Source organism: Sphingobium chungangianum, from assembly GCF_977014255.1.
Window position 1 is genome coordinate 2,234,460 of the sequence record NZ_CDRNIV010000006.1, and the last position, 459,038, is coordinate 2,693,497.

421 protein-coding genes, 6 tRNA genes and 13 pseudogenes (2 of these 440 cut by a window edge) are annotated in these 459,038 nt (G+C 61.0%); 217 read left to right on the top strand and 223 right to left on the bottom strand.

Annotation, left to right across the window (positions count from 1 at the left end):
* Nucleotides 1–1,216, top strand: partial view of a PAS domain S-box protein gene (locus ACWNC0_RS18140; protein ID WP_449473610.1) — the 3' portion only. Its footprint begins 821 nt before the window's first position; 1,216 of the gene's 2,037 nt are visible here — the last part of the coding sequence; its start codon lies off the left edge, out of view; the stop codon is at nt 1,214–1,216.
* 209 nt (nt 1,217–1,425) lie between these two features.
* On the opposite strand, the gene ACWNC0_RS18145 is transcribed toward ACWNC0_RS18140, so the two are convergent.
* Together ACWNC0_RS18145 and ACWNC0_RS18150 are read right to left on the bottom strand one after the other, a co-directional pair.
* Nucleotides 1,426–2,055, bottom strand: coding sequence for a 2-dehydro-3-deoxy-6-phosphogalactonate aldolase (locus ACWNC0_RS18145; RefSeq protein ID WP_449473612.1), 630 nt, complete (start codon nt 2,053–2,055; stop codon nt 1,426–1,428).
* Complete coding sequence (locus tag ACWNC0_RS18150; RefSeq protein ID WP_449473613.1) at nt 2,052–2,954, bottom strand: 2-dehydro-3-deoxygalactonokinase; 903 nt, start codon at nt 2,952–2,954, stop codon at nt 2,052–2,054. Before ACWNC0_RS18150 ends, ACWNC0_RS18145 begins: the two co-directional genes overlap by 4 nt.
* Before the next feature lie 99 nt (nt 2,955–3,053).
* Between ACWNC0_RS18150 and ACWNC0_RS18155 the strand changes: the two genes are divergently transcribed.
* Genes ACWNC0_RS18155 through ACWNC0_RS18165 form a run of 3 tightly spaced genes read left to right on the top strand, consistent with a single transcriptional unit; the run spans nt 3,054 to nt 6,579 of the window.
* The gene (locus ACWNC0_RS18155) at nt 3,054–4,856 is read left to right on the top strand and encodes an IlvD/Edd family dehydratase (protein ID WP_449473615.1); all 1,803 of its coding nucleotides are present in this window, start codon (nt 3,054–3,056) and stop codon (nt 4,854–4,856) included.
* A gap of 17 nt (nt 4,857–4,873) precedes the next feature.
* A complete protein-coding gene (locus ACWNC0_RS18160) occupies nt 4,874–5,803 on the top strand; it encodes a Gfo/Idh/MocA family protein (RefSeq protein WP_449473616.1) in 930 nt (309 codons plus the stop codon).
* A gap of 11 nt (nt 5,804–5,814) precedes the next feature.
* Complete coding sequence (locus ACWNC0_RS18165; RefSeq protein ID WP_449473618.1) at nt 5,815–6,579, top strand: FadR/GntR family transcriptional regulator; 765 nt, start codon at nt 5,815–5,817, stop codon at nt 6,577–6,579.
* Nucleotides 6,580–6,748: 169 nt separating this feature from the next.
* Here ACWNC0_RS18165 and ACWNC0_RS18170 read toward each other — a convergent pair whose 3' ends face one another.
* On the bottom strand, nt 6,749–9,415 hold the full coding sequence (locus tag ACWNC0_RS18170) for a GAF domain-containing protein (RefSeq protein ID WP_449473620.1): 2,667 nt from the start codon (nt 9,413–9,415) through the stop codon (nt 6,749–6,751).
* Between the two features lie 541 nt (nt 9,416–9,956).
* Between ACWNC0_RS18170 and ACWNC0_RS18175 the strand changes: the two genes are divergently transcribed.
* On the top strand, nt 9,957–10,946 hold the full coding sequence (locus tag ACWNC0_RS18175) for a LacI family DNA-binding transcriptional regulator (RefSeq protein WP_449473622.1): 990 nt from the start codon (nt 9,957–9,959) through the stop codon (nt 10,944–10,946).
* A gap of 139 nt (nt 10,947–11,085) precedes the next feature.
* Here ACWNC0_RS18175 and ACWNC0_RS18180 read toward each other — a convergent pair whose 3' ends face one another.
* Nucleotides 11,086–11,943, bottom strand: coding sequence for an SMP-30/gluconolactonase/LRE family protein (locus ACWNC0_RS18180; RefSeq protein WP_449473623.1), 858 nt, complete (start codon nt 11,941–11,943; stop codon nt 11,086–11,088).
* A 3-nt stretch (nt 11,944–11,946) separates the two neighbouring features.
* The gene (locus tag ACWNC0_RS18185; RefSeq protein ID WP_449473625.1) at nt 11,947–13,041 is read right to left on the bottom strand and encodes an aldose epimerase family protein; all 1,095 of its coding nucleotides are present in this window, start codon (nt 13,039–13,041) and stop codon (nt 11,947–11,949) included.
* A gap of 165 nt (nt 13,042–13,206) precedes the next feature.
* Between ACWNC0_RS18185 and ACWNC0_RS18190 the strand changes: the two genes are divergently transcribed.
* The gene (locus ACWNC0_RS18190; protein WP_449473626.1) at nt 13,207–14,511 is read left to right on the top strand and encodes a sugar MFS transporter; all 1,305 of its coding nucleotides are present in this window, start codon (nt 13,207–13,209) and stop codon (nt 14,509–14,511) included.
* 66 nt (nt 14,512–14,577) lie between these two features.
* Here the strand turns inward: ACWNC0_RS18190 and ACWNC0_RS18195 are convergent, their stop codons facing one another.
* On the bottom strand, nt 14,578–15,471 hold the full coding sequence (locus tag ACWNC0_RS18195) for an N-formylglutamate amidohydrolase (protein ID WP_449473628.1): 894 nt from the start codon (nt 15,469–15,471) through the stop codon (nt 14,578–14,580).
* A 147-nt stretch (nt 15,472–15,618) separates the two neighbouring features.
* Between ACWNC0_RS18195 and cpdR the strand changes: the two genes are divergently transcribed.
* A complete protein-coding gene (gene cpdR, locus ACWNC0_RS18200; RefSeq protein WP_449473629.1) occupies nt 15,619–15,996 on the top strand; it encodes a cell cycle two-component system response regulator CpdR in 378 nt (125 codons plus the stop codon).
* Between the two features lie 7 nt (nt 15,997–16,003).
* Here cpdR and ACWNC0_RS18205 read toward each other — a convergent pair whose 3' ends face one another.
* Nucleotides 16,004–17,338 carry a dicarboxylate/amino acid:cation symporter gene (locus tag ACWNC0_RS18205; protein ID WP_449473631.1) on the bottom strand — a complete coding sequence of 445 codons (1,335 nt, stop codon included), beginning with the start codon at nt 17,336–17,338 and terminating at the stop codon, nt 16,004–16,006.
* Between the two features lie 125 nt (nt 17,339–17,463).
* Between ACWNC0_RS18205 and ACWNC0_RS18210 the strand changes: the two genes are divergently transcribed.
* From ACWNC0_RS18210 to ACWNC0_RS18270, 13 genes are all read left to right on the top strand, one after another.
* Nucleotides 17,464–17,538, top strand: a tRNA-Val gene (locus ACWNC0_RS18210).
* A 546-nt stretch (nt 17,539–18,084) separates the two neighbouring features.
* Complete coding sequence (locus ACWNC0_RS18215) at nt 18,085–19,122, top strand: tyrosine-type recombinase/integrase (RefSeq protein ID WP_449473632.1); 1,038 nt, start codon at nt 18,085–18,087, stop codon at nt 19,120–19,122.
* Between the two features lie 109 nt (nt 19,123–19,231).
* Entirely contained in the window at nt 19,232–19,459 is a 228-nt protein-coding gene (locus ACWNC0_RS18220; protein ID WP_449474661.1) for an AbrB/MazE/SpoVT family DNA-binding domain-containing protein, read from the top strand.
* 4 nt (nt 19,460–19,463) lie between these two features.
* Nucleotides 19,464–19,844 (top strand): type II toxin-antitoxin system death-on-curing family toxin, encoded by a 381-nt coding sequence (locus ACWNC0_RS18225; protein ID WP_449473633.1) that lies wholly within the window; start codon nt 19,464–19,466, stop codon nt 19,842–19,844.
* 822 nt (nt 19,845–20,666) lie between these two features.
* Complete coding sequence (locus ACWNC0_RS18230; RefSeq protein ID WP_449473635.1) at nt 20,667–21,131, top strand: (2Fe-2S)-binding protein; 465 nt, start codon at nt 20,667–20,669, stop codon at nt 21,129–21,131.
* A 49-nt stretch (nt 21,132–21,180) separates the two neighbouring features.
* Nucleotides 21,181–23,247 (top strand): molybdopterin cofactor-binding domain-containing protein, encoded by a 2,067-nt coding sequence (locus ACWNC0_RS18235; RefSeq protein ID WP_449473636.1) that lies wholly within the window; start codon nt 21,181–21,183, stop codon nt 23,245–23,247.
* A gap of 29 nt (nt 23,248–23,276) precedes the next feature.
* Nucleotides 23,277–23,645 carry a c-type cytochrome gene (locus ACWNC0_RS18240; protein WP_449473638.1) on the top strand — a complete coding sequence of 123 codons (369 nt, stop codon included), beginning with the start codon at nt 23,277–23,279 and terminating at the stop codon, nt 23,643–23,645.
* 223 nt (nt 23,646–23,868) lie between these two features.
* On the top strand, nt 23,869–24,837 hold the full coding sequence (locus ACWNC0_RS18245) for a LysR substrate-binding domain-containing protein (protein ID WP_449473639.1): 969 nt from the start codon (nt 23,869–23,871) through the stop codon (nt 24,835–24,837).
* 146 nt (nt 24,838–24,983) lie between these two features.
* Nucleotides 24,984–25,718: an ABC transporter substrate-binding protein gene (locus tag ACWNC0_RS18250; RefSeq protein ID WP_449473641.1), complete on the top strand. Its 735-nt coding sequence runs from the start codon at nt 24,984–24,986 to the stop codon at nt 25,716–25,718.
* Nucleotide 25,719: 1 nt separating this feature from the next.
* Complete coding sequence (locus ACWNC0_RS18255; RefSeq protein WP_449473643.1) at nt 25,720–26,373, top strand: amino acid ABC transporter permease; 654 nt, start codon at nt 25,720–25,722, stop codon at nt 26,371–26,373.
* The gene (locus tag ACWNC0_RS18260) at nt 26,370–27,095 is read left to right on the top strand and encodes an amino acid ABC transporter ATP-binding protein (RefSeq protein ID WP_449473645.1); all 726 of its coding nucleotides are present in this window, start codon (nt 26,370–26,372) and stop codon (nt 27,093–27,095) included. Before ACWNC0_RS18255 ends, ACWNC0_RS18260 begins: the two co-directional genes overlap by 4 nt.
* Before the next feature lie 271 nt (nt 27,096–27,366).
* Nucleotides 27,367–27,732, top strand: coding sequence for a cupin domain-containing protein (locus ACWNC0_RS18265; RefSeq protein ID WP_449473646.1), 366 nt, complete (start codon nt 27,367–27,369; stop codon nt 27,730–27,732).
* Complete coding sequence (locus ACWNC0_RS18270) at nt 27,729–29,147, top strand: NAD(P)/FAD-dependent oxidoreductase (RefSeq protein WP_449473647.1); 1,419 nt, start codon at nt 27,729–27,731, stop codon at nt 29,145–29,147. Before ACWNC0_RS18265 ends, ACWNC0_RS18270 begins: the two co-directional genes overlap by 4 nt.
* 75 nt (nt 29,148–29,222) lie before the next feature.
* Here the strand turns inward: ACWNC0_RS18270 and ACWNC0_RS18275 are convergent.
* From ACWNC0_RS18275 to ACWNC0_RS18285, 3 genes and pseudogenes are all read right to left on the bottom strand, one after another.
* Nucleotides 29,223–29,342: pseudogene (locus ACWNC0_RS18275) on the bottom strand (aldehyde dehydrogenase family protein); the annotation flags it as partial.
* Nucleotides 29,343–29,452: 110 nt separating this feature from the next.
* Entirely contained in the window at nt 29,453–31,450 is a 1,998-nt protein-coding gene (locus tag ACWNC0_RS18280) for an NAD(P)-binding protein (RefSeq protein WP_449473648.1), read from the bottom strand.
* A 49-nt stretch (nt 31,451–31,499) separates the two neighbouring features.
* Nucleotides 31,500–34,280, bottom strand: a complete 2,781-nt coding sequence (locus tag ACWNC0_RS18285) for a TonB-dependent receptor domain-containing protein (RefSeq protein ID WP_449473650.1) — start codon at nt 34,278–34,280, stop codon at nt 31,500–31,502.
* Between the two features lie 643 nt (nt 34,281–34,923).
* On the opposite strand from ACWNC0_RS18285, the gene ACWNC0_RS18290 reads away from it, so the two are divergent.
* The 4 genes from ACWNC0_RS18290 to ACWNC0_RS18305 are packed head-to-tail and all read left to right on the top strand — an operon-like array spanning nt 34,924 to nt 39,553.
* Nucleotides 34,924–36,645 (top strand): amidohydrolase, encoded by a 1,722-nt coding sequence (locus ACWNC0_RS18290; RefSeq protein WP_449473652.1) that lies wholly within the window; start codon nt 34,924–34,926, stop codon nt 36,643–36,645.
* Nucleotides 36,620–36,790, top strand: coding sequence for a hypothetical protein (locus ACWNC0_RS18295; RefSeq protein ID WP_449473654.1), 171 nt, complete (start codon nt 36,620–36,622; stop codon nt 36,788–36,790). Before ACWNC0_RS18290 ends, ACWNC0_RS18295 begins: the two co-directional genes overlap by 26 nt.
* Nucleotides 36,777–38,579 carry an AMP-binding protein gene (locus ACWNC0_RS18300; protein ID WP_449473655.1) on the top strand — a complete coding sequence of 601 codons (1,803 nt, stop codon included), beginning with the start codon at nt 36,777–36,779 and terminating at the stop codon, nt 38,577–38,579. The genes ACWNC0_RS18295 and ACWNC0_RS18300 overlap by 14 nt, the downstream gene beginning before the upstream one ends.
* A 14-nt stretch (nt 38,580–38,593) precedes the next feature.
* Complete coding sequence (locus ACWNC0_RS18305) at nt 38,594–39,553, top strand: NAD(P)H-dependent flavin oxidoreductase (protein ID WP_449473656.1); 960 nt, start codon at nt 38,594–38,596, stop codon at nt 39,551–39,553.
* A 127-nt stretch (nt 39,554–39,680) separates the two neighbouring features.
* Here ACWNC0_RS18305 and ACWNC0_RS18310 read toward each other — a convergent pair whose 3' ends face one another.
* Nucleotides 39,681–39,917, bottom strand: coding sequence for a hypothetical protein (locus ACWNC0_RS18310; protein ID WP_449474698.1), 237 nt, complete (start codon nt 39,915–39,917; stop codon nt 39,681–39,683).
* Here ACWNC0_RS18310 and ACWNC0_RS18315 point away from each other — a divergent pair.
* Nucleotides 39,831–40,223, top strand: a pseudogene (locus ACWNC0_RS18315) (CHASE4 domain-containing protein); the annotation flags it as partial. The gene ACWNC0_RS18310 and the pseudogene ACWNC0_RS18315 overlap by 87 nt on opposite strands.
* A gap of 309 nt (nt 40,224–40,532) precedes the next feature.
* Complete coding sequence (locus tag ACWNC0_RS18320; RefSeq protein ID WP_449474662.1) at nt 40,533–41,525, top strand: methyl-accepting chemotaxis protein; 993 nt, start codon at nt 40,533–40,535, stop codon at nt 41,523–41,525.
* A gap of 195 nt (nt 41,526–41,720) precedes the next feature.
* Here the strand turns inward: ACWNC0_RS18320 and ACWNC0_RS18325 are convergent, their stop codons facing one another.
* Complete coding sequence (locus ACWNC0_RS18325) at nt 41,721–42,803, bottom strand: cellulase family glycosylhydrolase (protein ID WP_449473658.1); 1,083 nt, start codon at nt 42,801–42,803, stop codon at nt 41,721–41,723.
* A gap of 228 nt (nt 42,804–43,031) precedes the next feature.
* Entirely contained in the window at nt 43,032–45,221 is a 2,190-nt protein-coding gene (locus ACWNC0_RS18330) for a sugar nucleotide-binding protein (RefSeq protein ID WP_449473660.1), read from the bottom strand.
* A gap of 310 nt (nt 45,222–45,531) precedes the next feature.
* Between ACWNC0_RS18330 and glf (ACWNC0_RS18335) the strand changes: the two genes are divergently transcribed.
* The 3 genes from glf (ACWNC0_RS18335) (at nt 45,532) to ACWNC0_RS18345 (ending at nt 50,102) form a co-directional block, all read left to right on the top strand.
* Entirely contained in the window at nt 45,532–47,772 is a 2,241-nt protein-coding gene (gene glf / locus ACWNC0_RS18335) for a UDP-galactopyranose mutase (RefSeq protein ID WP_449473661.1), read from the top strand.
* A gap of 300 nt (nt 47,773–48,072) precedes the next feature.
* Nucleotides 48,073–49,368 carry a family 1 glycosylhydrolase gene (locus tag ACWNC0_RS18340; protein WP_449473662.1) on the top strand — a complete coding sequence of 432 codons (1,296 nt, stop codon included), beginning with the start codon at nt 48,073–48,075 and terminating at the stop codon, nt 49,366–49,368.
* The gene (locus tag ACWNC0_RS18345; RefSeq protein ID WP_449473664.1) at nt 49,365–50,102 is read left to right on the top strand and encodes an SDR family NAD(P)-dependent oxidoreductase; all 738 of its coding nucleotides are present in this window, start codon (nt 49,365–49,367) and stop codon (nt 50,100–50,102) included. The genes ACWNC0_RS18340 and ACWNC0_RS18345 overlap by 4 nt, the downstream gene beginning before the upstream one ends.
* Nucleotides 50,103–50,180: 78 nt before the next feature.
* Here ACWNC0_RS18345 and ACWNC0_RS18350 read toward each other — a convergent pair whose 3' ends face one another.
* The 3 genes from ACWNC0_RS18350 to ACWNC0_RS18360 all read right to left on the bottom strand — a co-directional run bounded on the left by ACWNC0_RS18350 (nt 50,181) and on the right by ACWNC0_RS18360 (nt 56,119).
* A complete protein-coding gene (locus ACWNC0_RS18350; protein ID WP_449474663.1) occupies nt 50,181–51,599 on the bottom strand; it encodes an efflux transporter outer membrane subunit in 1,419 nt (472 codons plus the stop codon).
* A gap of 8 nt (nt 51,600–51,607) precedes the next feature.
* Nucleotides 51,608–54,790 carry an efflux RND transporter permease subunit gene (locus ACWNC0_RS18355; RefSeq protein ID WP_449473665.1) on the bottom strand — a complete coding sequence of 1,061 codons (3,183 nt, stop codon included), beginning with the start codon at nt 54,788–54,790 and terminating at the stop codon, nt 51,608–51,610.
* An 81-nt stretch (nt 54,791–54,871) separates the two neighbouring features.
* The gene (locus ACWNC0_RS18360; protein ID WP_449473667.1) at nt 54,872–56,119 is read right to left on the bottom strand and encodes an efflux RND transporter periplasmic adaptor subunit; all 1,248 of its coding nucleotides are present in this window, start codon (nt 56,117–56,119) and stop codon (nt 54,872–54,874) included.
* Between the two features lie 109 nt (nt 56,120–56,228).
* Here ACWNC0_RS18360 and ACWNC0_RS18365 point away from each other — a divergent pair, with 109 nt between their 5' ends.
* Nucleotides 56,229–56,900 carry a TetR/AcrR family transcriptional regulator gene (locus ACWNC0_RS18365; RefSeq protein WP_449473669.1) on the top strand — a complete coding sequence of 224 codons (672 nt, stop codon included), beginning with the start codon at nt 56,229–56,231 and terminating at the stop codon, nt 56,898–56,900.
* Between the two features lie 38 nt (nt 56,901–56,938).
* On the opposite strand, the gene ACWNC0_RS18370 is transcribed toward ACWNC0_RS18365, so the two are convergent.
* Together ACWNC0_RS18370 and ACWNC0_RS18375 are read right to left on the bottom strand one after the other, a co-directional pair.
* On the bottom strand, nt 56,939–57,307 hold the full coding sequence (locus ACWNC0_RS18370) for a DUF1622 domain-containing protein (RefSeq protein WP_449473670.1): 369 nt from the start codon (nt 57,305–57,307) through the stop codon (nt 56,939–56,941).
* A 259-nt stretch (nt 57,308–57,566) separates the two neighbouring features.
* The gene (locus tag ACWNC0_RS18375; RefSeq protein WP_449473672.1) at nt 57,567–58,118 is read right to left on the bottom strand and encodes a hemerythrin domain-containing protein; all 552 of its coding nucleotides are present in this window, start codon (nt 58,116–58,118) and stop codon (nt 57,567–57,569) included.
* A 189-nt stretch (nt 58,119–58,307) separates the two neighbouring features.
* On the opposite strand from ACWNC0_RS18375, the gene ACWNC0_RS18380 reads away from it, so the two are divergent.
* The 5 genes from ACWNC0_RS18380 to ACWNC0_RS18400 are packed head-to-tail and all read left to right on the top strand — an operon-like array spanning nt 58,308 to nt 63,176.
* Nucleotides 58,308–58,898, top strand: coding sequence for an SRPBCC family protein (locus tag ACWNC0_RS18380; RefSeq protein WP_449473673.1), 591 nt, complete (start codon nt 58,308–58,310; stop codon nt 58,896–58,898).
* Nucleotides 58,898–60,112, top strand: a complete 1,215-nt coding sequence (locus tag ACWNC0_RS18385) for a zinc-dependent alcohol dehydrogenase (protein WP_449473674.1) — start codon at nt 58,898–58,900, stop codon at nt 60,110–60,112. Before ACWNC0_RS18380 ends, ACWNC0_RS18385 begins: the two co-directional genes overlap by 1 nt.
* Nucleotides 60,099–60,896 carry an SDR family NAD(P)-dependent oxidoreductase gene (locus tag ACWNC0_RS18390; protein ID WP_449473676.1) on the top strand — a complete coding sequence of 266 codons (798 nt, stop codon included), beginning with the start codon at nt 60,099–60,101 and terminating at the stop codon, nt 60,894–60,896. The genes ACWNC0_RS18385 and ACWNC0_RS18390 overlap by 14 nt, the downstream gene beginning before the upstream one ends.
* Nucleotides 60,889–61,092, top strand: coding sequence for a hypothetical protein (locus tag ACWNC0_RS18395; protein WP_449473678.1), 204 nt, complete (start codon nt 60,889–60,891; stop codon nt 61,090–61,092). The genes ACWNC0_RS18390 and ACWNC0_RS18395 overlap by 8 nt, the downstream gene beginning before the upstream one ends.
* Nucleotides 61,093–61,112: 20 nt before the next feature.
* Nucleotides 61,113–63,176 (top strand): hypothetical protein, encoded by a 2,064-nt coding sequence (locus ACWNC0_RS18400; RefSeq protein WP_449473679.1) that lies wholly within the window; start codon nt 61,113–61,115, stop codon nt 63,174–63,176.
* A gap of 9 nt (nt 63,177–63,185) precedes the next feature.
* On the opposite strand, the gene ACWNC0_RS18405 is transcribed toward ACWNC0_RS18400, so the two are convergent.
* Nucleotides 63,186–63,518 (bottom strand): hypothetical protein, encoded by a 333-nt coding sequence (locus ACWNC0_RS18405; protein WP_449473681.1) that lies wholly within the window; start codon nt 63,516–63,518, stop codon nt 63,186–63,188.
* Between the two features lie 589 nt (nt 63,519–64,107).
* Between ACWNC0_RS18405 and ACWNC0_RS18410 the strand changes: the two genes are divergently transcribed.
* The 7 genes from ACWNC0_RS18410 (at nt 64,108) to ACWNC0_RS18440 (ending at nt 71,905) form a co-directional block, all read left to right on the top strand.
* The gene (locus ACWNC0_RS18410) at nt 64,108–65,637 is read left to right on the top strand and encodes an EAL domain-containing protein (RefSeq protein ID WP_449473683.1); all 1,530 of its coding nucleotides are present in this window, start codon (nt 64,108–64,110) and stop codon (nt 65,635–65,637) included.
* 5 nt (nt 65,638–65,642) lie between these two features.
* A complete protein-coding gene (locus tag ACWNC0_RS18415; RefSeq protein WP_449473685.1) occupies nt 65,643–66,377 on the top strand; it encodes a LysM peptidoglycan-binding domain-containing protein in 735 nt (244 codons plus the stop codon).
* Between the two features lie 61 nt (nt 66,378–66,438).
* Nucleotides 66,439–68,139 carry a protein kinase domain-containing protein gene (locus tag ACWNC0_RS18420; RefSeq protein WP_449473687.1) on the top strand — a complete coding sequence of 567 codons (1,701 nt, stop codon included), beginning with the start codon at nt 66,439–66,441 and terminating at the stop codon, nt 68,137–68,139.
* The gene (locus ACWNC0_RS18425) at nt 68,139–69,149 is read left to right on the top strand and encodes a type VI secretion system-associated FHA domain protein (RefSeq protein WP_449473689.1); all 1,011 of its coding nucleotides are present in this window, start codon (nt 68,139–68,141) and stop codon (nt 69,147–69,149) included. The genes ACWNC0_RS18420 and ACWNC0_RS18425 overlap by 1 nt, the downstream gene beginning before the upstream one ends.
* Nucleotides 69,146–69,883 carry a PP2C family protein-serine/threonine phosphatase gene (locus tag ACWNC0_RS18430; protein WP_449473691.1) on the top strand — a complete coding sequence of 246 codons (738 nt, stop codon included), beginning with the start codon at nt 69,146–69,148 and terminating at the stop codon, nt 69,881–69,883. The genes ACWNC0_RS18425 and ACWNC0_RS18430 overlap by 4 nt, the downstream gene beginning before the upstream one ends.
* A 534-nt stretch (nt 69,884–70,417) precedes the next feature.
* Complete coding sequence (locus tag ACWNC0_RS18435; protein ID WP_449473693.1) at nt 70,418–70,819, top strand: transposase; 402 nt, start codon at nt 70,418–70,420, stop codon at nt 70,817–70,819.
* A gap of 48 nt (nt 70,820–70,867) precedes the next feature.
* Nucleotides 70,868–71,905 carry a tyrosine-type recombinase/integrase gene (locus tag ACWNC0_RS18440; RefSeq protein ID WP_449473695.1) on the top strand — a complete coding sequence of 346 codons (1,038 nt, stop codon included), beginning with the start codon at nt 70,868–70,870 and terminating at the stop codon, nt 71,903–71,905.
* Nucleotides 71,906–72,000: 95 nt separating this feature from the next.
* Here ACWNC0_RS18440 and ACWNC0_RS18445 read toward each other — a convergent pair whose 3' ends face one another.
* From ACWNC0_RS18445 to ACWNC0_RS18460, 4 genes are all read right to left on the bottom strand, one after another.
* A complete protein-coding gene (locus ACWNC0_RS18445; protein WP_449473697.1) occupies nt 72,001–72,288 on the bottom strand; it encodes a HigA family addiction module antitoxin in 288 nt (95 codons plus the stop codon).
* A gap of 13 nt (nt 72,289–72,301) precedes the next feature.
* The gene (locus ACWNC0_RS18450) at nt 72,302–72,553 is read right to left on the bottom strand and encodes a type II toxin-antitoxin system RelE/ParE family toxin (RefSeq protein WP_449473699.1); all 252 of its coding nucleotides are present in this window, start codon (nt 72,551–72,553) and stop codon (nt 72,302–72,304) included.
* A 62-nt stretch (nt 72,554–72,615) separates the two neighbouring features.
* The gene (locus tag ACWNC0_RS18455) at nt 72,616–74,127 is read right to left on the bottom strand and encodes an ArnT family glycosyltransferase (RefSeq protein ID WP_449473701.1); all 1,512 of its coding nucleotides are present in this window, start codon (nt 74,125–74,127) and stop codon (nt 72,616–72,618) included.
* A gap of 103 nt (nt 74,128–74,230) precedes the next feature.
* On the bottom strand, nt 74,231–75,151 hold the full coding sequence (locus ACWNC0_RS18460) for a class I SAM-dependent methyltransferase (RefSeq protein ID WP_449473703.1): 921 nt from the start codon (nt 75,149–75,151) through the stop codon (nt 74,231–74,233).
* A 60-nt stretch (nt 75,152–75,211) separates the two neighbouring features.
* Here ACWNC0_RS18460 and ACWNC0_RS18465 point away from each other — a divergent pair, with 60 nt between their 5' ends.
* Genes ACWNC0_RS18465 through ACWNC0_RS18505 form a run of 9 tightly spaced genes read left to right on the top strand, consistent with a single transcriptional unit; the run spans nt 75,212 to nt 84,597 of the window.
* Nucleotides 75,212–76,060 (top strand): transketolase, encoded by an 849-nt coding sequence (locus ACWNC0_RS18465; protein ID WP_449473705.1) that lies wholly within the window; start codon nt 75,212–75,214, stop codon nt 76,058–76,060.
* Complete coding sequence (locus ACWNC0_RS18470; RefSeq protein ID WP_449473707.1) at nt 76,053–76,916, top strand: transketolase family protein; 864 nt, start codon at nt 76,053–76,055, stop codon at nt 76,914–76,916. Before ACWNC0_RS18465 ends, ACWNC0_RS18470 begins: the two co-directional genes overlap by 8 nt.
* Nucleotides 76,917–76,953: 37 nt before the next feature.
* Nucleotides 76,954–77,730 (top strand): glucose-1-phosphate cytidylyltransferase, encoded by a 777-nt coding sequence (rfbF, locus tag ACWNC0_RS18475; RefSeq protein ID WP_449473709.1) that lies wholly within the window; start codon nt 76,954–76,956, stop codon nt 77,728–77,730.
* Nucleotides 77,712–78,806, top strand: coding sequence for a CDP-glucose 4,6-dehydratase (rfbG, locus tag ACWNC0_RS18480; protein WP_449473711.1), 1,095 nt, complete (start codon nt 77,712–77,714; stop codon nt 78,804–78,806). Before rfbF ends, rfbG begins: the two co-directional genes overlap by 19 nt.
* Nucleotides 78,803–79,717 (top strand): NAD-dependent epimerase/dehydratase family protein, encoded by a 915-nt coding sequence (locus ACWNC0_RS18485; protein WP_449473712.1) that lies wholly within the window; start codon nt 78,803–78,805, stop codon nt 79,715–79,717. Before rfbG ends, ACWNC0_RS18485 begins: the two co-directional genes overlap by 4 nt.
* On the top strand, nt 79,714–80,100 hold the full coding sequence (locus ACWNC0_RS18490) for a GtrA family protein (protein ID WP_449473714.1): 387 nt from the start codon (nt 79,714–79,716) through the stop codon (nt 80,098–80,100). Before ACWNC0_RS18485 ends, ACWNC0_RS18490 begins: the two co-directional genes overlap by 4 nt.
* Nucleotides 80,097–81,113, top strand: a complete 1,017-nt coding sequence (locus tag ACWNC0_RS18495) for a glycosyltransferase family 2 protein (RefSeq protein ID WP_449473716.1) — start codon at nt 80,097–80,099, stop codon at nt 81,111–81,113. Before ACWNC0_RS18490 ends, ACWNC0_RS18495 begins: the two co-directional genes overlap by 4 nt.
* On the top strand, nt 81,110–82,654 hold the full coding sequence (locus ACWNC0_RS18500; RefSeq protein WP_449473718.1) for a hypothetical protein: 1,545 nt from the start codon (nt 81,110–81,112) through the stop codon (nt 82,652–82,654). Before ACWNC0_RS18495 ends, ACWNC0_RS18500 begins: the two co-directional genes overlap by 4 nt.
* An 11-nt stretch (nt 82,655–82,665) precedes the next feature.
* Nucleotides 82,666–84,597 carry a hypothetical protein gene (locus ACWNC0_RS18505; protein ID WP_449473720.1) on the top strand — a complete coding sequence of 644 codons (1,932 nt, stop codon included), beginning with the start codon at nt 82,666–82,668 and terminating at the stop codon, nt 84,595–84,597.
* A 95-nt stretch (nt 84,598–84,692) separates the two neighbouring features.
* Here the strand turns inward: ACWNC0_RS18505 and ACWNC0_RS18510 are convergent, their stop codons facing one another.
* The 11 genes from ACWNC0_RS18510 to ACWNC0_RS18560 form a co-directional block, all read right to left on the bottom strand.
* Entirely contained in the window at nt 84,693–85,415 is a 723-nt protein-coding gene (locus ACWNC0_RS18510) for an SDR family oxidoreductase (protein ID WP_449473722.1), read from the bottom strand.
* Between the two features lie 11 nt (nt 85,416–85,426).
* Nucleotides 85,427–86,755 (bottom strand): FAD-binding protein, encoded by a 1,329-nt coding sequence (locus tag ACWNC0_RS18515; RefSeq protein ID WP_449473724.1) that lies wholly within the window; start codon nt 86,753–86,755, stop codon nt 85,427–85,429.
* On the bottom strand, nt 86,752–87,177 hold the full coding sequence (locus tag ACWNC0_RS18520) for a GtrA family protein (RefSeq protein ID WP_449473726.1): 426 nt from the start codon (nt 87,175–87,177) through the stop codon (nt 86,752–86,754). The genes ACWNC0_RS18515 and ACWNC0_RS18520 overlap by 4 nt, the downstream gene beginning before the upstream one ends.
* Nucleotides 87,174–88,763, bottom strand: coding sequence for a UbiA family prenyltransferase (locus ACWNC0_RS18525; protein ID WP_449473728.1), 1,590 nt, complete (start codon nt 88,761–88,763; stop codon nt 87,174–87,176). Before ACWNC0_RS18525 ends, ACWNC0_RS18520 begins: the two co-directional genes overlap by 4 nt.
* The gene (locus ACWNC0_RS18530) at nt 88,693–90,216 is read right to left on the bottom strand and encodes a hypothetical protein (RefSeq protein ID WP_449473730.1); all 1,524 of its coding nucleotides are present in this window, start codon (nt 90,214–90,216) and stop codon (nt 88,693–88,695) included. The genes ACWNC0_RS18525 and ACWNC0_RS18530 overlap by 71 nt, the downstream gene beginning before the upstream one ends.
* Nucleotides 90,217–90,402: 186 nt before the next feature.
* Nucleotides 90,403–92,208, bottom strand: a complete 1,806-nt coding sequence (locus ACWNC0_RS18535) for a DUF3363 domain-containing protein (protein WP_449473732.1) — start codon at nt 92,206–92,208, stop codon at nt 90,403–90,405.
* Between the two features lie 251 nt (nt 92,209–92,459).
* Nucleotides 92,460–92,819, bottom strand: coding sequence for a hypothetical protein (locus ACWNC0_RS18540; RefSeq protein ID WP_449473734.1), 360 nt, complete (start codon nt 92,817–92,819; stop codon nt 92,460–92,462).
* Nucleotides 92,820–93,051: 232 nt separating this feature from the next.
* The gene (locus tag ACWNC0_RS18545; RefSeq protein ID WP_449473736.1) at nt 93,052–93,651 is read right to left on the bottom strand and encodes a lytic transglycosylase domain-containing protein; all 600 of its coding nucleotides are present in this window, start codon (nt 93,649–93,651) and stop codon (nt 93,052–93,054) included.
* The gene (locus tag ACWNC0_RS18550) at nt 93,639–94,220 is read right to left on the bottom strand and encodes a S26 family signal peptidase (protein WP_449473738.1); all 582 of its coding nucleotides are present in this window, start codon (nt 94,218–94,220) and stop codon (nt 93,639–93,641) included. Before ACWNC0_RS18550 ends, ACWNC0_RS18545 begins: the two co-directional genes overlap by 13 nt.
* Nucleotides 94,217–94,447: a helix-turn-helix domain-containing protein gene (locus ACWNC0_RS18555; RefSeq protein WP_449473740.1), complete on the bottom strand. Its 231-nt coding sequence runs from the start codon at nt 94,445–94,447 to the stop codon at nt 94,217–94,219. The genes ACWNC0_RS18550 and ACWNC0_RS18555 overlap by 4 nt, the downstream gene beginning before the upstream one ends.
* A 159-nt stretch (nt 94,448–94,606) precedes the next feature.
* On the bottom strand, nt 94,607–94,906 hold the full coding sequence (locus ACWNC0_RS18560) for a DUF736 domain-containing protein (RefSeq protein WP_449473742.1): 300 nt from the start codon (nt 94,904–94,906) through the stop codon (nt 94,607–94,609).
* Between the two features lie 649 nt (nt 94,907–95,555).
* On the opposite strand from ACWNC0_RS18560, the gene ACWNC0_RS18565 reads away from it, so the two are divergent.
* From ACWNC0_RS18565 to ACWNC0_RS18595, 7 genes are all read left to right on the top strand, one after another.
* The gene (locus ACWNC0_RS18565) at nt 95,556–95,906 is read left to right on the top strand and encodes a hypothetical protein (RefSeq protein ID WP_449473744.1); all 351 of its coding nucleotides are present in this window, start codon (nt 95,556–95,558) and stop codon (nt 95,904–95,906) included.
* Complete coding sequence (locus tag ACWNC0_RS18570) at nt 95,906–96,616, top strand: cellulose synthase operon protein YhjQ/BcsQ (protein WP_449473745.1); 711 nt, start codon at nt 95,906–95,908, stop codon at nt 96,614–96,616. Before ACWNC0_RS18565 ends, ACWNC0_RS18570 begins: the two co-directional genes overlap by 1 nt.
* Entirely contained in the window at nt 96,613–100,968 is a 4,356-nt protein-coding gene (gene bcsA / locus ACWNC0_RS18575) for a UDP-forming cellulose synthase catalytic subunit (RefSeq protein WP_449473747.1), read from the top strand. The genes ACWNC0_RS18570 and bcsA overlap by 4 nt, the downstream gene beginning before the upstream one ends.
* Nucleotides 100,965–102,980 (top strand): tetratricopeptide repeat protein, encoded by a 2,016-nt coding sequence (locus ACWNC0_RS18580; RefSeq protein ID WP_449473749.1) that lies wholly within the window; start codon nt 100,965–100,967, stop codon nt 102,978–102,980. Before bcsA ends, ACWNC0_RS18580 begins: the two co-directional genes overlap by 4 nt.
* Nucleotides 102,981–103,146: 166 nt before the next feature.
* A complete protein-coding gene (locus ACWNC0_RS18585; RefSeq protein ID WP_449473751.1) occupies nt 103,147–104,430 on the top strand; it encodes a cellulose synthase subunit BcsC-related outer membrane protein in 1,284 nt (427 codons plus the stop codon).
* Nucleotides 104,427–104,891, top strand: coding sequence for a cellulose biosynthesis protein BcsD (gene bcsD / locus ACWNC0_RS18590; protein WP_449473753.1), 465 nt, complete (start codon nt 104,427–104,429; stop codon nt 104,889–104,891). The genes ACWNC0_RS18585 and bcsD overlap by 4 nt, the downstream gene beginning before the upstream one ends.
* A complete protein-coding gene (locus ACWNC0_RS18595) occupies nt 104,881–105,882 on the top strand; it encodes a glycosyl hydrolase family 8 (protein WP_449474664.1) in 1,002 nt (333 codons plus the stop codon). Before bcsD ends, ACWNC0_RS18595 begins: the two co-directional genes overlap by 11 nt.
* Before the next feature lie 7 nt (nt 105,883–105,889).
* On the opposite strand, the gene ACWNC0_RS18600 is transcribed toward ACWNC0_RS18595, so the two are convergent.
* Together ACWNC0_RS18600 and ACWNC0_RS18605 are read right to left on the bottom strand one after the other, a co-directional pair.
* Nucleotides 105,890–107,086, bottom strand: coding sequence for a diguanylate cyclase domain-containing protein (locus ACWNC0_RS18600; RefSeq protein WP_449473755.1), 1,197 nt, complete (start codon nt 107,084–107,086; stop codon nt 105,890–105,892).
* Nucleotides 107,087–107,407: 321 nt separating this feature from the next.
* Nucleotides 107,408–107,533, bottom strand: coding sequence for a hypothetical protein (locus ACWNC0_RS18605; RefSeq protein ID WP_449473757.1), 126 nt, complete (start codon nt 107,531–107,533; stop codon nt 107,408–107,410).
* A 159-nt stretch (nt 107,534–107,692) separates the two neighbouring features.
* Here ACWNC0_RS18605 and ACWNC0_RS18610 point away from each other — a divergent pair.
* Nucleotides 107,693–107,766 (top strand) — tRNA-Gly (locus ACWNC0_RS18610).
* 140 nt (nt 107,767–107,906) lie between these two features.
* Here ACWNC0_RS18610 and ACWNC0_RS18615 read toward each other — a convergent pair.
* The 4 genes and pseudogenes from ACWNC0_RS18615 to ACWNC0_RS18630 all read right to left on the bottom strand — a co-directional run bounded on the left by ACWNC0_RS18615 (nt 107,907) and on the right by ACWNC0_RS18630 (nt 109,267).
* Nucleotides 107,907–108,134, bottom strand: a complete 228-nt coding sequence (locus ACWNC0_RS18615; protein WP_449474665.1) for an integrase core domain-containing protein — start codon at nt 108,132–108,134, stop codon at nt 107,907–107,909.
* Between the two features lie 51 nt (nt 108,135–108,185).
* Nucleotides 108,186–108,619 (bottom strand): annotated as a pseudogene (locus tag ACWNC0_RS18620) (transposase); the annotation flags it as partial.
* 2 nt (nt 108,620–108,621) lie between these two features.
* Nucleotides 108,622–108,879: a transposase gene (locus ACWNC0_RS18625; RefSeq protein WP_449473759.1), complete on the bottom strand. Its 258-nt coding sequence runs from the start codon at nt 108,877–108,879 to the stop codon at nt 108,622–108,624.
* A gap of 82 nt (nt 108,880–108,961) precedes the next feature.
* Nucleotides 108,962–109,267: a hypothetical protein gene (locus ACWNC0_RS18630; protein WP_449474699.1), complete on the bottom strand. Its 306-nt coding sequence runs from the start codon at nt 109,265–109,267 to the stop codon at nt 108,962–108,964.
* Here ACWNC0_RS18630 and ACWNC0_RS18635 point away from each other — a divergent pair.
* From ACWNC0_RS18635 to ACWNC0_RS18680, 10 genes and pseudogenes are all read left to right on the top strand, one after another.
* Nucleotides 109,214–109,618, top strand: coding sequence for an adenylyltransferase/cytidyltransferase family protein (locus ACWNC0_RS18635; RefSeq protein WP_449473761.1), 405 nt, complete (start codon nt 109,214–109,216; stop codon nt 109,616–109,618). The genes ACWNC0_RS18630 and ACWNC0_RS18635 overlap by 54 nt on opposite strands.
* Nucleotides 109,619–109,670: 52 nt before the next feature.
* Nucleotides 109,671–111,239, top strand: coding sequence for a CDP-glycerol glycerophosphotransferase family protein (locus tag ACWNC0_RS18640; RefSeq protein ID WP_449473762.1), 1,569 nt, complete (start codon nt 109,671–109,673; stop codon nt 111,237–111,239).
* A gap of 122 nt (nt 111,240–111,361) precedes the next feature.
* Nucleotides 111,362–112,464: pseudogene (locus ACWNC0_RS18645) on the top strand (IS3 family transposase).
* 140 nt (nt 112,465–112,604) lie between these two features.
* On the top strand, nt 112,605–113,519 hold the full coding sequence (locus ACWNC0_RS18650) for a UTP--glucose-1-phosphate uridylyltransferase (RefSeq protein WP_449473764.1): 915 nt from the start codon (nt 112,605–112,607) through the stop codon (nt 113,517–113,519).
* Between the two features lie 238 nt (nt 113,520–113,757).
* Nucleotides 113,758–114,879: a UDP-galactopyranose mutase gene (gene glf / locus ACWNC0_RS18655; RefSeq protein WP_449473766.1), complete on the top strand. Its 1,122-nt coding sequence runs from the start codon at nt 113,758–113,760 to the stop codon at nt 114,877–114,879.
* A 5-nt stretch (nt 114,880–114,884) separates the two neighbouring features.
* Nucleotides 114,885–116,831 carry a glycosyltransferase family 2 protein gene (locus tag ACWNC0_RS18660; RefSeq protein WP_449473768.1) on the top strand — a complete coding sequence of 649 codons (1,947 nt, stop codon included), beginning with the start codon at nt 114,885–114,887 and terminating at the stop codon, nt 116,829–116,831.
* Nucleotides 116,832–116,985: 154 nt separating this feature from the next.
* Nucleotides 116,986–118,077, top strand: coding sequence for a hypothetical protein (locus tag ACWNC0_RS18665; RefSeq protein WP_449473769.1), 1,092 nt, complete (start codon nt 116,986–116,988; stop codon nt 118,075–118,077).
* Between the two features lie 2 nt (nt 118,078–118,079).
* Nucleotides 118,080–118,871 carry an ABC transporter permease gene (locus ACWNC0_RS18670; protein WP_449473771.1) on the top strand — a complete coding sequence of 264 codons (792 nt, stop codon included), beginning with the start codon at nt 118,080–118,082 and terminating at the stop codon, nt 118,869–118,871.
* Nucleotides 118,868–120,403: an ATP-binding cassette domain-containing protein gene (locus ACWNC0_RS18675; RefSeq protein WP_449473773.1), complete on the top strand. Its 1,536-nt coding sequence runs from the start codon at nt 118,868–118,870 to the stop codon at nt 120,401–120,403. The genes ACWNC0_RS18670 and ACWNC0_RS18675 overlap by 4 nt, the downstream gene beginning before the upstream one ends.
* A 316-nt stretch (nt 120,404–120,719) precedes the next feature.
* Complete coding sequence (locus tag ACWNC0_RS18680; protein WP_449473775.1) at nt 120,720–121,760, top strand: polysaccharide biosynthesis/export family protein; 1,041 nt, start codon at nt 120,720–120,722, stop codon at nt 121,758–121,760.
* 40 nt (nt 121,761–121,800) lie between these two features.
* Here the strand turns inward: ACWNC0_RS18680 and ACWNC0_RS18685 are convergent, their stop codons facing one another.
* Both ACWNC0_RS18685 and ACWNC0_RS18690 read right to left on the bottom strand, forming a co-directional pair.
* Nucleotides 121,801–123,474, bottom strand: coding sequence for a glycosyltransferase (locus ACWNC0_RS18685; protein ID WP_449473777.1), 1,674 nt, complete (start codon nt 123,472–123,474; stop codon nt 121,801–121,803).
* Nucleotides 123,475–123,621: 147 nt separating this feature from the next.
* Nucleotides 123,622–124,285: pseudogene (locus ACWNC0_RS18690) on the bottom strand (IS5 family transposase).
* A gap of 117 nt (nt 124,286–124,402) precedes the next feature.
* On the opposite strand from ACWNC0_RS18690, the gene ACWNC0_RS18695 reads away from it, so the two are divergent.
* Nucleotides 124,403–125,419 (top strand): IS110 family transposase, encoded by a 1,017-nt coding sequence (locus ACWNC0_RS18695; protein ID WP_449473778.1) that lies wholly within the window; start codon nt 124,403–124,405, stop codon nt 125,417–125,419.
* A 714-nt stretch (nt 125,420–126,133) separates the two neighbouring features.
* Here the strand turns inward: ACWNC0_RS18695 and ACWNC0_RS18700 are convergent.
* The 5 genes from ACWNC0_RS18700 to petA form a co-directional block, all read right to left on the bottom strand.
* On the bottom strand, nt 126,134–126,775 hold the full coding sequence (locus tag ACWNC0_RS18700; RefSeq protein ID WP_449473780.1) for a 5'-methylthioadenosine/S-adenosylhomocysteine nucleosidase: 642 nt from the start codon (nt 126,773–126,775) through the stop codon (nt 126,134–126,136).
* Nucleotides 126,776–126,786: 11 nt separating this feature from the next.
* Nucleotides 126,787–127,323, bottom strand: a complete 537-nt coding sequence (locus tag ACWNC0_RS18705; protein ID WP_449473782.1) for an adenine phosphoribosyltransferase — start codon at nt 127,321–127,323, stop codon at nt 126,787–126,789.
* An 80-nt stretch (nt 127,324–127,403) separates the two neighbouring features.
* The gene (locus ACWNC0_RS18710; protein ID WP_449473784.1) at nt 127,404–128,252 is read right to left on the bottom strand and encodes a cytochrome c1; all 849 of its coding nucleotides are present in this window, start codon (nt 128,250–128,252) and stop codon (nt 127,404–127,406) included.
* A 17-nt stretch (nt 128,253–128,269) separates the two neighbouring features.
* Nucleotides 128,270–129,589: a cytochrome b gene (locus ACWNC0_RS18715; RefSeq protein WP_449473786.1), complete on the bottom strand. Its 1,320-nt coding sequence runs from the start codon at nt 129,587–129,589 to the stop codon at nt 128,270–128,272.
* An 11-nt stretch (nt 129,590–129,600) separates the two neighbouring features.
* The gene (petA, locus tag ACWNC0_RS18720; RefSeq protein ID WP_449473787.1) at nt 129,601–130,167 is read right to left on the bottom strand and encodes a ubiquinol-cytochrome c reductase iron-sulfur subunit; all 567 of its coding nucleotides are present in this window, start codon (nt 130,165–130,167) and stop codon (nt 129,601–129,603) included.
* A 210-nt stretch (nt 130,168–130,377) separates the two neighbouring features.
* On the opposite strand from petA, the gene ACWNC0_RS18725 reads away from it, so the two are divergent.
* The 3 genes and pseudogenes from ACWNC0_RS18725 to ACWNC0_RS18735 all read left to right on the top strand — a co-directional run bounded on the left by ACWNC0_RS18725 (nt 130,378) and on the right by ACWNC0_RS18735 (nt 132,318).
* Complete coding sequence (locus tag ACWNC0_RS18725) at nt 130,378–130,836, top strand: tRNA (cytidine(34)-2'-O)-methyltransferase (protein ID WP_449473789.1); 459 nt, start codon at nt 130,378–130,380, stop codon at nt 130,834–130,836.
* A 13-nt stretch (nt 130,837–130,849) separates the two neighbouring features.
* A pseudogene (hemF, locus tag ACWNC0_RS18730) lies at nt 130,850–131,714 on the top strand (oxygen-dependent coproporphyrinogen oxidase).
* Between the two features lie 4 nt (nt 131,715–131,718).
* Nucleotides 131,719–132,318, top strand: coding sequence for a GNAT family N-acetyltransferase (locus ACWNC0_RS18735; protein ID WP_449473791.1), 600 nt, complete (start codon nt 131,719–131,721; stop codon nt 132,316–132,318).
* On the opposite strand, the gene ACWNC0_RS18740 is transcribed toward ACWNC0_RS18735, so the two are convergent.
* A complete protein-coding gene (locus ACWNC0_RS18740) occupies nt 132,300–133,088 on the bottom strand; it encodes a hypothetical protein (RefSeq protein WP_449473793.1) in 789 nt (262 codons plus the stop codon). The genes ACWNC0_RS18735 and ACWNC0_RS18740 overlap by 19 nt on opposite strands.
* A gap of 74 nt (nt 133,089–133,162) precedes the next feature.
* On the opposite strand from ACWNC0_RS18740, the gene lipB reads away from it, so the two are divergent.
* The 3 genes from lipB (at nt 133,163) to ACWNC0_RS18755 (ending at nt 135,015) form a co-directional block, all read left to right on the top strand.
* Nucleotides 133,163–133,867: a lipoyl(octanoyl) transferase LipB gene (gene lipB / locus ACWNC0_RS18745; RefSeq protein ID WP_449473795.1), complete on the top strand. Its 705-nt coding sequence runs from the start codon at nt 133,163–133,165 to the stop codon at nt 133,865–133,867.
* 74 nt (nt 133,868–133,941) lie between these two features.
* Nucleotides 133,942–134,217 carry a hypothetical protein gene (locus ACWNC0_RS18750; protein ID WP_449473797.1) on the top strand — a complete coding sequence of 92 codons (276 nt, stop codon included), beginning with the start codon at nt 133,942–133,944 and terminating at the stop codon, nt 134,215–134,217.
* A gap of 108 nt (nt 134,218–134,325) precedes the next feature.
* Nucleotides 134,326–135,015 (top strand): hypothetical protein, encoded by a 690-nt coding sequence (locus tag ACWNC0_RS18755; RefSeq protein ID WP_449473799.1) that lies wholly within the window; start codon nt 134,326–134,328, stop codon nt 135,013–135,015.
* A gap of 169 nt (nt 135,016–135,184) precedes the next feature.
* Here ACWNC0_RS18755 and queE read toward each other — a convergent pair whose 3' ends face one another.
* From queE to ACWNC0_RS18885, 26 genes and pseudogenes are all read right to left on the bottom strand, one after another.
* Nucleotides 135,185–135,832, bottom strand: coding sequence for a 7-carboxy-7-deazaguanine synthase (gene queE / locus ACWNC0_RS18760; RefSeq protein WP_449473801.1), 648 nt, complete (start codon nt 135,830–135,832; stop codon nt 135,185–135,187).
* Nucleotides 135,833–135,843: 11 nt separating this feature from the next.
* On the bottom strand, nt 135,844–136,536 hold the full coding sequence (gene queC, locus ACWNC0_RS18765) for a 7-cyano-7-deazaguanine synthase QueC (protein ID WP_449473803.1): 693 nt from the start codon (nt 136,534–136,536) through the stop codon (nt 135,844–135,846).
* A 45-nt stretch (nt 136,537–136,581) separates the two neighbouring features.
* Nucleotides 136,582–136,992 carry a DUF3617 domain-containing protein gene (locus tag ACWNC0_RS18770; protein WP_449473805.1) on the bottom strand — a complete coding sequence of 137 codons (411 nt, stop codon included), beginning with the start codon at nt 136,990–136,992 and terminating at the stop codon, nt 136,582–136,584.
* 146 nt (nt 136,993–137,138) lie between these two features.
* Nucleotides 137,139–138,043: pseudogene (hslO, locus tag ACWNC0_RS18775) on the bottom strand (Hsp33 family molecular chaperone HslO).
* A gap of 99 nt (nt 138,044–138,142) precedes the next feature.
* A complete protein-coding gene (gene argF / locus ACWNC0_RS18780; RefSeq protein WP_449473807.1) occupies nt 138,143–139,072 on the bottom strand; it encodes an ornithine carbamoyltransferase in 930 nt (309 codons plus the stop codon).
* 102 nt (nt 139,073–139,174) lie between these two features.
* Nucleotides 139,175–140,368, bottom strand: coding sequence for an acetylornithine transaminase (locus tag ACWNC0_RS18785; protein ID WP_449473809.1), 1,194 nt, complete (start codon nt 140,366–140,368; stop codon nt 139,175–139,177).
* Nucleotides 140,369–140,591: 223 nt separating this feature from the next.
* Nucleotides 140,592–140,990 (bottom strand): flagellar export chaperone FliS, encoded by a 399-nt coding sequence (locus ACWNC0_RS18790; RefSeq protein ID WP_449473811.1) that lies wholly within the window; start codon nt 140,988–140,990, stop codon nt 140,592–140,594.
* A gap of 18 nt (nt 140,991–141,008) precedes the next feature.
* Nucleotides 141,009–142,415: a flagellar filament capping protein FliD gene (gene fliD / locus ACWNC0_RS18795; protein ID WP_449473813.1), complete on the bottom strand. Its 1,407-nt coding sequence runs from the start codon at nt 142,413–142,415 to the stop codon at nt 141,009–141,011.
* Between the two features lie 95 nt (nt 142,416–142,510).
* On the bottom strand, nt 142,511–142,966 hold the full coding sequence (locus ACWNC0_RS18800) for a hypothetical protein (protein WP_449473815.1): 456 nt from the start codon (nt 142,964–142,966) through the stop codon (nt 142,511–142,513).
* 223 nt (nt 142,967–143,189) lie between these two features.
* Nucleotides 143,190–144,326, bottom strand: coding sequence for a flagellar type III secretion system protein FlhB (flhB, locus tag ACWNC0_RS18805; protein WP_449473817.1), 1,137 nt, complete (start codon nt 144,324–144,326; stop codon nt 143,190–143,192).
* Nucleotide 144,327: 1 nt separating this feature from the next.
* Nucleotides 144,328–145,110, bottom strand: coding sequence for a flagellar biosynthetic protein FliR (fliR, locus tag ACWNC0_RS18810; RefSeq protein WP_449473819.1), 783 nt, complete (start codon nt 145,108–145,110; stop codon nt 144,328–144,330).
* Nucleotides 145,107–145,379: a flagellar biosynthesis protein FliQ gene (gene fliQ / locus ACWNC0_RS18815; protein ID WP_066527003.1), complete on the bottom strand. Its 273-nt coding sequence runs from the start codon at nt 145,377–145,379 to the stop codon at nt 145,107–145,109. Before fliQ ends, fliR begins: the two co-directional genes overlap by 4 nt.
* Nucleotides 145,380–145,416: 37 nt before the next feature.
* Nucleotides 145,417–146,190 carry a flagellar type III secretion system pore protein FliP gene (gene fliP / locus ACWNC0_RS18820; RefSeq protein ID WP_449473821.1) on the bottom strand — a complete coding sequence of 258 codons (774 nt, stop codon included), beginning with the start codon at nt 146,188–146,190 and terminating at the stop codon, nt 145,417–145,419.
* A 103-nt stretch (nt 146,191–146,293) separates the two neighbouring features.
* Entirely contained in the window at nt 146,294–146,560 is a 267-nt protein-coding gene (locus ACWNC0_RS18825) for a FliO/MopB family protein (protein ID WP_449473823.1), read from the bottom strand.
* Nucleotides 146,561–146,644: 84 nt separating this feature from the next.
* Nucleotides 146,645–146,984 (bottom strand): annotated as a pseudogene (gene fliN / locus ACWNC0_RS18830) (flagellar motor switch protein FliN).
* Nucleotides 146,981–147,865: a flagellar motor switch protein FliM gene (locus ACWNC0_RS18835; RefSeq protein ID WP_449473825.1), complete on the bottom strand. Its 885-nt coding sequence runs from the start codon at nt 147,863–147,865 to the stop codon at nt 146,981–146,983. Before ACWNC0_RS18835 ends, fliN begins: the two are co-directional and overlap by 4 nt.
* Nucleotides 147,866–147,916: 51 nt before the next feature.
* Nucleotides 147,917–148,561 carry a flagellar basal body-associated FliL family protein gene (locus ACWNC0_RS18840; protein ID WP_449473827.1) on the bottom strand — a complete coding sequence of 215 codons (645 nt, stop codon included), beginning with the start codon at nt 148,559–148,561 and terminating at the stop codon, nt 147,917–147,919.
* 28 nt (nt 148,562–148,589) lie between these two features.
* Nucleotides 148,590–150,425, bottom strand: coding sequence for a flagellar hook-length control protein FliK (locus ACWNC0_RS18845; protein WP_449473829.1), 1,836 nt, complete (start codon nt 150,423–150,425; stop codon nt 148,590–148,592).
* A 1-nt stretch (nt 150,426) separates the two neighbouring features.
* Entirely contained in the window at nt 150,427–150,792 is a 366-nt protein-coding gene (locus ACWNC0_RS18850; RefSeq protein ID WP_449474666.1) for a hypothetical protein, read from the bottom strand.
* A gap of 56 nt (nt 150,793–150,848) precedes the next feature.
* Nucleotides 150,849–152,177, bottom strand: a complete 1,329-nt coding sequence (locus tag ACWNC0_RS18855; protein WP_449473831.1) for a FliI/YscN family ATPase — start codon at nt 152,175–152,177, stop codon at nt 150,849–150,851.
* Between the two features lie 13 nt (nt 152,178–152,190).
* Nucleotides 152,191–152,829 (bottom strand): FliH/SctL family protein, encoded by a 639-nt coding sequence (locus ACWNC0_RS18860; RefSeq protein ID WP_449473833.1) that lies wholly within the window; start codon nt 152,827–152,829, stop codon nt 152,191–152,193.
* Nucleotides 152,822–153,838, bottom strand: a complete 1,017-nt coding sequence (gene fliG / locus ACWNC0_RS18865) for a flagellar motor switch protein FliG (protein WP_449473834.1) — start codon at nt 153,836–153,838, stop codon at nt 152,822–152,824. The genes ACWNC0_RS18860 and fliG overlap by 8 nt, the downstream gene beginning before the upstream one ends.
* Nucleotides 153,831–155,567, bottom strand: coding sequence for a flagellar basal-body MS-ring/collar protein FliF (gene fliF / locus ACWNC0_RS18870; protein WP_449473836.1), 1,737 nt, complete (start codon nt 155,565–155,567; stop codon nt 153,831–153,833). The genes fliG and fliF overlap by 8 nt, the downstream gene beginning before the upstream one ends.
* A 3-nt stretch (nt 155,568–155,570) precedes the next feature.
* Nucleotides 155,571–155,930: a flagellar hook-basal body complex protein FliE gene (gene fliE, locus ACWNC0_RS18875; protein ID WP_449473838.1), complete on the bottom strand. Its 360-nt coding sequence runs from the start codon at nt 155,928–155,930 to the stop codon at nt 155,571–155,573.
* A gap of 12 nt (nt 155,931–155,942) precedes the next feature.
* Complete coding sequence (locus ACWNC0_RS18880) at nt 155,943–157,181, bottom strand: sigma 54-interacting transcriptional regulator (protein WP_449473839.1); 1,239 nt, start codon at nt 157,179–157,181, stop codon at nt 155,943–155,945.
* Nucleotides 157,182–157,268: 87 nt separating this feature from the next.
* The gene (locus ACWNC0_RS18885) at nt 157,269–157,496 is read right to left on the bottom strand and encodes a hypothetical protein (RefSeq protein WP_449473841.1); all 228 of its coding nucleotides are present in this window, start codon (nt 157,494–157,496) and stop codon (nt 157,269–157,271) included.
* Between the two features lie 14 nt (nt 157,497–157,510).
* Between ACWNC0_RS18885 and ACWNC0_RS18890 the strand changes: the two genes are divergently transcribed.
* The 3 genes from ACWNC0_RS18890 (at nt 157,511) to mdoH (ending at nt 161,982) form a co-directional block, all read left to right on the top strand.
* On the top strand, nt 157,511–158,338 hold the full coding sequence (locus ACWNC0_RS18890) for a flagellin N-terminal helical domain-containing protein (RefSeq protein WP_449473842.1): 828 nt from the start codon (nt 157,511–157,513) through the stop codon (nt 158,336–158,338).
* A 216-nt stretch (nt 158,339–158,554) separates the two neighbouring features.
* Nucleotides 158,555–160,039, top strand: coding sequence for a glucan biosynthesis protein (locus ACWNC0_RS18895; RefSeq protein ID WP_449473844.1), 1,485 nt, complete (start codon nt 158,555–158,557; stop codon nt 160,037–160,039).
* A gap of 59 nt (nt 160,040–160,098) precedes the next feature.
* Nucleotides 160,099–161,982: a glucans biosynthesis glucosyltransferase MdoH gene (gene mdoH / locus ACWNC0_RS18900; protein ID WP_449473845.1), complete on the top strand. Its 1,884-nt coding sequence runs from the start codon at nt 160,099–160,101 to the stop codon at nt 161,980–161,982.
* 94 nt (nt 161,983–162,076) lie between these two features.
* Here mdoH and ACWNC0_RS18905 read toward each other — a convergent pair whose 3' ends face one another.
* The 8 genes from ACWNC0_RS18905 to ACWNC0_RS18940 form a co-directional block, all read right to left on the bottom strand.
* Nucleotides 162,077–162,808 (bottom strand): sigma-70 family RNA polymerase sigma factor, encoded by a 732-nt coding sequence (locus tag ACWNC0_RS18905; protein ID WP_449473846.1) that lies wholly within the window; start codon nt 162,806–162,808, stop codon nt 162,077–162,079.
* 13 nt (nt 162,809–162,821) lie between these two features.
* Nucleotides 162,822–164,942: a flagellar biosynthesis protein FlhA gene (flhA, locus tag ACWNC0_RS18910; RefSeq protein WP_449473848.1), complete on the bottom strand. Its 2,121-nt coding sequence runs from the start codon at nt 164,940–164,942 to the stop codon at nt 162,822–162,824.
* A gap of 9 nt (nt 164,943–164,951) precedes the next feature.
* Nucleotides 164,952–165,773 carry a lytic transglycosylase domain-containing protein gene (locus tag ACWNC0_RS18915; RefSeq protein WP_449473849.1) on the bottom strand — a complete coding sequence of 274 codons (822 nt, stop codon included), beginning with the start codon at nt 165,771–165,773 and terminating at the stop codon, nt 164,952–164,954.
* A gap of 244 nt (nt 165,774–166,017) precedes the next feature.
* On the bottom strand, nt 166,018–166,326 hold the full coding sequence (locus ACWNC0_RS18920; RefSeq protein WP_449473851.1) for a hypothetical protein: 309 nt from the start codon (nt 166,324–166,326) through the stop codon (nt 166,018–166,020).
* Nucleotides 166,327–166,334: 8 nt separating this feature from the next.
* A complete protein-coding gene (gene flgM, locus ACWNC0_RS18925; RefSeq protein ID WP_449473853.1) occupies nt 166,335–166,613 on the bottom strand; it encodes a flagellar biosynthesis anti-sigma factor FlgM in 279 nt (92 codons plus the stop codon).
* A 46-nt stretch (nt 166,614–166,659) separates the two neighbouring features.
* Entirely contained in the window at nt 166,660–167,178 is a 519-nt protein-coding gene (locus tag ACWNC0_RS18930) for a flagella basal body P-ring formation protein FlgA (RefSeq protein ID WP_449474667.1), read from the bottom strand.
* A gap of 92 nt (nt 167,179–167,270) precedes the next feature.
* Nucleotides 167,271–167,762 (bottom strand): flagellar motor protein MotB, encoded by a 492-nt coding sequence (locus ACWNC0_RS18935; protein ID WP_449473854.1) that lies wholly within the window; start codon nt 167,760–167,762, stop codon nt 167,271–167,273.
* The gene (locus ACWNC0_RS18940) at nt 167,762–168,430 is read right to left on the bottom strand and encodes a MotA/TolQ/ExbB proton channel family protein (protein WP_449473856.1); all 669 of its coding nucleotides are present in this window, start codon (nt 168,428–168,430) and stop codon (nt 167,762–167,764) included. Before ACWNC0_RS18940 ends, ACWNC0_RS18935 begins: the two co-directional genes overlap by 1 nt.
* Nucleotides 168,431–168,691: 261 nt before the next feature.
* On the opposite strand from ACWNC0_RS18940, the gene flgB reads away from it, so the two are divergent.
* The 13 genes from flgB to ACWNC0_RS19005 all read left to right on the top strand — a co-directional run bounded on the left by flgB (nt 168,692) and on the right by ACWNC0_RS19005 (nt 179,368).
* Nucleotides 168,692–169,063, top strand: coding sequence for a flagellar basal body rod protein FlgB (gene flgB, locus ACWNC0_RS18945; RefSeq protein WP_449473858.1), 372 nt, complete (start codon nt 168,692–168,694; stop codon nt 169,061–169,063).
* A 2-nt stretch (nt 169,064–169,065) separates the two neighbouring features.
* Complete coding sequence (gene flgC / locus ACWNC0_RS18950; RefSeq protein WP_449473860.1) at nt 169,066–169,476, top strand: flagellar basal body rod protein FlgC; 411 nt, start codon at nt 169,066–169,068, stop codon at nt 169,474–169,476.
* The gene (locus ACWNC0_RS18955; RefSeq protein WP_449473862.1) at nt 169,473–170,132 is read left to right on the top strand and encodes a flagellar hook assembly protein FlgD; all 660 of its coding nucleotides are present in this window, start codon (nt 169,473–169,475) and stop codon (nt 170,130–170,132) included. The genes flgC and ACWNC0_RS18955 overlap by 4 nt, the downstream gene beginning before the upstream one ends.
* A 39-nt stretch (nt 170,133–170,171) precedes the next feature.
* Nucleotides 170,172–171,035: a flagellar hook-basal body complex protein gene (locus ACWNC0_RS18960; RefSeq protein ID WP_449473864.1), complete on the top strand. Its 864-nt coding sequence runs from the start codon at nt 170,172–170,174 to the stop codon at nt 171,033–171,035.
* 136 nt (nt 171,036–171,171) lie between these two features.
* Nucleotides 171,172–171,915 carry a flagellar basal body rod protein FlgF gene (locus tag ACWNC0_RS18965; protein ID WP_449473866.1) on the top strand — a complete coding sequence of 248 codons (744 nt, stop codon included), beginning with the start codon at nt 171,172–171,174 and terminating at the stop codon, nt 171,913–171,915.
* Between the two features lie 57 nt (nt 171,916–171,972).
* Nucleotides 171,973–172,761 (top strand): flagellar basal-body rod protein FlgG, encoded by a 789-nt coding sequence (flgG, locus tag ACWNC0_RS18970; protein WP_449473868.1) that lies wholly within the window; start codon nt 171,973–171,975, stop codon nt 172,759–172,761.
* A 173-nt stretch (nt 172,762–172,934) separates the two neighbouring features.
* Nucleotides 172,935–173,549, top strand: coding sequence for a flagellar basal body L-ring protein FlgH (locus ACWNC0_RS18975; protein ID WP_449473869.1), 615 nt, complete (start codon nt 172,935–172,937; stop codon nt 173,547–173,549).
* Nucleotides 173,549–174,679, top strand: coding sequence for a flagellar basal body P-ring protein FlgI (locus ACWNC0_RS18980; protein ID WP_449473871.1), 1,131 nt, complete (start codon nt 173,549–173,551; stop codon nt 174,677–174,679). The genes ACWNC0_RS18975 and ACWNC0_RS18980 overlap by 1 nt, the downstream gene beginning before the upstream one ends.
* Nucleotides 174,679–174,981, top strand: coding sequence for a rod-binding protein (locus tag ACWNC0_RS18985; protein WP_449473873.1), 303 nt, complete (start codon nt 174,679–174,681; stop codon nt 174,979–174,981). The genes ACWNC0_RS18980 and ACWNC0_RS18985 overlap by 1 nt, the downstream gene beginning before the upstream one ends.
* Complete coding sequence (flgK, locus tag ACWNC0_RS18990) at nt 174,978–176,312, top strand: flagellar hook-associated protein FlgK (protein WP_449473875.1); 1,335 nt, start codon at nt 174,978–174,980, stop codon at nt 176,310–176,312. The genes ACWNC0_RS18985 and flgK overlap by 4 nt, the downstream gene beginning before the upstream one ends.
* Before the next feature lie 12 nt (nt 176,313–176,324).
* On the top strand, nt 176,325–177,170 hold the full coding sequence (locus ACWNC0_RS18995; protein WP_449473877.1) for a flagellin: 846 nt from the start codon (nt 176,325–176,327) through the stop codon (nt 177,168–177,170).
* A gap of 278 nt (nt 177,171–177,448) precedes the next feature.
* Nucleotides 177,449–178,312: a flagellar motor stator protein MotA gene (gene motA / locus ACWNC0_RS19000; RefSeq protein ID WP_449473879.1), complete on the top strand. Its 864-nt coding sequence runs from the start codon at nt 177,449–177,451 to the stop codon at nt 178,310–178,312.
* Between the two features lie 3 nt (nt 178,313–178,315).
* On the top strand, nt 178,316–179,368 hold the full coding sequence (locus tag ACWNC0_RS19005) for a flagellar motor protein MotB (protein WP_449473881.1): 1,053 nt from the start codon (nt 178,316–178,318) through the stop codon (nt 179,366–179,368).
* A 176-nt stretch (nt 179,369–179,544) separates the two neighbouring features.
* Here the strand turns inward: ACWNC0_RS19005 and ACWNC0_RS19010 are convergent, their stop codons facing one another.
* From ACWNC0_RS19010 to ACWNC0_RS19035, 6 genes are all read right to left on the bottom strand, one after another.
* Nucleotides 179,545–180,891 carry a HAMP domain-containing sensor histidine kinase gene (locus ACWNC0_RS19010; RefSeq protein ID WP_449473883.1) on the bottom strand — a complete coding sequence of 449 codons (1,347 nt, stop codon included), beginning with the start codon at nt 180,889–180,891 and terminating at the stop codon, nt 179,545–179,547.
* Nucleotides 180,888–181,607, bottom strand: coding sequence for a response regulator (locus ACWNC0_RS19015; RefSeq protein ID WP_449473885.1), 720 nt, complete (start codon nt 181,605–181,607; stop codon nt 180,888–180,890). The genes ACWNC0_RS19010 and ACWNC0_RS19015 overlap by 4 nt, the downstream gene beginning before the upstream one ends.
* 70 nt (nt 181,608–181,677) lie before the next feature.
* Entirely contained in the window at nt 181,678–182,334 is a 657-nt protein-coding gene (locus ACWNC0_RS19020; RefSeq protein ID WP_449473887.1) for an EF-hand domain-containing protein, read from the bottom strand.
* A gap of 224 nt (nt 182,335–182,558) precedes the next feature.
* Nucleotides 182,559–183,776 (bottom strand): argininosuccinate synthase, encoded by a 1,218-nt coding sequence (locus ACWNC0_RS19025; protein WP_449473889.1) that lies wholly within the window; start codon nt 183,774–183,776, stop codon nt 182,559–182,561.
* Nucleotides 183,777–183,941: 165 nt separating this feature from the next.
* The gene (locus ACWNC0_RS19030; protein WP_449473891.1) at nt 183,942–184,772 is read right to left on the bottom strand and encodes a hypothetical protein; all 831 of its coding nucleotides are present in this window, start codon (nt 184,770–184,772) and stop codon (nt 183,942–183,944) included.
* Between the two features lie 317 nt (nt 184,773–185,089).
* A complete protein-coding gene (locus ACWNC0_RS19035) occupies nt 185,090–185,284 on the bottom strand; it encodes a DUF4169 family protein (protein WP_449473893.1) in 195 nt (64 codons plus the stop codon).
* Nucleotides 185,285–185,502: 218 nt separating this feature from the next.
* Here ACWNC0_RS19035 and ACWNC0_RS19040 point away from each other — a divergent pair, with 218 nt between their 5' ends.
* The 4 genes from ACWNC0_RS19040 to ACWNC0_RS19055 are packed head-to-tail and all read left to right on the top strand — an operon-like array spanning nt 185,503 to nt 189,921.
* Nucleotides 185,503–186,699: a hypothetical protein gene (locus tag ACWNC0_RS19040; protein WP_449473894.1), complete on the top strand. Its 1,197-nt coding sequence runs from the start codon at nt 185,503–185,505 to the stop codon at nt 186,697–186,699.
* Nucleotides 186,700–186,704: 5 nt separating this feature from the next.
* Entirely contained in the window at nt 186,705–187,487 is a 783-nt protein-coding gene (locus tag ACWNC0_RS19045) for a glycosyltransferase family 2 protein (RefSeq protein WP_449473895.1), read from the top strand.
* Nucleotides 187,484–188,785, top strand: coding sequence for a lipopolysaccharide biosynthesis protein (locus tag ACWNC0_RS19050; RefSeq protein ID WP_449473896.1), 1,302 nt, complete (start codon nt 187,484–187,486; stop codon nt 188,783–188,785). The genes ACWNC0_RS19045 and ACWNC0_RS19050 overlap by 4 nt, the downstream gene beginning before the upstream one ends.
* 5 nt (nt 188,786–188,790) lie before the next feature.
* The gene (locus tag ACWNC0_RS19055) at nt 188,791–189,921 is read left to right on the top strand and encodes a glycosyltransferase family 4 protein (RefSeq protein ID WP_449474668.1); all 1,131 of its coding nucleotides are present in this window, start codon (nt 188,791–188,793) and stop codon (nt 189,919–189,921) included.
* On the opposite strand, the gene ACWNC0_RS19060 is transcribed toward ACWNC0_RS19055, so the two are convergent.
* Complete coding sequence (locus ACWNC0_RS19060; protein ID WP_449473898.1) at nt 189,845–190,708, bottom strand: glucosamine inositolphosphorylceramide transferase family protein; 864 nt, start codon at nt 190,706–190,708, stop codon at nt 189,845–189,847. The two genes, ACWNC0_RS19055 and ACWNC0_RS19060, sit on opposite strands and share 77 nt — an antisense overlap.
* Nucleotides 190,709–190,909: 201 nt before the next feature.
* Between ACWNC0_RS19060 and ACWNC0_RS19065 the strand changes: the two genes are divergently transcribed.
* The 8 genes from ACWNC0_RS19065 (at nt 190,910) to ACWNC0_RS19100 (ending at nt 206,276) form a co-directional block, all read left to right on the top strand.
* Entirely contained in the window at nt 190,910–191,851 is a 942-nt protein-coding gene (locus ACWNC0_RS19065) for a LysR family transcriptional regulator (RefSeq protein ID WP_449473899.1), read from the top strand.
* Between the two features lie 450 nt (nt 191,852–192,301).
* Nucleotides 192,302–194,413: a TonB-dependent receptor gene (locus tag ACWNC0_RS19070; protein ID WP_449473901.1), complete on the top strand. Its 2,112-nt coding sequence runs from the start codon at nt 192,302–192,304 to the stop codon at nt 194,411–194,413.
* Between the two features lie 94 nt (nt 194,414–194,507).
* On the top strand, nt 194,508–195,623 hold the full coding sequence (locus ACWNC0_RS19075; protein ID WP_449473902.1) for a DUF47 family protein: 1,116 nt from the start codon (nt 194,508–194,510) through the stop codon (nt 195,621–195,623).
* A 28-nt stretch (nt 195,624–195,651) separates the two neighbouring features.
* Nucleotides 195,652–196,653, top strand: coding sequence for an anion permease (locus ACWNC0_RS19080; protein ID WP_449473903.1), 1,002 nt, complete (start codon nt 195,652–195,654; stop codon nt 196,651–196,653).
* 344 nt (nt 196,654–196,997) lie between these two features.
* Nucleotides 196,998–201,161: a DNA-directed RNA polymerase subunit beta gene (gene rpoB, locus ACWNC0_RS19085; RefSeq protein WP_449473905.1), complete on the top strand. Its 4,164-nt coding sequence runs from the start codon at nt 196,998–197,000 to the stop codon at nt 201,159–201,161.
* A 78-nt stretch (nt 201,162–201,239) separates the two neighbouring features.
* Nucleotides 201,240–205,496 (top strand): DNA-directed RNA polymerase subunit beta', encoded by a 4,257-nt coding sequence (rpoC, locus tag ACWNC0_RS19090; protein ID WP_449473906.1) that lies wholly within the window; start codon nt 201,240–201,242, stop codon nt 205,494–205,496.
* 212 nt (nt 205,497–205,708) lie between these two features.
* Nucleotides 205,709–205,782 (top strand) — tRNA-Gln (locus ACWNC0_RS19095).
* 173 nt (nt 205,783–205,955) lie between these two features.
* Nucleotides 205,956–206,276: a hypothetical protein gene (locus tag ACWNC0_RS19100; RefSeq protein ID WP_449473908.1), complete on the top strand. Its 321-nt coding sequence runs from the start codon at nt 205,956–205,958 to the stop codon at nt 206,274–206,276.
* 56 nt (nt 206,277–206,332) lie between these two features.
* Here ACWNC0_RS19100 and ACWNC0_RS19105 read toward each other — a convergent pair whose 3' ends face one another.
* Nucleotides 206,333–207,010: a TetR/AcrR family transcriptional regulator gene (locus tag ACWNC0_RS19105; protein WP_449473910.1), complete on the bottom strand. Its 678-nt coding sequence runs from the start codon at nt 207,008–207,010 to the stop codon at nt 206,333–206,335.
* A gap of 347 nt (nt 207,011–207,357) precedes the next feature.
* On the opposite strand from ACWNC0_RS19105, the gene ACWNC0_RS19110 reads away from it, so the two are divergent.
* Nucleotides 207,358–207,939, top strand: coding sequence for a nitroreductase family protein (locus ACWNC0_RS19110; protein ID WP_449473912.1), 582 nt, complete (start codon nt 207,358–207,360; stop codon nt 207,937–207,939).
* Nucleotides 207,940–208,094: 155 nt separating this feature from the next.
* Here ACWNC0_RS19110 and ACWNC0_RS19115 read toward each other — a convergent pair whose 3' ends face one another.
* From ACWNC0_RS19115 to ACWNC0_RS19135, 5 genes are all read right to left on the bottom strand, one after another.
* A complete protein-coding gene (locus tag ACWNC0_RS19115) occupies nt 208,095–208,496 on the bottom strand; it encodes a VOC family protein (protein ID WP_449473914.1) in 402 nt (133 codons plus the stop codon).
* Nucleotides 208,497–208,545: 49 nt separating this feature from the next.
* Nucleotides 208,546–211,020, bottom strand: coding sequence for a TonB-dependent receptor (locus ACWNC0_RS19120; RefSeq protein WP_449473916.1), 2,475 nt, complete (start codon nt 211,018–211,020; stop codon nt 208,546–208,548).
* Between the two features lie 387 nt (nt 211,021–211,407).
* Nucleotides 211,408–212,034, bottom strand: a complete 627-nt coding sequence (locus tag ACWNC0_RS19125) for a hypothetical protein (RefSeq protein WP_449473917.1) — start codon at nt 212,032–212,034, stop codon at nt 211,408–211,410.
* 25 nt (nt 212,035–212,059) lie between these two features.
* Nucleotides 212,060–212,476 (bottom strand): hypothetical protein, encoded by a 417-nt coding sequence (locus ACWNC0_RS19130; protein WP_449473919.1) that lies wholly within the window; start codon nt 212,474–212,476, stop codon nt 212,060–212,062.
* A gap of 270 nt (nt 212,477–212,746) precedes the next feature.
* Nucleotides 212,747–213,223, bottom strand: coding sequence for an Lrp/AsnC family transcriptional regulator (locus ACWNC0_RS19135; protein WP_449473921.1), 477 nt, complete (start codon nt 213,221–213,223; stop codon nt 212,747–212,749).
* Nucleotides 213,224–213,338: 115 nt separating this feature from the next.
* Here ACWNC0_RS19135 and alr point away from each other — a divergent pair, with 115 nt between their 5' ends.
* Both alr and ACWNC0_RS19145 read left to right on the top strand, forming a co-directional pair.
* A complete protein-coding gene (gene alr, locus ACWNC0_RS19140; protein WP_449473923.1) occupies nt 213,339–214,469 on the top strand; it encodes an alanine racemase in 1,131 nt (376 codons plus the stop codon).
* Entirely contained in the window at nt 214,466–215,719 is a 1,254-nt protein-coding gene (locus ACWNC0_RS19145; RefSeq protein ID WP_449473925.1) for a D-amino acid dehydrogenase, read from the top strand. The genes alr and ACWNC0_RS19145 overlap by 4 nt, the downstream gene beginning before the upstream one ends.
* 95 nt (nt 215,720–215,814) lie before the next feature.
* On the opposite strand, the gene ACWNC0_RS19150 is transcribed toward ACWNC0_RS19145, so the two are convergent.
* Nucleotides 215,815–217,455, bottom strand: a complete 1,641-nt coding sequence (locus ACWNC0_RS19150; protein ID WP_449473927.1) for an FAD-binding protein — start codon at nt 217,453–217,455, stop codon at nt 215,815–215,817.
* A 210-nt stretch (nt 217,456–217,665) separates the two neighbouring features.
* Here ACWNC0_RS19150 and ACWNC0_RS19155 point away from each other — a divergent pair, with 210 nt between their 5' ends.
* Nucleotides 217,666–218,457: an SDR family NAD(P)-dependent oxidoreductase gene (locus ACWNC0_RS19155; RefSeq protein ID WP_449473929.1), complete on the top strand. Its 792-nt coding sequence runs from the start codon at nt 217,666–217,668 to the stop codon at nt 218,455–218,457.
* Nucleotides 218,458–218,582: 125 nt separating this feature from the next.
* Complete coding sequence (gene glpK, locus ACWNC0_RS19160; protein ID WP_449473931.1) at nt 218,583–220,064, top strand: glycerol kinase GlpK; 1,482 nt, start codon at nt 218,583–218,585, stop codon at nt 220,062–220,064.
* Here the strand turns inward: glpK and ACWNC0_RS19165 are convergent.
* From ACWNC0_RS19165 to ACWNC0_RS19220, 12 genes are all read right to left on the bottom strand, one after another.
* Entirely contained in the window at nt 220,055–220,477 is a 423-nt protein-coding gene (locus ACWNC0_RS19165; RefSeq protein WP_449474669.1) for a GlcG/HbpS family heme-binding protein, read from the bottom strand. The genes glpK and ACWNC0_RS19165 overlap by 10 nt on opposite strands.
* 140 nt (nt 220,478–220,617) lie before the next feature.
* Nucleotides 220,618–223,038: a TonB-dependent receptor gene (locus ACWNC0_RS19170; protein ID WP_449473932.1), complete on the bottom strand. Its 2,421-nt coding sequence runs from the start codon at nt 223,036–223,038 to the stop codon at nt 220,618–220,620.
* Between the two features lie 796 nt (nt 223,039–223,834).
* On the bottom strand, nt 223,835–224,632 hold the full coding sequence (locus ACWNC0_RS19175) for a thioesterase family protein (protein ID WP_449473934.1): 798 nt from the start codon (nt 224,630–224,632) through the stop codon (nt 223,835–223,837).
* Nucleotides 224,622–226,253 (bottom strand): AMP-binding protein, encoded by a 1,632-nt coding sequence (locus ACWNC0_RS19180; RefSeq protein WP_449473936.1) that lies wholly within the window; start codon nt 226,251–226,253, stop codon nt 224,622–224,624. Before ACWNC0_RS19180 ends, ACWNC0_RS19175 begins: the two co-directional genes overlap by 11 nt.
* Entirely contained in the window at nt 226,250–227,653 is a 1,404-nt protein-coding gene (locus tag ACWNC0_RS19185; protein WP_449473938.1) for an aldehyde dehydrogenase family protein, read from the bottom strand. The genes ACWNC0_RS19180 and ACWNC0_RS19185 overlap by 4 nt, the downstream gene beginning before the upstream one ends.
* Before the next feature lie 21 nt (nt 227,654–227,674).
* Nucleotides 227,675–229,804: a TonB-dependent receptor gene (locus ACWNC0_RS19190; RefSeq protein WP_449473940.1), complete on the bottom strand. Its 2,130-nt coding sequence runs from the start codon at nt 229,802–229,804 to the stop codon at nt 227,675–227,677.
* Between the two features lie 74 nt (nt 229,805–229,878).
* Nucleotides 229,879–230,349: a cytochrome C gene (locus ACWNC0_RS19195; RefSeq protein WP_449473941.1), complete on the bottom strand. Its 471-nt coding sequence runs from the start codon at nt 230,347–230,349 to the stop codon at nt 229,879–229,881.
* A complete protein-coding gene (locus tag ACWNC0_RS19200; RefSeq protein ID WP_449473942.1) occupies nt 230,346–230,795 on the bottom strand; it encodes a c-type cytochrome in 450 nt (149 codons plus the stop codon). Before ACWNC0_RS19200 ends, ACWNC0_RS19195 begins: the two co-directional genes overlap by 4 nt.
* Nucleotides 230,792–231,337, bottom strand: a complete 546-nt coding sequence (locus ACWNC0_RS19205) for a methylamine dehydrogenase light chain (protein WP_449473943.1) — start codon at nt 231,335–231,337, stop codon at nt 230,792–230,794. Before ACWNC0_RS19205 ends, ACWNC0_RS19200 begins: the two co-directional genes overlap by 4 nt.
* Nucleotides 231,338–231,340: 3 nt before the next feature.
* Nucleotides 231,341–231,928, bottom strand: coding sequence for a thioredoxin fold domain-containing protein (locus ACWNC0_RS19210; RefSeq protein ID WP_449473945.1), 588 nt, complete (start codon nt 231,926–231,928; stop codon nt 231,341–231,343).
* Nucleotides 231,928–232,416 (bottom strand): MauE/DoxX family redox-associated membrane protein, encoded by a 489-nt coding sequence (locus tag ACWNC0_RS19215; RefSeq protein WP_449473947.1) that lies wholly within the window; start codon nt 232,414–232,416, stop codon nt 231,928–231,930. Before ACWNC0_RS19215 ends, ACWNC0_RS19210 begins: the two co-directional genes overlap by 1 nt.
* A complete protein-coding gene (locus ACWNC0_RS19220) occupies nt 232,416–233,585 on the bottom strand; it encodes an amine dehydrogenase large subunit (RefSeq protein ID WP_449473950.1) in 1,170 nt (389 codons plus the stop codon). The genes ACWNC0_RS19215 and ACWNC0_RS19220 overlap by 1 nt, the downstream gene beginning before the upstream one ends.
* A gap of 151 nt (nt 233,586–233,736) precedes the next feature.
* Here ACWNC0_RS19220 and ACWNC0_RS19225 point away from each other — a divergent pair, with 151 nt between their 5' ends.
* Nucleotides 233,737–234,420 carry a TetR/AcrR family transcriptional regulator gene (locus ACWNC0_RS19225; RefSeq protein ID WP_449473955.1) on the top strand — a complete coding sequence of 228 codons (684 nt, stop codon included), beginning with the start codon at nt 233,737–233,739 and terminating at the stop codon, nt 234,418–234,420.
* A gap of 234 nt (nt 234,421–234,654) precedes the next feature.
* On the opposite strand, the gene ACWNC0_RS19230 is transcribed toward ACWNC0_RS19225, so the two are convergent.
* Both ACWNC0_RS19230 and ACWNC0_RS19235 read right to left on the bottom strand, forming a co-directional pair.
* Entirely contained in the window at nt 234,655–234,954 is a 300-nt protein-coding gene (locus tag ACWNC0_RS19230; RefSeq protein ID WP_449473956.1) for a CcdB family protein, read from the bottom strand.
* Complete coding sequence (locus ACWNC0_RS19235) at nt 234,954–235,205, bottom strand: type II toxin-antitoxin system CcdA family antitoxin (protein ID WP_449473957.1); 252 nt, start codon at nt 235,203–235,205, stop codon at nt 234,954–234,956. The genes ACWNC0_RS19230 and ACWNC0_RS19235 overlap by 1 nt, the downstream gene beginning before the upstream one ends.
* 330 nt (nt 235,206–235,535) lie before the next feature.
* Here ACWNC0_RS19235 and ACWNC0_RS19240 point away from each other — a divergent pair, with 330 nt between their 5' ends.
* The 5 genes from ACWNC0_RS19240 (at nt 235,536) to ACWNC0_RS19260 (ending at nt 239,739) form a co-directional block, all read left to right on the top strand.
* Nucleotides 235,536–236,165: a UPF0149 family protein gene (locus ACWNC0_RS19240; RefSeq protein WP_449473958.1), complete on the top strand. Its 630-nt coding sequence runs from the start codon at nt 235,536–235,538 to the stop codon at nt 236,163–236,165.
* Nucleotides 236,166–236,409: 244 nt separating this feature from the next.
* Complete coding sequence (locus tag ACWNC0_RS19245; protein ID WP_449473959.1) at nt 236,410–236,952, top strand: hypothetical protein; 543 nt, start codon at nt 236,410–236,412, stop codon at nt 236,950–236,952.
* A gap of 476 nt (nt 236,953–237,428) precedes the next feature.
* Nucleotides 237,429–237,839 (top strand): hypothetical protein, encoded by a 411-nt coding sequence (locus tag ACWNC0_RS19250; RefSeq protein WP_449473960.1) that lies wholly within the window; start codon nt 237,429–237,431, stop codon nt 237,837–237,839.
* 67 nt (nt 237,840–237,906) lie between these two features.
* Nucleotides 237,907–239,238 (top strand): site-specific DNA-methyltransferase, encoded by a 1,332-nt coding sequence (locus ACWNC0_RS19255; protein WP_449473961.1) that lies wholly within the window; start codon nt 237,907–237,909, stop codon nt 239,236–239,238.
* Between the two features lie 138 nt (nt 239,239–239,376).
* Entirely contained in the window at nt 239,377–239,739 is a 363-nt protein-coding gene (locus tag ACWNC0_RS19260) for a hypothetical protein (RefSeq protein WP_449473962.1), read from the top strand.
* 38 nt (nt 239,740–239,777) lie between these two features.
* Here ACWNC0_RS19260 and ACWNC0_RS19265 read toward each other — a convergent pair whose 3' ends face one another.
* The 3 genes from ACWNC0_RS19265 to ACWNC0_RS19275 all read right to left on the bottom strand — a co-directional run bounded on the left by ACWNC0_RS19265 (nt 239,778) and on the right by ACWNC0_RS19275 (nt 241,918).
* On the bottom strand, nt 239,778–240,437 hold the full coding sequence (locus ACWNC0_RS19265; RefSeq protein WP_449473963.1) for a hypothetical protein: 660 nt from the start codon (nt 240,435–240,437) through the stop codon (nt 239,778–239,780).
* Nucleotides 240,434–241,255, bottom strand: coding sequence for a hypothetical protein (locus ACWNC0_RS19270; RefSeq protein WP_449473964.1), 822 nt, complete (start codon nt 241,253–241,255; stop codon nt 240,434–240,436). The genes ACWNC0_RS19265 and ACWNC0_RS19270 overlap by 4 nt, the downstream gene beginning before the upstream one ends.
* A 489-nt stretch (nt 241,256–241,744) precedes the next feature.
* Entirely contained in the window at nt 241,745–241,918 is a 174-nt protein-coding gene (locus ACWNC0_RS19275; protein ID WP_449473965.1) for a hypothetical protein, read from the bottom strand.
* A gap of 12 nt (nt 241,919–241,930) precedes the next feature.
* On the opposite strand from ACWNC0_RS19275, the gene ACWNC0_RS19280 reads away from it, so the two are divergent.
* Nucleotides 241,931–242,296, top strand: coding sequence for a hypothetical protein (locus ACWNC0_RS19280; RefSeq protein ID WP_449473967.1), 366 nt, complete (start codon nt 241,931–241,933; stop codon nt 242,294–242,296).
* A 58-nt stretch (nt 242,297–242,354) separates the two neighbouring features.
* On the opposite strand, the gene ACWNC0_RS19285 is transcribed toward ACWNC0_RS19280, so the two are convergent.
* From ACWNC0_RS19285 to ACWNC0_RS19335, 11 genes are all read right to left on the bottom strand, one after another.
* Nucleotides 242,355–242,561 (bottom strand): hypothetical protein, encoded by a 207-nt coding sequence (locus ACWNC0_RS19285; protein ID WP_449473968.1) that lies wholly within the window; start codon nt 242,559–242,561, stop codon nt 242,355–242,357.
* Between the two features lie 132 nt (nt 242,562–242,693).
* Nucleotides 242,694–243,233, bottom strand: a complete 540-nt coding sequence (locus ACWNC0_RS19290) for a phosphatase PAP2 family protein (RefSeq protein ID WP_449473969.1) — start codon at nt 243,231–243,233, stop codon at nt 242,694–242,696.
* A 77-nt stretch (nt 243,234–243,310) separates the two neighbouring features.
* Nucleotides 243,311–243,991, bottom strand: coding sequence for a TonB-dependent receptor domain-containing protein (locus tag ACWNC0_RS19295; protein ID WP_449473971.1), 681 nt, complete (start codon nt 243,989–243,991; stop codon nt 243,311–243,313).
* The gene (locus tag ACWNC0_RS19300) at nt 243,973–245,622 is read right to left on the bottom strand and encodes a TonB-dependent receptor (protein ID WP_449474670.1); all 1,650 of its coding nucleotides are present in this window, start codon (nt 245,620–245,622) and stop codon (nt 243,973–243,975) included. The genes ACWNC0_RS19295 and ACWNC0_RS19300 overlap by 19 nt, the downstream gene beginning before the upstream one ends.
* The gene (locus ACWNC0_RS19305; protein ID WP_449473973.1) at nt 245,609–246,565 is read right to left on the bottom strand and encodes a FecR family protein; all 957 of its coding nucleotides are present in this window, start codon (nt 246,563–246,565) and stop codon (nt 245,609–245,611) included. Before ACWNC0_RS19305 ends, ACWNC0_RS19300 begins: the two co-directional genes overlap by 14 nt.
* Nucleotides 246,566–246,622: 57 nt before the next feature.
* A complete protein-coding gene (locus ACWNC0_RS19310; RefSeq protein WP_449473975.1) occupies nt 246,623–247,216 on the bottom strand; it encodes an RNA polymerase sigma factor in 594 nt (197 codons plus the stop codon).
* Between the two features lie 318 nt (nt 247,217–247,534).
* Complete coding sequence (locus ACWNC0_RS19315; RefSeq protein WP_449473977.1) at nt 247,535–248,710, bottom strand: glycosyltransferase; 1,176 nt, start codon at nt 248,708–248,710, stop codon at nt 247,535–247,537.
* A 2-nt stretch (nt 248,711–248,712) separates the two neighbouring features.
* Entirely contained in the window at nt 248,713–249,216 is a 504-nt protein-coding gene (locus tag ACWNC0_RS19320; protein ID WP_449473979.1) for a DUF2141 domain-containing protein, read from the bottom strand.
* Entirely contained in the window at nt 249,213–250,157 is a 945-nt protein-coding gene (locus ACWNC0_RS19325) for a hypothetical protein (protein WP_449473981.1), read from the bottom strand. The genes ACWNC0_RS19320 and ACWNC0_RS19325 overlap by 4 nt, the downstream gene beginning before the upstream one ends.
* A 1-nt stretch (nt 250,158) precedes the next feature.
* Complete coding sequence (locus ACWNC0_RS19330; protein ID WP_449473982.1) at nt 250,159–251,358, bottom strand: glycosyltransferase; 1,200 nt, start codon at nt 251,356–251,358, stop codon at nt 250,159–250,161.
* A gap of 7 nt (nt 251,359–251,365) precedes the next feature.
* The gene (locus ACWNC0_RS19335; protein ID WP_449473984.1) at nt 251,366–252,103 is read right to left on the bottom strand and encodes a DUF2334 domain-containing protein; all 738 of its coding nucleotides are present in this window, start codon (nt 252,101–252,103) and stop codon (nt 251,366–251,368) included.
* Nucleotides 252,104–252,533: 430 nt separating this feature from the next.
* Between ACWNC0_RS19335 and ACWNC0_RS19340 the strand changes: the two genes are divergently transcribed.
* Complete coding sequence (locus tag ACWNC0_RS19340; RefSeq protein ID WP_449469137.1) at nt 252,534–253,571, top strand: IS110 family transposase; 1,038 nt, start codon at nt 252,534–252,536, stop codon at nt 253,569–253,571.
* A 259-nt stretch (nt 253,572–253,830) separates the two neighbouring features.
* Here the strand turns inward: ACWNC0_RS19340 and ACWNC0_RS19345 are convergent.
* Nucleotides 253,831–254,583 (bottom strand): annotated as a pseudogene (locus ACWNC0_RS19345) (IS5 family transposase).
* Between the two features lie 112 nt (nt 254,584–254,695).
* Nucleotides 254,696–257,263, bottom strand: coding sequence for a PAS domain-containing protein (locus tag ACWNC0_RS19350; RefSeq protein WP_449473985.1), 2,568 nt, complete (start codon nt 257,261–257,263; stop codon nt 254,696–254,698).
* A gap of 245 nt (nt 257,264–257,508) precedes the next feature.
* Here ACWNC0_RS19350 and ACWNC0_RS19355 point away from each other — a divergent pair, with 245 nt between their 5' ends.
* Nucleotides 257,509–258,147: a PilZ domain-containing protein gene (locus ACWNC0_RS19355; protein ID WP_449473986.1), complete on the top strand. Its 639-nt coding sequence runs from the start codon at nt 257,509–257,511 to the stop codon at nt 258,145–258,147.
* A 263-nt stretch (nt 258,148–258,410) separates the two neighbouring features.
* Here ACWNC0_RS19355 and ACWNC0_RS19360 read toward each other — a convergent pair whose 3' ends face one another.
* From ACWNC0_RS19360 to ACWNC0_RS19380, 5 genes are all read right to left on the bottom strand, one after another.
* Nucleotides 258,411–260,891 carry an NACHT domain-containing protein gene (locus tag ACWNC0_RS19360; RefSeq protein ID WP_449473987.1) on the bottom strand — a complete coding sequence of 827 codons (2,481 nt, stop codon included), beginning with the start codon at nt 260,889–260,891 and terminating at the stop codon, nt 258,411–258,413.
* Nucleotides 260,892–260,904: 13 nt separating this feature from the next.
* Complete coding sequence (locus tag ACWNC0_RS19365) at nt 260,905–261,900, bottom strand: tetratricopeptide repeat protein (protein ID WP_449473989.1); 996 nt, start codon at nt 261,898–261,900, stop codon at nt 260,905–260,907.
* Between the two features lie 204 nt (nt 261,901–262,104).
* Nucleotides 262,105–263,256, bottom strand: coding sequence for an ImmA/IrrE family metallo-endopeptidase (locus tag ACWNC0_RS19370; RefSeq protein WP_449473990.1), 1,152 nt, complete (start codon nt 263,254–263,256; stop codon nt 262,105–262,107).
* Between the two features lie 14 nt (nt 263,257–263,270).
* A complete protein-coding gene (locus tag ACWNC0_RS19375; RefSeq protein ID WP_449473992.1) occupies nt 263,271–263,942 on the bottom strand; it encodes a hypothetical protein in 672 nt (223 codons plus the stop codon).
* A 276-nt stretch (nt 263,943–264,218) separates the two neighbouring features.
* Nucleotides 264,219–264,979, bottom strand: a protein-coding gene (locus ACWNC0_RS19380; protein WP_449473994.1) for an IS5 family transposase whose coding sequence is annotated in 2 segments (ribosomal slippage) — nt 264,219–264,655 and nt 264,655–264,979 — 762 coding nt in all. Because the reading frame shifts where the segments join, the coding sequence is not laid out codon by codon here.
* Between the two features lie 115 nt (nt 264,980–265,094).
* On the opposite strand from ACWNC0_RS19380, the gene ACWNC0_RS19385 reads away from it, so the two are divergent.
* The 4 genes from ACWNC0_RS19385 to ACWNC0_RS19400 all read left to right on the top strand — a co-directional run bounded on the left by ACWNC0_RS19385 (nt 265,095) and on the right by ACWNC0_RS19400 (nt 272,171).
* Entirely contained in the window at nt 265,095–266,111 is a 1,017-nt protein-coding gene (locus ACWNC0_RS19385; protein WP_449473778.1) for an IS110 family transposase, read from the top strand.
* Between the two features lie 469 nt (nt 266,112–266,580).
* On the top strand, nt 266,581–267,174 hold the full coding sequence (locus tag ACWNC0_RS19390) for a hypothetical protein (protein WP_449473996.1): 594 nt from the start codon (nt 266,581–266,583) through the stop codon (nt 267,172–267,174).
* Nucleotides 267,171–267,998, top strand: a complete 828-nt coding sequence (locus ACWNC0_RS19395; protein ID WP_449473997.1) for a hypothetical protein — start codon at nt 267,171–267,173, stop codon at nt 267,996–267,998. The genes ACWNC0_RS19390 and ACWNC0_RS19395 overlap by 4 nt, the downstream gene beginning before the upstream one ends.
* Nucleotides 267,999–268,100: 102 nt before the next feature.
* On the top strand, nt 268,101–272,171 hold the full coding sequence (locus tag ACWNC0_RS19400) for an NACHT domain-containing protein (protein ID WP_449473999.1): 4,071 nt from the start codon (nt 268,101–268,103) through the stop codon (nt 272,169–272,171).
* On the opposite strand, the gene ACWNC0_RS19405 is transcribed toward ACWNC0_RS19400, so the two are convergent.
* The gene (locus tag ACWNC0_RS19405) at nt 272,168–273,094 is read right to left on the bottom strand and encodes a hypothetical protein (RefSeq protein WP_449474000.1); all 927 of its coding nucleotides are present in this window, start codon (nt 273,092–273,094) and stop codon (nt 272,168–272,170) included. The two genes, ACWNC0_RS19400 and ACWNC0_RS19405, sit on opposite strands and share 4 nt — an antisense overlap.
* Before the next feature lie 319 nt (nt 273,095–273,413).
* On the opposite strand from ACWNC0_RS19405, the gene ACWNC0_RS19410 reads away from it, so the two are divergent.
* The 4 genes from ACWNC0_RS19410 to ACWNC0_RS19425 are packed head-to-tail and all read left to right on the top strand — an operon-like array spanning nt 273,414 to nt 276,054.
* Complete coding sequence (locus ACWNC0_RS19410) at nt 273,414–273,953, top strand: DUF3489 domain-containing protein (RefSeq protein ID WP_449474002.1); 540 nt, start codon at nt 273,414–273,416, stop codon at nt 273,951–273,953.
* Nucleotides 273,950–274,408 carry a DUF2924 domain-containing protein gene (locus tag ACWNC0_RS19415; RefSeq protein WP_449474003.1) on the top strand — a complete coding sequence of 153 codons (459 nt, stop codon included), beginning with the start codon at nt 273,950–273,952 and terminating at the stop codon, nt 274,406–274,408. Before ACWNC0_RS19410 ends, ACWNC0_RS19415 begins: the two co-directional genes overlap by 4 nt.
* On the top strand, nt 274,392–275,393 hold the full coding sequence (locus ACWNC0_RS19420; protein ID WP_449474005.1) for a recombinase family protein: 1,002 nt from the start codon (nt 274,392–274,394) through the stop codon (nt 275,391–275,393). The genes ACWNC0_RS19415 and ACWNC0_RS19420 overlap by 17 nt, the downstream gene beginning before the upstream one ends.
* A complete protein-coding gene (locus tag ACWNC0_RS19425; RefSeq protein ID WP_449474006.1) occupies nt 275,368–276,054 on the top strand; it encodes a hypothetical protein in 687 nt (228 codons plus the stop codon). Before ACWNC0_RS19420 ends, ACWNC0_RS19425 begins: the two co-directional genes overlap by 26 nt.
* A 245-nt stretch (nt 276,055–276,299) precedes the next feature.
* Here ACWNC0_RS19425 and ACWNC0_RS19430 read toward each other — a convergent pair.
* Nucleotides 276,300–276,375, bottom strand: a tRNA-Thr gene (locus ACWNC0_RS19430).
* Between the two features lie 188 nt (nt 276,376–276,563).
* Here ACWNC0_RS19430 and ACWNC0_RS19435 point away from each other — a divergent pair.
* From ACWNC0_RS19435 to ACWNC0_RS19460, 6 genes are all read left to right on the top strand, one after another.
* Nucleotides 276,564–277,838 carry a PAS domain-containing protein gene (locus ACWNC0_RS19435; RefSeq protein WP_449474007.1) on the top strand — a complete coding sequence of 425 codons (1,275 nt, stop codon included), beginning with the start codon at nt 276,564–276,566 and terminating at the stop codon, nt 277,836–277,838.
* A 175-nt stretch (nt 277,839–278,013) separates the two neighbouring features.
* Complete coding sequence (locus tag ACWNC0_RS19440) at nt 278,014–282,684, top strand: NAD-glutamate dehydrogenase (RefSeq protein ID WP_449474008.1); 4,671 nt, start codon at nt 278,014–278,016, stop codon at nt 282,682–282,684.
* Between the two features lie 372 nt (nt 282,685–283,056).
* Nucleotides 283,057–283,695, top strand: a complete 639-nt coding sequence (locus ACWNC0_RS19445) for a PepSY-associated TM helix domain-containing protein (RefSeq protein WP_449474010.1) — start codon at nt 283,057–283,059, stop codon at nt 283,693–283,695.
* A 19-nt stretch (nt 283,696–283,714) separates the two neighbouring features.
* Nucleotides 283,715–284,239, top strand: coding sequence for a DUF2271 domain-containing protein (locus tag ACWNC0_RS19450; RefSeq protein ID WP_449474012.1), 525 nt, complete (start codon nt 283,715–283,717; stop codon nt 284,237–284,239).
* A gap of 10 nt (nt 284,240–284,249) precedes the next feature.
* A complete protein-coding gene (locus ACWNC0_RS19455; RefSeq protein ID WP_449474014.1) occupies nt 284,250–285,089 on the top strand; it encodes a DUF4198 domain-containing protein in 840 nt (279 codons plus the stop codon).
* Nucleotides 285,090–285,187: 98 nt separating this feature from the next.
* A complete protein-coding gene (locus ACWNC0_RS19460; RefSeq protein WP_449474016.1) occupies nt 285,188–286,060 on the top strand; it encodes an FAD:protein FMN transferase in 873 nt (290 codons plus the stop codon).
* Between the two features lie 14 nt (nt 286,061–286,074).
* On the opposite strand, the gene ACWNC0_RS19465 is transcribed toward ACWNC0_RS19460, so the two are convergent.
* The 9 genes from ACWNC0_RS19465 to ACWNC0_RS19505 form a co-directional block, all read right to left on the bottom strand.
* A complete protein-coding gene (locus ACWNC0_RS19465) occupies nt 286,075–286,758 on the bottom strand; it encodes a Fe2+-dependent dioxygenase (RefSeq protein WP_449474018.1) in 684 nt (227 codons plus the stop codon).
* 27 nt (nt 286,759–286,785) lie between these two features.
* Nucleotides 286,786–287,553, bottom strand: coding sequence for an energy transducer TonB (locus ACWNC0_RS19470; protein ID WP_449474020.1), 768 nt, complete (start codon nt 287,551–287,553; stop codon nt 286,786–286,788).
* Nucleotides 287,554–287,727: 174 nt separating this feature from the next.
* The gene (locus tag ACWNC0_RS19475) at nt 287,728–290,160 is read right to left on the bottom strand and encodes a TonB-dependent receptor (RefSeq protein ID WP_449474022.1); all 2,433 of its coding nucleotides are present in this window, start codon (nt 290,158–290,160) and stop codon (nt 287,728–287,730) included.
* Nucleotides 290,161–290,228: 68 nt separating this feature from the next.
* The gene (locus tag ACWNC0_RS19480) at nt 290,229–290,522 is read right to left on the bottom strand and encodes a ribbon-helix-helix domain-containing protein (RefSeq protein WP_449474024.1); all 294 of its coding nucleotides are present in this window, start codon (nt 290,520–290,522) and stop codon (nt 290,229–290,231) included.
* Nucleotides 290,522–291,244 carry an acetoacetyl-CoA reductase gene (gene phbB / locus ACWNC0_RS19485; RefSeq protein WP_449474026.1) on the bottom strand — a complete coding sequence of 241 codons (723 nt, stop codon included), beginning with the start codon at nt 291,242–291,244 and terminating at the stop codon, nt 290,522–290,524. The genes ACWNC0_RS19480 and phbB overlap by 1 nt, the downstream gene beginning before the upstream one ends.
* Nucleotides 291,189–292,244: a ferrochelatase gene (hemH, locus tag ACWNC0_RS19490; RefSeq protein ID WP_449474671.1), complete on the bottom strand. Its 1,056-nt coding sequence runs from the start codon at nt 292,242–292,244 to the stop codon at nt 291,189–291,191. The genes phbB and hemH overlap by 56 nt, the downstream gene beginning before the upstream one ends.
* A gap of 8 nt (nt 292,245–292,252) precedes the next feature.
* The gene (locus ACWNC0_RS19495) at nt 292,253–294,529 is read right to left on the bottom strand and encodes a molybdopterin cofactor-binding domain-containing protein (RefSeq protein WP_449474027.1); all 2,277 of its coding nucleotides are present in this window, start codon (nt 294,527–294,529) and stop codon (nt 292,253–292,255) included.
* 39 nt (nt 294,530–294,568) lie between these two features.
* Complete coding sequence (locus tag ACWNC0_RS19500; protein ID WP_449474029.1) at nt 294,569–295,003, bottom strand: CoA-binding protein; 435 nt, start codon at nt 295,001–295,003, stop codon at nt 294,569–294,571.
* Between the two features lie 66 nt (nt 295,004–295,069).
* On the bottom strand, nt 295,070–296,029 hold the full coding sequence (locus ACWNC0_RS19505; RefSeq protein WP_449474031.1) for an Mrp/NBP35 family ATP-binding protein: 960 nt from the start codon (nt 296,027–296,029) through the stop codon (nt 295,070–295,072).
* A 73-nt stretch (nt 296,030–296,102) separates the two neighbouring features.
* Between ACWNC0_RS19505 and hflK the strand changes: the two genes are divergently transcribed.
* From hflK to ACWNC0_RS19545, 8 genes are all read left to right on the top strand, one after another.
* Entirely contained in the window at nt 296,103–297,230 is a 1,128-nt protein-coding gene (gene hflK, locus ACWNC0_RS19510) for an FtsH protease activity modulator HflK (protein WP_449474032.1), read from the top strand.
* Entirely contained in the window at nt 297,230–298,081 is an 852-nt protein-coding gene (gene hflC / locus ACWNC0_RS19515; protein WP_449474034.1) for a protease modulator HflC, read from the top strand. Before hflK ends, hflC begins: the two co-directional genes overlap by 1 nt.
* A gap of 136 nt (nt 298,082–298,217) precedes the next feature.
* On the top strand, nt 298,218–299,729 hold the full coding sequence (locus ACWNC0_RS19520; protein WP_449474036.1) for a Do family serine endopeptidase: 1,512 nt from the start codon (nt 298,218–298,220) through the stop codon (nt 299,727–299,729).
* Nucleotides 299,730–299,852: 123 nt separating this feature from the next.
* On the top strand, nt 299,853–301,484 hold the full coding sequence (locus ACWNC0_RS19525) for a helicase HerA-like domain-containing protein (RefSeq protein WP_449474037.1): 1,632 nt from the start codon (nt 299,853–299,855) through the stop codon (nt 301,482–301,484).
* 25 nt (nt 301,485–301,509) lie between these two features.
* A complete protein-coding gene (locus tag ACWNC0_RS19530; protein ID WP_449474039.1) occupies nt 301,510–301,914 on the top strand; it encodes a hypothetical protein in 405 nt (134 codons plus the stop codon).
* A 106-nt stretch (nt 301,915–302,020) separates the two neighbouring features.
* Complete coding sequence (locus ACWNC0_RS19535; protein ID WP_449474041.1) at nt 302,021–303,325, top strand: MFS transporter; 1,305 nt, start codon at nt 302,021–302,023, stop codon at nt 303,323–303,325.
* The gene (cysK, locus tag ACWNC0_RS19540; RefSeq protein ID WP_449474042.1) at nt 303,322–304,251 is read left to right on the top strand and encodes a cysteine synthase A; all 930 of its coding nucleotides are present in this window, start codon (nt 303,322–303,324) and stop codon (nt 304,249–304,251) included. The genes ACWNC0_RS19535 and cysK overlap by 4 nt, the downstream gene beginning before the upstream one ends.
* Before the next feature lie 18 nt (nt 304,252–304,269).
* Entirely contained in the window at nt 304,270–305,586 is a 1,317-nt protein-coding gene (locus ACWNC0_RS19545; RefSeq protein WP_449474044.1) for a cell wall hydrolase, read from the top strand.
* A gap of 438 nt (nt 305,587–306,024) precedes the next feature.
* Here the strand turns inward: ACWNC0_RS19545 and ACWNC0_RS19550 are convergent, their stop codons facing one another.
* Together ACWNC0_RS19550 and ACWNC0_RS19555 are read right to left on the bottom strand one after the other, a co-directional pair.
* Complete coding sequence (locus ACWNC0_RS19550; RefSeq protein WP_449474045.1) at nt 306,025–307,722, bottom strand: DUF4435 domain-containing protein; 1,698 nt, start codon at nt 307,720–307,722, stop codon at nt 306,025–306,027.
* Between the two features lie 356 nt (nt 307,723–308,078).
* Nucleotides 308,079–308,921 carry a cold-shock protein gene (locus ACWNC0_RS19555; protein WP_449474047.1) on the bottom strand — a complete coding sequence of 281 codons (843 nt, stop codon included), beginning with the start codon at nt 308,919–308,921 and terminating at the stop codon, nt 308,079–308,081.
* Nucleotides 308,922–309,163: 242 nt separating this feature from the next.
* Between ACWNC0_RS19555 and ACWNC0_RS19560 the strand changes: the two genes are divergently transcribed.
* The 4 genes from ACWNC0_RS19560 to ACWNC0_RS19575 all read left to right on the top strand — a co-directional run bounded on the left by ACWNC0_RS19560 (nt 309,164) and on the right by ACWNC0_RS19575 (nt 311,960).
* Nucleotides 309,164–309,781 (top strand): ribonuclease D, encoded by a 618-nt coding sequence (locus ACWNC0_RS19560; protein WP_196224467.1) that lies wholly within the window; start codon nt 309,164–309,166, stop codon nt 309,779–309,781.
* A 21-nt stretch (nt 309,782–309,802) separates the two neighbouring features.
* Nucleotides 309,803–310,450, top strand: coding sequence for an LPS export ABC transporter periplasmic protein LptC (locus ACWNC0_RS19565; RefSeq protein ID WP_449474048.1), 648 nt, complete (start codon nt 309,803–309,805; stop codon nt 310,448–310,450).
* Nucleotides 310,450–310,995, top strand: a complete 546-nt coding sequence (locus tag ACWNC0_RS19570; RefSeq protein WP_449474049.1) for an LptA/OstA family protein — start codon at nt 310,450–310,452, stop codon at nt 310,993–310,995. Before ACWNC0_RS19565 ends, ACWNC0_RS19570 begins: the two co-directional genes overlap by 1 nt.
* Before the next feature lie 149 nt (nt 310,996–311,144).
* Nucleotides 311,145–311,960, top strand: a complete 816-nt coding sequence (locus tag ACWNC0_RS19575; protein WP_449474051.1) for a hypothetical protein — start codon at nt 311,145–311,147, stop codon at nt 311,958–311,960.
* A 117-nt stretch (nt 311,961–312,077) separates the two neighbouring features.
* Here the strand turns inward: ACWNC0_RS19575 and ACWNC0_RS19580 are convergent, their stop codons facing one another.
* The 4 genes from ACWNC0_RS19580 to ACWNC0_RS19595 all read right to left on the bottom strand — a co-directional run bounded on the left by ACWNC0_RS19580 (nt 312,078) and on the right by ACWNC0_RS19595 (nt 315,770).
* The gene (locus ACWNC0_RS19580) at nt 312,078–312,668 is read right to left on the bottom strand and encodes a histidine phosphatase family protein (RefSeq protein WP_449474672.1); all 591 of its coding nucleotides are present in this window, start codon (nt 312,666–312,668) and stop codon (nt 312,078–312,080) included.
* Between the two features lie 4 nt (nt 312,669–312,672).
* Complete coding sequence (gene kdsB / locus ACWNC0_RS19585) at nt 312,673–313,467, bottom strand: 3-deoxy-manno-octulosonate cytidylyltransferase (RefSeq protein WP_449474673.1); 795 nt, start codon at nt 313,465–313,467, stop codon at nt 312,673–312,675.
* A gap of 8 nt (nt 313,468–313,475) precedes the next feature.
* Nucleotides 313,476–314,483, bottom strand: coding sequence for a KpsF/GutQ family sugar-phosphate isomerase (locus ACWNC0_RS19590; RefSeq protein WP_449474053.1), 1,008 nt, complete (start codon nt 314,481–314,483; stop codon nt 313,476–313,478).
* 288 nt (nt 314,484–314,771) lie between these two features.
* On the bottom strand, nt 314,772–315,770 hold the full coding sequence (locus ACWNC0_RS19595; RefSeq protein ID WP_449474054.1) for an NAD-dependent epimerase/dehydratase family protein: 999 nt from the start codon (nt 315,768–315,770) through the stop codon (nt 314,772–314,774).
* A 192-nt stretch (nt 315,771–315,962) separates the two neighbouring features.
* On the opposite strand from ACWNC0_RS19595, the gene ACWNC0_RS19600 reads away from it, so the two are divergent.
* Nucleotides 315,963–317,093, top strand: a complete 1,131-nt coding sequence (locus ACWNC0_RS19600) for a GNAT family N-acetyltransferase (protein ID WP_449474055.1) — start codon at nt 315,963–315,965, stop codon at nt 317,091–317,093.
* On the top strand, nt 317,090–317,950 hold the full coding sequence (locus tag ACWNC0_RS19605) for a cupin-like domain-containing protein (RefSeq protein WP_449474057.1): 861 nt from the start codon (nt 317,090–317,092) through the stop codon (nt 317,948–317,950). The genes ACWNC0_RS19600 and ACWNC0_RS19605 overlap by 4 nt, the downstream gene beginning before the upstream one ends.
* On the opposite strand, the gene ACWNC0_RS19610 is transcribed toward ACWNC0_RS19605, so the two are convergent.
* The 3 genes from ACWNC0_RS19610 to ACWNC0_RS19620 form a co-directional block, all read right to left on the bottom strand.
* Nucleotides 317,928–318,998 (bottom strand): GNAT family N-acetyltransferase, encoded by a 1,071-nt coding sequence (locus ACWNC0_RS19610; RefSeq protein WP_449474059.1) that lies wholly within the window; start codon nt 318,996–318,998, stop codon nt 317,928–317,930. The genes ACWNC0_RS19605 and ACWNC0_RS19610 overlap by 23 nt on opposite strands.
* A 58-nt stretch (nt 318,999–319,056) precedes the next feature.
* Entirely contained in the window at nt 319,057–319,422 is a 366-nt protein-coding gene (locus ACWNC0_RS19615; protein WP_449474061.1) for an Mpo1-like protein, read from the bottom strand.
* A gap of 63 nt (nt 319,423–319,485) precedes the next feature.
* Nucleotides 319,486–320,457, bottom strand: coding sequence for a serine hydrolase (locus ACWNC0_RS19620; RefSeq protein ID WP_449474063.1), 972 nt, complete (start codon nt 320,455–320,457; stop codon nt 319,486–319,488).
* A gap of 84 nt (nt 320,458–320,541) precedes the next feature.
* Between ACWNC0_RS19620 and ung the strand changes: the two genes are divergently transcribed.
* Nucleotides 320,542–321,234: a uracil-DNA glycosylase gene (ung, locus tag ACWNC0_RS19625; RefSeq protein WP_449474064.1), complete on the top strand. Its 693-nt coding sequence runs from the start codon at nt 320,542–320,544 to the stop codon at nt 321,232–321,234.
* 260 nt (nt 321,235–321,494) lie between these two features.
* On the opposite strand, the gene ACWNC0_RS19630 is transcribed toward ung, so the two are convergent.
* On the bottom strand, nt 321,495–322,166 hold the full coding sequence (locus tag ACWNC0_RS19630; RefSeq protein ID WP_449474066.1) for a spermidine synthase: 672 nt from the start codon (nt 322,164–322,166) through the stop codon (nt 321,495–321,497).
* 137 nt (nt 322,167–322,303) lie between these two features.
* Between ACWNC0_RS19630 and ACWNC0_RS19635 the strand changes: the two genes are divergently transcribed.
* The gene (locus ACWNC0_RS19635; RefSeq protein WP_449474674.1) at nt 322,304–322,750 is read left to right on the top strand and encodes a hypothetical protein; all 447 of its coding nucleotides are present in this window, start codon (nt 322,304–322,306) and stop codon (nt 322,748–322,750) included.
* Between the two features lie 300 nt (nt 322,751–323,050).
* Here the strand turns inward: ACWNC0_RS19635 and rpoZ are convergent, their stop codons facing one another.
* Entirely contained in the window at nt 323,051–323,395 is a 345-nt protein-coding gene (gene rpoZ / locus ACWNC0_RS19640) for a DNA-directed RNA polymerase subunit omega (RefSeq protein ID WP_449474068.1), read from the bottom strand.
* A 123-nt stretch (nt 323,396–323,518) separates the two neighbouring features.
* Here rpoZ and ACWNC0_RS19645 point away from each other — a divergent pair, with 123 nt between their 5' ends.
* The gene (locus ACWNC0_RS19645) at nt 323,519–324,721 is read left to right on the top strand and encodes a phospholipase D-like domain-containing protein (RefSeq protein ID WP_449474069.1); all 1,203 of its coding nucleotides are present in this window, start codon (nt 323,519–323,521) and stop codon (nt 324,719–324,721) included.
* 23 nt (nt 324,722–324,744) lie between these two features.
* Here the strand turns inward: ACWNC0_RS19645 and ald are convergent, their stop codons facing one another.
* Nucleotides 324,745–325,860: an alanine dehydrogenase gene (gene ald / locus ACWNC0_RS19650; protein ID WP_449474071.1), complete on the bottom strand. Its 1,116-nt coding sequence runs from the start codon at nt 325,858–325,860 to the stop codon at nt 324,745–324,747.
* Nucleotides 325,861–326,089: 229 nt separating this feature from the next.
* Here ald and ACWNC0_RS19655 point away from each other — a divergent pair.
* The 4 genes from ACWNC0_RS19655 (at nt 326,090) to ACWNC0_RS19670 (ending at nt 330,599) form a co-directional block, all read left to right on the top strand.
* Nucleotides 326,090–326,180, top strand: a tRNA-Ser gene (locus ACWNC0_RS19655).
* Between the two features lie 182 nt (nt 326,181–326,362).
* Nucleotides 326,363–327,562, top strand: coding sequence for a tyrosine-type recombinase/integrase (locus ACWNC0_RS19660; protein WP_449474073.1), 1,200 nt, complete (start codon nt 326,363–326,365; stop codon nt 327,560–327,562).
* Between the two features lie 273 nt (nt 327,563–327,835).
* A complete protein-coding gene (locus tag ACWNC0_RS19665; protein ID WP_449474075.1) occupies nt 327,836–328,873 on the top strand; it encodes a DNA-methyltransferase in 1,038 nt (345 codons plus the stop codon).
* Nucleotides 328,860–330,599: a hypothetical protein gene (locus ACWNC0_RS19670; protein ID WP_449474077.1), complete on the top strand. Its 1,740-nt coding sequence runs from the start codon at nt 328,860–328,862 to the stop codon at nt 330,597–330,599. The genes ACWNC0_RS19665 and ACWNC0_RS19670 overlap by 14 nt, the downstream gene beginning before the upstream one ends.
* Before the next feature lie 170 nt (nt 330,600–330,769).
* Here the strand turns inward: ACWNC0_RS19670 and ACWNC0_RS19675 are convergent, their stop codons facing one another.
* A complete protein-coding gene (locus ACWNC0_RS19675) occupies nt 330,770–331,000 on the bottom strand; it encodes a helix-turn-helix domain-containing protein (protein WP_449474078.1) in 231 nt (76 codons plus the stop codon).
* 146 nt (nt 331,001–331,146) lie between these two features.
* Here ACWNC0_RS19675 and ACWNC0_RS19680 point away from each other — a divergent pair, with 146 nt between their 5' ends.
* Complete coding sequence (locus tag ACWNC0_RS19680) at nt 331,147–332,313, top strand: DUF2628 domain-containing protein (protein WP_449474080.1); 1,167 nt, start codon at nt 331,147–331,149, stop codon at nt 332,311–332,313.
* 527 nt (nt 332,314–332,840) lie between these two features.
* A complete protein-coding gene (locus ACWNC0_RS19685; protein ID WP_449474081.1) occupies nt 332,841–333,158 on the top strand; it encodes a hypothetical protein in 318 nt (105 codons plus the stop codon).
* A 410-nt stretch (nt 333,159–333,568) separates the two neighbouring features.
* Here ACWNC0_RS19685 and ACWNC0_RS19690 read toward each other — a convergent pair whose 3' ends face one another.
* From ACWNC0_RS19690 to ACWNC0_RS19700, 3 genes are all read right to left on the bottom strand, one after another.
* The gene (locus ACWNC0_RS19690; RefSeq protein WP_449474082.1) at nt 333,569–334,792 is read right to left on the bottom strand and encodes a DUF3631 domain-containing protein; all 1,224 of its coding nucleotides are present in this window, start codon (nt 334,790–334,792) and stop codon (nt 333,569–333,571) included.
* Nucleotides 334,789–334,968, bottom strand: coding sequence for a helix-turn-helix domain-containing protein (locus ACWNC0_RS19695; RefSeq protein WP_449474084.1), 180 nt, complete (start codon nt 334,966–334,968; stop codon nt 334,789–334,791). The genes ACWNC0_RS19690 and ACWNC0_RS19695 overlap by 4 nt, the downstream gene beginning before the upstream one ends.
* Before the next feature lie 1,263 nt (nt 334,969–336,231).
* On the bottom strand, nt 336,232–336,930 hold the full coding sequence (locus tag ACWNC0_RS19700; protein WP_449474085.1) for a ParB/Srx family N-terminal domain-containing protein: 699 nt from the start codon (nt 336,928–336,930) through the stop codon (nt 336,232–336,234).
* Here ACWNC0_RS19700 and ACWNC0_RS19705 point away from each other — a divergent pair.
* Nucleotides 336,895–337,023: pseudogene (locus ACWNC0_RS19705) on the top strand (IS3 family transposase); the annotation flags it as partial. The gene ACWNC0_RS19700 and the pseudogene ACWNC0_RS19705 sit on opposite strands and share 36 nt — an antisense overlap.
* Before the next feature lie 305 nt (nt 337,024–337,328).
* On the opposite strand, the gene ACWNC0_RS19710 reads toward ACWNC0_RS19705, so the two are convergent.
* Both ACWNC0_RS19710 and ACWNC0_RS19715 read right to left on the bottom strand, forming a co-directional pair.
* A complete protein-coding gene (locus tag ACWNC0_RS19710) occupies nt 337,329–338,342 on the bottom strand; it encodes an IS110 family transposase (RefSeq protein WP_449474086.1) in 1,014 nt (337 codons plus the stop codon).
* A gap of 166 nt (nt 338,343–338,508) precedes the next feature.
* Nucleotides 338,509–339,663: an alpha/beta hydrolase gene (locus ACWNC0_RS19715; RefSeq protein WP_449474087.1), complete on the bottom strand. Its 1,155-nt coding sequence runs from the start codon at nt 339,661–339,663 to the stop codon at nt 338,509–338,511.
* A 983-nt stretch (nt 339,664–340,646) separates the two neighbouring features.
* Here ACWNC0_RS19715 and ACWNC0_RS19720 point away from each other — a divergent pair.
* On the top strand, nt 340,647–341,228 hold the full coding sequence (locus ACWNC0_RS19720) for a VOC family protein (RefSeq protein WP_449474089.1): 582 nt from the start codon (nt 340,647–340,649) through the stop codon (nt 341,226–341,228).
* A 204-nt stretch (nt 341,229–341,432) separates the two neighbouring features.
* Nucleotides 341,433–341,552 (top strand): hypothetical protein, encoded by a 120-nt coding sequence (locus tag ACWNC0_RS19725; protein ID WP_449474675.1) that lies wholly within the window; start codon nt 341,433–341,435, stop codon nt 341,550–341,552.
* A gap of 110 nt (nt 341,553–341,662) precedes the next feature.
* On the opposite strand, the gene ACWNC0_RS19730 is transcribed toward ACWNC0_RS19725, so the two are convergent.
* The 12 genes and pseudogenes from ACWNC0_RS19730 to ACWNC0_RS19785 form a co-directional block, all read right to left on the bottom strand.
* On the bottom strand, nt 341,663–342,172 hold the full coding sequence (locus tag ACWNC0_RS19730) for a MarR family winged helix-turn-helix transcriptional regulator (RefSeq protein WP_449474091.1): 510 nt from the start codon (nt 342,170–342,172) through the stop codon (nt 341,663–341,665).
* Between the two features lie 388 nt (nt 342,173–342,560).
* The gene (locus tag ACWNC0_RS19735; RefSeq protein ID WP_449474093.1) at nt 342,561–344,915 is read right to left on the bottom strand and encodes a TonB-dependent receptor; all 2,355 of its coding nucleotides are present in this window, start codon (nt 344,913–344,915) and stop codon (nt 342,561–342,563) included.
* Between the two features lie 402 nt (nt 344,916–345,317).
* On the bottom strand, nt 345,318–346,718 hold the full coding sequence (locus tag ACWNC0_RS19740) for an aromatic ring-hydroxylating oxygenase subunit alpha (protein WP_449474095.1): 1,401 nt from the start codon (nt 346,716–346,718) through the stop codon (nt 345,318–345,320).
* Between the two features lie 68 nt (nt 346,719–346,786).
* Nucleotides 346,787–347,578 carry a glucose 1-dehydrogenase gene (locus ACWNC0_RS19745; protein ID WP_449474096.1) on the bottom strand — a complete coding sequence of 264 codons (792 nt, stop codon included), beginning with the start codon at nt 347,576–347,578 and terminating at the stop codon, nt 346,787–346,789.
* Nucleotides 347,579–347,630: 52 nt separating this feature from the next.
* Nucleotides 347,631–348,170: a VOC family protein gene (locus ACWNC0_RS19750; protein WP_449474097.1), complete on the bottom strand. Its 540-nt coding sequence runs from the start codon at nt 348,168–348,170 to the stop codon at nt 347,631–347,633.
* A 232-nt stretch (nt 348,171–348,402) separates the two neighbouring features.
* Nucleotides 348,403–348,570 (bottom strand): annotated as a pseudogene (locus ACWNC0_RS19755) (transposase); the annotation flags it as partial.
* 134 nt (nt 348,571–348,704) lie between these two features.
* Nucleotides 348,705–350,822, bottom strand: a complete 2,118-nt coding sequence (locus tag ACWNC0_RS19760) for a glycosyltransferase (protein ID WP_449474098.1) — start codon at nt 350,820–350,822, stop codon at nt 348,705–348,707.
* Nucleotides 350,823–350,828: 6 nt separating this feature from the next.
* Nucleotides 350,829–351,977: an HlyD family efflux transporter periplasmic adaptor subunit gene (locus ACWNC0_RS19765; protein WP_449474100.1), complete on the bottom strand. Its 1,149-nt coding sequence runs from the start codon at nt 351,975–351,977 to the stop codon at nt 350,829–350,831.
* Between the two features lie 276 nt (nt 351,978–352,253).
* On the bottom strand, nt 352,254–354,038 hold the full coding sequence (locus ACWNC0_RS19770; protein ID WP_449474102.1) for a pilus assembly protein TadG-related protein: 1,785 nt from the start codon (nt 354,036–354,038) through the stop codon (nt 352,254–352,256).
* Between the two features lie 95 nt (nt 354,039–354,133).
* Nucleotides 354,134–354,829, bottom strand: a complete 696-nt coding sequence (locus tag ACWNC0_RS19775) for a TadE/TadG family type IV pilus assembly protein (protein WP_449474104.1) — start codon at nt 354,827–354,829, stop codon at nt 354,134–354,136.
* Entirely contained in the window at nt 354,802–355,473 is a 672-nt protein-coding gene (locus ACWNC0_RS19780; protein WP_449474105.1) for a TadE/TadG family type IV pilus assembly protein, read from the bottom strand. The genes ACWNC0_RS19775 and ACWNC0_RS19780 overlap by 28 nt, the downstream gene beginning before the upstream one ends.
* 343 nt (nt 355,474–355,816) lie before the next feature.
* Nucleotides 355,817–356,662, bottom strand: coding sequence for an SDR family NAD(P)-dependent oxidoreductase (locus ACWNC0_RS19785; protein ID WP_449474107.1), 846 nt, complete (start codon nt 356,660–356,662; stop codon nt 355,817–355,819).
* Nucleotides 356,663–356,968: 306 nt separating this feature from the next.
* Between ACWNC0_RS19785 and ACWNC0_RS19790 the strand changes: the two genes are divergently transcribed.
* Nucleotides 356,969–358,273 (top strand): NtaA/DmoA family FMN-dependent monooxygenase, encoded by a 1,305-nt coding sequence (locus ACWNC0_RS19790; protein ID WP_449474109.1) that lies wholly within the window; start codon nt 356,969–356,971, stop codon nt 358,271–358,273.
* A gap of 242 nt (nt 358,274–358,515) precedes the next feature.
* Nucleotides 358,516–358,962: a nuclear transport factor 2 family protein gene (locus tag ACWNC0_RS19795; RefSeq protein WP_449474110.1), complete on the top strand. Its 447-nt coding sequence runs from the start codon at nt 358,516–358,518 to the stop codon at nt 358,960–358,962.
* 6 nt (nt 358,963–358,968) lie between these two features.
* On the opposite strand, the gene ACWNC0_RS19800 is transcribed toward ACWNC0_RS19795, so the two are convergent.
* The 4 genes from ACWNC0_RS19800 to ACWNC0_RS19815 form a co-directional block, all read right to left on the bottom strand.
* Nucleotides 358,969–360,834 (bottom strand): ABC-F family ATP-binding cassette domain-containing protein, encoded by a 1,866-nt coding sequence (locus ACWNC0_RS19800; protein ID WP_449474112.1) that lies wholly within the window; start codon nt 360,832–360,834, stop codon nt 358,969–358,971.
* Between the two features lie 191 nt (nt 360,835–361,025).
* Nucleotides 361,026–363,290, bottom strand: coding sequence for a glycoside hydrolase family 3 N-terminal domain-containing protein (locus ACWNC0_RS19805; RefSeq protein WP_449474114.1), 2,265 nt, complete (start codon nt 363,288–363,290; stop codon nt 361,026–361,028).
* A gap of 70 nt (nt 363,291–363,360) precedes the next feature.
* Complete coding sequence (locus ACWNC0_RS19810) at nt 363,361–363,681, bottom strand: DMT family transporter (RefSeq protein WP_449474116.1); 321 nt, start codon at nt 363,679–363,681, stop codon at nt 363,361–363,363.
* 82 nt (nt 363,682–363,763) lie between these two features.
* Nucleotides 363,764–363,850 (bottom strand) — tRNA-Tyr (locus ACWNC0_RS19815).
* A 107-nt stretch (nt 363,851–363,957) separates the two neighbouring features.
* Here ACWNC0_RS19815 and ACWNC0_RS19820 point away from each other — a divergent pair.
* Together ACWNC0_RS19820 and ACWNC0_RS19825 are read left to right on the top strand one after the other, a co-directional pair.
* Complete coding sequence (locus ACWNC0_RS19820; RefSeq protein ID WP_449474118.1) at nt 363,958–364,698, top strand: TrmH family RNA methyltransferase; 741 nt, start codon at nt 363,958–363,960, stop codon at nt 364,696–364,698.
* Nucleotides 364,699–364,749: 51 nt separating this feature from the next.
* Nucleotides 364,750–365,484, top strand: a complete 735-nt coding sequence (locus ACWNC0_RS19825; RefSeq protein WP_449474119.1) for a hypothetical protein — start codon at nt 364,750–364,752, stop codon at nt 365,482–365,484.
* 21 nt (nt 365,485–365,505) lie between these two features.
* Here ACWNC0_RS19825 and ACWNC0_RS19830 read toward each other — a convergent pair whose 3' ends face one another.
* The gene (locus tag ACWNC0_RS19830) at nt 365,506–365,823 is read right to left on the bottom strand and encodes a 2Fe-2S iron-sulfur cluster-binding protein (protein ID WP_449474120.1); all 318 of its coding nucleotides are present in this window, start codon (nt 365,821–365,823) and stop codon (nt 365,506–365,508) included.
* A 78-nt stretch (nt 365,824–365,901) separates the two neighbouring features.
* Between ACWNC0_RS19830 and ACWNC0_RS19835 the strand changes: the two genes are divergently transcribed.
* The 3 genes from ACWNC0_RS19835 (at nt 365,902) to ACWNC0_RS19845 (ending at nt 367,261) form a co-directional block, all read left to right on the top strand.
* A complete protein-coding gene (locus ACWNC0_RS19835) occupies nt 365,902–366,519 on the top strand; it encodes a DNA-3-methyladenine glycosylase family protein (protein ID WP_449474122.1) in 618 nt (205 codons plus the stop codon).
* Nucleotides 366,520–366,523: 4 nt separating this feature from the next.
* The gene (locus ACWNC0_RS19840; protein WP_449474123.1) at nt 366,524–366,754 is read left to right on the top strand and encodes a DUF2188 domain-containing protein; all 231 of its coding nucleotides are present in this window, start codon (nt 366,524–366,526) and stop codon (nt 366,752–366,754) included.
* Nucleotides 366,755–366,823: 69 nt separating this feature from the next.
* A complete protein-coding gene (locus ACWNC0_RS19845; protein WP_449474125.1) occupies nt 366,824–367,261 on the top strand; it encodes a response regulator in 438 nt (145 codons plus the stop codon).
* On the opposite strand, the gene ACWNC0_RS19850 is transcribed toward ACWNC0_RS19845, so the two are convergent.
* Nucleotides 367,206–368,729: a PAS domain-containing protein gene (locus ACWNC0_RS19850; RefSeq protein ID WP_449474127.1), complete on the bottom strand. Its 1,524-nt coding sequence runs from the start codon at nt 368,727–368,729 to the stop codon at nt 367,206–367,208. The two genes, ACWNC0_RS19845 and ACWNC0_RS19850, sit on opposite strands and share 56 nt — an antisense overlap.
* The gene (gene murA / locus ACWNC0_RS19855) at nt 368,722–370,005 is read right to left on the bottom strand and encodes a UDP-N-acetylglucosamine 1-carboxyvinyltransferase (protein ID WP_449474129.1); all 1,284 of its coding nucleotides are present in this window, start codon (nt 370,003–370,005) and stop codon (nt 368,722–368,724) included. The genes ACWNC0_RS19850 and murA overlap by 8 nt, the downstream gene beginning before the upstream one ends.
* A 212-nt stretch (nt 370,006–370,217) precedes the next feature.
* Here murA and ACWNC0_RS19860 point away from each other — a divergent pair, with 212 nt between their 5' ends.
* The gene (locus ACWNC0_RS19860) at nt 370,218–370,952 is read left to right on the top strand and encodes a Crp/Fnr family transcriptional regulator (RefSeq protein WP_449474130.1); all 735 of its coding nucleotides are present in this window, start codon (nt 370,218–370,220) and stop codon (nt 370,950–370,952) included.
* 15 nt (nt 370,953–370,967) lie between these two features.
* Here ACWNC0_RS19860 and ACWNC0_RS19865 read toward each other — a convergent pair whose 3' ends face one another.
* Nucleotides 370,968–371,534, bottom strand: a complete 567-nt coding sequence (locus tag ACWNC0_RS19865) for an HNH endonuclease (RefSeq protein ID WP_449474132.1) — start codon at nt 371,532–371,534, stop codon at nt 370,968–370,970.
* 96 nt (nt 371,535–371,630) lie between these two features.
* Between ACWNC0_RS19865 and gluQRS the strand changes: the two genes are divergently transcribed.
* Genes gluQRS through ACWNC0_RS19880 form a run of 3 tightly spaced genes read left to right on the top strand, consistent with a single transcriptional unit; the run spans nt 371,631 to nt 373,359 of the window.
* Nucleotides 371,631–372,539, top strand: a complete 909-nt coding sequence (gene gluQRS / locus ACWNC0_RS19870) for a tRNA glutamyl-Q(34) synthetase GluQRS (protein WP_449474134.1) — start codon at nt 371,631–371,633, stop codon at nt 372,537–372,539.
* 9 nt (nt 372,540–372,548) lie between these two features.
* The gene (locus ACWNC0_RS19875) at nt 372,549–372,782 is read left to right on the top strand and encodes a twin transmembrane helix small protein (RefSeq protein ID WP_449474136.1); all 234 of its coding nucleotides are present in this window, start codon (nt 372,549–372,551) and stop codon (nt 372,780–372,782) included.
* A gap of 7 nt (nt 372,783–372,789) precedes the next feature.
* Nucleotides 372,790–373,359, top strand: a complete 570-nt coding sequence (locus tag ACWNC0_RS19880; protein ID WP_449474138.1) for a cob(I)yrinic acid a,c-diamide adenosyltransferase — start codon at nt 372,790–372,792, stop codon at nt 373,357–373,359.
* Between the two features lie 26 nt (nt 373,360–373,385).
* Here the strand turns inward: ACWNC0_RS19880 and ACWNC0_RS19885 are convergent, their stop codons facing one another.
* Both ACWNC0_RS19885 and typA read right to left on the bottom strand, forming a co-directional pair.
* Entirely contained in the window at nt 373,386–374,438 is a 1,053-nt protein-coding gene (locus ACWNC0_RS19885) for a DUF1176 domain-containing protein (RefSeq protein WP_449474139.1), read from the bottom strand.
* 138 nt (nt 374,439–374,576) lie between these two features.
* Nucleotides 374,577–376,394, bottom strand: a complete 1,818-nt coding sequence (gene typA / locus ACWNC0_RS19890) for a translational GTPase TypA (protein ID WP_449474141.1) — start codon at nt 376,392–376,394, stop codon at nt 374,577–374,579.
* A 191-nt stretch (nt 376,395–376,585) separates the two neighbouring features.
* Here typA and ACWNC0_RS19895 point away from each other — a divergent pair, with 191 nt between their 5' ends.
* Genes ACWNC0_RS19895 through ACWNC0_RS19905 form a run of 3 tightly spaced genes read left to right on the top strand, consistent with a single transcriptional unit; the run spans nt 376,586 to nt 378,689 of the window.
* The gene (locus tag ACWNC0_RS19895; RefSeq protein ID WP_449474142.1) at nt 376,586–377,800 is read left to right on the top strand and encodes a toxic anion resistance protein; all 1,215 of its coding nucleotides are present in this window, start codon (nt 376,586–376,588) and stop codon (nt 377,798–377,800) included.
* Nucleotides 377,801–377,804: 4 nt separating this feature from the next.
* Nucleotides 377,805–378,515 carry a hypothetical protein gene (locus tag ACWNC0_RS19900; RefSeq protein WP_449474144.1) on the top strand — a complete coding sequence of 237 codons (711 nt, stop codon included), beginning with the start codon at nt 377,805–377,807 and terminating at the stop codon, nt 378,513–378,515.
* An 18-nt stretch (nt 378,516–378,533) separates the two neighbouring features.
* Nucleotides 378,534–378,689, top strand: a complete 156-nt coding sequence (locus ACWNC0_RS19905; protein ID WP_449474146.1) for a hypothetical protein — start codon at nt 378,534–378,536, stop codon at nt 378,687–378,689.
* Between the two features lie 3 nt (nt 378,690–378,692).
* On the opposite strand, the gene ACWNC0_RS19910 is transcribed toward ACWNC0_RS19905, so the two are convergent.
* The 3 genes from ACWNC0_RS19910 to prfB form a co-directional block, all read right to left on the bottom strand.
* Nucleotides 378,693–379,004: a PilZ domain-containing protein gene (locus ACWNC0_RS19910; protein WP_449474147.1), complete on the bottom strand. Its 312-nt coding sequence runs from the start codon at nt 379,002–379,004 to the stop codon at nt 378,693–378,695.
* Nucleotides 379,005–379,105: 101 nt separating this feature from the next.
* A complete protein-coding gene (locus tag ACWNC0_RS19915; RefSeq protein WP_449474149.1) occupies nt 379,106–379,840 on the bottom strand; it encodes a class I SAM-dependent methyltransferase in 735 nt (244 codons plus the stop codon).
* Complete coding sequence (prfB, locus tag ACWNC0_RS19920; RefSeq protein WP_449474151.1) at nt 379,840–380,967, bottom strand: peptide chain release factor 2; 1,128 nt, start codon at nt 380,965–380,967, stop codon at nt 379,840–379,842. The genes ACWNC0_RS19915 and prfB overlap by 1 nt, the downstream gene beginning before the upstream one ends.
* A 215-nt stretch (nt 380,968–381,182) precedes the next feature.
* Here prfB and ACWNC0_RS19925 point away from each other — a divergent pair, with 215 nt between their 5' ends.
* Nucleotides 381,183–381,692 (top strand): hypothetical protein, encoded by a 510-nt coding sequence (locus tag ACWNC0_RS19925; protein WP_449474153.1) that lies wholly within the window; start codon nt 381,183–381,185, stop codon nt 381,690–381,692.
* Nucleotides 381,693–381,860: 168 nt separating this feature from the next.
* On the opposite strand, the gene ACWNC0_RS19930 is transcribed toward ACWNC0_RS19925, so the two are convergent.
* Both ACWNC0_RS19930 and ACWNC0_RS19935 read right to left on the bottom strand, forming a co-directional pair.
* Nucleotides 381,861–384,398 (bottom strand): penicillin-binding protein 1A, encoded by a 2,538-nt coding sequence (locus ACWNC0_RS19930; protein WP_449474154.1) that lies wholly within the window; start codon nt 384,396–384,398, stop codon nt 381,861–381,863.
* A gap of 66 nt (nt 384,399–384,464) precedes the next feature.
* Nucleotides 384,465–385,397 (bottom strand): N-acetylmuramoyl-L-alanine amidase family protein, encoded by a 933-nt coding sequence (locus tag ACWNC0_RS19935; RefSeq protein ID WP_449474676.1) that lies wholly within the window; start codon nt 385,395–385,397, stop codon nt 384,465–384,467.
* Between the two features lie 479 nt (nt 385,398–385,876).
* Here ACWNC0_RS19935 and ACWNC0_RS19940 point away from each other — a divergent pair, with 479 nt between their 5' ends.
* From ACWNC0_RS19940 to yihA, 9 genes are all read left to right on the top strand, one after another.
* A complete protein-coding gene (locus tag ACWNC0_RS19940) occupies nt 385,877–388,504 on the top strand; it encodes an Rne/Rng family ribonuclease (RefSeq protein ID WP_449474156.1) in 2,628 nt (875 codons plus the stop codon).
* Nucleotides 388,505–388,517: 13 nt separating this feature from the next.
* Nucleotides 388,518–388,649 (top strand): hypothetical protein, encoded by a 132-nt coding sequence (locus ACWNC0_RS19945; protein ID WP_449474157.1) that lies wholly within the window; start codon nt 388,518–388,520, stop codon nt 388,647–388,649.
* Entirely contained in the window at nt 388,649–389,998 is a 1,350-nt protein-coding gene (locus ACWNC0_RS19950; protein ID WP_449474677.1) for a M48 family metalloprotease, read from the top strand. Before ACWNC0_RS19945 ends, ACWNC0_RS19950 begins: the two co-directional genes overlap by 1 nt.
* Nucleotides 389,995–390,765 carry a DsbA family protein gene (locus tag ACWNC0_RS19955; RefSeq protein WP_449474159.1) on the top strand — a complete coding sequence of 257 codons (771 nt, stop codon included), beginning with the start codon at nt 389,995–389,997 and terminating at the stop codon, nt 390,763–390,765. The genes ACWNC0_RS19950 and ACWNC0_RS19955 overlap by 4 nt, the downstream gene beginning before the upstream one ends.
* 266 nt (nt 390,766–391,031) lie before the next feature.
* Nucleotides 391,032–391,166 carry a 50S ribosomal protein L34 gene (gene rpmH / locus ACWNC0_RS19960; RefSeq protein WP_013848777.1) on the top strand — a complete coding sequence of 45 codons (135 nt, stop codon included), beginning with the start codon at nt 391,032–391,034 and terminating at the stop codon, nt 391,164–391,166.
* A gap of 32 nt (nt 391,167–391,198) precedes the next feature.
* Nucleotides 391,199–391,579, top strand: coding sequence for a ribonuclease P protein component (gene rnpA, locus ACWNC0_RS19965; RefSeq protein WP_449474678.1), 381 nt, complete (start codon nt 391,199–391,201; stop codon nt 391,577–391,579).
* Between the two features lie 2 nt (nt 391,580–391,581).
* Complete coding sequence (gene yidD / locus ACWNC0_RS19970; RefSeq protein WP_066526720.1) at nt 391,582–391,794, top strand: membrane protein insertion efficiency factor YidD; 213 nt, start codon at nt 391,582–391,584, stop codon at nt 391,792–391,794.
* 36 nt (nt 391,795–391,830) lie between these two features.
* On the top strand, nt 391,831–393,531 hold the full coding sequence (gene yidC, locus ACWNC0_RS19975) for a membrane protein insertase YidC (protein ID WP_449474161.1): 1,701 nt from the start codon (nt 391,831–391,833) through the stop codon (nt 393,529–393,531).
* A gap of 13 nt (nt 393,532–393,544) precedes the next feature.
* A complete protein-coding gene (yihA, locus tag ACWNC0_RS19980; RefSeq protein ID WP_449474163.1) occupies nt 393,545–394,192 on the top strand; it encodes a ribosome biogenesis GTP-binding protein YihA/YsxC in 648 nt (215 codons plus the stop codon).
* A gap of 85 nt (nt 394,193–394,277) precedes the next feature.
* Here the strand turns inward: yihA and ACWNC0_RS19985 are convergent, their stop codons facing one another.
* On the bottom strand, nt 394,278–394,835 hold the full coding sequence (locus ACWNC0_RS19985) for a 2'-5' RNA ligase family protein (RefSeq protein WP_449474164.1): 558 nt from the start codon (nt 394,833–394,835) through the stop codon (nt 394,278–394,280).
* Between the two features lie 115 nt (nt 394,836–394,950).
* Here ACWNC0_RS19985 and ACWNC0_RS19990 point away from each other — a divergent pair, with 115 nt between their 5' ends.
* The 4 genes from ACWNC0_RS19990 (at nt 394,951) to ACWNC0_RS20005 (ending at nt 398,116) form a co-directional block, all read left to right on the top strand.
* Nucleotides 394,951–395,385, top strand: a complete 435-nt coding sequence (locus tag ACWNC0_RS19990; protein WP_449474165.1) for a pyridoxamine 5'-phosphate oxidase family protein — start codon at nt 394,951–394,953, stop codon at nt 395,383–395,385.
* Nucleotides 395,363–395,821, top strand: coding sequence for a DoxX family protein (locus tag ACWNC0_RS19995; protein WP_449474167.1), 459 nt, complete (start codon nt 395,363–395,365; stop codon nt 395,819–395,821). The genes ACWNC0_RS19990 and ACWNC0_RS19995 overlap by 23 nt, the downstream gene beginning before the upstream one ends.
* 64 nt (nt 395,822–395,885) lie before the next feature.
* A complete protein-coding gene (locus tag ACWNC0_RS20000; protein ID WP_449474168.1) occupies nt 395,886–397,934 on the top strand; it encodes a carbon starvation CstA family protein in 2,049 nt (682 codons plus the stop codon).
* Entirely contained in the window at nt 397,931–398,116 is a 186-nt protein-coding gene (locus ACWNC0_RS20005) for a YbdD/YjiX family protein (protein ID WP_449474169.1), read from the top strand. Before ACWNC0_RS20000 ends, ACWNC0_RS20005 begins: the two co-directional genes overlap by 4 nt.
* Nucleotides 398,117–398,125: 9 nt before the next feature.
* Here ACWNC0_RS20005 and ACWNC0_RS20010 read toward each other — a convergent pair whose 3' ends face one another.
* A complete protein-coding gene (locus ACWNC0_RS20010) occupies nt 398,126–399,043 on the bottom strand; it encodes an XdhC family protein (RefSeq protein WP_449474171.1) in 918 nt (305 codons plus the stop codon).
* Between the two features lie 51 nt (nt 399,044–399,094).
* A pseudogene (locus tag ACWNC0_RS20015) lies at nt 399,095–399,765 on the bottom strand (S24 family peptidase).
* A 116-nt stretch (nt 399,766–399,881) separates the two neighbouring features.
* On the opposite strand from ACWNC0_RS20015, the gene ACWNC0_RS20020 reads away from it, so the two are divergent.
* Together ACWNC0_RS20020 and ACWNC0_RS20025 are read left to right on the top strand one after the other, a co-directional pair.
* Complete coding sequence (locus tag ACWNC0_RS20020; protein ID WP_097092364.1) at nt 399,882–400,067, top strand: hypothetical protein; 186 nt, start codon at nt 399,882–399,884, stop codon at nt 400,065–400,067.
* On the top strand, nt 400,064–400,435 hold the full coding sequence (locus ACWNC0_RS20025; protein ID WP_449474173.1) for a hypothetical protein: 372 nt from the start codon (nt 400,064–400,066) through the stop codon (nt 400,433–400,435). Before ACWNC0_RS20020 ends, ACWNC0_RS20025 begins: the two co-directional genes overlap by 4 nt.
* A gap of 10 nt (nt 400,436–400,445) precedes the next feature.
* Here ACWNC0_RS20025 and ACWNC0_RS20030 read toward each other — a convergent pair whose 3' ends face one another.
* Both ACWNC0_RS20030 and ACWNC0_RS20035 read right to left on the bottom strand, forming a co-directional pair.
* On the bottom strand, nt 400,446–401,276 hold the full coding sequence (locus tag ACWNC0_RS20030; RefSeq protein WP_449474175.1) for a hypothetical protein: 831 nt from the start codon (nt 401,274–401,276) through the stop codon (nt 400,446–400,448).
* A 35-nt stretch (nt 401,277–401,311) separates the two neighbouring features.
* On the bottom strand, nt 401,312–402,541 hold the full coding sequence (locus ACWNC0_RS20035) for a TIGR04063 family PEP-CTERM/XrtA system glycosyltransferase (protein WP_449474177.1): 1,230 nt from the start codon (nt 402,539–402,541) through the stop codon (nt 401,312–401,314).
* 200 nt (nt 402,542–402,741) lie between these two features.
* Between ACWNC0_RS20035 and ACWNC0_RS20040 the strand changes: the two genes are divergently transcribed.
* The 5 genes from ACWNC0_RS20040 (at nt 402,742) to ACWNC0_RS20060 (ending at nt 407,577) form a co-directional block, all read left to right on the top strand.
* On the top strand, nt 402,742–404,109 hold the full coding sequence (locus tag ACWNC0_RS20040) for a putative O-glycosylation ligase, exosortase A system-associated (RefSeq protein ID WP_449474179.1): 1,368 nt from the start codon (nt 402,742–402,744) through the stop codon (nt 404,107–404,109).
* On the top strand, nt 404,109–404,828 hold the full coding sequence (locus ACWNC0_RS20045; RefSeq protein ID WP_449474180.1) for a hypothetical protein: 720 nt from the start codon (nt 404,109–404,111) through the stop codon (nt 404,826–404,828). Before ACWNC0_RS20040 ends, ACWNC0_RS20045 begins: the two co-directional genes overlap by 1 nt.
* 68 nt (nt 404,829–404,896) lie before the next feature.
* Nucleotides 404,897–405,901 carry a DNA topoisomerase IB gene (locus ACWNC0_RS20050; RefSeq protein ID WP_449474182.1) on the top strand — a complete coding sequence of 335 codons (1,005 nt, stop codon included), beginning with the start codon at nt 404,897–404,899 and terminating at the stop codon, nt 405,899–405,901.
* A 25-nt stretch (nt 405,902–405,926) separates the two neighbouring features.
* On the top strand, nt 405,927–407,090 hold the full coding sequence (locus ACWNC0_RS20055) for a mechanosensitive ion channel family protein (RefSeq protein ID WP_449474184.1): 1,164 nt from the start codon (nt 405,927–405,929) through the stop codon (nt 407,088–407,090).
* 88 nt (nt 407,091–407,178) lie between these two features.
* Nucleotides 407,179–407,577, top strand: a complete 399-nt coding sequence (locus ACWNC0_RS20060) for a hypothetical protein (protein WP_449474186.1) — start codon at nt 407,179–407,181, stop codon at nt 407,575–407,577.
* On the opposite strand, the gene dgcA is transcribed toward ACWNC0_RS20060, so the two are convergent.
* Entirely contained in the window at nt 407,571–408,548 is a 978-nt protein-coding gene (dgcA, locus tag ACWNC0_RS20065; RefSeq protein ID WP_449474187.1) for an N-acetyl-D-Glu racemase DgcA, read from the bottom strand. The genes ACWNC0_RS20060 and dgcA overlap by 7 nt on opposite strands.
* 103 nt (nt 408,549–408,651) lie before the next feature.
* Between dgcA and ACWNC0_RS20070 the strand changes: the two genes are divergently transcribed.
* Nucleotides 408,652–409,938 (top strand): class I SAM-dependent methyltransferase, encoded by a 1,287-nt coding sequence (locus ACWNC0_RS20070; RefSeq protein ID WP_449474188.1) that lies wholly within the window; start codon nt 408,652–408,654, stop codon nt 409,936–409,938.
* Between the two features lie 56 nt (nt 409,939–409,994).
* Complete coding sequence (locus tag ACWNC0_RS20075) at nt 409,995–411,782, top strand: ABC transporter transmembrane domain-containing protein (RefSeq protein ID WP_449474189.1); 1,788 nt, start codon at nt 409,995–409,997, stop codon at nt 411,780–411,782.
* Between the two features lie 24 nt (nt 411,783–411,806).
* Here the strand turns inward: ACWNC0_RS20075 and ACWNC0_RS20080 are convergent, their stop codons facing one another.
* The 5 genes and pseudogenes from ACWNC0_RS20080 to ACWNC0_RS20100 form a co-directional block, all read right to left on the bottom strand.
* The gene (locus tag ACWNC0_RS20080; RefSeq protein ID WP_449474191.1) at nt 411,807–412,124 is read right to left on the bottom strand and encodes a PilZ domain-containing protein; all 318 of its coding nucleotides are present in this window, start codon (nt 412,122–412,124) and stop codon (nt 411,807–411,809) included.
* 185 nt (nt 412,125–412,309) lie between these two features.
* On the bottom strand, nt 412,310–412,732 hold the full coding sequence (locus ACWNC0_RS20085) for an ExbD/TolR family protein (RefSeq protein WP_196224597.1): 423 nt from the start codon (nt 412,730–412,732) through the stop codon (nt 412,310–412,312).
* Between the two features lie 20 nt (nt 412,733–412,752).
* Nucleotides 412,753–413,241 carry an ExbD/TolR family protein gene (locus ACWNC0_RS20090; RefSeq protein WP_449474193.1) on the bottom strand — a complete coding sequence of 163 codons (489 nt, stop codon included), beginning with the start codon at nt 413,239–413,241 and terminating at the stop codon, nt 412,753–412,755.
* Between the two features lie 113 nt (nt 413,242–413,354).
* Nucleotides 413,355–414,113 carry a MotA/TolQ/ExbB proton channel family protein gene (locus ACWNC0_RS20095; protein WP_449474194.1) on the bottom strand — a complete coding sequence of 253 codons (759 nt, stop codon included), beginning with the start codon at nt 414,111–414,113 and terminating at the stop codon, nt 413,355–413,357.
* A 71-nt stretch (nt 414,114–414,184) separates the two neighbouring features.
* Nucleotides 414,185–414,842 (bottom strand): annotated as a pseudogene (locus tag ACWNC0_RS20100) (energy transducer TonB).
* A gap of 267 nt (nt 414,843–415,109) precedes the next feature.
* On the opposite strand from ACWNC0_RS20100, the gene ACWNC0_RS20105 reads away from it, so the two are divergent.
* On the top strand, nt 415,110–415,949 hold the full coding sequence (locus ACWNC0_RS20105; protein ID WP_449474196.1) for a hypothetical protein: 840 nt from the start codon (nt 415,110–415,112) through the stop codon (nt 415,947–415,949).
* Between the two features lie 96 nt (nt 415,950–416,045).
* Complete coding sequence (locus ACWNC0_RS20110) at nt 416,046–417,350, top strand: homoserine dehydrogenase (protein WP_449474198.1); 1,305 nt, start codon at nt 416,046–416,048, stop codon at nt 417,348–417,350.
* Nucleotides 417,351–417,363: 13 nt separating this feature from the next.
* On the opposite strand, the gene ACWNC0_RS20115 is transcribed toward ACWNC0_RS20110, so the two are convergent.
* Nucleotides 417,364–417,675, bottom strand: a complete 312-nt coding sequence (locus ACWNC0_RS20115; protein ID WP_449474199.1) for a hypothetical protein — start codon at nt 417,673–417,675, stop codon at nt 417,364–417,366.
* Between the two features lie 154 nt (nt 417,676–417,829).
* Here ACWNC0_RS20115 and glpX point away from each other — a divergent pair, with 154 nt between their 5' ends.
* Nucleotides 417,830–418,813 carry a class II fructose-bisphosphatase gene (gene glpX, locus ACWNC0_RS20120; protein ID WP_449474201.1) on the top strand — a complete coding sequence of 328 codons (984 nt, stop codon included), beginning with the start codon at nt 417,830–417,832 and terminating at the stop codon, nt 418,811–418,813.
* Between the two features lie 70 nt (nt 418,814–418,883).
* Here the strand turns inward: glpX and ACWNC0_RS20125 are convergent, their stop codons facing one another.
* From ACWNC0_RS20125 to ACWNC0_RS20145, 5 genes are all read right to left on the bottom strand, one after another.
* On the bottom strand, nt 418,884–419,261 hold the full coding sequence (locus ACWNC0_RS20125) for a MerC domain-containing protein (RefSeq protein WP_449474203.1): 378 nt from the start codon (nt 419,259–419,261) through the stop codon (nt 418,884–418,886).
* Nucleotides 419,262–419,360: 99 nt separating this feature from the next.
* The gene (locus ACWNC0_RS20130) at nt 419,361–421,142 is read right to left on the bottom strand and encodes a diguanylate cyclase (RefSeq protein ID WP_449474204.1); all 1,782 of its coding nucleotides are present in this window, start codon (nt 421,140–421,142) and stop codon (nt 419,361–419,363) included.
* Between the two features lie 117 nt (nt 421,143–421,259).
* Nucleotides 421,260–421,628: an ATP-dependent Clp protease adapter ClpS gene (gene clpS, locus ACWNC0_RS20135; protein ID WP_449474206.1), complete on the bottom strand. Its 369-nt coding sequence runs from the start codon at nt 421,626–421,628 to the stop codon at nt 421,260–421,262.
* Nucleotides 421,629–421,773: 145 nt separating this feature from the next.
* Nucleotides 421,774–422,616 carry a phasin family protein gene (locus tag ACWNC0_RS20140; protein WP_449474208.1) on the bottom strand — a complete coding sequence of 281 codons (843 nt, stop codon included), beginning with the start codon at nt 422,614–422,616 and terminating at the stop codon, nt 421,774–421,776.
* Nucleotides 422,617–422,756: 140 nt separating this feature from the next.
* Nucleotides 422,757–424,499, bottom strand: a complete 1,743-nt coding sequence (locus ACWNC0_RS20145) for a PHA/PHB synthase family protein (protein WP_449474209.1) — start codon at nt 424,497–424,499, stop codon at nt 422,757–422,759.
* A gap of 141 nt (nt 424,500–424,640) precedes the next feature.
* Here ACWNC0_RS20145 and ACWNC0_RS20150 point away from each other — a divergent pair, with 141 nt between their 5' ends.
* From ACWNC0_RS20150 to ACWNC0_RS20160, 3 genes are read left to right on the top strand one after another with little or no spacing between them, the layout of a single operon-like run.
* Nucleotides 424,641–425,849 carry an LL-diaminopimelate aminotransferase gene (locus ACWNC0_RS20150; protein WP_449474211.1) on the top strand — a complete coding sequence of 403 codons (1,209 nt, stop codon included), beginning with the start codon at nt 424,641–424,643 and terminating at the stop codon, nt 425,847–425,849.
* A 25-nt stretch (nt 425,850–425,874) separates the two neighbouring features.
* The gene (locus tag ACWNC0_RS20155) at nt 425,875–426,366 is read left to right on the top strand and encodes a DUF2721 domain-containing protein (RefSeq protein ID WP_449474213.1); all 492 of its coding nucleotides are present in this window, start codon (nt 425,875–425,877) and stop codon (nt 426,364–426,366) included.
* The gene (locus ACWNC0_RS20160) at nt 426,363–426,899 is read left to right on the top strand and encodes a (2Fe-2S)-binding protein (RefSeq protein ID WP_449474215.1); all 537 of its coding nucleotides are present in this window, start codon (nt 426,363–426,365) and stop codon (nt 426,897–426,899) included. The genes ACWNC0_RS20155 and ACWNC0_RS20160 overlap by 4 nt, the downstream gene beginning before the upstream one ends.
* 12 nt (nt 426,900–426,911) lie before the next feature.
* Here the strand turns inward: ACWNC0_RS20160 and ACWNC0_RS20165 are convergent, their stop codons facing one another.
* The 3 genes from ACWNC0_RS20165 to ACWNC0_RS20175 form a co-directional block, all read right to left on the bottom strand.
* Entirely contained in the window at nt 426,912–427,721 is an 810-nt protein-coding gene (locus ACWNC0_RS20165) for a DODA-type extradiol aromatic ring-opening family dioxygenase (protein WP_449474217.1), read from the bottom strand.
* Nucleotides 427,722–427,790: 69 nt separating this feature from the next.
* Complete coding sequence (locus ACWNC0_RS20170; protein ID WP_449474219.1) at nt 427,791–430,361, bottom strand: HWE histidine kinase domain-containing protein; 2,571 nt, start codon at nt 430,359–430,361, stop codon at nt 427,791–427,793.
* Nucleotides 430,354–430,839, bottom strand: coding sequence for a biliverdin-producing heme oxygenase (locus tag ACWNC0_RS20175; RefSeq protein ID WP_449474221.1), 486 nt, complete (start codon nt 430,837–430,839; stop codon nt 430,354–430,356). Before ACWNC0_RS20175 ends, ACWNC0_RS20170 begins: the two co-directional genes overlap by 8 nt.
* Nucleotides 430,840–431,134: 295 nt before the next feature.
* On the opposite strand from ACWNC0_RS20175, the gene ACWNC0_RS20180 reads away from it, so the two are divergent.
* The 3 genes from ACWNC0_RS20180 to ACWNC0_RS20190 all read left to right on the top strand — a co-directional run bounded on the left by ACWNC0_RS20180 (nt 431,135) and on the right by ACWNC0_RS20190 (nt 433,433).
* Entirely contained in the window at nt 431,135–431,998 is an 864-nt protein-coding gene (locus ACWNC0_RS20180; protein WP_449474222.1) for an RcnB family protein, read from the top strand.
* Nucleotides 431,999–432,096: 98 nt separating this feature from the next.
* Nucleotides 432,097–432,774: a 2OG-Fe(II) oxygenase gene (locus ACWNC0_RS20185; RefSeq protein WP_449474224.1), complete on the top strand. Its 678-nt coding sequence runs from the start codon at nt 432,097–432,099 to the stop codon at nt 432,772–432,774.
* Nucleotides 432,775–432,959: 185 nt separating this feature from the next.
* Nucleotides 432,960–433,433 (top strand): RcnB family protein, encoded by a 474-nt coding sequence (locus ACWNC0_RS20190; protein ID WP_449474225.1) that lies wholly within the window; start codon nt 432,960–432,962, stop codon nt 433,431–433,433.
* A 241-nt stretch (nt 433,434–433,674) separates the two neighbouring features.
* Here ACWNC0_RS20190 and ACWNC0_RS20195 read toward each other — a convergent pair whose 3' ends face one another.
* Nucleotides 433,675–435,252, bottom strand: coding sequence for a lysine--tRNA ligase (locus tag ACWNC0_RS20195; protein WP_449474227.1), 1,578 nt, complete (start codon nt 435,250–435,252; stop codon nt 433,675–433,677).
* A 176-nt stretch (nt 435,253–435,428) separates the two neighbouring features.
* Here ACWNC0_RS20195 and ACWNC0_RS20200 point away from each other — a divergent pair, with 176 nt between their 5' ends.
* Together ACWNC0_RS20200 and ACWNC0_RS20205 are read left to right on the top strand one after the other, a co-directional pair.
* Nucleotides 435,429–438,179 (top strand): ATP-dependent DNA helicase, encoded by a 2,751-nt coding sequence (locus ACWNC0_RS20200; protein WP_449474229.1) that lies wholly within the window; start codon nt 435,429–435,431, stop codon nt 438,177–438,179.
* Nucleotides 438,176–438,718, top strand: coding sequence for a SixA phosphatase family protein (locus ACWNC0_RS20205; protein WP_449474231.1), 543 nt, complete (start codon nt 438,176–438,178; stop codon nt 438,716–438,718). Before ACWNC0_RS20200 ends, ACWNC0_RS20205 begins: the two co-directional genes overlap by 4 nt.
* A gap of 202 nt (nt 438,719–438,920) precedes the next feature.
* Here ACWNC0_RS20205 and ACWNC0_RS20210 read toward each other — a convergent pair whose 3' ends face one another.
* The 5 genes from ACWNC0_RS20210 to rpmF all read right to left on the bottom strand — a co-directional run bounded on the left by ACWNC0_RS20210 (nt 438,921) and on the right by rpmF (nt 442,022).
* Nucleotides 438,921–439,283, bottom strand: coding sequence for a MerR family transcriptional regulator (locus ACWNC0_RS20210; protein WP_449474232.1), 363 nt, complete (start codon nt 439,281–439,283; stop codon nt 438,921–438,923).
* Between the two features lie 81 nt (nt 439,284–439,364).
* A complete protein-coding gene (gene ihfA / locus ACWNC0_RS20215; protein WP_449474233.1) occupies nt 439,365–439,661 on the bottom strand; it encodes an integration host factor subunit alpha in 297 nt (98 codons plus the stop codon).
* Nucleotides 439,662–439,786: 125 nt separating this feature from the next.
* The gene (locus tag ACWNC0_RS20220; protein ID WP_449474235.1) at nt 439,787–440,755 is read right to left on the bottom strand and encodes a beta-ketoacyl-ACP synthase III; all 969 of its coding nucleotides are present in this window, start codon (nt 440,753–440,755) and stop codon (nt 439,787–439,789) included.
* A complete protein-coding gene (plsX, locus tag ACWNC0_RS20225) occupies nt 440,752–441,777 on the bottom strand; it encodes a phosphate acyltransferase PlsX (RefSeq protein ID WP_449474679.1) in 1,026 nt (341 codons plus the stop codon). The genes ACWNC0_RS20220 and plsX overlap by 4 nt, the downstream gene beginning before the upstream one ends.
* A 65-nt stretch (nt 441,778–441,842) precedes the next feature.
* Complete coding sequence (gene rpmF, locus ACWNC0_RS20230; RefSeq protein ID WP_081570365.1) at nt 441,843–442,022, bottom strand: 50S ribosomal protein L32; 180 nt, start codon at nt 442,020–442,022, stop codon at nt 441,843–441,845.
* A gap of 210 nt (nt 442,023–442,232) precedes the next feature.
* On the opposite strand from rpmF, the gene ACWNC0_RS20235 reads away from it, so the two are divergent.
* Nucleotides 442,233–442,661 (top strand): MAPEG family protein, encoded by a 429-nt coding sequence (locus ACWNC0_RS20235; RefSeq protein WP_449474236.1) that lies wholly within the window; start codon nt 442,233–442,235, stop codon nt 442,659–442,661.
* 3 nt (nt 442,662–442,664) lie between these two features.
* Here the strand turns inward: ACWNC0_RS20235 and ACWNC0_RS20240 are convergent, their stop codons facing one another.
* From ACWNC0_RS20240 to ACWNC0_RS20255, 4 genes are all read right to left on the bottom strand, one after another.
* The gene (locus tag ACWNC0_RS20240) at nt 442,665–443,321 is read right to left on the bottom strand and encodes an MBL fold metallo-hydrolase (RefSeq protein ID WP_449474237.1); all 657 of its coding nucleotides are present in this window, start codon (nt 443,319–443,321) and stop codon (nt 442,665–442,667) included.
* Nucleotides 443,322–443,503: 182 nt separating this feature from the next.
* Nucleotides 443,504–443,929, bottom strand: a complete 426-nt coding sequence (locus ACWNC0_RS20245; RefSeq protein ID WP_196224625.1) for an RrF2 family transcriptional regulator — start codon at nt 443,927–443,929, stop codon at nt 443,504–443,506.
* A gap of 51 nt (nt 443,930–443,980) precedes the next feature.
* The gene (locus ACWNC0_RS20250; RefSeq protein WP_196224626.1) at nt 443,981–444,337 is read right to left on the bottom strand and encodes an ArsC family reductase; all 357 of its coding nucleotides are present in this window, start codon (nt 444,335–444,337) and stop codon (nt 443,981–443,983) included.
* A 5-nt stretch (nt 444,338–444,342) separates the two neighbouring features.
* Nucleotides 444,343–444,723 (bottom strand): RidA family protein, encoded by a 381-nt coding sequence (locus ACWNC0_RS20255; protein WP_449474239.1) that lies wholly within the window; start codon nt 444,721–444,723, stop codon nt 444,343–444,345.
* A gap of 137 nt (nt 444,724–444,860) precedes the next feature.
* On the opposite strand from ACWNC0_RS20255, the gene ACWNC0_RS20260 reads away from it, so the two are divergent.
* Nucleotides 444,861–445,178 carry a hypothetical protein gene (locus ACWNC0_RS20260; RefSeq protein WP_449474241.1) on the top strand — a complete coding sequence of 106 codons (318 nt, stop codon included), beginning with the start codon at nt 444,861–444,863 and terminating at the stop codon, nt 445,176–445,178.
* A 310-nt stretch (nt 445,179–445,488) separates the two neighbouring features.
* Nucleotides 445,489–445,929 (top strand): thermonuclease family protein, encoded by a 441-nt coding sequence (locus ACWNC0_RS20265; RefSeq protein WP_449474243.1) that lies wholly within the window; start codon nt 445,489–445,491, stop codon nt 445,927–445,929.
* Here the strand turns inward: ACWNC0_RS20265 and ACWNC0_RS20270 are convergent.
* From ACWNC0_RS20270 to ACWNC0_RS20285, 4 genes are all read right to left on the bottom strand, one after another.
* Entirely contained in the window at nt 445,926–446,477 is a 552-nt protein-coding gene (locus ACWNC0_RS20270; protein ID WP_449474244.1) for a glycine zipper 2TM domain-containing protein, read from the bottom strand. The two genes, ACWNC0_RS20265 and ACWNC0_RS20270, sit on opposite strands and share 4 nt — an antisense overlap.
* Nucleotides 446,478–446,736: 259 nt before the next feature.
* Nucleotides 446,737–446,928 carry a hypothetical protein gene (locus ACWNC0_RS20275; RefSeq protein WP_449474246.1) on the bottom strand — a complete coding sequence of 64 codons (192 nt, stop codon included), beginning with the start codon at nt 446,926–446,928 and terminating at the stop codon, nt 446,737–446,739.
* Nucleotides 446,929–446,996: 68 nt separating this feature from the next.
* Nucleotides 446,997–447,947, bottom strand: coding sequence for a hypothetical protein (locus ACWNC0_RS20280; protein ID WP_449474247.1), 951 nt, complete (start codon nt 447,945–447,947; stop codon nt 446,997–446,999).
* A 5-nt stretch (nt 447,948–447,952) separates the two neighbouring features.
* Nucleotides 447,953–449,008 (bottom strand): ribonucleotide-diphosphate reductase subunit beta, encoded by a 1,056-nt coding sequence (locus tag ACWNC0_RS20285; RefSeq protein WP_449474249.1) that lies wholly within the window; start codon nt 449,006–449,008, stop codon nt 447,953–447,955.
* An 89-nt stretch (nt 449,009–449,097) separates the two neighbouring features.
* On the opposite strand from ACWNC0_RS20285, the gene ACWNC0_RS20290 reads away from it, so the two are divergent.
* Entirely contained in the window at nt 449,098–449,352 is a 255-nt protein-coding gene (locus ACWNC0_RS20290; protein WP_449474680.1) for a DUF2171 domain-containing protein, read from the top strand.
* Between the two features lie 67 nt (nt 449,353–449,419).
* Here the strand turns inward: ACWNC0_RS20290 and ACWNC0_RS20295 are convergent, their stop codons facing one another.
* Nucleotides 449,420–451,351: a ribonucleoside-diphosphate reductase subunit alpha gene (locus ACWNC0_RS20295; RefSeq protein ID WP_449474250.1), complete on the bottom strand. Its 1,932-nt coding sequence runs from the start codon at nt 451,349–451,351 to the stop codon at nt 449,420–449,422.
* A gap of 551 nt (nt 451,352–451,902) precedes the next feature.
* Here ACWNC0_RS20295 and ACWNC0_RS20300 point away from each other — a divergent pair.
* From ACWNC0_RS20300 to ACWNC0_RS20315, 4 genes are all read left to right on the top strand, one after another.
* Nucleotides 451,903–452,547, top strand: coding sequence for a glutathione S-transferase family protein (locus ACWNC0_RS20300; protein WP_449474252.1), 645 nt, complete (start codon nt 451,903–451,905; stop codon nt 452,545–452,547).
* A gap of 100 nt (nt 452,548–452,647) precedes the next feature.
* Complete coding sequence (locus ACWNC0_RS20305; RefSeq protein ID WP_449474254.1) at nt 452,648–454,168, top strand: fumarate hydratase; 1,521 nt, start codon at nt 452,648–452,650, stop codon at nt 454,166–454,168.
* Between the two features lie 124 nt (nt 454,169–454,292).
* Nucleotides 454,293–454,649 (top strand): endonuclease domain-containing protein, encoded by a 357-nt coding sequence (locus tag ACWNC0_RS20310; RefSeq protein ID WP_449474255.1) that lies wholly within the window; start codon nt 454,293–454,295, stop codon nt 454,647–454,649.
* The gene (locus ACWNC0_RS20315) at nt 454,646–455,563 is read left to right on the top strand and encodes an EamA family transporter (protein ID WP_449474257.1); all 918 of its coding nucleotides are present in this window, start codon (nt 454,646–454,648) and stop codon (nt 455,561–455,563) included. Before ACWNC0_RS20310 ends, ACWNC0_RS20315 begins: the two co-directional genes overlap by 4 nt.
* Before the next feature lie 189 nt (nt 455,564–455,752).
* Here the strand turns inward: ACWNC0_RS20315 and ACWNC0_RS20320 are convergent, their stop codons facing one another.
* Nucleotides 455,753–456,265 carry an outer membrane protein gene (locus tag ACWNC0_RS20320; protein ID WP_449474259.1) on the bottom strand — a complete coding sequence of 171 codons (513 nt, stop codon included), beginning with the start codon at nt 456,263–456,265 and terminating at the stop codon, nt 455,753–455,755.
* A 414-nt stretch (nt 456,266–456,679) separates the two neighbouring features.
* Here ACWNC0_RS20320 and ACWNC0_RS20325 point away from each other — a divergent pair, with 414 nt between their 5' ends.
* The 3 genes in view from ACWNC0_RS20325 to ACWNC0_RS20335 are tightly spaced (at most 32 nt apart) and all read left to right on the top strand, a layout consistent with a single transcriptional unit that may run on beyond the window.
* Nucleotides 456,680–457,408, top strand: coding sequence for a cytochrome b/b6 domain-containing protein (locus ACWNC0_RS20325; protein ID WP_449474681.1), 729 nt, complete (start codon nt 456,680–456,682; stop codon nt 457,406–457,408).
* 2 nt (nt 457,409–457,410) lie between these two features.
* Nucleotides 457,411–458,157, top strand: a complete 747-nt coding sequence (locus tag ACWNC0_RS20330) for a molybdopterin-binding protein (RefSeq protein WP_449474682.1) — start codon at nt 457,411–457,413, stop codon at nt 458,155–458,157.
* 32 nt (nt 458,158–458,189) lie between these two features.
* Nucleotides 458,190–459,038 carry the 5' portion of a class I SAM-dependent methyltransferase gene (locus ACWNC0_RS20335; protein ID WP_449474260.1) on the top strand. Its footprint extends 393 nt past the window's final position, so only the first 849 of its 1,242 coding nucleotides appear in the window; it begins with the start codon at nt 458,190–458,192; its stop codon lies beyond the right edge, outside the window.

Below are 459,038 nucleotides of genomic sequence, written 5' to 3' on the forward strand. Positions count from 1 at the left end.
CACCGAACAGCGCGCCCATGCCCGCGCGCTTGCCGAAGCGGAAGCCGCGTTGCGGCAAGCGCAGAAGATGGAGACGCTAGGCCAGTTGACCGGCGGCGTGGCTCATGACTTCAACAACCTGTTGCAGGTGGTGACGGGCAATCTTGAACTGCTCCAGCGCGGCCTCAAAGATAATGAGCGGATGCGCCGTGCGGCGGACAATGCGATGGCGGGCGCCGAACGTGCGGCCATGCTGACGCAGCGGCTGCTCGCCTTTTCCCGCCGCCAGCCATTAGCGCCCGAGCGCGTGAACCCCAACCGGCTGGTGAGCCGCATGTCGGAGCTGTTAAGCCGCACTTTGGGCGAGCGGATCGAGGTTGAAACGATCCAGACCGCGCGGCCCTGGCCGATCGAGGTCGATCTTAATCAGATGGAAAATGCGCTGTTGAATCTGGCGGTCAATGCGCGCGATGCGATGCCCGATGGCGGCAAGCTGACCATCGAGGTCGCCAATACACATATAGATGACCGTTACGCGGCGCAGGAAGAGGATGTGCAGCCCGGACAATATGTGCTGATCAGCCTGTCGGACACGGGACAGGGCATGGATGCGGAGACGTTGAGCCATGCGATCGAGCCTTTCTTCACCACTAAGGAGGTGGGTCGTGGCACCGGGCTTGGGCTGTCCATGGTCTATGGTTTCATCAAGCAATCCGGCGGCCACATCCGGGTGTATTCGGAGGTCGGCGAAGGGACGAGCGTCAAGATTTACCTCCCTCGTTTCCATGGCCTGGTGCCCGCAAATGATCAATTGGAGGAGGCACCGCCCCCGGTCGTAAGCGGGGGCGATGAGACGGTTCTGGTGTGCGAGGATGACGATAAAGTCCGCGCCTATGCGGTCGAGGTGCTGAACGAGTTGGGATATCGGGTGATCGAAGCCAGTAACGGAGCGGCGGCGCTGGATGCGCTGGAGCAGGCCCCGGTGCCGGTCGATCTGCTATTCACCGATGTCGTGCTGCCCGGTGGGATGACCGGGGCCGACGTTGCGCGGGAAGCGGCGGTGAGGCGGCCAGAGCTTAAGATCCTGTTCGCGACCGGATATGCGCGCAACGCTATTTTCCACCATGGGCGGTTGGACCCGGGGGTGGAGTTGCTGACCAAGCCTTTTACTTACGCGGAACTGGCGGGGAAAGTTCGTGAGGTGTTGGACCGGCGGGAAGAGCAGCGGGTGGGGTAAGGTTGAGCTTTGGAGTGGCTTCGCTTCGCTCGGCCTGAACGGCCCCTTAAAACCTCACCTCGACCCGATCACTCAAGACCCGTTCGGGCTGAGCCTGTCGAAGCCCTTCCCTTCTAAAGGAAGTAAGGCCGTTGGCTCGCCGGCCTTCGGCTCGACAGGCTCAGGGCGAACGGTGACAAAGGGCAGTCCTAACTAAGGACCGTCCCTTTCTAACCAATGGCGCGCCATGCGGCGACCAACGCTTTAGCGCGTTCCGCCACCGTCGCGGCATTGTCGCCGGGGCGGTATAAAGCGCCGCCGACGCCAATGCCTTCGCAGCCTGCGCCGAGCCATTGGCCGATCGTGTCGGCGCCAGTGCCGCCCACTGCCCAGAGGCCGACATGGCGCGGCAGCACTTCCTTGATGGCCTTTATATAAGCGGGGCCAAGGCTGGCGGCGGGGAACAGCTTCAGGCGGCGAGCGCCAGCGCGGACGGCGGCAAAGCCTTCGCTGGGGGTCATGAAGCCGGGCAGCATATCGAAGCCATATTGCGCGCCTCGCGCGATGACGGCCGGGTCGGTGTTAGGCGTGACCATGATGCGTCCGCCGGTGCGACGCAGATCGTCCACCGCCTCTACCGTCAGCACGGTGCCGCCGCCGATCAGCGCGGTGGCGCCGAACGCCTGTTGGAGCGCGGTGATGCTTTCGAAGGGTTCGGGCGAGTTCAGCGGTACTTCGATGATGCGGATGCCCGCATCGATGAGGGCCGCGCCGATCTCCACCGCCTCTTCGGGGCGAAGGCCGCGCAGGATAGCGGCGATGGGGGGTGCTCCGGCGGCAAGAAGGGAATCTAGGGTCATGCGGCATTCTCCGGAAGGGTGAGGCCAGCGAGGACGCAATCGTCGCCGCTCAAGGATCGGGAAGCAAGGCCTTGCGCCTCCAGCGCCTCTGCATAGCGGGTGCAAAGACGCTGGTCGCCGATGAGGGTGATGCCGCTTACTTCGCCGAGCATGGCGCGTACTTCCGCGATTTCGCAGCCGATGAGCAAGCCGGAGAGGTAGCCAGCGGCCCAATCGGGGGAACGTCCGGCGCGCAGGCGCTTGGCGCGGGCGGCGAAGAGGTTGGTGAGGAGGCTGCCCTCCCCTGCCCGGTCGAGACCTTCGGCGAAGCCTTCCGCTTCCTGGGCAGCGTCGGCGGGGGCGGCTTTCGGGCCGAGGGTGGATTGATCGCGCAGCAGGGCGAAGAGTTCGCCGGTGGGCACGGTGCGGAAGCTGACGATGCGGCCATCCTCGACCAGCGACCATTTATTGTGGGTGCCGGGAAGGACGATGAGGTGGCGGCCCTGCGCAAGGTCGGGATGGCGATGCATTGCGCCGAAGATTTGCGTTTCTTCGCCGCGCATGACATCGGGCACGCCATCCTTGTCGGTGCAGGCCAGGCCCGCGAGGATCGTGACGGGCGCGCCTTGCCAGTCGAAGCGCATGGCCGCAGTGCGCCATTGCTCCGCGGTTGCGGGGCAGTCGGCATAGGGCGCCTCGACCCAGCCATCGCGCGCGCCCGCCATGCCGCACAGGCGGATGCTGCCGGGGGTGCCGTCTTCCAGCCAGGGGGCGATCGTCTGCGCGAAAGCGGCGGCGGCGTTCGCGCCCGCTTCGGCGATGCCGGGGCCTTCGCGGCGGGCGGTGACTTGCCCTTGCTCCATGCGGAATAGGCGCAGGCGGCTGGTGCCCCAGTCGCCGACGACATCATAGCTGCTCATGCCGAAGTCATTTCCGTTCTTGTCTGCTTATTTGTATGAGTATATGCAACGGTCGATAGCGTCAATGCGTCGCGCACCTCATGTCTTTCAGGAACTCTCATGGCCGCTTCGTCTCAGCCCAACCGGAAATTGCGCAGCCGCGCCTGGTTCGACAATCCCGACAATATCGACATGACGGCGCTCTATGTGGAGCGTTACCTGAACTTCGGGTTGAGCCTGGAGGAACTGCGCAGCGGCAAGCCGATCATCGGCATCGCGCAGACGGGGAGCGACCTGTCGCCCTGCAACCGGCATCATCTGGTGCTGGCCGAGCGCATCCGCGAGGGGATTCGCGAGATGGGCGGGATCGCGCTCGAATTTCCGGTGCATCCGATCCAGGAGACGGGCAAGCGGCCGACGGCGGGGCTGGACCGCAACCTTGCCTATTTGGGGCTGGTCGAGGCGCTGTACGGCTATCCAATCGACGGCGTGGTGCTGACGACGGGGTGCGACAAGACGACGCCTGCGCTGTTGATGGCGGCGGCGACGGTGAATATTCCCGCGATCGCGCTGTCGGTCGGGCCGATGCTGAACGGTTGGTACAAGGGGCAGCGGACGGGATCGGGCACGATCGTCTGGCATGCGCGGCAGCTGCTGGCGGCGGGGAAGATCGATGATGAGGGCTTTATCAAGCTCGTCGCTTCGTCGGCGCCTTCGACTGGCTATTGCAACACGATGGGCACGGCTACGACGATGAATTCGCTGGCCGAGGCGCTGGGGATGATGTTGCCGGGGTCGGCGGCTATCCCTGCTCCCTATCGCGACCGGCAGGAGGCGGCGTGGCGCACTGGCAAGCGGATCGTGGAGATGGTGGCGGAGGATCTGAAGCCGTCCGACATATTGACGCTGGATGCCTTTCATAACGCGATCTTGGTGAATTCGGCGATCGGCGGATCGACCAATGCGCCGATCCATCTGGCGGCGATCGCCCGGCATGTTGGCGTCGAATTGCCGCTGAAGGATTGGGAGACGGTGGGGCATGACGTGCCGCTGCTGGTGAACCTGCAACCGGCGGGCGAATATCTGGGCGAGGATTATTATCATGCCGGGGGCGTGCCTGCGGTCGTGGGGCAGCTGATCGCGCAGGGCCTGATCCGCGAGGGCGCGATGACGGTCAACGGGCGGACGATGGGCGAGAATTGCCGGGATGTCGGAATCGAGGATGAGAATGTCATCCGTCCTTTTGCCCAGCCGTTGAAGGAGGAAGCGGGATTCCTGGTGCTGTCGGGCAATTTGTTCGACGCGGCGATCATGAAGACGAGCGTCATCAGCGAGGAATTCCGGCAGCGATACCTTTCCAATCCTGACGATCCCAATGCCTTCGAGGGGCCGGCGGTCGTGTTCGACGGGCCGGAGGATTATCATGCGCGGATCGACGATCCGGCGGTGGGCATCACGCCCGAAACGCTGATGTTCATGCGCGGCGCGGGGCCGATCGGCTATCCGGGCGCGGCGGAGGTGGTGAACATGCGTCCGCCCGCTTACCTGATCACCGAAGGCGTGTCCGCCCTACCCTGCATCGGCGACGGGCGGCAATCGGGGACTTCGGGGAGCCCGTCGATCCTCAACGCTTCGCCGGAGGCTGCGGCGATGGGCGGGCTGGCGCTGCTGAAGACCGGGGACCGGGTGCGGATGGACCTGAAGGCGCGGACGGTGAATGTGCTTATTCCCGAAGAGGAACTGGAAGCGCGGCGTGCGGCGTTGCAAGCTGAGGGCGGCTATGCCTATCCCGCTTCGCAGACGCCGTGGCAGGAGATTCAGCGCGCGCTGGTCGGGCAGCTGGACAAGGGCGCGATCCTGGAGGGTGCGGAGAAGTTCCAGCGGATTGCCCAGACGCAGGGTCTGCCGCGCGACAATCACTAAGAGTTAAGGGAAGCGGCATGAGCGGCATCATCAAGGCGGGGCTGGTTGGCTTGGGCAAGATCGCCCGCGATCAGCATCTGCCCGCTATCGAACAGACAAGCGGCATCGATCTGGTCGCGGTCGCCAGCCGCAACGCTCAGGCGGACGGGGTGAACAATTACCCTACGCTCGACGCGATGCTGGCGGAAGAACCGGACATGAATGCGGTGATCCTGTGCCAGCCGCCGCAGGTGCGGTACGAAGCCGCGCGCAAGGCCATATTGGCGGGCAAGCATGTGTTTCTGGAAAAGCCCCCCGGCGCGACGGTGACGGAGGTCGAGGCGCTGATCGCTCTGGCGAAGGCGCAGGGCGTGACGCTCTATGCGAGTTGGCACAGTCGCCATGCCGCCGCCGTGGGACAGGCGAAGGCATGGCTCGCCGTGCGCAAGGTCACGCGCGTGTCGATCGAGTGGCGGGAAGATGTGCGGCACTGGCATCCGGGCCAGCCGTGGATTTGGGAAGCGGGCGGCTTTGGCGTGTTCGATCCGGGCATCAATGCGCTGTCGATCCTGACCGAAATCATGCCGGAGCCGGTGACGATGCTGTCCGCCAGCCTGGAAGTTCCTGCCAATAAGGACGCCCCCATCGCCGCCGCCCTGAAGATGGCAAGCGCGTCGGGCGCGCCGGTCGATGCAGCGTTCGACTGGCGGCAGACAGGTCCGCAGACATGGGACATTGCGGTCGAGACAGACGATGGCGGGCTGATCCTGTCAGAGGGCGGAAACCGCCTGACGCTGAACGGGGACGTCATGGTGCAGGCGCCCGACCATGAATATCCCGATATGTATCGCCTGTTCGTTGAGCTGGCGGGCCAGGGCGCGATCGATGCGGATACCAGTCCCCTGCGACTGGTGGCTGACGCCTTCCTTTGTGGGCGGCATTGCCCTACGGCGGCGTTCGACGATTAGACAAAAGGAGCATGGCATTGGGGAGGGAAGACCGGCGTCCAGCCGAACGCAAGTTCGGACATGAGGAAGGCGGCCTTCGCATTCATCAGGCCATTGCCCGGCAGCTTGGCACTGCCATCGTCGCGGGAGTCCACAAGCCCGGCGATATTTTCGAAGGTGAGATCGAAGCCGCCGAACGGCTGGGCGTGTCCCGCACCGCCTATCGGGAAGCGGTACGCATTTTGGTGGCCAAGGGCATGCTGGAAAGTCGCCCCAAGGCTGGCACGCGCGTCCTGCCGCGCAGCCGCTGGAATGTGCTGGACCCGGAGATGCTCGCCTGGATGTTCGCGGGAGAACCCGACCCCGCCTTCGTCCGTGACTTGTTTGAACTGCGCGGCGTCATAGAGCCAGCTGCGGCGGAACTGGCGGCGCGGCGGCGCACCGATGCGCAGCTTTTGGCGATGGAACAGGCGCTCATGGGCATGCGCGATCATGGCCTTTCGTCCGAAGAAGGACGCGCGGCCGACCAGCGTTTTCACCATGCCATCCTTGCCGCGACGCGAAATGACGCTCTGGCTGCGCTGGCAAGTTCGGTGGGCGCGGCGGTCAGCTGGACCACGACATTCAAGCAGCGGAAGAAGTCGCCGCCGCGCGATCCTTTCGGGGATCATCGCGCGGTGTTCGATGCGATTGCTTTGCGGGATGCGGACGGGGCGCGATCGGCGATGGCGGAGCTGCTGCGGCTGGCGCTGGCGGATATGGATGTTGCGCTTTCCGGGCCGGGGGTGGGTTCTTGATGGGCGCTATCGGAGGGTGAGCCCGAATCTACGCGCATCGACACTTTACGTCATCCCAGCGAAAGCTGGGATCTTGGGCGAAATGGTACTGCACTCCTGAGATCCCAGCTTTCGCTGGGATGACGGGACGGGGGTGTCGTTTTGTGAAGCGGGCCGTGACGCCAACCGATCAGCTTTGATCGATGAGGTCCCGAAGGCGACTTGCCAGTTCCTGTAGCGTGAACGGTTTTGCAAGCAAGGCGATGTCCGGGTCCAGCTTTCCGTCGCGCAGGAAACCATCGCGGGTGTAGCCGCTGGTATAGAGAATCTTGAGGTCGGGCCTTAATGCGCGGGCCTTTTCGCTCAACTCCTTGCCGGACATTCCCGGCATGACCACATCGGTGAAAAGCAGGTCGATCGGCTGATCATCCGCTTCGATCAGGCGCAGTGCGGCGTTGCCGTCGGCTGCCTCCAGAGCTCGATAGCCAAGTTCGCGCAGAGTCTCGACGGAATAGGCACGCACGCCGTCGTCATCTTCCACCACCAATATGGTTTCCCCATTGGCTGACAGGTCGTGCGGGGCGGCCTTTTCTTCCTGCGCCTCATCCGCCTCTCCGATAAAGCGCGGCAGGTAGATTTTTACCGTGGTCCCCTGCCCCTGTTTCGACAGCACTTCGACATGGCCGCCCGACTGCTTGACGAAGCCGTAGACCTGACTGAGGCCGAGCCCCGTGCCCCGGCCGATTTCCTTGGTGGTGAAAAAGGGTTCGAAGATGCGCGTCAGCACGGGGGGCGCCATGCCCGTGCCGGTGTCGCTGACCGCAACCATCACATAATTGCCCGGCGTCACGTCACCACAAGCGGCGGCATAGCCGCTGTCCAAATGTGCGTTGCCGGTTTCGATCGTCAGCGTCCCGCCGTCCGCCATGGCATCGCGGGCATTCACCGCGAGGTTGAGCAGCGTGCTTTCGATCTGGTTGGGATCAGCCTCTACCAGCCATAGATGCGGCCCGCTCACCGTTTTCAGCTCGATAAGTTCACCCAAGGCGCGCTTCAGCAGATCCGAAAGCCCATCCACTACCCGGTCGAGATACAGCGGCTTGGGCGACAAGGGTTGCCGCCGGGAAAAAGCGAGCAGCCGTTGGGTGAGCGACGCAGCACGCTCCGCCCCCTGCCGCGCATTGGCGATCGCGCGGCTGATCTTGGCCGGGTCCGATCCCTTTTCCAGATTGCGTTCGGCCAGTTCGATATTGCCGTTGATCACGGTCAGCAGATTGTTGAAGTCGTGTGCGATACCGCCGGTAAGTTGTCCCACCGCCTCCATCTTCTGCGCCTGACGCAGTTGTTCCTCGACCGCCCGTTTTTCGGTGAGATCGCGCGTCACCTTTGCAAATCCGATCAGATGGCCCTGATCGTCATGAATGGCATCGACGATGATGCTGGCCCAGAATTCGGACCCGTCCTTGCGCACGCGCCAGCCTTCAGCCTCAAACCGCCCGGCGCTAGCCGCGACCTGAAGGGTGTGGGCTGGCATGCCCGCTTGCTGGTCCGGATCGGTGTAGAAGCAGGAGAAGTGACGCCCGACGATTTCATGGGCCGTATAGCCCTTGATCCGTTCCGCCCCAGCGTTCCAGTTGGTGATCGTGCCGTTCGCGTCCAGCATGCACATGGCGTAATCGGTCACGCCCTGGACCAGCAGGCCGAAGCGCCGTTCGCTTTGTTCGAGTTCGCGGAAGGCGGCGCGAATCTGTTCGGTGCGCTGTTCGATCCGCTGTTCCAGCGTGGCGTTCAGCTGGCGCAATTCTCCTTCCGCCACCGTTCGCGCCGCGATTTCCCGCTGCGCCTTATGATGGAGGCGGGCATTATCGATGGCGATCGACGCGTGCCCGGCGACCCCGGCCATGATCTTTTCATGTTCGGCGGTGAAGCGGCCGGGCAGATGATGACCGAAGAAGAGGCCGCCCTGCACTTCGCCGCTTTGCGAGATGACCGGCACCGCGAGATAGCTGGTGACGGGCAAGTGGCCGGGCGGCATGCCCTTGTGCGGGGCGTTATGACCATAACGGGCGTCCTGCCGGATGTCATCGGACCGGACGATGCCCTCGCCCAGGAAAGTGGGTGCGAAAACGGCCGTGTTGCGCGGCATGGGAAAGTCGGCAAAGGCTTCCCTTGGAACGCCCGAAAGGCTGTAGAGCATGTAGCTCTCACCATGCTGGTCGATGAGATTATAGAAAAAGGCGCCGAATTCAGCGCCGGTCAGTTCCACGGCGGCGTCGGTGATCGTCTGAACGACTATGTCCAGATTCGGCTCGGCAGCCACGGCGGCGCCTATGCGATTGATGATCTCGAACGAGGTCTGCAACGACACATTGCGCACGGCGGCCCCGACAAGCCGGGCAAGCTGGCCGAGCAAGTCGACCGAGAAATCGTCCGGCGCATTTGCGTGCGCCCAATAAGCCCCGATCGCCATCGGCTGCGATCCGGTTTCGACCGGCGTCATCACCATGCTGCGGACGAAGCTGTCCTTGTACAGATGATGGGGGACGCGCGCGTCGGCGAAAATATCGGGGATGACCGCCGCCTCCCCATGCGCCATCACCCAGCCGGAAACGCAGGCCGAACGTGGGAACCTTTGCCCCTTCCAGAGGGGTTCGACGGCATCTTCGGCGACGTATAGGCAGTCATCGCCCTCCGCCAGCACGACCGTGATGCCCTGCGCCCCTGCGATGGTACGCGCCGCCGTCCGCACGACTTCCACCACGTCCTCCAGCGAACGGGCGTTCGCCAGACGCTCCGCTGCCGCGAACAATGGCGTCCATCGGTGAGGAGCGTCTTGAGCAGGCAGCAACGTGTCCAACAAAGCAGCTTTCGGAAATTGGGACGCCCCAGCATAACGCTTTGTTTTTGAACCGCCAACCGCCCGAATTGCCGCAAGATGTTGAAAAGCTCTTAACCCTGATTGCATAAACCGGGGTTGATGAAGGTCAGGGCGGCGAGGCGGGCAATCGGTTATGATCACGCCGAGGCTGCACGATCGATTCGCGTCGTTCAGCAAAATGGCCGGGAGGCGGCATGGCGGACATGGATCGCCTGCGCCAGATGCCCGCCGAGGTTTTCGGTAATGAAGGGAAAGCGCATCCCGGACAGCCGCGTGCTCGTGCAGTTAGCCCATAGCTGTCCGGGATGACCTCATCGCCATTCAGGGAATGACAACGCTGTCTTTCTTTAGACATTTGCGATGATCGATCAAGTCCCTTTTTGCTGTCTTGAGCCGAAAATCCGGACGCGATCCTTGGCCCCTGCGCCTCAGCCTTGTGCTGGGCGGCATTTCCGTGCCAAGGCCGGAAGAATGCGTCGGGGCTGTCACACAGGATTGGGCGAAATTCGCCGGGAGTTTCATGGCCAGCATCCATGACGTGGCGGCACTGGCGCGCGTTTCGATCAAGACGGTCTCGCGCGTGGTCAACAAGGCGCCCAATGTCAGCGAGGAACTGCGGGACCGGGTGACCGCGGCGATAGCGGAGCTGGACTATCGCCCGAACCAGTCCGCGCGGAGGCTGGCTGGCGGACGGTCGTTCATGATCGCCTTCCTCTACAATAATCCGGTGGCAAGCTACATCAGCGGCATCCAGGCAGGCGCCGTCAACCGGTGCCGGGAACTGGGCTATCATCTGGTGGTCGAGCTGATCCCGTTGGCGGGTGAGGAGCGGTTCGACATATTGGAGGGGCTTGCGGCGGCGCTGCGTCCGGATGGCGTATTCCTCGCGCCTCCCCTGTCCGACGATCCCGCCGTGCTGGAATGGCTGGCCCGCAAGAAGCTGCCCTGCGCCCGGATAGCGGGGCCGAATGGGGCGCAGAGCCTGAATATCGTGACGCCGGAATGGGCTGCGGGGCGGATGGTGGCCGATCATCTGCTTGGCCTTGGTCATCGCCGGATCGGCGTCATCACGCCGCCGTCCGGCCATGAGGCGGCGACGCATCGCGTGGACGGGTTTCGTGAGGGGCTGGCGGCAGCGGGGCTGGCGGAGGAGCCTGAATTGTTCGTCGAGGGCGGGTTTGATTATCCGTCGGGGATCGCGGCGGGCGAGATGCTGTTGGGGCTGGCAGAGCCGCCGACCGCGATCTTTGCGACCAACGACGACATGGCGCTGGGCGTTCTGCAACTGGCGCGGCAGCGGGGCCTGAGGGTGCCGGATGATCTTTCGGTGGTCGGGTTCGACGATACGCCCGCCAGCGCGACAGCCTGGCCGCCGCTCACGACCGTGCGGCAGCCGCTGGCGCAGATGGGCGCGGCCGTGATCGACGCGCTGATCAACCGACCCGCCAAGGCGCCGCAGTTCGATTTCGAGCTGGTGCGGCGCGAAAGTTCCGCGCCGCCGACTGCCTAGGGTGTGTGGGGATTCAGTTCAGGGCGAGGCGAAAATGGTGAATTTCGAGCACCGGCGCGCAGCGTACTTCAGTACGTGAGCACCGGAAGCGCAGAAAGTCGCCATTTGCAGCCCATCATGGGCTGAAGCCCCACACGCCCTAGCCTGCGTAGAGCGGCGTCGGCATGCCCTTCACACCGGCATCGACCTCAAACAGGCCGCCGTCATAGTCGCTGTCCGGCAATCCGACGGCCGCCGAACTCACGAACATGCGATCGAGCGCGGGGCCTGCAAAACAGATGTTCGTCACCTGCTGCGCGGGCAACGCGATGGCACGGTCCAGCTTGCCATCCGGAGTGAAGCGGCTGATGCGGCTGCCGCTCCAATGCGCGATCCAGAGATGTCCTTCGGCATCCACCGTCATGCCGTCGGGATAGCCGTCCGCGTCGCCGAACTGGATGAAGACTTCTCGCGCGGAAAGGCCGCCGCCTTCGGTGCGGGCGAAGCGGTAGACGGTTCGGCGCACGCTGTCGGTGTGATAAAGCCAGTTGCCGCAGGGGGAAAAGGCAGGGCCGTTGGGCACGCGATAGCCGCTGTCCATCCGGGTCCAGCGACCGTCCGGGTCCAGCCGGTAGAAGGCCCCGCTATCCTCCTTCTCCGCCATGTCCATCGTGCCGCACCAGATGCGTCCTTCCGCATCCGCCTTGCCATCGTTCATGCGATTGCCGGGCAAATGCTGTTCAGGGTCGCCGAACGGCTCGATCGTCAGCGGATCGAGGGAGAGCCGCGCGAAGCCGCTCTGCAATCCGGCGATGAAGCCGCCGCCCTGCCGCTCGGCGACCCAGCCGATCGGTTCCGGCATGACCCAGCGGTCTATGCGGCCATCCGCCAGCGACAGGCGATTGAGCGCGGGGGCGACGATGTCGGTCCAATAAACCGCATTGTCGCGCGCGGACCAAAGGGTGCCCTCGCCCAGCTGATCGCGAATGTCGCGCTTGATGAGTTGCCACTGCGCCATGGGTCAGCGCTTTACCGAGAGGCGATAGATCATGACGTGGCGATAGGGCTTGCCGGGATCGACCCGAGCCGAAGGGAAATTTGGGTGATTTGGCGCATCGGGGAAATTCTGTGGCTCAAGCGCGAAGCCGTCGCCCATGCGATAGAGATGACTGTTTTTACCAAGGAATGTCCCGTCGAGAAAATTGCCGGAGTAGAATTGAAGTCCAGGCTCCGTGCTCAGCACTTCAAGCACGCGTCCTGACCCAGGGTCCTCAAGACGCGCAGCCAGTTCCGGCGTCGCCGTCTGCCCCTTGTCCAACACCCAATTATGATCATAGCCCCGCCCGAAACTGATTTGCTGATCGGCGCCGTCGCGCACGGCATCGTCCACGCGGCGAGGGACGCGGAAGTCGAACGACGTTCCCGCGACCGGCCTGATCTCGCCGGTGGGAATGAGTCCCGCATCGACGGGCGTGTAGGCTTTGGCGGGTATCGTCAGCAAATGACCAAGGGCGCCGCCCGGTGCCCCCTCGCCCGCCAGATTGAATATGGCATGGTTAGTGAGATTGACGATCGTGGGCTTGCTCGCCTTCGCCTCGAAACTGATGGTCAGGCCGCCGCTTTCGTCCAGTGCGTAGCTGATGCGGGTGTCAAGCTGGCCGGGATAGCCCGCCTCCCCATTCGGGCTGCTGTAGGAGAGGACGACTTCGGGCCGCGGTTCGCGGCGAACCGACACGACCTTCCACACCTGCTTGTCGAACCCCTTGCCGCCGCCGTGCAGCGTATTGCCCTTGTCATTGAGGGGCAGCTGGTAGGTCTGACCATCCAGAGTGAACCGGCCATGCCCGATGCGGTTGGCATAGCGGCCAACGGTCACCCCAAAATAATCGGGCCGAGCCAGATAGCCCGCCAGATCATCATAACCGAGCAGCACGTCGGCCTGCTTGCCATCCCGATCCGGCCCCGTCAGCGATTGCAAAGTCGCGCCATAGGTAAGAATGCGGGCCGAAACGCCGTGGTCGTTGGAAAGCGTGATGGCTTCGACCGCCGTGCCGTCTGGAAGCTGTCCTGCGGGGGCGCGGCTGGCTTCACCCGCCCAGGCTGACGTGCTTGCCATCAGACACGCAAAATAATAGGACGGCGATGTTCGAAAAGCATGGCTGATCCAGCCCCTCTGCATACGATCCCCTTACCGCCGGAGTATATTGACGCCCGACCGGCAGCTATATACTCGGACAAATTGAAGCAGCACAAGCCTGTTGGCGCCTGTTGGAGAAGATGAATGCCTGCACCTCCCTCATCATCAGCCACTCTGACGGCGGGCGACCACCCCGCCACCCGGTACGGGCCTGCCCTGACGCTGCTGGCCAGCCTGTTCTTCATGTGGGGCTTTATCACCGTCATCAACAACACGTTGCTGCCGCATCTGCGCAGCGTGTTCGAACTGAACTATACCCAGACAACGTTGATCGAGTCCGTCTGGTTCATCGCCTACTTCGTGGCATCCATCCCCTCGGCCAAGCTGATCGAACGCGTCGGCTATCAAAAGGCGCTGGTGATCGGGCTGCTGATCATGGCGGCGGGAGCATTGGGCATGATGCTGGCGGCCAGCCTGCCATCCTATGGCGTCACCTTGGCCATGTTGTTCATCATCGCCAGCGGCATCACGCTGTTGCAGGTGGCCGCCAATCCCTATGTGGCGGTCGTCGGCAAGCCGGAGACAGCGTCGTCACGCCTCAATCTGGTGCAGGCGATGAACTCGGCTGGTACGATGCTCGCTCCGCTGTTCGGCGCCTATCTGATCCTTGGCCGATCAAAGGGCGGCACGGCGAGCGCGGACGTCGTCCTGACCCAGGCGGAACGGTTGGCCGATGCGCAATCGGTGATCCTGCCCTACGGCCTGGTTGCCGCGGTCCTGCTGGTGCTGGCGATCGTGATCGCTCGCTTTCCCCTGCCCGCCATGGGTTCGTCCACCTCGCGTCTGGCGAAGGAGGACCGCAAGAACCACTCGCTCTGGGCGCATCGCAACCTGGTCTTCGGCGTCCCCGCCATCTTCATTTACCTGATCGCGGAGATCGGCGTCGCCAACCTCTTCGTGAATTTTGTCAGCCAGCCTGACATCGCCAACCTGACCCATGAGCAGGCAGGCCGCTATCTGAGCTTCCTGTGGGGCGGCATGATGGTCGGCCGTTTCGTGGGATCGGCGATCATGCAGAAGGTGGACGCGGGCAAGGTGCTGGCGGCCTTCGCGACCGGATCGTTCATCGTGATGCTTGTCGCGGTCTTCAGCCACGGGCCGGTCGCCATGTGGGCGCTGATTCTGGTGGGCCTGGGCCATTCGATCATGTTCCCGACCATCTTCACTCTGGGCATTCGTGGCCTGGGGCCGCTGACCGAGGAAGGATCGGGACTGCTGATCATGGCGATCGCTGGCGGGTCGCTGGTGGTGGTGCAGGGATGGCTGGCCGACAATTATGGCTTGCAAAACAGCTTCCTGCTGACGGCCGTCTGCGAACTCTACATCCTCTTCTATGCCCTTTGGGGTTCAAGGCCCACGCACGCGCTGCCTGATCAGCATCTGGAATGATGCGCGCATAGCGGTATCAAGCGAAGGCCGGGGTGCAGGTAGCGCCCCGGCCTTCTGCATATCTGGCTATTCAGCGGCGAGTGGATAGGCGGCGCGTGGCGCTTCGCTGGCCAGCGCGTCGATCAGGGATCTGATGGCCGTCTGAACCCTTGGCAGGCCGGGGCCGGGATTGTCCAGGGCGGCATCGAGATAGAGACTGCGGTCAACCTCCACCTGCAAGGCGTAGAAGTCATGGGCCGGATCCCCATGGCGTTCGATCATATGGTCGCCCGCATAGGGATGATTCTGCGCCACCGTCAGCCCATGCCCCTCCAGCACATCGGCCGCCAGCGTCATGAGCCGCGCCGACGCAGCCCGGCCGAAGCGATCCCCCAGCACCACGCTGGGCGCAGGCTGTCCGGCAGCAGCAGCGGGAAGCGGCGGCATCGAATGAAGATCGATCAGCACGGCGTGGCCATGGACTTCCCGAGCCGCCCGCAGCATCCGCGTCAATGCCTCATGATAGGGCCGATGGATCGTGTCGATCCGCCGACGGACTTCGTCCCACCCGATGGGCCGCTGCCACAGTTCATAGGCGCCCGGCAGGCGCCGGGGTAGAAGGCCAAGGCCACCACGCAGCTTCGCGCTGCTTTGAAGGGGGACGTCGCGGGGCAGGCCCGTCACCATCGCGGGATCGATTTCCCGCTCATGACGATTGAGGTCGATCATCGCGCGGGGCGCGCGCGCCACCAGCACATGATAGCCGCGTTCGATCAACGGATGGGCCAGCAGGTCCGCCCAGCGATCCTCCAGCCGTCGCAATATGTCCGGTGCGACTCTGGCGGTGCCCAGCAGAGCCGGGGCATATTCGCGCCCGGCATGGGGCACCGAAATAACCACCGGAGCGATCGGGCGGTCCGGTCCGTAAAGATCATGAGAGGCTGTGGATTGGGCCGGAGCGCGCGGTGCGGGATAGCTCAAATCATCTCCTTCCACAGGGCGCGGCAAAAATGGTTACCCGGCTGGATATATATGCTGGTTGTCGCATATAATGGCATACAGCGCCACCCGCGAGGGGTGCCGCACGAGATCGGCCGACACCGGCCAGAGACGAGATTGATCCAAGCGATGGTTCGAATTTTGCTGGCCGAGGATGATGACAGCATGCGCGTCTATCTCGCCCGCGCGCTGGAGCGGTCGGGATATGAGGTGGTGGCGGTCGCCACCGGCGCGCAGGCCGTGCCGCATATCGACGACGATCATTTCGACCTGTTGCTGACCGACATCGTCATGCCCGAGATGGATGGCATCGAGCTGGCCCAGCATGCGGCCACGGTCGCGCCCGATATGCGGATCATGTTCATCACCGGCTTTGCCGCCGTGACGTTGAAGGCGGGGAAAGCGGTGCCGCAGGCCAAGGTGCTGTCCAAGCCCTTCCACCTGCGCGACCTGGTGCTGGAGATCGACCGGCTTTTCGGCAGCACCAGCATGAGCGAGCTGAACTGAAAGCCGCTTAGCCAGGGACGACTTCTTCCATGTCGGGGGTCGGAGGCAGTGGCTTGCCCGCCATGGCGGCGGCGAAACGCTCGCGGTCGAGCCCCCTCTCCCACGCCGATACGACCACCGTCGCGACCGCATTGCCGACGAAGTTGGTGAGGCTGCGGCATTCGCTCATGAACCGATCGACGCCCAGGATCAGGGTCATGCCCGCGACCGGCACGGACGGGACGATCGAGAGCGTGGCGGCGAGCGTGATGAAACCCGCGCCCGTGACGCCCGCCGCGCCCTTGCTGGACAGCATGGCGACCAGCAGCAGCAGGATCTGGTCGCCGATGCTCAAATGGACGTTGGTCGCTTGCGCTATGAACAGCGCCGCCAGCGTCATGTAGATGTTCGTGCCGTCGAGGTTGAAGCTGTACCCCGTCGGCACAACCAGCCCGACGACCGACTTGCGGCACCCTGCCCTTTCCATTTTCTCAATCAGACTGGGCAGCGCGGCTTCCGATGAAGATGTGCCGAGGACGAGCAACAGTTCCGCCTTCAGATAGCGGATGAGGTGCAGGATATTGAAGCCGATCAGCTTGGCGACGAGGCCCAGCACGACCAGCACGAACAACAAGGATGTGAGGTAGAAGGTCGCGACCAATTCCGCGAGGTTCGCAAGTGCGCCCACGCCATATTTGCCGATGGTGAAGGCCATGGCGCCGAGCGCCCCTATAGGGGCGGCCTTCATCAGGATCGACACCAGCTTGAAAATGGCGTGGCTGGCGGATTCCAGGACCTGCATGACCGGGTCAGCCTTTTCACCGATCAGGGTCAGGGCGATGCCGAACAATATGGCCACGAACAGCACCTGAAGGATGTTGTGACCATCCGCGACAGCCGAGATCAACGTGGCGGGGATGATGTCCATGAGGAAGCCGATGAGCGACCGGTCATGCGCCTGCTGCTGATATTCCGCGACCTTGCCCGCGTCGAGCGTCGTCGGGTCGATGTTCAGCCCCGCGCCCGGATGCACGACATTGGCAACGATCAGCCCGACTATCAGCGCAAGGGTGGAAAAGGTGAGAAAGTAAGCGAATGCCTTTGCCGCCACCCGCCCGATCGCGCCCAATTCCTTTATGCCCGCGATGCCGGTCACGATGGTGAGGAAGATGACCGGCGCGATGATCATCTTCACCAGCTTGATGAAAGCGTCGCCGAGCGGCTGGAGCGCAACGCCGGTCTGCGGGAAGAAATGGCCTATCAGGACCCCGATCGCGATGGCGGCGAGCACCTGCACGTAAAGCTGCCGGTAAAAGGGCAGTGGCATCGTCGCTCCGCCCGCTGCGTTGTGGATGTCCTTCATGCCGACGGCGCCCCCTGTTTTCCCCGCACAATATGGGCTGCGCTCCCTCTGTCCAGAGAATTAGCTTTTAAGCGAATTTCGCGCTTGCACACCCCACCACCCCCCGCTATTGGCGCAACTCCCGTGGGCGTGTAGCTCAGTGGTAGAGCACTGTGTTGACATCGCAGGGGTCGCAAGTTCAATCCTTGCCACGCCCACCATCGAAAACCCCGTCAAATCAACGATTTGGCGGGGTTTTTGTTTGCCTGATGGAGGTCGCCTCCCCCGCATTGCCCAAGAGATTTTTGGGCAAATTTTGGGCATATCGACGCCTCTTTGGGCAAATTCTGGGCATGAAAATGCCGGGCGAACCCAGCGAGATTCCGATTCGCTAGCGCCTCGCCGACATGGTCTCGCAAAGCCTCATGATGCCCCATCGTCGACCCACGGACAGGTCGTCACCCCATTCGCGCGTGAGCCGCATCTTGCGGCAGAAAAACGGTGCTGCGCCACGGCAGAGCAGGCAATCTCGTCAGCAAGCAAAAGACGACACGCCGCCTCCGCCCCCCATAGAGCCCGCGATCCCCCGAAACAGACACAAGCCCCTTCGGGTCTCGCGACACTCTGCACCAGCCCGGCATAGCCACCGCCGTGCATGCACCGGAATGCGCCAGACCTTCACGAAACATGGCGTGCCCCACGTTCAGGAATGCGGATAAAATCCGTGCGGGGAAGGCGCAAAATCACATGCGACTGGAAAAGATCACATGCTCTCAATCCGTACCCGTGGAAAGAAAGGCATATACTACATCCGAGGCTCGGTTTCGCTTGGCGACAAGCATATCGAGGTCCAGGAGTTTAGCCTCAGGACAACCGATCGCGATGCGGCGGCCCATCTGATGGCGGAACATGAAACGAAGCTGCGCCACCAGCTCATGTTCGGTCCCGCTGCGCTCGTAGCTCAAGGAACCATCGCCGATGCCTTCGACAGCTATCTGACAAAGGCCAAGCCTCCTTGCGCGTCCGACATCTTGCGCATCGGCAAACTCAATGGCCTCATCGGCGACTTCAGCCTGCGCGAGCCGAAGCAGGCGTGGGAGCATTTTCGCCGGGCTTACCTGACCGGCCATGACCCGGGCGGTCAGGATCGTTATCGCTCGGTGTTTCAGGCGGCGATCAATGTCCATTATGATCTGCACGACCTCCCGCCGCTGCGGATCAAGGCAATCCCATTCAACAATGAGCGGGTGCGCTTCGTCAGCAAGGAGGTCCGCGATCGGCTGATCGCCGCCTATTCCCCTCACATCCAGCCGATCATCACGATGCTGGCTTTCCAGGGTCCGCGGATCCAGACGGCATTGCAGATCCCGTGGGGCGTCGATGGAGTGGACATGAAGGAAAGATCCATCCGGCTCAACCACAGCAAAAACGCGGTCATCAAGTCGGTGCCGATGCATTCCCGCGTGTTCGATGTGCTCCACCCGATCTGGGAAAAACGAGGACAGCCGACACAGGGCCATGTCTTCCTCAACCGGTTTGGCAAGCCTTATTCGGACACGCGCAAGGCGAATATCCCCGGCGGCAACCCGATCAGGAACCAGCATGCGACCGCCTGCACGCGCGCGGGGATCGAGGATTTCACCGTCCATGACTGGCGCCACCATTGGGCGTCCCACTGCGTGATGGCCGGGATAGACCTCATCACCATCATGAACATGGGCGGCTGGAAGTCACTGCGGATGGTCCAGCGCTATTCCAGCGTCAGCGTGGATCATATGCGCGAGTCCATCAACAGGCTCAGCTGACCCCCTCATCCAGGAAGCACCATACTGGCGGACCAGGAAGCGCAATGCGTACGCACTCCTGATCCGCCGACCCTTGATCATTAACGTCTATTTGCGTTATAACAAGCGTATGAACGGCGCTCTTAAAATTACCAAGATCGGAAACAGCGCGGGTGTCATTCTACCCCGGGATGTTCTGGCGCACCTCAATGTACAGGTGGGTGAGACGCTCTCGATGGTAACGACTCCCCAGGGCATCGAACTGAGGACTGCGGCACCAGAGTTCGAAGCTCAGATGGCCGCAGCCCGTGAAGTGATGCTTCGGCGCAAACGCGCGTTGCGCGAACTCGCCAAATAATCCCGTGCAACACTGGATTTGGGTCACGGTAGCGGTGGCCTTGGCAGCCCATGCTGAGCAGGTGACGGAGCATGGCGGAGATGACGGGATACGCGATCCCGGCCTGCTTAATAGTGCCATGGCCCGCCCAGTGAACCTGGCGAATTACGGCAAACCTGACGTCGCGGATTTAGCCGCAGCCTATGCTTTCGGCATCGCGCGAAACCATCCTTTTGTAGACGGTAATAAACGGACCGCAGCAGTGGTGAGCGAAACATTCCTCATGCTTAACGGATACGACTTGGCCGCGACGGATGCCGAATTAGTGGTGGCTTTTGTCGCCCTTGCTAGCGGCGAACTCTCAGAGGTAGAGATGGCTGACTGGTTCCGCCAGCATCTCCGTTAGTCTGGGTTCGGTGCAACTTGTCTTCGCCTCGCCTGCCACTAAGCGGAATTCCGCATGTAAAAAGATTCCGTTGCCCGGGATAATCGCGCAGCATGGGCGGGTGGCGATCCAACGCATCAATTAAGGTTCGCGCGGCCGCTGGGTGGTGATTGCTCGTGCATCTCTGAACTGAAACATGCTTCGATCAGCGGCCACTTCGCGAGAGATTGGTTCGTTTCGCCCGTGCGACGCGCTGTGGCGACCACATCAGTCGCAAGACACGTCCAACGTCCAAGAGGTCATCGCGACCGCCGAGTTCGCGCGGTCAGGAAGATCGTCCGGTGACCCGGCATCGCCCCTCGTGCCAACCGCGGATCGAGAGACCCGCCTTCCGGCACACCTCCTCGACCCTCGTTCATCCTCCGCCTGTTTGAAAATGAACGCCCTCTGCTGCTCGCTAAATCTCGACGTCTTCATACGCCAACTTCCTCGTCTGGCTTCTGCCAAACCGAACCGGGAATTTCTCACCAAAATTCGGACCAGTCTCCAGCGAGCAGGCAACCCCTTACCTGGGACGGGTATGGAAGGCGCCGCCTGCGCGAAGGCTTGCGTCATTATGCCCTGATCCCTTGCCGAGCGAAGGCCTTAGCTATGCGCAACATGGCCGGACGTATCCCTCCAATGGGATGCAGGTACAGGCTGGTGATCGGTAGACAGAACAGGCCCGTTGATGGTGACATTCGCGCACCCGGGACGAAAGATTTGGCACCGTCACCAGGATCAGGGATATGCCAGTGTAATGCCGAACCAGCTATCGCTGGTATCTTATTCGGAATGCGCCACATGGATCACAAAATCACCGTGAATGGCCGGAGCGTGTCGGTCGAGGCGGACGAAGAGACCCCCTTGCTGTGGAGCTTGCGGGAGCAACTTGCGTTGCGAGGTACCAAATTTGGATGCGGGCTGGGCCAGTGCGGCGCTTGCACTGTACTGGTCGATGGCAGTCCTAGCCGCTCATGCGTAACGCCGACATCCTCCGTCGCGGACGCCAGTATCATGACGATCGAGGGTGCCGCTGCGGATGCCGTGGGACGGCGGGTACAGTCGGCTTGGGAAAAGCTGGCCGTTGTGCAATGCGGATATTGTCAGAGCGGCCAGATCATGGCTGCCATAGCGCTGCTGAAGTCCACGCCCCGGCCGACCGACGCCGACATCGATGCAGCAATGACCAATCTATGCCGTTGCGGCACCTATCCCCGCATCCGGGCGGCGATCCATCTTGCAGCGAAGACCGATGATCATGGATGATGCATCTCGGCCCGCTTTCGGACGCAGGCACTTTATCGGCGCCAGTCTGATGGCCGGGGCGGCCCTGGTAATCCCGGTGCGATTACTGGCGAAGGTTCCCGCGACGCCGGGAGAAACCGGATTCGCGCCCAATGCGTGGGTCACGATCCTTGCCGACGGGTCGGTCGAGATCATGATGGCACATATTGAAATGGGCCAGGGTGCGCAGACCGGACTTGCGATGTTGGTGGCTGAGGAGTTGGACGTCGCCATGGACGCTGTGCGCCTTCGGCAGGCTCCGGCGGACGAAGAACGCTACGGGCCGCAGATAACAGGCGGTTCCCAGTCGATCCGGAGCGGCTGGCTCCCAATGCGGCATGCCGGAGCGACGGCGCGAGCAATGCTGGTCGCCGCAGTTGCCGCGCGGTGGACCGTAAAGCCGGAAAGCTGTTCGACAGCCAACGGGGTCGTGCGCCACGACGCCAGTGGCCGCAGCGTCAGCTATGCTGACTTGATCCCTGATGCGGCGAAGCTGCCCGTGCCCAGTGATGTACCGCTGAAGAAACCGGCCGATTTCAAGCTGATCGGACGCACCAGTCCTCGTGTGGAGGGTATCGCGAAAATTCGGGGCGAAGCCGTATTCGGCATCGACGCGGCCGTGCCAGGTGCACGCATCGCGACACTGATCCAGTCCCCGGTGTTCGGCGGCAAGCTTGTGCAGTTGGACGATGCGGCAGCCAAGGCATCACCGGGCGTCAGCCAGATCGTGCGGCTGGACGATGCTGTTGCGGTCATCGCCGATACCATGCCACACGCGCGGCAGGCGGCCGCTCTGCTTAAACCGGAATGGGACAATGGTTCGTCCGCGACGATCAATAGCGCCGCGATCCGGGCGTCGTTGCTCGCGGCGCTTGAGGCGCCGGGAGCCGTCGCCAGCAGCGTCGGAAAACCGGGTGCGGTGACGGGCCGACGGATAGCGGCGACCTATGAGCAGCCGTTTCTTGCCCATGCGCCAATGGAGCCGATGAACTGTACCGTTCACGTCACGAACGAACGATGTGACATCTGGACCGGCACGCAGGTGGCGACCGTAGCGCGCAAGGCCGTCGCCGGGCAGCTTGGCCTGCCGGTCACCAGCGTCATGCTGAACGTGTATCTCATGGGTGGCGGATTTGGCCGCCGGCTTGAGATCGATGGCATCCTTCGAGCCGTGCAGATCGGCCGTCAGGTGGCTGGACCCGTCCAAGTCATCTGGTCACGGGAGGAGGATATGCAGCACGACATGTACCGGCCCGCCTACGCGGATCGTATCGAAGCGGTCCTCGATAAGCAGGGGCGACCGGTCGACTGGATGCATCGCATTGCCGGTTCCTCGATCATAGCGCGCCTGTATCCACAGTTGTTCAAGGGCGTGGACAGCGACGCAGTGGAGTGCGCTGCAAAGCCGCTTTACGATCTGCTCAACCTCAAGGTCGAGTTCCAGCGTGTCGAGTCCGGGATTCCGACATCCTGGTGGCGCGGCGTCGGCGCCACCCGCAGCCTGTTCGTCGTGGAGAGCTTCATCGACGAACTCGCATTTGCGGCGAAGGCAAACCCGGTGGCCTATCGCCGCGCCATGCTCAGCGACAAACGGGCACTGGCTGTTCTGGATCGGCTCGAAACCATGATGACGGCGGCAGCCAACAAAACCTCATCTGGCGCATGGGGGGTGTCGCTGTTCCATGCGTTTGGAAGCTATTGTGGACTGGCGGCGCATGTGTCGCAGGAGCAAGGTGGCATAAGGGTACGCAAGGTGCTGGCCGCGCTCGACTGCGGCAGGGTGATAAATCCCGACCTGGTCAAGGCACAGATCGAGGGCGGGTGCATCTTTGGCGCCGGGGCGGCGCTTTCTGGCGAGATCACTATTGCCGGTGGTGCTGTCGAGCAGAGCAGTTTCGCTGATTTTCCGATGATGACGATGGCGACGGCACCACAAGTTGATGTCGAGATTCTGGCTAGCGAAGCCGATCCCGGCGGTGTCGGCGAGGTCGGGACCGCCGGTATCGCGCCCGCAATCACCAACGCCATTTTCGCGTTGGGTGGCAAAAGGATCCGCCGTCTGCCGGTGTCGTCGGCAATGCCGGTCTGGTCTGCATGAGCGTTCAACGAATGAGGTATATCAGGGTGATGCATAAGAAATTACTGGCGGCTATGGGCGTGACCATGATCATGTCGTCGGCGGGAGCAGCAGCTCAACCCGCGGCGGCGGGCGCAGCAACGTTCAAGCAGCGGTGCATGATGTGTCATACGGTCGCACCCGGCGCGAAGGGCGCAGGGGGACCAAATCTGGGCGGGGTCGGCAATAGACCGGCTGCCAGTACCGCTTTCGCCTATTCGCCTGCGTTGAAACAATCAAAGGTGAAGTGGACCGCCGAAAATCTCGACAAGTTCCTGACGGCGCCAAGCAAGATGGTGCCGGGCACGCGTATGTTCGCCGGAATTCCAGACCCGAAGAAGCGTGCGGAAGTCGTGGCCTATCTCCTCTCGCTCAAATGATGAGGGGTTCAGCGGGCACCGATGATCGCGGCAGAATATGCCGCGATCGCGCAACGTCTGCCGCTGCTCCACAGACCCGACTTCCTGGATTAACCAACTTCGCCTGACCCAAAAGCGCGTTGTCAAGCACGCCCCGCTACAGCATAACCGACAGCCCAAGTGGCTTCGCAATGTTTGTTGTTATGCGATGGGGGAAGCTGCAACAGCTTCCGGGGGCTGGATTATGAACCAAAAGATCGACACCGAGGCATCGTTGCGCCTGGTGCGTACGCAGAAGGCATCTATCCCACCCTTTGCGGCGCTCAGGGCGTTCGAGGCGGTCGGGGTCTGCGGAGGGATCAGGCGCGCAGCCGTTGCCTTGTCGGTCGATCATGCCGCCGTCAGCCGTCATTTGCAGGCGCTGGAACATTGGACCGGCATGACGCTGATAGAAAGGGTGGGCGGCGCTTACGGCACCTTGACGCCGCAGGGGCGGATTTATCATCAACGGATCAGCGCGGCGTTGGCGGAAGTGGCGCGTGCCACCCAGGATCTGATGCGCCGGGACGAAGATTCCCGCCTGCGCTTGTGGGTGGCGCCGGGACTGGCATCGGAATGGTTGACGGGCAAGATCGGTGAATTCATCAAACGGCATGCCAAGATAGAGCTGGAACTCCAACCTTCGGATCGTGCGCCGGACTTCGGTTCAAATGAAGCTGACGCATATCTGCATTATGTCGCGGACGGGGCTGCCGATCAGGTCTTGCCGTCCCTTCGTTCGGTCGAAATCGCCAGACCGCCGATCCTGGCGGTTGCCAGCCCGCAATTTGTCGAGCTGACGGGCGTATTCCGTACCCCGGCGGAGCTCGTCGGCCAGACGCTGCTTCATGAGACAAGCCACGATCAATGGCGGAAATGGTTCGCGCTGCATGGTCTGGTCGATATCGGGCCGCTGGCCGGACCCAAATTCTTCCAGGGCCACCTGACCTTGTCGGCCGCCCGGCAGGGGCAGGGTATTGCATTGGCCAACGCATTGCTCGTCGGCAACGATATAGCCAGCGGCCGCCTCGTATCAGTCGGGCAATTTCCCGAGGTGTTCCTCGGAAGCTATAATTTTACGGCGCGCCGGGATTGCTGGCGGGCAACTTCAATCGCCAGCTTCAGGCGCTGGCTGGAAAACGCCATTGCGGCAACGCGGTGCGGTGATTCCTAAACACCGGAGATCGGGATTTTATCATCTGGCGGCTTGCAACGTACTCCTTACTCTTGGAGCCACAATGAGGGGCATGGTTGTGACTAACGCCGAGACGATTCTTGAACGAAAATTTGTGTGAAGTTCCGATGGATCGGCGAACGCTGTTGACCTCGGTCCTTGGCATGACCGCCTTGAGTGCGTGTGGCGGGCGCATTCGGGATCCGAATGAAGTGATCATCGGCTCCTCGCCGACAGGCGTTCCGTTCAGCTTCGTCGATCCAGCCACGAACGCGCTGACAGGATCGATCGTCGAAATCGCGCAGGCCGTCGCCGATAGCCTGTCGCTTCAAGCGGAAATGCGGATCACACCCTTTTCCGCGTTGCTGCCCTCTCTCCTGGCCCACAAGATCGACGTCATCGCCGCAGCCATGCTGCGCACGCCTGAGCGTGAGAAGATCGTGGCGTTCAGCGAGCCGGTTTACGCCTATTCCGCCGCACTGGTCGTGCCTGCGGCCGACCGCCACATATACCGCGACCTACAGGCCATCCGGGACCTACGTGTCGGCGCGCAGGTCGGGACGCGTTTCGTTGACCAGTTGCGCGACGCGGGCGTGCAGAATGTCTCGACCTATGACGGCCTGTTCGACATCCTCCGCGATCTCGACAATGGCCGTATAGATGCCGGTTATGGCGATGAACCCATATTGCGTTATCAACTTCGGGTAGGCCCAAGGCGCGCCGTCAGGCTGGCGCCGGGCTTTCAGGCGCCTGCACGCGAAGAACTCTGCCTGATATTGCGCAAGGACGACCCCCTGCTCCACCGCGTGAATTTGGCGATCGAGCATATGAAGAATGGGCGATTTCTCGATATTGCACGACGTTGGAAGCTGGAGGGTTGATTTGAGCGAGTTTCTTCCGGATGCCGTGCAGTTCATGCCGCTGTTGCTGCGTGGACTTGGGACGACAATCTTGCTGACGCTGTGCGCGTTGGGATTGAGCCTGATGCTGGGGATGATCTGGGCGTTGATGGCGCTTTCGCCGTCCAGACTGTTGCGCTTGATCAGCGTTACGATCGTCCAGACCGTGCGCGGCATTCCGATTATCGTTCAGCTGTTCTGCGTCTATTTCGTGCTTCCCGAATTCGGCATCGACCTGCCACCTTTCATGGCAGGCGTGGTCGGGCTGGGCGTTTCCTATTCGGTGTATCAGGCCGAGAATTTTCGCGGAGGGTTCGGATCGGTCGATCCTCAATTGGTCGAGGCCGGATTGTCCCTGGGCATGAGCAACGGCCTTACTTTTCGCCGCATCGTGTTTCCGCTGGGATTGCGGACGGCTCTTCCCTCTCTGGGTAACACTACAGTGATGTTATTGAAGGATTCGTCGATCGCATCGACGATAACGATCGCGGAATTGACCCGGGCCGGCCAGCTTCTGGCCATATCCACGTTCAAGAATGAAACGGTCTATCTGTTGGTCGCCCTGCTGTATCTGGCTGCAAGCTTGCCCCTTGCGGCGCTGGTCCGCCTGTTCGAACGCCGGATGGCTCGCGCATGATCCGCCTCTCTCATGTGACCAAGCATTTTGGTGCGAACCACGTTCTCCGGGACGTCAGCTTCACGATCCCACAGGGGCAAGTGGCCTGTCTCATCGGCCCGTCGGGTTCGGGAAAATCGACCGTATTGCGCTGCATCAACGGGCTGGAGCGTCATGACGGCGGCGAAATCGACGTTCTGGGACTTCCGGTCACGGTAGCAAACCATTCCGGCATTCGCCGCCAGGTGGGAATGGTGTTTCAGCGCTTCAATCTGTTGCCGCATCGAACCGTTCTGGAAAACATCATCGAGGGGCCGGTTCAGGTACTCAAGGAAGAACCGGCTCGAGCAAAAGACCATGCGATGGCTCTGCTGGAACAGGTCGGTCTGGCCGACCGGCATGGGGCTATGCCGAGCCAGCTTTCCGGGGGACAGCAGCAGCGCGTCGGCATTGCACGGGCATTGGCGATGCGCCCGAAAGCCATATTGTTCGACGAGCCGACCTCAGCCCTCGACCCGGAGCGGGTGGGTGAAGTCCTTCAGGTGATGAAGTCGCTGGCTGAAAGCGGTATGACGATGATCGTCGTGACGCATGAAATTGCTTTCGCCCGGGAGGTTGCCGATCGCGCCATTTTCATGGCGGATGGGATCGTGGTGGAAGATGGCCCGGCGCGGCAGGTTCTAGAAAATCCGCAAGCGGCGCGAACCCGCCAATTTCTGGATCGGGTCATCCACCCTTTTTAAGTATCGACCAGAGCCCGATCCAAAGCTGCAAGCCGACACGTTATCATGTTTCGGCGGTGCCGATGCCGTGGCTGCGTCTTCAGGTCGGATAATCTCCGCAATCTCCTTTGGCAAAGCGGCAAACGGCACGCGCCCTTTTCGAGTCCACAGATTTCGGGTTCAGAATCCGCGCATGGTGATTGGTACTCACCGGCATCGCACTAATACACAACTGTCAGGCGACGGGTGGAGGAGGCATCGTTGAACGACATCAAAACACGGATATCGCCTCATGCCAGCTGTCTTGTTCGATCCCAAGGCCCTACTCGATACCGCAGGGCCGCCGAAAATCGTCACGCCCCGGCTGTCCGATACCGAACTACGCGCGCGGTCGGCGGCGATCAACTCCGCTGCCAATCCCTCGACACGTTTTGGCGTATGGGAGTGCAGCCCAGGCCGTTGGCGCCGGGAAGTACGGCAGGCTGAATTCTGCCATTTCCTCAGCGGACGCGCCACGTTCACACCCGATGATGGACCTCCACTGGAAATCACCGCAGGCGACGCCGTCCATTTTTCCGCATCGACGCGCGGCGTCTGGGAAACGCACGAAACCTGCGTCAAACTATTTATCGTCTATGACGAGGAAGCTGGACAGTGACAAAGTCGAACAACGCTTCCAAATGTCCGGAAATACAAACGATCCAAGGCGACTATTGGCTATCCACATCTGGCGACGATCTTAAAACGCGCCCGCCATTAGAGGGGGATGCCATTGTCGATGTTGCTATCGTCGGTGGCGGATTTTCGGGTCTATGGACCGCCTTCTTCCTGCTTTCCGAAAACCCGGACCTTCGAATTGCAATCGTTGAAAAGCATTTCTGCGGCTATGGCGCCTCGGGCCGCAACGGCGGCTGGTGCTCGCCCCGCTTCCCGGTGGATGCTGGCCCCCTTATCCGTCGCTGTGGCATGGACCTGGCACGGCAGACGATCCTTGCCCAACAGCGCTGCGTCCAGGAATTTCCGGAACTTCTCGCCAAGGCGGATATCGATGCCGACTTTCGCCAGACGGGGCTGCTGAGCCTGGCGCGAAGCCCGGCGCAGATGGCATCGCTTGTCTCGACGTTCGAAACTTTCGCCAAGCTGGGACTTTCGGCCGACAGCCAGCTCCTCAGCGCCGATGAAACCTATGAAAAGGTTCATGTCACGAAATTGTCGGGGGCGTTGCGGTCAAGCCATGGGGCGAGCATCCATCCCGGCAAGCTCGTGCGGGGGCTGGCGCGGGCGGTCGAGCGAATGGGCGCGACAATCTTTGAACAGACGCACGCCTTGACGATCAGGGGCGGAGACGACGCCGCGATCGTCACGGCACGCGGCACCATCCGCGCCCGGCGCGCGATCGTGACGGCGGGGGAAGCCTATATGACGGACATGCCCCAATATCACCGCGACGTGCTGCCGATGTCGTCGATGATCGTGCTCACGGCACCGCTGACGACGGCGCAGTGGGACGCCATCGGCTGGGCCGAAGGGGAGTGTCTGAGTTCGCAGGTCCATACCAAGAATTACCTCACACGGACGCGCGACGGCCGGATACTGTATGGCAGTCGAGGCGCGCCATATCGCTTCGCATCGGACATGGCGGAACGCGCGTTGCAGGACGAGGAAACCTTTGCATGGATGCGGTCCATCGTGAAGGAATGGTGGCCCGCCCTGCACGACATCTCGTTCACCCATTCATGGGGAGGCTATCTTGGCATTCCGCGCGACTGGATGCCTTCGGTCAATTTCGATCCCGTCAGCCGGATCGGGCGGCTATATGGCTATACGGGTCGGGGCGTCGCAACGAGTGCGATGTGCGCGCGCCTGCTGGCGGGACGGATCGGGGGATGGACCACGGGCCTGGAAGGCCTGCCGTTCCATCGACCGGAAGCGCCGCGCTGGGAACGGGAGCCGCTGCGGTGGGCAGGCGTTCGATATACGCAGAACGCGCTGGAGCGGGTCGATGAAGCGGACGATCAGGGTCGTGCACCGCCGATCGATGCGCGGCTCGCCGAATATCTGACCTCGCAATGATCGCGGGAAGGGGCGTGCTCATGCCGGGGCGATGATCCTGCAGGCCATCTTTATGCTCAGAAATTCATCGATCCCCTAACGCGAAGCTTCGCGACCCAGGCCGGATTCCTTTACGCCACCGAATGGCGCCATCTCTGCCGAGATAAGGCCGGTGTTCAACTCGATCGCGCCATATTCCAACGCCGGGGTGACCCGGTTCTCCGGTCGCCGTCACGAGTAAAGACCAGCTATCGCTTATCTGACGACACAGCGTGTACCCCAACTCGGTAGAGGACGCCCCGCCCTCTACCGCCCAATGTCACTGATTAGATGCGTGTGCCCCATGGCCATTCATGAAGCGCCTGCATCACGTCCGTCACGATCTCGTTCACGGCGCGATTGGCCTGATCGAACGCCGCTTGCGTTAGGCATATGGCCCCCGCATCGGAATTGGCTATGGCAATTCGGCCGACACGTTTCCGGCCGACGACCCACGGCCGATCTTCGGGCGCCCAGTCCGGGTCATATAGTGAATTGGCGCAGGCCGCGTAGCCGTGGGGATGACGGTTGACGGTGATCGACACGATATCCCGATCGACGTCGAAACCGACCGGCCCGAACGCGGTACGGAACAGATCGCGCGTCGCCGCCTCGATCGTTTCGATATCCGTCGCCAACAGTTCCGCGCGCCCGGCGCGGAACTGGTCCTTTGCATTCAAACCCGGGCTGGTGGGAACCTTTGAAAGGTGAATCGGCATGGGGTCCGAAGGCGTCTCGGCGGGTCGATACCCCCCGACCTTGGAGGGCCAGTCCACACCGATCGTGTCCCACCAGAAGGTGTTGCCGGGACAGCTGACGGCACCGATGCCCAGCTTGGCCAGCATTTCCCAATTGCGGACGACAACCGTCCCGTACACCAACGGCATCCGCACCGCATTGTGCAGCGCCGCTTTCTGAGGCTCTGGTATTTCCGGAGCGATATAGGGGATGATCGCGTTGTAACAGGCCATGACGACGGCATCTGCACGCACCATTTGCGCCTTGCCGTTACGGATGTAACTAATCTCCACGCCCGTCGATTTTTGAGGGGTTCCACTGTGCACCACGCGCCCGACGGTGCTGCTCAATCTTATCCGAACGTCATGTTCCGGCCGATCCAGCTGGCTGTAATCGGTGCGGGTGAGCACGGAATCCTCCTGCGTGCTGCCAGGCAGCGCCGAGGGGATCAGCCACCTTATCAGCAATTTTGCCAGCCCGTGATTTCCATCCGGGAAATGAATGTCGTCGCCCTCGCCATCCGGTAGCCAGCTTTGGGGGCGAGGCATCTCGATCCCGAGCTTGGCGAAGCCGGGCAAGCCACGCTCGAATGCGTGCATCGCACTGATCGTATCGATACCGGCCGCACCGTTGACGCCGCTGTGGATCTCCTTGATCATCATCGTGATGACTTCCGGGTTCACCTTCACATAGCGGGTGAGATAGTCCGCATAGCTGGTCTTTTGCAGCAAAGCGGCCTTTTCGGTCGCTGACATGCCCGCCAGATAATCCACCGGCCGCGTGTTCAAACGAAGCAAATCGTCCTTTGTGCGCTGGGACAATGGAGCCTTGGCCAAAAATGCGGACCATGCCTTAGGGTTCGATCGGTCTGCTCCTTCAGGAATATCGACCACCAGCTTGTCGACGCCGAATGTGGCCTTGTCGAACAACACGGCCCGTTTAAGGTTGAATGCCGTATCGAGGCCGCGCCAGACGCTGCGAGGTCCCGCCGCCGCCCGGAAACGTTTAATATCGACGCCTACATCTGCCAGCAGCTGGCGTCCCTCGGCGGTGTATGCGTGAGGGCTGAGGATGTACATCGTCCCCCCATAACCAATCACGGTACGCCCATCGACATCCGTCTCGTTACGGCGGGCATGGCCGCCAAAGTCATCGTGATTGTCGAGGATCAGGATCTTCGCTTTGGGAAACTTCTTTTTCATGAAGTAGGCCGAAGCCAGCCCGCTCATCCCGGCGCCGACGACGACAAGGTCATAACGCTCGCCAATGTCGGGCGCTTCCTTGAGTGCAGAGCCATCGCGAATAGCATGGGCAGCTTCGAATGAACCCGGATGGCTGCCGCGCATTCCGGTCAGCGTTGGCGGATAATAAGTGCCCGGCGGCAAGGGGGGCGACGATGCGGGCGGCTCCGTCGCCGCCTGCGCGATCGTGCTGATCCCGGTACCGCCCAGGACGGATGCTCCCCCAACAAGAAATCCGGCACCGCCGACCAACTGGCGGCGGGACACTCCCGGCGCACGGCCCTCTTCATGTTGATCGTCGTTCATGATCACATCCTCAGCTCTGTAAAAATTGACATCTTGTTGACGGCGTCCGTCACGGCTTGGCGGGCCGGACGGGGCGTGGTTCATGATCGCTCCAGGCCCTGATCTTGCCGTCAACCACCACGAAAACCCCTGTCACATGGAACGGGACCTGCTCTCCTGTTGCCAGCAAGGACGTGTCTTCGCGATCATTTACGACGACATTGCCGCTTTCATAGGCGCTATGGACGCTGATCCGGTAGCGCTGACCGTGAGCGAACAGCCCGCGCAGCTTCTGGGTGACGGCGGATTTGCCGCGCCCGGGATCGTCAAATTCACCGAAACTAACGACCGCGTCATCTGCGAACAGATCGGTCAGGCTATCGACGTTGGGCGTTGGCGATGCGATACCCGCCAGCAATGCCCCCACAACGGTGCGAGCGGGCATAACCGGCGGTTCGGCCTTAGCAGGCAGAGCTCCCGCGAGGGCGATCAAACCCGCCAATCCTGCCAAGCTCGGCGATGAGAATGCGAAGATGAGCCTGCCCCGAATTTGCTTCGCCTTCATTCTGCGCCGAAAAAGTCGACATATCTGTACCCGGAAGGTCATTGTTTGAATATCGCTTGCAAAATGAAGGCGCGCGGCCGCCAGGACGTGCCAGAAAATACGGGCCAGCCCTGACTTCGGACGGGTGCGAGTGAGAAGTTCGCTGGAATTGAGCAGATTGTCGACATAGAAGGAAAGACTGAAGCGGCCGACGGTCGTGCCGATACGGGCCGTCACATAGTCCCGCGCGGGAGGCTTCGTCAAAGCGGGGTCATAAGATGTCGTGGCGGGATCCAACTGAGCGGTCAGACCAGCGAAAGTATCGATATGCTGGTAATCGACGCGCGCGAAGCTCTTGTTGCCCAACGCCTCGAAATTATACTGTCCGCCGACGGCCAACGTCCATTCAGGAGCGCCCAGCGATTGCCCGCGACTGACGATCAGCGCTGGCCCGCTCGGCGGCGCGATCGCCTTCGTCAGGCGTGCATCGGTGTAAGCCGCCGCCAAATTGACGTCGAAATCATTGCCGATCGTTGTTTGGAGTTGCAGGTCAAAACCCTTGCTGCGCGCTTCGCCCAGATTGTCGATGTAGCGAAAACCGCAGACCGGCAGCGATATAGCCTGCTGAATGCCTGTCCATTTCACATAGTAAACACTGGTGGAAACGCTGACATCGCCCAATTTGTTCTTTGACCCAACTTCATAATTCCATGTTACGTCCCCATCATAGGATGAGGGCGCCTGATTCAATCCCAATTGCGCCAGATCGGATGCGCATGGCGTCACCGGGATCGGCGCGTTGGCGCCACCGATGCGAAAGCCCTTGGATGCGGTGGCGTACACCATGTTGTCAGGATCGATCTGGAAAGCAAGGCTGGCGCGGGGAGTGAAGGGCCTTTCGGACTGTTGGCCGGTCGATCCAGTCGGACCACCATTAAGGGGGCCGCCCTGGTCATTCTGGAACTTGATCTTCACCTTCGCATAGCGCGCGCCGAGCGTGAGTTTCAACCTGTCCACAAATTCCCAGGTCGCCTCGCCAAATATGGCGAGCTGGGTATCCTTGACGCTATTGGTCCCGAAATAGTTCAGGTCTCCTACAAGGGATGAACCGTAATAATCCTCGTAGCTGATGCCATATAACGCCTGGATAAGGCGTTCACCCATGGGATCGACAATCTCTTCATAATTTTTATATCGGTTGTTGCTGTAAAAGCCCCCGATTACCCAGTTCAAACGTGAATCAGTGGCTGACTGAACGCGAACTTCCTGAACGAAATTATTCTGACTGTTGTTGATGTGGGCTTCGGAAAAATAATCGCCAATCGGAAGCCTGATCCCCATCGGCGTGCCCAGCGAGCCAAAGTCATTGAGCGTAGGAAGGCCCACCGAGTCATAGAAGCGCGCCAGATAGTCGGTTCCGCTATAGCCGGTGCGCTGTCGGCGTCTGAACCAGGAAGTATTGGAAAGAACGGTGACGGCGCCGAGGTTCAGCTCTGCCTTGATGGTCGGCAGATACCAGCTGTCGCGGTTGGGCACGACAGTTGCGTCGGTGGTTCGAAAATCGCCCCCGCTGATATCGGATGCCGCGATATTGAAATAATTCTCTCGCTCCTTCGTATATTGATATTGAAGCGAAGGCGTGATTTCCAGATCGCCGAGAGCAAAACGAACAGCGCCGCGCAAGGACACGGTCTTGCGGGAATTGGCGTCTTTCTCGTCGACCTGGTATGTTCGCCAATCGAGCTGGTCGATCCAGCCGCCATCGCGCCGTGCGAAGGCACTGACGCGCACGGCAACCTTGTCCTCGACGACGGGTATATTGAGCGCGACGCCTGTCTCTGCGTCGAAATCACCCTTCGTGATGGCGCCGATTTCGCTGCGGGCGTAAATCTTCGTCGAAGACAGGGAGGGTTGAGGCGTGATGTACCGTACGACACCGCCCTGTGCGCCAGCGCCGAACAAGGTTCCTTGCGGACCACGCAGCACTTCTATGCGATCCAGATCAAAGACCGTTGGCAAGGCATTTTGCGAGAGGATACCAATATTCAGAAGCTGAAACGGCGTGTCATCAATGTAGACACCTGTCGTTGGAGCACCTGCGGACGAACTGATCCCCCGCACCGCCACGGTGCGCGTGTCGACATCTATGGTAACGCCAGGTAGTTGGCGCTGGAGATCGTTGAAAGTCTTGATGCCCTGCTGATCAAGCTTGGCCTGGCCGTAAGCGCTGATGCTGATCGGAACTTTGGAGGCCCGCATTTCCTGCCGCGTCGCTGTGACGACAATATCATTGCCGCTGTCGTTCATCCGCTTATCAGAAGGCGAATTGGCCTGTCCGACCGGTTGACTATCACCCTGGACCGGAGCGGCCTGAACTGATGTGGAAGCCAAGCCTAAGCTCATTACTGCCCCACTTGTGAACAAACACAGCCGATGTCTTGCACGCGTCATCAGGGACCCCCTTCACAAGTCGATGTCTCACTGAGAGGCCATCCTCTTCAGGAAACTTATTATGTCTTAAACGATACGATCCACGGTTCGCGTGCAACAGATTTTTGAACGCTTCTTTCCGACTATGACGCGCTGATCGGCAGGGAAGAAACATTTCTTCGCCGATATTATTTTCTTATAATTCAAAGAGTTTTTGCGTGATTGATCGTCGTATGACGGGCTGAGCATTCGCGACTTACGACATGACCAGTGATATTCTGACACCACCCGCACAGCCGTTTACACCATTGCATGGCGAGGCCGAGGGGTAGAAGTAAAATCTCATCTCGCGATCAAGAGGCTCCGGATGACAGACGATACAGTTGGCGAAAGGAAATCGGCTTCATATCTTATGCCGTGCCGTTTCTTGTGGTCGGATCCTGGAATATTCGGAACAGGCTAAGGAAGATTGTTCGGCAGCGGAACGCGTAATTGAATATTTGAAGGACAGGGAACGGCGATGAAAAACCGCAATTGGGTAGGGTTCAGTGGATCGGCCTTGATATGGATACTGTCCACATCGCCTGTTCTTGCAGAACAAACCTACGCAGATCTTATCGTTACCAACGGCAAGATCGTTACAGTTGACCCAAAGGACAGTATCGTTGGCAGCGTCGCCGTCGTGGGCAACCGGATCGTCGCCGTCAGCGACGACGTCCAGGTGTGGCGTGGCCCCGCGACCAAGGTGGTCGATCTGCGGGGGAGAACCATGCTGCCCGGCTTCATCGATGCGCATTCGCATGTCGAAGGCATGGCCAACGTCGAGGCCAACTTCATCAATATCCAGGCGCCGCCGCTGAAGGATGGCAAGGCGATCATTGCCAAGCTGAAGGAAGCGCAGGCCAAACTGCCGCCGGGCGCATGGTTGGTCGGTCAGGGAACCTATATGCAGGTTATGCCCTCGCGAGCGGAACTCGATGCAGCTTTTCCGGATAATCCCGTACGCCTCGACTGGAGCGCGCACGACAAGCTCATCAATCACAAAGCTGCGGTTGTGATGGGGATGGACAAGAACTGGCCGGAGCCCCCAGCAAGTTCAGGCGGCCGCTATGAACGCAATGCGCAGGGCGAAGTGGTGATCGTGCGGGATGCTCCAGCCCCGTGGCCCAAAAACCATGAGTTTACCTATCCCGAGATGAAGGAAGGCGTGCGGAAGATATTGGAGGACTTCTACCTTAAAAAAGGCGTCACCACGGTCTCCGACATGTCTCCCCCGAAAACCTATCTCGCTTATCAGGAATTGCGCAAGGAAGGCCGGTTACCGACCCGCGTGCGTGTGAACTATGTACTCCGAAATCCGAATGCCACGACTTCCCCCATGGAAGGGGCAATTACCGCAGAACAGCTCTTGTCGACCGGCATCACGACCGGGATGGGGGACGACTGGATTCGTGTCGGAGCGATCAAGCTATTCATGGATGGTGCCTGGGGAACGACCGTGGCGCTCTATCGGCCGCAATGGAAAGGTGCTGGTACGACGTGGGTGCCCAACAATTACGGCACACCCATGATGGATCAGAGCCAACTCAATGACATCGTCTTAAAGGCCCGACAGGCTGGCTGGCAGATTCAAATCCATGCGAATGGCGATCGCGCACAGGATATGACGCTTACGGCCTACGAAAATGCCAACCGATTGTTTCCAAAAGCCGACGCGAGGGACCGGATAGAGCATTTTGGTCATTATCTGACGATCGACCCTCAACGCACGCAGGAACGATTGGCCCGTTTGCAGCGCGACCATGTCATCCCCTCCCCACAGGTCGCCTTTCTGTGGCGATTGACAGACGTCGGCATGAAGGAACCGAACGTCAAATTTTTCGCGATGAAAACGCTGATTGGTCTCGGCCTGCACCCTCCTGGTGGCGTCGATACCGTGGGCACGCAGAATTTTGCGACATATCCGCTATTTTCCATCGAGCGAGCCGTTCATCGCGACACGAAATATGGGAAGATCGTGCAGCCGGAGGAAGCGATCAGCGTCATGGACGGCATCCGCATGTTTACGATCTGGTCGGCTGAAGCGAACTTTATGGAAAAGCAGCTAGGCTCCATTGAAACGGGCAAACTTGCTGACTTCGTCGTGCTTGCGCAGGACCCACTGACGATCAACGCTGACAAACTCAGCGGCATTCCTGTCGATATGACAATCCTGGATGGCAAGGTCGTTTATCAGCGGTGAATGGCAATTTTTAAGTAACTGCCCGCTCACATCGACGGACGGCGGGAGAGCAGATGCCAATCTGCGCCGCGCGTTCCTGATCTTCATCGAATGGATTTTGGAGCGGAAGCCGGTCGCCAAAGGAGAAGAGTATGACCGCCAGTGATCGTCTTAGGCGGGAGGCGCAGACCCGCGAACGGATGGCGACGGTGCGAGATCCCATCAATATGCTGCGGATCGTCGCTGATCGTTCGCCTTCCCATGATGCCATGGTTCATTTCAGAAACGCTGACGATCTTTCACCCGTTCGCCTTGATTATGCCGCGCTTGCCGAACAGACGGCCCGGCTGGGTGCGGCGTTGCAGGGGGCCGGGATCAAGCCCAATCATGTGGTGGCCATTGTCGCGCCATCGATCCCCGAATGCATGATCGCTATCATGGCAGCGTCTTCGGTCGCCATCGCTTTCCCGGTAAATCTCCTCCTTGGCCCAGAAGCGATGGCCAGCCAATTTGCCCTCGCCAATGTGCGGGCCGTCATCGCCTTTGGGGCGAATGACAATTTCACGCTGGATGAGGCCGTGGCGCAGGCCATCGCCCTGGCGGGCGGGGTCGAACTGGTCATCGAAATCGACGGCGGTTCAGGCCGCTCCGGCGCATTGCAGCGCTGTTCGGCGCAATATGCCTGGTGGCCGGATCTTTTAGGATCGGCGGACCCGGCCACCGTCAGGATCATTCATGGAGATCGTTCCGCGGCATTGTTTCATACCGGAGGAACCACAGGCGCTCCTAAACTGGCTGATTTGAGCCTTGATGGCCTGATGGCCTCCGTGCATGCGAGCGCAGCCGGAATCGGCTGGCGCTCGGACGACCGCGTGTTGCAACTGCTTCCCTTTTTCCATGTGGGCGGCGGTGTGGTCGTGGGAATGGCGCTATTTTCCACCGGATCGACATTATTAAATTGCGGCCTTGCCGGAGCGCGGGATCGTCAAACCGTCAACGCGATCTGGGAAATTTCCGCGCGGGAAAAAGTCACCGTCATCGCTTTGGTGCCGCCGACCTGGTCGCATGTCGCCGAACTCGGCAAGCCTGCCCTTTGGCCCGAATTGCGTGCACTGGTGACGGGAGCAACCTCCATCGGCCCCTCATTGATGCGCTGCATCACGGAACTGACCGGCATTCCGCTTTCACAGGTGCTGGGCATGACCGAATTATCAGGCGCGGGGGGCAACCAACCTCTCGACGGAATCGAATATCAGCCAGCCATCGGAACGCCGACCCCCCTGGTCGAAACCCAGTTGGTCCCGATCGTGCCCGGCGGCCCTGACGAACTGTATGTTCGGGGACCCATGCTGTTCCGGGGTTATCGGACGGTGGAGGGTTTGATCGAGCATCCGAAAGAGAAATGGCATGCGACCGGCGATCTGGCCGAGATGACGTCAGATGGCCAGATCCGGCTGATTGGCCGCAGCAAGGACGTCATCATCCGCAGCGGCCACAATATCGACCCGCAGACGATCGAGGAAACAATATGTCACCATCCGGCTGTTGCCATGGCGGCGGCGGTGGGGATGCCGGATGCTTATGCGGGACAGGTTCCCGTGCTCTTCGTTACCCGGAAGCCTGGCGCTTTGGTCGAAGAAGAAGAACTGATTGCCTTTGTAACGCAGCATATCGAGGAGCCGCCCGCCAGGCCGAAACGGATATTGCTTGTTAACAGCTTGCCACTGACCGCCGTGGGCAAGATCGCCCGCTTTCAGCTGCGTCAACAGGCTGTGGCCATGCGCGCTGTTGAAGAGTTGGCGGGATTGTCCAAAGTATTGGACATTTCATGTACCGACATAGGGGCGAGAAACATAACGGTGATCTGGTCCGTCGATCCCGATGACAAGGAAAAACGCGAAGCCGAAAATCTGCTGGCGCCATTTGAATTGAATGTGGATCATGGAATCATATAGGCCAGCCGATGATAATGACCAGTAAAAGCTTGTTTTCGTCCATGCGCCTTCCCGTGATTGGCGCGCCGATGTTCATCATATCCAATCCCGCGCTTGTCATCGCACAATGCAAAGCGGGCATCATCGGATCGTTCCCTGCTCTCAACGCACGGCCGCAGGCCTTACTGGACGAATGGCTGCATCAAATTACCGAAGAACTCGCAGTGTGGGACAGGGACAATCCCGACCGTCCATCCGCGCCGTTCGCCATCAATCAAATCGTGCACCGGTCGAACGACAGACTTGGCGCAGACATGGATATGTGCGCCAAGTGGAAGGTGCCGCTCATCATTACTTCGCTCGGCTCACGTGAAGATGTGAATGTTGAAGTGAAAGGATGGGGCGGGATTACCTTGCACGATGTGGTCGATGACCGCTTTGCACGCAAGGCCATCGAAAATGGTGCGGACGGATTGATTGCGGTCGCGGCGGGCGCGGGCGGTCATGCTGGCCGACTTTCCCCCTTCGCGCTCATTCAGGAAATTCGCCAGTGGTTCGACGGGCCGCTTGCACTTTCGGGCGCCATGGCGACGGGCCGGGGGATACTTGCGGCTCAAGCCATGGGGGCCGATTTCGCCTATATCGGCTCGGCCTTTATCACCACGCCTGAGGCAAATGCCGTCCAAAGCTATAAGGATGCGGTGGTCCAAGGGTGTGCCCGGGACATCGTCTATTCAAACTATTTCACGGGCGTGCACGGCAATTATTTGAGAAGTTCGATCATTGCTGCCGGATTTGATCCAGAAGATCTGCCGGTCGGAGACCGTACGATGATGAATTTCGGGGGCGATGCTGCGGCCAAGGCATGGAGAGACATTTGGGGCGCTGGACAGGGCATCGGCGCAATTTCAAACGTCGCGCCCGTATCGCAAGTTATTGCGCGATGGCAGGCAGAATATAATACCGGCCTCTCGCGCCTGAAAAAGCTGAAATAACCTTGTTTTGATCACGTCAGATGTATTTCGCCGAGCGATGCCTGAGTTAAGCCGTCGATAACCATTTTGCGCGAAATGGAAGGGAAACAATGGGTCGTAACAGGGGAGCTTCCACGACGTGCGGCATTCAGCCCGATTGGCAGGCATCCTCAGCCGTCTGCCGAGCGCAATCCTTCCCCTTGCGGCGCTTGCGCTGATCGCTCTCCTGACGTGCGGTATGCTCGTGGCCGTGCTCGTTTCCAAGATGGACGATGCTGCGGCCCTCGAAAAGGCACGCATGGTCAAGGGCGCGATAACCCGCGAGGCTACCGCTCTTGTAGCCGAAACCCGCGATTACGGGAAATGGGACGATGCCGTAGATCATCTATACGGGGATACCGATTATGAATGGGCCGCATCTAACCTCGGCAGCTCGAAACCTACGTACATCCTCGACGATCGCGGTGCGACGATCTTTGGGTGGCGACCGGGCACAACTGTTCCTGGGAACTTGGGGAAGGAAGCTCCAGACGCGCTTCGAGATTTGAAGCGCATGCTCCCGAAAAAGGTGACAGATCGACATAGCGTTCCCGTTCGCTCTTTCATCAGTCTTTATCGGGGACAACCCGCCTTGTTTGCGGGCACCCCCATCACGCCCTTCTCGGCGGATCGGCCGCTGCCGACTGGGCCACTGCGCTACGTCGTGGTCGTTCGCCCGCTTGATGCCGCACTGTTTTCCAGTTGGGAGCAGGCCTATCAAATAACGGGCATCAGCTTCCTACCGCCCGGCGCGCGTACAGACAAATCTTCTGGCCATACCCTCGTCAGCCCCTCAGGAACGGATATCGGGCATGTTCACTGGGCAGCCGTTCGCCCAGGGTTGGCGGCGCTTGAAAGCCTTTCCTGGTTGCTGGCCACAGCATTCATTCTCTTCCTTCTGTTTTTCCTGGCAGTCTCGCGATCCATTTTACGCGCTCATCATTTATTGTTAGAGGGCCGCTTGCGGGCTGAACAAATTTCCGCAGATCGGGAGAGCGCGCGTGCCGCTGCGGATGACGCCCGAAAACAGGCGGAAAGCGCGAGCGAGCAAATCGCCGCGATCGCCGAGAAGCAAGCCCGGGAGGAGGCCGACCATCGCGAAGCATTGAAGAATGCTGCCCATGAGGTCGCCAGCCTACTCTCGGCAAGCGTGGGCGACCTTTCAAGATCATTATTGAGGCAGGCCGACCAGCTTGAAGTGAGTGCGCGCGACACGCTGGCGGCGCTGGCGGAACAACTCGCCGGAACGGCTTTTGTGCGGGATCGCAGCCGTACGTCGGCACAGGCCGTGCATGAGATAGAGGCCCATGTGCAAGATTTGAGTGTTGCAATAGGCCAAATCCATACGCAATCAATCGCCACGCGCAGGAATATGAGCAAGACGGAGATTGAGGCGCGGGCAGTGCTGGGGGCTCACGACAAGTTGCAGCGGGAGATCGAAGCGATCGACCTTGCCACCAGAGCCATCCGGCAAATTGCGAGCCAGACCAACATGCTTGCTCTGAACGCAACCTTGGAGGCGGCACGTAGCGGCGAGACGGGAGCGGGGTTCGCAGTCGTCGCCGGCGAGATCAAGATCTTGGCGACCAAGGCCGGGGCCATGGCAGGACAGATCGAACAGCGCACGGAGGCGGTAAACGCCTCTGCTTCATCGATTTCGTCGCTGCTCAACCTGCTGAACATAGTCGTCCGTGAATTGGAACGCAGCGTGTCGGAAGTATCCTCGGCTGCCGAGAAGCACCATGAGGGTGCCCGAACGATCCTGGCAAGCAGCCAGAGCGTCGGAGGTGATGCGGAAGCCGTGCATAACGCCATCAGCTCCATTGCCGCAGGTCTTGGTGCCGTGAAGGCTAATGCCGAGCACACGCTCAATGTCGGAGCAGCTGTCCGGGTTAGCGCTAGCGAGCTAAGGCAGCAGTTCGATCAGGTAATTGCCCGCCTCCGCGCGGCGTGAAATTGCCGCCCGGCCTTAGCCGCTTACGCCATTCTGCTGCCGTTTCCGACTTGCTTTTCCCACTGGGGGGACTGTTTTCCGGTTTGTCCATGCACCGCCACGACCCCAGTGGGTCCGGCGATTCCCATTGCTGACGTATCAAACCAATCTAGGTCGGCCGTCGGCTCCGCCTTCACATGAGGGGGGATCTGCAGATCACACAGCGACGCTGTCGACTTGGCTGATGAGTCGCAAGAAGGCCACCTCACCTTCGTCGTGGGGCGTTCCATCCGCATCGAAAATGTCGTGAAACCAACGGTCCTTGAGGCCTTCAAAATTGGGATTCTCCCATTTGTCCCATGGCAAGTGCGTCTGCGTCTTGCCCCGGACCAGGCCCCAGCAGAAGGTGCCGACTTCATGCTCCTTGGCCACCGGCAGGATCGTTTGAAACGTGCTGCCTGCGGGTCGCGCCATATATTCGGTGCATAGCAGAGGTCTTCCCATCGCCTTCAACCATTTCACGCGCTGCGCAAAATCGTCGGCGATGCCGTAATTATGGAAGGAGATCACATCCGAACTCCCCGTTTGGGCGCGCTGGATGGGGCTGAGCAGATCGGGCGCGGACCAGTCGCCAAGCCAGATGCCGCTGGTGAGCGGTTGGACAGGTTTCATCTCGCGCGACCACGCGAATGCGGCCAACAGCAAGGGCACCACCAGATCGGCCTTCGCCTTGAGCGCTGCCGGATCGCACAGGGCAACTTCGGGACCATTGTCCGGCTCATTCCAGATGTCCCAGGCAATGACGCGGGGGTCGTGAGCAAAACGGCCGACAACGCCCCGGACATAATCTTCGAGCCGGTGATGTTCGTCTATATTTTGGAGCGCGGTGATTCCGGGCGACTGGACCCAACCACTGTTGTGCACGCCTTCGCGTGGATGGGGCTGAGGCCCAAGCTCAGGTTCAGGGTGCCAGCAAGAATCGAAAAGCACCAGCATGGTGCGAATCCCGTGCCGATCCGCGACTGCGAGAAAGGCGTCGATCCGCTTCAGGAAACCCTGAGGATCCTCAATCCAAAGGAGATCGTGAAGATAGACGCGAACCGCATTCATGCCCACCGATGCGGCGAGGGCCAATTCCCGATCGATCATGGGCAGATCGAAGGTGCCCGCCTGCCACATCTCCAGCTGATTAATCGCATTGGACGGAGTGAAATTACACCCGACCAACCAGGGCTGAGCCTTGAACCACGCATGCGCCGCTTCCGGCGACCAACGTTCTACCGTATCCGACCCGCTCACCGATTCTCGTCCTTTCCCCGACCCGCCGCGGTCCCTTAAGGATGAGATTAATATAGAGCAAGCCAGTTAACATGATGTGACCGACGTATTCATTGGTGATCCATCCATGATCCCAATATTCATTACGGAATCGTTCTCTTTCGACTTCGCAACAACTACAAAAATATGCGAATCATATAGATTGTTTTGAACAGGAAATAAGATGGGATCTGTATAACCGATTGCCGATCACGAAATAACGAAATCCAATTGCCGGTGGTGATGCGACGCGAAATGATCCAGAGCACACTCCAGCGCAGGCAAGTCCGCTCCACGGCTGCTCGCCAACGCGCCATTTCTCGGCCGCTCGGCCCGCCAGCGGAAGGAGGCATGGGGAATGCCGTGCACAAGGTCGAAATCATATCCACAACTGTCCGCGACACGCCGTGCAAAATCGGCCCAGGAAAGGGGTTCCCCGTTGGTGAGATGCCAGCAGCCGCTTTCCCCATCGATCAGCAGGTCAAGTACCGTCGACACCAAATGCGGCACGTAAGTGGGGGTAATAAGCAGGTCGTCCGCTGCCTGAAACACCTCGCCCCGCGCAAGCGACCTCACGACTGCTGCGGCGAAATTGAAGCTGTCGTCCGGGGAGAAGAAGGCCGCCGTGCGGATCACCAGATGCTGGCCCGACAAATCTGCAAGTCCCGCCTCCATCTGCGCCTTGCTATGGCCGTAGCTATTACGCGGGGATGGATCATCGGTTTCCACATAGGGTGATCCCTTGCCGCCATCGAACACCAGATCGCTGGAGAAGGAAACGGACGGCAGCCCCCGGCGCTCGCACGCCTGTGCCAAGGCGATCGCGCCATGGGCATTTGCCATCAGGCAGTCATCCTGCTGGCCCTCGGCTTCATCGACCCGGACCCAACCTGCGGCGTTAATCACCGCCCACGGGTGAACACGATCGATCGCGGCATCGATGCTGGTCCGATCGGCGAGGTCGAGGTCGCCACGCGACGTGAGCACAAAGGGAATATTGCGCAGCGTGCAGGCGCGCCCCATTGCCTGACCCAGCGTGCCTGTCGCGCCACATATGAGCAGCGGTCGAGCCGGGAAGCGCAAGCGTGCCCCTGCCAGATGCTCGGCCATGGGCGCAGGACGCGCGACCGTCGGGTGCGCCATCCTGACCGGGCGTTGCCACCATCCGGCACCAGCCGCCAGAGGCGGACGCACGCCATGGCCCGCCAACGCCTTCAGCAGAGACGCGAGTGCGGTCGGCCTTGGATGGCCGCTGCTAACATCCCATGCACCCGGCTCGTAAAAACCCGGCCGTGTCAGCAACGTATTCCACCCCTTGCTTCCCAGCAGCGACCAAATCGTCACGGCTTCGACACGAACGCCCTCCCCGTCCAGGCGCAGCGCCGTGTCCCACGCCTGTGCCGCCCAGCGCAACTGCTCCTCCCGGGTTGAACCATTATGCACCTCCGTCAGCGCGAGCGGCACGCCGTACCGTTTCCACGCCTCGCGCATCGCCCCTTCCATACCCTGTGGCGAGGGCGCAAGCACCCGGACTGCCTCTACATCAGCGTAAACCTGCTGTTCGCTCCCGCCATGATTATACCGTGGATAACGATGTAGCCGGTGATCGAGGAAGCGGTCGCTCGTTAGATAATGGTTGATGCCGATCACATCGGGCGGACAGGGATCATCCGCTATCGCCAGCAACCGACTTTCAAAACCAAAGCCGCACAACCGGTCCCAAAAGGGATGGTCGCGCGTCATCCGCCCGCAGAGAAGGTCCCATCCGGCCCAACGGCGCAGATTGTCGAACCCTGCCTGCGTCCGCAGCGAGGCGGTCGCATAGGTCCGGCCCAGATCGTCGGTCTGGATCAACCGGGCGGCGGGATTGACGCGCCGAATAGCCCGCATCGAAAGGCGGGTCGCATCGATCTGGTTCAGAAGGGCCAGCCAGAATGCCGGTTCGGACCGCTGGTGGGGGTACCAATGGCCGTAAAGCGCTGAAAAACGCGCCGTGGTCAGCGGTTCGTTGACGGGGGTCCAATCGGTGATCCAGGGGTAGCGTTCTGCCGCACCCTGGGCGTGGCGGGCCAGCCCATCAGCAAAGTCCTCGTCCAGTAGGCTGGTGTAGCGTGGGCCGCTGCCGTGGTGGATGAGGCCAGCAATGACCGCAATGTCCAGTTGGCGCAGGCGCCCGAGCCGCTCGTCCGTCCAGCGCCAGTCGCATTGTTCAGGACTATCGGGGCTAACCCTTTCCCATAAAACGGGATAGCGGATCGCACGGATACCCGACAGCGCAATCGTGTCGAGGTCCTCGATCCGGTCATGGTGCCCGCTGGCGCAGATTTGATCGCCATAGCGGTCTTGCACACGGTTCACCGTGCACTCCAGACCGCCCCAAAGCTGCGGGCGCGTTGGCATCCTGTATCCTTTCTCGCTTGTCAGAAACTCAACGTTGCTCAAGGGGATTATTTCGCAAGCAGAATCCTATGCAAGTCCAAGGCATATAATTGCGACATGACGCCAACCTGTATCAGCTGACGCACTGGAACAAGTGCCAGCAACCGACGGTTTGCAAACCGTTCGTCCCCGAGAAAGGTTTCCGCACATGGTCCAGGTCCGTTCGTCCGACATCTCGCAACCTGGATTAAACTCCAACGCCGTCGCCCATACTCTCATCTGCTTTAGTCATCTTCGCTGGAACTTTGTGTTTCAACGACCCCAGCATTTGATGAGCCGCTTCGCCAAACAGGGCCGGGTCATCTTTTGGGAAGAGCCATGCTTCTCCGCAGAGATTAAAGCAGCTGACCTGAGGTTCGAGACATGCGCTTTCACAGGTGTCAGTGTGGTGACACCGCAGTTGCCCGAGAGCGCGCGCGGGCAAGATTGTGAGATACTCAAACAGTTGCTCGACCTCTATTTGGCGGGCGAGAGCGGCCCCTATATCCGCTGGTATTACACGCCCATGATGCTGCCCTTTTCGGAGCATGTCGCGGCCGATTGCATCGTATACGACTGCATGGACGAGCTTGCCAATTTCAGGGGCGCCCCGCCCGAACTGCTGCCGCTCGAGCAGCGGCTTCTATCGTGCGCCGATCTGGTGTTCACTGGCGGATATAGCCTCTACGAGGCGAAGAAGGACAAGCACGCCCATGTCGTCCCCTTTCCCTCAAGCGTGGATATCCACCATTTCGCTGCGGCACGTTCTGCTGCGAAGACCAAGGGAGATCCGGCCAGCCGCCCCTGCCTTGGCTTTTACGGCGTTGTTGACGAGCGGATGGATCTCGACCTGCTCGCCCGGCTGGCCGACGCGCGGCCCGGCTGGGACGTGGAGATCATCGGCCCGGTCGTAAAGATCAGCAGCGACGATCTGCCCAGACGACCCAATCTCCATTTTCTGGGCGGGCGGTCCTACGAAGACCTGCCCACCTGCATCGCGGGATGGGATGTGGCGCTAATGCCCTTCGCCCTCAATGATGCGACACGGTTCATCAGCCCCACCAAGACCCCCGAATATCTGGCGGCGGGGAAGCCCGTCGTTTCGACCCCTATTACCGACGTCGTGCGGCATTATGGCGAGATGGAAGCCGTGTGGATCGCGGACGGCGCCGAAGCCTTCGTCACTGCCTGCGAAGAGGCACTGGCGCTGCCGCGTCCAGGCGGCCACTGGCTGTCGCAGGCGGACCAGTTGCTGGCGGGCATGTCCTGGGACAAGAGCTTTCAGCAGATGAACACGTTGATTGCCGACGCGGTGTCGCAGAGCGTCCATGCCCATCCGATCGTATCGCCAACTAGCTGGAACAGCGACCGGCCCCGGCATTATGACGTGATGGTGGTCGGAGCTGGCTTTGCTGGCGCGATCATGGCCGAGCGGCTGGCGGCCGATGGCGGCAAGAAAGTGCTGGTGGTCGATCGACGCCACCATGTCGGGGGCAACGCCTATGATGAACTCGACGAAGCGGGGGTGCTGATCCACCGTTACGGTCCGCATATCTTCCACACCAATTCAGCGGAGATTTTCACCTACCTCTCGCGCTTTACCAAATGGCGGCCTTATGAGCATCGGGTGCTTGCGGCGGTCGACGATATGCTGGTGCCAATGCCGATAAACCGGACGACGCTCAACTTGCTCTATGGGTTGAGCCTTCAAACCGAAGAGGACGCCGCGGCCTTCCTCGCCGCGCAGGCCGAGCCGGTGGCAATCGTGCGCACATCGGAAGACGTCGTGGTCTCCGCCGTGGGTCGAGAATTGTATGAAAAATTCTTCCAAGGCTATACGCGCAAGCAATGGGGTCTTGACCCATCCGAACTCGACAAGGCTGTAACATCACGGGTGCCAACGCGCACCAATGTCGATGATCGCTACTTTACAGACAAATTCCAGGCGATGCCGTTGGAAGGCTATACGCGTATGTTTGAGCGGATGCTCGATCATCCCAACATCGAGGTGCTCCTGGGGGTCGACTATTGCGAGGCTGGCGATGCCTATCCGCACGATCACCTGGTGTTCACCGGCCCGATCGACGAATATTTCGGCTATCGCTTCGGCAAATTGCCTTATCGATCGCTGCGGTTCCAGCATGAACAGCACAGCGTCGAACAGTTCCAGCCGGTCGCCGTGGTCAACTATCCCTCACCCGATGTGCCCTATACGCGCATTACCGAATATAAGCATCTGACCGGCCAGCAGGTGAATTCCACCAGCATCACCTATGAGTTTCCGACAGCAGAAGGCGATCCCTATTACCCGATCCCAAGGCCTGAAAACCAGGCCCTCTTCAAGCGTTATGAAGCGCTTTCCATGGTCCAAACGAACGTGACCTTCGTGGGTCGGCTGGCGACCTATCGCTATTATAATATGGATCAGGTGGTCGGCCAGGCCTTGGCAACGTATCGGCGCATGTCGCAGCGCAAGGCTCGCGCCTCTGTGGCCCCGACGAACGTGACCCACGCTTCTTCGGGAGTCCCATAAAGCGCGCCTGCCATCATCGCCGCGCTTGATATATCCGGCCGTCCGCGCCCGTATCGGGCGTAAACAGGAACCTCGCTTCGTCGAGTTAAGAAAGCTCACCAGGATGATCCTCGGAACCTTTGTCCCGACGGCGAACCGGCACAGCAACTTTGGCACGTGCGCCAAGTGATTATAAGTACTTAAAAAATCCTGACGCCCGCCGACTCAACAGGGGAGCGTCGATCAATCACGGATCCCAAGGCGTCGGCCCAGCGTTGTCGCATCACATGTTCGAGCGGGAGAAGGCTCATCGCCACTTTCATGTTCGCCACGGGCGTCGAGAACAGCGTGCCTACGATCGACAACGGCAGAACGCGGGTCGATGAAATGGAAAGTTGCGGCCATTATGCCCGCTGGCGAGAGGATTTCGCACTCGTTCAAGAGATGGGCATCTCCTATCTGCGTTATGGTCCGCCCGTCCACAAGACCTGGCTGGGTTCAGGACATTATGACTGGGAATTTGTGGACCAGAGCTTTTCGGAACTGAAGCGCCTCAATCTCGTCCCCATCGTCGATCTTTGTCATTTTGGAGTCTCTGACTGGATCGGAAATTTCCAGAATCCTGACTTCCCCGAGCAGTTCGGCATTTATGCCCGCGCCTTTGCGGAGCGCTTCCCTTGGGTACAACTATATACGCCGGTCAACGAGATGTTCATCTGCGCCACTTTCTCGGCGCGTTATGGCTGGTGGAACGAGCAGCTCGCCAGTGATCAGGCATTCGTCAATGCACTGAAAAATATTGTTCGCGCCAACGTTCTGGCCATGCGTCGAATATTGGAAGTGCGGCCCGACGCCATCTTCATCCAAAGTGAATCTTCCGAATATTATCATGCCGAAGCTCCGGGTGCGATCCGGGGTGCCGAGCTGATGAATTCGCAGCGCTTTCTCTCGCTGGACCTCAACTACGGGCGTCGCGTCGATTCCGAGATGTACGAATATCTCATGGATAACGGCATGACGCGCGAGGAATATCACTTCTTCCTCGACAATCGCCTGAAACAGCACTGCATCATGGGGAATGACTATTACATCACCAACGAGCATCGCGTCGCGCTGGACGGAATGACCCGGCCTTCTGGCGAAATTTTTGGCTACAGCGAGATCACCCGCCAATACCATCAGCGTTACCGCTTGCCGGTGATGCACACGGAAACCAACCTGTCACAAGGTCCGCTGGGCACCGAAGCGGTCGATTGGCTCTGGAAGCAATGGGCCAACGTCCTCCGGGTGCGAAATGATGGCGTACCTATCGTCGGTTTCACCTGGTATTCCTTGACGGATCAGGTCGACTGGGACAGCGCGCTGCGCGTCAAGAACGGGAACGTCAACCCGCTCGGCCTCTATGATCTCGACCGCAAGATCCGTCCGGTAGGCGAAGCCTATAAGCGCTTGATCCAGCAATGGCGCGACGTCCTTCCGACACAAAGCCTGTGCCTTACGGTGCCGATCGTGCTGCCGAGCGACGTCAATCGTAGCTTCGCCACGGAACAGCGGGAGCGGGCAAAGCGGATGATCAAGGCACCCGTGACCGGCCCGGCTGTGCAGGAGGAAGCATGATGAAGCAGCGCTTCGAGGATAAGGTGGCGATCGTCACAGGCGCGGCGGGCGGGATCGGCGCTGCGATCGCCGCAAGACTGTATGCCGAGGGGGCGGCTGTCCTCATTGCCGATCTCAAGCAAGACCAAGCCCAGGCGGCTGCGGCCTGCCTTGGAGCCAAGGCGATGGGCTTTGGCTGCGACGTCGGATCAGAGGAACAGGTCGAAGCCTGCGTGAAGGCGGCAATGGACCATTTCGGCAGGGTGGACATTATCGTCAATAATGCCGGTCTCATGTCGTTCAAGATGCTCGCCCAGTGGTCGGGCGATGACTGGCTGGACATATTGCGGGTGGATCTGTTGGGTGCCGCATTCTTTACGAAGCAGGGATTCCTCTGCTTTGGCGCCAAAGGGGGTGTAATCGTTAACATCGCCAGCGTCCATGCTATGGAAACCAGTGCGAACGTAGCACCCTATGCCGCGGCCAAGGCGGGCATGCTCTCGCTGACCCGCAGCACTGCCATTGAGGGACGCGATACAAAGATTCGCGCGAACGCTGTCTTGCCCGGTGCGATAGACACGCCGATGCTATGGAATAATCCCAATGTGCAATCCGGCGCCGAGACGATCAAAAACCGCGATGTCGGGACGCCAGAAAATATCGCTGCGGCCGTGGCATTTCTCGCTAGCGATGACGCAACATTCATCACGGGGACGACACTGGCGGTGGATGGTGGGCGGCTGGCCCGGCTTTGACAGCTCCGTCAAGTTTGATCACCGGCATAGTTGGGCTATCGCACAGCAGGTCGCGGCCTGAATAACATGGGAGCATTCTCACAAGGTTGCGCGAGGCGTCTGCCAGCCGCCGCCGAGTGCGCGGAACAGGTCGATCTGGCTGGCGGCGACCAGCGCATCGGCACCGGCGAGGTCGGCTTCTGCTCCTGCCAACGTTCGCTCCGAATCCAGCACTGCCAGCGAATCCGCACGTCCTTCGCGAAGCTGTGCCCGGCTGATCCGTGCCGCGACACGCGCCTGCTCCAGTGCCGCTTGCAGCGCCCGCCGCCGTTCCAGCGTATGAGCATAGGCGGAAAGTGCTGTTTCCGTTTCCTGCAGCGCCTTCAGCACCGCGCCGTCGAAGGTCGCCAGCGCCGCGCGTGTCGATGCTTCCGCCTGGGCCACCCTCGCGCGTCCAGCCTCCATGTTCGGGAAGGCCCAATTCAGCAGCGGTCCGATGACCCAGTTCAGAGGCCCCGCTCCGAACAGGTTGCTTGCCGTATTTCCCGTCGATCCGACCGATCCACCCAAGGTGATACGCGGATAAAGGTCAGCTGTCGCGACGCCGATCCGAGCGGTCTGCGCCGCAAGTCTGCGTTCCGCTTCCCGCACGTCCGGGCGCCTGGCCAACAGCGCGCGGCCATCTCCGACTGGTATGGGGCGATCCAGTCGAAGAGTGACCGCGCGCTGGCCGACCTGAGGGGGGAGGTCGGCCGGCGCTCTTCCGGTTAGGAGGGCCAGCCGGAAAAGCGCTGCATCGCGCTGGGCGCGAAGGGGGGGAATGGTCGCCTGCTGCTGGTTACGCAGCGCGGACACGCGAGCGACGTCGAGACGGCTTGTGCGCCCTGCCGCATATCGCTTGGCGGTAAGGTCCACGGTACGGTCGAGCAGCTCCAGCGTTCGCTCGGCCACGCCGATCCGCTCGGCCGCCGAAGAAGCGTCGGCATAGGCCCGTACCGTCTCGGCAACGATGCTGACTCGTACGGCATCCGCAGCAGCGGCGGCGGCGTCTGCATCCGCTCGCGACGCTCCGAGCGCACGACGTACCCGGCCGAACAGATCGACTTCATAGGCGACACTCAGCCCGGTATCGATGCGCCAATCCTCTGCTTGCTGGCCTGGTGGACGTTGGATTGCAGAGGTGCGGCCATAGGTTGGCTGAGCCGAGACGGTTGTCTGCGGCAGCATTTGCGTACGACTTTCGCGAAGGACAGCTCGCGCTCGCTCCAGATTGGCGAGTGCGACCCTCAAGTCCGTGTTGGCCGCCAAAGAGTCTCCAACCAGGCCGTCCAGTATTGGATCCTGGTAGAGCCGCCACCAGCCGTCCTGCGGCGCATCCGGTGTGGTGAGCGTCGGCGGCGCGGCTATGAAATGGCCTTGTGTACTTACCCCCGCCTGCGGGCGGACATAGTCCGGACCCGCAGCGCAGGCGGCAAGCGCCAGCGTGGCCAAGGCGATGAGCAGATATCTTGTCGTCATCATCTTTCTCATTCCGCTGCCCCAAGCACAGGCCCGCTGATATGCGGGCCCCTACGCTCCCGCCAGCGCCGCATGCGTTCCGAAAGGGCGCGGGTGACCACGTAAAAAGTTGGTGTGAACACGAGCCCGAAGAAGGTCACGCCCAACATGCCGGAGAAGACTGCTGTACCTAGCGCCTGCCGCAACTCCGCGCCGGGACCTGTAGCAATCACGAGTGGCACGACACCAAGGATGAAAGCAAAGCTGGTCATCAGGATCGGGCGCAGTCGGTTTTGAGCCGCGCGAACGACCGCATCTACAGCTGCCATGCCCTCTTCTTCCGCCTGCTTTGCGAACTCCACGATAAGGATCGCGTTCTTGGCGGCCAGGCCGATCAGCACGACGAGACCAATCTGCGTGAGGATATTGTTGTCCATGCCCCGCAGATTGACCCCGATCATCGCCGCCAACAGCGTCATCGGGACGATCAGGATGATCGACAGAGGCAGCATCAGGCTTTCAAACTGTGCGGCAAGCACCAGGAAGACAAAGAGTGTTGCTGCAGCGAACACCAGGATGGCCGCATTGCCAGCCATCTTCTGGAGATAGGCGACCTCCGTCCATTCGCTCGTCACGCCGGACGGCAGCTTGACCGCCAGACGCTCCATCGCAACCATCGCCTGACCGGAGGAATGACCGGGCGCAACATCACCCTCCACATCGATGGCGGGATAAAGGTTGTAGCGAACAGCCCGGTATGGACCTGTCTTGTCGTGCAGGGTCGCGACCGCGCCGACCGGCACCATCTCGCCCGATGTGGAGCGGGTCTTGAGGAGCGCGACGTCGCCAGAATCATCCCGGAACGGCAGATCGGCCTGCGCGATCACGCGATAGGTACGGCCCAGCAGGTTGAAGTCATTGACATAGGCGGAACCCAGATAGACCTGCATCGCTTCGAATATGCGGGCGGGCGATACGCCGATCATGTCGGCCTTGGCGCGGTCCACATCGGCAAAGATGCGGGGGGCGGAAGCCTCGAATTTCGTATGGACGAAGAAGAGATTGGGATCCTTGTTTGCTTCGGCGAGCAGGCCGCCGACAATCTTGTTTAACTGCGCATAGCCACGTCCTGAACGATCCTGGATCAGCATCTTGAAACCGCCGCCCGTACTGATGCCACGGATCAGCGGTGGTGGAATGACGAACGCCCGGCCTTCATTCACCTGCGCTGCAATCTTGCGCGCCTCCCCCATGATGAAGTGATTGGTCCAGCCATGCTTGCCGCGCTCTTCGAAGCTGTCGAAGACGAGGAAGGCCGCTGCGGCGTTCGGCGCGACGGTGCCGCTCGGCGCGTGATAGCCAGTCAGCATGACGGTGCCCTTGACGCCAGGGATCTTGCCCATCTTGGCGGCCGTTTCCCGCAGAACCTTGTCGGTCTGCGCCAGCGACGTGCCCGGCGGGGTGAATATCGCCGTCACCGCATAGCCCTGATCCTGCGCCGGAACGAAACCGGCTGGCGTGGACATGAAGACCAGCGCCGTCAGTCCGACCAACCCGACATAGATAAGGAGCATAAGTTTCTGTCGGCCCAGCATCGCGCGGGTGACGGCGGCATACCAGTGACTCAGGCGATCGAAGGCGGCGTTGAACCGCTTGCCCCCGCGATAGGCCATGCGCTTCCACCGGCCTTCAGGCTCATCCTCTTCCTTCGGACGCAGCAGGAGCGCAGCAAGCGCGGGTGACAGCGTTAGCGAAAGGATCAGCGAGATGATCGTTGCCGCCGATATGGTGACCGCGAACTGGCGGTAGAACTCCCCTGTAAGGCCGGTCAGGAACATCGTCGGCACGAACACCGCGCACAGCACCAGCACGATGGCCACCAGCGCAGTCGACACTTCGTCCATGGACCGGTGCGCTGCCTCGCGCGGGGTCATGCCATGTTCCAGATTGCGCTCGACATTCTCGACCACGACGATCGCGTCGTCGACGACGATGCCGATGGCGAGGACCAGCCCGAACAGCGACAGGTTATTGAGCGAATATCCAAGCGCCGCCAGCACCGCGAAGGTGCCGACCAGCGACACGGGGATCGCAAGCACGGGAATGACCGCCGCGCGCCAACTCTGGAGGAAGACCAAGATGACGATAACGACCAGCACCACCGCCTCGAGCAGCGTGTGCTGAACGGCGCTGACCGATTCACGAATGAAGTCGGTAGGATTGTAGATGACGCGATATTCCATGCCCGAAGGGAATTTGGCGGACATGGTCTTCAACTCAGCCAACACTGCATCGGCAGAGTCCAGGGCGTTGCTGCCCGGCCGCTGGAAGATGCCGATGCCGACGGAGGGTTGGCCGGACAGGTAGGTGTTGATGCCGTAATCCTCGGCCCCAAGCTCCACCCGTGCGACGTCGGAAAGACGGGTCAGACGACCTTCCCCATCGCTCTTGATAACGATGTTCGCGAATTGCTCGGGCGCCGTGAAGCGCCCCTGCGCTTCCAGATTCACCTCATAGGCAGGCGCGCTGCTTTCCGGCGGCTTGCCGATCGCGCCAGCGGCGACTTGCACATTCTGGGAGCGGAGCGCCTCGACGATCTCGCCCGCCGTCATGTTGCGCGCGGCCGCCCGGCCGGGATCGATCCACACGCGCATCGCATAGTCGCGGGCGCCGAAGATACGGACCTCGCCCACCCCGTCGATGCGCGCGAGCCCATCCTTCATCTGCGTCAGCGCGTAATTGGACAGATAGGCGCGGTCGAGACTATTGTCCGGCGAGATCAGGTTGGCGACGAGAAGGAAGTCGGGAGTAGTCTTGCGCGTCACCACGCCCTGGCGCCGCACATCGTCGGGCAGGCGGGGTTCAGCGAGCGCGACGCGGTTTTGCACCAGCACTTGCGCCTCGTCGAGGTCTGTGCCCTGCTTGAAGGTGACAGTGATCGTCAGTCGACCATCGCCGGTCGACTGACTCGACATGTAGAGCATGTCATCGACACCGTTGATCTCCTGCTCCAGCGGTGCGGCCACGGTGTCAGCGATCGTTTCGGACGAAGCACCCGGATAATTTGCGCTGACCGTGACGGTCGGCGGCACGACGTCGGGATATTGCGCGACGGGCAGGCCGAAAAAGGCGAGCGCGCCGACAATCGTGATGACCACCGCAATGACGCCAGCGAAGATCGGCCGTCTGATGAAGACGTGGCTGAGACGCATGATCTCTTCCCCTTATTCCCTTTGCCGGACATGGGACGCCGTGGCGCCCGGCAGGCGCGGCGGCTTCCTTGCCGGGCTTGTTCAGTCGGCCAACGTGGCCTGAGACGCGATCGGTGCGGAAGCTGGTTCGCTGACCGATGACGGCGCTGTTTCGATACGGCCGGCGACCGGTTTAACCTTCGCGCCGGGCTGGATGTACTGGGTGCCCTGGATAACTACCTGATCTGACGGCAACAGGCCCGACCGGATGACACGCAGGCCATTGGCCAAGGCACCGATCTTGACTGGCTTGGCCGTCGTGCTTCCGTCCTTGCTGACGACAAACACCAGCTTGCGCGCCTGGTCTGTCACGACTGCCGCGTCCGGGACGAGCAGCGCACGATGTGGCGCACCCGAGCCAAGCCGCATATTGCCAAACATGCCCGGCACCAGGAAGGAGTCGGGGTTGGAAACAACCGCCCTCCCCCTGATCGTGCCGGACCCGCGCTCGATCGCGTTGTCGGTGAAATCCACCCTTCCTTTCCAGCTGTAGCCGGTTTCATCCTGAAGCCGGATTTCGACCTGTTCGCTGGCCTGCTGCTGGCGGCGATGCTTGAGGTAGAGCGCCTCGGAGCCGTTGAAGGAGAAGTAGATCGGATCGACCGCGTTAATGGTCGTCAGCACTGTCGCTCCCGCAGCGGTGTCACCCGCCACTAAATTGCCGACATCCACCTGCCGGTCGGAAATGCGGCCTGTGATCGGCGCGCGGATATAGGCGAACTCGACATTCAGGCGACGCGCCCGCACCGACGCCTGCGCGGCGGCAAGCTGCGCCTCGGCCGACCTCACTCGGGCGCGGAGGGAGTCGACTTCCTCCGCGCTCACTGCCTCGTCAGCGATCAGGCGCGTGGCGCGCCCCAGTTCTGCTCGCGCAAGCCCAAGCGCGGTCGATGCACTCGCCACCTGTGCCTGCGTCTCCTGCAACGCGGCGGTGAACGGGCGGGGATCGATAGTGAAGAGGAGCTGGCCCTGCTTCACGACATCGCCATCCCGGAAATGAATGCCCACAAGCTGGCCGGAGACGCGAGGCCGTACCTCCACCGCCTTGCTTGCCTCGAACCGGCCAACATAATCGTCCCAGTCAAGGACCATGCGCGAGAGCGGCGTAGCCACTGTGACGACCGGCATGGGAGGCGCGGGCGGGGCTGCGGCGCCGTTCCACCAATTCATGGCTGCCCAAATGGCGAGGACGCCCGCTGCCGGGAGCAGGAGGTAGGCGGGCTTCCAACGCCGTGCCGCTGGTACGCCCTGTTCCATTTCCGAGGCGGCTTTGACTTTGGAAAGATACATCGTCTGCCCACTTTTCTTACGGTTATGTTACTGACCGGTACGTCTCTTGCGGGTTACGTACCGATCTGTTACATACTCGTCAAGCGGTGAGGATGCGGAATTTCTGTTTATGGACCTGACGGATGGTTCCGACTGCGGCTGCGCGGAAGGAACGCTAAAGAAAACAGCAGCTTCGAGGATATTTGAGACCGCCAAGGATCTCTTTTACAGACGCGGAATCAGGGCCGTGGGTGTAGATGAGATTGTTTGTCAGGCGGGGGTCACAAAACCTAGTCTCTATCGAGCGTATCGGTCAAAGGACGAGCTAGTAGCCGCTTGCTTGCGCGAGGATGCCGAGGCGGGCCTTGCTGGGATTTATGCCGTATTGGAAGCGGCAGGGCCGAACCCGCTCGATCGACTATACGCCCTGATCAGCCACAAATCGGAGAAGATGCGCGAAGCCGACTTTCGCGGCTGCCTGATCAGCAATGTCGCAGTCGAACTCCCCGAACCAAGCCATCCCGGCCGTTTGATCGTGGAAAGCTGCAAGTCGGAATTTCGTGCGCTGATCTGCGACCTCAGCCGCGATCTAGGTGTGGCCGAACCGGAAAAACTGGCAGATGGATTGATGCTGGTCATTGAGGGTGCGATGGCGACGCATCATGTTTTCGGCAGTCAGGGTCCGGCGCAAGCGCTGGAAGATACCTGTGCGGCGTTGATCGCTTCCCATCTGGAACGAGCTGCTGGCAAGCTACTGATCGCCACTGAGTCCGGGAGAACGCGAGCGTCCCCTATTAAGTAAACGTGTTGCCGAACCCCGTCTTGCATGCCCAGGGGTAGTCAGCGAACTTCCCCACTGCGGGTACAGCGCGAGCGTTGCCAAGGCCAACAACCCTCTATCTCTGTCTCGAGGGAGAAGCTGAGGAACGTCCGGATCGCGACGATAGCAGCAAGTAGGCCTAGGCTCGTAAAGGTGAGCGGGGCAGTAACGGTTGACATGATATCCGCCCCAACCAGTAGCTCAAGTCCGAGCAATATCCCACGCCCGAGATTAGCCCGGTAGAGATCATAAGCTTGGCGCCAATCCCCTTTTACGCCGTCCCATAGAAAATAAGCGGTCGATAACAGCGTGCCGGTGACGATGATCCCAACTCCAGCCAGCTCGACCATTTTCGCAAGGAAATCGATTGCCGCGTGTGTCTCCTCCATATCGCGTACAAGCGCGGAGGATAGGAAGCTGTTCCCGATCTGCGGACGTTCCGGATTGCAAGTAAGGAGGACATCACGTCGAACTCGCCTGTGGACGTGGGAAGCAGCCGCGTCTGGCTCACCGTCGCTATCGTAATCTTCCGGATTGGCGCCGCCCCGCGCCCTCCCGAGGCGCAATCCTTGGGCTGATTCTCAGTGTTCGGATTACGCATTTGCTCCGCAGCTGTCGTGCTCATTTGAGCGTGTTCGTTATCCATTGTCAGGCCAGTTTCAGACCTTCCTGGTTCATTCGCCGCGTGAGGCGGCCGGTCGCGCTATCGTCGAGCGCCTGACGCAGGCGCGGGAACAGCTCCTGCTCCTCCTGCTTCATATGCCGTTCGATGTCGGCGCGGAACTTTGCCAGCTTCTGCTGAAAGGCCGGATTATCGTCCAGAAGGTCTGACAGTTCGTAGAGATATTGCTTCACATAGCCATGCTCGCCGTTGAGCGCGTCCGCCTCTGCTTCCATGCCATGTTCGCGCATGGCGGGGTAAATGGCGTTCTCTTCCTCCAGCGCATGTTTGCCCAAAGCATGTTTGAGCTGCACCAGCATCAGCCGACGTCTGCCGCTGGCGGCATCGTCGGTTGCGGCAAGGCCGTCGAACAAAGCGAGCGCTGCCTTATGTTCGGCCGCGAGTGCCTTATCCCAGTCGCCTGCCAACATGGTCGGTGCCTGGACCATCAACTTCCGCCCGGCAAGACCGAGGAAGGCAAGGCCCGCACCGAGCAGCAGGCTTTGGGATCGTGAGGGGTAATGGGCGTGAAGCGCCATGGGCTTTCTCCCTTTGACTGATGGCCGGTCAACGATGGCTTGCCACACATGTTCCGCAGCCCGTCGCAGGAGAGGCAGAGGCGTTAACCTATATTATCTGCGGCTGTTTTTGCGGGGGTCCGTCGTGAAAAGAGGGAACGAGGGCGACTGCCGCTGGTTGGCGTCATAATCACTTTCAGGAGGCTCAGCATGGCCGACAACAAGGCGTCGCCCCCGAGCGACGACGCGCCACTTACCACGAGCAAAAAAGATCGCAGCGAACAGGCGGGCGACACACTGATCGAACTCAAGGGCGATACGCTGGTCGGCAAGACGGTGACCATCAATCGCCCCAGGGCGGAGCTCTACGCCTTCTGGCGGGACTTCGCCAATTTGCCCCGGTTCATGGAGAATGTGGTGTCGGTGGAGCCGGTGGCAGAAGGCCGCACCCACTGGACGGTCAAGGCGCCCGCCGGAAAGACGGTGGAATGGATTTCCGCCATTACCGAGGACAGGCCCGACGAGACGATCGCCTGGGCTTCGGAGGATGGCGCGGACGTGCCCAATAGCGGCCGGATCGACTTCCGGAACGCGCCGGGTGGGCGCGGAACGTGGGTGAGCGTGACGATCCTTTATGACCCCCCGGCTGGGATCATCGGTAAGGCAATTGCCAAAATGTTTCAGCGAGAACCGGCGATTCAGGCGCGGCGCGATTTGCGTCGGTTCAAGCAACTCATGGAGACGGGCGAGATCGCGACTTCGGCGCGCACCCGCAAGGCATTTGAGGAGGAGGAGGTCTGATGCGGGCGCTGACATGGCATGGCAAGCATGATGTTCGGGTGGAGACAGTGGATGATCCGGAGATCATCAATTCTCGTGATGCGATCATCCGGATAACATCCACGGCGATTTGCGGCTCTGACCTCCATCTTTATGACGGATACATACCGACGATGAAGTCGGGCGATATATTGGGCCATGAATTCATGGGAGAGGTGGTCGAGACGGGACCGAAATCGACATTGCAGAAGGGGCAGCGCGTTGTCGTTCCCTTCACCATTGCATGCGGCGGATGCTTTCATTGCAGCAAGCATCAATATTCCGCTTGCGACAACAGCCTGCCCGCCGACAATCAGGACATCGCTCAGGCCATTTACGGCCAGCCCATGTCAGGTCTGTTTGGATATAGCCACATGACCGGCGGCTATGCCGGGGGTCAGGCTGAATATGTCCGCGTGCCGTTTTCCGACGTCGGCCCGATCGTCATTCCCGATGGGGTGGAAGACGACAAGGTTCTTTTCCTTTCGGACATCCTTCCGACTGGATGGATGGCGGCCGAGAATGCCGGAATCGAACCGGGGGATACCGTCGCGGTCTGGGGTTGCGGGCCGGTTGGGTTGTTCGCGGTCCAGTCCGCCTTCCTGATGGGGGCAGAGCGGGTCATTGCCATCGACCATTTCCCTCGGCGACTGGAACTCGCGGCGCGTTTCGGCGCGCAGACGATTAATTACGAGCAGACCAAGACCTATGACGCGCTAATGGAAATGACGGGCGGCATCGGCCCCGACGCGTGCATCGATGCGGTGGGGCTGGAGGCGCATGGCTTCTTTGCCGACAATGTGTGGGACCAGATCAAGATATCGACCTTCCTCGGCACGGATCGCACCCATAGCATCCGCCAGGCCATTCTCGCCTGCCGCAAGGGTGGGCGCATGTCGATGCCCGCCGTTTATGGCGGCTTCGTCGATAAATTTCCGCTGGGCGCCTTCATGGAGAAGGGTCTGACGCTCAAGACCGGGCAGACCCATGTTCAGCATTATATGCCCGCCCTGCTCAATGCGATCATGGAGGACAGGATCGACACGACTTTCCTCATCAGCCACCGCCTGCCGCTGGAAGAAGCGGCGGAGGGATATCGCATGTTCCACGATCATCAGAATGAAGTGACCAAGGTCGTGCTAAAACCGGGCATGGCGGCCAGCCAGAAAGAGGAGAACCGCGATGGGAGCCACTAAATTCGCCATCGTCACCGGCGCCTCGACAGGTATAGGGTTCGAACTGGCCCATTTGGCCGCGCAGAATGGCTATGACCTGCTGGTCGTGGCGGACGAGCCGCTGATAGAAGCGTCGGCCACCGATTTCCGTCGCCATGGCGTGGAAGTAGAAGCGGTGGAGGCTGATCTCGCGACGATACAGGGCGTCGAGACACTGATCGACGCGGCGAAGGGGCGCACGGTGGATTTGCTGTGCGCCAATGCCGGGCGAGGTCTGGGCCATGGCTTTCTGGAGCAGGAGGTCGCCGACTGGCGGCGGGTGATCGACACCAACATCACGGGCACCCTTTATCTGCTACAAAAGGTCGTCCAGCCGATGGTGGCCCGCAATGAGGGCAAGGTGCTGATTACCGGCTCGATCGCTGGCTTCATGCCCGGCTCCTTCCAGGCGGTCTATAATGGCACCAAGGCGTTTATCGACAGCTTTGCCGATGCATTGCGCAATGAGATAAAGGATGCCGAGGGTGTCACAATCACCACTCTGATGCCGGGCGCGACGGAAACGGAATTTTTTGACCGGGCGGACATGTTGGATACCAAGGTGGGGTCCGACGAAAAGGATGATCCCGCCAAGGTCGCCAAGGATGGCTGGGACGCGCTCATGGCCGGCAAGGTGCATATCGTCTCGGGCTGGAAGAACAAGCTTCAGGCCGCCGCCGCGCATGTCACGCCTGCGTCTATCCTGGCTGAGCAGCATCGCAAGATGGCTGAGCCCGGCACAGCAGAGGAGAATGACGATGAGTGAACGCGAAGGACAGCATAAGCCGGACAATGCCGAAACGCCGCGCGGTCCGATGGGTGACGCGCTGCCGGGACGGGAGAAGGAAGACCCCCGGACGGGCGGTGGCCAGCGGCAGGAGGCGGTCGAGGATCGCCCTAATGTCGGCACGGTGAAGCCGGAGGATTATCCGGAAAAGGATCGGCGGGATTCCCGTCCTTGAAAACCACAGCGAGGTGATCCGTGGGATGGGAGCCACTCAGTCCAGATCCGGTTGATGGCTTTCGGGGCGACGACCTCCCGGCCTATGTGGCTAACGGCCTTGTGGGTCTTCGCGTGCGCGAGGTTCCGATGTTGCCTGGTTCCGCCATCGTCAACGGCGTGGTTGGTTTGCATGTCGAGGAGCCGGTCGAGGCTGCCATCCCTATCCCTTATCCGCTTGCCGCCGACATGGGCATCGGGGAGACTTGGCTGACTGAACAGCCATGGCTGTTCAGCGACGCGACACAGCGATATGATTTTGCCGCCGGGGAGCTATTCAGCGGATTTACGTTTCACGTGGGCGAAGTTGCGCTCCGCGTCGAGGTTCTGACCTTTGCCAGCCGCAGTGATCCTGCGCTGGTGCTGCAACGCATCCAATTGAGAGCCGATAGTCCTTGCACGGTCCGGCTTCGCGCGGGGATTGCGACGGGGGGTTCGCGCGGGCGAGCCGACGAGCGGAAGATGGGTGAGCAAGCGGCGTCGGGCGAAGGCGCGATGCTTTGGGTACCAGAGGGCGCGTTCAGTTGCTGCGGCATCGCTTTTCATAGCGAATGCCGCGAAGCTAAGGATGAGCCCTGCTTTCGGGAGAAGCACGGCTCGGGATCGCTGACGGCCGAATATTCGGTCGAGTTGAGGCGTGGTAGAACGGTGCGGCTGGAGCAGATCGCCGCCCTCGTTCCCTCCCTTGTCCATCATCGCCCCATGGACGAGGCCGTTCGCCGGCTTGCCAAGGGCACGGAGCTGGGTTTCGACCAGTTGCGCGACCTCAATCGGGAAAGCTGGCGGCAGTTGTGGCAAAGCCGGATAGTGGTCGATGGCGCGAGCGCGGATCATCAACGTCTGATCGACGCGGGCTTCTTCTATCTCAACAGCTCCGCGCACAGGTCATCGCCCGCCGCGACTTCGATGTTCGGGCTCGCAAGCTGGCCCAATTATAATTATTATTTTGGGCATGTGATGTGGGACATCGACGCCTTCTGCGTTCCGCCCCTTTTACTCGTCCAGCCCACGGCGGCGCGCAGCCTGCTCGGCTTTCGCGCCCGGCATATTGGTGCTGCGCGCATGTATGCGATGCTCGATAACAAGGATGGACTGTGTTTCCCGTGGGAGGCGGCACCGCGTTCGGGCGAGGAAGCGACGCCCGGTCGCGGATCGGGCGCGGCACATGCGGCCCATGTCTCACTGCATGTCGCGCGCGCCTTCGCGCTCCAAGCCGAGGCGGAGCGCGATATGCGCTATCTGCGCGCTACAGGCTGGCCTATATTATCAGGCGTGGCCGACTGGCTGGCATCCCGCCTGACGCAGACGACGCGCGGTTTTGAACTGCTGCGGGCGACAGGACCTGCCGAAGTGCCCGAACCGCCGGATAATGACAGCTTCACGCTCATGACGGCCTATGACCTGCTGCGCCGGACGATCCGCATCGGCCTCTCGATCGGGGCGGAGATACCTTCCAATTGGCGCAACATAGCCGACAATCTCCATTTGCCGGTTCGCGGTGACGGCATCATCGCCTCGCATGAGGAGTTCCGCATCAGCGAGCCCAAGGGGGCGACCCCCTCCCCGCTCGCCGGCCTATTCCCGATGGACTATCCAGCGACCGCCCGACAAGAACAGGCGACGCTCGACCTTTTTCTGTCGCACTGGCCGGACTATGTGGGGTCGCCGATGCTGCCTGCCTTTTATCCCGTCTGGGCAGCGATGCGAGGGGACCGGGCACTGGCGCTCAAGCTGTTTGAAGAGGGCTATGCCGCCTATGACAAGGGGCGGTTTCACCAGTGCCTGGAATATCGCGAGGATCATCCGGATTCCAAGGTGCCTGCCGGCCCCTTCATGGCGAATATTGGCGGGATGCTGATGACCATGCTGCTGGGCCTGCCGGGGATCGAAATTTCAGATGCCGATCCGTCGGACTGGGGACGGCGGCCAGTGATCCTGCCGGCCGGGTGGAAAAGCATCATCGTGGATCGGCTGTGGGTCAGAGGGGCGCCGATGCGGATGGAAGCGATTCACGGCGCGGAGCGCGCGCGACTTTTCAAGGCATGAAGGACTTTGTCAAGTTGGGCTTCGACGGACCCGACCTGCCGCGCTCAACTGTCCGGTTGATACGTCGGTAAGAGTCGGCATCGGCAACGGCCACATGATGTCGCGGGTTTTGATAATGTGCCACTTCGGCGCGAGAGAGAGGATCCTCAAATGGCAAATCAGAACCAAGACAATCAAATGGGTAACCAGCGAGGCGGACAGACCCAGAATCCCTGCCAGCAGAATCAGCAGGACGACCAACGGCGCCAGCAGGGCGGCCCGGATCAGCAGGAACGCCGCGATGATCGTTCGGGCGGTCAGCAGCGGTAATCCGCCGATTATGCTATCGAGGGCCGCCATCATTGGCGGCCCTTTCTAATTTCCGGCCAATGATGGTATCATTCTTTGCCCGGACCTCCGCTTCCGTTGGCTGGAGCTGGGGAGTTGCTAAATACCTGACCGTCCCGCCCGGCGCGACCGCTAAGCCCTTCAGATCTGGGCAGTTCGCTTTTTTAAGCGGCGACCCGGATCGGGCTATATTCAACCTTGCCGTTGGCAGCAAACTTCGCCGCTGTTACCTAGTGGTGATCAAGAGCAGCGACATCGCTGTGGCCGAAAGATTGCGTCATCCAGCTGGGATTCGTCTCGTGTGTCATACCATGCATTGCTGTCGTTCTGACTGGCGGCTGGAATGGCGATCAGTCAACGGCATGAGCTATCGGCTGCTATATCGCCAGGATAGGAAATGGCAGCAGCCCACCGGTAAACATTTTTTAATATCTGTCGATTAATCCAGATTAGGCAAAATCTGGGCTTGCTGCCCCTCCCTTAATCATCTGTTTCAGAATTTCCGTTACCGCATCCCCCGAAAGGGATGAGCATGCCGCGCACTGGTCACAGGATGCAGGGAGGAAACGGACGGCCATTATTATGGCTGCTGACAGCGGTATCCGTGACCGTGTTACTTGGCATGCTGATCTTTCCGACGGCTACTTTGCTGTGCCTAACGATCTTTATTGGTGCGGCATCCCTGCACATCGCCGCCGAGACATTCTGGCTCGTTCGCCTCCGTAAGGCACTGCGCGCCGGGACCGCCTATCCGCTTTCCCGCGCCATTCACGCAGAAGTCCTCAACCTCATCGAAGCAAACCGTTCGATCGCTCCGCGCCAGGTGCAACGTCACGGCGTTTCGGGGCTTCCCACCCGGGAAAAGTTGATTCACGTGATCAGCCAGGGTCCAGGCGTTCTCGGCATGATCGAATTTACGGATTTTGACCGGCTGAGCGCTATCGATCCTGAAAAGGCGGACCGGGTTCTTGTCGAAATCGCCAAGCGGATCAGCCGCATGGCCGGCGCAGGGCGCATGGCGGCTCATGTCGATCGAGCCCACTTCGCGCTTTGGTTCGCAAGCGCCAGCGAGGAGGACGCTACCACCGCTCTGCAAGCCATCACTTACGCGCTTCAGGATCGCATTCTCATTGACGGCGAAGAGCTGCTGCCTGTGGTCCGTATGGGCCATATGGCCTGCGATCCCAGCCTGGCCCCGGCGGCAAAGCTGGTTTCCCGCGCCTTTTCCCTTTTGGCCAGCCGCCACAGCAATATGCTTGGCTCGATCGAAGCAGCGTCGAAGGCTATAAGTTGCGACTTCGCACTGGAACAGGATCTGCGCCGCGCCATCACCGGGGGCGAATTCGAATTGTGGTTCCAGCCCTTCCTTGACGCAAGGACGCAATCGGTCTGCGGCGCCGAAGCCCTGATCCGTTGGCGGCACCCCGTTCGCGGACTAGTCGCACCGGCGGAGTTCATCCCCCTGGCTGAAGCTGCCGGATTGGCGGGGGAGCTTGGCACCTGGGTTCTCGACGCTGCTTGCCGCGCGGCGCGCAACTGGTCGGCAACCGGCCTGCCGGACGTCAAGGTCGCCGTCAATGTCTCCGGTCAGCAGCTGGAACGGGACGGCTTTGACAGCCTAGTCGAACGGACGCTTGGCCGCCACGGCCTACCAGCCCGTCTGCTGGAACTGGAACTGACCGAAACCATCGCCATGGCCGATTCCCGCACGGCCGCGCAGTTGTTCGAGCGCATTCGCGCATTTGGAATAACGATCTCCATCGATGATTTCGGCACCGGCTTTTCCAGCCTCAGCCATCTGAAAAAGCTGTCCTTCGACAAGCTTAAGATAGACCGGGAATTTGTGACCGGCATCGACAGCCGCCGCGACTGTCAGGCGATTTGTCAATCAATCATCGCACTGGGCCGCGGCCTGGGCATCAGCGTCTTGGCCGAAGGGGTGGAACGGACGGAGGAGATGCTTTGGCTGCGCCGTCACGGCTGCAACCTCTTCCAGGGCTTTCACTTCGCCCGCCCGCTGCCTGAAACCGATTTCCTCGCCTTCGCCCGCGACCGGCAGAGGATCGCCAGTCTGTTCAGCACAAACGCCCCGCCCCTACACCCAAAAAAGATCACGCACGCAAGGACCGCCTGATGAGGATGAACGCGCCAAACCTGTTGCTCGCCATTGTGGCGCTAGGCCTGGCGGGCTGCGCCTCAAAGCCCGGTGGGCAGGCGGTGCGCCCTACCATGGTGCAGCAGGTTAGCAATGCCCAGGAACTAGGCGATGTCGTATCCCTGCTCGACCAGGGGGAGGAAAAAGCCGCGCGCAAGAAGCTCTCCGCAATGCTGAAACGCGATCCTGCCGACACTTCCTCACGCAAGCTGCTGGAGAGCATCACCGCCGATGCGGTCGCGACATTGGGCGGCACCGCCTTCGTCTATCGGGTTGAACCCGGCGACACCATGCAGGATATCGCCCAGCGTTTCCTCGGCGACAGGATGAAATTCTATCTGTTGGCACGCTATAATAAGCTCGCCGTCCCCGCTGCGCTCAAGCCGGGTCAGACCGTCCGAGTGCCAGGGCTCCGGCCAAAGGATGCGCCCCCGGCACCGTCCCGGCCTCGACCTGAACCAACTCCCGCCCCTGCCCCTTCCACCAAGCCCGCGCCATCCGCCACAGGGGCCGTTCCACCGCCTGCGCCGCGCACGGCCGATCCTCGCCGCGCTGCCCAGTTGCGCTCAGCTGGCCTTACGGCTCTCAACAAGGGGCAGATCGGCAACGCGGTAAGGCTGCTCGGTCAAGCCCTCCGCCTGGATCCCGGCAATGCGCTGATCGAGCGCGATCTGGACCGCGCGCGGCGGCTTCAGGCAACAGTGAGGGCCCGGCGATGACCAATAGCATTACGACAATGGCCTTTTGGCATTTCACAGCCTCAAAATTGGATTTGGCCGCATGATCTGGGTTGGACGTTACAGGATTGATGAGCTGATTGGCGAAGGCGCGATGGCGCACGTTCACCGCGCTCATGACCCAAGCATAGACCGGCCGATTGCAGTCAAACTGCTGAAGCCGGAATTCCGCTCCGACAGTGAGATTACGCGGCGTTTCCTGAGTGAATCCCGGGCGGCCGGCATGCTCAGCCACGCCAATATCGTTACCATTTACGATGTAGGTGAGGCCGACGGCACGCCCTATATTGCGATGGAATATGTTGATGGCTGCCCGCTGGACGAACTGCTCGCCGCGCAAGGCCGGATGACGGCGGACAAGGTCACCATGCTCGGCGCGCAAATCGCCAACGCGTTGGCCTATGCCCATGCGCAGGGTGTCGTCCACCGTGATGTTAAACCCTCCAACATCCTGATCTGCGACAGTGGCAAGACCGCCAAGCTGCTCGATTTTGGCATCGCCAGGATCGACGGTCGCGACGTGGGGTCCCCGCAGAGGCAGGCGGCCCGCACTCAGGTCGGCGCCGTCCTCGGCACGCCCCGCTACATGAGCCCGGAGCAGGCGCTTGGCATGCCGGTCGATGCGCGATCGGACCTTTTTTCGCTGGGCGTCGTCCTCTATGAAATGGTGACGGGCAAGGTCGCCTTCACCGGCGCGGGCCTCGCCACGCTCGCCATCCAGATCGCACAGGAGCAGCCGCTCGAAATCGCGCGGCAGGTCCCTGATTGCCCCAAGGGGCTTCGCTTTCTCATCGGCAAGCTGTTGGCCAAGAAGCCTGACCAGCGCTTTGCCAATGCTGCTGAGGTCGCTCAGGCACTTCGCCGCGAACATGACGCGGCGACCGGCGATCTGGGCCAACGCCAGGAAGGATGGATGCAGCGCTACCGCATGCCGCTCCTGCTTGCCGCGTCGGTGCTGCTGGCAGTCGGGACCGGGGTAAACTTCGTGGTGCAACGGGAAAAGATGGTCATGCAGGACATGGCCCTAACCTCCGGCTCGTCCATCGCATCCTTCGTCGCCCGCAACGCGGCACTCCATGTGGCGGAAAATGCGGGTCGCCCCGCCGCTCAGCAGGATTGGGCGCCTTTGCAGGCATTCGCCGTGGCCGCCGCCAGCGACCCCAGCCTGCGCCAGCTCGTCATCGCCGACGAACGCAACATCATCCGCGCGTCCAGCAACCCCCGGCTGCTCGGCACCCGCTACCAACAGACGGCATCGGCCGAAGCGCCATTGCCTACCATCGCAGGCTCTGCGGTGACCCAGACACAGGGGGGCATCCGCTTCGTGCAGCCGGTACGCTATGCAGGGGTTCCGTTCGGCAAGGTGGATGTTGTAATCGAACGCGGCCCTCTCGATCAGGCGCAGCGCACCGCCAGCCTGCTCTTCGCCGGGTTCGCGGTCTTCGTGACGCTGGTCCTTGGCATATGCAGCGCGGCCAGCGTGCGCATCTGGAGCCGTCCGCTCCGTAGGCTGCAACGGGCGCTCGAGGATGTTACGGCTGGCAACCTGTCCTTCCGCATCTCGCACCGGCGCAAGGATGAAATTGGCGATCTGTTCGACGCGATGAACCGCATGGTCGCGTCCATGGCTGACCGGCAGAATTATGTCGCCACCGCCCTCGCTGACGCGGAGCATGCGATGCTGATGACCCGGATCGATCCTGTCGTGGCGGCCGATCCTGCCGGGTGGAAAAGGAAGAGCTGATGTACATCTTCCGATTGTTCGACAAGGATGACGCGCTCACGCCGGTCGATGCCCGCTTTCTCACCGACGGCGTCCTCACTGTCGGACGCGACCCTGCTTCCGATTGGGTGATGATCGATCCCGACCGGGAAATTTCGCGATCGCATCTGACCATGCGGGTCGAAAATGGACGGCTTCTGCTTCATTGCACTGGTACGAACGGCGTCTTCGATGCCGCGACCGAGGATCGCTTGCCCATCGGCGAGGATATTCCGCTCACCTTGCCCCAATCCATTCTGCTCGGCCGCTACCGCCTTGCCGCCGATTATGCGCCGCAAGCGTCTGCCGCCGGTTCTCCTGAAAACGGCACTCTTCTGATGATGCCGCCGCTCGGTCATTGCATCGACGTGCCCAGTGACTGGACCGATGCCCCAAATGTGGCACCGATCACGGCAGGCACTATGTTCGAAGCCTTTTGCGAAGGCGCAGGCATAGAGGCGGCACAATTTGGCGCCGAAGACCCGGCCGAAATCCTGCGGCGCGCAGGCGCCGTCTATCGCCAGATGGTGCTCGGCGTCGGCGATCTGCTTGCCGAACGGGATCGCGTGCGCGGCCAGTATCAGCTTGCCCAGACCATCATCACCAGCGCGGACAATAATCCGTTCAAATGGGCACCGACTCAGCGGCTGGCGATCGACCTGCTGCTCGCGAGCGAAGCGAGTTTCCTCTCAGGTCCAGACGCGCTCAACGCGTCCTTTCGCGATATCAAAAAGCATCTGGTCGCAACGTTCCGCGGATTTCAGCAAAGCCTAACCGCCGCCATCGACAGCTTTCACCCGGCCACTATCGCTTCTGCCACCCAAGGGCAGAGTTCACTGCTCAAGGGCCGCGCCACGCTCTGCTGGGAGGAAGCGTGTCGGCGTCATGCGGTTTTGGCTGCCGAGTTGAGCGGCGAGTCAGGCGTCCTCAACGACGCCTTCGTCGCGGCATATGGCGAAACCAGCGCGCAGCAGCAAGGGCGCGACATATGAGCCCCCTGCACGCCATGGGCGGTCGCCCGCCCAAAGACTCTTCCCGCCGCTCTTTCGCGCGCACTCATATCGGCAAGGTCCGGCTGCTCAACGAAGATCGCTATCTTGAAGCGCCGGAACACGGTCTCTGGGCGGTCGCGGACGGCATGGGAGGGCATGACGCAGGCGATGTTGCCGCGACAATGACCGTTCGCGCCCTCGCCGCCCTGTGCCAAAGCCCCACGCCGCTGGATACCGACGCCATTAGCCGGGCGCTACGATACGCCAACGCCGACATCCACGCACATATGGCACAGCGTGGCCTGCGCGGCGGGTGCACCATCGCCGCGCTTTGGCTGAGCCAAGCCCATGCGCATATCTTTTGGGCGGGCGATAGCCGCGTCTATCGCTCTCGCAACGGCCATCTTGAACGGCTGACGCGCGACCACAGCGTGGTGCAGCAATTACTCGATGCGGGCGCGCTCAGTGCCGAACAGGCTGCGCGTCACCCGCAGACCAACGTTATCACACGCGCGCTCGGCGTGGATGAAGGGGTAGATATTGATCTATCCACCACGGACATACGCTCCGGAGATCGATTCCTCCTCTGTTCCGACGGCATCACAGGCGAACTGGATGATACGCAGCTTGCCGGATTTATGCGCGAGCAGCCTGCAGAAATCATGAAGATGATCATGACCGCCGCCCTGGCAGCAGGCGGCCGCGACAATCTAACGCTGATTATGGTGGGTTAGGGTGGGGTGAGTACCATTCTTCCATGACATCAATCTGACGATATCAACTGTCGCATTTTCGTACCATCTTACCTTGGCCCAAGCCCAAGACACATTGTTCCGCATTGCCCGACACACCTCATGGGGCATGACCAGACGCGGGCTCCGCTGCTGCGACGAGATCGAACTGCTACGCAGGAGCGGCTGCGTCCTAGCGCCTGCCACTTGCTTTAGGATGCAGTGTTTCAATATTGCCTCTCTCAACCCTGCCCTGCCCCGCCACACAGCTTGAAAGCTGTCCTTCGGACATGACAGGGTGGCTGAACGGCTACAAAGGTTCGTGGAGGCGGAGGCCCCACCTGCGCTGGATCGGATACTCCGCGTCGCAATCAGGTCGCGCCAAGGAATCTCCTCGACTGCAATGTCCAACATTTTCGTTTCACCCGTCGTCAAGCCGTATCGCTCCGGTGAGGGCCGCCTTGTGGCGATCGCCTGATATTTTGACATAGCACCGGTGCAAGCGCCGGTGTTCGCACCGATACTAAGGACGGTGCGATGAGCCAGATCACGGTAATTTCGGGGCCCGAGCGGCGCCGGGTGTGGAGCGACGAACAGAAGCGGCAGCTGGTGGCGGCGATTGCGGCTCCTGGGGCGAACGTGGCGGAGATTGCCCGCCGTGCGGATCTGCGGCCGAACCAGATTTACAGGTGGCGGCGGCAGATTTTGGGGCTGCAAAACGGTGCTGTGCCACGGCAGAGCAGGCAGTCTTGTCAGCAAGCAAAAGACGACACGCAGCCTCCGCCCCCCATAGAGCCCGCGATCCTCCGAAACAGACACAAGCCCCTTCGGGTCTCGCGACACTCTGCACCAGCCCGGCATAGCCACCGCCGTGCATGCACCGGAATGCGCCAGACCTTCACGAAACATGGCGTGCCCCACGTTCAGGAATGCGGATAAAATCCGTGCGGGGAAGGCGCAAAATCACATGCGACTGGAAAAGATCACATGCTCTCAATCCGTACCCGTGGAAAGAAAGGCATATACTACATCCGAGGCTCGGTTTCGCTTGGCGACAAGCATATTGAGGTCCAGGAGTTCAGCCTCAGGACAACCGATCGCGATGCCGCGGCTCATCTGATGGCGGAACATGAAACGAAGCTGCGCCACCAGCTCATGTTCGGTCCCGCTGCGCTTGTCGCTCAGGGAACCATCGCCGATGCCTTCGACAGCTATCTGTCAAAGGCCAAGCCTCCTTGCGCATCCGACATCCTGCGCGTCGGCAAACTGAATGGCATCATCGGCGACTTCAGCCTGCGCGAACCCAAGCAGGCGTGGGAGCATTTTCGCCGGGCTTACCTGACCGGCCATGACCCGGGTGGTCAGGATCGTTATCGCTCGGTGTTTCAGGCGGCGATCAATGTCCATTATGATCTGCACGACCTCCCGCCGCTGCGGATCAAGGCAATCCCATTCAACAATGAGCGGGTGCGCTTCGTCAGCAAGGAGGTCCGCGATCGGCTGATCGCCGCCTATTCCCCTCACATCCAGCCGATCATCACGATGCTGGCTTTCCAGGGTCCGCGGATCCAGACGGCATTGCAGATCCCGTGGGGCGTCGATGGAGTGGACATGAAGGAAAGATCCATCCGGCTCAACCACAGCAAAAACGCGGTCATCAAGTCGGTGCCGATGCATTCCCGCGTGTTCGATGTGCTCCACCCGATCTGGGAAAAACGAGGACAGCCGACACAGGGCCATGTCTTCCTCAACCGGTTTGGCAAGCCTTATTCGGACACGCGCAAGGCGAATATCCCCGGCGGCAACCCGATCAGGAACCAGCATGCGACCGCCTGCACGCGCGCGGGGATCGAGGATTTCACCGTCCATGACTGGCGCCACCATTGGGCGTCCCACTGCGTGATGGCCGGGATAGACCTCATCACCATCATGAACATGGGCGGCTGGAAGTCACTGCGGATGGTCCAGCGCTATTCCAGCGTCAGCGTGGATCATATGTGGGGCTGCATCAATAATCTGAGCTGAAGGGAGCGGCCAAAAGGTAGAATCGGCGGCGAGAACCGACTCCACTTTTTCGCTTCACGCTGAAAAAAGCCCGCTCGGGACGGCGTGATAAAAGGTCAGGCTGCAAGCAGCGGCTGTATTTCCTTTATGTCCGCGGCGTCCGTCACCAGCAGGTCATGATGCGCCTGAAGGTTTAGCCAGAACGCAGCGGTCGTGCCAAGCGCCCGCGCCAGCCGCATAGCGGTATCAATGGTGACGGAAGTCTCCTCCGCACATAGGCGCTCGGTCCGCGTGCGGGGTACATGGATATGCTTTGCCAGCTTTCCCGCGCTAATACCCATTTCCTCCAAAAATTCATGCTTAAGGATTTCGCCGGGATGGACCGGCACTTGCAGCATGGTCATGAGCGTTCTCCTTTCAATGGTAGTCCACAATTTCAGCACTTTCCGGGCCATTGTCGAACCAAGTGAAACAGATACGCCACTGGTGATTGATCCGAATCGAATGTTGCCCTGCTTTGTCGCCGGAAAGAGCTTTTAATCGGTTGGCTGGTGGAGCACGGAGATCATCCAGCTTTATAGCAGCTTCCAACATAGCGACTTTGCGGACAGCAACCCGAAACAAATCGGAAGGGAAGCCCTTGCCCGCCTTACCAATTCCCTGCGGCACTGGATTTGGGTCACGGCAGCGGTAACCGAAATGTCAGACGAGTTCCCATTCACTTGGCCTGTTTAGGCATCCTTCCGACTTACTACACAGCCATCCTTCTCAACCACAATTGTCGTCAGTCGCGCCTTGAGGATCGGCGCAATCTCTGGATGACAGGTCGCGACAATCGTACCGGAGGGTGTGGAATCCAGACTATGCAGGTTGCCAGCCTGCTTCACAACACGCCCGCTTTCACTGGCGACCATCATATAGTAGCGCAGTTCAGGTGCATAATGGGGATCGTCGGGGATACTCCAGCCAGGCTCGATCGCCAGCACCGGCGCACGTTCGTGGGAAAGCGCTTCCAAAAGAGCGCCGTAGCGCGAACGGGGATAATGTTCACGTTCGAACAGCAATGTGTGATCAACATGAACTGCCCGCGCCACCCCAAATGTGAGCAGCAATGCTGACACTGTCGTGGCCAGCCAAAGCCTGTGGCGTGGTGCTGCTCCAGATTTAACTTGTGCACGTAAACGGCCAAGAATGGCGTGAACGGCAAGTGCGGTCGCGATGGCAATGAATGGGTATGCCGGCAGATAATAATGGCTGAGTTTTGTGCTCGTCATCGTGATTACGACAAGTTGCGCAAGGGCGACACACAAGGAAAAGATCAGAGCGAGGCGTACCCGTCCCTTTGCAACCGGCAACGCGAAGGGAGAAAGCAAAGCCGCCACGCCAAGGCTAAACAGTCCGCTGAAGAACGTGCCATCGACATAATACCAAGGCGGTCCGGCATGGTCATCCAGCGCCTCTTTGAAACGGCCGCTGACATCATTGTAAATCATGGCGTTCAGATAGCCAGGATCGGCCCGCTCGCGCAGGACCAGGAATAGCAGAATAGGAACGACCGCGAGGACTGCCCCAATGAGATAGTCTGAATTCTTGATCACCTTCTGGAAACGACGGGTAACCAACAAATAGAGCAGGAACCCGGCACCTGGAACTGCGCCTGCGACAGCTTTGGTCATGAGAGCACCAGCCCCCATGATGCCAGCCAGCAGCAGCCAGCCTCGAGGCGGACGCAATCGATGCGCTGCGAAAAAGAGCAGCATCAAATAACCAGTCGTAAAGAAGGTCAGCAGGGCGTCGTAATCCGCTGTTCGCGCGCCATGTTCTCCAAAAAAACTGATGCTTGCTGCAAGCGCGATGCCGCCAAAGGCGGCTATCATCGCAGAAGACGTGATCCGTTGCAGAAAAAGCATGACCAGCAAAACCGTGCCAATCGAGCTGAGGACGGATGGAAGCCGAAGCGCAAACTCCGTGCTTCCGAACAAAGCCATACTGCCCGTCATGAGCCAGACGAGCAGAGGCGGCTTGGTATTCCACAGATCCTGGTGGTAGTCATAGGTTGTCACCAGACTGAGACCACTATGCCGCATCTCCATGGCGCTGATAATGATGCGCCCTTCGTCCCAGATAATTACCGGGATTGGTCTGCCTACGAGGTAAAAGAATATTGCGAACGTCGTGAGCAGCGCCGCTAAAAATCGCACATTCCATAACCACCGAGCGTTGATCCGGCTTCCGATCATCATCTTAAGCCCCACTAAAATCTGAAGATAAAGGAAGGAACCAGTCTAGCGAAAATCCTGCGAACCACCGGGCCGCAAAAGATTGCCGAACCAAATAAGCTGGGGCTCAGGAACGCTTGAACCCCCAACTCATAAAATTGCCGACATTCACGGAGAGCCGCCGACGGTCCACCCAGGAGCCGCGCACCATCCGGGTGAGCACGCCCTTCAGTCCATCGGGCATCGGCACAAGCTGCAACCAGTAGCTGGGACGATAACTGTTCCAGAAACTTGCGCCGCCGACATTGCCATAACCGTTGATCTGTAAAAGGCGGCGCGCGCTTTCCGCCGAGAAGAGCTGCATATGCTCAATATCGACGATGGGTGACCGTCGCCCCAGCAGGCGGTTGAGCATCCCGCGGCGGTCATGTGTGACTCCGACGAACACACCTCCCGGTTTCAGCAAGCGATAAGCCGAAGCTACAAGCGCGCCTGGGTCCTGCACATGCTCCAGTGTCATGAAGCAGCAGATGAGGTCGAAGCTGTCGGCAGCGAAATCCTCTTCTTCGAAAATGCCTTCGCGGATCCATGCCCTACGGTGTGCCGGCGCGGCAGCGATGGCGGCCTTGGATGGCTCTACCCCTACCAGTTCGGAAAAGTCGGCATTTTCAAGCCGTTCCAGAAAGGCTGCGGTTCCCGTCCCAATTTCCAGCGCAGCCCCCCGCCCCTTCAATCTTTCAAGCACCGGCCTTAGCGCGCGCGCATAGGCGTCGGCAGCGTCTTCAGCCTCGTCGGCGCTGTCATAATCAGCCTCGTGATAGCTCGCCGCCAACGAGGCGACGGTCGGCGGACGATCCACATAGGCCAGATCACATGATCGGCAGCGCACCATGGCGTGGCTCATATATTCCGGTACCTTGCGCGACGCGAAGCTCGACGCACTGACCCGGCTCTCGTCCCGCGTATCCGACAGAAAGGGTTCGGCCTGTTCGGGCCCGGCTCCACAGAGAGGGCAGTTGCGAGCGGCAACGATGGGTTCGTAATTCATGCAATCTGCCTAGTGCATCTTGGTTGAGCAAATGTTAACCATATCGGGGGAATGTGGGGCATGAAAGAAGCACAGCTTATTGCGGCGCGACCGTTTGAGACCCTCACGCTGGCCGCGCGCATTCGTGGCCAGGCCCTGCGCATGGTCACGCGAGCCAAAGCATCTCACATCGGATCGGCCCTCTCGATCGCCGATATCATGGCAGTGCTCTACGGCAGAGCCTTGCACGTCCATCCAGCAGCGCCAAGCCACCCGGAGCGGGACCGTTTCATCCTGTCCAAAGGCCATGCCTGTGTCGCGGTTTATGCCGCGCTGGCCGAAACCGGCTTCATCGATCCCGCGCTGCTCGAAACATATGGCACCGACGGATCAATGCTGATGGCGCACATCAGCCACAAGGTGCCGGGCGCCGAGTTTTCCACTGGTGCGCTGGGGCACGGCCTTCCTTTCGGGACGGGCAAGGCGCTTGCGGCCAAGCGTCGAGGAGAGGCCTGGCGCACGGTCGTCCTTACCAGCGACGGGGAATGGGGCGAAGGAAGCAACTGGGAAGCGGCGCTGTTCGCGGCGCATCATGGACTCGACAACCTCATCTGCATCCTTGACTATAACAAGCTGCAGAGCCTGCGGACGGTGGACGAAACCTTGCGGCTCGAACCCCTTCACTCAAAATTCGAAGCGTTTGGCTGGGCCGTGCGTGAAGCCGATGGGCACGATCATGAGGCGCTCACCGCTGCACTGGAGGGGCCACCGTGGGCGGTTGGCAAGCCGATGATGCTCATCTGCCATACCATCAAGGGCAAGGGCGTCAGCTTCATGGAGAACAAGGTGGAATGGCATTATCGCAATCCCACCCCTGAATTGCTGGAAGCGGCGCTGGCTGAAATCGAAGGGGAGAATGGCCGTGCGTGACGCCTTCATCGATGAGCTGACGACGCTCGCCGCGACGCACGACAATATCGCCCTCATCGTCGGCGATCTGGGCTTCAACGTGATCGAGCCTTTTGCCGATCGTTTTCCCGACCGCTTCATCAATGCGGGCGTCGCGGAACAGAATATGACGGGTCTCGCCGCCGGCATGGCGAGTGAGGGCTATCATGTCTTTACCTACTCGATCGCCAATTTCCCGACCTTCCGCTGCGCCGAGCAGATCCGCAACGACGTCGATCATCATCGCCTGCCCGTCACCGTGGTGGCTGTAGGTGGAGGCGTATCCTATGGCGCGCTCGGCTATTCCCATCATGCCGTGCAGGACTACGCCCTGATGCGCGCCATGCCCAACATGACGATCGCCGCGCCGGGTGATCCGCTAGAGACCCGCGCCTGCTTGCGCTGGCTAATCGACAATCCCGGCCCTTCCTATCTGCGGCTCGGCAAGGCTGGAGAGCCACGCTTCCACGACAGCATCCCCGAAATTGCGCTTGGGCGCTGGGTCAAGGTGCGTGACGGCGGCGAAGGCTCCGTCCTGCTCTCGACCGGCGCGGCTCTGGGCGCGGCCATCGGGCAGGCAGATGGCCGGGCCGTGTGGTCCCTTCCGCTGTGGAGCATGGCCGCGAAGGCGGACCAGCCTGCCCAGATCGCGCAGCATGCCCGCGTCACGACGCTGGAAGATCATCTCGTGGACGGCGGCTTTGGTTCATGGTTGATGGAATCGGTGGCGGGCACGGCTGCCGCCGCCTGCATCGAGCCGATCGCCCTATCTGCGGAAATCTGCGACCTGGTGGCCAGTCAGTCCGCACTCAACCGGATTGGCGGGCTCGCTGCATAACCCTTTTTTAACTACGCCTGTTCATAGGATTTGACCCATGAAAGCGATCATCCTTGCAGGGGGCCTAGGCACCCGCCTCGCCGAAGAAACATCGGTCCGGCCCAAGCCCATGGTGGAAATCGGCGGCAAGCCGATCCTGTGGCACATCATGAAAATCTATGCCCAGCATGGCGTGGATGAGTTCATCGTGTGCCTCGGCTACAAGGGTTACATGATCAAGGAATATTTCTTCAACTACGCCCTCCACATGTCGGATGTGACGATCGACCTGCGGCGAGGCACGACCGACGTGCATCGCAACGCATGCGAGGATTGGAAGATTTCCCTGATCGACACTGGTGCGGAGACCATGACGGGCGGGCGGTTGCGTCAGGCGATGCAATATCTCGGCGATGACGAGGATTTCTGCCTGACCTATGGCGATGGCGTCAGCGATCTCAACGTCGGCGCGGCTATCGATTTCCATCGCTCGCATGGGCGCAAGGCGACCGTGACGGCGGTGCGTCCCGCCAGCCGCTATGGTCAGCTTGACCTCGAAGGGGACCGCGTCGCGGCCTTCGCTGAAAAGCCTCTGGATGAAGCCGGCTGGATCAATGGCGGCTTTTTCGTGCTTAATCGCTCCATCGGAAATTACCTGAACAATTCCGATAGCTGCGTCTGGGAGCGCGAGCCACTGGAGCGTCTGGCGTCGGATGGCGAGCTCCGCTCCTTCTTCCACAACGGCTTTTGGCAGCCGATGGATACATTGCGCGATCGGCAGATGCTTGAAGGCATGTGGGAACGGCAAGAGGCCCCATGGAAAACCTGGCACTAGAGCGCGCCGGCGCGGTGGCGCTTACGCCGAACGCCCGCTTCTGGGCTGGGCGACGGGTGCTTGTAACCGGCCACACCGGATTCAAGGGAAGCTGGCTGCTTGGCCTGCTCAATATATTCGGTGCTCGCGTCACAGGCCTTTCGCTAACACCCGACTCTACGCCCGCGATGTTCGACCTGATCGGCGGCGCTGAGCTTTGCGATCATCATATCGCCGACATTCGCGATGCATCCGCTGTTGAGACAATCATCATTCAAGCCGAGCCGGAGATCGTCCTGCATCTCGCCGCGCAGCCACTGGTGCGCGCATCCTATGCCGATCCACTCGCCACCTATCAGACCAATGTCATGGGCACCGCCCATGTGATGGAGGCATGTCGCAAAACGCCGTCCATTCGCACGATCGTCTCCGTAACGACCGACAAATGCTATGCCAATGACGGTCGCATCGAAGGCTACCGCGAGGATGCGCCGCTCGGCGGCCATGACCCTTATTCCAACAGCAAAGCCTGCGCCGAACTGGTGAGCGCATGCTGGCGCGACAGCTTCCTTACAGAGCGGGGCACTGGTCTCGCCACCGCTCGCGCCGGTAACGTGATTGGCGGCGGTGACTGGTCGGCCGACCGGCTGGTGCCGGATGCAATCCGCGCCTTCTCAGCTGGGCGAACGCTGGAGATCCGCAATCCGGAAGCCGTGCGCCCTTGGCAGCATGTGCTCGAGCCGCTGGCGGGCTACCTGCTGTTGGCCGAAGCGCTGACCGACGATCCCGTCCGCTTCGCGCGGGGTTGGAATTTTGGCCCGGCGCCCGCCGACATGGCAAAGGTCCGCGACGTCATCGATCTTCTGGGCCGTCATTGGGGTGTAGCTCAGCCTTGGGCGGCGCAGCCCGGCGATCATCCGCACGAAGCTGCGATGCTGACGCTCGATTCCTCTGCCGCTGCTGGAGCGCTCGGTTGGCGGCCGCGCCTTACGCTTGATCGAGCACTCGCGCTGACAGCGGCCTGGTATCGCGCTGAGGACAAGCGCGCCATCACTCGCGCGCAGGCAGAGGCTTTCCTCGCCATGGCGCCAGCATGAGCCGGATATTCGTCACTGGTGCAAGTGGCTTCGTAGGCGCCGCCGTCGCCGATCTGGCCGCCCGCGAGGGCCATCAGGTCACGGCATTGGTGCGTAATCCCTCGTCTCCGCGCGCGGTGTCGTTGGCGGGGCGCTGTGAGATCGCCGTCGCCGACTTGTCCAATCGCGATGCGGTTCGCGCTGTGCTGTCAGAGGCGCGCCCCGATTACGTCATCCATTCTGCGTGGGAGGGCGTGGGCGGTCCCAATCGCGCCGGGGACATTCAGATCGATAATATCCGCACGACAGTCGATCTGCTCGACAGCGCTATCGCGGCAGGCACCCGTCGCTTCATCGGTATCGGCAGCCAGGCGGAATATGGCAGGCATGATCGTCGGATCGACGAAAACGCCGCAACTCAGCCCTTCCTCCTCTACGGTGCGGCCAAACTTTCCGCCTGCCATCTGACGCGCCAACGCGCAAGCGAGGCGGGCATTGGCTTCGCCTGGCTACGTCTCTTTTCGCCCTATGGTCCCGGCGACAATCCCAATTGGCTGATCCCGTCAGTGGCGGCCCAGATCCTTGCGGGCCAGGCGCCGCGCACCAGTGTGGGCACGCAAAAATGGGATTATCTGCACATCGCCGATTGCGCGCAGGGCATATTGGCGGCCGCCGTGACGGAGAGCGCACAAGGGGTGTTCAACCTGTCGAGCGGTCGCGCGGTTACAGTCCGGTCGATCGTCGAGCGTATTCGCGACCTTGCCTGCCCCGGCCTTCCGCTGACCTTCGGCGAGATTCCCTTTGGCCCCAATCAAATCATGCATCTGGAAGGGGATTGCAGCCGCCTGACCGCCGCGACCAGCTGGACCCCCCACATCATGATCGAGGATGGTCTTGTCAGCGTGGTCGATTTCCTGAGGGAGGCCGCATGAACATGCCCGCCCTTGATCGCCGTTTCATCAGCTTCCTCGTCGCGGGCGGGATCAACACGCTGTTCGGCTACAGCGTCTATAGCGCCCAAGTGCTGATGGGCATCAAGCCTCACGTGGCGGTGACGGTCAGCACGATTGCAGGCGTCCTCTTCAACTTCCTGACTACGAGTGCCGTGTTCCGTTCACGTGAACTGCGCCGACTGCCGCGATTCCTCATCGTCTATGGCTTCATGCTCAGCCTCAACATCCTGTTACTCGAGATTGCCATGCGCGCGGGCTTTGGTCCGCTACTGGCGCAGGCGCTCGTCCTGCCCATCTTCACCCTCACCTTCCTTGCCATGCGCCGCTTCGTGTTTGCGGCCTCGCCGGAGCAGACCTCATGAAGACAATCTCCATCGTGACGCCCTGCTTCAACGAGGCGGACAATGTCGAAGTCTGCCGCGATGCCGTCGCCGCCCTGTTCGCACCCGGCGCGCCGCTGGCGGGCTACAAGCGGGAACATATCTTCGCCGACAATGACAGCAGCGACGGTACGCAGGACATCCTGCGTTTGCTGGCGGCGAACGACCCTTCGATGAAGGTCATCCTGAACGCGCGCAATTACGGCCCCTTCCGCTCCAACTTCAATGCGCTTCGCGCCGCGACGGGAGATGCTGTAGTCGTGTTCCTGCCCGCAGACCTCCAGGACCCGGCAGAAATGATCCCGGAGTTCGTAACGCTATGGGAAGGTGGTGTGGAAGTCGTGGCGGGCGCCCGCGTCAACCGTCAGGAAAGCCTTGCGCTTCGTACCTGCCGCGCAATCTTCTACCGCACAGTACGCAGTTTCAGCGACATCGACATCCCGGTGAATGTCGGCGAATTCCAGCTTCTGGACCGCAAGGTATGGGAAGCGGTCGTGAGCCATGACGATCATTACCCCTATATCCGCGGCATCATCGCTTCCGTGGGCTTCCGTCGCGTCATCGTGCCTTATACCTGGGCCGCACGGCGATCCGGCATCTCCAAAAACAACCTGCCGCGATTGATTGATCAGGCGCTGAACGGCATTTTCAGCTTCACCAACGTGCCGATGCGCCTGTGCACCTTCGCCGGCATCGCAATGGCGCTGCTCTGCATGCTCTACGCGACGGCTTCGGTTGGCCTTTACTTCATATGGCCCAATCTCGCCCCGCGGGGGATGATGACGCTGATCGTCGCCCTCTTCTTCCTATCGGGCATTCAACTCGCCTTCATGGGGATATTGGGTGAATATGTGACGTCGATCCATGCGCAGGTTCGCAAACGGCCACTGGTCGTAGAGCGGGAGCGGCTCAATATGGAGGCTGTGTCGATGGACGCGGCTGCTGACAACCCGGTCCACGGCCTGCCGCAGAAAATCGGTGTGGAGGCCGCGTGACGCTGTCGCCAGCGCTGAAATCAGCGGCGAACCCCGGACGTTCGACATCAACAATATCGGTTCCGCTTCGCGCATTGGCGGCGATGCTCATTGCCTTGCTCGGCTTGGACAATGTGCTGCTATTGGGCTTTCTTGGCCAGCCGCCGCTGCTAGTGGCGGCGCTTGCTGTAACTGGGTCGGCACTCCTTGGATTCTTGGCCTACCGAGCGACGCCAGGCGAATGCCGCATCGGCTTGTCGACCATCCTGATCTGTCTCTCGGTCGCTGCTATCCTACTGATGCTCGGCGGAGAAGGACGCCTTTTCTACGCTCCTACCGACTGGCAGGTTCGCGATGCGGTACTCGCCGACATGGGGACGCATCGGTGGCCCTTCGATTACTTGCTGGACAGTCGATCACAGATATTACGCGCGCCCATCGGCATGTATCTGCTCCCTGCCCTGCTCGGCGGTGCAAGCCAGGTCGCCCGCGACTGGATTTTGCTGGCGCAGAACTGCCTGATACTCGGCCTGCTGTTCGCGCTGGGATCGGTCCTGTTTCAGGAGCGCCGCGCACGGTGGATTGCCGTCACCATCTTTGTGGCGTTCAGCGGTCTCGACATTCTGGGTAGTCTCATCGAGCAATGGGCCACCGGCCATACGCGGTGGGACCATATCGAAGATTGGGCCGCAGGTTTTCAATATAGCGCTCATATCACTCAACTGTTCTGGGTCCCGCAGCACGCTCTTGCTGGCTGGGTCGCGGCTCTCACCTATCTCCTGTGGCGCAGGAATCTTGTACCAATCGGGATATTCGGCGCAACCTTACCACTCGTTGCATTATGGTCGCCGCTCATTCTGTTCGGAGCGGTGCCTTTTGCGCTCTTCGCGGGGCTTCGGACAATTGGCTCCCGCTCGTGGAACCGACTCGACCTATCGCTCTGCCTGATCGCGACCGCGATCGCAGTTCCGGCTCTTCTTTATCTGGTGACGGATTCGACGAGCGTGGGAGGCGGACTGCGCCCTCCCAATGCGATCCTTTATATCGTGATCATGCTGTTGGAGGTTGTGCCCTTTCTCCTGCCTACCCTCTTCGACCGCAACAATAGCGTCGATCGGACGAGCCTCGCCATCGCGGCTGTATGCCTTTTCCTGATGCCCAATTGGGCCATCGGCATGTTCAACGATTTTCAAACCCGCGCATCCATCGTGCCGCTGGCGATCCTGGCGGTGGCCTATGCCGACTGGGCGACGCGGATTGTCGGCTGGCGCGAGAAACTCAGCTTTTGCGTGATTATCGTCCTCGGCTCGGTAACCGGCGTCGTAGGCATTGCGAATGCCCTCCGCTTCGCCCCATCTCCAATACCTCGTTGTTCGGTGAGGGGCGTATGGGAACGCCAATCAACATTGCATTCTTCATACAGTTCTTATTTCGCGCCTAGTGACTCGATACCCTTCAGGGTGATGCCCGTCGATCGCGCGAGATCCGTCGAGCGGGATCGATGCTGGGACCGCCCATGGCATACACCGGGGCCGCCCTTCCTCAAAGTGCAGGGCCGCTGATGACTTCATCGATGATGACATTGTCTGTATATGCGGCGCTGCTGTTTGCTGTGCTGCTGACGCCCTATTCAGCGTCGGCCTTTAGTTCGCAGGCAGATCGACAGCGCAGTGTGGAGTTGGCCAGTTGTGCGCTGCTCCTGATGGCGGCGTTAGCTTTAACGGCGTTCCGGCACGGGGCTTTCCCACTGATCGGCATATTTGTCCTGATCCCGCTTTTCGGCCTCGGGACCGTGGCACTTTTAGGCGGCATGACGGCCGTCCTACTCTTCGCCACCACCATCTGGTGGACGCAATCGTCTATATTCGGGTTCATCCCAACGATGATCGCCGCCCCGCTTGCTGTGGGAGCCGGCTTTCTGCCGCGCTGGAAGCCACACGCTGTCGCGACGCAATCGGGACTGCTCCCAACGATGCTGCTATGCGGGGTCATCGGCATCGGCGCCGGGCTTCTGACCGCACCTTTCGAGTCGGCGGACACCATCTACCTCGCCTGGCATCACTGGGGCGCCTACCTGGCCCCGGTGGAAGCATGGCGAGGCGGTGGCGTGCCCTACCGGGATTTCCCAATACAATATGGGCTAGGGCCTACGGTCACTCTGATGGCAAGCTGCGGCCAGGATTGCTGGCGCGGCATGTATGAGGTGACCGTCGCCGCCAACGCTCTCTATTTTGCAACTCTTGCAGGAATCGTGATCGTCCTGACCGCGCGATCATCTATGGGCGTGCGCTGGCTGGCGCTACTGGCGATGTTTTGCGCAGCTTTCATGTGGACTGGCTTTCCGAGCAATTTCGCCGGGCCGGTGATCACGCCTTCAGTCGCCGGACTACGGTTCCTGTCAATTTCCACGCTGCTACTTCACATACTCTATGCCGAACAACGCAAAGTCCGCCGCGACTGGATCGGGCATACCATCTGGTTGATCGACCTCTTCTGGTCGCCTGAAGCGGCATTCTTCGGAACCTTGATCTGGTGGCCATATCTGGCATTGCGCGATGCCACCGCAGCAGATGGACGGCGCGGGGCAATCATTGCTCTCGTTCGAGGGGCCGTCCGAGGCGTGGCAGCTTTGGCGGCCGGAATCTGCATCCTTGCGCTTACCCTCTGGCTGCTATCCGCCAAGGCGATCACGTTGGAGGATTTCTTCGCCTATGTGCAGCATCCCCCAGGGGCGCTGCCCGTCAATCCTGTCGGGACTATCTGGATCGCGCTTGCGGCACTTGCGCTTGGCATCGCCGTGCTGGCGCGACAGGGCCTGTCAGAACGGGCCCGACCCCTTTATGCCTGTTTGCTGGGTTTCCTGGCAGCGGGCACCTATTACATCAGCCGCAGTCACGATAATAACATCCTCAACCTGTTCCCATTGTTGATCCCGGTGCTGCTGGCGACTCTCGCCAATCTTGACAATGTCAGCGACACGGCGCGACATTTCGGCCGCGCCTTCATCCACACCTTACTCATCGCCATGGTCGCTTTCACAGTCACCTTCGACTTTAGACCTTGGCGAGAAGGCGCCTCCCGGGCCGGGGCGCTACATCTCGGACCATACCGGCTGATTGCGCGCTTTACCCCCGAAGCAAATGATCGCCCCACGATATTGTCCGCTGATGCAATCGCTGGCCTGCGCTATCTCCGGGATCAGAAAGCCGAGGCTATCGCCCTATTCGATCACAACTACCTGATGGTTCGCTCCTCAGGCAGGGCATGGACCAGCGTGAACAACCTCGCCAACTTTGTGCCGCTGCCCCAGGCATCCATTGAACATTACATCCGCCGAAGCGCGGCTGCTTACCGTCGGCCCGGGTGGATCCTGGCAGACGCCGATCATCGACATTGGGTGAACGCCTTCCGGGTGGCTTATGACGTGCAGCGAGAACAGTCGTTCGGCAGTTACCGGGCATATTATCTCGTGCCGCGCAGCACGGCAGCTACCAAGCCGCTTTAAGCCAATTTATCTTGGTTCGCACTTGGTACACTTCTATAGATGCGGCATTGCGAAGCGCATAAGGCAACGCGATACCGCCACTGGGGATCATCCCCTCACAATTTTGTCTTTTTGAAGATCGCTTCGGGTAAGGCGCAGATAATGCCCATTATCACTCGCCAGATGCCCCGGACAAAAATAACGTCCTTCTTTTGACGAACCGCCTTCAGGATGGTTTTGGCAACATCTTCAGGGCGAGCGGTAAGGCGCGAGGGCAGATTCATACCTGCTGTCATACTGGTTGCGACGAAGCCCGGCAGAACCGTTATCACCTGCACATTCTGTCTGGCGAGACGGTTGCGCAAACCTGACAAAAATGCGGTGAAACCGGCCTTTGCCGAGCCATAGGCGTAATTGGAGGCCCTACCGCGAAGGCCCGCAACCGAACTGACGCCGATAATGGTCCCATCGCGACGCTTCTCAAACCGTTCGGCCAGCACCGACAAAATGCTAGCAGGCCCCTCGAAATTGCTGCGGAAGATCTGTTGCATGACTACGGCGTCCCGCTCGGCGGCCCGCTGATCTCCCAATAGGCCAACGACACAGACGGCTATGTTGGGCAACTCATCTAATCGATCCACAAATGCAGTATGAGCCTCAAGATCAAGGGCATCAAACTCATGCAACGTCACACGCTGGCTGTATCGCAGCACGATGTCGGAACGGTCTGCTTCGAGCGTTCGACTATCGCGTGCCGCGAGCTGAATCGCGTAGCCTTGCTGGGCAAAGCGATGGGCGACGGCGCGCCCGATGTCCGATCGCGCACCCAGGATGAGCACTGTTCCGCTAGTCAAATATCCAACCTCTCGGACTGGGAGGAGGCAAAATTGCCCTTCAGCGCACGCCGACCACGGAATGCGGCGAAATTGTCCGTACGCTTATCGGCAGCCCGCAGTGTAGCAGCTGACATGCGCGCGTCTTTGGCGAGATAGAAACGGCCGCCGTGAGCGATCGTCACTGCCTCCAGCGTTTCGTATAGCGCGATCGTACGGGGCGATACGGGGAAGTCCAGAGCGAGGGTATATCCCTCCATTGGAAAGGAAAATGGCGAACTCTGTGCCCCAAACCGCTTGAGGACCGCGAGAAAGGATCCGCGGCCGCTCGCAGCAATGCGGCCCAGCAATTCACCCAACCCCTCGCGCGATCGCTCCAACGGCAACACGCATTGAAATTGCAGGAAGCCGCGCGCACCATAGATACGATTCCATCCCGAAATGGCGTCAAGCGGGTAAAAATAGCTATCGTAGCTCACGAACTGCGTTCGCTCCGCCTTATGCAGCCCGGCCCGATAATAGAGGCCGTTGAACAACCTGACAGCCGACCCGTTCAAAGCCCAATTGGGCAAGTCGAAAGGGACGCTCAGACGCCGCCTCGCAGGGACATCCAAAGGCCGCTGACGCTGCGATATCGACAGTTCGTCTGGCTTGGCATGCTCCCCGAGCATGACCAGCGAGCGCCCAAGCGATCGACCTGAGCTTAGTGTATCAATCCAGGCGACAGAATAGGTTGCGTCGCCATTCGCCTCGAAGGCACCCATTGCGCTGTCCAGATCGGGTGCCGCGATTGTCCGCTGTCGTATCCACGCTGACCGAACTGCCCGCAGGCGAATAGCCGCCCGGAGGATTACGCCCGTCAGCCCCATGCCGCCGCAGGTATGATCGAATAGTTCGGGATCTTCCGTGCGCGAACAACGCCTCGCCACCCCGTCCGCGCATAGGAGATCGATCCACGAGATGCAGGTGCGCATGCTGCCATCCCTGTGATGGTTTTTCCCGTGCACGTCCGCCGCAATCATCCCGCCCAGCGTGACGTGGCGCGTGCCGGGCGTAACGGCGGGAAACCAGCCATGCGGAAGAAAGGCTGTGATAATGTCCGAAAGAAGAACCCCGGCCTCAGCGGTCAGTTCGCCCGTCGCCGCGTTGAAGGAGAGCATCCTGTTCATGCCCCGCATATCGAGCGTGCAGGACAAACTGGCCGCAGGATCGCCATAAGCGCGGCCGTTGCCTCGCGCTATAAGGCTGCCCGCTGAGAGGGCGTGCAGCACATCGGCTTCGCAACGGGCCGCTTTCAGCGGATAGTCACCGACGGGATAGCGCCCCCAACCGGAAAGTCTTGTCATGTCCGCGGCACCATATCGCATTTAGCAGGGAAAACGAAATGCCTATCAAGCCGATATTTGGCGACATAACCAATCGCCAAGCCAAGCAGCGCGCCGGCCTCGCGCATTGTCTGCGTGCCCCAATATAACCAGAAGGCTGTTTCGATCGTGAAGAAGATCAGCGTTGTCGCAATGCCCGTGGAGGCATATTTCAGGAAGCTACGGCCGTTGCTGGCGAAGCCAGATGCGCGGTCGCCAAAAATATACAATTTGTCGAGAATGAACTTCACGCCCAAGCCGACAACCGTCCCGATGATCAGACCCAGCACGTAGCCGATGGTAGTCGGCGATATTGCCAGAACCAGCCGCTGAAGCATGAGGTTCGCGACCGTGGCAACGGTAGCGAACAGAGCATAGCGTAGCACCAGCCCCGTAAGGCTCACAGCAGCGCCCCGCCGATCGCGAGAAGAGCAGCAATGCCAAAGCAGATTTGGCTGGTCCGATCCAAAGCGGCAAAGACAACAGGATCGTCGTGCATCTCCCCACGATGCGCAACCAGCGTCATGCGATTGAGCCAATACAGCAACGTCAGGCAGATGCCCCATAGAGCCTCCGGCCTTGAATAAAGCCGGGTAACATCAGCTGAATTGACGTAGAGGGCAAGGACCAGGACAGCCACCATACCAGCGCCTGTCGCCATTTGAGCCACGATGGGCAGATCATTCACATGATATCCCCGGCCCGTCGCATTCACAGCCCCGCTCTTCACGCCATCCACCAATTCCACCTGACGTTTCACTGCCGCCAGCGCAAAAAAGAAAAAGATCGAAAAGGCCAGCAACCAAACCGAGATGGGAATGGCAGTGGCGGCTCCACCTGCGAGTATGCGAAAGCTATACAAGAGGGCTAGCGTGCAGATGTCTATGACAAGGAACCGCTTCAGCCACAGCGAATAAGCGGTGGTAATGACGAAATAGCCGAGCAACAACGCGAAAAATTGAGGCCCAATAATCGCCGCCGTGGCGAAGCCGACGGCCAGCATGACCAATCCCAACACAACACCGTTCGAAACCGGAAGAACGCCGCTCGCGAAGGGGCGCATGCGCTTGCGAATATGAAGTCGATCCGCTTCCAGATCGAGCAAGTCGTTGAAGATATAAACTCCGGAGGCGATCAAGCAGAAAGCTAAAAACGCCATAATGCTGTGGATCGCGGTGCCGACGTCGATCCGATGTGCAGCCAACATCGGGAGGAAAAGGAGCACATTCTTGAGCCATTGATGCGGACGAGCCGCCTTGATCGCGGCTTTCATGCGCGAACCCGAGCTGACAAGATGCGTCGCGTTCGAATGGAGCCGATCAACCCTCTTCCTAAGTCCCGACGATATATCGACGGTCACAGCGCCGCTTGCCTTCGCCCACACATTCAAATCCGAGCGCGAATCTCCGACGTAGAGGAAGCCACGCGCGCCATATTCGCGGACCAGCAAATCAGCCTTGCGAGAACCCTTCAGATTTACCGCGTGGTCCGACCCGTAAACGGCATCAAAAAGGCCGAGATGCATGCTGATCCGCTCGGCCAGTGCCTGGTTTGTCGCGGTGACGAGAACGGCTCTGCCACCATCTTCCCGCCATTGCCTGATGTGGCTCAGAACCTGCTCATTATAGGGCAGCAAGGCGACATCGATGTCACTCGCTTCAGCTAGAAGGCGTTTTACAGCGGCCTTTCCCTCCATCAGCCGAGCTGTCGCTACAAACGGAATTCGCCAGTCCCGTGAAAGGCACGCCCAGAACGTCTCATACAGCATGTCCGAACGCAGGAGGCTGTGATCAAGATCGACCGCCAAAACCGATTGCGCGTCAGCTTTTCGAACGGCCGTCGGCGCGAAAAGATCAACGCCTTTCGCTCGGAGGTCATGCAAACTCACCCCTCCTTGCCCAGCAAAGAAATTGACCTCCTCAGTCATTGACCGGCCCATTTTTGACACAAGCAACGGTTGAAAGACCACCTGCTGGGCGAGATCGGCCATCAGAGCATTGCCAAGCCGGATCATTTTCAAAGCTGGGCGGGCGCGCAACGGCAGCGGAATTTCCTGCTCTGTTGAACAGCCAGATAATTGCAGGCCTGCCCCCGATGGCAGCAGATTTCAACAGTGCATTCGCATCGCTTGAAGGTGACACAAGGATCGCTTGCACCGGGATCTCAGAACCATCGCGCTTCAGAAAGTAGCCCCCCAGTTGCTCCAGCGTACGCGGCTCCATGATCTTGGCAAGGGGGTGATCCCAAACGAAGAGGAGACGATCGGGTTTGTGCTGCCATATAAAATCGCTGCCTTCCTCACTATTATACACGATGCGGGCATCGTCTTTATCGTGAATGGCCCTGACATCGAGCTGTGGCACCAGCCAAGAGAGTGCCAGTAATGCGCCAGCCAGCCCCGTTCCACCAATCTGTTGCGCCATCAAGGCCAGCACAAGCATTGCTGACGGCACCAGTGGAACAAAATATCGATCAGTCAGCGATGGCTTGAAAATATTTATCGCAATTATGAGCGCAAACCCGAGTACAAGCACACTAAGAACAATGAATATATTTCTCGATTCCAAATAGCTTTGGCGATGTGATTCAGAAGCATTTCCTCGACTCCGTCTAAGGATGAAAAGGACGACAAAGGCTATCAAAATGCCAAGTTGAATGGCGCCTTCTATGCCAAAAATATAGGTCAACCCTCTGATCACTGACCATCCGTTGATCGCGGGATACACCGAAACATCTGGTCTGGCATAATCCGCTAACCTTGGAAGGTGATAGCCAAACCAAGCCAGCCCCGGCGCCGTCAGAAAGGCAGTCGGCCACAGCCGGAGAAGTTCCAGACGCTTGCAATATATCAGAATGAGCGTTTGTCCGGCGAGGATCGCTCCAGAATAATAGTGGGTCAGGAACATCATCGTTCCCAGCATGACCCAGATCACAGCATTTCGTCGCGTCAACTCATCCAACAGATTCAAAAAGGCGATGCAGGAACATGTCGATAGCAACAGCAACAGCGCATAGCCTCGGGCGTCGAGCATCACGTTGAAGCTCGGTTGCCAAAGCAGGAGCAGGGCAGCAAACGTCCACGCCCCGCACCTTGTCAGGCCGGATGGTCGCCACGCCCGTGGCGCCAGAGCTGCCAAAAAAGTGAAAATGATGCTCGGAAGCCGCAACATGAAGTTGTTGTCACCCGCGACAGCGATCCACAATTTGAGAATAAAATAATAAAGTGGGGGATGGCAGTCGAGCCACGTTTCACGCCAGAATCCCGCCCAATCGGGCTGCGTCGCTATCATCGCGCTCCACGTCTCGTCCAACCATAGTGGAGAGCTGGCCGCTATCTTTAAGCGCAGGGCAATGACAAATGCCAACCCCAGCACCACGAAGGCGCAAAGCATACGCGTCATCAGGAGTTTCGTTTTCTCGCTTTTGAACACAACTGCAGACATCAGCACCTCGAACGACCACCTCCGCCTACGCTTACCATGGTTAAGGAATCCTTCGCGCTACCGGCATGCTAGTCGATTCTGGCCTTTGGCGGCCGCTCCGGGCCGTAGCGGGCGCGTGAATGAATTCACCCTCCATCTCTAATACCCAGTCAATCCGCTTGGTCGGGAGGCCCATCCGCTAAGGCGTCAGCTAATTGCAGGCCCCGATCGCCCCCGCCCGAACTGCCAGCTAATCCCGTCCGATCGCGTGATCCCCGTAGCCGTCCTTCCAATGTTGCGTTCCAATACGTTTCGCCATGGCACAAGCGTGAAATCCCGCGCACGCTCGACCACCGCATACGGCCCATTCTCAAGGTCCAAACGCCGCCCAATGACACCCTCAACGCGCTCGCCCACATTGATCGACTCAAATCGCTTGCCAAGTTCTTTGCCAAGCCTGTCGACAACATCCCGAAGCTCGCGCAAGCGCAGTGCCTCCAATGCGCCGCGCCGCAACTGGAAAACCAGCCCATCGCCGTCGGCCAATTGCTGTTCGACGAGCCACTGACGTCTGGCCGACATTGCGTCGCGCACTTCGCGACCAAAGCCGACATCGCGGACCACGCTCGGTGTACCTGATGCCAGTTCGCGATCGAGCCAGGTCGACGCCTCCTTTGCCGCCAGGTCGGCTACAGGTGTTCGCGAGAAGATCGAGACTGCCACCGGCCGGTCATGTTTCTGCCGCTGGACATAGGCCCCGGCACGGGCGAGGTGATCGTCGGGAATGACCCAGCTCCCATCCTCTGATCGCTCCGGCCCGGCCCCCGCCCGCCGCATAGCTTCCAGCCGCCGGACATGGCTCGCGGCATAAGCTTCGCTGGCCTGAGCATCATGCGCCAGGTGAAGATCGACCGAATAGCGTCCACCGTTGGCGCGAGCGACAGCATCGACGGTACGATCCGCCTGCATCACGCTCGCCCTCGTCGGCTCTATCCGCACGGTCGCATTCTCTGGCAACGATGGCGCGCCATCGCCCCGGCCAATGTCTATATAATGGACCCGGCCATCGACTCCGTCGAGCATCGCATAATGACGGTGGCGATGCTCGTCGGAGAAGCCCCGCTGGATCAATCGCCCGACAATCGGCTCGCGAAGCTCGGTCGTCACCACCTGTTCGACACCCGAGCGATCAAGGCGGCGTGCCGTCAACTCGCGCTGCATGAGGCGGATGATGTCGCCGCGCTCTCCCATGCGCCGCAGCAGGCGACGATCGATCGCGGTCAACCGCTCCTGATCGACGTCGTGACGCAGGCGGGCCTCGATTTCGTGATCGGTTCGCGGCCCCAGGTCGAGCGTCACCAGTTCGGACGCGCGCTCGCGCAGGCCGTGTGAAATATATTCGCGGGCGATGATGAGATTATCGCCGCGATCATCGATGCCGCGCAGCACGATATGCGTGTGCGGTCGCTCGGTGTTGAAGTGATCCACCGCGACCCAGTCGAGCTTTGTGCCGAGGTCCTGTTCGACCTGCGTCATCAGTCGACGGACATAGGGCTTGAGATCGGGATATTCGGCGCCGTCCTCGGCCGAGACGATGAAACGGAACTGGTGCCGGTCGCCGGCCGTGCTCTTGATGAAATCGTTGCCGTTCGCGCGGTCGGTCGCCGGGCCGTAAAGCTCACCAGGCAGGCCCTCGCGCGTGACGCCGTCGCGCTGGATGTAGCGCATATGGGCACGGGCTGCCTGGCCAGCCTTGCCACCGAGCCGAATGAGGCTCGCCTTCACCACCGCGCGGCGTCCGCGGAAACCGCCCAACCTGTCGCGACTGGCGAGAAGCCGTCCCATGCTCGCGCCCCGGCCGATCCGACTGCCATCAAAGCGCCGCGACCTTTTGCCTGTCTTGTTACCAGCCAGCCGCGTCGCCGCGAGGATGCGCCCGCCATATTTGACGGTGCGCTTGCCATCATTGCCCCGCATCCTGCCGAGCCTGGGCGTGAGGTCGTCGTCAGACATGGTAACGCCGCCCCATCTCGCGAATTCGGCCAGAAACTGGCGGATTTCCGCCGTTCCCGCCCGCCCTGCCTCTCGAAGTCAGGGCACGATCTCGTGAAAAAAGGATGTGCAGACAAACACTTAAGCCGGGTCGCGAGACACTGCCTTTATCTTGTTTCCCCTTATCCCCTAGCGCCACCCATTTTCGGCTCGAAAATAGGGGAGAGACGACGCCGGTCCGACGCCGCCTCTTCCTGACGATCATGCTGCCGTCAGCGCGCATCGGCCATTGCCTTCCGAGCAATATCGCGGCTGCGACAGATGCGCTTTGCGATCGTCCCATGTGGCATTCCCTGGCCATCCACGAGGATGATGGCCATGAACCAGCGGCCATCCAGCCGACCCCAGATCGCGATCCGGTCGAGCTCCAGATTATCCTCGCCAAGGCCCTCATAGGAGCTCAGCCAACGCTCTTCGCCGCGCGCGTCCCAAAGGAAATCGCTCTCCTCCGCGTCCAGAAAGCGTTGCGCCAGTGCTTCTCCCACACCGCGTCCCAACTCGATTTCAAGTTCTGCTACCAGCGTTGCTACGACGCTGTCCGACGCCGTTCCGATACCCTGAACCATGCCCATGTTGACCTCCTTGCGCTTCGTCCTCACCATCGAGAACGGCGTCCGGGAGACGGGTGGCGGGGCGGCTGTCAGGGCCGCGGCGCGAAGCGCGGCGCCGCGAATCGGACGCGGGGGGAACCGATTTGCGCAGCAAATTGGGGGGCACCCGCGGGCCTTGAGAGCCGCTCCGCTACCCGTCATGCTGGGTCTGTCGAGACGAGCCTCCACCCTCTCCTGGAGAGGCACCATCACCTCAATTCCCCTGCGACAGAACGACAAAAATCGGGCTTGGCGATGGTGCGCCGACGGCGGCGGCCGGTGCCAATCCGCCGCCCTTTTGTATGGCGAACAGAGGCTCGACCGGTGGTGAGGCCCCGCCAATCTGCCGCTCCGGCGCCACGCTTGCGAGATAGCCGATGGTCTCGCCTGGCAGCGGACGGCGGCCCGCAAGATGTTCGGCATAACGCCCAGGCCCGGCATTATAGGCGGCGAACAGGCCGGGATATCCGAACCGTTCATGCATCAGCCGCAGATAGAAGGTGCCGGCGAGGATGTTGTCGCGGGGCTCGTCGGGATCGTCGCCAAGTCCCAGCCGGACGCGCATTTCCGTCCAGGTTGCAGGCATGAGTTGCATGAGGCCTATGGCGCCAGCGGAAGAGCGTACGGGTCGGCCGTTCCAGCGAGTCTGCCCACCGCTTTCGGCGCGCATGACCCGCTCGATCCAAACGGTGGGAATGCCGAACCGCAGCGATGCCTCGCGGATATAAGGCTGCCATGAGGCGACCGATTCAGCTTTGGCAGGCGTCGCAAGGGCGAGCGCCAGCAGGATGGCGGCGCGTTTCACCGGCGCCACAGGAGCGTCGCCTTTCCGATCACATCGTCGCCGTCGGTCGGCCCGAAATAACGACCGTCGAAGGAGGACGGACTGTCCATCAGCAGAAACAGCTGCCGCCCCCGCAGCACCATACAACCGCTCCACCAGGGCATCGGGAGACCGGCGGCATCTGCTGCACGGCGGCTCGCAATCCATCGCCCGTTGAGGAAGATGTCCTCGGCCAGCGCGCAGACCTTATCGCCCGCATAGGCCCCGGCGCGCTTCACCAGAGGCACGTTCATAGGGAGGTAGCGACGGGACGCAGCGAGCAGCCGATAGCGCCTGGGCACGCGAGCGATGACCATGTCACCCGGCTCCACCACGGCGCCGGGATCTACCCTGTAAAGGCCGATCGGCGCGCTGGCGCTCGCATTCCAGACGACGCGCGGCGTGGGCGGAAGCGCGGCGGAAAGGAGGAGGATGAGAGTGCCAGCACCAACGCACAAGATGCGCCCGCGCAATCGAACGTGCCTCCGCTTTTCCGTCCGCAAGGTCTCACACCAGGCAAGCAACGGCGCATCGGGGGCAGGGCTGCGACGGCGGCTCACGCGCCCAGATCCCGCGCCGAATGCTCGGCGGACCAGCTGTCCAGGTCATCGATATGATATTGGACGAAACGGCAATGGCGGCGGAAAACCGGCCCCTTGCCGTCGCGGCGCAGGCGTTTCAGCAGGCGGCTCGAGATCTTGAGATAGGCGGCGGCCTGGTCGGTGTTGAGGAAGGGCGAGCCGCATTTCGCGCGGTTCGCGCGGGCAATGTCATCGTTGGTATCCATGGGGCGCTATCCTGTCTGACGGGATCGCAACGGCGCGATCGCGGCACCCAGGATGCGGACAGGGACATCTCGGCATCAGTGTCGAAAACCACTCCCACATTTTCGACACCCCGGGAGAAAAGAGGCTCCGCGCCGAATCTGGCGCGGAGCCTCTTCATTTCAGCGGGACCAGATGAGCTTGTGCTCGCCTTCGTCGCCCTGGGTGAGGGTCGCGTAGATGGGCGCGGGGAAGGACGGATCGTCGAGCTTGAGGCTCAGATATTCCGCGCCGGTCTCGCGCGCCGCCTTGGTCCAGCCCGCGCCGAACTCGACGCCACCGGCGCTGACGCGATGGTCCGGAGCCTTGTCATGCTCGCGTTCGACAGGCCGGATCGTGGCCTTGACGCGGAGAGTGAGGGTGCGGATTTCACCAGTGTAAACGCCGTCCTCGTTGCGGGTGAAGCTGCCGATCTGTGCCATGGAAAGTCTCCTTCTGCTTGTTCGAATGCCGCCCCATGCGGCCTCGATGGCAGTCGATGAGGCGATGGCACGGCGCCGCGCACCCCTGGGCCAAAGCGCCAGCGAAGGACGGCCAGAGCCGGTTTTCTTGGTTCGCGAGGAAGCCCGTAAGGGCGGGGAAGAAAGCCGGCGAAGCCGTTGCGCGGACAAGCCGTGCCGACGCCAGACCTGCCATAAAAGAAAGGCCGGTGCGGCATTGCCACCAGCACGCGAGGATCTTTGGACAGGATCGGAACGCAGGATTTCGTCCAGCGATGATCGATATCGGAGGCGATATCCAAGCCCTCCTTGACTCGGATGCCCCGGCTCTCCCCTAGCGCTCGACGAGCTTCCGGTTCATCAGCAGGACGGTCGCACAGGCCGGGCGACCATATTTGCCGGTGCCGCACACCGTGGTCATGATGACGACGTCGGCGTCCGCTGGAGCCGACAGTTCACAAACAAGGGGCTCACCTGCCTGAGCGCCACTGTTCTACAATTGTATAGCTAATCTTCAAATCGACTGGGTGAGCCGAATATTTAGTTGACCTTATTCATATTCCCCGCTTGATCGCAAAGGCCTTTTTAACCAACGATATATATCGCACGAAGGCATCAAAGGGGATTCTTTATGCGATCAGACGCCGCCAACCTGCTCGCCCGGCTCGGGCGCAGGGATTTCAGATACCGTGAATTCACCGACAATTTTGCGGATATGGAGCTCTGGCCCATATTCGAAGCCCTGCTGACAGACGATCGCGTTGTAGGCAAACCCGTTTCCGCGCTCGCAGCCCGCAGCGTCGAAGATGTGCTTCCCACAGTCAAGGCGGCACCAGCAAAACCGGCAGTGTCACAGTCGGACGCAGGTATTTTCGGCGGCTATTCTTCCAGTCGACAGAATACATCCTCAGACGAAATGAAAAACGACCTGCGGTCCTTTTTCCAGCGCATCTCCGACAATGATGAAGGGGGCCGCGCCTGATGCCCCTGATCCTCTGTCATTCCTCCAAAGGCGGAACCGGAACGAGTTTCATCGCGGCTCATCTCTCGATGCATCTCGCGCGGAAGGGGCATGATGTCGCTGCAATCGATTTTACCTATCAGGACACGCTCAAGCTGTTTTTCGGCCTCCTTCCAACGCAGGCACTTGCCGAATTTCATGGCGGCGGATCAGCCCTTGCTGTCGCGGGAGTAGAACTTTTCTCTGCCTACCGCCTCAGCAGGGAGCCTGATTTCATCGAGGCGCTCCGTCATGGCAAATCGCCGTTCCGCTCGGGCAAGGTTTACGTTGCCGATGTTGCGGCGGGCGATCGGGAAACCAAGGATCTGTTGCTCCCACATGCAGACCTGCATGTCTGCACGCTGCTACCGCAGCCTGTCTCCCTTGCGGCGCTCAGCAAGGTACAGGCGGGTGTTCCGACCGTCGAGTTGAGCAGTACCGCTTTCATCCTCAACCAGCTGGATGACACGCACCGCTTCTCGCGGCACACACATATTTTCCTGCGCGAACTGGTCGGCGACCGGCTCGTGGGTACGGTCAGGCGAGACGAGGCCGTGAACGAGGCGGCCGCCATGTTCGAACCGATCAGCAAATATGCCCCCGCCAGTGCAGCTCTGGCCGATATCCGGGCAGTCGCCCAGCATATCGAGGCCAGGCTGGGGCTTAACGCCAATGCGGAACAGCTGTCATGAAGCTGCTGTCCTCGCCTATCGCCAAATGGGGCATCACAGTTTTCGCGGCCCTGCTGGTTCTGCTGGTTATCGGCGTGCCGCTGGACCTCCAGGCCCAATGGCTATTCAGTGGCATTACGATTGGCGGTGCGTTGATACTCGGCCGATCCCGCACGCGGAAAGCGACGCTTGCGCTCGGCCTCCTGTCGATCCTGGTGTCTACCCGTTACATGTTCTGGCGTACGACGCAGACGCTGGAATTCGGCACGCCGCTGGAATTCCTGCTCGGCGCTGGCCTTTACCTGGCGGAGATCTACGCCTGGATCATCCTGCTGCTTGGCTTCCTGCAGACCAGCTGGCCGCTTCATCGCCCGGTCGTAGAGCTTCAGGGGGAACCTTCGCAATGGCCCACGATCGACGTCTTCATCCCCACCTATAATGAAAGTCTCACCATCGTGCGTAACACGGTGTTCGCGGCGCTGGACATGGACTATCCCGCTGATCGCTTCAGGGTTTTCATTCTGGACGATGGTCGCCGACCCGAATTCCGCGCCTTTGCACGCCAGGTCGGCTGCGGCTATCTGACCCGGCCTGACAATCTGCACGCCAAGGCAGGCAATCTGAATGCCGCCATGAAGAAGACTGCGGGCGAACTGATAGCCGTGTTCGACTGCGACCATGTTCCGACCCGCGCATTCCTGCAAATGACGGCTGGCTGGTTCCAGAAGGATGCCAGGCTCGCTCTCATGCAAACGCCGCACCATTTCTATTCCCCCGACCCGGCGCAGCGCAACCTGCGGACAGTCGAGGACCTTCCGGGTGAGGGAGACCTGTTTTACGGCAGTGTCCAGCAGGGTAACGATCTGTGGAACGCGGCTTTCTTCTGCGGTTCCTGCGCCATCATTCGGCGTGAGGCGCTCATACAAACGAATGGCTTCGCTGGTGAAACAGTGACCGAGGACGCCCATACGGCGCTCAAGCTCCAGCGCATGGGCTGGAACACTGCCTTTATCAGTGCCCGCCTTTCTGCGGGCCTCGCCACGGAACGGCTAGTGCTCCACATCGGCCAGCGCATTCGCTGGGCACGCGGGATGACGCAGATCCTGCGAATTGAAAATCCACTGCTCGGGCCAGGTCTCAAATGGCAGCAACGGCTTTGTTATCTCAATGCAATGCTGCATTTTCAGTTTCCCCTTCCGCGCATCGTGTTCCTGACGAGCCCGCTCGCCTATCTCATTTTCGGACAAAACATCATCCACGCCTCTGCATCCCTGATTTTCGCCTATGCCGCGCCCCACCTCTATTGTTCGATGGTCTCGGGAGCGCGTTCGCAAGGTGGTGACCGGCGCCCGTTCTGGGGCGAGATCTATGAAACGATACTTGCCTTCCATCTGGTGCCGGCGACCGTCTTCACGCTGTTCAATCCTCGCAAGGGCAAGTTCAACGTCACCGACAAGGGAAGCCTTCTGGATCGCACCTACTTCGATCTGGGGACGGTGAAGCCTCACTTACTTTGTATCGCTCTGATGCTCTTTGGCATTGCGCTGGGCGTGGTGAAGCTGATTTTCTTTCCGCACCTTTTCAACATCCAGGCCGATACCCTTTTGTTGAACGGAGCATGGGCACTCTTCAGCCTGATTATCCTGCTGGCCGCTGTGTCTGTCGCTCGGGAAACAAAGCAGGCGCGCGAATTCATCCGCATCGAAACTCAGGTTCCGGTCACCATCTATGTTCAGGATGGGCATGTTTTTGATGCCGTCACCATGGACCTGTCGATGGGCGGCGCGGCTATACGCCTGCCGCAGGACATATCTTTGCGCGACCGGCTCGTCACGCACATCTCGCTGCCCATGGGTGACGAGAAGCTGACATTACCCGTCGATACCATCCGAATTGAACATGGGGAGGCGTTTCTGCGTTTTCAGCCGCTTGATATGACGCTGTCACGGCATCTTGTCCGGGCCATTCTCGGCCGTGCCGATGCCTGGGAACCGGCGGCCCCACAACCTCCGGCCTCTGGCCTCAGGTCCTTATGGGACATCATCGTCGTCGATCTTACGACACTCAAACGGCTGTTTCGTCTGAACCGGACCGAACGCCGGAATGTAAAGCGCACGGCTGCAATGACCGGGCTAAAGGCTTCCGCCATCCTGCTGGCGACCGGCGCTCTCATGAGCGGCACACCGCAAGCGGCCAAAGCTGCTCCGACTCCCGCTCCCGCCGCAAGCGTGAGCACGGCGTCAGCGAGTGGAACCCGGCAGCAGCGGCTGACCTTCCGCGATCTTCAGGTAAAGTCGCCCATCCGCCTCGAAGGCACGAGGGGCGAAATCGGCATTCCTTTCGGCATGCGGCGTAGCGACGTGGTGACGAACGCCACATTGAGGCTGAATCTGGCCTGGTCGCCGGCCATGATCGGCGACCTCAGCCAGTTGGTCGTCTTGCTGAACGGGGAGGTTGTGCAGGTGGTCCCGCTTCGCTCCAGTGATGCACGAGGGCAGATTCTGAACATCCCGGTCAACCCGGCACTGTTCCTGCCGGGCGACAACCGCCTCAACCTGCGCCTGCTCGGACATTACACGCGCGATTGCGAGGATCCGTTCCATAGTTCGCTATGGGCCAACATCAGCAATGTCCGCTCCTGGTTTGACCTTAGCGTCCAGAGCCTGCCGCTCACGCCCGACCTGTCACGTCTGCCAAGTCCCTTTTTCGACCGGAACGACAATCTGCCTCTCCGCCTACCCTTCGTATTCGCTGGCAGGCCCAGCAACGGCGAACTGGAAGCAGCCGCCAGCGCGGCGTCATGGTTTGGGGGACTGGCAAGCTATCGCGGCTTTTCATTCAAACCGATGTTCAATCAGCTTCCCCACGGAAATGCCGTTGTCTTCCTGTTGGGCAATCGGCCCGTGGGGGGCGTAACCATGCAGGTCCGCGGGCCATCGGTTGCCGTCATCCGGAACCCGCGCGACACCTTTGGCAACCTCCTCCTAATCATGGGCCGCAACACGCAGGAACTGAAGCTTGCGGCGGCGGCCGTGGCCAGCGGGCGCGGAGTATTCGGCGGCTCACAGATGGCATTCGACAATGTGCGCATCCCTGCACATGGCCGTTATTCTGCTCCGCGCTGGATCAACACGAACCGGCCCGTCCGTCTGGGCGAGCTCACCGACGCTTATGCCTTGCAAGGTCTGGGGCTGCCGCCCGGGCCGCTCAGCGCGCGCTTCCGCATCGCGCCCGACCTTTTCTTCTGGCCTCGTCAGGGCGGCAGGCTGGACCTGCAATATCGTTACCCGACAGCAGACTGGCTGGACAAGCGGGGATCACGCCTCGATGTGTCGATCAACAATCAGTATCTGCGCACGCTGCCCCTCGCCGGTGGCGATTTGTGGGACCAGGTCTTTCGCGGTCGCGGGCCATCATCGCAGAACAGCAAGGCTTCGCTCGTGCTGCCGCGTTATAATCTGTTCGGCCAGAATGAGTTGGTGTTCGACTATAATCTGATCCTGGCGAACAAGAAGAAGTGCGAAGGCACATTGCCGGAAAATGTCCGCGTCAGCATCAGCCCGACCAGCACAATCGACTTCAGCCATGCCTATCATGCGCTGCAGATGCCCGACCTCGCGACGTTCGCGGGGGCGGGCTATCCCTTCACGATCCGGCCCGATCTGGCGGAAACGGCCGTTATAATGCCGCACGGGGCCACTGCGAGCACCATCGAGGCATTTTTGGCCATGATGGGCCGCTTTGCTGACTCGACCGGCCTCCCCGCCACCCGCGTCACGGTGATGGACAGGATCGACCCGAGCGCCTTGGAAGGGAAGGACATATTGATAATTGGCGCCAGCAGTGTCGCGGGGTCGGGCCAATTGTTCGGCAACGCCCCGGTTCGCTTCAGCGATGGCGCTCTCCAGGTGGCCCAGCGGTCCCCATTCCAGAGTGCCCAGAATTTCTTCTCGCTGGGCGACCGATCGAATCCTGAAGAAGCACAGCAGATCATCTATAACGCACACGGCTTTTCCGGCATTGTGGGCTTCCGCTCCCCGTTCGACAGCGACCGCAGTGTAGTCGCTTTGCTCGCGGACGACCCTAATGCCTTGCCGCAGCTGGTGAACGGCATGGCCGATACGAAGATCAATGCACAGATCCAGGGTGACCTTGCCGTCACCGATGGTGAAGGTATGACCAGCTTCGCGGTCGGACCTACCTATTGGGTGGGCTCCCTGCCCATCTGGATGCGTATCGCCTACTGGTTCAGCCTGCGACCGATCCTCATGGCGGCCAGCGGCCTGCTGCTGGCATTGCTTCTCGCAGGCCCTGCATATCTCTATTTCAATTCACAGGCCAAACGCCGCCTCGAAGGGGCTGACGAGGCATGACCGGAGCGATAACGATGCGAAAATTCCTTGTCGCTGCCCTGCTTGCATCAACCGTCACGCCCACCATCGCCGTTGCGGAGGTGCCCGGTGTCGCCGCGCTGATTCAACAGGGCCGCTATTGGCGGGCGAAGGGGCGAAATGACTTGGCAGACCAGGCCTTTCGCAGGGCGTTGGTACTCGATCCTGTCAATAGCGAAGCGAGACACGGGCTGAGTGGCGCGCAATCGCGCCCCGCCAGGCCGCCAGCGGCAAAAACCGGGGCCAAACCAGGGTCCCGACCTGCCCCGGAATTGACACGACCGGCGCAGGCCGCGCGATCCGCCCCGCCCCGCCCTGCCCCAGCCGACCGCGGCGGCGACGCCCGCGCCGCGGGTTTCAAGGCTTTGGACAAGGGTAATCTGGGCGAAGCCGCGACATCTTTCGAACGAGCCCTGGGCCGCAACAGCAACGATGCCGACGCGCTAGGCGGCCTCGGAATCGTACGACTGCGTCAGAACCGTTTTGCCGAGGCCCGCGACCTGCTTGAACAGGCTTCACGCCGGGGGACGCCGTCCAAATGGGTTGAGGCTCTCGCCTCATCGCGCTTCTATGCCGATTTGGGTGAAGCCCAGGCGGCCCTGTCCGAAGGACGGCTCGGGGAAGCGCAGGCAAAAGCCGAAGGGTTGGTCAGGTCTGGCTTTTCCGATCGACAGCCTGCTTTTGAGCTGCTCGCCAATATATACGAGCGGCAGGGGCGCTATGCCGACGCCGCAGATATTTTGAGACAGGCATCGGGCAGTGCTGGAAGTGAACAGTCCGAGCTTCGACTGAAGAGCCGGGCGGCTCGGGGACGGGCGCTCGCTGCAATCGGGCGCGGCGACGAAGTCACTGCCGAACAGGAGTTTCAATCCGGCCTGCTCCTCGATCAAAATGATCCCTGGATCCGGTATGAATATGCGCATTTCATGATCGACCGCGGTCGGGTGTCAGACGCTGACGCCTTGTTGCGGTCACTATCGTCTTCATCCAGCCCGGACGCACTCTACGCAGCCGCTCTCCTCAATAATTCGCTCAAGCGCTTCAGCGCGGCCGAAGCATTGGTGGATCGCATCCCCGACGATCAGCGCACCTCGCAGATGCGGAACTTCGCCATGGGGTTGAAGGCGGATCAGGCCATCCAGAGGGCGCGGGATATCGGCGCGATGGGCCGTCAGGCCGAAGCACGCGCCGCACTGAATCAGTTAAGCGGAACGGCAGGATTGTCTGCGGCCAAACAAGCGGCGATCGCCGACGCGCTGTATGATCTGGGCGATACGAGCGGTGCAGCTCAACTCGCGGAGCAAGCGCTTTCCGGTGAGATCAGCGACGTCGAAGGGTATGAGCCTATTGTTCGCGTACTTGCAAAGACAGGACGGGATGACCTCGCGGCAACAGCGTTGCAACGCGCCAGCCAGTTCGCAAGTTCGTCCGCCGATGGTCAGCGCACACTCGCTCGTATCAACGGAGGCATGGCCGCGGCGCAGGCAGACCGGCTCAGGCTGGCGCAGCAATATGCACCTGCTTTCGACCTGCTCCAGTCCGCCTGGAATGCAGCACCAGGAAATCGCGAAGTCCTGTCGGCGCTTGCCCGGCTTTATCAATCAGGTGGCATGCCCGCCCGCGCGGCCCAAAGCTACCAGCTGATCCTGGCGCAGTCGCCCAGGGATCGTGAAGCGCAACTGGGCCTGATCGAGACAGCGGGGGCTGCGGGTGACCGGGCGCTTGCCGCTCAAGCGGTCGAACGCGCGATCCAAACCTGGCCGGACGACCATGAAGTCTACATGGTCGCAGCGCGGATGGAACAGGCACGCGGGAATGAAAGCGGGGCAGTCCGCTATCTAAAACGCGCTCGGGAAATCTATGCCCGGCAGATGGGCGGCAGCCATGTCCAACTGACAGCCAGCAACCCCTTCGGAAGCATCGGCGGGACAAGCGGCAGCATGGGTAGCAATCCATTCCGTTCGCAGGCGTTTGCTCCCCCCTCCACCGGTTAACCCCTTTGCACTTGAAGGCGGCGCACGCCTGCCTTCCTATCAGGCCGCACCGGGCTATGCGGCAACTACGCCCCTGCCTGCAGGTGCTGCTGCGATCGGCGTTCCGGCAGCTTTTGACAATAATGGCTACGCTTCCAGCGCTCCGACGATGGCGCAAGGCGGAATCATGGGAGATCCTGTCCTTGCCCGACTGGAATCCGACATCCGCACGCTTGCGGGCGAGAGTGGTCCACGGGCCGACGTCGAAACCGGATACCGTCAACGTTCCGGCGAACCGGGGCTGAGCGAGCTGAAGGAAATCACCGGATCGGCAAGCATATCGACAGGCGTCGGTAACGGCCGCCTTTCAGTAAAGGCGGAGGCAGTGGTGCTGGATGCCGGGGCACCGAGCGCGTCGGGCGCGGCACGCTTTGGCGGCAATGGAATAGCGGAGGCGGCAGCGATCGCCGGCCAGGTCGCCTCGCGCAATATCGGCGTTGATGCGCAACACGCTGCGGGCGTCGCCCTGTCGGCATCCTACAAGAGCCCGCTGGTAGAGCTGGAAGCCGGTGTTACTCCGCTTGGCTTCGGCAATACGAGAGCGACCTGGCGCGCTGCGGTCACGCCACGCTTTTCCTCCACGGCTTCGGCGAAGCTATGGTTTGAACGGCAGCCGGTAAAAGACAGCATCGTTTCCTATGCAGGCGCCCGTAACCCGGCGACCGATGCCAGGCTGGTCGAGGCGACAAGCGCGATCGTCATGGCCGCAGGCGCGCGCGACCCTGTAACCGGGCAGCGACTGCTGGATGTCCCCGGACTTTTCGGCCCCTACGGCATGGGAGAGCGATGGGGACAGGTCATGAAGACGGGCGGCGGCCTGTCCTTCAGCTACGACCGCAACGGCAACGGCTTTTATGGCGACGGCAGCTTTCACCGCTACCGCGGTGAAAATGTCCGTCGCAACTACGGCATCCAGCTGAACGCGGGCGGCTATATGCGTTTCTATCAGGGTGACAATTCATCCCTGACTGGCGGCATCAACGTCAACTATCAGGATTTTGATAACAACCAGAATTTCTTCACTTATGGCCATGGCGGCTATTTCAGCCCGCAAAGCTTCATCAGCGTCAGTTTCCCCGTGCGTTACGCCTATGACGACAGCCGTTGGGAAGTGAGGGGGAATTTCGCCCCAGGTTATCAAAGCTACGATCAGGAAGCCGCGAACCTCTATCCTACCAGCGACGCCGCGCAGGGGCTGCTTAACAATCTGAAACTCGTGAACAGTGATGCGCGTTCAACCTATGACGCCATCAGCAAAACCGGCTTTGCCCTCTCTGCCGACAGCGCCATTTACTATCGCGTAAGCCCTTCCATGCGAGTGGGGGGACAAATGGGAATCAATACGTTCGGCAACTATGATGAATTCCGGTCCTTGATCGGCATTCGCCAATCACTTGGAGGTGGGCAGTGAATAACGCCACGCGGCAACTGATGCCAGTTGACAGTGCCTCGGCCGATCCAAAGGGCCTGGCGCTGCTCGTCGCTATGATTGCCGCCGAGATAGGGAGCACGGCGACGCCTGCTCAGGCCCATAACTTTTACCTGGCCGTCGGGCGGAAACTCGCCGCTGCAGAGCCGATGGAAGACGCAGCCGATCTGACCTTATTGGCCACACGCGCCAACAAGCTTTGGTCGGCGCTTGACTGGGGTCATGTCATTTTCTGCATGGAAGAGGAAGGCATAGCTATCCGGCATCAGGGCCTGCCACCCGCGCTGGATGGCGATGTCGAAGGGCTGTGGGCTGAGATCATCTCTGCGGTGCTCGAAGGCGCTTATGACAGCTGGTTCCGGACACTCGGCAGCGGCGCGGCGCTGATGACCCGGCGGGTGGATTTCAATGGCGGCACACTGGACCTATGGCATGGCCGTTGATCGAAGGTTTTTTTCGCTTACTGCTTTGGCGGCGCTGACCATATCCTGCGCCAGAGCTGGCGGGCGACCGCCGTTGTCGAACAGCTTGTGGCCCCGTTTCAAATCCGCCTTCCTCGACCCGTCCGGCCGCGTCCTGGACAACGGCAATGGGGGAATCAGTCACAGCGAAGGCCAGGGCTATGGTCTATGGCTGGCGCTGACTGCGAATGACCGTGAGGCCTTCGAGAAAATGCGCCGTTGGACCGAAGCGACGCTAGCCCGACGCGACGTGGCGCTCTACTCCTGGCGATACGATCCGCGCCAGGAAAATCCGGTGGCAGACCGTAACAATGCAACAGATGGCGACATCTTTATCGCCTGGGCTCTGGGCCGTGCAGGTGAGCAGTGGCAGGACGCCGCTCTGACTGCACGAGCCGAGGAAATCAGGGCTGCCATTCTCTCTCATCTGGTCATCGAGCGATTTGGTCGGCGCCTTCTCCTGCCCGGCATCGACGGCTTTTCCTCACCCAATGTCGTGACGGTCAACCCCTCCTATTTCGTCTGGCCGGCATTCGACCAGTTCCGGCGGCTGGATGGTGAAGCCGTCTGGGGAGACGTGATCCGCGACAGTGAAAAGCTGCTGGCAGCGGCGCGCTTTGGCCGGCGCCGCCTACCCACGGACTGGATCGATGTAACCGCGAACGCGGCGATCGCGCCTGCGGCAGCCAAGCCGCCCCGGTTCGGCTTCGACGCTGTACGCCTGCCTCTTTATGCACAGGCGGGAGGCAGGCAGCAGCTGGTCAGGCCGATCATTGATTGTTGGCGGGGCTACGTCCGTGCTGGACGAGCCATTCCCGCCTGGATCGACATTCAAACGGGACAAGAGGCCGACTTCGCGCTCTCACCTGGGGGCATGACGATCGCCAACCGCGCGCTTGGAATGCCTGCGTCCCTGCCGTTGTCGACCGATTATTATGCAGCAGCGCTGCAGATGCTGTCGCAGTCACTTTGATGTTTTTCTACGCCACCGCCCGCCCAGCATTAGACACGTCCTCTGGCGTACAGAAATATAACTGTGCCTTGCCGCCTCGTTTGGAGCGGTAGAGCGCGGCGTCCGCGCAGGCTGTCAGATGCTCAAGATCGAGCCCGTGACGGGGCGCCATCGCAATGCCGACGCTCACGGAAATCCGGATCTGCTCATCCATCAGCAGATAAGGCTCACTCAGTTGCCTGATAATACGGCGGCCCAGCATCTCTGCTTCGCTCTCATGCTGAACGCCTTCCTGGACGACGATGAATTCGTCACCGCCGATGCGCGCGACCGTGTCCACTGAGCGAACGATTGAACGCAGCCTGATGGAAACCTCACGCAAAACGGCATCACCCGTGGGATGGCCGTATCGGTCGTTGATGAGCTTAAAGCCGTCAAGATCGAGGAAATGGACGGCGAGTTGACTGTTCTCGAACGCTGCGGCGCTCATGCTGTTCTGGAAACGCTCTCTCAGGAGCAGCCGATTAGGCAGTCCGGTCAGCGCGTCCTGCCGCACAAGGTTAGCCAGATCATGCTTTGTCGTGAGATGCTCAACGTCCGATCGATACAGATGACGAACCGACTCAAGGCTGAGCAGCGTCACGACGCTGACCAGCAGCGCCTCTATCACGAAATATTCCGCGTGCATCGCACCGGCATCGCCAGCCCGAGCGTGCAAGGCAAGGGCGACGACAGTTGGGACAGTCGCAAGCAGCAGGCTGGTCACGCAAATGCGTGGCCTGCCACCTATCCGTGACACGAGCCCGGCGCCGAACGTAAAAATGAGGCTGACGACGACAAGATGGTTGAGCGGAATATGTGTACCGAGCACAGTCGCGCTAAGCGCGCCCAACAACCCAGCGAAAATGTAGCTTCCTGCTGCATAACGCCGTTCCCATTGCTTCACGCGATCGATGGTCAGGGTCGTTCCACACGCTTCCCGCTGATAGGCGGTGATGACGGCCAGGCGCGCGATTGTCACTACCACTGCAATCGCGGTTATAAGCCCGATCGTGGCATCGTGATGTTCTATGAAAATTGTTGTTCCCGCCACACCGAACAGGACACCCATGCCAGCGATGGGCAGGCGCATGGCGAAGAGGGACTGCACGAGTTCGCAGTAGACAGCATCCGAGATTGGCAGGGTCATGAGCCGGTTGGAGAATGCCAGGACCCCTCTTCTCATCTTCACCATCCAGTCTGGCATCATCGTAAACCGTGTCAAATCCTGCTCCCGGCAAAAGAAGGCCTCACCCCCCAACGCTCCAAAGCCGTAAAAAATGTCAAAACCCGCTTGACGGATCAGCCCATTTTTTTGAGCTTTTATCTTCTTTAGCGACAATGGCGCTGCCGGACCAAATCCAAATCCGCCAGTCACTATGGCGCTGGCAAGCAGGTTCCATTCTCCACCCCCGCCAGCCTCCCAGCTCGTTCCGCTATCACCCACGCGACGTGCGATTTTTGGCCCGTTGGCGGGCGGAAGGTTCGCACCTCCCGCCCTACAGCTTCATGCTGCTTCTGCGAACGGCTCCCCGCCCACATCGGCTGTTGTCGTGGCAACAAGATCGCGTGCAGCAACGACTTTGCCATGGGCCGCAACCGTGAAGCCATCGAAGGTTGTTTGTCGTAGCATAGGCCATCCCCTCCTCCAACATCCTGCCAGCCGGCAACCACGGTAGGCAGCTATGGACGGCCTGACCCGGCTAATGCATGCAGGCTCAGGCGTTTCATGCAAACCGCGTTTTAGTGTTGACTGATGCATCGTAATAATGTCAGGGCGCTGGGCCTGCGGGCGGGTATAGCTCAATGGTAGAGCACTAGCCTTCCAAGCTTGTGATGCGGGTTCGATCCCCGCTACCCGCTCCAATCAGGAAATCAGCCATTTTTTGCCTGTTTTATCGCCTTGAATCGGATGGCGATTTTTGTGCTCAGCAATCATCTAGCTATGACGCGGCTTAGAGAGGGCGCAGCCCCACGGGAGTGACGCCCCATATCGGCGGCCAAATTCATGCTGCCATCGCCAGTGGCAGGTTGTCAGAATATGTTTGGTCCGGGGTCTGGGCGCCAAGGCTCGAATGCGGCCTCTTCGCGTTGTAAAAGTTCAGATAACGACTGATCGAGACCCGGGCTTCGCTGACTGCGGCGCACGCGCGGAGGTAAACCTCCTCATATTTCACCGAGCGCCACAGGCGTTCGACCACCACATTGTCGCGCCATGCGCCCCGCCCGTCCATGCTGACGGCGATTTCCTCCCGGTGCAGCACGCTGGTGAAGGCGAGCGAAGTGAACTGACTGCCCTGGTCGGTGTTGAAAATCTCCGGTTTCCCGAAGCGCGCAAGCGCTTCCTCCAGTGCCTCGACGCAGAAGTCGCCTCTATCGTGATCGATACACGCCCGGCCAGCACCTTCCGGCTGAACCAGTCAACGATGGCCACGAGATAGACGAACCCCCTCGCCATCGGAATGTAGCTGATGTCAGTCGCCCAGACCTGGTTGGGCTGCACGATCGGCAGTTTGCGCAGCAGACAGCGGTAGATCTCGTGCCCTGGCATCGGCTTCGATGTGTTCGGGCGACGGTAAATCGCCTCGATCGCCATCTTCTTCATCAGCGTGGCGACATGCTGGCGGCCGATCTCGATGCCTTCCTGCCGCAGCAGGTCGCGTAGCATTCGACTGCCCGCGAACGGAAATTCCAGGTGCAACTCGTCGATACGCCGCATGATCACCAGATCAGCCACCCAAACCGGTCTGGGCAGGTAATAGACGCTGCCCCGGCTGATCCCCAGCCCCCGCACCTGGCGCGCAGCGTCTTCACGTCGGTCGGTGGCTCGCCCGTTTCCAACGCGTTGTCCGAACTAAACACGCCTGCTGCGACCTCCAGCAACTGGCTACGCCACGTGTTGATCTGTTTCGGATGCACGTCAAACTGCTGCGTTAACTCGGCCAGCGTCTTCTCGCCTTTCACGGCGGCCAATGCCACCCTAGCCTTGAAAACCGGACTGTGGTTCCGACGGGATCGTTTGCTCTTCTCCGCTCCTGTCTCGCAGCCATCCTCGCTACCGTCAGGCAGAAAATCCACTTATCTCACTGTCCCAGTTTCCCCAGGCCACCTCTCCTCGCAGCGCATCGATAGCTTTCCGTTGGCCGAGGAAGCATTGATATTCAGGACAGGCGCAGCGGCAGCGGCCTCTGCGTAGTTCTTCTAACGCTCCACGAAAGGCTGCGCCTGCCCGAAGATATGCCACCAGATGTTGAAACGAACCGTTCTTTATTGCATATTTGTGACAATGCATCGCAGCTTTATCGGGAGGGATATGACTCAGATCGTGATCACATATGGAACTTTTGATTTGTTCCATATTGGCCATCTACGCCTTTTAAAACGAGCGCGTTCTTTAGGAAGTAAGTTAATAGTAGGCGTATCAACAGACGATTTCAACAAAAAGAAGGGCAAGATTAGTGCGATACCTTATGCCGATCGGTGCGAAATTCTATCATCTTTGATTTGTGTTGACGATATAATTCCAGAACATTCGTGGGAACAGAAAGAAAAATACATTATAGATACAAATGCAAAGTTTTTCTGCATGGGAGATGATTGGGTTGGTCAATTCGATCATTTGAGATATCTATGTGAAGTTATCTACTTATCGAGAACACCCGACGTATCTTCGACTTTAATAAAAGATCACGTTTTCAGAATTAAGCAATCGGCTTAGTTTTACTAATTTATATCCGGCATATTTAGGCGATAAATGTGGTTATTTTTACATGAGTATAGATAATTTTTTGAATAAAACGTTCACATACATGAACGTACTTGGCGATATTTTTGCCGAAAAGGTTACATTACTTCCCGAAGGTGAACTTGGAGGATATCGCCACTATAACGAGTCCTCTTGGTCGTTGTGGAACGGAAATCTTTGCTTTCTCGACGAAAACGGGGATGTTGCTACAAATTTTTCATACTGTTTAGAACTAGATTCCAGATTGTTGCTATTTGGATCCTTCAGACATGGACGGGATCCGTCGCAAATCTGGCATATATTGTGGGAAGAACCCCCCTTGGTTGTTGCCGAGAGGACAACCATTCAGTTTATCGACCGACACTTTCGCTCACTTCAGCAGACAATCAATCTTGTTTCTCGTGATGTAAAATTGATGACTGCGCAACCTGTGACTAAGGCGTTATTCTTAGTACACAATATGGCTGCGTGGGACAGCATCGCAGATTTGATAGCAGCGATGGGCGAGGCGTCCGATTTTCATCCTATTGTAGCAGCGGTTCCGGGAAATCATTACAGTGAAGTTGCGGTCCATAATGCATTAGAAAAACTTAAGGTACCACATATCCGACCATTTGTGGGAAACGAGTGGGAAGCACTTGACATAATAAAATCGATTAGTCCGTCTCTAATTTTCAAGCAAACTCCGTGGGAGAAGGAAACTCCAGATTCCGTAAATTCGCGAGAATTAAACTTCTCTAGGCTATGCTATATACCATATTATGGCTTTAATCTTGTAGATAGCTTTGATGTCTCTGGAAATGACCAGTATGATATGTATAGCAATCAGCCATTTCATAGAGTGTGTTGGATGATATTTGCCGAGTCCGAAGATACTGCAAAAAGGATGCGTGCCGGTGCTGGCCGGACTATCGATAATATTATTGTAGCTGGCCATCCAAAACTAGATCGGCTGCATTACCAAACAAGGAACAAAAATTGGCCGATTGATCGCGGGCAGAGTACATATGGATCATTTAAGATTGTTTGGGCCCCGCATTGGAGCATTTCAGGTGATTGGCTATCATTTGGGACGTTCTTGGAAACGCATCATGATATTCTCCAATGGGTTCGTGAAGATCCATCAATTGAAGTAGTCCTGAAGCCGCATCCCGGATTATTTTCTGCCGTTCCGGAATCTATTCGCCATGAATTTCTAAACGCCTGGAACCAATTAGAAAATACATCTCTTATGGAAGGAGGAGATTATGGATCTATTTTGGCTGCATCTGACGCTATGATAACAGATGGGATCAGCTTTCTCGCAGAATACCAGATTTTTGATAGGCCATTGATCTACATAGACAGTCTCCGCCATGCCCCTTTTAACGACTTAGGTAAGCAAGTTGTAGAAGGAGCACATGTTGTCACGGATACCGCAGGAGCCCGGTTCCTTATCGATGAATTGCGGCGTCCCGCAGCAGAGCAAGGCGAGATGATTGCTGAGGTCACTGCGAAGCGACGCGGCATAGCGGCTGTTTTGCGGCCTTACCCGGGAGAGGCATGCACCCGAATTCTGGACGCCATCAGACTCGGTTTGCAGAAAGAGGAGTGACGTAACGTTTCCATGGCAGCGTGAGCACAAGACTCTCATATTGACCCTGCCCCGGGAAATGCCTCCAGCGAGAACGAGAGAAATCTGGCAAAATCGAAGCTGAGTGGAGCTGGAGATTTTGCATGAAGAAGTCGAAGTTCACGGGCGAGCAGATCGCGTTTGCGCTGCGCCAGGCAGAGGTCGGCATATCGGTCGCCGAGGTGTGCCGGAAGATGGGTGTGTCCGAGGCGACGTACTACCGCTGGAAGCAACTGTACGGCGGCTTGGGGCCATCGGAGCTGCGCAAGATGCGACAGCTCGAGGAAGAGAACCAGAAGCTGAAGCGGCTCGTCGCGGATCTGTCGTTGGACAAGGTTATGCTTCAGGAGGTTCTGGCAAAAAAAGTGTAGCGCCTGGTCGGCTTCGCGAGATCGTCCATTGGGTGCAGGATCGTTATCGGGTGAGCGAGCGGCGCAGCTGCGCGGTTCTTCGGTTCGATCGCAAGACGCACCGCTACCGGTCGATCCGAAGCGACTAGGCGCCGCTTAGAAACAGGATCCAAGGGATCGCTGAGACACGCGTGCGCTATGGCTATCGCCGTATCCATGTACTGCTTCGGCGGGAGGGTTGGCCGGTGAACGTAAAGCGGGTGCATCGCTTGTATCGTCTGGAAGGCCTGAATTTACGGGCCAAACGGCCGTGGCGACATATAATGGCGGCGCGGCGGGTGGAGCAGCCACTGCCATCGCGTGCGAACGAAATCTGGGCGATGGACTTTGTGTCCGACGCCTTGTTCAACGGCAAGCGGTTCCGCGCTTTGACCGTCGTCGACGCTTACACCCGAGAGTGTTTGGCGATCCACGTCGATCAGGGGATCAAGGGTGAACAGGTGGTCGATGTCATGGATCGCCTGCTGTTCGAACGCGGCGCCCCGCTCGCAAAGATCAGGGTGGACAATGGCCCGGAATTCATCTCTCGGGCGCTCGACCACTGGGCCTACATCAACCGCGTTACGCTGGACTTCAGCCGGCCGGGAAAGCCCAACGACAATGCCTTTGTTGAAAGCTTCAATGGCCGGCTGCGTGATGAATGCCTGAACACGCACTGGTTCTTGTCTTTGGACGACGCCAGGAGCAAGATCGAGGCGTGGCGGACGGACTTCAACGAGACCCGACCTCACACATCATTGGGGTTCATGACGCCTGCCGAATTTGCTTCATCGGCCGGGGTTAACCCCGGCCGATGAAGCGCCGGATCTCTCCTTCTGGCCGGTGGCGAAACCGGGACAGGGTCAACGACCCGACTGCCGATCATGAATTTTTTTGACAAACCCATATCTCTCCGTCAGTCGCATCGGACATGTAAACTAAATTGCGCAGGACCTGAATGAGTTTCAAACAAGTGCGAAAGGCTGTCTTTCCCGTTGCTGGTCTAGGCACGCGTTTCCTGCCCGCCACCAAGTCAGTCCCTAAGGAATTGCTGCCGGTGGTAGACCGACCGCTAATCCAATATGCGGTGGATGAAGCGCGGGAAGCAGGGATTGAGCAGATGATTTTCGTCACCGGTCGCGGGAAGGGCGCTATCGAGGATTATTTCGATATCGCCTACGAGGCGGAAGCCACCCAGCGTAAGCGAGGTAAAGACCTTTCGGTGTTGGAGGGGACGCGCCTTTCGCCTGGCAATGCGGTGTTCCTGCGTCAGCAGGAGCCCTTGGGTTTGGGCCATGCTATCTGGTGCGCGCGCGACATTGTCGGTGATGAGCCGTTCGCCATCCTATTGCCCGACGAATTCATGAAGGGCATGCCGGGCCGCGGCTGCCTAAAGCAAATGGTGGAGGCCTATGAAAAGGTCGGCGGCAACATTGTCTGCGCGCTTGAGGTGCCGATGGCCGAAACGCCCAGCTATGGCGTCATCGATCCGGGCCAACGCAAAGGCACGCTCACTGAGGTCAGGGGGCTAGTGGAAAAGCCAACGCCGGGTACCGCGCCTTCCAACCTCATCCTGCCCGGACGATACATCCTACAGCCCGAGGTTATGAAGATCCTTGAAACGCAGGGCAAAGGTGCGGGCGGTGAAATTCAGCTGACTGACGCCATGGCCTCCATGATCGGCAGGCAAACGTTCCATGGTGTGACTTTCGACGGACGTCGTTTCGACTGCGGATCAAAAGCCGGCTATTTAGAGGCAAATTTTGTCGTTGCCCTCAGCCGTCCCGATTTAGGGGAGCGCGTTCGTCAATTTGCCACTCAAGAGCTTACGGATTTTAGAGAAGAAAGGGCGGCCTACGGCCAAATTCGTTAAGAACCGGTTAAGCACGTTCCACTAAGCGAAATAAGCTGGGTTATTAACCTCTGCCCAGCCGTTCGGGATATGAGATATGAGCTATCCCCATTTAACATAAAAGATCTTCGGCAGCCGTATTCGTTATCGACGTAATTCGATCACTATCAGTATAGAATCACAGAAGGCGGGGCTTGCCTCTTGCGAACGAACCCTTTTCTTGTAACAGCGCAAGCTACTAGATTTTAAGGAAGCATAGATGAGAGTTTGTATCGTCGGCGCTGGCTTTTCGGGAGCCACGATCGCCCGCCGCTTGGCGGAGAGCGGGATCAGGAGTTTGGTCATCGACGAGCGAGGCCACTTGGCCGGGAACTGTCATACCGAACGAGATCCCGAAACAGGCGTTATGGTTCACAAATACGGGCCGCATATTTTCCACACCGATAGTCAGCGCGTCTGGGAATTTATAAATGAGCACGGCGTGATGATGCCGTATGTCAACCGCGTGAAAGCCAACGTGGCAAATAAGATCTATTCGCTTCCAATTAACTTGCACACAATCAATCAATTCTTCGGCGAAGCGCTATCACCGGCAGAGGCGCGTGCTTTAGTGGAATCAAAGGCACGGTTGGATATTGATGACCCCAAGACATTCGAGGAACAAGCGCTTCGCTTCGTAGGTAACGAGCTATACGAGGCGTTCTTTAAAGGCTACACTCGTAAGCAGTGGGGATGCGAGCCAAGCGAACTCCCAGCTTCAATACTGAAGCGTCTGCCACTTCGCTTCAATTATGACGACAATTATTTCAACCACCCTTACCAAGGCATGCCTCGCGATGGTTACACCGCAATCGTGACTAGTATTCTTGATCATCCATTAATTGATGTGCGGCTTGGTTTGCGCCATGAGGATTTAAGCGAGGATTTTTCGCATACATTCTATTCTGGTCCCCTCGACCGATACTTCAATTACGACCTAGGTCGCCTTGGCTATCGCACATTGGATTTCGTGCCCGAGCGCGCTGAAGGCGACTACCAAGGCGCTGCCGTCATCAACTATCCTGATGAAAGCGTTCCTTTCACTCGGATTTCCGAACATAAGCATTTTGCGCCTTGGGAATCTGCAACCTTGAAAAAGACAATCGTTTTCCGCGAATATAGTCGGCTTTGCAGCCCCGATGACATCCCTTATTACCCCATTCGAATGGTCGCCGAAACGGCCCTTCTGGAGAAGTATGAGGCACGTGCGGCGCGAGAAGAAAATGTCACTTTCGTCGGCAGGTTGGGAACATATCAGTATCTAGATATGGACGTGACGATCGATCGGGCGATGGATGTTGCCGCCACGTATTTGAATGCTCGGTCAATGGTAGAAGCCTGATCTTTATGTCCAAGGTTATCGAGGCGGCGAGCTACGCCCCATTCTTCCCTATCAACATGCGACCGTCAGAAGTTCGCTACCCTCTTTATTTTGAAGGGGAGCCGCCTTCCACGGCAAATGGCCACCCATTAGTCTTGGGTGGCCACCGTCTAACCGTCGACGGCGCCATGAGTTCGCTATACGATCGCGAAGTCTTCGGGGCGACGCAGGTGGAACGTTTTCGTTTGCGCTTGCGTTTCAAGGGGTCGGCGGAGGTGGCTCTATTACATATTGATCAAAATGGTCACCGCCGCGTCATCTCCACTGCGCACAGCGGCGGCGGTAAGGATGTCTACCGATTTGGTGGAAACGTTTTGATCTCCGACACTACGGTCGACCCTTATCGTGGAGATCACGAAATCGTGATGCCGTTCACGATTGCTACCGCTGACGGTGCTGCGGGCCGCTGGAGCTTCATCGTGACGCCGCTCTTCGGCTCCGTTGAAGTACTTTCGGCGGATTGGGAGATCGGCGCCCAGCCGCAGCGGGAGGTCAATCCCGCTTTCGTGATCTGCACCTTTAACCGAGTCGCTCAGCTGCAGGCCAATCTTTATACCCTTAGTGGTATCCTTGATACTGAGACCAAAGATTGGCGCGTGATCGTCGCCGATAACGCTCGAACCTTTACGGTGCAGCCAGGATTGCCGACTGAGCGAATCCAAGTCATTGCTCAGAAGAACGTCGGTGGCGCGGGCGGCTTCGGACGCGGCATTCATATAGCGCTAGATGACGGTAAGACGAGCCACATAATCCTTCTTGATGACGATGCCGACATTGACGCTGTCTCTATTTCGCGCATGCTCAACATGTTTCGTTTCCAAGTCCAAGACGAGGATTTTATCGGCGGCGTCCAGATGGACGTTTACGATCCTCTTAAGTTGGCCGACGCGAGTGCTTACTGGCGCGCCGACCGTTTCGAAACGCTCGAAGCACGCATGCCTCCCTTGCGCCTGGACACCCCAGAAAGCAAGAACGCCCTCGCGCGTAACATGTATACAAACTTCAACGGATGGTGGCTTTTCGGTGGAAGTAAGGCAGCATTCCTGCGGAATGGCATGCCGCTACCAATTTTTGTTCACCTCGACGACGTGGACTTCGGCGTGCGAGCCGACATCGCCGGACGTCGGACTTGGACGGTGCCGGGAATTGCGGTATGGCACGAACCTTATTATGCGAAGGTGGAGGGCTGGTTTGCGTTCTACAATATTCGAAATGAGTTGATTCGCCTCAGTGGCCACCTTCCACGAATGGTGAACCGAATGAAAGAAGAAGGCTATGTAAGCCATGCCAAGCCGCAGCACATGCTTGCTAAGCGGCTTAAACGGGTTGAGCAGCAACTGAGAGCTCGCTTCCGTAATTTCATAAGTACTAATCAGTATGGATCAGCCTATCTGCTAACTATGGCAGTGGATCGCTTCTTGGATGGTCCAAGTCCTTTTCGTGAGGAGGACTTTGACGCTGTCCATCAGCAAATAATGGCGGAATATAAGCGGTTCAACGTCAATTATCGCAAACTAGACCGTTTGCCTATTGGACGCTTGGCGATCGAGCCACAACGCCCAAAAGGCAAGTTTTATCGATTCATTCAGCGCCGGACCTTCAATGGTCATAGGCTTCCTAAACTCAGGTCCAATCCCTTCCGCCGCTTGGTGGTATTCCGAGAACGCATGGATATCAGCTGGACCGAAATCCGACTTCAGTCCGATTTCGCCTATAGCGATGCAGACAACGGCGCACTGCATTATTTTGGTTTCGATCGGAACGCTTACGCCGCTATTAAACCCCATTTCGACAAGGCGATCAAGCGCTATGCCCGACATTGCGAACTGGCCGGCGCACAGTGGGCAGAGGCTTATGACGACATCATATCACGAGAATACTGGACGCGAATCATCGATACTTTCGATACGTAATATGCGACAAAACAATAGGTGTATTGAAGAAGCAGAGGGCTCTGCCACTTCCGACCTGGATATCAATACTCCCAATATTAAGCGGAGCTAAGTTCAAGAATAGCCGATACAGAAGCTATCCAGAGCATGCTCCACATACGGCCATATGGAAACGATGAGAAAATTTCTTAAAGATCGCCTGTTCCTAGCGCTGGTTTTAACGCCGACACTCTTGTCGGTCGTGTACTTTGGAGCCATTGCGTCCGACGTCTACATTTCAGAATCTCGCTTTGTCGTCCGTAGTCCTGATAAGCCCTCGCTAACAGGCTTAGGTGTTTTGCTGAAGAATGCAGCGTTCAGCAACGCTAGCGATGAGGCAAGCGCAGCGAACGATTACATCCGGTCTCGTGATGCTCTGCAGGCAATAAATCGGAACGGCGGCTTCCTCGAAGCATATAGCGCTTCTTATATATCGATTTTTAATCGCTTTAATCCGATTGGTTACTCATCCAGCTTCGAAGATCTTTACAAATACTTCAAGAAGCGCGTGGATGTCGAGAGCAACAGCACAAACGGCATCACGGTTTTGACAGTTCGGGCGTACAAGCCCACTGACGCGCGCCGCTTCAATGAGCGATTGCTCGAGATGGCCGAGGCCACAGTAAACCGGCTCAACAACCGAGCGCGCGCCGACCTGATCCAATTTGCGACGGCTGAAGCGGAAGAGGCTGAGGGCAACGTTCGTAGAACCGCCGTCGAATTAGCAGCGTTCCGAAACCGGTATGGGGTAGTCGATCCCGAAAAGCAGGCGAGTATGCAGTTACAAATGATCTCAAAACTGCAGGATGAGCTTATTGCAAACCGTTCGCAACTTGCGCAGTTACGGGCGACGGCGCCCGCTAATCAAGCGATACCCGTCCTACTAACTCAGATTGATAGCCTCGCCCAGCAGATTGCGCAGGAGATGAACAAGGTTACCGGCAGCGCGAACTCTCTAGCGGGTCGGGCAACTGCCTACCAAAATCTCATACTGCGCAATGAAATGGCAACTAAGCAATTAGCTGCAGCCATGGTTTCGCTGGAGCAAGCAAAAACCGAAGCTCGTCGAAAGCAGACTTACGTCGAACGAATTGCGCAACCGAGTCTGCCCGACGATGCAGAAGAACCCTATCGTTTGCGGGGGGTGCTCGCAACGTTATTGCTTGGATCCATCTTTTGGGCCATTGCAAGAATGCTTCTTGCCAGCGTCAAAGAGCACGTGGATTAACGATGGCTTCTCGCCCAGCACTATATCGGAGTTTGTCCATACAGTTTCGCGTAATCTGGGCATTGTTCCTGCGCGAAACTCTCACACGATACGGGCGACATAACATAGGAGTGCTCTGGCTGTTTGCGGAACCTATGTTATTTACGATTGGCATCACTACTATTTGGACGATCACGAAGATGTCACATTCTTCGCAGATCCCCATCATCGCCTTTGCTTTAACCGGATATTCCACCGTCCTGGTTTGGCGGAACATGCCCAATCGGCTTAACAAAGCGGTCGAAGTTCATCTAGGACTCATGCATCATCGCAATGTCCGCCCCATCGACGTATACATCGCGCGTCTTATGCTTGAGATCGGAGGTGTAACCACCTCATTCGCTGTTCTCGCCTTAGCCTTTAGCGCGATGGGTTGGATGGCCCTTCCGGAAGATATCTTGAAGGTTATCTGGGGATGGGTTCTCATAGTTTGGTTTGGTTCCGCGTTGGCCATCAACGTCGGAGCTATAAGTGAGCAGTCTGAATTGTTCGAGCGATTTTGGCATCCTTTCACGTATATCATGATAGGGTTTTCCGGCCTGGGGTTTTTGGTCGATGCCATGCCGCCCGCTGCCCGGGAATATCTTCTGCTAGTTCCCATGGTCAATTGCGCCGAAATCATTCGTGATGGCTACTTTGGTTCACTTTTCCACGCTCACTACGACGTGAGCTATGTCATAGTTTGGAACGCTGCTTTGTCACTTTTCGCCATGGTAGGGGTTAGATCTCTCTCGTCCAAGGTCACTCCACTATGATCGAGTTTCACAACGTCCATAAGGAATATCATACGAGACGCGGGGTAAATCACGTCCTGCGCGGCACTGATATTTCTGTGGCGTCCGGCGAAAAGGTCGGCATCCTCGGACGTAATGGCGCTGGAAAATCTACGACGATCCGCCTGTTAAGCGGATCAGAACTCCCCACATCGGGTACTATTAGACGGACGATGTCAGTGTCATGGCCACTAGCCTTCGGCGGCGCCTTTCAAGCGGCTTTAACCGGACGCGATAATGCGAAATGCATCTCACGAATCTACGGCCGTAAAATTGAAGATACAATTGACTTTGTTCGGGATTTTGCGGAATTAGGTGCTTATTTTGACGAACCTGTACGTCATTATTCCTCGGGTATGGCGGCGAGGCTAGCCTTCGCGATCTCTATGAGTATCGAGTTCGAATGCTTTCTTATAGACGAAATCGTTCATGTCGGCGACCATCGCTTCCACGAAAAATGTCAAATTGAACTGTTTGAGAAACGCGCGGATCGTTCTCTCGTTATAGTATCTCATAACGAAGATTTTGTTCGAGATCATTGTGATCGCGCCTATGTTCTCCATGAGGGCAAGTTGCTCTCCTTCAAACACGTAGACGAAGCTATCGATTTTCATATCGAGTCATTACATCAAACAGGTAAGCCAATGGCTGACATCTCGGCACTTAGCACAAACCCCAATGAACAATACTCCATTGGGACGGCTTCTTTACCACGAATCGGCGTCACCGAGGGCAGCGTTTTTTCGTTATCCTTGGCACCCTCGTTGACTTTCCCTTGCTGCTCACATGATGCATGGTTGTATTTGCCAGCTAATTATGACGGCCAAGCTCCGCTCGCGTTCATGTTGTTTCAGGACGGTTGGTGGTTCATGACGTCAGATGGACCATGGAAGGTACCGACCGTCCTTAACAACCTGATAGCCGATGGCGATCTTCCGCCCATGGCCGTGCTGTTTTTGGAAGCAGGAAAACCCACTAGACCGGGCGGGCTCTCGAATGAGCAGAAGTCGCTGGAATACGACTCGGTCAATGCCGACTATGTCAATTTCGTACTCGAAGAAGTATTACCTGAAGTACGAAAACATGCGGTGATCAAAGAGGATCCGGAAGAGTGGGGAATTGCCGGTTTCGGTAGCGGTGGCATTTGCGCTTTTACCGCTGCGTGGCATCGACCCGACAAATTCAGTAAGGTTTTTTCAGCCTGTGGCAGCTTTGTGGATATCAGAGGAGGTGGCGCCTATCCAGAGATGATCCGCGCATCTGAATCGAAGCAGCTCCGGGTCTTTCTTCAGGAAGGCATTCGAGCTAAGATGAGCGGAAAGTATGCGGGATTGGATTGGCCCGCCGGCAATCGCGCGGTCGCGCGAGCTCTGGCCGTGAAGGGATATGCGTATCAGTTCATAATGGGCGAAGGCGATCATTCTCATCATCATGGCGCCAGCATCCTTCCAGATGCACTTCGCTGGCTATGGTCAAAACCATCACCTCATCAGCAAAGCAATTGCATCCTATAACAGTGGACTGAATATATTCCTACTGCACAAAGGCCCTGATCGTATAGAAGCGTGCAGCTTTGTTGATTAAATCACAAGTCGAACTTATTAGCCAAGTGCGGGCTAGTAGAATGGTCATCCACGCTCACGCCCAGCCTTTTGAGGTGCATATTCAGTGTTTGCCGCTCGCGTCCCTCTCGTTTCGTCACTCTTCGCCCTCACCTGCTTTGGGCTACTCAGCGGCTGCTACTCGCTCGGCTCCAGCGGGCCTCACGCGAGCGCGGTCGCCGGTATGGATCGAGGAGCATCTACGGATCAGGAGATCCGCGTAGTCGAATTGACCAACAACGTAGCGCAACGACTAATGATTGGCGGCGCTTCGCCCTCCTTTTCGCAAGTGTTAGGGGATACCCCTACAGCCACGAACCTCATCGGCAACGGCGACACTCTGGATATTTCTATTTGGGAAGCGCCTCCAGCAGTTCTGTTCGGTGCCAGCGGACAATCTGGGCTTGCTTCTGCGGATGGGCGCATGTCCACGTCGGCCCGTTCCATCGCTCAGGCGGCAGTTCTCCCCGAACAGGTCGTCGATGAAGACGGCCATGTTCAGATTCCCTTTGCCGGCGCGATTTTGGCCGCAGGCCACACGACTGCACAGATTCGGGACCAGATTGTGGCAAAGCTGCGCGGCAAAGCGCATGACCCACAGGTACTCGTCCGGCGCACACGCAATGCCACGCGTGATATCACCGTCGTTGGCGAGGTCCAGCAGAACACTCGCGTTCCACTCACTGCCAAGGCCGAACGGTTGCTTGACGCCCTCGCCGCCGCCGGCGGTCCGAAGCAGCCAATAAATAAAACCACGATCCAGATTACACGCGCCAATAAAGTAGTATCTTTGCCTTTGGCTGCTGTAATTAATGATCCTACGCAAAATATTCATCTACGGCCAGATGACGTCATCGCTGCTTTATACCAGCCTTATAGCTTCACAGCTCTCGGCGCAGTCAACCGAAATACAGAAATCGACTTTGAGGGAACAGGCCTAACCCTAGCTCAAGCTCTTGGTCGTATTGGAGGTTTGCGTGACGATCGGGCTGATATCAAGGGCGTGTTTATTTTCCGGTTTGAAAATATCGCTGATGCCGATCCTACGCTCGCCAATAGAGCAAGCTTGACATCTGAGGGCAAAGTGCCAGTTATTTACCGTGCCAATCTAAAGAATCCAGCCACTTTCTTTGCCGCTCAAGCGTTCCCAATTCGCAATCGGGATATCATTTATGTTTCGACTGCACCCCTCGTCGACCTAATGAAGTTCGTCAATATCGTGTCGAGTTTAGCCTTCACTACGACGGCCGTCAGCAATGGTCTGAAATAATTACTGAGAGAATGCCGCTGCATCCTTTTTCCATCAATATTCAACTTCTTGGAATATCGACTTTCTGACGAAAGTGCCAAAGCATGCCCACGAGAGCTCCAGCGCTTCGCCATACCGCTGCCCAAGTTTCTTGCCGACTATAGCGAAACACTTGCACAGATGCATTTTCTATGCCTGCTTCCACTACCCAGGTGGGGCGCTTAAGATAATCGGGTCTCCATATGATGCCAGGCGGTAACCTGGAGGCTGGACCTCTTCGCCGAGGAAGAAACATATCGGTCAAAAGCCTCGCAACCATGGCGAGTGAACGGCGGGAGCCGTACAAGCGCGTAGGCGCTAATATCATAGCAGCCTCAATGTTTTCCGTGGCGTGGACGGCGTGCCGACTTGTTGCGATAAGGAGCCTACGATGATCGTCATGCGTCCACGAAGCCATCGCGGCTGAGCCTCTATTGAACGCAGAGATACCGAGAGTCATAGCTCTAACACGATCGTAGTCGTAGCGAAGTAAATGATGGACGAATCCTCCAAACATCTTACGAAATGCAGCTATGCGGTCTAAACGCCTGTGAATAGCATTAGCGAACAAGCTATTACGTCGATCGTAAAACATATGCCACGGCGCCGATTTCTCTGCGAAAGGCATATGCCATACTGCAACTCCGGGCCAACCGATCGTCGGCCATCCCGAATTTTTGAGCCTATAGCCATACTCTACATCATCACCTCGGATGAAGCAGGGCATGGGCAGTCCGACGAAATCAATGGCGTTCACGGGAAAGGCAAAGCACCACCAGCCATTGAAGTCTGGCCTGTGAATTTTAGCCAAGAAATCCACCCCGCTCGGCGTGGACACATCGCATTCCTCTGAAGGCGCGATATGGCCAATACCGAAACTACCGGGCAACAGGAAATCGCCAGCTGAAAACAGTTTGGTCCGCTTGTAATAGTCGAACATCGCTCCGCCTATACAGAACGGGCGATCTGCGTATCCAAGCACCGCGTTCACTCGCTTGATCAAATCACCACATATATCGATGTCGTCGTCCATCAGCAGAATATGACTTGCACACCCTTTTTCTCGATGCTCGCGCATACCACGCGTAAAACCTCCCGCACCGCCGCTATTCTCTTGATCAACGAATCGAACATGTTCTCCTGCGGGAACAGCATCCAACATGCGCTCGCTTAAACCGGTCAGACCATGGTTCACGATCACGAGTTCCGAACCATCCAACTGCCCGGAAAGTCGACCCAAATTAGCCCTTATGAACGCTTCCCTTTCGTATGTGGTAACAACGATACCCAAGCGACTCAGGTTAGGCGCGGGCGCCCGCGCATACCATCCAATATTGGAAATCACCGCGCCCGCATCGGCCTCGATTTCCACCTGTAAGCTGCTCTCACCCACCGTCGCGAGATTAGTCTGTAAAAGAATCGAAGTCGTGCCAGCAGCACCGTCCCCGGAAAACTCGGCTATCTGCTTTTCTAAGCCGCTAAGCGCGTCACGCCGCAATAAAATGAAACGCGCCCTACCCTGAACATGGCAGCGCCATTCCACTTCCCTCAACGATGTGAATCTTGCCCAATAGCTCTCGAAAAAAACTTCGAGGATGCCGCCTAGCCGCTGCAGGCCACCTCCGCAATGCAACGTTCCGCTCTGAGCGAACCATCCCTGCGCAAGAGGTGGGCAGGCCATGGTGGGATCCAGCATACCTTGGCCAAGGCACAGGCCTGTCGGCATTGAGTGATAACTGTCCGATCCGATGCAACCCATAGGCAAAACCTTAAACTCACCGATCCGTCGACGGCAAGTGCTGAACGGCGCCGCTGAGAGCGCTCTGCGCAGAAATTTTCCGAACTAGGCCGCGTTGACAAAGTGGGGCAGCCATTTGCGGATCGCGGCGAGGTTGAGGAAGCTTGCAAGGACAGGGCAGTTTTGTCGTAGCGCGTGTCGACACGGCAGAATTGCTTGAGGTGGCCAAACATGCGCTCGATGCGGTTGCGATCCCGATAGCGGCGAAAATCGCAAGGAATGGACTCACGGCGGTTGGTCTTGGCGGGATGACCGGCAGGATGCCCTGTATAAGCAGGTTCTCGCGAAAGGCGTTGCCATCATAGCCCTTGTCGGCAAGCAGAGCCTTTGGTTTGATGACGGGGATGGCCATCAAGGCATCGACAGCGCCATAATCGGATGCCTCCCCCCTAGTCAGGATGAAACCGAAAGGGCTTCCCTGGTTGTCGCAGCGGGCGTGAACATTGCACGTAAATCCGCCGCGTGATCGACCAAAAGCCTGCGCACGAGCCTCCTTTTCCGCCCAGCGTCGAAACCACACGTAAACCGAATTCCATAGACCGTACCGCTCATGCATGTCGCGCCATGGGCAACCGACCCGCAACACATGCAACATGCCGTTGAGGAAACGCCGGTTGTCATGAGCAGGCCGCGATTTACGGCCTCGCTCCGAAGGCAGCAGCTCCCCGATCACATCCCATTCCTCGTCCGTCAAATCGCCCCGAGCCATTGCCGCTCTCTCAAAGAGAAGCTCTGAATCAGATGGGGTGGTTGCCGCCCTCCCCAGACGGCATCGCAATGTGCCAAGATGTGGTGTTGAGGCCACTGAGCGGAAAGGACGGCAACCGTGACAAAGGATACGATAATCGGGGTGGATTTGGCAAAGAGCGTCTTTCAGTTGCACGGCGCGTCGATGACGGGGCAGATGCAGTTCCGTAAGAAGCTATCGCGGCAAGGCTTTTACAAATTCATTGCAGGGCAGCCTCCAGCGGTGGTCGTGATGGAAGCCTGCGGCAGCGCGCATTATTGGGCCCGTGAAGTGACCAAGCTTGGTCATGACGTGAAGCTGATTGCGCCTCATTATGTGCGGCCGTTTGTAAAGCGGCAGAAGAATGATGCGGCAGATGCGGAGGCGATTGTAATAGCGGCCCAGCGGCCCGAAATGCGCTTTGTCGAACCAAAATCTGTTGAGCAGCAGAGCCGAGCTATTTTGTTTCGGGCTCGAGAGCGGCTCGTCCACCAGCGGACCGAACTGGTCAACGCCCTCCGGGCTTACCTCTATGAGTATGGCCATGTCGTTCCTCAGGGGATTCACCAGATCAAGCGGATCGAAGAGATCCTAGACGCACCGAACAGCGACTTGCCCAATTTGATGCGCGAGGAATGCCGGGATTTGCTGGAGCAGATTGCCGAGAAGACGGTCCGGATCAATGTCCGCACTGGCAAGATCAAAGCGTTGGCGGCGCAAGCCGACACCGCGCGGCGCTTGCAGACAATCCCCGGCGTAGGACCTTTGACCGCCCTGGCTGTCGAGGCCTTTGCTCCGCCTATGGAAAACTTCCGGTGCGGTCGCGACTTCGCGGCTTGGCTCGGCCTCGTCCCACGTCAGTTCTCATCCGGCGGCAAGGAGCGGCTCGGACGCATTTCCAAGGCCGGACAATCCGACATCCGCAAGCTGCTGATTATCGGGGCGATGTCGCGCCTGAACTGGATGGGCCGCAAATCGATTCCTGAAGGTTCCTGGCTGGCGCGCATATCCATGCGCAAACCCAGGATGATCGTAGCGATCGCTTTGGCCAACAAGATGGCACGCACAATCTGGGCCATGCTGACGAAGAATGAGGATTATCGAGTTCCGGCATAGGTGGCGGCGTGACCCACATGTCACAAATCCGTCATGTCGGATAACGGGAGGTGAAAGAAGGCGACGACCCGAATGGGCAAAATGATCGAACAGATCTGGATCCGGAAAACCAGTTGATTTCTATGAGTTCCTCGAGCTCGAGAATCAGTTTTGGACCTGATCCGCAGATCACCATACCGGCCAGCGGCTTCTGAATGCCGCATCTCAAAGGCCTTACAGAAGACCGCACTCGATCACTCGCGCATCGGATCAGAAACTTCTTGCGCCACGGGCGGCAACCACAGAAGAAATCAAGCCAATTGGGAATGCACTTTGTCAACATGGCCTAGCTCAAACCTGACAATGTCCCTGACCCGCATCTATCTCCGCAACCGAGAAGCTTGTTGGACTCGACCGAACAGACAGATTTTGCTCCGTTCAGTACAGGAAATTATCGTCAGGCGGCGTGGGATAAATTCCGGCTGACGCCTTGACGCTCCCGCTTGATGATGCAACTTCCTATCGCAGGGAGCCGTTGAAGTGAATGAGTTAGGCGAAATCTGGTCAGTCACCTTTTTGTCGGCATCTAAGTCCATGATATTTGGTCGAAATTACGCCACTCCTCATCGCCTTGACATCGCAGGTGTTGCCAAATCGGTCTGGCACGCCCAACACTGACGTTCGATTCAGCGAATGACTGGTGGCTTCGCATGTCTCTGCCATCTTTTTGCGAAATTAGCTGCTCACCTGGTTCAACGTATCGGCCAGTAAATCAACTGTTACCGCCAGCCGCTCGTCTAGCAATGCGAGGAGTTGTGTCCAACCGAGCATATCGTTCAGTTCTCCTGGGCCGTCGGATATGCCGCGCAGTCCCATCAGGGGAACAGTGAAGCGCTGGCAGGCTCGGGTGATGGCGAAGGTTTCCATATCGACCATATCGGCGTCTATCAGTGCATATTCCTCGCCGCCTACGATGTTTGCGCCGGTTGAAAGGCGCGCCGCGGGAATGTCGAGAGGTGCGTGCAGCGGTAGATCGACGGGGTGATCTATGAACGGAGTCACTCCCTTTGCGAAACCAAGGCGGGAGGCGTCCATGTCGCGCCAGGATACGCTCGCGACCTGATAGACCTCCCCCAACTGACAGGCGCGGGAGCCAGCTGAGCCCAGTGACACAACAAGGTCAGGCAGAGCATCATGCTGGTGAAGGTGCTGAAGCGCCAAGGTGGTTGTGATCGCGGCTTCGACGGGACCGACGCCCGTCATCAGCGGCGTGAAGCGGGAACGCAGATGTGGGCCATATTCATCCTCTATCGCCATTAGGAAGAGGATGCGCTTTCCGGCGATTAGCTCGCAATTTGGTTGGCGGGGGAAATTCATGAAGGAAACCGTTAATTGCCAGGGAATTTGAGGAGGGCGGCGGTGGCGATGCCGTCGGCTTCGAGGGCGGAGCGGCCGCCGAGGTCCGGGAGGTCGATGGCGAAGAGGGCCAGGAGCAGAGTGGCGCCTTGTTCGCGGAGGAGCTCTGCGGCGGCGAGGGCGGTGCCGCCGGTGGCGATAAGGTCATCGACCAGTAGGACCCGGGCGCCCTGCCCTATCTGTCCTTCATGCAATTCGAGGCGGTCGGTGCCATATTCGAGCACATAGTCGATGCCGACGGTCTTGCCGGGTAGCTTGCCCGACTTGCGGATCGGAACGAAGCCGAGACCGAGCGCGTGAGCGAGTGCCGATCCGAGCACGAAACCGCGCGCCTCGATGCCAACGACGACGTCGGCGTCGAGCGGACGGGCGATCGCGGCAAGGCTGCTGACGAGGGAGGAGAAGCCATCAGCGTCGGCGAGTAACGTCGTGACGTCGCGGAACAGGATGCCCGGCTTGGGGAAGTCGGGAATGGTCCGGACCAGCGCGGCGAGTTCATCTAGATCCATGTAAACTCCAATGAAAAAGGGGCGCGGTGTCATCATGACGCCGCGCCCCTTCCCTATTCATTCCCCTGGCCGAAAGGCGGTCAGGCGGCCTTTTTCTTGTCGGCCCAGATATTCTGGTAGGACATGTAGGCCAGCGCCGTTGCGATCAGCAGGAAGACGATGGTCGCCAGACCCGCGCGGCGGCGGTTCTCAAGCTTGGGTTCGGCGGTCCAGGTCAGGAAGGCCGAAACGTCCTTCGCCATCTGGTCAACGGTCGCCTTGGTGCCGTCGCCATAGGTCACCTGACCGTCAGCCGTCAGCGGCGGGGCCATGGCGAGGTTCAGGTTGGCGAAATAGGGGTTGTAGTGCAGCCCCTGCGGCGTCTTGGCATCCGGGAAGTGCTTCAGCAGCTCGGCAGGCTGGTTCTGGAAACCAGTCAGCAGCGAGTAGACATAGGCCGATCCCTCATGGCGCGCCTTGGTCATCAGCGACAGATCTGGCGGGATCGCATTGTTGTTCGCCGCCATCGCCGCGACATTGTTGGCGAAAGGCTTGGGGAAGTAATCCGCCGGGACCGGAGCACGCGTCGACATTTCACCCGTCTTGGGATCGACGTCAGGCGTCTTGATCGCCCACTGCTTGGCGATCGCCTTGATCTCCGCCTCGTTGTAGCCAATGCCCTTGAGGTCGCGGAAAGCGACGAACTTCAGGCTGTGGCAGGCCGAGCAAACTTCCTTGAACACCTGGAAGCCGCGCTGCAGCTGGGGCTGATCGAACTTGCCGAACGGCCCGTTGAAGGAGAAGTCCACTTCCTTGGGATGCTTGTGGAATTCATGCTCCACCGTCGCAGCGGGCGGTTCGGAGACATAGGCCACAGCGCCCACAAGGAAGGAGATCAGCAGCCAGCCAGCAAAGAAGAGGCCGACGAGAAATGCGCCGATGCGAACCATGTTGATCTTGTCCCCTATTAGCCGGCGTTCGACGGCTGCGGATCCGCGCCCATTCCGGGAAGCGCATCCTGTTCGCCCTTGATGTTATAGCGGTTAAGCACCGATTCCGTGATCGAGCCCGGCAGCGGCAGCGGCCGTTCAAAGCGCGAGATCAGCGGGAGGATGATCAGGAAGTGGGCGAAATAATAGGCGCCCGCAATCTGGGAGATCATCACATAGGGTTCGGCAGCAGGCGCGCCGCCGCAATAGCCCAGGATCAGCACGTCAACGATCAGGATCCAGAAGAACTTCTTGAAGGTCGGACGATAATTGCCCGAACGCACCGGCGAGGTATCCAGCCAGGGCAGGAAGAAGAGCATCAGGATCGAGCTGAACATCGCCAGCACGCCCAGCAGCTTCGCGGGGACAAAGAAGAAGTCCACGGTGAAGGCGCGCAAGATCGCGTAGAAGGGCCAGAAATACCATTCCGGGACGATGTGCGCAGGCGTCGAAAGCGGGTTCGCTTCGATATAGTTGTCCGGATGGCCGAGATAGTTCGGCGCGAAGAACAACAGGATCGCAAAGAGGATCAGGAACACACCCGCCCCGAAACCATCCTTCGCCGTATAGTAGGGATGGAAGGGAACGGTGTCCTGCGGACCCTTCACTTCCACACCGGTCGGGTTCGACGAACCCGGAATGTGCAGCGCCCAGATGTGCAGGATGATTACCGCAGCGATCACGAAGGGCAGCAGGAAGTGCAGCGAGAAGAAGCGGTTGAGCGACGCATTGCCAGGAGCAAAGCCGCCGAGCAGCCAGGTCTGGATCGGCTCACCAACGACCGGGATCGCGCCGAACAGGCCGGTGATCACCTTCGCGCCCCAATAGGACATCTGTCCCCAAGGAAGAACATAGCCCATGAAGGCGGTCGCCATCATCAGGAGGAAGATGACGATACCGAGCAGCCAGACCATTTCGCGCGGCGCCTTGTAGGAACCGTAGAAAAGGCCGCGGAAGATGTGGAGATAGACGACGATGAAGAAGAAGCTGGCGCCGTTGGCATGCGCATAGCGCATCAGCCAGCCCGCGTTCACGTCACGCATCGTCTGTTCGACGGTGCTGAACGCGACCAGCGTGTTGGCGCCATAATGCATCGCCATGATCACGCCGGTGACGATCTGGATCACCAGCGCGAGGCCAGCGAGAACACCGAAGTTCCAGAAATAGTTGAGGTTGCGCGGGACCGGGTAACCGGCGCCGATCGCGTTGTAGACGAGGCGCGGAAGCGGCAGCTTCTCGTCGATCCACTGCATCGCGGGATGCTTGGGAGTATAATGCTCAGCCCAGGGAAAGCTCATGGTTTCTTACCTCAGCCTACGAGAATGGCGGTGTCGGAAGTGAAGCTGAACTTCGGCACTTCCAGGTTCTTGGGCGCGGGGCCTTTGCGGATGCGGGCCGCCGTGTCGTAGGACGAACCGTGGCAGGGGCAGAAATAGCCGCCAAATTCACCGCGATTCTCGCCCTCGCCCGCACCCAGCGGCACGCAGCCCAAATGGGTGCAAACACCCATGGTGATCAGCCACTGCTTCTTGCCAGCGACGGTGCGCTGTTCCAGCGTCTGCGGATCGCGCAGCGAGGAAACGTCAACCTTGTCGGCTTCGGCGATTTCCTTGTCCGTCAGATGACGCACGAAAAGCGGCTGCGAGCGGAAGGTCGTCTTGATCGCCTGACCCGGCTGGATCGAAGAGATATCAACCTCGGTCGATGCCAGCGCCAGCACGTCCGCGCTGGGGTTCATCTGATCCACGAGCGGAATGACGACGGCGACAGCCCCGACCCCCGCGAAGCTTACTGCGGCGATATTGATGAAGTCGCGACGACGCACTCCACCTTCGCCGGATAGACCTTGGCTGTCCGTATGTTCAACGCTCGCCATGCACCTCAACCCTTGCAAAGACGTCCCTGTTACCCGCCGCATTGCCGTCACCGGCCCTGATTATCGAGAGAGTAGCGCCGCCCACGGAATATGGGCCTCGCCTTTCCCCCTGGCGTGGTTCGGGGGCCTGATAGACCCACTGTAGCTTCTTTGCCAACAGCAATTTGGCCATGGCTATGACAATTTGCCCCGCTGCTTTATGCGCGGGGCATGCGTATTGCTCTTTATCAACCCGAGATTGCCGGGAATGTCGGCGCCATATTGCGGCTGGCCGCCTGTTTTTCCGTGCCCGTGGACATCATCATGCCGATGGGATTCGCCTTTTCCGACGCCAAGTTGAAACGCGCCGCGATGGATTATGGCGCGGCGGCGGAGGTGACTCGCCACGCCAATTTCGAGGCATTTGACGAGGCCCGGCGTGCGGAGGGCCGTCGTCTGGTGCTGATGAGCAGCCATGCTTCACAGCCCCTGCCAGAGGTGCGTTTTGACAGGAATGACGTGCTGCTGATGGGATCGGAAGGTGCGGGCGTGCCCGACGCGGTGCGCGACATGGCCGACCTGCGCGTCCGAATCCCCATGGCTGCGGGCTTCCGGTCCTTGAACATTGCCGTTTCCACGGGCATCGCGGTTGCCGAAGCCCTTCGCCAGACTGGACAATTTCCAACATGATCGAGATTTCCCAATGACCTTGGTCCTCAATCCCCAACAGCAGGCCGCCCGCAACTGGTTCGAATCGCTGCGCGACCGCATCTGCGCGGAATTCGAGGCGATCGAGCGCGAGGCGGGCAGCGATGCCTCCTTTGCCTACACGCCATGGGACCGCGAAGCGCCGGGACTGACGCCGGGCGAAGGCGGCGGCGGTGTGCGCGGCGTGATGAAGGGCAAGATATTCGAGAAGGTCGGGGTCAATGTATCCACCGTCTCGGGCGAATTCGCGCCGGATTTTGCCAAGACCATCCATGGCGCGGGGGAGAACCCGGCCTTTTTCGCGACGGGGATCAGCCTGGTCTGCGCATATGGCCAACCCGCATGTGCCAGCGGTACATATGAACACGCGCTATCTGATTACGTCCAAAAGCTGGTTTGGCGGGGGCGCGGACCTTAACCCTCCCCTGCCCCGGGATGAGGACACGACGAGCTTCCACGGCGAGTTCAAGGCGGCATGCGATGCGCATGATGCGGACTATTATCCCCGCTTCAAGGCGTGGGCCGACGAGTATTTCTTCATTCCGCACCGGGGCGTCCATCGCGGCGTCGGCGGCATCTTCTACGACCATCTGGAGTGCGAGGATGATGCGGAATTTGAAGCGAATTTCGCCTTTACCCGATCGGTTGGCGAGGCGTTCCTGAAAGCCTTTCCGCCGATTGTCCGGCGGCGAATGGGCGAAAGCTGGAGCCGGGAAGATTACGCCAGGATGCTGGAGTGGCGCGGCCGTTATGCCGAATTCAACCTGGTGCATGACCGGGGCACGCTGTTCGGGTTGAAGACCGGCGGCAATGTCGATGCCATATTGATGAGCCTGCCGCCGATGGCGAGCTGGAGCTGAACCCATGCCGCTGACGCCGGTCGCCAATGATCAGATTGCGACGATCGTGACCTATCTGGAGATGGTGGAGCGTCCTCGGCCTGCGCCGATTCCGCCTGCGCCTTTGCGGCTGGTGCCGTGGAAGTCGCCAGCGCCCGATGCCTATCGCGCGCTGTTCCGGCGGGTGGGGGAGTCGTGGCTCTGGTTTTCGCGCCTTGTCATGAGCGATGCGGAATTGACCGCGATTATCCATGATCCGGCGGTGCAGATTTTTGCGATCACCGATCCTCGGGACGTGGAGGTGGGATTGCTGGAGCTGGATTTCCGGGCGCTGCCGGACTGCGAGTTGAGCTTCCTTGGCCTTATACCTGAGCTGACCGGCAAGGGATTTGGCGGATGGCTGATGGCGCAGGCGAAGTCGTTGGCATGGCGCAAGGAGGTGCGCCGGTTCTGGGTGCATAGCTGTACGCTGGACAGTCCGGGTGCGCTCAGCTTCTATCAGCGGGCGGGATTTGTGCCCTATAATCGGGAGGTCGAGGTTTTCGCTGATCCTCGGCTCGCCGGTTTATTGAGCGCCGATGCGGCGCCGCATGTGCCCATGCTGGGTCAGCCCGCCTCCGCCTGACGATAAAGCCGGGCGAGCATGACGAGCATATAGACCTGCACCCCGGTCGAGACGACGGCCGCTGCGACGCCGCCGACGAGCCGCGCGCCTTCCGCTCCGGCGATCAGGCGACCGAACAGGCCGAAGATGACTTGCGCGGCCGACCCCACGATGGCGGAGAGCAGCGTCAGTACCAGGATGAAGCCGAGCAGCCGCCAGAAATGGCCGCGTGTCAGCGCCCAGCTGTGCCGGAGCGAGGCCATGACGCCTTCATGGCCGTCGATCACCACCGGGTTGAGCAGCAGAAGCCGCACGCTGGCGAAGAGCATGACGGCGCCGCCAGCGGTCACCAGCAACGCGGCGAGGGCTGCGGCAACGGGCTTTGCCACCATGGAGAAGGCGACGACGACGATCATGCCGACGATGGCTATGCCAAGCAGGGTGCCGATTACGACGAGCGCCGTGCCGAGCAGCACGGGCAGGCGGGACAGGCTGAGCTGCAATGCTTCGCCGACGCTGATGCCGGGCCTTAACGCCAGCGCAAACAGGGCGAGTGATCCGAACCAGATGATGATGACGCCGATCAGCGTAGACAGGATGAAACTGGGCGGGATGTCCGGCATGGCGCCCTTTTCCATCGTCCAGGTAGCGAGTTCGGGCGGCGTCATCTCCTGAAGGATGAGGCCGGGCAGCGCGACGAAGAGCAAGGCGACGGGAAACAGCAGGCTGCGTTCGCGCGCGACGAAGGCGACCGCTTCTTCCCATGCCTTGCCGATCGACATCGCCGCCATATCTTCGCCTTTTCCCGTACTTAAAATCGGGGAGGAGACTTGATCGCTCCCCTCGCCCAAGTCAAGGAAGTGCCATGTCATCCTCTTCCCCTTCGCCTGCTGTCGCCGACCAGATCGAATGGCGAGTCGATTCGGCGCCGGTCGATTACCCGCACGCGCTCGCCGACATGGAGGCGCGGGCGGCTGCGATCTTTGACGGTGAGGCGAGCGAGCGGGTGTGGCTGCTCGAACATCCGCCGCTTTATACGGCGGGGACGAGCGCCGATCCTTCCGAACTGATCGACCCGCGCTTTCCGGTGCATGATGCGGGGCGCGGGGGGCGCTATACCTATCATGGGCCGGGGCAGCGGATAGGCTATCTCAACATCGATCTGCGCGAGCGGGGGAAGGATGTGCGCAACTTCGTCCATCATCTGGAAGGGTGGATGATCGACGCTCTGGGCGACCTTGGCATTGCGGCGCGGCGGGCGGAGGGGCGGATCGGCATCTGGACCGATGATCGCGACGGGCGCGAGGCGAAGATCGGCGCGCTGGGCATCCGGGTGCGGCGGTGGGTGACGCTGCATGGCTTTTCGATCAATGTGGACCCCGACCTGTCCCATTTTGGCGGCATCGTGCCGTGCGGGCTTGCGGAATATCCCGTCACCAGCATCGCGGCGCTGGGCAAGAATGCCTCAATGGCCGATCTCGACGCGGCTTTGAAGGCGCATTTCCCTGCCTTTCTGGGCCGGTTGCGGCGCTGTGGCGCGGGGGTTGAGCAATGCGGATCGGGCGGCTAGGGTCGGCGCCTTCGCCGGGTGGGGGCCGCCGGGCATCACATGTTTGGGAGACCCGGATGCGCTGCAAAGCGAGGATGATCTTTACCGCCTTGCTGCTGACCGGCTGCACCGCGCTGGCGGCGTGCGGCAAGGACGACAAGGGGAGCAACACGGTCCAGATGAAGGATCTGGAGGTTGTCGATGGCACGACCACCGACGCCATGACGGACCTGGACGGGGTGCAGAGTGAAGCACCATCGGCGGCCCTGCCCTCGGCTGGAGGGAATAACGGCGCCGCTACCGCGCCTCAGCCGGAACCTGCCGCAGCCAATGCGACGCAGGGCGAGGCTGAGATACTGTCGGATCAATAGACGGAGCGAGGCGTTCAGGCGCAATACAGGCGCCGGACGCGAGGCATAGCATAAGATTAGCCTGCCCGATCGTCATTCACATAGGCCGCCATTCTAAAAGGGGAAGTCATGACATCCTGTTCCACGCTGCGCCGGGTCTGTGCCGGGTTGATGATTGCCGCCGCGCCGCTGTTGGCTCAACCGGCCGCCGCTCAGTTTTTCTGGTCGCCGCCCGACTTTTCCAGCCCGCCGCTGACGGATGCGGATGCGGCGACCGCGCTCGGCCTGCCGGGAGCCACCGCCGAGGAAATTCGCGCGGGCCTGGTGTGGAATCTGCGCGCCGCGCTCAACGTCGCGGCGCTTCAGTGCCAGTTCGAACCGACGCTGCTGTCGATCAGCAATTATAATGCGATGATCGCGCATCATGACGCGGAACTGGACGCGGCCCAGTCGGTCCTGCTCGGCTATTTCCAGCGCACCGTTGGCAAGGGAAAGCCCGGCCAGGCCGCAGCCGACAAATATGGCACGCGCATCTATTCGGGCTATTCGACCGTCCAGGCGCAGCGCGGCTTCTGCCAAGCGGCGGGTCAGGTCGGGCGGCAGGCGATCTTCGCCAATCGCGGTTCGCTGCATGAGGTGGCGCGCACGGGGCTGGGGTCGATCAAGAAGTCGTTGGTGCTGGCGGGTGAGCAATTTTACGGCGACCCGGGGCGGAGCTATGCGCTGACCCTGCCCTCCTTCGACAAGAAATGCTGGAAGAAGGACAAGCTGCGGCCGGAATGCCAGGTGGCTTATGAGCAGAAGGTGGCGGCTAAGTGATGGTGTGATGGACGGGGCCGTAGGGCTTCGCTCTTTTGTTCTATCTAGTGAGCATTGCACTTTAACCCGTTCGGGCTGAGCCTGTCGAAGCCCTTCTCTTCTTTATAAGAAGTAGAGCCCTTCGACAAGCTCAGGGCGAACGGGGAGATGTTTAGCTTCAGCGCGATCCTTACCTAAGCCCCAGATATTTATGCGATTGAAGGCTTAGCCGCCATTTCGGCCGCGCCATGACGAGATCGATCGCCGCCTGCATGTTCGCCGCCGCGTCCGCGCTGTCGAGGGGTTGGATCAGCAGGTTGTCGAAAGCCCAGCCCTCCATCGCCTCCACATCGGCGATGCTATGGCCCCTGCCCGGCTGCGGCCAGACCAGCTTCAGTTCATTGCCGCTGCGTTGCACGACGTCGCTGCCTGCCTTGGGGCTGATGCAGACCCAATCGATGCCGGGATGCGCGGCGATCGTGCCGTTGCTTTCGATGGCGATGGTGAAGCCATGGGCGTGGAGCGCGTGGATCAAGGCGTCATCGACCTGCAACATGGGTTCCCCGCCCGTCATGACGATATAGCGGCCTTCTTCGCCTGTCCCCCAGAAGGCGAGCGCCGCGTCGGCGAGCGCCTGTGCATCGGCGAATTTGCCGCCGCCGTCACCATCGGTGCCGACGAAATCGGTGTCGCAAAACTGGCACACGGCCTTGCGCCGATCCTCTTCACGTCCGGTCCACAGGTTGCACCCGGCAAAGCGCATGAAGACGGCGCGGCGGCCGCTATGGACGCCTTCGCCCTGAAGCGTCAGGAACATCTCCTTGACGGCATAGCTCATCCGCCTGTCCTTTATGGCTTGGCTGCGTAGCGAGTTGGATCGGGCAGGCCCGCTTCCTCAAAACCCCTGGAGCGAAGGCGGCAGCTGTCGCAAAGCCCGCAATGCTGATCGCCCGGCGCGGGATCGTAGCAGGACCAGCTCATCCCGGCGTCCAGCCCCAGTCGGTTCGCCTCTCGCGCGATGTCGGCCTTGCTCATATGCTGGAGCGGGGCGTTGATCCGCACGGGATGCCCTTCGACCCCCGCCTTGGTCGCCAGCGCCGCCATGTTCTGGAAGGCGTCGATGAACTCGGGACGGCAGTCGGGATAGCCCGAATAGTCGAGTGCGTTGACGCCGATGAAGATGTCGTTCGCTCCCGACACTTCGGCAAGACCAAGCGTAAGCGACAGGAAAATGGTGTTGCGCGCGGGCACATAGGTGTTGGGAATGCCCGGCCCCACCCCGTCCTTCGGCACCGCGATGTCCGCCGTCAGCGCCGATCCGCCAAAGGCGGTAAGATCGAGCGGAAGGACGATATGTCGCCGGACCCCAAGAACAGTGGCGATGCGCGCGGCGGCGTTCAATTCGACGCGATGCCGCTGATTATAATCAATCGTCAGCGCGACCAGTTCATAGCCCGCCTCGCGCGCGAGGCCGCCCACGACCATCGAATCCAACCCGCCCGACAGCAGGACGACAGCGATTTTCACATCATTGGCAGTCATGGGCGCTCCGCTACCGCCACAGGCGCGCTGGCGCAAGCGGTGCGGTCAATGGCAGGCGCCGATGCGCCGTCCTTCCATGCTGAAGGAGAAGGGCGCGCCGCCCGCAATCCCCTGAGCGTGGATTTGCACCAGCCTGGACGTTTCGATGCGCAGATCGGTGCGCCCACCCCCTGCCCCGGCGCAATCGTAGCTGACCGTCAGCCGTTTGGCGCTTTCGTCGATCGTCAGCCTTTTGCAATTGTTGCGACCATGGCGAAGCTGGATCAACTGGCGAATATCGGCAAGGCAGATGCGGCGTATATCGCCCTTCCCGCCTTCCTCCGGCCGTTCGCGCAATTCCCATTCGCCCGGTTCCAGCCCCCTGAGCGGCGGTTCGGAAAGCGCCTGCGACCCGACCGGCGATACAGCGATCAGCACCGCAATGGCCGCGCTCAAGGCATGCAGACCTGACGTCATTCGATAGCCCCCGTATTTCATCGCGGACTCCGGAGCGGCTCGCCGCGTGCATGGCGGCACGGCCTTCATGCACCCAAATCCGGCGGGTTGATAGCGCCAGCCCCCGCTAACGCCCCAACCTGTTCCGAAGTCGCAATAAATTCGTGTCAGCCTTGCGCGAAACTGTCCAGCGAAACTGGAAACAGACGCGAGCAAAAGGCGCAATCTACCCCAATGACCCCCTTTTCATCAGCCATTTGGGCACGTTCTTCGGCGGGGAAACGGCCGATCACGCTGCGGATGTGGGCCAGATCGCAGCGGCAACCCTTGGTCAGGTCGACCGGATCGGTGACGCGCACCACCTCTTCCTCATGGAACAGACGCCAGACGATATCGGTCAGCGGCAGCGCTTCGTCGGTGAGTTCGTTGTCACTGAGCGTGACGGCCAGCGCCTGAACATGTTCCCATTCGGGATGATCATGCCGCGTGTGGAGACGTTCGCGGCCCACTTCACCTTCGGGCAGATGCTGGAGCAGCATGCCTGCGGCGAAGCAGCCCTGCCCCGCTTCATGGCGGACGGCGATCTGGACGACGCTGGGGATTTGTTCGGACTGGAAGAAATAATGTTCGGCAGCCTGCGCGAGAGAGTCGCCATCGAGCGGGACGATGCCCTGATAGCGTTCGCCGGTCACCGCCTGGTCAAAGGTGATGGCGAGAAAGCCCTTGCCGAACAGGCCGAACAGCGTCGGGTCAGGCCCCAGCTCCGCCAGCCGATCGGCGTCGAACTTGGCGTAACCGCGCACTTCGCCGCCCTTGTAATCGGCGACGAGCAGGCTGACGACGCCATGTTCGTTATGCGCCTGAAGCGTAAGCTGTCCCCCGCATCCTTCAGCGTCGAGCCGAGCAGCGCGGCGAGGACCAGCGCCGAGGCGAGCAGCCTTTCGACTGGCGGCGGATAAGCATGGGCGGCAAGCACCTGATCCAGCACCGGCCCAAGGCGAAGGATGCGCCCGCGCGCGTGACGCGACGGAATGGTGAAGCCCAGGGCCTGATCGATATCGGATGCGTTCAAGACAAGCTCCGTTAGTCCCGGTGCAGGGCGGGAATATAGCGGCGGCCGGGCGTTATCGCCCGGCCGGTTCGCTGCTAGATAGGAATATGTCCGGCAAACTCAACCAAGGCGGCCCGCCGCCCAGAGCAGCACGGACTTTTGCGCGTGGATGCGGTTTTCCGCTTCGTCCCAGATCAGCGACTGCGGGCCGTCGATCACTTCGGGGACGACTTCCTCGCCGCGATGGGCGGGCAGGCAGTGCAGGAATTTCGCGCTGGGCTTTGCCTTTGCCATCAGGTCTTGCGTCACCTGATAGGGCATCATGGCCTTCAACTTTTCGTCCGCATGCGCCTGTCCCATGGAAATCCAGGTGTCGGTGACGACGGCGTCGGCCCCCGCGACCGCCTGGACAGGATCACGCGTGAGCGTGATGCCAGCACCCAGCGCCTGCGCTTCCTTGATGAAGGCGTGGTCGGGCTCATAGCCTTCGGGAACAGCGATGCGGACGTCGAACTTGAAGAGGCCCGCCGCTTCGATAATCGAGTGGAGGACATTATTGCCATCGCCCAGCCATGCCCACTGGCTGCCGGGCAAGGCTACGCCATGTTCGACCAGCGTCAGCAGGTCGGCGGTGATCTGGCACGGGTGCGACAGATCGGTGAGGCCGTTGATCACCGGGACGGTGGCATAGCGGGCCATTTCCTCGATCTTGGCATGGTCATCGGTGCGGATCATGATCATGTCGCACATGCGGCTGAGCACGCGCGCCGTGTCCGCCACGGTTTCGCCCCGACCAAGCTGGCTGGTGGCGCCGTCGAGGATCAGCGAGGTGCCGCCGAGCTGGCGGATCGCCATGTCGAAGCTGACGCGGGTGCGAGTGCTGTTCTTTTCGAAGATCATCGCCAGCGTGTGGCCAGCGAGCGGCGCGTCGGCATCGGCCTGGCCCTTAGGCAGGGCCTTGCGGGCAGTTTTCCGGTCGATGGCGTCGGAAAGCATGGCGGCGAGCGCGTCGGCGCCAGCGTCGGAGAGATTCAGGAAATGTCTGGTCATAGGGAGTAAACCTCCAACCCGTTCGGGCTGAGCCTGTCGAAGCCTTCTCTTTTTAAGAAAGGAAAGCCCTTCGACAGGCTCAGGGCGAACGGTGGTTAGTGTCTAAGCCGCTGAAGCCTCCGCGAAGCTGCGGGCACCAGCGGACAGTTTTTCGATGCATTCGGCGACATGCTTCTCGTCAATGATGAGCGGCGGCAGAATGCGGACGACATTTTGTCCGGCCGACACCACCAACAACCCATGATTGTCGCGCAGATGCGCCACGAAGTTTCGCGCGTCGCTGCTGTCCTTCAATTTGACGCCGAGCATCAGGCCAAGGCCGCGCACATCCTCGAACATGTCGTGATTGGGGATAAGCTGCTCCAGCGCGGAACGCAGGCGCGCGCCGATACTGTTCACATGGTCGAGGAAGCCTTCGCCCAGCACTTCGTCCAGCACAGTCAGGCCCACCGCCATGGCGAGCGGGTTGCCGCCATAGGTGGAGCCGTGGGTGCCGAACACCATGCCCTTGGCCGCTTCTTCCGTCGCCAGGCAGGCACCGAGCGGGAAGCCCGCGCCTATGCCCTTGGCGACGGCCATGATGTCGGGGTTCACGCCATATTGCTCATGGGCGAAGAAGGTGCCGGTGCGGGCATAGCCGCACTGCACTTCGTCGAGGATGAGGAGCATACCCTTGTCATCGCACAGCTTGCGCAGGCCGGTGAGGAACTCTTGGGTCGCGGGCGTGACGCCGCCCTCACCCTGCACGGTTTCGACGAGGAAACCGGCCGTGTTGTCATCGACCGCAGCGGCGGCAGCTTCCAGGTCGTTGAATGGCACGACGGTGAAGCCGGGCAGCAGCGGTTCGAAGCCGTCGCGCATCTTGGGCTGGCTGGTGGCCGAGATGGTCCCCAAAGTCCGGCCGTGGAAGGCGTTGTCGAAGCTGATGATATTGTGACGGTGCGCCTCGCCATTGGCATAATGGTAGCGGCGCGCGGTCTTGATCGCGCACTCGACCGCTTCTGCGCCCGAATTGGTGAAGAAGACTGTGTCGGCGAAGGTCGAATCGACCAGCCGCTGCGCGAACTTTTCCCCCAGCGGCATGCCGTAGAGGTTCGACGTGTGCATCAGCGTCGCGGCCTGATCCGCGATCGCCTTCACCAGTTTCGGGTGGCCATGGCCGAGCAAATTGACCGCGATGCCGCTGGCGAAGTCGAGATAACGCTCGCCACGTTCGCCGATCAGATAGCAGCCCTCGCCTCGCACCGGGCGGACATCGCACCGGGGGTAAACGGGCATGAGCGGCGTAATCGACATGGTGGCCCTCCCTTCGCTGGGGCTGATGAAAAAGTCTCAAAACGCAAAAAGGCGGCCCCCGCCGGGCCGCCCTTTGCGAGCGCTGCCTATACTAGGGGCGCTGGAGTGGCGCAAGCCATTCTACCAGCGTCGTCCCAGCGGACGCTGGGATCTCGTTAGGCTGGGTTGTGCCCTCTCGCCTGAGATCCCAGCTTTCGCTGGGATGACGGCTGTTGGAGGATCGTCAGGCGATCTGGTTCCAGGCGTCGGCGATTTCGGCGATGATGTCGCGGGCCTGCTCGGCATGTTCGGGCGAGCGTTCCTTGGCGCTGAGCAGCAGCAAGCGGCGCGCTTCGCGGTAGATTTGGGCGAGACCCATGGCGATGTCGCCGCCCTTGTCGAAGTCGAGGCTGGATTCGAGCGCGATCAGGATCGACATGGCGCGGGCCTGCTTGTCGGAAACTTTCAACCGGTCGTTGTTGCGTTCGGCCAGCGCGGTGGCTTCGAGAGCGATCAACAGTTCGTCGAACAGCACCTTTACCAGCGCATGGGGCGTGGCGCCTTCGATCCGGCTGCCCGAATGCACGGCCGCATAGCCGCGTGCCGCGCGATTGCCTGCATAGCCCTGTTGAGAATAGAACATCTTACCTGACCCCTGTTATCAATTATCGCTCTTGGTCCACATGGCGACCTGCTGTTCCAGATAGTTCTGGGTCGCCTTGAAGGCCGCCAGACGCTTGTCCATCGCCGAATAGACCTTGGAAAGCTGCGCCTGATAGTCGGTCATCTGGTCGTTCAGCTTTTCCAGCTGCTCGGTCAGCGCCTCACCCAGCTTTTCATATTTGCTTTTTGCCGCAGCCAGCGGACCATCCGTCTGCTGAATCTTGTCGCGCACGCTGTCCATCAGACCGGCGAGGCCGGGCTTCGTGTCCGACTTGACCGCCGGGTTCAGCATCTGGGTGATCCCGGCGGGGTCGGCGAGAAGCGCCTTGTCGAGCGCGGCGGTGTCCAGCTTCAGCGTGCCGTCGCGATTGGTGCTGACACCGATGGACGACAGCGTCGTATAGGTCCCCGTGGGCGCCAGAACGGCCGACGTCATCTGCGACAGCTGCCGCTTCATGTCGCGGATCGATGCCTCGCCGTTCAAAGCGCCCGCGCTGGACGAATTGCCACCGGCCGCGGTGGCGGTGTTCAGCGCCTTCATCAGCGTATTATAGGCATCGACGAACTCGACCATCAGGTCGCGCATCGACGTGGTCGGCTCGGTCGATGCCAGCGTCACATTCGTGCCCGGCGCGGCCTTGTTCAGGTCAATGCGCAGGTTGGCGATGGCGGTGTCGATCGTATTGCTGCTGTAATGCTGCTCAACGCCGTCCAGAAGGATGATCGAATCCTTGGCCTGCACCTGACGCGTCATCCCGCCGGTCGCGCCGTCCCACGTAAAGGCATCGAGCGCCGCGTTTGCAGGCGAAGATGTGTTGGTGAAGGTAAAGCTGTTCGCGTCGCCCGTCGCGCCCTTCATCACCAGGCGCGTGCCCTGATTGTCGGAGATGACACTGGCGCTGACGCTTGTCCCGGCTGCGTTGATCGCCGCTGCAAGGTCGGCATAGGTGGCACCGGCACCAAGCGTGATGGGGACGGCGGCGCCGCTACCCACTGTCAGCGAGAAGCTGCCCGCGCCAAGCACGGTGGCGGCGGTTGCGCCTGAAACGGGTGCAGAGGCAATGGTCTGCGCAGAGGCAAGCTGCTGCACCTGAAGCTGCGCTGGCAGCTTTGGCACACCGCCCGGCAGCAGGCTGACAGCCGCAATGCTGGGATCATTGGAGGCGGGCGAACCCGCGAAACCCGTTCCGGCGAGCAGGCTGTTCAGGGCGTTGGCAAAAGTATCGAGCGAGCTGGAGGCCGATGCGAGCGCCGAAATCCGTGCATTATTGGTGCTCTGACGATCGGTAATCTGCTTCTGCTTCGGGTCGCGGGCAGCGCTCACCAGGCTGGTGACCAGCGCTCCGGTGTCGATGCCGGACCCAATGCCGAGCGCTGTTGAAATGCTGCTGCTTACCGAGGTCATCGTCCGTCCTTTCGAGGATGAGAACGGCTCTAGGATGAAGACCTTTAGGAATGATTTTCATGGGGTAGAGGAAGATCGCGCGCGGCGATCTTTCCTCAACCGTCGATTGAAAGCAGCTGATCCACCGTGCCACGGCGCAGATGCGCCTGCGCGGCATGGGCATAGCTTGCCTGCTCCGCGATGCGTTTGCCCAAGGTGACGGCGCTTTCGACCACTTCCTTCGATGCGGGTGGCAACGGCACCAGGATCATCGGCGCGGGCAGCAGCGACTGAATTTCGGCCTCCGCCCCTTCAACCGTGGGTCCGGCCGAGGCCGATCGCAGTTGTGCCAGTATGTCAGCCACGCGAGCATGCACCTTGGCATATTCCGCCGCGCTGGCGAGGTCATCTTCGGACAGAGTGGAGTTCGTGTCGCCGTTCTGGGGCTTGTCCGCATGCGGATCGACGCCCTGCTGCGCTGCAATCGGCTGGACTGCGGGCACGGCCGAAGGCGTTCGGGATGATACCCGATCAACCTGCGACAAGTCGCTCCGCGAAACATATTCGTTCATGACGCACCATCCTAATGCGTCCCCATGAATATATTACGGCCAGCAATGCCTAAGATTTAGTTCACCTTGAGAATTTTTTCAGGGCACCTCCCATTTAAATCACCCCGCCCCGTTCGGGCTGAGCTTGTCGAAGCCCTTTCCTTTCTTTGAAAAAAGAAAAGCCCTTCGACAGGCTCAGGGCGAACGGAAGCAGGGCGGCGGTGCCGATTTAAAGCGTGTTGCCCTACAAATTTCGGCCATCGGCGTCGAAGCGCAGATCGTCGGGCACGCTGATGAAGGGCCGATCGATCTCGCTCGCCATCCGGTTTTCCACGCGGAAGACGAAGGCTAGCACGGTCGCGACCGCCATGTAGAGCCCTTCATTGACGATCTGCCCCGCGCGCGAGGTGAAGTAGATGGCGCGGGCGAGGTCGGGATATTGCAGCACCGTGACGCCATTCTGATCGGCAAGCTCACGAATGGCGGCGGCGATCGCGTCGCAACCCTTGGCCACGACGATGGGCGCGGCGTCCTGTCCAGGCTTGTAGCGCAGGGCGACCGCGAAATGCGTGGGGTTGGTGATGATCACGCTGGCCTCAGCCACGGCCTTGCGCGTCGATCCGCTCAACACTTCGAACTGGCGGCGGCGGATATGGCCCTTGAGTTCGGGCGACCCTTCGCTTTCCTTATGCTCGTCCTTGATGTCCTGCTTGCTCATGCCAAGCCGCTTGGACCGCTGCATGATCTGCGCGGGGACGTCGATGCCCGCGATAAGGAACAGGCCGCCCGCCATGACGAGGCAGGTCATGATGAACATGTTGCCAAGGTCCGACATGGCAGGAGCGAGGCCCGATGAGCCAAGGCCGATAATCGCGGTCAGACGATCCCAGATCAGCCAGACGCCGATCGCTCCGAGCAGCGTTACCTTAGCGATCGACTTCATCAGTTCGATGAGGCCCTGCATGCCGAACATGCGCTTGAGGCCCGCCGCCGGATTGAGCTTCGACGCCTTGGGCGCGAAGGCGCCGGGGCGGAAGCCGAGCGAGCCGAGGATGGCTGGCCCGGCGATTGCCGCCAGTGTCGTCGCGAGCAATATGCCGCCGACCGGCAGCGCTATGCCGGTGAGCAGGCTCATGCCGCGCGCGGCCGGAGCGAAATCGGTAATGTCTTCCCGGCGGAAGCGCAGCGCTTCGATCAGCATCTGCGACAGGGATTCAACGACGGACGGCCCCGTTACCGCGATCCAGCCGATCCCGGCCATCACCACCAGCGCGGTCGCCAGTTCCTTGGACTGGAGGATGTCGCCCTTCTTGGCGGCGTCCTGCAATTTCTTCTGGGTTGGCTTCTCGGTCTTTTCGCCGCCGCCATTATCCCCCGCCATGTCAGCGGCCTTCCGCTATGGACTGGGCCTGGTCGAGCCCCGCCTTGAGCGCGGCGGTGAGCCCTTCCCCCATCACCGGCGCGGCGACGGCCAGCAGGATGAGTCCCGCCATGACGGCGACTGGCATGCCAACGGCAAAGAGATTGAGCGATGGCGCGCTGCGGGCGAGGATGCCCATGATGATCTGCACCAGAATGAGCGCGAAGCCGACCGGCAGCGCGACAGTAACGCCCGCGCCAAGCAGCGATCCGCCGAACTGGACCAGATGCCAGACCGCGTCATTACTGAGCATTGCGTCGCCCGGCGGCAGCGCCTTGTAGCTTTGCACCACAAAGCTGGCCAGCATCAGGTGACCGTCCATGCCGAGCAGCAGGAAGGTGGCGAGGATCGAGAGGAACGTACCGATCGCCTGCGTATGCTGGCCCGAGGAGGGATCGACCATGGCCGCGAAGTTGAGGCCCATGGCATTGCCGATCGTCTCCCCCGCGACGAAGGCTGCGGCATAGCCGATCTGCACCGCAAAACCCATGGCGAGCCCGGCCAGCACTTCCCCCATGACCAGCATCACGCCTGCGAAGCTGGCTACGCCGTCCTGCGGCAGCTGAATCGTGACGCTGTTGAGCGCGGCCATGCCAAGCGCCAGCGAGAGGATGAAGCGCAGCGGCAGCGGCACGGCAGGCGCGCCGAACACGGGCGCCGCGATGAAGGCCGCGCCCGGACGGATCATGGCGATAAGCCAGATCCACAGCTGCGTCTCCACATTCGCGAAGCCCGGTGCGATCATTGCAGCAGGTCCGGGATGCGTTCGAATATCTCGCGGGTGAAATCGGCGATCAGGACGAGGATCGACCCGCCGAACAGCACCAGCATCGCGCCGACGACGATGATCTTGGGGATGAAACTGAGCGTCTGTTCGTTGATCGAGGTCGCGGCCTGCACCATGCCGATGAGGACGCCCGCGATGAGTGCGGGGATCAGGATCGGCGCGGCGGCGAGCGCGGTGATCCAGAGCGCCTGTTGGGCAAGGCCCATGAAGAAGTCGGCATTGTCCATACCCCCTACTCCCCACCCCGATGAAGGAGGGAGCCGGTCATGTCGCAAACGATCCCGCCAGCGACCCCATGGTCAGCGCCCATCCATCCACCAGCACGAACAGCAGCAGCTTGAACGGCATGGAGATGATGGTCGGAGACAACATCATCATGCCCAGCGCCATCAGCGTGGAGGCGACCACAAGGTCGATGATAAGAAACGGCAGGAAGATCATGAAGCCGATCTGGAAGGCGGTCTTGAGTTCGCTCGTCACGAAGGCAGGCAACAGGATCGAGAAAGGAATGTCGGCAGGCGAGCGGAAAGCGGGCGCCTCGGCGAGGTTGGCGAAGAGTTTGAGGTCGGTCTCACGCGTCTGTTTGGTCATGAAGCCGTGCAGCACCTTGCCCGAGCGACCTACCGCTTCCTCGATGCTGATCTGGCCCTTGCCATAGGGGTCGAACGCCTGGGCGTTGATCTGATCGATCGCCGGGCGCATCACGAAGAGGGAGAGGAAGAGCGAGAGGCCCACCAGCACCTGATTGGGCGGCGTCTGCTGCAATCCCAGCGCCTGCCGCAGCAGCGACAGGACGATGATGATGCGGGTGAAGCTGGTCATCATGAGCACGAGCGACGGCAGCACCGACAGCAGGCTCATCAGGACGAGGATTTGCAGCGACAGCGACAGCGAACGGCCGTCGCCAGAGATCGCGCCCATCGCGCGGGTCAGCGCGCCGCCATTATCGACGGGCGTTGCGGGGGCGGCGGCTTGGGCCAGCGCGGGGGTCGTTAAGAACAACCAAGACAGCAGCCCTGCGACCAGAAGGGCGATCACCAGACGCCCTGACACCCGTTCAGGCTGAGCTTGTCGAAGCCCTTCACTTCTTGAAGAGAAGGGATGCCCTTCGACAGGCTCAGGGCGAACGGAGGGGAGAAGCTCAGCGCCCCGCACGATAGGGATCGCCTTCCGCGATCTTCTCGATCCGGCCGCGCGTGACGGACAGCAGGATCTTCTTGCCCTCGAACTCGACTACGGCGAGCTTGCCGAAGGTGCCGAGCGGCAACGCCTCCAGCATCTTCAGGGACCGGCCATCCTGCCCCACCATCAGGCCGGGCTGATATTTGCGCCAGAGCCACAGCGCGCCAAAGGCCATGCCGCCGACCAGCGGCAGGAGGATCAGCAGTTTGACGAAGTACCAGAACATGGGGCGCGATCCGCTTTCATGGTTAATCGCCTTTCCGAATCAGAAAGATCGGCGCGCAGCAAGAGAAAAAGGCATTGAGCGCGATCAGCCGCGCCGTTCGACCCCGGCGAGGCGGCTTTCGGCGGCGGCGATATCGACGATGCGGATGCCATAGCGGCCATTCACCGTGACGACCTCGCCCTTCGCGATCAGAGCGCCGTTCACCATGATGTCGAGCAGATCATCGGCCTGACGGTCGAGTTCCACGATGCTGCCTTCGGCCAGGTCCGATGACCTCCGCCAGACGCAGCGAAGTGGAGCCGACCTCCACCGACATGCGGACCGGAATGTCGGCCAGCAGGCGGAACTGGCGGTTGCTCGCCATCCGGCTCAGCCCTTCTTCGGCAAAGCCGTCAATCCGCGGCGCTTCGCTCATGTCACTCATTGTTCTGGTCCCTGTGCTATCTTTTCGATCTGGAATGCGGCGCGGCCGTCCTGCTCGCCGATTGATCCGTGAGCGACGATGCGGTCGCCCACGATCAGTGGCAGGCTGCGGCTGATGTTTACTGGAATGATGTCGCCGGTCTTCAACTGCATGAGGTCGGCGAGCGAGAGATTGGGGCGTGCCAGCACGGTGCGGGCGGGCAGGCGGATGTCGCGCATGCGGTTGGCGATGCGCGCCTGCCACACAGGATCGATGCGTTCTTCATCGACCGTGGCCTTGGCGCCCATGAGCGGCTCCACCGCGCGCAGCGACGACAGCGGGAAGAGCAGGTCGATCGGCCATTCCTGATCCCGCGCGATGCTGAGCATGAAGCGTTGCAGCACCATCTGTTCGCCCGGCTGCGCCGCCGACGCGAAGCCGATGCCCGCTTCACGGACGATGAGGCCAATTTCCAACGGCAGAATATCGGTCCAGCTTTCGACGAGACGCCCGATCACCCCTTCGGAAATGCGGCTGATCAGCCGGTCTTCGGTCGGCGTGAACTCGCCGCGTGCGGGCAGCGGGCGATTGCCGGGGCCGCCATAGAAGCAATCCACCAGGGTCGAGATCATGGCCGCGTCCATGCGCAGCAGCATCTGTCCTTTGAGCGGCGTGATGCGATAAACGCCGATGCTGGAAAAGGCGGGCACTTCCGTCGACCATTCGCCGAAATCGAGCACCCGCGCGTCAAGCATCGCGATGTGCGGGCGCACGCCGGAGATAGGCTCAATCAAGGCACGCAAACGCCGGCCGAGCTTTTCGCCCAGCCGGTCTAGTCCGGACAGCAGCTGTGGTGTCTGCGATTCCCCGCGCCCGAGGGCGTAGGTCTGAACGTCGGTCATGATAGTCCCCTGCCCTAGTGGACGGGGGACTTCCCGACCTTTCAGGCACCCCTATTGAATAACGAAATTGGTAAAATAAACGTTATCTATGCCGCCATAACCCGTCTTTTGCTTCAAAATATCGTTTATGACGCCCTTTATGCGCCCCTGGAGCTGGCGTTTGCCTTCGGGCGTCGCCAGCATCGTTTCGGGCTGCTGCGCGAGCATCATCAAAACCTGACTGCGAATCGCCATCTCATGGGTCTTGATCGCCTCGATCACGCGCAGGTCGTAATAGGTCGATACCGCGACGGAGATCTGGGCGAAGGCGTCCGTGTCCGACATGTTGGAGGTGAAAGGCGCCTGCAACTGGAAATAGGTGGCCTGATAGGCGGCCGGATTGGCAGGCGTGGGCAGGTCGATGCCCTTGCCCGGATGCGCGGGCGCATGCGTGCCGCCGCCGCCGCCGCCTTCACCATGCCCCTCGCCGCCAGCCATGCCATGGGCCTTGGCGATTTCCTCGGCGCTCTCGCCCGCCAGGACCAGGACAGGCTTGTTCGGGTCTTCCTTCGGCCCTTCTTCCTTGGCGCTGAAGAAACCGGCGGCGTAGAGCCCGCCAGCCGTCCCCGCACCACCCAGAACGAGCGCGGCGGCGACGAGGAGGATCATCTTCTTGCCCCCGCCCTTTTTCTTCTTCGCCTTCGCCTCTTCGCTCATCTGCCGGTCCCCCGAATATCCTTAAATCCTATGCGTACCGCGCGCGCGCCCTGTCATGGGCGGCAGGCTGCGCATCCGCATGGTTAAGAACGGCAGGATCGCCGGAGCCTTTAGGGCCAAAGCCGTTATTTTCGCGCCCCTGCCAGCGATTTTGCTGACCCTGGGGCTGGCCCATATTCTGGCCGCTATTCTGCGCCCAGGCGGACGTTTGAGAGCCCTGCTGCGACTGTTGCTGCTGCTGAGACGGCGACTGATTGGCCGTTTCGGCACGATGCGCTTCGGCGATAGCGGGCGCGCGTTCGACCTTCACCTCGGCGATGCGCACGGCGGCCAGCCCTGCGTCGAGCTTCAGCCGGTCGCTATCCTGACGCAAGGCCATTTCCGCCGCCTCGCTGGCGACGGTCAGGCTGACGGCGGCGCCATCCATGTTATGGCGGATGTCCACCTGCACAGCGCCAAGATGGTGCGTATCGATCTGGAAACGGCCCTGCGCGCCATTGGCGGACAGCCCGGCGATGTCGCGGGCCAGCCCGTCGATCCACTGCCCCGATACGCCCATGTCGACCACCTGAGCGCCAAGGCTGGCGGACAGATCAGGCGATGGCGAGGCGATGGGCAAGGACGGCGTGGCGCCCTGCGGCGCGGAGGCGGCAGGAACGGCCGGAACCGTGTCAGAGGGCGGCGGAAGGATGGAGGGGTCGAACGTCGTGTCAACAGGACGAGCGGACGCATCGGCTTTCGCATGAGCGGCGGCCGAGACCTGTTCGCCAACCCGCACCGGCGCGCCCGTCTGGCGCGCGGCCACCTGTTCACGCACGATTTGCAGCAGGGCGATCGCTTCTGCCTTCATTGGCTTGCCATTGAGTACCGGCGCTGCTGCCATGGTGAGTTCAGGCGCTGGGCTTTCGTTTCCGGCAGTCGCAACGGGTACATCGGGAACCGCTGACGGAACCTTGCCCTCACTGCGCGCAGCGCGCTGGTCAGGAGCAATCCCTTCAGGTTCGCGCGGCAGCGGCGAGCGGCCTTTCGGCGTCGGTGGCGTCGCCCCCGCCATCGCGGTCATGCTTGACATAGCGGCGGTGGCTTGCGGGTTGTCTGCTGACACCTGTTCTGGCGCCGCTGGCACGGAAGCAACCGGCGGAACATCCGCAGCAGCCGCGACGGGTTGCGGCACTGGCGCCACAGTCACGGCATCCTGCTGCGGCAGTTCAGTCTTCGCCTTTTCCTTGCGCGAAGATTTTGTGGGGGCCGGAGGAGCATCCTGTACCACCGGACTGATCACTTCCGGCGCAGCGTCGTCCTTACGGATGTCCGGGCGCGGCTTGGGCAAGTGAAGGGGTTCGGCCACTTGTTTCGGTTGTTCCGGTTGTTCTGGCAATGCGGTTTCAGGCTGAATAGGCGCTTCGTTCGGCAAGCCTGCCTCAGCCTGCGCGGGGAGTCCGGCAGGCTCAACCTTCGCCTGCTCATCCACTGGCGCATCAGCAACCTGCTTGATGAGACCCAGCGCTCGGCCGGGCGGCAATGATGACGGCAAATCCTTGCCAGCGGCAACCGCTATGGCAAGCCCGTGCGGTACATGACCATGCGCAGGTGTGGCCTCTGGCTGACCGATGTTCATAGGAAGAGCCGGGGTGGTGGTGGCAGCATCTTGCCCCTCGACGCCGGGAATCTCTGGCACGGCGGCAGCGGCACCCTGCCCGTCAATCTCCGGCAGGGCTGGAGACGCAACAGCCTCTTGCGCCATGGTGCCATTGAGCAGCGCGGCGAAGTCCGCCGTTTCGCCCGGCACGGCAGGCTGCGACGCAGCCACGCCCGGCGAAGCCGAGGAAAAGAGCAGTGCCTTCAGGCTGGAAAGCATGTTCATGTCAGACATCTCCCGTCCGCTGCATCCGGCGGTAGCGCGGCAAGGCCGCCAGCTTGTTCTCCCGCCATTCCTCCAGGTTCGCGTGGGCGCGATCCTTGAGCTTTTCGGCGATTTCGCGATCGCGATTGGTCACTTGGCTGAGACCTTCCTTCACTTCTACCTTACGGCGCGCATCGTAGAGCGCACCGTCCAGCTGCCGCCCCGCCTGTTCAAGACGGCCCGCCAGTTCCTGCATCGCTGCAAAATTCGCGCCAATTGCCATGCCGGGGTCTGAAAAAAGATCGCTCCGCACCTTGCGCAGCCTGTCGGCGTTGCGTTCGATGCCGTCCGCCTCGTCCTGAGCGCGGGCGGTTTCAGCAACGGCCATGGCATGTTGCACATGGCGGACGCGCAGCACGCGCTGGCGGGTCTTGAGCGCACCCTTCACGCGCCAAACTCAGCGATTAGCGCACCGGCGCTGGTGTCGAGGTCTATGCGGCTCTTCTGATCCTGCCGGATGAAGTCGAGGATTTCCTGGCGGCGCTGCACCGCTTCATCGATCACCGGGTCATTGCCCGGGCGATAGGCGCCCATCAGGATGAGGTCGCGATTTTCCTCATAGGCTGCCCAGAGGCGACGATAGGAAGCGGCGGCCATGCGATGCTCGTCCGGCACCACATCGGCCATGACGCGCGAGAGGGATTTGCCGATGTCGATGGCGGGAAAGATCGCCTGTTCCGACAGATGGCGCGAGAGAACGAAATGACCGTCCACGATGGCGCGGGCAGCGTCCACGATCGGATCATCCGTATCGTCGCCGTCTGCCAGCACGGTGTAGAGCGCGGTGATCGAACCGCCGGTGCGGGTATCGACGCCAGCGCGTTCCACCAACCGGGGGATCAGCGCGAGGGCCGAGGGCGGATAGCCCTTCATCGCGGGCGGTTCGCCCAGCGCCAGGCCAATCTCGCGCTGGGCATGGGCGCAGCGGGTCAGGCTGTCGATCAGCAGCAGGACTTTCTTGCCGCGTGCGCGGAAATATTCGGCGATGGCGGTGGCACGGGCGGCGGCGCGCAGGCGCAGCACCGGGGGATGATCGGCGGGCACCGCGACGACGATCGACTTGTGCATCGAATTTTTAAGCTTGGTTTCAAGGAAGTCGCTGACTTCGCGGCCACGTTCGCCAATCAGGCCCACGACGACGATGTCGGCTTCGGCCCCGGCGATCATTTGGCCCATCAGGACCGATTTGCCGACCCCAGAGCCCGCAATGATGGCGATGCGCTGACCGCGCCCGGCGGTCAGCAGCGCGTTGACCGCGCGCACGCCCAGATCGAATGGTTCGGTGACCCGGCCACGGTCAAGGACGTTGCCCTTGACGCCGTTGAGCGGCCAGCTGCCGCCCGCGATGATCGGCCCCTTGCGGTCGAGCGGTTGGCCCATGGCGTCGATGACGCGGCCGATCAGCCCCTCGCCCACCTGCACCATATTCGCCTGGCTGTCCGGTTCAACGCGAGCACCATTTTCCAGCGGTACATCATTGTCGAGCGGAACCAGCAGGGTCTTGTCGCCACGAAAGCCAATGACTTCGGCGCGGCAGACTGTGCCGTCCGATGCGATCACCCGCGCGCCCGCGCCGATCGGCTTGCGGAAGCCTGTGACCTCCAGCATGCCTGCGTCGTGGCTGACCAGTCGGCCAACATGGCGGGGGGCGCGGTTTTGAACCTGAAGATGGTCGAACAGGCTTTCGGCCTGGGCAAGCGAGGCCTTGATCATGCCCAAATCCCCTTCATGAACGGCCTTCCATATCGTCCATCAGCGCGCGCAGGCGCGACAGGCGCACGTCGGGGCCATCTTCGACCCAGCCGTCGGCGGTCTCGAGGCGGACGCAACCGCGATGCATAGCGGGGTCGCCGATCAGCTTGAGGCCGATCGTTTCCCCTTCCAGCATCGCCACATCCTCAGGATGCAGGTGCAGCGCGCTCTTGTCCTCATTATCTTCGATGAAGGCGGCGACCGTGTCACAGCGCTGGACCAGCCGTTCGATGTCGATCTCCACCTCGCCCACGATCTGCTCGACCAAGCGAACGACGGCAGCGGACAACATGGTGGACAGCATGCCACTGGGCGCGGGCGTCAGCAGTTCCAGCGCTTCGGCAAGGCGAGCCCGCGCTTCGGCATCGGCGGCGGCGGCGTCCCCGACCACCCGGCATCCTTCATCGAAACCGAGGGTGAAGGCTTCCATCCGCGCCTGCTCTAGCAGGTCTTCGTCGGTCATCGCGGGCATGGCGCTGTGCATCGTCATGCCGGGCGAAGCCGCCCCGTCGGCATAAAGGCTGCGAAAGCTTCCGCTCTTCACCTGCCCCATGCCGCCCAGCGGAATGCTAGAGAAATCCTGACAGCTGCCTGCGTCCCAGACCTTAAACAAAGTCGTTCCCCTTGCCGCCCAGCATGATGGTGCCTGCGTCCGCCATGCGGCGCGCGGTGGCGATGATCAGCTTTTGCGCCTCCATCACCTCTGCAAGGCGAATGGGTCCGCGTTCCTCGATCTCGTCGGCGATGGCCTGAGCCGCGCGCGCCGACATGGCGCCGAAGATCTTGCCCTTCAGCATCTCGTTCGCGCCCTTCAGCGCCACGACCAGCACGGAGCTGTCGATGGTGCGCATCAGCGTACCCATATTCTTGTCATCCATGTCGATCAGGTTATCGAACACGAACATCTCTTCTTCGATGGTCTGGGCGATCATCTTGTCGCGCTTGGCGACGGCCTTCATTATCCGCTGTTCATTGTCCTTGCGGACATTGTTCATGATCGCAGCGGCTTCGATCGTACCGCCGCGCTGCGACGCCGCACCCTGTTTCTTGGACGTGGAGCCCCGCAGCAACAGCTGCTCCAGGTCGTCCAGCGCCTCGTTCGACACGGGGCCGAGCGTGGCAATGCGATAGACGATCTCTTCCTGATATTCTGCCGGAAGCAGTTGCAGGACGTCGGCGGCTACCGGCGCTTCCAGATGAGCGAGCACGATCGCCATGATCTGCGGATGCTCCGCTTCGATCAGGGAAGCTACTTCCTTGGCGTCCATCCACTTCAGCATTTCGAGCTGGGTGGAGCGGGTCGGCGGCGTGATGCGGGCCAATATGGTCTCGGCGCGTTCCTCGCCCAGCGCCTTGGTCATCGCCCCGCGAATGTGGCGGGTCGCGCCATAGCCGATGGTGGTGCGCTTCTTCGCCTTGGTCACGAAATGATCGAGCGCTTCGTTGACTTCCTCGACCGCGACATCGGCGACGTCATACATGGCATAACCAAGCTGGCGGACTTCGTCGGGTTCCAGGCGGGAGAGGATCTGCGCGGCTTCATCCTCGTCGAACAGCATCAGCAGGACGGCGGCGGCGGCGCTGCCCTTGATGGCGGCAGGAGCGGTTGCGGCCTCAGCCATTGTCCTTCTTCCCTTCCTTCAGGAGGTCGCGGACGACAAGGGCGGCACGATCCGGGTCCTGCTTCACGAAGTTGCGAATGAGGTCGGCGCGCTGCGCATAGTCATAGGTGGACGAGATCATGTCGAGCGTGATCGGCTTTCCTGCCTGCGGCGTCGCAGCGGCATGGCGGCCGATTTCGGTTGAGATTTCGCGGCCGATCTTCTGGCCCTGTGCGGCCATGTCGGCAGCGGTGGCTTCCTGAGCAGCGGCGCGGCGCTTCAGCAGCGGGCGACCGATGCCGAAGATGACCAACAGCGCGACGGCGAGAGCAGACAGGTTACGCACCAGCGGTGAGACCCAGTCGGCTTCATACCAGGGCGCTTTCACTTCCTCGGCCTTCACGAAGCTGCGCGAGGACAGGGCGACCACGTCGCCGCGCGCCTGGTCGAAACCGACCGCGCCCTTCACCAACGCTTCCAGAGCGGCGATTTCCTGCGCCGAGCGGGGCTTGCCATCCGCGCTATTGTCGAGCGCGACGGCGACCGACAGGCGCTTGACTGTGCCGACCGCGTCCCTGGTCACCGACACTTCACGGCCAAGCTCGAAGCTGCGGTTGAAGGTTTCCTCGGTCTTCATCGGGGCGCTGGCCGGGGTGGCTGGCTGATTGGCCTGCGTACCCTGGCTGACGGCCTGACCATTGGGATTGGTCTGCGTGACGGTCGGGTTGACCGGCGCCTGATTGCTGAGTGCGCCCGGAACGCCGCTTGCCTCGCCGCCAGCGCCCTGACCGCGCGGGTCGGATGCCCAAGTGCCCTGCTCGGTGCGAAGGCGCGCCTCGTCCTGCGGGAAGCTTTCGCGGGTCGCCTGACGTTCGGCAAAGTTCAGTTCAGCCCGGACTTCCGTCGAGAATTTGCCTTCGCCCAGGATCGGGGTCAGCAGCGCGATCACCGACTGGCGATAGCGGTCCTCGATCTTCCCCTGGACAGCGAGTTGGCGATCGTCGGCGGCATTCCCGTCATTATTGCTGAGCAGGCGGCCATTCTGGTCCACCAGCGAAATCTGGTCGGGGCTGAGTTCCGGCACCGATGATGCGACGAGGTGAACGATCGCGCTTACCTGCGCGTCGGCCAATGTCCGGCCCGAAGCGAGGCGGAGCATGATCGATGCCGAAGGCTTGGCCCGATCCCGCAAGAAAACGCTGGGCGGTTCAACGGCGAGGTGGACCTTGGCGCTCTCAACACTGTCGATAGCCTCGATCGTACGGGCAAGGTCCATTTCGCGGGCGGAGCGGAGCTTTTCGCCCTCGACCGCGCGGCTGGCGCCCATCGGCAGGCTGTCGATCATGCTGTTGCCGTCAGGCGCGCTCTTGGGCAGGCCTTGTGCGGCGAGCATCATCTTCGCCTTGAAATAATCGTCTTCGGCCACGGTCATCGCGCCCGACTTGTCGAAGTCATAGGCGAGGCCGCTCTGGTCCAGAACCTGCGCAACCGCTGATTTGTCAGCATCGGGCAGGCCACGGAACAGGTCGCGCTGCGGCGGTTCGCGAAGCGCGAGCCATGCAGCACCAGCGGTAGCAACGACGCCCAGCAGGCCGAGCAGCGGCAGGCTTTTCGCTACCGCTGGCTGCTTGATGAGGCCGGTGAAGCGCGCTTTGAGCGCATCGGCGCCCTTCGCACCGCCGAAACCGGCGCCGCTGGTGGCGGGGAGAGCGGCTGCGCCGCCATCGAGGGTGAGTGCGTTCTCGCTCATGGTTTATACCGGCATGCTCATAATGTCCTTATAGGCGGACAGGAGTTTGTTGCGGACCTGAAGTGTCGCCTCGAAGCTGACCGACGCCTGCTGCTTGGCCAGCATGACGGCAGCGATATCGGTAGTCTCGCCACGCTCGAACGCGGAAGCCGCCGCGCCCGCCTGGCTCTGCAAGCCGTTGACCTGTTGCAAGGCAGAGTTGAGCGCCTCGGTGAAGCCGCCGGGCTTGGTGCCCTCGGCCCCGCCCACACCCGCGCCGCCACCGACCGTCCCGGTCTGGGCGACGTCGCGCAGGGCGGCGTTCTTCTGAAGGATGGCGTTGCGTATCGCCATCACGCTGTCAGTCGGGGAAATGCCGGTCATGCCCTACCTCCCTCAAGCCGCTGCAAGTTCGCGCATCTCGGCAAGCCGATAGCGCAGGGTGCGTTCTGAAATGCCGAGTTTGCGGGCGGCGGCGGCGCGGTGGCCGTCCGTTTCACGAAGCGCGGCGCGGACCGCCTCCAGTTTCGACTGGTGAGCAACGTCGCGCAAGCGGACCGGCTCGGCCGGGGCAGGCGCGCCCACGACACGCAGCTGCGGCGCGCTGGCGATGTGCAGGTCTTCGTCCTCGATCCGGTCACCTTCACGCAGCACGATAGCGCGCTGAAGCACATTGCCCAGCTCACGGGCGTTGCCGGGCCAGACATGGGCGGCGAGCTTTTCCAGCGCGGCGGCGGTCGGCCAGACGAAATCCTGATGGCGCAGCAGCATGGCGGCGGCGATGGCGGTCACGTCGCCAGCGCGCTCGGCCAGCGGGCGCAGTTCCAGCGGCATGACGTGGAGGCGCCAGTAAAGATCTTCGCGGAAACGCCCGGCGGCGACTTCGGCGGCGAGGTCGCGGTTGCAGGCGGCGATGATGCGGACGTTGACCGGCACCGGATGGGTTGCACCGACCGGCAAGACTTCACCTTCCTGCAACGCGCGGAGCAGCTTCGCCTGAAGCGGCAGCGGCAGTTCGGCGATTTCGTCAAGGAACAGCGTGCCGCCGTCCGCCGCGAGAAACAGGCCGTCCGAAGCGTTTGCCGCGCCGGTGAAACTGCCCTTCTTATGACCGAACAGCATCGCTTCCATCATGGTTTCAGGAAGCGCGGCGCAGTTGACTGCGATGAAGTCGTGGGAAATGCGACCCGACTGCGCATGAAGAAAGCGCGCCATGCCTTCTTTGCCCGTGCCGGTGTCGCCCTGGATCAGGACGGTGGCGTCGCTGCGGGCAACCCGGCCAGCCAGCGTCATCAGGCGGCTGCTGGCGGCGTCGCCTACTGCCGGGACGCTCGCGGGGCGGGCCAGCTCGGCGATCAGGGCAAAGGCGAAGGCCATGTCTTCAAGGCCGAAAGCCACGCGGGCGGGCAGGCCGTTGGCGGCAGGCACCAGCGAAGGCGCGCCGTCGATCATGTTGATCAGGATGTCGCGATGGGTGGCATGGCCGATCTCGGTCGCCAGAAGGACGCGGCGGTCCTCCCGCTCACGCGGGCTCTGCGCATCGACGATGCGTACCATGTAAAAGGCATTTTCCAGCCAATGTTGCAGGCCCGGAACGAGGGCGCAGACACCTCGGCTGACGTCTAACGATGCCATGAAAGTCCCCAATCATTTTGGCCGGATTGTGCCCCCGCACGTTCCAACCCCCCTTCGATGCTCTGACAAATGCCCTTCGCATGGTTATCATCTGGTTAATGCGGCAATAACCTTGCCGGTCGGCGGCAATTTTCTTCCGCTTTCCCGCCGCACGAAGTCGGCTTCTATTGGACGCGCGCGCGTGAAAGCCTTGATTTCCGGGCTTTTTAAACTTTTCTCAAAAAAATCGCGCTCAGGCCTAAAAGCTTTTTCCGCGCCGCCGTTATCCCCTTTCGAGGCCGCAAGCAGCCTGATGGCAGCGACCTGATAGGACATAGAAAGGGAATATCATGACTGTTATCGGAACCAACTCTTCTGCTCTGCGCGCCGCCAACGCTTCGGCTCTCGCTGGCAAGTCGCTGAGCACCGCCATGGAGCGTCTGTCGAGCGGCAAGCGCATCAACAGCGCCAAGGACGACGCAGCGGGCCTCGCGATCGCTTCGCAGATGACCTCGCAGATCAAGGGCATGACCCAGGGCATCCGCAACGCCAATGACGGCATTTCGCTCGCTCAGACGGCGGAAGGCGCTCTCGGCGAAGTCGCCAACATGCTGCAGCGTATCCGCGAACTGGCCGTCCAGTCGAAGTCGGAAACCTACTCGGCAACCGACCGCACCAACCTGAACGCTGAAGCGACCGCGCTGACGACTCAGATCACCAGCGTCCTCGCCACGACCGAATTCAACGGCGTCCGCATCTTCAACAGCGCAGCTGGCGCAACCTACACCGCTAAGGCCGGCGACGTGGACATCCAGGCCGGCGCCAATTCCGGCGACGTCGTGAACATCGCCTTCTCGGCGCTGACCAACCTTGCTTCTTCGGACGTCAGCACGACGACCGGCGCCGCCACGGCCCTGACCGACGTCGACACCATGCTGAAGGATGTGGCGACGACCCGCGCTTCGCTCGGTGCTGCTCAGAACCAGCTGGAATCGACGGTCAACGGTCTGACCAACAACATCACCAACCTGTCTGACGCCAAGAGCCGCATCGAAGACGCCGACTTCTCGGCCGAAACGACCGCGCTCGCCAAGGCGCAGATCCTGAACCAGGCTTCGACCGCGATGCTCGCCCAGGCGAACCAGAGCCAGCAGAACGTCCTGAAGCTGATCCAGTAATCTGGAATAGCTGAACTGAATTGACCGGCTGGGGTATTGGTCACCTTACAGTCAGTCACGGGAACCCGGCACATCAACAGTCCCCACCGCGCCGGGCAACCAACCTTCGATCGAACGGCCAGCATATCGAAGCCTCCGTCCCCCCGGGCGGAGGCTTCACCGCATTTTGGCCTGCCAAGGCTTGCAATGTGCGGCCATGCGCCCATCATTACGGCCATGATGAAGATTGACCGGCGCGCAATGATCGCCGCCTCAGGCGCCACCCTTCTCCTGCCCGGATCGGCCCTGGCCCAGCAGGGTCGCGGGCGCTTTTCATGGGAAATGGTGATCGCCCGCGCCCAGCGGCTCTCGCGGCAGCCTTATAGGGAAACGCCTCATCATCCCGGCGCCCGCAAGGTCGACTATGATGCCCTCTACAAGGCGCGCTTCCGCGAAGACCGGACCATCTGGGGCAACCTACCCGGCGACACCGGAGTGCAACTTTTCCCGTTGAGCGCCTCGGCCGAACAGCCAGTGGAAATCGAGCTGGTGGAAAATGGCCGCGCCGTCCCGCTGCGTTATGATCCGACGATGTTCGACGCCCCCGCCGACAATGCGGTGCAACAGCTGGGGCCGGACGCTGGTTATGCCGGGTTCCGCGTCATGAATGCGGCGCGCAATGGCGACTGGCTGTCCTTCCTCGGGGCCAGCTATTTCCGCTCCCCCGGCGCCACGAAGCAGTTCGGCCTGTCCGCCCGCGCGATCGCGATCAACACCAGCATTCAGGGCAAGGAGGAGTTCCCTCGCTTCACCCATTTCTGGCTGGAGCGCACAGGCCGCAGCAGCATCACTATCTACGCCCTGCTCGATGGCGCTTCCATCACGGGGGCCTATCGCTTCGTAAGCGAGCTGACCCCGCAGGGCGTGCGGCAGGATGTGGACACCGCCCTGTTCCCCCGCCGCGCGATTGCCGAACTGGGGCTGATGCCGATGACGAGCATGTTCTGGTATGATCAGGCAAGCCGCGCGTCCCGCACCGATTGGCGGCCGGAAATCCATGATTCCGACCTGCTCGCGATCGGCAGCGCTGATGGGACGACCCATGCGCGTCCGCTCATCAATCCGTCCGCTCCGCGCGTCGATGCCTTTGCCGAACGCAATCCTCAGGGCTTCGGCCTGATGCAGCGGGATCGGAACTTCGACCATTATCAGGATGACGGCGTGTTTTACGAGCGCCGTCCCTCGCTATGGGCAGCTTCGCGCAAACCATTGGGTGCCGGGCAGGTGCGGCTCTACGAATTTCCCACCACCAGCGAATATGTCGATAATGTCTGCGCCTATTGGACCCCTGCGGCGGCCGTGCGCGGGGGCGGCAGGATCGACGCCAGTTACCGGCTGGACTGGTCGTCCGCGGGTGGGCCGGCAAAGAGCGGCGCGGTGCTCGCCACTATCTGGACCGGACAGGCTAATGAAGCGGGCGTCGACCGCCTGATCCTCGACTTTTCCGGCGTTGCGCAAGATGCGCGTCCGGATATCTGGGTCGATACGGCAGGCGCTGCATTGGTCAGGAAGGGCGGCTATCCCGTCCTGCATCAGCCCGGCCTTTTCCGCGTCGCCCTCGATCTACGGCGGGATGGCGGCAAAGCGGCCGATATCCGGGTTCAGCTTCGCTCCGGCAATACCGCGCTCAGCGAATATGTGCATTATCCGCTAGGCGCTTGAAGAAACCGGCGGAGACCGGGCGCGTTGCGTCCGTTACGATGACAGAACGGAAACACAAGATGGCGATCAGTGGCGGACAGACGAGCGGCGAAGCGGCGCAAGCCGTTGCGCGCGGGTTCGAGCATGTGCCCGCCGAGATGCCCCTCGCCATGCCGGAACAGGATTTCCGGGAGCATCCGCGCGACTTCCCCCATCGGCCGCTGAATATCGACCAATGGGCGCGGCGCATGCTGGTCGTGCTGCTGGCTTTGCTTCCCGCCTCCATTGCGGCTCATGAGATGCGGCGGTCGATTGGTCTGGACGGCATTTCGCTATGGGAAGGCGTCTATCTCGCGCTCTTCATTCCCCTGTTCGCGTGGATCGCCTTCGGCTTTGCGACCAGCCTCATCGGCTTCCTCACGCTTACCTTGGGCAAAGGTCCGGGCGCCCACCCCCATCGCGCGCTGTTCGCTAGTCCGATCCGGGGCCGCACGGCCGTGCTTCTACCCGTCTGTAATGAGGATTTCCTGGGCGTCATGGGCCGCCTGTCGTTCATGGAACGCTCGCTGGCGCAGGTCATGGGTCATGAACGCTTCGAATTCTTCATCCTGAGCGATTCCAACCCGACCAATGGCGAAATAGAGCGCCAGGCCTATCTGGAAATGCGCAAGGGCTTCTCGCGCCCCGTCCATTATCGCCGACGCGCGCTCAATATCGGGCGCAAGCCGGGCAATATCGCCGAATGGGTGCAGCGTTTCGGTGGCGGTTACGACTATATGATCGTCCTGGATGCCGACAGCGTCATGAGCGGCCAGACCATGGCCCGGCTCGCGCTCGACATGGAACGGCACCCGCATGTCGGCCTCATACAGACAGTGCCGACGCTCGTAGGCGCGACGACCTTCTTCGCACGCTGGCAGCAGTTCGCCAGCCGCTTGTTCGGCCCCATCTCGGCAGCGGGCATGATCTGGTGGGCAGGCTCGGAAGGCATGTTCTGGGGGCACAACGCCATCCTCCGAACCAAGGCGTTCGCGCAAAGCTGCGGCCTGCCCGAACTCCCCGGACGCGCCCCCTTCGGCGGGCACATCATGAGCCATGACATGATAGAGGCCGCGCTGCTGCGTCGGCGCGGCTGGGACGTTCACATGGTCATGGCGGACGACAGTTTCGAGGAATTTCCCCCTTCCCTGCCCGACCTAGCCACCCGCGACCGGCGCTGGTGCCAGGGCAATATTCAGCATGTGCCGCTCATCCCCAGGATCAGGGGACTCCATCTGGTCAGCCGCTTCCAGTTGCTGGTTGGCGCATCGGCCTATTGCACGTCACCGCTCTGGCTCGCGCTGATGCTGGTGGTGCTGGGCGGCGCGCTGGCTGGCGTCTGGCCGCCCAGCGCCATCCTGCCATCGGGCGGCCTTCTGGCGCTGACGGCGGTGCTGCTGTTCGGTCCGAAGCTGCTGGCTATGGGATGGGCGATGGCCGACCCCGCCCGCCGCATCGGCTTTGGCGGAGCGGCGCGTATGAGCCGTGGGGTCATCGCCGACATCGCGCTTTCAATCCTGATGGCGCCCGTCAGCATGTTGACCCAGACGATCAACCTGTTTGGCATATTGATGGGCCGGAAAAGCAGCTGGAGCGGCCAAATCCGCGACCGCGACGGCATGTCAATCACCAGCGCCATCTGGCTGTTCAAATATCATATCATGCTAGGCGGCTTGCTGACCGTGCTGGCGATCAGGGGCGGAACATCGGTTGGATGGATCATGCCGGTGGTCGCGGGCCTGGTGCTTGCTCCGGTTCTTGCTGCCGTCACCGCCCGCAAGGATCTGGGGCAGAAGGCAGAACGCAGCGGTCTGTTCCAGGTGGCAGAGCCATGGTGGCGGGCACAAAGCTATCGTCCACCGCACTATCCCGAGCAGGTTCGCGGGGCGGCTCCGCTTCAGCAGGCGGTCGCGAACGATCGGTGATGAACACCGTCATGCCAGTGGAAGCTGGCATCTCAGGCGAGAGCAAGCGACATAGCCTCACGAGATCCCAGCTTTCGCTGGGATGACGCATATGTCAGTCCCACTCGCGTAATTTCTCGCGCAGCTTATCCAATGCAGCCTTCTTGATCTGGCACACCCGCGCCGCGCCGATATCCAGCGCCTGGCCGATTTCCTCCAGGTTCAATTCCTCGACAAAATACAGCTGCAACACCAGCGCCTCACGCTGCGGCAGTTCGCCGATGCACCCGGCGAGCGCAGCCTTGAGCGACTCCCGCTCCATGACGTCATCGGCGCGATCTTCCACGTCCGCAAACCACATGGACTGGTCGGAATAAACCTCATCCATGCTTGTGTGCTGCACCATCTCGCAGCTGTCGGCGAGTTCGCGATAGGCGGCCGCCTCCATACCCATCTCGCTCGCCATTTCGGCTTCGAGGGGCGCGCGACGCAACTGCTGCTCCAGCCTGTTGCGCACCGCGGCAAGCTGCTTACGGTTCGCCATCGCCGACCGGGCAATCGTTGCACCACGGCGCAAATGATCGATCATCGCCCCCCGCACGCGCATCTGCGCATAGGAGGCGAAGCCAAAGCCGCGATCCTCAAAACCATTGGCGGCCTCAACCAACGCGACCATGCCGATCTGGAGCAGATCCTCGACCTCGACCGCGCTCGACACCCGGCCATGCACATGCCAGGCAATCTTGCGCACCAGCGGCATGTAGCGGCGGGCAAGCTGTTCAGGGCTATTGTTCGACCGGCCGTAAGTATTGGCATCGGAACCGGCGACGACCTTCTTCATGAACATGGGTCAGGCTCCTTTAGGCCACGCGTTCGCGAACAGGCGCTGGATCGTGGCGCGGCGCGGGCCGCTGTTCACCACCGACAACGGCGACGACCTCCACGCCCTTGCCATCGGGAATTTCCAGGAAGGACAGCACCGGCGTTTCGGGCAGATGCGGCTTGAACAGGCGGGCGAGCGCACGGCGCGCCACCGGCGACGTCACAATGGCAAAGTTCCGCGCCTGCCCCATGATCGGCCGCGCCGCCTGCACCACCGCTTCGATGATGCGGTTGGCGAGCGCGGGTTCGATCGGATGCTTGGCATCGCCAGCAACACGCATCGCTTGGGCAAGCAGTGCTTCCAGATCGCCGTCCAGCGTGATGACGGGGAGCGGCATCTTCACCGGCACGAGACCCTGAATAATAAGCGCGCCGATACGTTGGCGGACAGCCTCGACCAGCTGCTCATGGCTCATGTCGGGCCGTGCGGCATCGACCATCGCCTCGCAAATCCGGCGGAAGTCCTTGAGCGCGATGCCTTCGGACAGCAGCGCACGGCACAGCGCGGATATCTGCGTAAGGCTGAGCGTGCCGGGGGTCAGGCCATCGACCAGTTGCGGCGCGGCGTCCTTCAGATTGTCGAGCAACTTGCGCGCTTCGTCCAGACCGAACATTTCGCTCGCGTTCATGGCGATCAGCTGGTTGAGGTGCGTCGCGACGACCGTCGGCGGATCGACAACCGTATAGCCGCAGACCACCGCTTCGCTGCGCTTGGCGGCCGAAATCCACACGGCGTCCAGCCCGAAGGTCGGGTCCTTTGCCTCACGCCCGGACACCACGCCTTCCAGCGCGCCACTGTCGAGCGCCAGCAGATCCTCGGGGAAAATCTCGTCCTCGCCCACGACTACGCCAGCGATGGTGATGCGATATTGGTTGGGTTCCAGCGCCAGATTGTCCTTCACACGGACCATCGGCACGACGAAGCCCAGCTCCTTGGACAACTGGCGGCGGATGCCGGTGATGCGGGCCATCAGCGGCGCGCCCTTGCGCTCATCGACCAGCGAAATGAGGCCATAGCCGATCTCTAGGCCCAGGATCGCGCCGTCCGACACGTCGTTCCATTCGATGAGCGCAGGGTTAGCCGGTTCCGGCATCGGCGCAGGCTCGGCGGCCTTGGCCTTCGACGTCTTGCGCAGGTGCCAGGCGATATAGCCCGCAAGTGCTGCGGCGGGCAGGATAATCATGTGCGGCATACCGGGCAGGATGCCGAGGAAGGTCAGGATCGCGGCGACCGGCGCCCAGGCCTTGCTCGATCCGAACTGGCCCGTGATCTGGTCCGAAAGCTCCTGCTCGCTGCCGACGCGGGTCACGATGGCGGCGGCGGCGATGGAGAGCAGCAGCGCGGGAACCTGCGCCACCAGCGCGTCGCCGATGGCGAGGACGATATAGGTCTGCGCCGCCTCACCCATCGACAGGCCGTGGCTGACCACGCCCAGGATGATGCCGCCGACGATGTTGATGGCAAGGATCAGGATGCCCGCAACCGCGTCACCCTTTACGAACTTCGACGCACCGTCCATCGAACCGTAGAAGTCGGCTTCGGTAGCCACTTCGCGGCGGCGGACCTTGGCTTCCTCAGGCGTCAGCAAACCGGCGTTGAGGTCGGCGTCGATCGCCATCTGCTTGCCCGGCAAGGCGTCCAGGGTGAAGCGCGCGCTGACTTCCGACACGCGGCCCGCGCCCTTGGTGATGACGACGAGGTTGATGATCATCAGGATCGCAAAGACGAAGATGCCGACGACATAATCGCCGCCGATCAGGAAATGACCGAAGGCCTCGATGACATGCCCCGCCGCGTCCGATCCCTCATGGCCCTGCACCAGCACGACACGCGTCGATGCGACGTTCAGCGCCAGCCGCAGCAAGGTCGCGAACAGCAGCACCGTGGGAAAGCTCGAAAAATCCAGCGGCTTGGCGGCATTCAACGCCACCATCAGCACCGCCAGCGAAATCATGATGTTGGTGATGAAACCAACGTCCAGCATGAACGCGGGCACCGGCACCATCATGAACAGCACGACCATCAGCGTCGCGATGGGCAGCACGGCCCCCTTGGCGGCGCTCATCCAGATCTTCGCTTTGACTTGGGCGGGAGTCATATCGGGCCGTTACCTTCCGAGGGTGGCAAGCATGAGATAGGCGAGACGCGCGGTTTCCGGCTGCGGCTTGATGCTGACATCGGCCGCAGTGGCGAGGCGCTGGGTTTCGATCCGCACATAGTCGGCGGGCTGCACCGTCTTCGCGCCTTCGGGCAGTGAAGCGGCGGCATATTGGATGGGTCCGGTGTTGATCGCATCGACGCCGCGCTGGAGCTTCGACGCAAAGCGGTCGCGAATTTCGGCAAAGCTGCGGGGACTGCCCGACCGATCGTAGAAGATGGAACGGTTCGCCCGCGCAGCAGCCGGGAACATCGACGCGGCGGTCGCGCCCGGCGCGCGGTCGTGAACGGACAGGAACTTACTCGCGCCACCGACGCCGAGGAAATGGGCGAGGTAAAGATCGACCGGCTCTGCCTCGCGGCCAAGCCGCTGTTCCAGATAGGCCTTGTTGTCGGCGGCATGCTGCGCCGCCATGACGGAGGCGGTTTCGGGATGGTTGCGCAGGTCGAGTATCTGCTGGCGCATGTCCGGATCGGCGACATAATAGCGGCCATTCTGGCCCCGACTGATCATGTCTGCGGCCCAGCCGAGCCCATATTCGCTGCCATGCTTGTCGATGACGGCAAGCCAGCTCTGATCGACGAATTGATAAAGCCCCCGCGCCGAAGAAGTGCTCGCGCGCGCCGTGGGATTAAGGCTGCTCTCGATCTTGGCCTGGCCCAGCAGATAGGCGAAGTCCACGCCCGTCCTGCGGCTCGCCATAGCGATCGCGTTCGTCACGCGATTGCCGTTCGAAGCGCCTGTCGCTGATATGTCTGCAAAAGCCGACAAATGAAAAATCCCCGTTGGTACCGGGGACCATTAGAGCAAGGGTTATGCCAAGATTTGGTTAACGCGCGCTCCATAAATATTGATGGCGCGTTCAGCATGCATGAAAAAAGGCGCCTCTGGGGCGCCCTCGTTTCCAACATCAAAACTGTACAACCGTTCGGGCTGAGCTTGTCGAAGCCCTTTCCTTCTTCAAGAAGTAGAGCTCTTCGACAGGCTCAGGGCGAACGGAAATAAGTGTAGCTCGTTACCGCCCGTAAACCAACGGAGCCTGCGTCGACCCATGCGCCGCCAGCAAAGACAGACGCTGTCCGGCATGATCGGTCAGCACATTGATTCGCACCCGCGCCGCTTCGATCAGGGGAAGCAGTGCCGTCACCCTCTCACGAATCGCGTCATCCGCGCGCCATGCGCCGATCGCGCGCACTGCGGCGGCGCTCTTGCTTACATGAGATGCGGCGGCATCGATCGCCGCCACGTCGGTGCCATCAAGCGCCGCGCGCAACTCCTCAAAAGCGGAGAAGAGGTCATCCAGCGCTGCAAGCCCAAGCGGCACCGGCGATCTTACCCGTTAACCGGCAGGTCGAGCGCGAGCATCTTGTCGGCGATCGCAGCCGCATCGACCGGATAATTGCCCGACGCGATGGCCGCCTTGATCGCCGCCACTCGGTCCATATCGACCGGCGCGCCTTCAGCCGCCATGCGGGCAGCGGGGCTTGCGGATGCCGAGAAAGAAGACACGCCTACCGCTCCCTTGTCGGAAGCGCTGCGCGCCTTGCCGCTGTCCCGCAAGCGGGAAGCCTCTATGGCGGCGCTCATATTCTGGCCGACAGATTTGATCATGGCTAACTATCCTTCACTCGTCCCGCCCTATCTATAACGGCCGGGTTCAAAAATCATTAAATCCCGGAATGCGCACAGTGCCCATTTCCACGACTTGCGCCAGAACGGGCGCTGCTTTCTTGTCCTCGCGCACGCGGATGGTGTCGCCCACGGCGCCATCTTCATCCGCGATCATCACGCGCGAGACGCTGAAACTCGCATTGCCAGCGATCAGCTGGACGGGGTCGCCGCGCTTGACCACCATGTCGCGCTGCGCCGGGCGAGCAGGTGCACCATAGCGGGCGACCGGCGTCACAGCACCAGCCCCACCACCGCTCAGCGGCACACGTATGCGCCAGCCAAGGGCGTCGCACTTGACGATCGCCGCGCCGAAAGTCGGCCCTTCGACGCTGGGCGTCACCGGACAAGCCGCCAGCCGCAGCCGCCGATCGACCGGCGCGACAGGGCCGCCTGGCTCACCGATATTGGCGCCGACGGTCATCGCGACCAGCCCGTCAAGGCGATCGAGATTCTCGAATTTCTGCTGGGCCAGCGCAGGCGGAGCAGCCGCTGCGGCCAGCACCATGGCGGCAATGAAGGGCAGCTTGTTCACAGCATATCTCCGGATGCAGGCAGATTCATGCCACGCATTAAGCATCCGACATGGCTAACAAGTCGTTAACGCCGCACGGCAGCTTCACCGATGCGGATCACCTGCCCCTTGCCCGTGCCGCCATCCATCTGATCAAGGCCCCTGATGCGCAGCCGATCGTCGGCCAGCCCCTGCGCCTTCAACTCGCGCGCCACGGCGCCCAGTCGTGCCGCAGCCAGATCCCATGGATCGAACCGCCGCCGCGCTGGATCGGTGCCCAAACTGCTGATGTCGATCCTGCCCGTTCCTCGCCGCAAGCCAGCGCCAACCCTGGCGAGCGCCGCCCTGCCCCGATCGGACAACAAAGCCTCGTCCGGCAGGAACAGCTCCGCCGCGCGCAATTCCATATCCTTGGCAATCGCGCGCCCGCCAAATTGCTGACGCACCTGCGCCAGCATGGCATCGCGCTTCTGCCCGCTCGCCTGAAGCAAGATGAAGAAGCCGAGCAGCAACAACAACAGATCGGCGAAACTCACCGCCCACCGATTGCGCCGGGCTTGCGATGCGGCAGCGGTCATCACGCAACCTCGCGGATGGACGCCCGCAGCGTCGTCACATTTTCGCGCCGGGCGATGGCGACCATGCGGGTGACCGCTTCCTTCTGCCATGCCAACTCACGCTCCGACAGGTCGGCAAGACGGCTCGCTATGGGAGCGGCAATGACATTGGCAATCACCACGCCATATAGCGTCGTCAGCAGCGCCAGCGCCATGGACGGACCCAGCGCGGCCGGGTCATCCATCGCCGCGAACATGCCGATCAGGCCCAATATCGTGCCCGCCATGCCCAATGCAGGCGCGGCATCGGCGATCGACAGCCATACGTTGCGCGCACCGCCATGACGGCGCGCCCGGTCGGCCAGCGCCTGCGCCGCCCAAATCTCGAACTGCTCGGTCTTTTCGCTGTTGGCGAGGCGGCGCGCCGCTTCGGCAAGGAAAGGATTGGCCGTCTTCACCCGATCGGTGCAGGCAAGGCCGCGCAGCTGCGCAACCTGATCGATCTTCAGCAGCGCCGCGCGCGCTGTTGCCTGATCCTTGTCCGGATCGGCGCGCAGCAGCGGCACCAATGCCGCGAACCCTCGCCCAATCGCCGGGCCGCCATTCTGAAACAGCGCCACCGCGCCCACGCCCGCAATCATGATGATCAGCGTCAGGGGATCGAAGAGTTGCGCCAAAATCCCGAACATCAACCAATCCCCCATTCACCCGGATCACCTGCGGCAAAGCCTTGCCAGAGACCGGCAAAATCTTGCCGCCCCTGCCGCCGCCTTCACCCGAACCCAAGGATTTCCGCCATTTCAGCGCATGCCGATGCGTCACCCACGCAAATTGGCACGGCTCTTGCTAATACCCGTTCGGATCACCCGCGGTTCACGCCTTCAGGCTTCAGAACGGCGGATGACCCGCAACTTTTAGGCCCCTCGGGGCAAAAAGACGGAAAGACGGAAATGTCGCTGGAAGACGGACTGTTCGGGATACATGGAAAGGCGCTGGCGCTTCGCTCGCAACGCCTGTCCCTGCTCGCGTCCAACATCGCGAACGCCTCGACCCCCGGGTACAAGGCGCGCGACATCGATTTCGAGTCAGCGCTGAAGGAAGCGACGACGCGCCAGCAGGGCAGCTCGATCGCTGACGTCAGCAAGGCCGTGGACGACAGCATGGGCTATCGCGTCCCGCTTCAGCCCAGCCTCGACGGCAACACTGTCGAACTCAGCACGGAACAGACGCTGTTCGCTGAAAACGCCGTCAAATATCGCACGACCCTCTCCTTCCTTGAGGGCCGCATCAACACCGTCACTCGCGCCCTGAAGGGAGAATGAGCATGAGCGGCTCTGGCCCCATGAACGTCTTCGACATCGCCGGCCGCGCCATGAGCGCGCAGCTGGTCCGCCTGAACGCGACCGCCTCCAACATGGCGAACGCGGGCAACGTAACCGGCAGCGAGGCGTCCGCCTATCGCGCCATCAAGCCCGTTTTCGAATCGGTCACCGACAAGCCCGGCGTGTCCACGGTGAAGGTCGCCAGCGTCCTTACCACCGACGCCAAGCCCACCAAGCGCCACGATCCCAATCACCCGCTCGCCGACAAGAATGGCGATGTCTGGGAATCGGCCGTGGATAGCAGCGCGGAGCTCGTCGACATGATCGAAACCGCCCGCATGTATCAGAACAATGTGCAGGTGCTGAACACCGCCAAGTCGCTGATGCTCGAAACCATAAGGATCGGCAAATGAGCACGACCTCGACCGTCACCGACAGCGCGGGCCTTACCGCCTATAATCCGTACAAGAATGTCGGCACCGGCAAGGCGGAAATGGGCCAGGCGGATTTCCTGCGCCTCCTCACCGCACAGATGCAGACGCAGGACCCGTTCGCGCCGATGGATAACGCGCAAATGGTGGCCCAGATGGCAACCATCACCAACTCCAGCGGCATCGCGGAAATGAACCAGACGCTGAAAGGCCTCGCCTCCCAGCTGACCGGTTCGCGCCTAGGCGACGCAGCCAGCTGGATCGGCAAGTCGATGCTGGTGCAAAGCAACATCGTCGCGCCCGACGCCTATGGCCAATATACCGGCCAAGTGACGTTCGCGGACGCCACCAGCGGCGCCAGCGTCGATCTGATGGACGGCAACGGCAATGTCCTGAAGACCATCGACCTCGGCAACCGATCCGCAGGCGACGTCAACTTCTACTGGGACGGCAAGGACGAAGCCGGAAACAGGGTTGCCACCGACGCCCTCAAGATTCGCGTGAATGGCGCTTCGCCGTCGCGTGTCGCCAGCTGGGCCACCATCGCCGCCGTTCAGTCACCCGCTGACGGCAGCGCATCAAAACTCATCACCGCATTGGGCAGCTACAGCCCCTCGGACGCCATTTCACTCTCCTAACCTCACCCCCAAAATCCTTTTCACCCAAGGAGCAACGCCATGTCCTTCTACATCTCGCTTTCCGGCCTGAAGGCCGCACAGACCGATCTGGCCACCATCGCCAACAATGTGTCGAACGTGAACTCCACCGCCTTCAAGAAGAGCAAGGCCGTGTTCGGCGACATCTTCGCCGCCGCGCCGATGCAGACCACGACGCAGGTCGCTGGCCAGGGTGCGCGCGTGCAGGGCATCACCCAGCAGTTCACGCAGGGCACGATCGAAGGCACCGACAAGACGCTGGACCTCGCCATCACCGGCGAAGGCTTCTTCACCGTCAAGCGCACCGGCGACAGCCAGGTCAGCTTCACGCGTAACGGCGCCCTGTCCCTGACCGAAGACCGCTACGTGGTAGATACCACGGGCGCACGCGTTCAGGTCATCCCCGTCGATCCCACGACTGGCCAGCCCAGCGCGGCCATCGCAGCCGGCCTTGCCGCTGGCACCCTGACTTCAGCCGACCTCGCCGACCTTCAGGTTCCCACCAACTGGCCCGCTGGCGGCACCGGTAATCAGCTGAACAGCGTCGGCGTGGGCAAGGACGGGCAAATCTCCGGCGTCTATGCCGATGGTTCCACCGTCTATCTCGGCACCACCGCGATGGCGGCTTTCAACAGCCAGGACGGCCTGCGCCAGCAGGGCGATGCGCACTGGACATCAACTTCGGCCAGCGGCGCGCCGCGCTTCGGCACCGGCAACAGCGGCCTTTATGGGTCGGTTCGCTCGGGCGCCCTCGAACGCGCCAACGTGGACATCACGGAAGAACTGGTCGCCCTGATCTCGGCCCAGCGCAACTTCCAGGCGAACTCGAAGGCGATCGAAGCGGCCAACACGCTGTCGACCACCATCGTCAACATGCGCACCTAAAACCTAAACCGTCATTCCCGCGGAGGCGGGAAACCATCTCCAGGCGTAGCACCAAGCGCCGCGTTCAGGAGATGGATCCCCGCCTCCGCGGGGATGACGGCATCAAAGCTGATCTCGCTAGAAACAGGATTCACCCATGGACCGGCTCGTCAACACGGCACTCACCGCAATGCGCGGCGCGATGGCGCGGCAGGCGTCGATCTCCAACAATCTCGCGAACGTCAACACGGTTGGCTTCCGCGCGGAGATCGCCAATGCAGAGACGCGCTGGATCAAGGGCGATGGTTTCGAAACGCGGGCGCAGGCGTCCGAACAGGTGATCGCGTCCGACATGGCGCAGGGCGCGGTCGTCGAAACCGGCAATCCGCTGGACGTGGCCATGAACGGCGATGCATTGCTCGCCGTTCAGGCTGCGGACGGCAGCGAAGCCTATACGCGCCGCGGCGACCTTAAACTCTCCGACAGCGGCCTCCTCACGACCGGCGACGGCCTTCCCGTCCTGGGCGAAGGCGGCCCCATCACCCTGCCGCAGATGGACAGCGTCTCCATCTCGCAGGATGGCAGCATCTGGGGCGTGCCGCAGGGCGGGGACCCGGCAAACCCGCAGCGCGTCGATGGATTGAAGCTCGTCCGCGCAGTCGGCTCCAGCATCGCCAAGGGCACGGACGGCCTTTTCCGCGAAACCAATGGCGGCGTCCTGCCGACCGATCCGCTGGCGACCGTCACCGGCGGTTCGATCGAAGGCTCCAACGTCAACGCGACTTCAGCACTGGTCGACATGATCGAAGCAAGCCGCGCCTGGGAAACCCAGGTGAAGCTGATCAACACCGCCAAGGAACTGGATGATGGCGGCGCGTCGCTCATGCGGCTTGATGGTTAATTTGGCACGAACCTTGCTTTTCGTGACAAAGACTGACTTCGCAAGGAACTTCAGACGATGACCAACGCAGCCCTTCACGTCGCCCGCACCGGCCTCGACGCGCAGAACACGAAGATGCGCGTGATCGCCAACAACCTGGCGAACGTCAACACGACCGCCTTCAAGCGCGACCGCGCCGATTTCGAAACGCTCGCCTACCAGCAGATGGTGGCCGCAGGCGCCAATTCGGACAGCGAAAACAAATTCGCCACCGGCCTGAACCTCGGCTCCGGTGTCGCGATGCAGGGCACCAGCAAAATCAACACGCAGGGCACGTTGCAGCAGACCGGCAACGCGCTCGACATGGCGATCGAAGGCTCCGGCTTCTTCCAGGTCCAGCGCCCGGACGGCACCACCGCCTATACCCGCGCGGGCAATTTCAGCACCACGGCGGAAGGCGCGATCGTCACCAGCGACGGCCTGCCCCTCATCCCGCAGATCACCGTGCCCCAAGGCGCGACCGGCATCACCATCGGCAATGACGGCACCGTCACCGCGACGCTTCAGGGCCAGACCGAACCGACCCAGCTTGGTCAGGTCGAACTCGCCAGCTTCATGAACCCTGCGGGCCTTCAGCCCATCGGCGGCAACCTGCTCACCGAAAGCGCTGCCAGCGGCACGCCGCAGGTCGGCGTTGCTGGCCTCGACGGCCGCGGCATGATCCGCTCGGGCAACCTCGAAACCTCGAACGTCAATGTGGTCGAGGAACTGGTCGACATGATCGAAACGCAGCGCGCCTATGAGGTGAACAGCAAGATGATCAAGGCGACGGACGAAATGCTCCAGTACGTCAATCAGCAGCTGTGAGCGGACTTATGACTTCCCCCCACACACCGTTCGCCCTGAGCTTGTCGAGGGGCTTCACTTCTTCAAAAAGAAAGGGAAGGGCTTCGACATTCGAACGAGACAAGCGGCTCGTTCGAACAGCCCGAACGGCTGTTTTATTCCTCACGGCAACCGCCCTTGCCACCACCCCGGCAATGGCCGGCAAAAAGCGCGATGCCGAGCGGCAATTTTTTGCCCCCACCATCGTTGCCGCCCCTGCCGCCCCGGTGGCCAACGGCTCGATCTTTCAGGCATCGATGGGCTACACCCCGCTCACCAGCGGCGCGCGGGCGCAAAGCGTCGGCGACATCATCACCATCGTGCTGGTCGAACGCACGCAGGCGACCAAGACCAATTCGGCCGACACCAGCCGCAGCGGCAGCATCGGCCTGACGCCGCCCAGCACCGGCCCCCTCTCCAAGCTCTTCTCCGCCAGCGACATCGCGGCAAGCGGCGATCAGGGCTTCACCGGCAAGGGCAACGCGACCCAGTCAAACGCTCTGAACGGCGAAATCACCGTGACGATCGCTGCGGTCTATCCCAACGGCACGATGCTGGTGAAGGGTGAAAAGGCGCTGACGCTCAATCGTGGCGACGAGTTCATCCAGATCAGCGGCCTCGTCCGTCAGGCGGACATCACCCCGGACAACCGCATCGCGTCCACGCGCGTGGCCGACGCCAAGATCATCTACACCGGCAAGGGCGAGATTGCCCGCGCCAGCCGTCAGGGCTGGCTGCAACGCTTCTTCTCGATGATCAGCCCCTTCTGATGGAGACCGGCAGAGCCATGACCCGCCTGTTCCAATATCTTCTGATCGCGACCGGCTTGGCCCTCGCCAGTCTGGTGACCGTTCCGGCTCATGCCGAACGCATCAAGGATCTCGGCACGTTCCAGGGCGTCCGCCCCAACCAGCTGACCGGCTACGGCATCGTCGTGGGCCTCGCTGGCACTGGCGACGACAGCCTCGATTATGCGACGCAGGGCGTGAAGGGCATGGTCTCGCGCTTCGGCCTGACGCTGCCGCAGGGCATCAACCCCTCGCTCAAAAACGCAGCCGCCGTGCTGGTGACCGCAGACCTTCCCGCCTTCGCCAAGCCCGGCCAGCGTCTCGACGTCACCGTCTCCGCGCTGGGCAAGGCCAAGTCGCTACGCGGCGGCACGCTCATCATGACGCCCCTGCGCGGCGCGGATAACGAAATCTACGCCATGTCGCAGGGCAACCTCGCGGTCGGCGGTCTTGGCGTATCCGGCGCGGACGGCAGCCAGGTCTCCGTCAACATCCCCTCGGCTGGCCGCATTCCGGGCGGCGCGACGGTGGAGCGCGCGGTCGCCACCGGCTTCGATACTGCGCCCACCCTCACCTTCAACCTCGCGGAAGCCGACCTCACCACAGCATTGCGCGTGGCGGACGGCATCAACCGCACCTTTGGCGACAACCGCGCCCGTGCCACCGACGCGGTTTCGGTGAACATCGACGCCGCGCCCGGCGCGACCGACCGCATCATGATGATGGGCATGATCGAGAATATCGAGGTCAAGCCCGCCGACGCGCCTGCCAAGGTCATCGTCAACGCCCGCACCGGAACCGTCGTCATCAACGGCGCGGTCAGGATCCATCCGGCCGCCGTCGCGCATGGCAAATTGACCGTCAGCGTCAACGAAAGCCCGCGCATCGTCCAGCCCGCGCCCTTCTCGCAAGGGCGCACCGCGATGGAGCCTTCCAGCTCGATTTCGATCGATCAGGAAAAGAAACCGATGATTAATTTTAAAGGTGGAGCATCGCTGGCCGATATAGTGAAGGCGGTGAATGCCATTGGAGCGTCTCCCGCAGACATGGTCGCGATCCTCGAAGCCTTGAAGCAGGCAGGCGCGATGAAGGCTGAACTGGTGGTGTTGTGATGCAGATAAACGCGATTTCCACAGGGGTTCAGCCCGCCGCGTCGCCCGAAAAGGCGCAGCTGGAGAAGACCGCCAAGCAGTTCGAGGCCATCTTCCTGCGCCAGATGATCGGCACCATGCGCCAGTCTGGCGGCGGCGAAGGCATCTTCGATTCCAGCGCGACCGAACAGTTTCGCGACATGTCCGACGCGCGCACCGCCGACACGATGGCGGAGAAGGGCGCACTCGGCATCGCCGAAATGCTGCTGCGCCAATATGAAAGCCGCACGCCTGCCGCGCCCATACAGGCTAAAGGCGAATGAGCGACCTCTTCATCATCGGCGCTTCGGGCACCAAGGCCTACCGCCAGGCGATGGCCGCGATCTCGGAAAATATCGCGAACGCCAGTACCGAAGGCTATTCGCGCCGTTCGCTGACGACCGTCGAGTCCGGCTCGTCCACGGCAACGATGGCGACCTACATCGCCCGCGCCAATTTCGGCGGCACCGAAGTATCGGGCGTCGCCCGCGCGGCCGATCCCTATCTGGATGCCGCCGTCCGCTCCAGCGGCATGGCGCTTAGCAGTTCTACGGCGCGGCTGCGCTGGATGACCGATCTGGAAGGCGCGCTCAACGACACGGATACCGGCATCGGCAAGCTGATGACGGGCATGTTCCAGAATATCGACAAGCTCGCCGCCAGCCCCAGCGACCGATCGCTGCGCGTCACCACGCTCGACAGCATCAATCGCGTCGCTGAAGCATTTCAGCGCACCTCGGCCGACCTCTCGCAGGTATCCAGCGGCATCGCCACCGAAGCGACAGCGTCTGTCGAAACCATCAACCGCTCGCTGTCGCAACTGGCTGGCATCAACAACAGTCTGCTTCGCGCGCAGCCCGGCACATCGGCCTATGCGCAGCTGCTGGACGGCCGCGACGCGGCGCTGAACACATTGTCGGCCAATCTCAATGTCGACATCAGCTTCGGCGCGCATGACGTGGCGACGATCAACTATAATGGCACGACGATCGTGCAGGGCGACAATGCGACCGCGCTGGCGCTAACAGTCAATGCCAATGGCACGCTGGCGCTCGCCACCGCCGGCGGCACGGCTTTGCCCGCACCCTCCAACGGGACGCTCGGCGGCCTCTTTTCCTCGGCCTCCACAACGGCGCAGCGCCGCACCAGCCTGGACACGCTGGCGCAGCAGTTCGTGACGGACGTGAACAACTGGCACGCGCAGGGCCGTACTGACGCGAACGTGGCGGGCGCAGCGCTCCTCTCCGGCACGACAGCGGCGAGCGTCACCGCGCTCATAACCGATCCCGCCGCGCTGGCGACCAAATCCACGGACGGAAGGCTCAACGGCAACTTGCTGGACGCGGGCACCGTCCTGCGCGGCAATGGCAGCGTCGAACAGGGGTGGACGTCGATCATCGCGACGCAGGCGAATTTGCTCGCCTCCATCAAGGCCGAACAGACAACCGCTCAGGGCCGCAGTGATCAGGCGATCGCCGCGCGCGAAGCCGTCAGCGGCGTCGATCTCGACATGGAAGCGGCCGAACTGCTCCGGTTGCAGCAGGCCTATTCCGGCTCGGCGAAAATCCTTCAGATCGCGAAGGAAACCGTCGACGCCATTCTGCAGATCATTTGAAAGGGCTGACCCATGGTAGGCATCACCAACAAGACGCTGATCGCCGAAATCCGTCGTCAGCAGACCTTGTCTCAGGGCATCATCGAAGGGCAGACCGCCATTTCGACCGGCATCACATTGAACAAGCCATCGGACAATTCCCTGGCTTGGGTGCAGGTGTCCGAAATCGGCAAGGAGCAGGCACAGCAATCGGCCTGGCAGGCCAATGTCAGCTATGGCACCGGCCGCGCGGCCAACGCCGAATCTAATCTGGACGAAATCAACACCCTGCTCATCAGCGCGCAGGAACTGGTGACCTCCGCCCGCAACGGATCGCTCAACGACGCGCAGCGCACCGCGATCTTCGAAGATGTGAAGGGCATTCGCGAGGCCATCGGCTCGCTGCTTAATCAGACCGACTATCAGGGCGTGCCGGTATTCGACGACACGCAGAGCGTGCTGGTTCCCGTGAGCCGCGGGCTCAATCTGGCGGTGGTCGGCACCCGGCAGGAGGTTTCGGAAGGGATCGACGTCGGCGGAACGCCCATGACGCTGGACGGCATATTGAGCCAGGCGCTCACCGCTTTGCAGGGCGGCACAGACGCTGACCTCCAATCGGCGCTGTCCGCGATCAAGGCGGGGCAGAGCCACGTCACCATCGAACAGGCGAAGCAAGGCGTCCGTAGCGACCGACTGGACGTGACCGGCAACCGGCTGACCAGCGTTGATCTGGACCTGAAGGAACGCCGTCAGGGGCTCGAATCGACCGACCTGTCCGAAGTCATATCGTCGGTTAAGAGCAAGCTACTCCAGCTCGAAGCCGCTCAGTCCGCCTTCGCACGCATCAACCAGCAGACACTGTTCGACCTGATCCGCTAAGTTTTCAGGCTGCGGCGCTCCCCTCTTACGCGACGCCCCTTCTTACTCCGCCGTTCCCCCTCACTCCGTCATCCCAGCGGAAGCTGGGATCTCGGGCGGTGTGGCGCATCCCCTCCTGAGATCCCAGCGTCCGCTGGGATGACGATAAGAAACCGGAACGGCAGAAAAAACCTCCCATCCTAAACCTCCCGCTAACCATTGGGCGTTAACCATCTGACGAAAGCGCATCGTGCGCTGTCAGGTGAAAGCCCAGCGGGCAGAATTTTTCAGGGGTACTCATGTTCGCACTCATTGGCCTGGTCGTGCTGCTCGTCATGGTATTTGGCGGCTTCATCTTCACGGGCGGCGACATCGGTCCCGTTCTCCATGCCCTTCCCCATGAAATGCTCATCATCGGCGGCGCCGCTGTCGGCGCGCTGATCATCGGCAATTCGGGCGCGGACCTGAAGGCGCTGGGCGGCGGCGTTGGCAAGGTGTTCAAAGGCCCCAAGTATAAGAAGCAGGATTTTCTCGACTGCATCTTCCTCGTCTCGCGCCTGATGAAGACGCTGCGCGTCGAAGGCCCCGTGGCACTGGAGCCGCATATCGAGGATCCCGCCAGCTCGACGATCTTTTCCGAATATCCCCGCCTGATGGCTGACAAGACGCTGATCCACCTGATGAGCGACACGCTGCGTCTGGTGGTCGTGTCCTCGGGGACGCTCGATCCGCATGCGGTCGAAGAGGTCATGGATAACGCGCTCAAAACGCACCACCACGAAGCGTTGAAGCCCGCCGACAATCTTCAGGGTCTGGCTGACGCCCTCCCCGCCCTCGGCATCGTCGCGGCGGTTCTGGGCGTTGTGAAGACCATGGGCTCGATCGACCAGCCCCCGGCAATCCTGGGCGGCATGATCGGTTCGGCGCTCGTCGGCACCTTCCTCGGCGTGTTGCTCGCCTATGGCATGGTCGGCCCCTTCGCCAACCGCTGCCGTGCGGTGATCGAGGCGGACGGCGCCATGTACCATGTCGTCAAGCAGATCATCATCGCCTCGCTCCACGGCCACCCCCAGCCGCTCGTCATCGAAGCGGCCCGCTCCAGCCTCACCCATGCGAACCAGCCGGCCTTCGCCGAAGTGTTCGACGGCATGCGGGGCAAATAAGCCATGGCCGAAAAGAAGCGCGGCGGGAACGAGCCCGAACCCCGGCCAATCATCGTCAAGAAGATCATCGTCGATGGCCATGGCGGCCATCATGGCGGTGCGTGGAAGGTCGCCTATGCCGACTTCGTGACGGCGATGATGGCCTTCTTCCTGCTGATGTGGCTGCTGGGCGCGACCACGGAAAAGCAGCGCAAGGGCCTCGCCGACTATTTCACGCCGACGCTGGTCGAACTGAAAATGTCCTCGGCCGGGTCAAGCGGCCTGTTCGGCGGCGATAGCATGGTGAGCAAGGAAAATTATCCCACGACCGGCGGTCAGGGCAACCTTGCCATCACCATCCCGCGCGACGCGACCGGCACGAAGGATCAGGGCGGCAAGGCCACCCGCGCCGCCGACCGCGCCAAGTTCGAGGCGGTGAAGAAGGAACTGGAAGCGCGCATGGCCCGCAAGAAGGGCATGGACAAGCTGCGCCGCAACGTCCGCTTCACCGAAACCCGCGAAGGGCTGCGCATCGACCTGATCGATGAATCCAATTTCGCCATGTTCACCATGGGCACCGACAATCTGCTGCCGCAAGCGCGTGACCTGGTCAGCGAAGTCGCGGGCGTCGTGCGCGGCATGCCCAATCCGTTGATCGTGCGCGGCCATACCGATGGCCTGCCCTATAGCTCGGGCCAGAGCATGAACAACTGGATGCTATCGTCCGCCCGCGCCGAAGCGACGCGCAAGACGCTGGCCGCCAGCGGCATCGGCAACGACCGCTTCGCCCGCATCGAAGGCGTCGCCGACCGCGAGCCCTTTGCCAAAGGCAATGTCTACGACCCACGCAACCGCCGCATGTCGATCATCCTCGGCTGGACCCGTGGCAGCGACAGCAGCGACGACGAGGCGCCAGACGAGGCGACCAAGGCCGCCATCAAGGAACGCGACAACCCGGCCCGGATAGCGCGCGAAGAGGTGACCAGGATCGACATGGGCGGCACCGGATTGCCTAGCGGGGTCCAGTTGCTCAACCCAACCGCGCCCGGCACCTCGAGCAAACCGGGTAAGCATTGATTGATTGATGAACGGGAGGGAGACTGTTCCCTCTCCCCTTCAGGGGAGAGGGTGCCGAGCGTAGCGAAGGCGGGAGAGGGGCCGATCAGGACCATTCGTCGCTCCCCTCTCCCCGGCGCTCTCCCCTGAAGGGGAGAGGGAGAACATCATCTGACCCTCCCCGCCACCATCCCCGCTCAAACCGGCAACACCAAACTCGCCTCCAACCCGCCACCAGCCCGGTTCACCAGCCTCAGCGCGCCGCCATGCTCCGCCATGATCGCCCGCACCAGCGCTAGCCCTAGTCCAGCCCCGCCGGTCTCCCGGTTCCGCGACCCCTCCAGCCGCGTAAACGGCTCCATCATCTCCTCCATCCGATCCTCGCTGATACCCGGCCCATCATCCGCCACGACGATCCGGATCGCGCCATCCTCGCGCACCACGGACACATGCGCCCGCTCGCCATAAACGATCGCATTTTCGATCAAATTACGCAGCGCCCGTCTGATCTGCTGCGGCCGGACCGAAGCCACCGCCCGCGCGCTATCCGCCATCTCCGCAGGCGATCCCAGCTCAATGAAATCCTCCACCACCGCATCGGCCAGCGCGGAAAGATCAACCTTCTGAGCCGCCTCCGTGCTCCGTCCCGCCCGCGCCAGTGAAAGGATATCCTCCAGCATCCGATTCATCTCGTCGATCGTCTGCGACATGCGCGCCCGCTCGCCCTCATCCTCCACCGACTCCGTCCGCACCCGCAGCGACGCCAGCGGCGTGCGCAAATCATGGCCGATCGCGCCGAGCATCCGGTCCTTTTCATCCAGCATCGCAAAGATCCGGCCGCGCATCGCGTTGAACGCGGTGGTCAGCTCCCGCACATCGCCCGGCCCACGCTCTTCCACCGCATCGGCCGATCCCGTGCGCGCAAACTGCTGCGCCGACCGCGTCAACTGCCCCAAAGGCCGCGCCAGCCTGCGGCCAACCCACAGCAGCGGCAACAGCACGATCACATACAGGATGAGCGTCTGCCCCACGAGCCACCCGCCAAAGCGCGGCGCCCGGTTGCCCGCCCGCGTCTGGGTCACGACCCATTGTCCCGGCGCATATTCGGCCGCCATCGTCAGCCGACCGCCGCGCGGCTCACCCCGCACGTCGCCCATGGCGCGCATCCTGATATTGTCCATCCGGCGCATCGGCGGCGGCCGGTCCTGCTCGATCACCCGCACCGCCCGCATGGGCAGCCCCACATCCGCGAACATCGCCAGCGCCCGCCGCTCGACCTCGGGCCGCCGCTCGCCCGTCAACGTCGGCGCAGCATCGAAGAAGCGCGCCCTCGGCGGCCGGTTGCGCGCAGGCGCCTCACCCCGGCTGTCCAGCGCATCGACGATACGATAGACGCCCGGCGCCGTCTGCGCGGTCAGCGTCAACCGATTACGCTCCCGCAGCAGCAGCCCGAAATTGATCGCCTGCGCCACGAACAGCGCGATCGCCACCAGGACGATGATCTGCCCAACCAGGCTCTGCGGCCAAAGGCGAAAGCGCCTCACAGCTTCCTCACATCGGCGGACAGCGTATAGCCGCCGCCCCACACCGTCTTGATCAGCGTCGGGTTCTTCGGGTCGGGCTCGATCTTCTTGCGCAACCGGCTGATCTGGTTGTCGATCGCCCGGTCGAACGCATTGGCCTCCCGCCCCTGCGTGATGTCGAGCAGTTGATCCCGGCTCAGGACCTGATTGGGCCGCGTCGCAAAGGCCATCATCAGATTATATTCGGCGGTCGACAGCGGCAGCGCCACGCCCTCCTGATCCACCAGCACCCGCTCCTGCGTCTTGAGCAGCCAGCCCGCAAAGGCATAGGTCGCCCCATCAGGGGCCGTGACCCGCTGGCCGCCCGTGGCCACCCGGCGAAAGATCACCTTGATCCGCGCCACCAGTTCGCGCGGGGAAAAGGGCTTCAGCACATAATCGTCCGCCCCCATCTCCAGCCCGACGATCCGGTCAGTCTCCTCCGACTTGGCGGTCAGCAGGATCACCGGAATCTCACTCGTCTCGCGAATATGGCGGCAGAGCGACAATCCATCCTCGCCCGGCATCATGATATCCAGGATCACCAGATCGATCGCATTGGCATTCAGCCGCAGCCGCGCCTCCGCCGCGCTTTCGACGGCAGTCACACGGAATCCGTTGCGCGACAGATATTGCGCCAACGGCTCGCGGATCGAACGCTCGTCATCGACGAGCAGCAGATGGGGTTTTTCACTCATGGGGAATATCTGTCACGACTATCAGCAGCTTGGAAGGGTGAAGGACGCATCCCCCACCCTTCCCCTATGATCAGTTCTTCGGCGCGGCGTCCGCACCACGGCGGGCCTGCCAGGCTTCACGCATCGCCTGACGCGCGGCCTTCATTTCATCCGCCGTCACAAAGCCGTCCTTGTTGCTGTCCGCCTTGTCGAACATCGCGAGCGGCCGGGCCATGAACTCGGCACGCGTCAGAACGCCGTCCTTCATCGCCTTGCCACCTCGGCCGCCACGCCCATGAAACATCATGCCGCCGTCAAAGCCGTGATGACCGCGCCCGCCAAACCCGTGACCTCGACGCCCGTCACGGCCCTCGCGATCGCCATCCCCGCGACCCCAGCGGCCCTGATGCCCGGCGACGAACTCGGCCTTGCTGATCTGGCCATTGCGATCGGTGTCCAGCGCGGCAAAGCGCTGATCAAGCCGCGCCTGACGGCTGATCTCCCGGTCTTCCTTCGTCAGCTTGCCGTCGTGATTGGCGTCCATCTTCGCGAACCGCGCATCAAGCGTTGCGGTCAGTTCAGCCTTGCTGATCTTCCCGTCCTTGTTCGCGTCGGCCATCGCCATCATGCCGCCATGACGGCCGCCCGGACCAGCATCGCCCGGCTGTGCCAGCGCCAGATGCGAAGCGGCCAGCCCGCCAACGAACAGCGCGCCGACAGCAGCGGTGCCCAGAAATTTGCGGATCATCTCGTCTCTTCCTTTCAAGGGGTCACGAACGGCCATCGCCGCTCCTGAAACTCCTTATGAGGAAGACTTGTCCCGCAAACTTGTCATGTCACGGGCTAAATTGTCGCAATATGTAACGAGGGCGAGCCTCCCCCCACCCCCGTCATCCCAGCGCAAGCTGGGAGCTCAGGAGGCGAGGCGCCAGGCCGCATAAGATCCCAGCTTGCGCTGGGATGACGAGTTCGTCAGCCGTCCCGCCGCCCCAGCAACCGCAGACGCAGCGCATTCAGCTTGATAAAGCCCGCCGCATCGCGCTGATCATAGGCGCCCGCATCATCCTCGAACGTGACAACCTTCTCGCTGTAGAGCGAATAAGGCGACTTGCGCCCAACGACCTGAACGCCGCCCTTGTACAGCTTCAGCCGAACCGTCCCCGTCACCTTCTCCTGGCTATGGTCAATCGCGGCCTGCAACATCTCACGCTCGGGCGAGAACCAGAAGCCGTTATAGATCAGCTCGGCATATTTGGGCGCCAGCTCATCCTTAAGATGCGCCGCGCCGCGATCCAGCGTCAGCTGCTCGATCCCACGATGCGCGAGGTGATAAATGGTGCCGCCCGGCGTTTCATACATGCCGCGCGACTTCATGCCGACGAAGCGGTTCTCCACCAGATCGAGGCGACCGATGCCATGCTTGCGGCCATATTCGTTCAGCGTTTCCAGCAAAGTTGCCGGGCTCATGCCCACGCCGTTGATCGCCACGCCATCGCCACGCTCGAAATCGACCGTGATATATTCCGGCGCGTCGGGCGCATCCTCGGGATTGACCGTGCGCGAGAAGACATAGTCCGGCACTTCTTCCCACGGATCTTCCAGCACCTTGCCCTCGGACGAGGTGTGCAGCATGTTCGCGTCGGTCGAAAACGGGCTTTCGCCGCGCTTGTCCCGGGGGATCGGGATCTGATGCTGCTCGGCGAACTCAATGAGCTTGGTGCGGCTGGCCAGATCCCATTCCCGCCAGGGTGCGATGACCTTGATGTCAGGTGACAGCGCATAATAGCCCAGCTCGAACCGCACCTGGTCATTGCCCTTGCCGGTCGCGCCATGGCTGACGGCATCCGCGCCGACCATCTTCGCAATCTCGATCTGCCGCTTGGCGATCAGCGGGCGGGCGATCGACGTGCCCAGCAGATACAGCCCCTCATACATCGCGTTCCCGCGCATCATCGGGAAGACATAGTCCTTCACAAACTCTTCGCGCAGGTCGTCGATGAAGATATGCTCATCCTTGACGCCCATCAGCTTGGCCTTCTGCCGCGCAGGCTCCAGCTCCTCGCCCTGCCCCAGATCGGCGGTAAAGGTCACGACCTCACACTGGTAGGTCTGCTGCAACCATTTCAGGATCACGCTGGTGTCGAGCCCTCCCGAGAAGGCAAGGACAATGCGGTTGATCTTATCGGACATGGGTGGAGCGACCTTCCTTCAAACTTGGCCTGCAAACTGGCGCGAAATTACCGGCGCGCCGGTATCAGGGGTCGGCCCCAAGTGCAACCGAATCGACGTGCGCAGGTCATGCAAACGGGGCGGCACCGTGCGATGCCGCCCCTGTCTGGCTGATTGTCCGGTGACTTAGCGCGTTTGCGGCTTGAATGTCATCCGGCGATTCCGATCCGCGCCCATCCGATAGACGGTCTGCACCTGAGGTTCGGCATGGATGGTCTGCGGCGGCACATGGACGGGCGCATCGGCAAAGGATACTCGCTCGCCCTTCTCCTGTTGCGCCAGCAGGAACCGCGCACGGGCCAGCCGCTTACGATGCGTGCGAAACGGATTGTCCGCGCTCGGCGCGGCGGCGACCATCGCCTCCAGACTGGAGCCATAAGCAGCTTCGGCCGCGAGGGGGGCGCGCATGGGCGCACGCATGATGGCAGGCTCAGCCACCGGTTCCCGCTCCACAAAGGTGGGCGTGACCGCGACAGGCTTTTCGACCAGCGGCTCCGCCGAGGCAGCCAAAACCTCCTCTTCCTCGACTTCTGCAACGTTACGGCGACGACGAACGGCGGCAGCCCCGCCGAGCCCCGCAAGCAGCAGCACGCCACCGCCCAAGGCCCACAGGAGCGATTCCTTTGTGCCAGCATCGGCAGCGCCGACATCGCGCGCCTCAGCGGCAGGCGGTGTGGCGGGCACAGCTTCGTTCACCGCAGGCGCCGAACCAACGGCGGCCTCACGCTTGGGCGCTGTCGCCATAGGCCGGGCCTCCGCCCGTTCAACCGACGGCGCAGCAGCAGGCCGCTCAACTTGCGCCCGCGGCGCAGTTCGAACCGGCGTGGAAGCCGTCCGCGCGTGTGGCCGACTAGCAGCAGGTTTCACCGCCGCCTCGGCTTCCGAAGCAGCCACCGCAGCATCCAGCCGTTCCTCAACCGAAGCGGTCGGCTGGACCATCGGCTGCGGGACCGACACAGCAGGAGCTGCAACCGGCGGCGGCACGACAACAGGCGGCGAAACCGCATCATGAACAGTTTCCTGCGCGAAAGAACAGGTTGAACCAAGGGCTAGAACAGCGGCAATCGCGGCACCAGCCGGGCGAACAGATTGAATATATCCTCTCATAGCCCAAGCTGAACCAACGAACTTTTCAATTGACCGCAGACATGGTCACGGATTCACGATGAGTTGATTTTCCTAAGAGATGAATTGTTGCCGACGCGAGAGAGATGAACATCCATTCATCTCGTTTGACCTAAAAAGCCTTGAAAGACTGCTTGCCGTCCTAACCGCTATTCAACCGGGTCGACGTCACCATCCCGTCGGCTACCGTCCAACAGCCGATCCTGCCGCGCCTCCTCGATCCGCCGCACCTCACGCTCAGCCTTGGTCTGGCCGAACTTCGCCCGATTTGCAGCCGCCACCTGCTCCTTATCCTTCCGCACCTTGGCCTTGCGCGCCTGCCGCAGATTGATGATGTCACCCATAGCTGCTCAAAACCCTATATGTCGCGCCTTTTGATCTAAACCCCAAGACTAGGCCAGCAACTGCCGACTTGCCAAGACAACGCCCCGACGGCTCCTTCGGAACCCGGCCATGGCATCTTGTAAACATGCAGAAACCATCTAAGGGCTCAAATGCGAGGCAGGCCGCTCGGATCGGCAATAAGGGAACTGCTATCTCGCATCTGCTTGGGAGCAGTGGTTTGCGCGTAGGTTTCCTGTTCAATCACGATCAGATACACCAGATTGCCCACAGCCTTCCTGTCGCCATAGCGATGGCCAAAGGCGGTTTCCCTGGCGAGATCATCGTAGCCACGACCAACCCCCGTTTGTCAGCGGAAGTTCGGCGGATCGCCGGGGAATGGCTGGGGACGCGCATCCAGCATGTCGAATTGAAGCTGGCGCCGCGCTCCATGCGCCTGTCCCGAATGTTCGGCCGGTTGGTTCCCGCCTCCAAACTCCTCGTCTATCGCGACAATCTCCCCTTTTTTCGCAGCCTCGCCATGCTGATCGTGGCGGAAAAGACATCCCTTCTGCTGAAATCGCGGTACGGGCTCAAAGACCTTTTCATGGTGCACACCCGACATGGCGCCGGGGACCGCGCCATCGGGTTTGACAAGGCCAGCGCCGGTTTCGATCATGTCCTTTGCTCAGGCGAGAAAATTCGCCGCCGCCTGATAACCGAGGCGCAAGTCGACCCCGCCCGGATCAGCATCGTAGGCTATCCCAAGTTCGACATGGTGCCTCAACAGGGCACAAGCCACCCGCTGAACCGCGGCAGGTCGGTGGTCCTCTATAATCCCCACCCCTCCCCGCATCTGTCATCCTGGTATCGGCATGGCCGGGACATACTCGACTATTTTCGCGAGAGGGACGACCGCGCACTCCTGTTCGCCCCGCACGTCATGCTCTTTGAACGGCCATTCGTAGTGACGATCGACCGTCTGAGCGTGAACCGGGCCGGGACGATCGGGAACCGCTATCTCCATGGGGACAACATCCATGTGGATCTGGGCAGCAAAGCCTCGACCGACATGAGCTATACGATGGCGGCGGACATTTACCTGGGCGATGCCAGCAGTCAGGTCTATGAATTCCTGCTGCGCCCCCGGCCCTGCATCTTCCTGAACAGCCACGGCATCGACTGGGAGGGCGATCCCAATTTCGCGCATTGGCGGGCCGGTGAGGTCATAACCCATCCATCCCAACTGCATGATGCCCTATCCCGCGCGGACCAGTTGCACACCAGCCGATATCGTGAGGTTCAGGAGCAGATGTTCAAGGACAGCTTCGATCTCGACGACCGCCCGTCATCGCAGCGCGCGGCGGAGGTCATCGCGATGCTGGCAGATCGGCGCGGCGCGACCACGGGCAATTTAAAGGCGAGCCAGACGGCGTGACCATAATGCTCACCATTATTCTGCCCTTCTTCAACGAAGAAGGGTGGATTGGCCCGACTGTGGCAAGCCTCGCGGCTCAAAGCGATGACCGTTTCCGCGTCCTGCTGGTCGACAATGGTTCGACCGATGGCGGCGCGGAAGAAGCAGCTTCACACGCCGCTGCTCTGGAAGGTCGCTTCGAAATCCTGTCCTGTCCGAAACCGGGCAAAATCCATGCGATGCAGGCCGGACTTGCGCTTGTGGAAACGCCGCTGGTTACAATCTGCGATGCCGACACCCTCTATCCGCCTGATTACGTCAACCGGATTATCACGTTGTTCGAGAGTGACGATCAGGCAGCGGCCGTTATGGCCATTGATCTTTACAAGCCCCAAGCCGATCCGTGCTCACAGCAGCGCATAGCCTTCATCATGCGAAAGAGCCGCCGCTTTCCGCGCAAATGCCATGCTGGTGGCTATGCTCAGGCATTCCGAACTGCCGCGCTCAGGACCGCTGGCGGCTTCGACACCAAAATCTGGCCGTATGTGCTGGAAGACCATGAAATCATCCATCGTGTAATCCATCACGGCCATATCCTCCATCACCCCCTACATATCTGCTTCCCGTCCGAACGACGCATTTCCCGCAAAAATGTGAGCTGGAATGGCTTGGAGCGGCTCATATATCGATACATGCCCCAATGGGGTATGAACTGGTATTTCTACAGCTTCCTTGGACGCAGGCTTGCCGCTCGCAACAGCTTAGGCATTGCCTTGCGGGAAAAACAATGGTGTTCAGCGGCCAAATGATGGCACCTGCGGGCATTACCAAACGCATCTTCAAAGGCATGGGCCTGGTCCTGGGCGGCAAGGCCGGTGCCGGGATCATCAGCCTTGTTTACCTGATCATCGCGGCCCGGGCACTGGGGCCGCGCGACTATGGGCTGCTCGTCCTGGTCCACGGCTATGTCACGGCGGTCTGCGGCATCATAGAATTTCCAGCCTGGCAAGCCATCGTCCGCTATGGTGCGGAAGCGGGCGAGGAAAGCGCAATGCCCCGTCTGGCGCGACTGCTGCGCTTCGGGACGGCGACAGAGTTGATAGGCGGCGTCGCCGCGATCGTTGCGGCAATGGTGCTCGCGCCCTTTGTCGGGCCGCGCCTGGGCTGGCCGCCAGAAACCGTCGCCTTTGCCATTCCCTACAGCTTTGCCGTGTTGGGCTCCGTTCGCTCCGCCCCGGCTGGCTATCTCCAACTGATCAACCGATTTGACCTGATCGCCTTTCACAATCTGGTGCAGCCTGCGGTTCGCCTGATGGGCGCCAGCCTCGTCTTGTTGTTCGGCTGGGGCCTCAAAGGTTTCCTCGCCGCATGGCTCATCGCCGCGCTGGCGGAATTCGCGGTCCTTTGGGCGATGGGCATCTGGCAGGCCTATCGGCAGCTTGGCCGGGCCTTGTTTCAACCGGGACCGGGGAGCGCCCGCCTGGAAAATCCCGGCATATGGCGGTTCATGATCGCCAGCAATGCCGACATCACCCTCAACGAACTGACCGGACGGATCGCGCCTCTCATCATCGGCTGGGTCCTCGGCCCCGCCATGGCGGGCCTGTTCGCAATCGCTCAACGCGCAACCGTCATTATCGCGCAACCCGCGCAAATCCTGGGCAACACGGCCTATGCCGAACTCGCCAGGATGATAGCGGCTGGCGAAGGCGGCCATTCGCTCCGCAGGACACTCACCCGCGTAATCTTCATCGCTCTCGCGGCAGCGGCCCCGGTCGTGTTCATCGTGGCCCTGTTCCCCACCTCGATCATCACGCTGCTCGCCGGTCCCGCCTTTGCCGCAGCGGGCAGTGTCATGATCGTGCTCGTCGCCGCGCGCGCCATAGCGATCGTCGGCCCGCCATGCAGCTCCGCCCTCTCCGCAATGGGCTATCCCGCGCTCTCCATGAGCGCCAATCTCCTTGCCGGGCTCCTTTTTCTGCCCGTCCTTCCCTGGTTACTCCATCAATGGGGACTGATGGGCGCGGGCATTCAGGCCCTCGGGCAAGCATTGTTGGCCAGCGGCCTTCTCGCTGGCCTGACATGGCGCAGGAGCCTCGCGCATTGAGCGCGATGCGGATCGCCTATGTGATCAACTCGGTCGAGGGCGGCGGCGCCTCTCGGCCGGTTCCGGCCATCACGCGCGTCCTGCGTGATCAGGGAGCCACTGTGCGGGTGTTTGCACTCACGCCCCGCGACCGGCGCGGGGCGCCCGCGATGGTCGAAGCGGGCCTCGACCCGCTCATCCGGGAGGGCGGAACGGGCGACCATCTTGCCGCGGCCTTGTGGTTGAAGCGGCAGTTGCAGGATTGGGGCGCGACCCACATCTGGACCTCCCTTTCTCGCGCCACGATCCTCGGCCTCCTGCTTGGGCCAATGCTCGGCCTGCCCGTGATCAGCTGGCAGCACGCCGCTTTCCTGAAGCCATGGAACAGGCGGCTCATGCGGCGGCTGCAAAGCCGGGCGCTCCTTTGGATCGGAGATTCGCGATCCGTCACCGCCCTGACCGCAGAGCGCCTGAACGTGCCTGAAAATCGCCTTATGTGCTGGCCGATTTTCGCGGCCGATCCCGCCCTGCCCCATGCAACGGCCTGGTCCCCCGGCAAGACGCTCCGCATTGGCTCGCTGGGACGGCTCCATCCCGTAAAGGGCTATGATGTCCTGATTGCCGCCTTGGCCAAGCTGAAGTCGGAAGGTTTTTCAGCGCCCTGCCCCTTCGAAATTTCCATCGTAGGCGATGGCGCGGAGCGGGACAGGCTGGAAAGCCTTGCGCGACAAGCCGGAATATCGAACCTGTCCTTTTCCGGCTACACGGCCAGTCCGCAAACCTTCCTCTCGCACCTTCATCTGTATGTTCAGCCGTCCCGTTCCGAAGGTTTCTGCATCGCCGCGCATGAAGCGATGACCGCCGGGCTGCCCGTGATCGCTTCGGCGGTAGGGGAATTGCCCTGGTCAATCGAACAGGGGCAAACCGGCTTTACCGTGCCGCCAGCAAACCCGGACGCGCTGGCCGCCTCCTTGCGCGACATGCTCGGCGACCCAGCGAAGCTAAGCGCGATGGGCGCGCGGGCGCGCGGCGTCATGCTGGATCGTTATTCCTGGGAGAAGTTCGCTGCGACGGGAGCCCTCATCCTCGACCATATCCGCCAAGCTTCCGACGAAGATCAAGGGCAAGGCCGCGCAGCGAAGTATCGACGCGTTTGACGTCGAACAATGTGATGTCACCACAGGCGCTCAACGTGTGCATGCCATCCTGATATGCGCCCGCTGACCCGGGAAGACCCAGCGCATCGCCTGCCTCCGCCTCAAACTCTTTCTCGTTCAGACGCGTGATCCAAAGGGGCCGGATGCCCCCACCATAGGTTGTGGTGCAATCCTGAACGGGCAGCATGATCCTGGCTCCGATCATACTGGGCGTGCCGCCAGGACGCGCCGACGCGCGATCGATCCGAACCGGATTGCCCGGATGGGGGGTCCAGGGTCCACATAGCCTGTCCGCCCAGGCCACATGAAGGTGCGACTGCTTCGTCGCTCGGCTCGTTGCAGGCGAATAGAAAAGCCACCAACGCTGACCGTCGTGGAAAATGCTGGCGTCGACAGCCACGCAGTCGAGTTCGATGTCGCATTCCGCGCGCCAGTCGGTCAGCCCGCCTTTGTCCCGGTACAGCATCAGCCGCCCGGATCGGTGTGCTTCCGGAAGCATCCAGACGGCACCCTCCGCGCTGAATATCTGCGGATAGGAAAGGTGCCAGGGCTCCTTCAGGCAGGGATGGCGGGAAATCAGTCGCATCTTGTCGTCGAAGACCCTCGCTTCGATCGTGCCATGTCGCGTTCGATAGTCGTAATGTTCCACAAAGACGTGAAGATGACCGGCTTCATCCCGCCATCCAAAGGGGTCTGCGATAAATTGAAAGTCGGGCTCTTCCGCCAACCAGGTGACAGGACCCTCGATACACCCTTTTGACAGGACAATATCGATTGGCTCCGTCACCAATCCACATCTCCAGATATCCTTGCGGCGGGGCATATCGTCGCTATTCCCCCTTCTTGCCGGAATGCCAAGCATGATCTTGCCGATTGAGGATTTTCATCGAAACGGCGATGGGCCTCGCGTCACCCCCAGTTTGACATCGCCTGACCACCGCCAAAGATCCCGCTTAACCCCGCGTCCCAATTGCACTATCACCGCCGCATGGCCACGCCTTCCCTGCGTCAACTCGACATTTTTGCGCAGATGGTGGCGGCGGGCAGCATGACGCGCTGCGCCCGCGATCTGGGCGTCCCGGTCGAAGACATCGCGCGCGCAATCGCCTCTCTGGAAATGCGTCTTGGCTATCATCTGTTTGAAGGTCCGCCTGATCATCAACGGCTGACCGCCGCCGGGCGCAAGACCGCCGAGGCGATGACTCTCTTGTCGCAGGATCAGTCCGACAGCTGGGCGCCGGACGAAACGGCCCCTCCTTCCCCTTCGTCGGTCGTGGCTGAAGCGGCGCCTGCGGAGCCTTCCCCCGCACCAGCGCGGCAGTCGATCACCCTTGCCGCTCCCGCGCCTGTTTTCGGTCATTTTCAGGAAGCGCTCGCCGCGTTCGAGGCCGCGAATGAGGATATCGCGATCACGCTCGACCTCTCCATCCACCTCGCCGATGAGGCGCGTGCGGCACTGGAGCAGGGCCGCATCGATATCGCCTATTTCTACGCATTGGGGGAACAGCCGGGCTTCGCCTCCCGCTATGGCTGGTCGGAACAGATCAACCTTTACGCCGGGGCGGATCATCCGCTCGCCCGGCGCGACATCGTCACGGTCGACGATCTCCGGATCAGTCCCACGCTCGCCATGGAGCCGAATAACGGCCTGCGTCGCATCATCGATGAAGCGCTCGACCGAGAAGGCATCAGCATGGGCGCGCCGGTGCTCGAAACCGACAATATGTTCGATATCATGACCATATTGCGCGAAGGCGCGGGCTGCTTCGCCGCCTTCGGCCCCCTCGCGCGCGACCTCGGCCGCATGAACGGCATCCGCCGCCTCCCCCTCGAACGCCCCCTCCCTTCCATCGAGGTCCGACAAGCCCTGCGCCCCCGCGCCGACGCAGACTCGCCTGTGAGTGCGCTCGCGGAATTCCTGTTCCTCTGATCTTTGTTTCCGGGTCCACGATCGATCTTAGTAGTTGGTCGCTAGGCCTGTAGTCGATCGTCGATCCCCAGCAGCCGGGTCTGGCTCCTGTCCCTGCCTCCAGTCCCATATCCCCTGATCACTGATCCCTAGAGCCTGATGATGCCACACTAATCGTCACCCCGGATTTGATCCGGGGTCCCGCTTCGTTTCTTACGCTGTCGACGCAGTGAAGCCCCGGCCGAGCCCCGGAGTGACGGAAATTCAGCCTCAATTCCGATGCTTCCGTGTAACACGATTACGCTCCAATCGCCGGTAATTCCCCGCTGATCCAGGCCACTTATCTACGATCTCGCCCGCTTGGCCGCTAACCCTCTCCCCTCCCCCGATAATCCCCCCAACCCCATTGATACGTTATAACATTTAAGATAGAGGCGCCCTCACAAACCGTTTCAATTAAGGGTTTCCTTCATGAATTCCCCCCTGCCGCTCCTCCGCGCCAGCTGCGCCCTCACCGCAATCTGCCTCGCCTCCCCCAGCCTCGCCCAATCGTCATCAATCCAGCCCGGCACCTATCATGATGATCAGCCCAACATCGTCGTCACCGCGATCATCCCCCGCCGCCAGGGTGACATATTGTCCGGCACCTCGGTCCTCTCCGGCGCCGAGCTGACACGTGACCTGCGGACCACCATCGGCGAAACCCTCGCCCATCAACCCGGCGTCTCCGCCACCTCGTTCGGCCCCAACGCCTCTCGCCCGATCTTGCGCGGCCTTCAGGGCGAACGGGTACGCATCCTCACCGATGGCGTCGGCAGTTTCGACGTATCCAACACCTCGGTCGATCACGCCGTCGCGATCAATCCCCTGACCGCCGACCGCATCGAAGTGCTGCGCGGTCCCGCAGCGCTGCTTTACGGCTCCTCGGCGATCGGCGGGGTCGTCAATGTGATCGACAGCCGCATCCCCCGACGCGTCCCCGACGAGCCGATCCACATCGAAGGCATCGCCAATTACGGCAGCGCCGCCAACGAACGCAGCGGCTCCGCCGAGATCGAAGCGCCGGTAACGGACAAGATCGTCGTCCACTTCGACGGCAGCTATTCGAAGAGCGATGATCTCGACACCGGCAATTACATCCTGACCCCAGCCCTGCGCGCCCAGGCCGCAGCGAGCGGAGACCCCGCCATCACGCCCCTAGCCGATCTGAGGGGCAAACTGCCCAACAGCGCCGCGCGCACCTGGGAAGTGGCTGGCGGCGCGGCGCTCGTGACCGATGGCGGCAACCTCGGCTTCTCAATCGCCCACACGGACAATCTCTACGGCGTCCCCGTCCGTTATTCGGTCGAACCGGGGTCGGAGGGCGAACTGGTCCACCTACACATGAAGCAGGACCGCGCGGACATGCGCGCCGAGTTGCCGGTCAATGGCGGCATCCTGGATTCCATCCGCCTCCGCGCAGGCTTTGCCGATTACCAGCATCAGGAGATCGAACCGTCCGGGGACGTCGGCACCACCTTCTACAATCAGTCGATCGAATCGCGGCTGGAACTGGTACAGGCCAAGCGCGGCGGATGGGATGGCGCCGTCGGCGCCCAATTCTTCGCCCGCAATTTCCATGTCGAAGGTGAAGAGAAATTCCTGCCCCGCAACCGGACGGAGCAACTCGGCTTCTTCACGCTTCAATCCTTCGACCTTGGCAGCAGCCGGATCGAACTGGGCGGCCGCTATGAACATAATAAGGTAGGGGCGGACGCGGACGCGACCTTGTTCAATCCCGCCTATCAGCGCAGCTTCGACGCGTTTTCCGGGTCGATCGGCGCCAGCCAGGAAATACGTCCCGGCTGGCGCGTCGGCCTGAACCTCGCCCGCACCGAACGCGCGCCCTCGGCCGAAGAACTGTTCGCGCGCGGCAATCACGCCGGGACGCAAGCATTCGAGCTTGGCAATCCAAACTTCGACCTGGAAAAAAGCTGGGGCGTTGAAGCCACGCTGCGCGGTGAAGGCCCCGGCTACACCATGTCCCTGTCGGCCTATCACAATTGGTTCAACGGCTACATCTATGATGCGCTGGTCGATGACAGCGCCTGCATGGCAGTGAATGGCGGAAAGCCGCTGGATTTCCCCTGCTTCCAATATAATCAGGCTAATGCGCGCTATCTCGGCTTTGAAGCAGAGGCATCGGTAAAGCTCGGGGAAGTCGGCGGATACAAGGTCAATCTGGATGGCCTCGCCGACTATGTCCGCGCAACCATCACCGGCTCAGGCCCTGCGCCACGCATCCCGCCGCTGCGTTTGCTCGGAGGGATCGAACTTCAGAGCGACCGCCTGAGCTTCCGTGGCGAGGTCGAACATAGTTTTGCGCAGAACAGGATCGCCTCGACCGAAACCCGCACCGACGGCTTCACGCTCGTCAAAGCATCCTTGTCCTTCAAGCCGCTGAAAGGGAATGACCGGACCACCATCAGCCTGTCGGCGAACAATATATTCGATGTCGAGGCGCGGCGACATGCCAGCTTCCTCAAGGATTATGCGCCACTGGCCGGACGGGATATCCGCCTGACGGCTCGACTATCCATCTGACCAACCTAGTTCATTGCGCAATGTGACGGTTTGGTTACAAGGCGCATATGGATGAGGGGCATTTTATGGCTAAGGTTGCGGGGGCGGACTGGTAATGCGCCAGATCGCCGCCCTTCCCTATGCCGCCGACCCCGATGGCTCGATGCGCATCCTGCTCATCACCTCGCGCGAAACCCGCCGATGGGTCATCCCCAAGGGAAATCGCATCAAGGGGATGGCCGGACACCGGGCCGCTGAGCTTGAAGCCTATGAGGAAGCGGGCATTCATGGCATCGCCTGCCCCGCTCCTTTGGGCCGCTACCGCTATGACAAGCGTCGCCGCAAGGGCGACACGCGCGAAGCCACGGTTGAAGTTTTCCCCCTTGCAGTGACCGGCCAGTTGTCGCAATGGCCCGAGCAGGGGCAGAGGGAACTGCGCTGGTTTCCGGTCGCAGAGGCCGCGAAAGCGGTCGAGGAACCCGATCTTCAAACGATCATCGCGGCCTTTCGCGAACCGCCGCGCGATCCGGGCTGGTTCATCCGAACGCTGCTGCGGATCAAGGAATGGCAAAGCGAAAGGACTGGAATGCTGCGGTGGTTTCACGCGCTGATGCCCAAACAGGGGCGCTTCTTCGAACAGTTTGAGGATCATGCGGTGACGCTCGTCGCCGGGGCCGATGCGCTCGCCAAGCTGCTGAAGGGCGGCCCGGACATGGACGCACATATCGAAGAGATCTCCGCGCGTGAGCATGAAGCCGACGACATCATCCGCGAAGTGCTGCAGGACGTCCGCCGCATTTTCGTGACGCCCTTCGACCGTAGCGCCATCACCGGCCTGATCGGCGTGATGGACGACGCGATCGACCAAATGAACCAGACCGCCAAGGCGATCGCCCTGTTCGAGGTCAAGGAGTTCGCACCCCAGATGCAGGATATGAGCGCCCTTATCGTGGAGTGCGCCCGCATCACAGCCGAAGCGATGCCGCTGCTGCGTTCGCTAAACCTCAATTCGGTGCGGCTGCATGAGCTGACCGAGCGGCTGGTGAAGCTGGAGGGGCATGCCGACATATTGCATGAGGCAGGCCTTAAGGCGCTGTATAATCAGGCCCGGCAAGGCAACCCCATGGACTTCGTCGTGGGGAACGAAATCTACGCCCATCTGGAGAAGGTGACCGACCGGTTCGAGGACGTCGCCAACGAAATCTCCGGGCTGGTCATCGACCACGCCTGATCCTTAGCTCCATTCGAGTCTCAATCTGATGGAAGCCCATCTCGCCTTTCCGCTGCTCGTTGCCCTGGTCGGCATCGCGCTCGCCTTCGACTTCCTGAACGGCCTGCACGATGCCGCGAACTCGATCGCGACGATCGTATCGACGCGCGTGTTGAAGCCGCAATATGCGGTGGCCTGGGCGGCTTTCTTCAACTTCATCGCCTTCCTCTTTTTCGGCCTGCATGTCGCTGAAACGGTGGGCAAAGGCATTGTCGATGCCAGCATCATCGACCCGCAGGTTATCTTCGGCGCGTTGATGGGCGCCATTGCCTGGAACCTGATTACATGGGGCCTCGGCATCCCCTCCTCCAGCAGCCATGCACTGATCGGCGGTCTGCTGGGCGCGGGCACGGCTAAGGCAGGCCTCGGCGCTGTCGTATGGAGCGGCGTATTCAAGACCAGCGCCGCCATCGTCATGTCCCCTGCGATCGGCCTCATCCTGGCGCTACTGCTCGTCCTGATCATCAGCTGGATATTCCGTCGCTTCACGCCCCAGGGCGCGGATCGGGTGTTCCGCAAGCTTCAGCTCGTATCTGCGTCCCTCTATTCGCTCGGCCATGGCGGCAATGATGCCCAGAAGACGATGGGGATCATCGCGGTCCTGCTCTATTCGCAGGGCATGTTGACGGGCGGCTTCCACGTTCCTTTCTGGGTGGTCATTTCCTGTCAGGCGGCGATGGGCCTCGGCACGCTGCTCGGCGGCTGGAAGATCGTCCACACAATGGGGTCGAAGATTACGCGGCTTACTCCGGCTCAAGGCTTCTGCGCCGAAACCGGCGGAGCAATGACGCTATTCCTGGCGACGCATCTGGGCGTGCCGGTTTCCACCACGCACACCATCACCGGCGCGATCGTTGGCGTCGGCGCTTCCCGCCGCTTGTCGGCCGTCCGGTGGAACGTGGCCTCCAGCATCGTGATCGCCTGGGTGGTGACGCTACCCGCCGCCGCCCTGATCGGCGCAGGCTTCTATGGCCTGACACGATTGTTCTGATCCGCCACAGCGATCGGATCACGATCGTTATTAAGACAATCCGCCCTTCACAAAGGGTCGCACCGTCTCTATATGGCGTTTTGAAAATCCGGTTCCTGCAAGCCTTACAGCAAGCATGAACCGTCCCCTGGATCGCCCGGGGACCGGTTTCGAATAGCGCGCGAAACCGGCGGGATTGGGCGACATTTGGTGGGTCACAAGGTGCTGACAGTGCGGATCGGACAGTCCCGGCCCGCACTTTTTTGCGTGGCGGCAGAAGGGCGAATCAGCCCTTTCACCCGTCTCGTCAGGCTGAATTTCGCTGCGATGCGAAAAAATGCGACGAATTACAGGCAGGAAACGCAATGGCGACCAAAGCTCTCCCCACGATCAGCAATACCGGCGCGAAGAAGCGCATCAGAAAGGTATTCGGCGACATCCACGAAGTGGTGCAGATGCCGAACCTGATCGAAGTCCAGCGGGAGAGCTATGAGCAATTCCTGCGTTCGGACCCGTCGATCGGCTATGTATCGGGCCTCGAAAAGACCCTGCGCTCGGTATTCCCGATCCGCGATTTCGCCGGCACCGCCGAAATGGACTTCGTCCATTACGAGCTGGAAGAGCCGAAGTACGACGTTGAGGAATGCCGTCAGCGCGGCATCACCTATGCAGCGCCGATGCGCGTCACGCTGCGCCTGATCGTGTTCGAGGTCGACCAGGACACCGAAACCCGCTCCGTGCTCGATATCAAGGAGCAGGACGTCTACATGGGCGACATGCCGCTCATGACGGGCAACGGCACCTTCATCGTCAACGGCACCGAGCGCGTCATCGTGTCGCAGATGCACCGTTCGCCGGGCGTTCTGTTCGACCATGACCGTGGCAAGACCCACTCGTCGGGCAAATATCTCTTCGCCGCGCGCGTCATCCCCTACCGTGGCTCCTGGCTCGACTTCGAATTCGACGCCAAGGACATCGTCAACGTCCGCATCGACCGCAAGCGCAAGCTGCCGGTTACCGCGCTGCTCTATGCGCTCGGCCTGACCGCCGAAGACATGCTCGGCTTCTTCTACAACAAGGTCGTGTTCGTCCGTGGCGAAGGCGGCTGGCAGATCCCCTATCTCGCCGAAGCATGGCGTGGCCAGAAGCCCGCTTTCGACATCGTCGATGCCAAGTCGGGCGAAGTCGTGTTCGCCGCTGGCCACAAGATCAGCCCTCGCGCCGCGAACAAGGCCGAGAAGGACGGTCTTGAGACGCTTCTGATCCCGACCGAGGAAGTCTATGGCCGCTACAGCGCCTACGACCTCATCAACGAGAAGACCGGCGAAATCTACATCGAGGCAGGCGACGAAGTCAGCCCTGAAAACCTCGAAAAGCTGGACAAGGCGGGCATCGACCGTCTCGAACTGCTCGACATCGACCATGTCACCACCGGCCCCTGGATCCGCAACACGCTGAAGGCCGACAAGGCCGAAGAGCGCGACCAGGCCCTGTCGGACATCTATCGCGTCATGCGCCCCGGCGAGCCGCCGACGAAGGAAACCGCTGAATCCCTGTTCGCCGGTCTCTTCTTCGACCCCGAGCGCTATGACCTCTCGGCCGTCGGCCGCGTGAAGCTAAACATGCGTCTCGACCTCGATGCCGAAGACACGGTCACCACCCTGCGCGTCGAGGACATCCTCGCCGTGGTCAAGGAACTGGTGAACCTGAAGGATGGCAAGGGCGAGATCGACGACATCGACAATCTCGGCAACCGCCGCGTCCGTTCGGTGGGCGAGCTGCTGGAAAACCAGTATCGCGTCGGCCTGCTGCGCATGGAGCGTGCCGTCAAGGAGCGCATGTCGTCGGTCGACGTGTCGACGGTCATGCCCAATGACCTCATCAACGCAAAGCCCGCCGTGGCTGCCGTGCGTGAATTCTTCGGCTCCTCGCAGCTGTCGCAGTTCATGGACCAGACCAACCCGCTGTCGGAAGTCACCCACAAGCGCCGCGTGTCGGCGCTTGGGCCGGGCGGTCTGACCCGCGAGCGCGCAGGCTTTGAAGTCCGCGACGTTCACCCAACCCATTACGGCCGTATCTGCCCGATCGAAACGCCGGAAGGCCCGAACATCGGTCTGATCAACTCGCTCGCCACGTTCAGCCGCGTGAACAAATATGGCTTCATCGAGACGCCGTATCGCAAGGTGATCGACACCAAGGTGACCAATGAGGTCGTCTATCTGTCGGCAATGGAAGAAGCCAAGCACACGATCGCGCAGGCGAACGCTGAGCTGAACGCCGACGGCACGCTGGCCGAAGACCTGATCTCGGCGCGTGAAGCGGGCGAATTCCTGATGGCGCCCAAGGACCACATCACCCTGATGGACGTCAGCCCCAAGCAGCTGGTGTCGGTCGCGGCCTCGCTCATTCCGTTCCTGGAAAACGATGACGCCAACCGCGCGCTCATGGGATCGAACATGCAGCGTCAGGCCGTGCCGCTGGTCAATGCCGAAGCGCCGTTCGTCGGCACCGGCATGGAAGGCACAGTTGCGCGCGATTCCGGCGCCGCCATTGCCGCCAAGCGTCCGGGCATCGTCGATCAGGTCGATGCGACCCGTATCGTCATCCGCGCGACCGGCGATATCGAACCCGGCCAATCGGGCGTCGACATCTACACGCTCCAGAAGTTCCAGCGTTCGAACCAGGACACCTGCATCAACCAGCGTCCGCTGGTGAAGGTGGGCGACCTGATCGAAGGCGGCGACGTGATCGCCGACGGCCCGTCGACCGAGTTCGGTGAGCTGGCGCTGGGCCGCAACACGCTCGTCGCGTTCATGCCCTGGAACGGCTACAACTACGAAGACTCCATCCTGATCTCCGAACGGATCGTGAAGGATGACGTCTTCACCTCGATCCATATCGAGGAGTTCGAGGTCATGGCCCGCGACACTAAGCTGGGGCCGGAAGACATCACCCGCGACATCCCGAACGTCGGCGAGGAAGCGCTGCGCAACCTCGACGAAGCGGGCATCGTGTACATCGGCGCCGAAGTGGAGCCGGGCGATATCCTGGTCGGCAAGATCACCCCCAAGGGTGAATCGCCGATGACCCCGGAAGAAAAGCTGCTCCGCGCGATCTTCGGTGAAAAGGCGAGCGACGTGCGCGACACCTCGCTGCGTCTGCCGCCGGGCGTTGCCGGTACGGTCGTGGAAGTCCGCGTCTTCAACCGCCACGGCATCGACAAGGACGAGCGCGCCATGGCGATCGAGCGGGAGGAAATCGACCGTCTCGCCAAGGACCGCGAAGACGAACGCGCCATCCTCAACCGCGCGACCTTCAACCGCCTCCAGGAAATGCTGCTCGGCCAGACCGCTGCCGCCGCTCCGAAGGGAATCAAGAAGGGTGTCGAGATCGACGAGGCCCTGCTGGCCGAAGTCGAGCGTCATGAATGGTGGAAGTTCGCCGTCGCGGACGACACCCGTCAGGCTGGCATCGAAGCCGTCAAGGCGCAGTATGACGAAGCGGTGAAGCTGATCGTCGAGAAGTTCGAGGATCGCGTTGACAAGCTGCAACGCGGCGACGAGCTGCCCCCGGGCGTGCTGAAGATGGTCAAGGTCTTCGTCGCGGTGAAGCGCAAGCTGCAGCCGGGCGACAAGATGGCCGGCCGTCACGGTAACAAGGGTGTCATCTCGCGCATCCTGCCGATCGAGGACATGCCGTTCCTTGAGGACGGCACCCATGTCGACATCGTGCTGAACCCGCTGGGCGTGCCTTCGCGCATGAACGTCGGGCAAATCTTCGAAACGCATCTGGGCTGGGCTGCCCGTGGCCTCGGCCAGCAGCTCAAGCATGCGCTGGAAGACTGGCGTGAGGCCAATCCGAACCCGCAGCCGGGCACAATGCCCGACGCGGTCAAGGAACGGCTGCTTGCATCCTACGGTCCGCAATATGCCGATCAGATCGAAGGCCGCACGGCGGAGCAGATCATCGATCTAGCCGAGCATCTGCAGCGCGGCATTCCGATGGCAACCCCGGTGTTCGACGGCGCCCGTGAAGCCGACGTGTCGGCGATGCTGGAGTTGGCGGGTCTGCACACCTCGGGGCAGTCGGACCTGTTCGACGGCCGCACGGGTGACCGCTTCGACCGTAAGGTGACTGTCGGCATCATCTACATGTTGAAGCTGCACCACCTGGTCGATGACAAGATCCACGCTCGTTCCATCGGCCCCTACAGCCTCGTCACCCAGCAGCCGCTGGGCGGTAAGGCGCAGTTCGGTGGCCAGCGCTTCGGTGAAATGGAGGTGTGGGCGCTCCAGGCCTATGGCGCCGCCTACACGCTGCAGGAAATGCTGACGGTGAAGTCGGACGACGTGGTCGGCCGTACCAAGGTCTACGAAGCGATCGTCAAGGGCGACGACACTTTCGAGGCTGGCATCCCCGAAAGCTTCAACGTGCTGGTCAAGGAAATGCGCTCGCTGGGCCTCAACGTCGAACTCGCCGCGATGGACGAGGTCGAGGACGACGACGGCTTCGCGCAGGCAGCGGAATAAAGGGTTTGCGGGGCGCGGCCTGACGGCGGCGCCCTCCCCTTCGCTCCAAAGATTTGCCCTCATGAGGGAATGAAAAAGATGAACGAACTGACCAATTTCGCCAACCCGGTCCAGAAGGCCGAAACCTTCGACCAGATCCAGATCGGCCTCGCCTCGCCAGAGCGTATCCGCAGCTGGTCTTTCGGCGAGATCAAAAAGCCGGAAACCATCAACTATCGCACGTTCAAGCCTGAGCGTGATGGCCTGTTCTGCGCCCGCATCTTCGGTCCGATCAAGGATTACGAGTGCCTGTGCGGCAAGTATAAGCGCATGAAATATAAGGGCATCGTCTGCGAAAAGTGCGGTGTCGAAGTCACGGTGTCGAAGGTCCGCCGCGAGCGGATGGGCCATATCGAACTGGCAGCGCCGGTCGCGCACATCTGGTTCCTGAAGTCGCTGCCTTCGCGCATCGGCCTGCTGCTCGACATGCAGCTCAAGCAGCTTGAGCGCGTGCTGTATTTCGAGAGCTACATCGTCACCGAACCGGGCCTGACCCCGCTTGAGAAATTCCAGCTTCTAAACGAAGACGAGCTGCTCGACGCGCAGGACGAATATGGCGAAGACGCCTTCTCCGCCGGGATCGGCGCGGAAGCGGTCAAGCAGATGCTGATGGACCTCGACCTTGAAGGCGAGAAGCAGGCGCTGCTCGATGAGCTGGCCGTGACCAAGTCGGAACTGAAGCCCAAGAAGATCATCAAGCGTCTGAAGGTCGTCGAGAGCTTCCTGGAATCGGGCAACCGCCCCGAATGGATGATCCTGGACGTCGTCCCGGTCATTCCGCCAGAACTGCGCCCGCTGGTGCCGCTGGACGGCGGCCGCTTCGCGACTTCGGACTTGAACGACCTCTATCGTCGCGTCATCAACCGTAACAACCGCCTGAAGCGGCTCATGGAACTGCGCGCGCCGGACATCATCGTCCGCAACGAAAAGCGCATGTTGCAGGAAGCCGTCGACGCCCTGTTCGACAATGGCCGCCGTGGCCGCGTCATCACTGGCGCGAACAAGCGTCCGCTCAAGTCGCTGTCCGACATGCTCAAGGGCAAGCAGGGCCGCTTCCGTCAGAACCTGCTCGGCAAGCGCGTCGACTATTCGGGCCGTTCGGTCATCGTGACCGGCCCGGAACTCAAGCTGCATCAGTGCGGCCTGCCCAAGAAGATGGCGCTCGAACTGTTCAAGCCCTTCATCTACGCCCGCCTCGACGCCAAGGGTCTGTCCATGACCCTTAAGCAGGCGAAGAAGTGGGTCGAGAAGGAACGCAAGGAAGTCTGGGACATCCTCGACGAAGTCATTCGCGAGCACCCGGTCATGCTGAACCGCGCGCCGACGCTTCACCGCCTCGGTATTCAGGCGTTCGAACCCGTCCTGATCGAAGGCAAGGCGATCCAGCTGCACCCGCTCGTCTGCTCGGCCTTCAACGCCGACTTCGACGGTGACCAGATGGCCGTCCACGTGCCGCTCTCGCTGGAAGCCCAGCTGGAAGCGCGCGTGCTGATGATGTCCACCAACAACATCCTATCGCCCGCGAACGGCAAGCCGATCATCGTTCCGTCGCAGGACATGGTGCTGGGCATCTATTACCTGTCCATGGAACGCGAAGGCGAGCCGGGCGAAGGCATGCTGCTGGCCGACATGCAGGAGGTCCATCAGGCTCTCTTCGCAAAGGCCGTGACGCTGCACTCGAAGATCACCAGCCGCGTGCCGCAGACCGACGAAGCCGGTCAGCAGTATATGAAGCGCTTCGAGACAACGCCGGGCCGCATGCTGCTGGGCGAATGCTTGCCCAAGTCGCACAAGGTCCCCTTCGACGTCGTCAACCGCCTTCTCACCAAGAAGGAAATCGGGGACGTCATCGATCAGGTCTATCGCCACACCGGCCAGAAGGACACGGTGCTGTTCGCCGACGCCATCATGGCGCTGGGCTTCCGCCACGCGTTCCAGGCCGGCATCTCGTTCGGCAAGGACGACATGGTGATCCCGGACTCGAAGGAAGGCACCGTTGCCGAAACCAAGGCGCTGGTGGCTGACTATGAGCAGCAATATCAGGACGGCCTGATCACGCAGCAGGAAAAGTACAACAAGGTTATCGACGCCTGGAGCCGTTGCGGCGACGTGGTAGCGAACGCCATGATGGACGAAATCCGCGCCCAGCCCAAGGACCCGCAGACCGGCCGCATGGCCCAGATCAACTCGATCTACATGATGGCGCACTCCGGTGCCCGTGGTTCGCAGGCTCAGATGAAGCAGCTGGCCGGTATGCGCGGCCTGATGGCCAAGCCTTCGGGCGAGATCATCGAAACGCCGATCATCTCGAACTTCAAGGAAGGTCTGACCGTCCTTGAATACTTCAACTCGACCCACGGCGCCCGTAAGGGTCTGGCCGACACCGCGCTCAAGACGGCGAACTCGGGTTACCTGACCCGCCGTCTGGTCGACGTGTCGCAGGATTGCACCATCGTCGAGGAAGATTGCGGCACCGAAAAGGCGCTGGAGATGAAGGCCATCGTCCAGGGCGGCTCGGTCATCGCCTCGCTCGGCGAGCGCATCCTGGGCCGCACCACGGCGCAGGACATTGTCGACAGCAAGGATGGCAGCATCGTCATTCCGATCGGCACCCTGCTCGATGAGCCCATGATCGCGCAGATCGAGGCTATCGGCACCCAGGCGGTGAAGATCCGCAGCCCGCTGATCTGCGAAAGCCGGATGGGCGTGTGCGGCAAATGCTACGGCCGTGACCTCGCCCGTGGTACGCCGGTCAATATCGGTGAAGCGGTCGGCGTCATCGCGGCGCAGTCCATCGGTGAACCGGGTACGCAGCTTACCATGCGTACCTTCCACATCGGCGGCGCGGCGAACTTCAACGAAACGTCGAACCTGGAAGCCCTGTCGGACGGCACGATCGAGCTGCGCGACATGCCGACCATCACCGACAAGAATGGCCGCCGCCTGTCGCTCGCCCGCAATGGCGAGATCGCGATCATCGACTCCGAAGGCCGCGAACGCGAAACGCACCGCCTCCCTTACGGCGCCACCATCCTGTTTGCGGATGGCGATGCTGTGAAGAAGGGCGAGCGCTTTGCCGAGTGGGATCCGTTCACCATGCCGGTGATCACGGAAAAGCCGGGCATCGTGAAATATGTCGACCTGATCGACAACAAGACGCTGACCGAGCAGACCGACGAAGCGACCGGCATCGCCCAGCGCGTTGTCATCGAGCATCGCGGGTCCGCCCGGACCAAGGAAGATCTGCGTCCGCGCCTCACCCTGCTCGACGATCAGTCGGGCGAAGCCGCCCGCTACATGCTGGCGGTGGGTGCGACCCTGTCGGTCGATGACGGCGCGCAGGTGCAGGCCGGTGACGTGCTGGCGCGTGTCTCTCGCGAAGCCGCGAAGACCCGCGACATCACCGGCGGTCTGCCGCGCGTCGCCGAACTGTTCGAAGCCCGCAAGCCCAAGGACAATGCGATCATTGCCAAGGTGTCGGGCCGCGTGCAGTTCCTCAAGGATTACAAGGCGAAGCGCAAGATCGCCATCAATCCGGAGGATGGCGGCGAGCCGGTCGAATATCTGATCCCCAAGAGCAAGGTGATCGACGTTCAGGAAGGCGACTTCGTGAAGCGCGGCGATAACCTGATCGGCGGTTCGCCCGATCCGCACGACATTCTGGAAGTTCTCGGCATCGAGCCGCTGGCCGAATATCTGGTCGCGGAAATCCAGGAAGTCTATCGCTTGCAGGGCGTGAAGATCAACGACAAGCATATCGAGACGATCGTTCGTCAGATGCTGCAAAAGGTCGAGATCATCGAGTCCGGCGACACCACGCTGCTGGTGGGCGAGCAGATCGACCGCGAGGAAATGGACGAGATCAACGCCAAGCTCCAGCCGGGCTTCGCGCCTGCCGCTGGCAAGCCGGTGCTGCTCGGCATCACCAAGGCCTCGCTCCAGACGCGTTCGTTCATCTCGGCGGCCTCCTTCCAGGAAACCACCCGCGTCCTCACGGAAGCGGCGGTTCAGGGCAAGAAGGACACGCTGGTTGGTCTGAAGGAAAACGTCATCGTCGGCCGCCTCATCCCGGCAGGCACTGGCGCGGGCATGAACCGCATGCGGGTTGCCGCCTCGTCGCGTGACGCGGCGATGCGCGCCGCCCTGCGGGCATCGAGCCAGGTCGACCTGATCGCGCCCAAGACGGCTGCTGAAGAGCATGCTGCCGAACTCGCACAGGGTCCGGAAGCCGCCATTGGCGACGATCCGCTCGGCGCGGTTCAGGGTGAGGACTTCACCACCCAGGATCTCGACTGAAGCTTTGAAATGAAGGGAGCTGCTTCCTATATCAGAAGCGGCTCCCAAGCCTGTCTACCCCGCAAGGGATGATGAATGAGCCCGCCGGACGAATATGCGACCGGCGGGCTTTTTCCTAACCGAAGTATGCGGCATTTTCCGGCGCAAGCCCCTTGACCAGCCGATCCAACCAGCTTATTTGCGCCTTCCGATGCGGGCTACACCCGCCTTGGTGCCCGATCCTCTAATGGTAAGAGAGCGGACTCTGACTCCGTCAATCAAGGTTCGAATCCTTGTCGGGCATCCAAACATTCGGCAATCTAGAAAATTTAAGCCATATATGAACTTGGCCATCGCCTTCTCTGGCCGATCGCTGGTGTTTGGCGGAGGCATTGGGCTTGATGACTGATTGTGGTCAAAGCAAGCGATCGAGAGGCCCCTGGCGCAATCCCTCCATCTGGATTAAAGGAGGCATCCTCAGTGGCATCACAATCAAGCGAGCAAGCCACTCTTCCTGTTCACGAAATATCAGAAGCTGACTTCTACGTGAACCTGAGACATTGGCGCACCAACATCCGGCCACGTCACTGGCCGGAAAACCTCCGCGTCATCTCACTGGACGGCCTGGCACTCATCGGACTCGATGATCAAGGCAATGCGTATCTGAATGGGCAACGCCTATATACAGCACGCCGCTTCGCTTGGCAGGAACGGTTGATCGCCGGATTGCTCGCGCTGTCGGCTATCGTCGGCGCTGTCGCCGCTTCCTGCTCAGCGTGGGCAGACTTACATCCGCTTTAATCGCCTGATTTGTGTGGGAGCGGCGGCGAGTATCTTGCTCCCGACCCCAATTACAGTCACGCAGCCGGGCGAAGCCCTCTCACCTCCTCGGGAGTGATGGTCTTGGCAAGATTGATCAGAGATTTGACGGCAAAAGCCTTGAGCTGCGGCATCTTGGCCTCCCACGGTTTGCCATATCCCGCCAATATCGTTGACCCTTCGATGGACGTGTTGATGAACAGGGTCACGATGTCGACTTCCTCCGTGGAAAGCGCCGGGTTGAGTTCGGCGACATAGGAAGCCATCAGATTGTGCATATACTGATTGACCATCTCGACCCGTTCCGCGACGAACTGATTGTGGTTCGCCATCGCCCACAATTCGGTAAACAGATGGGTCATCTTCTTCGTCTTCGTTTCGTCGAAGGTGCCCCCGATGACCAGCGCGAGCGCTTCTTCGGCAGGTAAGCCCTTGTTGGTGAGGCTGACTCTCGCTTCGCCCACGGTGGGGCTCAGCAGTTCGTCCAGCAGCACCTGAACCAGCATTTCCTTACGCGGGAAATGACGGCTCACATTTCCGACCTTCATCCCACATTCAGCAGCAATCCGGCGAAGGGTGAAGGCCGATGCGCCCTCATCGACGAGAACGTGCAACGCGGCCTTGAGGATTGCATCGACCGTGTCGGAACCCCGGGAATATACTCCAGGGCGAGGAGGAGCGACAAGCTTGGCCTTTTTCACCTTAAGATCAGTCATACTCCCCCGTAGCGCTGATTTGAATTGATGAAAAGTTCTGCTCGTATGTCATCTGACCATTCAGCTTACGAAAAGTCGATAGCGTTATTCACCGTTCGCGACATGGTGATCAAAGGGCTCCCCGCTCCAACTTTTCGCCGTCCTGCAACAAAGGTTGTACGCGCGGAAGGCCTTTAAGCAACCATGATCAATAGTCACCGCAGAACGTAATGGTCCGAAGCGCGACCCTGCGATCACCGCCGCCATCAGGACGTTGACATGCGACAACTTTTAGTCAAGCATTTCTGGTGATCTGCAGCGATAAGCCTGTGTAAAATCCATCTTGTTTGCAAAGGACCCTTAAAGACATGACGCTCAACCGGGTAACCGACACGGCACTCGACCCTTTGTTTCTAAATCGCTGGTCGCCACGCGCCTTTGATGGCTCCGTTATGCCCGCTGACGATCTGCGCACCATATTGGATGCCGGACGCTGGGCGCCCTCTTCCTTCAATTATCAGCCCTGGCGCTTTCTCTATGCGACGCGTGACGATGCCGCCAATTGGGGGCGCTTCCTCGATCTGCTGATTCCGTTCAACGCGATCTGGGCCAAGGAAGCCTCGGTGCTTTTGTTCATCCTGAGCGAAACAACCATGGGATCGCCGGACAAACCCAGCCATTCGCACAGCTTTGACGCGGGCGCCGCCTGGTCGGGCATAGCGCTGCAATCGACCCTGATTGGCTATCACGCCCATGGCATGGTCGGGATCGATATGGACAAAACCAGGGCGGAGCTGGGCGTTCCGGACGGATTCCGGATAGAGGCCGCCGTAGCGATAGGCCGGATGGGCGACCCCGCGTCCCTTCCGGAAAAGCTGCAGGCGCGCGAAGAGCCGAGCAACCGCAAGCCTCTTGAAGAAATTGCCTATTCCGGCAACTTCCGCGGCTGACTTGAAATTGCGGCCCCGGTCATTGATCGACAAGCGCCGTTATGAAAGTTGGGGGAGGCACCATGTACCTCCCCCTTCCACCTGATCCAGAAGCCTTCAGGCACTGGATGTCACGAGATGATCACTCACATTTGCACGCGTGGTGACCACGCACCTCACATGAGTTGGACCACCTCGATCAAATTGCCTTCGACGTCTTTGACGAAGGCCACATGTACGCCATGTTCGGGCTCCGGATGAGCAGCCACGACCATAACACCACCTGCGGCGGCGGCACTTTCCACGAACCGGTGGATATCATCCGCGATGAACCCCAGGATAACCGACTCCGTGGCCGATTTTTCTACGTCGAGGAATTTCGTCAGCGTGAAGTTCCCCGTGCCCGGCGGATTTGACTTGAAGTACAGTTCCCGAATGGGACGGCCTGCGATCTCCGCATCGGCCTGCGCTTCCTCGACCAGGCCGCATACGGCGCCATAGAAGGCCGCAACCTTGTCAAGATCCTGCACGATCAGCTTGGTGAAGCCTAAAGGAATCACTTTATTCACATCTGACATATTCATCGCTCTTCATTTTTAAGCATATTCAACCCTTCGGAACTTCAAGTCATTTTCCGAATGAGTAGCGCAGACGGATCCCGTACATTCTGGGTTCGCCGTATAATGTCGCAGTAAAGAACTGACTGTTATAGGTGTTGCTGTTGCTGACGCGATACAGCTTGTTCGTCAGGTTGGTCGCGTAAAACCCTACGTCCACGCGGCTACCTGCAACATTCCGCCAATCGAGCGACAGGTTCAGCGTCCCGAATGGTTCAAGCCGCTCGCCCGGCTGATCCCCAGGAAGGCTGGTCCCCGCCGTATGCTGCGCCGACGTGTGTGAATAGTTGACGAACATCGCAAGTGTGCCGAGATCCCCGCCAAGCGGCTGCTCTGCGGACACGTGGAAGCTGTAGATGTACGGCGACACATATTGGAACGGGATGCAGGTCAGATCTACAGTCGCCGGAGCACTTATGACATTGCCGGTACAGTCCTGAGTGGGGCTGCTCGGCGCGAACTCATATTTCTTATATTTGGCATCTGTATAGCTGAACGTACCACCGATCTCGACACCCGGAATCGGTCGCAGCGACGCTTCCGCCTCTATGCCCTGGATGCGCGCATCCGCCGACAGAACGCGTGCGCCAGCGGCCCCGGTGTCGGGATTGAAGTCACCAGTCGCGCGCTGAATACCCTTATAGGTCAGATAATAATAGGCGGCGTTCAGGCGAAGCGGCATGCCCCCCAGTCGCACATCCGACTTGAAGCCCGCTTCATAGGATGTGACGAACTCCGGCGGGAAAGTGCGGGTGGTGGTAAACACCGCATTGGCGTTTATGCCACCGGCCTTGTAGCCACGGCTAATCTTGCCGTAGACGAGAAGCTCGGGCGAGAATCTGTAATCTACACCAATGTTCCAGGTCGGCTCATTGGTCTTCAGATTCGCCTCAAATGAGCAACCGGCGGCGTCTGGTGCGATCGTATTGTCGGCGAAGCAGAAGAATGCCCCTGGAGCGATTACCTGATACAGACCCGCCGAGCCGCTGACCCTATCCCAAGTGTACCGAATACCGCCAGTGACCTTGAGGTTCTGCAACGCAGGCGAAACCAGTCCCAAATCCAGCGTCGACTGTGCATATAGCGCTTTCGACGTATTGGTGATCGCATATCTTATGTCATACACGCCGCAAACCAATGGGTTGCCCGTGAACAAAGCTGGACAGAAACCAGTAGCACCCGCCCCCTGGGTCCCGGCCGGACGCTGATCATAGTAGAATGCGCCTGCGGTAAAGGTGAGCAGCTTGTCAAACAAATCGCCCTGAAGCTGCAATTCCTCGGTGAAAACCTTGATATCATCTCGCGGCAGTCGCGTCGGTGAAGCATTATCGTAGATGACCGGAGTACCGTCACCGGGCAAAGTAACTACGCCGGGAGCCGGATAGCTTCTTGGATCGCCATCATCGAACTGGAAGATGGTGCCATCACTGTCGACGCTATATGTCGTCTTGAAGCGTTGATAGCTGACGATGTTACGCAGCGTCAGTTCTTCGTTCAGATTAAGCGTCGAAGTATTGGTGACGCCCCAGGTCTTCGTCCTTTGAAACGAATTGGTGCCATGCGCTGTTTGTCTGGGTCCACGAGCATCTGCTTCCGCGCTAGCCGCCCTGTAGACGTCGCACGATGCGCTAAAGCCAGGGATTGTCGGTCCTTCAACGCAGAAAGGAAGGCCGACAAAACTCGTGGCCGCCAGTCCCGCAACGTTAAGCTGCGTGTTGACCGTACCGGTCCCATGGGTCCGGGAATTCGCCCCATAGGCCATGGTATAATTTTCGAAAGTCTCGGTCGGCCGCAGCGTCAGTCCAACGCGCCCGGAATACCAGTGCAAATTATCGCGATCGGTGTTCCAGACCACGTCCCGCGTATAGCCATCCCGATCCTGATAGGCTCCGGCCACCCGCAGCAGAACCTTGTCATCCACGATCGGGACGTTGATCGCGCCTTCAAGTTCCTTGTTGTCGTAATTACCGAACTTGCCCTGAACATAGCCTTCAAAGTCGTTCGTTGGCTTTTTGGGAACGAGCAGCACCGCGCCGCCAGTCGTGTTGCGTCCGAACAGCGTCCCTTGTGGGCCGTTTAGTACCTGGACATTCTCCAGATCTACGAAATTACCGGCACCACCTTGTTGAGGAATGGAGATCGGCGCGGGCAGCGGCACTTCGTTCAGATAAACGACCACGCCAGGCGACGCCTGAAAGGTCGCACCCTGTCCTCGGATCGTAAAGCTTTGCGCTTCACGTGACGGATTGCCATTGTTGCCGACCACCAGAGACGGAACCGTCGCCTGCAAATTTTGCGGCTGCGTAATCCCTTGCTGCTGTAGACGTTCTGGCGAAAATGCCGTGATCGCGATGGGAACATCCTGCGCGCGCTCGTCACGGCGCTGCGCGGTAACGACAATTTCATCCGGAGCCGAGTTCACGCTCGAACCAGCGCCCGGTTGAGCCTGGGCTTGCGCAGCTCCCGCAATGCACAATGCCGTCATCCCGGCTCCGCATAGCAGCTTCAAGCTATTTTCTACTGATCGCATCATTGCTACTCCCCATATGTAGCAATGCCCCTCCACATGGGACATCGCGGCCCCCGGCAAAAGTTACCGGTTCCGATCGGCGATTGGGTTTTGATATTCGTTCCGTCAGCAACTTCGCTGACTGTGCCCCTCATACGTTCGCCATCTACGATAGTTGACGTATTTCAACCATTGTCAAGATGAATTTATTTGCACATGCCGTTGTTCTATAAGTTACCGCCTATTCGGAAAAACGGCGATATTATAATCTGCGCCTAGTCCTCTTTCGCATTCCCTAAAACGCAAAAGGCGGGCCGCAGGGCCCGCCATTCACTTCATCTTGCATTGTACCGAATTCAGCTATCAGGCGGCGAGCGGCGCCTCGTCCATGTCAGCCGGAATGTTCGCCGGGCCGTTCACAGCGAACACCTGGCTGAGCATGCCGATGAACGCGCGATCAGTCAGCGGATCAGTGGGCGTTTCGAACTGAGCGCCACGGTTGCGGGCTTCGTCCATCAGCATGTTCAAAGCCTGGTCGTGCGTGATGTCATCCGTGTGGTCAAACGTCCGCTTCAGGTCGGCCATATCCATGAACACTCGTGCGCCCCAGTGAACCAGCAGGCGCACTTCATCTGCTGGCAACTGCTGATTGACCACACCGTTGGTCTCGATCCGCCAACCGCCTTCGACCGTCGGATCGGGTGCCATCACGCTGCTGATATCCAGACCTTCGGAACGACGCATCGCGAGCGGGCCGGTCGCCTGAGCGTGGTGGAACATCATCTCGTTCTCGGCAACGACCGCGCGACCCCACATAGGCGCAGTGATCTGCTTGGGTTCGCCACGCGGACCGTCCGGCCAATAGTTGAATCCGCCGCCGATATTGCCCTTATAATACCAGCCGGTGACCTGCATCTTCTTGCTGCGCCATTGTTCGAACATGCGAGACTTGGCCATCGTCAACAGAAGCCAGAGCGGCGCGTTTTCCATGGTCATTCCGCGGAAGACCGTACCATCAAGATGCGGCGGCCCACCGATGAGGGTCGGCCCCTGAAATGTTGATCAGAAACGTCTCTGGCTCGGCATATTTGGCGCCCCAATAGTTTCGCGACATTTCAAGGAACTTGGAATTATAATAGCAGTCGTTCAGTTCAGGATAGAAGCAGACACCCTGACGGGCGATATACCCCCGGAACGTCCCGCTGCCTTGCAGGATCATGTCCCAGGTCAGCGTGAACCCTTCAGGAATGGTGCCGCCGGTCGTGGCTATGACTTCTTCAGGAGACTTGAAGTTTTCGGCGAGAATGAGCGGCCACGGCCCATTCTCCCGCACAACCTTGAATATCCGCTGACGCTGATCTTCCGTATAGGCGTTTTCGATCACGTAAGGCGGCGCTACCGGACGGAACTGGTCGGCAAAATCGGTAGTCATCAGGCACTCCATTGATAAACTGGACGTCGTCTCACTCCAATCGCCCGGAAATGCCGTTGGCCCGCCGCGATTCGAGGGGATGCGCTAACCAGATGTTGGACCATAAGTTGACGATCGTCAACTGTGTCAAAAATTAGAAATATGTAATGATGGCGCATTGTTCCGCCTGAGCGGAAATTGGCCGATCCCCCGTCGACATCCCCTGGATGGTACAAGCGAACGCCGTCGCGGAGTCAGGCTGACCGATGTGCACCCGGGGAACGCCCTGCCCTAACGGCCCCTAGGCCCTGTTGATCGCGGGCTCAGCGCATCGCGCATCGCGACGCTTGAGTTGATGCGCGCTACGCCGGGCATCCGGGACAGGATTTCGCTATGGATGATTTCATAGGCGGCAACGCTTTCCGTTTCGACGCGCAGCCAATAGTCGGTCCCGCCCGTCATCAGGAAACATTCGCGGATCTCCGGACATTGTCTGACGGCATGTTCAAAACGCGCCAGATAATCTTCGGTCTGCCTGTCGAGCGTCACCTGCACCAATATGTTCACGCTATTCTCACCGACCCGCAGAGGGCTGGTCAGCACCGTATAGCCGCGAATGACCCCCGCATCTTCCAGCAGCTTGATCCGTCGGTGACAGCTTGACGGCGACAGCCCGACTTCCTCGGCAATCTCGGAATTGGGACGTCTCGCATTGAGCCTTAGCAAGCGCAGGATCGCGCGATCCGTCTGATCCAGCCCTACGGCCATTTCGCCCAATTCCTTCGCACATTCTATCACGGATATGGATATTGTAGAACATACTGCGTCACTTTGGGAGAAAAAGCGGCAGATCCGCCTTTAGAAATACATGAGGGGGATCGCTATGGGATCGCTGGATTGCGCGGGCGCGGTGTTACGCATCGACTTGGACGCCCTTGTGGAAAACTACCGCATCATTGCGCGCCGCGTGGCACCTGCGGAGGTGGCTGGCGTGGTGAAGGCTGATGCCTATGGCACTGGCGCTTCGGCGGTAGCGTCCGCCTTGCTGGAAGCGGGTTGCCGCCATTTCTTCGTGGCGCAACTGAACGAGGCGCTGGCGCTCAAACCTGACCTCCCCGACCCGGTCCAGCTTTTCGTGCTGAATGGCCTCCAGCCCGGAGCCGAACGGCAGTGCCTGGACGCGGGCGCGACGCCCGTCCTCAATTCCCTCGATCAGATCAGGCGCTGGTCGGGCCTCGCGCACGCTACGGGCCGCCCCCTTCCCGCAGCGCTTCAGATCGACAGTGGCATGTCACGGCTCGGCCTTTCCCCGGAAGATGCGAAGGCGATCCTTGCTGACCGATCGCTCCTGAACGGCATCGACCTCGTGCTCATCATGAGCCACCTCGCCTGCGCCGACGACCCGTCTTCCGCCTTCAATGACAAGCAGGTCGTGGCCTTCAACGATTTTGCCCGCCACTTCCCCGACGTGCCGCGTTCGCTCGACAATAGCGGCGGCAGCTTTCTCGATCACCCTCATTATGAGGTCGTGCGCGCCGGGATCGCGCTTTACGGCGGGGCGCCGCAGGACGGGTTCAATCCCATGCGCCCGGTCGTTTCGCTGGAGGCGCGGATCGCGCAGCTACGCACTGTCACTCCCGGAACAGGCGTTGGATATGGCCTCTCCCACACGGCAGAGCGCGTATCGCACATCGCGACGATCCCGGTCGGCTACGCGGACGGCTGGCCACGCCATCTCAGCAACCGTGGCGCGGCCTTCATCGGCAATATCAGGGTGCCGATCGTCGGCAGGGTTTCGATGGACAGTATCACGCTCGACGTGACGGGCGTTCCCGACATGCTGCTCTATCCCGGCGCGCCAGTCGAACTGCTCGGCCCACACCAGTCGATAGACGATGTCGCCGCCGATGCGGGCACCATTTCCTACGAAATCCTCACCCAACTCGGCCACCGATACGCCCGTGAATATCACGCCGCGCAGGCCATCGAGCAAAAGCGGAGTATGACAGCATGAAGGTCGCCATTCTGGGAAGCGGGGTCATCGGCGTGACTTCGGCCTGGTATCTCGCCAAAGCAGGCCATGAAGTCGTCGTGATCGACCGGCAGTCCGGCCCCGCCCTCGAAACCAGCTTCGGCAACGCCGGAGAGATTTCGCCGGGCTATGCGTCACCCTGGGCCGCGCCTGGCATACCCATGAAGGCGCTGCGTTGGCTGTTCATGCAGCACGCGCCGCTCATCCTTCGCCCGACATTCGATGCCGCCATGTGGCGCTGGATGGTGGCCATGCTCGGCAACTGCACGGAAAAGGCCTATGCCGTGAACAAGAGCCGCATGGTGCGCCTGGCCGAGTTCAGCCGCGACCAACTCATCGCGCTACGCCACGAAACCGGCATAGCCTATGATGAACGGACCCAGGGCACGCTCCAGCTGTTCCGCGAACAGAAGCAAATGGACGGTATCGGCAAGGACGTAGCCGTGCTGAAGGCGGACGGCGTTCCCTTCGAAGTGCTCGACCGGGCAGGCTGCATCGCGGCCGAACCGGGCCTTGCGAACAGCCAGTCGCCGATCGTGGGCGGCCTGCGCCTACCCAATGACGAAACGGGGGATTGCTTCAAGTTTACCAACGCTCTTGCCGTCATGGCGAAAGCGGCGGGCGTCACCTTCCTGCACGATCACAAGATCGAGCGTCTCGTTACGGATAATGGCGCGATCGATCATGTCGAAACCGACAAGGGACCGATCAAGGCAGACGCATTCATTGTCGCGCTGGGCAGTTACTCGCCGCTGCTGGTGGCGCCGTTGGGGATCAAGCTGCCAGTCTATCCGGTGAAGGGCTATTCGATAACCGTTCCCATCACCGATGCGGAACGCGCCCCTGTTTCCACGCTGCTGGATGAAAGCTTCAAGGTTGCCATCACGCGGCTGGGCGACCGCATCCGGGTTGGGGGAATGGCCGAGCTTTCCGGCTTCTCGACAAACCTCCCGGACAAGCGTCGCGACACGCTGGAATATTCGGTTGAGTCCTTATTTCCGGCGTCCGGCAATCTTGGCCATCCCAGCTTCTGGTCGGGCCTGCGTCCCATGACGCCGGACGGCACGCCCGTCATCGGCCCTACGCATATTCCGAACCTCTACCTCAACACCGGCCATGGCACACTTGGCTGGACCATGGCCTGCGGGTCCGGGCATGTGATCGCGGACATTATTTCCAACCGGAGACCGGCGATCGAAACGGCCGATCTTTCCATAGCCCGATATCGCTGACGCTCGCGCGGCGCGTACGACATGGAGCCGTCGTCTCGCATATCTACGCGACGACGGCGCCCATTGCCCTAAAGATCGCTGGCCCGGCTCAAGCTTTACGCAGCCGCCGCTGCGCTGTGTTGACCCGCAATCCAGGCGAATACCATGGCTGGACCTAACGTCGCGCCTGCACCGGGATAGGTTCTGCCCATGACCGGGGCCGCGCAATTACCTGCCGCGTAAAGCCCTTCAATGACACTGCCATCCGCGCGCAGCACCCGCGCATGTTCGTCGGCCATCAGCCCTCCCTTGGTGCTAAGGTCACCGGGGTAAAAGCGCGTCGCGTAAAATGGTGCCTTGTCGATGGGGCCGAAGGATGGGTTCGGCTGATTGCCGGGATCGCCATAATATTGGTCGTACACATTGTCGCCACGACCGAAATCCTCATCGAGCCCGGTCTTCGCCATCGCGTTTACGCGCTCGACCGTCCGGTTGAGGCCCGCCGCATCGATCCCGATTTTCGCGGCAAGCTGGTCAAGCGTCGGCGCCTTGACGAAAAAGCCGTTTTTCACCAGTTCCCCGTTCATCCCCGGCGGTGTGCCCCCGAAGAAATAACGACTGCGATAGCGCGCATCGAAGATCAGCCAGCTCGGCACGGCCGACACGGTCTTGTCACGGTCCAGCATGGCCCGCCCGGCGTTGACATAGGACGCCGCCTCATTCGTGTAGCGCTGCCCCGAAGCATCGACGATGATCGATCCGGGCAAGGTGCGTTCCCAGATGCCGACATTGATGGTGCCGTTCGGCAGGATCGACACCGGATACCATGTGGCAGCGTCCATCAGGGCGAGTTCTGCACCCACCTCCGCGCCGATCTGGTGCGCATCGCCGGTATCGCCGGGGCTAGCCGGGCTCCACTCGCCGCTGACATCCTGAAACTGCCTGCGATACTCGCTGTTCTTCGCGAATCCGCCGGTGGTCAGCAGCACGCCGCGCGGCGCCATGATCCGCCGTTCGGCCTCCCCCTCGCCGATCACGACGCCCACCACTTTATCGCCGTCCTGGATCAGCGACTTGAGCGGGCTGTCGAGAAGGACGGGTATGCCCAGGCGCTGAACGATGACCATCAGCTGCCCCATCAATGTCCCGCCCAGGCACAACGGCTCGCGCCCGCGTACACGCCAGGCGGCCGTGCGCGCGATGATACCCATGAACCTGGAGAACGCCTTTAACGACCGTAGCATCACCGGTATCACGGGCGCGTCATCGGTGCCCATTACCATCGATGGCATGTCCGATTTGCGCATCGTCTTGAGCCAGTCGCCGAGCTTTTTGCCGTCGAAGTTTACGCCTTCCAGCGTCCGGCCCACGCGCGCGCCCGGCTGATCCTGATGATAGTCGGGGTATCTTGGTGCCCGGACCCAGCCAAGGCCCTGCTGTTCCAGGGCCAGCACCATCTGCGGACCAACATTCAGATAGGCGACCTTGCGCTCTTTACTGCTCGCCGGGCCGACATCTCCGATGGTCGCTTCCATATAGGCAAGCGCTGCCTCGAAACTGTCTTCCACCCCGTCCCGCTCCATTAGCGGATTGTTGGGTATCCAGACCCCACCGCCAGAAAGCGCGCTCGTCCCGCCCCAACGGTCGGTTTTCTCGATTACCAGCGGATTGAGGCCGTTCAACTTGGCGGCAATCGCACCGACCAGGCCACCCGCCCCACTTCCCACGACAATGAAATCAGCCTGATAATCGCGCAACGCTTTGCCCCTGTTTGTGTATTTGCTCAGGATTCCGCTGCATAGCGACGCTTCCCGACATGCAGCGTCTATAGCTATCCGACGACGCAAGTGAAGCGTATGGGATAAATGGCGCTGCTGTACTTCTACAGGAGCGTCAATATAATCGCTGATGCCTGTTCGTCAGGTCTGCCCCGCCCAACATTTCCAATAAGTTCCAGGAGAGTGAGAATGTCCGATAATCGGCTGAACGGAAGGGTCGCAGTGATAACGGGCGGGGGCGATGGCATTGGCCTCGGCGTCGCTCGACGTTTTGCGCGCGCGGGCGCGGCGGTGATCATCGCCGAATTCGATGCAGGCAAGGGAACGGCTGCGGCAGATGCGATTGTCGCGGAGGGCGGCCGGGCGCGCTTCATGCGCACCGACGTTACGGATCGCGCGCAGATGGAGGCGGCCGTGGATGCGGCTGTCGATCAGTTCGGCAGCATCGATATATTGGTCAACAACGCCTATCGCGGCCGGGGCTTTGCCCGCGCCGAAGCGATGGGCGACGAATATTTCCATGAATCCTTTGACATCAACCTGTTCGGTCCCAAATGGGCGATGATGCGCGCCTTTCCTCATATGAAGGCGAACGGCTGGGGGCGGATCATCAGCCTCTGTTCCCTGAACGGCGTTAACGCGCATATGGGGACTGCCGATTATAATGTGGGCAAGGAAGCGCTTCGCACGCTTACCCGCACCGTGGCGCGGGAATGGGCCGGTTTTGGCATCTGCGCCAACATCATTTGCCCGGGCGCCGCATCCGCCTCGTTCAACCATTTCAAAGCACTTCAGCCCGAACTCGCCGCCGATGCCGAGCGCGCCAATCCGATGGGACGCATGGGCGACCCGGAAAAGGACATTGGCGGCGCAGCCTTGTTCCTGGCCAGCGAGGACGCGCGGTATGTCACCGGCAACACGCTGTTCGTGGACGGCGGAGGTCACATCAACGGCGTCAACTGGGTGCCCGATCTGCCCTGAGACGCCAGGATGGATCGACCGTGCCTGCCCGCCGACTGACGCCCAGTCGCGAATGTAGCGTAGAATAATCCAAATTCTGTGAGATCATGGTCGGCATGGGGATGAACCGCAAGGCGGAGGGTAGGATGAAGGCGGTGCTCTCGATCGATCAGGGTACCACATCCACCCGGTCGCTGCTGATCGATGAAACGGCCGCCGTGCGGAGCGCCGCGCAAATAGACCTGAAACAATATTATCCCGCCGACGGATGGGTCGAACATGATCCCGAGGCGATATGGCGCGACGTCGTGGCGACCGCGCGCGAGGCGTTGGACGAGGCGCATCGCACGGGGCTGGACGTCGCCGCTATCGGGATCGCCAATCAGCGCGAAACCTGCCTGCTGTGGGACCGTGAAAGCGGACAGCCCATCCATCCGGCCATCGTCTGGCAGGACAGGCGCGGCGCGGAGCTTTGCAGCCGGTTCATCGCGGATGGACTTGAACCTGAAGTCACCAGCCGCACCGGCCTTTTGCTCGATTCCTACTTCACCGCCAGCAAGCTTGCCTGGCTGCTCGAAACAATCCCTGGCGCGCGCGACCGCGCCGAAAAGGGGCGGTTAGCCTTCGGCACCATCGACTGTTTCCTGCTGTGGCGCCTGACAGCAGGCAAGGTGCACGCGACCGACGCAACCAACGCCAGCCGGACCTTGCTGTTCGACATTGCCAAGATGGCATGGTGCCCGGACCTGTGCCGAATGTTCGGCATCCCGATGCAGATATTGCCCGAAGTGCGTGAGAATGACTGCCTCTTCGGGACATCGGACAAGAATATCCTGGGCGTATCGCTCCCCATTGCGGGAATGGTTGGGGATCAACAGGCCGCATTGATCGGCCAGGGGTGCCTGAACCGGGGCGGCGCAAAGGTCACGCTGGGAACTGGCGGGTTCGCGATGCTGAACACGGGAGAGCAGATCTGCCGATCGAAGCACCGGATGCTGTCCACCGTCGCCTGCCATTCCAATGGAAGCGTCAGCTACGCGATCGAAGGCGCTTTCTTCGTCGCGGGCGCGGCCGTGCGGTGGACACGAGACAAGCTCGGCCTGGTCGCCACGGCGGCCGAGACCGAATCCATGGCGCGGTCCTTGCCCGATAATGGCGGCGTCTATCTCGTCCCCGCCTTTGTCGGCTTGGGCGCTCCACACTGGAACCCGCATGTAAGGGCGATGCTGACGGGAATGACCTTCGCCACGGGTCCTGAACATATCGTGCGTGCGGCGCTGGAATGCGTTGCCTATCAGAGCGCGGACCTGCTGAACGCCATGGCGCTCGACAGCGCCGTGCAGCCTGACGAGCTTAAAGTGGATGGCGGAATGGTGGCCAACGACTGGCTGTGCCAATTCCTCGCCGACATACTGGATCTCACCATCATCAGGCCCGCCAACATCGAAACCACGGCACTGGGCGCCGCCTTTCTCGCTGGCGCTGCGACGGGGGTCTGGCCGACACTCCCCGAAGCCGTGTCGTGCGTAACGCCCGACCGGCGGTTTAGCCCAACACTACCCGCTGTTCAGAGAGATCAGCTTATCGCCGGTTGGCGCGGCGCGGTTTGCCAGGCCATCTACCGCTGAGGAAGACAGATGTCGGCCACCCACCATCTCAGCGACGCGCCAGCAAAGCGCCCTACCCCTGAACGCGAAGACCCGCCGCACTGATCCGCCAACGCGCAGGCTTCGTCATTGTCCGACGTGTCGCCGGTCACCCCCACCGCGCCGACCGGCACACCCGTGCCATCGACGACGATGACGCCGCCCGCCGCTGGAACCACGCCATGGGGCGCGATCGGCCCGAGCGACGCGATGAAGGTCGGCCGTTCGGCTGCCATGTCGCCGATCTTGCGCGACGAAACACCAAGGCCGAGCGCACCCGCAGCCTTGGCGCAGGCAATCTGCGGCCGCAGCGTGGATGCCCCATCCTGCCGCTGGAAGGCGAGAAGATGCCAACCGGCATCCAGGACAGCGATGCTGAGCGGCTTCAGCCCGATTTCGCGGCCATCAACGGTTCCAGAGGGAAAGAAATAGTGCGCCTACGTCACTCGAACACGTGACTCCAGCCGCTGGGGCCGGTGCGGATCATTATGAAGCTGCTTCATATGTTGGTGATCCGACCGGCCCTGCCTTGATCTTAGAACTTGAAGTTGCCCGTCAATCCAAACTCGCGTGGGTTGGTCACGTTGACCGTGCGGTAGCCCGAGTCATAGTCCACGCCGCTGGACGTGCCGACTACGGCGTTACCCTGGCTGATGTTGGCGATCCGCTTCTGGTTCAGCACATTCTTCGCAAACAAGGTGAATTCCCATTTGCTATCCTCGGCACGAAGGCCAACGAACAGGTTGAGCATCTCACGGCTACGATAATCATAATCGATCCGGTCGGAATAGAAGCCGGGCCGGTACGTGAGCAACCCACGCAGGAACGGCGTAACGCTGTCCATCGGGAAACGGATTTCCGTGTTGGCGGTCAGGCTGAAATCAGGCGTCTCGCCGATGCGGCCATTGCTGGCGCAGAAGCTGACATTGCCCGGCCCCGTAACGGTCGCCGCTCCATCCCGGTTCGGGCGGCCAGTTCCTGCGAAGTCGTTGCACGGCAGCAGGGCGTTGCGATAACGGGCGCGCGTATAGGCAGCGCTGACGCCGAAGTCCCAGTCTCTCGTGATCCGGCCGTCCAGCGATCCTTCGATCCCCTTGATCCGTGCGTCGCCATTATAGTTGAAATCGAAAAAGCCGGTGGGCGGCGCGGCTACGGTGGACTGATAATAGATGCCGCTGAAACGGTTCAGGAAGTTGTCGAGCTTCTGATAATAGACCGACACCGCATAATGCAGGCGCCGTCCGGCGAAGCTGCCTTTAACGCCTGCTTCGATCGAATCCGTCTTTTCCGGCTGGGTCAGGATCAGGTCGTCGCTCATTCCATCTGGCAGGCCGGGGCTGACGCTCCCGGCGCGGAAGGAGTGACCGTAGGAAGCGAAGATATTGATGGACGGCATCAACTGGTAACTGATCGTCAGACCGCCCGTGATCGGCTTGTCAGACGTATTGCGCAGGTTGGCCGGAATGATGTCCGTTGCCGGGTAGGACGCCGGTAAGCAGCCAAACGACACAGCATCAACAATTGGATCGCCGGTGCACAGCAAGCTGTTGCCCGGCGTGCTCAAACCCAGTCGGCTGACATTCACCGACTTGATGATCGAGTAACGCAGGCCGCCTTCAATTGCCAGGCCGCCTCTACGAAAGTTAAGATTGGCGTTGAACGACCAAATGCTCCGATCTACCGGAACGATAATTTCGGTGGCGATGGGCAGATAAGGCAGTGCGCCCAGGGTGTTCAGGCTATCATTCTGTTCAAACGGGAAAATGAAGCTGTCGCCGGGCTGAAAGATGCGCGTCGTTCCCCCAATCTTACTGTAGAAGACGCCAATGCCTCCGCCCAAGCCATCCTTGTTATTCGTAGCCAAGCGCATTTCGACCGTATCGTATACGAAGGGAGTCGGACCAAAGGAGTTGGAGATGTAGTTGGGCACTGCATTGCCGACATCCAGATCACGCTGGCCTTTCAAACGTGAATCCTGATGCGCACCTACAAACGACAATGTTGCCGGACCCAAATCCCAGTCAATCGCCAGGTTAACGATGTGGCTTTCATTGATATTGCGGCTCGTACCCTCTGCGACGGCGGCATAATCATCGACACCCAGGGCTGGGCCGGAACGCGTTGATGAATTCGGAACCAGAGCGCCGCCCAGGAAGGCGCCAGCGTCGAAAGTCGACATGTTGCCTGATCCGATGACCTGCTGCATCTGCCTATTGTCCGCATACAGATACTGATAGGTAATATAGGCAGTGAGATTCTCCGTTGGACGAAGGCCCAGGGTCAAACGGGCGCTTTCAGTGCGGCTGCGCGACCGTTCGCCGGTGTTGACATTGCGGACGTTGTTCAGGCGATTGCCGTCGACCAGTGCGGCAACGCGCAGTGCGATCTTGTCAGAGAAAGGCAGGGAAACCCCGCCCTGCGCATTATAGCCCCCACGCGTGGTAGCGGTAGTCTGCGCATAGCCTTCGATCTCATCGAAGCTGGGGCGCGCCGTGGAGATGGTGATCGCACCTGCGGGGGCGGAGATACCGCGCAGCAAGCCTTGGGGACCGCGCAGCACTTCGATCTGCTTGATATCGTAAAGGGCCGTGTAGACCGTCTGCGCATCGGTCGGAATTTCGTTGAAATACACCTGGACCGCCGGGTCCGTGCCCTGGTCGGGATCGAACGAGATACCGCGCAGCGTCGTCGAATTGTTACGGCCCGTAGTGTTGGTCATCTCCAGGCCCGGAGCGAGCTGCTGGACGTCCTTGGCGTCGAAAATGTTCAGCTTCTGCAACTGCTCGCCGGTCGCCACATTGACGCTCATGGGCACTGATTGAAGCGAGCGGGCTTCGCGTGTCGCCGTAACGACGATCTCGCCTCCACCATCGGCCGCCTCCTGCGCCCAGGCAGCGGTCGGCACGATCATCGCTGCACCGCACAACAATGCAGAAAGACTCTTTCCCTGTTTCATGACAGCGTTCCTTTTCTTGGCAGAAGCCAGCCCCATAATGTTGACAACTGCTAACGATCGCGCAGGAACCCTGCAACCCTCGCCGTCATATTTTTGTAAATTTCGGCCCACCTACCAACTTTTTATCAAATATAGGCGTTATTTCTTCGCATAATGCGCTTTATATGGCGGAGTTTCATCCGCATTACGTTGATTAGATATCCGAATTCGGCTGACATCCTCCTAGCGCCCAAGGGGCCAAAAGACTGACACGCGCCAGATAATTTTTCCTCATCGGAGGGATAGGAATAAGGACCGCGAAACGGTGAAGCGCAACCCCGTCAACGCGGATTTGTTGCACTTGCGAATATCGAGGAGGCCGGAGGAAAAGTCACGTCCGGTGGTGAAGAAGTTCAGCGCTGGGGCTTGCGGAGATCATCTCGGGTGAGGCTCACATTGGACCAGATGGCCGCGCGGTGTCACGCTCTCGAATTAGCAATAGCGAGCCTTTTCCCTCAACCCCACCGAATCATCATTCCAACACGTCATTGGCGATCTTCCGGTTTGAAACGGACAAGCTGCCGGGCAGCACGCGCGAACATTGCCGCCATTCGACCGCTCGAAACTGCTCCCTAAAACCGGACTTGGGGCCTGCTGGAAACCTAGCCCCACGAACAGAACGCTGGCCGCTTAACAGACCTGCAGCGATCATAAAGAAACAGCATCAAAGCTGCGGGCGTCGCCGATTGAAGAGTAAGCTATTTGGTTTAAAGGTCAGGAGCAGCCAAGCCTATGCAATATCCCTCAATATTCCAGATCACCTTTTAGGGCGCAGCGTCAAGCATTGGCAGACTGTGCCAAATGCCCCGCTTTCATCATGAAGAATGCTATGTGTAAGTCCGAGGCCTTGCGGACTCGCGGAGACTGAGGTGTCGAGGCCGATCCACTCTCCCGTTGGCGGTCGCAGAAGATGTGCGGTAAGATCGAGATTGGGAAAAGCGGCGTCCTGGGGCGAGATCAGCGGCGCAAGGCCGTTGGCGATATCGACCAGTCCCATGGCCCGCGCCGTCGCCGATACATCCGCGCCGTCCAGCAGCGCCAAGGGCGAACGAACCCAGCAGCGGGCGCGGCCCCGCCCGTGCTGTTGTCGCCGCACCTCCACACTAGCGATGAAACCTCCGGCCCAGAGGCTGGACGGATTCCAGCCGACTATGGTGTCGGGCGGCGGTAGGGTAGGGAAATTGGTCGCAGCAAAGGCGCTGCTGTCGTTGGCCTGCGTCAGCCAGGCGCGCAGGACGATGGCGGGGCGGCCGCCATGGCTGAGCCGGGCCTCGACCAGTTCGATGGTGCGGCCTGGTCGCAGCACGATCACCTCTATCTCCACCGCCTCCATCGGGATGACGCCCCATATGTCGTAGGAGAGACGCGCGACCTGCAATCGATCGTCCCGTCGCGCGGCATGATCGGTTTCCACCGCATGGAGCAGCAGGCCGATCGCTGGCGCAACATGCTGTTCCGCGACATTCCATGCGCCGCCGACATGGCTCGTGGGCATGAACCTCCCATCGTCCATCCGCAGGAAATAGGCCTGTGGGCCGCTGTGTTCAGACCCCAAGACCCAGTTCCCGTTCCATGATCGCCCGCATCTCGAACTTCTGCGCCTTGCCCGTCACAGTCATCTCGAACCGCTCGACGATGCGCACGTAGCGGGGAACCTTGTAGTGCGCGATGCGCCCGCGACAATGGTCCTGAATATCCTGTTCCGACAGGGTGGCGTCAGCCTTGGGGATGATCCAGGCGCAGACCGCTTCACCGAATTTCGCGTCGGCGACGCCGAACACCTGCGCGTCGGCGACGGCGGGGTGACGAAGTAGATATTCTTCTATTTCGCGCGGATAGATATTTTCACCACCGCGAATAATCATGTCCTTGATGCGGCCGGTGATGCGGACATAGCCGCGCGCGTCCATCGTCGCCAGGTCGCCCGAATGCATCCAACCGTCGGGGTCGATCGCCTCCGCAGTGCGGTCAGGATCGTTCCAATAGCCCAGCATCACGGCATAGCCGCGCGAACAATATTCGCCCTGCTGGCCGATGGGGAGGATCGCGCCATCGGGGCCGACGACCTTCGCCTCCGCATGGGGGTGAACGCGGCCGACCGTGGTCACCCGTTCCTCCAACGGATCATCCGTCGCGGTCTGGGTAGTGAGCGGGCTGGTTTCGGTCATACCGTAGCCGATGGTGATCTGGGTCAGGTTCAGCCGGTCCATCACCTGCCGCATCACCGTTTCCGGACAGGGCGATCCCGCCATGATGCCGGTGCGCAACGTCGATACGTCGAATGCGTCCAAATCCGGCTGGTTCAAGATGGTGATGAACATGGTCGGTACGCCATGCAGCATGGTGCAACCTTCCGCCTGCACCGTCTCCAGCACCAGCCGAGGATCATAGGCTTCACCGGGATAGATCATCGCCGCGCCGCTGGTCAGCGCCGCCATATTGCCCAACACCATGCCGAAACAATGATAGAGCGGCACCGGGATACACAGCCGGTCGGCGGCGGTGAGACGCATTGTGCGGGCCGAGAAATAGCCATTGTTGAGCACGTTGCGATGGGTCAGCGTCGCGCCCTTGGGCTGACCGGTGGTGCCGCTGGTGAACTGGATGTTGATCGCATCATTGTTGTCGAGCGTCGCCTCGATCAGGGTCAGACGATCGGGGTCGGCCTCCACATGCAGATCGGACCAGTTCAACCAGTCCTGCTGCCTTTCGTCACCCAGCACGACCACTTGGCGCAGCGCCGGGAGCCGATCCGTCCCGATGTCCCGCAGCATCGCCACATAGTCGCTGCTCCTGAATCGGGGCGCGGTGACCAGCAGGCTGCACCCGACCTTGTTCAGTGCATATTCGACTTCGCTGGTGCGATAGGCCGGATTGATGTTGACGAGGATGGCGCCGATCCGCGCCGTCGCGAACTGGATCACTGTCCATTCAGCGCAATTGGGCGCCCATATGCCGACGCGGTCGCCCTTGCCGATGCCAAGGTCCAGCAGCCCAGTGGCTACAGAATCGACCTGTGCAATCAATTGCGCCCAAGTCCAGCGGATGGACTGGTGTCGCGACACCAGCGCGAGGCCGTCACCATGCTCCGCTGCGACCTTCAGCAACGCCTGACCGATGGTGGTTTCCAGCAGCGGGACGTCGGTGGCGCCCCGCGCTATCGACAGGCCGCTCATCGCTTGATGTTGATGACTTGCAATTGGGTATATTCCGCCAGCCCTTCCTCGGCCTGTTCAACGCCCAGCCCGCTATTCTTGAAACCCGCCATGGGGATGTGCGGGCCGATGGCGATATGCTGGTTGACCCAGACCTGCCCGCTTTCGATCCGCGCCGCGATGTCGGCGGCGCGCGCCACATCAGCGGACCAGACCGATCCGCCCAGCCCATAGTCGGACGCGTTGGCGCGGGCGATCACATCCTCCACATCGTCGAACTTGATCAGCGGCAGGATCGGGCCGAACTGTTCCTCGTCCACGATCGTCATGCCGTCGGTCACGTCGCGCACGATGGTCGGCGCGATGAAATAACCGGCCCGCTCCATCGCCTGTCCCCCTGCCACGATCTTGCCGTCGGACCTGGCGGCGTCGAGGAACCCCTTCACTTTCTCGAACTGCATCGCGTTCTGGATCGGCCCTATTTGCGTGCCCTGCTCCAGCCCGTCGCCCACGATCGCCGCCTGCGCCAGCGCCGCCAGTTCCTCGCACATGGCGTCGTAAATATCGGCGTGGATATAGGCGCGCTTCACCGCCAGGCACACCTGTCCGCAATTCAGGAAGGCATTGCCGAAAATCGCCTTCGCCGTTTCGCGGACATCGACATCTTCCAGTATGATTGCCGGATCATTGCCGCCCAGTTCCAGCGTCACGCGCTTGAGCCCATCTGCACTGCTGGCGGCGATGCGCTTGCCGGTCGCGGTGGAACCGGTGAAGCCGATCTTGGCCACATCGGGATGGGTAGTCAGATGCGGCCCCAGATCATTGGCGTCGGTGATGATATTGACGACCCCTGCCGGGAAAATCTCCTTGCACAAAGCTCCCAGGGCCAGCGCCGTGGCGGGCGTGGTCGGTGCGGGCTTCAGCACGATGGCATTGCCCGCCAGCACCGCCGGCCCGATCTTCCAGCAGGCGACCAGCAGCGGAAAGTTCCAGGCGATGATCCCGACCACCACACCCAATGGCTTGTGCTTGACGGCGATATAGCCCGCTGCGTCATCCTGAATAACGCGATCCGGCAATTCCAGGGTCGCATAATGGCGCAGAAAACCTTCGGTCCAGGCGACCTCGCCCTGCGCTTCGGGCAGCGGCTTGCCCTGTTCCTGCGTCAATAGTCGCGCCAGTTCCGCGCCGTTGGCCGCGACCGCATCGGCCAGCGCGACCAGCTTCGCCTGCCGCTCGGCATAGGGCACCGCCGCCCAGCCGGGCTGCGCTGCCTTGGCCGCCGCGATCGCCTGATCCGCTTGGGCAGCCGAAGCGCGCGCGACCGTGGTGAACGCCTCGCCCGTCGCCGGGTTGACGACCTCCATCTGGAGGTCGCCATCGATCAGTTCGCCGCCGATCAGCAGCTTATAGTCAGCCATTATCCTCTCCTTGCGCTGTCTTTAGAATTTCGCGCCAACCGTCACACCATATGTCCGCGGATTGCCGATGTGATTATAATCGAAACCAAAGCCCGCGAGCAGGTCCACGCGCGAGGTGAAATAGAATTTCTTCGTGAGGTTCTTCGCCCAGAGCGATGCATTGAAGCGCCCGTTCGCGCTCTCCCAGTCGATATGGCCGCTGAGCAGGGCATAGCCCTTTTGCTTCAGACGGGGGATGTTCACCACCTCGAAATATTGACTCGACTGATAGGCGACTTCCGGGTGGAAGGAGAGGCTGCCGAAGCCGCCTTGCGCAACCGTCCAGTCGATCCCGCCGTTGAGCGTCAGGCTCGGCGCGTTGGACAGGCGATTGCCGCCCACATCGACGCCGCTGACCGTGCCCTGCTTGATCTTCGCAGACAACACGCCCAAGCCCGCGCGCATGGTCAGCATGTCGGCGGCCCGCACGGTCAGTTCTGCCTCGCCACCATAGATTCGCGACTTGGGGATGTTGAGCAATGTCTGCGCCGCGCTGGACGGATCTACGTTGATGAACTGCTGATTCTTGTAATCATAATAGAAGCCGGCAACGTTTAGCGTGATGCGGCGATCCCAGAACTGGGTCTTCGCGCCGACTTCATAGGATGTCACCTGCTCCGCCTTGGCCACCGACAGTTCGGACGGATCGAAAAAGGCCTGAGCATTGAAGCTGGGCGCGCGATAGCCACGGCTGACGCTGGCATAGAGAAGGTTGCCGTCGGTCAGCTTGTAGTCGAGGCCGATCTTGCCGGAGAAATTGTTTTTCCTGAAGCGCAGGTCGGACAGCGGGATCAGGGTCGCGACGACGCTATCGTCGACACCCAGCGCCTGCGAAATGAAGCCGTTCTGTCGGCCCGTATCATGGGTATAGCGCAGGCCGCCGCGTAGCGTCACCGCCTCGCCGATCTTGTATTTGAGGTCGGAATAGACAGCGACGCTCTTCTTCACCTGGGTGAACTGGTTCTGGACCTTGCAGGCCAGCGGCAGGCCATCGGCACAATCCTGTGCGTCGATGGCGCCGTCCGCGTTCACGTCGACATCGGTGGCGATCTCGAAGGCGGTGCGGTTGAAGACCTTTTCCCGGTTGAAATAGACGCCCAGGATGAAGTCGAATGGACCGCCCGTGTCGCTGGTCAGGCGCAAATCCTGTGCGAACTGGCTGGCCTTGTCATAATAGGGGATTTCCAGCAGCTTGGTTGCCGTGCCGTCCGTATCCTCGCGGAAGAAGAGCGTGCCCTTGTCATAGGACGTGATGCTGGTCAGCGCGATCGCATCGGACAAATCGACATTGGTGGTCAGCGCCACCGATGTCGTGCGGGCGCGGCGGCGGGTGGGGACGTCGGACGCAATCTCCCATCGCGACAGACCGGGCCGATGGTTGGCTTCGGGCTGGGCATAGATGCCGTAATTTTGCGGGTTCTGGAAACTGGTGGAGGCCCGCAGGACGAAAGTCAGCCCCTCGACCGGCTGGGCCTTCAGCGTTCCGCGAAACGCATATTCGCGGGTGCTGGCAAGGTCCGGCATGCCGGGCTCGACATTCCTGAACCAGCCGTCCGCCCTGGCGAAGGTGCCCGCCACGCGCAGGGCGGCTTTCTCGCCCAGCGGCACATTGACCGCGCCGTTCGCCTCGAACCGGTTATAATTGCCATAGCCGACGTTCACATAACCGCTGGTTTCACCCAGCTTCGCTTCCCGGCTGATGATGTTGACCGCGCCGCCCGTGGTGTTCTTGCCATAGAGCGTGCCCTGCGGCCCGCGCAGCACCTCGACCCGTTCGAGATCGTACATGGCAACGCCAAGAAAGGCGAAATTGCCTTTATAAACTTCATCATAATAGGTGGCGACCGGGCTCGACTGGTTGAGGCTATAGTCGGACATGGACACGCCACGCAGCGCGAAGATCGGCGTATTGTCGCCTACAATGGAGGTGAGCTGGAGATTGGCGACCTTCGTCACCAGGCTGTCGACGCTGCTGACGCGCGACTTTGCCAACATATCACCACCTATGGCGGTTACAGAAATCGGGACAGACTGTACATTTTCCGACCGCTTGGCCGCCGTAACGACGATTTCACCTTGCGCGTCATCCTGCGCGAACGCCGGATTCATCATGCCAAGACCTGCGAAAGCCGCACAGCCGCATGCTACCAACCCTGTATATACTTCCCCCATCGATTATACTCCAATCATGGTTTTCCCTGTTCCATTCCTGCATGTTCGAACCCTGCCACCAGTCGCTCTCTTGTAGCGACGCGATCCAGTCGCAGGGGGTTGCGGCGCAAGGCAGCGATTTCCGTGGCGGAATAAGGCCTGAAATCGATTGGCAGATGCTCTGCGTCGAAAGTGTAAAGTGTCCAGTTGACGAGGTCCGCCAATCGCCGGTCGTCCAGATCGACCGTGGCGACGCCCGGCACCTGGCCGAGGAACGCCCGCCCGCCCGGCACCATCAGAAAACGGGCGACTATGCCGCGCATCGGCGGATTGGACCGATCGTCGCCGCCTCCATCCGGTCTATGGCAACCCTGGCATTTCAAAATATAGTCCTGATGGGCCTGACGCGGATTGACGACGCCCGGCATCGCTCGCTCGCTCGCTCCAGCCGCCAAGGTCGCGGATAATGCGACAAGGCCTGCCAAAGCGAGCAGGACGAGCTTCACTTGCCGCCCGCCCCTTCATGGAGCTTCGCGACATCGGCGGCGTTCAGCGCCTTGCCGCCGACCCGATATCCGGCCACTTCCTGATCGGTGAAGGGCTTGAAAACGGGACCGATGCTGGCGATCGACCCGCCGACATGGTTGAGCACTGCCGCCACTCCAGCATCGTCCAGCCCGCCCTGCGCCGGCATCATGCCGCGATAGGCCTTGCCCTCGACGCTGATCGGGCCGTTCAGTCCCTTGATTACGGCCAGCGCCAGATAGCGGCGGCCACCCGGCTTGGCGGCCAGGGTACGGAAATCGCGCCCCAACGGCGGATAGGCGCCCGGTACGCCAGCGCCGGTCCGGGTGTGGCAGGCAGCGCAGCGATTATAGATGGTCGCGCCATCCTGCGCCGCTTGCGCTATCCCTGCCGTCATTAGCAAGGCCAGTCCCAGGGCGATCTTCATTTCGGCTGCTCCAGGGCTGTGCCTACGATCGCTGCAACCGAGCAATTGTAGATGCTGCTTTCGGTTCCCAGACACCAATTATAGTCGTTGTTCGACTGGGGCCGGACCTGCGGCCGGTCGCCTTCATTGCGATTGCACAGGCACTGGCCACAGGAGGACACGCCGCAACAATCATTATAGCTGATGATATAGGCGCGGCCGTCCGCCGGGTTGGTGCAGGTGCCGATCCAGGTGATAGGCGACATTTCCGTGCCCGGCGGGCAGGTGTTGACCGTGCCGCCGCAACAGGAACAAAGGAAGCCGTCGATCGCGCAATAGCGCCAATAATCGCAACTCGCCGGATTGCCGGGATCCTGCGGCGTGCCGGAAGTCATTTCAGGCCGGGCGGCATCGGGGTGGGTGGCGGCGCGCGCCACCGGCAAGGCGGGCAGCATGGCCGTGCCGGTCATCCCCGCTCCAAGCCAGGCCAGCAAGGAGCGGCGGGACGTGCCGCGCGCAACGGACCGGGCCATTCGTTCGGTGAGCTTGTCGAAACCGTCCATGGTTCAGGCCTCCTTCCGGCGGGCGAGGAAGTCCTGGATCGACGCGACGCCGCGTTCCTTTGCCTCGAACAGGCTTTCCAGATGCTCACGGCTGTTGATGAGGCCGAGCGAGGCGACCTTGCCATTTTCATCCAGCAGCACGGCATAAGGCAGCTTCGCGACGCCGAAGGCGCGGCCCAGGGCTTCGGAAAGAATGATCGGCAGGCCGACCAGCCCAGGGTCGGACGCCATGGCGCGATAGGCGGGTTTAGCGCCATCCCCCGCGATCACCACATCGATCCAGTCCGCCTCGGCGCGCGCGGCTGAGCGCAACACCGGCAGCAGCGACTTGCAGACCGGGCAGTCGGGTGAGGCGAAAAAGAGTAACTGGCTGCGCCCATCGCGTTTGCCGCCGACGCGCAATTTTGCGTCGTCGATGGTGATGAGGTCCATCGGCGTCGCCGTCTCGCCGATCTTCACGCCCTGATGCAGGGTGAGCGCGCCTGCGGGAGCGATCCGTTCGTGCAGGATGCCGACCTGTCGGGCGAGTGCCGCAATCAGCAACGCTTGGGCGATCACCGCGGCCCAAAGCAATATCTGGGATGTTAGCATCAGTTCTTCCTCCAAACAGGCTGGGGAATGGCAAGGAGCTCGGCCGCACCCAACCAGAGCGCCAGGAAGCCGGCGGCGGCGAAGGGCGCATCGAGCGTGAAGGGGGCCTGGGGCAACAGGATCACAAATGCTGCGAGACCAGCGAGCAGCGCCGGGCGGGCGATCTGGACCCAGCCGACCAACTGCTCCCGGGCCACGAGGTCGCAACCGCAATCAAGCGACTGGCCCCGGCGGCGCAGCAGCAGCAGGGCATAGAGCGCCCAGAGCAGCAGTGCGATGATGGCGCCGACCGACCGCAGTGGCCCGATCAGCAGACACAGGGAAGCGGTCGTTTCCGCAACGCCCCCCGCGATCAGCAGCAGCGGTCCAGCCGGTGCTGTGGCCCCCACAAGCCGCGCCGCCGCCGTCCCGAGGCGCTTGCGATCAATCGCCTTGTGCAGCGCCGACACGCCCAGCAGCATGGCGAGGAAAAGGGAAAGCGCAGCCATCATGGCACCGTGATGACGATGGGGTTGGCCGCGACCGTTGCGCCCAGGGTCCGCACGAAAGCACCGGTGGCAGCGTCATGCACATCGATCACGCCGTCCGCCCGCGCCACGATCAGTTGCGGCGCATCCTCACGCGTTACGGCAATGGCTAGCCCCTGCCCCTTGAGCGCGATACGGGAGAGGCGCATCTTCCTGACCGGATCGATGACCCAGACTTCGGTGCCGCCATCCTTGTGGCTGCCTTCCTTGCCGTTGGGGCTCATCAGTACATAGAGCAGCCCCTTGGCGTCCGAGGCGATGACCTGCCAGCCGCCCGGCCGCCATTGCGGGGCGCCGCCGTCCGCTTTGCCGACGCTGAAGGCGCCCGGAAGCGGCCTGGCAACGGGTCCGGACAGGTCGATGCCCTGGACCATGCCATAATAGCTGACGAACCAGGCGGTGCGGCCGACCATGGCGGGTGTGCCGAACAGCGGCTGCCGGTCAATATCCTGCACCCTGGCGACGCTGCTGGAGGAGGCCGCCTGCCCCTTTTCGTCCAGCGTCACGCTGAAGATCGATCCGTCGGCGCACAGGCTGCTGAAGCCGCGCTGGCCGCTGGGATAGATTTGGGTGCAGCCGGGCAGATCAATCTCCCCCAGCACCTTGCGCCCTTCCAGATCGACGACGGTGATCGACTGGGCCGGGGTGAAATTGGCGACCAGCGCCCATTTGCCGCCATTGGTGAACTGGAAAACGTTGGGATAGGTAACGGACAACTGGCGCTTGCCACCGGGCAGGACGATCTCACCCTTGGGTTGAAGCGTTTTCATATCCCATATGGTTATGGCGTCGGTTCGTTCCCCGCGCGTGAGACGGCTGTAGAATGTTTCTGCGGTGTAAATCTCGCCGTGATCCGGCGCTACCAGTTCATTGGCGAACTGGGCCGCGCGCACCAGCCCCTTAAGTGGCCGATCCGTCGAGCGAGTATCGACCAGCGCCAGCTTGCCATCGAGGATAGAGGCGAAGTTGAGATCATGGATCAAGACCCAGCTTTTCGGCCAATTAACAGGCAGTTCCGTGACACTGGGCAGTGTTTCTTCGGGCAAAGGCGCAGGAAATTTTGTGGTGTCGGCAGATGCTGACAAGGGCATTGCCGCGCCAAGCAGCAAGCTCAGACCAATGGACCGCATGTTCGTAATCTCCCGCTGCGGATCTCGTCCGCTTGAGGATGATTATGAATAAGCAGCAACAATTCTGTCAAGTGACCTAAATTTGTCGTTCGACATATTTATACGAACCTCTATAGTTCACCTGATTGAACGGAAAATAACGGATATTCAGATGGATGAGGCGGAAGGCCGGACCGCGGCCCTGATCATGGCGGAACGGGATGGCGGCTATTCTAAGGGGCACGAGACGCGCGAGCTTATCCTCCATACCGCCCTCAACATCCTGATTGAGGAGGGCTATCGCGCGATGAGCATGCGCCGAGTCGCGACCGACTGCGGCATCAAGTTCGGCAACCTGACCTATCATTATCGCAGCCGCGATGATCTGGTCCGCGAACTGCTGGAAGCGGTGATCCGTGGCTATGAGGTGGAGTTTGACCAAATCATCCATTTGCCGGGGCCGCCCGCCGAACGGCTGCAGCGCATCTGCCGGTTAATCCTGGAGGATATTCGCAGCAAGAAAACGACGCACCTTTTTCCAGAACTTTGGGCGCTGTCCAATCACGATAGTTTCGTGCTGGGCCGTGTGCAGGAATTGTACGAACGCGCCCGCGCGCCGCTGGCCGAAATAATAGGCGAGATGCGACCAGATCTGTCTTTTGAGGACCGCAAGGCAATCGCTCTATTCATCTCTGCGTCGATGGAAGGACTGACGCCTTTTGGCGGCTACGAGAAACCATTCGAGCCGATCATGTCGACGCTGGAAGCTATTGCCCTTCACTCGTTCGTTTCTCTAGTCGAAACTTACGATTGTGGAATGGCTGCCGAGCAACGATCACAGCCTTCTTCAGAATGACAGCCTTGGGGTATCATTACGGAGGCGACTCGCTGATTGGGCGAGAGGCCAGCTTTTCTGCCAATTATGCGATCAAAGCAGGCGGCAACTTCACCTTTTCCCACGCCCTACCCAAACGCAGCGGAAATCCCGTTTGGGCGGCTTCCTATTGAAAGCATTTTGATAGGATGCGAAGTCCGAATGCGACCTGCGCTATACCTGCGGACCGCCCCAATAATCGACCCGATTGCCCTTTCAAAATCCGATAGTCAGCATGTCCAGCGCAGCACTAATAACGTCTTGTTCAGAAGCGAGGGATTGGACGGCATCCCCCAGTTCACGGGTCGGGACGCTCGCTGCAAACTGCGTCATCATTACCAGCCTTTCGCTTTCCACAGCCAAAATCGGGTTCAATCGCATAGCGGGTTTCGGAGCCTCGCTGATCGGCAACAGTGGGACCACCAAACGGGTGTTGAGATCGCTCAGAAGGTCTGCCTGACAATCGAGCACATACGAACCGCCCTGCTTCAATCGATACACATCAAACTTCGCCATTAGAACCGACGATGCTGACTCAAGGGCAGACCATGCTGTTCAACATATCTGTTCGAGCTTTCTAACGCGGCGGCATTCTCCTCCTTCCAGAGGCGACCCCGCTCCATCGCAATCTGCTGAGCCAATCCAACCTCACAGGCGCGGGAAATATTGATGCCCAGCCCCTTTGCTTCAGCCACAAGCGCTATATTGAGCGACACATTGGTCGGCTTGCGAGCCTGCGTCGCCAAATCATACTCGTGCCTGCCCATTAGAGCCTCCTCATATTTATGCGCACATATATGCGCATTTCAAACGAGGCCGTCAAACAATGTCAGATCGCGAAACATAGCCACTAGGAGCAGGCTATCGGCGAACCGACTGGACATGCGCGCATGCTACTCGGCCTCCAAATCTGGCGACCCAGTTCTAGTGGCCGGAGTTCCTACGCCCCAACCTCCGGCTTTCACGGATTAAAGCAGCTTCGCAATAGGCGTTTGTATCCGCCTGTTCATATAAGATGGCAGGTTCTGCGTGAGACAAAGCGGAGGAAGACGACCACGCCCTCACCTCGAGCTATGGTCGCCTCCATGAGCGATTACTTGGACGAACTCGACGACCTGCTGATCAACCAGTTTGATGAAGGCATGTTGCTGTCGGAGTTAGACGGTTTTCTCACCGGCATCATCGTCAGCCCCGACATGGTGCCACCTTCAGCCTGGATGAAGCAGGTGTGGGGTCCAGATACGCCCAAATTCGATGCGCCCGAGGAATTGCAGCGCTTTTTCGACCTCGTGATGCGGCATCATAATGAAACTCTCATTGGGCTTGACGAGCCGGCCGGCTTTGCCCCGATCCTGGAAGTCGACACCAGAAGCAATGAAACGCTCTGGGAGCTTTGGATTGAGGGTTTCTCAAAGGCCATGAAACTCGCCCCTCGAGGGTGGAACCGCATACGCGCGCAAGCGATGATGAAGGGCCAAAGGCAGCGATCGCCGGGATCACCGAACTTGCAGCCTTCGCAGATGGCCGACATGAGCTGCCCGAGGAAGGACCGCTGGGACCGCGAAGCACCAGACCTGATCCCCATTTGGGTTCAGATGCTTCACGAGTGGCGGCTGGAGAATGATCAGAATCCGCCGATGACTGCGAAAGGCGGAAAGGTAGGTCGGAATGATCCCTGCCCTTGCGGATCAGGCAAAAAATACAAGAAATGCTGCGGCTTGAATTAACGGCCGTTCCTTCAATCTTGCGGACTTATAGGCAAAAATGGTACTGGCTCGCTTGACGTATGCCGCTGCTTAACGCCCTAGGGATAATACCTTTTTCCCGCTTGTACGAATCAGCAAATTACTTACCCTGCGCAAGACAATGGAACTAGGAGCAAGTCGCGCGCCATTCCAGTTGCTCGTCTAACGCGGGAAATGCGCTGCTCTGGAGCTGACGAGGGACTGAAGAGATTAAGCGGGGTATAGCATGAAGGGTGAAATCCTCGGCTTCAGCGATGCTCACGGTGGTGCAATCTCCGGCGAGGACGGCACCCGCTATCGCTTTCACCCTGCAGATTGGCGCGGCTCCCTTGCCCCCTTGGCGAGCGAACGCGTCGATTTCGAGATAGTTGAGGGTCGTGCGATCGACGTCTATCCAATCGGGCCGACAAGTCAGACGGTGGCAAGCCATCCTGTAGCGGCAGCGACTGCCCAAAACCCTAGTTCCGCTCGTTGGACCACACCGATGTTCGGCATAGGGGCGGCTATTGTCGTACTTTTCTACGTCTTCTTGATCCCACCGGCGCTGTTCCATCCGATGGGCGGCAATTTCAAGCCACTGCTGTTGATAGGCCTGTCAATCGCGGCCATTGTATGGCGAAACAAGCGGAGTTTCGCCCGCACAAACCAATATGGTGTTGAGACCTATCGCGGCTTCGGTCATCTCATGGGTTCTGGCATGGTCGATCTGGTGGTAAGTTTTGCAGCCATCGCAGGTATGGTCATCGGCGGGTTCGCATTGCTTTTTTGATCCACAAACGAATTGCTCGCGCAGTGTCGGGGTGGTTCGAATTAACGCCCGTTCCTTTGATCCGGCCGAATTATAAGCCCAAATTGCCTCTCACAGGGAACCCACGACGGACCCATCTCAAAGCGCTTCTGGTAGGGAAAACTCGACCCATAAGGCCAAAGCTATGGTGCGCGACGCAGTCCTGAGCTAACCGGTCTCTTCCCTGCATTTCCCTGATAACTGCCCAAACTGCTTTTCTCGAGCGAAAACGACGATCGTTGCGCCAGAAAAGTCGCAGAAAACCGCCATTCAGTAGCTGGATTTCCCTGCTATCCAATGCAGGGATTTTGTCCCATCGATGCAGGGAATTGCACAGGTTTAACAGGGAAGATGATCCTGGCCGGCGTGACCCGTGAAAAAATGTGCGTGCCGTTTAAACGTTGGTAGTCGCGAAAACCCGATACATGGTTCTGACGGTCTCCACGAGAAGGAGAACGATGATGATGCAAGGCCCCTGGCACCTGTTCCATCCCGACAGCCCCGGCTATCTTGAGCGCAGGCTCGCAGAGGGTGAACCTGTTTCCAGAGCGGATCTGGCGCGGGTCTTCGAAGCGAATCCCGGCTACAGGTGGGAGGGCGCGCTTCACAACCTTTACAGCCAGATGCTGAACGGGACGTTCAGGGGCAAGCCTGGGCCGAAGGAGCGATTCAGCTGGGCGATGTGGCAGTGCATCAACGCCTGGGTCGATCTGGAGGCTGAGGATATCAGGGCAGACCGCGCTGGGCGTCCGCACGAGCGTTCCGATTTCTCCCCGATGCAGCTGGCCTATGAGAATACGGCGCGCAGGTTCGGGCTTGGCACGGGCGCGGCGCTTGCGAACAGCCTGAGCTCACGAAGATTGCGGTGAGATTCCATGATCGCGGCGGATCGTCGCGCTGTGACATCTGACTGCCTCCTGCAACGAAGGAGGTTTTATGGAAACACAGCGCGGTCCCCTCTCGCGGGGGGATCTGGTGGAGCGTGACATCACGTTTCTCAAGCCGCACGCGCGCAACGCGCGTACCCACTCGAAGAAGCAGATCGGCCAGATCGCCAGGAGCATCAGGAAGTTCGGATTCACCAACCCGATCCTGATCGACGAGGAGGACCGGATCATCGCCGGCCACGGCCGCGTCGAGGCGGCGAAGAGCCTTGGCATGACCCGTGTCCCCGTCCTGCTTCTGGAAGGCATGAGCGAGGCCGACCGCAAGGCCTATGTCATTGCCGACAACAGGCTCGCGGAGCTCGCTGGCTGGGACCGTGAACTGCTCGGGCTGGAGCTGGGCGATCTGTCGGCGCTTGTGCCGGACTTTGACTTTGACGTCATCGGCTTTGAGGTGGCGGAAATAGAGGCGCTGCTGAACGAGACGAATCCGAAGGAGGTAACCGAAGACGCCATTGATGAACCCGAGCGAAAGGCGCCGCCTGTCACGCGCATGTGGGATATGTGGCAGCTTGGGGCCCATCGTATCATCTGCGGCGATTCGACCAAGCCGGAAGTCTTCGAGAAGCTGATGGGCGATGAACTGGCGCAGATGATCTTCACCGACGCGCCCTATAATGTACCGGTGAACGGCCATATCTGCGGGCTTGGCAAGGTTCAGCACGATGAGTTCGTGATGGGCGCGGGCGAGATGAGCCGTGCGGAGTTCACCGGCTTTCTTGCAAAGGTCATGGACAATCTCGCCGCGTACAGCGTGGATGGCTCGATCCATTATCAGTGCATGGACTGGCGTCACATGGGCGAGATGCTTGAAGCTGGTGAAAGGGTTTATGACAGCCTGCGCAATCTCGTTGTCTGGAACAAGGACAATGGGGGCATGGGTAGCTTCTATCGCTCGAAGCATGAGCTGATTTTTGTGTTCAGAAAGGGGGCTGCCGCGCACATCAACAATTTCGCGCTCGGGCAGCATGGCCGCTATCGCACCAATGCCTGGGACTATGCGGGTGTGAATTCCCTCAGGGCCGGGCGCGATGAAGAGCTTGCCATGCATCCGACGGTCAAGCCTGTTAAGATGGTAGCCGATGCCATGCTCGACTGCTCGCGCAGTGGTGGCATCATCCTCGATGCCTTTTCGGGATCGGGCACCACGATCATGGCGGCTGAGCAGACGGAGCGGATTGCACGCGCGGTGGAGATGGATCCGCATTATGTCGATGTGGCGGTCCGTCGGTGGCAGAAGGCAACGGGCCAGGAGGCCGTCCTCTGCGGCTCCGATCTCACTTTCTCCGCGATCGAGAAGGTGGTGAACGAATTCGACATGTGAGCGTGAGGACAGCGCCGACGTGCGCCGGCGCTGTCCTCATCTAATTGTCGCAGGGTTTTCCATGACAGACATTCCCTGCATTGCAGGCCTATCGCCATGTCACTGCAGTGTTGCAGGGAACTGGAGGTCTTATCCGATATGACAGATGATGATTATGAGGTCGGCTATGGCAAGCCACCCGTTGCGACGCGCTTCAGGCCCGGCCAGTCCGGCAATCCCAATGGCCGGAAGTATACACCCATGCAGGTCGTGGTTCGCTCGCTGATGAACAAGGCGATGAAGGGCGACATGCGGGCGATCAAGACCATATTTGAAATGGAAAAGGAGCTCGGACTCGACAAGCCACAGGGTCGCTCTGGTGTTCTCAAGGTCACCAGAGTGCCGCCTGAACTGCGCAAGCAGTGGGCCGAAATGCAGCAGGCCAAGTTCCGCGGTGAAGACCCCGAGGGGCTTGCAGCGCTTGACGCAAATCTTCCCGAGAGTGAGCGGGGGCGCTACTGAAAGACGCGGCCGCGTCCATGAGGGCGCGGCCGCTTCGCCTATATGCCGCAGTCTGCCAGCGCACTCGCGAGTGATTCGTCGAGCGGCACCGGCCTCAGGCCCTCGTTGGTGAACTGGCCCACGCGGTACATACCCGTGCCGGGCAGACCGGTCTCGGGTGCGGCAGCCTTTGCACGGAAGAGGAGGCCGCGACCGGCGCGCATTTCATCCAGCATTGCCAGAGCCGTTTCACCCTGGGCAAAGGTACTGGTTGCGGTGGCGCTCAGGATCATCCGGTTGCTGAGCGCCATGGCATCGGCCATCGCTTTGACCGCCACCGAATTCTGATCCGTGCCGGCGGGCGGAACAGCGGGCGTGTCGATGGTCATTGGACCATGTTCTGCCCGCAGTTCGCGGAAAGGCCGGTCATCCACCCGCCAAAGGATTGTCCCGGTGGGGAGGCGGAAACGTCCCCCGCTGCTCACGCCGACCAGCAGCCCGTGGACCGGATGCTTCTCGATGACCGGATAGAGGAAGCCGGTACGCGAATATCGTGTCTTACCAACATAATCGAGCGCGGTGACGACGCAACGGGTGGCACCGGTGACTGGGTCGGTCGTGCGGGTTGCCTGCCATGTATGGGGAACCCTTTCCTTTGCCCCGGCCGGGATGGTCAGGGTCATCGCAAGAAACGCAGCGGCGGTGGTACGGACTTTCATGGGACAAGTGCCTCCCGAAGCTGGCGGACAAGAGTGTCGAGTAGGCTGCGTTGTGCCGCATCGGGATCATGGGGATCGGCAAACCGCCAGCGGCGGTGTTCGAGGAACAGCGAGATCCAGAGATCGCGCGCGCTGCCCTGCCAGCCCCCGGTCCGGGTGGCGACCGCCAGCCCGGCCTCAGCGAAATTGTTGGCGTCGCCCTGGCCATCATGCTGAAGCAGGGCATAGCCGTCGACCAGATGGGCAAGCCCGGCAGAGCTGTTCCAGTCGCAATCCTCAGGAATGGCATCGAAGCGGCCGGACCGGACGGCAGCCAGCCATGGTTCGGCCGGTTCGGGCAACGCGGCCATATGGTCGATCAGAGCGGATAGGTCGGGATGTCGCTGCCCGAAAAGGCGATCCACGAGCTCCTCAAGACCGCCGATCTTCTCGAACCTTCTGGCGAATATGACGCGATGGTCCGGACGCTGCTTCTTCTTTCCGCGGCTATGGGTGGCGATCCGATCGCCAAGCGGAGGGATCTTCTCTCCCGGAGGGTTGCCGAAGAAGCGGTATGACACTGGCCGCATTGTCAGCGGGTCATAGGTCATCCAGATGATGCAGGCCGATGGCTTGATTGCGAGATTGACATGGGCGGTGACCTCGCGGGCCGCGCCTCCCAGCACCTGTCCCTTGAGCTGGACATGGCGGATGATGCCGTTCGCCTCGATCACCAGATCATAACCATCACGGTCGCAGTCGGTGCGCAGCAGTTCGAAGGGCTGGTCACGCAGCAGCAGTTCGGAAGTGACGGCACCGCTCAGATGATATTCCAGCACCTTCTCGATGAGCGAAGAGTGGCGGGAAAGCTGTGCCCTGGCGGCGGCGTTACGGATCGTGGCAGGCGTCAGCAGTCTTGCTCCTCTTTATGGGGAGCGGCGCTGATGCCGTGGCCTCACTCGTCGTTCCTATGTCCACTCGGGGCGACGGCCAGAAGCCGGATGTTAGTAACCTGCTATGCACAGGCGCATGCGCCTTTACCGTTGCCGGCTGGACATGCGCGCATGCCACCCGGCCCCGGAAAATCCGTGACCGAGCATGCATAGAGTGAGGTTACTAAGCCCCGCTTCCCGGCTTTCACGGGAAGCAGGGCCACATTGCTCGACTTGGGGCGTCAGGCAAGTGGAATGTCGGGAAAATTTCAAGAAAGGTCTGAGGATCGCCCGAGAGCCGGCATGACGCGCCCATTTGCGCCCTCCCCTTCAGAATATTCGCTCCCATGGCCGAAGGGAGGGTGCGGCTAATACCGCACCCTCCCCAGTACAATCTCAGGCGGCTTCCCAGACCTGGTTCAGGATCCTGGCGGCCATCGCCGCTTTGTCCTGCGGCAGGAACCGCCCATAATGTTGGGCCACCATCTCCGGCGTATCCTGAATGGCGTAGCTTGCCTGCTCATAGGAGCCGGTATGCTTGAGGATGTGGGTGGCAAGAACATCCCGCACATTATGCGGCCCATGAACGCAATGTGGCACGATCAGGATATCGCCGGCCGCGACGCGATCTGGTCCAAGCGCTGGGGCATCGCGCCCTCGATCAAGCTCGGCCTTGAAGGACCGACCAGTCTGGCGGTGAGCTACTATCATCTGGATACAGACGAGCTGCCGGACTCCGGCATCCCTTACCTCTACACGATCGGCAACGCCCCGGCGGGCGTGACGGAGACCGGCCCCGCCCAGGATTTGACCACCATCGGCGGCCGTCAGGTCAGCGTGCCGCGCGGCGCCTATTATGGCCTGAAGGCACCTATGTTTCCAACCCTGCCACCGGCGCCGTTATCGCCACCGGTTCGACGATCAGCCCACGCTGCTCGACTGCCATGATCGCTCGCTACAACTGCACCACGATCGACAATCCCAATTCCAGCGATCCGTGGGTCAGCTATGCAAGCGACACGTCGAGCGTGACCGCGGCGATCCAGCGCAGCCTCCGCAAAACGTGGACTCTCTCGAAGACGACAACCAAGGCGGTGTCCTTCAGCGTAAAGTCGGCGCCATGCGCCTCGGCAATGGCTCGCACCATGCTAAGGCCCAGACCATGCCCCGGCGTCGCGCGCGCGGGTTCCAGGCGCACGAAGCGTTGCTGCACCCGTGAGCGATCTTCCTTGGCTTGTGCGTCTTGCACACGCCAGAGTTAGCGCTGCATAGCGCACGCCATGGTTGCGATGAGGATACATTTTCCCAAACTTCGCGATTTCAAAGTTGTTGTCGGATCCAGGGATCAAAAACGCAGAGCCAGACTCGCGCCTGCGCCATCATGGGCGGCCCATGGAAAGATCCTGATGTTGTCGTCCTTCCTGCCCGTCAGCAGGAAGCCGCTCGCCTCGCCAATCGCCATGCCGGCTGCAACGTCAAACCAGTGATGCTTCTTGCCCTCGACCCTGGCCACACCGACAAAGGCGGCCACGAGTTGAGCGGGCACGCCTACCTGCCAGCCATAGCGATTTTGCAGCGAAGCGGCCGCGGCAAAGGCCGTAGCAGTATGCGCGGAAGGGAAACTGTGGCGATTGGAGCCATCGGGTCGCATTTCGGGGAAGGTCTGCTTCAACCCCTCGGAAATCAGATAGGCCGCTCCGACGCTTTCGCCCGCTTGCAGTGTCCCTTTCCAGTCGCCGTTAACCGTCGGCAGACCGAGCGCGCTGGCGACGACGACGGTCCGGGCGATATTGCTGGCCTGTGACCAGCCATGCGGCGACGCCATGGCATAGCCGGGACACAGGGAAAGAACAGCGCCCAACAGGACGCCCGACAATCTGCGCATGAATGACCCCTTGGGCTTGATACCCATGGGAGCATCGACGGCACGGCGGGTTGTTCACCTCAGTTGCGCGAATTTCCTCACCACTGGCGCGCGAGCGAGATCATGACGGCGCGCGGCCGAAGCGGCGTATATTGCGGCGCGGAGCGGATCGAGAAGGGATTGCCGAAGGCGAAACTGTCGCCGCGGACATCGAACAGATTGTCGATCTGCAAGGCGGCGGTCCATCCGTCGCGCTCCAGCATGGAACTGAGCGCCACGGTGGCATAGGGCCGCATCGACCGGTCGAGATCATCGTCGAAGCTCAGCCGGGCATGTCCGATATAGTTGGCCTGGATCGCGCTTTGCCCGCTCCAACGGGCCAAGGCATAGCGGCGCGACAAAGTCGCCCGCACAGTCAGATCCGGCGCGATCGGCAAATGACGATCCGCCAACTCGATCCCAGTCGGGCTATGGGTCAATCGCGCATCCTGCGCCGCCGCACCCAGCGTCAGTTCATAGCCCGCGCCCATCTGCCAGTCCACCGCGACTTCGACGCCGATGATCCGGCCACGCCCGGCATTGCGGGTCGAAACCAGGCCGTCGGCCAGCAGATAGTCCGACTGGATGTCATGCCAGTCGGTATAATAAGCGCTGCCCGACAGCATCAACCCATCGCCCCACAGGCCCCGGCGCATGCCCAGATCGAAACTGCCCAGTTCGTCTGCATCGAAGCGACCCGATAGGGTCGTCCCCGTGGGCGTCAGGCCGCCGGGCCGCATCGCCCGGGCGTAACGCAGATAGACCAGCCCGCCCCCTGCAGCCGATAGGACAACGCCAGGCTGGGCGAGAGGATCAGCATGCCCTTCGCCTCGCCCGCATGCGGGCGCCCCGCTTCCTCCGCCTCATCCTCGGTGCGGGAATGATAGATGCGCAGACCCGGCGTCACATCCAGCCGGGCCAGCAGGGGAAGCATCGCTTCGCCGAACAGGGCATATTCCGTCACGACCCGATCGCTCTGTTCAATGGCGTGAGGCAAACCGTCAGCCAGTGTCAGCGTCGCCCGATCCCGTGCCGCCGCGCGCAGGAAAGACGCCCCCGCGACCCAGCGGCTCCCCTTTCCGGAAGAGAGGCGCATTTCCTGATTGAACAGCGAATAATGCCGGTCATCATCGAAGCGCACCGTGCCGGAAAGGCCGAAATTGCCGGCCGCATCATTGGCGTCGAGGGCATAGCCGACCGCATTCCTTACATAGCTGGCGACCCACAGCAGCTCCAGACCGCCGAGACGACCGGTGACCGTGCCATGGAACAGCGCGAAATCATTGTCGGTCGGCTCGGCAAGGCGACCGGGCCGCGTCAGCCCTTGGCCGGCAGCCAGCACATATTGGCTGTCGCGCGAGGCTATGTCCTGCGCGGCATAGCCCAGATCGACCGACCAATCCTGCGACGCCTGCCATTTGAGGCCGAGGCGAAGGCCCCTCGTCCGGGTCGAATTGCTGTTCTTGCCGGTGGCTGCATTGTCGATCCACCCGCCGTCGGTCAGGCGATAGCCCACCGCCCGCACCGCCAGCCGGTCCTCGATCAGGGGCAGGTTGACCACGGCCTCTCCGCCGAGGCCCATGCCGCCATGGTCGACCGCCGATGCCGAGAGCCTGCCCCATGCCGACGCATCCCCAAGGTCCGGGCGCCGCGTCACGATATGATAGATACCGCCCAGCGCGCCCGATCCGTAGAGCGGCCCTTGTGGCCCCTTCAATATCTCGACCTGCTCGACATCGATTAGGCGCAGGTCGGGGTCGGGCGCATTGAAGGTGACGCGCGCATCATCGACCTGCACCGCCACGGTCGATTGGCTCTGACCAAGGAAGGGACTATCGGCCACGCCGCGGATGAACTGGCGATTTCGGCCGGGACCAAGGTTGGTCATCGCAAGTCCTTCGACCCGCATACCCACGTCCCGGCTGTCCAGAGGACGCGAGGAGGATCGGAGCGTCTCGATCGGCAGAACCGATAGGGACAGCGGAACCTGATCCAGCGCCAGCTCTCGCTTCTGCGCGGTCACGACGATGTCCGCGCCGGGTCCGGCAGGTGCCGCTTTCCGCGCCGCAAATATCTGTGATGGAGGAGAGCGCGGGACCACCTCCAGCCGATAAAGGCGGGGAGCCAATTGCACAGCCCGCAAACTGGTGCGATCCAGCAGCTTGCGCAGGGCTCTTTCGGCCGACATGGTCCCCTTGATCGGCCGCGCCGTTACCACCGGCAGCGCGCCCGGATAGCCGACCGAAAGCCCCGTTATCTCGGAAAAGCGGGCCAGGCTGGCGACAAGCGGTCCTGCCGGCAGGTCGAACCCATATCGCTCCTCCCGCGCCTGAGCCGGGTTGACCCCGAGCGCCCCTTCAGCGATCAGCACCGCCAAGGCGAAGGGCGCCGCCAGCCTGCGGATGCACGGCCACGCCCATGACCGTCGCAAGATCGGGCAGCAGTCTCGATCCATCGCCAATGACCAGCGTGCCCGAAAAATGTCTGGTCTCCAGAGAAGGATCGACGATGACGCGCTTACCCGAATAGCGTGAAATATCCGCGACGACGAGAGCCAGCGGCGCATCGCTGTAGGAAAGCCGTCCCTCGCGCCAGCTCCCCACTTCGCTGGCCACCACGGGCGCCAGCGTCAGATGGCCGTCCGCTCCGCTGGTCAGTTGCTGACCCGCCTGCAACCGTACCTGTCCGTCCGCCTTGTCCGAGACTACGGAGACTACGCCCTCCGACACCCCGATACGGAATGTGCCGCCGGAAAGATTGACCGAGAAACGGGTGCCGATATCGGTGATGCGATAGGGGCCTGCCTGCACCGTCAACATGCGGGACGGATCATGGCGGACGGCGAAATAGGCCTCGCCACTCGCCAGTTCGATCCGTGTGGCATCCTTGTCCTGCACGACGATGCGGCTGGCGGGCGACAGCAGGATATTCGCGCCATTGGCGAACGCCACGGCCCGGCTCTTGCCCGCGTCGGCGGCATAGACGCTGGGGGCTTGTCCGGTCCGCAGCATAGGCAGACCTACCGCCAACGCCACAGCCGCTACGAACGCGCCACCCAGCGCCCATCTCATCCGCCGTTGCGGGCGGGGGCTTGCCGCCACCCCCTGCACGTCCAAAAGCGACCCGACGGCATCCTTATGTTCCTCCACAATCGCGGCGGTCAAGGCGATGGAATCGAAAGCCTCGCGATGGCGCGGGTCCGCCTCCAGCCAGGCCATATAGCCCTCCCAGTCCGCATCGTCGCGCTCAAGCGCCGCCTGCCAGGCCAGCGCCTCGTCGATCACCCCTTCATCCAAGTCCGACTGCGCCGTCATTGGCGAGCCCCTTCCTTCCCTATCATCCGTCACAGACGGCGCGCGATCCGCCTTACCTCAGCGCAGAAGCGCGCGTCGCAAATATTTCATGGCGATGGCCATATGCTTTTCCACCCCGCTCTTGCTGATGCCCAGCCGGTCGGCAACCTCCGCATGGCTCAGGCCCTTAATCTTGTGCAGCTCAAAAGCACGCCGCGCACCGTCGGGCAGATTGGCGATGGCCGATGCGAGGGCGGCGACCTCTTCCCGCGCGATGATCTGATCCTCGGGCGTTTCGCGCCGGTCGGTCGGCTCGATCCCGGCCGGCGTGAAATCCGTTTCCTGGTCGGACCAGCGCCGTTCGCGCGCCATCCGCCGCTGCCGCTCCCGCAGCCGATCCACCACCAGATTCTGGGCCATGCGGAACAGATAGGCGCGGCCGTTGCCCACTGGCCCCGCCGGCCGCTGCCGCGCGCGCAGCCACAATTCCTGCAGCAGATCCTCCGCCTCGGCCGGATCGCCGACGCGCGCCTGCAACAGCCGCCGGAGTTCAGCGCGGTACAGACCGTAAAGCGTCTCAACATCTTCGTCCTGATCGGCGTCCATGAGCCCGTCTTTTTCGGCCCGCTCACGCAGCGGCAGCAGCTTCGCAATCGTTTCTAACTGAAGCAACGCGCCGATCAACAACCTGTGCACGACATGAAGAATATTTCATCATCGCCGGGAAAAGGACTGAGGTGATGGTCACAGCACAACGTCTCCATTTGTTTCGCCCGACCCGATCGCGCCGCCATGTCATGCGCCTAGCGGTCGTTGCGCAGCGCCCACCACATGATGGCCGTTGTCCAGGACCAGGACTCGCAGCTGAAACGAGAGCGCAGTCCGCAAGGATGTTCCGTGCCACGGTCTCGCGCCGGTTGCGTCGAGGATCGCGCGGCCCGCTTACGAGCGGCAGAGCGCGACAAGAGACGGAAAAACGGAAGGCGATACCTAAGCAACATGCAGCTTCCTCCGTTCGATTTGCCGATAGAAAGCGAAGAGCTGCCGGAAATGATCATCCATCGTCATGGTCGAAGCGGCGAGCGCCGTCGCATGCCGTCGTTGTGCTTCCGGCCCGCTCGTCAAAAAGGCGGTGATCGTCGCTGCAAGGCTATCCGTCTGCGCGGCGCGATAGCGAAAGCCCACGCCCTGCGCCGCCTGATCGGACGCGCCCCCTTCGTCGGGAACGATCACGGGCAAGCCGCTGGCGCGCGCCTCCGCCGCGACCATGCAGAATGTTTCGGCTTCGCAGCCATGGACCAGCGCGTCGGCGCTCGCCAGCATCTCCGCCAGCCGGTCGCGCTGGGTAATTGGGGCCAGCAACTGGATATGCGGATTGTTCGCCGCCGCCCGCCGCACCCGGGCGCGCTCGCGGCCATCGCCGACCAGCACCAGCCCGACCGGATTGCCATAGCCTGCCGATGTCACCGCCTCGATCACCTGCGGCCAGCGTTTTTCGGGCGCATGTCGCCCCACGCCGAGCAGCAATGTCGCATGCGGTGGCAAGCCGCACCGTTCCAGCAGTCTTGCGCGCAAGGCCTCGTTGCGTTTCATCGGCGTGAACCAGCCCGGCTCGACCCCCATGGGCAGAGTCGCCACCCGTTCAAGCCCACCGCTCAGCAAACGGCGCGACAGGCTGTCGCTGGCGCTGACCACAAGGTCGAAGCTCTGGTCCAGCCGCCGCAAATGGCGCCAGAACCAGTCGAACCCCCGGTCGATCCTCTCCCGGCTCAGCACCGATCCGAACCAGCGATAGGCGTAAGCCGATAGCGGATCGGCATGCATGATGAGCGCGCGGGGCGCGTCCCCCTGCCAGCGCGCGACCATGGCGGCGCTCGCCCAAGGGGAGGATGCCTCGACCAGATCGGGTTGCAGCCGGTCCAGCATGGCGTGGAGCGACCGCTCATTGTCGAAATAGGAATAGCGCCGGTCCAGCGGAAAGCGCCGCGCCGGCAACATCACGATGCGGCCGCCCCCCTGCGCTTCCACGACCCGGTCATCGTCCGACGGGGCGAGGATGATGATCTCATGCCCCGCCTCCGCCCCGGCCTGCAGCTTGCGCTCGACATAGGTTTTCACCCCGCCGCCGCGCGGCGCGTAAAAGGCGCAGACATCGACGATCCGCATCGTCACTTCTCCACGGGGCCGAAGGAGAAAAGTCCCCGGCGATAGTTGATCCTGATGCTGATGCGGGCCGGTCCCGACCCGACTACTGCGCTCGCCGCGGCGGCGCGTGGCTTGGCCCAGCCGAGTTTGGGATTGCCGGCGAAGCCGATGCCATCGACCGACAGCGAAAAGCGGCGATTGGCGTCGCGGTCGTGCATCAGGCTGAGCGCGTAGCTGCCCGGCCCCGGCGCGCGGATGCACAGTTCCACAGCGCCCGAGGTCGGCACCGACAGCTCGACCCGCCGGAACGTCCTGCCCGCCGCGATCAGGATATTGTCGTCGGCCAGAAAATCCTTGTCATTGGCGGGATAGAGCTCCAGCTTCAGCCGGCCCTTGCGGTCCTTGAGCCCCAGCACGTCGACCAGAAAGGCCGGACCATTTTCATTGGCGCGGCACTGTCCCTCGGCCTTGCCCAGATCGGGGGTCGACGGGATGGCGACGCCCGCGAGAAGAAAGCCCGTGATCATTGCGCCCGGCTCTCCCGCAGCAATTCGGTCGCACCCAGCACCATGCCGACCAGCAGATGCGCGGCGAGGATCAGCGACGCCATCAGCGCCATTGCCGCCACGATCTCGCTGTCGCGCCCGATCAGGAAGGCAGCCATGCCTGCGAACACTACATCCTTGTTCGGCAGGAAGGGCAGGCGCGACACCAGCTGGCGCAGCGTGCCAAGCAATATCCACCAGCTGAGCGCGATATCGGGCAGCAGCAGATGCCACATCACCGCCGCCAGCACCGTCGTCGCGACAATGCGCAGCAGGTGGATGGCCGCGACGATCCACAGTTCCCGGCGCGGCAGGGTGAACAGCCTGCGCCGCAGCAGCATCGCCACCAGCGAGGAGGCAAGGACGAAGAGGATCGATCCGCCGACCTCCCATCGATTCAAGCCCGCGTCCACCGCGCCCATCAGCGGCAGGGCAAAGGCGACCATCAGCAGCGTGACGCCATTGCCCACCAGCGCCGACAGGATCGTCACGTCCTTGATCGCACCGAAGGGCGCCGTGGTGATCCGGGCGCTCCGTCGCGCCCAGGCGTAGAAATAGACCTCGCCCAGATAGCCGAGCAGAATCTCATTGCTCACCAGTTTGCGCAGCAGCGCGCCGAAGCCTTCCGCCGGGATCGTCCAGAGGCGCCGGAAGATGACCCATTCGGACAGCGGCCCGGCGAGATAATAAAGCGCAAAGGCGCCCCAGAAGCCGACCGACAGGGGCATCAGCGCCAACAGGCTGCGCGGATTCAATCCCCGGAACTGGTGCAATGCCACCACCAGGATCAGTACCGATACCAGAGGCCCCGCCCAGCGGGTCCAATTGCGGCCCGACTGGATCAGCGGTTGGGGATCGATCGCTACCCCTTCCAGAGTCGCGACGGGTGGGGAAAGAAGGCCGGTGGAGGCTTCGCCGGTCATGTCATGCTCGTCTTGATGGACTGGAAGGAGAGACGACGCGACGGATCAACCGCCACAGTCGCCGGGGGCGGATTTTTTCATCATCACCTGCGCGGCGCGCGACCGCCGCGAAACTGGCGAGATAGGTGCCGGAGGCGGCCTCCAGCGTGAAGCGACGCGCCTGCTCCAGACTGGTGGCGCTGTCCTGCGTCCGCTGGCCCGCTGTGGCGATCGCCTCGGCCAATGCCCGCACATCGGCGACCGGCACCAGATAACCTAGCCTGCCCTCCTCCAGCAGCGCGGACATGGCCGCGCTGCATCGGGTGGCGATGACCGGCACGCCCACCGCCAGCGCCTCCAGCACGACGGCGGGCACCCCTTCATAGGTTGATGACAGCAGCAGGATATCGCCTTGTGCGATCCGGCTGGCCGGATCGGGAACATGGCCCGCAAAAGCGACCCGCTCGTTCAGCCCCAGGCGGTCCGCCAGCATCTGCAATGCCCGCCGTTCGGGACCGTCGCCATAGATGGTCAGCTGGTCCTGCGGCTGCGCACCCCGCGCAAAGCCGTGCAGCATCAGCGCGAAATTCTTCTGCGCCGCCAACCGGCCGATGGCGATGAAATGGCCGCCCTCCGCACGCGCTGGGGCCGGAGGCGCGGCCCGCAACCGATCGATCTGCTCGCGCGAGAGGGCGGGATCGGGAATGACGCTGATCGCCGCAGCGCCGGGACGGATCAACGTCGCGATCTCCGCTTCCAGTCCCTCCGCCATGGCGACGAAATGGTCGATGAAACGTCCCTGTATACGTAGCCAGACATGATAGAACATGCGCACCGGCCAGCGCATGTCGCGCCGCTCCAGGTCATTGCTGATCTTGGCGACCACCGGCGGGCAGCGGCGTCCCAGCAGCAGTTTCATCGCCACCGCGACCACCGCGTAGCTGTTGCCCGCGCAGAACAGCAGGTCGGGCCGTAGGCGTCGGATCGCCGGCGGCAGCGTCACGATCATCCACAGCGTCTCGCACCAGACGATGGAGACAGGCGGCGGCTTGGGCATCTGGCAGTCGAGCCCCTCACCCAACTCCGCCCGCATCGCTCCATCGGTCCGCCCCATGAACAGTGGCGCGTCGACCCCCGACGCCTTCCAGTGGCGCACCAGCCGCAGCGCGACACGCTCTACCCCGCCCGGTTCGAAGCTGTGCAGGAAGGTCAGGATGCGCATGACTGGATCAGGCCGCCAGCAAATCGCCATAGGGCGCGGGCGCATGGGTGCGTTTCAGACGTTCCAACACCCGATCGATGCTGGCCAGCAGCCGCGGCACATGCGCGTCACCCGGATGCACCGCCACGCGCGCCACCGGCGCATGACGCAGCAGCGGCGGCAGCAGGCGCGCAGCCAGAAGGGACGATGCGATCCGCGTCGGGCTCCGGCTGGCCCATGTGATCACCGGCCCCCGCGCCAGCACCCGGCCGGTCCCCGGCTGCCACACCTTCATATGATCCTCGGCCAGCGTAAAGCCGGACGCGGCCAGCGCGTCGAGCGCCGGGCGGCCATCGAGCCAGGCCGGCGCCACGAAGCCCGCAACCGGCCGGCCGATAATGGCCTCGATCAGGGTGCGCGCATCGGCCATGCGCCGGGCCGCGACTTCGCCGTCCAGCCCCAGAAACTCTCCCTCCCCGGCCGTCATGTGACGCGCCTTGAAGCGCGCGGCCGGACCCTGATGCACGGCCATGTCCTTGTGGAACCAGCCATGGGCGAACATGCTGACGCCCCGGTCGGACCAGCCCCGCAATTTCCGGGCAAAGGCGCTGCCGGGTCGCAGCGGATGCGCACCCCAATGATCGGGAACGACCAGCATCGCCAGGTCGCCGGCGTCGACATGGCGAGCCAGTTGCTCCAGCAACAGATCGACCTCCGCTTCGAATCGCGGGCCAACATCATGGATCGAAACAAGAAGTTTCTTCACGACTGCCCCCGCAGACCGAAACTCTCGAACTTGCAGGCCCGGCCTATGGCCATGATCCATGACGCGGCGGTTACGAGATGTGTTGGCCGCAATCTTTTGCGCATAACAACATGACGGCGCTCAGCCCGGCAACCGCAGTTGTTCCTCAATATTGAGCACTGATCGGCCCTGGAGCCAGACTTATGCTCTGTCCGAACTTACACTTCGTCCTCGATTTTCCGGCAGCTATCGGCTGCAGGAACACTGTGCAGCGAGTAACTGCTTTCGGGGATAATTATCGGAGCGCCGAACGGCGATAATCGGCGCATTTCCGTAGTTAGGGTCAGATGGGGTGATTGGGGCCGACCCTGAATCGCTTGGGTGGCTGCTCCTCGCAAAATGGTAAGACGTGGTCCGTGTTGAGCGGCCACAACCATAAGGAGGAGCAACCATGCGCTACTATGCCGGACTGGATGTTTCGTTGGAAGAGACAGCGATCTGTATCGTCGATGAGGTAGGCAAGATCGAACGCGAACTTCGCGCGTCGAGCGACCCCGCTGCCTTAATCGATGCCTTCGCCGCACTCGACTTACCGATCGAGCGTATTGGTCTTGAGGCCTGTTCACTGGCATCCTGGCTGCATCAGGGGATGGCCCGAGCCGGGCTTCCGGTGCTGTGTATCGAAACTCGCGCGGCTAAGGCCGCAATGGGCGCAATGCCCAATAAGAGTGATCGTAATGATGCTCGCGGCCTGGCTCAAATCATCCGCACAGGATGGTATCGGGCAGTACATGTGAAGAGCCCGCCGTGCCGCTCTGCCCGCGCGCTGCTTGGTGCTCGGCGGATGGTGCTGAACAAGCAGCGCGACATTGAGAACGAGGTCCGTGCGGTCTTACGCGAGGCAGGGCTAAAGCTCGGCACGCCTGGTCGGAAAATGTTCGCACCGCGCGCCAGAGAGCTCGCCTCGGCGGATGCTGGCATCACAGACATTGTCGAACCATTACTGGCTATCCTAGCGACGATGGCCATTGAACTTGCACGTCTGACAAAGCGGGTTCTGGATGCCGTTCGTGTCGAACCTGTCTGTCGCCGGCTGATGACGGTACCTGGAGTTGGACCGCTTACTGCGCTGACTTTTCGCGCGACGGTTGATCAGCCTGAACGCTTCCGGCGGTCACGCGACGTCGGGGCGCATTTCGGTCTTACGCCGCGCCGCTACCAATCAGGCGAAACGGACATTCAGGGCCGCATAAGTCGATGTGGGGACGAACTCGCTCGCACCGCTCTCTACGAAGCCGCGCATACATTGCTGACGCGCTGCACGAAATGGTCGACACTGAAAGCGTGGGGCATGCGCATCGCGCAACGCCGCGGATTGGCAAAGGCACGCGTCGCCGTCGCACGAAAGCTCGCCGTCATTTTACATCGCATGTGGACCGATCAAACCGACTTCCGCTGGGGTAAAGCGTCGGCGGTCGCGGCTGTGTGAGGAGATAAATCAGTTTCCGCCCAAGCCGGGTGGGAAGCGATCGTTCCCATGGGGACGATGGGCGAGCCGACTTCGCAGTGAGTCCAGAACCTCAGCATGTCTGAAGGTCGAGGCTCAGATTGAAGCGCCTCGTTCTTCTAACCCCATTATGCGGCGACCAAGCGTCGATCGCGGAGAGAAGCAAGTGATCCATGGGAGCGGTCACGATACTGAGGATGCAGCTTGACCCAAAGGCCCCAATCAGAGAAGGACTCATTGGTCATAACCAGAAGATGACGGTGGCGGCGAGTGCGATGGCGGAGAAGAAGGCGGTGGGGCAGCGGTCATAGCGGGTGGCGACGCGGCGCCAGTCCTTCAGCCGACCGAACATGATCTCGATGCGGTTGCGGCGCCTGTATCGGCGTTTGTCGTATCTGATGGGCTCGTTGCGCGATTTCCGGCCGGGGATGCAGGGCTTGAGGCCCTTTTCCTCAAGGGCTTCCCTGAACCAGTCGGCATCGTAGCCCCGGTCGGCGAGCAGCCATTGCGCCTTGGACAGTTCGTCGAGCAGGGCTGCCGCACCGATAGTCGCTGACTTGGCCAGCGGTCATGAAGAAGCTCAGGGGACGGCCGTTGGCATCGGTAACGGCATGGATCTTGGTGTTCATGCCGCCTTTGGTGCGGCCGATCAGGTGGCCGAGATCCCCTTTTTTACCGCCAAGCTCGATGCCGTGCGGTGCGCCTTCAAATAGGTTGCGTCGATCATCACCGTCCTGCGCTCGGCTCCGACGGAGAGCCCCTCCATCATTCGCGTAAAAACGCCCATCCGGCCCCAGCGCTTCCAACGATTGTAGAGCGTCTTGTGCGGGCCGTATTCCTTCGGCGCATCCCGCCAGCGCAACCCGTTGCGATTGACGAAGATAATCCCGCTCAGCACGCGCCGATCATCCACCCTCGGCCTGCCGTGGCTCTTCGGAAAATACGGCTCAAGCCGAGCCATCTGCTCGTCCGTCAGCCAGTAGAGGTCGCTCACATTCAGTCTCCTTGCGGAGCCTGAATCAGATCATGCCTCTCACATCAATGGGTCCTGACCCTAGCCCGCCTTAAGTTGAAGGAAGGCATATGACGTGCTCTCAACAGCCCAGTCATCCGCGACAATTCAATAACAGCGGCGGGTCGCATTGAAGAGGTAGGGTGAAACAAAAGTCTGCGCCTGCGCGATCATTAGGCTCAGCCCAGATCCGGCCTCCGTGATTCTCGATAATCGTTCGGCAGATGGAGAGCCCAAGGCCCATACCGTTGGCCTTGGTGGTGAAGTTTGTTTTGAAGATTTCGGTCTTCAGTATGTCGGGAATACCGCTTCCGCCATCGCTTACACGGACAACAGCCCTGTTTTCGCCCGTAGGCATGGCCGATACAACAATTTGCTTGACTGATCCCGATGCTTCGCTGGCCTCGCAGGCGTTGCGAAGAAGGTTGAGAACAACCTGCTCGATCTGAACTCTGTCGATGAGAACGGCGTCGGCAGCCTCGTCGACTTCGAGTCCGATCCCTTGCCTTCCTACGCCATTGTGGCCGCACAGCTGAATGGCCTCGCTGATCGTCTCGCGGAGGCTGTCGGGCTTTCGTTCAGGCGCGGTATCGCTCGCCTGCTCGCTAAGCTTGCGAACGATCTCGGCCGCGTATTGCGCGCCTCGCTCCGCGCCTTCGACTGCTTGCAGAGCGGCTGCGCGATCATGTGGCTCGCCCGCTTCGACGTAGCGCCTGATGCCGCCGACAAATCCAGCGATCGCCGTCAATGGCTGGTTGAGTTCATGTGCCAGCGTCGTCGCCAGCGCGCCCATCGCGCTGAAACGGGAGAGATGGATGATCTCGGCCTGCATCCGCTGGAGCGCGATTGTCGCCTCCATGCTGTCCGTGACGTCGAGATTCAAGCCGACAAAGCGGGCGGCACGAGCGCGCGATCCGGGAACAAGGCTCCCTAATCCGAGCACCCATCGGCAATTTCCGTCTGCGGCAATTGTCCGGTAGCGGATAGAGAGGCTCGTCTCCGTCCTCACCGCCGCCTGGAGCGCTTCGCGGGTGTTCTTCAGGTCGTCATGGTGCAGACAGGCGCTCCACTCTTCATCGCTCAATTCCGGTGGACCCTTTCCGGGCAATCCATGCATCTCTCGGCTTCGCGGACAGAGTTGAAGCCGATACGTCTCAAGATTCAGATCCCACGTGCCGGCGCCAGAATTGCTCTGGGCAAGTGCCAGCCGCTCCAACGCCTCCTTCGCACGAACCTCCTCCGCTTTACGCTCGCTCACGTCACAGGCCGTGCCGACCATCCTAAGTGGCGCGCCTGATTGCGGATCGCGGACGACAACGCGGCCTCGATCGAAGTTCCAGCACCAACTGCCATCGCGATGCCGAAGGCGATACTCGCAGGCAAAGGTGTCGCATTTGCCGTCGAGATGTTCCTTTAGCCGTTCTTCCAGGATCGGCCAGTCGTCAGCATGCACCAGTTCACGAACCGCATCGATGCCGCCCCCCAATTCCCCCGGGGCATATCCAAGGTGCCGAAGGAAGCGCGCCGACATGGCGATGTGGCCGGTTTCGAAATTCCAGTCCCATGCGCCGTCGCCGGTTGCCTCCAGCACCATGCGAAGGGTCTCCTCATTCATCTGCGATGCGACGCTCTTCTGTCGTTCCGCAGTAATGTCGCGAAACGCAACCTGCAGTCCATTCGCTATCGGACGGACGTTCACGTCAAACCAGCAGTGCACGTCAGGCTCGAAGAACTGAAACCGTCCAGCTGTGCGTTCGGCGGCGGCCCGATGAAGTTCTGCCCAAGCGGCCGTATGAACCGCCAGCGGGAAGCTGTGCCAGATGATTGTCCCTCGCAAATCTTGGCCTCGGCCGATTTTGTCCACAGCGTTCCGGTTCAGGTGGATGAAGCGCCAATCACGATCGAGCAGGAAGATACAGTCGATGGCCCCCTCAAGCAGTTCGTCGGCTGGGGGCAGCGGCTCCGCCACGTCTGGACCTGCAACGGGCCTCATCGCGCGCGGCGCCGGTGCAACGGGCGGCAAGCCGGCAGGCCCGGTAGGCTCTGAACATCCGCCGATGAGCGGCGAGAGCCCGGCATCAATCGCAATGCGGACCGCTTCAGACAGGGTGCCGCAGCCGAGGTCCGCCATCATCCTTGCCCTGTGCATTTCCACAGTTCGATGGCTGAGCTCCAGATGACGCGCGATCACCTTGTTGCTGAGGCCGCCCAACAGCCCCTGCAGAATTTGAAGCTCACGCGGTGAGAGTTTCTCAGTACGGATCAGTGCATCCGCACGGCCTTGTGTCCGACGACGTTCCTGGGCACGTAGATCAAGCGCCCGGGTAATAGCGGCCAGGAGTTCCTGTTCCTGGTAGGGTTTCTGGATGAAATCGATGGCGCCAAGCTTCATTGCCTGAACCGCGGTACAGAGATCACCATGGCCGGTCATCATGATTGTCGGGATCGCGACACGTCGCTCCACCAGCCGGGCCAAGGTGCCGAGGCCATCGAGTCCCGGCATGCGCAGGTCAAGGAGCACGCACCCGCGGTCTAGGTTTGCCTGCTGCAAGAATTCCTCTGCGCTTGCGTAGACTTCCGTCGGATGTCCACGACTGGCAAGGAGATAACTGGTGGCCGCGCGAACATGCGCATCATCATCAACGATATGGACTAGAGGCAACGCGATCACCCTGCAAACATGACCACCTCATAACCCAACTTGGCTTTGGGCGCGAGCAATCGGTATACCGTAATAGTCCGGTATTGCGTGGCCAGCAGTAGCACCCGGATTGCGACTCAGCAGCCTCCGGGCGTCAATTCTGCCTGCAATGGTGAACGGCCTCTTACACAGGCCACCGTAGACGCTACGAATTGTTCTCCCGATTGCCAGCGTGCAGCTTTGGTCCATGGACCGAGGAGCACTGCATGGCAACGAAGATGGATACTGACCCTCTGCGGCTCAATCTGACGGGCTGCAGCATGGCTGACCACATTAACCTTCCCACCGTGAATCGCGTAGCACGCCTCCATGTTGGGAATGAGACAGGGCTGGCCAGGATGCACAGGATATCGAATGGCGGGACGGAGCTCTCGTCAGTCATTGACTTACGGATCGGACAGTTGATCAGGCTCGACTTGTCGGAAACGGTTTCAACAACGGCGACCGTCATTTTGAAAGATGGCAAGCGGTACATTGTGGCTTTCTCGCAGACCGTGAACTGTGCCGAGCTGCTACGGCAACTGGTGCAGGAAGCCCGCTCCACTGAGTCGCGCCCCTTGCGTCTCAAAACTCCGCTAATGAGAGTCGAGGGGCAGAGCCTTGCTGGCTCTCACCAGCTCGAACTCGAAAACATCTCGCAACAGGGCATGAAGGTGCGACACGATGGATCCTTTCAGCCGGGGCTCCGCGTCTGGATTCAGTTGCCAAATGGAATCGAGCGCCGAGGCGTCGTTCGTTGGGCAGACAAGCGTTCGGCGGGCCTACTGCTCGCCGACATCCTATCTGCTGATGACCTGGGAGCCGTCAGCCGTCTTCGATTCTCTCGGGGCGAAGGGTGTTCCTGATGCCTCAGGCGTAACGGTCCCAGAGTTGTCTGTGGGTGAGCGATGGGGGATCGTTCCAGCGGTGAGCCCTCTTGCTACCACCGACCCTTCTTTGCCATTCAGCAGCCCATTTCTGGCACTCAGCTCCGGACTGTCAGGTTTCCCTTCCTGGTCGGCTCGCGATGACCGATTGAACGCTGACTGCTTCCGGAAAGTCAATCGAGGATAGCGGTCGTTGGCATGCAAGTTGAGGATTCGATTTGATGGTGGGTGGCGGAAGATCGTTATTCGCGCTGTGAAGTGCGAAGGCCGAGCTTAGGTTTTGCAACCCGCACCGGTGGCACAGTCTCCAGCACAGGCGCCGTCTGCCGGTGGACGATCTCCACGGGAGAGAAGGCGGCGCGCAGCTTCGCATCATTGAAAAAGGGACGAATGGCCTCAATGTCGCGCTCGCTGACCGGCGGCTTACGATTGCCGAGTGCGACGTAAAGCGATTGGACCGTCAGAGAAACCGTTTGCTGTGGATTATCGACATCACTGTCGAAACCATCGGGTAAGACGCCCATGGCATCATCGTGCATCCGTGCAACGTCGATCGTCAGCGTTAGAACATCGGCGTCGTTGCGCTCCACCCGCCATGACCTCAAAAGGCTCCATAGAAGATAATCCTCATTGTAGCGGACGATCTGCCGCTCGGACTTTTTGGCGGCTGCTTCAACAACAAGTGCTTTGAGCTGCTCGACAGGGAGATGGGCGGAAGCTGTCAGGGCTACGTTTCCGTCTTGCCCCCTGCGCGCATGAAACAATATGCGTGACAGTGCATATAGAATAGCTGCTTGAACTTCGCGATCGGCGTCGCGCGCGGCAAGGAGCATGTCCGCGAGGACTGGGAAAGTGTTCCGTCCCCGGTGAGCAAAATCCTTAGCGCCTGTCCGCATGAAGAATGCCAACCAGACCAGCCAGGGAGAATCTGGAACCCCCGGCAACGTCCCATCAACTGCTTTTGCCAGTTGAATGAACAGATCGAAACCGGCGAGCGGTACGCGATATGCGCGAGCACTGGATAACGCATCGAACCATTTCAACGCGCGTTCCCGCCGTTCCAAATTCACATTCGCACCGGCTACAACGAACTCGATAACTTCAGGCGTCACTGCGGACGTCAGCGTTTGGAGCCAGTTGGCGCCATAGCCGCCGCGCTGGAGAAGGTCGGTTTCGATCAGATGCTCGGCTGCCAGAAATTCCTGAATCGAACGGTGAAAATAGATTGTTTGCGCCCCTTTCTCGATAAGGCAGCCCTGGATCAGTTCTCGACGCATCTCCTCCTTCTGAAGAGAATGGCTGATGTCGCGAGCCGCTTCGTCGCAGAGGGATTGGGGAATGTCGTTCAGGGTGGTCGTCGATGCTCCTCCGCGTTCCCACAGCCACCAGGCAAGACTCGCGTTGAACCGACGCCTGACCTTGATTGGAAAATCCTTGTCACGTCCGCGCTTCTCCAGTTCGCGCAGGAGGAGATAATGCACAAAGCTGTCGAATAGCTCATAGACCGACATATCGGTGCGGAGCTGGTCGGGGTGCGCTGCGATCTCGCACAGCATCTGTGCATGAACAGGCCGTTCTAGAAGCTGGTCAAACCGGCCTGAGACCAGTTCGGCCACACGTTGCTCGACCCATTTGGGATCGGTCGCGGGGCCATCCTGTTCCTCGGCCGCTCGGATCGGGAAGTATCGCTCGACATAAGACCGCGCTTCATCAGGTGTGAAGCCGCGAATCTCGACATGCCGATAGGCCCGCCGTCCCGGCGTTGGGAGTGATCGGCCAGCTGGAGTGGTCTGGACGCCATCTATGACGGCCTTGAATTCCACATCGTCATGAAAGGCGGTGTCGCGGCCGAGGACGAGTATGCGGGCGTCGCCCTGATCCAGCTTCATGAGTTCGGCGAGGACAGTCTGAAACTTCGATGGTGTCAGACCATGCTTCATCTCGTCGAAGCCATCGTAAATGACGAGAAAACGGCCGTTGCGATTGAGGGCGGCGAAGGTGTCGAAATGATAGCCAGGGACGCGATGCTGGCTGGCGAATACCTTGCCCAGTAGGCCCTCTAGGGATTGCTCATCCGCAATCTCGCCTAGGCGTACCAATATGGGCACTCGCACTGTGGGGTCTTCCAGCGCGCGCGCGGCCATAGTGGCAGCCAGATGGTTGGCGAATGTCGATTTGCCTTTGCCATAAGGGCCAAGCACGAAAAGCGGCGGCGCGTCCTGCTCGGCCTGCCATGCCTCGACATAGGCGGCTAGATCATCACCGGTGGCGGTCTCCGGCGGGACATAATATTCCTCAAGCCGGCTGTGCTCGTGTGCCTCGCCAAGGGCCTTGAGATAAGGGTCGAGCCGCATCAGACGCCGTTGTAGTTCAGCGAACGTCATAGCCTGAAGTCCGCGTTGGCTCTGCGCGGCCTTCCGGCCTTCTGGCGTGATCGGACCTTGGGAGATGAGCCAGGCCTGATCGATCGTGTCGTTCGAGATCAGCGGGCCATAGTCATTGGCAAACTTGCTGCATTCACTAAGCTTCAGGCTGCCGGAATAGGCCTTCGTCTCGAAGGCGTAGCGTTGTTCGCCCGCCACCTCGTCGCGCAGCCAGACCGCAGATACATCGGCATTCTTGTAGCCGAGCTGGACTTCGGTTTCCGTGTGAGAAAAGCCCGCCGCGCGCAGGAGTTGGGCAACGGCATCGCGAAATGCATTCCCCTTTAACGTTGTACTCATCGGCGCGCCTCGCTCACAACCGCCACCAGGGATAAACGGGCCGACCATCGCGCGTGGATCGCATGCCAACAATCGCGTCTGAAATCCGGCTGTCGATCTGCGCCAGCAATTCCCGCTCGCAGCCCAGAATATTCTGCCGCTGCTCCACACCGTGCCCCCACTGCAACTGCTCTCGGCAATTCAGAAGCGCGGCCCGTTCAGCCATCACTTTCGGATGGTGATAGAGCCAATGCAGAAACGGCAGCGCATCGCCGGTGTCATGCCAGAGTTTTCCATATTCACGCACATAGTCGCGGGCGAGATCGGGCATGGCGTAATTGGAACCGTGCCATATCGACAGCGGCTCAGGATCGGGATGTCCGCAGAGAATGTCGGCGATATAGAAGTTTGCAGCAAACGCCCGGCGTAATTGGGTGGCGGCAGCGACATATTTGTTTTGCCTGAAGCGCAGGAGGCCCAGATCATACGCGCAGGGCGGATAAAGTTCGGCCCAGCTTTCCAACAGGAAACCGGCCTTTTTCGGTTCGCGGTTCCGCAGATATTCCGATCCCAACCGGTAGCGGAAGTTCTGTTTATCATCGGGGTTGAGCGACAGCATGCGCTCCATCAGGGAAATGCCAGCTCTGCGCTTCTTGAGGCGCAACTGCGCCAGCGCCGCACCGTGCAGCGCGCGAAGGAAAGGCCGGTTGTCCAGTTCGTCCCAAGAGAGAGTACCGGAATAACCTACGGGAATAGCGGCTTCACCCAGCACGATCCCGCGCTCATAGGAGGACAAGGCGGCCCTGGTTTTCCCCGATGCAAGCAAGGCATGGCCCAAATGAGCATGGCCGTCGATATATTCGGAGCTATCCGTCACGATCGCTTTGAGTTCGGCGATGTAGGCCGAATCAGAGAGCACCCCGGCGCTGTACCGATCAAGCACATCGTCCAGCCGCTCTTCCGCCTGGCGGAAAAGGCCATCAACTGAGAAGCGGCCATCACCGTCTATGATCTGAAATCCAATCCCCATCCGTGCTCGCCCCCTGCGGAACAGTCCGCGATTCAACTGCCTGTCATGTTCATCGAAGCGGTTTGTGATGATGTTGGCATTCCCCCGAGATCCACTGCAAAAACGCCGCACCGATAGGCGCGCAGTAGAGTCTACTGCCGTGCGCCATTCGGCAATGACCGTGCCGATCTCCTTGGGCGGCCAGTCAGTTCATTAGTCAATGATTTAACCCTCGTCCGAGATCGGTCGTCGAAAGCGGATCGGCACGACCCTTTGATCGAGGTAGCCTTCGGAAAGACCGGCAATCGCTTCAACATCTCGCAAATTGAGGCCGAGAGAGGCTTCGATCTGGGCACGTGTATGCACGCCATGCTCTACCAACATGCGCAGGCCTTCCGCGAGAACGCCCGGCTGGTTTACCGAGAAAGCATCATCCAGCGGCTCAACTTTCCGAATGCGCTGGGCATTCATTTGACGGAACAGGTACGAGAACTGGTTCTCGGATAATATTCCGAGATCCCGGCTACGGTAAGCCATAGCGGCAATGGCTACACCCCACCGTGCTTTGAGGGATTTGAAGAAGGCGAGGGAACTGCCAAGCACTTCTTGGCTGAAGGTCTCACGTGGAAGCAAGAACGCGCTTGCGAACCGGTTCGCCTGCTTCTCGATCATATCAAGGTTCGTGCTGTTTACCTCGACATCCGGATGAAGAACAAGGTGGCCTAGTTCATGAGCGAGGTTAAATAGATCACGAGGCCCACTAGTTATCTCTTTAGATAGGAGGACAATCGCGCGACCACCGATCCAACAGCTAACAGCATCCATATCCTGACAGCGGACAGGTTCACGGACGAGAAGAATCCCATTCGCTTCCATGACCGCTCCGAGGCTGCGGATTGGTCCCCGGCCTAGCCCCCAATGATCGCGCAATTTCTCGGCGGCACGCTCGATGTCGTCTTCATCTCCGCTATCCGCGTCAAACTCGAACTCGGGGAAGTTAACCGCTGGCAAGTCGATGAAACGCTCCAGCAGCATGCCGATGTCCCCGGCCCACTGCATCCGCCGGACGATACGGCGGCGGTGCTGTTGCTCCATGCGCTTCAGGCTTCGGAAAAATGGCGAACGTGGTTCACCCGGTCGAACCGGCATGCTGGTGAAAAAGGAAATCGGCTGCCCGGTTTCCGCGATGATCTTACTCATCGTCTCGCCACCCGGTGATGCCTGACCAGTTTCGAACTGGGCAACCGCCTGTCGGCTGACGCCTATGATCTCCGCAAGATTTTCTCCGGAAAGACCACGGGCTTCTCGGGCTTCCCTGATCCGCTCGGGAATCGGCTTAGCTCCCGCCGAGGCGGGAGAGTCTCGATCATTACTCATGTCGTCACCAATAATCAGGCGCTGTGATCGGAATCCGACTCTGTATCGTCCTTCCGCAGCGCTTCCTCGATATGATCGCGAAAACGCAAAACAACAGCGGGCGTCGGAGTTTCCGACGATACTATTTCGATCGCCGATCCCAGCCGGTTGATGATGTTCGTCCGGGCAAGCCAACTGTTACGGCCAGCTTCCGGCATACCCCAGCAAAGATGTGTCAGCTCGCGACCAGTCGCGCCAAAGGTGAGCCAGGCATACATTTCGGGAGTTGGCTCAGGGCGAATCGGGACCACGACCGAATCTCGCATGAACAAGTCCAGTTGGTTGCTCAAGCGCTGGTCTTGACGGGTCGGCGTTTCCTCCGGAAACGCAATAGGGTTGTCGGTACGGCAGATATGGGCGCGGCAAGCACCAGAGCGCAACTCAACCCAGTGACCGCCGCCAAGCGGCATTCTGGTCATTTCGGAAGTAAAGGGGAGATTGCCGGCCTGGCAGCCTTCATGGACACTAAAGAGGACGGCGGCACGGCGGATATGGCCACGGATATCGCCGCCGATTAGGGATGCAAGGAAGGACTCGTGATCCATTACGTCACTCGCCAGCATAATTGCCTGCGATACGATTCGGACGAGTGCGGCATCCGTGTTGGGCGGGAACGCCTCGTCCAGTTGTTCCTGAAAAATAGCCATGCCTTGCGCCTCGAAAAGTTCTGCAAGTGCATTCCCGATTTATCGATCTCATGTCAAGTAAATTTTCAAATATATGTTGCTTTAGAAGAGGCCGCATTCTGACGTCCACATCGGGCGGCCCCTTCGGTCCACACCTTGAAAATGGCACTTAAAATCAGCATGAAGAAGGGAAAATGGCTATGAGCCACCATCCGTAATGATAAGGGGCAGAACTCGGCGAAGGGTTGAATGAGGGGCGAGGACAAGTGGCTTCGCTAGGCTGTAGTGACGATTTAATCATTTGAGCCATAGCATGATGCTTGCGAGCTTGATGAAGCCGAGGAAGTTGGCGGCGATTTTGTCGTAGCGGGTAGCGATGCGGCGCCATTGTTTGAGGCGAGCGAAGAAGCCTTCGATGCCCCATCGCTGTTTGTAGGCGATGACATCATATGGTCGGCGGATGCTGCGATGGCGGCGTGGCGGGATGACGGCCTCACCGCCTTGGGCACGGATCAGATCGCACAGGCTATCGGCATCATAGGCGCGATCGGCAAGAACCTGCTTTGCGGGCAGTCCTCGGATCAGGTCGCAAGCAGGCGCCATGTCGTTCTGTTGTCCGGGACCGAGCATGAAGCGCACCGGCAGACCAAGGGCATCGACTACGGCGTGGATTTTAGTGCCGAACCCGCCTCGGGAGCGACCAAGAGCCTGGGCTTGAACGCCCCCCTTTTTACCCGCGCTCCGGCCGCTTGAGCCTGGGCGCGGATCACGGTGGCGTCGATCGCAAGCCATTCGATGTCGGGATCGTCCGATACCGCCGCGAATATCCGGTCAATCACCCCTTGCTCGACCCACCGATAATAGCGTCGCTTAGCCGTCTGATAGGGGCCAAAACGCTCGGGCAAATCACGCCAGCGTCCGCCCGAACGCGCCAGCCACAGCAGCGCATCAAGAAACCGGCGGCCATCGCTGCGTGGACCACGCTTGCCCTTTCGTCCGCCCGGCACAAACTCGCGCAGTCGCTCCCACTGATCGTCCCGTAAAACCTCGCCTTCCACACCAGCCTCCAAAAGCCAGTGTTGAATCAGATGGGGTGGTTGCCGCCCTCCCCAGACGGCATCGCAATGTGCCAAGATGTGGTGTTGAGGCCACTGAGCGGAAAGGACGGCAACCGTGACAAAGGATACGATAATCGGGGTGGATTTGGCAAAGAGCGTCTTTCAGTTGCACGGCGCGTCGATGACGGGGCAGATGCAGTTCCGTAAGAAGCTATCGCGGCAAGGCTTTTACAAATTCATTGCAGGGCAGCCTCCAGCGGTGGTCGTGATGGAAGCCTGCGGCAGCGCGCATTATTGGGCCCGTGAAGTGACCAAGCTTGGTCATGACGTGAAGCTGATTGCGCCTCATTATGTGCGGCCGTTTGTAAAGCGGCAGAAGAATGATGCGGCAGATGCGGAGGCGATTGTAATAGCGGCCCAGCGGCCCGAAATGCGCTTTGTCGAACCAAAATCTGTTGAGCAGCAGAGCCGAGCTATTTTGTTTCGGGCTCGAGAGCGGCTCGTCCACCAGCGGACCGAACTGGTCAACGCCCTCCGGGCTTACCTCTATGAGTATGGCCATGTCGTTCCTCAGGGGATTCACCAGATCAAGCGGATCGAAGAGATCCTAGACGCACCGAACAGCGACTTGCCCAATTTGATGCGCGAGGAATGCCGGGATTTGCTGGAGCAGATTGCCGAGAAGACGGTCCGGATCAATGTCCGCACTGGCAAGATCAAAGCGTTGGCGGCGCAAGCCGACACCGCGCGGCGCTTGCAGACAATCCCCGGCGTAGGACCTTTGACCGCCCTGGCTGTCGAGGCCTTTGCTCCGCCTATGGAAAACTTCCGGTGCGGTCGCGACTTCGCGGCTTGGCTCGGCCTCGTCCCACGTCAGTTCTCATCCGGCGGCAAGGAGCGGCTCGGACGCATTTCCAAGGCCGGACAATCCGACATCCGCAAGCTGCTGATTATCGGGGCGATGTCGCGCCTGAACTGGATGGGCCGCAAATCGATTCCTGAAGGTTCCTGGCTGGCGCGCATATCCATGCGCAAACCCAGGATGATCGTAGCGATCGCTTTGGCCAACAAGATGGCACGCACAATCTGGGCCATGCTGACGAAGAATGAGGATTATCGAGTTCCGGCATAGGTGGCGGCGTGACCCACATGTCACAAATCCGTCATGTCGGATAACGGGAGGTGAAAGAAGGCGACGACCCGAATGGGCAAAATGATCGAACAGATCTGGATCCGGAAAACCAGTTGATTTCTATGAGTCCTCGAGCTCGAGAATCAGTTTTGGACCTGATCCGCAGATCACCATACCGGCCAGCGGCTTCTGAATGCCGCATCTCAAAGGCCTTACAGAAGACCGCACTCGATCACTCGCGCATCGGATCAGAAACTTCTTGCGCCACGGGCGGCAACCACAGAAGAAATCTACGCTCGCGTGAATCCCTAAAATGTCACTACAGCCTAGTACGTGTTAGCATGTTGTGCGAGCACAAGGGGATGCAAGTGATTAAGCCTTATGAAGTCCGAGGCGCGGCGTCGCGGATCAGCCCATCAGCAACAATATATATCAGCCAGTCAAATCGGAAGTACGCAGAGGTGGGTCCATGACGCACCTCTATCGCCTCCTTCTGATATTCAGTTCCATCTCGCTGACCTTTGCGATTTTCCTTGTGAACAAGGGGGTTTCCGTTCTTGGAAATGCAAACGACTGGGGACTACGACATCTGCCGGATATGCCGCTCATAAAATGGAGTCCGCCCGAAGCTTTTCTGGCTACGATTTCATATCTATCGTATTTTCTGGCCTGCCTGATTTTCAGCAACCTCGGGTTTCGCGCGACACGTTGGCTATCGCCAGAGCGCGTGGATGGCGCCAGTTTTAAGTCTATTGAACTGGTAAATGATACATTTCTACCGATATATTTAGCCTATTTTTTCGTTGCGCTGAGCACCACAAATTATCTTTCATTTGTGTTGGTTTTTGGTGTGGTCCTATTATTCGTATACCGTTCTGGCGGAGCTTATTTCGATCCTATGTATGTGTTGAGGGGCTACAAAATTTATGCAGCGACCTCAAACAAGGACGTTAAAAGCTACATTATCACTAAGCAGATATTGAAGGGCGTTGGTGACCTAAAGTTTGAAGGACTCCGACGGGTGAATGACTTTACCTTTATTGAAATCGGAGGGGGAGAATGAGTCAGGTTGTTGCGCGCTTGAAGCGGAAGAGTGTCGAGGTTTGCAAAGTTATGGCAAGTGATGGCGACATAATTGCTCTGCCGGATCTTGGTGATAGCGTCAATTTCGACCCACACTATAAGCGTGAGGACGGCCAATGGCTAGCGATTGGCGAGTTTTCAAAGACTGCTTATGCGATCGAGACACTAGGTGCAGACGTAAACACGGCAGATTTTCCACAGTTGAAGAAGGATCAAGCTACTGACTTGAAGTTTATATGTATCATCCAGGGTCAGTATCGCCTTTACCAACGGGTGATCTCTTCTCATATCGTGAAGAAAAAGTGGATGAAGGTGTCGGATGAGTTTGCGATCGTTGAAGGAGAGAAGATAATCCTATTAAATGACGTTCCCGATGCCATTCACGACACGGTTTCTGATGAGCTATATTTTGCTGACTTCGCCATTTTGAAAACTTTTTTTAGCAAAATTGAGGAGCTATACCGAGAGGCCACTGACGAGGAGGTGAAAGCCTTCCTTCAGAATGAAGTGATTAAAGCCGTTCCAGAATTCTCCTCTGAAAAAGTGAGCAAGCCGAATAGGCAGCGTATTGCTCTGGCTCAGGAAAAGCTGACCGCATATACGAAACAGAATGTAGAGCAGCTCCTTCAAGAGTTTCCTGAATACGTAGAAGATGTCAAGATCAAGGATGGCGCATTTGAGGTTAAAAACGACAATGATTTAAAAATGGCCATATTTTGTATAGAGGAGAGATTTTACACCACTGCCATCAGTAAGGAAAAGCGTCTCGCAAATTCAATTATGAAACTGAAAGCTGGAGCTTGATGGTCATCACCGAGCTCCAACAAAAGTCATTGAAAACCAAAATTAGACTTCAGATTGATTAGCCGGAATGACTCACCTCAACTCACGACCACTTTTGGGAAGATGATGCGCCTAAGTGGGACGCAAACTGATGCGGAAGGGCCAGCGACATCGGCCTATTTTTCGCGGCGCCTTGCCATCAGCGATGCCTCAATCCTCGACAATAGCGTCGACGAAACGGCGTTGCTGACGCTCGCAGGCAACACAATCGTGCTCGGCGAACCAGGGATGGGTAAGAGCGAGTTGATGCGTGAACTTGGCCGGCGATTGGGCGTAGAGATGGTCACTGCCGTGCGGCTCATCGCGGCCAAGAACCCCGCCAAATTCGTGCCCGACGGCAAGCCGCTACTGATCGACGGCTTGGACGAGGCAATGTCGCGACGCGAGGGCGACGCGATAGACGCTATCCTAGCCCAGCTCGATGAAGCCGGCGCGCCACCCTTCATTTTGTCCTGCCGTTCGCGAGAGTGGCAAGCGCGCACCGTGACTAACCTGCGCCAGATTTATGGCGCCGACCCACGCCTAGCGACTCTCGAGCCGTTTCGTCGCAGCGGAGCACGAGATTTTCTCGCTATTCGCTACCCCGCCGTTGACGCAAATCATGTCCTAGAGCACCTTGAAGCCCACAACCTAGCGGATTTGTATCGCAACCCGCTGACGCTCGGATTGATGGGCCGTGTCGCCGAGAGCGACACGCAATTGCCAGCGACCCGCGCCGCCTTGTTCGAGCGCGTATGTATGCTGGTCTGGCCCGAGCATGACCCGGATCGCCAGGATCTCGGATTGGCGCAGCTTGGCGAGGAAGAAGCGCTGGATGCGGCCGGCGCGATCGCCGCTGCGCTCCTGTTTGCCGGAGCCGAGGCGGCGAGCATCGCTGGCGCGGCGCAAGTCCAGCCGGGCGATGTCAGGCTCGTAGACATCGAGAAACTGGTAACGGCCAAGACGGTGCAGCCGATCTTTTCCTCGAAGCTGTTCCATAGCGTTGGCCCGTCGCGCGCCAAGCCGATCCATCGCGTCGTCGCCGAATATCTGGGGGCGCGCTGGCTGGCGCGGCAAGCGGCGACACCGCGTACGCAACGCCGCCTGCTTGCGCAATTGCAGGGGAGTGGCGGCGTTCCCTCCAGCCTGCGTGGCCTCCACGCCTGGCTTGCCTATCATAGCCCGTCAATAGCTGAGCGGGTGGTCGCCGCCGATCCCTTCGGACTCATCCGATACGGCGAAACTGCCGCACTCACACCGCATCTCGCAGACTGTCTGTTCGAGGCATTGTCCGCCCTTGCCGAGGTCGACCCCTTTTTCCGAGCGGCGGATTGGGACAGCAAGACTGCGGCCGGGCTGATGACCCAAGCGCTCGAACCCAAAATCAGGAAGGTCATTGAATTGGCCGGCAGCAATTCGCATTTTCGATCGCTGCTGATCGAGGGGTTGGACGGTACTGCTCTCGCTGGCGAACTGGCGGGCACACTGGAGTCAATTCTCCTCTCGCCCGAGCGCTTTTACCGCGAGCGCCACGACGCGGCGGACGCTCTATCACCTCACCGCGATCGAATCTGGTGGCAGCAGGTGATCGCAAGGCTCATCGAAGAAGGCAGTGAAGATGCGCCTCGGCTGGCTCGTCAATTGATCGAGCAGATCGATGCCGACGTACCCGACGCGTTGCTGGTCGCGACGCTCTTTGCCGAGATGGGCACGATCAGCTGCCCGCTGCCACGTGAAAAGAGGCGGCGCGTCCACACTGCGCGCCACTATGATCGACTGCTCGACATGATTGATGCGGGCCATCTTGTGGGCGTGCTCGATCTCGTAGTCGATTATTCGGACTTGTTGCACAGCGACGACTGGCAGAATGCCAACGATGTCGCGGACATCGTCGCACATCTGATCGTCCGGGCGATCGACGAAAGCGCGATCGGGATCGAGGATGCGCCGACACTCTGGCGTTGGCTGGCCCCGATCGAGCAAGCGATGCGCTTTCATCACGATATCAAGAAGACGCTCGCCGAGCGGCTGGCGGCAAGTGGTCCGCTGCGCCGAGCGGTACAGGATCATGTGTTTCAACATGACAGACGCAAGGACAGTCTGTGGGTCACCGAAATGTACCTCCAGCGCAGATTGGTCGGGCTATCGACATACGCTGACGACCTGGTCGGGGCCTTTGATCGCTTAGCCCAGGGCAAGGTCCATGACCAAGCCTTGCGCCAAGACTGGAAGGATCTGGTGCGTCTGGGCTGGGGCGGGAGTGGCCCCGACCCAATGGTGCGCGCGGCGGCGGAAAAGTTTCGGCGCGGCGATGCACAGCTTGCGATCTTCATCGGCAAGGTGGAAAATCCGAAGAAGCCGGCTTGGGAGGTCAAGCAGGAAAAGGACGGGGCCAAGCGCGCGAAGAAACGGGCGATAACGTTCGAAGCCCATCGGCGCGACTTCTCAGCGGCAAGTGCTGATATGCGCGCGGGGGAATTCAGCGCAATTTTTCAGCCGGCCGAAGCGTATTTTGGACGGTACCACGATCTGTCGAGCGATCTGGCGCCCGCGGATCGGATTGCAGAGTGGCTGGGCGACGCACTGCGCGATGACGCACTGATGGGTTTCGAGGCCACGCTCCATCGCACCGATTTGCCGACCATGGGCGAGATCGCCGCGGGATTCGCTCAAGGCACTACCTACAATTATTGCTACCCAATCATGGCTGGGCTCTACGAACGGTTGCGGATTGGTATTGGCTTCAATGATCTGCCCGATCCAATCGTGACCACCGGCCTGCTGCTGAGCCACAGCGATCGCGGGTGGAAGATTGAGGCAGATCAGGAGGCGTTGCGGAAGGCATTGGATGCGCGCGTCATTCCGACGATCGACGCACGAAAGGATTTCGCGAAAACCTGGATTGAGCCATCGCTTGCAGCAGGCGCCACGCACGTGGAGGGACTGTACAAGTTGGCGCGAGATCCGGAATGGCAGATGGCGAGTGGTGCGCTTGCTGCTGGGTGGCTAGCTTCCTTCCCCAACGTGCCCGAGTCAGTCGAAGCCGGGCTGGTAGATTGCCTCATTTATGGCGATGCTCTCGACGCATTGCGTGGCGTTGCCGAGGCGCGGGTCGGAACCGTATTCCGTCACTTCGACCATATGCTCTCCTGGCTAGCCATCGACGTGTTAGTACGATTCGACGCTGTGCGGCCTGATCTCGATGGGATTGGGATGCGCAATCCCGAATTCATCTGGTTTCTACGCAATCGGCTTCAGTTCGAACGTCGGGGCGGTATACTCCCCCTATCGATCGAGCAGGCAGAGTGGATCGTCGCGACGTTTCGCGCTGTCTGGCCTTATGCGACGCTGGAGGGCAGCGGGTCGGGCGACACCAATCCCTATGACGCGACCGATTGTCTGCGCGCCATGATCGACCGCATCGCCGACGACACGAGCATCGCGGCGAGCGAAGGGCTACAACGGCTGACCGCCGGTCCACCCGACAGCTATAGCGAGCTCATCCGACACATGGCAGCGGAACAACGGCAGAAGCGCGCCGAACAGGATTTCTCAGCACTGATGCCTGCCGACCTCGCAGCGTTGATCGAGGACGGCCCGCCGGGAAATATCGAGGACTTGAAAGCGCTGATGCTTGAGGAGCTTCGGGTCGCGCAAGCGAAGCTGATCGGCGACGATCTCGATACAGTGGTCGAGTTCTGGAACGATCAGGGGATTCCGCGCGACGAGAATCGCTGCCGCGACCGGCTGGCGGCGATGATCGGCCCCGAACTCGCCCGTTATGACATCCAACGAATGACCGAGGCAGACATGCCCAAGGTTAAGCGCGCCGATCTCGCCTTCGCGCGCGGCACCATGCAATTGCCGATGGAGGTCAAAGGCCATTGGCATGCCGAGGTCTGGGACGCAGCGTCAGGCCAACTCGATGCCCAGTATCTGATAGATTGGCGCTCCGAACAGCGCGGCATCTATTGTGTCCTTTGGTTTGGTGAAGTGCCGGCAGCGACAAATCGGCGGCTGAAGGTGCATCCGGACGGATTATCTGCCCCGACCAACGCGGAGGAAATGCGCACGATGCTAATCGCGCGAATTCCGGAGGCGCGCCGCCCGCTGATCGATGTGGTAGTGATCGACCTTACGTCTGGCAAGCCCTAACCTACGTTGTCGGTATTAGCCGACCGCCCGGCCAGGCTCTTGCCACAATGCGTGTAGCCACCAAGGCCCGCGATCAGCGTGACGGCGATCTGGTAGGTGTTGTGGAGGTCGGACTCATGCGTCATAAAGCCGTCGAGATAGGTCGCCTGAGCGGCAATCTTGATATCCATGAGATGATTGAGCACCTTCTTGTTGCTGGACACGTCAGTGCCGCCGGTGCTGCGTAACCGGATGTAGAGCGCGACCATCATAGCGCCGTATCGAAACGCCAGAAGATTGACCATTTCAGGGATCGTTGTCGGCACGTTGGCGCGCATCACCTTGTGCGCAGTGAAGAGGCTACCGCCCAGCTTCGCGGCCTTGTGGAAGGTCAGTTCCTGCAAGCCGAGCGACAGCTTGCGATCTCCCTCGATGATGCCTTTGAGTTCGTTTCTCTGGCTGGTCGAAAGCTCCTGATCCCATGCCGCGAACAGGCTCATCATCTTGCGCGCTTCGGGGAGCAACGCATCCATGATGCCTTGCGTACGGTCCCGGTGCGCTTCGAAATGGGCCGCCAGTTCGGGCGTCATCGGTGCGTTGACGACTGTATCGCAATAAGGGGCGAAGTCGCGAGTCTGCTGCCGGTCGATCAGACGCAGGAGGAGACCGCGCTGCCGCCCGCTCATGTGGAGAAGGTCCTGGGTGTCCTTGAGGATGATGATCTGGTCGGAATGCGCACAAGCTATTTGTTGGACGCGCCGGGTGGTGTGTGGACTTTTAGCCTTGAACCACTCCTCCAAGACTGTGCTGGACAGCGCGGCGAGATGGGTGCGGGAGGCACCCAGATAGTCGCGCATCCCGTCGCGATCGGCAAAGTTGTTATCGACCATAACCAGCATCGAGATGCTTTTTACGCAGCAAAAATGAATGACGGCTTTCGGCATGAGTAAACGCCAGCTGGAAGGTGGCCATATGGCGCAGAGCTGCCCTCCGACTCTCGCCTACCTTTGAGCTGTAAACGGCAGCTTTCTTGGGTTTGTGTGTCTGAAGCCGACATTCGGCAAAGTCCCCCAACCAGTCAGACTGAAAATCTGTCCTCCCACTTTCCGCTCGACTTCGCTGCCGGACAGAGTGAACGCTGTTCTTATTAAATCGCGGCCGTTCCGAACGGCCGCCACCCCGATGGCTCGATGGCTCGATCCACGGGGCTCTAGGTGGTGGGGGCAGCACGGAGCTGCTCTCCTTTTAAAGGATACCACCCTCATGACCAAACTCACCGACATGCAGATGGTGCTGCTAAGCACCGCCGCCGCTCGTCCCGACGGCAATCTCTTGCCGCCGGCCAAAAGCTTGGGCCGCTACGGCGACCGCATCCGTCGCTCGGTGGAAAGCCTCATGAAGAAGTCCCTGGCTACCGAGCTGCCCGTCAGCGAGAAGGAGCGGTCGTGGCGAGAGGAAGCCGACCAGCTCTTCGGCGTGAGCATCACTGATCTTGGTCGCACCGCGATCCGCATCGACGAAGAGCCCGCAGCCGCACCCGATGAAATCGCCGCCAAAGTCAATGCTGATGACCCTGCGGCTGCATTGCCTTTGGCAGTGCCGCGCGAGGGCAGCAAGGCCGCCATCGTCGTCGCGCTCCTTCAGCGCGAACAGGGCGCGACATTGGCTCAGCTGGTCGATGCCACGGGCTGGCTGCCCCACACCACGCGTGCGGCCCTCACTGGTCTGCGGAAAAAGGGGCACGTGATTGCAAAGGTCAAGCGCGAGGAATCAACCTGCTATTCCATCCCGGCGGCCCGATGATGGAGCGTCTCGAAGGTCAACTGGCGCGACTGGCAACATTGTCGTCGGTCGCGCTGCGCGCGGAATGGCGGCAGCTCTATAAACGACCCGCACCCGACATGACCGCCGATCTCTTGCGTCGCGGCATCGCATGGCGACTGCAGGAGCGGATCTCAGGCGGACTCGCACCGTCTCTGCAGCGGGAGATTGCGCGCCTCATGGGCGAGGTAGAGCGCACAGGCGAGGCGGTGCCGCAGGCCAGCAGCCGGATCAAGGCCGGGACCTGGCTCGTGCGCGACTGGGGTGGGACAAGTCATCATGTACTCATCCTTGATGATGGCTATCTCTATCGAGAACGGCGCTATCGGTCGCTCACCGCCATTGCGGTCGAGATCACTGGCACGCGCTGGTCGGGCCCGCGCTTCTTCGGCCTCAAGACCAGGAAGAAGGAGAAAGCCGTTGGCCAGGCCGCGTGACCCCGCGCAGGGCATTCGCTGCGTCATATATACACGCAAATCCACCGAGGAAGGACTCGAGCAAAGTTTCAACTCGCTCGACGCGCAACGTGAGGCCTGCGCCGCTTATATATTGAGTCAAAGGCATGAGGGCTGGACGCTGATGCCTGACTATTATGACGATGGCGGCTATTCCGGGGGCAATATGGAGCGCCCCGGCCTCAAGGCGCTACTCGACGAGGTTGCGGCCGGTCGTGTCGACGTGATCGTGGTCTACAAGGTCGATCGGCTGACACGCAACCTTTCGGACTTTGCCCGCATCGTCGATGTGCTCGACAAGGCCGGGGCGAGCTTCGTCTCTGTTACCCAGTCGTTCAACACGACCAGCAGCATGGGCAGGCTGACCCTGAATGTGCTCCTGTCGTTCGCCCAGTTCGAACGCGAGGTCACTGGCGAGCGTATCCGTGACAAGATCGCGGCGTCGAAGGCAAAGGGCATGTGGATGGGGGGTCCCGTGCCGCTCGGCTATCGGCTGGAAAACCGGGCGCTGCAGATCGAGCCGACCGAGGCGGAACTGATCCGGCACATCTTCCAGCGCTATCTTGATCTTGGCTCAGGGCGTCTGGTCGTAGCGGAACTCGACCGTGACGGCCATCGCAGCAAGGCGCGGATCAATCGTCATGGGCGGGCCTATGGCCGACAGCCAATCAGTCGTGGCGCCCTTTATGCCATCCTGCAGAACCGGCTCTATATCGGCGAGGTGGTCCATAAGGAGCATATCTATCCCGGCCAGCATGCACCGATCATCGAGGTCGAGACCTTCGAAGCGGTGCAAAACCGGATCGCGCTTGGCCGCAATGAGCGACGGCTGGGAACCGGGGCCGCTTGCGCCAGCCTATTGGCGGGCTTGCTATGGGATGGCGTCGGCCGGCGGATGACACCGTCTCACGCGGTGAAGCAACACAGGCGTTACCGCTATTATGTCTCGCAGATCGAGAAGTCATGACGATGTCTCAATCCCGGCCTGGCGTGTATCGGCGAGTGAGCTGGAGGCACTGGTTCTGGACGAGCTCAGGACCGTGATAGCGGCAGCCGTACGGACCGCAGTTGCCGGATGCACCCTGGGGAGCGACACGATCGAGGTGGTACGTGACAGATGCGGTGCCGCGATAGATGCTCTGTCCTCCAACAGCGCCGTCCAACAAAGACACCATCTGCTTGACGTAGTCCGGCGCATCGACATCGGCGACGGCAGGCTCGTCATTACCTTTTCACTGGAAGCCATCGACCAGCATCTGGCCGGTCAAGAGGAGCTTGAGGTTGGGATAAATATGGTTCGCACCGGTCGTCAGACCAGAATCGCCATTCCTCCGTCCGCAACGCAATCCGCCCGGCCCAATTCATCGCTGCTCAAGCTGGTAGCGCAGGCCTTTGCAGCCCGGGCCGAGATGGACAAGGGTGGCAGCTTCCTGGAGGTCGCCGCGCGGCTTGGCTGCGGCCGGGAATATCTCGCCGATCTGCTGCGTACCAGCTATCTGGCACCGTCGATCATCAAGGCTATCCTCGAAGGCCGCCAGCCACCCGACCTCAGCCGCAAGCGGGTGATGCAGACCAACCGCATCCCGCTGGACTGGCGAGGCCAGGAGGCGATGTTCGGGTTTGGCTGAGACTCGCCAACAGTAGCAACCAAGGAGCGGTGCCGATCGGCACCGCTTCTCGTTTTGGCCCGCGTCAATTCCGGGTCCACCAAAAGCGCCTTCGGAGATATGGCGCCAGATTGCGCCGCCCGTACCGTCCAGAGTGGTCTCTGTTTTCCAGAGCGCATTTTGCGTGCGGGCAAGCCTCGGAAATCACGGCAGATTTCCGCCCTTGGCGAGAGCCTCTCCGGTCTATGGGTATATGTAGGAGAGAGTGGTGCCGCTTACGTGACTCGAACACGTGACCCCATCATTACGAATGATGTGCTCTACCAACTGAGCTAAAGCGGCGTTGGGTGGGCCAGATAACAGCGGTTGATGCGCAGGACAAGCGGGCAATGCATCTTCGTGCACCATCTCTTCGGGGGGCATGCGGCGAGCGCGTTGCGTCAGGCGCCCCGCTTCTTCACGGCATGTTTACCATCCCATGGCAGTGTCGAGTCTCAGGAAAGCTTTTCTTCTGGATTAGGACCGACCGGATGGACACTCTGCGGGGGCAGGAAATCTCCAATGAACAGGATGATTTCGACTATGCCGATCACGAGGCGATGGAGCCGCCGTCCAGCGTAGGCTCCGACGAGCGGCGCATGCAGGTGCGCGCCTATAATTATTGGGCGTCGCTGCTGGGCGACCGCACGCTTCCGTCGATCGAGGATCTGTCGCCCGATCATCTGGAGGATTTCGGCCCCAACAGCGTCCTTCTGGATTTCAGCACCGGACTCGATAACCCGGCGGTCGTGTATCTCGGCACCGCGCTGCGCCGTGAGTGCGATGTCACCGGCGCTATCCAGTTCATCAACGACGTGCCCTCCCGCTCGCTGCTGTCGCGCCTGACCGACCATTATCTCCAGATCATCGCCAACGCCGCGCCGATCGGTTTCGAAGCAGGCTTCCTCAACCAGCGCGGGTCGGAAATCCTCTATCGCGGCATCCTCATGCCCTTCTCCTCCGATGGCGAGACGATCGATTTCGTGTTCGGCGTCATCAGCTGGAAGGAACTGGCGAGCCAGGCCGTCGCCGACGAGCTGGGCCGTGAAGTCGATGCCGCCCTGCGCAGCAGCGCCGCCCCCGGCGCCGTAGCACCGATCTGGGCCGATGGTCCGGCGGCGGGCGAAGATAACGACACGCTCGACCTGTCCGGTATGGAAAGCCCGGCCGAGGACGCGCCGCTCGCCGACTGGCTCGCCCTCGCCCGCGACGGCGCGGAGCAGGCCCGCACCAGCGAAGCCCGCACCCACGGCGCCCTCTACCGCGCCATCGGCCTCGCCTACGACTTCGCCCTGATGAGCGAGGCGTCACCGGAAGATTATGCCGAGATGCTGGCCGACGCCGGCATCAAGCCCCAGGCGCGCAGCCCCCTAACCGCCGTGGTGAAGCTGGTCTTCGGCTCTACCTATGACAAGACGCGCATCACCGAATATGCGACCGCGCTCGAACATGCGAAGAGCGCGGGCCTCGGCCTCGGCGCGCTTGGCGACTATCTCGGCGAATATCCGGGCGGCCTCAAGGCGCTGATCCGCGACGAGCGCGCCCAGCGCCGCTCGCTCCTACCCCCTCGCCCCGACCCCAGCCAGACCGCGCGCGCCGCGATGAAGGCCGCCGCGCCGATCGACCCTGTCGCCATTTCGACCGATGGAGACGGCCTCGCCGTCGTCATCGCCCGGCGGGAAGCGGACGGCACTCTGGCGATAGTCGGCGCCCTTCCCGATGGATCGGACCTTGGTCAGCGGGTGATCGTCGCGGCGGCCGCCTAACCGAACGACAACGCTCATTATATTTCGACGGCCAGTAACTTTATTTCATTTCTCCAATTGAGCCTCACCGGGCGCTAGCGCATAACAAGGCGAGCCGGGGAGTCGCGTGACAACATGCCAGCGTCGTCCCCGTTCAGGGAAAGCGGCATACAGCCGCAGCGGGAAGAGGTTACGCATGACGGCATTGTCCGAGCCGAAGACCGGCCGAGTAAACGTATCGATCCGCAAGGCGCTTGAGGCAGCGCTGGAAAGGGGCGCGCTCCCGGGCGAAAGCGAGGATTTCGATCATGAGGCAGCGGTAACCGCAGCCGCCTTCCTCGGCCGCGCCGCCGACGTCCGCAAATCGGGCCAGCTTGCCATTTCCATCGAAACGCTCGGCGAAGGCGCGACCGGCCGCTACATGCGGATCGCCATCGTCAATGACGACATGCCCTTCCTGGTGGACTCGATCGCCAATGCGCTGGCATCGCATGACGTCACCATCTACCGCCTGCTCCACCCGGTCCTCTCGATCGACCGCAGCGAAGCGGGCAAGCTGACCGCCATTCTGGATGACGAAGCCCCCGGCGCCCGCCGCGAATCGATGATCTATATCGAAGCGGATCGCGCCGACGCGAAGGGCCGCCGCGCGCTGGAAAAATCGCTGCGCCAGACGCTGACCGATGTCCGCGCCGCAGTTGCCGACTGGCCGAAAATGCGCGACGCCATGAGCCGGGATGCGGACGCCATCCCCGACGGTGAAGGGGCCGCACTCCTTCGCTGGTTCCTCGCGCGCCACTTCACGCAAACGGGCCATGAACGTCGCCTTCGCAATGGCAAGGCGGAAGATCAGCTTGGCATCTGCACGCTGGATGACACGCCGCTGCTCGCGCCCGCCTCGCTCGAAGCGGCCTTCACCTGGTTTGAAGAGGGCAAGCGCAACCCGCTCATCATCAAATCGAACAAGCTCTCCCGCGTCCATCGCGCCGTCCTGCTTGACCTCATCATCGTGCCGGTGCGGGAAGGGAAAAAGCTGGTCGCTCTCTCGATCCACGCGGGCATGTGGACCAGCGCGGCGCTGTCGGCCAGTCCCGACAAGGTGCCGCTGCTGCGTTCCGCTCTTTCCGCGCTGATGGACAAGTTCGGCTTCGATCCGGGCGGCCATGCGGGCAAAGTGCTCGTTCACGCGCTCACCGCCCTGCCGCATGACATATTGATCGGCTTCGATCATGAAACGCTGGAACGGCTCGCGCTCACCTTCATGTCGCTGACCGACCGGCCGCGTCCAAAGCTGGCGCTCGGCACCAGCGCCCTCCCCCGCCATCTCTATGCCTTCGCCTGGCTGCCGCGCGACGAACTGACCACCGCCCGCCGCCTGGCCGTGCAGGATATGCTCTCGCAGGCCGCCCATGCGCCCGTGCTCAGCTGGTCGATCGCGCTTGAGGAAAGCGGCCTTGCGCTGCTGCGCATCACGCTCGACCTGCGCGATGGTGGCGTGGTGCCTGACGAAGTTTCGCTCGACCGGCAGTTGAAGCAGATGGTGCGCGGCTGGCTGCCCGCCGTCGAGGAAGCGCTGGCCGAAACCGAAGAGCCCGGCCGCGCCGCCGCGCTTGCCCAACGCTATGCGCCCGGCTTTCCCATGGCCTATCGCAACGGCGCCGGCCCGGCCGAGGCAGCGATCGACATCCGCTTGCTCCACGGTCTTGGCGGCCCCGGCGACAAATCGATCCGCATCTACCGCAACGGCGAGGACACGCCCGAACAGTTGCGTCTGAAGCTCTACAGCCACGATGTGATCGCCCTGTCGGAAGTCGTTCCGGCGTTCGAGAATTTCGGTTTTCGCGTCATCGATGAAATGACGACGGCGGTCGATGGCGGCGCGCAGGGCCATGTGCAGCGCTTCGTCCTTGAACTCCCCACGGGCGGCAGCGGTGATGCAGTCGTCGCTCGCGCCGACATAGTAACCGAAGCGATCGCGCAGGTGCTGGAAGGCCGCGCCGAAAATGACCGGTTCAACGAACTGATCGTGACGGCAGGGCTCGCGCCCCGCGCCGTCGTGCTGTTCCGCGCGCTCTTCCGCTATCTGCGTCAGACCGGCATGGCCTATGGCATGGCGACCTTCGCCGAAACGCTGCGCCGGGAACAGGAGATTGCGCGCCAACTCATCACCCTGTTCGAGGCACTGCACGACCCCGCCGCAAAGGATGGCCCGGCCCGTGCCGAGCAGGCGCAGGCCGCCATCAATGCGGGCCTCGAAAAGGTCAGCGCGATCGACGAGGACCGCGTTCTGCGCCTGCTGCGCGCCGTCATCACGGCTACCCTGCGCACCAATTTCTTCAGCAACGCCGCCGCCGAAGCGCTCGCTTTCAAACTCGACAGCGCGCAGGTGCCCGGCCTGCCCGCACCGCTGCCTTGGCGCGAAATCTGGGTCTACTCCCCAAGGGTCGAGGGCATCCACCTGCGCGCGGGGCCGATCGCACGCGGCGGCCTGCGCTGGTCCGACCGGCGCGACGATTTCCGCACGGAAATCCTCGGCCTGATGAAGGCGCAGCGGGTGAAGAACGCCGTCATCGTGCCGACGGGGGCAAAGGGCGGCTTCTATCCCAAGCAGCTTCCCAACCCGCAGGTCGATCGCGACGCATGGATGGCGGAGGGCACCGAAAGCTACCGCATCTTCATCCGCGCGCTGCTGTCGGTCACCGACAATATCGTGAAGGGCAAGGTCCGCCACCCCGCGCAAACCGTCATTCACGACGGCGACGATCCCTATTTCGTGGTCGCGGCGGACAAGGGCACGGCCACCTTCAGCGACGTCGCCAATGCCATCGCGCTGGATCACGATTTCTGGCTGGGCGACGCCTTCGCCAGCGGCGGCTCGCACGGCTATGATCATAAGGCGATGGGCATCACCGCGCGCGGTGCGTGGATCAGCGTCCGGCGGCACTTCGCCGAAATGGGCATCGATGTGCAGAGCGAGCCGGTCAGCGTCGTCGGCTGCGGCGACATGTCGGGCGACGTGTTCGGCAACGGCATGCTGCTGTCCAAATCCATCCGCCTGCTTGCCGCCTTCGACCACCGCCACATCTTCCTCGATCCGGACCCCGATCCGGCGAACAGCTGGAAGGAACGCGACCGCCTGTTCCAATTGCCCCGGTCCAGCTGGGATGATTATGACAAATCGCTGATCTCCAAGGGCGGCGGCGTCTATCCGCGCACCTTGAAGAGTATCCCTCTCAGCGCTCAGGTTCAGGCAATGCTGGGCGTCACGGAAACCGAAATGGAACCGGCGGCTCTCGTCAGCGTCATCCTCAAAAGCCCTGCCGACCTGTTGTGGTTCGGCGGCATCGGCACCTATGTGAAGTCCGCTGCGCAAAGCCATGGCGATGTGGGCGATCCCGCCAATGACCGCTTGCGCGTCAATGCGGAGGATCTGCGCGTCAAGGTCGTCGGCGAAGGCGCCAATCTCGGCGTCACCCAGGCCGCGCGCATCGCCTTTTCGCTGCGCGGGGGCCGCATCAATACCGACTTCATCGACAATTCGGCGGGCGTCGATTGTTCGGATAATGAAGTGAACATCAAGATCGCGCTTAACCAGGAAATGGCGGAAGGCCGCCTGGCCTTCGACGCGCGCAACAAGCTACTGGAAAGCATGACCGATGCCGTGGCCGACATCGTGCTGGAGGATAACCGCCTTCAGGTACTGGGCTTGTCCATCGCCGAATCCGGTGGAACGGCGGACCTCGCCAGCTATGTCCGGCTGATCGAAACCTTCGAGGAAAGCGGTCGGCTCGACCGGCAGGTGGAGGGTCTTGCCGCCAATGACATGCTGCTGCGGCGTGGACAGGATGGCCTTGGCCTTACCCGTCCCGAACTGGCCGTTCTGCTTTCCACGGCCAAGCTCGCGCTACAGGATGCCATCGAACAGGGGCAACTTGCCCTCGACCCCAGCATGGGTCCGGAACTCGCCGCTGCCTTCCCGCCCGCCATGCAAAAGAAGGAGGCGGACGCCATTGCCGCCCACGCTCTTGCAAAGGAAATCGTCGCGACCAAAGTCGCCAACCGCATCGTCAATCGCCTCGGCCTCATCCACCCCTTCGAACTCGCCGAAGAGGAAGGCTGCTCGCTCGCCGATCTGGCCAGCGCCTTCCTGATTGCGGAGCGTCTCTATGACATCGGCACCCTCTGGGCCGACATCGACGCCGCCGTTATGTCGGAGGCGGCGCGCCTCGCCCTGTTCGCCGACGTCGCCAATGGCGTGCGGATACAGATTGCTGACATTTTGCGCAGCCTTCCCACCGGGACTCTGCCCGGCGCCGGTCACGCCCTGCTTGCCAGCGGCGTCGAAAAGCTGGCCCGCGATGTCGACGACCTCCTCACCAGCGAAGCCCTGCGCCGCACCAATGCCGTCATCGACCGCCTCCTCGCACTGGGCGCGCCAGAGGATCTGGTGCGCCGCACCGCCGGTCTGTTCAAGCTGGACGGCGCCGTCGGCATCGCCGCGCTTGCGGTGCGGCTAAAGGTCGATGAAGTCGCCCTTACCCGCGCCTTCACCCATCTGGGCGAAACGGTCGGCATCGACTGGGTGCAGTCAACCGCCGCCCGCATGGCCCCCAGCGATCCATGGGAAAGGCTGCTCATCTCCGGCGTCGCCCGCGACATGCAGCAGGTCCGTCTCGACTTCCTGGAACAGGGCGGCAAATCCAACGGCAAGGACATCCTCGCCCATGTCGACGCATGGCTCGCCGAAAAGCAGCCCCGCATCACCCAATTCCGCGCCCTCGTCCACCGCGCCAAGGCGGCTGCGGCACCCAACGTCGCCATGCTCGCGGAAATAGCGGGGCAAGCAAGGGGGCTATTGGGGCGCTAATAGCGCCCCCCCCCCCTCAACAGCATTTCATCCCAGCCTCCACCGTCATCCCAGCGAAAGCTGGGATCTCGTGCCCCGCCACGCGCCCTAGAGCTTCGTGCTTTATATCGGCTCCACCCCTATTAATGCCGTTCGCCCTGGGCCTGTCGAAGGGTTCTAATTCTTTTTAGGAAGATGAGGGCTTCGACATTTGAACGAGGCAAGTGACTCGTTCAAACAGCCCGAACGGGGCTGGGCGATTCAGATTAAAGGCCCGATGCCCTATCCCACCCCAACCCCTACACTTTAATACAATTTCCTCCCTCTCCGCGTTTGCAATTGCGAGTCGTTCGCGTTATCCGGTCCACCTCATCATCAGGACCGACCCTCCCAATGCACGCCCCTGCCCGTCTCCAGCCCAAGAAAAAGAAGAAGACCTTCTGGCTGAAGCAACTGCACAGCTGGCACTGGATCAGTTCCGCGATCAGCCTGATCGGCCTCCTGCTTTTCGCCTTCACCGGCATCACCCTCAACCACGCCGCCGATGTCGAAGCCTCACCGCAAACCATCGAAAAGTCCGCGACCCTTCCCGCGCCGCTCTTGAAACAAGTCGCTCCCGACAATCGCCCCGACAGCAAAAAGCCCCTCCCCGCGCCCATCGCCACCTGGGTCGAAAAGGAAATCGGCACTCGCGCAGCGGGCGAAGCTGAATGGTCCGCCGACGAAATCTACCTCGCCCTCCCCCGCCCCGGCGGCGACGGCTGGGTCTCCATCGACCGGCAGAGCGGCGCAGTGACCAGCGAAAGCACCAGCCGCGGCTGGATCAGCTATTTGAACGACCTCCACAAGGGCCGCAACACCGGCACCGCCTGGAAATGGTTCATCGACATCTTCGGCGTCGCTTGTTTCGTTTTCGCAATGACCGGCCTCCTCCTCCTCCAGCTCCACGCCGCCAAGCGCCCCAGCACCTGGCCCATCGTCGGCGCGGGCCTGATCATCCCAACCGTTTTAATTCTCCTTTTCCTTCATTAATTCAGGGGACCAGCAGCACATGCAAAGCCGCTACAAACTCATCCTCGGCAGCAGCGCCGCCTTCGGCGCGGCAGCAATCCCCGCCACCGCCCAGACGCTCAACGTCAACGTCACCATCCCGCGCCTCTCCGTCGCGGAATATCACCGCCCCTACGTCGCCATCTGGCTGGAAAAGGAAGGCGCCACTCCCCGCACCCTGTCGGTCTGGTATGATGTCGACAAGGCGAAGGGCGAAGGCACCAAATGGCTCCGCGATGTGCGCCAATGGTGGCGCGTCTCCGGCCGATCGCTGAAAGTCCCCGCCGACGGCATCACCGGAGCAACCCGCGCTCCGGGTGACCAGAAGGTCGCCTTCACGCCAGGCAAAGGCCCGCTCGGGCAACTCGCCCCCGGCAACTATACGTTGGTCATAGAGGCAGCGCGCGAAGTCGGCGGCCGCGAACTGCTACGCTTGCCTTTCAGCTGGCCAGCAAAGCCAGGCACCGTGGTCCGCGCAAAGGGCAACAATGAATTGGGGCAGGTCAGCCTCAGCGTCAGCAAATAAGGGGACTGTCATGAAAGCCAAATATCTGATCGCTGCGACCCTCGCCGCGCTGATGACCACCAGCGCTGCCCAGGCGCACCGCCAGTGGATGCTCCCGTCCTCGACCACCCTGTCCGGAACGGACAACTGGGTCACCGTTGACGCGGCGGTCTCAAACGACCTCTTCTACTTCGAACATATGCCCATGCGTACCGACGCGGTTGCAGTGACGCAGCCCGACGGCTCGGCTGGCAAAGTCGAAAATGCCGCGACCGGCAAATATCGCTCCACCTTCGATGTTCACCTGACACAGCCCGGCACATATCGCGTCGCCAGCGTCTCGACTGGCGTTATGGGCAGCTACACCCTCAATGGCGAAGTAAAGCGCCTGCCCCGGGGCACGACCAAGGAGAAGCTGGCCGAAGCGATCCCGGCCGGAGCCACCAACATCCAGACGGTCGAGGCCACCAACCGAAACGAGATTTTCCTGACACTGGGCGCGCCCACCACTACCATATTCAAGCCGACCGGCGTTGGCATCGAATTGGTGCCCGTCACCCATCCGAACGATTTGGTGGCAGGCGAAGCGGCGACCTTCCAGTTCCTCCTCGATGGAAAGCCCGCTGCGGACCTCAAGGTAACGGTGATCCCCGGCGGTATCCGCTATCGCGACACGTTGGGCCAGCAGGATCTGGTCACCGGCAAGGACGGAAAAGTTTCGATCAGCTGGCCGCAGCCTGGCATGTACTGGCTGAACGCCACAATCGGCGGAAATCGCGAAGGTAGCGAAGGCGCTCAGGCGACGCCACCCGCCGCTCCGACGCCACGCCGCGCATCCTATGTCACCACCTTGGAAGTGCTGGCCCCCTGACCGGCGTTCGCATCGCCATTCCTGACATGCCGCCCCCGCAGCTCCCGTCGGCTCAGCGGGGCGGAGCGGGATATATTTCAGAGCTATCCGGACCGACCATGGGCACAAGCTGGTCGGCCCGGATCGTCGATGCTCCACCCGGCTGCGCGAACGCAATCGATGACGCACTTTCTCGCGTCATCGCCCAGATGAGCAACTGGGAAGCACATTCCGACATCAGCCGCTTCAATGCACTGCCGATCGGGACCTGGGCAACGCTTCCCTCCGATATGATGACGGTGCTAAAAGCCGGGTTGACTATGGCGCGCCTGTCTGGCGGCGCATTTGATCCGGCAATCGGACAGATGGTCGAACGCTGGGGTTTCGGCCCATCGGGCATAACAGGCCCGGAAATAGTGCCTGCGCATCCTGCACCCTGGACCATGGTCGAGATCGCGGATCAGAGCGCCCGTCGCCTCACTGACGTGAAGCTGGACTTCTCTGGCATAGCAAAGGGTTTCGCAGTCGATGCGGTTTCAGAAGCCCTCCGCGATCTGAGCGCTCGCCATTTTCTGGTCGAGATCGGCGGGGAATTGCGCGGCGATGGCCTCAAGCCCGATTATCAGCCCTGGTGGGTTGATGTCGAGGCGCCGCCGGGGCTCACAGTGCCCACCCTCCGCATCGCCCTGTGCGGCCTGTCTGTAGCCACTTCGGGCGATTATGTGCGCTTCCAGACCAAGGACGGCGCGCACTTGTCTCACAGCATCGATCCAGCAACTGGCAGACCCATCGCCAATGGTGTCGCGTCTGTCACAGTCCTGCACGAAAGCGCGATGCTGGCAGATGCCTGGGCGACTGCAATCACGATCTTGGGGCATGAACGCGGCATGGCGTTGGCGACACGTCACGATGTTGCCGCACGCCTCATTCTCCGCATCGAAGACGGCGCCAAGGAATATATGACGCCTGCCCTAGCCTCGATGCTCGATTAGGCCAGCCAGCCGTTTCAGGCGTCTGCCCATCGCCGTAGCAGATTGTGATAGACGCCCGTCAACCGGATCACCTGGGCATTGTCATGGCCAAGATCGACGGCCAGCGCCTGTATGCTGCTATCGAGATCGAACATCATCTGACGCGCAGCATCGTCCCGAACCATCGACTGCAGCCAGAAAAAGCTGGCGATCCGTCGCCCGCGTGTCACCGGCTCAACGCGATGAAGCGACGACGAAGGGTATAAAACCGCATGGCCCGCTGGTAGCTTCACCCGCTGCACGCCGAAATTTGTCTCGACGGTCAGTTCGCCGCCATCATAGCTTTGCGGGTCTTCCAGGAAGACGGTCATCGAGAGGTCGGATCGTACCCTGAACCCCGTGCCTGCCTGCACCCGGACGGCATTATCCACATGTACGCCGAACGCCTGTCCGCCTTCATAACTGTTGAACAGCGGCGGGAATATCTTGAGCGGGAGTGCAGCAGCGATAAACAGCGGCGATCGCCCCAATGCTTCCAAAATGATTTGCGCCGCCTGCCGCGCCTCGGGCGAGTCCTCGGGAAGCTGCATGTTGCGCTTGGCAAGTGCCGACTGATGACCTGAGGTCACATTGCCATCGATCCACTGCGCAGCGTCGATGAGCGTCCGGACGCGCTGCACTGTGGCAGGATCGAGCAAGTCGGGGATAACTGTCAGCATGTCGGAAACTCTATCAGCGCCGGTTGTTCACGTATCTGCGCTGCGCAGGACGAAGGGGATTTCAACTACGCCCTTAACCCGCACCGGCTGGCCGTCCCGGACCATCGGCTTCCACCGCCAGCCTCGCACCGCTTCGCGCGCCGCAGCGTCCAGACGGGGAAAGCCGCTGCTCTGTGCTATAGTCAGGCTTTCCACAGCCCCATCGACGCCCAGCGTCAGGGACAGAATGACAGTTCCCTGCTCACGCTTGCGACGGCTTTCGATCGGATAGCGCGGCGGCTTACCCGCCACCATCTGCGTCCCTAGGTCGCCCCCCTGAACGGTACTCGGCGAGGCAGGAACCGTCGGCGCGGCAAGCACAGGCGCCCGGATTACAACAGGCGTTGGAGGAACCGGGACTGGAGAAGGATCAGGCGTAGTAGCGATCGGCACCGGCGGAACTGGCACTTGAACCAGCGGCGGAGGCGCCACTAACGGAGGCGCAGATGGCGGAGGCGGTGGCGTCTCCGCAGCGGGCGGCGGTGGAGGCGGCATCAAGTTCACGACCGACAGGCGGGCTTCGCGGACGTGCTGAATATGTTGTCGGGCGTGAATGAGCGCGAAGATCAAAACACCGTGAATGAGGATGATGAGCAAGATCGTGGGCAAATTGATCTGGCGTCGTTCACCATAGCGCGAAGCATCGGCTGCCGGAACCTCCGGCACCTGGCTGCTGGGAGATGGTGTCGGGCTAAGTGGCGGAGAAACGGAAGATGCAGCATCATCTGCAATGTACCGTTCCGCTGCATCGAACATGCCACTTTCCCTTTCACGGCGATTCCCCGCAGAACAGGCACATAACGCCGGTCCTAATGCGAATCAATCGCACCCCTCTTATTTCTTCAGCAACGGGCGGATGGCGATCCGAGGAGGAGTGCATCGCCATCCGCCTTTCCCCCGGCAAGGGACGATGCCGGGGGAGGGTAGTCATTAAAAAGTGTAGTTCAGGCTCAGCACTGCGGATCGGGTCGCTGCGGGCTGCGCCCAGCTGCCGTTCACATTGTTGCGCACAGTCGTCACATACTTCTCGTTGGTGAAGTTCTGGACGTTGAGCTGCGCCTTAAGATTTTCGGTGATCGGGTAGTTCGCCATGAACCGATGGATGGTGTAGCTCGGCACATGATAGCCGACATAGTTGCCTGCCACGAGCTGCGCCAGCGTCGGCTGGTTCAGCAGAAACTTACCCTGGTAGGTTATGCCGTAACCCAGTTCCAGACCGAAGCCGAAGCGATAGGTGGTGAACAGGCTGCCTGAATGCTTGGGAGTATTCGTAAGCGAATAGCCACGAGTGGGATCAAGGAAATCGGCGTTGTTGGCGCAATTGCCTGCCGTCGTGCTGGTCGATCCCGGATTGTCGAGGCAGAAGTCGGACACGCCCTGCCGGATCTTGCTCTTCAGATACATGTAGTTAGCGGAAATCGTCCAGTTGCTGGTGATATTGCCCGATGCGCCCAACGAAATGCCCTCAACCCGCTGGTGACCATCGGTCGCCTGATCGGGAAGGAGGACATTGCCCGACACCACCTTGATCTGGTTACGATCGTTGCGGAAGGCCGCAGCGGTCAGCAGCAGTTTGGCGTCGAACAGGTCAGCCTTGACGCCGATCTCGTAGTTCTTGGTCGTTTCCGGCTTCACGTTGCAGGTCCCGCCCCCGGTGCCCGTGTCGATGGCGCAGGAGCCGTCAACCGACGCCTTCGAAGGCAGCTTCGAATTGCCATAGGCGACATAGAGGCTGGTATTGGACGTGGGCTTCACGACCAGACCAACCCGATAGGACAAGAGGTTATCGTCAAATTTCGCCGGGGCCGATACGCCGGTCGGGTTACCCAGGGTGGCAGAACCAGCAACCGTATCGAAGCTAACGTTCTTGCTGCTTCCCTTCACCTTCTCATAACGGATACCGCCATTGAGTTCGAGCCAATCCGTGAACTTCATCGCATCGAACAGATAGGCGGCGTAACTTGTCTGCTCACCCAACGCCCTCGTCGCCCGGATGAAGTTGATGGGGCCGACATAGTTGTTGCTGCCATAGACGAAGCCTGCCGGACCCTGCACCACTTCACCGGGGTTGGAGATGCTGACGAGCGGATAGGAGGTCGCGAACGGGTTTGTGCCATCGGCCGCACGCAGGCTGTTTCCGGCAAGCTGGTTATATTTTTCCCACAATGCAGACGCACCGAGGACCAGCGTGTGTTCAATCCCGCCCGTCGCGAAATCTGCGCTGAGATCAATCTGGTTATAGGCAGTTTCGTTGTTGATGAAGCGTGTATTGCCTCGCCCGTTGCCGCGGTTTGGCATGAAATAGCCGGGGGCGACCGTTGCCGCACAAGCGGATCCATCAGGTTGTACGCCCGAAGACAGGCAGAAGTCACCTGTCGGCTGGCTGGTGATGGTATTCTGGCTGATCTTTTCATATCGCGTCAGGTTACGCACCTTCAAGCTGTCGCTGAACGCATGGCTGAAGATCGCCTGCAACGACTTGGTCTTGCTGTCCTGCTTGTCGATATTGGCAAAGCCATAATAGCCCGAGCGGTCAAACTCATCCAAGATGCCACCCTGCGCCGGATAATAGCGCAGCCCATATTGCGGCATCGCATCGTCATCCAGATACTCGCCCTGCAAGGTCAGGCTGGTCGGACTGTCGATGCCGATCGTGATCGCAGGCGCGATGCCCCAGCGCTTGTAATTTTCGACGTCGCGGCCAGGCACGTCATTTTCATGATACACCGCGTTGATGCGCACCGCGATCAGGTCGTTGATGCGCTTGTTCGCATCCACCGTCGCACGGTAATAATTGTCGGTGCCGATCCCCGCGTTCAGGATCGTCTGGTCATCCGCCAGCGGCCGCTTGGTCACGAGGTTAATCGTACCCGCAACCGAACCGCCGCCGTTCATCACGGAGTTCGCTCCGTTGGTGACTTCGACCTGCTCGATATTATAGACTTCGTTGCGGTTCAGGAATGCGCCCGATCGGACGCCGTCGACGGTAACGTCGTTCTTCGCGTCCTGACCGCGCATGATGATGCGGTCGCCATAACCGAAACCGCCCTCGCCAGCACCGAAGGTGATGCCTGGCACGGTCGACAGCACGTCACGCAGGGTGAGCAGATTCTGCTGTTGAATCGTTTCCTTGTTGATCACTGTGATCGTCTGGGGCGTGTCCAGCAACGGACGCACATATTTGGGGGACTCCGCGCGTTCAACCTTGATCTCCGAGGCATCGATTGCGGTGTCCGTCACAGTCATCCCGCCAAGCTTGGGTGCGGGTGTACCGTCTTGCGCGTGGGCGGCCGAAGCAAAGGCGATTGCGCTCACGCAGCCAAGCGCCAGGAAGGACGGGATCGATTTGGAACTGCTGGACATCAAACGAAAACCCCTTTTCTCACTAATCGTCAGGGGTCAGCTATTGCGAATTGTTCGCAGAGTCAACGCTATTGCGAATAATTATTATTGTCGGGCACCGCATTAGCGAAGAGCCAGCATCGTATGGCGCTGGCCAAATTAGGCGGGCTTGGAGCCGCCAGCCGCGCAAGATCAATCTGTGCGATCAAGGCATTGAGAGGCAAACTCTCTCGCACAGCGACCGTGCGGAGAGCCTGCCAGAATATGGGTTCAAGACTGATGGCAGTCTGATGCCCCGCGATCGTCACGCTTCGCTTGACGGGAGGTGAGAAGGGCGACCCGGTTGGCGGCGCCGCGCCTTCACTGTGGTCGCCCTGCGCCATCAATACATATGCTGCCCGCCGTTGATCGACATCGTGCTCCCCGTGACGAAGCCCGCCTCTTCGCTGCACAAAAAGGCTACGCCGCGTGCGATCTCTTCGGCCTGGCCGAGGCGGCCGACAGGAATCTTGGCGACTATCTTCTCCAGAACCGGAGCAGGCACTGCCGCCACCATGTCGGTGTCAATATAGCCCGGCGCGATCGCGTTGACGGTAACGCCGAACTTCGCCCCTTCCTGCGCCAGCGCCTTGGTAAAGCCATGGATGCCGGACTTGGCGGCGGCATAGTTTACCTGCCCATATTGGCCAGCCTGACCGTTGATGGAACCGATATTGACGATCCGCCCCCATGCTCTTTCCCGCATGCCCCCGAAGGTCGCCTTGGCCATGTTGAAACAACCGCCAAGGTTGATGCGCATCACCTCATTCCAGTCGTCGAAGCTCATCTTGGCAAGCACGCCGTCGCGGGTGATGCCCGCGTTATTGACGACGATATCGACGGGCCCCAGCCTTTCGGCGACCGCTGCACAACCGTCCAGACAAGCCTGATGATCTCCCACATCCCAGCGGAAGGCTTCGATACCTGTCCTCTCTGTGAAGTCTCGCGCCTTTTCATCGTTTCCGGCATAATTGGCCGCGACTTTGCAGCCTAGTTGCTTGAGCGCGAGGCTAATCGCTTCCCCGATGCCGCGTGTTCCGCCCGTTACGATGGCAACTCTGTCCATAATCCCCTCCATGTTGAACTGGACGAAACGCTTCCTGAACCCAACCAGCCAGTTCGCGGCCGATCAGTTCGCGGTAAAGAATGATAGCTTCTGGCGATGCGTTCAAACAGCGCAAATGGGTGAACGCCTGGCCTCCAGCCGCCAAAAATTCTTCCTGCCCCCGGATAGCGATTTCCTCCAACGTCTCCAGACAATCGGCCGAAAAACCGGGGGTAAGCACAGCAACGGATCGAACGCCCTGCCCGGGAAGCTCCCGCAACGTCTCATCCGTTGCTGGACCGAGCCATTTCGCTCGCCCGAATCGTGATTGGAACGATAGCCTCACTTCTCTGCCAAGCGCTTCCTGCAGCAGATTAGCGGTGGCACGGCACTGATCATAATAGGGATCACCCAAATCGCGCGTTCGTTCAGGCATTCCATGGAAGCTGGCCACGAGCAGATCCGGTTTGAAGTCCAGTTTAGCCAGTTGGCTTTCGGTCGAACTGCGCAGCGCCTCGATATAGGCTGCTTCCGCAAAATATGGAGGCAATGTGCGGATGGCTGGCTGGGCTCGCAGGTCAGCCAAAGTGGCATAGCAGGCGTCCAGAGCGGTGGCCGTCGTCGCCGCGCAATATTGCGGGTAAAGCGGAGCCAGCAGGACGCGGTCGCATCCGGCGGCGATCATCGCATTCAGCCGTTCGGCGATGGACGGTGATCCATAGCGCATGGCCCAATCCACCCTAACCTCCGACCCGGTAATTTTCTGGAGTGCGGCAGCAGTTTCACAAGTATAAACGGCGAGCGGCGACCCCTTGTCTGTCCACACTTCCTGGTAAGCCTTCGCGGACTTGGCCGGGCGCGTAAGAAGGATCGGGCCGCGTAATATCGGCTGCCACAGAAGCTGAGGGATTTCCACCACCCGCGGGTCGGACAGAAACTCACCCAGATAACGCCGCACGGACGCCGCGTCTGGTGCGTCGGGCGTACCGAGATTGATGATAAGGACGCCGATATTTTCCATATTCAATGTCATGTCCGCGTCAAGATCGGCAGCTGGCGGAATCGCTGCCCTGTGACAGTAAAAAGAGCGTTCGCTATAGCCGGAGCAATCGCAGGCGCCCCAATCTCGCTGAGCCCGGCCGGGGGTGCAGTGCTTCGGATCAGTTCCACCGTGACCTCACCTATATCCTGCAACTGAGGAAGGCCCATCCGGGAGATGATCGAGCGCGTGGGCATTCCCTTCGCATAAGGCACCGAAGCACCCATTGCGGAAGCCAGGCCATAAATGATGCCGCTTTCCACTTGTTGACGTGCGATGTCCGGATTGACCTGCTCCCCGCCATCTACCGCAGCGATGACCCGCCCAACCTTGAGCCTGCCACCCTCGATCGCCGCCTCGACCATGACGGCGACATAAGCGCCATCTATGACATGCGCCGCCAAACCTTGACCGCTACCTTCGATACCTCCCTGCCATCCCCCCATCGATCCGACAGTCGTCAGGCAGTGAGCCAGTCGCGGGTTGCCACCCAGCATCTGAATGCGGAAAGAAAGCGCCTCCATCCCGGCAAGATGAGCCAGTTCATCGATAAAGCTTTCCGTAAAGAAGGCGCCATGAAGATGAGCATTGCCGCGTACAAAGCCCAGCGGCAGTCCAACATCGGCGGGGAAATGATCGACCGCCCAATTCGGCAACGCATATGGCAGTTCCATCCCCGCCACAGCGAGGCGGCTGGATGCGTTGGCAGTGTCATGGCTCGCTTCATGCGGCAATTTTCGATCGGCAATCCGTTTCCATGTCTGGGTCATGGCACAGGGTGCCGCCACTTTCGCAAGCCATCCTTCAATCGCGCCGTTGCGGCCGAGCTTTGCCGCCATACGGGCATGGGCAGGAGCACTGGGGCGATCCTGGATCACATCTTCCAGCCTTGACCAGAGCAGTTGGACGGGCCGCCCAACGTCTTTCGCTATCGACGCAGCCTGGACGCCAACCTCAAAATCCATCTTCCGGCCGAAAGAGCCCCCGGCATGCAGGGGGTATAGCACCACCTGTTGCTCAGGCAGATCGAGAGCATCCGCTATCGCGCTACGCGCGAGTGCAGGTGCTTGCGCGGGCATCCATATCTCGGCGAGGCCGTCGGTCACGCGCGCGGTCGCGCAGGGAGGCTCCAGCGCCAGATGCAGCCCCGGGGCAACGGTAAACTCGCTGGCCAGGATGGTGGCGTTGTCGAAAAGCGGCTTGAGATCGCCGCGCGAATACAGCCGTCTGCCATCCGAACCCGAAAAGGCCTCTTCAAGCGAAGCATCTATGCTGGCGCTGCTGACTGGCGTGCTCGATAATTCAAAAACCGGATCGCTAAGATCAAGCGCCTTATTGGCGGCCCACCAGTTGGTTGCGACAGCGGCCACCCACCGTTCGGCGCGCACCAGCTTGATAAAGCCGGTAACGGACTTTGCAGCCTGCTCGTTCACCCTTGTGAGCACGGCATCGCCGATTGGCCCCTGCCGGATGGAAGCGAAAACCATGTCCGGCAGCCGGACATCAGCAGCGAAGTTATGGCTGCCATCAATCTTCGAAGGCGTGTCGAGGCGCGGCAAATCCTGTCCGAAGAGTCGGTCAACCTGATTTTGGCGGAACGGCAATATCTCGGGCAGCTCGAATTCCGCTGCTTCAGCCGCTACCTCGCCGATCTTTAACGTGCGCTGGCCGCCATCAGAAATGATGCCGTTCTGAATGTCGCAACTTTCCCATGACACATCCCAGCGCGCCGCAGCAGCCTGACACAAGAGCACGCGCGCGGCGGCACCCGCTTCCTTATAGGCTCTGTGGAACATCGGCACGGACGTCCCCGCGCCGGTCAACATCAAAGCACGCCGCGTAGCATATTGCTCGATCGCCCAATTGCCGGCGCCACCCGCCAGCCTCGACCAGTCGCTCGCAAGCCACTCGCTGGCTAGCAACGTGTTTGCATAGAGCGGATTGATGGGCGCGCTTTGCACACCCACGGTGCGCCAGTCCGCACCCAGTTCATCCGCCAGTATCTGTGGCAGCAGTGTCGTCACGCCCTGCCCCGTCTCGGCTTGCGGCACGACCACGAGTACCCTGCCTGCCTTATCGATCTTCAGAAAGGCATTGAAGACGGTTTCGCCGGGCGCGGTATTCAGATTTGGGCGGGAGCTGCGCGGCCATGCGCCCCAGGCCAGCAGCAGGCCAGCCGACGCTCCAGCGCCTACTAAAAGCGTACGCCGATCAAGCCCCCTTGCCGTGCCTTTATGATTTGCCTGCCTCCGCAGTGCGCGCGTCATGAGGACATTGATAAAGAGGCTTGCGGCAGCTGGAAAGCGCTAAAACGCGTGGACCTGCGGGATATTGAAACGGGGAATGTCGATGGCGGGGCAGCGATCCATGACGACCTTCAATCCGGCAGCCTCCGCGCGCCGAGCGGCCGCCTCATCAATTACCCCCAACTGCATCCACACCGCCTTGGCCCCTGCGGCGATCGCATCGTCCACAGCCTGCCCCGCTACTTCACTGCGACGGAAGATATCCACCATGTCGATTGGAACGCCGATGTCGGCAAGCCGCGCCCAGACAAACTCCCCATGCACATGCTCTCCCGCAATCTGCGGATTGACCGGCAACACGCGATAACCATGGTCCTGCAGGAATTTCATGACGCCATAGCTTGGACGGCCGGGTCGATCAGAGATGCCAACCAAAGCGATGGTCCGCGTTTCCCTTAAAAGGTCGGCAATTTCTTGCGGCAACGTCAGCGGCATGTCCTTGTTTCCTTCTCGGCCATCCTAAAGACGCGGGATGCGATGAACCGTTCCCAAACGCCGCCTTTAGCCCCGCAACCAGGCCGCCACTTTACTCGCGATTGCAAGGAAAGCCTCGCCAGAGGCATCTTCCGTCGCTGCTGGAGGGTCGCCCGCATCCGACCGGCGCCGAATGTCTATCGCCAAAGGAATACGCCCGAGGAAGGGCATGCCCATGGCTGCGCCAGCCGCTTCCGCCCCACCCGCGCCGAAAGGATCGGATATCTCACCGCAATGCGGACAGCTATACCCGGCCATATTCTCCACCAACCCGATCAAGGGCACCTGCGTCTGCTCGAAAAGGCTGACCGCGCGCGTGGCATCGATCAACGCCAGGTCTTGAGGCGTCGATACGATCACAGCGCCCGCAGGCTTATGCTTTTGCACCATCGAAAGTTGCACATCCCCGGTCCCCGGCGGCATGTCCACGACCAGCACCTCAGTCTCGCCCCAATCGGCATCGATCAGCTGCGAAAGCGCATTGCCCGCCATAGGCCCACGCCAGGCCAGCGCCTTGCCGGGTTCGACCAAGTGCGCCATCGACAGCATCGGAATGCCCAATGGGCTTTCGACGGGGATCAGCTGCTTGTCGCGCGCTTGGGGCTTTTTATCTTCGCTTGCCATCAGTCTGGCCTGCGACGGTCCGTAAATGTCGGCGTCCACCAGACCTACCGCAAAACCCATTCGTTTGAGACCAACGGCAAGATTTGCCGAGAGGGTGGATTTACCCACTCCGCCCTTGCCGGATGCAACGGCAATGATGCGGATAGCCTTTCTTTCGGCTGTCATGGCGATCCGCACATCCTGCACCCCTGCCACCGACAGCCCTCCTTCCCGGATCGCCGCAGCGACGGCATCCCGCCGTTCGGGGGAAAGACCGCCTACATCCAGCGCCAGGCTCATGATTCCATCCTTGATCCGCGGCGTGCTGGCGCGGCCATCGGTCAAGGTCTTCAGGCGGGCGGCGAAACTCTCAAGATCGGTCATGACAGCGCCTCCTAGGCAATAATCGTTGCGAAGGGCACTGTTTTTCGCGACCCAGCCTTCCTATAGAGACGGAATGAAGAGATTTTTCGGGTGGATGCCTGGCATCGCTAGCGCAATGGTCCAAGGCCCTTGGGGCGGCAAAAGCGACGGCCCGGGTGGCGATGAAGGTCCGGGCAAGGGAAGCGATGGCGGCCCCCGGAATCCCTGGACGCAACCGGGGAAGGCCCCGGGCGGCAAGGGGCCTTCCGCGATTGAAGAACTGCTGCGCCGCAGCCGGGAAAGCTTCGGCCAAGGCGGTGGCGGCGGGTTTGGCAACCTCCCGCCTCGACCAACCGGAAAGACGCTTTGGCCCGCTGCCGTCGGCATCCTCATCTTGCTGTGGCTCGTGCTCACTTGCTTTCACCGTGTCGGCCCGCAGGAGCGCGGCGTCGTGACGCTGCTCGGTAAATATAGCCGGACCTTGTCGCCGGGGATCAGCTTGACGCTGCCTGCGCCCTTCGAGAATGTAACTACGGTCGATGTGGAGGAAATCCGGGCCATTGATATCGGTTCACCCAGCGCCCAGAGCGAAAATCTGGTACTGACCGGCGACCAGAATATCATCGACCTTGCTTACTCGGTTCGCTGGAATATCCGCAGTCCTGAGCTTTATCTGTTCCAGCTGTCCGACCCTGACGCAACGGTTAGGGAAGTCGCCGAAAGCGCCATGCGATCGGTTGTCGCCAGCGCCAGCCTGGACGACGCGCTGGGTGCTGGGCGCACTGAAATCGAGCAGCAGGTCGAACAGCGGATGCAGGCGATATTGGACGGATACAGATCCGGTATCCGTGTCCAGGGCGTCGCGATCAAGCAGGCCGATCCGCCGACCGCAGTCAATGACGCGTTCAAGGCGGTCTCTGCGGCGCAGCAGACGGCCCAAACATATCTGAACGAAGCGCGTGCCGCCGCGCAGCAGGTTACCGCCAAGGCCCAAGGCGAGGCTGCGGCGTTCGACAAGGTGTATGAGCAATATAGGCTGTCGCCCGACGTGACGCGCCGCCGCATGTATTACGAAACCATGGAGGGCGTCCTGTCCAACGTCGATAAGACGATCGTCGAAAGCGGCAATGTCACCCCGTTCCTGCCGCTACCGGAATTGAAGCGGCGCGCCCAGGGAGCGTCCGCTTCTTCCGGCTCCGCCGCTGCGGAAGGGGGCCAATAATGCCGACGCTTATTCGCCATCCCGTCGCTTTGGCGCTGTCCGTCATAGCTCTGCTGCTGCTCATCGGCAGCACCGTTGCCATCGTGCCCGAAACCAAGCAGGGCGTGATCGTACGCTTTGGCGATCCGAAGAAGATCGTGAACCGCTATCGCCCCAACGAAGAGTTCGGCAAGACCGGCGCGGGCGTCATATTACGCTGGCCGTTCATCGATCAGATTGTCTGGATCGACAAGCGCGTCCTGTCGGTCGAAATGGAAAGACAGCAAGTGCTGTCGACGGATCAACTCCGGTTGCAGGTCGACGCCTTCGCGCGTTATCGGATTGTCGATCCGTTGCGCATGTATATTGCGGCAGGGAATGAGGAGCGCGTTTCCGATGCCCTGCGGCCGATCCTGGGTTCGGCGCTTCGGAATGAGCTTGGCAAACGTCCTTTCGCTGCGTTGCTGTCGCCCGAGCGCGGTCAGGTCATGGACAATATTGAGGCCGGTCTCAATCGCGTGGCACGTCAATATGGGGCGCAGATCGTCGATGTACGGATCAAGCGGGCAGACCTGCCCGACGGCGCTCCGCTGGAAAGTGCTTTCACCCGGATGCGCACCGCCCGTGAGCAGGAAGCGCTGACGATCAGGGCTCAGGGCGCGAAGCAGGCGCAGATCATCCGCGCCGAAGCCGATGCGAACGCGGCGCGCATTTATTCGGAAAGCTTTGGCAAGGACCCGCAATTCTACGATTTTTATCGGGCGATGCAGGCCTACAGGCTGACCTTTGCACCCGATCGGCCGGGCTCGACGACGATGGTGCTGTCGCGCGACAATGAGTTTCTGAAACAGTTTCAAGGCAAGGATCGATAACCGTGGAATGCGGAAGAGGGTTGTAGATCATTTCGGAACCAGCTTCATTCAATGAGGGTTAAGGCTGGGCGGCGCATCCGACTCTACCCAGAGTCCCGCCTTTCCTTCGCCAAAGTTCACGAGAGGACCGTCACGAGTGCGTTACGCTTATGCCCTTACCGGCGCCCTGCTGCTTGGTGGCACCGCCATCGCCGTAACCTCCAGCCCGAATGTCGGCGCGCAAGTCGCGCAAAATGAGGGCATGCAGGCCGCCGCGCCAGCAGGTGCCCCTGCCAGCTTGGCCGACATGGTCGAAAAGTTGCAGCCGGCGGTGGTAAATATTTCCACCCGACAGCGCGTCCAGGTTCAAAACCCATTCGCTGGCACGCCCTTTGGCGATCTGTTCGGCCAGGGCCAAAGCGGCAAGCCGCAGACCCGCCAGGCCCAATCTCTCGGTTCGGGTTTCATCATCTCGGCTGATGGCTATATCGTCACCAACAATCACGTAGTGTCCGCGGGCGCCGAAGGTGCGTCGGTGGATGCGATCACGGTTACCCTCACCAATCGCGAGGAATATTCGGCGAAGCTGATCGGCCGTGACCCGGCGACCGACATCGCGGTGCTGAAGATAGAGCCGAAAAAGGCTTTGCCGTTCGTCAAGTTCGGCGACAGCACGAAAGCGCGCGTCGGTGACTGGGTCATCGCCATCGGCAACCCGTTCGCCTTGTCGGGTACCGTGACCGCAGGGATCATTTCTGCAGTCCATCGCGGCACCGGCGGCACCTATGACAAGTTCATCCAGACCGACGCGTCGATCAACCAGGGCAATAGCGGCGGCCCGATGTTCGACATGCGGGGCAATGTGATTGGTATCAACAGCCAGATTCTTTCGCCCTCTGGCGGCAACGTTGGCATCGGCTTTGCCATTCCGTCCGAACAGGCGGCGCCGATTGTTGACACGCTGCGGAGAGGGCAGAGCGTCAAGCGCGGTTATCTGGGGATCCAGATCAGTCCGCTGGGCGAAGACCTCGCCGATTCCCTGGGTCTTGCGAAAAATCGCGGTGAATTCGTTCAGGGCGTGGAACCGGGCAAGGGCGCCGACCGCGCCGGTATCAAGGCGGGCGACGTCATCGTCAGCGTGGCTGGGCAGGAAGTGACGCCGGACCAGAACCTGTCATCCATCGTTGCATCGCAGCCGATTGGCTCCCGCGTGTCGATCGTTCTGCTCCGCAATGGTCAACGTCAGACCGTAACCGCCATCGTCGGCCAGCGTCCGTCAGAGGATGAACTCAATAGCTTCGCCCAGCAGCAAGATGATGACTTCAATCAACAGCAGGATGACCAATCTAGCGGCGGACAGGCGACGCAGCAGTCGCTGGGCATTTCGGCCATCCCCCTCACGCCCAACATCGTTCGCCAGTTGGGCATTGCGGCGGATACGCGTGGAATCGTGATCACCGCAGTGGATTCTTCGACTGACGCAGGAGCAAAGGGCCTGCGCCGGGGCGATGTGATCATCACCGCCAACAACCGGCCCGTGGCTAGCCAGGCAGAACTGGACGCAGCCGTGCGTCAGGTGTCGTCGCAAGGACGTAACGCCATCCTGTTGCAGGTTCTACGTCGCGGCCAGCCTGCCGTATTCTTGCCTGTGCGCCTGCGGGACAAATAACCCGGCAACAGCGCATCGGACGACCATAGCGGGTCGCGCTTGCCGGAAGTCCTGTCTCGCCTTTAAGATGGCAAGACAGCACTTCCGACGGGCGCGGCCCGCCGCTTTTGGGGAGCATGACGCATGAGCGACGGCATTTTCATCGGTCTTGGCGCGGCGGACAAGGATGGCGGCATTCCACAGACGCTCAACCTGCGCCGGGCCAATCGTCATGGACTGATTGCAGGCGCTACCGGAACTGGCAAAACAGTAACGCTACAAGGTATCGCCGAAAGCTTTTCCGCACTGGGTGTCCCGGTGTTTCTTGCCGACGTGAAGGGTGATCTGTCGGGCATCGCGATGGCTGGTTCACCGACGGCGAAAAACGCCGACAAGCTGGTCGCTCGCGCCAAGGAGATCGGCCTGGAAAATTACAGCTATGCCGACAATCCAGCGATCTTCTGGGACCTTTATGGCGAGCAGGGACATCCAATCCGCACCACGGTCAGCGAAATGGGTCCGCTGCTGCTGGCCCAACTCATGGGCCTGAACGAAACCCAGGAGGGCGTACTCTCCATCGCGTTCAGATATGCCGATGATGAAGGGCTGTTGCTACTTGATCTCGGCGACCTCCAATCCATGCTGGCCTATTGCGCAGAAAATGCCGACGAATTGTCCAGCCGCTATGGCAATGTGACCAAGGCGAGCGTCGGCACCATCCAACGCCAGTTGCTGCAACTGGACAGCCAGGGCGGCGGCCATTTCTTTGGGGAACCGGCGCTCGACATTCACGACTTCCTGAAAGTGGATGATCAAGGGCGCGGCTATGTCAACATTCTGGCCGCCGACAAACTGATGCAGAGCCCCAAGCTCTACGCGACCTTCCTGCTCTGGCTCCTGAGTGAGCTTTTCGAGACGCTTCCCGAAGTCGGAGACCCAGAAAAGCCTGTTCTGGTCTTCTTCTTTGACGAAGCGCATTTGCTTTTTGACGACGCCCCCAAGGCCCTGACGGACAAGATCGAGCAGGTCGTCCGGCTGATCCGTTCCAAGGGCGTGGGCGTCTATTTCGTGACCCAGAACCCGATCGACATTCCCGAAGACGTGGCAGGACAGCTCGGCAACCGCGTGCAACATGCACTGCGCGCGTTCACCCCGCGCGATCAAAAGGCCATAAAGGCCGCAGCCGAGACATTCCGCGTCAATCCGGACTTGGACGTTGAAACGGCGATTACGGAATTGAAAGTCGGCGAAGCGCTAGTCTCGCTGCTTCAGGAGGATGGCTCGCCCGGCATCGTCCAGCGCACCCTGATCGCCCCGCCCCGTTCACGTTTGGGGCCGGTAGACGCAAAGGAACGGGCGATCATTCAATCCATCTCCCCTTGCGCGGGCAAATATGATGACGCGATCGATCGCGAGTCCGCTGAGGAGATATTGGCCGCCCGCGGTCAAGCCGCCGCTGCTGCCTCGCAGGCCGCCAAGGCGAATGCTGAAGCAGACAAGGCCGCCGCCGTGCAAGCAAAATTGGAGGCCAAACAGCGGGAAGCAGAACTCAAGGAGCAGGCAAGGCGCGACGCGGCCTCCGCGCGTGAGGCGGCTAAGCCCTCTGCCCTCGACCGAGCTGTTCAATCAGCCACCCGTTCGGCTGCCTCTTCGGTCGGGCGGCAGGTTGCCAATGAGCTCGGCCGGGCGGTATTTGGAGGAACCAGCCGCCGCTCCTCGTCAGGCGGCTTGGCGGGACAACTTGTGCGCGGCATATTGGGTAGCCTGTTCAAATAAAGGCCAGCCGCAGAGGAGGCATGATATGCATATCGGTAACATGGCTATTTGCGCCATCAGCCTGACAATTACCTTGCCTGCCCACGCGCAGGATTATCGCGATCTGCACCGTGCGGCCGATGCAGCAATTGTCAGCGATATCGTTCGTGACCGGCAGGAGGAACGTGACGCGAAGCGGCAACCTTATGCCTCTCCTCGATATGGCTCCATCCATAGCGCAGCCGCAGCGCGCAATGCCTGCGCGGCCAAGGCCCGTCAGGAAGCAGGTCCGGGTGCACGTATATTGGGTCGCGTCGAAGCGAGATCCATGTCGACTGGATGGGAGGTCGAAGGAGCGGTCGGCACGGCTGATGACCGCCGGTCTGTTCCCTTTATCTGCTCGGTTCGCAATGGGTCGGTGAGTGGGATCCTGCTGGACCCCGACCGCTAAAATAACGAGGGGGGACGAAAGCGAGAGTTTCGCGGCTGCAAAAACTGCTTTTGCCATTCTCTACCGCTGTAATTGCGTAATGCGGTGCAGGCGGTAAGGAAATCATATGAAGGCCCCCGCCGACTCCCGTCACCCGCTGCGCTTCGGCGATTTCCGCGCCTATCTGATGGGGCGGCTGGCGGGAGTACTGGCCCAATATGGCATGATGACCGTGCTTGGGTGGCAGGCGTACAATATCGCACGCGAAAGCATGAGCACGTCGGGCGCCGCCGCTCAGCTCGGCCTGATCGGGTTGGCGCAGTTCGTGCCTCTTTTCTTTCTGACACCGCTTACGGGTTGGGTCGCGGACCATTTCGACCGTCGCGCCATTGCGCGCCTGACCTTGGCACTGCTCATGGCGGCGTCGGGCCTGCTGGCTTTTGCAACCTATGAAGGGTGGGTTAGCCTGCCCCTGATTTTCGGCATTGCAGGCGTGGTCGGAATCACGCGCGCGTTCAATGGGCCTGCCTACAGCGCCTTGGCGCCCAACCTAGTGCCGCGCGACGTGCTGCCCAATGCGATCGCGCTGTCCAGCGTTGCATGGCAGGCAGGGATGATCATCGGTCCCGCCTTGGGTGGCTATGTCTACGCCATGACGCCCTGGGGCGCTTATGCTCTTACATCGCTTCTGTTCACGATCGCCCTTTGGGGCATGTTGCTGATCGCCCCAGTCAAACAGCCGCCCCGCGACACAAGCCGTCACCCGGTCCGGCAGATGCTTGACGGCTGGACCTATGTGCGATCGAACCGGCTCGTGCTGGCCACCATCACTCTGGACCTGTTCGCGGTGCTGCTGGCAGGAGCGACGGCGCTTTTGCCTGTCTACGCACGCGACATATTGAAGGTTGGATCGGCGGGGCTGGGACATCTGGCCGCGTCTCCCGCTATCGGAGCGGCCATCGTCGCGCTTTTCTTCTCCTTTCGACCCATGCGATCAGAGGTCGGATTGAAGATGCTGGGCGCCGTCATGATCTTCGGGCTGTCGACGATCCTGTTTGGCGCCACTGCCTTCATTCCCCGCAATATTGCCATGGAGATCGGCATAGGTGCGCTGGTGCTGCTGGGCGCTGCGGACATGGTGTCTGTTTACGTGCGCCAGTCGCTGATCCAGCTTCACACGCCCGATGCGATGCGGGGCCGGGTATCCAGCCTGTCACAACTCACCATCTCGGCGTCGAACGAATTGGGGGAAGCCGAGTCAGGCTTCCTCGCCGCGCTGGTTGGCCCCGTTGCGGCCGTGATTGGCGGCGGGATAGGCGCTATAGTCATCACAATTTTATGGGCGCGGCTCTTTCCCGAATTGCGCCTTGCACGTACCTTTGACCCACCCGACTTAAGGGAGGCCGAGATTAGCCAGGAGAAGGCCAAATGAAAGCTGCCAATATTCTCGAAACCATCGGCAACACGCCGCATATTCAGGTCAGTCGCCTGTTTGCAGACGCGCCTGAGGGCACCGAAGTCTGGATCAAGTCGGAACGCTCCAACCCGGGCGGATCGATCAAGGACCGTATCGCGCTTGCGATGATCGAGGCCGCCGAGGAGTCGGGCGATCTGAAACCCGGCGGGACGATCATCGAGCCGACCTCTGGCAATACGGGTGTTGGCCTGGCCATGGTTGCGGCGGTGAAGGGTTACAAGCTTATCCTCGTCATGCCGGAAAGCATGTCGGTGGAGCGGCGCCGGTTGATGCTGGCTTATGGCGCGTCTTTTGACCTGACCCCGCGTGAGAAGGGCATGAAGGGCGCGATTGAACGCGCTCTGGAGTTGATCGAGCAAACGCCCAATTCCTGGATGCCGCAACAGTTTGAAAATGCCGCGAATATCGACGTGCATGTTCGCACGACCGCGCAGGAGATCGCGACAGATTTCGCGGACAGCCCGCTTGACGTTCTGATTACCGGGGTCGGCACGGGCGGTCACATCACGGGTGTCGCCGAGGTACTCAAAAAGCTGTGGCCCAACCTGAAGGTCTATGCGGTTGAGCCTACCCTTTCGCCAGTCATCAGCGGTGGACAACCGGGTCCCCACCCGATCCAGGGTATCGGCGCCGGCTTCATCCCCGCAAACCTGCACACGCAGTTGTTGGACGGCGTGATCCAGGTCGATCCGGCCGATGCCAAGGAATATGCCCGCCGCGCGGCGCGAGAGGAAGGCATGCTTGTCGGCATCTCGTCCGGCGCAACACTGGCCGCGATTGCGCAGAAGCTGAAGGAGCTTCCGTCCGGCAGCCGCGTTCTGGGTTTCAACTATGACACTGGCGAACGCTATCTGTCGGTGCCTGACTTCCTGCCCGAATAGGATGGCGCAGGGTCAGGAATGATCGACGCTTCTACCAGCAGCCAGCCACATCGCGCGATGTGGCTGATCTGGCTCCTGCTATTTGCCGGTTTGCCTGCGCTGGTAGCGCGGTGGGATGCACGGGCGCCTGCTGCCGGTGCGGCACGGTCGGCGCTGGTGCAGCGCGCGCTGATGAAGCGGCCGACCACAGCGGCACCCGTTGTGCAGCCGGTGGAGCTTTATACGTTGGATCAGGATCAGGCGCGGGCGTTCAACGGGGCTGTGCCTTTCTCGCGGCTCCCCAATCCGGCAGCGCGGCCGTTTGTATTCACTGGCTCGGAAAGCGACCTGGCGCGGGCCACGGACTGCCTGGCGGCCGCGCAGCTTTACGAAGCGGGCGATGACGCGGTGGGCGAGCGCGCGGTGGCGCAGGTGGTGCTGAACCGGGTTCGGCACCCCGCTTTCCCCAAAACGGTGTGCGGGGTCGTGTTTCAGGGGCAGGAACGATCGACCGGCTGTCAGTTCACTTTCACCTGCGATGGCGCGCTGGCGCGGACGCCGGGGGAAGATGCCTGGAATAGAGCGCGACAGATCGCGAAGGCGGCGCTGGCGGGCAAGGTGTTCAAGCCGGTCGGCTATGCCACCCATTATCATACGGATTGGGTGGTGCCCTATTGGAGCGGCAGCCTGGACAAGATCACGGCGGTGGGGACGCACCTTTTCTTCCGCTGGCGGGGGTGGTGGGGAACGCCGCCCGCTTTCCGCTTGGCTCGGGACAGTGTGGAGCCGGTGATTGCGCGGATCGCCCGACTGTCCATGGCGCATCAGGACGGGAGCAGCGAGGGGGTCGGCGTTCTGGCGCCGGGTGGGAGCAGTCTGGCGGCCTTGACGGCCAAGCCGCAAGAGGCGATCGGCGCGGACTCGCTGGGTCGGATAATGGGCGGCGTAAGGTTGATCGCAATCGCGCCGGGAGCGCGGAGCTTTCTGGTGGAACTTGGCAAGGGGACGGCGCCGGACAACTGGCCGGTGATGGCGCAGACTTTCTGCGCGGGGCGGCCGGAGTGTCGGATCATGGCCTGGCGGGCGGGGAGCGCTCCTGCCGGGTTTCCGCTGTCGGGCGATCAGATGGAAAGCATGAGCTTTGCCTATATTCACAATAGCGGGACGGGATTGCAGCGGGCCTTGTGGAATTGCGGGCAGACGGCGCGGGAGAACAAGGGAGAATGCATGCGGCAGCGGGTGCCGGTGGAGCAGGTGAATGTTCCGCCGCCGCTGAACGGAGTGCGGCGGAAGGAGCGGTTTGAGACGGTGACGATCGTGCCGCCGGTCAAAGTCATGAATGAAATGGCGAATTGAACGCGTTTTCGGGGGTTTCCTATTTTTCCTATTTTTGGGAGGGGTCCTCCCTCGCCTACCCGCCGACGGTGGCGTGGGGATTGGGGCGCCTTTCCTCCTACGCACCTTACAACCGGGACGCATGACCGGCTGCTATCCGATACCGTAAGGATACATGCCCCACGCGGGTTTTGGCCAGCAAACGCCGGAAGATCAGACGGTGCTGAACGACAGCCAATGGCCGCTTGCCGAACGACCGCTTCTGGCCGTCGCACTTTGAAATCAGACATCTCTGATCGACGATCCCCAACTTGCAATGGATCGTGAAGTTAGGTCGGAGGTAGTTCGGGCTGCTATGCAGGCGAACACGCGTTCTGACGATCCCTAAATCTGGTTTAGGAAACTACATACGACACGCTACGATGCGTGCCCACGAACAACCCCTACGCGCACAGGCCTTTATAGGGCACCAATTTCGTTTACCTCTGCTGCCTCGACGACTGGCGGGATCAAGGCCGCTGCCAATGTACCTAGCTTGCTTCTCACCGCGCTGGCGATACTTGGGTCGGCTGCGATCTGGGTGAGCGCTGCGTTCTCATATTCGCCCCTATTCTTGAAGCGCAGGCCAGTTGCCAGCCTTTTCAATATCTGCGTGCGCCTAACGGGGTAGCGTTGGACGATACCAGCCAAATCTTTCGCTTCGATGAGCGCACGCAAGCGAGCCGCTTCCGCTGGATAGGGAGTGTCTAAGGTTATGTTCAGCGGAGCATCGCCGTTGACGACCAGTGCATGGCGATCTGGCGCGCGCGAGATGATTGCTTGGCGCACATGCTGCGCGCTCACCATCCCCGCCAACAACTCGATGTGGGCTTCCGTGAGGCTTTCCACCGCCTTGGCTTTCGCGACGTCAAGCAAGGCCATTGGATTTTCTTCAGTCTCCAAAACCTGCCTCACCGCGATCGCGGCCATCACCTCTTCGCTGTAGTAGAGGCTTTCCACGGAATAGGCGGGTAGTGCGTAGATATTATTCTTAGCTAGCGAGGCAATTTTTTCAGGCGTCTGGCTGTCGTTATCGACCAGCCCATAGGCATCGATATGATGCAGCGCTTCCACCACCCTGAGACCCGTGACAGCTTTTTGAACCTCGACGCAATTATTGCGTGGGCGGACCGACACGTCGGGGAAAAGGATTTCGTAGAGCGGTTGATCCATACTACTCTGAACGCCCTCGACGAACAAAATTCTGCGGCGTGATCCGAGGATATCAATACGAATATCTTCGGGCACTTCATCGATAGATGGCAAGAGATTGGCTTCCCAGCCGACGACGGTGCTCGCTGCCGTCCATGTGCAGCCGCGCACGAGCAGTGCTTGCGCGTTTTCAATCTCAGCGGGCAACGAGAGCTCATGCGTGCTGATAATAAACGCACAGTCCTGCCGCTCACTCATAACCGTTACCAGCAGCGGCACTACGATCGAACGGTGTAGATGGAGTTCAGGTTCGTCGATGAGGAGGACGGAGCCCGGCTTAGCGGAGATCACTTCTGCCGCAAGGATCATCGCCGACCTCTCACCGTCCGACATTTTCACGATACCGTAGGGGTTTGAGGCACTCCGCGTCGCCATCATTTCACCATTGACCATTTTGAGGCGGACCGGCAGATTACCCTGCTCAAAAAGCTGATTAGCCTTCTCCAGCGGAGAATCTCGCAGCATCAGGCGATCGATGGCAGACGATTCTCGACCATGCAATTTGATATCGGCGGTAGCGTCGAGACTATATTGTGCTTCCTTCGACTGAAGGTCGAACACTGCCTTTTCGTTTCGATTGGTTCCAGAAACAGGTCGGTAACGCGTCTCTAGCTGTCGGTCCCAATCGTGGCGATGCTGATCATACTGGCGGCGGGTCGCGGCGGTCATCGTCAGACCTTCTTGATCGAAGTAGGCTGGCCGCGAACCAGGCAAATAAACGACATCGGGCGCCAGTTCGGACACCAAACGATGGACGAGCGCCGACTTGCCTGTGCCGTTGCGCCCGAGAATGAAGGTCGGCTTGCCGATGGCAACAGACAATGTTCCGTCAACGCCGGGGATTGCGATCTCTTTTAGAATAGCAGTCCCTTCTGTGTTCTCGCCAGCGTCCTCGTTATCCGTCATTATTATGCCCCACCGAAAGCCGTGAATTTGTTGCCTTAACCCCGACCTGATGGCCCAGTGTGATACTGGCAAGAGGAATTTACACCGGTCCAGGCGTTCGATCGGAGCGGGCTTTAGCTGTAGTGCCTCATCGGCTGTTCTGATCAAGGACGAAGCCCACGAGATGCACGATTTTTACAATCTGCGCCGTTCCTCTCGCCTAGGGCCCAAGAGAAACGAACGACGGCTTCAGGATCGCTGACTGACGGGTCGAACGACCGCGATTGGCGTTAAGCCGCAGCAACCCACAACAAAAAAGGGGCCGCCGGGCAGGCGACCCCTTCTATCCTCTCCGCTTATGCGGGCAGAGTTATGTGTCAGTCGGCTTTCGACTGAAGGTTGACGGCTGCGTGCTTGCCGCGGCGGTCTACTTCGAGTTCGAAGTCCAGGCGGTCGCCTTCGTTGAGGGCGGACATGCCTGCGCGCTCTACCGCGCTGATGTGCACGAATGCATCGGGCTGGCCGTCGTCGCGCTGAATGAAGCCGAAGCCCTTCATGGCGTTGAAGAACTTGACCGTGCCGCTGGCGCGTTCGCCGGTCAGCTGACGCTGCGGGCCACCACGATCGCCGCCGCCGAAGCCGCCACGGTCACCGCCGAAGCCACCCGGACGGGGTTCACGGGGTTCACGCGGACGATCGACGACCGGAAGGGGCTCGCCCTCGATCTTGAGGTCGGTTGCCGAAATCTTGCCACCACGGTCCACCAGGGTGAAGCCGAGCTGCTGACCTTCGGCCAGGCCGGTGAGGCCCGCCTGCTCAACGGCGCTGATGTGGACGAACACGTCTTCCGCGCCGTCATCACGGACGATGAAGCCGAAGCCCTTTTGTCCGTTGAAGAACTTTACAACGCCGGTGCCTTCACCAACGACCTGGGCAGGCATGCCGCCGCCGCCGCCACGGCCGCCGCCGAAGCCGCCACCACCGCCGCCGCCGAAGCCGCCGCCACCGCCGCTGCGGAAGCCACCGCCGCCGCCGCCGCCGCCGAAGCGATCACCGCCGCCGCCGAAGCCGCCGCGATCACCACCGCCGAAACCACCACGATCTCCAAAACCACCGCCGAAACCGCCACGATCGTTACCGCCGCCGTAAAAATTGTCGTCGCCAAAACCGTCGCGCTTGTCCTTGCCGCGCCCGCCGCGGCGACCTCTATCAAAACTCATGCCCTGTTGGTCACTTTCGCTTCGCCCCCGACTAAATCGGACAAACATGCCGGGCGAAATGACATGCAGAATCCACCGCACGTATGCGGGTTTGAGAATCACTATATCAACTTTTCAGCCATGCGCGAATGATTTTAGCCCGATTGCCGCCGCATTTGCCCGAATGAACCAGCGTGGGGCATTTTGGCAGGGCCGAAAAAGCGTCGATTGAGTTACCGCCGCTTTCGCCATAGAGGGGTTGGATGACAGTATATTTCCACGAAGAGGACCTGCCCGCAGACGTCCTTGCCCCCGGCCCCGTCGCCGTCGATACCGAAACCATGGGCCTTATCACGCCGCGCGATCGCCTGTGTGTCGTGCAGATCAGCGATGGCAAGGGCGACGAGCATCTGGTGCGATTCATGCCGGGCAGCGATTATGCTGCGCCGAACCTGCGCGCGGTGCTGGCCGATCCGGCACGATTAAAGCTGTATCATTTCGGGCGTTTCGACATCGCGGCGATCAAACATTATCTGGGCGTGGTGGCAGCGCCCGTCTATTGCACGAAGATCGCTTCGCGCCTGATCCGCACCTATACCGACCGCCATGGGTTGAAGGAATTGGTGCGCGAATTGCTGGGGCAGGAAATCAGCAAGCAGCAGCAGTCGAGCGACTGGGGATCCCCCACCCTGTCGGACGCGCAGAAAGATTATGCGGCGTCGGACGTGCGCTATTTGCATGCGCTGAAGGCTGAACTCGACAAGCGATTGATCCGCGAAGGGCGGATGGAACTGGCGCAGGCCTGTTTCGATTTCCTTCCTCACCGGGCCGAGCTGGACCTGGCGGGATGGCCGGAGATCGACATCTTCGCGCATATGTAAGGGACTTAGAAGCGCTTTCCCATGTCCATACAGGCCGATCAGCAACGTCATGTCAGGCGCCATTGGGCGCGTCCGGGCGGCAGCCATGACAGGCTGGTCGCGCGGCTGAAAAACTGGTTGCCGGTGCTGGTGGGCGTGCTGGCGGCGTTGCTGGTGATGGCGCCCTTTACCGGCGGGGACAAGGTGAGCTTCGTGCTCGACAAGAACAAGGTCGAGGTGGCGAAGGAACGCATGCGGGTGAGCGAGGCGCTGTATCGCGGCGAGGACAGCAAGGGGCAGCCCTTTTCCCTGCGCGCCGGGAGTGCTGTGCAGAAGAGTTCGCGCGAGCCGATCGTTGACCTCAACGACATGTCGGCGCGCATCCTGCTGTCCGAAGGGCCAGCGGTGCTGAACGCGCGCAAGGGGCGCTATGACATGGACAAGGAGCGCGTCGCGGTGGACGGGCCGGTGCAGTTCGAGGCGGCGGGCGGATACAGGCTGACGACGCGGGACGTGGGCATCGACCTCAAGACCCGGCGCATGCGCAGCGCGGGGCGCGTCGATGGCCGGATACCCATCGGCACGTTCAGCGGCGACCATCTGGACGCCGACCTGAACGCGCGGACGGTTACGCTCAATGGCAGGGCAAGCTTGCGCATCGAACAAAATGGCATCAAAGGGCAAAAGTGATGAAAAGATCGCTGATCCTGCTGTCGAGCGCTGGCGCCATGGGCGCGGCTATGGTTTTCGCGGGCGCCGGGGCGCAGGTGCTGAAGAATCATGACAGCAACGCGCCGGTTAATTTCACCGCCGACCGGATCGAGGTGCAGGACCGCGCCGACCGGGTCGTCGTTTCCGGCAATGTCCAGGTGACGCAGGCGGGCATGACTCTGAACGCCGCGCGGATGACCGTCGCTTACCGCAATGGTACGGGCGGGAACGGCGTGGAGGTCGACCGGATCGACGCTGCGGGCAATGTCGTCGTGACCAAGGGGAACGAGACGGCGCGAGGCAATGTGGCGATTTATGACCTTAACAGCCGCCTGATCACGATGCTGGGCAATGTGACGTTGACGCAGGGGAGCAACCGGCTGACTGGTGGGCGGTTGGTGATTGACCTGACCAGCGGGCGGTCGACTGTGGACGGACGCGCTTCGGGCGGCGTGCCGGGGGTTTCGGGCGGATCGGGGGGCCGGGTTTCGGGCACCTTCACCGTGCCGCAGCGGAAGAACTGACGCTTTTAGCAGCGCTGAATGCGGGCGTGGCGGGGTGCTTTTTCGGGCGCTCGGGCTGGCTTATGTCCATTAATAAATATGGCATTTTTGGGGCAAAATGCTATCATCGGGATCAGCGGGTCGCCTCTTTCGATTCTGCGAGGTCCATCATGTCACGGTTGCAGATGGCGGCGGTTGCCGCCTGTGGTTTCGTTGCGCTTTCTTCCGGCCAGGTAGCCGCCTCCGGTCCAAATCAATGCTGGCAACCCTATGAGATTGAAGCGGCGAAGGTCCGGAATCTGCACGTGATGCTGATGCTGGGCGCTCTGCGGTGCAAGGGGGTGAACAAGGAGATAGAGGCGAAATATGCCGCCTTTGTCGATAAGAAGATCGGGCTGCTGAGCAGCTATAATAATGTGCTGAAGACGCGCTTCATGCGGGTGAACGGCATCGCCGAAGGGCAGCGCGCCTATGAGCAGTTCAACACGAAGCTGGGCAACGGCCAATCGGGATTGGCGCAAGCGGGCAGCTATTGCCAGATGACCGAGACGCTGCTGACTTTGGCGACCCAGGCGCAGGATCGGGAACTGCCGCAGCTGGCGACGAACTTTTCCGAAAGCGCGCTGGGGATTGATGCGGTGTGTGAGGCGCAGCCGGTGGTGACGGCGGCAGTGGCAACCCCGGCAGCGGGAGAGGCTCCGGCGGTGGGTGCGGCGGAAGCTGGAGGGACGGGGCAGGTCGATGCTCCGCATGAGGCGATCACAGCTGCGGGAATGACCGTCGCGAAGGCAGCGGAACCGGCGGGGCAATCAAATTCCGCGGCGGCAGCGCTGGAAGCGGCAGCGGTCGCTTTGCAAAATGCGGCGGCGAGCCTGAAGGCGCAGGCTGCGGCTCCGGAAGCGGCGGCGGACAAATCTGTTGCAGCGCCCGAGGCGAAGCCTGCCGTGCTGCAACCTGTGACGGCCAGCTCGACGCCCGTGGGGTGAGCGGCCTGGTTTGACAGGAGCAATCGGAATCCGGGGAGAGTCCCACCCCAACCCTTCAACGAGTCACGTGCCTCGTTTGAACCTGAAGGGGAGAGGCTTTTTGGGTTGTGATGACGTTTAGGGCCGTTGGTCCCAGTTGCAGAGGGTAACGGCGCCGTCAGGCGCGACGGTCAACTCGCCATAGGCTCCGGTGCGCAGCTTGAGCGAGGCGGGTGAGAGGCCGAGCGCTAGCAGGGCGAAGCGGGCAGCGCCGTTGCTGGTGACGAGCAGGTCCGTGCCCTCCCCGCTTTTCGCGAAATAGCTTTGCCAGGCGGCAATGCGGGATGGCGCATTCACGATCCAGCCGGGGGGCGGGATGGCTTGTTCGTCCCATTGGGCGAGCGCCTGCCCACCGATGCGGGCGAGGACTTCGGCTTCGGGGCGGCCTTCGTCGGGGCCGTGGTCGATTTCGTCTAGCCAGGGGAGCGTGCCGATGACGGGCTGGTTGAGCACGTCGGCGATGCAGCTTGCGGTCTCGCGGGCGCGGCTGAGGGGGCCGCTTTGTATGCGGCAGGGGGTGAGGCCTTGCGCGGCGAACCATTGGCCGAGGCGGTCGGCCTGGGCGCGGCCGCTTTCGACAAGGGGCAGGTCAGTGCCCGCGCCTATGCGGCAGGCCGTGGCGCTGCTTTCGAAGGTGTTGCCGTGGCGGATGATGAAGATGCGGCGCATGAGGTCAAGCGGGCGTGGGGTCGCCATGGGTGGCGATGAGGGCCTCTACGCGCTGGATGTCGGCCTCTGTGTCTATGCCGGAGCTGTCGAAGATGGGCGGATCGACCGCGACGGTGGTGACGGGGATGCCAAGTTCCAGGAGGCGAAGCTGTTCGAGGCCCTCCAGCAGTTCGAGCGTGGTGGGTGCCGTAGCCTCGAAACGGGTCAGGGCTTCGAGCGTGTAGCCGTAGAGGCCGACATGGCGCCATACGGGCGAGATCGGCTGGCTGTCTCGCAGGGCCTGTTCGTCACGGATCGCGGGGATAATGGTTTTTGAGAACCAGAGGGCGCGGCCATCGGGGGCGCGGGCGCAGGTGGTGCCGCTGAACGGCGAGCGGAGCTTGTGATCGCGTAGGGCGTCGAGTGCCTGCCAGTCGAGGGCGATGACGGGGGTCGCGACCTCAGCGCCCGAATGCAGCGCGCCGATGACGGCGCTGAGCGCGCCCTGGGGCTGGAAGGGGGAGTCACCTTGCAGGTTGACGATAAAGCGCGGGGGCTCCGGGCGCTGGAGCGCGGCAGCGAGTGCGCGGCCGGAACCTGTCGCGATGGCGCTATCGGTCATGACCGCCGCGCAGCCAACGGCGTGGGCGTGATCGGCGATTTCGCGGTCGTCGGTCGCCACCACCAGCTCCGCGTCGGCGAGGCCGGAGATGGCGGTGCGCGCCATGGCGATGGTCCGGTGCAGCAGGGTGCGCCCGGCGATCAGGCGCAGGGGCTTGCGCGGCAACCGGGACGAGCCCGCCCGCGCCGGAATGACGATGATGCTGTTCAGGCGACCCCGGCGTGCAGCAGGTCGTGCATATGGACGGCGCCCGCCAGCCGCCCGCCTTCGCAGACGAAGAGCAGCGTGATGTTATGCATGTGCATCAGGCGCAGCGCTTCGGAGGCGAGATCGTCAGGCCCCACGGACAGAGGGGGCACGGTCATGAACTGGCCGACGGTTTCGGTCAGTTGCCGCGTATCGGTCAGGGTTCGCCGCAAGTCCCCATCGGTGAAGGCACCGATCAGTTCGCCAGCGCTGTTGACGACCGCCGTACCGCCCAGGCGCGCGCGCGTCATTTCGATGGTGGCGTCGAGCAACGACGCATCTTCGGCCACGCGCGGGACATTGTCACCGGCCGCCATCAAGTCGCGAACCTTCAGCAACTGCGCGCCGAGGCGGCCATTGGGATGAAATTTGTGGAAGTCATCGGCCGAAAAGCCACGCATTTCCATGAGCGCGATGGCAAGCGCGTCGCCAAAGGCCATCTGGACCGTGGTGGAGGTGGTGGGCGCCAGTTCGTTGGGGCAGGCTTCCCGGACGGCGGGCAACAGCACGCAGACGTCGGAAGCGCTGGCGACGGTGCTGTCCGCGCGGGCCGTGAGGCCGAGCAGCGGAATGCCGAACCGTTTGCAATATTGAATGATGGGGCCAAGTTCGTTGGATTCGCCCGAATGGGACAGCATCAGGACGATGTCGTCAGGCGTCACCATGCCAAGGTCGCCATGACCAGCGTCAGCCGGATGCATGAAGAGCGCGGGCGTGCCGGTCGAGGTCAGGGTCGCCGTCATCTTGCGCGCGACGATACCGCTTTTCCCCATGCCGGTGACGATCAGGCGTCCACGCGCGCTCATGATCATGCCAGCGACGCGAAGGAATATCGCGGCGAAATCACGATCGGAGAATTTCGCCTCCAGCGCGTTCAGTCCCTGGGAAGCGACGGACAAGGTTCTACAGGCGGTTTCCACGATCCGGCTGCCAGAACCAAAAGGCACAATTTTTGATAGTGTCGACACAAGTTCGCCCTTTTTTCCATGACGCACGGCAGGTTTTCCTGATCGATGCGGCATGGCGGCAGCCGCCATTCCGGCGCTCCGCCCTAAACCTCGTTATAAGCGACCCATTTCGGCTCGAAGCCGTCCCGGTGACGGGAATAGAACCGTTAACGGCAGAATGGCAATTCAATTTGCCAGCATGAGCGAAGATTTGCGCGCCTTTATTGCCACATATCCCGCAAATTATTGCTTATATGTTGAGGGCCGGAACTTTCCCCCGAGGCGCGCGTAGTGCCGTGCTTTTGTCGGTTATCCTGCGTGATAGTCGCGATACCAGGACACGAAGCGCGGCACGCCGACCTCTATGCCTGTGGTCGGCGCGAAGCCGATATCCTGGGCAATCGCGCTGATGTCCGCGAAGGTGGCGGGCACGTCGCCCGGCTGCATGGGCTGAAAATCTATCTCTGCCTTGCGCCCGATCGCCTGTTCCAGCACCGATATGAGATGCATCAGCTCTTCGGGCCGATTATTGCCGATATTGTAAAGCCGGTGCGGCGAGCGGCTGCCGCCCGCCTTTAGCGATCCATCATCCGCAGGAGCGTGATCGAGGCAGCCGATCACCCCGGTCACGATGTCGTCGATATAGGTGAAGTCGCGCTGCATCCGGCCATGGTTGAACACGGGGATCGGCTCCCCCGCCAGGATCTTCTTGGTGAAGATCCACATCGCCATGTCCGGGCGGCCCCAAGGCCCATAGACAGTGAAGAAGCGCAGCCCCGTCATCGGAATGCGGAAAAGATGGGCGTAGGTCTCGCTCATCAATTCATCGGCGCGCTTGGTGGCGGCGTAGAGCGAGACGGGATGGTCGGCGCGGTCCTCAACGCGGAAAGGCAGGCTGTCATTGCCGCCATAGACCGAGGAGGACGAGGCATAGACCAAATGCCGCACCCGCCGTTCGCGCGCCAGTTCGAGCATGTTGACATGCCCGGCGAGGTTGGAGCGGACATAGGCATGCGGATTGATGAGCGAATAACGTACGCCCGCCTGCGCGCCGAGATGCACGATCGCCTCCACCGTCTGCCCCGCGAGCGCGGCGTGCAGCGCGTCCATGTCCGCGAAATCCAGTTCGGCGAAGGTGAACAGCTTTCCATGCCGCTGTTGCAGCGCGGCTATCCGGTCGCGCTTCAACGAGACCTGATAATAGTCGTTCATATTGTCGATGCCGATCACCGCCCGCCCGGCGGCGAGCAACTGGTCGGCGACGGCCATGCCGATGAAGCCGGCAGCGCCAGTGACGAGAATGGTCATGCGGCCACCACGCTATGTGACAGGATCAGGTGGGTCGCCATGGGGAATCTCTTTCAGCCGTCGCGGGTTAGCCCCATCGTTAACAGACAATCCGGCGCGCGATGTAAAGGGCTTTCCCCCAAAGAGGCGGCCTGCTGCCCCAAATGAGGCAGTTTAGTCTTTCCCTAATCATTGAAGTTTATGCGCTTTGCCATGGACATGGCATCGCATCCCCTGCCCAACGGCACCCGTGCCTATGGCCCCGCGCAGCGCGCCCGCTGGACCGCTTTGGCGGCGGAGGCGGCGGAGGCCAACGCCTTTTATGCGCCGGACATGCTGTGCGCGGCGCTGGATCATCTGGCCGGGACACCGGGCGTGCGGATGGTCGAGGCGCATGCGGGAGGGGAGCTGATCGGGTTGTTGCCGGTGACGGTAGCGGCGCGGCACGGACGCCTGCCGATTTCCTGCGTCACCAACTGGATGCACCAGCATTGCTTCTTTGGTGCTCCGCTGATCCGGCGGGGTGATGAGGTGGCGGCGTGGCGGGGATTGCTGGCGCAGTTGGATGACGCGCATTGGGCGGCGGGATTTTTGTATCTGCGGGGACTGGATGCGGCGGGGGCCAATGCGGCTGCGCTGGAGGCGCTGTGCGTCGAGCAGCGGCGGGGGCGGCGCGAGGTGCATCGTTATGATCGCGCGATGCTGCGATCCGATCTGGATGCCAACGCTTATTGGGAAACCCATGTGCGCGCGAAGAAGCGCAAGGAGATCAGGCGGCTGCAAAAACGGCTGGCGGACCTTGGCACGGTGAGCCAGCATCTGCTGGTGGACCGGGCGGAGCTGCCGCATTGGTGCGCCGATTTTCTGGCGCTGGAGGCGTCGGGGTGGAAGGGGCGTGAGGGGTCGGCGCTTGGCTGTTCTCCGCAGGACGCGGCCTTTTTCCGGGCGGCCTGCGCGGCGGCTTTCGATGCCGGGTTGCTGCATTTCCTGCGCATTGACCTTGATGGGCGGGCGATCGCGATGCTGGCGAATTTCCGTCATGGCGAGGGCGCCTTTTCCTTCAAGATCGCCTTTGACGAGGAGATGGGGCGCTTTTCGCCGGGCGTACTGATCGAGCTGGCCAACCTGCATGCGGTGCAGGGTGATCCGGCGATCGGATGGATGGACAGTTGCGCCGCGCCTGATCATCCGATGATCGACAGCCTGTGGGCCGAGCGGCGCACGATCGTGCAATATCGCGTGGCGCTGCATGGGAGCGGGATCGACCGGATCGGGCGGACGGCAGCCTTCGCGCTGGCCAATGGCGTCGAGGCGATCGCCAGCCATATGAAGGGACAGGGATGACTGCTCACTTGCCGATCAGCGCGCAGGTTTTCGATGAGGAGGCGCGGCGGATATTCGCGGACGCCTATCCGGATGCGTCGGTGAAGTTGCATCATGGGCTTGTTGGGCATCCTCTGCTTGCGATCGACGCGCTGGCCGGGCTGGCGGAGCGGATGCCAGCGGCTTCGGTCGAGTATAATCTCGGCAAGCTGCCTTTGGGCGTGCGGCCGGAAGATACGCCGTCCAATGGGCTGACATTGGGCGAGACGATCCGGACGATCGAGAGCAACGGCAGCTGGGCGGTGCTGAAGAATGTCGAGCGGGATGCGGCCTATGGCGCGCTGCTGGACGCGGCGCTGGCGGAACTGGAGCCGATCGTGGATGCGCGGACGGGGCCGATGCTGAACCGGGAGGCGTTTATCTTTCTGTCCTCGCCGGGCAGCGTGACGCCGTTTCACATGGACCCGGAGCATAATATCCTGCTCCAGATCATGGGCGAAAAGGTGATGACCGTCTTTCCGGCTGGTGATCAGGAGTTGGTGCCTGCGGTGCAGAGCGAGGCATTTCATGCGGGCGGGCATCGTAACCTGAATTGGCGGGAGCATTTTCGCGGGCGCGGGACGGCGGTGAAGCTGCTGCCTGGGGATGCGATCCATGTGCCGGTGAAGGCGCCGCATTTCGTGGAGAATGGCGCGGGCGTGTCGGTCAGCCTGTCGGTGACTTGGCGATCAGAGCGTAGCGTTGCGGAAAGCGAGCTGCATGGGCTGAACGCGTTGCTGCGGCGGCGGGGATTGCCGGTGGGGCGGATCGGCGCTGCGCCGGAGCGGCAGGGGGCGCGGCGATTGGCCTACCGGATCATGCGGAAGCTGGGCGTTTAAGCAACCGGCGAAGCAGCGCTTCTGCTTCCAAGGCAGGCGAGAAGCGTTCCAATATCCACCATTCGAGCGCCTCTTCGCGGATGGCGAGGCTTTGCTTGTAGCGGTCCTTCCCTGCGAGGAGAGAGTAGAGGGTTAGGCCTTTATTCACATAATGCGCGACGGCGGCGGTGTGGCAGAGGAGGCCGGGCTTGTCCTTGGCCGTGCGCGGGGCGGCGAAGGCGGACTGGTAGTTCAGCGCCTGGCCCCGATGGATGAAATTGACGAGCAGGCCAACTGGGCCGCCATCATCGGTGAAGCGGAGGAGTTCGACTTCGCCGCTGGGGATGCCTTTGCGCGCGAGGGTCAGGAGGAAGCGGCAGAAGGCTGGGTCGCTCCAGGCATTGTCTTCGTGGCGGCCTTCGTTGAGGGCGCGCATTTCGTCGAGCCATGTGACGGCTTCGCCTGTGGTGCTGGCGGCGGTGACGGTGGGGAGGCCGTTGTGGTCCTTGATCGCGCGGCGAATCTGGCTGCGGGTGTTGGCGCTTAGCAGGGAGAGATAGTCGCCACTGGCGGCGCGGACGGCTTCGAGATCGGCTTGGTAGACGGGTGAGCGGTCGAGGCGGGTGGCGCGGTGGGTGCGCAGGCCGAGCAAAGGAGAGCCGGGCGTGATGCCGCTAAGGCGCAGGGCGCGCCAGTCGGTGCGGCGCTTGAGGGCCGTGTGGAAGGCTTGGACGGATTCGGCTTCCAGGCCGCGCTGGGCGAGCAGGCCGTTATATTCGACATAAGGGCGGTCGGCGGCGGCATCGCCCGACTGGTTGAGCGAGAGCGTGGCGCAGCGGCCGAGCAGGCGTGGCTGCATCGCGTGGCCGGTGAGTGCGAGGGCGATGTCCCTGCCCTCCTCGTCGGTGACGCTCAGCAGGTCGGGGCGGACGGCGTAGCTTTCGAGCCAGCTGCTGGTCCAGGTCCAGCCCAGGAAGAAGGAGGAGTCCGATGCAGCCTCAAGCGCTCGCCAGCGGGGAGCCAGCGCGGCGAGATCGGGCAAGGGGGAGAAGTGGGCGGAAAGAGCCATCGCCGCCCCTTGTGGCAGACCGGCGGGGGCGGTCAAGTCACTGGCGTAAGGGGATGCCTTAGAGGTTGAGGCGCTTGGCGGGGTCGACCGATCCGTCGGGGCGGACGCCCGCGCGGGCGAGATCGCGGCGCATGCGCCCGGTGAGGAAGCGGAACCACATGCGGAAATCGGCGCGCAGGGACCAGAGGGGATGGCGGAGAGTGGCGGGCTGGTTGCGTTCGATCAGGGCGTGGGCCGCCCAGGCAAAGCCGTAACCGGCGACAGGCAGGGCCGGAAGCAGCCACCAGCGGCCGGTCAACGGCATCGCACCAAGCAGCAGGACGACCGTGCTGGTCCCCGCATAGTGCATCGCCCTTGTCGCGGGGCGTGCATGTTCCTGAAGATAATAGGGCCAGAAATCGCTGAACGCCGCGACATCGCGCATGCCATCCTCCCGCTGCGGACGACCGGGCTAGAGCCAAGTTCAATCCATGTTAAGAGCGATGCGTCAGGCCGTGTGGGATTCAGGGGCGAAAAGGAAATAGTCGTAAGCGGCGCGGGCCACTTCGGCCATGATGCGGTCGCGCGCGGCGTGGCCGCGATGATCCTTCATGACGAAGACGGAAATGGCGATCGGGCGGCCATCAGGCAGGGTGATGATGCCCGTGTCATTGCCGAGGCCATTGAGCGTGCCCGTCTTGTGCGCGATCGGCGTGCCGGGCGGGAGCATGGCGACGAGGCGCGCCTTGCCCGTCTTGCAGCGCGCCATGATGCCGAGCAGCATGGCCGTGCTGCCCTTCTTCAACGCCTTGCCATGCTGGATGGTCGAGAGGAGATCGTTCATCGCGCGGGGCGTGGAGGTGTCGCGCGGATCGGCGGCGAAGGCGATGTTGGGCATGTCTCGCGCATCCCGCGCGCGCGATGACAGGGCGGTTTCGACCTCGTCCCCTGCCCCGCCCGCCCCCACCTTTGCGCGGGCGAGCAGTTGGGCGGTGTTGCTGTCCACCCGCTGGCCGCGAATGCCGAGCGACTGGAGCCAGCCATTGACCGCCTGCGGGCCGCCAGCGCGGGCGACGAGCGCGTCGGTTGCTTCATTGTCGCTGCGGGTGAGCATGAGGTCGAGCAAGGTCGTGACCGGCATCAGGGTGCCAAGGCGCGGGAGCTTTTCATCGAAACGCAGCGTGCCCGCATCGGCGAGCGACAATATCTTGCCCGCCACCGCGACCTTGTAGGTGCTGGCCATGGGGAAAAGCGTATCGCCATTCAGTTCCAGCGTCTCGCCATTGCGCAGGTCGCGCACCGCTATGCCGACCGTCCCGTCGCTGAGCGCGGCAAAACGGGTGAACTCGCCGAGCAGACGCGATTGCGCCGTTTGATGCACCACATTGGGCTGGGGGCCGAAGGCGTCAGCCGTGGGCAGGGGCGCGAGAAACAGGGCAATGCCCGCCACAAGGGCGGTGGTGAAGGAAAGGCGCGGCATGATTTTCCTTTCCCTCATTTTCAGGCGCGGAGCAAGGCCGCCGTGCGGTTGACAGGCCGTTGCCGGGCAGGTCATCAGGCGGTCATGACCGCAACGATAAAGCTCGACGAAAGCTGGCGCGCGCCGCTGCGCGAGGAATTCGACCGCCCCTATATGCAGGCGCTCAAAGCATTTCTGGAAGAGGAGAAGCGGCAGGGAAAACGCATCTTCCCCAAGGGCAGCGAATATTTCCGCGCGCTGGACCTGACGCCACTGGGCCATGTGAAGGCGGTGATATTGGGGCAGGACCCCTATCATGGCGAAGGGCAGGCGCATGGACTGTGCTTCAGCGTACAGCCGGGGGTGCGGACGCCGCCGTCGCTCAAGAATATCTACAAGGAGCTGAAGAGCGACCTGGGCATCGACGCGCCGCGTCATGGGTTTCTGGAGCATTGGGCGCGGCAGGGCGTGCTGTTGTTGAACAGTGTGCTGTCCGTCGAGATGGGGCGCGCCGCTTCACACCAGAAACGCGGCTGGGAAGAGTTTACCGATGCGATCATTCGGCTGGTGAACCGACAGGAGGAGCCGGTCGTGTTCCTGCTGTGGGGCGCTTATGCGCAGAGGAAGGCGGCGTTTGTGGATCAGACGCGGCATCTGGTTTTGAAGGCGGCGCATCCTTCACCGCTGTCGGCGCATAACGGGTTTTTGGGGTGTCGGCATTTTTCGCAGGCTAATGCGTTTTTGGAGGCCAAGGGGCGTGGGGGGATTGATTGGGCTTTGCCGGAATGTGAGGTTTGATGGGCATTGAGCGCCACTGATCGTCATGCCAGCGGAGGCTGGCATCTCGGGAGGTGGTGTTCAGTCTGGTGGCCTGAGATCCCAGCGTTCGCTGGGATGACGGATTTTTTGGGAAGGGGTTGTCCTCCCCATCGGGAGATGGGAGGGGGACCAGCCACAGGCTGGTGGAGGGGGAATGCGCAGCTCGTGCCATTTCCCCTCCACCACTCGCTTCGCGAGCGGTCCCCCTCCCCACGCTCTGCGCAGGGAGGATTTTGGTCTTATCGCTTCTGGGCGAACCAGATGACGTGGCGGGGGCCTTTGCCATTGTCGCGGGCTTTGACCGCTACCTCATCGACCAGAAAGCCTGCGTCGCGGAGGCGGCGGGTGAAGGCGGCGTCGGGGGCAGCGGACCAGATGGCGAGGATGCCGCCGGGCTTCAGCGCGGCCTTGGCGGTGGAGAGGCCAGCGGAGGAATAGAGCCGATCGTTGGCGGGCGCGGTCAGGCCGTCGGGGCCGTTGTCTACGTCGAGCAAGATGGCGTCATAGCGTTGCTGGCTTGCGGCGATCTCTGCCGCGACGTCGCCTTCGATCAGGGTGACGCGCGGGTCGTCCAGACAGCCTGCCGCCAGTTCCACCATCGGACCCCGCGCCCATTCGATGATCTTGGGCACCAGTTCGACGACCGTGGCGCGATCGTCCTCCCCCATTCCCGCCAGCGCCGCGCGCAGGGTAAAGCCCATGCCGTAACCGCCGATCAGGAGATGCGGCGCCTTCCGCCCCTTCAGGCGCTCAAGCGACATGATAGCGAGCGCCTTTTCCGAACCGCTCATGCGGCTGCTCATCAGCTCGTTGCGGTCGAGCACGATCATGTGATCGCCGCCCCGGCTATAGAGTTTCAATTCCTGTCCGCCCGGCACGGCGGCGGTGTCGATGAGTATGCGAGGGGTCACTGGCAGGTCCTTGTGTCGATGGCCCCGCATGGCAGCTTGCTTGAACCGAGGCAAATCATCAAAGGCTGGCGCAAGTGGCGCCCTACCCCTATCTCGCGGACAGCCCCTTCCCCTTTCCAGCAGGCAGTCCTTTTTTCATGCGCTATTTCCTCGACACCGAATTCAACGGATTTGCAGGCGCGCTGATCAGCGTCGCGCTGGTGCCGGAATTTGGCGACGATGAATTTTACGTGTCGCTGCCGCTGGCGGAGGAGCCGCATGGCTGGGTGCAGCGCAACGTCATCCCCTATCTGCGCCATGTGCCGCCGGGGATCGACATGGAGTTGGGCCGGGTCGAGGCCGCGCATCATCTGGCGGATTATCTGGCGGGCGATCCAGAACCGGTGATCGTCGCCGACTGGCCGGAGGACCTGGCGCATTTCTGCGCGCTGCTGGTGACCGGGCCGGGGCAGATGGTGGATATGAACGGGTTGCAGTTGCAGTTGGTGAATGCGGCGGGATTCAGCGCGGCGGCGAATAGCAGGATACCGCATAATGCGCTGCATGATGCGCGAGCTTTGCGGGATTTTTGTTTGGGGAATTAGCTGGCTTCACCCTTCTCCCGCTGGCGGGAGAAGGATACGCAGCCTTGCCAGCTTGCTGGTTAGGCGGAGTTGGATGAGGGTGGCTTGCGTCCACGTTGCGATCCCCTCTCCCGCCTTCGCTTCGCTCGGCACCCTCTCCCCTGAAGGGGAGAGGGGAATTTAGACACCTCGTGCTCACAGCGAAAGCTGGGATCTAGTGAGGCTGGGGCGCGCTCTTCGGCATGCCGCCCCAAAACGGATCGAGGCCCGGTCCTGCTTGCGCAGGCCGAGCCTCATTCCCTCTCCGAACCGATGAACGGATCAGCCGTCGTAGTCGCCGCCGACATTCTGGTTGCGCGGCGGGGCTGCGGCGGTGAGGCGCAGGGCCTCTGCCGATTGGGCGATCGATCCGATTTCGTCCGGCGTGTCGTCGTCGTCGATCTGCACCTTTTGCAGCGAGCCGACGAGCGAATCATGCAATTCGGCCGGAAAGACGGTTTCTTCGGCGATCTCGCGCAGGGCGACGACCGGGTTTTTATCGCGGTCGCGGTCCAACGTCAGTTCAGCGCCACCGGAAATCTCACGGGCGCGCTGCGCCGCAAGCAGGACGAGGTCAAAACGGTTGGTAACCTTGTCGACGCAATCTTCGACGGTAACGCGGGCCAAACGGGCGCTCCTGGCAAAATGATGGAAATCGTGAGGGCAGCGCCTATCAGCGGGCGGGCAGGGAGTCAATGAAAAGCCCATAAAGCCGTGGCGCATAGCGGCAATTAGGCGCATGAACGGGATATGGCGACCAACCGGCAGTCCCCAGCGAAGAGCGACGAGGCCGGGATCGGCCTGTCCATCCGGGGGCACCGGCTGGACGTGATCGAACATGGTCCCGCCCTGCGAGAGACGTTGATCGGCCTGATCGATGGCGCGCGGGACAGCCTGAAGCTCTATTATTATATCTTCGCCGCCGATGAGAGCGGGCGGATGGTGCTGGATCGGCTGATCGCGGCCCGAGGGCGCAGCGTTGCCGTAACCTTGATGATCGATGCGTTCGGATCGGCCGACACGCCCGTCGCCTTCTTCGAACCACTGATCAAGGCCGGGGGACGGTTTGGCCGATTCGGCGCGCGGCGGTCGACCCGCTATCTGATCCGCAACCACCAGAAGATGACCATTGCGGACGACCGGCGGCTGTTGCTGGGCGGCTTCAATGTGGAGGACGCCTATTTCGGATTGCCCGAAGAGGATGCCTGGGTGGACCTGGGCCTTCTGATCGACGGGCCGCAGGTCGCGGCGATGACCAACTGGTACGGGCAGCTGTGGCGGTGGGTATCGACCAGCAAGCAGAGTTTCCGCACATTGCGGCGGATGGTGCGGCATTGGCACCCGTCACTGCACCATGACCCCGATGATCCGATGCGATGGCTGATCGGCGGGCCGACCCGGCGCTTAAGCCCCTGGGCGCAGGTGGTGAAGCATGACCTGGAACATGCGCGGCGGGTGGACATGGTGGCCGCCTATTTCTCGCCCGGACGCGGCATGCTGAAACGCATTGCGCGTGCGGCGCGGCGGGAGGGCGCGCGGCTGATCCTGCCGTCCCGGTCCGACAATGGCGCGACGGTGGCGGCTGCGCGGCTGCTGTACGGACCGCTGCTGCGGCGCGGGGTGGAGATATGGGAATATCAGAAGCGCAAGCTTCACATGAAGCTGATCGTCATTGATGACGCGGTCTTCATCGGATCGGCCAATTTCGACATGCGCAGCCTGTTCCTGAATCTGGAGATCATGCTGCGGATCGAGGATAAGGCGCTGGCGGACGAAGCGAGGGACTTCATTAGCCGTCGCGCAGAGGAAAGCCGACAGATCACGCTGGAACGCTACAAGGCCCAGCGCGGGGTGCTGACTTTGGTGAAGCAGTGGATCAGCTATTTCCTGGTGGGCGTGGTGGATTACACCGTCACCCGGCGGTTGAACTTCCGCAATCCAGACGCGGATTAAGAGGGGTCGCTCCGGGGCGGCCGTCAGGCCAGCGCTTCCTCCGCCGGGGTAAAGGGCAGGTCCAGCGCCTGAGCCACCGCCTGATAGGTCACTTTGCCGTCCCAGACGTTGAGTCCCGCGAGAAGATGGGGGTCGGATTGCAGCGCCTTCTTCCACCCCAGATCGGCGATGCGCAGCGCATGCGGCAGGGTGACGTTGTTGAGCGCGTAGGTGCTGGTGCGCGCGACCGCGCCGGGCATGTTGGCGACGCAATAATGGACAATGCCATCGACGATATAGGTGGGATCGGCATGGGTCGTGGGATGGCTGGTTTCGAAACAGCCGCCCTGATCGATCGCGACATCGACCAACACGGAGCCTTTCTTCATGGTCTTGAGCATGTCGGCGCTGACCAGCTTGGGCGCGGCAGCTCCGGGGATCAGCACGGCGCCGATGACGAGGTCCGCGTCCGCCACGCATTCGGCGAGATTGGCGCGATTGGAAAAGCGGGTCTTTGCTCGCGCCTCGAAATAGATGCCGAGCCGTTCGAGCACTTCGGGGCTGCGGTCGAGGATGGTGACGTCCGCGCCGAGGCCCGCCGCCATCTGCGCCGCGTTGAAACCGACGACGCCACCGCCGATCACGCAGACCTTGGCCGGGAGCACGCCGGGCACGCCGCCCAGCAGCACGCCCCGGCCGCCATTCGCCTTTTCCAGCGCCGTCGCGCCCGCCTGAATCGACATGCGTCCGGCTACCTGGCTCATGGGCTTTAGCAGCGGGAGGCCGCCGCCTGCGTCGGTGACGGTTTCATAGGCGATGCAGACAGCGCCCGACGCCATGAGGTCGCGGGTCTGATCCGGGTCGGGGGCGAGGTGCAGATAAGTGTAGAGTATCTGGCCCGGGCGCAGCATGGCGCGTTCCTCGGGCTGCGGCTCCTTCACCTTGACGATCATTTCGGCCGCTTCGAACACGTCGCGCGCACTCGGGACTATCTCACCCCCGGCACGGGCGTACAGCGCGTCATGCGCGCCAATCCCCTCCCCCGCACCGCTTTCCACCAGCACCCGATGGCCATGGGCCGCCAGCTCATGCACGCTCTCAGGCGTCAGGCCGACGCGATATTCGTGATTCTTGATCTCCCTGACCGTGCCTACAATCATGTTCAGCCTTTCCGTTCCGGAGAGATGCCGCATCTGGATAGGGTATCGCCGGAAATGTAGCTATTGTTCCTGAATGTAGGTTGCGGCCGGACATTTGCCTATCCGCTAGGTCTAACGGACGCAACTGGCAGGCAGTGGGCATAGCGCCGCGAAATTGAAGCAGGAAAGTCGCGGCATCCCCTTGCCACCCGCCGCGCCGCACGATAGGGAGCCGCCTTCCAGTGCATGCGGAGCGGTGGCCGAGTGGTCGAAGGCGCTCGCCTGGAAAGTGAGTATACGTCAAAAGCGTATCGAGGGTTCGAATCCCTCCCGCTCCGCCATTTATCCTTTCATCGTTATTCATCAATGACCGCCTAAGGGCGCAGATCCCTGCGGTTTTTTTGGCCACGGTTGACCGTTCCCGTTCGTTGAAATTCGTCCCTAGCCACCCTAAAATGTGGGGAACGATGTGGGGAAATTCCCGAGTGTGGGGAAGCGTCCGCTCATTGTGTGGGGAACTGACATGGGCAAGCTGACCGCCAACGAAGTGAAAGCCGCACTGGCGAAGCCCGGAACCTACGGTGATGGTGACGGACTTTTCCTAAAAGTAAGCCGCACAGGCGGCGCTAGCTGGCTCCTGCGAGTCCAGCATGACGGCAAACGACGTGACATTGGCCTTGGTAGTGCCAAGCTGGTGACGCTGGCAGCGGCAAGAGCCAAGGCAGCCGAAGCCCGCAAGGCGACACGTGAGGACGGACGTGATCTGGTAGCCGAGAAACGCAAGGCAAAGGCAGAGAACGTGACCTTCCGCGAAGCGGCCCTGACCTACCACGAAACGCATAAGAACCAGTGGGCCAACGCTAAACATGGGGAGCAGTGGATCAACACAATGGAGGCTTATGCCTTCCCTTCCCTTGGTTCAAAGCCGGTCGGCAGCATCACCGCTGGCGAGATTATCACTGCTATATCCAAGGTCTGGACCACTAAACCTGAAACCGGAAGGCGTGTCCGGCAGCGGATATGCTCTGTACTGAACTTTGCCCACGCGCGGGGCTGGCGATCCACTGAAGCCCCGTCAGCCGCGCTAGCGGCTGGTAATGGACTCCCAAAGCAAAATGCAGGCAGGCACCATGCCGCAATGGCTCACGCGGACGTGCCCGCATTTCTGACCCGCCTCCGCGTAAGCGGAGGAACATGGGGCAGGCTGGCCTTGGAGTTCGTTATCTTAACCGCCGCCCGCTCACAGGAAGTTCGACTGGCAGCATGGAAGGAGATCGACTTTGAGAAGGGTCTATGGACCGTCCCTGCCGACCACATGAAAATGGGAATCGAACATGTTGTTCCACTTTCACCTCAGGCACTAGCCGTTCTTCATAGTGCCAGGGCCATCAGGCGAGAAGGAACAGACCTGATCTTTCCCGGCATGAATGGCGGTGCCATGTCCGATATGACCCTGCTTGGTGTGCTTCGCCGCATGAAGGAAGCTGCAACCGTGCATGGCTTCCGTTCGTCATTTCGGACGTGGGTAGCCGAAGAGACGAACTTTCCCGGCGAGGTGGCGGAAGCGGCATTGGCTCATCAAAACCCCAACGAAGTTGAACGCGCCTATCAGCGCGGTGGGTTGCTCGATAAGCGGCGGAAGCTGATGGAAGCATGGGGCGCATATTGCGCCACGGATCGCCTCTTGACGAAGATTGTGCCGATAAAGAGGCTAGCCAGATAGGACGCCGCTAAGCAGGCAGTCTCAGTTTTCAGACATAATTTTATGAAGCGGTCCACTTCATTTTGGGAGAACAGCGCCAAGAGACCATAGCGGCTTGCTCGAAAATCGCCTCTGGGTTACCGGAAGACTGGACAAGCAATAAGTTGGGGGCAGTGCTAAGTGATTGAGGGGTCAAGGGTCTATCTCTGTCAAACGCGGCACCGGCAAGACGTATCATATACCGTTCGCACGCGCTTTAGCGCCCGTGGCCAGCGCCAAGTTTCGGAAAGCTGAATGCCCTTGCGAACGGTAGCATCTGCGCCCGAGGATACGAATGGAGCCGAACAACGGACTGTCGAACCGTCAGGGGAAATCGGCAAGGCCCAATTTTTATCCGGGGATGTTCTTAAGCGGCTCCAAGATATCGAACCCGCTTCTTGTTCTCTGGCTATCTCGTCACCGCCTTACAACATCGGCAAGCCTTACGAGCGGACGGACGAGCGGACGTATGACGAATATCTGATATGGCAGAGGCAGGTTATTGAGGCCATGTTACCCTCCTTGACGGAGAACGCCTCTGTATGCTGGCAGGTTGGCACTTATATAGCTGAGGGTGAAGTATACCCGCTCGACGTGCCCTTTATTGAGATATTCCGCAGTTTGGGATTGCGGCTACGCAATCGCATAATCTGGCGCTATAATTTCGGCTATAACGCTGACAAGCGTTTCTCTGGTCGCTATGAGACTGTCCTGTGGTTTAGCAGGACCAATACTTATACTTTCAACCTCGATCCCGTTCGCATTCCTCAACTCTACCCGGGCAAACGGCATAGTGCATCCAAGGGAGAGAAGGCCGGTAAGCCTAGCGGTAATCCCTTGGGGAAGAATCCGTCAGATTATTGGGAATTTTCGGCTGTTGAAGACTTCCAAAATAATCCCGTTTGGGATGTGCCCAACGTAAAAGCGAACCACCCCGAACACACGGAACACCCTTGCCAATTTCCGGTCGAACTGGCGGAGCGCTGTGTATTGGCGCTCAGCACTTCGGGGGAAACCGTGCTGGATCCCTTCATAGGGACTGGAGCCACCGCAATCGCTGCGGTGAAACACGGACGACACGCCATCGGCATCGACCGGCATCAGCCATATCTCGCTATTGCAGCAAAGCGTATAGCTCAGTATGCGAATGGCGATTTGCCGCTCAGGCCGCTCGGAAAACCGGTTCGCCGTCCGCGATCTACAGAGCGAGTGGCTCAGGTTCCCCTCGAATGGCGAGACGATAATACCGGATTCGATCCGGCTTCGGTTGGAGGCGAAGATGGCGCAATCTAAGCCCCCAAAGCCAAAAAAGAAGAAGGCGCTGAGTCCTGAGGAGCTTGCTAAGCGCAATCTACAGCGGAGGCACCGCCGCGAAATCCGAGAAGTCTTTTCCGCAGTGGGCTTCCGACGCGTTGACGGTGCATCCGACCGGGAGTTCACCTACGAAGGAGTGACTTCGGACTTCGACGACGTTTTCATCTTAGAAAATGTTGTTGTATTTGCCGAGTATACTACAGCGAGCGATATATCCGAACACGCCAAGAAAAAATACCTGATGTATGATCGCATCCGGAAAGATGATGCCAAGTTTGTTGATTTTGCACGAGGCGAACCTCTAGGTATAGATGCGAACCTTGGTTCAAAATACAGCGACAATCAAGTTCGGATTGTTCTACTTTATTGCTCCCTTAACACGGTTCAAGCCGAACTTAAGGACCAGATTAACCATGCCCTGTTTATGGATTACAGTGTAGTTCGGTATTTCAAGCTTCTAACAAAGACGGTTCGTAGATCTGCTCAGCATGAGTTACTTGCCTTCCTCGGCATAGAATACAAAAATTTCGCCGATAAGGCGCTCAACGCCAATTCGTCTCCGCGAGATCCCTTTAATGGATCTGTCTTGCCCGAGCACCATTCCAAGTTCCCGAATGGGTACAAGGTTGTTTCTTTCTACATCCAGCCATCGGCGCTGCTGTCACGAGCCTATGTCCTTCGCAGGGACGGGTGGAGGGATCGTAATGGCTTGTACCAGCGCATGATTCTCCGGACGAAGTTGGACTCCATCCGCAAGTATCTTGTCGATCAGAAAAGGGTGTTTGTAAATAACATCATTGTCACCCTGCCATCAGGAACAAAGATATTAGACAATAACGAGAACACGATAAATACGGCAACCATTCACACAACCCAGCCAGCAGTCATCTCCATTCCTAGCGAGTTCAACTCTGTCGGGATTATCGATGGCCAGCATCGTGTCTTTTCCTATTATGAGGGAGGAGCTAACGAGAGCGTCATTGGCGCCCTAAGATCACAGCAAAATCTGTTGGTGACCGGTATCATCTATCCAGATAGCGTTAGCGATCCAGAGAAAACCCGATTTGAAGCCGGACTTTTCTTGGAAATTAATTCCACGCAAGCGAATGCAAAGTCAGAGCTTAAGCAGGCGATCAATCAACTTATACGGCCCTTCCTTGCTGATTCTATCGCAAGAGACGTGCTGGACAAACTGAACGACAGCAAAGGCGCTCTATCTGGCAAATTTTCGCAGAGCTTTTTCGATACTGGAGGTCTGCGCACTACGTCGGTGGTCAGTTATGGATTGAGGCCCCTTATAAGGCCCAGTGCGCCTGGCCCGCTCTTCGCGCGATGGCAGGATGCTGACAAAGACACGTTTGTGAGCTTCGAGAATGATGCCGCCCGTAAGCGTTACGTTGACTATTGCGCCGGTCAGATCGCTGTTTTTTTCGCCGCCGCAAAGTCACGCCTGCCGTCTGACCAATGGACAACTTCCCGGTCGGTTCAGAACCGCCTTCTGACACCTACGGTTGTTAATGGTCTGATTGGAGCTATGAGGCAGGCTCTCGATTCCGGGGTGGAGATGACGTTTGAAAATTTACGTGATCGGTTCGCAGGGTTAGAAATGTTCCCGTTCGAAAAATACAGGTCGAGCCAGTACACCGTGATGTCCACTGCACTCTTCAAAACCTTCTTCGGGCCGGGTGCAGCATCCAAGGCCTGAAGGTCGCTGTCGCTCAGCCCATTATCAACCGCTCGGCACCAGTATCTTCGACCTCGTCATTTTAGCCTTCTAGAATAGCATTCATTGACGGTCGTATTTGGGAAGGCGGCCTGTGCCGAATTTCATGGGAAGGGGCTGCCATAATCGGCGGCGAACACAGGCTCGCCTGACTACGGTCGGGCGTGATACCCCGAAAACAATTCCGCAGGCTGCACATTGAGCGCACGAGCCAAGGACAGCGCGGTCTTAATCGTGATGTTCCGTTCGCCGCGTTCGATCCCGCCTATATGATTGCGGTGCAGTTCGGTCAGCCCAGACAAGTCTTCTTGGGTCAGGCCGCGCGCCTTCCTGAACTGCCGCACGGCATCACCTAACGGGACAAGATCGGGATCGACTTCCACGTAAGCGTGGTTGCCGACCAGCCTTCACCATCGCCACATCGATAAGTGTGAATACCGCTTTTATGATGCATTTATCGGCTGATCACACTTATAGGTGTTTATGCAACTCTAAGTTTTTTGGGTGGCTTAGCGGCACAGGGGGTGAAGTGAAAACGTTCAAAGTGTTTTCTGATGGAAGCGGCAGCTACAAGGCCGTGAAGCAAGGTTGGTGCTGGCCTGCATTTTTCTTTGGATCAATATGGGCGCTATTTAGTGCCCTGTGGGCGTTAGCGCTCGTCATGCTCCCTATAGAATTTATGATAAGTGTTGCTGACACCATCTTAGACAGAACACCCAGTTCCTACGAAGCTCACTATGAGGGAGTTCCCGGACTGGTCCTGCTACTCATTCTCTCGATCCCAGTAATGATCCGGATCATATTTGGGGCACGAGGCAACAGGTGGCGAGCGAACAAACTCCAGAAATTGGGCTACGCAGCCATGTCCTCTGTAGATGCACCTAACAAAATGCGTGCAATATCCTTGGCAAGGAGCAGCATAGAGGTTGAACAGCAATACAGCCAAAGAGGTATCCCTGCTTTTGATGCCCCGAGACATCCCTATCGAGAATCAGCAAATGAGCCTCGAATCGAACATAGCGCAAGTACGAAGAACAGCACCGAAAGCCATCCTTTCGCCGTGGACAGTTTACTGCTGCTTCTTGCGGCTATTATAGGCTTGGCCGTATGTATGACTGGGATCGGCTTCATCGCGGCAGGGGTTCTGGTTTTCGGGTTTATCGCTTCCATAAAGACTGGGAACATTCGTTATCTGAATATCTCAACAAATTTTATATTATCCTTGGGGTTTTTAGTTTTTACAATCTGTTCATGTTTTGCAGTTTTCATGCAGTATGTACTCATCAACATCCCTCCGTATATTTCCGAATACGGCGATACCGGGACGATAAACATTCCTATACTTGGAATGTCTGATCTCTATCCTTATGACGTAACGCAAAAAAGAGATACGTTTGCCGCTTTCTCGGCTTTCGCCCTTTTCGGTTTGGCGGCCTTAAAATTCGCTTGGCTGGCACCGCTCACGCGGCAGTTCGACGCCATTCGAGCATTTCTTTTCGATTTCCGGATTCCCAAATTTCCGGAAAGGCCTAGTGCGCAGAAGATCATGTCTCGGGAGGGATTACACCCATATTCCGTGGCGGACGAGCTTGCCAAATGGAAAGCCCTCTATGACCAAGGTGCTATCAGCGCCGATGAGTATCGACAGGCCAGAGGTCGCCTGCTCAATCCCGACTTACCATCGTCCGGTCGGTGATGGCCAGCCAAACAGTGGACGCCCGCAGACGCCCGGCGTGTGCCAGCCGACCACCCAACTCACGCGCCGCAGGCGCAGTGGGGCAGGAGTGGAGAGGCTGGACACGCCGGGTGTCTGCTTTGGAACCAAGAAGCGGAACACCAACTTGGCCTGTCTCCGCACCGTTTAAATATCCAAAATTATCATAAAGATATATTGGAGAAGCTCTCCCGCTTGCTGACCGCTCTCCACTCCAGGCTTTGCTCCATCGGTCCTCGCTTCGCTGCGGGCCGATGAGCAGCCTTCGCTCCGTGCGGCCAGCAAGCTGAGGGGAGTAGTTGCGTCCGTATAGTTTGGTCCCGGCTTGGCGAGCATTGCAAAATTTTATTTTGGAACGTCTGCCAGCAGGTATGACACCATGACACGCCTCCAATATATGAAGCCCCCCGGTCTGCCACCAATATCGCAACAGGGGTGCCCCCCAATTTAACACTGGGCCTCCGGCCTGTCTGGATGATTTTGTCCGGTTTAAGGTAAAGGCTTACCTCATGGCTACCACCCGCATGACTTTCGGTGCCGTCCTTGGCACCATCACCGATACCGCCAGCATGGTCAGCAAGACCGTCACCACCATCGGGGGCGGCATCGACATGGCAAACCGGTTCGTTGAATCTGCCGCTACAGATCAGCGTGACCGTCAAGCGATCCACCGCAAAACATTCCGCGACACTCTACTACGCGAGGCCCGCATCGACGTAGCCCGCTCCAACCGTGAGGTTTTCGACTTCTGCACTGAGTCTCAGGCCAACGCTGCGCTCTACGCTCAAGCTCAGGAATACCTTCCCGACAATATCTTCGGGGAGTAAAACAATGGACCGTAGCCCTTCAGGGCTGCGGTTCACCTAAAGAACCGATAGGTAACAGCACCACCAACATAGGTGACAATATCATGATCAGCCTTCTATTCATATTCGCCATATTCAAGATAGCCCTCTTTGCTCTGGGTTGGCTTGTTGAAGACAAGAAAGCCACTCAAGAACATAGCTATCGCTCGACCTACATCCGCAAGGATATGTAGGTAATCATCAAATCATTCTTATCTAGATTACCACCCTACTCTTCGGCCTATCTCATCCAGCTTAGATATTGAAAGGGCAATTGAGTTAATCTCGCGTGCCCTTCCGGAAATAGCGTCACGTGTGTAACATGCGTAACAAAGTCAGAGAACGACATCTTCGCTTTCTGGTTTGTGACGGATGTTACGACTGTTACGTGTCTAACCTTCGGCCAGATAGCGCGCCCAAGTGTCTCTGAAGTCTTCCCGGAAATATCCTCTCAACATATGACCGCCCGGACCAGTCAAACGCATCGGCTGCGGCCTGACCCCAAATTCACGCAGCATTTCGGCCAACGTGCGGGCGTCTAACCCCTTCCGCCCTAACCCACCCCACGGAGCCTCTTCGTCCGCGAGGAGCTTGTCCAACAGGTCAACAGTCGAAATCCGGTCCTGCTCGCCAAATGCCGCCTTAATGTCAGCCAGCAATTGAAGGTCGAGAGAAGGCCGCTTGTCGGCCTTCGCCAACTGCAAAGCCTCTAACGCTGCCTGCCGAGCCAAGGCAGGCCATCTGCCACCTGCAAGGTCGGCTACGACGATTAAGGGTTCCCAAACGTCGGCGTCCCGATCTTCAATGCCGTCAGGCAATACGGGCCTGTGCGATGCCGCTACCTCGCGGACTTGGCCAGCCCATCTGGCCCAGTCATCCCTCAATGCCTCGCCAATATGTTTGTGGTCGCGCCGTCTATAAGACTCAACTTTCTGGCCCGGCAGCCTCTTCCGCATTTTCATGACAACTGAACGGGTCAGGATCGTGTCCGGGATATTCCCAATTCCGGCCATTGCGACCGCAGCAAACGCACTTTTCCTGACAGGGAACCAGTCGTTGTCCACCTTCTCATTCCGCATGATAAAGCCGTCTACCTGATGACCAGCATTTATCATGCCACGCAGTTGCTCATCACCTTTGCCGTTGGCTCCATACCTCGTGTCGATTTCATCAATGAAGTAGGTCGGTCGCCCTGCCGGATCGTCTAACGCCCGGATAAGACTGGCGGTGGTAACGGTCGATGCTTCTAGCGCTAACGGGCACTGCAATGCAGTCAGCCGCAGGGCTAGCGATTTACCGCTTCCAGGCTGTGCCGAGAGAAAAGCAAGACGCGGGGTCGTCTCCCATACGTCCATCAAATGTGTGTGACCTGCCCAGAGCACTAAGGCCACGCCTGCGTAATCGGATGGAAGGATTACAAAGCGTTCGATGAATGCCAACGCACGATCCAGTAGCTCCGCGCCGTCAATGATGACCGCAACGCTAGACCCGTTATCGTCTGGCAGTAGTGGATCGTTTGCGTTATTAGGCGTTGTCAGGCTCGCAGCTTTGGCAACCTTGGGGCCGGTCGCTGTCTCACCAGCACCGGTCCCTTCGTCTATGTTGTCTTCGCTCACGCGGCACCGCCAGTGGCGCGTTCAATCAGCGCCTTGATGCTGTCGATTTTGACCAACCTTCTCGTGCCGATCTGCATTGACGCGAGATCACCCTTCGACAGCATGTCATAAATCTTGGTCCGACCGATGCCCAGCATCTTCGCGGCCTCGTTCACAGAACATAACATAGAAATCATAGGTAAAACCCTCTGAGTTGCGCCGTCTCTTTGCGGACTCCAGAGGTATTGGACGAATTAAGTCTTAAAGCAAGATCATCATAAGTATCTCATGACCCTGATACTTCGTATGAAATCAGGGAACCTAAACACTATCGTTTCATCACAATGAAGCCATTGTTCAGGCTGCACAAGGATCTGAAGATGACTTTTAAAAATCATCGACTATAAACGACCTAAAGACTAACTTTTTTTCATCGACGTCGAGCAAGCCCAGCCATTGGCATCTGCCACAGCTCGTTCAGATGGCATCAACGCCCGAATCGGAACCAGCGCGCGCAGTGACTTCGCCGTTTGCTAGCGCCATCATTGCAAAGAGGATCATGTCGGCTGAGGGGCGTTGGTTCGCATCACACACGTCTTACGATTCCGCCCGCAAGACTGCCCACCCGCTACAGCGCCATATGAGAAGCGCGCGAGTGGGCAGCCTTACTACCGTTACGCACGAACGGCACCGTTACAGCCGCCTTATTCTCAGTAGTAAGAGCCGACACTCCCGCGAAGTGTGGGGAATAGTGTGGGCATAGATTTTATGGTCAAGATTTTATTGTTTAAAACCAAAGGACTGAATGTATGATTCTACTCCCTCCCGCCCGCCATCTAGTCTCAACATATTGTAAACGTTAGAGAATTTGCCGAAAAGCGGCGCAAATTCGCGCGTGTTCAGTTCAGTTCGATACTGCAGAGAGTCAGATGCGAGCCAAAGATACGCAATTCTGCGCCGCTTTCTCTGCTGCTACGCTGCTGGAACATCCCCGTCACTACCGAATGCATGCGTCCCCCTTCATCTCAGACATCTGTCGCCCAAGCGACGCTCCTAAAAAAATGGCACGTCCAAGGGGGGCCTTTTCTGCGATTTTCCTGATCATGTTATTGGATTTACATCATAATCCATAGAGCTCGTCGGCAAACGTGTGTGACAATAACAGGTTAAAACAGGTGCTAATTTCTGGATCAAAGCATAAAAATAGCGGTGAAACAGGCAGATACCACCTGTTTCACCGCCATCCGAAATTCTGCCTTATCCCCTGGATGAAACCCCGTAAATCCGGGGGTTTTCAGACCCTCGTCACGAAATTGTTCTCTCAGCCAGCAAACCTGCTGCCCACCGCACCTGCCTGATGAAATCTTCGCACATCAGACGCCTGCGGCAGCGTGGAGAAGCCAGTTTGATCAGACGGGCTTCGAACAGACTGACGGTTCGACGCCTGCCGTCAGGGCAGATCATCCTGACCCGCCTGTTCGCAAGATCGAGCACCTCACGATAGCGATCTTCGAGGCCGTCGGTAAACGCGGGCCGGCCACCGATCCCTCCCGAAAAGGTTCGCGCCCATCAGCTTCCCCGACCCACGATTTCAAGGCCTTCTCCTGCGCGATGCGCTGGCTGCGCGACACGGTGGCCTCGGGCAGCTTCTCCAGCTTCTCTTCTTCCGGGGTGATCACCAGCAACTGGTCCATCTCGGTCGTGGAAAAGCCGGTGATCTCCAGATCGAAGCTGAGCTCGAGGGCATTGAGTTCCTCGAACTCGATTCGCAGCACCTCTGCATCCCAGCCGGCGTTCTGCGCGATTCGATTGTCCGCAAGGGCGTAGGTGCGCAGCTCGGCAGGATCGAGGTCATGGATCGGGATGACCGGCACGTCTGCCATGCCGAGCAGCTTCGCCGCGGCATGGCGGCCATGACCGGCGACGATCATCCCCTCGTCATTGACTATGATCGGAGTGGTGAGGCCGAACTGGCGGATCGAGGAGGCGATCTGCTCGATCTGCTTCTCACTGTGTGTACGGGCATTGCGTTTCGCGGGCCGGACCGCCGCGAGCGGACGCAGTTCCACCTTGAGGGAACGGATCAGTCCGTCCCCCCGGATATCAGCATTGTCGTTCATGGGTATGCAACGCTCGAGTGGGTCGATTGGTTCAACCATCGCCGACTGCTGGAGCTCATCGGCAACATCCCGCCTGCCGAAGCCGAAGATCAATATTATGCTGCCGCAGACAACATCGGTATGGCAGCGTGACTCACAACCCTATGCCTCCGGCAAACCCGGCGCGTGTGTGGATGCCTCCCAGATTGCAAGGTGATTTTCTGACTTTGCTCGGCAGAGCGCTTCATCGGTCGTGTGTCAGGCCTCTGGTGTGGCTTGCTGACGCCACGGGCCGTTATGCAGTTCGAACGATCCGGGCCACATCGGTTCAGCGAGCTTGGTTCGCTCTCGCCCCGGGACTGGTTAGCCGCACCGTGAACATTGAAGTCCTTGCCACATAATATCAGTCGATCTCCTTGCCGGGACCAAGGCCCCGAGCGCTATGGCAGTTACGCCATTCACGCCAAACGGTAGTCTTCCTCGCGTGTCATCATCGCCCAGATTGTCCGCGCCATTTTGTTCGCCAGCGCGACGGCAACCACCATCCGCGGTCTGCGGGCCATCAGCCGTCCCAGCCAGTTGTCGGGGAGAACGCCTTTGCGAACAATCCATCGAATCCTGCTCATCGCACCGACAACGAGAAGCTTGCGAATGTCGCTTTGTCCCATTTTGCTCATGGACCCGAGCCGCGCCTTCCCACCCGTCGATCGCTGCTTCGGTACCAGGCCGAGCCATGCCGCAAAGTTTCTGCCGCTGCCGAATGTGCGCAGGTCTGGCGCGAAGGCCATGATCGCGCCGGCGGTCACTGGTCCGACACCCGGTACCGTGCAGAGGCGGCGAAGCTCGGCGCTGACCGTTATAGCCTCTCGTAATCTGAACGAAAGTTCGGCGATTTTGGCAGAGAGGGCGTCGATGTGCTCCAGGTAAAGGCGTGCGATATCCCGGATACTGGCAGGCACGTCGATGTTATCGTTGTCCACCGTCGCGCGGATATCTTTCAGGTGAGGAACGCCTTGGGGGAATACCAGACCGAATTCGGCCAGGTGCCCTCGCAGGGCATTGATGGTCTGCGTACGCTGACTGACAAAACATTGGTGGGTTCGGTAGGCAACCGCCCGCGCTTGATGTTCCGCACTCTTTACCGCCACGAAATGCAGGTTCGGGCGCACAGCTGCTTCGGCAATGGCCGCCGCATCTGCCGCGTCGTTTTTCTGCCTCTTCACGAACGGTTTTACATAGATCGGTGGGATCAACCGAACCTCATGACCTTCTGCGCCCGCAAACCGGCCCCAGAAGTGGCTCGTCGCGCAAGCCTCCATCGCGACGATGCAGCGAGGCTGACCCTTGAGCAAAGCCTCCAGTTTGGACCGAGAGACCGTCCGATTATATAGAACCGACCCTGCTTGATCGGTCGCGCAGACCTGGAAGCTCCGCTTTGCCAGATCGATCGCCAGCATGTGTGCGTCCGACATATGCTCCTCCTTCGCGCGCCACCATGGCGCTCGTCAGCATCATACGATGCCGGGCGAAGGGAGGCATCCACCGCATCAGTTCAAACCGTTTTCGTGACAGGGATAACTTTGGAGATCATCTAATTTAGGCTTCCGCGAGGGAAGCCTAGATGTCCGCAAATGACCACTAAGGCTTAAGGTGGAGGTATTTGGTGAAGAAGCGCGCCATCGTATCAAACGCCTCCCGCGATTCGGGTAGCGCGATATCGTAGAAGAAGGCATGTCCCATACCATCCCAGATGTTGAGTTGGCTAACGGCTCCGCTCTTCTGCAACGCATTATTGGTTGCAACGGCGCTGCTCATTTCCAGAGCTCGGGTTCCCGTTACAATTAGAGTTGGCGGAAAGTGCCTCAGTACTTCAGGCGACCGGAGAGGCGAGACAGCGGGATCGTCGAGTTTGGTCCCCTCGTAATATGACAGGCGTATCTCTTTATTTGGTATTGCCTGGAAGGGGGAGGTGAAGGCAGCGCTGTCACCTAAGAGGCGCATGTCAGCAGATGCACACAAAAGGCCGATGGCGGCTGGAAGAGGCAGCTTATCGCGGATCAGCGCGGCGGTAGTCTGGGCGGTAAGTTGGCCGCCCGCCGAGCAGCCATATATCACCACATCTTGCGGCTTATGCGTTTTGAGTAATTCACGATAGACCTTTATCACGTCCTCGGTTGCGGCGGGATAATGCGCTTCTGGGCCTTGCCGATAAGTGATGCTTACACCCTCCACGCCCATGAGGCCCGACAGGGGGATCGTCTCAAACATGCCATTGGCCCCCGCGTTGGCAATCATGAAGCCCCCGCCCGGAAGGTTCAGCAGTATCTTGCCAGACTTTGCGGGCGTGATGCCTGCCATCGGCCGCGTCCAGACGGCCGGGACACCGGCGATCGCACGCTCCTCAGTCTCTACCTTGTACATCCGCTTCAGTTGGGCAACGCGGCCCGCGACGAGCCTTGGCAAATTCGTGCGCAAGGCGGTGACATCCTTTGGCGACTGACGGAGCACCTCGAACATGTCGGAGGGCACACGTGGTAAGGCCGCTTTCGCCTCGGCACTCATATACTCGGAAGGAGGCAGGCGAAATGAGGGCACGTTCACCGACCCATCTGCTTCGATTGGTCGCGAAGAAGGATTAGCAGCAGCTTGCCACGATCCGCGAGATGGTGCGGAGCCTTTTTCTGCCTTTGTTGCGACTTGGGCGGTCACTGCGGCAAAGGGCATGATCAGTGGAACTACAAGAACCGCGCATTTGAGAAGCAGCTTAGGCATCATTCTTCCTTTTTCGTCCATATTGTCAAGGTCGCCAAGGTGATCCGGCTTTCCTATTCAACGATCCCAATCGGGACAACTAATCGGGAGTCCAAAACTTTTGCATCAGGGGCGATGGAGGCAGAAACAGTGATTTCGGCGGCCAGAAGCGCGCCAAATGTGCATCAGATTTTTGTATCACGGGGAGGGGCAGATTTCTGCGATTTTTGGCTTGATGCAAAACTTGTGATTTTCGGATCATGGATGGGCAACGTCAGTTTGCGTGAGGCGAAGGCGGTGAGCCCTGCGCGAAAATAGGCTCCCGCAGGGCCTTGGAGAACGCGATAGCGCGTGGCGATACGTCCGCTGTTCTCGGGCACGCGTGCGATCCTGTCGTCCTGCGCCGCGCCATCGTTGGCCGTGTCGGTATAAGCATAATTGGCGAGGAGCGAGAAGGCAGATCTCGGTTACCACAGCAGACCGGCCTCCACCCCGCATGCGCGCTCTGGATATGGAAGCCCAAATCGGCGAGGACGGCAAAGATGACGTTTCGTGCGTGTGCCGAAATGCTGCGATCGTGCCCGAAAGACTTCTCTTCGGTATGGCGAGATTGATTCCGGCCTCGATATTAAAGGAGATTCCGGCTTTGGCTCCTGCACACGACAAGCCAAAGGACGCGCGGAAGGCCGTCCCATAGCCAGCGAACAGCGCGATGCCGGGCGCGCACCTCTGCCGATGCCTGCACCGCCGCGGAACAAGCGCCCGCCGCCGTTGCAATTCGGGCCTGAGACACTCCTTCTAGCTGGTATTTTCAGCCGCCGATAGGCCGTGGGCGGCAGCGATTCATTACGGCGGATGTCGCTGTCATTGTCTTCCCATTTGGTCTGCCACAACTCGCCACCACCAAGCTAAATCTGTGGCCAGATGCACCAGAACAGTCCGGCCGGGCGGCCCGGGGATTTTCGTCCTACGCATGCTCATCTGCCATATTTTATAAGTTGGTTCATCCCGAGCTACCTGATAGAATGCTTGCATATGATTACCTGACTTATCAAGATAGATGGAAGGTCAATACTATTATGGTGCTCAAGCCTTGGGGACGGCTCAACCAAATCGCCTATATGGTGCCCAACTTAAACAAGGCGATCGATTGGTGGACCGAGGTGATGGGCGTGGGGCCCTTTTTCATCTTTCCCGCTTTCGAGATGGTTCGAGGCGATTATCGCGGTAAAGAGCATTTCGCACAGTACGGCGCGGCGATCGCATTTTCCGGGGACCTGATGGTCGAACTTATCGAACCGCGAGGCCCGTCGATCTTCCAAGAGTTTCTGGATGCGGGCCGTAAAGGCGTCCATCATCTATGCGCTTTCTCCGACAGCATGGAAGATGCGGAAGCCTGGGTCGCTGAACACGGCGGCACGCGACTGCAAGGAGCTGAGTTCGCAGACGGGTCCCAGATCGCCTATTTCGCGATGGATGCTGAGGAAAACAATATCCTGGAGATCGGCGTGTTGAAGCCCGAGGTCCAGAGCCTTTTCGACATGATTCAGCAGGCTGGCGCCAACTGGGATGGCAAGGCAAAGATCTTCAACCCGACGGCGGGCTGAGGATTATTGGGCGGGTGGCACTGACAAGCGAGTCAGCCATCCGACAGATCAGTCGCCGGTGAAGTTCAGCTCCACACGGACGCCATTGGGATCGGTGCCGAAGATTTGGCGTAGCCTGATCGATTCAACGATGTTGACATCATGGGACATGCTCATCTCCGCCAATAACTTCGTAATGGCGTCATAGCCAAGCACCGCAACCGGATCGAGCGATGCTTTGGTCGCCTCAAGCATTTCAGACGCTTCGCTACCCGCTACGATCGGCGCACCGCCCACTTTGCCGACTTCGTACATCTCGCCGCTGCCATGATCTGGCTACGCTGAATGTCAATCGGCCTAAGTGATGGGAGTGTTTCGCTAGGACTTTGTTGAGCCCGCGAATGCGATGATGGGGTAAGCAAAGCACGTTGAGCGAAAGACGGGTCGGACCCGGCCTAACGCTGGCCAAAACGGAAGTGTTCGGCAAGGTCCGCTAAACTCTTTCGCAATGCCTCTTCCCTCTCAGCACCCAAAACCGACCGGATTTCGTCATTGAGGACATCACCTTCCGCACGTAGCGGCGCGCACACTTCGCGGCCTTTGCCAGTAAGCCTCACGCGCACCTGCCGCGCGTCAACCTCAAAAATGCTTCGCTCAACGAGACCTCGCTGCTCCAACCGCTTGAGTGTTTGTGATACTGTCGCATGCGCTATCGAGAGCCGCTTGGTCAGTTCGGAATGCGAAAGAGGCTCTTCTTGATACAGTTCAAGGAGAAGAAAGGCCGCAGCCTGACTCACATCGGCTTCGGCGGTCCTGACGGCATAAAGATGAGACTGGAGGCGCGCCACCATCGTGATGAGATAAGGTGTAGTGAGCTTGGCGTCGAATTCCGAGGGCGCAACCCACTTCTCGTCGAATCCTGTCCGAACCGGGGGCCGCGCGCGATGTCTGGGTGCTTGCTTCATCCGCTGTCCTTATGGGAGAGTCGTCATAAAGCCACATAAAAACAGCATTTGTCGTTCCGCAACAACAACGAGGAGCCGCCAGGCGCTTACGACGCCCGCTTGCGGCTCTCCTGTCTAGAACCGTGAGGCACAAAGCTTGAGGCCTGTTTTTCCCAGTCTTTGGTGTCATCCACATCCATACGTAGATCACCTTCCCCGTGCGCCGCTAAGGTCGTCGAGCGACCGACTCCCTATGGATGAGAAGGGGCCGCGTCGGACTCGCATCCGGGGGTAACGGTAAGTCGAAACAGTGCCATGATTCGACCGGCTTGTTCCGTTCGCTTGCAGGATATTTCAAGATATGGACGGCCGACACTGTCGACCGCCGCCGTCATCATATATCTGAAGTTCAGAACTTGAATATCAGTTCACCACCATAGGTGCGCGGAGTGCCTGGAGCGCTCGAAAAGGCCGAGCCGGAGTCTTGAGCATAATAGTTGATGTTGAACTTTTCACCCGTGATGTTCTTCATCCAGAAGCGAAAGGTCAGATGCTCCGCAGCGGCTGGCGTGAAGGAAACAGAGCCGTCCAAAAGGAGGTGCGAGGGTTCCTTGATGACGTTGTCGGCATCCCAGTTGAATTTATCCGCCCAGTTAGCATTCACGTCCAGAGTGATTTTGCTGTCGTCGGCCAAGTTATGATCGTAGCTGAAGCCGCCACTAAATTTCCATTTTGATGCATAGGGCATATAATTACCAGAAGCATCCACCACAATGCTGTTTAAATTACCCGGAGCAAGCGGCATGTTAGGAGTGAGCGCCTGACATGTGACTGCATCCACCTGAGGATTAGGGCAGTAGGAAGGGGCGTCCGGGAAGTCACGGAACTTTGCGATCAAATATGTCCCAGCCAAACGAAGCATTAGGCCTTCGGCCGCGACGGCGGTCAGATCCAACTCGGCGCCCTTGGTCCGCGCAGAACCGGCATTCTTAAGGAAAACCAAACCATTGCGCTGCGCCTGCACCTGCGGTTTGCTGATGTCGTTCCAGAACAGGGCGCCGTTCAGGCGAATACGACGGTCAGCCAGTTCCGTCTTGAACCCGATTTCATAGGCATCAACCACTTCAGGCGATAGCGGCTCCGCCTGGTCTAGCGGCAGCGTGTTGAACGTCCCTGCTTTGTAGCCACGGCTGTAATTGGCATAGACCATTATGTCGTCGGAGAACTTATGATCGATCGAAGCCTTCCACGTCCACTTCTTGAACGTCTTGCGCGCAACACCGCCCCCCGGCACATTGTCCACGGGCGTCTGGGCGCCGGCCACAACGGCATTGGCTGTCGTTGTGTCGAAGACGGTTCCAACCGGCGCACCGAATGCACCCGCGACCGCAGGGACATTCTGAAGCAGGAACGGCAGCTCCGGAATGAACAATGTCGTGGTAGTCCCGCGGCCAGCAACCCTGTCGGTCGTGTAACGCAGGCCGCCCGTCACATTGGTGTTATCAGTGATGGGATAGGTCAGCTGGCCGAAGGCAGCATAGGATTTAACGTTCTGCTCACCCCGGATGTTGATTGAGTCGACCAGCAGCGCATGTATACCCGGCCCATAGATCGTGGTCGGGTCGAAACCGCCATCGGCGTTCAGATAATAAAGGCCGGCGATCCAGCTGACGGGCGAACCTGCCTTGGACTTCAGTTGAAACTCTTGGGAGAACTGATTGTCTACAATATTGAGATCGTAACGTGCCCAGTCGTAAGGTGAGTAATTTCCTGCAGAGGCGTACAGCTCGATATTTTTACGATAGGCAGTGATACTGACAATATCGGCGAATCCTAGTTCATAATCGATACGGCCGGAGAAGCCATAGCCTTCCGACTTGTCATACATCTTCTGTGTGCTGCCCAAAGCGACGTCATAGAAGCCGAGCGGCGGCAATTCCTGCGATGGCACCGGGAAGTTGCCCGAATTGCCAAAGCCATTATGCGCCGGGTCGGGCGACCCGCCAACCGTCCCAGGGAAAGGACGTGCGTAGATTCCTATCTGGCTCCAGCTATTCTGATAATAACCAATCAACTTGACCGAAAGACCATCGACAGGATCCCACAAGATCTTTCCGCGTGTACTGAAGCTACGGCCCTTCCAATAATCATCATTGCTCGGTAAATATCCAAGCGACGTATTGAAATGATCTACAAGCGTTCTATTTTTACCCCAACCTTTGTCCTGATTGTGATAACTGGCGGAAATATTCGCTGCTAAATTTTCCGTGATCGGCATGTTCAAATAAAATTTGGCGTCCATGGTCTGATAATTGGCATAACCCAGACGCGCTTCAAGCTCAGCGTTTTGACTCGGATCCTTCGTGTAGATAGAGATCACGCCGCCTGATGCGTTGCGGCCAAACAGCGTTCCCTGAGGCCCTTTGAGAACCTCGACGCGTTCCACACTGGCAAGGTCGAAGAAGGGCACTGCAGCGCGGATAAAGTAGACGTCGTCGATATAGACCGGCACGCTTGCTTCGTTACCGGCGGTAGCGACAGGGTTGCCAATTCCGCGAATGAAGGTGGTGGCGGTGCCCGCCGCCTGGCCAATTTGCAACGCGGGGTCGACGCGATTAAGTTCCTGGACGGTGGTGATGCCAACGGACGTGAGTTGATCACCTGACACCGCAGTCACAGAGAGCGGCGTATCCTGAACATTCTGAGCCCGCTTCTGCGCAGTGACGACGATGTCCTGAAGCTGATTTTCCTGGGCTTGAGCCATAGTGGAAATCATAGTCGTACCACTGATGGCAGCACAGGAAAGAAGCCGAACCAAGCGCGACTTGCGAGTTGAATAGACTAAAAATTTAGACGTCTTAAACATCATCATCCCCATTTCAATAACATCTATTACATCAATACGGACCCGGATATTTCCTTGGGGTCATTCACATTTGAGATGAGCTATGTGACCAACTCAATATGGCGCAAGATGTCTGTTCGTTCTCATCGTCAACAACCGCCGACGACATCGTTTACCATTGTTGCTTCGCCTCGCATGAACTCGTCCACCTGCCATTGCGCCGTCTCACCGGGCGCGGCATTGGGCGCACGGGTTTTAGTCAATGTGTGTTGGTGTCGCGCTTCCACAATCTATTGGTTGCGTACCGCGCTGAGGCTCCAGCTATTTAAGGCAAGAGTCCCGGTCCAGATATTCCATCAAAGTTTTATGAAGGAAACGAATGCGGACTTCCTGATAACGGCTTAACATGACGTCCTTCACCCCACCTGCCTTCAGGCCTTGCTGTTGCAGCGCCAGATTTTGGCAGTCCTGATCATAGATTAGCCCGTGCCACGGCTGAAAAGCGCCGCTGGCCGCATAAGTATCGTCAGGGCCAAGGTCGATTTGATTGACCTCTGGAAAATCGGATCCGTCTTGCGGTTTTGGCCGGAAGATCATGAAATCGAAACGTGTACGATCTGGACTATTGTCGATCGGAACGAACCGATAGGCGAATGGATAAGGCAATCCCTTGAATAGGAGAAAGTTGGGGAACAGCGAATATTGAATGGGATCACATGCTTCTGCGTCCGTCAGATGGCTGAAGTCCTGTCCGTAGACCTTGCCCAGTTCAGTACGGTTCATATCTGCCAGATAGCCCCGCGCAGTCTTGCCCTCCGGCAGTGGCGGAGCGTTATCAGTATTGCCAGTGACGGCGCCGAACGTTGCTTTCCATATCTCGGCTTCGGTAATCGGCTGGGGGTATTGGTCGCTGGGAATTCCGGTGGGAGCACAAAAACGACTAACATGACCATTGTCGGCCCAGACGTCATATTGCGTGCTGGCGTCGCCCCCAAAAGGAAGAGCTTGCGAGTGAAGTTCGGCGACATGGAATGCTTCGATAAACCCTTCCATGCAACACTTCCAGTTCGCCTCCATGACCTTGGTTACGCGGGTGTCCAGATAGACGTCGTCCCGCGACCAGTCGGCAAATTCCGCGATCAGCGGACCCAAATATGTTTCCAGCGATGGTGATGCGGGATCGCGGTTGACGAATACGAAACCTCCCCAGAGGCCAACGCGCGCTTCTGGTAAAGCGAGTTCGGAATCTTCGACCGGATCGAAATCCCAGCGCGCAGGTAAATTCTGAAGGGAGCCGTCGAGGTTCCAAGTCATGCCATGATAGGGACAGCGTATCTTGTTTACGCTCGTGTCCGACGCGCATAATTTCATGCCGCGATGCAAACATCCATTATAGAAAGCTTTGATCACGTCCGGAGCACTGCGCATGATGATCAGCGACGCACCGGGCGAGTCATACAATACGCAATCACCAACTTCCCTTACTTCTTCGACACGGCAGGCGACTTGCCACGTGCGCGACCACATCCGGTCCTTTTCCAAGTCAAAGAAAGTCTGGCTGGTATAACGCTCGCGAGGGACGCGCGGCATTTCGATATGCGTGGGATGGATTTGGCGTAAACTCGCGGGTGCCTCAATGGGGTCGCGCGCAATCACTTGCTGATATGTCGGAGCAGGGCTGTCCCGGTAATCGGGTGCGCCGTTGGTATCGAAATGAGTCATGGTTCAATCTCCCATCTTGGGCTGGGTCAATCCAAGCTGGCTATCCAGCGTAGCTCTCGCGGGCCACATCACCCCGCTGGGATCGCACCCGTCAGCAAATAGCCGCCTTCAACAGGAAGCGCGTGACCGGTGACCAATGAAGCTGCGTCCGAACTCAACCAAAGAATGGCAGCAGCCAACTCGTCGGGGCGTCCGAGACGTTTTTCCAGATTGGCGACCTGTTCGATCATGGACCGCTTCGCCCCCACAAGATCCATTTTAAACGCCAACATCGGTGTGTCAGTCACGCCAGGGCATACCGCGTTGATGCGGATCTTGCGCGACGTGTAAGCCAAAGCCGCGCTTCGCGTCATGGCAAGAACAGCGGCTTTCGTGCCATCGTAAACAGCACTGTCCGGCCGCGACCTGAGTGCATTCATTGAGGCGACATTCACGATCGAGCCGCCACCCTGATCGAGCATTTTGGCGATCTGGCGTTTCATGCACAAAAATACGCCCATGAAGTTGATATCGACAACGCGGCGGGCCTGCTCATCCTGCACATCGGCAAGCGCAGTATCCTCCAGTTCCACTGCCGCGTTATTGCAGGCGAAATCGAGACGTCCGTAGGTGGCAATGCAAGTGTCGATCAATGAATCGACGTCTTCGGATGACGTCACATTGGAGCGGACGAAAATGGCCGTGCCACCAGCCGCCGTGATGGCGTGTGTCGTTTCCTCACCACCTTCCGCTTGGATATCAGTGACAACCACATTCGCACCAGAAGAAGCGTAAGCGATTGCCGTCGCCCGACCGATACCACCGGCTGCTCCTGTGACCAACGCTGTTTTGCCCGCGAAATTATAGGTCAAATCGGCCATATACTCGGAATCCTCGTATTTTTTTCGGTCGGGAACTTGTTTTCGATCGCTTTTACATGAGGGAAAAATCGCGGACCGGATCGGCGCCGTCGAAATTCACGGACGCGCTCTTGACCCGGTGATAAACCGACAGGAGCGGTATCGACGGTTCGTACAATTCGACGAAGTGGCCGAATTGTTTGGTCGCATCCATCATCGCAAATCCGGACCCCGGTTGGACTTCGCCGTAAAAGCCCTCCGGAAATCCCGCAGCTTCGAATTCCTTCATGATCGCGGGCAAGTCGTCGACGATCAGCGCGATGTGATGGAAACCTGTCCCGCCATTCGGAAACAGGTCTGAAAAGACCGATGGTTCGGAACTGTGGACTTGAACCATTTCGATCATGACGTCACCCCATTGTCCGTAGGCGGAGGAATGATCGAAAACGCCAGGCTTGCCGCGGTAACGCGCCAAACTCATGGGAATATGCTCCATGACGAAGTAAGGGCCTGAACCGAAAGCCTCCGCATGCTGACGGGCAGCTTCGCGCACATCGGGCACATAAAATGCGACCTGCCGGATCGGATAGCGCATGAACATCTTAGTGAACATTAGGGATACTCCTGCAACGATCAGGCAGGGAGGGGGCGATCACCTGGCCGATATTGCGACAGGTGGCGGCGCCAAGCACGATGGCCACTTTTCCATCAAGCCGCATCTAGATCCCCTCCTTATTGTTAGTATGCATCCTAACTCGACAACGGCTCGCCCGTCAATATATTTAGGCGACATAATATTAACCTGACCGATCGCCCTGTGGTGCTGATCAATCTGTGGCCGTTAAAATGAAGGTGCGTAGCGGATCGGCATCGTAGGCGGCGTCTGCAATGAAATGGCCGACGCCCTGCAAGCCGGACAGGAGGGCTTGGGCCTGTGGGCAATCGCCATATTGTCCTGGCGTTGGATGAATGCGCAGCGGCAAGCCGATCGCATCGACGGCGGCGGAAATCCGCCATAAGCGGTTAAAATGGTGCTGTTAGAAATGCACCGCTCTTCGCGGGCGACGTTCGGCGCGGGAGTCAGGCTTGGCGTAGGTTGTGCCGCCGAATGTGATCCTGTTGGACAACCCGTTCTCGCGTGGATCTATCAGGCTGCCCGAGTTACCCTGTCGTTGCCGGACATATCGCGCTCAGGCGCTCTTTTGGGTCCTTGGGCCGCAGCTGGGACGACACGCGTGGTTGCGCTTAATTTCTCGGGCGCCGGATCCCTGTCGGCGATACGGGAATCCACTTCAGTGGTCCGAAGATCCGCCAGCCAGAGGCGTTTGGCGACAGCCAGAGCAGCGGCGGCCGCAGAGGGGCGAACGGCATTGATCTGGATTTCGTTCGTGAACAGCGCGACGATCAGCCGGTCACGGATTTCCTCTGAATGAAAGTCGAATTCAATGCCGAGGCGCCTGCCCGAACGGCGGACAAATCCGCGCAACAAGCCGACATCCGTTAACACGACATCGACGCGCTCGCCGACACTCAGGCCCGCCGGTTCCGCAAGCTCCAGCCCAAGACCGGAGATGGAAATGTCGCCCTTATCTGACCGGATCATCTGCCCCTGCGCGCTCAGGATCGTCACGGCCTGTCGCAGCGCGAAGCGCTCCTCGCCTCGGACACGCGGTTTTTCCAGGCACATCATGGCGACCAGCAGCAGGATGAACATGTTCACGATCGTCCAGAAGGTCACCATGGGCAGCAAGCCGACCTGCGACACGACCCGATATTCCGGCGTAACATTGATCATCAGACCAGCGAAACTGAGCGCGAGTAGGCCGAGCGCTACGAACAATATCGTCCTCTCCCATGGACTCCCGCCCGCGTCGGACCCTTTGGGCGTGACCTTGAAGACAAGGTCTTTTGGACGGAACAATGTTTGCAGGGCAACCGGCAGAATGCGGAAGGACTGGAACAGCGACAAAATTTGCGCGGCAAGCGGGTAATAGCGCCCCGGCGCCAGGAGCGTGATGCCGCTCAACATTGCGACGATCAGTGGCAGGACATAGTGAATGACCGCTTCGAGATCGATGCCGACCATCGGAGCCAGATTGAACAGCATGAAGCAAATGGGCGTCAGCACGGTGAACATGGATTGGAAGCCCTGCGTGATCCATGCGCTGGGCAGGAACAACAGGCGATAGCGCAGTTTCAATCCTGGCCCCAAAGGACCTTCCTTCAGGTACAGGATCTGGATCGCACCCTGCGCCCAGCGTTGACGCTGAACAAAAAAGGCAGCCGTGCTTTCCGGAGCGAGGCCAAAGGCCAGAGGCTCATTCAGATAGCGGGTGACATAACCCTGCCGCAAACTCGCCAGCGTCAGCAACATGTCTTCGGTGATCGATCCTTCCGGCAGCCCTCCGCCGATCGATTCAAACAAGGTCCTGCGCGTCACGGAGTTCGATCCGCAGCAAAAGGCGGCGTCCCAACCGTCTCGTCCCGGCATGATCGCTTCGAAGAAAAATCGCTGATCGTCCGGCATGGCCTGTTGCAGGCCCAGATTGGTCTGCATGGGATCATGATTGTAGAAGCTGTGCGGAACCTGGACGATGCCGATCCGATCAGACTCGAAAAAGCCCATGGTGCGCAGCAGGAAGTCTCGGCGTGGGACGAAGTCGGCGTCAAACACCGCCACGAACGGCGCGTCGGTCACCGTCAGCCCGTGATTGATATTGCCAGCCTTCGCACCTTTGTTGTCCGGCCGGTTAATATAGCCAGCCCCCTTTGCCATGCACAGATCGCGCACCCAGGGCCGTCGGCCATCGTCCAGAACCCATATGCGCGCGTCCGGCCAGTCGAGGGCAAGACAGCCGAGGATGGTTTTTTCCAGCACTTCGCGCGGTTCATTATAGGTGGCTATGAAAACATCCACCGGGGGTAAATTCAGCGGTCCTTCTTCCCATGCAGCGCGCAGCCGTGCCTCGCCCGCATCAGCCTCCGCCGACCGGTCGCGCGGCCGGGAGAGGATCGCCAGCAAGATTGCGCCATCGAACAGCGCGGCACTTTCCACCAGCAGACAGGTCAGCGGCCACCATAGCTTGCCCGCCCCCTCGCCCCAGGGAATCGTCTGTGAGATCCGCCACTGCAGATAATAGGCAATGGTGCACCCAATCGTCGCGACCAGCCCCGCACGCCACGGCCATATCTTGCCGAAAAGCAGCAAGAAGCCCACCAGCAAGGCCAGAGGCGCGAAGGGCGCGGTGGTGGCGATGCTGGACATGTGCCGTCAGAGCCTGCGGCTGAACCGGACCTCGGCCAAACGCCCAACATCGCATTTGCGCGCGGCATCGACCCCACGGGGTTCGGGCGCCGGCAATGCGACATCGATCAGAATTTCTCGATCCTCCGGCAAGGAATAGGTGGATGCGGCCAGCAATTCCTCCCTGCGCCGCCCCGCCGCGCCGGTGATGTTCACGACCTGCCCCTTCAGCCACTGATCGGAACCGATCATACGGACGTCTGCGGGCGTGCCGGGACCAATCACTTCAGCCTTCCGTTCTGGAAGGGCGACCTGGACGAAGCGTCGACGGCAATCGATCAGGTCGAGCACCGGCTCACCTGCGCGAATGGCGGCGCCGGGACTGGCGGCCGCCGCCCATACCAAAGTTCCCGCCGGGGCACGATAACTCGCCCGGGCCAACGCGTCCTTCAATCTCAGACTGGCCTGACGGTAACGGGCAGTCGCGTCGCTCAACGTCTTTTCGACCGCCTGCTTCTGCAAGAGCAGACGATCACCCTGCTGCACCGCATAGGGCGCGTCATTATAGCTGTCGCCGATAAACACCCCGGCTTCCGCCGCGCTACGCGTAACCTGAATGGCCCGCAGCCTGGCGGCCGCGCTGCTGCAATTGCTGCTTTTAAGCGATGCGGCGGCTTCCGCCTTCTGCACCCCGGCGGGCGATATGAAGCCCCGCGCCGCCAGAACGCGCGTGCGGGCAAGATTGGCGGCTTGCTCTGCGCGTTCGGCCTGGCATCCGGCGAGATCTGCCTGCGCGGAGTCGCGATCAGCGGTAAGGCGCGTTGCCATCGCGCCGGAAAAAAGCGTCGCGCGCTGCTCCAATCGCTGACTTTGGCCGTTCAGTTCGGCCAATTGACGTTCGCTGAGCGCCATTTCCGTCTGCGCCATCTCGGCTTGAGCCTTTAGCTCGGCAACCTCGCCCGTATCCTGCGACAGGTCCAACAAATGTATTCCGGTGGCTTTGTCGAAATAGTGGCCGTTCGCCGGGAGATCGGCGACTGTTCCATCGGCGGCGGCCGTCAGCCTGATCAGCGGAGCATTGATCGCCGCCTGGGTGGAAACGTCGTTCAACACATAGGGGGCGAAACCCATGGCCCCGCCACCGATCAGGGCGGCCGCCAATATGATACGCGTCATTCGCGCGCGCAAAAGATTTTGAATATCAATCATTTTCGCCGCTGACCCGCTGCCTTCTAACAATCTTCCGAAGCGTAACATCGGATAGTTAGCAGCGCGTTAATGACATTTCGCCAGCGCCCTCTTGTGCCGGTTCTATTCGGCACGCGGGGTATTATACCAATATGAGTTGATCAGGACCCGCCAGCCAGAGCCGGTTCGAAAATGGATCGACTGCATCCAATTTGCATTCGATCCATTTTCAACCAGGCTCTCAGCACCATCGATTTGCGATCGCTATTGAACCAGTCGAGCCGTCTGGAGCGCTGTGGAGAAGAGTTGCAGCAGGGCCGTAGTGATACTGTCATCGGCTGTCACGGTCTGCACCAACGGAGAACCATTGACGCCAGATGACGCGCAACTTTGCAGCGCGGTCAGAACCTGATCGGAGCTCCCGGCCTTTCCTGCCGGATAGGGCGAAGGAGGAGGCGGCAAAAACGGCGCAATATTCGTCTGCGACCAGCTGTCGCCGGAAAGAGATTCCGGCAGATATTGCGTATAGAGGATCGCGATCTTGATACCCTTGGCCTTGATGGCCGTGCATTCAGTCAGTTCGCTGCTCCGCATTGGTCCGAAATATCGGCCGCCGCCATTTGGCTGATCCAACATGCCGTCCGTAATGATGAACAATATCTTTTGTGGTGTCGCTCCGGGGGCACCCGTTCCCGCATTGGGGATGAGGTTTTTCATCGTAGTGAGCATGTTCGTTACTTCGGTGGCTTTATCGTCTATATTGCTCCCACTCGTCGGCATAGAGTTCTTCCACCAATAATCATCCGCCGGAAACAGGGATGTTGCCGAAAATCCGCTGCCGTAGGACGCGACATTGTTCAAACTATTGAGCGTCCTGACGGGTGTAGTATTGCCGGACCGCGTCCAGTCGAATGAAAACATCTGTGCCCGATAGGTGACTTGATATTGCGATGCCTGGTTGGCCGCGAAGGGGATCAACTGCGATGCGGCCAAAACCATGTCGTCCTTGCGCAGAGTAATGCTGGAAGGGCTACCATAGATTCTACCGTAATTATGTGTAAGCCAATAGCCGTCAGCCCAATATCCGGTGTCGTAGACGGTACTCGTTGCAGTGCCCGTAGTTGTGGTTGTAGTTGTGGTCGAGGAACCCCCGTTAGTCGGCGTGGAAACCTTTGTTGTAGTCGTGGTCGGCGTAACCACCTTGTAGACGGTAGAAGCACCGCTGGAACTGGAGGTAACTGTATAAGTGGTCACGTTATAAGTACTGACAGTGGTGTCGATGTTCCGCGTATTGCCGTTCGATCCGGATGTCGTCCGCGTAGGCCCCGTCACCGTCGGTGTCGTGGATGACGTCATGAGATTACCCGCGCTGTCATAGACCAGGTTGGCAGATGAATCCCACCTGTAGAAGACATTCTGGGTCGTGGAACCAGACGTATAATATCCTGCCGATAGTAATATATGACGGCTTTGCTGATCCTTGACGTAAATATTGTCGGTTTTCGGAAGCATCGCATGGCATGCAAAGGCGCAGCCGTTCGCATTTTCGCTCGTCTTGGTGGCCGCGATTATCTTGCTCACTCCATCCGAAGTCGCAGGCAGGAGCATTGATGGCGAATTGTCCATCGCAAGGTAAAAATCGACATTGGGCGGTTGGGCAGCGCTTGCCGAAGACGTTCCGCTCACCGTCAGGGTGCCTGCCCCCAGAATGCCACCGAATACATTGACCGACTTGGCCGTGTAGCTGACGGTAGCCTTGCGAAGATACCCCAGTGCGCCGCTGCCGCCGGAGGTCCCGTCCGTAATCGTGGGGGTCACCTGAAGGTTCTGGTAACCGCTCAGGAGACTCGCCTGTGCACTGAACATAGTACGCGCGGCAGCAGTCGCCTCGCTGTTCGACTGAAGGATCATCGATGGTCCGACAGCCGCAAGCGCCGCTGCGTCGGCAGCGGCGTTCAGGTGCGTCTGGAGGCTCATGGCGCGAGAATAATCGATGCCAAACCCGGTGACGAAGGTCAACGGAATGAGCGAAAATGCCATGATCATCATGGCCCCGCCTTGCTGATCGGCCTTTAGACGAGCAGCGAGGCTGGCCATCGCTGCCGAAGAACGGAGACAAGAGAGTTTTGTCATCGGTCAAGCACCTAGTAAAGACGAGGAGTCATGTAGATGGTGTGGGTGAGCGCCGTGGTCCGGATAGGTATATAACTGACCGATGGCGTGAAATTGTAAGTGATCTTGCCCATGTACAGCCAGCCGCCGGCAGTACCGACCTGGGTCTTGTTGGCGATGCCGGGAACAAGATTTTGACAAACATTCGATCCGTCCGGCGACGTCGGCACCATAGTGGAATTGATCATATCGGCTGGGATTGAGATGACGGCATTAGCCGACTGCGTCTCGATAGTTGGAAGCGTACCCGCAGTATGTTCTGAAGTTGTAGGCGTGACGATGCTGCCATCGACATTCTGCGTCTGCGCCTGGGTCCATACGACATAGGCATGCGTGGCGTCGCAGACCCGAAGCAGCGAAATCTGCTCGGTCGCGTTGTTGAGCTTGTAAGGCGCCAGGACAACGGCACTAGCGCTGAGATAGGATTTCGCATTGGCGCTCTGCGGCGCGTTGTAGATGACCGTGGGCGACATGGTTCGGCTGGTGAGATCGACCAGCGAACGGGTCGCTATCGTCACCTTGCGGTTGCAGGCGATCATGTCCGACAGGCAAACGCCGCCCGTGTACATGAGCACAAGCACCGGCAGACAGATCGCGAATTCCACGATGACTGCGCCGCGCGCATCCTGCCTGAAGCGCTTCAGCATGAGCTTTGCGATGCGTTGCATGAATAATCTTCCGTCGTGAACACCGACGTCGCCACAAGCTGGCGATTGCCATTGGGCTGATTTATCAGGTTCAAGCCTAGCGGCCCTTTTCCTGTCGGCCACAAATACACCAGCTGAAGAACGACGATGCGGTTTTTGCCGCTACCGCCCGACTGGTAGATGTAGCCCGTCCCCGTCGAGGTCAGCACGCCATTGCTGTCATACGTGAATGTGGGCGCAGACGTGCTGCCCACATTATAGCCGCTTGCGGTAGTAACGTTGACCGTGAGCCGAGCGCAGGTGAGCATCGCGGGCAGGAGCGATGGAACGCTGACGGCCTGCCCGCTCGAATTAGTGCCGGAATACCCATTGCAGATGGCGTCTTTGAAGTCATCGGATGTCATGCCCATGTGACCATTGGCCATCTGGGTCGTTTGGGCTGAGCCAGTCAACAGCAGGCGCCCTGCGCTTTGAGCCGCAGTCTCCAGCATCTGTTGCGCCAAATATATCATCATCGTGTATAGGATCGCGAATAGCAGCGCGAGCAAAGCCGGTGCGACGATGGCGAATTCCAGGGCAGCCGTACCCTTCCTGTCTTTCGACAGGTTCGTACCGAAGCGGCGAACCGCTTTCAGTGGGTAAAAGATACTGCGTAAAATCGCCACGTGAGGGCATCCTTAAAGCTATATCAAAGGCTATATCGCCGATCAGCGTTCAGATTTCGTAAACGGCCTAGACGGGCACTCTGGGCGGTCATCGACGCCAGTTCCGGATATTGCTTTTGTAACGCTTCGCCTCACGAGCATTGTGTGGGCGGGCAGCAGCCCTGCATGGCCCGCCTTCACGGAGGGACGATTCTTTCGTGCCACCCATGTGCAGGTGCTGATGCGCTTCGACGATCGAGTACCCGAAATCGGGCGATGATTTCCTACCTGACAAAGCCTTAGAGATCAGTTCGCGCGGGCATTCCGGGACGAGTGAAGGGTGCGCCAGATGGGCAGACCAGGCTCAGTCGCCGGGGAAGCGCGGAACGATGCCAACATCCTCGAAGAAGGTGGATGCCTGGTACAGCGTGGGTCCGGCATAGGCTGGCGCGTCCGGAGAAGCCATCATCCAGGCGACCGTGCGTCCGGTATCAGCGGGCGTATAGGACGGCAGTCCGCCGCCAAACCCCTTGGCGGCTTCGCCATATTGCGCCGTCATGGCTTCGGTGATGGTCAGGCCGGGCTGTATGTGGAAGCTCGCAATCCCCTGATCCCGATATTCCAGATCGACAAATTCCGCGAGTTTGCTGAAAGCGGCTTTTCCCGCCGCGTATAGCAGGCCCCAGCCGCCCTCGGTCAGCTTTCGTTCGCAGAGCATGCTGCCCGCGCCACTGGTGATGAAGACGATACGTCCGCCGCCCTGTTTCAGCATGGGTTCAAGCGCGCGCTGCGTGATGTGCAGTTGATTGACCATCATCCCGCGCATGGCCGCTTCCGCAGCATGCGCATCGATTGCGGAGATGGGCGACATGATGGCGGGTGACTGATAGATGGCGTTGTTGAACAGGCCGTCGATCCTGCCCCATTTGGCAAGCACCGCATCCACTGCGGCATCAATGGATGCGCGGTCCAATATGTCCATCGAGATACCCAAAGCCTCGCCGCCAGCCGCTTCGACCTCATCTACGGTTGCTTCGATGCTGCCGGGTACGGCAATAGCCTCCGACGCGACGGAACTCGCCAGTCGTCCTTCGCCTTCCCGCCGGGTACGACCGGTAACCGCGACGGCGAATCCACACTTTGCGAGTTCCAGTGCGGCTGCCTTGCCGATCCCGCGCGTTGCGCCCGTTACTATTGCCACCTTGCGCATACCCAAAGCTCCTGATGATCGTAGAACGTCGGGTTTTTGCCGATCGCCAGCCGCCCTTGTTCCGGGAAATCGGGTCCGCCGCAAGCCAGATCATGATGTCTTTCAGCATCGAGGGATGCTCGAAACGCTGCTTTTTTGAAATGCCTCTAACCGGAATTGCTTCTACCACTTGACAAAGGTTGATATTCGTCAACTATTAGGAGCAGATGGCCGTGTAGTTGCGCCTCAGCAGATGATCTGCCGTGGGCGCCGCTGGCCACCGTTTGAAAATGCTAATGAGATAAACCTTAGAGAGAGTATCAGGCTATGGCCCACACGAAGTTCCACCTTGGCTATTTCACGAAGTTCGGCGCGACTTCCTGGCCGGGCGATGGCAAGGAGTTTGGCTCGCAGTGGGCGGATGGTTCCTATCACAAGGAACTGGCCAAGATGTTGGAGGCGGCGAAGTTCGACTTCGTCTTCTTCGAAGACAGCCTGATCGTTGGCGATCGCTATGGTGGCTCGATGGAGCTGGACCTCAAGAATGCGACGCTGTCGCCCAAGCTCGACCCCATGCCGCTGCTGCCGGTGATGGCACAGGAAACATCGCACATCGGCCTGATCGCGACGGCTTCGACCACCTTCTATCCGCCCTATATCCTCGCGCGCCTGCTCTCGACCATCGACTCCCTGACCAAGGGGCGTGCAGGCTGGAACATGGTGACGTCGAGCGAGAAGAACGCCGCGTTGAACTTCGGCATGGAAAAGCTGCTGCCGCCGAACGAGCGGTACGACATTGCCGATGAGTTCGTCGAGCTGGTCAAGAAGCTGTGGGATAGCTGGGAAGAGGGCGCGCTGGTCGCGAACACGGAAACCGGCGTCTATGTCGATCACACCAAGGTCCACACCGTCAATTTCGAGGGCAAGCATTTCCGTTCGCGCGGGCCGCTGAACACGCTGCGTTCGCCGCAGGGCTATCCAGTTCTGGCGCAAGCGGGCGCGTCCGAGCGTGGACGGCAGTTTTCGTCCAAGAATGCCGAAGTCGTGCTGGGCATGATGACCGGCGGCGTTCCGGGGATGAAAGCCTATCGCCAGGACATTCGGGACCGCGCCGAAGCGCAGGGCCGCAATCCTGACGATATCAAGGTCTTCTTCCTGACGCCGGTGGAAATCTTCCCCGAAGGCGGCGAGCGGCCCGAAATGAGCGAGGCCGAAAAGCAGGCTTCGTTCGAGCATAATATCGTCATGGCTTCGTCGTCGCTGGACGTCGACTTCTCGCTTTATGACGTGGACGCGCCCGTTCCCCAGGACATCGTGGCAGGCGGCCACACCAGCGCCCTTGAGTATATGAAGAAGGCGGGCCGGGAAGAGGGTAAATCCCTCCGCGACCTGTTCTCCGTCGGGAAGGGTGCGAGCGGCATGGACTTCAGCGGCACCGTGGAACAGGTTGCCGAAAAGATGATGGCGGTGATGGACGAAGTGGGCGGCGACGGGTTCCTGATCGAAGGATCGGGTTATAACCATCAGCTTGCCGATCTGGTCAACGGCGTCATCCCTACCCTTCAGAAGGCAGGCGCCGTGCGCACCGAATATGAAGGCACGACGCTGCGCGAAATCCTGCGCGAATTCTGACGCGATTGGCGTGGAGCGATTGCGCTGCTCCGCGCCTTCCTCAATCTTGAAGCTGGAGCGCGCCTGCACATAGCGGCGCGCTCCAGTTGTTTTGGCATCCCCGACCGCGTTGGTTCACGCGGAGCCACAGCCGCGAGCCGCTGTTAGCGCGGCCGCAAAAAGGCTCGCTTGGAACGCGGCATCCCCTGCGTTAGGGTCCTTGCAGACGGCCAGGAAGTCGTGGGCAAATGGGAGAGGAAAGCTTGACTGAAACCGACAAGATCGCTGCGACTTTGGCGATATATGCCCTGAAAGCGCGCTACTTCCGGTCCATGGACAATAAGGATTGGGCCGCGCTGGAGGCGGTCTTTGCGCCCGACCTGGTCGCAGATTTCCGCGATGCCGCCGGGGAACGGGACGAGAGCATGCTGATCCACGGCGCCGCGCCTTATATGGCACGCCTGACGCCGATGCTGGAGCAGGTCACAACCGTTCATCACGGCCATATGCCCGAGATTCACATCGAAACGGACAGCCAAGCCAGCGGCATCTGGGCGATGGAGGACAAGCTGTGGGTTCAGGAAGGCTCGCCCCTGCCCTTCCGCTGGATGCACGGCTATGGCCATTATCACGAACGCTATGTGCGGTTCGCCGACGGCTGGCGCATCAGCGAGATCCGCCTGACACGCCTGCGTATCGACGCGGGCTGACGGCCGTTACAGCTCCTCCAGCGCCGCGCTGGCTTCGATCCAGCTTTCCTCGATCGTACCCAGCTTCTTTTCGACCGAGGCGCGGCGGACCATGAGGTCGGTCGTGGTCATTTTCGCTTCGGCGCCCGTCGCTGCCTTCGGGTCGAACAGCGCCTGGTCGATGCGGCTGCGTTCGGCCGAGAGCGTCGCCATCTCCTTTTCCGCCTTGCTGATTGCCGATTTCAGGCTCTTCTGCTTTTCGCGCCATTCGGCTGCATTACGCTTCTCCACCTTGCGGTCCTTGGGCGCGTCGCCTCCGCTGCCGCCGCTGTCGGCCTTACGCAAGATGATGTCGGTATAGTCTTCGAGGCTGCCGTCAAACGGCTGGGCCGTGCCGCCATCCACCAGGACGAGGCGATCGGCCACCAGCTCGATCATATGGCGATCGTGGCTGACGATGACGACCGCGCCCGAGTATTCATTGAGCGCCTGCACCAACGCTTCGCGGCTGTCGACGTCCAGATGGTTGGTCGGTTCGTCAAGGATCAGGAGGTGCGGCGCATCGCGGGTGATCAGCGCCAGCGCCAGTCGGGCACGCTCGCCACCGGACATGGAGCCGACCTGCTGCGTTGCGCGCTCGCCGGAAAAGCCGAAGCGGCCAAGCTGCGCGCGGACGGCGCCCGGCGTCGCGCCCTTCATGACGCGCGTCATATGCTGGAGCGGCGTGTCGGCAATGTCGAGCTCCTCCACCTGATATTGGGTGAAATAGCCGACATTCATCTTGGCCGAGCTGTTCATCGACCCTTCCATCGGCGCCAGCTGCGCGGCGATTAGCCGGGCGAGCGTGGTCTTGCCGTTGCCGTTGCGGCCGAGCAGCGCCAGCCGGTCATCGGGATCGATGCGCAGGTTCACGCGGCGCAGCACCGGCGTGTCGCCATAGCCGACCGCCGCCATGTCCATGGTGATGAGCGGCGGGCGCAGTTCTGGCGGGCTGGGGAAACCGAAGGACAGCGACGGGTCCTCGATCGCGGCGGCGATGGGCTGCATCTTCGCCAGCGCCTTGGCGCGCGACTGGGCCTGCTTGGCGGTCGAGGCGCGGGCGGAGTTGCGGGCGACATAGTCCTGCAACTTCTCGCGCTCGGCCTGCTGCTTCACGCGTGCGGCCTCCTGCTGGGCGAGGCGTTCGGCGCGCTGCCGTTCGAACGCGTCGTAGCCGCCGGGATAAAGGGTGATCTTCCCGCCTTCCAGATGCAGGATATAATCGACCACATTGTTGAGCAGGTCGCGTTCATGGCTGATGACCACCACGGTGCCGCGATAATTTTTGAGGAAGCTTTCCAGCCACATCGTCGCTTCGAGATCGAGGTGGTTGCTGGGTTCGTCGAGCAGCAGCAGGTCAGGCTCGGAAAAGAGCAGCGCGGCGAGCGCGACACGCATTTTCCAGCCGCCCGAATAGCTGTCGAGCGGTCGCCCCTGCATTTCTTCGTCAAAGCCAAGGCCTACCAGAATGCGGGCGGCACGAGCAGGGGCGGTATAGGCGTCGATCGCCATCAGCCGCTCGTAAATATGGCCGAGACGATCGGGATCATGGGTCGCTTCGCTCTCCGCCATCAGGGCGGCGCGTTCCTTGTCGGCGGCCAGCACGGTTTCGAAGGGCGTCGCCGTGCCAGTGGGCGCTTCCTGCGCGATATAGCCCAGGCGCGTGTCGCGCGGCATGTCGCAACCGCCATCGTCGGGGTCGAGCTGGCCGATCATGACCTTCATCAGCGTGGACTTGCCCGCGCCGTTGCGACCGATCAAACCCACGCGGCTGCGCGGCGGCAGCGCGGCACTGGCGCGGTCGATGATGGTACGGCCACCCAGCCGCACGGTGATATCCCTGATATTCAGCATGGCCGCGCCCCTAGCAGTTGTTGCGCGACTTGTCAGCGGTGCAGACGCAATCGGATGGGCAGAGACATCGTGCCAGTTATCTGGATTGCACAACCCCGTTCGGGCTGAGCTTGTCGAAGCCCTCTTCTTAAAAGAAGTAGAGCCCTTCGACAGGCTCAGGGCGAACGGTAACGGGACGAAGCCCTAATCTTCTATCGCTGTTCTTCCGCATAAAGCGTGAACTGGGCGTGCAGACCGCCGTCCGACGATTGACCAAGCCACAGGTCGAACAGGCCAGGTTCAGCGATGATCCGATTGCCCTGCCCCACAAATTGCAGGTCGGTGCGCGACAGGGAGAAGCGCACGGTCTTGCTCTCTCCCGGCCCGAGCGTGACACGTTCGATTCGCTTTAGCTCGCGCACGGGGCGGGTGCGGCTGGCCACGCGATCGCGGATATAAAGCTGCACCACTTCGCTGCCGCGCCGGTCCCCCTTGTTGGTCAACCGGGCCGTCACTTCGATCGCGCGGTCCCAGCGCAAGGCGGTGTCGGACAGCTTCAGATTGTCGAGCGCGAATGACGTGTAGCTGAGGCCATGACCGAAGGGATAGCGGGCGCTATTGTCCGTGGTCATGTAGCGCGCGCGATATTCGGTGCGGTTGTCGATCACCGGGCGGCCGGTGGACTTACGGTCGTAGAAGAAGGGTTCCTGACCCGATTCCCAGGGGAAGCTGACCGGCAGCTTGGCGGAAGGATCGACCCGGCCGAACAGGATGTCGGCGATGGCATGGCCAGCCTCCGATCCCAGAAACCAGGTGGCGAGGACAGCCTGCGCGCTCGCGACGGCTCCATGCAGCGCAAGAGCGCGGCCGTGACGCAGCAGCACGATGACGGGCTTGCCGGTGGCCGCCACCGCGTCGGCCAGCATCTGCTGGGGCGGCGGCAATTCGATCACGGTGCGCGACTGCGCCTCCCCCGACATGTCCTGCGATTCGCCGAGGGCGAGCAGGATGATGTCGGCTGCCTTCGCCGCCTCGACCGCTTGCGCGATTCCGCCGTCGATCGGCGTCATGATGTCGCAGCCCTTGGCTATGCTCAGCTGGGCGGGATCGGGCATGGCGGCGCGCAGACCGGCGGCAATGTCCACGCCCTTCCCCTTGTCCCCATAAAATGCCCAGGGGCCGTAGATATTGGCGCGATCCTCACCGAACGGGCCGATCAGCGCGATCTTCTGGCGCTTGGCAGGATCGATCGGCAGGACGCCGCTATTCTGGAGCAGCACGATGGAACGGCCCGCCGCTTCCCGCGCCAAAGCCCGGTGCGCGGGCGTGGCGATGCGGGTGTGTTCGGCCTCTTCGCTGATGGAGCGATAGGGATTGTCGAACAGACCAATCGCCATCTTCACATAGAGGATGCGGCGCACGGCGACATCGATCGTCCCCATCGGCACCGCGCCGCTCTTCACCAGATCGGGCAGGTGGCGGATATAGAGGCCGCTCTGCATCGACATGTCGACGCCCGCCAGCACGGCAAGGCGGGTGGCATCCCGCTCATCCTCCGCAAAGCCATGGGCGATCAGCTCCTCGTCCGCCGTATAGTCGGAGAAGACGAAGCCGCGGAACTTCATCTCGCCGCGCAGCAGGTCGGTCAGCAGTTCGCGGTCGGCTGTGGCGGGGACGCCGTTGATCTCGCTGAACGCCGCCATGGTGGTGAGCGCGCCTGCTGCGAAGGCAGAGCCGAAGGGCGGCAGGTGCGTTTCTCGCAATGTTTCGTCGGAAATATCGACGCTGCCATATTCAAGGCCCGCCGCGACCGCGCCATAGGCGGCGAAATGCTTGGGGCAGGCAAGGAGCGAATCGTCTCGCCGCAGATCGCGCCCCTGGAACCCCCTGACGCGGGCGGCGGCGAACAGCCTGCCGAGATAGACATCCTCCCCCGCCCCTTCGACCACCCGGCCCCAGCGCTGGTCGCGCGCGACATCGACCATCGGCGCGAAGGTCAGATGCAGCCCGGCCGCGCTTGCCTCCTGCGCCATGGCGCGGGCCGTGCGTTCGGCGAGCGCGGGATCGAAGCTCGCGGCTTCGGCCAGCGGCACGGGGAAAATGGTCTTCAGCCCATGGATCACGTCGCCCGCCAGCAGCAAAGGGATGCCAAGGCGGCTTTCCTTGACGGCGATCTCCTGCGCGCGGCGGGCGCCTGCCACGCCGATGCCGTTGAACAGGCAACCTACCCGGCCCTTGCGCACCTCTTCGGCAAGCCGCTTTTCATCCTGAATGCCGACTTGCGGATTGGGCGGATTATAGGGACGGAAGCTGTCGGTGAGGCAGGTCATCTGCCCCGCCTTTTCCTCGATCGTCATGCGGGCGATCAGCGCATCGACGCGCTCCACTTCGGACGCGGCGAACGCGCGGCGCGCAAAGGGGAAAGCGAAGGAGCCGGACATTGCGGCAGCCAGGAAGGCGCGACGGTCGATGGTCATTGGACGACAGCGTAACGGATGAACCCTGCCGGGCCAACGCCCCGCTCCGCCATATGTTGCCGCCGCGCGGTCAGGCGGGCGCGAACAGCTTCGTGCCGACGACGCCGATGACGATCAGCGCCATGAAACCGGCCTGCACGGGAGCAACGCGGTCGCCGAACAGGATCATGCCGCCAATGATGACGCCAACAGCGCCAAGGCCGGTCCAGATCGCATAGGCGGTTCCGGCCGGAATACCCTTCATCGCGAGGGCAAGCAGGCCCATGTTGAGGAAGCTCAAGGCGATAGGCACGGACGAAGCCTGCCAGCTGCCGATGGTCGCCGCCCATTTGAGGCTGAGCGCCCAACAGATTTCAGTGAATATAGCAATGCCAAGCACGAGCCACGCCATGACGAGCGGTCCTTTTTCAGGCGGGCTCGGATGGAAAGCGCGCAGGCCGGAAACCCGAAAGAGGCGGCGCGCCCGCAAAGGCTGGTGGACAGGGCTGGATTCGAACCAGCGTACGGGAAACCCGGGCAGATTTACAGTCTGCTGCCTTTAACCACTCGGCCACCTGTCCAGTGCCCTGACGCGGCAAGCAAAAACTGCCTTTTACCGCGCTGGAGGCGCGCTCAATGGCGAATGGAGGCTTGCCTGTCAATGGTGGTATGTGAAAAGAGCGCTTCCATGAAAAAAGGACATCGCAGCGCAAAGCCCAAGGGCAACTTCCCCCGCTTCTACGGGCGGCATGCCGTCATCGCGGCTCTCGCCAATCCGAACCGGGTGGTCCGGAAAATATGGGGCACGCGCGACGCGCTCAATGCGCTGGACCTGCCGCCAGTGCTGCCCATCGTCTATGCCGATGTGGCGGACCTTGGCCGCATGGTGCCGTCCGATGCTCCCCATCAGGGGATCGTCGCGGAGGTTGAGCCGCTGGATGACGTATGGCTTGGCGAGGCGCTGGAAGCGGGGCAGGACGACCGGCGACCCGTGCTGGTGCTCGACCAGGTGACCGATCCGCATAATGTGGGCGCGATCCTTCGGTCGGCGGCGGCATTCGACGCGCTGTGCATCGTGACGCAGGACAGGCATGCGCCGCCTGAATCGGGCGTGCTCGCCAGGTCCGCGTCCGGCGCGCTGGAAATCGTGCCATGGGTGCGCGTGGTGAACCTTGCCCGCGCGCTCGATGAGATTGCGGAGGCGGGATATTGGCGCATTGGCCTGGATGGTGAGGCGGATACGATATTGGGCGAGGCAATCGGCGAATCGCGTGTTGCGCTGGTGCTGGGCGCGGAGGGTGAAGGCCTTCGCCACAACAGCATGGCCCATTGCGATATTTTGGCTAAACTGCCGATCAGCCCGCGGATGGAGAGCCTGAACGTCTCCAACGCGGCTGCGATCGCCCTGTACGCCGCCGCGAGCCGGTAACGGGGCACAAGGCGCGCCGCCTTCCATCGGCGCAGGGGAACGGGGGACGATATGGCTGTTATTCTTCGCGCCGCCAGCGCATTGGCCTGCTACCTGATGCTGGGCGCTTGCCTGGTGACGCCGGGCAAGTTCGAATCGACCCTCGATATCCGGGCGGATCGGCAGTTCAGCTTCACCTATAAGGGCGAGATAATCTCGTCCGACATGAAGGGGCTCGGCGCTCCCGGCAATGACCCTGTCGGCGATGGTTCCCCCGAAAAGAAGGACAGCGCCCTTCACAAAACCGCGATGCAGAAGGGCCATGAAGAAGGATTTGGCGGTGGCAGCGCTGCCGGTGACGAGGCGCAAATGCAGGCAATGGCTGCCGCGCTTTCCAAGGAGAAGGGATTTCGCTCGGCCCGTTATATGGGCAACCATCGGTTTGAGATCGACTATGCGATCAGCGGACGGCTGACCCACAGCTTCCTCTTCCCCTTCAACAGCGACGCGGAAATCGTCCTGCCGTTCGTCGCGATCGAGCTGCGCGGCGACGACCGGGTGCGGGTGAAGGCGCCGGGCTATTCCAACGGGTTCGACAAGAGCCGTGAGCCGATGGGGCAAAGCGGGCCGGGAGAGGACGCGTCAAAGGCGCTCGACGGCCACTTCACGCTGACTACCAACGCGGAAATCGTCAGTCAGAATCAGGAGGAGGGCGCGCAAAGCACCGCGGAGGGCAAGCGGATCGTCTGGCGGATCACCCCGCTGACGAGCGAGGCGCCCATGGCGACGCTGCGCGTCAGCCGGTAACGGGCGCCCCAATCGGGAGGATCAGTCTTCCGGCGCGATGGTGACGCGCAGGCCGTCCAGATCGTCGTTCATCACCAGCTGGCACGACAGGCGGCTGCTCTCATTGCGATGATCGGAGCTGTCAAGCAGGTCGTTTTCGTCTTCGCTCAGCGCAGGCAGCTTTTCGGCGAAGGCGGGATCGACATAGACATGGCAGGTAGCGCAGGAGCAGCAACCGCCGCACAGCGCCAGAAGCTCGTCAAAGCCGTTGTCACGGATGACTTCCATCACGGACAGGCCGCTGTCGCCCTCGACAGCCTGCTCTTCACCCGCACGGTTGACCACTATCAGTTTAGGCATGTACCTCGATCCCAAAATTTTCCACCGCCGCTCATAGGCGGGGGCGCCGATAAATCAAGAGCCGGAAACAAGCAGAGCATGGTCACCACCCCGGAACAGCTGCGCGAAAGCCTGGACGCGATCGCCATCCTTGAACCCGGTTTTGCCGCCGCATTGGCGCGGGTCGGCTATCCCCTGCCGCGCGTGCGGGAGCCTGGATACGAGACACTGCTCCGCACCATCGTCGGTCAGCAGGTGAGCGTCGCGTCGGCAGCCGCCGTCTGGCGCAAGCTGGAGGCGGAACTGGGCGAGGGATGCGCGCCCGGCCAGTTGCTCTCCCGCGATTTCGATGCGTTGCGCGCCTGCGGCCTGTCCCGTCAGAAGCAGGGTTATGCGCGTAGCCTCGCCGAACTGGTCACCAGCGGGCAGGTCGACCTTCACGCCCTGCCCCAGGATGACGAGGAGGCGATCACCCTTCTCACGCAGATCAAGGGCATTGGCCGCTGGTCAGCCGAAATCTACCTGCTGTTCGCCGAAGGGCGGCCCGACGTCTGGCCTGCGGGCGACCTGGCCGTCCAGATCGAGGTGGGCCGCATCCTTGGGCTTCCCGAACGGCCCAGCGAGCGCGAGACGCGGGCGCTTGCCGAACGGTGGCGACCCCACAGGGGTGCTGCCGCGATCATGGCCTGGCATCATTATAATACGGAGGTACTCTAAAGCCATGACCCTGCCCCATGCCCGCTACATCGTCCTGGAACATGAAGGCGTCTGGAAGATCAATCTGGACAACCGATACTATGGCCCCTTCGCCACCCGCGAAGCCGCAGTCGAAAACGCGACCGAGACGGCGCGCAAGGCCGGAGATGGTGGCTACCCGGCGAGCGTCCTGCTGATGCAGGGAACCAAGTTCGATACGCTCTGGACGAACCAGGAAGACGCTGCGTCTTCCTGACTTTTTTCGATTGTTGCGGAACCAGATGGCGGGCTGGACATTATCGGCTCCAGTTTCGCGGGCAGAGGCATGAATAAGAAGGTTCTAATCGTCGAAGACGAAATTTTCGTCGCACTGGAGATCGAGCAGATCGTGGAGGACGCGGGTTTCGCGGTCAGCGCCATTGCCGCCGACCGTGAAAGCGCCCTTATGGCCGCTAATGATTGCGACATCGCTTTGGTGGATTTGAACCTGCGTGACGGGCCGACAGGGCCGGGCATCGGCATGGAGCTTGCCGCCCGATATGGCGTTCGGGTGATTTATGTGACCGCCAATCCCGCGCAGATCGGCGTCGCGGCCGAAGCCGCGCTAGGCGTCATAACCAAGCCCTTCCGACCGCACAGCATCGCCCAGACGCTTCGCCTCGCAGCGTGTGAACAAAGGGACTTGGAGACAGCCGATATTCACGGCTTCACGCCATTTCAGTCAAAGCCCGGCTCATGGAACGGGATGGAATCCACAGGCTGATCACCAGTCCTTCAGGCCGCCAGTCACGTTGCATTCGTCCGCCCAATTGCCGCTCGGCACTTAGCGCCATGAGGCGGCTGCCGAAGCCTTCATGGCTCGACGGCTTTACTGGTGGCCCGCCTTCTTCCCGCCATTCGATGCAGATGTCCGCGTCCTCGTACCGGACATCGATATGGACACGCCCCGAAGGCGCGGAAAGCGCCCCATATTTGGCCGCATTGGTCGCCAGCTCATGGAAAAGCAGCGCGAGCGGCGTCGCCGAGCGGTCATCGATCGCGGGATCTTCGCCGGAGAATACGATGCGGCTTTCCCCCGCATCGGTATAGGGCGCGAAGATTTGCTCCAATATGCCGCGCAGGCGACCTTGCCGCAGATATTCGTCACCCTCAGCGCTGTGCGGACGAATGAAGTCATGCGCGCGGCCCAGCGCCATGATCCGGTCGCGCAGATCATCTGCCACCGGGCGGATCGCCGGGTCTTCACGCGCCGATAGCCCAATCAGACCCGTGATCACCGAAAAGATATTCTTGATCCGGTGCGACAGTTCGTGCGCGATGATCTCGCGCTCTTCCATCATGAGCTTCTGCTCGTGAATTTCCGTGCAGGTGCCGATCCACCGGGTGATGCGGCCTTCATCGTCGCGGATGGGCAGAGCGCGGCCTAGCGTCCAGCGATATTCGCCGCTGTGATGGAGCAGCCGATATTCTATCTCATACGGGTCGCCGGTTTGCAGCGAATGGCGCCAGCACTGCCACGCGCGTTCGCGGTCGTCCGGGTGAAAGTTGCCGTTCCAGCCATCGCCATCCGTCGAATGTTCGGCCGCGCCGGTATATTCGTACCAGCGCGCGTTATAATAATCATGATAGCCATCGGGCAGCGTGGACCAGACCATTTGCGGCATGGTGTCGGCCAATGTGCGGAACAGCCGGTCGCTTTCCGCCACCGCCTCGGCATCCTTGACCTGCTGGGCAATGATATCCTGGTCGCGACGGCGGCCCTCCAATTCCATCATCACCTGGCGCGCGAGCAGGGAAAGGCCCTGACGTTGAAGCGATGTAAGGTCGTCGCGCGGCTTGTCATCGATGATGCAAAGCGCGCCCAGCGGCACGCCTTCGCCATTGAGCAACGGCGCCCCGGCATAGAAACGGATATGCGGCGGGCCGGTCACCAGGGCATTTGTGGCAAAGCGCGGATCGGCGCTGGCGTCCCGCACGACGAAGATCGCGCCATCCTGCATGGCATGCGCGCAAAAGGAGAGATCGCGCGGCGTTTCTTCCGCATCCAGCCCGGTGCGAGCCAGGAAGCGCTGGCGTTCGTCCTCGACAATGCTGACCAGAGCGATCGGCGCTTCGCAAAGCGCGGAGGCGAATTCGGTTATCTGGTCCAGCGTGCGAAAACCGCCGGCATCCAGATCATAGCGCGCCAGTACGGCCGCGCGATCCGTCTCCAGCCCCCTGCCGTCAGCCATCGCTGACCCGTTCGATATCCGCGCCCACGGCCGACAGTTTTTCCTCCAGCCGCTCATAGCCCCGGTCAAGATGGTAGACGCGGTTGACCTGCGTCTCCCCTTCGGCCGCAAGCCCGGCGAGGATAAGGCTCATCGACGCGCGCAGGTCGGTCGCCATCACGGGTGCACCCACCAGACGGTCGACGCCCCGCACAACGGCGGTGCGGCCATTGACCCCAATGTCCGCCCCCATGCGCGCCAATTCGGGCACGTGCATGTAGCGGTTTTCGAAGATGGTTTCGGTCAGCACGGATGCGCCATCGGCCTTCGTCAGCATGGCCATGAACTGCGCCTGCATGTCCGTCGGGAATGCCGGGAAAGGCGCGGTGGACAATGTCAGCGGCTTCAGCTTGCCATCCGCCGTTACCCTGATCCCGTCCTTCAGCTCATCGACCTGAACACCCGCTTCGCGAAGGGCGGCCAAGATTGCATGCATGTCATCGGCGCAGGCGCCCGCCAGTTCGAGCGAGCCGCCGGTGATCGCCGCCGCACATGCGTAGCTGCCTGCTTCGATCCGGTCAGGCATGACGCTGTAGGTTGCGCCATGCAGACGGTCCCGGCCGTGGATGATCAGCTTGTCGGTGCCAACGCCTTCGATATCCGCGCCCATCGCGATGAGCAATTTGCACAGATCGACAATCTCCGGCTCACGCGCAGCATTTTCCAGAATGCAGGTGCCCTTTGCGAGAACGGCGGCCATCAGGGCATTTTCCGTCGCGCCCACGGACACCACGGGGAATGTGTAGATGCCGCCGGGCAGCCCGCCATCGGGAGCAGAGGCGCGCACATAGCCCGCGTTGATCTCAATCACCGCGCCAAACGCCTCCAGCGCCTTCAGGTGCAGGTCGATCGGCCGGTTGCCGATGGCGCAGCCGCCGGGCAGCGAAACCCGCGCTTCCCCTGCGCGCGCGAGCAAGGGGCCGAGCACCAGGATCGACGCCCGCATCTTGCGCACGATGTCATAGGGCGCCTCGGTCGAAGTGACCCGGCCCGCGCGCAGCGTCATGACACGGCCGAAATCCTCCGGCCGCGCGCCTTCGATCATGGTCGATACGCCTAGCTGGTTCAGCAGGTGACCAAAGCTGTCGACGTCGGCCAGGCGCGGCAGGTTGCGCAACGTGACCGGCTCATCCGTGAGCAGCGCGCAAGGCAGCAGGGTCAGCGCGGCGTTCTTGGCGCCGGAGATGGGAAGGCGGCCGCTGAGCTTTTTGCCGCCGCGTATTTGAATGCGGTCCATCGACTGGGTTCTTAACGCTAAATGCGTCAGGCGCAAGGCACGAGCGATCATTGCGGTTAACGCTACCGTGCTTCCCGGGATACGCTCGCGAAACATTTACACTTTCGGGTCACTGAAATTGATCGAGTTTAGTGCGCGGCCCGCAAATGCAGCCAAAAGGCGAAAGGGGCGTTTTGCCACCGTAACGACAAACTTGATTAAAGGTGCTGTGGGTGGCGACAGGTTGTTTCGCGGACAGGCTCGCAAAGCACGTGCCCTTGTCCGACGAGGAGAGGAACGCGCTGACCAGACTGGAGGAAAATCCGCGCAAGGTAAAGCGCGGGGCCATGATCCAGCGCGTCAATGATACCGTGACGGAATTGTTCGTGCTGCGCGAGGGGCGGGTGATGAGCTTCGTCATCCTGCCCGATGGTAGCCGCCAGATTCTGCGCGTCTATTTCCCTGGCGATTTCATCGGTTCCGCCAGCACGATCTACAACAAGGCGCCCGAATCGCTCGTCGCGCTGTCCGACGCCATTGTCTGCCCGTTCGACAAGCACGCCTTGCGCCGGTTGCTGGAGGAATATCCCAGGGTCGCGGCGCTGCTATTCCTGCTGTCCAGTTCGGAAAAGGTCGCCCTCACCGATCGGCTCGCCTCGCTGGGCCGCACATCGGCCAAGGCGCGCGTGGCGTCGTTCCTGCTCGACATTTTCGATCGGCTGCGCGTCACGGATGACGGCGTTACCGACAGTTTCGATCTGAAGCTGACGCAGGAGGAGATCGGCGACGCCATCGGGCTGACGTCCGTCCATGTGAACCGCATGGTGCGGCAGATGGAACAGGAAGGGCTGATCAGCCGGGCGAACGGCCGCATCACCCTGCTGAACATGGCGAGGCTGGAAGAAATTGGCCATTACACCAATCGGCACAAGGATATGGATCTGGACTGGATTCCCGCCCTTAGCTGACGGGCTGGGCGAGCGTCAGGCCAGCAGTTCGACATCCCAGTACAGCCAGTCGCGCCAGCTTTCATGCAGATAGTTGGGCGGAAAGGCGCGGCCATGTTCCTGCAACTGCCAGCTTGTCGGCCGGATCGGCGTGACGTGCAGTCGCATGCCCGCTTCCTTCGGCGTGCGCCCGCCCTTCCGCAGATTGCAGGGGGAGCATGCCGTGGCCACATTCTCCCATGTCGTCCGCCCACCCGCGCGGCGGGGGACGACATGGTCGAAGGTCAGATCACTGGGCGACCCGCAATATTGGCAGGTGAAACGGTCACGCAGGAACAGGTTGAACCGAGTGAAGGCCGGATGTTCCGACGGCTTCACATATTGTTTGAGCGCGATCACCGAGGGGATCTTCATCTGCAAGCTGGGGCTGTGCACTTCCCGCTCATAGCTGGCGACGATGTCCACCCGTTCCAAAAAAACCGCCTTGATAGCGGTTTGCCAGGGCCAAAGGCTGAGCGGATAATAGCTTAACGGCGTATAGTCCGCGTTCAGGACCAGCGCCGGACAGTTTTCCGGATGTCGTATCAGGTCGGGATGGTACATAAGAACCCTCGAAACCCCATTTGCCAGGTTTCTGATTGATCAGGAACGTGACGGCAACATGACAGCATTAACCACCCCGACCCGTCAAGGGCCTGTATGATCCAATCCTCCCCGCCACAGCATGTGGTAACCCGCTTCGCCCCCAGCCCTACCGGCAGGCTGCATATCGGCCATGGCTGGTCCGCCCTGATGGCGATGGACTTTACCCGCGCGAATGGCGGCTCGTTTCACCTCCGCATCGAGGATATCGACGGCACCCGCAGCCGTCCCGAGCATGTCGCGGGCATAGTTGAGGACCTCAACTGGTTGGGGGTGGCGTGGGACGGCGAGATCGTCTTCCAGTCGCACCGGCTCGATGATTATGAAGCCGCGCTGCAAAGATTGCGGCAGATGGACCTTCTCTACCCCTGTTTTTGCACCCGCGCCGACATCGCGGCCAGCACGAGTGCGCCCCACGGGCCAGAGGGGCCTGTTTATCCCGGGACCTGTCGCGCATTGCCTCCGTCCGAGCGCGAACGGCGGATCGCGGCGGGCGAACCCCATGCATGGCGATTGGATATGGCGAAGGCGGTTGCGGCCGCAGGGGAACTCCACTGGAAGTCTGCCCCTCTCCTCACCTCCGCGCTGCCCCTCTGCGAACAGATGATAGAAGCAAAGCCCCAGAGCGCAGGCGACGTGGTCCTCGCCCGCAAGGATGCGCCTGCGAGCTACCATCTTTCCTGCACCCTCGATGATGCCGCGATGGGCGTGACCCATGTGCTGCGCGGGGAAGACCTGTTTGCCGCCACACATGTGCATCGGCTGCTTCAGGCGCTGCTCGACCTGCCGACACCCGTTTATTGTCACCATCCCCTGCTCGTCGGCGCGGATGGCAAGCGTCTTGCCAAGCGTGATGGCTCGATCGCCCTTGCGGACCTGCGCGCGCAAGGCGTCGATCCCGCCGCCCTCGCCGCCGATCTGCGCGGGGCGCGCTTTCCGGTTGGCATTTCACTGGCGAAGTCATAGATTCAACCCATGAATACCGTTCTTGTCATCGCCCTCATCCTTGCCATGGCCGCGACGCTCTTTGCGTTGATCCGGGGCATCATCGCCTTTCTTCAGACGACGAAGGAGCAACTGAACGCGCCGGACGGCACGCCCAGCCCTTCCAGCCTCAAGCAGAACAAGATGATGATGAACCGTATCCTGTTTCAGGCGGCGGCCGTCATCATCGTTGCGATCCTGCTGCTGATGAAGGGCAACGGCTGATCCGCCGATGGTGAAGCTGAACAAGATCTACACCCGCACTGGCGACGCGGGCACGACCGGCCTTGTGGATGGATCGCGCCTGCCCAAACATGCGCCGCGCATGCAGGCGGTCGGCGATGTCGATGAAGCGAACAGCGCGATCGGCCTTGCCATCCTCGCCATCGGCGAACGGCCCGAAGCGGGATGGCTGACGACGGTCCAGAATGATCTGTTCGATCTGGGCGCTGACCTGGCGACGCCCGTGCCGGATGGTCAGGACGTGCCTTGGGCGCTGCGCATCATCGCCACGCAGGTCAAGCGGCTGGAAGATCAGATCGACGCCATGAATGCCGATCTGCAACCGCTGGACAGCTTCATCCTGCCCGGCGGGTCGCCCGCCGCCGCCGCCGTCCATCTCGCCCGCGCCATCACGCGCCGGGCCGAACGCAGCGCTACGGCAGCGGCCACGGAAGTTGCGCTCAACCCTCAGGCCCTCGCCTATCTCAATCGGCTGTCCGACCTGCTCTTCGTCCTTGCCCGTCGCCTGAATGGCAATGGGGCGGACGACATCAAATGGGTTCCCGGCGCCTCGCGTTAAGGCGGCGGGTCAAAGGCGCCGCAGTCCTATTGCACGACCTTAGCCGACCAGGTGGTGATCCAATGCCACGCGCCACGGCACTCGCCCATGGCGCTTGCGGATACCAGCCGGAACCTGACGCCGTCCCAGACATAGCTTTCGCTGCTGCCGCAATCGCCCAGGCCCCGGCCCTTGGCATAGCTTTCCAGCGACGCGCTTTCGGGCGTCCAGGATGCGTTGACCAGCATGGGCTTGGCCGCATTCTCGCTCCACCCCGGTTGATAGTCGAAGGACGCGTAGCGGAAGCTGCGCCGTCCCGGAATGCCGGTCGCAATCACCGGAACAGCGGAAAAATTATAAGCACCAGCGCCGCAGGGAACCAGCACCAGCGTCTCGGTTCGGGAAAGGCGGTAAAGCTCCGGCGGGGATGCATCGCGCATCTCGTCGGCACAAGCGGTGAACTTGCCGAGCGCCGCCAGTTCCTCACGCCACAGCGTCACCGGAGCGGCGCCTGCCGGGATAAGCGCCCGGCGTATCGTAACCATCGGCGGCGCGGCACGCACGGCGCTGGCGGCCAGCGGACCTGTGGCGACCAGCGCCGCCATCGTGCCCGCGCGCCCCTGCCTTGCGTCCATATAGCGCATGGCGGCGGCAGCACCGGCCAGTGAGGGACGCGCGATCAGCGTGCCAGCCGACCGCAGCTCCAGCTTCGACCCTCGTGCCATGGCGATGGCGAGCGCCGACGCCTGCGGTCCTTGCAACCGGGCTTCCCCATCCCTGCTGACCGTCGTCGCGATTTTCCGGCCGTCGACCAGGAAACTGACGTCTTCCTGTCCCTTTGCGTCGCGGCTTATCGAGATTTCCGGCTCGGACGCGCCACCGGCATCCCGCTGAATGCTCAGCATGACCGGCTTATCGGGCCAGTCTGCTCCTTCCGGCAACAGGGACACGGCTTCGCACCGGCTGCGATTGTCGCAACCGATGGTCCAGTCCTTGTAAGTTTCCAAAGTGCCGGGCCGAGGCGTCTGAGCCGAAAGCGGCGCCGATGCGATGAACGCGCACAGCATCGCTGCCAGCGCGGTTAAGCGTTTGTCCCCCATGGATTAAGTATAACTTAATTCATAGGCGGACGGTAGTAGCTTCCTTCGCGCCGTCAGGGCGGCCTTTGGCCAACCGCCAGTGTCAGGCCCAACCCAATAATGAAAAAGGCCGGTGCCCTTCGACACCGGCCTCTTCGATCAAGCCGCCTTGGCGCGCGACATGCGCTTGCGCTCGTTCGGATCGAGGTAGCGCTTGCGCAGGCGGATATTCTTGGGCGTCACTTCGACCATTTCATCATCGTCGATGTAGGCGATCGCCTGTTCCAGCGTCATCTTCTTAGGCGGGGTCAGGCGGACGGCGTCATCCTTGCCGCTGGCGCGGAAGTTGGTCAGCGCCTTCGACTTCATCGGATTGACTTCAAGGTCTTCGGGCTTGGCATTCTCACCGATCACCATGCCTTCGTAGAGCGCTTCGCCCACGCCCACGAACAGGATGCCGCGTTCTTCCAGCGGACCCAGCGCATAGGCATTGGCTTCGCCCGCACCGTTCGAGATGAGGACGCCGTTCTTGCGGCCTTCGATCTTGCCCTTGTGGGGGCCATATTTCTCGAACAGGCGGTTCATGATGCCGGTGCCGCGCGTGTCGGACAGGAATTCACCGTGATAGCCGATCAGGCCGCGCGAGGGGGCGGAGAAGGTGATGCGGGTCTTGCCGCCGCCCGAGGGGCGCATGTCGGTCATCTCGGCCTTGCGGATGTTCATCTTGTCCACGACCGTACCGGAAAATTCATCGTCCACGTCGATGACGACGGTTTCATAAGGCTCGGTCTTGTTGCCATTTTCGTCTTCGCCGAACAGCACGCGCGGACGCGAGATGCCGAGTTCAAAGCCTTCGCGGCGCATGGTTTCGATGAGGACGCCCAGCTGCAATTCGCCACGGCCAGCGACTTCGAAGCTGTCCTTGTCGTCCGATTCCGTCACCTTGATTGCGACGTTCGATTCCGCTTCGCGGGCCAGACGGTCGCGGATCATGCGGCTCGTCACCTTGCTGCCTTCACGGCCCGCCATCGGCGAATCGTTGACGGCAAAGCGCATCGACAGGGTCGGCGGATCGATCGGCTGCGCCTGGATCGGCTCGCTGACCGAGGTGTCGCAGATGGTATTGGCGACGGTCGCGACAGTGAGGCCCGCGAGGCTGATGATGTCGCCCGCCTTGGCTTCATCGACCGGTACGCGGTCGAGGCCCTGGAACGACATGATCTTCGACGCGCGGCCGGTTTCGATGACCTTGCCGTCCATGTCGAGCGCGTGGATCGCCTGGTTCACCTTGACCGTGCCGGACTGGACCCGGCCAGTAAGGATACGGCCGAGGAAGTTGTCGCGGTCGAGCAGCGTCACGAGGAAGCTGAACGGCGCGTCCTGCTCCAGCGACGGCGGCGGCACATGGTCGACGATCTTCTGGAACAGCGGCTCCAGAGTGCCTTCGCGGCGCTGCGGGTCTTCGCTGGCATAACCGTTGCGGCCCGAAGCGTAGAGGACGGGAAAGTCGAGCTGTTCGTCATTGGCTTCGAGCGTCACGAACAGGTCGAACACTTCGTCCAGCACTTCCTGGATGCGCTCATCGGGACGATCAACCTTGTTGACGACGACGATGGGACGAAGGCCCAGCGCCAGCGCCTTGCCGGTCACGAACTTGGTCTGCGGCATCGCGCCTTCGGACGAATCGACCAGCAGGATCACGCCGTCGACCATGGAGAGGATGCGCTCCACCTCGCCGCCGAAGTCGGCGTGGCCGGGGGTGTCGACGATGTTGATGCGGGTGCCGTTCCATTCGACCGAGGTCGGCTTCGCCAGAATGGTGATGCCGCGCTCTTTTTCGAGGTCGTTCGAATCCATCGCCCGTTCTTCGACCCGCTGGTTGTCGCGGAAGGTGCCGGACTGGCGGAATAGCTGATCGACGAGTGTCGTCTTGCCATGGTCAACGTGCGCGATGATCGCGATATTACGCAGGGACATGCATGTGCCTTTGGGATTTTGGTTTTCCCGGCCGGCACCACGCCTGACCAGATGTATCGCGCGCGCCCCTACAGGAAATGACGCGTTGCGGCAAGGGCGAGGGCCGCATTTGCATCGGCCGGAACGCAGGACCATATTCCACATTGAAGCACCACTGTTATAGTTACATATAACAGCTTGAAGGAGACGTTATGGCCAGCACAGCGCCCACGACGGCGACCGCCGACACGCTCAACCTGACGCCGCCCGATCCGGTGCCGCCCGTCGCGCCGGAGAAAGCCGCGGGCCTCGTTCCGATCGATGAGGACAAGCGGTCCAAGCTGGACGAGAAGGTCGATGCCTTTATCGACGACCTTGTCGCGCAGGACGCCAATTCCCCTGAATTCGGACAGCGGGTGGACCAGCTGACCAATATGGGCCGCAAGGAAATCGCCGAAGCGGCGGGTCATTCCAACCGCTTCCTCGACCGGCCCGTCCGCGCGATGAACAGCGACAATAAGGTGGGCGCGGACCTTGCCGAGTTGCGCCGCACGGTCGAGGATCTCGACCCCGGCAAGCGCGGCAGCCTGCTCGCGCCCAAGAAGCTGTTCGGCATCATCCCCTTCGGCAACAAGCTGCGCGACTATTTCGACGGCTACAAAAGCGCGCAGGGCCACATCAATTCGATCCTTGGCTCACTGGCGAGCGGCAAGGACGTGCTGATCAAGGACAATGCCGCCATCGATGTCGAGCGGCAGAATATGTGGGCGACCATGGGCCGTCTGGAGCAGATGATCCACATCTCCAACACGCTCGACGCGCGGCTGGAGGCGAAAGCGCTGGAACTCGACTCCGCCGATCCGGCCAAGGCGAAGGCCATCCGGGAAAGCGCGCTATTCTACATCCGCCAGCGCACGCAGGACCTGCTGACGCAGATGGCCGTGACCGTGCAGGGCTATCTCGCGCTCGACCTCGTCAAGAAGAACAATGTCGAACTGGTGAAGGGCGTCGATCGCGCCAGCACCACCACCGTCGCCGCGCTGCGCACCGCCGTTACCGTGGCGCAGGCGCTCGCGGGCCAGAAACTGGTGCTCGAACAAATCACGGCGCTCAACACGACCACCGCGAACATGATCGATTCGACCGGCGAGATGCTGAAGAACCAAACCGCGCAGATTCATGAGCAGGCCGCGTCTAGCACGATCCCGATCGCAACGCTGCAACGCGCCTTCCAGAATATCTACGACACGATGGACAATATCGACACGTTCAAGGCCAAGGCTTTGGAGAATATGAAGACGACGGTGAACACGCTGACGACCGAGGTCGAAAAGTCGAAAGGCTACATCGCTCGCGCCGAAGGTCAGGCGCAGGCCGCGCAACAGGCGCGCGCCGACAATCCGCTGCTGAGCGCGATCGAGGCATAGAGAAGTGAGCAGGTCGGACCGGGTCCTTGCCGATGCGGAGGCAGTGCTTCACCGTCACGGCGAACGCGGGCGCAGCCTTTCGGCACGGGCGCGGCAGAGGCGTGGCGCCGCCCTGTTGCGCAAGATGAAGTGGGCCTTCTGGTCAGTGCTTGCCATCCTCATCGGCAGCATGGTCGCGGGCTTCTTCATCCCGCTTGGCACGACCGGCGTCATGATCGCGCTTGGCGTCATGGTCGCGGCGCTGCTGCTGATCGCCGCCCTCCCTTCCGAACCGCGCGTCCGGACGCAGGCGCTTGCAGCCGCCCCCATTTCCGCCCTGCCGCTCCAGACCGAAATCTGGCTCGACAATCAGCGCAAGGCCCTCCCCGCCCCTGCCGTCGCTCTGGCCGACAGCATCGGCGTCAAGCTGGAAACGCTCGCCCCCCAGCTTGAACGCCTCACCGATCAGGAACCCGCCGCGCAGGAAATCCGCAAGCTGCTGTCCGACCATCTGCCCGAACTGGTCACGGGCTATGAATCCATCCCCGTCCCACTGCGCCGCCAGGAACGCAACGGTCGCGTTCCGGAGCAGCAACTGGTCGAGGGTTTGAACGTCATCGACACCGAACTCGCGCGGATCAGCGAGACGCTCGCCAGCGGCGATATCGACAAGCTGGCGGTACAGAACCGTTTCCTCGAACTCAAATATCAGGAAGCAAAGGAACTTGGCCGCTAGGCCAGCGGTCCTTCTGTCATGATCCACTTGACGCTGATCATCGTCGATTTTCTGACTGGCCTGCTCGCCGCCGGTGCGTGGGCGCTCGCCTCCGCCGGGGGCGTCATCGCCGCGCTGCTAGGCGGCGGATTGGTCAGCGCATCCCTGTTCCGAAGATGGCGCAAGCGGGGCTGAACCTCAACTTCCGCGAATAAGAGTGTCGATCGCCTCATCGGCCAGGAGCTGGCTGAATTGAATGCCGAAGCGCTTGCCCCGCGCCCACATGACCCGGCCGCTTGTTTCCACGCCAATGGCCTTTATCGCCACATAGCTTCCCGTAGCAGGCGGCGTTTCGCAATGCGCCAACGCTCCCGATGTGGATAGGTCGAGGAAATGACCGCGCATCTCCGCATTGCCGACGCATAGAGTGACAGGGCCGAACATCTTGTGTCGTGCAGTGTGCCGCCGCTGTTCGGCATTGCCCGTCAGGAATTTGCTTTGGTCGATCATACCGAGCTTCTCCCCCCGGCCACTCAATCACAAAAAGGTCAAGGCCATCCACAGAATCATGGTTAACTCGCCATTAGCTACCTTTTCCCCTAGGGAAACCGCTAATTTGTATCAGACGTGCTTTTGATGGCACAGGGCACGATGCTTTGGGGGGACGGCCGGGCCGTGATTCTGCGAAAGCGGGCGAAATAGCCTCCCGCCGTTGGCTTGGGCACCAGTTCCTCCAGCCGGAAACCAACCGATGCGAGTTCACAGATCAGTAGGCGCGGCGGCGTTCCATGCTGCCCGGTCGGGCGATCCGCGTCGACGACGATCAACTCGCCATCCTTCTTGAGCGCCGGGCTGAGGTTCCACAGGAAGGCATAGGGTTCCGCAATCTCATGATACATATGGACCATGAGGATGCGGTCGAAGCTGTTCTCCGGCAACTTGGGGTCTTCCGGCGCGCCCAGCCGGACGCTGACGTTGCGCCAATCCTCCCGCGTGATGCGACGGGACAGGGCCTCGATCACTTCCGGCATGATGTCTTCGGCCAGCACGCGACCCTTGGCGCCCACTCGGTTGGCGAGACGGACAGTATAATAGCCTTCGCCCGCGCCAATATCCGCAACCGTCATGCCCGGCCGGATGCCCGCGCGGTCCATGATATCGTCGGCTTCGTTGACGCGATCGCGCGCTTCTTCGCTGGACCAGCGGGTCGAGACGATGGGCGCGACCGGCCTGTCGGCTCGCGGAAAGTCACGCGCGGCGGCGGGCCGGTCATCCTGCTTGGCGGATGACAACAGGCCGCAGCCTGCCAGCAGGAACAATGATCCCGCCAGCGCCGCCCGCATCATCAGTCGACATCCTCCACATCGACCTTCTCGCCGGTCACCTTTTGCGACAGGGCAGCCGCCATGAACGGATCGAGCGCGCCATCCAGCACGTCGTCAGGAGAGGTTGAGGTAACGCCGGTGCGCAGGTCCTTCACCAACTGATAGGGCTGGAGCACATAGGAACGGATCTGGTGGCCCCAGCCGATCTCGGTCTTCGCCTGATATTCGCCCGAAGCCGCCGCCTCGCGCTTCTGCAATTCGGCCTCGTACAACCGGGCCTTCAGCATGTTCATGGCCGTCGCGCGGTTCTTGTGCTGCGACCGGTCATTCTGCGACGCGACGATGATCCCCGAGGGGATGTGGGTAATACGAACGGCGGAGTCGGTGGTGTTGACGTGCTGCCCGCCCGCGCCTGATGCTCGATAGGTGTCGATCTTGAGGTCGCCTTCGTTGACCTCAATCTCGATATTGTCATCGATCACCGGATAGACCCACACGGACGAGAAGCTGGTGTGCCGACGCGCCGAGCTGTCATAGGGGCTTATGCGCACCAGCCGGTGTACGCCGCTTTCGGTCTTGGCATAACCATAGGCGTTCTCGCCCTTGAACAGGAAGGTCGCGGACTTGATACCCGCCTGGTCGCCCGCCTGATAGTCGACCAGTTCCACCTTGTAGCCGCGCCGTTCGGCCCAGCGGCGGTACATGCGGGACAGCATTTCGGCCCAGTCCTGGCTTTCCGTGCCACCCGCGCCCGCATGGATTTCAAGGTAAGTGTCGCTGGCATCGGCCTCACCGGCGAGCAGCGCCTTGATCTTGTCCTCGTCGGCGCGGTCGGCGAGCGCCTTCAGAGACGCGACGCCCTCATTGACCATGTCCTCATCGCCCTCGGCCTCCGCCATTTCGACGAGTTCGGCGGTGTCGGTCTTTTCGCTGTCGATCGCACGGGTCGCGCCGATGGCGGCTTCCAGACGCGTGCGTTCGCGCATGACTTCCTGCGCCATCTTCTGATTGTCCCACAGCGTCGGGTCCTCGACGCGCGCATTCAACTCGTCGAGACGGCGCAGCGCGCGATCCCAGTCGAGGAAGCGGCGCAGCAGGTCCAGCGCGGCGTCGATACGGTCGATATATTGCTGCGCTTCGGCGCGCATGGGAACTCTCCAGACAATTCGGGGCGCTCCCCGGCATCGGTCAGGAAACGCACTAAACGCCTGCCCCTATCCGAGGGCAGCGGATTTGGGAAGGTTCAATCCTCCAAGCCATGTCCGCGCAGTCTCCCAACAGGCCAGGCAAACCTTGTCCCTCCAGAGGCTATGCCATACACCTCGACCACGCCCAAAAGAGGCGCAAGGAGAGGAACGACATCTTGGCTGAACGACAATCTACCCATCCCGCACCGGCGCAGGCGGTGCTCGTGATACTCGCGCTCGTACCGATCATCGGGATTTTCTACGCCATCGGATCCGCCTTGGGCGTGGCGAGCTTCCTTTTCTTCGGTTTCATATTCGTGCTTTATTGGGCTGGCATCAAGGGCATGAATCCTGCGGAGTTCGCACCCGCGCTGTGCGGTTCCCTTGGCGGATTGGGCCTGGCATTTCTGCTGCACAGCCTGCCAACTGTTCTGGGCATGGCCGGAATGGCCATCGGATTGGTTGGCGTGGTCGTCGCGATCTACCTACTCATTCGCGGCCAGGCCAGCCTGATCGTCAACAATGCCTTCATGCTGCTGCTGACGCTCGGCAACCCCATGATATTTGAAAAGGACGCGGATTTCGCCGCTGCGGCAGTCGCCATCGTGACAGCGGCAGCCTATGTCGGGGGCCTCGCATTTCTGATGAAACGCTTCTCCGGCGGGTTGCGCGCAAAGGCGCAATAACGGGTCAGCGAAGGCGGGAGGTTAGGGCTTCGAGCTTTAAATCGGCACCACCTCCTGTTGCCGTTCGCCCTGAGCCTGTCGAAGGGCTCCACTTCTTTTTAGAAAGAAAGGGGCTTCGACAAGCTCAGCCCGAACGGGTTAAGGGATTCAGATAAAAACCACGACGCCCTAGTAAATCCCGCCTTGATCCTGCAGGAAGTCGCTGTCGGTCCGCTGCCGCGTCTGCGACCCCGCCTCGCGCCGGGCGGCGGCCTGTTCCTGAGCGGCCACCTCTTCCTTGCGGATCGATCGGCGCGGTTCCGTCTCGGGCTTGAACGCTTCCCAGATCACCGCAGGCTTGGGCTCGTCGGTGGGCCAGACGCCATAGACGCGCTTGCCCGACCGGCGGTCGATCGTGACCATGCGGATGCCCGCGGGGGCGACGAAGGGCGTCTTGGGCATCGTTTCCAGCACGGGCGCCATCGCCGCCTTCCAGATCGGCGCGGCGATGCGGCCACCCTGCGCCCAGCCGCCCAGGCTGCGCGGCTGGTCATAGCCCATATAGACGCCCGCGACGATGTCGGGCGACCCGCCGACGAACCACACATTGGTCGGCCCGTTGGTCGTACCCGTCTTGCCGAACAGTGGCCGTTTCAGGTCGGCAAGGACCGTCGCAGTGCCGCGCTGGATCACGCCTTCGGCGATATGCACCACTTGATAGGCGGTCATCGGGTTCATCACCTGCCGCCCTTCAAAGCCGAAGCGTGGCATGGGTTTTCCATCCCAGTTCGCCATATTGCAGCCGTCGCAGGCGCGCCAGCGCAGCGGCCAGATCACCTTGCCGCGCCGGTCCTGCACATAATCCATCACCTTGGGCGAAAGCTGGCGGCCCTGATTGGCGAGCATCGCATAGGCGTTCACCATCCGCTCCACCGTGGTTTCGCCTGCGCCCAGAGCGAAGGAGAGATAGGGCTGATAATCGCCGATCCCCATCGCCTTGATCGTGCGGACGACACGATCCATGCCGGTCTGGCTGGCGGCGCGCACCGTCATCAGGTTGCGCGACTGCTCCACGCCCCAGCGCATCGTCTGCGGCCCGGCGCTGCCGCCGGAAAAGTTGCGGAAGCATTTCTGGCCAAGGCCCGCGCCCTGATAAACGCATAGCGGCCCATCGACGATGATGGAGGCTGGCGTCATCCCACCGTCGAGCGCGGCGGCATAGACGAACGGCTTGATGGTCGAACCCGGCTGACGCATCGCCTGCGTCGCGCGATTATAGGAGGACAAGCGACTGTCGAAGCCGCCCTGCATCGCCAGGACGCGCCCGGAATGGACCTGTTCGGCCATCATCCCGCCGGACACTTCGGGCACGTTGCGTAGCGCCCAGCTCGATCCGTTGCGGGCTACCGCGATCAGGTCTCCCGCCTTCATGCCGTTGAATGCGGGGCCGCCCACGCGCCGATAGGGCATCTGCGCGGCGCTGGCGGGCAGCGTTCCGGTCGATCCGTCGGAAAAGCCGATTTCGGCGCCCGAAGAATTGCGGTCGATAACCGCCGCTATGCGCCAGTCCGCATAATCGATCCCGATATAGCTTGCCGCCAGTTCGCGCTTCCATCCACGGGCCATGTCGATCTTGCCCAACGGGCCGGACCAGCCCTTGCCCGCGTCGAAACGGATCAGGCCGTTGCGCAATGCCGTCGCGACGCCTTCCTGCAACTTGGGATCATAGGGGCTGCGCACCCACAGGCCGCCTGCATAGACGCTGTTAGGGCCGTCCTCCGCCTTTTCACCAAACCGTTCGATAAGCCGCCGGCGGACCTCTTCCATATAATAGCCGCCCGCGCGCGCGTCGAAGCTGGAGCCATGCGGTGGGACCGTGCCGAGCGGTTGTGCCTGCGCTTCGTTCAATTGCGCTTGGCTGATCCAGCCATTCTTGTACATTTCGCCCAGCGCCCAGTTGCGCCGGTCGAGCGCGCGTTCGTGGCCGGTCGGGCTTTCGGGGCGGTAATTTGCCGGCCCCTTGGGCAGGATGGCGAGATAAGCCATCTCGTGCAGCTTCAGGTCGCCCACATCCTTATCGAAATAGGCGCGCGCCGCCGCCTGCACGCCATAGGCGTTCCGGCCGAGGAATATCTGATTGAAATAGAGTTCGAGTATCTGCTGCTTTGTCAGCACGCCTTCCATGCGATAGGCGAGGATCATTTCCTTCACCTTGCGCGTCGGGGAATATTCATCGCCGATCAGCAGGTTCTTGGCGACCTGCTGGGTGATGGTCGACCCACCCTTGGCGCGCTGGCCGGATCCGATCTTCGTCACATAGTCGAACACGGCGCCGAAGAAGCCGGGAATATCAACGCCATGATGTTCGAAGAAAGTCTTGTCCTCCGCCGCCAGATAAGCGCGGATCAGCAGAGGGGGATAGTCGCTATATTGCAGCTGGACGCGGCGCTCGCGCGCATAGCTGTGCACCGGCTGGCCATCGATGTCGCGCACGATCGTGGGCAGCGGCGGCTCATATTCCAGCAGCGTTCCGGCGTCGGGCAGGCCGCGCGCGAAGATGATCCAGAACAGCAGATAGGCGAGGAAAAGTCCGCCCAGCGCGATCGCCGCCCAGCGGAACCAGCGCCGCTGCCAAAGGGGGGAAAGCCTTTCCCGGAACGCGCGTCCACCCCCGCGCAAACGGTCGGCAAAGGACAAGCGGGCGGTGTGGGGACGGGCCTCTTCCATGACGAGAGGAGGCTCTAAGGTCAAAATGCGGCCAGCGCCAGTGCGGATCGTCGGGCCGCGCCGCGGTCAGCCGCCGCCGAGGGGCAGCTTGCGGGCGAAATATATCTCGACGGCCTTGGCAACGCCCTTCGCGATGCGGCTGCGGCCCTCCGGTGAGGCCAGGAAGGCGGCATCCTCGGCATTGCTGAGATAGCCGGTTTCGAACAGGACCGACGGCGTGTCCGGCGCCTTCAAAACCATGAGTGAAGCATAGCGGTGGAACGTAGTGCGGAAGGGCAGGAACGGCGCCCCCTCCCGGTGAAGAAGGCGGGCGAAATTCGCCGATTCCTTCATTGTTTCGCGCTGCGTCAGGTCGATCAGGATTGACGACACCTGATCAGTCTGCCCACCCAGATTAACGCCGTTCAGAACGTCCGCCCTGTTCTCCCGCGCCGCCAGCCGCGCCGCTTCCCGATCCGATGCCACCTCCGACAGGGTGTAGACCGTCGCACCCCGCGCCTCATGATTGTCCGCCGAATCGGCATGGACGGAAATGAAAAGGTCCGCATTCATCTTCCGCGCGATGCCATAACGCTCCTGCAGGACGAGAAAGCGGTCGTCATCCCGCGTCAGCGCGACGCGAAGTCTGCCCGACTTCACCAGTTGATCCCGGATCGCCTGCGCGATCGCGAGCGTCAGATCCTTTTCCCGGTCGCCGGTTTCTGCGTTGATCGCGCCGGGATCGTGCCCGCCATGCCCCGCATCTATGACGATCAACGGGCGTGACACATCGGCTGATCCTTCCACCCGTGGCAGCGAGAGGCCGCGCGCCACCGGCGGGATGGGCACGGTGATGCTATGCAGCCGCTTGGCCGGACGCGGCGCCATGCGCGCTGGCGCATCGAAGCTGATGCGCTCCGCCCCCTGAGGGCCGGCCAGAAAAGCAGTTGCCAGGGCAAGGGCGTGCAGCATGGCGCGCTTGTGCCTCGCACCGCCCCATGCCGTCCAGCCCCATTTCAGCGGCGGCCATTCGACCCTGCGTTTACCTTTGCTTCACCATGTTGGGCGATTAAACGCAGGAATGGCAGCATTCGTCCTGGACCAAACAATTTTGCGGGGGACGTTGCTAGGCTGGCCTTAGGCTGCTACCCATTCACATTCCTGAAAGAAACGCCCACATTAGGCCCGTTTCTTCATCAGGAACTTTCACGGCAGCATCGGCGAGCGCCAAGGCGCTTGAGACCCGATGCGACGAACAGGTTGACGCTGCATGAGGCATGATTTCCATTCCACGCTGAGCCCGATAGCGGGCGATGCGGCGTGGATGGAGCGGACCGGCGATTTGCCCGGCCCTGCCGATGCAGCAGAAGCGCAGTTTTTCCTGTCAAACCGGACGATAGCAACACCCGCGCCGCTGGCGGCGCGACTGCATTCGTCCCTTCACTATCGCGTGGCAGCCCGGCCCAGTGCCGCTGGCCGCCTTCGCCGGAGAATAATAAATGACAATGCGTATGCTGATCGATGCGCGCCACCGGGAAGAGACCCGGGTCGCGGTCGTCAAAGGTAACCGGATCGAGGAGTTTGATTTCGAATCGGCCGAGCACAAGCAGCTCAAAGGCAATATCTACCTCGCCAAGGTTACTCGTGTAGAACCCTCGCTTCAGGCGGCGTTCGTCGATTATGGCGGCAACCGCCACGGCTTCCTGGCGTTCAGCGAAATCCATCCCGATTATTACCAGATCCCCCGCGAAGACCGCGAAGCATTGCTGCGCGAGGAACGCGAGCATGCCGAGGAAGAGGCCGCTCTGCGCGCCGATTTCGAGGATGACGATGATCATCATGGCGACGATGGGCTGGAGCTGGTCGAAGCCACCCATCATGAAGAGGATGAAGGCGAGGCCCCCGAGAGCAGCGAAGGCCCCGCAAAGGGTGGCCGCCGCAAGCGCGGTGGCGATGAAGCCGCCGACGAACTGCGCCGCAAGCGCATGGCTCTGCGTCGTCGCTACAAGATTCAGGACGTCATCAAGCGCCGTCAGGTGCTGCTGGTGCAGGTCGTCAAGGAAGAGCGCGGCAACAAGGGCGCGGCGCTGACCACCTATCTGTCGCTCGCCGGCCGCTATTGCGTGCTGATGCCGAACACGTCGCATGGCGGCGGGATTTCGCGCAAGATCAGCAACGCCGCCGATCGCAAGCGGCTGAAGACGATCGTCGCGGAGATGAACCTGCCCTCGACCATGGGCTGCATCGTGCGCACCGCCGGGCTCCAGCGCACCAAGCCGGAGATCAAGCGCGACTTCGACTATCTCGCACGCCTGTGGGACGAGATTCGCGAAAAGACGCTGAAGTCCGAAGCGCCCGCGCTGATCCACAATGACAGCGACCTCATCAAGCGCGCGATCCGCGATATCTACAACAAGGATATCGAAGAGGTCATCGTTGAGGGCGAATATGGCTATAAGGCCGCCAAGGACTTCATGAAGCTGCTGATGCCCAGCCATGCGCGCCGGGTGCAGCAATATGCCGACGCCGTGTCGTTGTTCCAGCGGGCAGGCGTCGAGGATCAGCTGGCGGCGATGTACAATCCGGTCGTGCAGCTGAAATCGGGTGGCTACCTCGTCATCAACCCGACCGAAGCCTTGGTATCGATCGACATCAACTCCGGCCGGTCGACGCGTGAGCATGGCATCGAGCAGACCGCCGTCGCCACCAACCTTGAGGCGGCGCGCGAAATCGCTCGCCAGTTGCGCCTGCGCGACATGGCAGGTCTAGTCGTCATCGACTTTATCGACATGGAGATGAACTCCAACATCCGTAAGGTCGAGAAGGCGATGAAGGAGGCGCTGAAGGACGATCGCGCCCGTATTCAGGTCGGCCGCATCTCCGGCTTTGGCCTGATGGAAATGAGCCGCCAGCGCCTGCGCACCGGCGTGCTGGAAGCATCGACCCGCCAGTGCCCGCATTGCGAAGGCACCGGCCTTGTCCGCACGGCGTCGTCGGCGGGCCTATCGGCACTGCGCATGCTGGAAGAGGAAGCGGCGCGTGGTCGCGGCAACCTGGTCACGCTGCGCGCAAGCCAGGAAGCAGCCTTCTATGTCCTCAACAACAAGCGCCGCGAGCTGGACGAGATCGAGCAGCGCTATGGCGTGACGATCGCCATCCTGCCCGATGGCGAGGTCGAAGGCGCGCGCATGTCGGTGGAAGCCAGCGGCCCGCGTCCGGAACGGGTGGTGAGCTATGCTCCGATCGTCGAGGAAGAGGACGACCTCGATATCGTCGAGGAGCTGGAAGAAGAGGAAATCGAGGAAGTCGAGGCCGCTGAGCGCGAAGAGCGCGGCGACCGGGGCGAGGATCGCGAAGGCGGCCGCCGTCGTCGTCGCCGTCGTCGCCGTCGTGGCGGCCAGCGTGATGAGCATCACGCCGAGGGTGAAGCGGAAGCTGCCGCTGGTTCCGGCGACGAAACTGGCGAAGAAGCCGAATCGGCTGACGAAGAGAGCGAAGAACAGGCTGTCGACACCCATGGCGAAGGCGAAGAGGCCGGTCGCCGTCGTGGCCGTCGCGGTCGCCGGGGCGGACGCCGTCGTCGCGAGGGCGAAGCGGTTGCCGACGAGGCTGCGAACGAAGCCGTCGAGGCTTCCGAGCCCACCGCTGTTGAGGCTGTGGCCGAGACGGTAGCAGAAGCAGCGCCTGAAGCGCCCGCGGAGGAAGAGGCGCCAAAGACGCGCCGTCGCCCCCGTGCTCGCAAGGCAAAGGAAGCCGTAGAAGCGCCCGTGGAGGCCCCCGAGGCTCCGGTCGAAGCGGCGGCCGAGGAAGCGCCCGCCAAGCCCAAGCGCACGCGGCGCAAGAAGGCAGAGGCCGCTCCCGAAGCGCCTGCCGAACCGGTTGTGAGCGTGGAACCGGAAGCCGAGGCACCCGCCAAGCCCAAGCGCACGCGGCGCAAGAAGGTTGAGGCCATTGCCCAGGACGCGGCGGAGGCTCCCGCGATCGCAGGAGCCGTCGCGCCGGAAGCTGGCGCACCAGCAGCAGCTCCTGCTGGTGAGAGCGCGGTCTCGACGGCTGATGGCGAAGAGACGAACGACGACGATAGCGCACCGCGCCGTGGATGGTGGCAGCGCACCTTCGGTCAGTAAGGACGTCCGCCCGATGAGCGACGCCGCCGCCTTGCCGGTTTTCCGGAAAGGTGGCGGCGTTCTCGCTTCAGGCGAAGTTCATGGCGATGCTGGCAGGCGGGCGGACATGCTGCGTTCTTACCTGCTCCATGGTGATCGGCCATGATGCGCCGCTGGCTGCGCGCCGCCGCGATTGCTGCTGCGTCGCTGGCATTCATCGTCCAGCCCGCGCTGGCGCAACAGATTCTGCGCGACGCCGAAACCGAAGCTTTCATGGCGGACATGTCGGGGCCGCTCGTCAGCGCGGCGGGGATGGAACCGCGCAATGTCCAGGTGCTGGTTCTCAACGATCCGGAAATCAACGCCTTCGTCGCGGGCGGACAATATGTCTGGGTTCATAGCGGCCTGATCGCCGCCGCAGACAATGTGAACCAGCTGCAAGGGGTCGTCGCGCACGAACTCGGCCATATCGAGGGCGGCCATATCATCCGGTCCTCGGAAGGCATGAAGGCGGCGACCGGCATCACCCTGCTCAGCCTTGTCCTGGGCGCCGCTGCGATTGCGGCAGGCGGCGCGGAAGCGGGCATGGGCATATTGGGCATGGGCCAGCAAGCGGCGATGGGCAAATATCTCGCCTTTTCGCGCGCGCAGGAAAGCTCGGCCGACCTTGCCGGTGCGCGCTATTTGAGCAAGGCGGGCTTATCGGGCAAGGGCAGCCTGGAATTCTTCAAGAAGTTACAGAACCAGGAATATCGTCTCGCGATCCCGCAGGAGGATAGCTACGGCCGCACGCATCCGCTGTCCGGCGAACGCATCAATGTTCTGCGGGAAGTGTATACGGTCGATCCCGCTTGGGACAAACCGATCGATCCGAAGCTGGAAGCCCGGTTCGAACGCATCAAGGCCAAGCTGGTCGGCTTCGTTTCCGAACCCACGCAAACGCTGATCAAATATCCCGAGAGTGATCAGTCTCTCCCTGCGCATTATGCGCGCGCTTACGCGTGGCATAAAAGCGCCTATCCCGACAAGGCGATCGCCGAGGTGAACGCCCTTCTGACAGCGCAGCCGCATGACCCTTATTTCCTGGAACTCAAGGGTCAGGTGCTGCTGGAAAGCGGCAAGCCCGCCGACGCCATCCCCCCGCTGCGCGAGGCCGTGCAACTGACGCAGCAGCCCTTGATCGCCACGATGCTGGGCCATGCGCTCATCGCTACGGAGGATGACAAGAACTTCGCCGAAGCCGAACAGGTGCTGCGTAATGCTGTGGCGCGCGACCGGGAAAATCCCTTCGCCTGGTATCAGCTCGGCGTCGTCTATGAACGGCGTGGTGACACGCCCCGCGCGGCGCTGGCCACGGCGGAACGCTATGCCCTGATGGGCGACGACCAGATGGCGCTGCGCAGCGCGGACGCGGCCATGCAGGGATTGAAGCCCGGCACGGTTGACTATCTGCGGGCACAGGATATCGCCATGGTCTCCCGCGCAGCCGTCGAGCAGAAGCGAAAGAAGAAATGACCGAAACCTCTCGACCCGGCATTCGCGCCGCTCTTTCCAACAGGACCATCCAGATGACCATTGGCGCCCTCGCCTTCATCGCGGCCACTGCCGCTGGCGCGGCTCTAGGCATGCAGAGTAGCGGCAGCGTCGCCGCCGGAGACAAGGCCGCGATCGAGAAGATCGTGCGCGACTATATTCTGGAGCATCCCGAGATCATTCCCGAGGCAGTAGAGCGGCTGCAGGCGAAACGCGTGTCGGACAGCATCGGCGAAAGCCGCAAGGCCATCGAAACGCCCTATGCGGGCGCGTGGGAAGGTGCGGCCAACGGCGATGTCACGGTGGTCGAATTCTTCGATTACGCATGCGGCTATTGCCGCGCGTCCCTGCCAGACCTCGCCAAGCTGGTGGGCGAGGACAAGGGGGTGAAGGTCGTCTATCGTGAATTGCCGATCCTGTCCGACGAGAGCGCCGATGCGGCCAAGGTGTCGCTGCTGGCGGCGGAAAAGGGCCAATATATGCCTTTCCATCGGGCGCTCTATGCCAGTGGGAAGGTCACGCGGGACACCATATTGGGCGCCGCCGCCAAGGTCGGGATAGACGGAAAGGCTGCGGAGGCGGCCATGGCCAACAGCAAATATGATGGTGAAATCCAGTCGAACATCGCGCTGGCGCAAAAGCTGCGCGCTACGGGGACGCCGACCTTCGTCGTAGGTGATCAGGTGCTGAACGGCGCGGTCGGTTATGATGCGCTCAAGCAAGCGGTAGCGGCGGTACGGGCGAAGTAGTGGGCGACCTTCTCCCTCTCCCCTTCAGGGGAGAGGGTGTCGAGCGTAGCGAAGGCGGGAGAGGGGAACGCACAGCACATCCGTTGCTCCCCTCTCCCTAGCCTTCTCCCCTGAAGGGGAGAGGGAACATGTTGAGCATATCCCTCCTCCTCCGCCATTGACTCGTCCCCCGCTTTTGCCTATCGGACGCCGCCTGACATGCGGTCGCCCATCGGCGGCCCTTTTTTGTCACGCCCGATTTTGACGTTTTGCTTGAGGAATGAACGATGAAGCGCACCTATCAGCCGAGCAATCTGGTTCGGAAGCGCCGTCACGGTTTCCGCGCTCGCATGGCGACCCCCGGCGGCCGCAATGTGATCCGCGCCCGCCGTTCGCGGGGCCGCAAGAGCCTGAGCGCCTGAACGACGCGCCGCCGGATCGCGCGCCAGCCATGATGAGGCGGCGCGCTGATTTCCTGGCGGCGAATCGTGGGCGGCGCGCACCGATGCCGGGCTTTGTCCTGCTGGTGCGCGAACGTGGCGATGGCGATCCGGCGATGCGTATCGGCATCACGGTTACGAAAAAGATTGGCGGCGCTGTCATCCGCAACCGGATGAAGCGCCGTTTTCGCGTCTTGGCGCGGGACTTGTTGCCCACCCACGGAGTCGCGGGCGCCGACCATGTGCTGATCGGCCGTTCCGAAGGTATCGAGCGCGACTTTGCGTTGCTCCGGTCGGAACTGGAAAAGGCCTTGGGCAAGGTGATGAGCCGCCCTGCTGGCACCCATCGGGGGCCTCCGCGAAAGAAACCTTCTCGCGAACAGGGCGCTCAGTAGCAATGATCGCTCGTCTGCTTATCCTGATTGCGCGCTTCTGGCAGCTTGGCCCTTCGCGCATATTGCCCCCCAGCTGCCGCTATGCGCCGTCCTGTTCGCAATATGCGATTGAGGCCATCCGCAAATATGGTGCGGTGAAGGGTAGCTGGCTCGCCACGAAGCGGCTAATGCGATGCCACCCTTGGGGCGGTTCGGGCTACGACCCGGTCCCCTGATACGAATTTTCACAAGACACGGCGGAGCCGACAAGCGTGGACGACAAGAAGAATATTGTTCTGGCGGTGCTACTGACCGCAGCGATCCTGTTCGGCTGGCCCTATATTGCCAAGCATTTCTTCCCTGCCGCGAACCCGCCCGCGACGAAGATCGAAGGGGGCAAGACCACGCCGGTGGCGCAGGGATCAAGCCCGGTAGCGAGCAGTCCGTCCGCGACTCGTGATCGCGCCCTGGTCTTGAAGGAAAGCCCGCGCGTCGCGATCCGTACGCCCAAGCTGACCGGCTCCATCAACCTGAAGGGCGCTCGCATCGACGATATCGTGCTGCCCACCTATGGCGAAACGATCGCGAAAAATTCGCCCGCGATCCGGCTCTACAGCCCTTCGGGCACGAGCGACGCCTTTTTCGCTGGCTTCGGCTGGCAAGGCGAAGGGTTGAAGGCGCCTGACGCGAACACCGTCTGGTCGGCCGACGCGAAGGAACTGACCCCGACCAACCCCGTGACCCTGCGGTGGGACAATGGTGCGGGCCAGGCCTTCGAAATCCGCCTGTCGGTGGATGATAATTACATGATCACCGCGCAGCAGAAGGTCGTGAACAGCGGCACTGGCGTGGTCGGGGTGAAGCCTTATGGTTACATCAACCGCACCGGCATCCCCAAGGACCCGGACACCTGGACCATCCATGTCGGCCCGATGGGCGTGTTCAACGGCGCTGCCAACTATGATGTGAACTACAAAGACCTGAACAAGGGTCCTTCCAGCCAGAGCTTCCAGTCCACAGGCGGCTGGCTGGGCTTCACCGACAAATATTGGCTGTCGGCACTGGTCCCCGACCAGAAGGCAGCATTTGAGGGTCAGTTCCGTAAGGGTGCCGGCACGCAATATCAGGCCGACTACAGCCTGGCTCCGACCATGCTGGCGCCGGGCAAGGCCGTCACCCAGACGGTGCGCCTGTTCGTGGGCGCGAAGGAAGTGAAGACGCTCGAAGCCTATCAGGATGCGGGCATTCCGCTGTTCGACCGGGCTATCGACTGGGGCTGGTTCTACTGGTTCGAGAAGCCGATCTTCGCGCTGCTGCACTGGCTGTTCGAACATATCGGCAATTTCGGCGTCGCGATCATCTGCCTGACCTTCGTGGTCCGCGCGCTGATGTTCCCCGTGGCCCAGCGTCAGTTCGCCAGCATGGCGGCGATGCGGGCGGTCCAGCCCAAGATGAAGGCGCTGCAGGAGAAATATAAGGACGACAAGCCCAAGCTGCAGCAGGAGATGATGGAGCTGTACAAGCGCGAGAAGGTCAATCCGCTCGCAGGCTGTCTGCCCATCTTCATCCAGATCCCGATCTTCTTCGCGCTGTACAAGGTGTTGCAGCTGACGATCGAAATGCGTCATCAGCCCTTCGTGCTGTGGATCAAGGATCTGTCCGCGCCCGATCCGCTGCATATCCTGAACCTGTTCGGCCTGCTGCCCTTCACCCCGCCGTCCTTCCTGGCGATCGGCGTGCTGGCGCTGCTGCTGGGCATTTCGATGTGGCTGCAGTTCAAGCTGAATCCGGCTCAGATGGACCCGATGCAGCAGCAGATCTTCTCAATCATGCCGTGGATGATGATGTTCATCATGGCGCCGTTTGCTGCGGGCCTGCTGGTCTACTGGATCACCAACAATTGCCTGTCGATGCTGCAGCAGTGGTGGCTCTACAAGCGCCACCCCGTGCTGAACGCGGCTCCGGCGAAATAAGGCGGATATCCAAGTGAACGAGCAGGAACAGGCAGAGTTGATCGAGGAAGCGCGCAAGGTGTTCGCCGGGCCGATCACCTTTCTCAAGTCAGCGCCGGATTTGAAGTTCCTGCCCGACATGTCGGTCAATGAAGTGGCGTTCGCGGGCCGATCGAACGTCGGCAAATCGTCCCTGCTGAACGCGCTGACGGGCCGCAACGGGCTTGCCCGCACGTCGAACACGCCGGGACGGACGCAGGAACTGAACTTTTTCGATGTCGGCGACCCGCTGCGCTTTCGTCTCGTCGACATGCCTGGCTATGGCTATGCGCGCGCGCCCAAGGACATGGTGCGCCAGTGGCGCTTCCTGGTGAACGACTATCTGCGCGGGCGGGCGAAGCTGAAGCGCGCACTCGTGCTGATCGATAGCCGTCATGGCATCAAGGATGTCGATAATGAGATTTTCGACATGCTGGACGCGGCGGCCGTCAGTTATCGCATCGTCCTGACCAAAGCGGACAAGGTAAAGGCCAGCCATCTCGCCGAAGTGATCCAGGCGACTGGCGATGCCGTCCGGAAACGGCCCGCTGCCCATCCCGAGATTATCCCGACCTCAAGCGAAAAGGGCATGGGCATAGCGGAACTTCGGGCGGCCGTTCTAGCGAGTGTCACCGAAGGGTGAGGTCTCTGTTAAAGCGGAGCAGCAGGCGCCCCCCCTTCCGCTGACGCATTAAGCTATCCCATTCGCCAAACAGCCAAGGCCGGGATCAGAACAGTTCATATTGCCCGTCTCCTTTAAGCGTCCAGGTGCCAAGAATATCGTGCCGGGTGCGGCCCACATGGCTGCAAACCAGGACAAACTGGTCGAGCGACCACAGGAAGCCGTCGATACTTTGCTGCGCCGGAGGGCCATCCCTGTAGAATAGCGTCTGGTGCGGGCTGAAGGTCCAGCCGGGGCGCAAGGCCACGCCTACCCCCCGCATCGCGTCGATGATCGACTTCTGTAATTGATTGAGCAGCGGCAGGGATCGCGAAGGGCGCAGGGCGGCGGAGCGATTGCTGAAACTTAGTCGGTCGAGCCTCATGTCAAAAGGTTCAGCTTCGACCGTAGTCCCTGCCCGCAGCAATGCCTTGATCACCGCATAGGGATATTCGATATAATCGGCCGTCACGGCCAGCGTGACATGCTGATGCTCCGGCCGGATGCGGCGCTCCCCGCCGCCCAGTGTCTCCGCGAAATGATCGGTCTGGCGCGCGATGATCGCCGACGGCTTCAGCGCGAAAAAGAGACGATATTTGGTGTCGGCGCGCATGTCATGGCGCATGGCTGATCCTTTCGAGTCGATATGTTCACTATATGTTCCTATTGCGTTGATAGCGAGTCCTGGGAGCCGATCCGCCATTCGGACGTTGGGCATGGTCTCAACCAAGGAGTGTCCGATGGCTCAGCTCACGCTGCCGCAGCTGGCGAAGAAGATGAAGGATATCGACTTCGCCATGCTTTCCACTCGCGCTGAAGGTGGCCAGATCGCCGCACGGCCGATGAGCAACAATCGCGACGTCGATTATGATGGCGACAGCTATTATTTCACCACCGACGACACCGTCATGGTCCACGATATCGAGCGCGACCCGAAGGTTGGCTTGGCGTTTCAGGGTTCGGCCGGGTTGTTGAAGCAGCGGCCACTATTCGTGGCGATAGAAGGACGCGCCGATCTTGTCCGTGACAAGGCGGCATTCAAGGCGCATTGGAACAGCGATCTTGACCGCTGGTTCGATGAAGGCATCGACACGCCGGGGCTCGTGATGATCAAGGTCGGCGCGGAACGGGCGCATTATTGGGATGGAGAGGATGAAGGGGAGGTCCAGCTCTGATCTTGACGGATGGACGGGCAAGCGAGATCGCTTCAGGACGGCGTCACGCTGGATATTGTCCCTATTTTATCTGATCGCGGGCGTCGCCCATCTGACCCGGCCCGGCGGCTTCATCGCCATCACGCCAAATTGGGTCCCCCACCCCGCTGACATCATCGCGCTGACCGGCGTGGCGGAAATTGCGGGCGCTGCGGGATTGCATATCCCTAGACTGCGTAGGGCCGCCGGGATCGGCCTTGCCCTTTACGCCCTTTGCGTGTGGCCAGCCAATCTGAACCATGCGCTCAACGATATTCCATTGAGCGGCGTGCATTTGAGCTGGTGGTATCACGGCCCGCGCCTGCTGTTGCAGCCGTTGATCATATGGTGGGCCTTGTGGTCCAGCACGGCAATCGAATGGCCGTTCGGGCGGACACGTGACGTCCCATATCAATGATTGTCTTTGAAATGGGCGGCCCTACTGTGGCGGCCGCCTTCCACGAACAAAGATAGAGAGAGTGATGACCCGGCACATCCCCTGGATCCTGACGGCCATAGTCGGGGCGATCGCCTTGTCAGTGGTTGCGATATCCCGGGGCGAGGCGGTCAATGCGCTCTGGATCGTCGTGGCGGCGGTCAGCAGCTTTCTGGTCGCCTATCGCTATTACGCGCTCTACATTGCGCGGCATGTGATGCGGCTTGATCCTGCACGGCCCACGCCCGCGCTGAGGCGAGCGGACGGGCTTGATTATGTCGCGACCGACCGGGTGGTCCTGTTCGGCCATCATTTCGCGGCGATCGCGGGTGCTGGGCCTCTGGTGGGGCCAGTCCTTGCCGCGCAGATGGGGTATCTGCCCGGCACTATCTGGATCATCGTGGGCGTGGTGCTGGCGGGCGCGGTGCAGGATTTCATGGTCCTGTGCATTTCCATGCGCCGCGATGGCAAATCGCTGGGCGAGCTTATCCGCATGGAAATGGGGCAGGCCGCAGGGACGGTCGCACTGTTCGGCGCCTTCATGATCATGGTGATCATCCTGGCCGTGCTGGCGCTGATCGTGGTGAAGGCGCTAGCGGAAAGCCCTTGGGGCATGTTCACCGTTGCCGCCACGGTGCCGCTCGCCCTGCTGATGGGCGCCTATACGCGCTGGATACGGCCGGGGCGGATTGGCGAGGTGTCGCTGATCGGCCTCATCGGCCTGCTGGCGGCGATCATATATGGGCAATCCATCGCGCAATCGCCGCTATGGGGGCCGGTCTTCACCTTCACGCCGATGCAATTGTGCTGGATCCTGATCGGCTATGGGGCGGTGGCGTCGGTGTTGCCGGTGTGGTTGCTACTGGCGCCGCGCGACTATCTGTCGACCTTTCTCAAGATCGGCGCCATCGCCGCGCTTGCCATCGGCATCGTCATCATGGCGCCGCCGCTCAAAATGCATGCCGTCACACAATTCGTAAACGGCAATGGCCCGGTCTGGTCGGGCGGACTCTTCCCCTTCCTGTTCATCACCATCGCCTGTGGCGCGGTATCAGGATTTCACGCCCTGATCGCCAGCGGCACGACACCCAAGCTGATCGCGAGCGAGAGCGACGCGTCGCTGATCGGCTATGGCGCGATGTTGATGGAGGCATTCGTCGCGATCATGGCGCTGGTAGGTGCGTCGATCCTCGATCCGGGTATTTACTTCACGATGAACAGCCCGGCGGCGGTCATTGGCACAGACGCCAACAGCGCGGCGGCAGCGGTCACGGCGATGGGTTTCCCTATTACCCCTGACCTTATCGCGCAGACCGCCCGAGATGTGGGCGAACATACCATAATCTCTCGCGCGGGCGGCGCGCCAACGCTGGCCGTAGCGATGGCGGAAATCTTTTCCCATGTGGTCGGCGGGCCTGCGATGAAAGCCTTCTGGTATCATTTCGCCATCTTGTTCGAGGCGCTGTTCATCCTGACGGCGGTTGATGCAGGCACGCGCGCGGGCCGTTTCATGTTGCAGGACCTGATCGGGCTGGCCGTGCCCCGCTTCAAGGATACAGCGGGTATCGTGCCGGGGCTGGTGGCCACCGCGCTGACGGTTTCGGCCTGGGGCTTCTTCCTTTATCAGGGCGTCACGGACCCGCTGGGCGGCGTGAATACGCTATGGCCGGTGTTCGGCATTTCCAACCAGATGCTGGCGGCGATCGCGCTGATGCTGGCGACGGCGGTATTGTTCCGGATGAAGCGGAACCGCTATGCCTGGGTGACGATGATCCCGACGGCCTGGCTGCTGGTCTGCACATTGTCGGCCGGACTGCTGAAGCTGTTTTCGGCCGATGCGAAGGTCGGCTTCCTGGCGCATGCGGCGAAATTCTCGGCAGCGGCGAACGAGGTCAAGTTGCTTAGCCCTGCCAAGTCGATGGCCGAAATGCAGCAGATCGTCTTCAACGACCGGGTGGACGCCGGACTGGTCGCCATCTTCCTGATGGTGGTGCTTTCGCTGCTGTTCTTCACCGTCCGCACCTGCCTTGCCGCACGGCGGGCCGATGCGCCGACGGCGCGCGAAATCCCCGCTTCTCTGGTGCCAGCGGAATGATCGGCTTGTTCGACAGGATGCGCCGGATGGCGATGATGATGGTCGGCGTCCCCGATTATGAGGGCTATGCCCAGCATATGCACATGCATCATCCCGGCGAACCGATCATGACGCCTACCGAGTTTTTCCGCGATCGGCAGGAGGCGCGCTATGGCGGGAAGAATGGCGGCAAATGCTGTTGAGGGCGGCGGTCAACTGCGCGCGTTGAAGCCTGCGATCATGCCCGCTGCGATGGACAGGGCGATCTCAGCCGCGCCCACCGCGCCGATGTCGAGCCCCGCCGGGCCATCGATTCGCTTAAGTTGCTCCGCAGAAAAGCCCATTGCCGATAGGCGCTCCAACCGCGCGGCATGGCTCTTTCGCGATCCCAGCGCCGCGACATAGCCGGTCGGCGCGCGCAGGGCAGTGGCGAGAGCGGGATCGTCGATCTTGATATCATGGCTGAGCGTCACGACCGCCGTCGCTTCACCGGGGCGGCGCGCCGCGATCGCCTCGTCGGGCCAGCGATCGTCCAACTCGACGCCGGGGAAACGCTCCTCCGTCAAGAAGCGGCCGCGCGGATCGATCACCACGGGTCTGACGCCCATGGCCTGGGCAAGCGCGCATAAGGATTGGGCGATCTGCACCGCGCCCACGATCAGCAACTGGCGCGGCGGATCGTAGCGGTTCTGGAATTGACCCTCGATCACTGCTTCACGGGTGATGCCTGTACCAAGGTCGGTGGAAAGGACGAGGGACCGCCCCTCATCGCGAGCCTCAGCAATCCGGTCGAACAATGCGGGCGCGAAGCTCCCCTCCTCCACCGGTTGGACCAGCACGCTGATCTCGCCTCCGCAGGGAAGGCCCACGGACCAGGCGTCATCATCGGCAACGCCATAGCGTTCGAGATGCGCCGGGCGGCCCGCAATGACCTCCTCCGCCCGTTGCAGGACGTCGGCCTCAACACAACCGCCTGAAATGCTGCCTTCGAAACGGCCGTCGCGATGGACGATCATATGACTGCCACGCGGCCGGGGGGCCGATCCCCATGTCGATACGACCGTCGCCAGCGCCATGGGCGCGCCACGCCACTCGATCGCCTTGCGTATCACCGCGTCATTGTCGTTCAATCCCGGCCTCCTTGCCCATCGCACATAAGAGACCGCCAACGTCTCGCCAAGCTAGACGAGCCGCCGCCCGGTCCATACGACCCGGCCAACGATCGCCACCAGCGATGGGTCGATGTCCACCCAGTCGGGATAATGAACATTGTCGCTGCGCACACTGAACAGCCCTCTGCGTGGCCCCATCGCGATACGCTTCACCATCAGCACGCCGTCCAGTCGCAGCACATATACCCCATCGCGAAGCCGCATCGCGTCATCATCATGGTCGACCATGATCTCGTCACCATCATTGAGCGTCGGCGCCATCGATTCGCCATCCACCCGGATGATGGATACTCTTTGAGGCTTCACGCCCAGATGGCGCAACCAGTTCGCGTCGAAAGCCATGACACCCGCCGCCCGCTCATCCTCGTCAAGCGAACCGGGTCCGGCCGACGCGCCAAGCGACAGGCGCGGCACAGGCACCACTGCGGGCAGAGGCCGCGATTTCCTTTCCACCGGGGCTTGGCGCCCCGGCCCACCCAGCAGGTCTTCGGCAACGCCAAAATAGCGTGCAAGCACCCGCCGGTCCTCCTCATCCAGTTTGCGGGGCGTGCCGCGCTTAATGAACTGCTGAACATAGGCCGGGTTACGCTTCAGCAGGCGGGACAGGTCGGCATAATTCTCCCCCTCTCGGCAATCAGCCGTTCCAGCACAACGCGCGGATCTTCTCCATTACCGATCATGATTCATCCATAATGATAGGAATTTTCCTAGACAAGTAGGAAATAGGGGGAGAAATAGGAAAACACTTAGGGATTCGCAGGGGGCGAATCGCATCGAAGAGAGGAGATTGAACCGCATGCTGATTCGCGCCGTAGAGAAGTTCCTGCGGGACAACGGCATTCCGGCGACACGCTTTGGCCGTGAAAGCGTTCGCGATCCCCGTCTGGTGTTCGACCTGCGTCAAGGTCGCGAACCGGGGGAACGGATCAAGAGACGTATAGAACATTTCATGAACACATATCGCAGGAGCGCGGGTCAATGACAAGTCTGGATCATCTCCGCCAAGGCCGGAAACTGGTCGAAAATGAAGGAAGGCGCCTGAGTGGACAGGACCCCCTGCCCCGACTGCTCGCCCAATTGATCGAGCGTGCGGGCGAACCCGTCAGCATCGAACGCGCTATCAGCCGTCCCTGGGCCAGCGCATTGTTCCAGGGGAGGCGGCACGTCATCACGCTGCGGATTAAGGGGCCGGACGCTAAAGATCGGCGAGCCCGGTTCGCCGAAGGGCTGGAGGAAGCCGAATGGACGCTACCCAGGCATTTTGTCGCCGACATCATAATTGATGGCGGCAGGTCGGCTTTGGAAGAGGAGTGGATCGAACTGTCGGCGCTCACCATCGAAGATTGGTGAGCGGCAGTCCTCAGCGCGCCCGATCCGCCATGGCCCGCAATGTGCCAAGCGCCGCGCGCAGCGCCTGATCGACATCATCCTCGACCCGATCCCGCACCGGGACCCGCTGTTCGGTCGGCATGTCAGCGATGACACCGTCGGCGGCGGCAGTCCTGGCGCCACGCACACGATCGGTTAGGCCTTTCTCGAACCGCGCGGTGAGTTCAGCCAGCGAAGGCAGGCTGGGAACTGGCGGGATGTCGTTGGACAGATCGGCGGGGGCGGAATCGGTGGCAATGACGCTCACCGCTTCAAATTCGGCATCGACCGCTGAATGAATGTCCGGGGCCTCTGCTGGCGTCGGCTCACCGGGCAGGATTATGGCCTCCGCTTCCGGTTGAGCCGATTCGAACTGTTCACCCCGCGCAGGGCCAATCCGGGGGAAAATCTCCAGGCCGCCAAAGTCGCGGCTCGCGAAGATGGGCGCACGCGCCGGGGCGTCCGGATGCGCGTCGGCGCGGCGCATCAGCGGGCGCGATATTCTGGAGGCTCCAGAGGTCCGGCCGCGAGACAGCCAGTTCAGCTTCGGCAATGCAAAACCCATATCACTCACTCCTGTAACGCTGCGAGAGCGTCGATCCTTTTTCATCGGCATGGGCGCCGCGTTGAAACTTACGAAGCCCATCGCCATCAGCGCGCCGAAGCCTGCAACAAGCAGGCGCGCTTTCAACCCCAACGGCGGCGCGGCGGCGGGCAAGGCTTCGCTTAGTCCGCTCGACGCGACGATTGTCTCGACCAGTCCCACGGGCATCGCCAACAGGATCAGCGCGACCGCCAGCCCTGCCAGCACGGCCGGGGTCATCGCCCTATGAAGTCGAACCGCCGCCATGTTTCCGTTCAGGCGGCGGCGCGAACGCGCGCGATCCGCTGCGCCAGTAACCGCTCATAGACAGGCCCATAACGCAGAATATTTGACGACCAGTTACGCTCGCGTTCGACAAAGGCGCGAGCCGTCGCCCGCCGATCGTCCCAAAACCCACGATCAGCGAACATCTTTGCCAAAGCGGTCGCAATGGCCGCGGGATCGCCGGGCGCGAACAGCGTGCCGGTCACCCCATGTTCGATCAACTCGCGATGACCGCCGACATTGGAGGCAGCTACCAGCCGTCCCTGCGCCATTGCCTCCAGCGGCTTGAGCGGGGTCACAAGGTCGGTGAGCCGCATAGCCTTGCGCGGATAAGCGAGGACATCGACTTGCGCATAATAATCCTCGACCTCATCATGAGGGACGCGCCCTACGAAAACGATATGGTCGGCGAAGGGCGAGGCCGTCGCCTGGTCGCGCAGTGCCTGTTCGCGCGGACCGCCGCCTACCAGCAGCAGCTTGACCTTGGGCCGCGCGCGCACCAGCCGGGGCATCGCGGCGATGAGGTCATCCAGACCTTCATAATCGTAGAAGCTGCCGATGAAGCCGACCACATCGGCGCCCTCAAGCCCCAGCCTTGCGGTAAGCGCCGGATCGCGCGGCACCGGTGTTCCGAATTGCTCCATATCCACGCCGTTGGGCGAAACGATGATCTTGGCCGGATCGATCCCGCGCGCAACCAGATCGTCACGCAGCCCTTCACAGATGACCGCGACGGCATCAGCCGCGCGCACCGCATGCGTTTCCAGTTGCCGCGTCAGCCAATAGCGTGGGCTGCCCTCGGTGCCGGTGCCGTTTCCGACCGCTGCATCCTCCCAGAAGGCGCGGATTTCGTAGATCATCGGAATGTCATGCCGCTTGGCCGCGCGTTGCGCCGCCATGGCGTTCAACACGGGCGAATGGGCGTGGATAACATCCGGCCGCCACCGAGCGATCAGCGAATCGATGGCATCCGCATGCGCCGCGATGTCTCGCCATTCGCGCAACAACGGATTGCCGGTTGCCGGTGTGCCCGGCGTGCGATGAAAATGAAGGCCGTCCACGACCTCTTCTGCTGGGCCTTTGGCGCCGTGACGCAATCCGGTGATTCCCCGCACATCCCAGCCCTGCGCCATTTGCGCTCGCAGGATCGCACGCGTGCGGAAGGTGTAGCCGCTATGCATCGGCAGGCTGTGATCGAGCACATGGAGTATCCGAGTCATGACGCTTCTTGTGCCGTAAAAGGTTTAACGGCCCGTCAACTCTGCCGCGCTAGGGAAAGGCGGTGGCCATGGAAGAACCCTTCGCGCGATGATTGACGCCCTTTCCCTGCTGATCAGCCATGGCGTCATCATGCTGGCGGCCTGGCGGCTGCTGCCGCGCGCCGATCTGGATGACGAATCACAGGTGGAGCAATCGCGCGATGCGTGATCTCTTCTTCCTCGCCTTCCTTGGCGCCTTCTTCCTGCTGGGGCTTCGGCGTCCTTTCCTGCTGGTCGCCGTCTACGCCTATATCGACATCGTCTCGCCGCAGCGACTGTCCTATTTCCTGCTGAACCGCATCCCGATCTCCGCGATCGCCTTTGCTCTGGCGGTGGGCGCGTGGCTGCTGGTGGACAAGAAAACGGACTGCCGCTTCTCCATGCGCCAGCTGTTGTTGCTGATCCTGCTGGCCTGGTGCGGCTATACGACTGCGACGGCCGACTTCCCGCTCAACGCGCATACCAAGTGGGAATGGGTGTGGAAGGCGATGATCTTCGCGATCTTCCTGCCGCTCACCCTGCGCACCCGGCTGCGGCTGGAGGCGCTGGCGCTGTTCATGGTTCTGTGCGCGAGTACGATCATCATCAATGGCGGGATGAAGACGGCGCTGTCGGGCGGGGGCTATGGCGTCCTCAACCTAATGGTCGATAACAATAGCGGCCTGTACGAAGGCAGCATCATCAGCTGCGTCGCCATCTCGCTGATCCCGCTCATCCTTTGGCTGGCGAAACACGGCACCATCTTTCCGCCGGACTGGCGGGTGCGAACCTTCGCCTATGCGCTGGGCTTCGCCTGCCTGTTGATGCCGATCGGCACCGAAGCCCGCACGGGCCTCGTCTGCATTGTCATCCTTGCTGGCATGATGCTGATGCGGTCGAAGCGGCGGTTCGTCTATGGCCCATTGCTGGCTGTGGCCGCGCTTGCCGCCATCCCCTTCTTGCCCGCCAGCTTCACCCAGCGCATGTCCACCATCGAGAATCATCAGGGCGACGAAAGCGCTTCCACCCGCCTCGCCGTTTGGAAATGGACGCTGGACTATGTGAAAGAGCATCCCGGCGGCGGCGGCTTCGACAATTACCTTCAGAACAGCTTCACCTATTTCATGCAGGAACGGGTGACCGACAGCGGCGGGTCGCGCATGGAGCGGCGGCTCGTTACTGACAAGGGCCGCGCCTACCACAGCGCCTATTTCGAGATGCTGGGCGAGCAGGGCTATTTCGGCTTCGCGCTGTGGCTGCTGATCCACTTCATCTGCTTCATCCGCACCGAATCGATCCGCCGACGTTATCGGGGCCGCGATGGTCCGGGCGAGGCATGGGTCGCGCCTTTCGCGCTGGCGCTTCAGCAAGGCCATGTGATCTACATGATCGGGTCGCTGTTCGTCGGCATCGCTTACCAACCCTTCATCTTCATGATGCTATCGCTGCAAATCGGCCTCGACACCTATCTGACGCGCAAGCAGCGGGGGGGTGCGCGAGCCCCGGCCATTCCGTTGCGGCCCTTAAAGCCGATCACAGGGGGAGTATGATGAGCGGAGAACTCCGCATTCTGGGCATCGCCCATGGCTTGTTGCTCGGACTGGTGCTGGCGTCGCCCATGATCGGCAGGGAATTCCTGCCATGGGGCGTGGAAGCGCTGTTCATTATCGCGGCTTTCCAACTGCGCCTTGCGGACCGGCGATGGGAAACCCGCGCGGGCCTGCGCGGCTGGGTCAGCCATATTCGCATGGCGCCCGAACGCCTCGTTCCCTGGGCTGCCACGGCAGTGGTGGCGGTCATCGCCGGGCCAGAGCAGGCGGCACTTGCCGGATCGATCTTGGCGGCGGTGCTGATGGCGGAGCTACTGCTTTATCCTGCCGGAGCCTATCTGCTTGGTCGCCTGCCCCGCGCCGGGATCGCGCTCCTCATCCTTCTGCTGCTCATCGGCTGCGGCCTTGCGGGACAGGGTCAGCCCGCCCGGCTCGCCATGGCTTTCGCGCTGGGGGTGAGCGGCTGCATATTCTGGATGCGCGGGCCGGACGGTGAAGCACGGTCCACCATGATCGCCGCAGCCACAGCCTTGGGCTTCTTCGCGATCGCGCTGCTGCTGCCCAATATGGCGATGATCGCCATGCCCGCCGCGATATTGGCGGCGACCCTGACCCTCGCGCATCTATCGGTCATCCGCCGCCATCCTGAGCATTGGCGCTTGCGCAGCAGCGGAGCGCTTCGTTGGCGCTTGACCGGCTCACAGCCCGGCCGATCCTGACCCCACGCGTCGAGGCCGGGGAACGCAAGCGCGGTAAGACGGGTTAATGGCTCTTGAGAAGGAGCCAAATGCCGCAACGCCTCGTCCACGCCAATGACAGCATGCCGGGAATAGCGCGTCGCGCTTTGAAACGGGGATGGGCCTATTTCCTTGCCGATGGCACGCGAATCACCGATCGGGACGAAATCGACAGGCTGAACGCCATCGGCATGCCGCCCGCTTACCGTGATTGCTGGTTCTGCCCGCTGCCACATGGCCATATCCAGGCGACCGGCTATGACGACCGGGGCCGCAAGCAATATCGCTATCATCCGGAGTTCCGCGCCGCGCGAGAGGCGGAGAAATACGGCGGCTGCGCCTTGTTCGGCCGCGCGCTGCCCCGCCTGCGCGCGCGCATAGAGGCTGACCTGTCAATCCGCGGCCTGCGCAAGGAAAGGACCCTGGCCGCAGTCGTGCGCCTGCTCGACCTTGCCAAGGTGCGCGTGGGCAACGAACAATATGCCACAGCGAACAAGAGCTTCGGCGCCACGACGCTGCGCCGCCGCCATGTCGACCTTAGCGGGCAGAAGCTGCGGTTGCGCTATCGTGCCAAGTCGGGGCGCGAACATGACCTGACGATCAGCGACCGGCGGCTGCTCCGCTTCGTGCGCGCCATGCAGGACCTGCCGGGACAGCATCTTTTCCAATATCTGGACGAGGAAGGGATCGCCCGGCCGATCACTTCCGGGGACGTGAACGCCTATATCGCGGAAGCCATGCGACATGACTTCACGGCCAAGCATTTCCGCACATGGGGCGCTTCGGCTGTCGCGTTCGAAACATTAGCCTCCGGCCCCGTATCGCTCGCGCAGATGGTCGCGCCAGTGGCCGAAGCGCTGGGCAACACGCCCGCCATCAGCCGTAAAAGCTATATCCACCCAGCGCTGATCGAATTGTGCAAGTCGGGACAGGATGAATGGCGGGCAGGGCTTCGCTTGCCGCGCAGTACGCGCTATCTCACCCGCTACGAACGCGGACTGATCGCCTTTCTGGAAGAATGCGGGGCAAGCTCCTCTCTTCCTCTGGCGGCCTGACCGCTTAGATTTTTCAGGGATCCCCATGGCTGCAAAGAATGACCCGGCCTTCACGGTTCGCGCTCCCAACCTTTCGGAAATGTGGCACGCCACGACGAACTGGTTTGCCATTCACTCTTTGCAGATAGTGATCGCCGTCGGGATCGGCGTCGCCATCTATCTCGCCCTCGCCGCGTTGCGGCAATTCGGGAAGCGGTTCAGGGGCAAGCCGGGCAGCACGCTTGGCGTTTCCAACGTCGTTGGCCGTGCCATCGCCCGGACCACCCACTTCTTCATGGCCTTGGTCGCCGCGCGGCTGGTGGTCAGCTACGCCAATCCGCCACTGATGGTGATGAAGACGGTGGCCTTCCTCTTCACCATCGCCGCCGTTTTCCAGGCGGCCATCTGGGCGCGCGAGATCATCCTGGGCCTCGTTGAACGCAAGACCGTCGGCGAAGACGCTCATGGCGAAACCCTGGCCAACGCCATGGGGTTGATCCGCGTCCTCGTGACCTTCGGCCTGTTCGCCATCGCCCTGGTAGTCGTACTCGACAATCTGGGCGTCAACGTAACGGGTCTGGTCGCGGGCCTTGGCATCGGCGGCATCGCCATCGGCCTCGCGGCGCAGGGCATCTTCTCGGACCTGTTCGCTGCCCTGTCGATCATCTTCGACAAGCCGTTCCGCCGGGGCGAGGTGATCACCTATGATCAGACGACCGCACGAGTCGAACGCATCGGCCTCAAGAGCACACGCCTGCGCGCCATGACGGGCGAGAAGAAGGTCATTTCCAACGCCAACCTCCTGCAAAAGGAGATCACCAGCCTTCAAACGCTGGAGCAGCGTCGGGTGACCTTTGCCATCGGGATCATCTACCAGACACCGGATGAAAAGGCCGACGCCATCCCGGCCCTGCTTGAAAAGATCGTGACGGACGAAGGCATGCACTTCGTCAATGCGGGGTTGGTGCGCTTTGGCGCGAGCTCGCTGGATTACGAACTCAACTTCGATGTGCCCTACCCCGACACGCATGATTATTTTCAATCGCGCCATCGCATCGGCATTGCGATCTGGAAGCGATTCAAGGCGGAAGGCATTGAATTTGCCTATCCCACCCAGACGAGTTTTACCGCAGCGCCGGACGGGCGGACGATCATGCCCTATCCCGATCCCATCCACATCGACCATGGGGGGGCTGCGCGGCTCACCTGATCGGGTTTTCGATTCGCTTCACCTTCCCCTTGCTTGCCTCGGCCCTGTGAGCCGGTCAGGCAGCAGCATCGCTGATTGGGGATTGAAGATGATTTCACGCGCCAAACTCGCCGCCGCTGCACTGGTGGGATCTCTCGCCATCGCTCCTGCGGCGCATGCCGAAGGACTTGGGGCCGAAGTCAATTACGGCCGGGCGAATGGTCATTGGGGCACCGAAATCGGCGCTGGCTACGCGCTGGACGTGGCGGGTTTCAGCCTGACCCCCGGTGCGGGCGTCTACCTGCGCGATGGCGAGGCAAAGCTGTATGGCCGGGTCGAGGCGACCTACAGCCTGCCAACCTTTGCGACGATCGGCGCGGGCATTCGGTTCAGCGGTGACAACAGCCGACCCTATGCCACCGTCGCGATGCCGATCGTCCCGAAGCTGCGCGTGAAAGGCAATGTCGGTCCCAAATATTATGCCCTGGGCCTGACGCTCGGTTACTGACCCGTGCCCCAAAGCGTGCCCGGCTGCAGCCTGCCGTCCCGCAAGGCGAGGGCGCCATCCCTGTCCTTGGCCAGCAGCAGGGCGCCATCAAGGTCTATCCAATCCGCGCCCTGCGCGACCAACGCCGCAGGGGCAATCCCGAGCGACGTGCCGAGCATGCAACCCACCATGATGCGGAAGCCCCGTTCCCTTGCGGCACGGGCAAGAGCCAGCGCCTCGGTCAACCCGCCCGCCTTGTCCAGCTTGATATTGACCGCGTCAAAGTCCCCCAGTCGATCTAGGTCCGCACGCGTGTGGCAGCTTTCGTCCGCGCAGAGCGGGAGCGGCGCCTTAACGCCCGCCAGCCTGTCCTCACGCCCGTGAAAAACCGGCTGCTCCACCATTTCCACGCCGAGTTCAGCGAGAGCGCCCGCTTCGGCCGCAATGTCGAGATCATGCCAGCTTTCATTAGCATCGACGATCAGCCGCGCACTGGGCGCCCCAACGCGAACCGCTGCGATCCGCTCCCTGTCCCCTTCACCCGTCAGCTTGCATTTCAACAGGGCAAAGCCCCTGCCCGCCGCAGCACGGGCGTCGGCTTCCATCTGGTCGGAGTCATTCAGGCTGATGGTGAAGGCAGTGGGCAGCGGCGCAGGAGGTTGAACGCCTACCAGTTGCCAAACGGGAATGCCGGCCTGCCTGGCCTCCAGGTCCCACAAAGCGCAGTCAAGCGCGTTGCGCGCCGCGCCTCGCGGCATCGCTTCCAGCAGTGCCTCGCGATCCAGCGGCCCCCGATAAGCGTTGAGGGCGGCGGCACAGCCTTCGGCTGTTTCACCTTCGTAATAGATGGGCGTGCCTTCGCCCCTGCCCACATGTACGCCATCGCTCACGGTACAGACCACGACGTCCACAGAGGTTTTGGCGCCCCGGCTGATGATGAAGGCGCCTGCTACCGGCCAGCGTTCGATGGTGGCGGAAATTATACGGGTCATCGACGTTTCCTGAGCGGCAAGTTAGGGACCGGACACAGGCTCTATGCGAGAATCGCGGGCCGCCGCATAGTCCCGCCAGATCTTATATAAGGATGGGTGCATCGTGACTTCCCGCGAATTGACTGGCTTTCTTTCCCTGGCCGAACAGGAGGACGGTGCGACACAACGCCGGATGTCCGATCTGGCATGGCGCATCGGTTTTGGGGCGATCAGTTGGCCGTGGCTGCTCGCCAGCCTTTCGGGTGGGCGCAAAGCCGACAAACGCGCTCTGATGGATGAGTTGAACCTGCCCCCTGATGCGCTTCCGCATCTTGGCAGCTGGAAGGCGGATGTCGGTTTCCTGCGCCATATCGTGCGGGAGATTGCGCGCTTGCGGCCTGCGCAGGTCGTGGAACTGGGCGCGGGCGCTTCCACATTGGTTGCGGCCAAGGCCTTGGCGATGCATGGCGGAGGCCGCCTGACCAGCTTTGACCAGCATGGCGGCTTTGTCGATGCTACCCGCAACTGGCTCTGCGATCATGGTCTGCAAGCCGACCTGCGCCATGCGCCGCTGGCATCGGAGAGCGGCGATTGGCCGGGGCGCTGGTATGCGCTGGACGATCTGCCTGAGCGCATCGACCTCCTGATCATCGACGGGCCGCCATGGTCGGTCCATCCACTGGTACGGGGCGCAGCGGACAGCCTGTTTGCACGGCTGTCGCCCAACGCCGTTGTCTTGCTGGATGACGCGGCGCGGCCGGGAGAGCGGATCGTGGCGCGGCGCTGGCGTCAACGCTGGCCGCACATCGACTTTCGCCTGATGCATGACGGCACCAAGGGCACGCTGGTCGGGCGCAGGCGTGACATGTCGATCCCGGTCGCCAACGATAATGAAAGCGGGCGCGGCTGGCAGCATTTGCGCCGGACAGCCGCGATCGCAGCCCTGCTGGCGACGGGCTGGATCGCGAGAGGCGCGTTGGGCGAGTTTCCGCAGGCGGCGCAGGCCAGTCCCTTCCTCGACGAAGCAGCGGCGTCGCACCGCGCCGGGCTGTTACGGCAAAATATGGCGTCTCAGGTGGAAAGCGCGACCCTCAACAGCGATGAAATACGCCGTTCGACCGGGATCATTTTGCCCGCTCTCCCGCGCAGCTGGCGCGTCACCGACGTACAGCTTTTCCCAACGCCGGACAGTCCGGCAATCGCCATTTCCGTCGTGACCCCGGCAGGCGAGCAACTCTCCTTTTTCGCGGACAAGGCCGAAACGCCTGCTGAAGGACATCCCCTTATCGCCCGGCGCGCAAGCGATATCATCGCTTATTGGGAAGCCGGCGACATGGCCTACGCCCTGACCGGACGTACGGCCGCGCCCCGCATCATGACGCTGGCAGCGGAAATCACGCCATCCAGCTGATATCGTGCCGCTGATCCTCGTTGAGGCTTGCGCTGGGGACTGCTAAGCGCGCCACCATGCAAGATGCGGAAAAGCCCATGCCGCGCGGCGGCGCGCGTTCGTCCCTTGGCAGCCTCGCCATGTTGTGGCGCTTCGCCACGCGCTATCCCGGACGGATCGCCGCCGCGCTCGCCGCACTCATCGTCTCGTCCGCCGCGACACTCGCCATCCCCAGCGGCTTTCGACTCGTCATCGATCGGGGGTTCATGGGCGGCGGGGATATCAGCCGGTGGTTTCAGTATCTGCTGCTGATTGTGCTGATCCTTTCCCTGGCAACGGCGGCACGTTTCTACTTCGTATCCTGGCTTGGGGAACGGGTGGTGGCCGATATCCGATCGGCGACGCAGGCCAATCTGCTGCGCTTGGAACCCCGCTTTTTCGAAGAGAACCGGCCATCTGAAATCGCGTCGCGGATGACGGCGGACACCGCCATCATCGACCAGATCGTCGGCTCGACTGTGTCGGTCGCCTTGCGCAATCTGGTCACCGGGGTTGGTGGCCTCATCTACCTCTTCGCGCTCGCGCCCAAGCTCGCGGGCCTTCTGGTGCTTGGCATCCCCATCATTCTGGTCGTGATGATCAGCCTCGGCCGCCGCGTACGGCTACTCTCCCGCGCCAGTCAGGACAGGCTGGCCGCCGTCGGCAGCGTAACGTCCGAAGTGCTGGGCGCCATGAAGATCGTTCAGGCATTCGGACAGGAAGCGCGGGAATCCGCGCGCTTCGACACCACGGTGGAAGCAGGATTTGCGACGGCCCGGCGCCGCATCCTCCTCCGCGCGGCAATGACAGCGGTTGTCATCGCTCTGGTCTTTGGATCGATCACTGCGGTGATGTGGCAAGGCGCCCTGGATGTCGCGGCGGGCAGGCTTTCGGGCGGCAGTATCGCGGCGTTTGTTCTCACCGGCGGCCTGGTTGCGGGCGCATTTGGCGCGCTGTCGGAAACCTGGGGCGACCTGCTCCGGGGTGCTGGCGCGGCGAGCCGCTTGCATGAGCTTATGACGGCAAAGCCCGAAATCGTCGCTCCTGCTTTGCCCAAACCGATTCCCCAACTTCCACAAGGCGCGAACCTCCAGTTCGATGGTGTGCATTTCAGCTATCCCACGCGACCGGGCGATGCCGCGCTGCACGGCATTTCGATCGATATTGGGGCAGGTGAAACAGTGGCAGTCGTCGGGCCGTCAGGTGCAGGCAAATCCACGCTGATACAACTCGCGCTACGCTTCTATGATCCTGAGACCGGGGTTATCCGGCTGAATGGCGTCGATCTGAAGGATGCCGACCCGGCAACGGTTCGGAATATGATGGCGATGGTTCCGCAAGACAGCGTTATCTTTGCTGCATCGGCGCGGGACAATCTGCGCTTTGGCCGCTGGGACGCGTCGGACGAGGAGATTTGGGGAGCAGCGCGTGCGGCCAATGCAGAGACGTTTCTGCGCGCCCTTCCCGAGGGGCTGGATACATTTTTGGGCGAAGGTGGAGCCCGACTGTCTGGAGGACAAAGGCAGCGCCTTTCGATCGCGCGCGCCCTGCTCCGCGATGCGCCGATCCTGCTGTTGGACGAAGCGACCTCTGCTCTGGACGCGGAATCGGAGCGACTGGTCCAGGACGCACTGGCGCGCCTGATGCAGGGGCGAACGACAATCGTCATCGCTCACCGGCTGGCAACGGTTCGCGCCGCTGACCGGATCATCGTACTCGATAATGGTCGCGTGGTGGAACAGGGCAATCATGCCGCACTGATGATCGAAAAGGGGCTGTACGCGAGGTTGGCGACCCTTCAGTTTCAGGATGCGCCAGCGGCCTGAGGCAGATCGGCCTTCAAAGCTATTTTATCCGCTGATCCTGACGATATGATCAAGGATGGCGGGATGCAGGGGCCGTTCGAACCGGCAACCTGCTTCATGGCCCCGTGTCCAAAGAACTTGAGCGCGTCGTCCTTCGAATCCGGGCAGCATGACCCAGAGGGAATCACCTGCGGCCAGCTTCATGAAGCTCTGCAGGAGGAAGCCATTAACTGACAAGTCGGCGACGCTGCTTTTGAACCAGTTCTCGCTTGGCCGCCTCACTTTGACGGGCACCTGAACATAGCGCCGGTCAGTCTGGCGACCGCGCTTTTGGTTCAGGTCCATGTGCAATTCAGCGCCCATGATCAGATGCATTCCTTTGGGTGGAACTTCTCACATTAGGGTTAAGGAACCGTTGAGGCAGGGACCAAAAAAGGGCCGCCGAAGCGACCCTTTAGATAACCAAAAGCTGATTGCGTCACCCCAGCCCGCGCCCGGAAACGGGAAGTCGAACATTCCCGGCCAGACGGCGGCGGCGTAGCCAGCTCTTAGAAGTTTCCATACTGTTCATTGCCCACGAAGCCCAGCTTCGTGACGCCAGCGCGCTTGATCTCGGCCAGAACCTGATCAACGACGACATAACGGGTCGCAGCATCGGGCTGGAACTGCAATTCGGGTTCGACCGGCAACCGCAGCGACTGCTGCAGATACTGACGCAGGGTCAGAAGGTCGATGGCCGAACCGTTCCAGGTGATGATTCCGCCAGCATCAATCGCAACCTTGTTCTTGACAGGGTCGATGACGCTGTCAGTCGGTGGCGCGTTCTGCGGTAGGTCGATCTTGACCGCGTGGGTCTGGATCGGGATCGTGATGATGAACATGATGAGGAGAACGAGCATGACGTCGATCAACGGCGTCGTGTTCATGTCCATCATCGGCTCGCCATCATCTTTTCCGGCGCTCATTGCCATGGGGCGATACTCCTAAAAACTTAGAGCCGCTGCACCGTCGAACCCGGTTCGGGTTCGGAGATGAAGCCGACCTTCGGGAAACCGGCGCGCTGCATCGTGTAGATGGTGCCACCGATGCACCGATAGGGGGTATTGATGTCCCCACGAATGTGTACTTCGGGCAGATCCTCAGGCGTCATGTTTTCAACGCCACCCGCCTTCTTGATGTCCGCTTCAAGCTTCGCGACCGCGCGGTCGAGCAGTTCGTTTGAAGACACCCTGGTCAGGTTCCAATAGACCGCACAGCTGCCGTCTTTGGCCTGCGTGATCGATAGCGACACATTTTCCGGCTTCGTGGTCGTGGGCTCGAAAGCGACCTTGGGGAGCTGCAGCTGAACCGTCTGGACGACGACCGGAATCGCGATGAGGAAGATGATGAGCAACACCAGCATGACGTCGACGAGCGGCGTCGTGTTGATGTCGGACATCGGCTTGTCTTCACCGCCGTCGGAGCCAACACTCATTGCCATTGATAATTTCCTAACATGCGTGTCGATGGCGCCCCGTCAATTGGGGCCCATGGCCGGTGGGGAAGCAGCGGTCGCAGCCGTCCACTAACCCCCACACCGGCTCCTTGACCCAATCAGGCCTTGGTCGGAGCAGCAGCCGTCTTGGCGGCAGGAGCAGCCGGGGCAGTCGCGAACGAAGGCTTAACAGCGCCGTTCGACACCAGGTGAGCCAGCAGATCGACGGTGAAGCCATTCAGCTGTTCGGCGATCGACTTGTTGCGACGCTGCAGGAAGTTGTAGGCAAGCACGGCGGGAACGGCCACGGCCAGACCCAGCGCGGTCATGATCAGAGCTTCACCGACCGGACCGGCAACGGCGTCGATCGAGGCCTGACCGGCAGCGCCGATCTTGATGAGCGCGCGATAGATGCCGATAACCGTACCGAACAGACCGATGAACGGCGAAGTCGCACCGACGGTCGCGAGGAACGCCAGACCACCGCCCAGCTTCGAGTTGATCGAGGCTTCCGAACGGGCAAGCGAACCGTGCAGCCAGTCATGGGCTTCGACAGGATCGGTCAGCTTGGTGTGTTCTTCCTGAGCCTTGATGCCGTCATCGACGATCTGCTTGTAGGCCGAGTTCTTTTCGAGCTTGGCCGAACCTTCCTTGAGGGTCGGGGCGCGCCAGAAGGTTGCACGAACCTTCTTGCCCTGATTGAGGACCTTCTGCTGTTCGATCAGCTTGGTGAAGAGGATGTAGAATGTGCCCACCGACATGGCGCAAAGGATGAGGAACACGGTCCAGGCGATGGTGCCGCCCTGCTGCAGGGCCTCCATCAAGCCGTAAGGGTTCTCCGATTTCGGCGCGGCCGCGGCTGCGAGATACATCAACATTTTCAAGACTTCCCTCTCAAAAGGATCAATAGAAGGGGAAGGCGGCAGCGGCGCCAGCCTTCCCGTTACAATTATTCAGGCAGTCGCCAGGTGATGCGACCATTATAGGTATCCGACATCGGGCCACCCCCGGCTGCCGTGGCCGGTTTGAACTTCGCGCGGCGCGGCAGGAGACGGCAGGTCGCCTCATCGAGATCGGAATGACCGGTCGAAGAGGTGATGGTGCAGCTCGTGACGCGACCGTCAGGGCCGATCTCGAGCCGGAAACCCGCTGTACCCGAACGCTCCTCACGCTGTGCGCGGCTCGGATAGTCCGCATCGCTAAGCCAGCTGCCGGGCGAACTGCGCGGCGTTGCACGCGAAGCAGGCACTGCAGGTGGCGGCGGCGGTGGTGGCGGTGGAGCAGCAACCGGAACCGGGTTGAAAACCGGCGGCGGCGTACGCACCGTGGCAATGGCCGGCGCGGGGGCTGGCGTCTGGACGATCGGCGGAGGCGCGACCACTGGCGGCGGCTCGACCGGCTGGTCTGGCGGCGGCGGCGGCGGCTCCTCATCCGGTGGCGGCGGTTCCTCCTTCACGTCGATCACGTTCAGCTGTTCCGCCGCCTTTTTGACATATTTCATGCCAAGGCCGGTAACAAAGGCATAACCCAGAACAGCGTGAATCAGGGCGACGATGACGATCGAGATCGTACGAACTCGATCCTTGCGAGTGGTCAGCATAGGCCATTCGGCAACGACACTCCTTAACTCAACTTACCATTGTTATAAGCAAACAAGCCAAAAATGGCCCTAGTTGACCAGGTCGTCCCTGGCCACCTTTGGCCCCCTTCCGCGCATTTGCTACCGCGCAAACTCCTATCGCGGCGCATCGTGGCACGCAAACGCTTTATCGACAGGATAATTTCCGATTAGCATTTTAATACAGAATGACTTGCCTGTGACAACATTGTCACGGATGACTTTAGGCAGGACGAACATGCAAAGAAAATCCTCCATGACCTTCAAAACCGCCGCCGCAACATGCCTCATTTTCGCCGCATCTCCGCTGATTTCAGCGGCCCAGACGAGTGATGGCACAAAGTCCGCCACCCTTTCCTATGCCGATTTCGCGGATTTGGCAGACACGGCTCCGCTGGTAGCCGTAGCACGCATCAGCAGCATAATTGCACTACCCGAAAAAACGGTCCAAAATGTCCCTCCCGGTCAAAAACGGGTCTTTGTGGAGGCCGAAGTCACGTCACTGATTCGCGGCGAAGGGGGAATCAGTCCACGCGTCCGCTATCTTTATGATGCGCCGTTGAATGGCCGAGGAAAGCTTCCCAAGCTGAAGAAAACGCAGGTCATCCTGTTTGCTCGTCCAGGAGGACGGCCGGGAGAAATCCAGTTGGTGGCGGGCGACGCTCAAATTCCTGCCACGACTGCGGCGATCGAGCAGGTGAAGGCCATTCTGTCTGAACTGGTAGCTCCCAACGCACCGCCTCGCATCATCGGCCCTGGCGACGCCTTCCACGTGGCAGGCACGGTCGCGGGTGAAGGCGAGACACAGATTTTCCTGCGAACGGCCACGGGGGATCCGGTATCCCTTTCCATCCTGCGCCGCCCAGGGCAGCAACCGAAATGGGCCGTTGCCCTGGGCGAAATCGTCGATGAAGCGGCGCGGCCGCCCGCACCAGGAAGCCTTCTCTGGTATCGCCTGGCTTGCAGCTTGCCGCCCACCCTGCCGGGCTCTTCGGTTCGCGCGCTGGCTCCTGTCGATGCGGAGGCGGCTCGGATCGATTATGCCTTTGTCATCCAGTCACTCGGCAATTGCGGCCGCAGCCGTTCCGCGCGTTGACACCCCCTCACGCGCCGCCCTTGTCCTTTTTCTTGGACAGCGGCGCGTTGGCGGCTATCAGCGCGGCATTATATCAGCCTGAGGACAGCCACTATCATGACCAATCTTCACCGCCATGCCCCGCTGCGCGTCGCGCTTGTCGGCCTTGGCACGGTGGGCGGTGGCGTGATCCGGCTGTTGCAGACAAATGCCGACCTGATCGCGCGGCGCGCTGGCTGCCCGATTCAGATCGTCGCCATTTCCGCGCGTGACCGCAACAAGGACCGGGGCGTCGACCTGTCGCCCTATGAATGGGTGGACGACATGACCACCCTGCCCGGCCGCGATGATATAGATGTCGTGGTGGAGTTGATCGGGGGCGCCGACGGCCCGGCGCTCACCCTCGCCCGGCAGTGTCTTTCGGCGGGTAAGCCGTTCGTCACGGCCAACAAGGCCATGCTGGCCCATCACGGCCTTGATCTCGCCACGCTGGCGGAGAAAGCCGGCATCGCCCTCAAATATGAAGCGGCCGTTGCCGGGGGCATCCCGGTCATCAAGGGCCTGCGCGAAGGCGCCGCCGCCAATGAGATCAGCCGCGTCTATGGCATCCTCAATGGCACCTGCAACTACATCCTGACCACGATGGAGAAGGAAGGGCGCGGTTTCGACGATGTGCTGAAGGAAGCGCAGGAACTGGGCTATGCCGAAGCGGACCCGAGCTTCGACATCGACGGTGTCGATGCCGCGCACAAGCTGACCATTCTTGCCAGCCTCTCTTTCGGCACGGAACTGGACTTTGGCAGCGTCGCGGTAACGGGCATCCGCCACGTCATCGCCGCCGACATCGCCGAAGCAGCGGCCATGGGTTATCGCATTCGCCTGGTCGGGATGGCCGAAAATGGACCGGGCGGGTTATTCCAGCGCGTTCACCCCATGCTCGTCCCCCTCGATCATCCGCTTGCCCATGTCGACGGTTCACTCAACGCCGTCGTGGCCGAAGGCAATTTCGTCGGCCGCCTCTTCTTCCAGGGCCGGGGCGCAGGCGATGGTCCTACAGCATCGGCCGTGGTCGCAGATTTGATCGACGTCGCGCGCGATGAATATGGCGATGCCCTGGCGATGCCGGTCTCGGCATTGGCGCGGCAACCGGCAGCGGACGCAGGCGCGCGGATTGGCCGCAGCTATCTGCGCTTTAAGGTACAGGACCGCCCCGGCGTCCTTGCCGAGATCGCCGCGGCGACGCGCGACGCCGGTGTGTCGATCGAAAGCATGATCCAGCGCGGCGCAAGCCATGATGACAGCGTGCTGATGGCGATCGTCACCCATGCGGGGGAAGAGCGCTGCGTCCTCGATACGCTTCGGCGGCTCGCGGGATCGGACAGCCTGCTCCAGGCCCCGATGGTCATGCATATTCTCGACTGAAAAGGGCCGCCGTTTAACGGGACGCGAAGCTGCGCATCAAAGTTTCGCGCAAAGGTTCGCCAAGTTTGAATACGCGCAGACGGGCTTGCTTGGGGCAACCCATGTTTCCGATAATCCGGCACGGCCGCGCGTCGAAGCGATAGGCGCTCATCTTGTTGTCCGCGCGTCTAGTGCTGCCTTCCAACGGCAGGCGGCTCGAAGTCGGCCGACCGGACATGCACAGCGTCGGCACCGCCTGGCACGGGGCTGCCTTAGCCGAGATAGGTTGAGGAGGGTGAGCCGCTGACTGAACGAGGCTGGCAGCAAGCAGCGCGGCGATCATCATTTCGACCCCTTGTCATTGTTGGCATTTTAACGCCACAGACGACCTTCCGTTGCATTGGCGCCGCGAAAAGCAGGCTGAGGCGGGGTGGATGGCTCGACAAGGCCGGGATGACCTCCTATCGCGCTGATCACAAAGAGACAGCAGAGGGATTATCATGGTGCAGGCTAGCTCAGTTCTCGATCGCGTCCTGGTGCTTGAGATGGTGCGTGTCACCGAAGCGGCCGCCATCGCCGCCTCGAAGCTGATTGGACGCGGCGACGAAAAGGCGGCTGACGCTGCCGCTGTCGAAGCGATGCGCATGGCATTCAACGACCTCTACATGGACGGCACCGTCGTCATCGGCGAAGGCGAACGCGACGAAGCCCCGATGCTCTACATCGGTGAGAAGGTCGGCAACGCGATCGGATCAGGCCCGAAGATTGACATCGCTCTCGATCCGCTGGAAGGGACGACGATCACGGCTAAGGCCGGTCCCAACGCGCTCGCGGTTCTCGCCATTTCGGAAGAAGGCGGCTTGCTGAACGCGCCCGACGTTTACATGGAAAAGCTGGCGGTGGGTCCGGGCTATCCCGATGGCATCATCGACCTCAACAGGCCGGTGAAGGAGAATGTCGAAGCCGTCGCGAAGGCAAAGGGCGTTCATCCCCATGAGATCATCGTCTGCGTTCTCGACCGCCCCCGGCATGAAAAGCTGATTGCGGAACTGCGCGCGATCGGATGCGGCATCATGCTGATCCCCGACGGTGACGTCGCCGGTGTGATCGCGACCACTGATCCGGAAACGAATATCGATATTTATATGGGTTCAGGCGGCGCGCCTGAAGGCGTGCTGGCGTGCGCGGCACTTCGCTGCGTCGGCGGTCAGTTCAAGGGTAAGCTGCTGTTCCGCAATGACGACGAGCGGGCGCGGGCATTCAAATGGGGCATCACCGATCTCGACAAGGTTTATGACCTCAAGGAGCTGGCAAAGGGCGACTGCATCTTCGCGGCGACCGGCGTCACCGACGGCTCCCTGCTCGCGGGCGTCAAGCGGCTGCCCGGCGGCAAGCTGACCACCGATAGCGTCGTGATGCGCGCCAGCACCGGGACGGTTCGCTGGGTTAAGGGCGATCATCATCTGGACCGGAAGCAGTCCTGACCGGAATATAAGCCGATAACGAAAAAGGGGGCGACAAGCCCCCTTTTCTATGCGTTCCGGTCAGGCTGCCTTATCGTCCAGCCCGGTGATTGAGATCATGCCCCAGGGCCAGCGTCACCACGCCAAACAAGGTGTAAGCACTTTCCTGCCATCCATGATCAAGGGTCATGGCACCCGCCATGATGCCCAGACCCAGCGAGCCGACAGCCGCGGGCATCATGAAGCCATGTTCCATGGCCCCCTGCCCAAGCGCCACCGCCCCCAGCAGGATAGCAAGCACAAGCCCAACCTCATGGAAGAGAGGATTCTCAAAAATCCCGCCCGCCGACGCAAGAACGCCAAGCAGCACTGCGGTGCCGATGCAATGCGCGACGCACATGCCCGACAACGCAATCGCGATGCGATCGATGCGGCCATTTGACAGGCGAGAGCGGATGCTGGTTGGCATGGTAGCCAGTACATAGGCCAGACAAGATGAAGTTACAACATATCATCTGACATATTCGCCCGGATCAACGATGCATTTCCTCGAAACCGGGCAGAAGGTTCAGGCGGCAAGTCGCAAACAGTTTCGCCCGCTGTTCTTGGCGCGGTAAAGGGCCTTGTCCGCAACATCGAGCAGATCCGCCCTGCTCGCTCGCCCGTCAAGTTCAACGAGTCCCGCGCTGAAGGTAATGGCGATCGATTCGCTGCCGACGGCGCTGATGCGCTGCGCGGACACCATGTTCCGTAAGCGCTCGCACACCATGCTCGCGCGCTGGATATCGGTGCCCGTCAGAAGAATCGCAAACTCCTCTCCGCCAAGCCTTCCGATACTGTCCCCGCCGCGCAAGCCAGGACGCAGGCGCTCGACGAAGCTGGAGAGCACCTTGTCCCCTACCCCGTGGCCGTAGCGATCATTGACCGATTTGAAATGATCTATGTCGATCATTAGCAGACAGGCATTGGCGCCTCGCGCCACCCGTTTGATTTCCTGGTCAAGTTTTTCGATGAAGGCCCAGCGGCTGTCGGCGCCGGTCAGCGTATCCACGGCCGCGACGCGCTGCAGCGCCCTCTGCCGCGCCTTGTGCCGCGACATGTCCCTGATCGTGCTGATCACCCCGGTAGGAAGGCCCTGTTCGTCCAGCACGGCACGCGTGACCATCTCGCACCAATCGACCCCATCGGTGAAAGCTGCCGGGCGGAACTCTACTGTCTGCACGTCGCCCGGCCGTGCCAGAGCGCGCTGATGAGCCCCGTGAACCTCCGCGCGATCCTTGGGATCGACCATGATGTCCGCCGAACGGCCCACGAGCACCGCGGGCGCGCAGCCGATCTGCTCGGCCGCTGAAGGCGAAGCATATTGGATGATGCCATCAACGCTGACGTTCAACACCAGGTCGCCGCTATGTTCGGCTATGGCCCGATATCGGGCCTCGCTCGCCTGCAGCATCTGGAACAATCGGCGGCGCCCGTTCAGTTCGGCTGCAAGCGGCATGGACAGCAGGAAAGTGAAGGCAAGGAAGAACTGAAACAACTGGGTGCGTTCACCCACGCTACTGGCTACTACGTTCACCGGCCCATGGCCCGTTATGGTCGCGGCCCCGCCGATCACGGCGAGCAGCACGACTGCGGCCGCCGTTCCCAACGACCCGATGCGGAACGCGATCGCGACCAGCGGCAACACCAATAGGAACAGCATCGGGTAATGCGCGAAATAGAATATATGGACGATCACGGCCGCGAAAATAGCCAGATGTGCCAAAGCCTCCAGCTTCTGCCTGCCGGATGTCTCCCGAGCCCAGGTGCGAACCTGTCCCTGCAACAGCATCGTCAGGATCGGCGTGCAGACCAGGCCGCCCAGCACATGGCCGCTATACCATTGCAGCCATGAAGCGCCGAAGGACACAGGCGTAAGGGTCGAGGCGACAAGCGCCGCAGCCGTGCCAGCGATGATATTTGCAGGGATGCAAAGTGCCAGGATGAAGACGAGAAGGGAGCGCTTCGACCCGTCACTCAGGTGGACGGGAATGAACCGACGGCACAGGATCGCGACGATCAGCGATTCGGCGATGTTGATGAACGCCATGGGCAGCGCTGCCCAAGGCCCCATGCCAAACAGCGACGTCGATATGATGCTGGCAATACCGCAAGCCACGATTACACGCGGCCAATAGCTGGTTTCCGATGTCTGCAATTCCGCCATCAGCAACGCGTTGGCGGCCCATACAAAAGCGAGTCCCCCTTCGAACCGCGAGCACAGCATCGCCAGCGTCGCCATCAGGAAATAGGCAATGCCAGCAACCAGCGGCGTCAGTCTGGAAGAAGGAGAACGGAGAATGGCAGGCATGACGCCCTCTGCCTAAGCAACCATCCTTAATATATAATAACCATGAGGGGGCGCCGGACGACGACAAAAGCATGACTTTCATCATCTTACAGTTTGGGCAGGTGTGCTGTCGGCAGTTCAGGCCTTTTCCAGCGTACATTGAAGCGGATGCTGGTTCTGCCGGGCGAAGTCCATCACCTGGTTCACCTTTGTCTCCGCCACTTCATAGCTGAAAATGCCGCAAACCCCGACGCCGCGTTGGTGCACGTGAAGCATCACGCGCGTGGCTTCTTCCATGTCCATGCGGAAAAACTGCTGAAGGACATGCACGACGAATTCCATCGGCGTGTAGTCGTCGTTCAGCATCAATACCTTGTAGAGAGACGGCTTCTTGGTGCGGGCGCGGGTGCGCGTCGCGATGCCGACGTTAGGACCGCCAGGGCCTTCGCCCTGATCATCCTGGTCCCGGCCCGCCATCTTCTCCCGATATCTGCTGATGCTGCTCATGACGGGTGAGGATATGGCGATTCCAGCCCTTAAGGCAAGGGGCGCAGATTGCAGGTCATCGCGCAAGGGACGGTGGTAACCAAGAATAGCGGCTCTCACCCTGGGGATGAGAGCCGCTTCATTCTTTCAAGTCTTTTACCGCCGATCAGGCGGCGAGCGACTTTACCTTGTCCGTGACAACGGTAACCCGCGCGGTCAGCGGCTGGGCGACTTCGCCAGCCAGCTTGATCAGCGCTTCGCTGCTCTTCGCGGCTTCCTTGGTCAGCTCGTCAAAGCTGCTCGAGAAAAGCTGGCTCTGCAGCTGGAAGAATTCGGTCGGCGTCTTGACCGTCGAGAAGCTCTTGAGCGAGGCAGTCGCCTTCTCGAAGTTCTTGCGGCTGTAATCGACAGCTTCCTGGCCCAGGGTCTCAATGCCCTTGGCAGCGATCTTGCCCGATTCGACCAGCGCTTCGACATTGCCCTTGGCGATGTCGCTCAGCTCTTCGATGGCCTTGGTCGACTTTTCGACGCCAGCCTTGGCCTTCTCGTTCAGACCGGCATAGGCCGTCTCGAACTTGGCCTTGGTCTCTTCAGCGAACTTCTTTCCGGTTTCGATCACGTCGTTCATCATCTTGGTTCCTTCTGTGGCAGGCAGCATGGTGGGCTCTACCGGCCCGGCCTCGGACGAAAGGCTCTTGGTTTCTTCGACTTCGATGGCGACCTCTTCGACCAGCGGCGCTGGTGCATGAGGGGCCGGATCAATTTCTGGCGGAACAGCCGGTTCGGGCGCTGCATCGACCGCCGTGGTGGCGGCGACGATCGCGACCGGGTCAGGCTTTGCGGCTTTAACCGCCGCCTTCTTGACCGCCACGGCCTTCCGCGCTGGCGCAACCTTTGGGCTGACGCTCACCGCTTCTTCCGCAGCCTTCAATGCTTCAGCCGCCGACAATGTAGAGCCGGGCGTCTTGGCCGCTGCCTTGCGGCGAGCAGGCTTTGGAGTGACTGGCATAAAAGGTTCTCCGTTGCTGCAGTGCACAATATATAATTCAAAGCGCAAACGCAAGAATTTTTGTGCAGTGCAGCAAAACAAGATTGGCGGAGAAATCGGTCCTTGTTTTACCAGTCTGAAATCAGCGTGTTTTGTGAGGCTTAGCGCTCCCTCACATAACGGCCAGGCGCATCCTCTATGGCCTTCAGGGAACCGGCGCCCGGCACCCGACCACCGTCTTTGGCAGAGACCATCGAATCACCATGAGAGCGAATCCATTCGATCCAGTCGGGCCACCAGCTTCCCTTCGTCTCCTTCGCGTTCGCCACGAAGTCGGTCAGGCTGGCAGGCAGTTCATCGCAGGACCAATATTGATACTTCCCCGCCGCCGGAGGATTGACCACGCCCGCGATATGGCCAGATCCAGCCAGCAGGAACCGGATCGGCCCAGCGAAGTGGGATGTGATCTTCCACACGCTTTCGGGAGGAGCGATATGATCTTCCCGTCCCGCCTGAACATAGGCGGGCGTTTTGACCTTGCTCAGATCAAGCGGCGTTCCGTCGATGGTCAGCGCCCCCGGCACCACCAACTGGTTGTCGCGATAAAGCTGCGTCAGGTAATTTTTGTGCCAGCACGCGGGAAGATTGGTGGTGTCGCCATTCCAATATAGCAGGTCGAACGGCGGATAATCCTGCCCCAGCAGGTAATTATTGACCACATAGTTCCAGATCAGGTCGCGGCCGCGCAGCAGGTTGAACGTCGCGGCCATATAGCGCCCATCCAGGAAGCCCCCGGTCGAAAGCTGGTCAACCAGTTTCATCTGCTCATCGTCGACGAACAGGCCAAGATCCCCCGCCTCGGTGAAGTCCACCTGCGCCGTGAAGAAGGTCGCGCTTGCCACCTTGTCCGCTTCGCCACGTTCGGCAAGATAGGCCAGGGTCGCAGCAAGGGTGGTGCCAGCCACGCAATAGCCGATCGTATGGACGCTCGGCACGCCGAGCAGTTCGCGCACGGTGTCGATCGCGTCGACCTGGCCGCGGACGATATAATCGTCCCACAGCAGGTCCTTCATCGACGCATCGGCCGATTTCCACGACAGTAGGAAGACGCTCATCCCCTGGTCGGTCGCCCATTTCACGAAACTTTTTTCCGGCGACAGGTCGAGTATGTAGAAGCGGTTGATCCACGCCGGAAAGATGACGAGGGGCGTTTCCAGCACCTTGTCCGTGGTCGGTGCGTAGTGGATCAGCTGGTAAAGCGGCGTTTCCTTGATCACCTTGCCGGGAGTGGTCGCGATGTTCCGGCCAAGCTCAAAGACGGTGCCGTCCGTCTGGGTCAGCTGACCTTTTTCCATGTCCGCCAGCATGTGCTGGAGGCCCTCGACCAGATTTTCGCCCCCGCTCTGCAGGGTCTTTTCCATGACGAGGGGGTTGGTCAGCGGAAAGTTGCTGGGCGCCACCGCGTCCAGCATGCCGCTGGTAGCGAAGCGCAGCTTTGCCTTTTGCTTGGGATCGACCCCATCCACCGCGTCCGTCAATTTCAGCAGATAGTCCGACATCAGCAGATAGCTTTGCCGGACCAGGTCGTAGAACGGATGCTTGGTCCAGGCGGGGTCAGCAAAGCGGCGATCCTTGCGCGCGGCAGGGCTTTCGGGAGGCGGAGCGTCCGGCTGGTCGCGAAGCATGCCGCCTGAGTCAAGAAACCGCTGCCACAGGGCCAGACCTTCATTGGCGAAGCCTGTCTGAATGCGCGCCACCGCATCTGGATCGAACGGCATCGTCCTTCCCGTGGCTCCGGCTGCCTGCTCCAGAATGAGCTGCTGCGCCCGGCCGACGACTTGCGTCCATTGCTGCATCTGTTCCAGCGTAGGCAGATGAGGCTCGTTGAGGTTCTGCGCTTCCATGGCCACCTTCCTCCTCCTGGCATCCTGTATGTCCGCCGCTTTCGCTGGCGTGAGCCAATCTGGCGGGCTATAGCCAGAGCGCATCGCGCGAAAGTGCGTGCAGCACTATTCCCCATGGAGACCTTTCAGGAAAGCCCTATAATGTCCGAAGAATTTTACCGCATGAAGCGCCTGCCACCCTATGTCATCGCTGAAGTCAACGCGATGCGGGCCGCCGCGCGAGCCGCGGGTGAGGACATTATCGACCTCGGCATGGGCAATCCTGATTTGCCGCCACCCGACCACGTCATCGCCAAGCTGTGCGAAGTCGCGCAAAAGCCGAGCGCCCACGGCTATTCCCAGTCGATGGGCATCCCCGGACTGCGTAAGGCGCAGGCCAATTATTATGGCCGCCGCTTCGGCGTAGATTTGGATCCGGAGACCGAGGTCGTCGTGACCATGGGGTCGAAGGAAGGGCTTGCCAGCCTCGCGACCGCGATCACCGCGCCGGGCGACGTCGTTCTGGCGCCCAACCCCAGCTATCCGATTCACATGTTCGGCTTCATCATCGCGGGCGCCACCATTCGGTCGGTCCCGACGACGCCGGATGAAAATTATTGGAAGTCGCTGGAACGCGCGATGGCCTTCACCGTGCCGCGTCCCTCCATTCTGGTGGTTGGCTATCCCAGCAATCCTACCGCCGAGACGGTCGATCTTGCCTTTTACGAGCGACTGGTCGCCTGGGCGAAGGAAAATAACGTCTGGGTCCTGTCCGACCTAGCTTATTCCGAACTATATTATGACGGCAACCCGACGCCTTCCATCCTGCAGGTTCCGGGAGCCAAGGATGTCGCGGTAGAATTCACCTCGCTCAGCAAGACCTATTCGATGGCGGGTTGGCGCATCGGCTTCGCGGTCGGCAACCGCCAACTGATCGCGGCGCTCAAGCGGGTGAAGTCCTATCTCGACTATGGCGCATTCACGCCGATCCAGGCCGCTGCCTGCGCGGCGCTCAACGGGCCGCAGGACATCGTTCAGAAGAATCGCGAACTCTATCACAAGCGCCGTGATGTCATGGTCGAGGCGTTTGGCCGCGCTGGCTGGGAAATTCCGGCGCCCAAGGCGTCGATGTTCGCCTGGGCTCCACTGCCCCCCGCGCTCAAGGACATGGGCAGCCTGGAATTTTCCAAGCAACTCCTGACCCATGCCAAGGTCGCGGTAGCTCCCGGCGTCGGTTATGGTGAGGATGGCGAAGGTTTCGTCCGCATCGCCATGGTGGAAAATGAGCAGCGGCTGCGGCAGGCGGCGCGCAACATCAAGCAATATCTGAAATCCATGGGTATCAACACGCCCGCCAAGGGCGCGGCCTGACGGAAGCGGCGCCGGGTTAAAGGGCGTGGCACTTCACTCGACAATCCCCCTGCCCCAGGTTTCGCAGGTCGCGCAGACGATCCAGCTTGCTTTGGCGCCGGTGTTCCTGCTCGCGGGCATCGGCGCCTTCCTAAACGTCTGTGCGGGGCGCCTTGCCCGGATTATCGACCGCGCCAGGCTGGTCGAAGGCAAAATACTCACGTCGCGCGGTAAGGAACATGACCGCATGGTGGGCGAGATCCGCGTGCTGGACCGGCGCATGAACGTGGTCAACGTCGCGATCTTCCTTTCGGTGGCATCCGCATGCGCGGTCTGCCTGGTCGTCATCCTGCTGTTTGCGGGCAACCTGTTCGGTGCGCATCTTGGCACGCTCATTGCCATCCTGTTCAGTCTGGCGATGCTGCTTCAGGCGGGCGGTTTTGCAACCTTCATTCAGGAAATCCGCCTGGCATCGCGCACCATCCGCATCCGCAACGAAGTCCTCTATCACCAGGCGGAGGGGGAAGAGGAGGCATGACCAAATTCACGGTCAACGACCGCCCGGTCCAATATCGGATGGACCCCGACACGCCACTCCTCTGGGCGCTGCGCGACGCATCCAACCTGACCGGCACCAAATATGGCTGTGGAACGGGCGATTGCGGGGCCTGCACGGTCGATATCGACGGGCAGGCGGTGCGCTCATGCCAGGTCAGCATTAGGGAGACCGAAGGACGCTTCGTCACCACGATAGAAGCGCTTTCCCCCGATCGCGGCCACCCGCTGCAACAGGTCTTCGCGGCCGACAACGTGTCGCAGTGCGGCTATTGCATCCCCGGTGTCCTCATGGCGGCGTCGGTTCTGCTGAAGCGCAACAACGACCCGAGTGATGAAGATATAGATGCCGCCATCACCAACATATGCCGTTGCGGCATCTACCCCCGCCTGCGTGGCGCCATCAAGCGCGCCGGAAAGGTCATGCGCGGCGAGGAACAGGTAGAGGCAGCCCCGCCCCCCGGCGTGTCACCCGAAGAGGCCGCCCGCGCCGTCCCGGCGCTCCGGCGGCCCTAGTCCCGCCGCCGCCTAGCCGAACCGATAGGCCGATACCGGCCATCCCCTCACGGCGTCGTCATAATCAACCTGCGCGACATCATCGCCGCCCGCGCCCAGCGCCACCATCAGCGGCAGCAGATGCTCTTCACGAGGATGGGCGAAGCGCGCCTCCGGCAGCGTCTCCCACGCGGCAATACGTGCCGATCGCCGTTGCGGGTCCGTATCCGTCACCGCGTCAGTCAACGCCTCGTGCCACAATAGCGATGGTGTTCGCGCCTGCGAATCCTGCACCCGCATATTGTGGAAACTCATCCCCGACCCGATGATCACGACCCCTTCATCCCGCAACGGCTCAAGCGCGCGGCCTGTGGCGATATGCGCCTGTGGGTCGAGGTCTTTTCTCAGCGAGAGTTGCACGACGGGAATGTCGGCCTGCGGCCGCGCGACCTTCATCGGAATGAAGATGCCGTGGTCCCAGCCGCGTCCATGCTCTTCCGCGACGGGGAAGCCAGCGTCGCGCAGCAGTTGGGCGGCGCGGTCGGCAACGGCGGGCGCTCCCGGCGCATCCCATTTCAGGGAATAAGTGTGGGGTGGGAAATTATAATAGTCGAACAGAAGGCCCGGACGATCCCCCTTATGCACGGTAAGGACCGGCTCCTCCCAATGCGCCGACACGATCAACATCGCGCTCGGCCGTTCGGGCAGACTCTCGACCAGTTGCGTCAGATAATCCTGCATCGTCTGCCACATCGGGTCGCTGTAGGGACGGTCGGGATCTGCGGGGTCCATGAAGAAGCAAGGACCGCCACCGTGCGGGATATAAAGGCTGGGCTGTTTCATGACCGCTAGATCGCGCGCTGCCCCTGACCATGCAAGTGTGCGGCGTGAAACAGTGCGTTTCGCACCCCCCTACGCTTCGCCAGCCTCGATAATGGGAGCGATGGCCTGCGCGAGCGTGGCGCCTGAATAGGGCTTCTTCAACAAGGTGATCCCGCTGAACCGCTCGGGCAGGTCCAGGCCATCGCCATAGCCCGTCGCGAACAGAAAGCTGATGCCATTTTCCGCGAGCATGTCGGCGATCGGCAGGCTGGTTTCATTGCCCAGATTGAAATCCAGGACGGCAAAATCGATCGCATGCAGATCGATGGCTTCACGCGCTCGCCCGACGCTGGCGGCGGTGATGACTTCCGCGCCCAGATCGCGCAACGCATCCTCGCCATCCATCGCGATGATCATATTGTCCTCGACCAGAAGGACATTGCGCCCTTTTAGCAAGCCGGGAGCAGGAGCGGGCGCGGGCTTCGATCTTTCCCCAACGGTGACGTCCGGCAGAACCGACACGATATGCTGGGACGGGATGCAGAAATGCGCCTCCAACCCGGAAAGGCGGTAGGTAATCTCTGCCTTGCCATCCAGATCATAAGGGATCGACCGTTCGATGACGGTGGACCCGAAACCCCGGCGGGTCGGGGCGACGACGGCCGGGCCACCGCTTTCATTCCAGTCGAGCAGCAAGCTGCCCTCCGGATCGACACGCCAGTCGATCGCAACCGTGCCACCATCCGACAGCGCGCCATATTTGGCGGCGTTGGTCAGCAACTCATGAATGACGAGGGCTAGCACGGTGAAGGCCGACGGCGTCAGCAGTACATTGGGGCCGGTCTGTTTGACCCGGTCGCGCCGCTCGCCCAGATAAGCCCCTGCCTCCACCTCGATCAGGTCCTGCAACCGTGCCGGTGCCCAGCGGTCAGCCGTAATCTGGTCATGGGCGCGGGCCAGCGCATGCACACGGCTTTCCAACGTGTCGATAAACTCGTCCACCGAACGGGCATTGTCGCGCGTCTGGGACAAAAGCCCACGGATCAGCGACAATATGTTACGGACCCTGTGATTCAGCTCGGCAATCAGCAGTTCCTGCTTTTCATGCGCCTTCTGCCGTTCCTCGTTGGCGGAGTCGGAAAGGCGCAGCACCACTTCCAGCAGAGCCGTCCGCAATGCCTCCGCGACGCGCAATTCTGCCGGGGTGAAAGGCACCGACGTGCCCTTCACCAGTTGCGACCATTCTTCGAAACTCTTGCGCGGGGTCAGGCGCGGCCCATTCGGCCCATATTCGATATGCTTTTCCTGATTGCCCGCCCAGCGCACCGAACGCATCTGCTCCGCGCGGAACAGCACGACATAGTCGCGCGGTCGCCGTGACAGCGGAATGGCGAGCAGGCCCGCCGCGCGATCGGCATAGGCTTCCGCTTCGGGCATCACCCGGCAGAGGCAGTCGGTCGCGAACACTTGGCTTGCCGCTGTCCGATTGAGCATCGAGACGATCGCTGCAAAGGCGGACCTGTCCGGCGTCAAACCGGCCAGCGTCACGTCCCCGTCAATATACACGCCGACGCCATCCGCGGGCACGGTGTCGAAGATGACGTCCCCCAGCCAACGGGCATTGGACAGCAGATCATGATCCTGGGCAACAGCGGACATAAGGCGGTCGGCGACTTGCCGCGCCTTCCCCTCATAATCCGCCGTCTCCGCCCGCTCGCGGCTTTCCAGCATCATGGAGAAAATCTGTCCGAACAGCTCAGCCGCGCTACGCTGCGCGAAGGTCGGCAGGCGCGGGCCATAATGGTGACAGGCGAACAAGCCCCACAAGCGCCCCTCGACGATGATCGAGATGGAGAGCGAAGCCCCCACGCCCATATTGCCGAGATATTCGATGTGGATCGGGGAAACCGCGCGCAGCAGGCACAACGACATGTCGAGCGCCGCGCCAGTGGGATCAAGCACCGGGATCACCGGAACCGGCTCTGCCCGCACGTCCGCGATGACGCGGAAGATGTTGCGCAGGTACAGCGCCCGGGCCTGCGTCGGGATGTCCGAAGCCGGGTAATGCAGCCCGAAAAAGCTGTCGATGCCGGGCCGCAACGCTTCGGCCACGACTTCGCCGTCGCCGCCATCGGCGAAGCGGTAAACCATGACGCGGTCGAATCCGGTCAAGGCCCTCACCTGCCTCGCTCCATCGCGCAGAAAGGCAGCCATGCTGTCCGTTTGAGCAAGCCGCGCGACCATGGATCGCACCATGCTGGTCGCCTCGATCTCATCCGCGAAAGCCGGTTCGGCCTCGATCACCACCAGCGAGCCCGAGAAATGAACGGCGATGTCAAAGGGCTGCACGCCCTCGATCAGCACCAGCGAAAACATCCGCTCGACCGCGTCGGGGCCACGCAGCAACGTGATCCGGTTCCGCAGGGAGTGAATCGCATCATCCCGGAACAGGCCGCTGATCGGCTGGCCCAGCATCTGCTCAGGCGCCAGCCCGATGAACTGTTCACAATTTGCCGAGACGCGGGAAACCAGCCAGTCGGCGGTCAGCGCAACCAGAAAGCCGAACGGCTGTATGGTGCCCGGCACATGGATCGGTTCGCGATCGCAGTTGCTGATGTCGACGGCGAAGTCGGCCATCTCCCGTCCATCGCGTTCAGCCATGAGTGCTCACCCGTTCCGCCGCGGCACCTGCCGCGAACAGAGCGAAGGCGGCTTGCGCTCCCTGTATCGCGTTGTCGATCCAATCCTGGCCACCGCCATCCGCCGCCTTGTCCAGCGCTTGCTGAAAGGCGATCCAGCTTCCTTGGCCGTGGACAGACTTGAGATAGGCCCTGGGCAACCCGGCAGGCACGCGCCGCTCCAGCATGGCGCCACCCAGCCGCGAACCTTCCAGGGCGTAGAGCGCACCCCACCGAAACCCTTCGCCCGCATGCGCCGTTGTTTCCAATGGCTCCGGCAGCGTCTCGCCCAATAGAGCAAGGTCTTCCATCAACTGGGGCAAGCGCGGAGAATCGGGCATCGCCAACTGTTCCAGCGGCATCAGCGCGCGTGCATGCGCTTTCAGAAAGGCTCCATATTCCGCAGGGGAATCCACCGAAAAGCCGGAAAAAAGATCATCCACCCGCTGATGGTTTTCCATCGTCGCTTTTCTTAAGGCCTGTCGAATTCGGCCGACGTTGGACGTTCTCTTCACTCGTCGTTCCTAAAGGCTGACACCGAGGCGCGCACTGATCTGGATCAGTTTTTGAGCCTGACGGCGGTGGTTGGTCGATTTTCTACCGAATAATCGATTTGTGTACGCCAGGTCCCAATGACCATCTATACTTGGGAGATTCTTTCAAATCGCTGACGAACGAGTTCAGCGTCGCGACATGGCGACATACATAAAAGGGAAATCATGCGGGGCATGGCGCCCCTTTTGGAAAGAAAAGACCATGTTGAGGAAAATGATGTTGGCGGGGCTGATGACCGCCACCGTTCTGGGTGGCGTCGCCCCTGCCTATGCGCAACGCGGGCAGGATGGAGGGCGCGATCGCGGGGGTGAGCAGTCTGGCCGGAACGAAGGCCGGGCACCCCGTGGCGGCGGGCAGGATGGCGATCGCGGAAACGTCCGCGTGCGTGACCAGGCTTCCACGCAGCGTTGGCAAGAACGCGTAAATGATCGCGCGCGGGTACAGACTGTTCCGGCACAGCCTAATCGACAGTGGCGTGCTGCGGAATCACGCCCTGATGCTCCTCGCGATGCGCGGCGCAACGATACGCGCGTCCGGGAACGGGCCGTTGGCGATCGTCCGCAGTGGCGGGATGACCGCCGGGACAACAACCAGGCGGGCTGGCGCGGCAGTCGCGACGACAGGCGACAGGACCGGCGTGATGATCGTCGGGATGGACGCCCAGAAGGGCGCCTCGACAGCGGCAACAACTGGCGCGGCAGCCTGGCGGGCAATCGCCGGTTCGATGATCGCACCCGCTGGAACGGCCAGCGTCGTTGGGACAATGACTGGCGGCAGGACCGCCGCTATGACTGGCGCAGCTATCGCTCACGCTACAGCGACCGCTACCGGATGGGCCGCTATTATGCGCCGCGCGGATGGAGCTATGGCTACAGAAGCTTTTCGACAGGCATCTTCCTGAACAGCTTGCTGTTCGCGAACAACTATTGGATTAACGATCCATGGTCCTATCGCCTGCCGCCTGCCTACGGCACGCTGCGTTGGGTGCGCTATTATGACGATGCCCTGCTGGTCGATATCCGGGACGGCTATGTCGTAGACGTGATCCACGATTTCTTCTGGTAAGCGGAGGATCATATCCGCTGATTTCATCTGGGCCTGGCGCCATGTGCGTCAGGCCCTTTTCATTTGCACCGACGGGACGACGGCGGCAGGAAGCGGGCATGACGGACGTGATTGATGATGGCGGCATCGCTTCGGCCACTCGGGCAAAGATCGGCGATGCGGTGCGCGCAAAGCTGGACCGCAACCCCTTGGTCAGCCGGATCGACGCCGCGAACCTTGAAATCTACGGCCGCCATGACTTCCTCAGCGCCGAGGAATGCAAAGGCTTGCGCGCGCTGATCGACGCCGACGCCCAGCCCTCCACGCTGTTTTCCGGCAGCGCGAATGCCGACTACCGCACCAGCCACAGCTGCAACCTTAGCCCCTGGCACCCGCTGGTCGATGGCATCAGCCGCCGGATTTGCGCGCTGACCGGCTTGCCGCCCGAAAATGGCGAAACCTTGCAAGGTCAGCGCTATGCGGTTGGTCAGGAATATAAGGCCCATTGCGACTATTTTCCGGTCACCGCCAACTATTGGCCCGCGATGATGAAAAAGGGCGGGCAGCGCAGTTGGACGGCGATGATCTATCTGTCGCCGGTTGGAGCCGGCGGGGAGACGCATTTTCCCCATTGTGAGTTCAAGGTGCCTCCCGTTGAGGGGATGATCCTCATCTGGAACAACCTGAAGGCCGACGGTTCGCCCAATCCGATGAGCCTGCATGCCGCCCGGCCCGTGGAAAATGGCGTCAAATATGTCGTGACCAAATGGTTTCGGGAGCGGCGCTGGGTACACTGATCGCAAGCGCGCCTCTTCACAGCCGTGATACAAGTTGCGACATAAATGACTGATTCCTGACAGTACTGTTCCCCACAGGTTCAGCGGCCGGAATGCATAACCCCATTGTTGGTGACGGAACCGGCCCAGGGGATGAAAGTTTGATCCCAGCCGGTTCAGGCCGCCAAGCTGATGGGAGAAAATATATGCGTAAGTTGATCATCCTCGGCCTTATCGCAGCGACCGCGATGCCTAGCGCGGTCATGGCCCAGTCGCGCGGCGAAGTGCGCGACAGTGCGCGGGACCTACGTCAGGAGCAGCGCGAACTGCGCGACGCGCAACGCCATGGCTCACGTCACGATGTACGGGAAGAGCGCCGCGATGTCCGCGACGCCAGGCAGGAAATGCGCGAAGATTGGCGCGACTATCGCCGTTCGCACCGCGACGTCTATCGCGGCGGCAACTGGCGCGCGCCCTTCCGCTACAATCGCTGGGAAGTCGGGTCTCAATTACGCCCGGGCTTCTATAATTCCCGCTACTATATCAGCGATCCCTATCGCTATCGCCTGCCCCGGCCCGCGAACCGCAACCTGCGCTGGGTAAGGCATTATAATGACGTGCTGTTGGTAAACGTCCGCAGCGGGCGCGTGATGGAGGTCCATCGGGGCTTCTTCTGGTAACGCCGAACTAACGACTAAGCGCGGCTCCGGACTTCGGTTCGGAGCCGTTCGCTATTTCTTTCGCCACAAGAAGAGCGGTCGCGGTGCGATCGCAGCCAGTATCTCAATTTTTGGAAGTCCCCTTGGCCGCGCCGCCCGTCTCCGAGCAGGCGCGGCCGATGGCACGCACAGGGCGCACCATCAGTCCGAAAGGGGGTGGACCGGAATAGGAACGCTTAGGGTCGGCTAATGTTCCCCTGCGTCAACCCAGCGCCTCCGCGATCAGGCGGCGGCTATTTGCCACGCCATAAAGGGCGATGAAGCTGCCCATGCGCGGCCCCTGATCGGCGCCCAGCAACGTCTGATACAGCGCCTTGAACCAGTCCCGCAGTTCCGCAAAGCCAAAGGCCTCGTCCTTGCCGATCGCATAAACGATATTCTGGATATCTTCGGCGGTGGCGCCATCGCCCAGCGCCGCCAGTTCCGCGTCCAGCCTGCGCAGCGCCTCGGCTTCATTGGCCTCCGGCGCGCGACGCTTCAGCGTGGGCGCCACGAAGTCGCGATGATAGGCCAGCGCATGCCCGATCAGTGCGTCCAGTTCAGGGTAGGTCTGCGCGCTCGCTTCAGGGACATAATTTTGCAGATATCCCCACACCTGTTCCCGGCTGGCGTCGCCCATGACGCCGACCAGATTGAGCAGCAGGCCGAAGGTCACCGGCAGCTTGCCGTCAGGCAGCTTTCCATCATGGATATGATGCACCGGATTGCCGAGTTGCTGCTCGACCTGCTGGTTGGGATAGTTGACCCGGAACTGCCAATATTCGTCCACCGCGCGCGGGATCACGCCCATGTGCAACTGCTTGGCCTTCTTGGGCTCACGATAGGCGTAAAAGGCCAGGCTTTCCTGCGGCCCGTAGGTCAGCCACTGTTCAAGGCTCAGGCCATTGCCCTTGGACTTGGAGATCTTCTCCCCCTTCTCGTCCAGGAACATCTCATAGTTGAAGCCTTCGGGCGGGCGGGCGCCCAGCGCGCGGCAGATCTTGGACGACTGGGTCACCGAATCGATCAGATCCTTGCCCGCCATCTCATAATCGACGCCCAGCGCGACCCAGCGCATCGCCCAGTCGACCTTCCATTGCAGTTTCGCGCCGCCGGACAGGATCGACTGCTCGATCATCTCGCCCTCATCCTCGAACCGGACGAGCCCGGCGTCGGCGTCCAGCACCTCGATCGGCACCTGAAGGACGATGCCGCTCTTCGGGCTGATCGGCAGCACAGGCGAATAGGTCGCCTGCCGTTCCTTGCGCAGGGTCGGCAGCATAATGTCCATGATGTCCTGATAGTGACGCAGGACATTCTTGAGCGCGTCGTCGAACGCGCCGGACTTGTACCGATCGGTCGCGGACACAAATTCATAATCGAAACCGAAGCGGTCCAGAAATTCGCGCAGCATGGCGTTATTGTGGTGCGCGAAGCTTTCGAACTTCTCGAACGGATCGGGCACCTGGGTCAGCGGCTTGCCAAGATGTTCGGCCAGCATCGCCTGGTTCGGCACATTGTCGGGCACCTTGCGCAGCCCGTCCATATCGTCGCTGAACGCAATCAGGCGCGTGGGTATATCGGACAGCGCATGATAGGCGTTGCGCACCATCGTCGTGCGCAACACTTCGTTGAAGGTGCCGATGTGCGGCAGACCGGACGGGCCATAGCCGGTCTCGAACAGGATATGGCCTTTGTCGGGAGCGCCGTTCTGGTAGCGCTTCAGCAGCTTGCGCGCTTCTTCATAGGGCCAGGCCTTGGACGCCAGAGCGGCGGTGCGGAGGATATCGGACACGGTCATGATGCACATGCCCCTAGCCTTGGAAGGCCGGAAATGGAACGTCTTTCCGTACAGCGGCGGACGCGGCTTTGCCCCGCGCGCCTTTTCCTTGCGGCCAACCGGATTTGGCCGCCGCGCAAGCTGAGTTGAGCCTTTTTCCGGTTTCCCTTTTGTTCCCGGTCGCCTAAGCGATTGGAGTGATCGACCCCACTGCCCTGCCCGCCCTTCATGCCAGCCATGGTGGGATCTGGTTGCGCGAGGGTGAAGACACCCGGGCGGTTGCAAAGGGAGCGGCCATCGCCTGCGCCGCAGAGACACCCACTTTGCTGCTCAATGCGCCGCTGACGGGGCAACGGCTCGGCTATCCTGAACTTAACGGCCTAGACCTGCTGGAGCTTTGGGCTTTCGTCCACCCGGCCCGCTTCCTTGTTCCCACGCCCAAGGGCCTTGCCGAAGCGCTCGGCCTGGAACGGCCGAGCAGTGAAGCGGACATTCCGCAGCTGCTGCAAGCCGCCACCGCCGCGCTGCTGGACATGCTCGGATCGCCTTCATGGACCGAGCGGGAAGGCGGCTGGACTTCCGCCCAAACGCTGCACCGCCTCCGCTGGCCATGGGCGCCGCTGATCGCGCCCCGGATAAGCCGACCGTCCGAAGCGGAACGCTGGCTTTTCTCCCGCCTGCCCGAATGGGAGGAAACACCGCCGCGTCCAGCCCCGCGCACCATCTCCCTCGACGAAGAGGCGGTGTTGGCGCGGTTGGCGCATCTGACCGGTAGCGAGGCGGAAGCCCGGCCGGGGCAGCGCGCTTATGCGGCGGCAGCCGTGGAAAGCTTCCGCCCGCGACAACATCGGGATCAACCCAACATGCTGCTGGCGGAGGCTGGCACCGGGATCGGCAAGACATTGGGCTACCTCGCCCCGGCCTCGCTTTGGGCATCGCAGGCGCAAGGCACGGTGTGGATATCGACCTATACCAAAGCGCTCCAACGGCAGCTTGACCGCGAAAGCCTGCGCCTCTTCCCCGATCCGGCAACGGCAGCGCGGCGGATCGTCGTACGCAAGGGGCGCGAAAATTACCTCTGCCTGCTGAACCTGGAAGATGCATTGCAGGGCGGTTTTTCCGGCCGCGCGGCGATCCTGGCCCAACTCGTCGCGCGCTGGGCGGCGTTCAGCAAAGACGGCGACATGGTCGGCGGCGACCTGCCGGGCTGGCTGCCGACATTGTTCCGCCGCAATGGATCGACCGCGTTGACCGACCGCCGGGGCGAATGCATCTACGCGGGCTGTCCGCATTATCGAAAATGCTTCATCGAACGATCGGCGCGCGCCTCGGCCGACGCGGACATCGTCATCGCCAATCACGCCCTCGTCATGATCAACGCCGCGCGCGGTCGTGAGACAGGCCAGCGGCCCCAGCGCATCATCTTCGATGAGGGCCATCACCTTTTCGACGCGGCCGACTCCACCTTTTCCGTCGCCTTGTCAGGGCAGGAAGCCATCGAGCTGCGCCGCTGGGTCATGGGACCTGAAGGCAATTCGCGCGGTCGGCGGCGCGGTCTTGCCGCCCGCCTTTCGGATCTGGCCAGCTATGACGAGGAAGGCGGCCAGGCGATCCGCGCGGCGGCGGACGCCGCGCGCGCGCTGCCAGCCGATGAGTGGCTGAAACGGATCGTCGCGGGGGAACCCTTCGGACCACTTGAACAGCTGCTCGCCGCGGTGCGTGGCACCGTCTATGCCCGCGCCGCCGACGTTGGGGAAGCGGACACAGGCTATGGACTGGAAACGGAAGTTGCCGAGCCAGATGGCCCGCTGGTCGAAGCCGCGCAGGAGGCGGCGCTGGCGCTCGACGCTTTGCTGCGGCCGCTCAACCGGCTTAGCAAACGGCTGGAGGCAGTCATCGAGGATGCGCCCGATTGGCTCGACGGCGCAGCCCGCGCACGGATCGAAGGCGCGATTGCTTCGCTCGGCTGGCGGTGCGACCTCATCGCCGCTTGGCTCGCGCTGCTGGCCCGGATCGGCGGCCCGGCTGATGCGGATTTCGTCGACTGGATGACGGTCGATCGCATCGAAGGCCGGGAATTCGACATCGGCATCCATCGCCACTGGCTGGACCCTACCCGGCCCCTGGCTGAAACCGTGCTGAAACCTGCTCAGGGCGTGCTTGTCACCTCCGCGACGCTCAAGGGCGGCGGTGACTGGGACAATGCGGAAAGCCGCAGCGGGGCGAGCCATCTCCCGCACGGTGCCCAACGGTTCGAAGCGGCAAGCCCGTTCGACTATCCCGGCCGCGCCGAGGTGCTGGTCGTCACCGACATCAAGCGCGGCGACATTGCCGCACTGTCAGGCGCCTATGGGCGCCTGATCGAGGCCGCAGGCGGTGGCACGCTCGGCCTGTTTACGGCTATACGGCGGCTGCGCGCAGTCCATGCCCGCATCGCCGATCGTCTGGCGCGGGCGGGCCTGCCGCTCTACGCCCAGCATGTCGATCCGATGGACACCGGAACGCTGATCGACATTTTCCGCGATGACCCGCGTGCTTCGCTCCTCGGCACGGACGCCTTGCGCGACGGGGTCGATGTGCCCGGCCATTCGCTGCGGCTCGTCGTCATGGAGGGCGTTCCCTGGTCGAAGCCCACGGTGCTGCACGCCGCCCGCCGTCTCGCAGGAGGGGGCGCCGCCTATGACGATCGGCTCATCCGCGCGCGCCTTGCCCAGGCCTTCGGCCGCCTCATCCGCCGCGCCGAGGATCGCGGCAGCTTCGTCATATTGTCGGCCGCGATGCCCAGTCGTCTGCTCAGCGCCTTTCCACCGGGGACGCCCATTCGCCGCGTCACCCTTGACGAAGCGATCATTGCGGTCAGCGCCCATTGCCACGCTGGCCTTGGCGACGGCATGCCGCTAGGGCAACGAGGACACGAATCCGGCATTCCCGACCTGGAGCAAAGATGAAGCGGTTGACCCTGTTGCGCCACGCCAAGTCCGACTGGGACGATCCGGTAGAGCGGGATTTCGACCGGCCGCTGAACCGGCGCGGGGAAAAGGCGGCGCTGCTGATCGGTCAATACGCCCGCAGCCGGAAAATGCAGTTCGACTTTCTCGTCGCATCTCCCGCGGTGCGGGTCGTGCAGACTCTCGACACCTTCCTTGAAGGCTACGGCCAGCCGCTCGATCCTCATTGGGATCGCCGCATATATCTGGCGTCCGTGGCAACGCTGCTGGATGTGCTGCGCGACCTGCCCGACACTGCAAGCAACGTGATCTTGGCGGGACATAATCCCGGCCTTGAGGAACTGATCCTGGAACTGGTGCCGGACAATAACGCCAGCCCGCTACGCGGCGATGTGGAAGTGAAGTTTCCAACCGCCAGCATCGCGGTTCTGGATATGGATGTCGATGCCTGGGCGGACGTCGCGCCGAACGCGGGAACGCTGATGAGCTTCACCCGCCCGCGTGATCTGGATCCGGCGCTAGGCCCGGAATCGCGTTAAATCAGCTGTTATAATTGACCAAGGTCGCTGCTGGCGCAGAGTGAGTTCAACCCGGACCACCCACCTCCGTTCGGGCTGAGCTTGTCGAAGCCCTCTTCTTTTTGAGGGGCAGTAAAGCCCTTCGACAAGCTTGGGGCGAACCGGTTTAAAGGGCGGCACTAAGTTAGAGCACGAAGCGCTAAGTAAACACGAGGCGCTGAACTTACTCCCCAATAGCCTTCGACAAGGCCGCCCGGATCGCCTGAAGCCGATCCAGCAAATCCGCACCCCCCTCAGGCTTGACCGAAACAGCAGGAGCCGGAACAGCGACGGGTTTCGCCACGGCTATCCCATCGGCAAGCGCCTTTTGCGCGCCCCGCACCGTGAAGCCCTCTTCGTTCAACAACTGATTGATGCGCCTGACCAGCGCCACATCCGCTGGCCTGTAATAGCGGCGATTACCCGACCGCTGGAGAGGACGCAGTTGGGGAAAACGCGTTTCCCAGTAACGCAGAATATGCTGCGGAAGCCCCAGTTCCCCGGACAGCTCGCTAATCGTCAGGAACGCACCCTCTGCCTTTTCCATGGGTCCGATGTTGCACCTATCAGGGCGCAAAGGTCAACCATGCGCGGGATTAACTGGCAGCTATCCTTAGGGCCTAACCTATCAGGATGCGGCAACGCGGTCCCGCATGGTCTGGCTGGCGCGGAAGGTCAACACGCGGCGCGGTTCGATGGGCACCTCAACCCCTGTCTTGGGATTACGGCCCATGCGCTGGGTCTTGTCGCGCAGAACGAAGGTGCCAAAGCTCGATATCTTCACATTTTCCCCGCGTTCCAGTGCGGAGGTCATATGTTCCAATATGGACTCGATAAGCGCGGCGGCCTCGGATCGTGAAAGGCCAATATGACGATTGACGCTTTCCGCCAGATCTGCGCGTGTCAGGGTGCCATTGCCAGTCATCGAACGTCCCCACCTTCATTCGCCGGGTCAATGCCGACGACAATGGTAAATTGTGCGATAAGCTGAGTGATTCGGCAAGATGACTCGCCGAAGAAAGTCAAAGAATTCCGGGTAGATGCCTTGGCTTAGACCCGAAGGACGCAAGCGCCCCAGGTAAAGCCCCCGCCCATCGCCTCCAGCACGAGCAGGTCGCCGGACTTAATCCGGCCGTCACGCATGGCCAGATCAAGCGCCAATGGCACCGAAGCGGCGGAAGTATTGGCGTGGCGATCCACCGTCATGACGACCCGATCGGGCGACAGCTTCAGCTTCCGCGCGGTGGCATCCAGAATGCGCGCATTCGCCTGATGAGGGATCAGCCAGTCAATCTGGTCCGTGCCGAGGCCTGCTATTTCCATGACCTCGGTCAGTACCGAGGCAAGGTTGACGACCGCATGGCGGAAGACTTCCTGCCCCTTCATGCGCAGCTTGCCGACCGTCTTCGTCGTCGAAGGCCCGCCATCGACATAGAGAAGCTGGTTGTGCCGACCGTCAGCATGCAGCTTTGAGGCCAATATGCCGCGCGCGCCGTCTGCGCTTTCCTCCGCGCCCAGTACGATCGCCCCCGCGCCGTCCCCGAACAGGACGCAGGTCGTCCGATCTTCCCAGTCGAGAATGCGGCTGAACGTCTCCGACCCGATCACCAGCGCCTTTTGCGCGGCGCCAGACTGGATCATGCTGTCCGCCACCGTCACCGCGTAGAGGAAGCCCGAGCACACAGCCGCGACGTCGAACGCCACGCAATCATTGATTCCGAGCGCTGCCTGCACAATGGTCGCGCTGGCGGGAAAGGTCTGGTCCGGCGTGGCCGTCGCCAGAATGATGAGGTCGATATCCTGCGCCGCCAGACCCGCCGCATCCAGTGCCGCGCAAGCAGCATCGGTCGCAAGGCTTGCGGTTGTTTCGCCCTCGCCCGCGATGTGGCGATTGCGGATGCCGGTGCGCTCGACGATCCATTCGTCGCTCGTGTCCACGGTCTCCGCTAGTTCAGCATTGCTGACAGCGCGAACCGGGAGAGCCGACCCCGTACCCAGAAGAACGGACCTGCGAATCACTTTGCGGCGAGCTCCTGTTTGGACGCCACGGCCGAAAGCGCGCTAACACCCGCCATGTCGGCGGCGATACGCCGCGTAATATCTTCTTCCAACAGCCGCGCAGCAACATGGACGGCATTGGCGACGCCCTTGTCATTGGCGTTGCCATGACTTTTCACCACAACACCGTTCAGGCCCAGAAACACCGCACCATTATGGTTGTTGGGGTCCAGATGATGTTTGAGCAGGTGCATGGCGGGCTTGGAAATCAGGAATCCGATCTTGGACCGGATAGAACTGGTAAAGGCCGTCCGCAGCAGGTCGGTGACGAAACGGGCCGTGCCCTCCGCCGTCTTCAGCGCCACATTGCCGGAAAAACCGTCGCTGACGATCACATCAGCCTCACCACGTCCTATCTTGTCACCTTCGGTAAAGCCATCGAACGACAGAGGCAGGCTCGTCGCAGCGCGAAGAATCGCGGCAGCGTCACGGATTTCTTCCGTGCCCTTCATGTCTTCCGTGCCGATGTTCATGATGCGAACGCGCGGGCGCTCAAGATCGAAAGCGATGCGCGCATAGGCCGCGCCCATCACCGCAAACTGCACCAGGTTGCGGGCGTCGCACTCTGTATTGGCGCCCAGGTCCAGCATGACCACGTCATTGTCGCCGAGCGTAGGCAGCAAAGCCGCCAGAGCGGGCCGATCAATCCCCGGCATGGTACGCAGCGCCAGCTTGGCCATCGCCATCAACGCGCCGGTATTACCCGACGAGACCGCAGCGCCCGCCTCGCCAGCCTTCACCGCAGCGATCGCCATGCTCATGGAGCTGGCCTTCTTGCGGATGGCGGCGCTGGGCTTGTCCCCCGCAGACACGACATCGCTGGCGTGCACCACTTCGGAAGCGGCACGCAGATTCGGATGATTGTCGAGCGCGGCCTTGATCCGCGCCTCGTCTCCGAAAAGGGTGAAGCGTAGCCCTTCGTGGCGGTGACGGGCGAGCGCTACACCCGCCATCATCACGCGCACGCCTTCATCCCCGCCCATCGCGTCGATTGCGATTCGCGGTTGGCTGGACACTTCAGGACACCTTTGCAGGAGGGAGTGTGTCGTCAGGCCCCGACGGCAACGACTTCGCGGCCGTTATAGTGGCCGCAGGCGTCGCACAGATTATGCGGGCGCTTGAGTTCACCGCAGTTCGAGCATTCCTGGAACGCTTCAACGCGCAGCGCGTCGTGGCTGCGACGCATGCCGCGACGGGACGGGGAAGTTTTCCTCTTGGGGACAGCCATGTCGGCACCTTATTCCATAATTAGATCTGGTTAAGCGACTGGCCGAAATCCGATGAATATCGACGCCACAGGCGCCGCAGACCCATGCGGCCCGGGTGATCGCGAAGCCCTGCGCCTATAGCGTTTTTTGGCAGGGGCGCAAGTCCTTCCTTGCCCCGAAACGATGGCCGCCTATTGTACCGCCAACGTAAGGATAGGGAGAAACATGCGATGCTGTTGCCGATCACGCTGACCTTGGCCGCTGCCTGCGCGCTTCTCAACCTGTGGCTCGCATTTCGCTGCGCCCGGATTCGCGTCGGCAGCAAGGTGTTGCATGGCGATGGCGGCGATCAATTGCTTGCGCGCCGGATACGCGCGCATGCGAACTTCGCCGAATATACGCCGATCATCCTCATTCTCTTCGCGCTGGTCGAATTGGCTATCGGATCGCCGCTGTGGCTGTGGATAGGCGCGCTGACCTATGTCATCGCGCGCGCTTCGCACGGGATAGGCATGGACGCGGATCGCCCTAACGCCTGGCGGGCAAGCGGCGCGATGCTCACCTGGGTAGTGACGGCGGCGCTGGCAGTGGCTGCCCTCTATGTTGCCTATCATGCGACCCGTGCGGTGCCTGCGCCACCAGCCATGGCCGCGCGCTAGCCGTTAGCCGAGGACCGCATCACCAACGAAGGGATTGGTGCGGCGCTCATGGGCGAAATCGCTCATCGGGCCGTGGCCTGGCACGAAGGCAGTGTCGCCACCCAGCGGCCAAAGCTTGCCCGTGATGGCGTCGATCAGCTGCTGGTGATTGCCCATCGGGAAATCCGTGCGGCCGATCGATCCCTGGAACAGCACGTCGCCGACGATCGCCAGCTTGCTGGGCGCGTGATGGAACACGACATGGCCGGGCGTGTGGCCCGGGCAATGATAGACGTCCAGCACCAGATCGCCGACCGTCACCTGATCGCCATCGGCCAGCCAGCGGTCAGGATCGAAGATCTTTCCGTTCACGCCGTAATTGCGGCCGTCCTCTTCCAGGCGGCTGATCCAGAAGCGATCGGCCTCGTGCGGCCCTTCGATCGGAACGCCGAGTTCCTTGGCCAGCACGCCTGCCTCACCGCAATGGTCGATATGGCCGTGCGTCACCAATATCTTTTCGATCGTCACACCCTGCTGCTCGGCGGCCGCCTTCAGCCGTGGCAAGTCCCCGCCCGGATCGACGAAAGCACCTCGGTTGGTGGCGGTGCACCAGAAGAGCGTGCAATTCTGCTGCAGCGGGGTGACGGGAATCAGAGCGGCTTTTAGCGGAGGCGTGGTCATGGCGGAGATGTGGCGAAGCCGAACGCGGCGCGCAAGAGCTAGGGCCGACCGACATTCAGTTCTGGCGGCCTGCAAATGGCGGTTCTCCGCGCTTCCGGTGCTCACGTACTTTGAGTACGCTGCGCTCCGGCTCACGGAAAACCACCATTTTCGGCTCGCCATATCCTGAATGTCGATCGGCCCTAGCCCGCGTCTTCCATCGCCAGCGGTTCGGCCAGGCTGATGCCATCCAGCACCTTCGCCGTCTCGTCCCGCACGCGCAGCATCACGCGATGCAGCCTGCATTCCGATTCGGGCAGGCAATTAGTGCAGGTCTCATGCGCGAATCGGCTGGCACAGGGTGTCAGCGCCAGCGATCCTCGGGTCAGCCGCACGATGTCGCCATAGCTGATGTCGACCGGAGCCAGCGCGAGCCAATAGCCCCCGTCCCGCCCGCGCTGCGTGGCCACCAGCCCTTCGCGGGAGAGTTCGGACAGGATGACCGTCAGGAACTTCGCCGGAATATTCTGCCGCGTCGCAATCTCGTTCAGCGGCACGGGGCCTTGGCGGTAGCGGTCGGCAAGATGCTGGAGAGCGCGGATGGCGTAACGGGTCTTCTGCGAAAGCATATTCCCGTTATTCGCCCCCGCGCCTCATTTGACAAGTCGCCGCGGGGCCGATCAGGCCTTCACCTTGCTCAACGCTTCTTCATAGGTGGTAGCCTTGAAGCCAACGACGGTCCGCCCGCCAACGTCCAGGATTGGCCGCTTGATCATCGACGGGTTGGTGCTCATCAGCAGGATCGCCTTTTCCGCGTCGATATGCGCCTTGTCGCCCGCGTCCAGCGCCTTGAAGGTCGTGCCGGAACGGTTGAGGATGGTTTCCCACCCATGTTCCATCACCCACTCCTCCAGCTTGCCCTTGTCCACGCCGGACACCTTATAGTCGTGGAAGCTGTAGGAGACGCGCTCATTGTCTAGGAAATTGCGCGCCTTCTTGATGGTGTCGCAATTCTTGATGCCATACATGGTAATCATGGGGGTCAGCCTTTGAACGCGGTGACTTCGATCTCGATCTTCATCTCCGGCTTGATGAGGCCAGCGACGACGCAGCTTGCCGCAGGGCGAATCTCGCCGAACACGGGCGCGGTCGCTTTGCCCAGTTCATCCCAATAGGCCGGGTCAGTGATATAATAGGTCACGCGCACGACGTCGGCGAAGGAAAAGCCTGCTTCTTCCAGCGCCTTGCCGATGACCTTCAGCGCGTTGACGCCCTGATCGACGACGCTTTCGGGCATCGTCTTGGTTTCGGGATCAGTCCCGGTCGTGCCGGCGACGAAGCACCAGTCACCCTGAACCACGGCGCGCGAATAGCCGACCTGCGCCTCGAAAGGCGAACCCGAGGAGATGAGTTTGCGGGACATGGGATTTCCTTCGAAGGGGTAGCGATGAAAGGGATCGGGCGGCTCTTGCCCCCTGCCGTCTCCCCTGTCCAGCGCCTTTTGGACAGCCATGGAACGGGCGCCCCGGTTGATCGGTTGGGCAGGCAAGGAGACATGCCATGGACCAGCCAAAGGATCAGTCGGACAAGGACCGCTTTCCCGACGATATCGAGGAAAATGACGAGCAGAGGGACAGGGGATCGCAGGCGCAGGATGTTGCCGACGACGCCCGCGCGCGCAGCACCGACCTGTCGGAGGACAGCGAACGGGGCGGAACCCCAAACCCCGCGCAGATCATCCCCGAAGACACGCCCGACCTGGTCGAGCGGATGGAGGAAATGAACCGTTCCGGACGGATCGACAATGACGCCTTCGCGGGAGAACCGCAGATGGATGATGAGGAAGACTATCTCGGCAACACCGAAGACGAGGAATAGCGCCGAGGCGGGATAAGGCGTGCCCTCCCCTTCATGCGCCTTCCAGCCCCAGCCGCTGGAGCGGCGTGCCCTAAATCGGTACTGCCCCTGTTACCGTTCGCCCTGAGCCTGTCGAAGGGTTCTACTTCTTTTTTATAAAGAAGAGGGCTTCGACATCCGAATTAGGCAAGTGACTCGTCCGGACAGCCCGAACGGAATTGAGTGATCCAGATAAAGATCACGAAGCCCTGAAGGCCCAAAGCCGCCATAACGGCGGGTAAACGGATCAGCTTAGCCGCGCGCCGCCAGCAACGCAGCCTAGGTTGGCGGGATGATCCGCCTGTGCAAATTGCTTCCTCCCCTCCTCGCCCTCCATATCCTGCTGATCGGATCGGCGGGGCCTGTCCGGGCGGAAAATCCTTCTTCGCGCTTCGGCCTGTGCCACGGCATAGGCGGGCCGGATTGCGTGGTCGATGGAGACACATTCTGGATGGCGGGGACCAAAATCCGCATCGCCGACATCGACACGCCGGAAACCCACGGGCCGCGTTGCAGTGCCGAGGGCGCGCTGGGCACGCGGGCAACGCAGCGGTTGCTGGCGCTGCTCAATGCGGGCGCCTTTTCACTCATGCCGGTAGAGCGGGAACGGGATCGCTATGGACGGACCCTGCGCATCGTGACGCGGCAGGGCCGGTCGATCGGTGCGCTGCTGGTCGCCGAAGGTCTGGCGCGCCCTTGGACCGGAGCGCGCCAGCCATGGTGCCGTAGTTAGCGGCAGCTGATACCGCCGCGGTCGATCTCGCGGCCGAGCAGAGCGCCCGCACCCGCGCCGATCAGCACGCCAGCAGTGTTCGAATAGCCGCGATCCAGCTGCCCGCCGAGCAACCCGCCCAGCGCCGCGCCGACGATCAGGCCAGTCGTGCCGTCCGAACGGCGGCAATAATAGCGATCGTCATAGCCGCGATAGATACGCGTCCCGCGCGTCACGCGGATCGGCTCATAGCCGCTGCGATAATAGCGATCGGGCCGATAGCGGCTGCCATAGCGGCGATCCGGGCGGTTCCAGTCATAGCTGTAGACAACGCCACCGGGACGGCGCCAGCCATTGTGGCGGCCATTGTCGTGGCGGCGATCATCGCCGCGCCAGCCACGGTCATGGCGATCGCGGTCGCCCCGCCAGTCGCGGTCATGTTTGCCGCCATGGCGCTCGTCATGTCGGCCATGGCCAGGCTGTGCAAAAGCAGGGGTCGCAGCAACGCCAGTCACCGTCATAGCGCCCAGCGAAAAAGCGGCGATGGCGCGCTTGATCGAGAAGTTCATGTGATGCTCCTTGCCATAATGTATCAGGCTGTTGAGCTAAACACATGAATGCCGATGGACGTTGCATGAACGGAACAAAACATTGCATTCAGCGGGCGGACAGGTTGACGGATTGCGCACACGGAAGAGTGGCGGAGTGTCGAAGTTCACACCGTTCTTGGTCGCAGAATTCTGCCATTTTCTACAGGGTCAAAGAGCCGCAGCCAGCTTAACATTGGCGGGAGGCTGTAGGACAGGGAAATAGGATTTTCAGGCACTTTTAGAAAGCGCGCTCAATGGCCTTCTGCTGGTCCGCCGTGAATGTGTCGGAAGCGGAGGCGGGTGCAGCCGCCTCATCATGATCCTGATCGCCTGAGCCGACGAACTGAATGGCCGTAAGGATCACCAGCACCGACCATAACAGCGCCATCCAGCGGCTGGTGAAGAGCGAGGAGAGCCGGACGCCGAACATAGGCGGAGGATAAGGGGCAGAAGTTAAGAGATAGTGCCTCTCCATACAGGACGGAATTTGCCGAAGCGTCACAGCCTTGCCTGACGCAGCGCAGGCAGACCCGGCAGATTGTAGGCCGTCAGAGCTCGATTGGCCAACTCAGACGTTATGCCCTTCTTTCCTATTTGACCGCGCACGTAGTTTGAAAATTTTCCGCCCCGGATGTAATCCTCACGAAGCCATCGCTTGAATTCTCCCAAGGCAGCTTCAGGATAACACCAAGGCGTTTGGGGATTCGAAATGGCCTGCGGAAAATAATCCGGATAATTGTGCTCATACTCTAGGCGATCACCGAACCGCTGTGATAAAGCATTTTTCTGCCAAAAATCGCTCCAGCAACGGCCAATACTGATGTCTGGTATCAACGCGTCGTTCGCATAAATACCTTCTTGGCCTAGAGTTACAGTAACCTCGACACTCTCCTTGAATATACTGAAATATCCCTCAGGGGCGCTGTTATAAACCAAAGAAACTCGGTCATGAAAGGGCCGCCATAGATCAGCTACATTTTGAGTAGGCTGATAATCGATAGATTCATAGATAGCATCTCTGAACCCCTTCCGTGCCAGAACGCGGAAATTGTCGCGCGCCTCTTCTTGTATATTATTCGCTTCGAAGGCGTAATATTCTATAACGGCGAGTGAAATTTCTTCTCGATAGGCATAGAAAACTCGCCCACCTACACGCACGACCACGTGCGCGGCCTCAAGCTGATGCCCATTCCTTGCTAAGATATCGCGTATTTTGTTGATGCGCGGCTTAGGGACGTCTTCGTTCCATTGGGAACTGATGGTTCCAATATGGGCGTTTTCAACTCCGCAAATAAGTGCCAATCCACGCTGCGTGAGAAAAGGAGTTCCGTCGCTGAGAACTCCCATCCCCAACGGATTTAGACGCGAACCATCCAAATCCTCAAATCCCAACTCACCTTGGGATTCGTCAGATTTAAGGCTGATTGGAAGTCGAAAAATCGAAACCATGTGACCTACTCCGCCGCAATCCCCGCAGCCTTGAACATGTCCGGATCGCTCACCTCGTCCGCATTGGCCGCATCGCCAGCCTTAAGCTGCTTCCGCCGATCAAACGCATCCCACACTTCATTCCACTGGCCGCGCGTCGCGCCCTTCGAATATTCCGTCGCGCGGGTTTCGAAGAAGTTGGCGTGCTCGACGCCGTTCAGCAGCGGCGTCAGCCACGGCAGCGGGTGCTCGTCGATCATGTAGATGGGCTTCAAACCCAGCTGTCCCAGGCGCCAGTCGGCGATGTAACGGACATATTTCTTGATGTCCTTGGGCGTCATACCGGGGACCGGACCCATTTCGAAGACGAGATCGATGAACGCGTCTTCGATCCGCACCGTCTTCTGGCACATGTCCATGATGTCGTCCTTGACCGACGGCGTCAGGCAATCGCGCTCTTTGGTGAAGGCGTGGAACAGCTTGATGATGCCTTCGCAGTGCAGCGTCTCATCGCGCACCGACCAGGTGACGATCTGGCCCATGCCCTTCATCTTGTTGAAGCGCGGGAAGTTCATCAGCATGGCGAAGGAAGCGAAGAGCTGGAGCCCTTCGGTAAAGCCGCCGAACATCGCCAGCGTCTTGGCGATATCCTCGTCCGTATCGACGCCGAACTGGCTCAGATAGTCATGCTTATCCTTCATCTCCTTATACTGCATGAACGCCGAATATTCGGTTTCAGGCATGCCGATCGTGTCGAGCAGATGGCTGTAGGCGGCGATGTGGACCGTTTCCATGTTGCTGAACGCGGTCAGCATCATCTTGACCTCGGTCGGCTTGAACACGCGGCCATATTTTTCGTGATAGCAGTCCTGCACTTCCACGTCCGCCTGGGTGAAGAAGCGGAAAATCTGGGTCAGCAGGTTGCGTTCGTGATCGGACAGCTTTTGCGCCCAATCGCGGCAATCCTCGCCCAGAGGCACTTCCTCGGGCAGCCAGTGGAGTTGCTGCTGGCGCTTCCAGAATTCATAGGCCCAGGGATATTCGAAAGGCTTGTAGACCTTGCTGGCTTGAAGAAGGGGCATTGGGTCGGCTCCGCGAATTAATGGACAAGCGCAACCTGCGCGGGCGCGGGACGTTCAGTCCCTGTCATTCCCGGCACAGGAGCAATATGATGGTTGATCTTACCAGCATCAAGGAACATGCTGAGGTTATTGGCGCTGATGGCGTCCATGTCGGCACTGTCGATCACGTCGATGGCGATCGTATCAAGCTGATCAAGGCGGATAGCGGCCAGGGAAGTCACTCCGGGCATCATCATTATATCAGCCAGGGACTGATCGCCGGGGTTGACGAGGATGGCACTGTGCGGCTGTCTGCGACCGGTGCCAACGCCGTCCTCTTTGAAGAAGAACAGGACGAGGGGTAAGGCCTCCGGGGCTGAATGTGTGGGCGCGGTCAGCGTTGCCGCCGCCGCGCCCATCCCCCCCATTAACTCATTGGCACGCAAGACATTCGTCATAGTCTGTGCTTCCCCCAGCCAGCTCGAATTTCGGTGCGTCGATCGTGTTGTCGGCTTCCACGCCCCCCGCAAACCCCGCGCGCTGCACCGACTTTGACCGCAGATAGTAAAGCGACTTGATGCCCAGCTCCCACGCACGGAAGTGGAGCATCATCAGGTCCCACTTTTCCACGTCCGCCGGAATGAACAGGTTGAGCGACTGCGCCTGATCGATGAAGGGCGTCCGGTCGGCGGCGAGTTCGAGCAGCCAGCGCTGGTCGATTTCGAAGCTAGTCTTGAACGTGTCCTTTTCTTCCTGGCTCAGGAAATCGAGATGCTGCACCGACCCGCCGCGTTCGAGGATCGTGTTCCAGACGTTGGTCGAATCCTTCGACTTGTCGCGCAGGATCTTTTCCAGATAGGGGTTCTTCACCACGAAGCTGCCGGACAGCGTCTTGTGTGTGTAGATGTTCGCCGGGATCGGCTCGATACAGGCGCTAGTGCCGCCGCAGATGATGCTGATCGACGCGGTGGGCGCGATCGCCATCTTGCAGCTGAACCGCTCCATCACGCCCATGTCGGCGGCGTCGGGGCACGGCCCACGCTCGACCGCGAGCTGCATCGAGGCGTCGTTCACCTTCTCGCTGATATGCTTGAAGATGCGCAGGTTCCAGCTCTTGGCCATCGCCCCTTCGAAGGGAAGGCCACGGGCCTGGAGGAAGGAGTGGAACCCCATCACCCCCAGGCCCACTGACCGTTCACGTCCCGCGGAATATTTCGCCCGCGCCATTTCGTCCGGCGCACGGTCGATATAGTCCTGCAGCACATTGTCGAGGAAGCGCATGACGTCCTCGACAAAGACGGGGTCCTTATTCCATTCGTCCCAGGTTTCCAGATTCAGGGACGAAAGGCAGCAAACCGCCGTCCGGTCATTGCCGAGATGGTCGCGACCCGTCGGCAGTGTGATTTCTGAACAAAGATTGGAAGTCGAAACTTTCAGGCCGAGATCGCGATGATGCTTGGGCATCATGCTGTTCACGGTGTCGGAGAAGACGATATAGGGCTCGCCGGTCGCCAGGCGGGTTTCCACCAGCTTCTGGAACAGGCTGCGCGCATCGACCGTGCCACGGACGGAACCGTCCTTGGGCGATTTGAGCGAGAACTCAGCGCCGGTGCGGACCGCCTCCATGAACTCGTCGGTCAGCAGGACGCCGTGGTGGAGGTTCAATGCCTTGCGGTTGAAGTCGCCGCTGGGCTTGCGGATTTCGAGGAACTCCTCGATCTCCGGATGAGAGACGTCGAGATAGCAGGCGGCAGACCCGCGGCGCAGACTGCCCTGGCTGATCGCGAGGGTGAGCGAATCCATCACGCGGACGAAGGGGATGATGCCGCTGGTCTTGCCATTGAGGCCGACCGGCTCGCCAATGCCGCGCACGCTGCCCCAATAGGTGCCGATGCCGCCACCGCGCGAGGCCAGCCACACATTCTCGTTCCAGGTGTTGACGATGCCTTCCAGGCTGTCATCGACGCTGTTCAGATAGCAGCTGATCGGCAGGCCGCGCCCGGTGCCGCCATTGGACAGCACGGGCGTCGCGGGCATGAACCACAGGCGCGAAATATAGTCGTAGACGCGCTGGGCATGGCCCTGATCATCGGCATAGGCGGCGGCGACGCGGGCGAACAGGTCCTGGTAATTTTCGCCGGGCAGCAGATAGCGGTCCTTCAGCGTGTCCTTGCCGAACTCGGTGAGCAGCGCATCGCGGCTTTCGTCCGTGACCACGTCGAACCGGCGCGCCTGGATGGACGATGAAGAACGCACGGCTTCCTTGGCTGGCGCAGCCTTCTTTTCCGCCACTGCTTCCACCACTTCGTCGATTACCGTCGCCACGTCACTTGCACCTGTCTGTTCGCTGTCACGAAAATCCATTCCGAGCCCCCGAATGTTCCTGTTTCGTTCGATTCGGTCAAGCCTCATCTTGTAAGGCCGCCCGGAACGGCAGCGGGGTGCGCCAGCAGTGGATCGCATGAGACAAAACGCCTCTCGCCCGGAAAACGGTCCGGCCGGTGCAATCACAATCTGTTGGGTAACCCCCGTTAACCCGATACAAGGGATAGTGCCACAGCTTGATCTGCTTGCAAGAGGGTAAATGACGGTATGAAGACTCCGGGCGGCGGAGGAGATGCTATCTGCATGGCATGGCGGTCATCCTGCATTGCAGCGACGCGCCGACTTCCCACGGTCCTGCAAAAGGCAAGGGAAACAATTTGAGAACGAAAATAATTTTCGCTTAGGCCCGAAATTGCCGGGATCAGGTCAGCACCCCTGCCCTGTTCCGCTAAGGATGGTGGTTCATCCACAATTTATCCACAAGCTGATGTGGATCAACTGTGGATGAGGAGCAGCCAAGAAACCGCCCGGAAACCATGGTAAGAGGCACGATCTTACCCCCCCCCGGACCATGCAAAGAGGCAGAGCCGATGATTCTCTATTATCACCCCCTTTCCTCCTGTTGCTGGAAAGTACTGATCGCCCTTTATGAGAATGAAACGCCGTTCGAACGGGCGATGATGGAGGAACCCGGCGTGGCGGAGGCGTGGCTCGCGCTGTGGCCGTTGGGCAAGTTCCCGGTGCTGCGCGACGAGGCGCGGGACCAGACGGTCGCCGAGGCGAGCATCATCATCGAATATCTGGGGCAGCAGTGCCCCGGCCCCTTCCGCCCCATCCCCGCCGATCCCGCCCAAGCACTGGAGGTGCGGCTGATGGATCGGCTGTTCGACAATTATGTCATGACGCCGATGCAGAAGATCGTCGCCGACCGGCTGCGGCCAGACGATGCGCGCGATGCTCATGGCGTGGGCGAAGCGCGCATCCTGCTGGGCAAGGCCTATGCGATGCTGGAGGAGCGGATCGGGGCGCGGCAATGGGCGGCGGGGGACGACTTCACGCTGGCAGACTGCGCCGCTGCCCCCGCCCTTTTCTATGCCGACAAGGTGGAACCGATGCGCGGCGGCTTTCCGGCGCTCGCCGCTTATCTCGACCGGCTAGAGGCAAGACCAAGCTTTGCCTGCGTGTTGGAGGAGAAGGAGCCCTGGTGGCACATGTTCCCCTATGCCAACGGATAGCTGACGCGGCATATCTGGACTCTGGCCGCAATCCCTATTAGCCGCGCCTGCGAAGACCCGCCGTGCAGGGCCGGGCGCTAATTAGGGACATGCAGGCAAGATGACCGTCATCAAGACCGCCGATCTGATCGAGAGCGTCGCCGACGCGCTCCAGTTCATCAGCTATTACCACCCGATGGATTATATCCGCGCGCTCGGCAAAGCCTATGAGGCCGAAGCCAATCCCGCGGCGAAGGACGCCATTGCCCAGATCCTGACCAACAGCCGCATGTGCGCCGAAGGGCATCGCCCGATCTGCCAGGACACCGGCATCGTCAATGTCTTCATCAAATGGGGCATGGATTGCCGGTTCGACGATAATAGCCGTTCGATGCAGGACGTCGTCGATGACGGCGTGCGCAAGGCTTATCTCAACCCCGAAAACCGCCTGCGCGCCTCGATCCTGCGCGATCCGGCTTTCTCGCGTCAGAATACCAAGGACAACACGCCCTGCGTGCTCAATGTCGAAATGGTGCCGGGCAACAAGGTGACCGTTGATGTCGCAGCCAAGGGCGGCGGCTCTGAGAACAAGACCAAGTTCAAGATGATGAACCCCAGCGATTCGATCGTCGATTGGGTGCTGGAGATGATCCCGCAAATGGGCGCTGGCTGGTGCCCGCCCGGCATGCTGGGCATCGGCATCGGCGGCACCGCGGAAAAGGCGGTTGCGCTGGCCAAGGAATCGCTGATGGAGCCCATCGACATGGGCGAACTGAAAGCGCGCGGTCCGCAGAACGACATCGAAAAGCTGCGGATCGAGATTTTCGACAAGGTGAACGCGCTCGGCATCGGCGCGCAGGGCCTTGGCGGCCTCGCCACCGTGCTCGACGTCAAGATCTACGACTATCCCTGCCATGCGGCGGGCAAGCCGGTCGCGATGATCCCCAACTGCGCCGCCACCCGCCACGCGCATTTCACGCTCGATGGCTCTGGCCCCGCCTATCTGGAAGCGCCCAAGCTTTCCGAATGGCCGCAGGTCGATTGGAAGCCGAGCAAGGAAGCGATCAGCGTCGATCTTAACAACCTGACCCCTGAAGTTGTGCAAAGCTGGAAGCATGGTGACCGCCTGCTGCTGAACGGCAAGATGCTGACCGGCCGCGATGCCGCGCACAAGCGGATCGCCGACATGCTGGCCGCGGGCGAGCAGCCGCCGGTCGATTTCAAGGGTCGCGTCATTTACTATGTCGGCCCCGTCGATCCGGTGCGGGACGAGGTGGTCGGCCCGGCCGGTCCCACCACCGCGACCCGCATGGACAAGTTCATGGACATGATGCTGGAACAGGGCCTTGCGGCTTGCGTCGGCAAGGCCGAGCGCGGCCCGGCTGCAACGGACTCCATCGCCAAGCATAAAAGCGCCTATCTGATGGCGGTCGGCGGCGCGGCTTATCTGGTCGCCCGCGCGATCAAGGGCGCCAAGGTCGTCGGTTTTGAAGACCTCGGCATGGAAGCCATTTATGAGTTCGACGTGCAGGACATGCCTGTGACCGTCGCCGTGGACAGCGAAGGCCAAAACGTCCACCGCCTCGCCCCCCTGGTGTGGCAAGAGAAGATCAAGAAGGAAGGCCTTCTCGAAAAGGCATGACCTTTACATCCTCCCCATCGAAAGATGGGGAGGGGGACCACTCGCATAGCGAGTGGTGGAGGGGAAATGCGCGATGCCGCCGCGAAGGAAAACGGTCGACAATGCGCGCGGGCTCCGGCGAGAGATGTCGCCACCAGAAGTCGCGCTGTGGCAATGGCTGCGGCAACGGCCAAGCGGATTGAAGTTCCGCCGCCAACATCCGGTGGGGCCTTATGTGCTGGATTTCTACTGTGCTTCAGCCCGCTTGGCGGTTGAGATTGATGGAAGCGGGCATGATCACATCGAGCGGGTCACGCATGATGAGCGGCGCGACATTTGGCTGCGGGCGCAGGGGTTCAGGGTTCTGAGGATCAAAGCTATCGATGTTCTTACCGATCTGGATAGCGTGATGCGGCATATCCTGAAAAACTGTCGCGCCTTTCCCCTCCACCAGCCGGAGGCTGGTCCCCCTCCCCATCTCGCGATGGGGAGGATTAAGTGATCACCTCGCCCATCTGGCTCCCAGCCACCCTGTTCGCTGGCGCTATGCAGGCTTGGCGCACGGCGGTGCAGAGGCGGGTCAGCCATAGCCTGTCGATCAACGCGGCGGGGCTGGTCCGCTATCTTTACGGCCTGCCCTTCGCGCTGTTGCTGCTGACCGACTACGTGCTGACAGGCAACGCGCCCCTGCCTCACCCCGACCCGTCCTTCCTATTGTTCTGCATCGGTGGCGGCCTTGCGCAGATCATCGCCACCAACCTGCTGATCATGGCCTTCGCCCACCGCAATTTCGTGGTCGGCACCGCTTATTCCAAAACGGAAGCGGTGCAGGGCGCGGCGCTGTCCTTCCTGTTGATGGGGGAGCGTCTCAGCCCCCTCGCCTGGTCAGGCATCGGCTGCGGCGTTGCCGGAGTCATGCTGCTGTCGACCGGCGGCAAGCGCATGGGGCCCGCCGATTTCCTCAAGGCGCTCGGTCAGCCCGCCGCGCTGACCGGCATCGCGTCGGGCTTTTTCTTCGCCCTCACCGCCATCGGCATCAGGCGCGCGACGCAGGAAGTCGGCGGCGGCGACCCGATCCTGGCCGCCCTCGTCGTACTGGTGGCCACCGTGTCACTCCAGACGCTGATGCAGGGCGGCTACCTGCTGCTGCGCGAACCGGCGGAGATGCGCAAGGTGTTCGCGAGCTGGCGCATTTCGGGGCAGGTCGGCTTGCTCTCGGCGCTGGGATCGGCCTGCTGGTTCACTGGATTTGCGTCCGCGCCCGTGGCGCTGGTCCGCATCGTGGGCCAGATAGAGGTCGCCTTCACCCTGGGCTTTGGCCACTTCTACCTTGGAGAGCGGATGACCCGCGGCGAGGTGATGGGCCTGTTGCTGGTCGTGAGCGGCGTGGTCCTCGCACTGGCCGGGTCACTATAGCTTCGTGGGGGTTGAGGGCAGCGGCCCGGCACCCACGCAAGACTTCGCTCGATCACCATAGCATCGCTTACCGCTTCGCCCCCATACGAGGCTGCTCGCAATTCACGGCGTCAGCTTCGCGAAGCTACCGACAAACAAAAAGGGCGGCCCCGATGGGACCGCCCTCCTGTGTTTCAGATCCCGAAAGGATTAGAAACGGAAGCCGATGCCGACAACGCCAGCGTCACGGCCGCCAATGCCAGCTTCATACTCGGTGCGCTGATATTCAGCCGAGATGTAGGTGTTACCGGTGATGGCATATTCCAGGCCGCCACCGAAGCGGACGCCTTCGAATGCCGCGCCGCCGACACCAGCGGTTTCGATGCGGGTGCTGGCATAGCCAACCTTGCCGAACGCCAGGACCTGCGGGGTCAGAACATAGCCCAGACGCACCGAAGCGGCGAGGTCACGGCTCAGGTCCGTACCAGCAGCGTCGGTGGTGGTGTCGCCCAAGGTCACTTCCGGACCAAAGGTGATCGACGGGGTCAGGGCGATGTCGTAGCCAGCGCTCACGCCATAGCTCACGCCTTCTTCGTCGCCGAAGCTGTCATAGCCAACGGTCACGCCAGCGCGGGGGCCGGTGAAGGGAGCAGCGTCCTGCGCGAAAGCGGGAGCCGAGAAAGCGGCAGCAGCAGCAACAGCTGCGAAAATCACAGTCTTCATAATGTCCTCATGCGGTAAGACGTGCATTATCCAGGAAGCGGATCGCACTCTTGATATATAACAGGCATGGTATCGAAGCATTTCAGCTTCGAGCGTCGCTATGAAGTGACCCCTTTACTCCATCCCTGCCTGCCCCGATCTTGCGTCGTAAGCGAGGGCGCATATGGCTGTCTTGGATCAATGTTGCAATATCGATATGAAGATTGTCGATGAATGATGCTATTTCGCAACAGTCATCCTTTCTTCACCATCCTATTCCCGCATTTCCCGCCACAGCGTGACCTTGAGGCAAGGCCGAGCGCTCTTATCCACAGAGAATGTGGCCAGAAGATGAACCGGCACCTCATTTCGGATACGTTCTGATCGCTCCGGCAGCTTTTGACGCGACTGATGCAAAAGGGTAACAGCAGAGCGATGGACAGCGGCCCCTCCCCCTCAGGCGACAAGGCGCCGCCGGTACTGCGCCACCGCTGGCCGGTGCGGCTGTGGCACTGGATCAATGCCGGACTGCTCTACATCCTCTTCACCAGCGGACTTGGCATCTTCAATGCCCATCCGCGCCTCTATTGGGGCCAATATGGCGCGAACTTCGATCAGCCGTGGCTGAAGCTGGAGCGCTTTGGTCAGTGGATCACCCTGCCCGCCCATTATGATCTGGCCATGTCGCGGCACTGGCACCTCACCGCAGCGCCAATTTTCGCCTTCGCCCTGCTTGCCTATATGCTGTGGGCGCTGTTGGGCCGCCATATCGCGCGCGACCTCGCCTTCCGGAAGGGCGAGCTTGCCCCACGCCATGTCTGGCAGGACATCCTCGATCATGCGCGGCTGCGCTTCCCGACGGGTCAGGCGGCACTGCGCTATAATGTCCTGCAAAAGGCGAGCTATATCGCGGTCATCTTCGTCGCCCTGCCACTCATCATTCTCACCGGCCTCACCATGTCGCCGGGCATGAACGCCGCCTGGCCGTGGCTGGTCGATCTGTTCGGCGGGCGGCAATCGGCGCGGTCGATCCACTTCATCACCGCCTTCGCGCTCGTCGCCTTCTTCCTCGTCCATATCACGATGGTTATGCTGGCAGGCCCGGCGAACGAGCTGCGATCGATGATCACCGGCCGCTACCGCTTACCGGAAGAGCGGCCATGAGCATGATCCTCGATCGCCGCACGCTGATGCTCGGCGCGGCGGCCACGCTGTCGGGATGCGACCGGCTGGCGCGTAACGAACATGTGCGGGACGCGCTATTCTCTGCCGAGAATTTCCACAAATGGACGCAGCGCAGCCTGATGGCGCGCGATGCGCTGGCGCAGGAGTTCAGGCCCGATCAGATTTCTCCCTTCTTCCGGCCCAACGGAACCGCCAATCCGGACACGCCGGAATATCGCGCCCTGTGGCGCACAGGCTTTGCCGATTGGCGGCTTAAGGTCACGGGATTGGTCGGCCGCCCTCTTTCGCTATCCCTTGCCCAGTTGCACAACCTTCCGCATCGCGAGCAGATCACGCGCCATGACTGTGTCGAAGGATGGAGCGCGATCGGCAAATGGCGCGGCGTGCCCCTCGGCCTTGTCCTGGACGCCGCCCGAATGAGCGACCGCGCGCGCTATCTCGTCTTCAAATGCGCTGACTTCATGGGCGACGGGCGGCCCTATTATGAAAGCATCGACATATTCGACGCATTTCACCCGCAAACCATCCTCGCCTTCGCGCTCAACGACCAGCCGCTGAGGGTAGCCAATGGCGCGCCGCTGCGTCTGCGCGTCGAGCGGCAGCTGGGCTACAAGCAGGCCAAATATTTGATGGAGATTAGGGCGGTCAGCACCCTCTCCGGCATCGGCGACGGCAAGGGCGGCTATTGGGAAGATCGCGCCAATTATGATTGGTATGCAGGCATTTGACGGGCGCTGCATGACCTGACAATTTGCCGCCCATGAAATTATTCGATCGCGTCATCAAGCGGCTTGTCACACGGGGACAGCTGACCATCATCTATCATGACGGCAGGAAGGTGACGGCGGGTACGCCCGATCCGGCCTTCCCCTCGCTCGCGCTGAAGTTCCGCGACGCGCGCGTGCCCTTCGACATCATCAAGGACCCGCGCCTTGGCATGGCGGAGGCCTATATTGACGGGCGCGTCACGATCGAAGGGGGCGGGATCATGGAGCTGATCTCGCTGATCCGCGCCAACAACAGCTGGGAAAGCGGGAAGTCGATCAGCGACAAGGGGCGGCTAAAACGCGGGTTCAAATCGATCCGCCAGACACTCTGGAGGGCCAATCACCGCGCGCGGTCAAAGGCGAACGTCGCCCATCATTATGATCTGTCCGGCGCCCTTTACGCCCTCTTTCTCGATCGCGACCGCCAATATAGCTGCGCCTATTTTCCCGACGCGGACAACGAGGCTGGGATCAGCCTGGAACAGGCGCAAGAGGACAAGAAAGCGCATATCGCCGCCAAGCTGCATCTGAAGCCGGGCATGAAGGTGCTGGACATCGGCTGCGGCTGGGGTGGCATGGCCCTCTATCTGCACCGCACCTGCGGCGTCGATGTGACCGGCATCACCCTGTCGGAGGAACAGTTGAAAGTCGCGCGGCAGCGGGCGGAGGAGGCCGGCGTCGCTGACCATGTCCGTTTCGAGCTTATCGATTACCGCGATATAGAGGGGCCGTTCGACCGGATCGTGTCGGTCGGCATGTTCGAACATGTCGGCACGGCCCATTACCGCACCTTCTTCGACAAGTGCCGCGATCTTCTGACGCCCGATGGCGTGATGCTGATC

Bases quoted from the DNA above. Each gene is read 5' to 3' on its own strand.
- ACWNC0_RS18145 (WP_449473612.1), bottom strand. From the start codon at position 2,055: ATGACCCTAGATTCCCTTCTTGCCGCCGGAGCACCCCCCATCGCCGCT.
- ACWNC0_RS18150 (WP_449473613.1), bottom strand. From the start codon at position 2,954: ATGAGCAGCTATGATGTCGTCGGCGACTGGGGCACCAGCCGCCTGCGC.
- ACWNC0_RS18155 (WP_449473615.1), top strand. From the start codon at position 3,054: ATGGCCGCTTCGTCTCAGCCCAACCGGAAATTGCGCAGCCGCGCCTGG.
- ACWNC0_RS18160 (WP_449473616.1), top strand. From the start codon at position 4,874: ATGAGCGGCATCATCAAGGCGGGGCTGGTTGGCTTGGGCAAGATCGCC.
- ACWNC0_RS18165 (WP_449473618.1), top strand. From the start codon at position 5,815: ATGGCATTGGGGAGGGAAGACCGGCGTCCAGCCGAACGCAAGTTCGGA.
- ACWNC0_RS18175 (WP_449473622.1), top strand. From the start codon at position 9,957: ATGGCCAGCATCCATGACGTGGCGGCACTGGCGCGCGTTTCGATCAAG.
- ACWNC0_RS18180 (WP_449473623.1), bottom strand. From the start codon at position 11,943: ATGGCGCAGTGGCAACTCATCAAGCGCGACATTCGCGATCAGCTGGGC.
- ACWNC0_RS18185 (WP_449473625.1), bottom strand. From the start codon at position 13,041: ATGGCAAGCACGTCAGCCTGGGCGGGTGAAGCCAGCCGCGCCCCCGCA.
- ACWNC0_RS18190 (WP_449473626.1), top strand. From the start codon at position 13,207: ATGCCTGCACCTCCCTCATCATCAGCCACTCTGACGGCGGGCGACCAC.
- cpdR (WP_449473629.1), top strand. From the start codon at position 15,619: ATGGTTCGAATTTTGCTGGCCGAGGATGATGACAGCATGCGCGTCTAT.
- ACWNC0_RS18205 (WP_449473631.1), bottom strand. From the start codon at position 17,338: ATGAAGGACATCCACAACGCAGCGGGCGGAGCGACGATGCCACTGCCC.
- ACWNC0_RS18215 (WP_449473632.1), top strand. From the start codon at position 18,085: ATGCTCTCAATCCGTACCCGTGGAAAGAAAGGCATATACTACATCCGA.
- ACWNC0_RS18220 (WP_449474661.1), top strand. From the start codon at position 19,232: ATGAACGGCGCTCTTAAAATTACCAAGATCGGAAACAGCGCGGGTGTC.
- ACWNC0_RS18230 (WP_449473635.1), top strand. From the start codon at position 20,667: ATGGATCACAAAATCACCGTGAATGGCCGGAGCGTGTCGGTCGAGGCG.
- ACWNC0_RS18235 (WP_449473636.1), top strand. From the start codon at position 21,181: ATGGCCGGGGCGGCCCTGGTAATCCCGGTGCGATTACTGGCGAAGGTT.
- ACWNC0_RS18240 (WP_449473638.1), top strand. From the start codon at position 23,277: ATGCATAAGAAATTACTGGCGGCTATGGGCGTGACCATGATCATGTCG.
- ACWNC0_RS18245 (WP_449473639.1), top strand. From the start codon at position 23,869: ATGAACCAAAAGATCGACACCGAGGCATCGTTGCGCCTGGTGCGTACG.
- ACWNC0_RS18260 (WP_449473645.1), top strand. From the start codon at position 26,370: ATGATCCGCCTCTCTCATGTGACCAAGCATTTTGGTGCGAACCACGTT.
- ACWNC0_RS18265 (WP_449473646.1), top strand. From the start codon at position 27,367: ATGCCAGCTGTCTTGTTCGATCCCAAGGCCCTACTCGATACCGCAGGG.
- ACWNC0_RS18280 (WP_449473648.1), bottom strand. From the start codon at position 31,450: ATGAACGACGATCAACATGAAGAGGGCCGTGCGCCGGGAGTGTCCCGC.
- ACWNC0_RS18285 (WP_449473650.1), bottom strand. From the start codon at position 34,280: ATGAACGACAGCGGCAATGATATTGTCGTCACAGCGACGCGGCAGGAA.
- ACWNC0_RS18290 (WP_449473652.1), top strand. From the start codon at position 34,924: ATGAAAAACCGCAATTGGGTAGGGTTCAGTGGATCGGCCTTGATATGG.
- ACWNC0_RS18295 (WP_449473654.1), top strand. From the start codon at position 36,620: ATGGCAAGGTCGTTTATCAGCGGTGAATGGCAATTTTTAAGTAACTGC.
- ACWNC0_RS18300 (WP_449473655.1), top strand. From the start codon at position 36,777: ATGACCGCCAGTGATCGTCTTAGGCGGGAGGCGCAGACCCGCGAACGG.
- ACWNC0_RS18305 (WP_449473656.1), top strand. From the start codon at position 38,594: ATGACCAGTAAAAGCTTGTTTTCGTCCATGCGCCTTCCCGTGATTGGC.
- ACWNC0_RS18310 (WP_449474698.1), bottom strand. From the start codon at position 39,917: ATGATCTACGGCATCGTCCCATTTCCCGTAATCGCGGGTTTCGGCTAC.
- ACWNC0_RS18330 (WP_449473660.1), bottom strand. From the start codon at position 45,221: ATGCCAACGCGCCCGCAGCTTTGGGGCGGTCTGGAGTGCACGGTGAAC.
- glf (WP_449473661.1), top strand. From the start codon at position 45,532: ATGAGCCGCTTCGCCAAACAGGGCCGGGTCATCTTTTGGGAAGAGCCA.
- ACWNC0_RS18340 (WP_449473662.1), top strand. From the start codon at position 48,073: ATGTTCGCCACGGGCGTCGAGAACAGCGTGCCTACGATCGACAACGGC.
- ACWNC0_RS18345 (WP_449473664.1), top strand. From the start codon at position 49,365: ATGATGAAGCAGCGCTTCGAGGATAAGGTGGCGATCGTCACAGGCGCG.
- ACWNC0_RS18350 (WP_449474663.1), bottom strand. From the start codon at position 51,599: ATGACGACAAGATATCTGCTCATCGCCTTGGCCACGCTGGCGCTTGCC.
- ACWNC0_RS18355 (WP_449473665.1), bottom strand. From the start codon at position 54,790: ATGCGTCTCAGCCACGTCTTCATCAGACGGCCGATCTTCGCTGGCGTC.
- ACWNC0_RS18360 (WP_449473667.1), bottom strand. From the start codon at position 56,119: ATGTATCTTTCCAAAGTCAAAGCCGCCTCGGAAATGGAACAGGGCGTA.
- ACWNC0_RS18365 (WP_449473669.1), top strand. From the start codon at position 56,229: ATGGACCTGACGGATGGTTCCGACTGCGGCTGCGCGGAAGGAACGCTA.
- ACWNC0_RS18370 (WP_449473670.1), bottom strand. From the start codon at position 57,307: ATGGAGGAGACACACGCGGCAATCGATTTCCTTGCGAAAATGGTCGAG.
- ACWNC0_RS18375 (WP_449473672.1), bottom strand. From the start codon at position 58,118: ATGGCGCTTCACGCCCATTACCCCTCACGATCCCAAAGCCTGCTGCTC.
- ACWNC0_RS18380 (WP_449473673.1), top strand. From the start codon at position 58,308: ATGGCCGACAACAAGGCGTCGCCCCCGAGCGACGACGCGCCACTTACC.
- ACWNC0_RS18385 (WP_449473674.1), top strand. From the start codon at position 58,898: ATGCGGGCGCTGACATGGCATGGCAAGCATGATGTTCGGGTGGAGACA.
- ACWNC0_RS18390 (WP_449473676.1), top strand. From the start codon at position 60,099: ATGGGAGCCACTAAATTCGCCATCGTCACCGGCGCCTCGACAGGTATA.
- ACWNC0_RS18395 (WP_449473678.1), top strand. From the start codon at position 60,889: ATGAGTGAACGCGAAGGACAGCATAAGCCGGACAATGCCGAAACGCCG.
- ACWNC0_RS18405 (WP_449473681.1), bottom strand. From the start codon at position 63,518: ATGATGGCGGCCCTCGATAGCATAATCGGCGGATTACCGCTGCTGACC.
- ACWNC0_RS18415 (WP_449473685.1), top strand. From the start codon at position 65,643: ATGAACGCGCCAAACCTGTTGCTCGCCATTGTGGCGCTAGGCCTGGCG.
- ACWNC0_RS18420 (WP_449473687.1), top strand. From the start codon at position 66,439: ATGATCTGGGTTGGACGTTACAGGATTGATGAGCTGATTGGCGAAGGC.
- ACWNC0_RS18425 (WP_449473689.1), top strand. From the start codon at position 68,139: ATGTACATCTTCCGATTGTTCGACAAGGATGACGCGCTCACGCCGGTC.
- ACWNC0_RS18430 (WP_449473691.1), top strand. From the start codon at position 69,146: ATGAGCCCCCTGCACGCCATGGGCGGTCGCCCGCCCAAAGACTCTTCC.
- ACWNC0_RS18435 (WP_449473693.1), top strand. From the start codon at position 70,418: ATGAGCCAGATCACGGTAATTTCGGGGCCCGAGCGGCGCCGGGTGTGG.
- ACWNC0_RS18440 (WP_449473695.1), top strand. From the start codon at position 70,868: ATGCTCTCAATCCGTACCCGTGGAAAGAAAGGCATATACTACATCCGA.
- ACWNC0_RS18445 (WP_449473697.1), bottom strand. From the start codon at position 72,288: ATGACCATGCTGCAAGTGCCGGTCCATCCCGGCGAAATCCTTAAGCAT.
- ACWNC0_RS18455 (WP_449473701.1), bottom strand. From the start codon at position 74,127: ATGATGATCGGAAGCCGGATCAACGCTCGGTGGTTATGGAATGTGCGA.
- ACWNC0_RS18460 (WP_449473703.1), bottom strand. From the start codon at position 75,151: ATGAATTACGAACCCATCGTTGCCGCTCGCAACTGCCCTCTCTGTGGA.
- ACWNC0_RS18465 (WP_449473705.1), top strand. From the start codon at position 75,212: ATGAAAGAAGCACAGCTTATTGCGGCGCGACCGTTTGAGACCCTCACG.
- rfbF (WP_449473709.1), top strand. From the start codon at position 76,954: ATGAAAGCGATCATCCTTGCAGGGGGCCTAGGCACCCGCCTCGCCGAA.
- rfbG (WP_449473711.1), top strand. From the start codon at position 77,712: ATGGAAAACCTGGCACTAGAGCGCGCCGGCGCGGTGGCGCTTACGCCG.
- ACWNC0_RS18485 (WP_449473712.1), top strand. From the start codon at position 78,803: ATGAGCCGGATATTCGTCACTGGTGCAAGTGGCTTCGTAGGCGCCGCC.
- ACWNC0_RS18490 (WP_449473714.1), top strand. From the start codon at position 79,714: ATGAACATGCCCGCCCTTGATCGCCGTTTCATCAGCTTCCTCGTCGCG.
- ACWNC0_RS18495 (WP_449473716.1), top strand. From the start codon at position 80,097: ATGAAGACAATCTCCATCGTGACGCCCTGCTTCAACGAGGCGGACAAT.
- ACWNC0_RS18505 (WP_449473720.1), top strand. From the start codon at position 82,666: ATGATGACATTGTCTGTATATGCGGCGCTGCTGTTTGCTGTGCTGCTG.
- ACWNC0_RS18515 (WP_449473724.1), bottom strand. From the start codon at position 86,755: ATGACAAGACTTTCCGGTTGGGGGCGCTATCCCGTCGGTGACTATCCG.
- ACWNC0_RS18525 (WP_449473728.1), bottom strand. From the start codon at position 88,763: ATGGCCGATCTCGCCCAGCAGGTGGTCTTTCAACCGTTGCTTGTGTCA.
- ACWNC0_RS18530 (WP_449473730.1), bottom strand. From the start codon at position 90,216: ATGTCTGCAGTTGTGTTCAAAAGCGAGAAAACGAAACTCCTGATGACG.
- ACWNC0_RS18535 (WP_449473732.1), bottom strand. From the start codon at position 92,208: ATGTCTGACGACGACCTCACGCCCAGGCTCGGCAGGATGCGGGGCAAT.
- ACWNC0_RS18540 (WP_449473734.1), bottom strand. From the start codon at position 92,819: ATGGGCATGGTTCAGGGTATCGGAACGGCGTCGGACAGCGTCGTAGCA.
- ACWNC0_RS18555 (WP_449473740.1), bottom strand. From the start codon at position 94,447: ATGGATACCAACGATGACATTGCCCGCGCGAACCGCGCGAAATGCGGC.
- ACWNC0_RS18560 (WP_449473742.1), bottom strand. From the start codon at position 94,906: ATGGCACAGATCGGCAGCTTCACCCGCAACGAGGACGGCGTTTACACT.
- ACWNC0_RS18565 (WP_449473744.1), top strand. From the start codon at position 95,556: ATGCGATCAGACGCCGCCAACCTGCTCGCCCGGCTCGGGCGCAGGGAT.
- ACWNC0_RS18570 (WP_449473745.1), top strand. From the start codon at position 95,906: ATGCCCCTGATCCTCTGTCATTCCTCCAAAGGCGGAACCGGAACGAGT.
- bcsA (WP_449473747.1), top strand. From the start codon at position 96,613: ATGAAGCTGCTGTCCTCGCCTATCGCCAAATGGGGCATCACAGTTTTC.
- ACWNC0_RS18580 (WP_449473749.1), top strand. From the start codon at position 100,965: ATGACCGGAGCGATAACGATGCGAAAATTCCTTGTCGCTGCCCTGCTT.
- ACWNC0_RS18585 (WP_449473751.1), top strand. From the start codon at position 103,147: ATGGGAGATCCTGTCCTTGCCCGACTGGAATCCGACATCCGCACGCTT.
- ACWNC0_RS18595 (WP_449474664.1), top strand. From the start codon at position 104,881: ATGGCCGTTGATCGAAGGTTTTTTTCGCTTACTGCTTTGGCGGCGCTG.
- ACWNC0_RS18600 (WP_449473755.1), bottom strand. From the start codon at position 107,086: ATGAGAAGAGGGGTCCTGGCATTCTCCAACCGGCTCATGACCCTGCCA.
- ACWNC0_RS18605 (WP_449473757.1), bottom strand. From the start codon at position 107,533: ATGCTACGACAAACAACCTTCGATGGCTTCACGGTTGCGGCCCATGGC.
- ACWNC0_RS18615 (WP_449474665.1), bottom strand. From the start codon at position 108,134: ATGGACGGGCGGGGCGCATGGCGCGACAATGTGGTGGTCGAACGCCTG.
- ACWNC0_RS18635 (WP_449473761.1), top strand. From the start codon at position 109,214: ATGACTCAGATCGTGATCACATATGGAACTTTTGATTTGTTCCATATT.
- ACWNC0_RS18630 (WP_449474699.1), bottom strand. From the start codon at position 109,267: ATGGCCAATATGGAACAAATCAAAAGTTCCATATGTGATCACGATCTG.
- ACWNC0_RS18640 (WP_449473762.1), top strand. From the start codon at position 109,671: ATGAGTATAGATAATTTTTTGAATAAAACGTTCACATACATGAACGTA.
- ACWNC0_RS18650 (WP_449473764.1), top strand. From the start codon at position 112,605: ATGAGTTTCAAACAAGTGCGAAAGGCTGTCTTTCCCGTTGCTGGTCTA.
- glf (WP_449473766.1), top strand. From the start codon at position 113,758: ATGAGAGTTTGTATCGTCGGCGCTGGCTTTTCGGGAGCCACGATCGCC.
- ACWNC0_RS18660 (WP_449473768.1), top strand. From the start codon at position 114,885: ATGTCCAAGGTTATCGAGGCGGCGAGCTACGCCCCATTCTTCCCTATC.
- ACWNC0_RS18665 (WP_449473769.1), top strand. From the start codon at position 116,986: ATGAGAAAATTTCTTAAAGATCGCCTGTTCCTAGCGCTGGTTTTAACG.
- ACWNC0_RS18670 (WP_449473771.1), top strand. From the start codon at position 118,080: ATGGCTTCTCGCCCAGCACTATATCGGAGTTTGTCCATACAGTTTCGC.
- ACWNC0_RS18675 (WP_449473773.1), top strand. From the start codon at position 118,868: ATGATCGAGTTTCACAACGTCCATAAGGAATATCATACGAGACGCGGG.
- ACWNC0_RS18685 (WP_449473777.1), bottom strand. From the start codon at position 123,474: ATGCTGGATCCCACCATGGCCTGCCCACCTCTTGCGCAGGGATGGTTC.
- ACWNC0_RS18700 (WP_449473780.1), bottom strand. From the start codon at position 126,775: ATGAATTTCCCCCGCCAACCAAATTGCGAGCTAATCGCCGGAAAGCGC.
- ACWNC0_RS18705 (WP_449473782.1), bottom strand. From the start codon at position 127,323: ATGGATCTAGATGAACTCGCCGCGCTGGTCCGGACCATTCCCGACTTC.
- ACWNC0_RS18710 (WP_449473784.1), bottom strand. From the start codon at position 128,252: ATGGTTCGCATCGGCGCATTTCTCGTCGGCCTCTTCTTTGCTGGCTGG.
- ACWNC0_RS18715 (WP_449473786.1), bottom strand. From the start codon at position 129,589: ATGAGCTTTCCCTGGGCTGAGCATTATACTCCCAAGCATCCCGCGATG.
- petA (WP_449473787.1), bottom strand. From the start codon at position 130,167: ATGGCGAGCGTTGAACATACGGACAGCCAAGGTCTATCCGGCGAAGGT.
- ACWNC0_RS18725 (WP_449473789.1), top strand. From the start codon at position 130,378: ATGCGTATTGCTCTTTATCAACCCGAGATTGCCGGGAATGTCGGCGCC.
- ACWNC0_RS18735 (WP_449473791.1), top strand. From the start codon at position 131,719: ATGCCGCTGACGCCGGTCGCCAATGATCAGATTGCGACGATCGTGACC.
- ACWNC0_RS18740 (WP_449473793.1), bottom strand. From the start codon at position 133,088: ATGGCGGCGATGTCGATCGGCAAGGCATGGGAAGAAGCGGTCGCCTTC.
- lipB (WP_449473795.1), top strand. From the start codon at position 133,163: ATGTCATCCTCTTCCCCTTCGCCTGCTGTCGCCGACCAGATCGAATGG.
- ACWNC0_RS18750 (WP_449473797.1), top strand. From the start codon at position 133,942: ATGATCTTTACCGCCTTGCTGCTGACCGGCTGCACCGCGCTGGCGGCG.
- ACWNC0_RS18755 (WP_449473799.1), top strand. From the start codon at position 134,326: ATGACATCCTGTTCCACGCTGCGCCGGGTCTGTGCCGGGTTGATGATT.
- queE (WP_449473801.1), bottom strand. From the start codon at position 135,832: ATGAGCTATGCCGTCAAGGAGATGTTCCTGACGCTTCAGGGCGAAGGC.
- queC (WP_449473803.1), bottom strand. From the start codon at position 136,536: ATGACTGCCAATGATGTGAAAATCGCTGTCGTCCTGCTGTCGGGCGGG.
- ACWNC0_RS18770 (WP_449473805.1), bottom strand. From the start codon at position 136,992: ATGACGTCAGGTCTGCATGCCTTGAGCGCGGCCATTGCGGTGCTGATC.
- argF (WP_449473807.1), bottom strand. From the start codon at position 139,072: ATGACCAGACATTTCCTGAATCTCTCCGACGCTGGCGCCGACGCGCTC.
- ACWNC0_RS18785 (WP_449473809.1), bottom strand. From the start codon at position 140,368: ATGTCGATTACGCCGCTCATGCCCGTTTACCCCCGGTGCGATGTCCGC.
- ACWNC0_RS18790 (WP_449473811.1), bottom strand. From the start codon at position 140,990: ATGTTCTATTCTCAACAGGGCTATGCAGGCAATCGCGCGGCACGCGGC.
- fliD (WP_449473813.1), bottom strand. From the start codon at position 142,415: ATGACCTCGGTAAGCAGCAGCATTTCAACAGCGCTCGGCATTGGGTCC.
- ACWNC0_RS18800 (WP_449473815.1), bottom strand. From the start codon at position 142,966: ATGAACGAATATGTTTCGCGGAGCGACTTGTCGCAGGTTGATCGGGTA.
- flhB (WP_449473817.1), bottom strand. From the start codon at position 144,326: ATGGCGGGGGATAATGGCGGCGGCGAAAAGACCGAGAAGCCAACCCAG.
- fliR (WP_449473819.1), bottom strand. From the start codon at position 145,110: ATGATCGCACCGGGCTTCGCGAATGTGGAGACGCAGCTGTGGATCTGG.
- fliQ (WP_066527003.1), bottom strand. From the start codon at position 145,379: ATGGACAATGCCGACTTCTTCATGGGCCTTGCCCAACAGGCGCTCTGG.
- ACWNC0_RS18825 (WP_449473823.1), bottom strand. From the start codon at position 146,560: ATGTTCTGGTACTTCGTCAAACTGCTGATCCTCCTGCCGCTGGTCGGC.
- ACWNC0_RS18835 (WP_449473825.1), bottom strand. From the start codon at position 147,865: ATGACCGACGTTCAGACCTACGCCCTCGGGCGCGGGGAATCGCAGACA.
- ACWNC0_RS18840 (WP_449473827.1), bottom strand. From the start codon at position 148,561: ATGAGCGAAGAGGCGAAGGCGAAGAAGAAAAAGGGCGGGGGCAAGAAG.
- ACWNC0_RS18845 (WP_449473829.1), bottom strand. From the start codon at position 150,425: ATGAACATGCTTTCCAGCCTGAAGGCACTGCTCTTTTCCTCGGCTTCG.
- ACWNC0_RS18850 (WP_449474666.1), bottom strand. From the start codon at position 150,792: ATGGCCGTTGCTGAAACCGCCCGCGCTCAGGACGAGGCGGACGGCATC.
- ACWNC0_RS18855 (WP_449473831.1), bottom strand. From the start codon at position 152,177: ATGATCAAGGCCTCGCTTGCCCAGGCCGAAAGCCTGTTCGACCATCTT.
- fliG (WP_449473834.1), bottom strand. From the start codon at position 153,838: ATGGCTGAGGCCGCAACCGCTCCTGCCGCCATCAAGGGCAGCGCCGCC.
- fliF (WP_449473836.1), bottom strand. From the start codon at position 155,567: ATGAGCGAGAACGCACTCACCCTCGATGGCGGCGCAGCCGCTCTCCCC.
- fliE (WP_449473838.1), bottom strand. From the start codon at position 155,930: ATGACCGGCATTTCCCCGACTGACAGCGTGATGGCGATACGCAACGCC.
- ACWNC0_RS18880 (WP_449473839.1), bottom strand. From the start codon at position 157,181: ATGGCATCGTTAGACGTCAGCCGAGGTGTCTGCGCCCTCGTTCCGGGC.
- ACWNC0_RS18885 (WP_449473841.1), bottom strand. From the start codon at position 157,496: ATGTCCTATCAGGTCGCTGCCATCAGGCTGCTTGCGGCCTCGAAAGGG.
- ACWNC0_RS18890 (WP_449473842.1), top strand. From the start codon at position 157,511: ATGACTGTTATCGGAACCAACTCTTCTGCTCTGCGCGCCGCCAACGCT.
- ACWNC0_RS18895 (WP_449473844.1), top strand. From the start codon at position 158,555: ATGATGAAGATTGACCGGCGCGCAATGATCGCCGCCTCAGGCGCCACC.
- mdoH (WP_449473845.1), top strand. From the start codon at position 160,099: ATGGCGATCAGTGGCGGACAGACGAGCGGCGAAGCGGCGCAAGCCGTT.
- ACWNC0_RS18905 (WP_449473846.1), bottom strand. From the start codon at position 162,808: ATGTTCATGAAGAAGGTCGTCGCCGGTTCCGATGCCAATACTTACGGC.
- flhA (WP_449473848.1), bottom strand. From the start codon at position 164,942: ATGACTCCCGCCCAAGTCAAAGCGAAGATCTGGATGAGCGCCGCCAAG.
- flgM (WP_449473853.1), bottom strand. From the start codon at position 166,613: ATGATCAAATCTGTCGGCCAGAATATGAGCGCCGCCATAGAGGCTTCC.
- ACWNC0_RS18930 (WP_449474667.1), bottom strand. From the start codon at position 167,178: ATGGTGCTGGCCGCAGCGGCTGCTCCGCCTGCGCTGGCCCAGCAGAAA.
- ACWNC0_RS18935 (WP_449473854.1), bottom strand. From the start codon at position 167,762: ATGACCGCTGCCGCATCGCAAGCCCGGCGCAATCGGTGGGCGGTGAGT.
- ACWNC0_RS18940 (WP_449473856.1), bottom strand. From the start codon at position 168,430: ATGTTCGGGATTTTGGCGCAACTCTTCGATCCCCTGACGCTGATCATC.
- flgB (WP_449473858.1), top strand. From the start codon at position 168,692: ATGTCGCTGGAAGACGGACTGTTCGGGATACATGGAAAGGCGCTGGCG.
- flgC (WP_449473860.1), top strand. From the start codon at position 169,066: ATGAGCGGCTCTGGCCCCATGAACGTCTTCGACATCGCCGGCCGCGCC.
- ACWNC0_RS18955 (WP_449473862.1), top strand. From the start codon at position 169,473: ATGAGCACGACCTCGACCGTCACCGACAGCGCGGGCCTTACCGCCTAT.
- ACWNC0_RS18960 (WP_449473864.1), top strand. From the start codon at position 170,172: ATGTCCTTCTACATCTCGCTTTCCGGCCTGAAGGCCGCACAGACCGAT.
- ACWNC0_RS18965 (WP_449473866.1), top strand. From the start codon at position 171,172: ATGGACCGGCTCGTCAACACGGCACTCACCGCAATGCGCGGCGCGATG.
- flgG (WP_449473868.1), top strand. From the start codon at position 171,973: ATGACCAACGCAGCCCTTCACGTCGCCCGCACCGGCCTCGACGCGCAG.
- ACWNC0_RS18975 (WP_449473869.1), top strand. From the start codon at position 172,935: ATGGCCGGCAAAAAGCGCGATGCCGAGCGGCAATTTTTTGCCCCCACC.
- ACWNC0_RS18980 (WP_449473871.1), top strand. From the start codon at position 173,549: ATGGAGACCGGCAGAGCCATGACCCGCCTGTTCCAATATCTTCTGATC.
- ACWNC0_RS18985 (WP_449473873.1), top strand. From the start codon at position 174,679: ATGCAGATAAACGCGATTTCCACAGGGGTTCAGCCCGCCGCGTCGCCC.
- flgK (WP_449473875.1), top strand. From the start codon at position 174,978: ATGAGCGACCTCTTCATCATCGGCGCTTCGGGCACCAAGGCCTACCGC.
- ACWNC0_RS18995 (WP_449473877.1), top strand. From the start codon at position 176,325: ATGGTAGGCATCACCAACAAGACGCTGATCGCCGAAATCCGTCGTCAG.
- motA (WP_449473879.1), top strand. From the start codon at position 177,449: ATGTTCGCACTCATTGGCCTGGTCGTGCTGCTCGTCATGGTATTTGGC.
- ACWNC0_RS19005 (WP_449473881.1), top strand. From the start codon at position 178,316: ATGGCCGAAAAGAAGCGCGGCGGGAACGAGCCCGAACCCCGGCCAATC.
- ACWNC0_RS19015 (WP_449473885.1), bottom strand. From the start codon at position 181,607: ATGAGTGAAAAACCCCATCTGCTGCTCGTCGATGACGAGCGTTCGATC.
- ACWNC0_RS19020 (WP_449473887.1), bottom strand. From the start codon at position 182,334: ATGATCCGCAAATTTCTGGGCACCGCTGCTGTCGGCGCGCTGTTCGTT.
- ACWNC0_RS19025 (WP_449473889.1), bottom strand. From the start codon at position 183,776: ATGTCCGATAAGATCAACCGCATTGTCCTTGCCTTCTCGGGAGGGCTC.
- ACWNC0_RS19035 (WP_449473893.1), bottom strand. From the start codon at position 185,284: ATGGGTGACATCATCAATCTGCGGCAGGCGCGCAAGGCCAAGGTGCGG.
- ACWNC0_RS19045 (WP_449473895.1), top strand. From the start codon at position 186,705: ATGCTCACCATTATTCTGCCCTTCTTCAACGAAGAAGGGTGGATTGGC.
- ACWNC0_RS19050 (WP_449473896.1), top strand. From the start codon at position 187,484: ATGATGGCACCTGCGGGCATTACCAAACGCATCTTCAAAGGCATGGGC.
- ACWNC0_RS19055 (WP_449474668.1), top strand. From the start codon at position 188,791: ATGCGGATCGCCTATGTGATCAACTCGGTCGAGGGCGGCGGCGCCTCT.
- ACWNC0_RS19065 (WP_449473899.1), top strand. From the start codon at position 190,910: ATGGCCACGCCTTCCCTGCGTCAACTCGACATTTTTGCGCAGATGGTG.
- ACWNC0_RS19070 (WP_449473901.1), top strand. From the start codon at position 192,302: ATGAATTCCCCCCTGCCGCTCCTCCGCGCCAGCTGCGCCCTCACCGCA.
- ACWNC0_RS19075 (WP_449473902.1), top strand. From the start codon at position 194,508: ATGCGCCAGATCGCCGCCCTTCCCTATGCCGCCGACCCCGATGGCTCG.
- ACWNC0_RS19080 (WP_449473903.1), top strand. From the start codon at position 195,652: ATGGAAGCCCATCTCGCCTTTCCGCTGCTCGTTGCCCTGGTCGGCATC.
- rpoB (WP_449473905.1), top strand. From the start codon at position 196,998: ATGGCGACCAAAGCTCTCCCCACGATCAGCAATACCGGCGCGAAGAAG.
- rpoC (WP_449473906.1), top strand. From the start codon at position 201,240: ATGAACGAACTGACCAATTTCGCCAACCCGGTCCAGAAGGCCGAAACC.
- ACWNC0_RS19105 (WP_449473910.1), bottom strand. From the start codon at position 207,010: ATGACTGATCTTAAGGTGAAAAAGGCCAAGCTTGTCGCTCCTCCTCGC.
- ACWNC0_RS19110 (WP_449473912.1), top strand. From the start codon at position 207,358: ATGACGCTCAACCGGGTAACCGACACGGCACTCGACCCTTTGTTTCTA.
- ACWNC0_RS19115 (WP_449473914.1), bottom strand. From the start codon at position 208,496: ATGTCAGATGTGAATAAAGTGATTCCTTTAGGCTTCACCAAGCTGATC.
- ACWNC0_RS19120 (WP_449473916.1), bottom strand. From the start codon at position 211,020: ATGACGGCATTGTGCATTGCGGGAGCTGCGCAAGCCCAGGCTCAACCG.
- ACWNC0_RS19125 (WP_449473917.1), bottom strand. From the start codon at position 212,034: ATGGAAAACGCGCCGCTCTGGCTTCTGTTGACGATGGCCAAGTCTCGC.
- ACWNC0_RS19130 (WP_449473919.1), bottom strand. From the start codon at position 212,476: ATGACTACCGATTTTGCCGACCAGTTCCGTCCGGTAGCGCCGCCTTAC.
- ACWNC0_RS19135 (WP_449473921.1), bottom strand. From the start codon at position 213,223: ATGGCCGTAGGGCTGGATCAGACGGATCGCGCGATCCTGCGCTTGCTA.
- alr (WP_449473923.1), top strand. From the start codon at position 213,339: ATGGGATCGCTGGATTGCGCGGGCGCGGTGTTACGCATCGACTTGGAC.
- ACWNC0_RS19145 (WP_449473925.1), top strand. From the start codon at position 214,466: ATGAAGGTCGCCATTCTGGGAAGCGGGGTCATCGGCGTGACTTCGGCC.
- ACWNC0_RS19155 (WP_449473929.1), top strand. From the start codon at position 217,666: ATGTCCGATAATCGGCTGAACGGAAGGGTCGCAGTGATAACGGGCGGG.
- glpK (WP_449473931.1), top strand. From the start codon at position 218,583: ATGAAGGCGGTGCTCTCGATCGATCAGGGTACCACATCCACCCGGTCG.
- ACWNC0_RS19170 (WP_449473932.1), bottom strand. From the start codon at position 223,038: ATGAAACAGGGAAAGAGTCTTTCTGCATTGTTGTGCGGTGCAGCGATG.
- ACWNC0_RS19180 (WP_449473936.1), bottom strand. From the start codon at position 226,253: ATGAGCGGCCTGTCGATAGCGCGGGGCGCCACCGACGTCCCGCTGCTG.
- ACWNC0_RS19185 (WP_449473938.1), bottom strand. From the start codon at position 227,653: ATGGCTGACTATAAGCTGCTGATCGGCGGCGAACTGATCGATGGCGAC.
- ACWNC0_RS19190 (WP_449473940.1), bottom strand. From the start codon at position 229,804: ATGATGAATCCGGCGTTCGCGCAGGATGACGCGCAAGGTGAAATCGTC.
- ACWNC0_RS19200 (WP_449473942.1), bottom strand. From the start codon at position 230,795: ATGAAGATCGCCCTGGGACTGGCCTTGCTAATGACGGCAGGGATAGCG.
- ACWNC0_RS19205 (WP_449473943.1), bottom strand. From the start codon at position 231,337: ATGGACGGTTTCGACAAGCTCACCGAACGAATGGCCCGGTCCGTTGCG.
- ACWNC0_RS19210 (WP_449473945.1), bottom strand. From the start codon at position 231,928: ATGCTAACATCCCAGATATTGCTTTGGGCCGCGGTGATCGCCCAAGCG.
- ACWNC0_RS19215 (WP_449473947.1), bottom strand. From the start codon at position 232,416: ATGGCTGCGCTTTCCCTTTTCCTCGCCATGCTGCTGGGCGTGTCGGCG.
- ACWNC0_RS19220 (WP_449473950.1), bottom strand. From the start codon at position 233,585: ATGCGGTCCATTGGTCTGAGCTTGCTGCTTGGCGCGGCAATGCCCTTG.
- ACWNC0_RS19225 (WP_449473955.1), top strand. From the start codon at position 233,737: ATGGATGAGGCGGAAGGCCGGACCGCGGCCCTGATCATGGCGGAACGG.
- ACWNC0_RS19230 (WP_449473956.1), bottom strand. From the start codon at position 234,954: ATGGCGAAGTTTGATGTGTATCGATTGAAGCAGGGCGGTTCGTATGTG.
- ACWNC0_RS19235 (WP_449473957.1), bottom strand. From the start codon at position 235,205: ATGGGCAGGCACGAGTATGATTTGGCGACGCAGGCTCGCAAGCCGACC.
- ACWNC0_RS19245 (WP_449473959.1), top strand. From the start codon at position 236,410: ATGAAGGGTGAAATCCTCGGCTTCAGCGATGCTCACGGTGGTGCAATC.
- ACWNC0_RS19250 (WP_449473960.1), top strand. From the start codon at position 237,429: ATGATGATGCAAGGCCCCTGGCACCTGTTCCATCCCGACAGCCCCGGC.
- ACWNC0_RS19255 (WP_449473961.1), top strand. From the start codon at position 237,907: ATGGAAACACAGCGCGGTCCCCTCTCGCGGGGGGATCTGGTGGAGCGT.
- ACWNC0_RS19260 (WP_449473962.1), top strand. From the start codon at position 239,377: ATGACAGATGATGATTATGAGGTCGGCTATGGCAAGCCACCCGTTGCG.
- ACWNC0_RS19265 (WP_449473963.1), bottom strand. From the start codon at position 240,437: ATGAAAGTCCGTACCACCGCCGCTGCGTTTCTTGCGATGACCCTGACC.
- ACWNC0_RS19280 (WP_449473967.1), top strand. From the start codon at position 241,931: ATGAACGCAATGTGGCACGATCAGGATATCGCCGGCCGCGACGCGATC.
- ACWNC0_RS19290 (WP_449473969.1), bottom strand. From the start codon at position 243,233: ATGCGCAGATTGTCGGGCGTCCTGTTGGGCGCTGTTCTTTCCCTGTGT.
- ACWNC0_RS19295 (WP_449473971.1), bottom strand. From the start codon at position 243,991: ATGCGGCCCGGCGGCCTGACGCCCACGGGGACGACCCTATCGGGTCGC.
- ACWNC0_RS19305 (WP_449473973.1), bottom strand. From the start codon at position 246,565: ATGACGGCGCAGTCGGACTTGGATGAAGGGGTGATCGACGAGGCGCTG.
- ACWNC0_RS19315 (WP_449473977.1), bottom strand. From the start codon at position 248,710: ATGCGGATCGTCGATGTCTGCGCCTTTTACGCGCCGCGCGGCGGCGGG.
- ACWNC0_RS19320 (WP_449473979.1), bottom strand. From the start codon at position 249,216: ATGATCACGGGCTTTCTTCTCGCGGGCGTCGCCATCCCGTCGACCCCC.
- ACWNC0_RS19325 (WP_449473981.1), bottom strand. From the start codon at position 250,157: ATGACCGGCGAAGCCTCCACCGGCCTTCTTTCCCCACCCGTCGCGACT.
- ACWNC0_RS19330 (WP_449473982.1), bottom strand. From the start codon at position 251,358: ATGCGCATCCTGACCTTCCTGCACAGCTTCGAACCGGGCGGGGTAGAG.
- ACWNC0_RS19340 (WP_449469137.1), top strand. From the start codon at position 252,534: ATGCGCTACTATGCCGGACTGGATGTTTCGTTGGAAGAGACAGCGATC.
- ACWNC0_RS19355 (WP_449473986.1), top strand. From the start codon at position 257,509: ATGGCAACGAAGATGGATACTGACCCTCTGCGGCTCAATCTGACGGGC.
- ACWNC0_RS19360 (WP_449473987.1), bottom strand. From the start codon at position 260,891: ATGAGTACAACGTTAAAGGGGAATGCATTTCGCGATGCCGTTGCCCAA.
- ACWNC0_RS19365 (WP_449473989.1), bottom strand. From the start codon at position 261,900: ATGGGGATTGGATTTCAGATCATAGACGGTGATGGCCGCTTCTCAGTT.
- ACWNC0_RS19370 (WP_449473990.1), bottom strand. From the start codon at position 263,256: ATGAGTAATGATCGAGACTCTCCCGCCTCGGCGGGAGCTAAGCCGATT.
- ACWNC0_RS19375 (WP_449473992.1), bottom strand. From the start codon at position 263,942: ATGGCTATTTTTCAGGAACAACTGGACGAGGCGTTCCCGCCCAACACG.
- ACWNC0_RS19390 (WP_449473996.1), top strand. From the start codon at position 266,581: ATGACGCACCTCTATCGCCTCCTTCTGATATTCAGTTCCATCTCGCTG.
- ACWNC0_RS19395 (WP_449473997.1), top strand. From the start codon at position 267,171: ATGAGTCAGGTTGTTGCGCGCTTGAAGCGGAAGAGTGTCGAGGTTTGC.
- ACWNC0_RS19400 (WP_449473999.1), top strand. From the start codon at position 268,101: ATGATGCGCCTAAGTGGGACGCAAACTGATGCGGAAGGGCCAGCGACA.
- ACWNC0_RS19405 (WP_449474000.1), bottom strand. From the start codon at position 273,094: ATGCCGAAAGCCGTCATTCATTTTTGCTGCGTAAAAAGCATCTCGATG.
- ACWNC0_RS19410 (WP_449474002.1), top strand. From the start codon at position 273,414: ATGACCAAACTCACCGACATGCAGATGGTGCTGCTAAGCACCGCCGCC.
- ACWNC0_RS19415 (WP_449474003.1), top strand. From the start codon at position 273,950: ATGATGGAGCGTCTCGAAGGTCAACTGGCGCGACTGGCAACATTGTCG.
- ACWNC0_RS19425 (WP_449474006.1), top strand. From the start codon at position 275,368: ATGTCTCGCAGATCGAGAAGTCATGACGATGTCTCAATCCCGGCCTGG.
- ACWNC0_RS19435 (WP_449474007.1), top strand. From the start codon at position 276,564: ATGGACACTCTGCGGGGGCAGGAAATCTCCAATGAACAGGATGATTTC.
- ACWNC0_RS19440 (WP_449474008.1), top strand. From the start codon at position 278,014: ATGACGGCATTGTCCGAGCCGAAGACCGGCCGAGTAAACGTATCGATC.
- ACWNC0_RS19445 (WP_449474010.1), top strand. From the start codon at position 283,057: ATGCACGCCCCTGCCCGTCTCCAGCCCAAGAAAAAGAAGAAGACCTTC.
- ACWNC0_RS19450 (WP_449474012.1), top strand. From the start codon at position 283,715: ATGCAAAGCCGCTACAAACTCATCCTCGGCAGCAGCGCCGCCTTCGGC.
- ACWNC0_RS19455 (WP_449474014.1), top strand. From the start codon at position 284,250: ATGAAAGCCAAATATCTGATCGCTGCGACCCTCGCCGCGCTGATGACC.
- ACWNC0_RS19460 (WP_449474016.1), top strand. From the start codon at position 285,188: ATGGGCACAAGCTGGTCGGCCCGGATCGTCGATGCTCCACCCGGCTGC.
- ACWNC0_RS19465 (WP_449474018.1), bottom strand. From the start codon at position 286,758: ATGCTGACAGTTATCCCCGACTTGCTCGATCCTGCCACAGTGCAGCGC.
- ACWNC0_RS19470 (WP_449474020.1), bottom strand. From the start codon at position 287,553: ATGTTCGATGCAGCGGAACGGTACATTGCAGATGATGCTGCATCTTCC.
- ACWNC0_RS19475 (WP_449474022.1), bottom strand. From the start codon at position 290,160: ATGTCCAGCAGTTCCAAATCGATCCCGTCCTTCCTGGCGCTTGGCTGC.
- ACWNC0_RS19480 (WP_449474024.1), bottom strand. From the start codon at position 290,522: ATGGCGCAGGGCGACCACAGTGAAGGCGCGGCGCCGCCAACCGGGTCG.
- phbB (WP_449474026.1), bottom strand. From the start codon at position 291,244: ATGGACAGAGTTGCCATCGTAACGGGCGGAACACGCGGCATCGGGGAA.
- hemH (WP_449474671.1), bottom strand. From the start codon at position 292,244: ATGGAAAATATCGGCGTCCTTATCATCAATCTCGGTACGCCCGACGCA.
- ACWNC0_RS19495 (WP_449474027.1), bottom strand. From the start codon at position 294,529: ATGACGCGCGCACTGCGGAGGCAGGCAAATCATAAAGGCACGGCAAGG.
- ACWNC0_RS19500 (WP_449474029.1), bottom strand. From the start codon at position 295,003: ATGCCGCTGACGTTGCCGCAAGAAATTGCCGACCTTTTAAGGGAAACG.
- ACWNC0_RS19505 (WP_449474031.1), bottom strand. From the start codon at position 296,029: ATGACCGATCTTGAGAGTTTCGCCGCCCGCCTGAAGACCTTGACCGAT.
- hflK (WP_449474032.1), top strand. From the start codon at position 296,103: ATGAAGAGATTTTTCGGGTGGATGCCTGGCATCGCTAGCGCAATGGTC.
- hflC (WP_449474034.1), top strand. From the start codon at position 297,230: ATGCCGACGCTTATTCGCCATCCCGTCGCTTTGGCGCTGTCCGTCATA.
- ACWNC0_RS19525 (WP_449474037.1), top strand. From the start codon at position 299,853: ATGAGCGACGGCATTTTCATCGGTCTTGGCGCGGCGGACAAGGATGGC.
- ACWNC0_RS19530 (WP_449474039.1), top strand. From the start codon at position 301,510: ATGCATATCGGTAACATGGCTATTTGCGCCATCAGCCTGACAATTACC.
- ACWNC0_RS19535 (WP_449474041.1), top strand. From the start codon at position 302,021: ATGAAGGCCCCCGCCGACTCCCGTCACCCGCTGCGCTTCGGCGATTTC.
- cysK (WP_449474042.1), top strand. From the start codon at position 303,322: ATGAAAGCTGCCAATATTCTCGAAACCATCGGCAACACGCCGCATATT.
- ACWNC0_RS19545 (WP_449474044.1), top strand. From the start codon at position 304,270: ATGATCGACGCTTCTACCAGCAGCCAGCCACATCGCGCGATGTGGCTG.
- ACWNC0_RS19550 (WP_449474045.1), bottom strand. From the start codon at position 307,722: ATGACGGATAACGAGGACGCTGGCGAGAACACAGAAGGGACTGCTATT.
- ACWNC0_RS19555 (WP_449474047.1), bottom strand. From the start codon at position 308,921: ATGAGTTTTGATAGAGGTCGCCGCGGCGGGCGCGGCAAGGACAAGCGC.
- ACWNC0_RS19560 (WP_196224467.1), top strand. From the start codon at position 309,164: ATGACAGTATATTTCCACGAAGAGGACCTGCCCGCAGACGTCCTTGCC.
- ACWNC0_RS19565 (WP_449474048.1), top strand. From the start codon at position 309,803: ATGTCCATACAGGCCGATCAGCAACGTCATGTCAGGCGCCATTGGGCG.
- ACWNC0_RS19570 (WP_449474049.1), top strand. From the start codon at position 310,450: ATGAAAAGATCGCTGATCCTGCTGTCGAGCGCTGGCGCCATGGGCGCG.
- ACWNC0_RS19575 (WP_449474051.1), top strand. From the start codon at position 311,145: ATGTCACGGTTGCAGATGGCGGCGGTTGCCGCCTGTGGTTTCGTTGCG.
- ACWNC0_RS19580 (WP_449474672.1), bottom strand. From the start codon at position 312,668: ATGCGCCGCATCTTCATCATCCGCCACGGCAACACCTTCGAAAGCAGC.
- ACWNC0_RS19595 (WP_449474054.1), bottom strand. From the start codon at position 315,770: ATGACCATTCTCGTCACTGGCGCTGCCGGCTTCATCGGCATGGCCGTC.
- ACWNC0_RS19600 (WP_449474055.1), top strand. From the start codon at position 315,963: ATGGACATGGCATCGCATCCCCTGCCCAACGGCACCCGTGCCTATGGC.
- ACWNC0_RS19605 (WP_449474057.1), top strand. From the start codon at position 317,090: ATGACTGCTCACTTGCCGATCAGCGCGCAGGTTTTCGATGAGGAGGCG.
- ACWNC0_RS19610 (WP_449474059.1), bottom strand. From the start codon at position 318,998: ATGGCTCTTTCCGCCCACTTCTCCCCCTTGCCCGATCTCGCCGCGCTG.
- ACWNC0_RS19615 (WP_449474061.1), bottom strand. From the start codon at position 319,422: ATGCGCGATGTCGCGGCGTTCAGCGATTTCTGGCCCTATTATCTTCAG.
- ACWNC0_RS19620 (WP_449474063.1), bottom strand. From the start codon at position 320,457: ATGCCGCGCCTTTCCTTCACCACCGCCCTTGTGGCGGGCATTGCCCTG.
- ung (WP_449474064.1), top strand. From the start codon at position 320,542: ATGACCGCAACGATAAAGCTCGACGAAAGCTGGCGCGCGCCGCTGCGC.
- ACWNC0_RS19635 (WP_449474674.1), top strand. From the start codon at position 322,304: ATGCGCTATTTCCTCGACACCGAATTCAACGGATTTGCAGGCGCGCTG.
- ACWNC0_RS19645 (WP_449474069.1), top strand. From the start codon at position 323,519: ATGGCGACCAACCGGCAGTCCCCAGCGAAGAGCGACGAGGCCGGGATC.
- ald (WP_449474071.1), bottom strand. From the start codon at position 325,860: ATGATTGTAGGCACGGTCAGGGAGATCAAGAATCACGAATATCGCGTC.
- ACWNC0_RS19660 (WP_449474073.1), top strand. From the start codon at position 326,363: ATGGGCAAGCTGACCGCCAACGAAGTGAAAGCCGCACTGGCGAAGCCC.
- ACWNC0_RS19665 (WP_449474075.1), top strand. From the start codon at position 327,836: ATGCCCTTGCGAACGGTAGCATCTGCGCCCGAGGATACGAATGGAGCC.
- ACWNC0_RS19670 (WP_449474077.1), top strand. From the start codon at position 328,860: ATGGCGCAATCTAAGCCCCCAAAGCCAAAAAAGAAGAAGGCGCTGAGT.
- ACWNC0_RS19685 (WP_449474081.1), top strand. From the start codon at position 332,841: ATGGCTACCACCCGCATGACTTTCGGTGCCGTCCTTGGCACCATCACC.
- ACWNC0_RS19695 (WP_449474084.1), bottom strand. From the start codon at position 334,968: ATGATTTCTATGTTATGTTCTGTGAACGAGGCCGCGAAGATGCTGGGC.
- ACWNC0_RS19700 (WP_449474085.1), bottom strand. From the start codon at position 336,930: ATGGTTGAACCAATCGACCCACTCGAGCGTTGCATACCCATGAACGAC.
- ACWNC0_RS19710 (WP_449474086.1), bottom strand. From the start codon at position 338,342: ATGTCGGACGCACACATGCTGGCGATCGATCTGGCAAAGCGGAGCTTC.
- ACWNC0_RS19715 (WP_449474087.1), bottom strand. From the start codon at position 339,663: ATGGACGAAAAAGGAAGAATGATGCCTAAGCTGCTTCTCAAATGCGCG.
- ACWNC0_RS19720 (WP_449474089.1), top strand. From the start codon at position 340,647: ATGCTTGCATATGATTACCTGACTTATCAAGATAGATGGAAGGTCAAT.
- ACWNC0_RS19730 (WP_449474091.1), bottom strand. From the start codon at position 342,172: ATGAAGCAAGCACCCAGACATCGCGCGCGGCCCCCGGTTCGGACAGGA.
- ACWNC0_RS19735 (WP_449474093.1), bottom strand. From the start codon at position 344,915: ATGGCTCAAGCCCAGGAAAATCAGCTTCAGGACATCGTCGTCACTGCG.
- ACWNC0_RS19740 (WP_449474095.1), bottom strand. From the start codon at position 346,718: ATGACTCATTTCGATACCAACGGCGCACCCGATTACCGGGACAGCCCT.
- ACWNC0_RS19745 (WP_449474096.1), bottom strand. From the start codon at position 347,578: ATGGCCGATTTGACCTATAATTTCGCGGGCAAAACAGCGTTGGTCACA.
- ACWNC0_RS19750 (WP_449474097.1), bottom strand. From the start codon at position 348,170: ATGTTCACTAAGATGTTCATGCGCTATCCGATCCGGCAGGTCGCATTT.
- ACWNC0_RS19760 (WP_449474098.1), bottom strand. From the start codon at position 350,822: ATGTCCAGCATCGCCACCACCGCGCCCTTCGCGCCTCTGGCCTTGCTG.
- ACWNC0_RS19765 (WP_449474100.1), bottom strand. From the start codon at position 351,977: ATGACGCGTATCATATTGGCGGCCGCCCTGATCGGTGGCGGGGCCATG.
- ACWNC0_RS19770 (WP_449474102.1), bottom strand. From the start codon at position 354,038: ATGATGATCATGGCATTTTCGCTCATTCCGTTGACCTTCGTCACCGGG.
- ACWNC0_RS19775 (WP_449474104.1), bottom strand. From the start codon at position 354,829: ATGCAACGCATCGCAAAGCTCATGCTGAAGCGCTTCAGGCAGGATGCG.
- ACWNC0_RS19785 (WP_449474107.1), bottom strand. From the start codon at position 356,662: ATGCGCAAGGTGGCAATAGTAACGGGCGCAACGCGCGGGATCGGCAAG.
- ACWNC0_RS19790 (WP_449474109.1), top strand. From the start codon at position 356,969: ATGGCCCACACGAAGTTCCACCTTGGCTATTTCACGAAGTTCGGCGCG.
- ACWNC0_RS19800 (WP_449474112.1), bottom strand. From the start codon at position 360,834: ATGCTGAATATCAGGGATATCACCGTGCGGCTGGGTGGCCGTACCATC.
- ACWNC0_RS19805 (WP_449474114.1), bottom strand. From the start codon at position 363,290: ATGACCATCGACCGTCGCGCCTTCCTGGCTGCCGCAATGTCCGGCTCC.
- ACWNC0_RS19810 (WP_449474116.1), bottom strand. From the start codon at position 363,681: ATGGCGTGGCTCGTGCTTGGCATTGCTATATTCACTGAAATCTGTTGG.
- ACWNC0_RS19820 (WP_449474118.1), top strand. From the start codon at position 363,958: ATGAAAAAAGGACATCGCAGCGCAAAGCCCAAGGGCAACTTCCCCCGC.
- ACWNC0_RS19825 (WP_449474119.1), top strand. From the start codon at position 364,750: ATGGCTGTTATTCTTCGCGCCGCCAGCGCATTGGCCTGCTACCTGATG.
- ACWNC0_RS19830 (WP_449474120.1), bottom strand. From the start codon at position 365,823: ATGCCTAAACTGATAGTGGTCAACCGTGCGGGTGAAGAGCAGGCTGTC.
- ACWNC0_RS19835 (WP_449474122.1), top strand. From the start codon at position 365,902: ATGGTCACCACCCCGGAACAGCTGCGCGAAAGCCTGGACGCGATCGCC.
- ACWNC0_RS19840 (WP_449474123.1), top strand. From the start codon at position 366,524: ATGACCCTGCCCCATGCCCGCTACATCGTCCTGGAACATGAAGGCGTC.
- ACWNC0_RS19845 (WP_449474125.1), top strand. From the start codon at position 366,824: ATGAATAAGAAGGTTCTAATCGTCGAAGACGAAATTTTCGTCGCACTG.
- ACWNC0_RS19850 (WP_449474127.1), bottom strand. From the start codon at position 368,729: ATGGCTGACGGCAGGGGGCTGGAGACGGATCGCGCGGCCGTACTGGCG.
- murA (WP_449474129.1), bottom strand. From the start codon at position 370,005: ATGGACCGCATTCAAATACGCGGCGGCAAAAAGCTCAGCGGCCGCCTT.
- ACWNC0_RS19865 (WP_449474132.1), bottom strand. From the start codon at position 371,534: ATGTACCATCCCGACCTGATACGACATCCGGAAAACTGTCCGGCGCTG.
- gluQRS (WP_449474134.1), top strand. From the start codon at position 371,631: ATGATCCAATCCTCCCCGCCACAGCATGTGGTAACCCGCTTCGCCCCC.
- ACWNC0_RS19875 (WP_449474136.1), top strand. From the start codon at position 372,549: ATGAATACCGTTCTTGTCATCGCCCTCATCCTTGCCATGGCCGCGACG.
- ACWNC0_RS19880 (WP_449474138.1), top strand. From the start codon at position 372,790: ATGGTGAAGCTGAACAAGATCTACACCCGCACTGGCGACGCGGGCACG.
- ACWNC0_RS19885 (WP_449474139.1), bottom strand. From the start codon at position 374,438: ATGGGGGACAAACGCTTAACCGCGCTGGCAGCGATGCTGTGCGCGTTC.
- typA (WP_449474141.1), bottom strand. From the start codon at position 376,394: ATGTCCCTGCGTAATATCGCGATCATCGCGCACGTTGACCATGGCAAG.
- ACWNC0_RS19895 (WP_449474142.1), top strand. From the start codon at position 376,586: ATGGCCAGCACAGCGCCCACGACGGCGACCGCCGACACGCTCAACCTG.
- ACWNC0_RS19905 (WP_449474146.1), top strand. From the start codon at position 378,534: ATGATCCACTTGACGCTGATCATCGTCGATTTTCTGACTGGCCTGCTC.
- ACWNC0_RS19910 (WP_449474147.1), bottom strand. From the start codon at position 379,004: ATGATCGACCAAAGCAAATTCCTGACGGGCAATGCCGAACAGCGGCGG.
- ACWNC0_RS19915 (WP_449474149.1), bottom strand. From the start codon at position 379,840: ATGATGCGGGCGGCGCTGGCGGGATCATTGTTCCTGCTGGCAGGCTGC.
- prfB (WP_449474151.1), bottom strand. From the start codon at position 380,967: ATGCGCGCCGAAGCGCAGCAATATATCGACCGTATCGACGCCGCGCTG.
- ACWNC0_RS19930 (WP_449474154.1), bottom strand. From the start codon at position 384,398: ATGGAAGAGGCCCGTCCCCACACCGCCCGCTTGTCCTTTGCCGACCGT.
- ACWNC0_RS19940 (WP_449474156.1), top strand. From the start codon at position 385,877: ATGACAATGCGTATGCTGATCGATGCGCGCCACCGGGAAGAGACCCGG.
- ACWNC0_RS19945 (WP_449474157.1), top strand. From the start codon at position 388,518: ATGAGCGACGCCGCCGCCTTGCCGGTTTTCCGGAAAGGTGGCGGCGTT.
- ACWNC0_RS19950 (WP_449474677.1), top strand. From the start codon at position 388,649: ATGCGCCGCTGGCTGCGCGCCGCCGCGATTGCTGCTGCGTCGCTGGCA.
- ACWNC0_RS19955 (WP_449474159.1), top strand. From the start codon at position 389,995: ATGACCGAAACCTCTCGACCCGGCATTCGCGCCGCTCTTTCCAACAGG.
- rpmH (WP_013848777.1), top strand. From the start codon at position 391,032: ATGAAGCGCACCTATCAGCCGAGCAATCTGGTTCGGAAGCGCCGTCAC.
- rnpA (WP_449474678.1), top strand. From the start codon at position 391,199: ATGAGGCGGCGCGCTGATTTCCTGGCGGCGAATCGTGGGCGGCGCGCA.
- yidD (WP_066526720.1), top strand. From the start codon at position 391,582: ATGATCGCTCGTCTGCTTATCCTGATTGCGCGCTTCTGGCAGCTTGGC.
- ACWNC0_RS19985 (WP_449474164.1), bottom strand. From the start codon at position 394,835: ATGCGCCATGACATGCGCGCCGACACCAAATATCGTCTCTTTTTCGCG.
- ACWNC0_RS19990 (WP_449474165.1), top strand. From the start codon at position 394,951: ATGGCTCAGCTCACGCTGCCGCAGCTGGCGAAGAAGATGAAGGATATC.
- ACWNC0_RS19995 (WP_449474167.1), top strand. From the start codon at position 395,363: ATGAAGGGGAGGTCCAGCTCTGATCTTGACGGATGGACGGGCAAGCGA.
- ACWNC0_RS20000 (WP_449474168.1), top strand. From the start codon at position 395,886: ATGACCCGGCACATCCCCTGGATCCTGACGGCCATAGTCGGGGCGATC.
- ACWNC0_RS20005 (WP_449474169.1), top strand. From the start codon at position 397,931: ATGATCGGCTTGTTCGACAGGATGCGCCGGATGGCGATGATGATGGTC.
- ACWNC0_RS20020 (WP_097092364.1), top strand. From the start codon at position 399,882: ATGCTGATTCGCGCCGTAGAGAAGTTCCTGCGGGACAACGGCATTCCG.
- ACWNC0_RS20025 (WP_449474173.1), top strand. From the start codon at position 400,064: ATGACAAGTCTGGATCATCTCCGCCAAGGCCGGAAACTGGTCGAAAAT.
- ACWNC0_RS20030 (WP_449474175.1), bottom strand. From the start codon at position 401,276: ATGACCCCGGCCGTGCTGGCAGGGCTGGCGGTCGCGCTGATCCTGTTG.
- ACWNC0_RS20035 (WP_449474177.1), bottom strand. From the start codon at position 402,541: ATGACTCGGATACTCCATGTGCTCGATCACAGCCTGCCGATGCATAGC.
- ACWNC0_RS20040 (WP_449474179.1), top strand. From the start codon at position 402,742: ATGCGTGATCTCTTCTTCCTCGCCTTCCTTGGCGCCTTCTTCCTGCTG.
- ACWNC0_RS20045 (WP_449474180.1), top strand. From the start codon at position 404,109: ATGAGCGGAGAACTCCGCATTCTGGGCATCGCCCATGGCTTGTTGCTC.
- ACWNC0_RS20050 (WP_449474182.1), top strand. From the start codon at position 404,897: ATGCCGCAACGCCTCGTCCACGCCAATGACAGCATGCCGGGAATAGCG.
- ACWNC0_RS20055 (WP_449474184.1), top strand. From the start codon at position 405,927: ATGGCTGCAAAGAATGACCCGGCCTTCACGGTTCGCGCTCCCAACCTT.
- ACWNC0_RS20060 (WP_449474186.1), top strand. From the start codon at position 407,179: ATGATTTCACGCGCCAAACTCGCCGCCGCTGCACTGGTGGGATCTCTC.
- dgcA (WP_449474187.1), bottom strand. From the start codon at position 408,548: ATGACCCGTATAATTTCCGCCACCATCGAACGCTGGCCGGTAGCAGGC.
- ACWNC0_RS20075 (WP_449474189.1), top strand. From the start codon at position 409,995: ATGCAAGATGCGGAAAAGCCCATGCCGCGCGGCGGCGCGCGTTCGTCC.
- ACWNC0_RS20080 (WP_449474191.1), bottom strand. From the start codon at position 412,124: ATGGGCGCTGAATTGCACATGGACCTGAACCAAAAGCGCGGTCGCCAG.
- ACWNC0_RS20085 (WP_196224597.1), bottom strand. From the start codon at position 412,732: ATGGCAATGAGCGCCGGAAAAGATGATGGCGAGCCGATGATGGACATG.
- ACWNC0_RS20090 (WP_449474193.1), bottom strand. From the start codon at position 413,241: ATGGCAATGAGTGTTGGCTCCGACGGCGGTGAAGACAAGCCGATGTCC.
- ACWNC0_RS20095 (WP_449474194.1), bottom strand. From the start codon at position 414,113: ATGTTGATGTATCTCGCAGCCGCGGCCGCGCCGAAATCGGAGAACCCT.
- ACWNC0_RS20105 (WP_449474196.1), top strand. From the start codon at position 415,110: ATGACCTTCAAAACCGCCGCCGCAACATGCCTCATTTTCGCCGCATCT.
- ACWNC0_RS20110 (WP_449474198.1), top strand. From the start codon at position 416,046: ATGACCAATCTTCACCGCCATGCCCCGCTGCGCGTCGCGCTTGTCGGC.
- ACWNC0_RS20115 (WP_449474199.1), bottom strand. From the start codon at position 417,675: ATGATGATCGCCGCGCTGCTTGCTGCCAGCCTCGTTCAGTCAGCGGCT.
- glpX (WP_449474201.1), top strand. From the start codon at position 417,830: ATGGTGCAGGCTAGCTCAGTTCTCGATCGCGTCCTGGTGCTTGAGATG.
- ACWNC0_RS20125 (WP_449474203.1), bottom strand. From the start codon at position 419,261: ATGCCAACCAGCATCCGCTCTCGCCTGTCAAATGGCCGCATCGATCGC.
- ACWNC0_RS20130 (WP_449474204.1), bottom strand. From the start codon at position 421,142: ATGCCTGCCATTCTCCGTTCTCCTTCTTCCAGACTGACGCCGCTGGTT.
- clpS (WP_449474206.1), bottom strand. From the start codon at position 421,628: ATGAGCAGCATCAGCAGATATCGGGAGAAGATGGCGGGCCGGGACCAG.
- ACWNC0_RS20140 (WP_449474208.1), bottom strand. From the start codon at position 422,616: ATGCCAGTCACTCCAAAGCCTGCTCGCCGCAAGGCAGCGGCCAAGACG.
- ACWNC0_RS20145 (WP_449474209.1), bottom strand. From the start codon at position 424,499: ATGGAAGCGCAGAACCTCAACGAGCCTCATCTGCCTACGCTGGAACAG.
- ACWNC0_RS20150 (WP_449474211.1), top strand. From the start codon at position 424,641: ATGTCCGAAGAATTTTACCGCATGAAGCGCCTGCCACCCTATGTCATC.
- ACWNC0_RS20160 (WP_449474215.1), top strand. From the start codon at position 426,363: ATGACCAAATTCACGGTCAACGACCGCCCGGTCCAATATCGGATGGAC.
- ACWNC0_RS20165 (WP_449474217.1), bottom strand. From the start codon at position 427,721: ATGAAACAGCCCAGCCTTTATATCCCGCACGGTGGCGGTCCTTGCTTC.
- ACWNC0_RS20170 (WP_449474219.1), bottom strand. From the start codon at position 430,361: ATGGCTGAACGCGATGGACGGGAGATGGCCGACTTCGCCGTCGACATC.
- ACWNC0_RS20175 (WP_449474221.1), bottom strand. From the start codon at position 430,839: ATGGAAAACCATCAGCGGGTGGATGATCTTTTTTCCGGCTTTTCGGTG.
- ACWNC0_RS20180 (WP_449474222.1), top strand. From the start codon at position 431,135: ATGTTGAGGAAAATGATGTTGGCGGGGCTGATGACCGCCACCGTTCTG.
- ACWNC0_RS20185 (WP_449474224.1), top strand. From the start codon at position 432,097: ATGACGGACGTGATTGATGATGGCGGCATCGCTTCGGCCACTCGGGCA.
- ACWNC0_RS20190 (WP_449474225.1), top strand. From the start codon at position 432,960: ATGCGTAAGTTGATCATCCTCGGCCTTATCGCAGCGACCGCGATGCCT.
- ACWNC0_RS20195 (WP_449474227.1), bottom strand. From the start codon at position 435,252: ATGACCGTGTCCGATATCCTCCGCACCGCCGCTCTGGCGTCCAAGGCC.
- ACWNC0_RS20205 (WP_449474231.1), top strand. From the start codon at position 438,176: ATGAAGCGGTTGACCCTGTTGCGCCACGCCAAGTCCGACTGGGACGAT.
- ACWNC0_RS20210 (WP_449474232.1), bottom strand. From the start codon at position 439,283: ATGGAAAAGGCAGAGGGTGCGTTCCTGACGATTAGCGAGCTGTCCGGG.
- ihfA (WP_449474233.1), bottom strand. From the start codon at position 439,661: ATGACTGGCAATGGCACCCTGACACGCGCAGATCTGGCGGAAAGCGTC.
- plsX (WP_449474679.1), bottom strand. From the start codon at position 441,777: ATGGGCGGGGATGAAGGCGTGCGCGTGATGATGGCGGGTGTAGCGCTC.
- rpmF (WP_081570365.1), bottom strand. From the start codon at position 442,022: ATGGCTGTCCCCAAGAGGAAAACTTCCCCGTCCCGTCGCGGCATGCGT.
- ACWNC0_RS20235 (WP_449474236.1), top strand. From the start codon at position 442,233: ATGCTGTTGCCGATCACGCTGACCTTGGCCGCTGCCTGCGCGCTTCTC.
- ACWNC0_RS20240 (WP_449474237.1), bottom strand. From the start codon at position 443,321: ATGACCACGCCTCCGCTAAAAGCCGCTCTGATTCCCGTCACCCCGCTG.
- ACWNC0_RS20245 (WP_196224625.1), bottom strand. From the start codon at position 443,929: ATGCTTTCGCAGAAGACCCGTTACGCCATCCGCGCTCTCCAGCATCTT.
- ACWNC0_RS20250 (WP_196224626.1), bottom strand. From the start codon at position 444,337: ATGATTACCATGTATGGCATCAAGAATTGCGACACCATCAAGAAGGCG.
- ACWNC0_RS20255 (WP_449474239.1), bottom strand. From the start codon at position 444,723: ATGTCCCGCAAACTCATCTCCTCGGGTTCGCCTTTCGAGGCGCAGGTC.
- ACWNC0_RS20260 (WP_449474241.1), top strand. From the start codon at position 444,861: ATGGACCAGCCAAAGGATCAGTCGGACAAGGACCGCTTTCCCGACGAT.
- ACWNC0_RS20265 (WP_449474243.1), top strand. From the start codon at position 445,489: ATGATCCGCCTGTGCAAATTGCTTCCTCCCCTCCTCGCCCTCCATATC.
- ACWNC0_RS20270 (WP_449474244.1), bottom strand. From the start codon at position 446,477: ATGAACTTCTCGATCAAGCGCGCCATCGCCGCTTTTTCGCTGGGCGCT.
- ACWNC0_RS20275 (WP_449474246.1), bottom strand. From the start codon at position 446,928: ATGTTCGGCGTCCGGCTCTCCTCGCTCTTCACCAGCCGCTGGATGGCG.
- ACWNC0_RS20280 (WP_449474247.1), bottom strand. From the start codon at position 447,947: ATGGTTTCGATTTTTCGACTTCCAATCAGCCTTAAATCTGACGAATCC.
- ACWNC0_RS20285 (WP_449474249.1), bottom strand. From the start codon at position 449,008: ATGCCCCTTCTTCAAGCCAGCAAGGTCTACAAGCCTTTCGAATATCCC.
- ACWNC0_RS20290 (WP_449474680.1), top strand. From the start codon at position 449,098: ATGGTTGATCTTACCAGCATCAAGGAACATGCTGAGGTTATTGGCGCT.
- ACWNC0_RS20295 (WP_449474250.1), bottom strand. From the start codon at position 451,351: ATGGATTTTCGTGACAGCGAACAGACAGGTGCAAGTGACGTGGCGACG.
- ACWNC0_RS20300 (WP_449474252.1), top strand. From the start codon at position 451,903: ATGATTCTCTATTATCACCCCCTTTCCTCCTGTTGCTGGAAAGTACTG.
- ACWNC0_RS20305 (WP_449474254.1), top strand. From the start codon at position 452,648: ATGACCGTCATCAAGACCGCCGATCTGATCGAGAGCGTCGCCGACGCG.
- ACWNC0_RS20310 (WP_449474255.1), top strand. From the start codon at position 454,293: ATGTCGCCACCAGAAGTCGCGCTGTGGCAATGGCTGCGGCAACGGCCA.
- ACWNC0_RS20320 (WP_449474259.1), bottom strand. From the start codon at position 456,265: ATGAAGACTGTGATTTTCGCAGCTGTTGCTGCTGCTGCCGCTTTCTCG.
- ACWNC0_RS20325 (WP_449474681.1), top strand. From the start codon at position 456,680: ATGGACAGCGGCCCCTCCCCCTCAGGCGACAAGGCGCCGCCGGTACTG.
- ACWNC0_RS20330 (WP_449474682.1), top strand. From the start codon at position 457,411: ATGATCCTCGATCGCCGCACGCTGATGCTCGGCGCGGCGGCCACGCTG.